Genomic DNA, 461373 nt, shown 5'->3' on the forward strand with positions numbered 1-461373 from the left:
GTTCGGCTTCATCGAGACGCCCTACCGCAAGGTCGTGAACGGCAAGGTCACCGACCAGATCGACTACCTCACCGCGTCGGAGGAGGACGACTTCATCGTCGCCCAGGCCAACGCACCGCTCAAGGCCGACGGCCACTTCACCGAGGACCGCGTCCTCGCGCGCAAGAAGGGCGGCGAGGTCGACCTGTTCCACGCCGACGAGATCGGCTACATGGACGTCTCGCCGCGCCAGATGGTGTCCGTCGCGACCTCGCTCATCCCGTTCCTCGAGCACGACGACGCCAACCGCGCGCTCATGGGCGCGAACATGCAGCGCCAGGCTGTGCCGCTGCTGCGCTCCGAGTCGCCCGTCGTGGGCACGGGTATGGAGGGCTACGCGGCGATCGACGCCGGTGACGTCGTCACCGCCGACAAGTCGGGCGTGGTGCTCGAGGTCTCGGCCGACGTCGTGACCGTGCAGCTCGACGAGGGCGGCACGCAGGACTACTTCCTGCGCAAGTTCGACCGCTCCAACCAGGGCACGTCGTACAACCAGCGCGTCATCGTCTCGGCGGGCGACCGCATCGAGGCCGGCGAGGTCATCGCCGACGGCCCGGCGACGGAGAACGGCGAGCTCGCGCTCGGCAAGAACCTCCTCGTCGCGTTCATGACGTGGGAGGGTCACAACTTCGAGGACGCCATCATCCTCAGCCAGGACCTCGTGAAGGACGACACCCTCTCCTCGATCCACATCGAGGAGTACGAGGTCGACGCTCGCGACACCAAGCTCGGCAAGGAGGAGATCACACGGGACCTCCCCAACGTCAGCCCCGACCTGCTGAAGGACCTCGACGAGCGCGGCATCATCCGCATCGGCGCCGAGGTCCGCCCCGGCGACATCCTCGTCGGCAAGGTCACCCCGAAGGGCGAGACCGAGCTGTCGGCCGAGGAGCGCCTCCTCCGCGCGATCTTCAACGAGAAGAGCCGCGAGGTGCGCGACACGTCGCTGAAGGTCCCTCACGGTGAGCAGGGCACCATCATCGCGGTCAAGGAGTTCAACGCCGAGGACGGCGACGACGAGCTCGGCTCGGGCGTCAACCGCCGCGTCGTGGTCTACATCGCCCAGAAGCGCAAGATCACCGAGGGCGACAAGCTCGCCGGTCGTCACGGCAACAAGGGCGTCATCGCGAAGATCCTGCCGGTCGAGGACATGCCGTTCCTCGCGGACGGCACCCCGGTCGACGTGATCCTCAACCCGCTCGGCATCCCCGGTCGAATGAACTTCGGCCAGGTCCTGGAGACCCACCTCGGATGGATCGCGAAGCAGGGCTGGAAGGTCGAGGGCACCCCGGAGTGGGCCGCCCGCCTGCCGAAGGAGGCCTTCGAGGCGGCACCCGGCACCAAGGTCGCCACGCCGGTGTTCGACGGCGCATTCGAAGAGGAGATCGCGGGTCTGCTCGACTCGACGCTCCCCACGCGCGACGGCGATCGACTGATCGACTCGTCGGGCAAGACGCAGCTGTTCGACGGGCGCTCCGGCGAGCCGTTCCCGGCTCCGATCTCGGTCGGCTACATGTACATCCTCAAGCTGCACCACCTCGTCGACGACAAGATCCACGCGCGTTCGACCGGACCGTACTCGATGATCACCCAGCAGCCGCTCGGTGGTAAGGCGCAGTTCGGTGGCCAGCGCTTCGGTGAGATGGAGGTGTGGGCTCTCGAGGCCTACGGCGCCGCGTACGCCCTCCAGGAGCTCCTCACGATCAAGTCCGACGACATCCTCGGCCGCGTCAAGGTCTACGAGGCGATCGTCAAGGGCGAGAACATCCAGGAGCCCGGCATCCCGGAGTCGTTCAAGGTGCTCATGAAGGAGATGCAGTCGCTCTGCCTGAACGTCGAGGTGCTCTCGGCCGACGGCACAGCGGTGAACCTCCGCGACACCGACGACGACGCCTTCCGCGCCGCGGAAGAGCTCGGCATCAACATCTCCAGCCGCTTCGAGTCCTCGTCGATCGACGAGATCTGACCCGGCCGGCCCGATACAGAATTTTCGACACAGGAGAACTGAGAACTAGTGCTCGAGTCAACCACTTTCGATCAGCTTCGCATCGGCCTGGCCACTGCCGACGACATCCGTCGTTGGTCCTTCGGTGAGGTCAAGAAGCCTGAGACCATCAACTACCGCACCCTGAAGCCCGAGAAGGACGGCCTCTTCGGAGAGCAGATCTTCGGGCCCTCCCGCGACTGGGAGTGCGCGTGCGGCAAGTACAAGCGCGTGCGCTTCAAGGGCATCGTCTGCGAGCGCTGCGGCGTCGAGGTCACCAAGTCCTCGGTGCGCCGTGAGCGCATGGGCCACATCGAGCTCGCCGCTCCCGTGACCCACATCTGGTACTTCAAGGGCGTGCCCTCGCGCCTCGGGTACCTCCTCGACATGGCGCCGAAGGACCTCGAGAAGGTCATCTACTTCGCCGCCTACATGGTGATCTCCGTCGACGAGGAGGCGCGTCACCGCGACCTCGCGACGCAGGAGAACAACATCCGCCTCGAGCTGAAGACGCTGGCCGACCGCCGCGACTCGCGCATCGCCACCCGCCTGGCGAAGCTGGAGGAGGAGCTCGCCGCTCTCGAGGAGGAAGGCGCCAAGGCCGACCAGAAGAAGAAGGTCAAGGACGCCGCTGAGAAGGAGATGGCCCAGATCCGCAAGTCCGCGGACGACCAGGTCATCCGTCTCGAGAAGGTGTGGGAGGACTTCCGCACGCTCGAGGTCGGCCAGCTCAAGGGCGAGGACGAGATCTTCCACGAGCTGCAGGACCGCTTCGGTCAGTACTTCGAGGCCCACATGGGCGCCGAGTCGATCAAGCGCCGTCTCGAGGCCTTCGACCTCCAGGCAGAGGCCGACAGCCTCCACCTGCAGATCTCGGAGGGCAAGGGCCAGCGCAAGATCCGCGCGATCAAGCGCCTGAAGGTCGTCAACTCGTTCCTCGCGACCGGCATGTCGCCGGCTTCGATGGTCCTCGACGTCGTCCCGGTGATCCCGCCGGAGCTGCGCCCGATGGTCCAGCTGGACGGTGGCCGCTTCGCGACCTCCGACCTCAACGACCTCTACCGTCGCGTGATCAACCGCAACAACCGCCTCCGTCGCCTGATCGACCTCGGCGCCCCCGAGATCATCGTCAACAACGAGAAGCGCATGCTGCAGGAGGCCGTCGACGCACTGTTCGACAACGGCCGCCGCGGTCGCCCCGTCACCGGTACGGGCAACCGCGCGCTCAAGTCGCTGTCCGACATGCTCAAGGGCAAGCAGGGCCGGTTCCGTCAGAACCTGCTCGGCAAGCGCGTGGACTACTCGGGTCGTTCGGTCATCATCGTCGGGCCGCAGCTGAAGCTGCACCAGTGCGGTCTGCCCAAGCAGATGGCGCTCGAGCTCTTCAAGCCGTTCGTGATCAAGCGCCTGATCGATCTCGGTCACTCGCAGAACATCAAGGCGGCCAAGCGCGCCGTCGAGCGTACGCGTCCCGAGGTGTGGGACGTGCTCGAGGAGATCATCCGCGAGCGCCCCGTGCTGCTCAACCGTGCGCCCACCCTGCACCGCCTCGGCATCCAGGCGTTCGAGCCGCAGCTCGTCGAGGGCAAGGCGATCCAGCTGCACCCGCTCGTCTGCGCCGCGTTCAACGCGGACTTCGACGGCGACCAGATGGCCGTGCACCTGCCGCTGTCGGTCGAGGCGCAGGCTGAGGCCCGCATCCTCATGCTCGCGTCGAACAACATCCTCAAGCCGTCGGACGGCCGTCCGGTCACCCTGCCGTCGCAGGACATGATCATCGGTCTGCACCACCTGACCACGGTCAAGGAGGGTGCTGCCGGTGAGGGTCGCGTGTTCGGCTCGGTCGGCGAGGCGATCCTGGCGAAGGACGAGGGCACCCTCGACCTGCAGGCGAAGGTCCGCATCCGCATCCCGGGTCTCACCTTCCTCGAGGGCGAGGCTCCCGACGGCTACGAGCGCCACGGCCTCGTGGACGCCTCGCTCGGTCAGGCGATCTTCAACGACACGCTCCCCAAGGGCTACCCGTTCGTGCGCGAGCAGGCCGACAAGGGCAAGCTGTCGCAGATCGTGAACAAGCTGGCCGAGGAGTACCCGAAGGTGGAGGTCGCCGCTTCGCTCGACCGCATCAAGGACGCCGGCTTCTACTGGGCCACCCGTTCGGGTGTCACCGTGGCGCTGAGCGACATCCTCACGCCGCCGAACAAGGCCGAGATCGTGGGTGGCTTCGAGAAGCAGGCCGCGAAGGTCCAGGCTCAGTTCGAGAAGGGTCTCACCACCGACGCCGAGCGTCGCCAGGAGCTCATCAAGATCTGGACCGAGGCGACCGACGCCGTTCAGAAGGCGATGCGCGAGAACTTCCCCGAGGACAACACCATCAACCGCATGGTGTCGTCGGGTGCTCGCGGTAACTGGCTGCAGATCCGCAACATCGCGGGTATGCGAGGCCTGGTGAACAACCCGAAGGGTGAGATCATCCCGCGCCCGATCATCTCCTCGTACCGCGAGGGTCTGTCGGTGGCGGAGTACTTCATCGCGACGCACGGTGCCCGCAAGGGTCTGGCCGACACGGCTCTGCGTACCGCCGACTCGGGCTACCTCACGCGTCGTCTCGTCGACGTCTCGCAGGACGTCATCATCCGCGAGGAGGACTGCGGCACGACCAAGGGCCTCGAGCTGCCGATCGCCGCGCTCGGCGCGGAGGGCACGCTCGTGCGCGATGCGAACGTCGAGAACTCGGTGTTCGCCCGTACGCTCGCGGCCGACGTGGTCAGCCCCAAGGGCGAGGTCCTCGCCGAGGCGGGCGACGACGTAGGCGACGTGCTCATCGACAAGCTCGTCGAGGGCGGCGTGGAGTCCATCAAGGTCCGCTCGGTCCTGACGTGCGACTCGGCCGTCGGCGTCTGCGCGAAGTGCTACGGCCGTTCGCTGGCCACCGGCAAGATCGTCGACATCGGCGAGGCGGTCGGCATCATCGCCGCCCAGTCGATCGGTGAGCCCGGTACCCAGCTGACCATGCGTACCTTCCACACGGGTGGTTCGGCGTCGGCCGACGACATCACGCAGGGTCTTCCCCGCGTGCAGGAGCTGTTCGAGGCGCGCACCCCGAAGGGTGCGTCCCCGATCGCCGAGTCCGACGGCCGCATCACGATCGACGAGACCGACAAGTCGAAGAAGGTCATCCTCACGCCCGACAACGGTGACGAGCCGCACGTCTACCCGGTCCTGAAGCGCGCGACGCTCCTGGTCGAGGACGGTCAGCACGTCACGGTCGGTCAGCCCCTGCAGGTCGGCACGCTCGACCCCAAGGAGGTCATGCGCGTCATGGGTGCCCGCGAGGTGCAGAAGTACCTCGTGAACGGCGTCCAGGGCGTGTACCGCTCGCAGGGTGTGCCGATCCACGACAAGCACATCGAGGTCATCGTCCGTCAGATGCTGCGCAAGGTCACCGTGGTCGACCACGGCGAGACCACGCTGCTCCCGGGTGAGCTGGTCGACTTCAAGCGCTACCAGAACATGAACCGCGAGGCCGTGGCCGAGGGCAAGCGCCCGGCGTCGGGACGTCCGGAGCTGATGGGTATCACGAAGGCGTCGCTCGCGACGGAGTCGTGGCTGTCGGCCGCGTCGTTCCAGGAGACGACGCGCGTGCTGACCCAGGCGGCGATGGAGGGCAAGAGCGACCCGCTCGTCGGCCTCAAGGAGAACGTCATCATCGGAAAGCTCATCCCCGCCGGAACCGGACTTGCGAAGTACCGCAACGTCTCGGTCGAGGCGACGGAGGAGGCCAAGAGCGAGCGGTACCCCAACCGCATCTTCGCCTCGGACGGTGCGTACAGCGACGCCGACCTGAGCTACGTCGACTTCGACAGCTTCTCCACCGACGGCGACTTCAGCGGGAACTACAACTAGACGCCAGTCAGAGCGAAGGCCCCCGGGATCATCCCGGGGGCCTTCGTCGTGCGTGGTGCGGTCGTCAGACGCCGGTGGTGTTCGACCACTCGGGGGTGCCCGACGAGCCCGAGCCGCTGGTCGAGCCGACGTTCTCCTTGACGCGGTCGGCCGTGACCTGGGCCTCTTCCTTGACCGTCTCGACGGAGTCGGTCGCGGCCTGCTTGACGCGGTCCGCAGCGTCCTTCGCGGGCTGCTTGAGGTTCTCTGCGACCTCGCGCGCGGTATCGCCGGCCTTGTCGAGGAGCGGCTGCGCCTGATCCTTCAGCTGCGACGCCATCCGGCGCTCGCGGTTCGAGGCGGGGATCAGCAGCGCGGCGACGAAGCCGATTCCCGCGGCGACGGCGCCCACGACGAGCGGTGCGCCCTGCGTGGTCTGCTTCGCCTTGTGGGGCAGCTCGGCGACGGCGTCTCCCGCCGACGAGACGGCGTTCGAGACGGCGTTGCCCGCCGAGGACGCGGCGTGGGCGGTCGAGCTCCCCACGTCGTCGGCCGCTCCCATCACGCGCTCGCGGACGTCCGCGAAGCGGGTGCGCAGGCGCGTCTTCTGACGGTCCACGATCTTGCCGGGCGTGACCTTGTCGGCGAGAGCGTCGACGTCCTGGCCCAGCTGCTGATGCGTCTCTTCGATGTCGGCGCGGATCTCATCCGGATTGCTCATCGGTTCTCCTCATTCCTCTTCAATGTCTCGGGGATTTCCTTGATGGTCTCGACGGTCTGGGGAGCCCCGCGGACCTTCCTGACCTCGCTGCGCCCCACGGCGAACAGCACGGCGGCGATGATCGCCCAGAGCACGGCGACGATCACCGCGGACCAGCCGTTGCCGATGAGGGTGCCCAGCGCCCACCAGAGCGCGATCGAGAGGAAGAGCACCGCCATCATGCCGCCGTAGGCGGCACCGCCGAACATCCCGGCCCCGGCGCCTGCCTTCTTGGCAGAGTCGGTCAGCTCCGCCTTGGCGAGCTCGATCTCCTGCCGGATCAGCGTCGAGAGGTCGCGCATGACCTCGCCGACGAGCTCGCCGAGCGAGGAGTCCGCCGCCTGCTGCTGCGAGGGAGTGTCGAAGGTGGGGTCTGTCATGGTCGATCACCCTGGGTGCCGGGGGCGGCCCACGGGTCGCTCGGCGTGGTGTCGTCCACTGCCCTCTCGCCGGAGCCGGCGTCGACGGCGCCGGCTCCGTAGCCCGCAGCGTCCCCGCCGACCGTGGTTCCCTGTCCCGACGCGACGGCGGTCGCGAGAGGCGTCTCGTCGTATCCCGGCGGGGTCGCCGTGGCGCCGAGCGCCGGGTTCGTGCCGTTGCCGGTCGCCGCGGAGAACGAGGTGCTCTCCTGCGGCTCGCCTTCGCGCAGCGCTCGCACGACGCGTCCTGCGACCACGCCGACGCCGGCGGCGATCGCGAGGAACAGGCCCGTGTTCCGGCGGGCGAAGCCGCGGACGTCCTGGACGATGTCGGCGGGCTCGCGGTCGGAGAGCCAGCTGGCGGCGGAATCCGCCCGCTTCGAGAGCGTGCGCACGAGGGTGCTCGCTGCGCCGGACTCGGTGCTCGCCGCCATCGAGGAGAACTGCGAGCCGACGTTGCGCAGTCCGTCCGCGGCACGCTGCTTCTGCGTGGACGCCTGGTCGGTGAGCTGCGTGCGGGCGTCGTACAGCAGGCCGCGCGCAGCGCTCCTGGCTTCGCGGGCGACGTGGGATGCCTCGTTCTTGGCGACGCCCGCGACGTTCTTCGCACCCGCTCCGACCTCTGCGGCGGCGTCGGTCGCCTTGTCCTTGAGGCCCTCTCCGCCGGAGTCGGTGTGGTCCGGTGATCCTGTTTCGTATGTCGTCATGACAACGCTCCTCCTCTTCATCCGCGGTGGCGATGCGGCGCCCTGCGGGGAGGGCGCCGACTCTCGCGATCGGTCCCCATACGCTCTCCCGCGACGGGTCCTGCGCCGAGGGGGTCGCGCTTTCGGGCCCACCGGGGTAGGGTGCGCGCCCCTCCGGCGCCCGCCGAGGCATCCCCGCGCACGTCGGCCGAATGCCGGGACCCGCGCCCCACTGCGCGCCGTGCCGGGGCATCCGTCGTCGCCGCCCTTACCGTGGAGAAGGAGGTGGTGGGGGCCATGGCACGCGTGGGTGGGCGCAGCACGGTGATCGCCGTGCCGGTGGGCGTCCTCTGCGTCGCGATCGTGGCGGCGCTCATCTGGCTGTCGCTGCCGATGGTGCCCGTCACGGTGGCCTGGGCGGGCGACGTGCTCCGCAATGCCACCACTCCCGCGCCCGCCGCGGAAGCCGCCGACAATGCCGCCCGGCACGCCCTCGCGGGAGACGCGGTGGACTGCCGCGCGCTGTACTCCAACAGCCTGTGGAACGAGCTGACGTGGCAGGGACGAACGATCCTCGACCAGTCGTCCGATGCACCGCCCACCGAGGTGCCCGCCCTCGTCGAGGTGCTCGCGCCGGATGTGCGCCTCGCCTGCACGTGGACCGCGCAGGACGGCGGCACCGTCTCGAGCGCTCTCGCTGTCGTCGCCGCCGAGGGTCCGGTGCTCGCCGAGGCCGCCCTGCGCGGCCAGGGGTTCGCGTGCGGGGCCGCGGACGGCGTGGTGCGCTGCACGCGCGCGCAGGGACCGACGATCGAGGACCACGTGCTGCGCGACGGGCTCTGGCTCGCCAGCGTTCAGCGGTCGTGGCACCCCGATGACTACGCCGCGAGACTCGAGCGCTCCGTGTTCGGGTGATCGTCGCCCGCGAAACCACGGCACGCCTCCGCGGCGCGCGGGGCGCGCCGGGCTACCCTCGCACTGCGAGACCCTGTTTCCCGCGTGAGGAGTGCCTGCGATGAGTGACCCCAAGTCGACCTACGGCGAACCGGTCGAAGAGCCCACGCCTGTGGACGACGTCGTCGGTCGTGCGCACGAGGGCCTCGCCGAAGCCGAGGCTGCCCGCGAAGGGTCGGCAGCCGACACGACGGATGCCTCGGCGCCCGACCCGTCGACCACGCCGGCCGCACCGACCGAACCCGACCCGTGGGACTCGCCTGAGGCGGCCTCGCTTCAGCACGACTCCGCGGCCGCGGCACCCGCTTCCGCGCCCGACACCGCCGTGTACGACAAGCCCGCCGTCGCGGCGTACGAGCCGCCGGCCGAGACCGTGGCCGCCGCTCCCGTCGTCACCGCGAGCGAACCCGTGTCGGAGCCCGCCGCCGCGCCCGCCGCCGTGGCACCGCAGCCGATCTTCGTCCAGGCGCCGGAAGCGCCCCGTCCGCGAGGCAACCGCGCCGCCGCGGGTGCGATCGGACTTGTCGCCGCGCTCGCGTTCGCCGTCCTCTCCTTCGCGGTGTGGCTCGGGCTCGCGGCGCTCTCGGGCGGCGTGTCCACGGAGACCTTCGCCGGCCTCGCGCTCGGCACGCTCGGCACCTGGGTCTTCTGGGTGCCGGTGGTGGCGTTCTTCCTCGCGTTCTGGCTGCTCGGGGCGATCATCAACCGCGGCCGCTGGGGCTCGTGGGTGATCTTCGGACTCCTCGTCGGCTTCGCCTCGTGGGGCGGCTATCTGCTCGGCGTGCTGTTCCAGGAGCAGTTCTGGAACATCACGGCATCGCGGGGCGCCGAGCTGATGAGCGAGCATCTCCTCGCTCCGCTGGGCATCGCGGCCTTCGTCATCGGCAGGGAGCTCACGATCTGGTTCGGCGCATGGGCCGCCTCGCGCGGCCGCCGTGTGACCGAACTGAACGTCGAGGCGCAGCGCGAGTACGAGCGCACGCTCGAGGCGGGCCCGCAGCTCGTCCGTCCGTAGATGACCGGCGGCGCGCGCGAGCCGGGAGCCGGGCCGGTCCGTCCGGCGATCGCGCTCGCCTTCGCGACTGCCGCCTTCATCGCGCTCCTGATCTTCGGGCTGGGGATGACGAGCCTCGTCAGCGGTCAGGACGTCATCGCCACTCCCGGGCTGGGACAGGTCCCGGGCGTCGTGGCGACGGCCGTCGCCGTGGTCGCCTTCGTCGCGGGATTGTGGGTGGCGGTTCGTCAGCGCCCCGCCTCCTTCTGGGGCTCGGCGTGGACGACGGCGGCGGCCTACCTGGGCTACCTCGCCGGCATGTGGTTCGGCGCGCTCGCGACCGGCGCCGGACCGGCCGTCGCGGCCGCGATCGCCGGCCGCGTGGCGACCTCCTGGTTCGGTCTGGTGGTCGCCGGCGCGGCCTTCGTCTCGGCGTGGGGCGGCATCGCGCTCGTGCGTACGCGAGCCCGCCGTCCGCGGTGGCCGTGGGAGGACGAGGACGACGAATGACGGTCGGGACGGATGCCGCGGCATCCGCTTCTCACGCGTGATCTGCGTGATTCCCACGACTCGCGCCCTGACGGTACTACCGTGGAGCCTGTGGAGCGCTCGCTCGAGACGCAGGTCAGCCAGGCGGTGGACGCCTGGCTGGCGTGGCTGCCCCGCTGGGAGCCGGCCACCCACCGCGGCCGCGTGGCCCCGTGCCGCCGCTGCTTCGGGTCGCCCGTGCTGTCGGCGGCGGGTCTCGGCGCGGACGTGCCCCACGGCGTCCAGCACGGGCTCTCGACGCGCATCAAGACCATCGTCGATCGCGCGGTCGCGGAGTACACCTCGCTCAATCTGCCCATGCTCCAGGCGGAGCTCGATCAGCAGGCGGCGCGCAACCGTGCGCGCAGCTACCGGCCGGCGGAAGGCCTCGACCCCGAGTACGAGGGCCTGCCCCTCGACCCGGAGCCGGTCGCCGGGGCACCGTTCCTCTTCACGGTGTCGGGTCTCGCCGCCGAGGCGGACGCCGACGTCCCCGCGCTGCCTCCGCTCTCCGCCGAGGCGAAGGCCGCCCTGCGGCAGGAGGTCGGGCTCGCCGATGATTACGCGAACATGGTCGGGCGGGAGGTGTGCACGATCCTGCTCCACCACCGGCTCCGCATCCAGGCGGCGATCACGCAGTACGTCGAGCCGCAGATCGAGGCGATGCTCGAAGAGCTCACCCGCTCGCTGGATGCGCCGTTCGATCCCCGAGAGCCGCCGGCCGGCTGACCTTCGGCCGACGAGCCGTGCTCCGGCGAGGCACGGGCTCTCCCAGGGCGCTTTGTTAGCATGTGCGGGTTTGCTGTGCATGAGGCACGCCGGCTCTGCGGCGGAACCGAACCGGGGGGTGTGACGTGGCGACGAGGCTGCCTTCTGCGCCGCCCATCCTGCCCGGACTCGCGTACATCCGGCCGCTGGGTTCGGGCGGCTTCGCCGACGTCTTCCTCTACGAACAGGACATGCCGCGCCGCAACGTGGCGGTCAAGGTCCTGCCGAGCGATGTACGCGACCCCGAGCTGCGTCGCATGTTCAACGCCGAGGCCGACGTGCTCGCGCACCTGTCCGCTCATCCCTCGATCGTGACGGTGTATCAGGCGGGCATCTCGGCCGACGGCCGCCCCTTCATCGTGATGGAGTACTGCCCCGGCTCCCTCGCTGAGCGCTACCGTATCGAGCGGATCCCGGTCGACGAGGTGCTCTCGATCGGGGTTCGCATGGCCGGCGCGATCGAGTCGGCGCACCGCGCCGGGCTCGTCCACCGGGACGTCAAGCCCAGCAACATCCTCATCACGACCTTCGGCACGCCCGTGCTCGCGGATTTCGGGATCTCGTCGTCGCTCATCCAGAGAAGCACCGAGGAGGTGCTCGCGATGTCGATCCCGTGGAGCGCCCCGGAGGTGATCGCCGAGCAGACGCCGGGTTCGATCGCGAGCGAGGTGTGGAGCCTCGGCGCCACGGTGTATTCGCTCCTGGCCGGCCACAGCCCGTTCGAGCGCCGCGAGCGCGGTCAGAACTCCAAGGACCTCCTCCGTCGCCGCATCACGCGAGCCTCGTACACCGAGATCACGCGCGCCGACGTGCCCGCTTCGCTCCAGTCCGTGCTCGCCACGGCCATGAGCCGCGATCCGGCCCGGCGCCATGCGTCGGCCCGCGCGTTCGCCGAGGCACTCCAGGAGGTGCAGCGCGAGCTGGGGCTCTCGCCCACGCCGCTGGAGATCCCCGACGACGGCTGGTCCCCCGCCTCGTCGACGGTGGACTTCTCCGACTCCACCCTGCGCGGGCCCGCCCGGTCGCACCTGGAGCGCGACTCGACCCGCAAGCGCCGCGTGTCGGAGGGAGTGACGTCGCTCGCACGTGACGAGGACAGCGACCTGTCGGCGCCCACGACCTCGCGCGGCGGAGCCCTGCCCTGGATCATCGCCGCGATCGCGGGGGCCGCCGTCGCCGCGAGTGCCGTGGTGGTCGCCCTCTTCGCGACCGGGGTGCTGTGATGCGCCGATCGACGGCCGGGGGCCTGATCGCCACGGCGGCCGTGGTGGCGGTCGTGATCGGAGCGGGCGTGGTATGGCCCGGCCTGGACGCGCAGGAGACGCCCGACGTCGACACGGCCGTGTGGGCGCTGCAGACAGGGGACGGGCGGCGGTACGCGCGCGTGAACACGTCGGTCGGCGAGCTGGACACGGTGCGCGGCATCAGCAATCCGGACCAGGTCGTCCAGACCGATGACGCGGCGTACATCTTCAGCGACAGCTTCAGCAAGGTCACGCGGATCGACGAAGCGCTGCCCACGGATCTGGACGAGCAGGCCCTGCGGGCGTCGGCCTCGACCCCGGCGGGCACCACCGACGTCGTCACGGCAGGGGACTTCGTCGCCTACCGCACCGAGGTCGGCGGCGTCTTCGCAGGTCTCCTCTCGCGCGGCGAGCCGGCGCAGGTGGACCCTTTCCCCTCCGGAGACGAGGACGCGCCCCGGTATGCGGCGGACGCCATCGCGCTCGACGAGCGCGGCATCCTCTTCGCGTACTCGCGCGACGACGGATCCGTGGTGCGCTACGACATCCGCACCGGCGCGGTCGCGGGGCGCGATGCTCTCGAGGCGGACGGGCTCAGCACCCCGGCCGTGACGGCGGCGGGCGACGTCTGGGCTGTGATCGACACCGACGACGGCGACGTGTGGCTCCGCGGCGGCGAGGGCGCGCGACGCGCGACGGCCACGGGGGCGGTGATCGCCGGCAAGCCGGATGCCGACGGCACCGCCGTCTACCTCGCGGACGAGACGGGGCTGGTGCGCATCCCGGCGGACGGATCGGACTTCGACGTCGCGGCGGGCGGGACGGGGACGGTGCTGGGCACACCCGCGCAGCCCGTCGTGCACGACGACGAGGTGTTCGCGGCGTGGCTCGGCCAGGGCGATGGGGGCGGATGGCTGTGGCGGTCGAGCGACTCGTCGATGACTCCGCTCGACTACGGCGACGGCGATCTCGCGGACCAGCGACGCCCCGTCTTCGTCGCCAGCGAACGCGCCATCATCCTCAATGAGACGCGATCGGGCTGGGCCTGGTCGGTGCCCGATGGGGGCCTGATCCCGTCCAGTCAGGACTGGTCGCTCGACGACCGCATCGATCCCGACGCCGTGCCGAGCGAGGAGCAGCTCCCGGTCGTCCTCGACCCGAAGCCGCCCATCGCCGAACCGGACGCCTTCGGCCTGCGGCCCGGAAGTCTCACCACGCTCCCGGTTCTGATGAACGACCACGACCCCAACGAGGACGTCCTGAGCATCGACCCCGCCTCCGTCACGGGTCTGGACCCCGGCTTCGGTTCGGTCTCGATCACCGACGACGGTCAGCGCCTCGCCGTGCGCGCGACGCCGCAGGCGAGCGGGTCGGCCACGTTCTCGTATGCGGTGACCGACGGCACCTCGCAGGGCGGGCTGCTGTCGAAGCCCACGACCGTGACCTTGACGGCGGCCGGGGCATCCGCCGATTCGGCTCCTCAGTGGTGCGGTGTCGAACGCTGCCTCGTGGAGTGGCCGCAGCCGGAAGTCGCCCGCGGGGGCACGGTGACGGTGCCGGTGCTGCCGGGATGGGTCGATCCGGAAGGCGACCCGCTCCTGCTGCTGGCCGTCGAGAACCCCTCCGGCATCGGCAGCGTCGCGGCGACGCCCTCGGGGGATGTGGTCTACCAGCACAGCGACGACGGCGGCGGCGGCGAAGAGCTCGTCGAACTGATCGTGACGATCGCCGACACCCGCGGGCAGGCCACCGAGAAGTCCCTCCTCGTACGCGTCTCGCCGGAGCCGCAGCTGTACGCGCAGTCGTTCGCCGTCGTCGACACCGTCGGATCGCTGACGGTCGACGTTGCGGACCACGTGACCGGCACGGCCGGGACGCTCACGCTCGACTCGGTGCGCGTCCTCGATGACGCAGCCGCCACGGCCACCGTGGTCGACGGGTCGACCGAGTTCGACTTCTCGGCCAGCGCCGCGGGCACCTTCCGCGTCGACTTCACGGTCACGGACGGAGTCACCGACGCGAACGGGACCGCGCGGATCACGCTGCTCCCGGCAGACGCGCCCGCCGACCTGGCGACGTCGCCGGTCGTCGCGTTCGTGCGCCCGCAGCAGGACGCCACCCTCGATGTGTTCGCGGCCGTGTCGAACCCGACGCGCCGCGTCCTGCTGCTGAGCGACGTCGTCGCGACCGCCGACGAGGGAGCGAGCCTCTCGGTCGACGCTGTCGGCCAGAACAACCTGCGGGTCTCGGGGACCACGGCGACGGGCGCCGCGGGCCGCCTCGGGACGGTCAGCTACGTGGTGAGCGACGGCACCGACGACAGGGGGTCCCGCGTCGAGGGCGAGGCGACGGTCTATCTGCTTCCGCCGGCGCCCGAACTCGCCCCGATCGCCGTCGACGACACTATCGTCGTGCGCGCAGGCGCGCAGATCGACATCCCCGTGCTCGCGAACGACATCTCGCCCGCAGGCGGGCGTCCGATCCTCAACCCGGCGTCGGTCGCCTCGTCGACCGACGAGGCGCTCGCCTTCGCGTCGGGGGAGCTGCTGCGGTACCTCGCGCCCACGGAGCCGGGCGACTACGGCATCGACTACTCCGTCTTCACGACCGGCGCTCCGGCTCTCGCCGACACCGCCACCGTCCGGGTGCGGGTGCTCGCCGACGACACCAACCGCGCACCGCTGCCCGACACGCTGGAGGGCCGCGTGCTCAGCGGCCAGTCCACGCTCATCGAGTTCGACGGGTTCGGCATGGACCCGGACGGCGACGTCGTCACGCTCGACCGCATCGTCGCCCAGCCCGAACGCGGCGCTGCGGCGATCTCGGCCGATGGCGCATCGATCCTGTACTCGAGCGTCCCCGGCGACAGCGGCCAGGCCTCGTTCCGCTACCGCGTGGTGGATGCCTTCGGCGAGGCGGGCGAGGCCACGGTCCGCATCGGCGTGCTGGACGGCCAGGCGAACCCGAGCCCCGTGACCTTCACCGACTACGTCCAGGTACAGGCCGGCAACGACAGCACGATCCGCGTGAGCCCCCTGGCCAACGACGTCGACCCGACCCTGGGGTCGCTGGCGATCACGGAGGTTCGGCCCGACCTGCCGCCGGTCCTGATGGACGGCAGCGACAATCCGGAGTTCGATCGCCTCGACGACCGGATCCTCTCCGTCAACGACTCGACCGTCGTGATCGCCGCGGGAGCCGAGCCGACGACGATGTCGTTCCTCTACGACATCGAGTCGAGCTCGGGCAATACCGGCCGCGGGCTGATCGTCGTCGACGTCGTGCGGGAGAGCGTGCCCGACTACCCGGTCGTCGCCGACACCATCCTCACCGCCGAGACGCGCGAGGACTTCCCGGAAGGCGTCGACGTCCTCGCCGACAAGGCGACGTGGTCCGGCGGCGACTTGTCCGATCTCACGGTGTCGCTGTGGAACCCGGAGGACGGCGTCTCGGTGGACGGCTGGCGCCTGTCCGGCGATCTTCCCGCCCGGACGCGCCTGATCCCGTTCGCCGTGACCGGAGAGGGAGCGTCGGGGGAGGTCACCACCTACGCCTTCCTTCGTGTGCCCGGAGACGACGATCTCGCCCTCGCGCTCCGCGCGGGAATCGTCCCGCCCGAGGTGACCGAGCTGGAGTCGATCTCGTTCGACATGGACGATCTCGTCGCCAAGCCGCGCGGCGCCCGTCTGGAGGTCGGGGAGGGCGTCCGCGTGTCGGGCGCGCGGACCGGGGCGTCCTGCGTCTTCGAATCCGGCTCGGTCGTGCGCTACGACGCCGGGCCCGGCGCTCCGTGGGTGGACTCCTGCCAGGTGCCGGTCCGCCTCGAGGGCCAGGACGACTGGACTCACCTCTCGGTCCCCATCACCGTCAACGCGCTGGACCCGCAGCCCGTGCTGCGGCCGGCATCGATGACGGTCGGCCCCGGCGAGACGGCCACCTTCGACCTGCGCGACATGACCTCGTGGCAGCTGCGTCAGGACTGGGGCGGCATCGCGTATGCCCTGGACTACGCGGGCTCGGCGTTCGACGTGTCCGTCGACGGCTCGACGGTGACGGTCACGGGCGCGGACGATGCCGTGCCCGGTCGCGAGGAGGCGGCTCTCGTCTCGGTCACCAGCCACAGCCTCGTGTCACCCGCCCGGCTGATCCTGCGGGTCGGAGCGGCCCCCTCGACGCTCCCGCAGGGCGGGTCGGCGGTCCAGCAGTGCTCTCAGGCCGCCGGGTCCTCGTGCACGATCGACGTGATCGGCGCCGGAGGCGAGGTCAACCCGCTGCCGCGCACGCCGCTCGAGGTGGTCTCGGTGCGGCCGACCGGAGCGTGCGTCGGCGTGGGCTTCCAGGTCGGATCCGCGACCTCGGTCGTGGCGACCTGGACGCAGGACGCCCCCGGCGCGACGTGCACGGCCTCGTTCTCGGTGCGCGACGCGCAGGGCCGCGTCACCAACGCCGAGCGGGACGGCCGCGTCCTCCTCGACCTCCAGGGATTCCCCAAGGCCCCGGCGAGCATCGCGCAGACGGCGTACGGCGACGGCACGGTGACGCTGCGCGTCGACCCCGGCGGCGCCGCCCTCGCCTACCCCGCCCTCGCCGGCTTCGTCGTCCGCTCCGGCGGTCAGGAGGTCGCACGCTGCTCGGCGGAGGGCGTCTGCCCCGACATCCGCGCGCCCAACGGCGACCAGCGCACCTACGAGGCGTGGGCGGTCAACGCCGTCGGGGAGTCGAAGACCAGCGTGCGGACGGTGGCCTGGGCATACGACGCTCCCGGCGCCCCGTCGGGCGTCACCTGGACGCCGGTCGTGACCGGGGGCGAAGGCGGGATCGTCGCCCTCGTCATCGATGGCGTCGACACGGCCGAGACGGGGATCCTCGAGATCACCAGCCCCGCAGGCGAAACCCTTCGCGTGCCGGTCGGCCGAGGCGACGAGCGCGTCGAGGTGCGCAGCTACCGTGTCGGCTCCAATACGTCGGCGCCCGTGACGATCACGCCGTACTCCCGGTTCTCGCTTCCCCCCGGGCTCGGCGGTCAGCCCTCCGGCCAGTCGGTCACCGTCTACGCCAACGGCGTGGGTGCCCCGCTCAACGTGGCGCTCTCGCTCACGTCGCGACCCACCGGCGGAGATCAGGCGACGGTGGATGCGGTCGCCACCGCGCAGCCCAACGGGACCGGCTCGCAGCTGAGGTATGCCATCGTCCCCTACGACGAGCGGTCCCGCTGCACGCCCGAGGTGGGCGGCGACCGGGCCTCGTTCCCCGGTCTCGCGGCAGGCGAGGAGCACCGCTTCTTCGTCTGCGTCGAATCCTGGTACGACGACACGGTGTTCGGACGCAGCAGCGCCGAGGCGGCGGTGCGGGCGACCCAGACCGACGCCGCCCCGCGCGGCTACACGTTCGTGGTCGACCGCCGGCCCGTCGTGGAGGGACAGGAAGCGCGCTGGCGCATCGTCGCCGACCCGACCTCCGGCGAGAGCCCGCCCCGCAACAACGAGGTCCATTTCGAGGGCTGGGGTCCGGGCACCGCCGTCTACGACCGCGACCCCGGCATCCGCGTGTACTACCGGCACCGTCTGTGGGGCACCGAGTCGCAGCGCGGGACCGTCACGCCCGCGCCGGGGAGTGCGCCGTACCAGGTCTTCGCCCGCTGGGGCATCGACTCGTGCGTCGCCGGTGCGCCCCTCGGCCGCACGTGGACCTCCAGCAACGGTGACGGCGCCTTCGCGTGGTCGGACGAGCGCATCCGCTTCCTCGACGAGAACGGCGCGGCGCTCCCGTACACGGCCGGCTCCTGGACCGTGCCGGCGGGCGCCACGAGCGTCGAGGGCGTCGAGGTCACCGTGTCGTGGAACGCCGCCTGGAACCTCGATCCCACCACCCAGCGGGTGAGCGCCGCGTGCGACCCCGGAGACCCGCCCGGGCCGTGAACCGAGGCATCCGATCTTCCCTTCCCCACCGCAGAGGACGAACATGACCATCACGCAGGAGCAGGCCAGCTGGTTCAGCCAGACCTTCGCCCAGCTGGCCGACAACGTCGAGCGTGCCGTGCTCGGCAAGCGCCACGTCGTCGAGCTCGTGCTGACGGCGATGCTCAGCGACGGTCACGTGCTCCTCGAAGACGTGCCAGGGACGGGCAAGACCTCCCTCGCGCGGGCCATGGCGCAGTCGGTCCAGGGGACGAACACGCGCATCCAGTTCACGCCCGACCTGCTGCCGGGCGACATCACGGGCATCAGCGTCTACGACCAGAAGGAAGGCGTGTTCGAGTTCCACGCGGGACCGGTCTTCGCCAACATCGTGCTCGCCGACGAGATCAACCGGGCGAGCCCCAAGACGCAGTCGGCGCTCCTCGAGGTCATGGAGGAGGGCCGCGTCACGATCGACGGCGTATCCCGTCAGGTCGGTGTGCCGTTCCTGGTCCTCGCCACGCAGAACCCCGTCGAGCAGGCCGGGACCTACCGCCTTCCGGAGGCGCAGCTCGACCGCTTCATGATGCGCACGTCGCTCGGGTATCCCGACCACGCGGCCACCGTCCGCATCCTCGACGGCGCCGCCGTGGCGACCGCCGATCTCGCGCCGATCATCACCCCGCAGGCGCTCGCCGGCATGGCGGACCTCGCCGCCGAGGTGTATGTCGACGCACTCGTCCTGGACTACATCGCCCGGCTCGTGGACGGCACCCGCTCGGCCGACGAGGTGCGCCTGGGCGTCAGCATCCGCGGCGCGCTCGCCCTCACCCGGGCCACCCGCACCCGCGCGGCCGCCCAGGGGCGCACCTACGCGACGCCCGACGACGTCAAAACGCTCGCCGTGCCGGTGCTCTCGCACCGCCTCATCCTGCACCCCGAGGCCGAGTTCGACGGCGTCACGCAGGAAGCGGTGGTCGGCCAGGTCCTGCTCGACGTCGCACCGCCCAGCCGCCGCGAGGCCGTATGAGCCTCACCGAGTCCCGCCTCACCCGCACATCGGCGGTCACGAGCACCGGCACGAGCGGTCGCACCCAGGTCACCGCGACCGCCGTGACGACGCGTCGCGGTCGCTCGCTCGTCCGCGCTGTCGTATGGGGGACCGGCGTGTGGGCGGTGATCGCGAGGGGCACCACCGCCGCCGTGAGCTGGAGCGCTCGCACCGTGCGTCCGGCCGGTGTGCTGGTGGCGCTCGCCGCCTCGGTGGGACTCGGTCTCGGGATCGCCTTCGGATGGGTGGAGTGGATGGTGGCCGGTGCGGCCGCGGCCGTGCTGCTCGCGGCATCCGTCCCCTTCCTCTTCGGAGCGCGGTCGTACGACGTCTCGCTCGTGCTCGCCCACGAGCGCATCGTGGCGGGGGAGGGCGTCACCGGCGAGATCGTCGTGCGCAATGACGGCCGCCGACTCGCTCTGCCGGGACGGCTGGACATCCCGGTGGGCGCGGGCCTGGTGGAGTTCGGCGTGCCGCTACTGCGGCCGGGGCACACCGTTTCCCAGCCGCTGGACATCCCCGGGCTCCGACGCGGCGTCGTCAAGGTCGGCCCGGCCACGACGGTGCGCAGCGACCCCGTCGGGCTGCTCCGGCGCGAGCACGCCTTCGAGGACGTGCACGAGGTGTTCGTCCATCCGCGCACCACGACCCTGCCGTCGACGAGTGCGGGCCTCATCCGCGATCTGGAGGGCAACCCCACGCGGCGGCTGGTCGACTCCGACATGTCGTTCCACGCGATCCGCGAGTACGCCCCCGGCGACTCCCGCCGGCACATCCACTGGAAATCCACGGCCAAGACCGGGCGGCTGATGGTGCGCCAGTACGAGGAGTCTCGCCGCTCCCGCATGGCGGTCGTCCTCGCCGTGGCCGAGCACGAGTATGCGGACGCCGACGAGTTCGAGCTGGCCGTCGGCTGCGCGGCGTCGCTCGGCCTGCGGGCCGTGCGCGATGCGCGCGACGTCGAGATCGTGACCGGCTCCGAGATCCCGCGCGTCGTACGGGGACGGCTGCGTGCCATCCGGCGCATTCCCGCGGGATCCCCCCGGCCCATGCTGGACGGCTTCAGCGGCGTGGAGATGCTGGAGAGCACCATGCCCGTGTCGGAGGTCTGCCGACTCACCGCCGAGTCCGACGACCGGCTGTCGATCGCGTTCGTCGTGGTGGGATCGAAGGTGACGCTCACCCGTCTCCAGCAGGCGGCCCTCGCGTTCCCGGCCGACACAGCCGTCGTCGCGGTGGTCTGCGACGAGCGCGCCCATCCGCGCATGCAGCCGCTGTCGGCCATCACCGTGCTCACCGTGGGCACGCTCGAGGATCTGTCGGGACTCCTGCTCCGGGGGGCGACGTCGTGACGGTTCAGGATGCCCCGGCCGCCCCCGACCGCGCACTCGCGTTCGTGCCGCGCATCGTCGCGGGCTCGGTGTTCGCTGCCGTCGTCGTGGCGATCGCCGCCGTCGCCGCGTGGCCCATCTACCGGTCCTGGCATCTGCTCCTCGTCGTCGCCGTCGGCGCCGGCATCGGTGCCGGGATCGCGGCGGTCGCGCGGCTGCGGCGATGGAGCGGCTGGGTGGTGTCCGCCGCCCTCGGCATCGCGTTCCTGGTCATCGGGCTGCCGGTCGCGGTGCCCTCGAGGCTCGGCGGCCCGAGCGAACTCCTCCGCGGTCTCGGAGAGCTGGCGTCCGGAGCCGTGCTGGCCTGGAAGGACCTGGTGACCGTCGAGCTCCCCGTCGGCTCCTATCGGAACCTGCTCGTGCCCGCGCTGCTGATCTTCCTGATCGGGACGTGCCTGGTGCTCCTCCTCGCGTGGCGGGACGACCGCATCGCGTACGGCGCCGTGCCGGTGGCGCTCGCGATGGTGTCGTTCGGGCTCTTCTTCGGCCGTACGACGGTCAGCGATCCGGTCGCGCTGGGTCCCGTCGTGCTCCACACGCCGCTCGAGGCAGCACTCGGCGCCGCCACCCTGCTGTCCTGTCTTCTGTGGCTCGCGTGGCGCACGCATGATGAGCGCGTGCACGCTCTCCAGCGCGCCGCCGTCTCGAGCGGCGTCCGCGTCTCGCGTCGCCCTTCGCAGGCGGACCGCCGCCGGACGGCGCTGGGCGCGGGCATGGTCGCCGGCGCGCTGGCCGTGGCGGTGGCCGTCGTCCCGTTCGCCGCACGCGGGGCGGAGCGCGAGGTGCTCCGCAGCGCCGTCGGCCCCGAGATCGACCTGTCGGCGGCCGTGAGCCCGCTCGCCGAGTACCGCAGCCTGTTCACCGACGACCGCGCCGACACGGTCCTCTTCCGTGTCACGTCCCCCGCCTCCCTGCCCGAGCGCGTCCGGCTCGCCACCCTCGACGCCTACGACGGGGAGGTCTTCCGCAGCGGCGGCCAGGGCGCGATCGACGATGGCCGGTTCGTGCGAGTCCCCTCGAGCCTCGAGGCCGGTCCGGGAGCGCCCGTCGTCGCGACCGTGTCGATCGCCGCCCTCGACGGCATCTGGATGCCGACGGTCGGCCGGCTCTCGTCGGTGGGATTCGCCGGCGATCGCGCGGCGTCACTCGCCGACCGGTTCTACTACAACCAGGCTGCCGCGGCCGGGGTGCAGACGGCGGGCGGCGGCCTCGCCGAGGGGGACGAGTACACCCTTCGGGGTGTCGAGCCCGAGACGACCGACCTCGCCGAGGCCGTCGCGCCCGGCGGCGCCGGCGACGACGTCGCTGCGCCCGAGAGCCTTCGCACCTGGGTGCAGGAGCACGTCTCGGGATCGGACGGCGCGGCGCTCGCGGGGCTCGTCGCGCTCCTGCGCGAGCGCGGCTACCTCAGCCACGGCCTGGCGGTCGGCGACGAGAAGCCGGTGTGGATGGAATCGCTTCCCGACTACCGCTTCCAGCCGAGCGCCTCCGGCCACTCGCTGGCCCGGATCGACGCGATGTTCGCCCGGCTCCTCGAGCGCGAGACGGACCCGCGGGCGAAGGCGTCGGGCAACTTCGTGGCCGCGGTGGGCGACGACGAGCAGTTCGCCGTCGCGGTGGCGATGATCGCACGGGAGCTCGGGTTCCCATCGCGGGTGGTGCTCGGCGCCCGCCTGGCCGGCGCAGCGCCAGGACTCGCGACGTGCGACGACGGCGTCTGCCGAGCGCAGGATCTGTCGGCCTGGACCGAGGTCCAGTCCGCCGACGGCGCGTGGATCCCGGTCGACGTGACACCCCAGTACGCCGACTCGCCCAGCCTCGACGTCACGGAGCAGCGCGACCCCGAGGTGGTCACCGAGGTTCGGCCCGACACGGTCGAAGAGGTGCTTCCGCCCGACCCGCTCCAGGAGGACTCGCGTGCGGGGGACCCGGATGCCGACGACGCCGGCCTCGATCTGGCGTGGCTGTGGCCGGTGCTCCGGACGGCGGCGGTCGTGCTGCTCGTGCTCGGTCTCGTGCTGGGCCCCTTCCTCGTCGTGATCGGCGCCAAGGCAGCGCGTCGCCGGTCGCGTCGCCTGGCCGATGAACCGTCCGCGCGCATCACCGGCGGCTGGGACGAGTTCGTGGATGCCGCGGTCGATGCGGGCAGAAGAGCGCCCCGCACCCATACCCGCACCGAGCTCGCGGAGTCGTTCGGGCTGCCGGGGGGAGACCGACTCGCGACCGTCGCCGACCGGGCCCTCTTCTCCGCCGGGAACGAGACGGCCGAGGATGCCGCCGAGTACTGGCGGGAGGTCGACGAGCAGCGCCGCCGCCTCGCGCGAGAGCGTGGCTTCTGGAACTGGCTCGCCGTCACCGTATCTTTGAAGTCGTTCGCACGACATGTGGCTCCCGCTTCGGGTCCCCGCAGTCGACTCACCGAGAGGGGGAAGCGCCGGGCAGCTCGGCCCGCGCGCGCGATGTCATGAGTGCCGTCGATGCGTCCCCGTCCCACGCCCTCGCGGGCGTCTCGCTGACCGCCGCCGACGCGGCGCCGCCGGTCTTCGCGGTGCTGGTCTCCCTGGTGCTCGTCATCTCGCTGTACGTGTGGACGGCGATCGCGCTGTCCGCTGTGTTCCGCAAGTCCGGCGAGGAAGGCTGGAAGGCCTGGGTGCCGGTCTACAACACGGCCGTGCTGCTGCAGCTCGGCGGTTTCTCGGGGTGGCTCGTTCTCGTCGGCCTCGTACCCGGGCTCGGCGCGCTGGTGCTGTGGGCGCTCCTCGTGATCTCGTGCTACCGCATCAACGTCGTCTTCGGCTACGGCGTCGGGATGACGGTGCTCGCCGCTCTGCTGCTTCCGGTCTGGGCCACCGTGCTCGGGTTCGGCTCGGCCCGGTGGCTGGGCGCCGAGCACGCTGCGGGCGTCCGCCGGTCGGACTCGACCGCCGGCGAGGGCCCCGTGGTCGCCCGGCAGTCGGCCGCGGCGCCCATCTCCGGGCCGGCGGCGTTCCCGGCATCCGCTCCGCCTCTGCCTCCCGCGCCGGCCGCTCCGGCGGCTCCAAGGGGATGGGCGCCGGAACCCGTCGCCCCGGCACGACCCGCGGCGCCGCCCCTGCCCCCCGGCCCGGCGCGCGTCGATGCTGCCCTGGATGCTCGCGACCCCGACGGTCCGATCTCGTTCGTGCCGAAGTCTTCCCCGGGGCAGCCCCCTGCCGTGCCCGCCGCACGCGCGGAAGCCGATCGACCCATCTCCTTCGTGCCCGCGCCCGCAGCGTCGGCGAACCCGGGTTCGCCGGCCGCAGGCGAGGGTGCACCCGCGGACCCGGACCCCCTTCCTGCATCGGCGCGCCGGCCCGACGTGCCGCCCGTTCCTCCCGCGCCGCCCGCCGCCGCCGCCTCGGCGCGCGCGAACCAGGGCTGGGGCGGATTCGACCTCGGAGCCGTGAGCGAGCTGACCAGCGAGGTGACGGCTGCCGTGAGCGGGGCGCCCCAGCCCGTCTCGGCGGTCTCCGCCGAGCGGGGGGATCGTGAGGACGGCGTCCTGCAGCCCCCGGTGACCCGGGTGCCCGCAGCACGCGTCACCGAGTCGTCCGAGCCGTGGGCACCCGCGCGCTCTCCCCTTCCGGAGGCCGACGCCTTCCCCGAGGCCTCCGGCGAGGTCTCGGCAGTCGCGGGGGCGCCCGATGCCGGAACGCCCCGCTCGGCGCTGTCGTCGGTGTCGGCGCAGCACGTTCGACCGGAGATTCCGGAGGGGGTCGACGAGACGGTCATCGCACGCCGGCGGAAGTCGTCGTGGGCGCTGATCCTCCCGACCGGCTCTGCCGTCGACCTCGCCGCGGACGTCGTGCTCGTGGGCCGGCGGCCCGCGCCGAGCAGCGCGTTCCCCGACGCGCAGCTGGTCGAGGTCGACGATGGGACCGTCTCCAAGACGCATCTGCGCCTCGAGCGCAACGGCGAGGAGTGGTCGGTCACCGACCTCCATTCGACCAACGGGACGGTGCTGATCGCGTCGGACGGCTCGGAGCGGGAGATCATCCCGGGTACGCCGCACCGCGCTCCGCGGCGGTTCCTCCTGGGCGACGCCGAGCTGCGCCTGTCGCCGGATGATGCGAGCCGATGACCGCTGAGGTGCCCGAGGACGCGACGGAGCTGTCGGTGCGGCGTTCGCGTGCCGTCGAGCCACCGCACGATGCCGCAGAGGCGTCGGTGCGGCGTTCGGCCGCAGCCGACGCTCCCCACGACGTGACGGCGGTCTCGATCCGCCGACGGAGCGAGTCGGGGGCCGACCTCGCTCCCGACGACGCGACGGCGCCGTCGATCCGTTCCCGCACGGCCGCGCCGGGCGTCGGTGAGGCCGGCGACGAGACACTCGTCGCCGCCCGGCGCCGCACGCGGACGATGCCCGACGTCGACGACGCGACGGTCCCGGTTCGACGGGACGAGGCAGCGCAATCCGCTCCGACGGGCGAGGAGACGCTGATGCGATCCGTCGCGCCGGCGGGGACCCTGCGTCCCGCCACGCTCGACGACGTGGCGCTCACGAGTGCCGCCGCGCACATCCCCGACCCGGAGGCCCCGCCGGAGCGCACGCGGCCGCGCCCCGTGCCGGCGACGGTGGTGACCCGCACGAAGACGACCGTCCGTCCGGAGCCGATGCGGTCGGTGCCGCAGCACGACACCACCGAACTCGCCGCCCGCGGGCTCGCGCGCCGCCGTGCGCTCGTCGTCGTGCTCTCGGCGGCGGCGGTCGCGATCGCCTCGGCCGGTGCGCTCGTGCTTCTGCTGACCTGACCCGGGAACGACCTGAGGATGACGATGACCGATCTTGCCGCTCCCTCCCGCCCTCCGGCAGGGGCGCCACTCGACAGCGAGGGGAACCCGGTGACCGCCGCGCGGCTGGGCGTCGTGCCGGCCGGCGCAGGCTTCCGCTCGCTGGCGTTCGCGCTCGACGCGTCGATCTGGCTGGTGCTCGCGGCCCCCCTCGTCGCGGGCGTCGTGCTGCTCGCGACCGGTGACGCGTCCGTGCTGCCGGTCGTGCTGATCGCTGCCGGGACCGCGCTCGTGTGGGTCTTCTCGCTGGTGCAGCTGCTCCTCCACGGGCGACGGGGCGTCACAGCTGGCAAGGCCGCGCTGCGGCTGCGGTCGGTCTCGTCGCACGACCTCGGCCGACCGGGATTCTGGCGGGTGGTGCTGCGGGCTGTCGTGCTGTGGGCGAGCACCCTCGTTCTCGTCGTGGTGGGACCGGCGGTGCTCTTCGCCTCGAGCCTGTGGGACCCGCAGCGGCGCGGCCGCAGCATCCTGGACCGCATCGGCGGATGCTGGGTGATCGATGCGCGAGCCGGCCTCGACCCCTTCGACGCCAAGGCGCTGCGCCACGCGCGCCGCGCGCTGCGCGACCGCGCCGACGGCGGCGAGGACCTCCCCTCGATGGCGAGCGGAGCCCCCGAGTCGGTCGCGCTGCGGATCCCCGACGCGCGCTCACGGGCCGGCGTCGTCGGGCCGGGCGGCACCGGAGCGCAGTGGGAGACGGCGGAAGCGCGCGTTGACCTCGGCGTCATCGACGAGGTGCCGGGCGCGGATGCCTCTGCCCAGCCTGCGGCGACCGAGACGCCCGGGGGCCCGGCCGCTACGCCGCTCACGCCGGCGGGAGACGCCTTCGGTGCCGCGTCCGCGGCCTTCGCGCCCGTGGCGACGACCGGACCGGACCTGCCAGCGGCCGCAGCGGCACCCCCTCCTGCCGAGGTCGTGCAGGCCTCGGGCGCTGTTCCGGCGAGCGGACTGCGACGCGCCCAGGCGATGGTGCGCTTCGACGACGGCTCCGTCGTGCGCGTCCCCGTCCTGGGGCTCATCGGACGCGACCCCGAGGCATCCGCCGGGGAATCGCCCGACGCGATCGTGCGCCTCGAGGACCCGCAGCGCCTCATGTCGAAGACCCACGCGTCGTTCGGACAGGACGCCGACGGCGTGTGGGTCGGCGACCGCGGTTCGCGCAACGGCACGCAGCTGCTGTCGCCCGGTGGCGATGTCGTCGACGTTCCGGCGGGGGAGCGCATGCGCGTGCCCGCCGGCTGGACGGTGCAGGTCGGTGGCAGGACGTTCGAGCTCATTCCGAGAGGTGCTGATTCGTGAAGCTGAAGCTGGGCCTGCGGCGAGGGGTCGGCTCGGCGGTCGACGTGCTCGTCACCGCTGACTCCACCGCGACCGTGCAGGACGTGGCGCGGGCGCTCGCCGAGGGGGACGCCCTTGCGGCCGCCGGTGGCGTCAACGCGAGCGACGTGCCCACGCTGCTGGTGGCGCCCCCGGCGGGCCGGCCCGTGCAGCTCGACCCGTCCGCATCGATCGCCGACGCTCCGATCGGCTCGGGATTCGACGCCTCCATCGTGCCGGCGGCGACGAACGCAGACGGCGCCGTCACCGCCGCGGTGATGCGCATCCACAGCGGACCGGAGGCGGGACGGACGATTCCCCTGCCCGTCGGGACCACCGTGATCGGCCGGGTCGCGCCGGCCCAGGTGCTGCTGGACGACCCGCTCGTCTCGAAGCGCCATGCCCGCGTGGAGGTCGATCAGGGCATCGAGCTGGTCGATCTCAACTCGGCGAACGGGCTCGTCGTCGACGGGGGACTGGTCCAGCGCGTGCGCGTCATCCCGGGTCAGAAGATCACGATCGGCGCGACCGAGGTGTCGTTCTCGCTCGTGCCCCGGGTCGTGACGGACGACTCGCTCGTCCTCGAGCGCGGCGGCGCGCTGATGTTCAACCGCTCGCCCCGCGTGGAGGACCGTTACGCGGGGCAGGAGTTCCGGCATCCGATCATCCCCAACGAAGCCGACCCGCGCATCTTCCCGTGGCCGATGATCATGGCGCCGGTGCTGCTCGGCTTCGCGATGTTCGCCGTCACGCAGCGACCCACGTCGCTGCTGATCGTCGCGATGGCGCCGCTGATGATGCTCGGGAACTTCATCGGTCAGCGCACGCAGCAGGGCAAGAAGCTCAAGCTCGAGATCGAGACGTTCGAGACGCAGCTCGAAGAGCTCGAGGAGCAGCTCGAGGCGGAGGAGATCGTCGAACGCGAGCGCCGACGGGCCGAAGCACCCTCGACGGCGACCGTCTACGAGAACGCCATGTCGCTGGGTCCGCTGCTGTGGACGCGGCGCCCCGAGCATTGGAACTTCCTCGGCCTGCGCCTCGGCGTGGGCGCGGGGAAGAGCCGCAACACCGTGCAGGAGGCCAACGACCAGCGCGGGATCGCGCAGTACTCCCAGCAGGTGCGGCGTCTGCGCGACCGCTTCGCCCGGATCGACGACGTCCCCGTCATCGAGCTGCTGCCCTCGGCCGGCGCGATCGGCATCGCGGGTCCGCGCGAGTTCGCCGCCGACGTCGTCCGCGGCCTGGGCGTGCAGCTGTTCGGCCTGCACGCGCCGAACGAGGTCGTCACCGCCGCGATCGTGGATCCCGGCTGGACCGGCGACATGGAGTGGATGAAGTGGCTTCCCCACACCACGAGCCCGCGCTCGCCGTTCGCGGAGATGGCGCTCGCCGACAGTCAGTCGGCGGGCACCGCGCTGCTCAACGGCCTCGAGGAGGCCATCCTCGAACGCCTGTCCGGGTCGGCCACGCGGCGAGGGCCGCTGTCGGAGCAGGACGTCTCGATGTCGCTCGGCAAGCACGTGGGACAGCAGACCGGCTCGGACCGGGGCGCCCCGGGCGATGTGTCGCTGGTGCTGTTCGTGACCCACGATGCGCCGGTGGACCGCCCGCGCCTCACGCAGGTGATCGAGCGGGGACCGGATGCCGGGGTCTACACGATCTTCGTGGCACCGACCGTCGAGTCGCTCCCGGCCTCGTGCCGGACCTTCATCGACGTCACCGGCGGACTCGAAGATGCGATGGTCGGGTGGGTCCGCGCGGGAGACCGCGCCCAGAGCGTCGCCATCGAGGGCGTCTCGCGCGACTACGCCGAGATCTTCGCGAAGCGGCTCGCCCCCGTCGTGGACTCGAGCTCGGTCGCAGCGGACTCGTCCGACCTCCCGGCGAGCGTGTCGCTGCTGCGGCTCATCGGCACCGACATGGCATCCGAGCCCCAGGCGGCGATCGAGCGGTGGCGGCAGAACAACTCGATCATCGACCGCTCCCGCGGTCCGCGCCCGCGACTGAAGCGCGCGGGCACGCTCAAGGCCTACGTCGGCCAGGGCAGCCCCGATGCGATGTCGCTCGACCTGCGCACGCAGGGACCTCACGCCCTCGTCGGCGGCACGACGGGCTCGGGCAAGTCGGAGTTCCTGCAGGCGTGGGTCCTCGGCATGGCGGCGGAGTACAGCCCCGACCGCGTGACGTTCCTCTTCGTCGACTACAAGGGCGGCTCGGCGTTCGCGGACTGCGTCGAGCTCCCGCACACCGTCGGCCTCGTCACCGATCTCAGCCCGCACCTCGTGCGCCGTGCGCTGACCAGTCTGCGGGCCGAGCTGCACCATCGCGAGCACCTGTTCAACCGCAAGAAGGCCAAGGATCTCCTCGAACTCGAGAAGCGCCAGGACCCCGAGACGCCGCCGGCGCTCGTGCTCGTGATCGACGAGTTCGCCGCTCTCGCGACGGAGGTCCCCGAGTTCGTCGACGGCGTCGTCGACATCGCGCAGCGCGGCCGTTCTCTCGGCATCCACCTGATCATGGCCACACAGCGCCCGGCCGGCGTCATCAAGGACAACCTGCGCGCCAATACGAACCTGCGGGTCGCGCTGCGAATGGCGGATGCCTCGGACTCGAACGACGTCGTCGGCGATGCCGTCGCCTCGACGTTCGACCCGTCGATTCCCGGTCGTGGCATCGCGAAGACCGGGCCCGGCCGACTCGTGCCCTTCCAATCGGGGTATGCGGGGGGCTGGACGGCCGACGAGCCCGATCGCGCGCAGGTGCGGGTCGCCGAGCTCCGGTTCGGATCCGTCACGCTGTGGGAGGCCGAGAGCGACAACGACTCCGACACCCACGACGAGGACCTCGGCCCGAACGACCAGAAGCGACTGGTCGCCAACCTGGTGCAGGCGGCGGCCGAAGCCGGGATCCCGGCGCCGCGGCGTCCGTGGCTCGACGACCTGGCCCCGACGATCGACCTGCGCGACCTGCCGCTGGACGGCGATGCCCGCATCCCGATCGGTCTCGCCGACATCCCGCAGCGTCAGCTGCAGGAGGCGGTCTTCTTCCACCCCGACACGGACGGGCACATGCTCGTCTACGGCACGAGCGGCGCCGGCAAGAGCGCAGCGCTGCGTACGGTCGGAATCGCGGCGGGCGCCCGGCCCGACCTCGGCCGCGTCGCCGTGTACGGCATCGACTTCGGCACCGGCGCGCTGCGGGCTCTCGAGACCATGCCCCACGTCGGCTCGGTGGTCTCGGGTGATGACGTCGAGCGCGTCCAGCGGCTCCTCCGCACGCTGCGGGGCGTCCTCGATGACCGGGCCAAGCGCTACTCCGAGGTGAACGCCGCCACCCTCACCGAGTACCGGCAGATCACCGGTGACACCGCCGAGCCGCGGATCCTGCTCCTGCTCGACGGCTTCGGCGTGTTCAAGCAGGACTGGGAGACCTCGTCGACCCGGGCGGCGTTCTACGGCATCTTCATGCGCCTCCTCGGGGAGGGTCGCCCGCTGGGCGTGCATGTCGTGGCCACCGCCGACCGCTACGGCGCGGTGCCGACCGCCGTGAGCGCCAACGTCACGAAGCGCATCGTGCTGAGGATGTCCGACGAAGGCGCCTATTCGATCCTGGGGGTCGCGAAGGACGTGCTCAACGAGCGCAGTGTGCCGGGCCGCGCCATCGTCGACGGATTCGAGACGCAGGTCGCGGTGATCGGAGGAACCACCAACGTCGCCGAGCAGAACGCGGCGGCCGAGGCGTTCGCGGCGGCGCTCCGCGCCGCCGGGGCGGTGGAGGCGAAGAACATCGGGTCGCTGCCGACCGAGCTGGACGCCACCGAGCTGCCTGCGCGGGTGGGGGAGTTCCCGGCGCTGGGGATCGGCGACGACACCCTCGGGCCCACCGGCTTCGAGCCCGTGGGAACGTTCGTCGTGGCGGGACCCCCGCAGTCGGGCAAGACGACGGCGCTGCGCGCGATCGTGTCGTCGCTCGAGCGCTTCGATCCCGATGTGGAGCTGTTCCACATCGGCGGCCGACGAGCCGCCCTCCGCGGATTCCGGTCCTGGCGCCGCGCGGTGTCGGGCATCGAGGACGTGCGCGCGCTCGCGAAGGAGCTCAAGGAGATCGTCGCCGACGAGACGGTCACCACGCGCATCGCGATCGTCGTGGAGAACATCACCGAGTTCGGCGACACGGACGCGGAGCGGCCGCTCAAGGAGCTGTTCCAGGCGATCAACCGGAGCGACCACTTCCTGGCGGCCGACGGAGACGTCTCCCAGCTCAGCAGCGGCTACGGCCTCATCGGCGAGCTCAAGGCCGGTCGCCACGGCATCGCCCTGCGGCCCGAGACCTATGACGGCGACTCGCTTTTCAAGGTGCCCTTCCCCAAGGTGCAGCGGCACGAGTTTCCGGCGGGTCGAGGCCTCTTCGTCGAGAACGGGCAGCTCGTCACCGTGCAGCTTCCGCTCGTCGAGGAGGGCGCCTGAGGCCCATGGGGAATCCTCCCCATGGGCATCGGCCCGGGGTTGCGTTTACCGTGGGATCAGCCGGGGTGCTCCGGTGTTCCGAGAAGGAGATGGACGATGGCGGATTTCAAGGCTTCGTACGGTGAGATGGAAGCGATGTCGGGCAAGCTCGACTCGGGTCGCGAGGAGATCGGCGACATTCTGCGTCGGCTCAAGAGCGACGTGGACCGTCTGCTGGGCGACGACTTCAAGACGCAGCACGCGTCGGGCAAGTTCGGTGAGGGCTACACCGAGCTGACCACCGGTCTGGAGAAGGCCATCGAGGGCATCTCCGACATGGGTGAGTCGCTGCGCAAGATGCAGCAGGCGATCAAGGACACCGACCAGGCACTCGCCGGCAACTGACCGACGTCCGGTCCGCCCGTCAGGGCGGACCGGGCCGCATCCGCCCGACCCGGAAGGAGCGCTCGCGTGGCCGAGCCCGATGTCGACCTGAACCTGGACGACCTCCGCGTGATGAGCGCGCACCTCGGTGCGTTCGTCACCGAGTTCGAGAACATCGACTCCACGACCGACGACGTGCAGGACGCGGTCGGCCGGCCCGCGAACGACGGGCGCCTGCGCCAGCGCGTGGGCGATTTCGAGTCGGGGTGGGACGGCAACCGCGAGGTCATCCTCGAGTCCCTCACCAACGTCCACGATCACATCAAGGCCATCGTCGACGGCTTCGCCGAGGCGGACCTGACCATGGCGGGAGACGGGCAGTGAGCTACGGATACGAGTACGGCGGTCTGCGTTCGCCCGCGCGCCGGTTCCTCCTGCAGGAGATCGAGGGCGAACCGGACGCCATCGCCCGGGCAGGGCGGCACTACAGCGCGATCGCCGCGCAGATGGAGTGGACCGCCGACGAGCTGAAGAAGCTCGCCGACGACACGAAGTACAAGGCCGAGAGCCTCGACAAGGTGCGCGAGTCTGCGGGGGAGCTGCACGGCGAGCTGCGCAAGGCCGGTGTCCGCTACGAACGCACCGGACCGGTGCTGGTGACGTATGCCGCGGCGCTGCGCCGGGCTCAGAACATCACGGTCGACCCCTACGTCGAGCGCATCCGCACCGCGCACGCGGCCGCCGAGGAAGCCGAGGAGGCTCTCGACGAGGCCCAGGGGAAGGTCGACGACCTCGACACGACGTGGATCTGGGAGGACGACCCCACCGACGCCGAACGCAATGCCGCGGCATCCCAGCTCTCGGATGCGCGCCGCGCGGCCGGCACCGCGAGCTCGACTCTCGCCGGTCTGTGGGAGTCCTTCGAGAGCGGCTACGCGGCCTGGGAGGAGGCGTACGAGGACGCCGTCGACGGCGTCGAGGACGCGATCGAGGCATCCGGCATCAACGACTCGTGGTGGGAGGACCTGCTGGACGGGATCGCCGACGCCATGACTGTGATCGGGGCGATCGCGATCGTTCTGGCGATCGTCGTGGGCGGGCCCATCTTCCTCGTCATCGCGACGGTGGCTGCGGTCATCACCCTGGTGGCGCACCTGACGATGATGGCCGCCGGCTCCAAGCGGGTCTCGTGGGGCGACATCGTCATCGACCTCATCGCGGTGGCGCCCTTCCTCGGCGCCTTCGCCAAGGGCGCGCTCGCCGGACGAGGCGCCATGGCCTCCCTTCGCGTCGCGGCCGGCGCCGGCGGGGCATCCAGCGCCACCGTGCGCAGCGGCCGCAACGCGGTCGCCCTGGATCTTCGGTCGATCACCGGCGCCGGGCGCAACGTCGGCAATCGCGCCGCCCGCGAGGCTCGCGCTCCCGGTCTGGCGGACGACTTCCTCCGCAACGTCGAGGGAGCGTGGGGTCGCAACGCCTGGAATTCCCTCCGCACCGGCGGCAGTCGCTACGACGGAATGGTGCAGACCATGTCGTCGCGGATCGCATCGGAGTGGCCGGGCGCGGGTCGCGCAGGCCACCGCTCGCTCAACTGGATCGCACAGAACGGCGGGCCGGGCGCCCTGACGCAGGTCGCGAACGTGTGGAACTTCGCCAACGGCAACTACCAGGTCGTGCAGCTCGGGGTCGATATCCCCGGCGCGAGCGACGCGGTGGATGCCGGGATCGACGCCCTCCGAGGCCGGTAGCATGACCTGGTCCGCCACCCGTCGGGTGATGCGGCCACACTCGAGAACGGAGCGCAGGTGCCGTCCACCCCTCTGGCGATCCCCTACGACCCCGACGCGTGGATCCACGTCCCGCTCGACTACGAGGGCACCCCGTGGGAGAACGCGGAGGAATGGGCTGCGTGGATCGCCGAGAACGCGACGCGCGGCAGGGAGGGGGGTCCCGATCTCGCCCAGGCCGTGCGCGCCGAGGCATCCGAGATCGCCCGCTTCCCCGCGGCGCACGTGACCGCACGCTTCTGGCATTACCCCATCGACGGCGACCCCACCGGCATGGCCGACCTGTTCGTGCAGGAGCGGCAGGATGACGGTTCGCCGGCGGAGGATCTCCTGCCCGAGCCCGGATTCACACTCGTGGATCCGGTCATCGACGTGATCGACGCACCCGGGTTCGGTTCTGCGGTGCGCCGCTTGACCCTGAACGCCGTGCTCGCGGCGGAAGATGCCGATCCGGTCATGTTCCCGAAGGCCGAGTGGCTCGGGGTGACCGGGCGGTGGGTCGCCTACGTCGTCTCGGGCGACCATGACGTTGTCCAGCTGCGTGCTCGCCTCGACGACGCCGATGCGCTCTTCGCCGCCCTCCCCGCCGCGATCTCGGAGTCGGCCGGTGACTGATGTCACGAAGGAGGTCCGTCGTCGGATCGACGGGTGGCTGCGTGCCCGTCGCCCCGATGCAGACATGCGCGCCGATGCCGCCGTGCGCGAGGCATCCCGAATCGCGCTGTTCACCGCTGTTCCCGAGATGGAGCGCAGCCATGACACCGTCAGACGCGGCGACGCCCTCCGGGCGCCGGCTCGAGCAGCAGACAACGGCGGACGCGTCGCCACTCGCACGCATGAGGTGTTCTTCATCGTGGCGCTGGTCCTCGGACTCGTCGTTCCCGCCCTCGTCGCACTCTCGCCCCGCAGCGGTGACAGCGCGCTCTCGCTGGATGCGGGAACGCTTCCGGCCGGACTGTGCGCGCTGGCCACGCTGGGTCTGTTCGCCTGGCTCGAGCCCTACCGGCGGAGCATCGGCCTGTTCGGGCACGGCGCACCGCCGCGCCTGTATCTCGTCTACGGCATCGTGTGGCTCCTGCTGGTCGCATCGATCGTGCTGCTTCGCTGGGACGAAGTGGACGAACCGGGGTCCGTCATCGTCGGCCTGGTCATGATGGTGATCGCCGCCGCCGGAACGGTTCCGCTGTGGCTGCGTGCTCGTCGATCCGACCGGCCCGCGACTGCGCGTCCTGTGGCCGACGAGCCCGACATGACCGAGTGGTGGCGGGGAGCGGATGCCTCCCTGACGCCGCAGGAGCGCACCGACGTCGATCGCGCCTATCGCACCGCCATCGAGCGGCTCCGCGAGCAGTCTGTGATCAGCGCCGCCGAGGCCGACGCGGCTGTGCGGCGCGGGGCGAGAGAACAGTGGAAGAGGGCGGCGATCTGATGTCCCTGCGCGACGATCTGGGTGGCGGAAGAGCCGTCCCGACCCCGTACACGATCCTGTGCCCTCCCGGCTGGCGGCGCATCGCGCCCGAGGACCTGTGGGACGGACCCGCGAAGGAGGCCGCACTCGAGCGCCTCAAGGCCGCGGGCCGGGCCGACCTCGTGCTGCAGCTGCGGGGACTGCTCGCGCAGTACCGCCGGGCGGCGAAGGAGTCGAAGGTGTTCGAGGTGTACGTCCCGCCCTCGGTCGAGGACGAGGCTCCGCTTCCGGCCGTGCTGCAGGTGTCGCCGTTCGTGCTCCCCGCCACCACGTCCTGGGATGAGGCTCTCGCACGCCTGGCTCGGGGTGCGGCCGTGGAGCAGGCGGATTTCACGGAGACCCCGATGTGGGTCTGGCGACGCGACGGCAGAGTGGCCGACCAGGAGACCACCATCGCGTCCCGCGACTCCTACTTCATGGTGCCTGTGCCGGAGGACAGCCCCCGCCGCGCGCTGCTCTTCCAGCATTCCGTGCTCGTCCCGGGTGGCGAGGAGGGGCCGGCGGCGGCCGAGACGCTGGTGCTGCTCGGCGATGCCATCATGAGCACGATGCACTGGCGGACGGCGGCGGTGCGCGAGTCCTGACCCGCGTTTGCCCACCCCCCCGCGCGTCGCGTATCATTGACCGGGTGTGCGCTCACGCGCGCCGTCAACCGTGCCTCGGCGCGCCGACGGCCGAGCGGGCGCCGCATCTCAGGGAACGGCCTGCGAACAGGCCACCCCCACGGCATATCCACCACACAGGCTCGGCATCATCATGCCGCTCCGGTGGATGAATGTGAGCCCGCCGCGTCACGAATCGCAAGATCCGGATGCTGCGGGGGAGACACGAACGCTGTCACCGTGCAGCACCTGTGCGGAACCGAAGGAACCGCGCAGCACAACATAGGAGAGAACGTGCCAACCATTCAGCAGTTGGTTCGCAAGGGTCGCTCGCCCAAGGTCTCGAAGACCAAGGCGCCGGCGCTCAAGGCGAACCCGCAGCAGGCGGGTGTCTGCACCCGCGTGTACACGACCACGCCCAAGAAGCCGAACTCGGCGATGCGCAAGGTCGCCCGTGTCAAGCTCCGCAACGGCACCGAGGTCACCGCGTACATCCCCGGTGAGGGTCACAACCTGCAGGAGCACTCGCTCGTGCTCGTGCGTGGCGGTCGTGTGAAGGACCTTCCGGGTGTCCGCTACAAGATCGTTCGCGGCGCCCTGGACACCCAGGCCGTCAAGAACCGCAAGCAGGCCCGTAGCCGCTACGGCGCGAAGAAGGGTTGAGTTAGATGCCTCGTAAGGGACCCGCCCCGAAGCGCCCGGTCGTCAACGACCCGGTCTACGGCGCGCCGATCGTCAGCCAGCTCGTGAACAAGATCCTCGTCGACGGCAAGAAGTCGCTCGCCGAGTCGATCGTCTACACCGCCCTCAAGGGCGTCGAGGCGAAGAACGGCCAGGACGCCGTCGCGACCCTCAAGAAGGCGCTCGACAACGTGCGCCCGACCCTCGAGGTCAAGAGCCGCCGCGTCGGTGGCTCGACCTACCAGGTGCCGGTCGAGGTCAAGCCTCACCGCGCCAACACGCTCGCCCTGCGCTGGCTCGTGAGCTACGCCAAGGGTCGCCGTGAGAAGACGATGACCGAGCGCCTCCAGAACGAGATCCTGGATGCCTCGAACGGCCTCGGTGCCGCGGTGAAGCGCCGCGAAGACACCCACAAGATGGCCGAGTCGAACCGCGCCTTCGCGCACTACCGCTGGTAATCAGCTCTGTGTCGCCGGCCGGGGACGGGATCGGATAGCCGCGTCAGCGGCGTATCGAAACCTCCCGGCCGGCGCATCCCGAACACGTAAGGAAGACATCCCGTGGCACAAGAAGTGCTCACCGACCTCACCAAGGTCCGCAACATCGGCATCATGGCCCACATCGATGCCGGCAAGACGACGACGACCGAGCGCATCCTGTTCTACACGGGCGTCAACCACAAGATCGGCGAGACGCACGACGGCGCTGCCACCACCGACTGGATGGAGCAGGAGCAGGAGCGCGGCATCACGATCACGTCCGCCGCTGTGACGTGCTTCTGGGACAAGAACCAGATCAACATCATCGACACCCCCGGTCACGTGGACTTCACGGTCGAGGTGGAGCGCTCGCTCCGCGTCCTCGACGGTGCGGTCGCCGTCTTCGACGGCAAGGAGGGCGTCGAGCCCCAGTCCGAGACCGTGTGGCGTCAGGCCGACAAGTACGACGTTCCCCGCATCTGCTTCGTCAACAAGATGGACAAGCTCGGCGCCGACTTCTACTTCACGGTCGACACCATCGTCAACCGCCTCAAGGCCAAGCCGCTCGTGCTCCAGCTCCCCATCGGCGCGGAGAACGACTTCGTCGGCGTCATCGACCTCGTCGAGATGCGCGCTCTCGTCTGGCCCGGCGACGCCAAGGGCGACGTGACCATGGGCGCCAAGTACGAGATCCAGGAGATCCCCGCCGACCTCGCCGACAAGGCTGCCGAGTACCGCGAGAAGCTGCTCGAGACCGTCGCCGAGTCCGACGAGGCGCTGCTCGAGAAGTACTTCGGCGGTGAGGAGCTCACGGTCGCCGAGATCAAGGGCGCCATCCGCAAGCTCACGATCGCCTCGGAGCTCTACCCGGTCCTGTGCGGCTCGGCGTTCAAGAACCGCGGCGTGCAGCCGATGCTCGACGCCGTCGTGGACTACCTCCCGTCGCCGCTCGACGTGCCGGCCATCGAGGCGCACGACCCGAAGAACGAAGAGAACATCATCGAGCGTCACGCCGACCGTGACGAGCCGTTCGCGGCGCTCGCGTTCAAAATCGTGACGCACCCGTTCTTCGGTCGCCTCACCTACATCCGCGTCTACTCGGGTCACCTCGACTCGGGCTCGGCCGTGGTCAACTCGACCAAGTCCAAGAAGGAGCGCATCGGGAAGATCTTCCAGATGCACGCCAACAAGGAGAACCCGGTCGACTCGGTCACCGCGGGTCACATCTACGCCGTCATCGGCCTCAAGGACACCACGACGGGCGACACGCTCTCGGACGCGAACAACCAGGTCGTGCTCGAGTCGATGACGTTCCCCGAGCCGGTCATCGAGGTCGCGATCGAGCCCAAGACCAAGGCCGACCAGGAGAAGCTGGGTCTCGCGATCCAGAAGCTCGCAGAAGAGGACCCGACGTTCCGCGTGGAGCAGAACGCCGAGACCGGCCAGACCACGATCAAGGGCATGGGCGAGCTGCACCTCGACATCCTCGTGGACCGCATGAAGCGCGAGTTCAAGGTCGAGGCGAACGTCGGAAAGCCCCAGGTGGCCTACCGCGAGACGATCCGCAAGGCCGTCGAGAAGCACGACTACACCCACAAGAAGCAGACGGGTGGATCGGGTCAGTTCGCCAAGATCCAGTTCACGATCGAGCCTCTCGAGGTCACGGCCGACAAGACGTACGAGTTCGAGAACAAGGTCACCGGTGGCCGTATCCCGCGCGAGTACATCGGCCCCACCGACCTGGGCTTCCAGGACGCCATGAACGTCGGCGTGCTCGCCGGCTACCCCATGGTGGGTGTCAAGGCGATCCTGCTCGACGGTGCCTCGCACGACGTCGACTCGTCCGAGATGGCCTTCAAGATCGCCGGCTCGATGGGCTTCAAGGAGGCCGTCCGCCGCGCGAACCCGGTCATCCTCGAGCCGATCATGGCCGTCGAGGTGCGCACGCCCGAGGAGTACATGGGCGACGTCATCGGCGACCTGAACTCCCGTCGTGGCCAGATCCAGTCGATGGACGACGCCCAGGGCGTCAAGGTGGTGCGCGCGAACGTGCCGCTGTCCGAGATGTTCGGCTACATCGGCGACCTGCGTTCGAAGACCTCCGGCCGCGCCGTCTACTCCATGGAGTTCGACAGCTACGCCGAGGTCCCGCGCAACGTCATGGACGAGATCGTCCAGAAGACCAAGGGCGAGTAACCCTTACTCCGGGGTCGTTCGGTGACGAGCGGCCCCGGGGCACAACTTCACACAGAATCACCAGAACCGTCTCCACTAAGGTGGAGATATCCCCGTAGACGACCGGTCGCAAACCAGTGCCCGGAAGTTCTACACGACCGTCCTGAGGAGGACCCAGTGGCTAAGGCCAAGTTCGAGCGGACCAAGCCGCACGTGAACATCGGAACGATCGGTCACGTCGACCACGGCAAGACCACGCTCACCGCAGCGATCTCGAAGGTGCTCGCCGACAAGTACCCGTCGGCCACCAACGTGCAGCGTGACTTCGCGTCGATCGACTCGGCTCCCGAGGAGCGTCAGCGCGGTATCACGATCAACATCTCGCACGTCGAGTACGAGACCCCCAAGCGTCACTACGCTCACGTCGACGCCCCCGGTCACGCCGACTACATCAAGAACATGATCACCGGTGCTGCCCAGATGGACGGCGCGATCCTCGTGGTCGCCGCCACCGACGGCCCGATGGCTCAGACCCGCGAGCACGTTCTGCTCGCCAAGCAGGTCGGCGTGCCCTACCTGCTCGTCGCGCTCAACAAGGCCGACATGGTCGACGACGAGGAGATCCTGGAGCTCGTCGAGCTCGAGGTCCGCGAGCTGCTCTCGTCGCAGGACTTCGACGGCGACAACGCTCCGGTCGTGCGCGTCTCGGGCCTCAAGGCTCTCGAGGGCGACGCCGAGTGGACCGAGAAGATCGTCGAGCTCATGGAGGCCGTCGACTCGTCGATCCCCGACCCGGTGCGTGACAAGGACAAGCCGTTCCTCATGCCCATCGAGGACGTCTTCACCATCACCGGCCGTGGCACGGTCGTCACGGGCCGCGCCGAGCGCGGTACCCTCGCGATCAACTCCGAGGTCGAGATCGTCGGTCTGCGCCCGACCCAGAAGACGATCGTCACCGGTATCGAGATGTTCCACAAGCAGCTCGACGAGGCCTGGGCCGGCGAGAACTGTGGTCTGCTCCTCCGCGGCACCAAGCGTGACGACGTCGAGCGCGGCCAGGTCGTCGTGAAGCCCGGCTCGGTCACCCCGCACACCAACTTCGAGGGCACGGCGTACATCCTGTCCAAGGAGGAGGGCGGCCGTCACAACCCGTTCTTCACGAACTACCGTCCGCAGTTCTACTTCCGCACCACCGACGTCACCGGCGTCATCACGCTGCCCGAGGGCACCGAGATGGTCATGCCCGGCGACACCACCGACATGACGGTCGAGCTCATCCAGCCGATCGCCATGGAGGAGGGCCTCGGCTACGCCATCCGTGAGGGTGGCCGCACCGTCGGCGCCGGCACGGTCACGAAGATCCTCAAGTAAGGTCTTCGACTGAACTGAGCGGATGCCGCGGCATCCGTGACCGACAAGGGGTCGGGCCTTCGGGCCCGGCCCCTTCGTCGTGCCGTCTTCCGGTGGACGCACTCGGGCGGCGAGAATGGCCGGAAACGCCCACCCCGGGCACGTGAAGGAGCATGCGATGGGTATCGACGACCTGGTCAATCAGGGCAAGGACTTCCTCGAGCAGAACAAGGACAAGATCGACGACGTCATCACCTCCGACAAGGCGGAGGGCGTCAGCGACGACGTGCTCGACGCCGCCGCGGAGTTCGTCAAGAAGATCGCGCCGGATACCGTCGATCAGCACGTCGACGGCGTGCGCGACGGCATCGACAAGTCGATCGGCAACGAGTAGTCCTCGCCCCGTTCTCAGCGCGCAAGCGGCCCGGGTCTCGTGCCCGGGCCGCTTGCTGTGCCCGCCGTGTCGCGGGTCCGTGTGATGAGGGCCCTTGACGGGAGACGAACGCGGGCTTATCTTGCCCTTGGGAATGCGTGTCGACCGACTCCTGGGGAGTCAAGGACGACAGAGGGCCGACACGTGCTGGGAGGGGCTCCGACTTGGGGCACCCTACGTCGTTACGACAAGGGTGAAGTCAATGGATGTTCGTATTTTCGCGCGCGCTCAAAAAACTGGGGGACTGCGCCGAAGCATTCGGGAAGATCGCAATCAGGAGCGCCGTATCGCGCTTCAACAGCGCTGGCACGTAGGAGCTCTCGCGACTCTGGTCGCGGGAGCTCTCGTGTTCTCGGGCATATCGCCCGCGGTTGCGGAAGAGGGGGTGACACCCGAGACCACGACAGAGCAGACCACGACAGCCACGGAGCCCGAGGCTCCACCGGCAGAGGAGCCTGCGGCTCCCGCAGAGGAGGCTCCCGCGGAAGAGCCTGCGGCTCCCGTCCAGGAGACGCCCGTGCAAGAGCCTGCGGCGCCCGCCGAGGAGGCTCCTGCCGAGGAGCCGGCCGCTCCGGTCGAAGAGGCTCCCGCCGAGGAGACTCCCGGCAAGGGGTCGGCCTACCGCCAGACGGCTCCCGCCGACGAGGTGACGCTGCTCGCCGCGCCCTGTCTCTTGCAGGGCGGATTCGAGATCGACGGCAATTACCTGGCCAACGAGTGCGGTGGCCTCGACTGGAGCAACGTCGACTTCTCGTCGACGACCCAGGGTGGCACCTACCAGACCTCGAACAAGGACGACGACGACGACACGACGACCTGGACCAGTTCGGGAAGCACCCCGCCGAAGGGCGACTTCGAGCGCGTCTACTCGTACAGCACCACCGTCGGCTCGGAGTACTTCCTCCAGTTCGGCTGGGAGCGCGGACAGGAGGCCGGCACCGGCGGCTACCTCATCGAGGTGACGAACGCCGGTGCGCGCACGGCCGCCGACGGAACGCCGCAGCCGATCCGCACGAGTGGCGGCGCGGTTTTCGTCATCACCACGCAGGGTGGCGCCGCGCCGGTTCTCCGATACGTGTGCGTCTACACCAGCGCCACCAACTACCCCGGGACCTGCACCGAGTACGACGGCTCCGGCGGCTTCATCAGCGCAGTGAACGACACCGACCTCACGAACCCGTTCGATGAGACCGTCCTCGCGGGTGCCTTCTTCGAGATCGGGCTGAACGTCACGGAACTGACCGACGGCGTCGTCACCCCCGGCTGCCCGGCGGCCACCGATGCGACGGCCTACGTCCGCAGCTTCACCGGCAACATCGCCAGCACGCAGAAGAACCTGAAGGGATACGTCGCTCCCCTGGCGGTCGACCCACCCTCGACCTGTGGATCGCTGACCATCAAGAAGACGGACACCGCGGGCAACGGCCTGGCGGGAGCGACTTTCTCGGTCACGCCCAACCCCGTGACGGGAACCGGCAGCACGTCGGTTCAGACCGGCGCCGGCGGGCTCTTCGTGTTCTCGAACAACGTCAAGCCCGGTACTTACACGATCACCGAGACGGCGCCGCCGCCCGGTTACCTGCTCCCGGCCCAGCCGACGCAGCAGATCCAGATCGCGAGCAACCAGTCCGGCATGGTGACGTTCGTCGACCCGCTGGGCAGCGCGTCGTGGCTCAAGCACGACCGCGCGGGAGCACTGCTGGGCGGCGCGACGTTCCAGGTCACCGCGACCGGCGGCGCCGCTGCCGCCGCACCGTGGGACCTCGACTCTTCGCCGATCACGGTCGTCGACAACACCGGCCAGCCCGGGTACTCGGGCCGTGACAGCGACCCGACGGGTGGCGAGTTCACCGTCACGGGCCTCCCGACCGGAACGTACTCGGTCGTCGAGACCGCCGCGCCTTCCGGCTATGTGCTGGACCCGTCGTCGAAGTCGTTCACGATCTCGCAGCAGACGCCGAACGCGACCGTCGCGACAGCGTTCGTGAACACGCCCTACGCGACGGTGACCCTCACGAAGGTGTGGGTCAACTCGTTCACCGGCGACACCGCGCAGATCGCGATCGGCGGCGACGCGACGGCTCAGGGCACGTCGACGGCACCGACGAACGGTCCCGTGATCCAGGTGAGCGTGGCACCCGGTGCGTCGCTGAACCTCTCCGAGACGCTCGGCGGCGGCAACACCGGCGTGTACACCTCGACGCTCTCCTGCACGGGTGCAGCGGTGTCGAGCAACACGGGAACCGGCGGATCCATCGTGGTCCCGTCGTGGCCGGCATCCGCGAACGGTGTGCAGTGCACGTTCACGAACACCGCGGTCACCAAGACGGTCACGCTGCAGAAGAAGTGGATCGACGCGATCCAGGGTGACCAGGCTGCACTGACGGCCGGCACCGCGACGGCGACGTCGACCGCGAGCGGCGCGGCAGAGCAGCTCGACACCGTCAACAGGGCGGTGGCGACGGTCCGGGTGGGCGACTCGATCACCCTCTCCGAAGTGGTGACCGGTCAGGGCGTCTACGGCTCGACCTACAGCTGCACGACCGACCTCGAGGGCACCGGCCGCTCGTTCCAGCTCACCGTTCCGAACGAGAACGTGATCTGCACCTTCGAGAACACCGCGCAGCGGGCGAAGGTCACGCTGAAGAAGCAGTGGGTCAACGCGTTCGCGGGTGACACCGCCGACCTCGAGATCACCGGAGCCGAATCCGACTCCGCGACCTCGACGGCGACGGAGGGCGACAGCACGGACGAGGTGAACACGGCGTCTGTCGACGTGCGCATCGGCGACGAGGTATCGCTGTCGGAAGACCTCGGTGACGGCAACACGGGGGCCTACACGGCGACCTGGTCGTGCACCGACGGAACGTCCGGTGCGGGCGCCGACATCGGCGAGATCACGGTGGACGAGTCGATCACCTGCACGATCACCAATACGGCCAAGACCACCGAGATCGTGGTCAACAAGACGTGGGTGAACGCGTTCCAGGGCGACGAGGCCCACCTGACGATCAACGGCACCACCGAGACGTCGACGGCGACGGGGACGGCGAATCAGACCGACTCCGACGTCGTCGTCAAGACGGTGCGTGTGGGTGAGAGCGTCACGGTCTCCGAGATCCTGGACGACGAGAACCAGGGTGAGTACACCAGCACCTACTCGTGCGCACCGGTCGGCGGCTCGGGCAGCGGCCTGAGCACGACCTTCACGGCGCCGCTCGCGGGCGCGGAGTGCACCTTCACCAACACCGCGATCAAGGTCGGTGTCACACTCCAGAAGCGCTGGCTGGGTGCCATCGCCCTGGACACGGCGCTCCTCTCGATCCAGCCCGCGGGCGGGGTCGCGGCCACCAATACGTCCACGGCGGACGGCGTCAGCGTCAACCAGCTGGATGTCGTGAACGACGTCGAGATCGAGGTGCGCATCGGCGAGGTCCTGAGCTTCGGCGAGACGGTGAGCGGTCAGGGCGTCTACGCCTCGGCGTTCCTGTGCGACACCGGCCTCTCGGGCAACGGACGCAGCTTCCAGCTCACCGTCGAGGGGGAGACCACCTGTGTCTTCGCGAACCGGGCGCTCACGCGGGGAATCACGCTCGTGAAGACCTGGGTCAACGGCCAGGAAGGCGACACCGCCGATCTGGAGATCGAGGGCGGCGCGACGGGCTCGGGTCAGTCGACGTCCGACGGCTCGGTCGGGACGTTCACCGACCTCGACAACATCGTCACCGCGGACGCCCTCATCGGCGAAGAGGTGACGGTGAGCGAGGTCATCACGGTGCTGGAGGGCGAAGCATCCGACTACACGTCGACGCTCGTCTGCACCGCCGCGGATGACACCGTCGTCTTCAGCGACGACGGCCGCAGCGGCAGCTTCACGATGCCGGACCAGCCGGTCGACTGCGAGTTCGTCAACGAAGCCGAGCTTCCGACCATCGCACTCGACAAGGTCGTGGTCGTAGACGGGGCCGAGGTCGCCGAGGACAACTGGCAGCTCTTCGCGACCCCGGAGTCCGGCGATCCCGTGACGAACCCCGCCGGCGGCGACGTCGAGCCGACCGAGGTTCCCACGGGCGTGGGCTTCGACCTGACGGAGGACCTGATCGGCGAGTTCGCCGGGTCGGACGAGTTCGAAGCCGGCGAGTGGGCCTGTGTGTCCGACATCGACGGCATGGTCGAACTGTCGGACAGCGAGCCGGGTTCCGCTTCGCTCGGCGGTCTCGACAAGGGCGAGAACGTGGTCTGCATGATCGTGAACTCGCACGTCGATCAGGGCTACGAGTTCGACAAGTCGCTCGTCGACGCGGTGCAGAACGAAGATGGCACGTGGACGGTGACGTACGAGATCACGGTTCACAACAACAGTGCACTCGTCCCGATCGCGTACGACCTCAGCGACACCGTCGACGACCCGGAGGGTGTGACCATCCTCGGCGCGTCGTGGTCCGGTCCCACCTCGGGCGACTTCGGGGCTTCCCTCGCAGCGCAGCTGGCGGAGGATCGGATGCTGGCACCGTACGACGGCGCCAACGACGACGTCTACACCGTGGTCGTCGAGGCGGCCGTCGACTCCCTGCCGGAAGACGCCGAGGCGTGCTCCGAACAGGAGAGCGGAATCGGCATCCTGAACACCGCGATGCTCACGGTCGGAGACGACGAGCCCGTGGTGGATGACGCCTGCGGCACCGTGCACTTCGACGACGTCGGCATCGTCAAGACCGCGACCGACCTGCCCGAAGAGGGATCGGTGGAGCCGGGTGACGTGTTCACCTTCGAGCTCACCGTGACCAACAACGGGACGCGGGCTGCCGAGGACGTGCACGTGTTCGACGACTCGTTCAGCTTCGACCCGTACTTCGAGCGCATCGCGTTCCTGGCGGTGGACGTCGCACCCGACACGCTGACCGTCACCGACAACTCGGACCTGGGCGCCAACATCGTGGATCTCGTCATCGACGAGCTGGCACTCGGCGAAGTCGCCACGGTGTACGTCACCGTGGAGTTCCTCGAACCGCCTGACACCGGTGCGGTGGAACCGGACGAGCTGCCCGAGCCGATCGAGTCCTTCGACAACATCGCCTGCGTGGAGACCGAGCTCGACCCGACCGACGGGCCGAACGGTGACAACAACTGCGATGACGAGACCGTGCCGGCCCGCGACATGACGGCGGCGGTGTACACCACCTGCCTGAGCGACGCCGCGCTGCTCGGAGTGATCGTGAAGACGTCCGGCGAGCTCGAGGGCTCCGACGGCACGATCACGTGGATTCCGAACGACGGTGATGCCGAGACGGACCCGCCCCAGGTGCTGATCCCGTTCGACACCGCAGGCGGCACGTTCGAGGATGTCTTCGCCTGGCCAGGAGCCGATTGGACGCCGGCCGGCGTGGCGATCGACTACCCGGGCTGGCGCGCCATCGAGGCGGGCGACATCGTGCCCGGATCCAACCCGCGGCAGTACTACAACCCTGCTGACGGCACGATCATGACCCCGGAGCAGCAGGCGCTGTTCGTCTTCAACGGGCTCATCCTCGACCCGAGCGAGCTCGACTTCGACTGGCGCGGTACGACGACCATCACGATCGAGGTGAACCCCACCCTGGTGTTCGAGGCGGACTACCCGCCCGCGACTCCCGAGTGCTTCTCCGCTCGGCACACCGAGCTCGAGATCGAGAAGACGGCCAGTGCCGCGCAGGTCGATCGCGGCGGCTCGTTCACGTACGACATCGCGGTGGAGAACATCAGTGAGGATTCGGCTGCCGAGTCGGTCGTGGTGACCGACGTGATCCCGGCCGACATCCGGATCACGGATGTCTCGTGGCCCGGTGAGGGCGACGACGCGGTGTTCCCGAACTGGGAGTCCTGCGAGGTGACCGGACAGGATGCGGCCGGCTTCGGCGGAACCCTCGAGTGCGTGCTCTTCGGGCCGTTGCAGCCGCAGGGGACGGACGAGGGCGCCACGTCGGCGCCGACCATCACCCTCGCGGCCACCACGGACGCGACGTCGACGGTGACCACGATCGAGAACATCGCCGTGGTGGACTATCACACCTTCGGTGACCCGGATGACACGGGTCGGGACGTCGATGACGCGACAGTGACGCTGCCGACCGTCATCCTCCCCGAAGAGCCGGAGGAGCCGCTGCCGCCGACGGGTGGGGGAAACCCCTGGCCGCTGGCACTGCTCGGATTCCTCGCGCTCCTCGCCGGTGCGACCACCCTCGTGGTCGTCCGCCGTCGCCGGGGCGAGGTGAAGCCGACGCTCTGACCGTGAGAGAGGGCGGGTTGCCCCCAAGGCCCGCTCTCTCCCACCTCGCCCAGAAGGGCGAACCGAAACCCCCGCCTTCCCGGGGCGGGGGTTTCGGCGCACCGTTTTCCCGAAGCGGTGACACGCCGATCAGCCGTTCGAGTCGGGCATTTTGGGAAAGGTCCCCCGGGCCTGATACGGTGCATCCAAGACGGTTCGCCGTCCGCGGTCGTGCGACTGACCATCGCGCTGGGAGACCGCAGCATCTGTGGGTGCCGGGTCCGGCGTACTACGCCGAGTGGGAAGACGCGCTTCAGCGCGTTGCTGGGAAGACGGCTCCGAGAGGGGCTGTGAGCAGGACGGTGCGTTCGCGCACCGCTGGGAAGATCGGCGCGTTCTTCGACGCGCCGCTGGGGCGGCGCGGTCGCGCGCCGAGAACTTGGGGAAGGATTGCTGTGCTCAACGCGCGCAAGAACAAGAAGACGTTCAACGTCTTGGCGGCTGTCACGGTCGCCGCGTCGCTCATCGTCGCTCCGCTGGTGTCAGCCGGCGCGGCGGTCGCCGACGAGGGTCTCATCGGTGCCGTCGGGGTGATGGTTCCCGCAACGGCCGCGGCGAACTCGCCGAAGTACTGGGAGAACTACACCGATCACGACGCGACGTGCTACAGCCACGAGGGCAACTCGGCCCACGGCGCGCTGACCGACGGCGGGAAGACGGTTACGCTGAAGCCGTATCAGGAGTCGTGGCCGGGCGATCACTGGGAGCTGCTCGTCGTCAAGGCGGGGAACACGAACAATGTGATCGTCCACCCGCAGGCGGGCGTCGCCTACGCGTCTCCGCGCAACAACGGCGGCCAGCAGGCGACCGTGTCTCACTGGATCGTCTGCAAGGGCACGGCTCCCGTCACCCAGCCGACCGTCGTCACGCCGACGCTGGACGTGACGCTTCCGACGTGTCTCACGGCCGGCAGCGTGACGCGGAGCGAGAACGTCTCGTGGGCCTCGGTCGTGAATCCGGACGGCACCACCACGTGGACCGCATCGCCGCTCGCGGGGACGGTCTTCGCGGACGGCGTCAAGACGCAGTGGACGGTGCCCAGTCTCGACAAGCTGCCGTCGGACTCCGACGGCTGCCGTCCGACCGAGCCCGAGCCGGAGGTCAGCAGCACCGAGACCTCGACCTCTGACTGCACCAGCAAGACCGTCACCGTCACCACGGTCACGACGACGACGTCCTACGTGTGGAGCGAGGGCCAGTGGGTCAAGGCCACGCCCGAGGTCGTCACCACCACGGCCGAGCGCGCCATGACCGTCGACGAGAAGAAGGACTGCCCTCTCCCCGACACGGTGATCGAGACCTCTCCGTGGCAGGACGGCGAGTGGGAGTGCGGCGACACGCAGGTGACGCAGACGCGCACCATCACGACCAAGGTGTGGGGATACAACGAGCTCGGCGAACCGGCCGTGACGTCTTCGCTCGTGACGGAGGAGCAGACTCGCGACCTCACTCAGGCCGAGATCTCCGAGTGCCCGCTCGTGCCGGGCGAGATCCTCGCCAGCTGCATCGGTGACGTGCCCTACCTCGGGTACGCGGTGACGCTCCCCACCGGGTACATCGACGAGGACCCGAACCCGCTCACGATCACCTTCGTGAATCCGGACGGCGAGGACTACACGACCAGCGGCCACGCGCTGTCGGGCTCGGTGCTCTGGCCGGGCGCCTCGGCGACCGACCCGAAGATGTGGCCGGGCTGGGAGATCGTCGACGGCACCTACGTCAAGACCGGCGGCAACTTCGGGTGGACGCGCGAGGACATCACCATCCGCTTCCAGGTGAACCCCACCTTCGAGACGGTGGTGCATTACCCGGCGGCGAGCGCCCTGTGCGCCAATCCGCCGAAGCAGGCGATCAGCCCCGAGACGCCGGACGGGGAGACCCCGACGACGGGGACTCCCGGAACGCCGGCCTCCGACACCCCCGACGGCGGCGCCCCCCTCGCCGCGACCGGTGGTGGCGTGAGCCCCATCCTCCCGATCGCCGGTGGCGCAGCCATGATCCTCGGCATCGCCGCAGTGACCGTGGTCGCCTTCCAGCGCCGTCGGGCGACCTCCTAAGGGGTCGGCAGGAGGGGCCGGGATACTCCTCTCTCTCGAGAGCTTCCCCCCGAGCGTCCAGTGACAGGGGTGTCCCCAGGGCGGCCGCGCGCGAGCGCGGCCGCCCTTCTCCGTCTCGACTCGCCTGGGAAGCAGCCGAGGATAGCGGTCTCGCGACACGCCCGAGTTTGCGACACGCCCGGGCGGCACGTAGACTAGTGAGGTTCCACATTCCGGCGCGTCCTTCGGCGTGCTCCGGATCACTGCCAGGGCAGTGCATAGGCGGCACCCGGCTGCGGAGTAGACGACTGCTTCTCAGCGCTGGTGCAGGGTCCTAGGCCGCGGGCAGCAGAACCACCACATCTCAAACCCCCTTCATCACGAGAGTGTTCCTCTCGCGTGCGAGCGGGAGCGGATGCCGGGAGCGGCGCTTCGGCGCGGCCTCCGGATTGACATCAGAACAGCGGTGCAGCAACGCACTGCGCAAGCGGTGCAGAAGTGCCATGGCGCGTGAGCGCCACCGTGCGTCCAATGCCTCCGGGGCCTCCGGAACGGTACGACGCGAGAAAGAGAGTGAGCAGACAATGGCGGGACAGAAGATCCGCATTCGCCTGAAGTCGTACGACCACGCCGGCCTCGACAGCTCGGCGCGCAAGATCGTCGACACCGTGACCCGTGCGGGCGCGACCGTCGTGGGCCCCGTGCCCCTTCCGACCGAGAAGAACGTCGTGTGCGTCATCCGGTCGCCCCACAAGTACAAGGACAGCCGCGAGCACTTCGAGATGCGCACCCACAAGCGTCTGATCGACATCATCGACCCGACGCCCAAGGCCGTCGACTCGCTGATGCGCCTTGACCTGCCGGCCGACGTCAACATCGAGATCAAGCTCTGAGGTTCGACATGGCTGACATCAACAACAAGATTTCCAAGGGCCTGCTCGGCACCAAGCTCGGCATGACCCAGGTCTGGGACGAGAACGGCAAGCTCGTTCCCGTCACCGTCATCGAGGTCGCGCCGAACGTGGTCACCCAGGTTCGCACGCCCGAGAAGGACGGCTACAAGGCCGTCCAGATCGCCTACGGCCAGATCGACCCCCGCAAGGTCAACAAGCCGCAGACGGCCCACTTCGAGGCCGCCGGTGTGACCCCGCGTCGTCACCTCACCGAGATCCGCACCGCGGATGCCGCTGACTACTCACTCGGTCAGGAGCTCACGGTGGACGGCGTGTTCGAGGCCGGCCAGCGGGTCGACGTCGTGGGCACCAGCAAGGGCAAGGGCACCGCAGGTGTCATGAAGCGCCACAACTTCAAGGGCGTCTCCGCTTCGCACGGTGCGCACCGCAACCACCGCAAGCCCGGCTCGATCGGCGCCTCGTCGACCCCGAGCCGCGTCTTCAAGGGCATGCGCATGGCCGGCCGTATGGGTGGCGAGCGCGTGACCGTCCTCAACCTCACGGTGCACGCCGTTGACGCCGAGAAGGGTCTGCTGCTCGTCAAGGGCGCCGTCCCCGGCGCGCGCGGCCGCATCGTCTACGTCCGCAACGCAGTGAAGGGTGCCTGATCACATGGCTGACTCGACTCTCGCGCTCGACGTCGTGAAGGCAGACGGCAAGAAGGCCGGCTCGGTTGAGCTGCCCGCCGCTCTGTTCGACGTCAAGACGAACATCCCGCTCATCCACCAGGTCGTCGTGGCGCAGCGCGCCGCGGCTCGCCAGGGCACCCACTCGACCAAGCGTCGCGGTGAGGTCTCCGGTGCCGGCCGCAAGCCCTTCAAGCAGAAGGGCACGGGTAACGCCCGTCAGGGTTCGATCCGCGCGCCGCACATGACCGGCGGTGGCATCGTGCACGGCCCCAAGCCGCGCGACTACTCGCAGCGCACGCCCAAGAAGATGATCGCCGCCGCCCTGCTGGGCGCGCTCAGCGACCGCGCTCGCGGCGACCGCCTGCACATCGTCGACTCGTTCGGCATCGAGGGCGCACCGTCGACCAAGGCCGCTGCCGCGGTCCTCGCGACGCTCGCCCCGACCAAGAACGTGCTGGTCGTCATCACCCGTGACGACGAGCTCAGCATCCTGAGCGTGCGCAACCTCGCGTACGTCCACGTGCTGTACTCCGACCAGCTCAACGCCTACGACGTGCTCGTCTCGGACGACATCGTCTTCACCAAGGCCGCCTTCGACGCCTTCGTCGCGTCCAAGACCGGCGCCACCGAGGAGGTCTCGGCATGACCACCGTCAACAAGGACCCGCGCGACATCATCCTGAAGCCGGTCGTCTCCGAGAAGAGCTACGGGCTCATCGACGAGGGCAAGTACACGTTCCTCGTGGACCCGCGCGCCTCGAAGACCGAGATCAAGCTCGCGATCGAGAAGATCTTCGGCGTCAAGGTCGCTGCGGTCAACACGATCAACCGCGTCGGCAAGGCCCGCCGCACCCGCTTCGGCACCGGCAAGCGCAAGGACACCAAGCGCGCCATCGTGACCCTGAAGTCGGGCACCATCGACATCTTCACGGCAGTCGGCTGACGGTCGGGATAGAGGACTAGAGATATGGCTATTCGCAAGTACAAGCCCACGACCCCGGGTCGCCGCGGCTCGTCGGTGGCCGACTTCGCCGAGATCACCCGATCGACGCCCGAGAAGTCGCTCCTCCGCCCGCTCGCCAAGACCGGTGGCCGCAACAATCAGGGCCGCATCACCACCCGCCACATCGGCGGTGGCCACAAGCGCCAGTACCGCGTCATCGACTTCCGTCGCAACGACAAGGACGGCGTCAACGCCAAGGTCGCGCACATCGAGTACGACCCCAACCGCACGGCGCGCATCGCGCTCCTGCACTACTTCGACGGCGAGAAGCGCTACATCATCGCCCCGAACAAGCTGCAGCAGGGCGACATCGTCGAGTCGGGTCCCTCGGCCGACATCAAGCCCGGCAACAACCTGCCGCTGAAGAACATCCCCACCGGTACCGTGATCCACGCGATCGAGCTCCGTCCCGGCGGCGGCGCGAAGCTCGCCCGCTCGGCGGGTGCGTCGGTTCGCCTCGTCGCGAAGGACGGCCCCTACGCCCAGCTGCGTCTGCCCTCGGGCGAGATCCGCAACGTCGACGCGCGCTGCCGCGCGACGATCGGCGAGGTCGGAAACGCCGAGCAGTCGAACATCAACTGGGGCAAGGCCGGCCGCAACCGCTGGAAGGGCATCCGCCCGACCGTCCGCGGTGTCGCGATGAACCCCGTCGACCACCCGCACGGTGGTGGCGAGGGCAAGACCTCCGGTGGTCGTCACCCTGTTACGCCGTGGGGCCAGGCCGAAGGCCGCACCCGCCACGCGAACAAGGAAAGCGACAAGTACATCGTTCGCCGTCGCAACGCCGGCAAGAAGCGCAAGTAGGAGTAGAGGAAGATGCCACGCAGTCTTAAGAAGGGCCCCTTCGTCGACGAGCACCTGCTTCGCAAGGTCGCCTCGCAGAACGAAGCCGGCACGAAGAACGTCATCAAGACGTGGTCGCGTCGCTCGATGATCGTCCCCGCCATGCTGGGTCACACGATCGCCGTGCACGACGGTCGCAAGCACATCCCCGTGTTCGTGACCGAGACCATGGTCGGACACAAGCTGGGCGAGTTCGCGCCCACCCGCACCTTCCGCGGCCACGAGAAGGACGACAAGAAGGGCCGTCGCCGCTGACGCGGGGACGAAAGAGGAGAGAGAAATGGTGGAGTCCATCGCACGCGTGCGACACATCCGCGTGACCCCTCAGAAGGCTCGTCGTGTCGTCGCCCTCATCAAGGGCAAGCAGGCTGAGGAGGCCCTGGCCATCCTCAAGTTCGCGCCGCAGGGTGCGAGCGAGCCGATCTACAAGCTCGTCGCCTCGGCGATCGCGAACGCTCGCGTGAAGGCCGACAAGGATGGCGAGTACCTGGACGAGCAGGACCTGTACGTGAAGAACGCGTACGTCGACGAGGGCACGACGCTCAAGCGTTTCCAGCCCCGCGCCCAGGGTCGCGCGTTCCAGATCAAGAAGCGCACGAGCCACATCACGGTCGTGCTCTCGACGCCCGAGGTCGCCGAGGCGGCCCCGGCTGCCAAGACGAAGAAGGCGAGCAAGTAATGGGCCAGAAGGTCAACCCGTACGGCTTCCGCCTCGGCATCACCACGGACCACGTGTCGCGTTGGTTCTCGGACTCGACGAAGCCCGGACAGCGCTACGCCGACTACGTGGCCGAGGACATCAAGATCCGTCGTCTGCTGACGACCTCGCTCGACCGCGCAGGCGTCAGCAACATCGAGATCGAGCGCACCCGTGACCGCGTTCGCGTCGACATCCACACCGCCCGCCCGGGCATCGTGATCGGTCGTCGCGGCGCCGAGGCCGAGCGCATCCGCGCCGACCTCGAGAAGCTCACCGGCAAGCAGATCCAGCTGAACATCCTCGAGGTCAAGAACCCCGAGGCCGACGCTCAGCTCGTCGCGCAGGGCATCGCCGAGCAGCTCAGCGCTCGCGTGGCGTTCCGCCGCGCGATGCGCAAGGGCCTGCAGGGCGCGCAGCGCGCCGGCGCCAAGGGCGTTCGCATCCAGGTCTCCGGCCGCCTCGGCGGCGCCGAGATGAGCCGCTCGGAGTTCTACCGCGAGGGTCGTGTGCCGCTGCACACGCTGCGCGCGAACATCGACTACGGCTTCTACGAGGCGAAGACCACCTTCGGCCGCATCGGCGTGAAGGTCTGGATCTACAAGGGCGACCTGACCAACAAGGAGCTCGCGCGCGAGCAGGCCAACGCGCCCAAGTCGGACCGTCGTCGCGACGACCGTCCGCGCCGTGGCCCGCGCAACGAGGCCCCCGTCGCAGAAGGAGCATCGGCGTAATGCTTATCCCCCGCAAGGTCAAGTACCGCAAGCAGCACCACCCCAAGCGCGATGGCCAGGCCACCGGCGGCACGAAGGTCTCCTTCGGCGAGTTCGGCATCCAGGCACTCACGCCCGCTTACGTGACGAACCGTCAGATCGAGTCCGCTCGTATCGCGATGACCCGTCACATCAAGCGTGGCGGCAAGGTGTGGATCAACATCTACCCCGACCGTCCCCTCACCAAGAAGCCGGCCGAGACCCGCATGGGTTCCGGTAAGGGTTCGCCCGAGTGGTGGGTCGCAAACGTCAAGCCGGGTCGCGTCCTCTTCGAGGTCGCCGGCGTCAACGAGCAGCTCGCTCGTGAGGCCCTGACCCGTGCCATCCACAAGCTGCCTCTCAAGGCACGCATCATCAAGCGCGAGGAGGGCGACGCGTAATGGCGATCGGCACCAAGACGCTCGCTCCGAGCGAGCTCGACACGTTCGAAGACCAGCGCCTCGTCGAGGAGCTGCGCAAGGCCAAGGAAGAGCTGTTCAACCTGCGCTTCCAGTCGGCCACCGGCCAGCTCGAGAGCCACGGCCGCATCCGTGCGGTCAAGCGCGACATCGCGCGGCTCTACACCGTGATCCGTGAGCGCGAGCTCGGCATCCGTGCCACGCCCGCGCCGCTGGAGACCGCGACGAAGGCGAAGAAGACGAAGGCCAAGAAGGCGGATGCCGCCGACGAGGCCGCGAAGGAAGAGGCTGAGTGATGGCCACCACGAAGAAGACCGCGGCCGAGGCCGAGGTCAAGGAGCAGGTCGCCGGCCACGAGTCGGCCGCGCACGATGTGCGCGACGCCAACGCCCGTGGCTACCGCAAGGCCCGCCGCGGGTATGTGGTCAGCGACAAGATGGACAAGACGATCGTCGTCGAGGTCGAGGACCGCGTGAAGCACCCCCTCTACGGCAAGGTCATCCGTCGCACGTCGAAGGTCAAGGCGCACGACGAGGGCAACACCGCCGGCATCGGCGACCTCGTCCTCATCAACGAGACCCGTCCGCTGAGCGCGACCAAGCGCTGGCGCCTGGTCGAGATCCTCGAGAAGGCCAAGTAAGCCTCCGGCTTGCTTGGAACCCAAGGAGTAAAAAGTGATTCAGCAGGAATCCCGCCTCAAGGTCGCCGACAACACCGGCGCCAAGGAGCTGCTCACGATCCGCGTGCTCGGTGGCTCGCAGCGCCGGTACGCCGGTCTGGGCGACATCATCGTGGCCACGGTCAAGGATGCGATCCCGGGCGGAAACGTCAAGAAGGGCGACGTGGTCAAGGCCGTCGTCGTCCGCACTGTCAAGCAGACCCGTCGTCCCGACGGTTCCTACATCAAGTTCGACGAGAACGCCGCCGTCATCCTGAAGAACGACGGGGAGCCCCGCGGCACCCGCATCTTCGGACCGGTCGGTCGTGAGCTTCGCGACAAGAAGTTCATGAAGATCGTCTCGCTCGCACCGGAGGTGATCTGACCCCATGGCCAAGATCAAGAAGGGCGACCTCGTTCAGGTCATCTCGGGCGCCAAGCCCGAGCGCGGCGGTGACCGCGGTAAGCAGGGCAAGGTCCTCGAGGTCCTCGTCGAGCAGAACCGCGTCATCGTCGAGGGCGTGAACTACGTCACCAAGCACAACCGTGTCGGCCAGAGCCAGCGCGGCACCAAGACGGGCGGCATCGAGACGATGGAAGCCCCGATCCACATCTCCAACGTCGCGCTCGTCGACCCCTCGACCAAGAAGCCGACCCGCGTCGGCCACCGCATCGAGGAGCAGACGAAGGACGGCGTCAAGCGCACCGTCCGCGTGCGCTACGCCAAGAAGTCAGGCAAGGACCTCTGAATATGAGCACCGCCACTGCCGTGGAGGCTGGCAAGATCCAGCCCCGCCTGAAGCAGAAGTACAACACCGAGATCAAGAGTCAGCTGCAGGACGAGTTCGGCTACGCCAACGTCATGCAGATCCCCGGTCTCGTCAAGGTCGTGGTGAACACCGGTGTCGGCGAGGCAGCTCGCGACAGCAAGGTGATCGATGGTGCGGTCGACGACCTCACCAAGATCACCGGGCAGAAGCCGGTCGTCACCAAGGCCCGCAAGTCCATCGCCCAGTTCAAGCTGCGCGAGGGTCAGGCCATCGGCGCGCACGTCACCCTTCGCGGTGACCGTGCGTGGGAGTTCATCGACCGCCTGGTCAACCTCGCTCTGCCCCGCATCCGCGACTTCCGCGGTCTGTCGGCCAAGCAGTTCGACGGCCACGGCAACTACACCTTCGGTCTCCAGGAGCAGTCGGTGTTCCACGAGATCGACCAGGACAAGATCGACCGCGTCCGCGGGTTCGACATCACCATCGTGACGTCGGCCAAGACGGATGCCGAAGGCCGTGCGCTGCTGCGCCACCTCGGCTTCCCGTTCCGCGGCGAGGACGCCCAGGCCTGAGCCGAAGAGTCCCGGGAGCCATCCGGCTCCCGGGGCACTCATCGAAGGTCGCCTGTCGTGTAACGGCAGCCGAAACCTCATGAACAAAGGAAACAGCAAATGACAATGACAGACCCGGTCGCAGACATGCTGACCCGTCTGCGCAACGCGAACTCGGCGCACCACGACACCGTGTCGCTGCCGAGCTCGAAGCTCAAGACGCACATCGCCGAGATCCTCCAGCAGGAGGGCTACATCTCCGGCTGGGAGGTCTCCGACGCCCGTGTCGGCCAGACCCTCACGCTGACGCTGAAGTACGGCCCGAACCGCGAGCGTTCGATCGCCGGCATCAAGCGCGTCTCGAAGCCCGGCCTGCGCGTCTACGCGAAGTCGACCGAGATCCCCCGCGTCCTCGGCGGCCTCGGCGTCGCGATCCTGTCCACCTCCTCCGGTCTTCTCACCGACCGCCAGGCCGAGCAGAAGGGCGTGGGTGGGGAAGTCCTCGCCTACGTGTGGTGATCTGACATGTCGCGAATCGGACGTCTTCCCATCGACATCCCCGCCGGCGTGACCGTTTCGGTCGACGGCCAGGATGTCGCAGTCAAGGGCCCCAAGGGCGAGCTCAAGCTCACCGTGGCGCGCCCCATCGAGGTCAAGGTCGAGGAGGGCCAGGTCGTCGTGACCCGTCCCGACGACGAGCGCTCGTCGCGTTCGCTGCACGGCCTGACCCGCACGCTCATCAACAACAACATCATCGGCGTCACCCAGGGCTACACCAAGGGCCTCGAGGTCGTCGGAACGGGTTACCGCGTGGCTCAGAAGGGCAGCTCGATCGAGTTCGCCCTCGGCTTCTCGCACCCCGTTCTCGTCGACCCGCCCGCGGGGATCTCGTTCACGGTCGAAGGCAACAACAAGGTCACCGTGAGCGGCATCGACAAGCAGGCCGTCGGCGAGGCGGCTGCGAACATCCGCAAGATCCGCAAGCCCGAGCCGTACAAGGGCAAGGGTGTGCGTTACGCGGGCGAGGTCGTCCGCCGCAAGGCCGGAAAGGCTGGTAAGTAACCATGGCTGTGAAGTCGAAGACCGACGCCCGCGCGCGTCGTCACGCCCGCCTTCGCAAGAAGGTCGTCGGCACCGAGCAGCGTCCGCGCCTCGTCGTCACCCGCTCGGCCCGCCACGTCTTCGTGCAGGTCGTCGATGACAGCAAGGGCCGCACCGTGGCCTCGGCGTCGACCCTCGAGACCGACCTGCGCACGTTCGACGGTGACAAGACCGCCAAGGCCCGCAAGGTCGGCGAACTGGTCGCCGAGCGCGCGAAGGCCGCCGGCGTCTCGGACGTCGTGTTCGACCGCGGTGGCAACCGCTACGCGGGCCGTGTCGCGGCGATCGCCGACGGCGCCCGCGAGGGAGGTCTGAACCTGTGAGTGACAACAAGGAGAACAACGTGACCGAGCAGGCTGCCACCGAGGCGCCGGCCGAGGCGGCTGCGACCACCGAGCGTGAGCGCGAGCCCCGCCGCGGCGGTCGCGAGCGCAACCCGAACCGCGACCGCGGCGGACGCGACCGCGCCGAGAGCCAGTTCCTCGAGCGCGTCGTGACGATCAACCGTGTGTCGAAGGTCGTCAAGGGCGGTCGTCGCTTCAGCTTCACCGCGCTCGTCGTCGTCGGTGACGGCAACGGCGTCGTGGGTGTCGGCTACGGCAAGGCCCGCGAGGTGCCGCTGGCGATCTCGAAGGGCGTCGAAGAGGCCAAGCGCAACTTCTTCCGCGTGCCGCGCGTCGGCTCGACCATCCCGCACCCGGTGCAGGGTGAGGCCGCTGCCGGTGTGGTGCTGCTGCGCCCGGCCGCTGCCGGTACCGGTGTTATCGCCGGTGGCCCGGTGCGTGCCGTGCTGGAGTGCGCGGGCATCCACGACGTCCTGTCGAAGTCGCTCGGATCGTCCAACACGATCAACATCGTCCACGCGACGGTGGAGGCCCTGAAGCAGCTCGAGGAGCCCCGTGCGGTCGCCGCGCGTCGCGGTCTCGAGTTCGACCAGGTCGCCCCTGCCCGTCTCGTCCGTGCCGAGGCCGAGGCCGCGGCTGCTGCTGCGAAGGCAGGTGTCTGATGGCTGCGCGCCTGAAGGTGACCCAGGTCAAGTCCAAGGTGAGTGAGAAGCAGAACCAGCGCGACACGCTGCGTTCGCTCGGTCTCAAGCGGATCGGCGACTCCGTCGTCCGTCCCGACGACGCGCAGACGCGCGGTTACGTCAAGACCGTCGCTCACCTCGTGAAGGTTGAGGAGATCGACTGATGGCTGAGAAGGCCGAGAAGAACGAGGCCGTCGAGGCCGAGACTGCCAAGAAGGCGGCCGCCCCCAAGAAGGCGACCGACAAGGCAGCCCCGGCGAAGAAGGCCGCCCCCAAGGCTGCCGCCGACAAGCCGGCCGCCGCGAAGAAGGCGCCTGCCAAGGCCGCTGCTGCGAAGGCCGACAAGGCCGACGCTGCGGAGAAGGCTGAGAAGGCTCCCGCCGCCAAGAAGGCTCCGGCCAAGAAGGCGGCTCCGAAGGCGGATGCCCCGGCTTCGCGCCCGGGTGTGCTGAAGGTGCACCACCTGCGTCCGGTTCCCGGCGCCAACACCGCCAAGACCCGCGTGGGTCGCGGTGAGGGCTCGAAGGGCAAGACCGCCGGCCGTGGCACCAAGGGCACGAAGGCCCGCTACCAGGTCAAGGTCGGCTTCGAGGGCGGCCAGATGCCGCTGCACATGCGCACGCCGAAGCTGCGCGGGTTCAAGAACCCGTTCCGTGTCGAGTACCAGGTCGTGAACCTGGACAAGCTGGCCGAGCTCTACCCGGCCGGCGGCGACGTCACCGTCGGCGACCTGGTCGCCAAGGGTGCGGTCCGCAAGAACGAGAAGGTCAAGGTGCTCGGCACCGGCGACATCTCGGTGAAGCTCAACGTGGCGGTCGACAAGGTCTCGGGTTCGGCCGAGCAGAAGATCGTCGCCGCGGGCGGCACCGTCAAGTAGTACGCACAGTGGGGGTCGGAGCTTGCTCCGGCCCCCACTGGGTTACCCTGGACGTCGGCACGTCGCTGTGCGCGCCGGCATCCCTTCTGGAGGCATCCACTTGTTCAGCGCCATCGCGCGGGTCTTCCGCACTCCCGACCTTCGGCGGAAGATCGCATTCACCCTGGCGATCATCGCCCTCTATCGCTTCGGCGCCCACGTGCCGGCTCCGTTCGTCGACTTTCCGAACGTGCAGTCCTGCCTCCGGCAGAGCGGAGGCACCGAAGGCCTGCTGTCGCTGGTCAACCTGTTCTCGGGCGGCGCGCTCCTGCAGCTGTCGATCTTCGCGCTGGGCGTCATGCCGTACATCACCGCGACGATCATCGTCCAGCTGCTCCGCGTCGTCATCCCGCACTTCGAGACCCTCTACAAGGAGGGCCAGTCGGGCCAGGCCAAGCTGACGCAGTACACCCGCTACCTCACGATCGCGCTCGCGCTGCTGCAGTCGACGACCCTGGTGACGGTGGCGCGCAGCGGTCAGCTGTTCGGCGTGACCGGTGTGCCCGAGTGCGAGCAGCTGCTCACCAACGACGCATGGTGGGCGCAGCTCCTCATGATCATCACCATGACCGCCGGCACCGGCCTCATCATGTGGTTCGCCGAGCTGGTCACCGAGCGTGGCATCGGAAACGGCATGTCGCTGCTCATCTTCACGTCCATCGCCGCGACGTTCCCCGCCGCGATGGGTGCGATCTGGGCCTCGCGCGGCTTCGAGGTGTTCCTGCTCGTCCTCGCGGTCGGCATCGTCGTTGTGGCCCTCGTGGTGTTCGTCGAGCAGTCGCAGCGGCGGATCCCGGTGCAGTATGCCAAGCGCATGGTCGGTCGCCGCACGTACGGCGGCACCAACACGTACATCCCGATCAAGGTCAACATGGCCGGCGTCGTGCCGGTCATCTTCGCCTCGTCGCTGCTGTACATCCCGGCGCTCATCGCTCAGTTCAACATGCAGCCCGACGCGGACAACAACATCCCGGGCTGGGTGGCGTGGATCCAGCAGTACTTCACCAACGGCGATCACCCGATCTACATGGCCGTGTACTTCCTCCTGATCGTCGGCTTCACGTACTTCTACGTGGCCATCACGTTCAATCCCGTCGAGGTCGCCGACAACATGAAGAAGTACGGCGGATTCATCCCCGGCATCCGTGCCGGCCGGCCGACCGCCGAGTACCTCGACTACGTGCTCACCCGCATCACTCTGCCCGGCTCTCTGTACCTGGGCTGCATCGCGCTCCTCCCGCTCATCGCCCTCGCGACGGTCGGCGCCAATCAGAACTTCCCGTTCGGCGGCGCGTCGATCCTCATCATCGTCGGCGTGGGTCTGGAGACCGTGAAGCAGATCGACGCGCAGCTCCAGCAGCGTCACTACGAGGGGCTGCTGCGATGACGCGGCTGCTGATCGTCGGGCCGCAGGGCTCGGGCAAGGGCACGCAGGGTGTGCGCATCGCCGAGGCGTTCGGCATCCCGGCCGTCTCGACGGGGGATGTCTTCCGCGCGGCGGTCGCCGACGGCTCCGATCTGGGCGCGCAGGTCAAGTCGGTCATCGAGGCCGGCGACCTCGTCTCCGACGAGCTCACGAGCGCGGTCGTCCGCGACCGCCTCTCGCAGGCGGACGCCGAGGAGGGCTTCCTGCTCGACGGCTATCCCCGCAACGTGAGTCAGGTCGCCCACCTCGACGAGTTCCTCGAGGGCCGCGGCGAGACCCTCGACGCCGTCATCGAGCTCAGCGTGCCGCGTGAAGAGAGCATCGCCCGGATCGCGCTGCGCGCGAAGGAGCAGGGTCGGACCGACGACACCGAAGACGTGATCGCCAACCGCCTGGCCATCTACGAGCGCGAGACCGCGCCGATCCTCGGCGTCTACGGCGCGCGCGGCATCGTGGTGCAGGTGGACGGCGTCGGCTCGCTCGACGAGATCACGGCCCGCGTCCTCTCGGCACTCGAGGCGCGCGGTCTCCGCCGCGACGCCGCAGCCTGAGCCCGTGTCGCTGCGCCGCTCCATCTACAAGTCTCCCGCTCAGCTGCGGGCGATGGTGGAACCGGGTCTCATCACGGCGGCGGCACTCGATGCGGTCAGGGAGCTGATCGCCCCGGGTGTGACGACCGCGGAGCTGGATGCCGCGGCATCCGCCCTCATCACCGCTCGCGGCGCGAAGTCGAACTTCCAGATGGTACGCGGCTACCGGCACACCATCTGCGCGTCGGTCAACGAGCAGGTCGTACACGGCATCCCCGGCGAACGGGAGCTCGCCGCCGGCGACATCCTCTCGATCGACGCGGGGGCGGAGTACAAGGGATGGAACGGCGACTCGGCGTTCAGCGTCGTGCTCGACGACCCCGATCGTCCCGACGTCGTCGCTGAACGGCGACGACTCTCGGATGTGACCGAGGGGTCGCTGTGGGCCGGGATCGCGTCTCTCGTGACGGCGCGGCATCTCGGCGAAGTCGGCGCGGCCATCCAGGAGCACATCGAGGCGAACTCTCCCGATACCGGGGCCTACGGCATCCTGCGCGAGTACGTCGGCCACGGCATCGGCCGGAAGATGCACGAGTCCCCTTCGGTCTTCAACTACCGTGTGTCGGATCCGGGGCCGGAAGTGCGTCCGGGCCTCGTGCTCGCCATCGAGCCGATGGTCGTCATCGGCGACCAGGCGACGTTCGTCGAGGACGACGGCTGGACGGTGTCGACTCTGGACGGCACGGCCGGTTCGCACTGGGAGCACAGCGTCGCGGTGCACGATGGGGGCATCTGGGTGCTCACGGCGCCGGACGGAGGCGCGGCAGGGCTCGCGCCCTTCGGCGTCACGCCGACCGAGATTGCATAGGAGAGGTCATGACGGAAGGTCCGCGCAAGGTCAACTGGGTCGCGATCTGGGTGAGCGCCGGGGTCGTCGTGGCCCTCCTGGTGGCGGCCGTGCTGATCGTGGTGCTCAACAACCAGCCTTCGGACCCCGCGCCGGGCGGGACGCCGTCCGCCTCGAACATCGACGCCGAGACCGGGGCGATCCTGGTCGGGGACGGCGATGACCAGCTGGGCACCTACATCGACTTCCTGTGTCCGGTCTGCAACCGGTTCGAGCAGATCTACGGCCCCGACATCGCGAGCCTGATCGATGACGGCGCGATCACGCTGGCGATCCATCCGATCTCGATCCTCGACAGCAAATCGCAGGGCACGGAGTACTCGACGCGTGCCGCCAATGCGGCATACTGCGTCGCGGTGGCGGATGCCGAGGCATCCCTTCCCTTCATGAACGCGATGTTCGCCGCGCAGCCGGCCGAAGGCACTCCGGGACTCTCGGACGACGAGATCCTGCAGATCGCCGAATCGGTGGGCGTGACCGGGATCGACGCATGCGTCGACGACGGCGTGTACTCCGACTTCGTCGCGGAGATGACGGACAAGACCCCGGTGCAGCCGGGGGCGGCCGGCATCGGCACGCCGACGATCACGGTGAACGGCGAGGTCATCTCCAACTCGACCCTGCCCGAGCCGGGCCAGCTGGCGACGCTCTTCGGCTGAGATCCGCCCTGGGAACGGCTCGTCCTCCGCGGTAGGCTTCGGCTCGAGCGTGCGGGGGGCAACATGGGCGGGGAAACGGGGATGACGCGGCGAAAGGCGCGCCGCAAGACGGTGGCGCTCGCCGCCGCGATGGGCCTGATCCTGGGGGGCGGGCTGGTGGCGCTCCCGCCGTCGGTGGAGCCGGCTGCAGCCGCCATCGGCGAGTGCCCGGAGGGGACGATCCCGGGTCCTGGCAACACGAACCCGGTCTGGACGGATCAGAACGTCGCGGTCTACGCCGGAGGCGACTTCCAGGTGCGCGGCGCGGCGGCCGAGGCGGAGGGCCTCGTGGTCGTCCAGGGGGACGCGTCCTTCGACAAGGCCGCAGGCGGCCGCTTCAACGTCGGCTGGGTGGGTGTCGGATCGGGCGTCACGCCTCTTCCCGGAACCACGATGCTCGCCGTCGGCGGCGACGTGAGCGTCGGCGCGTCGACGGTGCTCGATGTCGGCGCGAACGCGTTCGACAACGGCCAGCTGCGCGGCGGCGACGTGCAGGTCGGGGGAGTGACGATCCCGGACTACGAGGCCACGGGCGCGAACTACGAGCTCAACAACGGGACGCTGACCCAGGGGCTGGGCGCGGCCGCCGTCGCTCCCTGGTCCTCATGGGGGACGCTGCTGGCCGACGAGTCCGCCGACTTCGCGGCGGCGACCCCGACGGGAACCGTGACCGCGGGTGCGCTGCTGACGTTCACCGGCGATGACTCGTCCCCGACCCAGGTGTTCGAGGTCGCCGCGGCAACCCTCGCCGCCAACCCGGCCCTCGGCTTCGCGGGGATCCCCGACGGGGCATCCGTCGTCGTCAATGTGACCGGCGGACCCGTGACCTGGGCCCCCAACTACTTCGCCGAGGACGGCGTGCGGGCCGACGATCCCGCGTCGCCGCTGTTCGGCGTGCTCGCCGCCCGCACGCTCTGGAACTTCGTCGACGCGACGTCTGTCCACATCGCCGGCTCTTCGCAGGTGCTCGGCACGGTTCTCGTGCCCGGCGCGAGCGGCGACCCCACCCAGCCGACCCTCCGGGTGACAGCGAGCACCAACGGACGCCTGTACACGAACGGCACGCTCCTCATGGACGGCGTGGGCAACGAGCACCACAACTACCCCTGGGTCGATGCTCCCTTCGACTGCATCCCCGTGACCGCGCCCGTCGAGGTCGGATCGATCACGATCGAGAAGATCCTGTCGGCGGATGACCAGGCCCTGCTCCCTCCGGGCACCACCTTCCACGGACTCGTGACCTGCACACCCGCGGACGGCGGGGAGCTCGTCGTCGAATGGGAGGTGGCGCCGGGGGAGACCACCACTGTGGACGGGCTCCCGGTCGGGGCGCCATGCGAAGCGACCGAAACCCTCGGCTCGACCTATCGCGTCCGGTTGCTCAGCGCTGGTCAGAGCTTAGATCCGACCGCGCTCGCGGCGTGGCAGACGCCGGTGTGGACCGTCAACGGGGAAGCAGCCACTGCCCCGGTCGCCTTCACGGTGCCCTCCCCGAGCGACGAGACGCAGCTCGCGTTCGCGGTCGAGAATGCGCTGGCGGTCGGGTCGTTCACGATCCGGAAGGTCGTATCCAATCCCGACGAGGTGCCGTTCGCTGACGGGTTCTCAGGGTCCTGGCAGTGCGCGGCGACGCAGGGCGGCGCCGGCGTGATCGACTCGGGCACCTGGGCGCTCGACGCAGGAGAGGTCTCTGCGCCGATCGAGGCGCCCGTCGGTGCGTGGTGCACCGTCACCGAGACGCTCCCGGCGGCGCCCGTGGGCGGGTCGTGGTCGGTGCCGGTCGTGTCTCCTGCCGAGGTGCAGATCACGGCGGAGTCGGCGCAGACCCCGCTCTCGGTGACGGTCTCCAACACCCTGACCCAGCTGATCGGGGCGTTCACGATCACGAAGACGGTGACGGGCGCGGATGCCCCGGCGATCGGCTTCGAGGGAACCTGGGGCTGTGTCTCCGATGGCGAGACGGTGGCCGAGGGCTTATGGGAGCTGGCGGCGGGCGAGACGAGCGACCCGTTCGCCGCGCCCGTGGGTTCGACATGCACGATCGACGAGATCGCCCCGACCGCCGCCGGCGGCTCGTGGGCCGCGCCGCAGATCTCACCCGCCTCGACGGTGATCACGGCGGAGTCGGCGCAGACGCCGCTCGCGTTCGAGGTCGTCAACGCGTTCACGGCGGACCTCGGCCCCGATGACGGCGGCGACGGGGAGATCGCGGGCGAGCTCCCCGCGACCGGCTCGACGATCCCGTGGTGGGCCGTCGGGATGGGCGCGGCGCTGGTCGCGGCCGGTGCTGTGATGCTGGCTCTGACGGTGGTGCGCCGCCGCCGCCCGTAGTCCGGCCCGCGCCTGGACCGGTTTGCCGAGGCATCCGATATCACGTATGCTTGATCTTTGGTGCGTTGCGCCTTCATCGGCGTGTCCGAGCACCACAATCCCATCCACCGCAGACCGACCGGTCTGCAAAAAGTGATAGCGAGCGTATGGCGAAGAAAGACGGTGTCATCGAGATCGAGGGCGTCGTGTCCGAGGCGCTGCCCAACGCGATGTTCCGCGTTGAGCTGACCAACGGCCACAAGGTCCTCGCGACGATCTCCGGCAAGATGCGGCAGAACTACATCCGCATCATCCCCGAGGACCGTGTCGTCGTGGAGCTCAGCCCCTACGACCTCACTCGCGGGCGCATCGTCTACCGCTACCGCTAGACCGGTCGAGAAGTAACGCCCCACCCGGCAGTCCCGGGGAGCCCGGCGAAGACAGCGAAACAGGAAATCATGAAGGTCAACCCCTCCGTCAAGCCCATCTGCGACCACTGCAAGGTCATCCGTCGCCACGGTCGCGTCATGGTGATCTGCAAGAGCAACCCGCGCCACAAGCAGCGCCAGGGCTGATCATGCTCCCGGATGCCTCGCCACGGGGCATCCGGTCCCACAACTGAATACACGAAACCAGGCAGGACCAGAACCCGTTCGCGGGGGACACCTCGGGCGGAGGCCCGGGCACCGGCCCTGCTCCACACCTCCACTCACTCCTAGGAGAACCGCATGGCACGTCTTGCCGGCGTCGACATCCCGCGCGACAAGCGCGTGGTGATCGCCCTCACCTACATCTACGGCGTTGGCCGTACCCGCTCGATCGAGATCCTCAAGGCGACGGAGATCGACGAGAATATCCGCGTCAAGGACCTCAGCGACGACCAGCTCATCGCGCTCCGCGACCACATCGAGGCCAACTACAAGGTCGAGGGTGACCTCCGCCGTGAGGTGGCCGCCGACATCCGCCGCAAGGTCGAGATCGGTTCCTACGAGGGTCTGCGCCACCGTCGCGGCCTTCCCGTGCGCGGTCAGCGCACCAAGACGAACGCTCGTACCCGCAAGGGCCCGAAGCGCACCGTCGCCGGCAAGAAGAAGGCCGGCCGCAAGTAAGCGCGCCCTGAAGGTTTAGGAGAACAGAACTCATGGCACAGGCCAAGACCGCCGCGCGCAAGCCGCGCCGCAAGGAAAAGAAGAACATCGCACTGGGCCAGGCCCACATCAAGTCGACGTTCAACAACACGATCGTCTCGATCACCGACCCCTCGGGCGCTGTCATCAGCTGGGCCTCGTCGGGTGGCGTGGGCTTCAAGGGCTCGCGCAAGTCGACGCCGTACGCGGCCGGCATGGCGGCGGAGTCCGCTGCCCGCCAGGCGCAGGAGCACGGCGTCAAGAAGGTCGACGTCTTCGTGAAGGGCCCGGGCTCGGGCCGCGAGACCGCGATCCGCTCGCTGCAGGCCGCCGGCCTCGAGGTCGGCTCGATCCAGGACGTGACGCCGCAGGCCCACAACGGCTGCCGTCCGCCCAAGCGCCGCCGCGTCTGAATTCCCGGAGCCGGGGTGCCTCGTGCACCCCGGCTACCGCACGCTTCGGCATCCGCTCCGTCTCCTTCGGGAGCCCGGCCGGATGCCCCGAGAAAAACTCAACACCTCACCCACCGCACGTGTCATATAGCGGGCACGTGATCGAAAGGAACACATAGTGCTCATCGCACAGCGTCCCACTCTGACCGAGGAGAAGATCGGGGAGTTCCGCAGCCGCTTCGTCATCGAGCCGCTGGAGCCTGGCTTCGGCTACACGATCGGCAACGCGCTGCGTCGCAGCCTCCTGTCGTCCATCCCCGGCGCGGCCGTGACGTCGATCCGCATCGACGGCGTCCTCCACGAGTTCAGCACCATCCCGGGTGTCAAGGAGGATGTCACCGAGATCATCCTCAACATCAAGCAGCTCGTCGTCTCGAGCGAGCGCGACGAGCCCATCACGGCGTACCTGCGCAAGACCGGCTCCGGTGAGGTCACCGCCGCCGACATCTCGGCCCCGGCCGGTGTCGAGGTGCACAACCCCGAGCTCGTCATCGCGACGCTCAACGACACCGCCAAGTTCGAGCTCGAGCTGACCATCGAGCGCGGTCGCGGCTACGTGTCGGCGACCCAGAACCGCAACGAGTACGCCGAGGCGGGTCAGATCCCCGTCGACTCGATCTACTCGCCGGTGCTCAAGGTCTCGTACCGCGTCGACGCGACGCGTGCGGGTGAGCGCACCGACTTCGACAAGCTCGTGCTCGATGTCGAGACCAAGCCCTCGATCGCCCCGCGCGACGCCGTCGCCTCGGCCGGTCGCACGCTGACGGAGCTCTTCGGCCTGGCCCGCGAGCTCAACGTCGAGGCAGAGGGCATCGAGATCGGCCCGGCGCCGGTCGAGACCGTCCTGTCGAACGAGCTGTCGATGCCGATCGAGGACCTCGACCTGTCGGTCCGTTCGTACAACTGCCTCAAGCGCGAGGGCATCAACACCGTTTCGGAGCTCGTCGCCCTCTCGGAGACGCAGCTCATGAACATCCGCAACTTCGGTCAGAAGTCGGTCGACGAGGTGCGCGACAAGCTCGTCTCGCTCGGCCTGTCGCTGAAGGACTCGGTTCCCGGGTTCGACGGCGCGCACTTCTACGGCGGCTACGACGACGAGACCGTCTGAGCCGGTTCCCGAACCGACTTTTCACACTGGAGTAACTGAGAATGCCTAAGCCCACCAAGGGTCCCCGCCTCGGAGGCGGCCCCGCCCACGAGCGCCTGCTGCTTGCGAACCTCGCCGCGGCCCTCTTCACGCACAAGTCGATCAAGACGACCGAGACCAAGGCCAAGCGCCTGCGTCCGCTCGCCGAGCGCCTGATCACCTTCGCCAAGCGCGGAGACCTGCACGCTCGCCGCCGGGTGCTGTCGGTCATCGGTGACAAGGAAGTCGTGCACGTCCTGTTCACCGAGATCGCGCCGCTGGTGGCCGACCGCGAGGGCGGCTACACGCGCATCACCAAGGTCGGCAACCGCAAGGGCGACAACGCCCCCATGGCGGTCATCGAGCTCGTCCTCGAGCCCGTGACCCCGAAGGCGAAGTCGGCCAAGAAGAGCGCCGCCAAGGCCGCTCCCGCGGCGGAGGAGACTCCGGCTGAGGAGGCTCCGGCCGAAGAGGCCGTCACCGAGGAGACCACCGACGACACGGCGGCCGAGGCCGGCGCCGAGTCGCCCGAGGAGGGCGCTGCCGCTGAGGCCGCTGCCGAAGACGCCGTCGAGGAGAAGTCCGAGTAATCGGATGCCGACCGGGACCTGCGTCCCGGTCACCTTGCACCCGCGAGACCCGCGTGCCTGTCAGGGCCCGCGGGTCTCGCTGCGTCTGCGGGCAGGCGATGCGGGCGCCGCTCGGCGTGACGACGGGAGGAGATGCCACGAGCGGAGGACGGATGCCGCGCGTGGCCTCCTCCGTTCGTGGCATCTCCTCCGCTGGTGACACCGCCTCACTCGCCGGCCGGCTGCGGAACTGCTCCGCGGTGGCGCGAGGTGAGGAGAGTCACTGCGCGACGGGGACCTGTCCGCTCGTGAGCCGCTCGGAGAGGCGGAGCTCTCGGGAGAATTGCCGCTGTGCGCGGTCGCGCTCGATACCGTCGATCGCGCGGGCGATGGTCTCGGCGAAGACGGCCCCTCCCGCAGGGCCGGGATGGATCGAATCGTCGGCGAGAAGGTCGGTCCGCGGCTCGATCGCCGCAGCCCAGTCCGCCAGCTCGACACGGGGGTGCGCGGCGGCGAACGCTGCGAGCTCGTCATTGACCCCGGGGACCCAGTCGCGCGGTGCGAAGGCGTTCACGAGGATGAGGTGCCGATCACGCCCGACGACCTCCGCCATGCGCTCGAGCGTGCCGGGGTCCACCCGGCCGTTCGTGCCGAGCGCGACGACGACGTACGGGCGCAGGCGCCCGGCGGCCTCGAGCTCTTCGAGGATCCCCGGACCAGCCCAGCTGGAGCGAGAGACCTCGGCGTCGACCTCGATGCCCGGCAGTCGCTCCAGCAGGGCCGGGGCGGAGGCGAGCATGACCGAGTCTCCGACCGCCGTCACCTCGGTGCCGAGCACCGGCGTCGGTTCGGGTGTCGGCGACGGGCCGCCCGGTCGCTGAGCGGCTGAGGCGGAACCCGCTGGCGCCGTGGGCGTGGGTGTGGCGGTGGCGCGGGCGGCGCCGGTGCCGGTCGCCTCCTGGAGGGCCCTCTCGCCCGCCGTCACCGCCCGCTCGCCGCTCGAGGAGGTCGGGGCCGCCGCGATCGCCGCCGACGTCCCGCCCAAGACCATGGCGCAGGCGAGGAGCAGCGCCCCGGCGCGCGCCGCTCCGGAGACGCCGCTGCGGAACTGCGCCCGAAGGGCACGGGCCACGGCGCGGAAGCCGTCGCGGCGCACCGGCGTCTCGACGAAGCGGTAGGAGAGCTCGGCGGCCGCAACGGTCACCGCGAGGACGCCCGCTCCCATCCACACCGGCACCTCGGCGCCGCCGCCGGGGGTCATGGCCATCGCCAGGACGAGCAGCGGCCAGTGCCAGAGGTAGATGGCGTACGAGCGATCGCCCACCCAGCGCAGCGGACGCCGGTCGATCGCATGACCGAACCACGACCCGGGCCACACGCCCGCGACGATCGCCACGGCCGTGCACAGGCTGGCGCCGACGAGCATCCCCGGGAAGGACCCGGGACCGGGCGGCACCCACGCGATCACCGCGATGCCTGCCAGCGCTGCGAGGCCGAGGCATCCGATCACCGTTCTGGTCACCGGGCTGTCGAACCACCGTGATCTCACCGCCGTCTGCGGCGGGGGCGCCGGCAGGACGAGCGTCCAGCCCTCCGGGAGCGTGATGCCGGGCAGGACCGGCCGAGCGGCGGGGTCGTCGTGCGGAGGTCGGGACAGCACCGGCACCAGCACGAACGCGAGCGCGACGCCGATGAGGATGCCGAACGAGTGGGTGTCCGTGCCGAAGTAGGCGCGGGTGGCGTCGGCCGCACCGGCCACGACGACGCCCATCCATACCGCGGATGCCGCTGCGAGCGCGACGGCGGCCGCCGCCCTCGCCCACGCGCGGGGCAGGAGCAGGAACAGCGGAAGCACGAGCGGCCACACCACGTAGAACTGCTCCTCGACGGACAGCGACCAGAAGTTGCGGAAGAGCTCGGGGGCTCCGCCGCCGAAGTAGCCGGTCTCGCCGGCGATGGAGATCCAGTTGTAGCCGAACGTCAGAGCACCGGTGACCTGCAGGCCCAGACGCAGGAGGACGTCTCCGCCGATCATCCACGCGAGGGTGGAGCAGACCGACACGACGAGGAGCAGCGCCGGGATCAGCCGGCGCGCCCGCCGCAGCCAGAAGTCGCCCAGCCGGATGCGGCCGGTCTGGTCGTGCTCGCGCAGCAGCAGCGCCGTGATGAGGAACCCGCTGATGACGAAGAACACATCGACGCCCACGAACCCGCCCGGGAACAGCGCGGGCGAGAACAGGTGATATGCCACCACCAGCGTGACGGCGATCGCGCGCAGGCCATCGAGCCCCGCATAGCGGGGCGCGGCGGTGGGGGAGGGCACGGCGGACGTCATGGGATCTCGTGGGGGAGCCTCCATGGTAGAACGACTCGCTGCGGCGACCCGGCTCCCAGAGGCGGCCGGCGCGTATCAGCGCACGTCGCAACACGCTCTACCCGGCGAGAGAGTACCGGCGCTAGTCTGGGCGCAGCCTCGGCCTGCGCCGGGGCTCGGGGGAAGTGTTTCCTGCGCCGGGGGGCGCACGAAGGAGACGACGTGTCCGAGCAGGCCTTGCCGACAGCGGCGCCCACTCCGTGGGTGGGGGCGCCGCGCACTCGCCGTCGTCCGGGGCTGTCGATCTATTCGATCCTGCTCATCATGCTGCTGTCGGTCAGCGTGCTCTCCAGCATCGTCGTCGGTGTCATCGGGTACGTGAACGGCACCGAGGCACTGCGAGCGATCGCCTACGAGAAGCTGGTCGAGATCCGCGAGAACCGGGCGCGCGAGGTGACTCAGCTGTTCGTCTCCATCGAGAACGCCGTGCGCCTGAGCGCGATGAACGACACGAGCACGCAGGCGGCACGCGCGTTCGCCGCCGGGTTCGCAGAGCTGGAGGCCTCGCGAGCGGATGCCGCGGCATCCGCTCGCCTCGATGCGTACTACGCCGACGTGTTCGCCGCCGACCTCTCGGAAGCCACCGGCGAGACGGTCGACGGCTCGGCGTTCGCCCCGACCGGCGCGGCGCAGTCGTATCTGCAGGACAACTACGTCATCCCCTACGACAGCTGGGAGGACGCGATCCTCACCGCCGATGCCGGGGACGGCAGTGCGTGGTCGGCGGCGCACGCGCGATTCCATCCCTACTACCGGGCGATGACCGAGCTCCAGGACTTCGAGGACGTCCTGATGATCGACACCGAGGGCAACGTGGTCTACACGGCGTTCAAGGGGGTCGATCTCGGCACGAACCTCCTCGACGGCCCGTACCGGCTGTCCAATCTCGCCGTTGCCTATCGTGAGGCGATGGACCGCAACATCGTCGACGACGTGGTGATCGCCGACTTCGCGCCCTACAGTCCGAGCCTCGGCAACCCCGCAGGGTGGGCGGTCGCACCGATCGCCGACGGCGGCGAGATCATCGGCGCGCTCGCGATCGAGCTGCCGATCGAGCGCATCGACGATGTCATGACGGTCGGCGGCGAGTGGGCGATGAACGGGCTCGGAGCAACCGGTGAGACCTACCTCGTGGGTCGGGACCTGCTCATGCGGTCGATCTCCCGTCAGCTCGTCGACGACCCGGAGGCTTATGAGAGCGCCGCCGTCGCGGCGGGTCTTGCGCCGTCGGCGGCGGCCCTCAGCGTGCAGAACGGCAGCACGCTCATGCAGCAGAGCATCTCGAGCGAGGCGGTGTCGCGCGCCCTGTCCGGCCAGGACGGCACCCTGCTCGAGCGGGACTATCTCGGCAGGGACAGCCTCGTCGCCTATGCCCCGCTCAACGTCGACGGCCTCAACTGGGCGATCGTCGCGCAGGAGACCTCCGCTGAGGCCCTCGTGCCGGTGGAGGAGTTCACGCGGAACCTCATCCTGTCGACGGCGGGGATGATCATCTTCGTCTGCCTGCTGTCCCTCGTGCTCGCGCAGGTGTTCGTGCGGCCGCTGCGACGGCTGAAGTCGGCAGCGCAGCGCATCGCGGCCGGCGACGAGGGCGTGCAGGTCGATGCCGGGTCCAGCGACGAGCTGGCCGACGTCGCTCATGCCTTCAACGACATGAGCCGCAGCCTGCAGATCAAGTCCCACCTGATCGAGGAGCAGGAGAAGGCGAACGAGCAGCTCATCCTCTCGTTCATGCCCGAAGGGATGGCGCACCGTTACAAGGACGGCGACGACGCCATCACGCAGGACAGCGACGACGTCACCGTCGTGTTCGCCGACATCGTCGGGTTCGAGGAGCTCGCCCTGTCGATGTCGTCGGACGAAGCGGTCGCGCGCCTCAACGACCTCATCCGCACATTCGACGAGGCGGCCGAGCGCCACGGCGTCGAGCGCGTGCGCACCACGAGGCAGAGCTATCTGGCCAGCTGCGGCCTGGCGACGCCGCGCGTCGACAACGCCCGCCGCGCTGTCGAGTTCGCGCTCGAGCTCGACAGCATCCTCGAGCGGTACTCGGCCCAGCAGGGGGTGAAGCTCGATCTGCGTGCCGGCCTCGACTCGGGCCGGGTCACGAGCGGCCTGATCGGCAGGGCGCGGGTCGTCTACGACATGTGGGGGGATGCCGTGAACCTGGCGTTCCGCGTGCAGGGAGACTCCGACGAGCCGGGCATCTTCGTGACTCAGCGGGTGGCCGACCGCCTTCCCGATTCGATCCCGGTCCGCCCGGCCGGCGACGTCGAGACGCAGAGCGGCACGCAGCGGGTGTGGAAGGTCGAGGCTCCCGCGATCGTCGTGGAGGGGTGAGCAGCCGTGGCCGACATCGTCTCGCAGCCGTGGTTCTGGCCCGCCGTCATCGTCTCGGTGGGACTGCCGCTCGCCCTGATCGGACTGACCGAGTTCTACAACGCACTTGCCCGCCGGGGGAGCAGGGCCGCGCCGATCGTGCTGATGGTGCGCAACTACCTGGTGCCGGTGGCCGGCATCCTCGTGCTCATCAGCCAGCCCGGAGCCTGGGAGGGCGAGGGAACCTGGCCTCGCGTCATCTGGACGGTCTTCGGACTCCTCGTGATCGTCGTCACGATCAACGCCGTCAACCACCTCGTGTTCCACCGGGCCGAGAAGGGCTCGTGGCGCGATCGGTTCCCCACGATCTTCAGCGACCTCATTCGCTTCGTCTTCATCATCCTCGGCATCGCCGCGGTGTTCTGGTGGGTGTGGGACGCCGACGTCGCCGGCGTCTTCGCCGCCCTCGGCATCACCTCCATCGTCGTGGGGCTCGCGCTGCAGAACGCCGTCGGATCGATCGTCTCGGGCCTGTTCCTCGTGTTCGAAGCGCCGTTCGAGCTCGGCGATTGGATCGAGACCGGCTCGACGCGAGGGCAGATCGTGGAGGTCAACTGGCGCGCCGTCCACCTCGATACGGGAAACGGGATCGTCGTCATGCCGACGTCCGAACTGGCCGACGGCTCCTTCGTGAACCTGTCGCGCAGCCCCGATCCCCATGCCGCGGTCCTCGAGCTCGAGTTCGGCACCGACGACCCGCCCGGTCGTGTCCGCGACCTGCTGGTATCGGTCGCACGCGACATTCCGTTGATCGCCCCCGGCCGCGAGCCGACCGCTGCGACGCTCGCGAGCAGCCGGTACGCCGTCGCCATCCCGCTGCGCAGCCCCGGCGACCGGGACGCCGTCCTCGACACGTTCGCGACCCGCCTCTGGTACGCCGCGCGACGCGCCGAGCTGCACCTCGACGGCGACCTCACCGACGACTGGCGCACTCCCGCCCGGCTGCAGGACGCACTCCGGCGGATCGCGCCGGCGCTCAGCCTCAAGGCGGGGGAGACCGACGCGCTCGCCGGTCACGCCCGTCTGGAGCGCTATTGCGTGGGAGAGTCGCTCCTGCGACCGGGCACCGTGCCGACCGAGATCCGGTTCATCCTCTCCGGCACGGTGATGCTCGGCATCCCCACCGACGACGACGGATTCGTGCAGGTGACGGTCCTCGGCCCCGACGATGGGGTCGGCCTCACCGCGCTCTCCCGCACCCAGACCATCTCGCGCGCGGTGGCGCTCGGCGAGGTGGATGTCGTGGTCCTGCCGGTGGCCGTCCTCGACGAGATCGTCCGCGCCCACCCGGTCGTCGCCCGCGAGATCGTGCGGGAGAGCGAGAACCGCACCAGGCTCGCGAGGACCGCGCTGCAGGCGGCAGGAGAGCAGGCGCTGCACCTTCGAAGCGTGCTCGGCTGACGCGCCGCGGCGCGGCTGCGAGGCGCCCGGGGGCGCGTGCTACGTTGATCGCAGACCCGGCGCCGCTGTCTGACTCAGCCCCCCAGCCGGGTCCTCGCCTTCCGCGGGTCACCCGCGGCGGCACGCGGTTTCGGGTTCAGGTTCCCCCGAGATGCATCCCCAGGTTTCGGGGGAACCGCCCAACGTCCCGCAGAGCACCGGGCTGCGTGGCCCGGGGGCGCCCGAACTAGGCTGGGGCCGTGCGCCTCCGCCTCGACATCGCCTACGACGGCACGCACTTCCGCGGGTGGGCGCGCCAGCCCGGGCTTCGGACGGTGCAGGAGACCCTGGAGTCGGCGCTGTCCCGCGTTCTGGGCGGAGATCCGAGGGTGGTGGTGGCGGGACGCACCGATGCCGGCGTCCACGCGTCGGGTCAGGTTGCCCACCTCGACCTGGACGAGTCGCAGCGCACGCGCGTCCTCGCGGGCAGGACGCGTGCCGGCGCAGGGGAGGCGAGCGATCCGGTCGGGGCACTCGCCTCGCGGCTCACCGGCGTCTTCGGCGCGTACTCCGACGTCGTGGTGACGCGATGCGCCGAGGCGCCTGCGGGCTTCGACGCGCGATTCTCGCCGGTCTGGCGCCGGTACTCGTACCGCATCGCCGACACCGTCTCCGGATACGACCCGATGGAGCGTCATCGCACCACCTCCGTGCGCGCCCGACTCGACGTCGAGGCGATGGATGCCGCGGCCCGTGCGCTCATCGGACTGCACGACTTCGCCGCCTATTGCAAGCCGCGGGAGGAGGCGACGACGATCCGGACCCTGCTCGAGTACGACTGGCATCGCGACCTGGAGGGGGTGCTCGTGGCGAACGTCCGGGCCGACGCCTTCTGCCACAGCATGGTGCGCGCGCTCGTCGGCGCGTGCGTGGCCGTCGGCGAGGGGCGGCTCGATGTCGACGACGTCGTCGACATCCGGGACGCCCGGGCGCGGGTGCCCGAGGTCAAGGTGCTCGCCGCGCGCGGGCTGACGCTCACCGAGGTGGGCTACCCCGCCGACCACCTCCTCGCGCAGCGGGCGGAGCAGACCCGCGCACGCCGCGCGCTCCCCGGGGGCGAAAGGGACGAGGCATCCGCCCTACGGGACTGATCGCTCGGTTCGGTCCAGCAGTCCTTCCACGAGCGCCGCGCTGACCTTCTCCCACCGGTCGCCGCCCTTCTGGGCGGCCAGGCCCGCCGCCTCGCGGGCGGTGTAGACCAGGGCGTCGAGGTCGTAGCCGAGGACGGATGCCGGCGCCCATCCCGCGCTCGCGGTGGGGCGGATGGCGAGGCGCGCATCGACGTCGAGGTGCGGCACCCGCTCGAGCACGGTGCGCACGCAGTCGCGCACGACCGCGTCGGGCCGCGGCACCAGCACGACGGTCGCCCCGGCGCTGGGCGTGCCGATGTCGGATTCCGCGGGAAAGGCACCGCGGACCTCCTGCTCGAGCCGCGACGCGAGGGAGGACATGGCCTCCGAGCCGGCCGTCTGGCGGATGTCGGCGGCGTCGTCCAGCTGGAAGTACACGACGGACCATGGCTCGCTGGTGCGCTGGGCGCGCAGGAGCCGATCGGAGGCGGTGGTCTCGAACCGCTGCCAGCCGCCCGGCGCCGCCGCGGGCCGGGCGAAGGCAGTGTCGCGCGTGGCGATGCCCATCACCGCGACGAGCGCGCATCCGACGTACACGAGCATGCCGATCGACGAGATCGTCCGCACCAGTTCCAGGTCGTCGCCGCTCGACGGGGGGAAGAGGGCGCCCGAGACGAGGGTCGCGGCGCCCATGAGCTGGAAGATCGCCGACACGACGGCGAAAGGCAGCACGACGCGGTCATGGCGACGCGCGGGGACGCGAACCCACTCGAGGAAGAAGAGCCCGGCGAAGACCGATGCGGCGAAGAACACGACGCGGTAGACGGTGCTGAAGGTGCTGGCGTCACCCGCCGCGACGAGAGAGGCCGCCGAGCCCGTGGCGATCACCGCGCCGATCCAGCCGTGCGGGCGGAGCCCCCACTGCGCGCGGAAGCCGGACCACAGGAGCGCCGGGGCGCCCATGAGGGCGCCGAGCGACGCGCGCCGCAGCGTCTCGAGGTCGTTGAGCTCGCCGGCGACGACGCCGAATGTGCTGATCATTCCGAGGGAGAACGCGAAGGACCAGTGCAGCGTCGCCGGGCTCGGCTTGGTGAGGAACCCCACGCCGATGGTGAGCATCGTGGCCAGCGTCGTGATCGCGGCCTGCGCGATGCCGAGGTTCACTCCGGCGAGATGAAGCGTGTCGCTCATACGTGGGTCTCCGTCCGCGTGGCCGCAGCGGCGCGGGCGCGGCGCGGGAATCGCACCGACACCGTCGTGCCGACGCCTTCCTTGCTGTCGATCTCCAGCGTGCCGCCGTGCGCCGCGACGATCTCGCGGGTGATGCCGAGGCCGAGTCCGGTGCCGGCCGCCGTCTCCTTGGCCTGCTTGGTGCGGAAGTAGGGCGTGAGGATGTTCGGCAGGTCGGTGGCGGAGATGCCGATGCCGTTGTCGGAGACGGTGAGGGACACGGTGTCGTTCTCGGTCGTCCCGACGATGCGGACGCGACCCTCCCGGCCGGTGTACTTGATCGCATTGCTGACGAGGTTGTCGATCACCTGCCGCACCCGGAAGCCGTCCGCGATGACGGGCAGGCGCTCGTCGAGTCTCATGGAGAGCTCCACATCGTGCGCCTTGGCCGTCGCGCGGAAGGAGTCGACCGAGTCGGCCACGATCTGGCGAAGGTCGAGGTCATCGAACGACTCCCGGCCCGAGAAAGCGGTGCGGGACGTGTGCAGCATGCTGTTGGCCATCTCGAGCATCCGCTCGCTGGCGCCGACGATCGCTTCGAGCCGTTGCCGCATGCGAGGCGTGAGGTCCTCCGTCTCGAGAGCGAGCTCGGCGTTGCCGATCATCACGGTGAGCGGATGCTTCAGCTCATGCGAGGCCATCGCGGCGAGGCGCTCCCGCTCCCGCTGGGCGTGAGTGATCGCCGTCACGTCATGCACGACGAGCAGGATGCTGGCGTCGTCCTCCGCGGTCACCGCCAGCGGCTTCGCCGTCACGGAGAGCACGCGCCATTCCCCCGCCTGCGTGAAGAGCCAGACGCGGGCGTCGGTGAACAGCTCACCGCGCGCAGCTCGAGCGAACGGGCGAGCCGACGGCGGAACGGGCATGCCGCGCAGCTCGGTGTACTCGACAGATCGCGCCGGCAGGCTGCGATCCAGCGGATCGAGTCCGTAGAGGCGCGCGTAGGCGTCGTTCACTGCGAGGATCTCGCCCGTCGGCGACACGCGCGCCACCCCGGTGTCGACGCCGTTGAGGATCTCGGTGGTGCGGCGCTCCTGGTCGGAGGCGCGATCGAGTGCCACCTTCAGTCGTCCGGCCTGACGTCCCAGCAGGCGGCGGAGCGATCGGGTCTGGCGCATGGCGAGATGGGCCGTGATGCCGATGAACGTGAGTGCGAGCAGCACGATGAACACACGCAGAGCAGCGTCCGTCGTGGGGGCTCGCGTCGTGTTGAGGAGCAGGATCGTCCCGATGAGCGACAGGTCCGCGGCCAGCCAGGCTACGCCGAAGTGCATGGCGATCCACATGACCGGGAACGCCCACAGGAACCCGAAGCGCAGGTCGGTTCCACTCGCGACGAGCCCGATGGCGATGGTGTCGAGGAAGGGGATCGCGAGAACCGCGTTCCTGGGAAGCTTCGACCAGGGAATCGCGAGGGTGGCGACGGTCACGATGATGAGGGCGAACATCCCCACCGCGAAGTTCCACTGGGCGAAGAGCTCAGGGCGCAGGGCGAGGACGAGGACGCACAGCATCACCACGCTCGCGGCGAGCACGAGCTGGGTGAGCCAGATGGAACGCGTGCGGGGGCCGGGCGCGGCGATCTGCGCCATGGTCTGCCCCCCGGTCGCCATGTGACGGATTCTAGGGGTCATCGGTCGCTTCGTCCGGGAGGACGCCGCCTCCGACCCTTGCGGAAGTCTTGCGCGAACCTTGTGTCGTCCGCGTGAGAGCGTCACGAAGTCGTTGCGGTCGGTCGCGCAGGCTGGGGACAGGCCGCCGATCGGAGGCCGGAGACGAGCCACGCGAGAGGAAGCGGACGAAGTGAACGGACGTGCCACGCCCCCCCGTCACGGGGACGGCGCGTCGCGGCAGGGCTCGACGATCGGGTGCGTCATTCCGGCCTGCGACGAGGAGCACTCGATCGCACGGGTCATCGAGGCTCTCCTGGGGCAGACCCGGGTGCCCGATGCGATCCATGTCGTCGTCAGCAACACCGCCGACGACACCGTCGGCGTGGCTGCGCGATTCGCCGGTCCTCACCGGATCACCACCGTCCTCGGCGAGCAGTACACCGAGGTGTTCGTCCACGACATCGGCAGAACCTTCGGCGGAGAGGTGCGCGCACTCAACTACGGCTACGCCCTCGTCGAGGCGTTCGACTATCTTGTGGGCGTCGGTGGCGACACGGTCGCCGACGCGGATGCGGTCGAGCGTCTCGAAGCGGAGGCCTACGCGCGGGATCGGAGCGGCGGCGCGTGCGCCATTCAGCGCGGCCGTCGGCTCTCCATCTTCTCCACCCAGGCCCTGCGAGATCAGATGACTCTGCATCGGCGATCCACGCCGTGGGTCGCGGACGGCGTCGAGGACCCGCTGCGTCCGCCGCGCACCGGGACCGCGGCGCGGCCCGGCCAGAGCGCGGGATCCCTGCCGGGAGGCGGTGCTCAGCCGAGTTCCGATGTGAGTCGGTAGCCGACGCCGCGCACGGTCTCGATGTACCGCGGGTTCGTGGCGGAGTCGCCGAGCTTTCGGCGCAGGTTCGTCATGTGCGCCTCCACCGCCCGCTTGTCGGCATCGCCGACGTAGTAGCTCGTGACGTACGACTCGCCCCGCAGGACGAGAGTCAGGTCGGCCTTGCTGCGCACGCGACGCTTCGACTCGAGGAGGGTCGCGAGCAGGTCGAACTCCGTGCGGGTCAGGTCGAGATCCTGACCGCCGATCGAGACGAGGCGGTTCTCGGGGTGGAGCAGCAGATCGCGGTGAGCGATCCAGCCGTCGCCTGCCTGTCGGGTCGCAGCATCCTCCCCCTCCTCGCCCACGAGAGGCGTCTCTGCCGTCGAGGCCTCGCCGGGGTCCGCGCTCCCCGCGGCGCTGGCTGCGCGGGCATCGGAGGGGGAGAGGGGCACCCCCGCGGCCGGCCCTGCCGGCACCGCAGCGGATGCGTCGGTGACGCGGCGGCGCATCAGCGCCTCGACGCGTGCACGCAGCTCACGAGGGCGGAAGGGTTTGAGGAGGTAGTCGTCCGCTCCGGCACCGAGGCCGGCGATCACATCCGCCTCGTCGTTGAGTCCGGTCAGCATGATGATGTAGGTGTCGGACTGCGCGGCCCGGATGCGGCGTGCTGCTTCGAAGCCGTCGATGCCCGGCATGGTGACGTCGACGGTCGTGAGGAGGGGGCGGTACGTCAGCACGGCGCGGACGCCGTCGATCCCGTTGCCGGCCGAAACCGTCGAGAACCCTGCCGACTCGAGGACGTCCGAGAGGATGTGCCGGATCTCGGGGTCGTCCTCGATGATGACGGCCGTCTTGAGCTCATCGTCTGGGGTACTCATGGGCGCGTGCGGTCTCTCTCGTGCATCTGCTGCTGACCACCCGCGAGCACGCCGACCCCAGTTGCGACGTTCCGCGCGATGGCGAGGTGCTCCTGATGCTACACACCCGTCGTCTGCGGCGGCGGACCGGACGGGCGCGTCCGCGGGTCTGCGCGGCTTGCACTCTCTGGGAGTGCGCGCAAGATCCCGCCGCTGTGCCCCCGGTCAGGCCTAGGCTGGGCGCGACATGAAGGTCATCTCGTACAACCTGCGCAAGCACCGCGCGGCGGGTGAGCTCGCCCACTTGATCGAGCGGCACGCCGCCGACGTGCTGTGCCTGCAGGAGGCGGACACGAGCGACCTCCCCGAAGAGATCGAGGGCCTGCGCCTCGCGGATGCGACCCAGCGCAATCGGCTCGGTCTCGCGGTCTACTACCGCGAGAACACGTACCGAGCGCTCGATGTGCGCGCGCTGGCGCTGAAGAAGTCCCTGCACGACCGCGTGCTCAAGCCGGCCGAGGAGCGCCTGCTCGGGGTGAGGCTTCACGACATCGACGACGGGCGCGAACTCATCGTCGCGTCGTTCCACGCGGCCCCGCTGACAGCACTGAACTCACTGCGTCGGCACCAGATCCGCACGGCGCTCGACGAGCTGCGTACGCTCGGCGACGGGGTCCCCGCGCTGATGGTGGGGGACTACAACTACCCCGTCTTCAAGGAGCACCTCGGTCAGAAGGTCCGCGAGCAGGGATACGAGCTGAATCTCAGCGACTCGCGCACCTACACGCGCTACCGCTTCTTCCGCGGCCACTACGACTTCGCCACATCGGTCGGGTTCGAGATCGACCGGGTGCGCACGCTGCCGCAGGGGCTGAGCGACCATCTGCCGATCCTGGTGACGGCGCGGCTCCCGCTCGTCTCGGGCGGCTCGGTCGAAGCGCCCCGGGCCGAGGCATCCTGAACCGACTCCTCGTCCGCACCGGGCACGAACGGTCCCCCCGAGACAGGTGGAGCGCGTCTCGAGGGGACCACACCCGCCGTCCCGGAGCCGACGGCTGCACGGGGCGCGTCCCACTCTCGGTGGGGGGCGAGGGGGATGACCGCGACGGGTGTCCGTGACGCGCCGCTCTGGGGGGAGGGCTCGCGGCGTCACGAGATGCGCCTGCCGGGACCGGCGCTCCCGATCAGCGTCGGTCCCGGCAGAACTCTCTGGGGCAGGTCGCGGGCGCCCCAGTCGCCCGCGACCTGCCGTCGGGTCAAGCGACCGCGTCTTTGACGCTCTCCATCAGAACCGAGGTGTCCACGGCGGCCGGCCGGCCCAGCGCGCGGTACTCCCAGCCCGCAGCGCGATATGCCGTCGCGTCCAGCGCGTGTCGTCCGTCGACGATCCGCCTGTGGGCGACGAGCTCTCCCAGGAGCGTCGGGTCGGCCCGACGGAACTGGTCCCATTCGGTGAGGAGCACGGTCACCTCGGCCCCTCGCACGCACTTGCCCAGGTTCTCTGCGTAGTCGAGGTCCGGGTAGGCGCGGTGCGCGTTGGCGATGGCCTCGGGGTCGTAGACGGTGACCTTGGCCCCCTCCAGATACAGCATCCGCGCGACATCGAGGGCCGGAGCGTCGCGGACGTCATCGGAGTTCGGCTTGAACGCCGCCCCCAGTGCCGCCACCCGCACGCCCTTGAGGTCGCCGCCTGCCAGTTCGCGCACCAGGTCCACCGTGCGCGCGCGTCGGCGGAGGTTGATGCGGTCGACCTCGCCGAGGAATTCCACGGCGGCACCGACGCCCAGTTCTCCGGCACGGTGGCGGAATGCCCGGATGTCCTTCGGCAGGCATCCGCCGCCGAAGCCCAGCCCGGGCTTGAGGAAGCGTCCTCCGATGCGGTCGTCGTAGCTGAGGGCGCGCGCCAGGAGGCTCACGTCCGCGCCGGTCGCCTCGCACACCTCGGCCATCGCGTTGATGTAGGAGATCTTGGTGGCGAGGAAGGAGTTGGCGGCGACCTTCACCAGTTCCGCCGTGGCCGTATCGGCCACGACCACAGGGACGCCGTCGGCCAGCAGGGGAGCGAAGGCATCGCGGAGCATGCCCTCCGCCCACTCGCTCTGCACGCCGAACACGAGCCGGTCCGGGTGCAGGGTGTCGTCGACGGCGAACCCCTCGCGCAGGAACTCGGGGTTCCAGGCGAGCTCGAGCTCGCGGCCGATCGGAGAGACGCGCTGCACCAGCTCCGTGAGCCGCGCGGCGGTGCCGATCGGCACCGTCGATTTGCCCACGAGCAGCGCCTTGCGCGTGATGCGCCGGGCGAGCTCGGTGAAGGCCGAGTCGACGTATCGCAGATCGGCCGCCTCCGACCCCTGCTGCTGCGGGGTGCCGACGCAGATGAAATGCACGTCGCCGAACTCCGCGGCCTCGTCGAAGTCCGTCGTGAAGCGCAGCCGGCCGGTCCGGAGCACCTCGGCGAGCTTCTCCGGCAGGCCGGGCTCGAAGAACGGAACCTCGCCGGAGGCCAGGGCGGCGACCTTGCGGGGGTCGACGTCGACGCCGAGCACCTCGTAGCCGAGGGTGGCCATGCAGATGGCGTGGGTGGCACCGAGATATCCGGTGCCGATGACGGTCAGGCGGGGCGGTCGCTCTGTTGCCCCGAGGCGGTTCGCTGTCATGCGGAACTCCTTGCTGGAACGCGGGATGGATGGGACAGCGCCGATCGGGACGGCGTTTCTCTCAGCGGCAGTCGACATTGGAATACCCTTCGCCTGCCTGCGAGACCTTGTTGTCGCACGCGACGACGTTGTCGCGCTCGGGAGTGAGTGAGAACCCGAACCCGGGTCCGTTGACGGTGGCGGTGTTCCCGCGGAACACGTTGCGGGTTCCCCAGCCGCCTTTTCCGATCTCGTGGGTCTGGAATCCGTCCAGCGGCGAGTTGACGCCGACGTTTCCTTCGATGACCCAGTCGTTGCCCTTGACGTCGACCCACGAGTCGGCCCCCACGATGGCGGAGCCGTCGAACGTGTTGCCGCGCACGACTCCGCCTGTGGTGCCTTCCTTGATGTCGATGGCCTCGGACGTCGTGCCGTGGATCGTGTTGCCCTCGATCACGTTGCGGTCGGAGTTGTCGGGCTGCCCGTCGGTGATCGTGCCCCAGTTGCTCTCGGCCGTGCCGATGTAGATCCCCTCGCCGAACTTCTCGCGACGCAGCCCGGTGTCGCTCACGTCGTTGCCGATGATGTGGTTGTCGGTCGAGTGCTTGCGCAGATGGATCGCCTCGTCGCCGATGTGGTACACCGTCAGCCCCTCGATGACCGACCCGATGGTGCCGTCGGCCATCACTCCCTTCTGCCCGTTCGTGACGGAGAAGCCCTTGAGATGCCAGTAGCGTGCCCCGTCGAGGTGGAAGACGTAGTCGCCCTTCCAGTCGCCGCCGTCGAGGACGGCGTCCGTGGGGCCGCACAGCGTGATGGGGGCCTCGGCGGTGCCGGACGTCGTGGCGACGAACTCGCCGACGTAGGTTCCGGCGGCCATCACGATGACGTCCCCGGGCTCGGCGCCGGCGAGCGCGGACAGGAGCTCGTCGGCGTCGGCCACCTCGACGGTGGCGCTCGAGCAGTCGACGGGCCTGGCCTCGCTGATCGGTCCGGTCGGCACGGTCGCGGACGGCAGCTCGTCGCCCTCGTCCTCCTCCTCGCCCCCATCGGGCTCTTCGCTCGGCGACTCGGTGCGGCCCGGATCCGACGACGGCGTCGCGCCGGCGTCGATCGGCGCGCGGCCGACAGCCGAGGCCAGCCCGGTGAGGCCCCAGAGGAGCACCACGAGCGTCGCGCCCGCGAGGAAGGAGACGGCGGCCAGCAGCCAGGGTCGCGCGGTCAGCTGAGAGATCATGCGGGTCGCTCCTCGGGGGTCGGCCGGCCGCGCCCGAGTGCGGCCGGGTCGGCCACGCCCGCCGTCAGCTGATCCAGCGGGCGGTGGGACTCGTAGGGGTGACGGATGGCGGTGCCCTTCCGGCGACCGCGCAGCCCCGTCAGGGCGGTGATCACGACGGCGCCGCCGAGCAGGATCCACATCACGGTCAGCGGTTGGAAGATGCTCCGCAGGATGACATCGAGCGGCTTGGTGCTCTGCCACCCCTCGAGATCGTTGTCCTCGACCGTGGGATCGAGGGCCGCACGCGCCACGTCGATCGCGCTGGGGCCTCGCCCCGAGACGATGTTGTTGGTGACGGTGGACGGGTCGGTGCCGCGGATGACGGTGACGGCGTGGTTGCTCACCCCGGCGACGACGTTGCGGTCCACGAGGCCGGACGCGTCACGCAGGAAGACGCCGACGGTGCCGCCCTCGACGCTGTTGCCCTGGACGGTCGCCCCTGTCACCCCGCCGCGCAGCGCGATCGCGTGTTCGACGGAGTTCTCGACGATGTTGTCGGTGAGCATGACGCCGATCACGCCGCCGGCCACGACGATGCCCATCTGGTGGTCCGAGACCGAGTTCCCGTCGAGGACGATGTTCTCACCGCCGACCACCTCGATGCCGTAGCGGCCGTTGCCGTTGACGAGAGAGTTCGAGACGGTGTTGTTGCCGTAGGCGCCGGTGGCCGTCCCGGTCGCACTCGGGCCGTCGGCGAGGGGTCCGCCTTCGAGTCGGATGCCGTTGCGGCCGTTCTCCTCGGCCGTGATCCGGTCGAGGATGACCCCGGTGGCGGCGCGCGTCAGGTTCACGCCGTCGACGCCGTTGTTGGAGGCGGTCGTGTTGTGGACGACGGTGTTCGTCACGCCCCGGTGCAGGACGAGACCGTCCACAAGGTTGTTGGAGAAGGTCGAGTCGCGGATGTCGATGCCGACGGCGCTGGTGATGAACATGCCGAACGCGTTGTCGCGGCTCTCCACGCCGTCGATCGCAGCCGACACATAGCTGTATCCGCCGAGGTCGGGCGCGAGGTCGAGGAGTTCGGCGCCACCGGCCGGGTAGATCTCGGTCCCGTACACCTGCGGACCGGCTTCGCCGTTGTTCACGCGGTTCTGGTCGGCGTCCTCGGACAGCGTCTCGGGCGCCGCCGTGCCCGTGAGCGAGACGCCGCCGGTCGTCCCCGACCAGAAGCCGAGGTCGTGGAACGTCACGTGCGTGAACGCCGCGTGACCGCCCGTGACGCGAAGGTAGGCGCGACCGTCCGACGTCTCGGTGTCGACCGTGCGGCTCACCGGGTCCCAGCTGGTGACCTCCATCGGGCGGTCCTCGGTGCCGCCGAACAGGAGCGCCCCGCCGATCGTCACGATCGACACGAACGCGTCGGGGGTGCTCGCCAGGTGAAGGACCAGTCCGTCCTCCGACTCGAGCTTCAGCGTCGCGCCCTGCTCGACGACGATGTTCTCGGTGAGCAGGTAGGACCCGTCCGGTTGCCGTACGAACGTGCTCGGCGCGTACTCGAGCAGATCGTCGAGCGTGTACGGCGCCTCGCGCCGGATGAGCACCAGGGTGTACGTGTTGCCGGTGACGAGCCGGTACGGCCGGCCCTGGTTCACATTGGTCCACCCGGCCGCGTTCGAGATGGCGCGGACGTCGATGAGGCGCCGGTCCTCCGCCGCGACGAGCTGCGACTCGAGCGCGGGGTCGCCGGGGTAGGCGTCCCCCTGAACCGCGGTGTCCGTCGCCGGCGAGTTCGGATCGATCGACGACGCGGCGACCGGCGTTGCTGCGGCGTGCGCGGCGAGGGGAGCGACCAGCGCAGCGGCGACGCCGAGTACGGCCGCGGCGGCCAGCCGGGGCATCCGGATCCCGGGCATCGTCAGGCCGCCTCGGGAAGGTACGACCCGCGCGATGCGGGGGACTCGGCCACGAGAGTGCGCGCCGTCTGCCCGTCTCCGCCGATCTGGTCGGCGTGCCGGGTGAGCCAGCCCTGCTTGTTCATGGTCACGAAGGCGTAGAGCTTGATCGGCAGCGCGATGAAGATGACCGTCAGGGTGACGAGGGGGAGCAGCAGGATGTCGAGCGGCCGACGGCGCAGGTGCGAGAAGCCGCGGATCCCGCGTCCGATGAGGAGCCACGCGACCGTGGCCCAGATCGCCACGGGGGTGGGCTCGAGCCGGCTGAAGACGATGTAGAAGACCGTCAGGCCCATCGTGACCGGTGTCAGCAGGATCTGAAGCACGGTGATCTTGGTGACGAACGGGGTCCGCCACAGCCAGCCCTTGAACATCGCCGTGAGATAGGTGCGGTAGGAGTTGCGGCTCCACCGCACGCGCTGCTTGACGAAGGCGCGGAAACCGGAGGGGAACATCGACAGCGCGCGCGCCGAGCGCTGGTGCACCGTCTTGTAGCCCGAGGCCAGCACGAGCCACGTGAGCCGGCCGTCGTCGCCGGCGATGCAGCGGCGGCCCAGGAAGAACTCGTTCTCGAGGTTGTCGACGACCGGGAGCACGGCGGCACGGCGGTAGACGGCCGTGCGGCCCGAGATGACCGGGACGGCGCCGGCGTGACCCATCGCGGGCACGTAGTTGTAGTAGCGCAGGTCGACCAGCCAGTCGGCGACGCGCCGCCAGATGCTGGTGCCGCGCTGGTAGACGTTCTGCTGCGTGCTGACTCCTCCGACCAGGGGGTCGATGAAGGGCTTCTGCACGTTCTCGAGCAGCCCGCGGGTCCATGAGGTGTCGGAGTCGGTGAGGACGAGGATCTCGCTCGTCGCTTCGCGGATGCCGACGCCCAGCGCGGAGCGCTTGCCCGCGTGGTGGAACAGGATCGGCTTGATGCGCTCGTCTCCGAGCGCCACGATCCGGTCGTAGGCCTCGAGGTCGGCGACGTCGAGCACGATGATGATCTCGGTCGGGCCCTGGCTGCGCCATGTCTCGAGGCAGCGCATCAGGATGTCGGGGTCCTCGTGGTACGACGGCACGACGACAGAGGTGGTGGTGCGGAAATCGCTCTCGATCGGCTTGACGCGGGCCGAGAGGATCACGCGGTAGAGCCAGAGACCCCACACGATCGTGCCCGCGACAGCGAGCGGGAAATACGGGGCTAACGTCGACCAGGCGTCCCCCAGAGAGTGCCAGCTGAATGCCGGCGTGGAGGCCGAGGCGAGAACCCCGGCCGGAAGGCTCGACGGATTGATCCCGAGAAGCATGTGCTGAACCCCACATTCGCATGCTGAAGACGCGACGAAACGCGCATGAACCCCGTCAGGCCCGGTAGGGGCGTGGCGGATCGAGCCGCCACGGCGAGGCCCCAGTCAGCCGGACTTTCCCAGTCGACGCTCGCATCATCGGGAAATGCGAGTGCCTCCATCCGGCTGTGCGATCAAGGTGGCAGACACCGACGCGTTCGGTCAACGCTTATGACGCGTCTTGGCGTTTTGTTTACCCAGACGTCACGTCTGAAACATCGGCGAAATGCCGGATCGGCGCCCGGTCAGGGCTTGCCCATGCCGATGTAGTGCCAGCCGGCGGCGCGCCAGGCTGCGGCATCCCACCCGTTGCGGCCGTCCACCACGACTCGGCCATCGGTGAGCGAGGCCGCGTGCTCAGGTGTCAGCTCGCGGCGGTAAAGGTCCCATTCGGTGACCAGGACGATCGCGTCGGCGTCGCGGAGCGCCTCGTCCCGATCGGCGACATACGTGAGCTGCGGGTACTGCCGCCGGGCGTTGTCGAGGGCGGCGGGGTCGGTCACCACGACGTGGGCACCGAGGTCTCGCAACCGCTCGGCGACGTCGAGTGCGGGGGAGTCGCGGATGTCGTCGCTGAACGGCTTGAACGCGGCCCCGAGCAACGTCACGCGCTTCCCGGCCACAGATCCGCCGAGTCCTTCCGCGACGAGTTCGACTGCGCGCGCGCGGCGGCGCAGGTTGATGGCGTCGACTTCGCGCAGGAAGGCGACCGATTCGCCTCGCCCGAGCTCCTCGGCACGTGCGGAGAACGCGCGGATGTCCTTCGGGAGGCACCCGCCGCCGAATCCGATGCCCGCGCCCAGGTATCGGCGACCGATCCGCCCGTCATGCCCGATCGCGTCGGCCAGCTGTGTGACGTCGGCGCCGGCCGCCTCGGCGATCTCGGCCATCGCGTTGATGAAGGAGATCTTCGTAGCGAGGAACGCGTTCGCGGCGACCTTGACCAGTTCCGCCGTCGCCCAGTCGGTCACGATGAACGGCGTCCCGGCATCCAGCGCGAGACGGTACACCTCTCGAATGGTCTCGACGGCTGCGCCGGCATCCGGGCCGGTCCCCACGACGAGACGATCGGGCTCGAGCGTGTCCTTGACGGCCCATCCCTCGCGAAGGAACTCCGGATTCCACACCAGGGTCGCGCCCGCACGCTCGATCTCCGGCGCGAGCCGCGCGGCCGTGCCGACCGGGACGGTCGACTTCCCGGCGACCACGTCGCCCTCGCGCAGGTGGGGCACGAGGGCGTCGAGCGCGCCGTTGACGAAGGTGAGGTCGGCGGCGTGGGCGTCGTCCTGCTGCGGGGTGCCGACGGCGAGGAAGTGGACGACAGCACCGGATGCCTCGGCCATGTCGGACGTGAACCGCAAGCGCCCCGATGCGAGGCCGGATGCCAGCAGCTCGTCGAGGCGGGGTTCGAAGAAGGGCGCCACTCCCTCCGCGAGCCGGGCGATACGCGACGCGTCGACGTCCACGCCGACGACGTCGTGGCCTAATGACGCCATGGCGGCGGCATGGACGGCTCCGAGGTAGCCGCACCCGATGACTGACAGGCGCACGAGCGCTCCAGACCGCGGCACGGTGCCGCTCGGCCATATGCTACCGGCGGCACGCCCTCGTGCACCCGTGCATCGCACGGACGTCAGGCATCGCGTTCGACACCGTCCGCGCGGATGCTCGGGTCGGTCTCGTGCCACTTCTCGATTCCTTGGACGACCCAGAAGGCGAAGAACAGCGTGAGTGCGGCCGCCTCGGCGAGGAGCACCACCGGAAGTCCGGATGCGGTGGCGCCGGGGAGCAGCGCGACATACACCGCGAGCACGGCCACGAGCCCGGCGGCGATCGCGACGTACAGCGCCCGGAACACCAGCGGAGGAGGGGCGCTGCGACGCGGGAACGCGTTGATGACCGCGACGGTGGCGAAGAGCGCGAAGAATGCGATCGTCGCGACGAAGTGGCCCTGTGCGAGGAACGCGTCCCTCGCGAAGAGCCACAGCGCACCCACCACGACGAAGAGCGCCGTGCTGCTGACGAGGCTGAACCCGACGGTGTCGAGCGACACCTGACGCAGGGCGGCCAGCAGCAGGCCGACCAGCACCGTGATCAGGCCGACGACGAGGTAGGTCGCCACCCCGTTCGCGGCATCCGCTTCGAACTCGGGCGGGAAGCAGCGATCGGTGCACGGCACGGCGACGCCCGGAACGCTGCCCGGTGCGAGGGTGGTGGGCACGAGGGCGATCAGGGGCGCGAAGAGGGCCGCGGCGTCGAGCAGAGCGCGCTCGAGGCCGCGTCCCGAGAGGGCGACCAGGGCGAGGGCTGCGGCGATGAGCGCACCCACGAAGGCGTTGCGCGCCGGTGTGTAGAAGTAATCGCTGACCGAGGGGAGCCATCCGACGGATGCCGCGGCCAGCCCGACCGCGACGAAGATGACCACGACCGTCCCGGCGATGGCGATGCGCAGGTAGCGGTAGGTGCGCTGCACCGAGGTCGACGGCACAGCTGCGGGCATGTCGAAGAGGATAGCGAGAGGCTGCGACGGCGACGGAGCTCGTCGGCGTGTTTGGCCGACGGGTTCGGATGCCGTAGACTCGACGTTTGGTGTGCGGCTCGGCTGACCCGGCACCACGAACGTGAGCCCTCCACTGGCGTGTTCCACGGTCATCGGCCTCGGAACCACCCCGGAGTGGGATTCACGAACTTCTCCGTTCGATTCAAGAAAGCAGCACTACTGTGACGCGCACTTACACCCCCAAGGCTGGCGAGACCCAGCGCGAGTGGCTGGTCATCGACGCGACCGACGTCGTCCTCGGCCGCCTCGCCTCGCACGCCGCCGCGCTCCTGCGCGGCAAGCACAAGCCGACCTTCGCCAACCATGTCGACACCGGTGACTTCGTCATCATCGTCAACGCCGAGAAGGTGGCTCTCACCGGGCAGAAGCTCCAGAAGAAGATGGCCTACCGCCACTCGGGCTACCCGGGCGGTCTCACCGCGGTCTCGTACGAGGAGCTCCTCGACAAGAACCCGGTGCGCGCCGTCGAGAAGGCGATCCGCGGCATGCTGCCCAAGAACAGCCTCGGCCGCCAGCAGCTGTCGAAGCTCAAGGTCTACCGCGGTGCAGAGCACCCGCACTCGGCCCAGCAGCCCAAGACGTACACCCTCGACCAGGTCGCCCAGTAAGCACCGCAGAGACTAAGGACACACTCGTGGCGAACATCGAAGAGACCACCAACTACTCCACCGAGACCCCGGTCGACGAGACCGTCGTCGCGGCCGAGCGCCCCGTGCTCTCGGTCTCCGGCGCCGCCGTCGGTCGCCGCAAGCAGGCCATCGCCCGCGTGCGCGTGATCCCCGGCTCGGGCACCATCACCGTCAACGGCCGCTCGTTCGAGGACTACTTCCCGAACAAGCTCCACCAGCAGCTCATCACCGACCCCTTCACCGTGCTCAACCTCACGGGCGCGTACGACGTGATCGTGCGCATCTCGGGTGGCGGCCCCTCGGGTCAGGCCGGCGCGCTGCGCCTCGGCATCGCCCGTGCCCTCAACGAGATCGACGCGGAGAACAACCGCCCGACGCTCAAGAAGGCGGGCTTCCTCTCGCGCGACGCTCGCGTCATCGAGCGCAAGAAGGCCGGTCTCAAGAAGGCCCGCAAGGCGCCTCAGTACTCGAAGCGCTGATCGGCTCTCGCTCCGTATGCCGCTCTTTGGCACGGACGGGGTGAGGGGGCTGGCCAACGGCCCCCTCACCGCCGATCTCGCACTGTCCCTGGCCCAGGCGACGGCCGTCGTCCTGGGCCAGGGTCGTACAGCGGAGGCGCGACGCGCCTCCGGCAAGCGACTGACCGCGGTCGTCGCCCGCGATCCCCGCGTCTCCGGTGAGTTCCTCTCCGCTGCCGTCGAGGCGGGACTCGCATCGTCGGGAGTCGATGTGCTCGACGCCGGGGTGCTGCCCACGCCGGCCACGGCCTTCCTCATCGCCGACATGGACGCAGACTTCGGCGTCATGGTCTCGGCGTCCCACAACCCGGCGCCCGACAACGGCATCAAGATCTTCGCCCGCGGTGGCGTGAAGCTCCCCGACGTCGTGGAGCAGCGCATCGAGGCCGCGATGGCCGGCCCGAAGCTCCAGCCGACCGGCGCCGAGGTCGGGCGCATCCGCCGCTTCGCCGACGCCGAGGACCGCTACGTCGTGCACCTCCTCGGGTCGCTGCCGCACCGGCTCGACGGCCTTCACGTCGTGCTCGACTGCGCGCACGGCGCGGCATCCGGAGTGTCTCCCGAGACGTTCCGCGACGCAGGCGCCCGGGTCACCGTCATCGGCGCCGACCCCGACGGTCTCAACATCAACGACGGCGTCGGCTCGACGCACCTCGACAAGCTCGCCGAGGCCGTCCTCGCCCATGGCGCCGATGTCGGAATCGCCCACGACGGTGACGCCGACCGCTGCCTCGCCGTCGACGCCGCTGGTCGTGTGGTCGACGGCGATCAGATCATGGCGATCCTCGCCGTTGCGATGAAGGAGCGCGGACACCTCGTCGACGACACCCTCGTCGCCACGGTGATGAGCAACCTCGGCCTGCACCGCGCGATGGAAGCCCACGGCATCACCGTCGAGCAGACGTCGGTCGGCGATCGCTACGTGCTCGAGCGCATGAACGAGGGCGGCTTCTCCCTCGGCGGCGAGCAGTCCGGTCACGTCATCATGAGCGAGTACGCGACGACAGGTGATGGCCTGCTGACGGGGCTCCACCTGGTCGGCGAGATGGCCCGGCAGCGCAAGTCGCTGGCCGAGCTCGCCTCGATCATGACCGTGTACCCCCAGGTCCTCGTCAACGTGAAGGGCGTCGACCGCTCCCGCGCCAACGACGACGAGACCGTGTCGGCGGCCGTGGCCGCTGCAGCGGCCGAACTCGGCGACTCCGGACGCGTGCTGCTGCGCCCGAGCGGCACCGAGCCGCTCGTGCGCGTCATGGTCGAAGCGGCGTCGGCTGAAGATGCCCAGCGTCACGCCGACGCCCTTGCCGAGGTCGTGCGCGAGCGCCTGGCGCTCTAGTCTCCACTCACGCCGCGGCGACGGACCCCGACGAGGCCCGCGCCGGCGGCGATGAGAGCTGTCGCGACGAGCGGCAGCCAGGGGGCGAACGCCCCGCCGGTGGCAGGGAGGTCGGGCGGCGTCGGCGACATGGCGAGTTCGGCCGTGCTCAGTACGGCGGTCCCCTGGTCGGTGGTCGCAGTCGCGGTGTTGGTCACCGTCCCGGCGCGGAGGTCGGCGGCTGTCAGCGTGTACGTGGCGGTCGCGGTCGCTGTCGTGCCGGGGGCCAGCACGCCGGGCGACGCGGGCCACGCGTACTCGATGGCCGAGAGGCCGGGCATCGGATCGGTGACCCTCACGCCGGTCAGCGTCACGTTGCCGGTGTTCTCGAGGATGAACGCGAAGTCGACGATGCCCCCTTCGCGCCAACTCGAGCCCGCGTAGGCGGCGGTCTTGCGGAAGACCAGCGCCGGCTCGGCCGGCAGCACCAGGATCGCGGTGTCGCTGTCGGTCGCCTCCTGCTCGCCCGGACCGACGCCCGTGGCCAGCGCGGTGTTCTCGAGGGAGCCGTTGTCGATGTCGGCTTGGGTGAGCTCGTACGTGGCCGTCGCCGTCAGAACCTGCCCCGACATCAGCACCCCCTCGGCTTCGGGCCAGGTCAGTTCGAGGGGCGACAGGCCCGGGAGCGCGTCGGCGAGCTGGACATCGCTGAGTGTGAGGTCGCCGACGTTGGTGACCTCGAATTCGTACGCCACGACGTCGCCGGCCCGCACCGTCCCCTGTGAGGTGAGAGTCGCCGTCTTGCGCACCTGGATACCGGTGACCGCCGGCGTGCGGGTGGTGACGGTGTCGTCATCCGAGACCGGGGGTCCGCTCGGCGGCGTCCCCGTCGCCGTCGCGGTGTTGGACACGCCGACCAGGCCGTCGACGTCCCCCTGCGTCACGACGTAGCTCGCGGTCGCGGTGACCACCTGGTCGGGACCGAGCACGCCCTCTTCGCCGGGCCAGGCGCCGAAGACGATCTCCGAAAGGCCCTCGAGCTCGTCGACGAGGGTGACGTCGGTCAGTGTCACGTTGCCGGTGTTGCGCACCGTGAAGTCGTACTCGAGCGTTTCGCCCACCCGCCCGGTGGTGCCCGCGGCGTAGTCCGCGTCCTTCACGATCGAGATGGCCGGGGCCGCGGGCAGCGCCACGGTCTCGCTGTCGTCGTCGGTGACCTCGATGCCGCCCGGAGTGGTCCCCGCAGCACTCGCGGTGTTCACGAGCTGCCCGGCGTCGACGTCTGCCTGCGTCACGGTGTACGTCGCCGTCGCGACAGCCTCGTCGCCGGGAGCCAGAACCCCCTCGTCACCGGGCCAGGTCACCTCGAGGGCCGGCAGCCCGGGCAAGAGGTCGGCCACCGTGACGCCCTCGAGCGTCACGGGACCGTCATTGATCACCCTGATCGTGTACGCGATCGTCCCGCCGGCCGTCGAGACCGTCGTCGGCGACGCGCTCTTGATCACCGAAATGCTCGGCACGGCTGTGCTCGTGACGAGCGCGGAGGCCTCGTCGTCGACGGCGGCACCGGCCGGCGGGGTGCCCGACGCGGTCGCGGTGTTCGCCACGCTGCCCAGGTCCAGGTCGGTCTGTGTGATCTGGTACGTGCCGACCGCGGTCACGCTCTGCTCCGGCCCGAGGACGCCCTCGTCGCCCGGCCACGTGAAGACGAGCGGGCTGAGCCCCTCCAACGGGTCGTCGATCGTCACGTCCGTCAGCGTGACGTCGCCGCTGTTCGACGCCACGATCACGTACTCGATGGTGTCGCCGACCGCGGCGAAGGTGAGCTGCGACGGCGTCTTGGTGAGCGTCAGCGCCGGATCAGTGACGACCATATCGACGTCATCGTCCCGGCCGGTCAGGACCCTGCCTGCGATCGCGGGGTCAGGCGCCACGACCTCGGCGGTGTTCGCGATGGTGGGCGCCGCGACGGTGGGCAGGACGCGCACGGTCAGCGTGCGGGTCAGATCGGCGCCGCCCGGCAGGTCGGGCAGCGCCCAGGTGACGGTTCCGGCGGAGAGGATCCCGCCGCCGGAGGCCGAGACGAATTCCACGCCCGCGGGGAGGGTGTCCGTCAGTGTCGCGTCCGTGATCGTCTCGAAGTCGAGCGGGTTGCTCACCGTGATCGCGTAGATGAGGAGCTGGCCGGGAGCAGCTGTCGTCACGCCATCGTCTTTCACGACGCCGATGTCGCCCGCCGCGGCGGTCGCGGTGAGCTCCATCACGTCGGTGTTGTTCCCCGGGATGGGGTCGAACATGCGGCCCGAGATGGCCGCGGGGATCGTCAGAGGGCTCGTGGTGGTCGCGATGACCGGGATGTCGAGAGGGACCGCGACGCCCATGAGGAGCGGACGGTCCGACGTGCACGACAGCGTCGCGGGCCCGATCGCCGTCCCGAACACGGGGTTGCCGCCGGCATCGGTCGCCGTGCAGGTCCAGCCCTCCGGTGTGAACGACGTCACCGTCAGACCCGCCGGGATGTCGCCGAAGGCGACCGACGCGATCGCGGACTGCGCACCTCCGTTGTTCCTCACCGTCCACGGCAGGACGCCGGGTCGTCCCTGCTGCACGCGGGGTGTCCCCGCCACGATCTCCAAGTCGGTCTCCTCGATCGAGGCGCACACCGGCGCCGGCTCGGATACGAGGGCGAGCCCGCCCGCCCGGACGGCGAACGAGTTGCACGCGATCGCGCCGAAGCTCGGCGAGCCCTCGACGGCGGCCGTGTACTCCAGAGAGAACGACTGCCCTGCGAGCAGGTCGCCGGCCTTCTCGAGCCGGATCGCCTGGGCGCCCGAGAATGTGGGACCCCAATCGTCGACGCAGTCGGGAACCGTCTGGCCGACCTCGTCGCGGCACGGTTGCGTGTCCGCGGAGTAGGTCGCCGTGGCGCCGTTCGTGGGCGTGGCCACGGACTCCACCGTCTCCTGGAACGTCGAGCCGCGTGCGACGGAGCCGGTCGCTTCGCTCGTTCCGGTGTCTCCCGGGTAGGGAAGGATGTCGTAGCCGACGACATCCTGCAGTGCACTGTTGCCGATGTTCGTGACGGTCAGCCGATAGCGGATCGAGTCGGAGTCCGGCGGCACGCCCACGGCGTGCTCGGGGTCGGCGAACCACTGGCAGCCGTCCGGCTGGGAATCGTCCGGCAGGCAGATCTCCTTCCGCACCTGCATCGCGGCGACGGCAGCGACCGGCACGGGCGTGATCGGTGCCGCCTCGCTGAATCTCATGGTCGCGGGATTCCCGTCGATGTCGGGGATGTCGGTGAACTCGCGCGTGAAGATGTCGGCCGGCTGGACGTCGCCCGTGTTCCCCACGAATCCGCGCGGGAGGCCTGACGTCCCCGCGGCGACGGACGGGTCCGGTCGCGCGACGACGCTCATGCACGGAAGGGTCGCGTTCATGCCGAAGGTGATGCCCTCGGGCCACGCGGCTACGGCGACCTGCCGCTGCACCCCGTCGATCACCGTGGTGCGATAGGTGAAGCTCACGCCGGGCGGGACGCTGCCGGCGGGGAACGACGACGATCCTGGTGTGATGTTCCACCCCGCCGGAGCCATGAAGACGTACTCGGGAGTGAACGGCACATGGTCCGACGACACATTCGTCGTGGTGCCGCAGACGGTGAAGGTGACGTTCGTCGTCGGGGTCGCGGCGGACGCGCCGCCTGCGATCGACGGTGCTCCCAGCGACGCGGTGATGGTCGGCGGGAGCCCGACCAGATGGATCGTCGAGGTCCCCTCACCGGTCTCGACGCCGAGCCCCGAGACTCCGTAGTCCAGAGCGCCCTCGAACGAGTTCGTCGTATACGTGTCGCGAGCCGCGTTCGTGGGGATCAGCCCCTGGAAGTACACCTCGAGCTGTCGCGACGTGTTCGTCGTCGGGAAGACGTTCGCGCCGTCGAGACGCGGACCGGTGACGGTGGCTTCCATGATGCGGCGGCCCGCCGGAGCGGTGTAGTTCGTGCCGGAGTAGTTCACCGTCGTGCCGTTGTCGAGAAGGACCACAGCGGTGAACGGGATGTTCTGTGTCAGCGTGCCGCTGGCGATCGCCGGAGGTGGACTTCCCACGCGGATGCCGGCGATGATCTGGGTGATGGGCATGTCGGGGTTGTCACCCAGGTGCGTGTCGACGACGGTCGGAACGGCCGGCGCGCTGCCCGTGTTGGCCACGACCGCGTTCCAGCGGAGGATGCGATCGGACTCGCCCGCCGCGGGGACGGGCACGTCGATGTTCTGCCCCATGATGCGGGACGAGCCGATCGGGTTCACCAGGAAGGTGTCGGCGTACTTGAAGAACACGCTGCGCGCGAAGGGTGCGATGAGCTCCACGGTGTGCGGCGGGATCGTCAGAGGCCAGGCGGCGAACCCGGGGTTGTCGGGCCAGGTCATGACCGCGGAGGCCGTATTGGTCCGCCTCGCGCCGGGTGTGGCATCCGGGGACACCGCGTAGCGGTAGCGAATCGTGAAGTCGGTGCGGAAGCTCTGCTCGGGGATCTGATTGGGCGCCGCGAGGACCGGTGAGGTCACCGTGGACGTGGCGAACCGGTATCCGGCGGGAGCGTCGGCTGTGCCGGTCGAGGTGCCCGACTGCGTCGTCGTGCCGTTGGTGGCTGTCCAGGCGATCGTCGATCCAGCAGGGGCCACGATCTGGTAGACGGGCAGGTCCTGAAGATCGAGGGTGTCATCGGTGACGACGGCGATGCCCGGGATGTTGGCGGTGTTCGCGACGGTGACCTGCCACTCCTTGAGATTCGTCCCCGACGTAGGGATGACGACGGGGGAGACCGTGTTGTTCTCCAGGCGCTGCGCGCCGTCCATGGTCGAGATCTTGCCGCGCTGTTCGGCGCGCGCAAACGGGTCGGCGCAGCGCAGCGAGAAGGGCCCGATCGCGGGCAGTGTCGCGGATCGGACGTCGCCCGGGATGCCGGGCATGCTGATGTAGGTCGCGTCGACGCGTCCGGTCGGTCCGTTGAACTGCGTGGTGAATCCGCACGACTGACCCGGGGGCGCGACGTTCGCGCGGGGGAAGGTGATGGTCAGGGCCTGCGCGGGGCTCCACCCGCCCTGCGAGGTCGGCCCTGTTGCGGCCCACGGCGGTCCGGCCCACGTCAGCACGAGTCCGGTCGCAACGGATCCCGACGTCGTGGGGCCGCCCGTCGCCGACACGAGCTCTGCCCCCGGAGGCAGCTGGTGCGTCACTGAGTACCCGCTCGCGCAGACGCGGTCGACGCTGCCGCAGCCGGTCGTCATCGCGAGGTTGTAGCTGATGTTCGTGTCTGTCGCGAAGAAGCCGCTCGCGGGCGCGGCGAAGTTCTGAGCGATCGTCGGCGCTGTCGGCGTCGCGATCGTCCATGTCACGGGAGCCGATGTCGCAACCGTCGCGCCCGCGGCCGTGACCGCTCTGCCGCGCACCGTGGCGGTGATCGGAAACCCGTTGGGGAAGTTCTGGGTGGACGAGCTCACGCGGCCCCCGCCGGCGACGCCGGCAGCTGCCGGCCATCCGTACTCCACGATGAACCGCCCGTTGATGCCCGGATTCAGGTCGCCGAGTGCCACCGTGTATCCGGCGGCCGCGCTTCCCGAGATCGATCCCCCGGTCGACGGAGGCACGAAGCCCGTCTGGGTGTCGAGCAGCCGGTAAGCCCCGTAGTTCGGGTCGAGCGCCATCGGGTCGAAGGCGACCGTCGCGTCGTCGCACACCTCGCTGAGGCACGAGAAGTCGACCTGGAAGGCGATGCGGCGCGGCACCTGTGTGGCGCTGATCGTCGTGATCGGCTGCCTCGTCGAGGCGTCGACCGCGACCACGCTCACGAGCAGCTGAGACGCCGCGTGCGCGGGCGGCGCACCCAGCGCGATCCCGCCGAGCACGGTCAGCGTCACGGTGAGGACGGCGACGATCACGCGCCCGAGGCGCCCCCTGACAGGCGGGGTCGCCACTGTCGTCTCGGCTGCGCTGCCCATCATCGCTCGTACGCTCCTCGGCGAGTGTGGAGTGTTCGGCACCGCCGGGCCGATCGTGGGAGCGAAGCGGTGTTCGCGTTGCCGGCCCGACGGGGATTCGCGCCCATTCAACCGAAAGCGGAGGGGGCCCGCCAGTGCCTCGGCTCGGAATCATCCCCGACGGGTGACCCCTTTCCCGTGCGATCCGGTAATCCCTTTCCTGTCCGACGCCGGCGGCCGGGCTAGGCGAGGGGGGCGCTCCACGAGAGCGACTCGATGTACCTCAGCAGCACGCCTTCGCGCAGAGCCCACGGCGACACCTCGAGCTCGTCGACGTCGAGCGCGCGCATCGCCTCGTGCAGCACGACCGCGCCCGCGACGATCTGGAACGTCCGGTCGGGAGTGATGCCGGGCAGCTCCTGCCGGGCGCTGGCCGGAATGCGCGCGAGCCGCGGGATCCACGAGCTCAGCGAGGCGCGGGGAAGGAGCATCCGCTCGATCCCCGACCAGCCCGGCACCGGATAGCCGACCAGCTTCGCAAGGGACCGGATCGCCTTGGACGACCCCACGACGTGATCGGGTCGCGCCAGCGTGCCGAAGTCGCGGGCGACGGGCGCGAGAGTCGCCCGGGCGTGCCGGCGCAGATGCTCGACGGCCTCTTCGCCGGGCGGGTCGTCGGGCAGGAACTGCACCGTCATACGGCCTGCGCCGAGGGGGACGGATGCCGCGGCCTCCGGCAGCTCGTCGGCACCAGCCGCGATCTCGAGCGAGCCCCCGCCGATGTCGAACAGCAGGATCTGGCCGGCGGCCCACCCGAACCAGCGTCGCACGGCGAGGAACGTGTAGCGCGCCTCGGTCTCGCCGCCGAGGACCTGAAGGGGCTGTCCCAGGGCCTCCTCGATGAGCGCGATGACCTCCGGGCCGTTCGCGGCCTCCCGCACCGCGGACGTCGCCGTGGCGAGCAGTTCGTCGACGTTCTCGGATGTCGCGACGTCGCGAGCCTCGGTCACCGCCGCCACGAGCGCCCGCACGCCTTCGTCGGTGATCTCCCCGTCCGGACCCAGGTAGCGCATGAGCCGGAGCACCGTGCGCTGGCTGGTCGCGGCGAGCGGGCGTCCTCCGGGTCTCGCGTCGGCGACGAGCAGGTGGACGGTGTTGGATCCGATGTCGAGGACTCCGAGGCGCACGGGTCGACAGTACCGCCCGGCACAGATGAGCGCCGGATGAGAACTGTCGTGGCGGTCTACCCATGCCGAGGACGCCCGTTTAGCCTCGGCGAGGGTGCCGACCCGGCATCCGTCCCCGCTCGCGGGCGATGAGGAAGTCGCCCGTAGCACGGCGCTCGACGACGAGTGCCGATCGAGAAGGAGAGAACATGAATCGATCCCGCATCACGGCGAGGGGCGCTCTCGCGCTCACCGCCGCTGGGGCCACGGCTCTGGCGCTCGCGATCGCTCCGGCCGCGGCCGCGACGGCTGCGCCGGCCGCGAAGTGCGAGAACCGGAACAACAACACCGTCGCGAAGCTGCTCGAGTGCGTGACCGCCGAAGGCGCGATGGAGCATCTCGAGGCGCTTCAGGAGATCGCCACGGCGAACGGCGGGAACCGCGCGGCCGACACCGCCGGCTACGAGGCCAGCGTCGACTACGTGGTGGAGACCATGGAGGCGGCCGGCTGGGAGGTGTCGATCGACGAGTTCGACTACCTGGTTCCGGTTCCGACGGTGAAGCAGCTGACCCCCCAGAGCGTCACGCACCCCGCGGGATTCTTCCGGGCAGGCTCGGGCGAGGGCACGGTGACCGGCAAGGTCATCCCCGTCGACCTGGCGATCGCGACGCCGGGCGGAGGCACGAGCGGATGCCAGCCGGAGGACTTCACGACCCTCGACTTCTCTGGCCCTGCCGACATCGCGCTCATCCAGCGCGGTGCGTGCGAGTTCGGCATCAAGGCCCGCAACGCGCAGAACGCCGGCGCGGAGGCCGTGGTGATCATGAACTCCGGCAGTGCGGGCAATGAGGGCGTTCCGGCCAACGTCACGCTGATCGGCGCGAACCCGACGGCACTGGACATCCCCGTCGTGTCGACCTCCTTCGCCGGCGGCGTCGCCCTGTCGGCTCCGGGCTCGACGGCCACGGTCTCGATGTTCATCGACAACCGGCCGCAGAAGAACGTCATCGCGGAGCTTCCGGGCATCAACGACGACAACGTCGTGATGGCCGGCGCTCACCTCGACTCCGTGCTGGCGGGCCCGGGCATCAACGACAACGGGTCGGGTTCGGCCGCGCTGCTCGAGCTCGGCCAGTCGATGCGCAAGCTCAAGCCGCAGAACACCGTGCGCCTCGCGTGGTGGGGCGCCGAGGAGTCGGGCCTGGTCGGCTCGAACCAGTACGTCGCCGGGCTCACCCAGGCCGAGAAGGACCGGATCGCGCTCTACCTGAACTTCGACATGGTCGCCTCGCCGAACTACATCTTCATGGTGTACGACGGCAACGAGTCGAGCTTCGAGGCGCCCGTGGTCGTGCCCGACGGGTCGACCGCGATCGAGAACCTGTTCGAGCGCTACTACACCAGCGTCGGCCAGCCCTATGACGACGCGCAGTTCAGCGGACGCAGCGACTACCAGGCGTTCATCAACAACGGCATCGCCGCCGGCGGCCTCTTCACCGGAGCCGAGCAGGTCAAGACCGCCCAGCAGGCGGAGATCTGGGGCGGCACGGCGGGCGCCTGGTTCGACCCGTGCTACCACATGGCGTGCGACACGCTCGCGAACGTCAGCATGAAGGCCCTCGACGTCAACTCCGACGCCGTCGCGCTCGCCGTGCTGGCGTACTCGTACTCGACGGAGCTGGTCAACGGCGTGCCCGGTGTCGAGGTGCCCGGCGGCCTCCTGCTGCCCGAGCCCGCGGGACCGGAGCACACCTTCGCCGGTGGCGGCGGCGGCCTGCACGACGACCACGACCACGATCCCGAGGTCGACTGACGCGCTCTGCGCAACGACGGGCCCGCCCCTCCGGGGGCGGGCCCGTCCCGTTCGACGGGGTGCGGGCCGGGGCATCCGCCTCAGCGGATACGATGAGCGGGATGTCCGCCGACGACGCAGCCACCATCTCCCCGGCGCTCTCGCTGTATCGCGAGATCGATCGTGCCGATTGGGCACGACTCGCCTCCGGGATGTCGCAGCCGCTCTCCGAGACCGAGATCGTCCAGATCCGCGGACTGGGCGACCGACTCGACATCGACGAAGTCGCGCAGGTGTACCTGCCCCTGTCGCGCCTGCTCTCGCTCTACGCGAAGGCGACGAAGCGCCTCGGGGCCGAGACCAGTGCGTTCCTCGGCGACACCGACACGACGACGCCCTTCGTCGTCGCGGTCGCCGGCTCGGTGGCGGTCGGGAAGTCCACGATCGCCCGACTGCTGCGCGAGCTGATGAGCCGGTGGCCCGACACGCCGCGTGTCGAGCTCGTGACGACCGACGGATTCCTCTACCCGAACGCCGAACTCGAGCGCCGCGGCATCATGGACCGCAAGGGCTTCCCGGAATCCTACGATCGGCGTGCGCTGGTGTCGTTCCTCACCGAGGTCAAGAGCGGTGCGCCCGAGGTCAAGGCGCCGTTCTACTCGCACATGCGGTACGACATCGTGCCCGACGCTCACACCACCGTGCGACGGCCCGATGTCGTGATCGTCGAGGGACTGAACGTCCTCCAGCCGCCGCCGGCGCCCCACGACGTCGCGGTCAGCGACCTGTTCGACTTCTCGGTGTACGTCGATGCCGATCCCGGTCATATCGCGCAGTGGTACGTCGAACGGTTCATGGCGCTGCGCACGGGCGCGTTCGCCAACCCGAACTCGTTCTTCAACGTCTTCTCGCACCTGACCGACGACGAGGCCGTGCAGACCGCGATGGGCTACTGGAACGACATCAACCTCCCGAACCTCATGGAGAACGTGCTGCCGACCCGCCATCGCGCGAGCCTCGTGCTGCAGAAGGCGGCCGATCACACCGTGGAGCGCGTGCTGCTCCGCAAGCTTTGACGCGCGGACGCCATGCCCGCCTGATCAGGTCTCCTGTTTTCGTTCAGGCTCCTTGCATAAGGGCCCGCCTACCATTGAGGGCATGTGTGGAATCGTCGGATACGTGGGCCCTCGCCAGAGCCAGGCCATCCTTCTCGCGGGCCTCGCCCGTCTCGAGTACCGCGGCTACGACTCGGCGGGCATCGCGGTCATCGATGCGGACGGCGACCTCGGCATGCGCAAGCGCGCCGGAAAGCTCGGCGTCCTGCGCGACGACCTCGAGAACACGCCGCTGAGCGACGGGACCACCGGCATCGGCCACACCCGCTGGGCCACGCACGGCGGACCCACCGACGACAACGCGCACCCGCACCTGGCCGACGACGACAAGCTCGCCGTCATCCACAACGGCATCATCGAGAACTTCTCCGAGCTCAAGGACGAACTCCTCGCCGAGGGCTACACCTTCCGCAGCCAGACCGACACCGAGGTCGCCGCCGTGCTGCTGGGTCGCGAGTATCGCGCGGCGGGAGACCTCGTCCTGGCGTTCCGCAACGTCGTGTCGCGCCTCGAGGGCGCGTTCACCCTTCTCGCCATGCACGAGGACGAGCCGGGCCTCGTCGTCGGAGCCCGTCGCAACTCGCCGCTCGTCATCGGGCTGGGCGAGGGCGAGAACTTCCTCGGCTCCGATGTCGCCGCATTCGTCGAGCACACCCGTAACGCCCTCGCCATCGGCCAGGACCAGATCGTCGCCATCACCCCCGAGGGCGTCACGGTCACCGACTTCGCCGGCGGCCCGGTCGAGGTCGAGCCCTTCGAGGTGACCTGGGATGCCGCCGCCGCCGAGAAGGGCGGCTGGTCGTCGTTCATGGCGAAGGAGGTCTCCGAGGAGCCGGAGGCTGTCGCGAACACGCTGCGCGGCCGCATCCACGAAGGCGAGGTCGTGATCCCCGAACTGGACGGGCTCGACGAGCTCTTCACCGACATCTCGCGCATCATCGTCATCGCCTGCGGCACGGCCGCGTACGCCGGCCAGGTCGGCAAGTACGCCATCGAGCAGTGGACCCGCGTGCCCGTCGACGTGGAGCTCGCCCACGAGTTCCGCTACCGCGACCCGGTCATCGGCCCCGACACGCTCGTCGTCTCGATCAGCCAGTCCGGCGAGACGATGGACACCCTGATGGCGGTGAAGTACGCGCGCGAGCGCGGTGCCAAGACGCTGTCGATCTGCAACACGCAGGGCGCGACCATCCCGCGCGAGTCCGACGCCATCGTCTACACCCACGCCGGGCCCGAGGTCGCCGTCGCCTCGACGAAGGCGTTCGTCGCGCAGGTCACCGCCCTGTACCTGATGGCGCTGCACATCGGCCGCATCCGCGGGACGGTGCCCGCTGCCGCCGCCGCCGCCCACGTCCACGAGCTCGAGGCCGTCCCCGGCAAGATCGCTCAGATCCTCGAGCGCGAGCAGCCCCGCATCGAGCAGTTCGCGCACTGGATGGCCGACACCCGCTCGGTGCTCTTCCTCGGTCGCCACGTCGGCTACCCGATCGCGCTCGAGGGTGCGCTGAAGCTCAAGGAGCTCGCGTACATCCACGCCGAGGGCTTCGCCGCCGGTGAGCTCAAGCACGGCCCGATCGCGCTGATCGAGCCGGGCCAGCCCGTGTTCGTGATCGTGCCCTCGCCGAGCAAGTCGGCCGAGATGCACAAGAAGGTCATCTCGTCGATCGAGGAGATCCGCGCCCGTGGCGCCCGCGTCATCGCGATCGCCGAAGAGGGCGATGTCGCCGTCCTGCCCAAGGCCGACGAGGTGCTGCGCATCCCGCTGGCCGGTCCGCTCTTCGAGCCCCTTCTCGCCGTCGTGCCGCTGCACATCTTCGCGATGGGCCTCGCGACGGCGAAGGGCCTGGACGTCGACCAGCCGCGCAACCTGGCGAAGTCGGTCACCGTCGAGTAGGCGCCTGCGGCGTCGCGATAGGGTGACGGATGCCGCGACCGCGGCGCGACAGGAGAGTCACGTGATCGTCGGGATCGGGGTCGACCTGGTCGACATCTCACGCTTCGAGCGGACGCTGGAGCGGACGCCTCGCCTGGCGGAGCGCCTGTTCTCGCCGGCTGAGCGTGAGCTCCAGCCCCGCTCGCTCGCGGCGCGGTACGCCGCGAAGGAGGCGCTGATCAAGGCGCTCGGCGGGTCGGACGGCGTGCACTGGACCGAGATCGAGATCACGCCCGAGGCATCCGGCCGCCCCTGGTTCACGCTCTCCGGCTCCACCGCCCGGGTCGTGACGGAACGAGGGATCACGACGCTGCACCTGTCGATGTCGCACGACGCCGGGATCGCCACCGCATATGTCGTCGCCGAGGCGGCGGAGGCGGACCGGTGACCCGCATGCCCGACGGTGTGCTGCGCGAAGCGCGCATCGACGTGGGCGCGATCGAAGACAATGTGCGCCACTTCCGACGTCTGACGGAGTCCGAGGTCATCGCGGTCGTCAAGGCGGACGGGTACGGTCACGGCGCGGTGCGATCGGCGATCGCGGCGCTCGCCGGAGGTGCCGCGCGCCTCGGAGTGTCCGATGTGGCCGAGGCGATCACCCTGCGCCGTGCGGGCATCGACGCGCCGATCGTCGCGTGGCTCCACGCGCCGGGAACCGACTTCACCGAGGCTGCCGGCCTCGGCGTGGAGCTCGGCATCTCGAGCTTCGATCAGCTGCAGCGTGCGGCGGCGGCGGCCTCCGGCGACCGGCCGGTGGCAGTTCACCTCAAGCTGGAGACGGGTCTGTCGCGCAACGGGATCGCGCCGGCCGACCAGCGGCTCGTCTTCGCCGAGGCGGCACGGCTCGAGCGCATCGGCCGGCTGCGGGTGGTCGCCCTCTTCAGCCACCTGTCCAACGCGTCACGCGAAGACGATCTGGCCGCGCTGCGTGCGTTCGAAGAGGGCGTGGGCGTGGCGGCGTCCCTCGGGCTCGCGCCGCGGATTCTCCACCTCGCCGCCACGAACGCCGCGATCGCGGTGCCGGAGTCGCGCCTGGGCTGCGTGCGCATCGGGCTGGGCATCTACGGCCTGTCGCCGTTCGAGGATCGCACCGCAGCCGACCTCGGTCTGCGCCCGGCGATGACCCTGCGCGCCGCGGTGGCGGCGGTCCGCCGCGTGCCGGAGGGCACGGGAGTGTCGTACGGATACGACTACCGGGCACCGCGCGAGACGACCCTCGCCCTCGTGCCGGCGGGCTACGCGGACGGCGTGCCGCGCCAGGCATCCGGCGCGGGTCCCGTCACGATCGGCGGAGGCCGCTTCACGGTCGCGGGCCGCATCGCGATGGACCAGTTCGTGGTCGACGTGGGCGACCACCCCGTCGCGGTCGGCGACGAGGTGGTGCTCTTCGGCGATCCCACGCTCGGGGATCCCTCGGCGGACGACTGGGCGCGCGCGGCAGGAACGATCAACTACGAGATCGTGACTCGCATCGGCCCGCGCGTTCCACGTCGGCAGGTCACCGCATGAGCGGGAAGCGCGACGAGAAGCCCGGCGTTGAACCCGGCGTGGAAGAAGCCCTGCAGACACTCGACGGACTCGTCGGCTCGCGCGAGATCGCGTCACCCTCCGACATGGAGGCCCTGGGCAAGCGGATCGGGCGGATGCTGGGACCCGGCGACCTGGTGGTGCTCACCGGCCCGCTCGGCGCGGGAAAGACCACCCTCACGCGCGGCATCGCGGCGGGCCTCGAGGTGCGCGGGCCGGTGCAGAGCCCGACCTTCGTGATCGCGCGCACGCATCCCTCGCTCGCGGGTGGAACGCCGCTCGTCCACGTCGATGCGTACCGCCTGGGCTCGCCAGCCGAGCTCGACGATCTCGACATCGACTTCGACGCGTCCGCGGTGATCGTCGAGTGGGGCCGGGGAATGGTCGACGGGCTGCGGGAGCACTGGTGGGAGATCGAGCTCGACCGCGAGTGGCACGGTCGCGGCGTCGACACCGCGTGCGGCACCTCCTCGCGGGCGACGGAGGAGCTCGATGCCGACTCGCCCCGGATCGTGACCCTGAGCCGACGGCCCTGACGCCGTGACCGGCGTCGGTGCGTCGCCGATTACCCTGGAAGGCGTGATCCTCGGCATCGACACCTCACTCGGATCGGCGGTCGCCGTCGTCGAGCATGACGGTGCCGTGCGCTCACAGGTCGAGAGCGCCGACGCTCGCGGCCACGCCGAGGTCATCGGAAGCCTGATCGAGCGGGCGCTGGCCGAGGCATCCGTCCGTCCCGATTCGATCACCCACGTGGCTGCGGGCATGGGGCCGGGGCCCTTCACCGGCCTGCGGGTGGGGATCGCCGCCGCGCGCACGTTCGCCCTCGGCCGGGGCGTACCGCTGGTTCCCGTCGTCAGCCATGACGCGGTCGCGCTCGAGCTCCTGCTCCACGATGCGCTGACGGGCGAGCTCGACGAGCCGGGTCGCCGCGCATTCGCCGTCGTCACCGACGCCCGCCGGCGGGAGTTCGCCTACACCGTGTACGACGGTCTCGACGACGATGGACTGCCGCGGCGCCGCACCGAGCCCGGCCTCGCCCCGCGCGACGAGCTCGACGCACTCCTGGACGCCGGTGACGTGCGGCGGCACGACGCCGCGCGCATCCCCGCCGGCCTGCTCGCGCTCACGGCGGCGCGGGCGCTCGCCGCGGGACGCTCGATCGGTCCTGCCGACGCGCTGTACCTGCGCTCGCCGGACGTGACGCTCCCGGCAGGACCGAAGAAGGTGCGGACATGAGCATCCGCCGCGCCGTCCCCGCCGACCTCGAGGCCATCATGGCTCTGGAGCGCGCGTCCTTCCCGACCGACGCGTGGTCGGACGCGATGATGCGCGAAGAGCTCGACTCACCCCACGGCTGGTATGTGATCGACGAGCTCGCCGGCCGGGTCGTGGGATACGCCGGCCTTCGCGCGGTGCGCGGCTCGAGGGACGCCGACGTGCAGACCATCGCGATCGCGGAGGCGTCACGGGGCCGCGGTCGGGGCCGGTCGCTCCTGCATGCGCTGATCACCGAGGCATCCCGGCGGGGTGTGCACGACCTGTTCCTCGAGGTGCGTGCCGACAACCCGGTCGCGCAGCGGCTGTACGCCTCGGAGGGATTCGCCGAGGTCGGGCGCCGACCGCGCTACTACCAGCCCGACGACGTCGATGCCGTCGTGATGAAGCTCGACCTGCGCGCGTGGGCCGCCGCGCGCCACGCGTCACCGGAGGATGCGGGGGTGTGCACGTGAACCGCGACGCCCCCGTGATCCTCGGGATCGAGACGAGCTGCGACGAGACGGGCATCGGCATCGTCCGCGGTCGCACGCTGCTGTCGAACACGATCGCCAGCTCGATGGACGAGCACGCCCGATACGGGGGAGTCGTCCCCGAGGTGGCGGCGCGCGCACACCTGGAGGCGCTCGAGCCGGCGATCCATGCCGCGCTCGCCGAGTCGGGCGTTGCGCTCTCCGACATCGATGCCGTCGCCGTGACCTCGGGCCCGGGCCTCGCGGGAGCGCTCATGGTCGGCGTCGGGGCGGCGAAGGCGCTCGCCGTCTCGCTCGAGCGCCCGCTCTACGCCGTGAACCATCTCGTCGGGCACATCGCCGCCGACATCCTCGACCCGGACGCTCCGCCGCTGGAGTACCCGACGGTCGCACTCCTCGTGTCGGGCGGGCACACGTCACTCCTCCTGGTCCGCGACCTCACCACCGACGTCGAACTGCTCGGCGAGACGATGGACGACGCCGCCGGCGAGGCCTTCGACAAGGTAGCTCGCCTGCTCGGGCTCCCGTACCCGGGTGGTCCCGAGATCGACCGCGCCGCGGCATCCGGAGATCCTGAGGCGATCCGCTTCCCGCGGGGGCTGTCGCGCGCGAGCGACATGGCCGACCACCGCTACGACTTCTCGTTCTCGGGGCTCAAGACCGCCGTCGCGCGCTGGATCGAACAGCAGCAGGCGGCGGGGGAGCCGGTGCCCGTGGCCGACGTCGCCGCGAGCTTCCGGGACGCGGTCGTCGACGTGCTGGTCAGCAAGGCGCTCGCCGCGTGCCGCGACCACGGCGTGCCGCGCCTGCTGCTGGGCGGCGGCGTCATCGCCAACCGGCGCCTGCGCGAGGTCGCGCTGGAGCGGGCGGCCGCCGAGGGCGTGACGGTGCGCATTCCGCCGCTCTCGTTGTGCACCGACAACGGCGCCATGATCGCGGCGCTCGCGTCCGAGCTCGTGATGTCGGGACGGCTGCCGTCGACGTTGGACTTCGGGGCCGACTCGACGCTTCCCGTCACCCAGATCCAGGTGGCGGAGGCGGCCCGGTGAGCCAGGACGAGCGGATGCCTCCGCCCGCCGATCGCGCGAACGGAACGCCTGCCGCGCGGCCGTCGCCGGATGAGACGATCCTGCGTCCGGCGGCACCTCATCCGCCCGCCGTCGAGCCACCGTCACCCGACGTGACGATCGCCGATGAGGCCTCTCCGCTGCCCGGCGTTCATCGCGGCGGGTTCCTGAGACTGCCCACCGCCCCGATCGCAGTGACCACGCAGTCCGCCCCCGCCGAGCCCGGCACCGAAGACGAGCCGCCTCCGGTGACGGCGCCGTGGCTCATGCCCGAACCGGAGCCGCTGCACCGGGGGCTCGCCGCCTGGGCGCTGGTGTTCTCCATCGCGGGTCTCATCGTGGCGCTGTTCGTCGGCTGGGGCTTCCCCATCGGGATCGTCGGCATCGTCACGGCGATCCTCGCGCTGCGACGCCCGCTCGAGAGCAGGGCGGTCGCCATCTGGGCGATCACCCTCGGCGCGGTCTCGCTGCTCTACAGCGCGGGGTGGCTGATGTTCGCCGTGAGCAGGCTCACGGCTGCCGGCTGACGCGGTCTGCCAGCACGGCGATCCGCTTCGCGCCCACGCGCGTGAGGAGGAGGGTCGCCTCGTTCTCGCCGCTCAGCGCGAGCTTGCGGCGGAACTGGGCCGGGTCGACGTCGACGCCGCGCTTCTTGATCTCCAGGCGCCCGATGCGCTGCGCGCGCAGCGCACCGTTGATGGCGGGGATTTTGGCGGGCATGACCTCGCGAACCCGGAACGACGACACGAAGGGGCTCGTCACCGGTGCGTCGGAGGTGAGGTAGGCGATGTGCTCGTCGACCATCCCCGCGTCGAGGGAGCGCGCGACATCGCCGATGAGTCGCGCGCGGATCACGGCGCCGTCGGGCTCGTGGAGGTAATCGCCCAGCTCACGCGCCGGCTCATCGGGCGCGTCGCCCGGGCCTGTCAGCTCGTGCGCGTCGCCGCCGCGGATCACGAGCGCGGCGCGACGCACTCCCTCGCGCGCGAGCGCGCCCGACCACAGCACGAGTTCGACGGTCGAGCCGTCGGCGCTCACCCACTGCGCTTCGAACTCATCGGGGATGGCCTCGCGCTCGAGCGCGGGACCGAGCTTGATGCCCGCGGGCAGCCGGCGGGCGAGGTCGAACGTCCAGTCCAGCGGGGGCGACCAGTCCTCGGGGCGTGTGCGCTTCGTCTCGGTGTGCCCGGCCGTGCGGCGGGCGGGGTCGAGCCACACGGCGTCGCCCCCCGTGAGGTCGGCGTCTTCGGCCGTGCTGTGACGCACCGATGCTGCGTCGCCGAACGGCGCCAGGTTGTAGGCCGCGATCGCCGCCGTCACCTCGTCGGCGTCGACGGCGTGGACCTGCAGCCCCAGCCCGGCGAGGCCGAGCGCGTCGCCGCCGATGCCGCATCCGAGGTCGGCGACCCGCTGCAGGCCGCTGTCCCGGAAGCGTGCCGCGTGCCGCGCCGCGATCGACAGTCGCGTCGCCTGCTCGAGGCCGGCTCGGGTGAAGAGCATGCGCTGTGCGAACGGGCCGAATTTCGCCTCGCCTCGGGTGCGCAGCCGGGACTGGGTGACGACGGCCGAGACGAGGTCGGGGGAGTGGCCCTCCTTGCGCAGACGCGAGACGGCGCGCGCGACATCGTCGGCCGACTCGACCGGCGGCAGCGCGTCCAGCAGCCGCAGGCCCTCGGGCGTCAGCAGGGCGGTCAGCTCGGCCATCTCCACCCGGCCAGCCTACGGGCGTGCAACGGGACGTCATCCCGTTGGCACTCACGTTGCAAGAGTGCCAGCGCATCCCTAGACTTGAAGTAAGCACTCTCCATACCAGAGTGCTAACGAGTCTTCAGTCTCAAGGAAAGAAGAGGTAGACCGTGTCGGTTTCCATCAAGCCGCTCGAGGACCGCATCGTCATCAAGCAGGTCGAGGCCGAGCAGACCACCGCGAGTGGCCTCGTCATCCCCGATACTGCCAAGGAGAAGCCCCAGGAGGGCGAGGTCGTCGCCGTGGGCCCCGGCCGCATCGACGACAACGGCAACCGCGTCCCGCTCGATGTCGCCGTCGGCGACCGCGTGCTCTACAGCAAGTACGGCGGCACCGAGGTGAAGTTCGGCGCGGACGAGTTCCTCGTCCTGTCGGCTCGCGACGTCCTGGCGGTCGTCGTCCGCTGACCGCTCGTCGTGGGCGCCCCGGCGCAGTCCGCGACATGCACAACACGTACCGAGAGGGTCGGATGCCTCGGCATCCGGCCCTCTCGTCGTCCCTCCTGGCAGAGATCGCGCGCACATCGGCAGTCCACGGCCCGCTCCGGTGCCTCGCGCCCTGCCTGCCGCCTCGAGCCGCGCTCTAGGCTGGACCGGTGAGTTCCGAGGCGTCATCGACCGATCAGAGCGAGGATCTGACCGAACTCGGCGGGTGCGCGACCGCCACCGCCGGCATCGGGGTCATCCCCGCGCCCGAGGCAGCGGGGAAGGATGCCGCGCGGGAGTACACGCTCGGCGGAATCTATGCCTTCACCGCCTACCTGCTGTGGGGCTTCCTCCCGCTGTACTTCCTGCTGCTCGCTCCGATCGGGCCGTTCGAGCTGGTCGCCTGGCGCATCCTGCTGTCGCTCGTGTTCTGCGCCCTGCTCATCGCCGTGACACGCTCGTGGTCGCGGATCGGCGCCATCTTCCGGCAGCCGCGGCTGCTGGCGCTCACCGCGCTGGCGGGCGCCCTCATCTACATCAACTGGCAGGTGTTCATCCTCGGTGCCCTCACCGGGCATGTGATCGAGACCAGCCTCGGGTACTTCATCAATCCGATCGCGACGGTGCTGCTCGCCGTGCTCGTGCTGCGCGAGCGGCTGCGCGTCACGCAGTGGGTCGCCATCGGCGTCGCCGCCCTGGCGGTCGTGGTGATCATCGTCGGGTACGGGTCGATCCCCTGGATCGCGCTGACGCTCGCGGCGACCTTCAGCCTGTACGGCCTGGTGAAGAAGCGCGTCGGGCCTTCTGTGGATGCCGTGAGCGGGCTGACCCTCGAGTCGATGTGGCTGGTGCCGGTGGCCGTGGTCATCCTCATCGTGGTCAATGCGACGACCGGGATCGTCTACGGCTCCGCAGGGCCGTGGCACACCGCGCTGCTCAGCCTCGCGGGCGTGATCACCGCTGTGCCCCTGCTGTTCTTCGCCGCGGGAGCGCGGCGGACGTCGCTGACCGTGATCGGGCTGCTGCAGTTCGTGGCGCCGATCCTGCAGTTCATCATCGGTGCGTGGCTCCTGCAGGAGCCGATGCCGCTCGAGCGATGGATCGGCTTCGGCCTCGTATGGCTCGCGCTCATCATCCTGACGGTCGACTCCGTCGTGCACGCTCGGCGCACGCGCGTCGCCGCCTGACGGGCCCTGCGGCCGGTTCATCTGTGCGAAATCGACCTCCCGCGAGGGCGGAAGGTCGATTCGGCACAGATGAACGAGGTCGTGGCGGAGCGGTCAGCGCACGAGACGTGCGATGGCCTGCGTGGCCTCGGTGATCTTGGCATCCGCCTCTTCGCCGCCCAGTCGTGCCGCGTCGACGACGCAGTGACGCAGGTGGTCGTCGAGCAGGCCGACCGCGACCGCCTCGAGAGCGCTCGTCAGAGCGCTGATCTGGGTGAGGATGTCGATGCAGTACTTCTCGTCCTCGACCATCTTGTGGATGCCGCGGGCCTGGCCCTCGATCCGCTTGAGGCGGTTGAGGTACTTGTCCTTGTCGGTGATGTAGCCGTGGTGGCTGTGATCGGTGTGCACAAGGGTGTCGCTCATCATGGATCCTCAGTGGGTGTGGTGTGCGTCGGGCGCCGGCGCGGTTCGCGGCGCGGGAGTGTGGGGGACGGATGCCTCGGCGGCTCCGGCACGGCTGCGGAATGACCGCAGGCGCAGGCTGTTTCCCACCACGAAGACACTGGACAGCGCCATGGCCGCCCCCGCGATCATAGGGTTCAGCAGCCCCAGTGCCGCAAGCGGGATGGCTGCGACGTTGTAGGCGAACGCCCAGAACAGGTTGACCTTGATGGTGCCGAGCGTCGCGCGCGAGAGGCGGATCGCGTCCGCCGCGCTGCGCAGGTCGCCGCGCACCAGCGTGATATCGGACGCCTCGATCGCGGCATCCGTCCCCGTTCCCATCGCGAGGCCGAGGTCGGCCTGCGCCAGGGCGGCGGCGTCGTTCACTCCGTCGCCGACCATCGCGACGACACGGCCCTCGGACTGCAGCCTTGTGACGACCGCCACCTTGTCCTGCGGGAGCACCTCGGCGATGACGTCGTCGATGCCCACCTCGGCGGCGACGGTGCGCGCGACGGCCCCGGAGTCTCCGGTGAGGAGAATGGTCCGAAGTCCGAGGGCGCGCAGCTGGGCGACGGCGTCGCGGCTCGTCGGCTTCACCTGGTCGGCGGCGACGAGCAGACCCCGCACCTCGCCGTCCCACGCGGCCAGCACCGCCGTGCTGCCGGCGGCCTCGGCGGCGCGCTTCTCCGCCGCCAGATCCTCCGGCAGGTGCAGAGCCCAGTCGGCCAGGAGCGACTCACGGCCGACGAGCACGGCGTGGCCGTCGACGATGCCCGACACGCCCTTGCCGGGCACGCTCTCGAACGACTCCGGGTCGGGGAGAGCGCCGGTCTCCGCCTGTGCTCCGCGGGCCACGGCCTGCGCGATCGGGTGCTCTGACGCGTGCTCGAGCGCGCCCGCCAGCCGCAGGAGCTCGGCACGGTCGGTGCCGGACGCCGGGACCACGCCGATGAGAGCCATCCGGCCAGACGTGACGGTGCCCGTCTTGTCGAGGACGACCGTGTCGACCGTGCGGGTGGACTCGAGCACCTCGGGCCCCTTGATGAGGATGCCCAGCTGCGCGCCGCGCCCGGTGCCGACGAGCAGCGCCGTCGGCGTGGCCAGGCCGAGCGCGCACGGGCACGCGATGATGAGGACCGCGACAGCAGCGGTGAGTGCCATGGCCGCGTCGTAGCCGAGGACGAGCCAGGTCACCAGCGTCGCGACGGCGATGAGCAGCACGATGGGAACGAAGATGCCCGAGATGCGGTCGGCAAGGCGCTGGACCTCGGCCTTGCCGGACTGCGCCTGCTCGACGAGCCGCGCCATCTGGGCGAGCTGGGTGTCGTCGCCGACGCGGGTGGCCCGCACGACCAGGCGCCCGCCCGCGTTGACCGTCGCTCCGATGACGGCATCGCCCGGGCCGATCTCGGCCGGTACGGACTCGCCGGTGACCATCGACGCATCGACCGCCGATGTGCCCGACAGGACCATGCCGTCGGTGGCGATCTTCTCGCCGGGACGCACGACGAACCGATCGCCGACGCGAAGGTCGGCGATCGGCACGCGCGTCTCGACATCGGCGCCTCCAGCGCCGGGCCGCAGGACTGCGGCATCCTTCGCCCCGATCTCCAGCAGCGCCCGCATCGCCGCGCCGGCGCGGCGCTTCGAGCGCACCTCGAAGTAGCGCCCGGCCAGCACGAACATGGTGACGCCCGCGGCGACCTCGAGGTAGATGTCCCCCGCCCCGTCGCCGGGCTGCACCGTCCACTCGAACTGGTGGGTCATGCCCGGCATGCCCGCATGGCCGAAGAAGAGGGCGTAGAGCGACCACAGGAACGCCGCTGACACGCCCAGGGAGATGAGGGTGTCCATCGTCGCGGCGCCGTGACGGAGGTTGATCCAGGCCGCCCGGTGGAAGGGCCACGCGCCCCACACCACGACCGGAGCAGCGAGGGCGAGCGATGCCCACTGCCAGGAGGTGAACTGCAGGGCGGGGATCATCGACAGGAGGATCACCGGGACCGAGAGCACGATCGAGCCGATCAGCCGCTGGCGCAGTCCCTCGATCTCACGGTCGCTGACGTCGTGGTCGTGCTCGGGCGCCTGCGGCTCGGGCGGCTGGGGGAGAACGGCTGTGTACCCGATCTTCTCGACCTCGGCGATCAGGTCGCTCGGGTCGAAGTGAGGCGGCGCCATGACCGTCGCCTTCTCGGTGGCGTAGTTGACGGAGGCCTCGACCCCGTCGAGCCGGTTGAGGCGCTTCTCGATGCGGGCGGCGCACGACGCGCAGGTCATGCCCCCGATCTCGAGCTCGATGCGGGCGCCCGGTGCCGGCGTCGCCTCCATCAGACGCGCACCGCCTCGTACCCGGCCTCGTCGACAGCGGCGACGACGTCCGCATCGGCGACCGGAGCAGTCGAGCCGACGATGAGCGTGCCGGACTTCGCGTCGACGGTGATGGCCTCGACGCCCGCGATCTTCGAGACCTCGCCGCGGACGGACGCCTCGCAGTGTCCGCAGCTCATTCCGGTGACCTTGTACTCGGCCGTCTGGGTCATGATGTCGCCTCTCTCGAGATGAATACGCTGGATACCCCATAGGGGTACGAACGAGACAAGCCTATACCGGGCTGGGGTATTCCCGGTCCGTGTCGTCCGCACGAACCCGGAAGACCGGCGGCGGAAGCGATCTCGAGGCGTTACACATCGTTAACGAATGGCAACATTGCGAAGCGCTCCCGATGGTTAGGTTAGGGACACTGGGTCGGCTCCTGAAGCCGTGCCCGTCGTTCATCACAGCAAGGAGCAACATGAGCGTCTTCACCCGCTCGCGCACGTCGACCCTCGCGGGCGTCGTTGCGCTCGCCGGCGCCAGCGCCCTCGTCCTCGCCGGCTGCGCCGGTGGCGGAACGGCCGGCGAGACCAGCGCGCCTCCCACCGAGGAGCGCGACCTCACCCTGAAGATCGGCACGATCCTGCCCCAGACGGGCAACCTGTCGTTCCTCGGACCGCCGGAGGAAGCAGGCGTCGGCCTGGCAGCCCAGCACGTCAACGACGCGGCCGAAGACACCGGCCTGACGATCGACGACATCGTGTGGGGTGACTCGGGCGACACCGACAACAAGGCCTACGCGACCACGATCCAGACCCTCATCTCGGAGGGCGTGACTGCCGCGATCGGCGCCGCGTCCTCGGGCGTGACCAAGCTGTTCCTCGATGACGCCGTCGCAGCCGGCATCATCGTGTTCTCGCCGGCCAACACGTCGCTGGACTTCACGTCCTGGGACGACAACGGCCTCTACTGGCGCACGGCTCCGTCCGACACGCTCCAGGGCGAGGTCCTCGGCAACCTGGTCGCCGAAGACGGCCACCAGAACGTCGCCGTCCTGTACCTCAACGACTCGTACGGCACCGGCCTGAACGAGGTCTTCCAGGAGACCTTCACCGGCGCCGGCGGCACGATCGTCGAGGAGCAGTCGTACAACACCGGTGACACCTCGTTCGACGCGCAGATCGGCGCCCTGATGGCCTCGAACCCCGACGCCATCGTGCTGATCACGTTCGACGAGATCTACACCATCGGTCCGGCCCTCCTCGCCGCAGGTTACCCGGCCGACCAGCTGTACCTGGTCGACGGCAACCTGAAGAACTTCGGTTCGGACGACAAGTGGCCCGCCGAGGCGAGCATGGCCGGCGCCAAGGGCACCACGCCTGCCGGCCCGATGGAGGCCGACACCGGTTTCCAGGATGAGCTCAACGAGTGGTGGACGGGCGAGGGCAACTCCGAGCTCACCGACTTCTCGTACGCCAACGAGTCCTACGACGCGGTCATCCTGCTCGCGCTCGCATCGCTCGCGGCCAACTCCACCGACGCGGCCGACGTGGCAGCGAAGCTGCAGGAGGTCTCCGGCGGCACCGACGGCGGCGAGAAGTGCGACTCGTACGCGGACTGCGCTGAGATCATCCTCAGCGGCGGCCAGGCGGACTACGACGGCCACTCCGGCCCGATCACGTTCGACGAGAACGGTGACCCGACCGAGGCGACCATCGGCGTCTTCGAGTACGGCGACGACAACCTGAACACGCGCATCGGCTGAGCCGACTCGCAAGGAAGGGCCCCGGATCGCTCCGGGGCCCTTTCGTCGTCCTGGGGTGCGCGTCGGGCGCTACTTCGCCGTGAGGCCGGCCCGCCAGCGCGCGTACTCGCGCGTGGACAGCACCGCGAAGATCGTCCAGATCCCCGCGTCGTCGGCCAGGCCCAGCGGACCGAGGACCAGCTCGGGAATGAGATCGAGCGGCACGACCGTGTACACCGCGGCCGTGATCGCTGCGGCCCACGTGGTCGGTGCGACGCGATGCTCGCCGCGCTTGATCGCCCTCACGAACCTGAACATGGGTCAAGTGTGGGGCCGGTGCCTCCGAGCCAGCCGTGAATCCGCTGTCGAACAGGCGGGACCGAAACAAGCGGGGGACGGATGCCTCGGCATCCGTCCCCCGCTTCTGCTGTCGTGGGTCAGTGGCCGCCCTCGGTGCCCAGCGTGCCGAGGTAGAGCCCGATGACCTTCGGGTCGTTGAGCAGATCGCGACCGGAGCCCTCGTAGGCGTCGCGGCCCTGGTCGAGGACGTACCCGCGGTCGCAGATCTGCAGGCAGCGGCGCGCGTTCTGCTCGACCATGATCGTCGTCACGCCCGCCTTGTTGATGTCGGAGACGCGGATGAAGGCGTCGTCCTGACGCACCGGCGACAGACCGGCCGACGGCTCGTCGAGGAGCAGCACGGCCGGGTCCATCATGAGCGCGCGCGACATCGCGACCATCTGGCGCTCGCCGCCGGAGAGCGAGCCGGCGCGCTGCTTGAGGCGCTTGCCCAGCTCGGCGAAGATGCCCGTCACGAAGTCCAGACGCTCGGCGTACTGCTTGGGGGCCTGGTAGAGCCCCATCTGCAGGTTCTCCTCGATGGTGAGCGACGGGAAGACGTTGTTCGTCTGGGGGACGAAACCCACGCCCCGGCTCACGAGCCTGTCGGACTTCAGGCCGACCACGCTCTCGCCGTTCACGGTGATCGATCCGGACCGGACCTTCACCATGCCGAAGATCGCCTTCAGCAGCGTCGACTTGCCGGCGCCGTTCGGCCCGATGATGCCGATCAGCTCGCCCTTGTGGGCGACGAGGTTGGCGCCGTTGATGATGTTGATGCCGGGCAGGTATCCCGCGTAGAGGTCGGTGACCTCGACGACGACCTCGTCGGTCTTCATCCCCTCCACGCGCGCGGCGTCGGCCGCGGGAGCCGTCGCGCCCGGCGTGCGCCCGCTCCCGGGCGCCGCACCCGCGCCCGCAGGCACCGCCTCGGCATTCGAAGCGTCGGTCACTTGCTCTCCTCCTCGGCTTCGGCGATCGAGGCCTCCTCGGCCTCCTTGATCTCTTCCAGCAGCTCGACGGCGGAGCTGTCGAGCTCGCCCGCGATGCGGCCCGTCACGACGCCGAGGTCGACGTCCTGGTGGCTGCCCAGATAGGCGTCGATGACCGCCGCGTCCTGCATGACCGTCTCGGGCGGACCCTCGGCGACCACACGGCCCTCTGCCATCACCACGACCCAGTCCGCGATGTGACGGACCATGTGCATGTCGTGCTCGACGAAGAGCACGGTCATGCCGAGGTCCTTCAGGTCGAGGATGTGGTCGAGGAGCGATTCCGTGAGTGCGGGGTTCACGCCGGCCATCGGCTCGTCGAGCATGACGAGCGTCGGATCGCTCATGAGGGCGCGCGCCATCTCGAGGAGCTTGCGCTGACCGCCCGAGAGCGACGCCGCGTAGTCGTCGGACTTCGCGTCCAGCTTGAAGCGCTTGAGCAGCTCCATCGCCTTCTCTTCGTTGGCGTTGTCCTGCTTGCGCCACACGGAGGGGATGATGCTCGCCCACAGGCGCTCACCCTTCTGCGACGTCGCACCGAGCTTCATGTTCTCGAGCACCGTGAGCAGCGACAGGGCCTTGGTGAGCTGGAACGTGCGCACCTGGCCCATGCGGGCGACCTTGAACGAGGGGATCCCCGACAGGTTCTTGCCGTCGAACGACCACGTGCCCGAGTTGGGCTTGTCGAAGCCGCACAGCAGGTTGAACAGCGTGGTCTTGCCCGCGCCGTTGGGGCCGATGAGAGCGGTGATGGCGCCCCGGGGGATCTCGAGGTGATCCACATCGACGGCCGTCAGGCCGCCGAAGCGGCGGGTGACGTTGTCGATGATCATGATCGGGTCGTTCTTTGCCACCCCGGGGACAGGGTCGCCCTTGGCGAGCCCGGTCGTCTTGGGGCGACGGATGCTCCCGGTCGCGGTCGTGACCGCGCCGGTGGTGGGCGTGGAGCCGGAGGCGGGCGGCGTCGCGCCGCCCGGCGTCACGGGCTCGGGAGTGCTGTTACTTGACAAAGGTCAGCTCCCTCTTGTTGCCGAAGATGCCCTGCGGGCGGAAGATCACGATCAGCATGAGCGCGACACCCACGAGGATGAAGCGGAGCGTGCCCGCCTGCACCGACGAGATGGGCAGCACGCCCGAGTTCGCCAGCGCCGGGAGCACGTTTCCGAGGAAGCCCATGATCACCCAGAAGATCACCGAGCCGACGACGGGACCGAACACGGTCGCCGCGCCGCCGAGCAGCAGGATCGTCCAGATGAAGAACGTGAGCGAGGTCGTGTACGTCGCCGGGACCACCGCCGACGGGAGCGCGAAGACCACGCCGCCGAGGGCACCGAAGACGCCACCGATGATGAGCGCCTGCATCTTGTAGGCGAACACGTTCTTGCCGAGCGAGCGCACGGCGTCCTCGTCCTCGCGGATGCCCTTGAGCACGCGGCCCCACGGGCTGCGCATGAGCGCCCACACGAGGTAGACGGCGATCGCCAGCAGGATGATGCCGAACACGCGCACCCACAGCTGATCGGCCGTCCAGGTCCACGGACCGAACCCGTAGGTCCCCTCGGGGAACGGATTCGCCGCGCGGAATCCGGCGTGGTAGCCGCCGAGTCCGTCGGCGGAGTTCGTCCACTCGTCGAAGAGCTGCGTCGTGAGCGCGAGGCGCACGATCTCCGCCGCCGCGATGGTCACGATGGCGAGGTAGTCGGCGCGCAGCCGCAGTGTCGGAATACCGAGGATGATCGCGAAGACCACCGAGGCGAGGCATCCGACGATGATGCCCACCCACCAGGGCCACCCGAACGTGAGGATCGAGATGGCGTAGCCGTAGGCGCCGAGGGCCATGAAGCCCGCCATACCGAAGTTGAGCAGGCCCGCATAGCCGAAGTGCACCGCGAGACCGGTCGCCGCGAGGGCGTACGCGATCGTCTCAGGGCTGAACAGCCAGTAAGCCGTGTTGTTGAGAATCTGTCCCCAATCCATGGCCTAGCCCAGCCTCTCTTTACGACCCAGGAGGCCTTGCGGCCTCACCAGGAGGATGACGATCAGGACCGCGAGCGCACCGACGTACTTCATGTCCGGCGGGATGCCCAGCAGGGTCGAGAGCTCGACCAGGATGCCGACGATCAGCGAGCCGATCAGGGCTCCGAACGCGGTTCCGAGGCCGCCGAGGGTGACGGCGGCGAAGATGAGGAGGAGCACCTGGACGCCCATGTCCCACTTCACGCCGGGGCGGAAGTAGGCCCACAGCACACCGGCCACGGCGGCGAGGGAGGCCGACAGGACCCACACGATGCGGATCACGCGGTCGACGTTGATGCCGGATGCCGCGGCGAGGCCGGGGTTGTCGGAGATCGCTCGCGTCGCCTTGCCGATCCGTGTGCGCAGCAGCCAGTAGGCCACCGCGAGCAGCAGCAGGATCGAGATGCCCATGGACACGACGTCGATCCATGACACCGCGATCGGGCCCACGCGGATGTCGCGCGCGGCGCCGGCGCCCGGCAGCTGGTACGTGGCACCGCCGATGAAGAACTGGAAGGTGTAGCGGATCGCGAGCGACAGACCGATGCTCACGATCATCAGCTGAACCAGGCCCAGGCCCTTTCGGCGCAGCGGCTTCCACAGTCCGGCGTCCAGCGACCATCCGAACGCGGCGCCGGCGAGGATCACGATCGGGATCACGATCCACATCGGCAGTCCGAAGTTGACGCCGAACACGAGCGCCACCACGGCGCCGAAGGTCAGCATCTCGGCGTGCGCGAAGTTGGTGAGGCCCGTCGTGCCGAAGATCAGCGAGACGCCGACCGCGGCGAGGGCGAGGAGTAGGCCGAAGTTGATGCCGCTGATGAGGCGCTCGGCGAACTGGTCCCAGAACGACGTCGTCACGCGCTCACCCTCGCCGAGGAAGAGGTTGACGATCTTCGTGCCCGTGGCGCCGAAGGCGACGTCGAACGAGGCGGTCGTGCCGGACTTGGGCTCGATCCCCTCGGGGAGCTGCTCGGGGTCGACGATCACGCCGTCGGGGAGGGTGTCCTCGTCGACCGTGAGGACGTACTCCTCTTTCTCGGGGACGTACAGACGCCACTTGCCCTCGTCGTCGGTCACGGTCTCCGCCTCGAAGCCGTTGCCCTCGATCTGCATCGTGACGCCCGCGACGGGTTCGCCGTCGAATGTGATGATGCCGCCGAAGTAGAAGTCGGTCTGCTCTTGATCACCCCCCGGGGTGTCCGGCGCTTCGGCGGACGCATGCGCGCCGGCGGGCGAGGCGAGCAGCATCAGCGCCGCAGCCATCAGCACTCCGACGAGGATGACCGCCCCTCGGGCGTATCTCCTCGCGATCACAGTCGTAGGACCCACAGAACCTCCAGTCGGCGGCACCACGCGCACCGATTGCAGTCGGGTCGCATCGGCCGTGATGAACGACGCTACGACTGTAATGTGTCCGCAGTGTTTCGCCTACTCATCCCCGGGCGCCGGTACCGAATCGGAATGCGCAGCGGGCCGCGGGAGCCCGCTGGCCGGGAACAAACGGGGTCGCACGGCGCTTAGAATCGAGTACGGAGCGTCCCCGCGCACCGGCCGTCGTCGTCCACCCCGAGAAACGCGCCGCGAGCGCAGGAGAACCCATGGAGCACAACGACCCCTTCGGCTTCGTCGGACTGACGTACGACGACATCCTGCTGCTGCCCGGGCACACCGATGTCATCCCGAGCGAAGCCGATACCTCGTCGCGGGTCACCCGGCGCATCACCGTCGCGACGCCGCTCCTGTCGGCGGCCATGGACACCGTCACCGAGGCGCGCCTCGCGATCGCGATCGCTCGCGAGGGCGGTCTCGGCATCATCCACCGCAACCTCTCCATCGAGGAGCAGGCCTCGATGGTCGACCGGGTCAAGCGCAGCGAGTCGGGCATGATCACCGACCCGATCACGACGACGCCCGACGCGACCATCGAAGAGGTCGACTCGCTGTGCGCGACCTACCGCATCTCGGGCCTCCCGGTCGTCGACGGCGAGGGTCGCCTCGTCGGCATCGTGACCAACCGCGACATGCGCTTCGTGTCGGGCTTCGAGCGCCAGACGACGAAGGTGCGCGACGTCATGACGAGCAAGGATCTCGTCACCGGCCGCGTCGGCATCAGCGCCGGCGAGGTCATCTCGCTCTTCGCGCAGCACCGCGTCGAGAAGCTGCCGCTCATCGACGATGAGGGCATGCTCGCGGGCCTCATCACCATCAAGGACTTCGACAAGAGCGAGAAGTACCCGCTCGCGACCAAGGACGACCAGGGCCGACTGCGCGTCGGCGCCGCCATCGGCTTCTTCGGCGACGCGTGGGAGCGTGCCGTCGCCCTCCGCGACGCGGGCGTCGACGTCATCGTCGTCGACACGGCGAACGGCCAGTCGGCCGGCGTCATCGACATGGTGAAGCGTCTGAAGGCCGACGAGTCGTTCGCCCACATCGACGTGATCGGCGGCAACGTCGCGACGCGCGAGGGCGCGCAGGCGCTCATCGACGCCGGTGTGGACGCCGTGAAGGTGGGTGTCGGGCCGGGGTCGATCTGCACCACGCGCGTCGTCGCCGGCGTCGGAGTGCCGCAGGTCACCGCGATCTACGAGGCGTCGCTCGCGGCGCGCGAGGCCGGAGTGCCGATCATCGCCGACGGCGGCCTGCAGTACTCGGGCGACATCGCCAAGGCACTCGTGGCCGGCGCTGACACCGTCATGCTCGGCTCGCTGCTCGCCGGCACCGACGAGTCGCCGGGCGAGATCGTCTTCCAGGGCGGCAAGCAGTTCAAGCAGTACCGCGGCATGGGTTCGCTCGGCGCGCTGCAGACCCGCGGCAAGAAGACCTCCTACTCCAAGGACCGCTACTTCCAGGCGGACGTCCCCAGCGACGACAAGCTGATCCCCGAGGGCATCGAGGGTCAGGTCGCCTACCGCGGCCCCGTCTCGGCGGTGGCGTATCAGCTGGTCGGCGGCCTGCGCCAGTCGATGTTCTACGTCGGCGCGCGCACGATCGAAGAGCTCAAGGCCAAGGGCAAGTTCGTCCGCATCACGGCGGCGGGGCTCAAGGAGTCCCACCCGCACGACGTCCAGATCGTCGTCGAGGCGCCCAACTACAAGCGCTGACCCGCACAGGTCGACAAGGGGAGCGGATGCCGAGGCATCCGCTCCCCTTTCGTCACCAACCTCGCAGAATCGCGCCAAGCTCGCAGAATCTCGCCGGATCCATGCGATCACGGGGCGTATCTGCGAGGCTCGTGCAGCCAGCGCGGCCTCCTGCACAGCTCAGGATGCGAGCGCGATGTGCACAGGCGGTCGAGGGGACGACGTCCGACTCGGCCCGCTGAGACCAGGCTCTTCGCATGGGGCAGCGGAGGACTCTCGACGACCTGCATCGATGGCTGGCCGAGCGCGGTGGAATCGCTCATCGCGACGACGCGGTCAGCGCGGGGTTCTCGGTGTCCGCAGTGCGCGCTTTCGTGCGCGATTCTGCGAGATCCGTGCGTTCGAGCTCCCGCATGTCACCGCGTCGACCGGGAGGGCTCCGCCACGTGAGATCGGCGGCGGCGGACACGGATGCCGCGTCCGCCGCCCTTGCGACGGATCTCAGCCGACCGGCTGCAGCCGCGCCTTCTCGTCCGTCTCGGCCGGGGCCGCGGCATCCGTCGCCTTTTCGGCTCGACCCGCGGGCAGCAGCACCGACACGAGGGTCGCGGCGAGGAGCACTGCAGCACCGGTGAAGACGGCGGGGCGGGCTGCGTCGACGTAGAGGTCGGGCGTGAGTGCACCGCCCGCTCCGACGAACATCGCCGTCATGACCGCCGTGCCCAGGGCCACGCCGAGCTCGCGGACGGTCGAGTTCACGCCGGATGCCTTCGCGTGGTCGACGAGGCCCAGGGTGGCCAGCAGCGCCGTGGCCGACGGCGCGAACACCAGGGCCATGCCGATGCCGGCCATGAGGAAGGGCACGACGAGCGACGCGTAGGCGGTGTCGGGCGACATGATCGCCGCGATCCATGCGAGAGCCACCGCCTGCAGGGCGAGTCCGACCACCATCAATGCACGCGTGCCCACGCGCGGGGCGAGGAACCCGGCGATCGGCGCGACGAACATCGGGGCCAGCGTCCAGGGGGTCGTCTGCAGTGCAGCCTCGAACGGCGTGGACCCCTGAACGACCTGCAGGTACTGGATGAGGATGAACACGGATCCGAACGTGCCGAAGCTGAACGCGAAGCCGATCACGTTCGTCACCGAGAACGAGCGATCGCGGAAGAGGCGCAGCGGCACCAGCGGCGCCGCCGTGCGGGCCTGCCATGCGACGAACGCGACGACGAGGAGTCCGCCGAGGACGAGTTCGGCGATCACCCCGATCGAGTCCCAGCCGTCGTCGTTGCCGCGGACGATGGCATGCACGAGGGCGAGCACTCCGGCCGCCGCGAGGATCGCACCGGGCACGTCGATGCGGGCGCGGGCGCCGAAGTCGTTGCGCAGCACGAGGAGCGCGAGCGGGATCGCCACGATCGCGACCGGAACATTGATCCAGAAGATCGCCTGCCAGTCCCAGCCCTCCATGATCGCGCCGCCCACGAGCGGCCCGACGGCGACGCCCAGACCCGAGATGCCTCCCCAGATGCCGATCGCGAGCGGGCGGCGGGCTGGGGTCACGGCACCGCTCAGCAGCGCGAGCGAAAGCGGCATCACCGCGGCTCCGCCGAGGCCCTGCAGCGCACGCGCGGCGATGAGCTGACCGGGATCGGTGCTGAGCGCGGCGAGCACTGACCCGATGCCGAAGACGGCGATGCCGATCGCGAAGACGGTCCGCCGGCCGAACCGGTCGCCGAGCGCCGAGGCGATGAGGATCGCTCCGGCGAACGAGAGGGTGTACGCGTTGACGAACCACTGCAGCTCTGCGACGGAGGCGCCCATCTGCGCGTGCAGCACCGGCAGGGCGTTGGTCATGACGAGGTTGTCGAGCGTGGCCATGAACATCGGGAGGGATGCGGCGGCGAGGATCAGGGCGAACGGGCGCGAGCGGCGGGGGAGGGTCTCCGGTCGGGAGGAGGCGATGTCGAGAGCCATGGAAGTCTCCGGTAGTAATTGGATGATTACTTGCTGGAAGTCAATGTAGTAATTCACTGATTACAAAGTCAAGTCATTCGCTGATAACCTTTCGGCATGAGCACTCCCCGCGCCGCCGACGTCATCGATCCCGCGGCCCCTGCGCGGCGGCTGTCGTCCGACGAGCGCCGCGTGCAGATCCTCGCGGCGGCGCTCGCCGTCTTCGGCGCCCGAGGGTACGAGGGCGCGACGACCGATGATGTCGCACGCGCGGCCGGCGTCAGCCAGCCCTACGTCGTGCGGCTGTTCGGCTCGAAGGAGAACCTCTTCCTCGCCGCGATCGAGGATGCGCTGGCCCGCATGCTCGCGGCGTTCCGCGCCGCCCTCGCCGCGGGCGACGCCGAGGACGCCGGCGCACGGATCGGCCAGGCATACGTCGACCTGCTCCAGGTCCGCGGCCTGCATCAGACGCTCGCGAACGCCTACCTCATGGGCAGCCACTCCGTCATCGGCCCGTCCGCTCGGCGAGGGTTCGCCGCCGTGTGGCGGTTCTTCCGTGACGAGCTGGGTCTCGAGGCCGACGAGGCGCGCGCCTTCATGGCTGAAGGCATGCTCATCAGCACGATGATCGGGCTGCGGCTCGTCGATGACTACGGCTCAGACCCCCAGATCACCGAGCTCTTCCGCTCCTGCTTCCCGACCGAGCTGCCGCACGTGCTCGACCTCGTCCCGCGTGGCGACGAGCGCTGGTGAGACGCGGACCGCAGGGCTGACGGATGCCTCGGCCCGGCGTATCGTCGGGGACATGTGCCGCAACATCCACACGCTTCACAACTTCGAGCCCGCTGCGTCGTCCGACGAGGTGCACGCCGCGGCGCTCCAGTACGTGCGCAAGATCGCGGGAACCACCAAGCCCTCCAAGGCGAATCAAGAGGCCTTCGACCGGGCTGTCCACGAGATCACGCACGTCACCCAGCACCTGCTCGACGATCTCGTCGCGGTCGCTCCGCCCAAGAACCGCCAGGAGGAGGCCGCCAAGGCCCGTGCCCGCGCCATCAAGTCCGGCCGCTACGCCGCCCCCGCCGCCTGAGCCGCGTTTCGTCTCGCCTCCCTCGATCGACGACCGAGGCGTGGCGTCCGCTGAGCGAGGAGCGAAGCGGCGGGAGGAAACGCCTCGACCACCGATAGGCTGGTCGGCTCCCCGACGGTGACCGAAGCGCGCGGAGCAGACAGGGAAGACCGTGGGGTACATCGACATCGCCGGCGTCTCGTACGCGCTGCCGGACGGCCGGCCGCTCCTCGACGAGGTGTCGTTCCGCGTGGGCGAGGGCTCGACGACGGCGCTCATCGGGCAGAACGGCGCGGGCAAGACCACTCTGCTGAGGATCATCCGCGGGGAGACTGCTGCGCACGGGGGCGTGGTGTCGATCGACGGCGGTCTGGGTGTGATGGACCAGTTCGTCGGGCACGGCGGGGCGGGGCAGACCGTGCACGACCTGCTGATCTCGGTCGCGCCCGACCGCGTGAGCCGGTCGGCGCGAGAGCTCGAGGACGCCGAAGCGGCGATCATCGAGCACGACGACCTCGACATCCAGATGCGCTATGCCGCCGCGCTCGCCGACTACGCCGAAGCAGGCGGCTACGAGTACGAGACGGTGTGGGACACGTGCACGATCGCCGCGCTCGGCATCCCCTTCTCGCGTGCGCGCTTCCGGGAACTGGCGACGCTGTCGGGAGGGGAGCAGAAGCGGCTCGCGCTGGAGGCGCTGCTGCGCGGTCCGGATCAGGTCCTCCTGCTGGACGAGCCCGACAACTACCTCGACGTGCCGGGCAAGCGGTGGCTCGAGGAGCGCCTCCGCGAGACCCCGAAGACGGTGCTGCTCGTGTCGCACGACCGTGAGCTGCTGGCGCGCGCAGCCGACCGCATCGTGACGCTCGAGGTCGGCGGCGCCGGGAGCACCGCGTGGGTGCACGGGGGCGGGTTCGGCACGTATCACCGGGCTCGCGACGACCGCATGGCACGGCTCGATGAGCTCCGGCGGCGCTGGGACGAGCAGCACGTCAAGCTCAAGGACCTCGTCGCGACGCTCAAGGTGAAGGCCGCGGCCAACGACGGCTTCGCCTCGCGCTACCGTGCCGCACAGACGCGGCTGCGCAAGTTCGAGGAGGCCGGTCCGCCGCAGGAGCGTCCCAAGGAGCAGGACCTCGACGTGCGTCTGCGGGGCGCCCGCACGGGCCGTCGTGCGGTCGTCGCCGAACGGCTGGAGCTCACGGGGCTCATGCGTCCCTTCGACCTCGAGGTGTGGTTCGGCGACCGCGTCGCCGTGCTCGGGTCGAACGGGTCGGGCAAGTCCCACTTCCTGCGCCTCCTCGCACGCGGCGGCACCGATCCCGACGGGCGCCTCGGACACCTCACGAGCACGGGCGCTTCCCTCGACCCGGTCGCGCACAACGGCCGGGCGATCCTCGGTGCGCGGGTGGTGCCGGGCTGGTTCGCGCAGACGCACCGGCACCCGGAGTTCACCGGCCGAACGCTGCTCGACATCCTGCACCGGGGAGAGGATGCCCGCGCCGGGCTGCCCCGCGATGCTGCGAGCTCGGCCCTGGACCGGTACGGACTGGTCGCGCAGGCCGAGCAGACGTTCGACGCGCTCTCGGGTGGCCAGCAGGCGCGGTTCCAGATCCTGCTGCTCGAGCTCTCCGGAGCAACGCTGCTGCTCCTCGACGAGCCGACCGACAACCTCGACCTCGTGTCGGCCGAGGCGCTCCAGGACGCCCTCGCCCGGTTCGAGGGGACCGTGCTCGCCGTCACGCATGACCGCTGGCTCGCGAGATCGTTCGACCGTTTCCTCGTCTTCGGCGCGGACGGCCAGGTCGTCGAATCGAGCGCCCCGGTGTGGGACGAGGGCCGGGTCGCGCGCGAGCGGTGACCGGCCTCGGGCGTTGAGCCAGCGCAGCGAGACGGAACGGCTCCGCGCCCGAGGTGGCGCGTTTCGCCTCGCTCGCTGTGCTCGCCCGCTCAACGACCGGGGCGGCGGCCGAGGCATCCGCTCCACGAACTTCGCAGAATGTGACGCTCGTCGCACCGGACACCGGAAGATTCTGCGAGATTCGCGCGATTCTGCGAAGTTCGGGCCGCCTGGCACCGCGGGACCCGGCGGATCCAGGCCGCGGGACCCCGGCGGGTAGGCTGGGAGACGTGAGCATGGACATCGAACTCGGCCGCGCGAAGCGCGCACGCCGCGCGTACACGTTCGACGACATCGCGGTCGTGCCCTCGCGGCGCACGCGCAACCCCGAGGACGTCTCGACGACGTGGACGATCGATGCGTTCAGCTTCGACATCCCCGTGATCGGCGCGCCGATGGACTCGGTGGTCAGCCCGCAGACGGCGATCATGCTCGGCCAGCTGGGCGGCCTCGGCGTTCTCGACCTCGAAGGCCTGTGGACCCGCTACGACGACCCGACGCCGCTCCTCGCCGAGATCGCCGGTCTCGAGAAGGCCGCCGCGACCCGTCGCATGCAGGAGCTCTACGCCGAGCCCATCAAGCCCGAACTCGTGCGCGACCGGCTCGCCGAGATCCGCGCGGCGGGCGTCACCGTCGCCGGCGCGCTCACCCCGCAGCGCACGCAGGAGCTCTACGAGACCGTCGTCGCGGCGGGCGTGGACCTGTTCGTCATCCGCGGCACCACCGTGTCGGCCGAGCACGTCTCGAGCGTCGACCAGCCGCTGAACCTCAAGAAGTTCATCTACGACCTCGACGTTCCCGTCATCGTCGGAGGCGCGGCGACCTACACGGCGGCCCTCCACCTCATGCGCACCGGTGCGGCCGGAGTGCTCGTCGGCTTCGGAGGCGGCGCGGCGTCCACCACCCGTGCGACCCTCGGCCTGCATGCGCCCATGGCGACGGCCGTCGCCGACGTCGCCGGCGCACGCCGCGACTACCTCGACGAGTCGGGCGGACGCTACGTGCACGTCATCGCCGACGGCGGTGTGGGCACCTCCGGCGACATCGTCAAGGCGCTCGCGATGGGTGCCGACGCGGTCATGCTCGGGGTGGCGCTGGCGCGGGCGACGGATGCCCCGGGCCAGGGCTTCCATTGGGGCCCCGAAGCCCACCACTCCAAGCTGCCGCGCGGGCGACGCGTGAAGGTCGATCAGGTGGCCTCGCTCGAGGAGATCCTCTACGGGCCCGCACCGGTCGCCGACGGCACCGCGAACCTCATCGGTGCGCTCCGAAAGTCGATGGCCACGACCGGTTACTCCGACCTCAAGGAGTTCCAGCGGGTCGAGGTCGTCGTCGCGCCCTACAGCGCGGGATGACCGACTCCGACGAGGAGCGCCCGCCGGTGAGCGAGCGAAGCGGGACGACACGTCCGCAGCCCGCGGGCGCTGAACCCGTCGAGGTCTTCCCCCCGACGCTGCGCGAGGTGATGCTGCGTCCGCAGTGGATCGGGATGCTGCTGCTGTGCCTCGTCGTCGCGGGCGTGTTCGCGTGGCTGGGGCAGTGGCAGCTGAGCCGTGCGATCGACACCGATCCGCCGCCTCCGGGCGCGACGGAGGAGGTGCGGCCGCTCGAGGACGTCGTGCAGCCGGGGGAGTACCTCTCCGGCCCGCTCGTCGGACAGCGCGTCACGGTCGAGGGCTTCTGGCTGCCCGGTGACTTCATCGTCGTGTCGTCGCGGTTCAACGACGACGTCGAGGGGTACTGGGTGACCGGGCAGCTCCGCGTCGCGGGAACGGACGAGCCCACCTCGGTCGCCGTGGCGCTCGGCTGGGCGGCCACGCTCGACGAGGCCGAATCCGCCGTCGAGGAGTACGACCGCCTCGCGGCGGCGCCGGTCAAGACGCCGACCGAGGTGACCGGCCGCCTCATCTCCGATGAGGGACCGGTGCCGCCGCCGCGCGGCGCCGACCCGCAGACCCTCACTCGCATGTCACCGGCCGCGCTGCTCGGCCAATGGCACGATGTCGCGGGGCTCAACGTCTACCGGCAGTACATCGCGTCGGAGGAGGCCCCGCCGCCTCTCACCGACATCTCGTCACCCGCGCCGGACGAGGCATCCGCCGTCAACTGGCTCAACATCTTCTACGCCGCCGAATGGGCCATCTTCGCCGGCTTCGCGTTCTACCTCTGGTACCGCCTCGCGCGCGATGCGTGGGAGAAGGAGGTCGAAGACCTCCAGGATGACGATGGCGATGTCGACGCTGAGACGGATGCCGCGGCATCCGGCCCGGAAATCACCCCGGAATCCCGCGGGTAGACTGGGGTCATGCCCCGCGCCCCGAAGCTCGCATCCTTCCCGGCGATCCGCGGAGCCCTGAAGTTCTACCAGGTCTGCTCGATCATCACGGGCATCGGTCTGCTGCTGCTCGTGGCCGAGATGATCCTGAAGTACACGCCCCTCCACGTCGAGCTCTTCCTCGGCGGCTCGGGCGGCTTCCTGTGGTTCGCGCCCGTGATCGCCGGCCCCACCTGCGAATGGTGGTCGCTGTTCGCTCCGATGACGAACGACTGCGAGATGACCTCGACGGGCGACGGGCTCAATCTGTCGCTGTTCATCCTGGTGGCGCACGGCTGGTTCTACGTCGTGTACCTGTTCTCGTGCTTCCGCGTGTGGAGCCTGATGCGCTGGCCGTTCGGCCGGTTCATCGTGCTGGCCCTCGGCGGCATCATTCCGCTCCTGTCGTTCTTCATGGAGGCCAAGGTCGGCCGCGAGGTCACCTCGTATCTCAAGAGCCGTGAAGACGCCGAGCTGCACTCGCAGGCCGCGCACTCGACCCTCACCCACGCGATCCCCACGGAGAACCAGCGTTGACCGAGCAGACCGAAACCTCCCAGCGTCCCGTCCTCGTCGTCGACTTCGGGGCGCAGTACGCCCAGCTGATCGCGCGGCGCGTGCGCGAGGCGGGCGTCTACAGCGAGATCGTCCCGCACACCGCGTCGGCGTCCGACATCGCGGCGAAGAACCCCGTCGGCATCATCCTGTCGGGCGGTCCGTCGTCGGTCTACGAAGAAGGCGCGCCGTCGCTCGATGAGGGCGTGTTCGACCTGGGGGTGCCGACGCTCGGCATCTGCTACGGCTTCCAGGTCATGGCGCAGGCGCTCGGTGGCGAAGTGGCCAACACCGGACTGCGCGAGTACGGCGCGACGGATGCCTCGGTGACCGGTGACGGCGGAGTGCTCCTCGGCGGCCAGCCCGTCGACCAGAACGTATGGATGAGCCACGGCGACCAGGTCTCACGCGCGCCCGAGGGCTTCGACGTGCTCGCCTCGACCTCGGCGACGCCGGTCGCCGCGTTCGGCAGCGACGAGAAGCGCTTCTACGGTGTGCAGTGGCACCCCGAGGTCAAGCACTCCGATCACGGCCAGCAGGTCATCGAGAACTTCCTCCACAAGGCGGCCGGACTTCCCGCCGACTGGAACAGCGGCAACGTCATCGCCGAGCAGGTCGAGCGCATCCGCGCCCAGATCGGCACCGGCCGCGTGATCTGCGGACTGTCGGGCGGCGTCGACTCGGCGGTTGCGGCGGCCCTCGTGCACAAGGCCGTCGGCGACCAGCTCGTGTGCATCTTCGTCGACCATGGTCTGCTCCGTAAGGGCGAGCGCGAGCAGGTCGAGCAGGACTACGTCGCCTCCACCGGGGTGCGGCTCGTCACGGTCGACGCGCGTGAGCGTTTCCTCACGGCGCTCGCGGGCGTGAGCGACCCCGAGCAGAAGCGCAAGATCATCGGCCGCGAGTTCATACGCACGTTCGAGGAGGCCGAGAAGGCGCTCATCGCCGAGGCCGCCGCCGACGGCGAGCCCATCCGCTACCTCGTGCAGGGGACGCTCTACCCCGACGTCGTGGAGTCGGGCGGCGGAACCGGCACCGCCAACATCAAGTCGCACCACAACGTGGGGGGTCTCCCCGAGGACCTGCAGTTCGAGCTCGTCGAACCGCTCCGCACGCTCTTCAAGGACGAGGTGCGCGCGATCGGGCGCGAACTCGGCCTTCCCGAGGTGATCGTCGGGCGACAGCCGTTTCCGGGCCCCGGCCTCGGCATCCGGATCGTCGGTGAGGTCACCGCTGACCGCCTCGAGATTCTGCGTGACGCCGACGCCATTGCGCGCGAGGAGCTGAGCCGCGCGGGACTCGACGGCGAGATCTGGCAGTGCCCCGTCGTGCTCCTCGCCGATGTGCGATCGGTGGGCGTGCAGGGCGACGGCCGCACGTACGGCCACCCCATCGTGCTGCGGCCCGTGTCGAGCGAGGACGCGATGACCGCCGACTGGACGCGCCTGCCCTATGACGTGCTCGCCCGCATCTCCAACCGCATCACCAACGAGGTGCGCGACGTGAACCGGGTCGTGCTCGATGTCACGTCGAAGCCGCCGGGCACCATCGAATGGGAGTGATCGTCGACGGATGCCTCGGGCCTTGGGCTCGGGGCATCCGGCGTTCCGGCGCGGGGTAGGTGTTGGACAGGTGAGAAGGAAAGCGGAGTGGGGGAGGATGAAGGAGTGACGACGTTCCCGGATGCCGAGTACCTGATCCTCTCGAGCAGGCTCATCCCCGATCACGACGGCGGATACGCGATGGCCATCCTTTCGCGTGCACGCCAGATGGCAGCAGCCGGGGTGCACGGCGGCCGCGGTCCGCTGATCCTCACGTTCGACCCTGGCTCCGCCGCCGACCACGCGCGGCACCGCAGGGCATTCGACGAGCGCGACCTGATCGTGGGCGTGGATCGCATGAGGAACCTGTTCGACGAGGCATCCGATCCCCGCGGCGGAGCCGCCGCCTGGCTGCGCGACGCGGCTGAGCCCGGCGACCCCGACCCGGCGCTCGAGTACCGCGTCGTCGCCGACGGCGAGGGGCGCCCGATGGTCGGGCTGCCGGTGATCCACGGCGACCCCGACTGGCACATCACCACCGCTCCGGTCGCGGTCTACGGGGCGGGCGGACGCGTCGCCGGGGTCGTGACCGGCTTCGGCGCGCTGTATCGCGCGTGGCTGGCGCACGTGGTCGACGGGCTGCGGGCCGCCGACGGCGGCAAGCCCGTCGTGGTCATCTGCGAGTCCCGCCAGCTCGGCGAGCTGATCGCCGGGTGGAGCGACCCGGGTGTGCGACTGATCCATTCGATCCACACCATCCATCTCGAGCCGCCTCACACGCCGGATGCTCCGCTGAACCCCCTCTGGACCCGCTGGTTCAGCCTGGCCGAGCGCTTCGACGCCGTGCTGTGGCTGAGTGAGGCGCAGCGATCGGACGTCATCGAACGGTTCGGCGACGAGGGCGTGCATCTCGTCATCCCGGCCGGCGTTCCGGCGGCGTCGAGCGTGGTGCCGGGGTCGGAGCGCGTCGCCGGCCGCGTGGTCATGCTCAACCGGCTCGCGCCGGGGAAGCGCGTCGATCATGCGATCCGGGCGTTCCGGGCCGTGCTCGAGTCGGTGCCCCACGCGACGCTCGACATCTACGGCGCGGGTGCCGAGCGCGACGCGCTGCAGCAGCTCATCGAGTCCGAGGGGCTCACGGCCCACGTCGCCCTGCGCGGGATCACCGATGATCCCGAGCGCGTGCTGGACGAGGCATCCGCCTTCCTCACCACCTCTGCGTACGAGGGGCAGGCGCTCGCGATCGTCGAGGCGATGGTGCGCGGGACTCCCGTCATCGCGTACGACGTGCCGTACGGTCCCCGCGATCACCTCGCCGGCGGCGGGGGAGTGCTCGTCCCCAACGGCGACGAGACCGCTCTGGCGGCGGCGATCGTGCGCGTGATCGCCGACCCCGAGGAGCACGCCCGTCTCTCGCGCGAGGCGGCGCAGATGGCCCGCCGGGTCGACCCGGATCGCGTCACGGCGGCGCTCGCACAGGCCGTGAACGACGTGCTCGCCGCCCCCTCCCGCCGGGCCTGAGCCGCCGCCGGGCCGCGTTTCGTCTCGGTCGCTTCGCTCCCTCGCTCAACGACCGGGGCGCCTCCGCGGTCGTCGGGCGAGTCGAGACGCGTCTCCGGTCGTCGGGCGAGTCGAGACGCGTCTCCGGTCGTTGAGCGAGCGCCAGAGTCGAAAGGCGTACGCACTCCGCCCACGGCGGAGCCGCCGTGGGCGGAAGCGGATGCCCCGACCCGCGGCCGCACGCAGGCTGGGGTCATGGCTGAAGAAGGCAAGATCCCGATGTTCGGGGCCGAGGCGCGACGCGAGCTGTTCCACCAGCGCGTGCTCGTGCTCGACGGCCCCCTCGACGACGACAACGGCACGCTGCTCGCGACGCAGCTGCTCGCGCTGGCAGCGGAGGACGAGGCATCCGACATCGCCCTGTGGATTCACTCGCCCGGGGGCTCGGTTCCCTCGATGCTGGCGATCCGCGACGTGATGCGGCTCATTCCCAACGACGTCGCGACCCTCGCGCTCGGCCTTGCGTGCAGCGCGGGGCAGTTCCTCCTCTCGGCGGGTGCGAAGGGAAAACGGCGGGCGCTGCCGCACGCGCGCATCCTCATGCACCAGGGGTCGGCCGGCATCGGAGGATCGGCGGTCGAGGTCGAGGTGCAGGCCGACGACCTGCGCCACATGCGCGACACCGTCCTCGGCCTCATCGCCGCCGACACCGGGCAGAGCATCGACCGGATCTTCGAGGACTCCCTGCACGACCGGTGGTACACCGCGGCCGAGGCGCTCGACTACGGCTTCATCGACGGCATCGTCGACGACTTCGCGCAGGTCGTGCCGCGCCGGCGGCGTCCCGCGGGTCTCGGGGTCGGGCCGGCGGAGGTGGCGGCATGAGCTCGTACACGATCCCGAACGTCGTCGCGCAGCACCCGCGCGGCGACCGCATCATGGACGTCTACTCGCACCTGCTCGCCGAGCGCGTCGTGTACCTCGGCACCGGCATCGACGCCGGCGTCGCGAATGCGCTCATCGCGCAGCTGCTGCACCTCGACGCGGAGAGTCCGGAGCGGGACATCCAGCTCTACATCAACTGCGAGGGCGGAGACCCGGCGGCGATGCTCGCCGTCTACGACACCATGCAGCACGTGAGACCGGATGTCGCGACCACCGTCGTCGGGCAGGCCATCGGCGTCGGCGCGGTGATGCTCGCGGCCGGCGCGGCCGGCAAGCGGGCCGTGCTGCCGCACGCGAGAGTCGTGCTGCATCAGCCGGCGGCGCAGGGGCGCGGGGCGATCCCCGACCTGATCCTGCAAGCCGACGAGCTCGTGCGCGTGCGCGGAGACGTCGAGGCGATCCTCGCCCGCCACACGGGCAAGGAGCCGGCGCAGCTGCGCGCCGACACCGACCGCGACCGGGTCTTCACCGCGACGGATGCCGTGGCGTACGGTCTCGCGGATCGCGTGCTCACCGAGCGCTGAGGCCCGCGGCCGGTGGTGGCGTTTCGTCTCGTCGCTTCGCTGCTCGCTCAACGATCGGGGGATGGGACGCTCCGGTCGTCGAGCGAGCGGAGCGAGTCGAAGCGCTCTCAGCGGGGGGACGCGCCGGCGCGAACGGCAGCGGCGACGTCGTCGGGCGATCCCTTCCAGGGCGCGCCGTGACCGGGCAGCACCCACACCGCGTCGACGCCGGCCAGACGGTCGAGCGACTGGAGCGCGTCCGCGGGCTCGTCGGTGAACGGCGCGGGCTGCATGCCGGCGCGTCCGGTGAGCACGTGACGGGTCGTGAGGGCGTCGCCCACGAAGACCGCCTCGGCGATCGGGACGTGCACCGCGATGCTCCCCGGCGAGTGGCCGGGGAGGCCAATGATGCGCGGCGACCCCGGCAGGTCGAGCACATCGCCGTCGGCGACCTCGACGACGTCCGTCAGGTACTCGGTGCGGTAGCTCTTCTTCCGGACCGCGTACGCCGCGAAGCCGACGGTCGAACCGAGGCGCATCGGCCCCAACGGCGTCTTGGGCTTCTCTCCGGTCTTGGCTCGTTGCGCGTCGGCGGCGTGGATGTAGACCGGAACGCCGCTCTCGCGTCGCAGTCGCTCGGCGAAGCCGATGTGGTCGCTGTCGCCGTGGGTGAGGATGAGTCCCTTGACGTCGTCGAGCGTTCGCCCGATCGCCGACAGTTCGGCGGTCAGGTCGTCCCAGTGGCCAGGCAGGCCGGCGTCGACGAGGGTGATGCCTTCGGGCGTCACGACGAGGTAGGCCGCGACGATGTCGTTTCCGATGCGGTGCAGGTGCGGTCCGAGTCGCATGAGATCCTCCAGATGATTGTGACGGCTATGGTACGTAGCTATGATAGCTTAAGTCAATAGCCATCAAGGAGGGCCGATGCCGACGCCAGATCGAACGTCACTCGCTGCCATCGTCGACGCGGGCCGTGACCTGCTCGAGCTCGGCGGTCCGGCGAAGGTCACCATGCAGGCCGTCGCAGACCGGGTCGGCGTGCGGGCCCCATCCCTCTACAAGCGGGTCAGAGACCGTGACGCCCTTCTTCAGCTCGTCGCCGAGGCCACCGTCGAGGATCTCGGCACGCGGCTGGCGGCATCCGGTGGAACGCTCCCCGGCCTCGCGCGTGCGTATCGTGCCTTCGCCCACGCACGTCCCGAGGGGTTCCGGCTCATGTACTCCGTTGCGGGGAGCGCCGACGCGCTGGCCCGCGCGAGCGAACCGGTGCTGCGCGCCGCGCGCGAGGCGGTCGGCGACGAGGAGGCTCTCGACGAGGCGCGGCTGCTCACCGCGTGGGCGACCGGCTTCGTGAACATGGAGCTGGCCGGCGCCTTCCGCCTCGGCGGAGACGTCGATGAGGCCTTCGAGTACGGCCTCTCGCGCCTCGCCGCACGTCAGCCGGCCGCTTCGCTCCCGGGCCACACCTTTCCGGCCCACGGGTCGTAGTCGGCGATCAGCTCCTCCTGCGGTGGGCGCTGGCCTTCGGGCACATGCTGCAGATTCACCCGCACGCGGTACCAGAGCGAGCTCGACCCCCGCATGCCGTCGACGAGCACGTCGGCCGGGTGCAGCAGCGACACCGCGGACGGATGCCTCGCCTTCCACTCCTCGAGCGCTTCGAGCGCCTCGGGCTTGGTCTTGGTGCGGGCGATCTCGATGAGCGGCATGGTCGACTGTCGTCGTCCATCGGGCCCGCCCGCGCGCGGCGGCTTCTCTGCCGGACCGAGTTCGTCTGCCAGCGCGAGCAGCCCGTCGAGTGTGCCGACCGCCTCGTCGATCCCGCGGTGCGGGTCGCCGATCGCAGCGAAGCGCTCGAGCACGGTCGCGACCGTGAACTCCTCGGGACGACGCACCGCCACCTCGTCCCACTCCATCGGGGTCGACACGCGCGCATCCCGGAGGGGACGGATCGAGTACGCGGATGCCACGGTGCGGTCCTTGGCGTTCTGGTTGAAGTCGACGAACACGCTCTCGCCGCGCTCCTCCTTCCACCACCGCGCCGTCGCGAGCCCGGGCGCCCGGTTCTCGACCTCGCGCGCCAGCGTCTCCGCGGCGAGGCGGACCTGCTTGTAGTCCCAGTGCGGTGCGATGCGCACGAGGATGTGGAGGCCGCGCGACCCGCTCGTCTTCGGCCAGCCGACGAGACCGACGTCGTCGAGCACCTCCCGCGCGACCATCGCGACGTCGACGATCTGCGACCAGTCGACGCCCGGCATGGGGTCGAGATCGATGCGCAGCTCGTCGGGGTGGTCGAGGTCTTCGGCGCGCACGGGATGAGGGTTGAGGTCGAGGCATCCGAGATTCACGACCCAGGCCAAGCCCGCGGCATCCCGGATCACCGCCTCTTCGGCGGACGTGCCGCGCGCATAGTGCAGGGTCGCGGTGTCGACGAACGCGGGGTGGTTCTCGGGCACCCGCTTCTGGAAGAACGCCTCTTGGTCGATGCCCTTCACGAAGCGCTTGAGCACCATCGGACGCCCGCCCGCTCCGCGCAGGGCGCCCTCGGCGACGGCGAGGTAGTAGTTCACCACGTCGAGCTTGGTGAGGCCGGGCTCGGGGAAGACGATCTTGTCGGGACTCGAGACGCGCACCTCGTGGCCGTCGACGTCGAGGAACTCCTCTTTGCGGGCTGGGCTCACGCGCCCACGCTATCGACGGCCGCCGACGTCGGCCAGGGGTTGCGCGGCGGACAGGATCAGGCGGCGAGCGAGTAGGCCGCGCGCACACCGACGACGGCGCGGGATGCCGCGTGCTCGCGCAGCTCGTCGGCCACAGCCGCAGTCAGCTCGACGAGCGTGACCTCGAGGGCGCCGGCGACGGCGGCGATCATCTCGCTCGAGGGTTCCTTGAGTCCGCGTTCGATCTCGGACAGGTACTGCGGAGAGACGCCGGCACGCTCGGCGGTGTCGGCGAGGCGCTCGCCGCGATGGTGGCGGATCCGGCGCAGCTGATCGCCGAGGGCATCCCGCCACAACGGCTCGGGCTCGCGCGGCGAGCGCGGTGCGGGCTTCGTCGGCAGCGGGATGATCTCAGCCATGCGGTCACGATAAATCGCCTCGCTCCCCGTGCGCGAGCCGTTCCGCCCACAGCAGAACGACGCCAGAATCGGATGCCGCGCCCGCCGCGCCGACAGTGCGCGCCCCGCCCGGCGTGTCGGGCAGGATCTCCGATGGTGTGCAGGCGCGGGGGCAAAGAAGAGGCCGCCCGGACGAACCGGACGGCCTCTTGAGTCTCTGCGACTTCTAGTTCGAGCCTCGCACGATCGCGATCATGCGCAGGATCTCGACGTACAGCCACACGACGGTCACCATGATGCCGAAGGCGCCAACCCACGCCAGCTGGCGGGGAGCGCCGTTGCGCACACCCTGCTGGATCGAGTCGAAGTCGAGCACCAGCGAGTAGGCGGCCATGATCACGACGAGGACGCCGATGATGAGGCCGAGCGGGATGCCCATGAACTTCTGGCTCAGCAGACCGAAGCCGTCGATCGGGGTGAAGATCATCAGCATGACGTTGATCAGCGAGAACACGAGGTAGCCGACCATCGCTATGAGGAAGATCTTCGTGGCCCGCTTCGAGGCGCGGATCTTGCCGCTCGCGAAGAGGGCGAGCGTCACGCCGACCACCGAGAAGGTGGCGAGCGTCGCCTGAAGGACGATGCCCGGCCACTGCACCTCGAAGAACGCCGAGATGCCGCCGACGAACAGACCCTCGAACGCCGCGTAGGCGAAGATCAGGCCGGGCCGGACCTTCTTGCGCGAGGTGAAGATGACGACCAGCGCGAGGATGAGCCCGCCGAGCGCGCCGATCGCCCACGGGAGGATCGACAGCTGGTTGGGCTGCGTGGCGTCGAGGCCGCCGAGGGTCCAGACCCAGCCGATGGCCGCGGTCGCGAGCAGGATCGCGAAGAGTCCGACGGTCTTCCAGACGGTGTCTTCGACCGTCATGCGGTCGGTCTCGATGGCGCCGGCGGAAGGGGCGGCGTACATCCCCTCGAGCTGCGCCTGGGATGCGGCATCCACTCCGGCGTGCTGGGCCGAGGCGGTCTGCGTCTGCGCGGGCGGCGGGGTCAGGCCGGGGCGCCCGGGGTAGGTGCGAGCGGCCTTCGAATCCTGGAAGGCCGGATTGTTGAACGCGGGGTTGTCGAGGGCCACTGCTCTCACACTCCAAGTCAAGGTTGCACAGCACGGTGCTGTAGATCAACGATATCCGGTCCGGTGCGAAGCCGGGGATTTCCGGGCTGTGAGGAGGCTTCGAGCGCGCCGGAAGTCGAATGAACGACGTGAGGCGTTTCGTCTCGCTGCGCTCGCTCAACGACCGGGGGGCGCGCCAAGTAGCGTGGACCCATGCCGCGCCGGACTCCGCTCGTGATCGGTCATCGCGGTGCGCCGGGGTACCGGCCCGAGCACTCGCGCTCGTCGTACGACCTTGCGCTCGAGTTCGGGGTGGATGCGGTGGAGCCCGACATCGTCGTCTCGTCCGACGGGGTTCTCGTCGTGCGCCATGAGAACGAGATCTCGGGCACGACCGATGTGGCCGACCGGCTCGAGTACAAGAGCCGGCGCGCCACCAAGACCGTCGACGGCGCCGAGCTGACCGGCTGGTTCACCGAGGACTTCACGTGGGACGAGCTGTCGACCCTTCGATGCCGCGAGCGGCTGCCGAAACTGCGGGCGTCGAGCGCGAGCTTCGACGACCAGCAGCCGGTGCTCCGGCTGCGCGACGTGCTCGACCTCGTGCGTCTGGCAGCACTCGACCAGGGGCGCGAGATCGGCGTCGTGCTCGAGATCAAGCACGCCACCTACTTCGCCTCGGTCGGATGGGACATCGCCGAGCTGATCGAGGCCGAGCTGCGCGAGGCCGGCTGGGCGGACGGGCAGCTGCCGCTCATCATCGAGTCGTTCGAGTCGACCGTCCTGTTCCGGCTTCAGGAACGAGGCATCCGGGCGTCGTACATCTACCTGCTCGAGGCGGCAGGCCGGCCGTTCGACCTGCTCTCCCAGCACGGCAAGGCGGCGCTGACCTACAGGCAGACCGCGGCGCCGGCGGGACTCGACGGCCTCGCCGGACGGGTCGACGGCATCAGCGTCGACAAACGCATGATCCTCGCGCCCGACAAGCTGGGACGGCTGGGAAGCTCGAGTGTCGTGGCCGATGCCCACGAGCGCGGCCTGCGCGTCTTCACCTGGACGTGTCGCCCCGAGAACAGCTTCCTCATCGGGCAGTTCCGCGGTCGCGGCGGCCCGGCGGCGTTCGGTGACTGGCAGGGCGAGTGGGCGGCGATCCGGGATGCCGGAGTCGACGGCGTCTTCGTCGACCACCCCGACCTCGGCGTGGCGTTCTTCGGTTCCTGAACTGGGAGAGCGCTCCCCGGTTAGGGTGAGGGCGTGACCTCCCCTGGCATCGTCGTCGAAGGAGTCCGTCGCGCATTCGGTGAGATCCAGGCGGTTCGGAGTGTGACGCTGCACGCGCACGCCGGCCGTGTGACGGGTCTCGTCGGGCCGAACGGCTCGGGCAAGACGACCCTTCTGCTCATGCTCGCCTCGCTCCTCGCGCCGGACGCCGGGTCGATCCGCATCGACGGCGTCGACCCGGTCGCCGATCCGCATGCCGCGCGTGCGCTCATCGGCTGGATGCCCGACGCACTCGGTGCGTGGGGGTCGCTGACCTCGCGCGAGACTCTCGTCATCACCGGGCGGCTCTACGGGCTGTCGAAGCCCGACGCCGCCGTGCGGGCTGAGGCGCTCCTCGCCGAAGTCGGGCTCACCCCGCTGGCCGACTCGGCCGCGAAGGTGCTCTCGCGTGGACAGAAGCAGCGCCTCGGCCTCGCCCGCGCGCTCATGCACGACCCGCGGGTGCTGCTCCTCGACGAGCCTGCGTCGGGACTCGACCCGCAGGCGCGCATCGACCTGCGGGTGCTCCTGCGCCGTCTTGCCGCCGAGGGACGCACGATCCTGGTGTCCAGCCACATCCTGAGCGAGCTCGAAGAAGTCGTCGACGACGCGGTCTTCCTGCTCGAGGGCGCGACCGTCGACAGCCGTCGCGTCGAAGCGGCCGCGCGCCGCGCGCGGCCCTGGCGGGTGCGGGTGGCGGGGGCCGAGGCATCCGTCGCCGCCGCACGAGTCGCGGAAGTGCTGGGACTCGACCCGTCCGCCGTCGGCACCGACCGGCGCGATGTCGTGGTGGAGTTCGAGTCCGACGAGGCCGCCGCTGCGGCGCTGCGCTCGCTCGTCGCCGCCGACGTCGCGGTGGCCGAGTTCGCCGCCGCGCAGGGAAGTCTCGAGCACACCTTCCTCGACCTCGGCAGGGGAGTGCCTCCCGCCGAGCCGGGTGATCCCGGGGCTCCGCATCCCGCCCCGGCCGCGGCGGTCCCGCCGGCGCCGGCAGCCGACCCCGGGCCGCCCGTCGCCCCGCCGACACCACCCGCAACGACGACCGACGAGGAGGGCACCGCGTGAACGCGCAGCGGCTGGGCACCATCGTCCGTCTCGAACTGATGCAGCGCACGCGCAGCGTCGCCTGGTACGTCCTGCTCGGAGTCTTCGCGTCGCTGCTGCTGCTGGTCACGGGGCTGTCGTTCCTGGCCTTCCGCTGGGCGGGCGACGCGAACGGCGCGGCGATCTACTCGACCATCGTGTACATCACGCTGCTGCTGGTCGTGCTGGTCTCGCCGACGCTGAGCGGCAACTCGATCAACGGGGATCGGGATGCCGCGACCCTGGCCCCCGTGCAGGTGACGCTCGCCACGACCCTCGAGATCATCCTCGGCAAGTTCCTCGCCGCGTGGATCACCGGTCTCGCCTTCGTGGTCGTCGCGGTGCCGTTCCTTGCGATCGCCACGCTGGCCGGACAGGCGGATGTCGCCACCATCGTCGTCTCACTGCTCGTCCTGATCGTCGAGGTGGCCGTCATCGCTGCGATCGGCGTCGCGCTCAGCGGCATCCTTGCTCGACCTCTCTTCTCGGTCGCGACCACGTACCTCGTCGTCGCGGCGCTCGTCGTCGGCACCGTGATCGCGTTCGGTCTGATCGGGGCGACGATGCGCACCGAGCAGACGGTCAGCTCGCGTTCGATCGACTGGTCGCAGTACGGGGATGACGAGTTCCCGTGCATGCCGGGCGAGGAGCCGTCGGAGGAGTATCCGTGCGTCGACGACGTCACGCCGGAGTGCGGTGAGTGGGAGACGTACACGACCGAGACCGTTCGCTTCGACGCGGTGTGGTGGATCCTCGCCGCGAACCCCTTCGTGATCCTCGCCGACGCGACTCCCTCGAGCTTCGATTCGAACGGGTACCCCGTCGACATGTTCGGGCAGATCAAGTCCGGGGTGCGTTCGGCGCAGCAGCCGCCGCCGTCGGAGGTGGTCTACGACGAGTGCAGTCCGTCGTTCACTGACGACCAGCGCACCCCCGAAGAGGTCGTCGAGGAGTCGACGCCGAGCTGGTTCGTGGGTCTGGGCCTGCAGATCCTGCTCGCGGCCGGGCTGCTGTGGTGGGCCTGGGCGCGCACGAACACGCCCGCGCGCAAGCTTCCGCCGGGGACCCGCATCGCATGACGCGACGAATCCAGGTAGTGCAACTTGAGGGTTGCACTACCTGGACTCGCGTGGCACTCTGAAGTGAGTGCAACCGCAGGGTTGCATTAATCTCAGAGAGGAACGATCATTGTGAGCATGACAGTCAACCCGTCGTCGGTCGTCGACGACGCCGCGTTCACGGTGCGACGCACCATCCGCATCGCCGCGCCCGTCGAGAAGGTCTGGGCGGCGGTGACCGAACCCGAGCACATCTCGCGCTGGTTCGGCCGCGCGCGGTTCGAGGCGGTCGCCGCCGGCGCGAGCGGCACCCTCACCTGGCCCGACCGCGACCCGATCCCGGTGCGGATCGAGGCGCTCGAGGCGCCCCGGCTCGTGTCCTACCGGTGGGGGAACGACGACGCCAGCGGCGTCGTGCCCGATGTACTCGACGACGCGCACTCGACGGTCTTCACCTTCACGCTCGTGGAGGTCGACGGCGGCACCGAACTCACGGTCGTCGAGACCGGCTTCGAGAACACCTCCGATCCAGTGGCCAACCTCGTCGACCACCGCGACGGCTGGAACGGCGAGCTCGACAAGCTCGTCGCCCTCCTCGAAAGCGGCTCGTGACGACAGAGACGCTGGTTCCGGTGTTCGCCGCACTCGGAGACGAGACCCGGTGGAGCATCCTGGTGGCCCTCGGCGAGGGCGACGCTTCGGCGTCCGCTCTCGCCGGGCGGCTCCCGGTCACCCGCCAGGCCATCGCCAAGCACCTCGCCGTGCTGCAGGAGGTCGGCCTGGTCGAGCCCGTGCGGGCCGGGCGGGAGGTGCGCTACCGCATCGTCGGCTCGCAGCTGAGCGCGACCGCGCGCCGCCTCGACGCCATCGGCGCCGAATGGGAGCGCCGGCTGGCCGCCATCAAGGAGATCGCCGAGGGGCTGTGATCCTTCCCGCGCCTCGGTGGGCTGTCAAGACCCTCCGAGGCGCCGTGGCGCGTTCGTAGCGTGGAGCTATGACCCAGCTCAACGGAAAGCGCGTCGCCTTCGTCGCGACCGACGGATTCGAGGACAGCGAGCTCACCTCACCATGGCAGGCGGTGACGGATGCCGGTGCTCATGCCGTTCTCGTCGCACCCGAGACCGGCTCGATCGAGGGCAAGAACGGCCACACGCAGCGCGTGGATGCCGTGACGACGGAGGTCGAGGCATCCGAATTCGACGCTCTCGTGCTGCCCGGCGGTGTCGTCAATGCCGACCACCTGCGCATGGACGAGGGTGCCGTCGCCTTCACTCGCGCGTTCTTCGCGCAGCACAAGCCCGTCGCGGCGATCTGCCACGCGGCGTGGACGCTCATCGAGGCGGATGTCGTCGGAGGGCGGACGCTCACGAGTTATCCGAGCCTCAAGACCGATCTGCGCAATGCCGGTGCGACGTGGGTCGATGAGGAGGTCGTCGTCGACGAGGGCCTGGTCACCAGCCGGACCCCCGAGGACCTGCCCGCTTTCAACGCGAAGCTCGTCGAGGAGATCGCCGAGGGCAGGCACTCGGCCCAGACGGCCTGAAGCGCATTCGCACACGACCGAAGGAACCCCATGTCGAACCTCAATCCCGCTGATGAGATCCCCCCGGCCCCCGACGGACAGGTCGGCGTGCAGCCGCTGCGCGACGGCGACACGTCGATCGAGACCGACCCCACCGTGGACCCGGCCCAGGCCGACTGGGATCGCACGACCGCGCTGGACGAGGGCGCCGATCTGGCCGACCTGGCCGAGCCGACGGCCACCGGCGACGACCCGGCGCAGCTTCCGGACGACCTGGACGAGGTGCCCGCCACCGATCTCCCGTCGAGCGTGTTCCAGCCCGAAACGCAGGGCCTGGACCCCAACGAGGCCGAGCTGGGTGACGAGGGGCAGGGCGACCTCGCTCCGGAAGACCTCTGACGACACGCTGATCGGCTGGGTGACCGAGGGTTTGCGAGCCGATTCTCCGAATGTCAAGGGGCATGCGCGACGTGGAGAAGCGGGCGCAATCTGGTCGACGGAGGAGGGAACCGTGCTCGAGCTTGTCTGCCGAGTAGCCCACCGGGGGGTGGGTTGCCGGTGCTCGCGCGGTCTTCTTCGCGCGGCTGAGGCGCTTGGCGCTCGCCGCGCCGGACGTGGGCTGTGCGCCGCTGGGTGAGCGCCGGCCCGCGTCCGACCGGGGGCCGGCCGAAGACCCGCTGCAGGAGCGAGTCATGACGACGCGGCTGCTCCTCATCTCCGACACTCACATTCCCGGACGAGCGCGGCACCTGCCCGATGTGGTGATTCGTGAAGCGGATGCCGCAGACCTCGTGATCCACGCGGGGGACTGGGTCTCGGAGTCCGTCCTCGACGAGCTCGAGCGGCATGCGGACGTCCTGGGCGTGTGGGGGAACAACGACGGCGCGGATCTACGGGGTCGACTTCCCGAAGTCGCACGCCGCACGATCGAAGGCGTGCGCTTCGGGGTCGTGCACGAGACGGGCGCCGCGGCACGCCGCGAGACGCGGATGGATGCCGAGTACCCTGACGTCGACGTGCTCGTGTTCGGCCACAGTCACATCCCGTGGGACACCGTAACGGCACGGGGCATGCGGCTATTGAACCCGGGGTCGCCAACCGATCGCCGGAGGCAGCCGGAGTGCACGTCGATGACCGCGGTCGTGGACGACGGGCAGCTCGGGGACGTGCGGCTGGTGCCGGTGCCGCGGGCGTGAACGACAGCGCTCCAACCTACGGGCGCAAGGCTACTCCTCGCCGGGTCGTCCGGATTTTCCTACGCTCGAGTCGCCAGTGAACCTGGTGCGTAGTCGGGTGCCGCCACTCGTGGATCCGGTATTCGACGCCGGGTAGCAGAACGATCGGAATCGGGTCGGGCGATGCCGGCGCCACGGCACCCACAACGACCTTCGCGTCGGTCGGAATGAACGGAGACTTGGCCGGCACTCCGAGGCCACTAGCCGGCTCTCCGGCGCGCTTCAATGAAGAGCAGCGAGCAAGTGTTCATTGCGCTTGGCGATGAGGTGACGTAGGTACGGAACGAGGAGCATGCGCTCGACAACGGAGCCCAACACTGGCGAAGCGACGGTAATGATGTCTGTCATGCGGCATCCATCGCCCAGCGGCTCGAACCGATGTTCGTGCACGAAGCTCTTGAAGGGTCCGCGCACTTGCTGATCGACGAACAGCGAGGGCCTGTCCAGCGCTGTGATCTTCGAGGTCATCGTGAACCACACGCCGAAGTGGCGTGCACGCCAGGTAACCGTCTCGCCCAAGCCGATGATGCCGGAGGTGCGGCCCGCAATCGCGTGCTCACCGGACTGCTTCATCGACGACACGTGCATGTCGATGTCGAGAGAGATCTCGAACAGCTCCTGTGCTCCCACGTCAGCGTCAGTCACCATGACGAAGGTTGTCGGCATCCCTCCATTCTGCGCGAAGACCCCCGGCCCTTGCGGGCCGTGAGGGCGGAGTCCACCCGGAGTGGACGCGACGGCGGGAGTCGAACCCGCAACGCAACCGGGTATGAACCGGAGCCCGGGACCGCCCGGATCGCCGCGATGACGCCACGCTAGAGCAGAGAGCGCCCCAAGTGGGCAAGCGTGACCCGGGGTTTCGCTGTGAGTCTCGGCGTGACGCCGAAAGGCGGCACCGTCAGGTCCACTGATCGTTCGCGGAGGCCATGTAGCGGTCAGGCTCCGGGCCGCGCTGGAAGCGTCTGCCGGTGATCGAAGTCGGTGAGATGCGCACCCAGCGGTACTTGAGCGTCGGGATCCAGGGGGTGAGCGGCAGCGCATCGGCCTCGTCGATCTCGCGCTGCAACTCGAGGCGCGTGGCGACTCCCTTCAGAACCACACTCGCCGCGCCGACGTCGTCGAGCTCGTCGACCTCGAATGCGACGCGAGGATTCGCCGACAGCTCGGCGAGCTTCGAGCCCGGTGCTGTGCGGAACAGCACTCGAGGTCCATCCGTCACGTAATTGATCGGGAAGATGTCGGGTTCTCCTCGAACGGCCACAGCCAGACGCCCGACCTCGCCGCGCGCGAGCAGGTTCCAGCACTCATCCTCGGAAAGCGTCCACACGAGCGCTTCGCTTGTCTCACTCATCCCGCATCCCTTCGTCGAACCCTTCGGCTGAGGCTCTCGGCCTACCGCCGCGCACGTCCTGCAAGACCTGGATGAGGTGAGTGTCGCGTCGGGGCGATCAGGTCGATCGGGACGTAGGTCCTGCCGATCCGCGGGCGCCGAGGCATCCGTCCCCCGCCTCGACATCGCAGGACCTTCGACCCCCTTCGCGTCCGCGGCCGAATCCGACACTGATGCTGCATCGGACTCGCCGGCAACCGACCAGGAGGTCACCATGGCCACGAATCTCAGTCCGCAGACCGCGCCCCCGCAGGCGCCATTTGGTTCGACCGCCCCGCCCGAGCGGTCCTTCATCGCGACATGGATGTTCTCGTGGCTGCTGGGCTTCCTCGGCGTCGACCGCTTCTACCTCGGCAAGGTGGGCACGGGCATCCTGAAGCTGCTGACCTTCGGGGGACTGGGAGTCTGGTGGCTCATCGACCTGATCCTCACCCTCGCCGGGGTGCAGCGCGACAAGGAAGGCCGGCTGCTGCCGGACTTCGAGCAGCACAAGATGATCGCGTGGATCATCACGGCGGCCGGGTTCGGGCTTGCGATCCTGACGTCGGCGCTCACCCAGATCTTCGTGTACGTGCCGGAGCAGATCGGTCCGATGATGCCTTGGTGGCTGGGCCAGTGAGCAGCGTCATCCCCCTCGCCGCTCTCACCATGGCCGACCTTCCACAGGTCGGAGGCAAGAACGCCTCACTCGGCGAGATGATCGGCCGCCTGACGGACAGAGGGGTGAGGGTTCCGGGAGGATTCGCCACCACGGCTCGGGCATATCGGTCCTTTCTCGCCGCCGGAGGACTTGCGGATCGGATTGAACAGAGACTGGCCAGTCTCGATGTCTCCGACGTCAAGAAGTTGGCCGAGGTGGGCGCCGAGATCCGCGCCATGATCACCGCGCAGCCGTTCCCGGCTGATCTCGAGCAGGACATCCGGGCGGCGTTCGCCGATGTCCTCGAGGAGAACTCCGGCAGCGCGGACGTGACGTGGGCCGTCCGATCTTCGGCCACGGCCGAGGACCTCCCCGACGCATCCTTCGCCGGCCAGCAGGAGACGTTCCTGCACATCTCCGGAATCGAGAACGTCCTCGGGGCGGTCAAGATGGTGTTCGCGTCGCTCTACAACGATCGGGCGATCGCGTATCGCGTGCATCAGGGCTTCGACCACTCCGATGTCGCCCTGTCCGCCTCGGTGCAGCGCATGGTGCGGTCCGACATCGGCGCATCCGGCGTCATGTTCACGCTCGACACCGAGTCGGGATTCCGCGACACCGTGCTGATCACCAGTGCGTACGGTCTGGGAGAGGCGGTCGTCCAAGGCGCGGTCAACCCGGACGAATTCCTCGTCTACAAGACCGGCCTTCGCGCCGGCCGGCCGGCGATCCTGAGGAGACGACGGGGGCAGAAGGCCACGGCGCTGCGGTTCGCCGGTGAGAGCACTGTCGACCGCAGCACCGTGTTCGAAGACGTCCCGGATGCCGAGCGGTCGCGGTTCAGCATCACCGACGATGAAGTGGCCGAACTCGCCAGGCACGCCCTCGTGATCGAGGAGCATTACGGGCGGCCGATGGACATCGAGTGGGCCCGGGACGGCCTGGACGGACGCCTCTACATTCTGCAGGCCCGTCCCGAGACCGTCGTCTCGAGAGAGGACGGGGTCAGCATCGACCGGTTCGTCCTGCACGAGCACGGGGAGCTGCTCGCTGCGGGCCGCGCGATCGGCCGCCGCATCGGCGTCGGCCGCGTGCGCGTCATGTCGTCCGCCGCTCACCTGGATCGCGTCGCGGCCGGAGACGTGATCGTCGCCGACATGACCGACCCCGACTGGGAGCCGGTGATGAAGCGGGCGGCGGCGATCGTCACCAACCGAGGCGGACGCACGTGCCACGCCGCGATCGTTGCGCGAGAGCTCGGCATCCCCGCCGTCGTCGGCACCGGCACGGCGACGGCCGACCTCGTGGACGGCACCCTCGTCACGGTCAGCTGCGCGGACGGCGCCGACGGGCACGTGTTCGCAGGGCGAGCCGAGTTCTCCGAAGAGCGCACGCGGATCGATCGGATGCCTCGCATCCCGGTCGATCTGATGATGAACGTCGGCACACCCGATCAGGCCTTCGCGTTCGCCTCGCTTCCGAACGCCGGGGTGGGACTCGCCCGGCTCGAGTTCATCATCAGCGAGCTGATCGGCATCCACCCGCAGGCGCTCCTCGACCTCCCGACCCTGGAGGGACCGCTGAGGGACACGATCGAGCAGCGCACGACGGCCTACGGCGGGCCGCGGGAGTACTTCGTCCGGCGACTGGCGGAGGGCGTGTCGACGATCGCCGCGGCGTTCGCGCCGAAGCCCGTCATCGTGCGGACGAGCGACTTCAAGACCAACGAGTACGCCCACCTGCTCGGCGGGGATCGTTACGAACCGCTCGAGGAGAACCCGATGCTCGGCTGGCGGGGCGCATCGCGCTACGTCACGGATCGCTTCGCCGACTGCTTCGCGATGGAGTGCGAGGCGCTGCGGTATGTCCGAGACGACATGGGGCTGACGAATCTCAAGGTCATGATCCCGTTCGTCCGCACGCTCGAGGAGGCCGCGGCGGTGGAGCGGGTGCTCGCCGCCAACGGACTGCGTCGGGGCGACAACGGGCTCGAGGTGCTCATGATGTGCGAGATCCCCGCCAATGCGGTGCTCGCGGACCGCTTCCTCGATCACTTCGACGGCTTCTCCATCGGCTCGAACGATATGACCCAGCTCGTCCTCGGCGTCGATCGCGACTCGGAGCTGGTCGCGGCGGCCTTCGATGAGCGCGACCCCGCGGTCCTGAGCATCCTGCAGGCGGCCATCGAGGCGTGCAATCGTCGCGGCAAGTACATCGGCATCTGCGGTCAGGGACCCTCCGATCACCCGGACTTCGCCGAGTGGCTGGTAGACCAGGGGATCGGATCGATCTCACTCAACCCCGACAGTGTCATCCAGACCTGGATGCGGTTGGGGGAGCGCACCGCGCAGGGCGTGTCCGAGCACGACGACGATCGCGTGCCTGCCGCGTGACGGTGCCCGTCCGGCCGCGCGTCCGCGGACGGCTCAGGAGCGGTTCAGGAGCCAGCGCAGGTGCTCGACCACGAAGGCGTGATCGTCGGCCTGGGGCAGACCTGAAACCCCGACCGTCCCGACCGCCCCGACGCCGGCGATCGTGATCGGGAAGACGCCGCCGTGAGCGGCGTAGCGGGTCGGGTCGAGGCGCGCGTGGGTATCGAAGTCCTTGCCTGCGGCGCGGAAGGAGAGGCCGACACCGAAGGAGGAACGGCCGTAGCGGCGGGCGACGCGGGTCTTGCGCTCCAGCCAGCCGTCATTGTCGGCGCTCGATCCGGGGAGAGCCGCGTGGAACACGCGCGCTTCGCCGAGGGTGATGCCGATGACGATCGGCAGCCTCGCCTCCAACGCCGCCTCGCGCATGCGCGAGCCGAGGGTCCAGGCATCCGCGAGCTCGAACCGTGACAGGACGAGTTCGGCTTCCTCCGCTTCGACACGGGCGAGAGTCGTGCGGGCGTCTTCGGTCATGCCGAAAGGCTAGCGCCGGGCGCGGCGGCACGCGCGTTTCGTCTCGCTCTGTCTGCTCGCTCGCTCGCTCAACCACCGGGTGGGGCTCGCTCAACGACCGGGGGCGCCCGGCGACCCGGTCACTTCTCTCGCGGCGCCGGCGGCGGAGCGTCGAGCGCCCGCAGCATCCGTTCAAGGGTTTCCCTCAGCTCCTCACGGGCGGGCGAAGCGAGGTCCGTCGTGTACTCGACCCCGGCCGGGATCCACGTCAGCCCGTACATCGTCTCGCGGAAGTCCGCGCCGCCCACCGGCCACCGCGTGTGGGACTCGTCCTCGGCGGTGGCTCCCTGCCCCCACTGCCCGAAGTAGTCGCGCATCTGATCGATGGGAAGCTCCATCACGGCATCCGCCTCCACCGCCTGCCGCACCCATGAACGTGCGACGACGATGAACTCCTCGACCTGCTCCGGCGTCAGCGGACGCGGCTCGAACAGCACGCGGGTGTGCTCGACGCCGGCGAGGCGGTCGACGCGGAAGGTGCGCCAGTCCTCCTTCTCGACATCCCAGCACAGCAGGTACCAGTGGCGGTCGGCGGGCGCGAGGGCATGCGGCTCCACGCGGCGCCGGGTGACCTCGCCGGACGCCGCGGTGTACGTGAACCGCACCCGCTCATGGTCGCGGCAGGCCAGCGCGAGCTCGCCCAGCACGTCGCTCGACACCGCCGCACCGGCGCTGAGCCCCGCAGGCTGCACCGCCTCGGCGAGCGCCTTCACGCGCCGGCGCAACGGCGCGGGCAGAACCTGCTCGAGCTTCGCCAGCGCGGTGATGGTGGTCTCGGGGCCGGAGACGAGGCGCTGGGATGCCGCGACGCGCAGTCCGATCGCCATCGCCACCGCTTCCTCGTCCGTGAGGAGAAGAGGGGGCACCGCGCTGCCCGCCTCGAGCCGGTAGCCGCCCGCGGATCCCGGCGTGGACTCGATTCGGTAGCCGAGGTCGCGCAGCCGCTCGACGTCTCGCCGTACGGTTCGCTCCGTCACACCGAGCCGCACGGCAAGTTCAGATCCGGGCCAGTGTCGATGCGTCTGCAGCAGGTTGAGCAGCGACAGAGCGCGGGTGGTGGTGTCCGACATGTCCTCAAGATTGCCACTGGTCGCGGACAATATTTGTCCGCATTCGTTCCTACCCTTTCGGCATGGCGAACGAACCGATCATCGAAGCGCAGGGGCTCACCAAGCACTTCACCGTCAAGAAGAAGACCGTCGAGGCGGTCACCGACCTCACCTTCCAGGTCGCGCGAGGCGAGCTCGTCGCGTTCCTCGGACCCAATGGCGCCGGCAAGTCGACGAGCCTGCGCATGCTCACCACCCTCATCCCGCCGACCTCGGGCACGGCCCGTGTCGTCGGCTTCGACATCCTGAAGCAGCCCGCCGACGTGCGCGCCCGCATCGGCTACGTCGGCCAGCTCACGAGCGGCAGCTTCTCCCAGCGCGCCCGCGACGAGCTGCTCAGCCAGGGCGCGTTCTACGGCATGTCGAAGGCGGCATCGCGCGCCCGCGCCGACGAGCTCATCGAGTCGCTGGACCTCGCCGGGTTCGCGACCCGGTCCGTCCAGCAGCTCTCGGGCGGACAGAAGCGCCGCCTCGACGTCGCGCTCGGACTCATGCACGCCCCGCCGCTGATCTTCCTCGACGAGCCGTCGACGGGTCTGGACCCGCAGAGCCGCGCGAACCTGTGGCAGCACATCCTCGACCTGCGGGAGAAGTACGGCACGACGGTGTTCCTCACGACGCACTACCTCGAAGAGGCGGACCGTTACGCCGAGCGCGTCATGGTCATGGACAAGGGGCGGGTCATCGCCGACGACACCGCCCCGGCGCTCAAGGCGAATCTCGCCGGCGACCTGCTCACGTTCGGCTTCGCCGGGGAGACGGATGCCGCAGCCGCCGTCGCGGTCATTCAGCGGCTCACCGATCGAGAGGTGCGGGTCGAGGGGGCCACGGTGACGTTGACCGCCCCTGAAGGAGACGCGCTCCTTCCGTCGGCCGTGCGCGCACTGGACTCCGCCGACATCCAGGTCGCGCGGGCGACCGGCGTGCCGCCCACCCTGGACGACGTCTTCCTCGCGCTGACCGGACGCACGCTCCGCGAGGCCGGGGAGGGTGAGCCGTCCGATGAAGAGACAGATGAGACGACGGATGCCGCTGCCGAGGCATCCGTGATGGAAGGAGCCCAGCGATGACCGCGACCGAGATCCGGCCCGACACGGCCGTGCGCGCCAACCCGGCGCGCGACACCTGGAACGTGCTGACGCGCGAGCTCAAGCCGGTCGTGCGTGATCCGTTCACGCTGATCTTCAGCCTCGTGCAGCCGCTCGTCTTCCTGGGACTGTTCGCTCCGCTGCTGATCGGATCATCGGGTGCCCCGGTGGGGGAGACGCTGCAGTGGTTCGTTCCCGGCGTGCTGGTGATGATCGTCCTCTTCGGCACCGGCGCGACCGGATCGAACCTGCAGTACGAGATGATGACGGGCTCGCACGAGCGCACCCTGGTCGCGCCGCTCGCGCGCTCCTCCCTGCTCGTCGGACGCGCGCTCAAGGAGATCGCGCCGATCGTCGTGCAGGCGCTCCTCATCGTGCTGATCGCGTGGCCGTTCGGGTTCTCGATCAACGTGGCAGGGCTCGTCATCGGTCTCGCGCTGCTCGCCGTGTTCGGCGTCGGGCTGGGTTCGCTGTCGTACACCCTCGCGCTCAAGACGAAGGACCGCGAGTGGCTGTTCTGGGGCGTGCAGCAGACGCTGATCTTCCCGCTGCTGATCCTCTCGGGCATGCTGCTGCCGCTCGACGACGCACCCGGCTGGATGCGCGCGGTCGCCACCGTGAACCCGATCAACTGGGTGGTTCAGGCAGAGCGCGCGCTCTTCGCCGGCGACCTCGGCGCGATCGAGGTGCTGTGGGGCTGGGTCGCGGCGCTCGTCCTCGCGGTGCTCGGCCTGTGGGCGGGGATCCGCGCGATGCGCAAGAGCAGCTGATCCTCGCGGGGTGAGGCGTTTCGTCTCGCTCGCTGCGCTCGCGCGCTCAACGACCGGAAGGGCGCGTCCCCCGGTCGTCGAGCGAGCGGAGCGAGACGAAACGCCCACTCCTCCCCGTGGTCCACAGCGCGCGCGGCCCGGCGAAAACCACTGGTCGGGCCGCGGTACCTTTGTCGGATGACGACGGCGACACGGCGAGGCATCCTCGCTGTCGTCACTTTCCTCGTGCTTCTCGCGATGGGCCTCGGCGTCGGTGTGGTGGTGGGGGATGCGCTCGGCATCCGCACCGAGCCGGCCGAGCAGATGCAGCCTGCCGAACCGACCCGGCCCGACCTCGGGCCGGCCGTGCCCGCCCCGCGCCTCACGACCATCGACGCTCCCGACGGCCCCCGATACGACGCGGCCATCGACAGCCTGATCGAGGCGGCGGAGGAGGCATCCGTCCGCGAAGGCGAAGTGTCCGTCACCGTGGTCGCCGGAGCGGGCGACGAGTCCGACGACACCTACCGGCTCACCGGCACCGCGACCGCCCTGCGGATCGAAGCCGCCAGCGAGACCGGCGCCGTCCGTGGCCTCTACGATCTCGCCTCCCAGGTGCGCACGGCGCAGCCCATCGCCGCAAACCTCGGTCAAGAGATCACGTCGCGCCTGCCGTTCCGCATGGTCGACATGGGCGCCGTCGGCGTCGAGCCCGATCCCGCGGCGTGGGAGAAGGGCGACGACTACTCTCACGCGTCAGAGGCGTTCGCCAAGGTGCTCCTGCCCAAAGCCCCCTATGTCGACGAGGAGGCGCTCGCCGAGGCGTTCGCCGACTTCGACGCGTTCATCCGGCACTCGCTCGAGAACGGGTACAACGCCGTCGCGTTCCCGGGCTTCATCGAGTTCGTCGCATTCGACGAGGTCGCCGACGGCGTCGTCTACACGCCGGGCGACGAGCACCGCGCGCAGGCGCTCGCGCTGCGAGACGCGTTCGGCCCGTTCTGGCAGCACGCCGACGATCTCGGCATGGACGTGTTCCTGCGCACCGACATGCTGACGCTCACGACGCCGCTCGAGGAATACCTCGTCGACACCTTCGGCTCGCTCGACACCGAGAACCCCGAGCTGTGGGACGTCTACGCCGCCGGGCTCGACGAGCTCTACGCCGCCGAGCCGGCGCTCGACGGCATCCTCATCCGCATCGGCGAGGCCGGCGAGGTGTACGACGTCGAGGGCTGGGACTACTACTCCCAGCTCGCGGTCCGCACGCCCGAAGCCGTGCGGACCATGCTCACGACGCTGAGCGCGCAGGCCGAGGCATCCGATCGCGAAGTGATCTTCCGCACGTGGAGCGTCGGTGTCGGCGCCGTCGGCGACATGCATACGAACCCGGAGTCGTACGAAGAGGTGCTCGGCGGCATCGACTCGCCGGCGCTGATCGTTTCGACGAAGTACACGCTCGGAGACTTCTACAGCTGGCTGCCGCTCAACGACACGCTAGAGCAGGGCGAGCAGCGGCGGATCGTCGAGTTCCAGAGCCGGCGTGAATTCGAGAACTTCGGCGCCTTCCCCAACGACCTCGGTCGCGAGTACCAGTACGCGCTGCAGACGCTGCTCGCCGCGAACCCGAACGTCGAGGGCGTGTGGGTGTGGACGCAGGACGGCGGGCCCTGGCGCGCCGGCCCCATGACCCTGTACCTCAAGGCGGGGTTCTGGCAGCTGTACGAGCTCGACACCGTCGTCGCCTCGGCGCTGGCGCGCGATCCGTCCGCCGACGTGGCCGACGTCACCGCCGGCTGGGCGCGGCAGTGGTTCTCGGATGATCCGGCGACCGTTTCGGCGATCGTCGAGGCGATGTCGCTCTCGCGCGACGCGATCGAGCAGGGCATGTACATCGAGGCCTTCGCCGACCAGCGCGTGTTCGCCATCGGCCTCGAGCCGCCGCCCATGATGTGGATCTTCGAGTGGGACATCCTCACGGGTGACTCCGCCGTGCTCGACGTGCTCTACGCCATCTCGCGCGACGCGACCGGCGGCGACATCGAGTCGGTCATCGACGGCGGTCGCGAAGCGGTCGAGACGGCCGAGGCCATGCGCGATGCGGTGGCGGGGACGGATGCCGCGACCTGGCGCGACCCGGCCTTGCACGACGCGTTCGTCGAGACGCTCGAGTACGAGCTCGACGTGCTGCGGCTGCTCACGGCGTATCGCGCGATGATCCTGCACCAGGGGGAGTGGCACGACACCCTCTCGCCCGCCGCCTACGCCGCGTGGGACGCCGACCGAGTCGCCTACGAAGCGCTCGCCGCCGACCATCTCGAGGTGTACGAGGGGAACATCGACTTCCCGGCGTTCAACCTCACCGCGGCCCAGCTCGGCGTCGAGCGTGCCGAGCGCGACCTCCCGATGGCGTGGGTCGCACGGGTGCTGCTCGCACTGGCCGCGGCGTGGGTCGTGATCGGCATGCTCGCCGCCCGCACCCGCCTCGTGCGTCGACCGGGTGCGGCGGCCGCACGCGCGTCGTGGATCGCATCGACCCGTCCGTGGCGGGCGCGAGAGTCGACGCTCGGCATGCTCGAGCTCGATCGTTGGCTGCTGCTCATCGTTCCGGGCGCGCTGCTCGTGGCGACGCGCGCCGTGCAGACGTCGTTCCTCTCGTGGACGCATCTCGCCGTGGTCTTCGCCGCGTGGGCGGTGTTCGCGCTGGTGGTGCGGCTGTTCGTGTGGCGGCGCTCACCGTGGCCGGTCATCGCGGCCGTCGGCGGGGTCGTGGTGTTCCGTTGCATCGTGACGCTCGTGGCGCTGTCGTTCTCAGGTCCCGGCGGGTACTGGTTCGCCTTCTGGACCGAGCCGATCCTGCGCAGCGCCTACATCGCGGTCGCCTTCGCCCTGTTCGTCTGGGTGTTCGTCGCGGCGGGCTGGGCGCTCGCGATGCAGGTCGGAGCGCGCCGCGCGACCGGATACGTGCTCGCGGCGATCGGCGCCGCGCTCGCCCTGCCGTCGGCGGTGATCGGCTTCGTCGGACTGGAGCGCGCCCTCAGCCTGTGGAACGACGAGATGGGCCTGCTCCCATGGGGGCTCGCGCGCATCCTCGGCATCACGACCTACCTCGAGATCCCGCCCGAGACGCCGTGGATCGCCGCCCTCGTCGGCGCCGTGCTCTGCGGAACCGGTGTGCTGCTCGCGCTGCCGTGGCGACGGCGACGGGATGGCGAGGCATCCGTTCCCGCGGGCGCGCGGGGCTGAGGCATCTCGTTCCCGCGGGCGGGCTGGGCTGAGGCATCCGTTCCCGGCCCTTGTCAGGCCTCAAGCAACTTCGCAGAATCGCGCCGGAATCGCAGGATCGAGCGCAGAATCTGCGAGATTCGCGCGATTCTGCGAACTTCGTGGTGTAGCGGGCGGGGGTAGAGGGACGCGGGGTAGCGGGACGCGGGGCACAGGGCGGCTCGGCAGGGCGCGCCCGACGGTGGGTGAGGGCGGCTCGGCAGGGCCCCCGGGGATCGAGCGCGGGCGCGCGCTCAGTGGCGGACGAGCGCGTGGGCGTCGTCGGTGCGGACGATCTCCTTGCCGAGCGGCATGAGCGACACCGGCACGAGCTTGAAGCTCGCGATGCCGAGCGGGATGCCGATGATCGTCAGGCACATCGCCACACCCGTGAGGATGTGCCCGATCGCGAGCCACCAGCCGGCGAGGATCACCCACACGACGTTGCCGAGGAACGAGCCGACGCCTGACGTGCGCTTCTCGACGATCGTGCGACCGAACGGCCACAGCGCGAAGAGGCCGATGCGGAACGAGGCGATGCCCCACGGGATCGTGAGGATCAGGATGCACAGCACCACTCCCGCCGCGAGGTAGCCGAGGAACATCCAGAAACCCGACAGCACGAGCCAGATGATGTTGAGGATGGTGCGCATGCAACGATCATGCCAAGCGGATGCCGCGAACCCGCTGTGCGCGCACCGAGGATCCGCCCGCGGCGCGACCCGAGCGCGCGTCGACGGCCGGCAGTAGAGTGAGCGCCACTGGGGAACCTCGCACAGGGGAGTGTGACATGGCTGCTCGCGTCCTCGTGCTCGGCGCCGGCTTCGGCGGGCTCGAGCTGACCGCCACGCTCGCCGAGGAGCTCGGCGATGCCGCCGACATCACGCTGATCGATCGCACCGAGGAGTTCGTGTTCGGCTTCTCGAAGCTCGACGTGATGTTCGGCCGCGTCCGCGCGGATCACGTGCGACATCGCTACAGCGGCCTTGCCGCCCCCGGAGTGACGTTCGTGCACGCCGGTGTCACGGCGATCGATGCCGACGCCAAGCGGGTCGAGACGACCGCCGGAACCTTCGACGCCGACTACCTCGTCATCGCGCTCGGGGCCGACTACGACCTCTCGCGCACGCGCGGTCTGGCCGAATACGGACACGAGTTCTACAGCGAGGCCGGCGCATTCGCGACCCGGGACGTGCTCGAGGCATTCACCGGCGGAGACGTCGTCGTCGGCATCACGGCAGGGCCGTTCAAGTGTCCGCCGGCGCCCAGCGAGACGGTGCTGCTCCTCGAAGAGATGCTGCGGCAACGAGGCATCCGCGATTCGTCGACGATCACGCTCGTGATGCCGTTCCCGCGTCCGATCCCGCCGTCGCCCGACGCGTCGGCGGCGATCCTCGCGGCGTTCGAGGAGCGCGGGATCGCGTGGCACCCCGACACCGGCGTGAGATCGCTCGACGGCGACAGACGGGTGGCGAACCTCGGCGACGGCGCGCAGCTGCCCTTCGACCTCTACCTGGGTGTGCCCGTCCATCGGGTGCCCGACGTGATCGAGGCATCCGGCCTCACCGTCGACGGCTGGGTGCCGGTCGACCCCCTCACGCTCGAGACCCCGTGGCCCGATGTGTTCGCGATCGGTGACTGCGCGGCCGTCGGGACGCCGCGCGCCGGCGTGTTCGCGGAGCGTCAGGGGGTCACGGCCGCTCGCCGCATCGCCGCCCGGGTTCGTGATGCCTCCGCCGTCGATCGCTACGACGGCAGGGGCACCTGCTACATCGAGTTCGGCGGGGACGCGGTCGGAATCGTCGACGTCGACTTCTTCGCCGGACGCCCCAGCGCCACCCTGCACGGACCGTCGCGCGCCCTCGCCGCCGACAAGAACGCGTTCGGAGCGGCGCGGGTGAAGCGCTGGTTCGGGCGCGACTGGGACCCGGTCGGCCGATCCGGGCGCGCCCGGACAGGTCCCCCTTAGGCTCGGCACATGAGCAGATCGGATGCCTCGGCACGGCCCGTGATCGAGGCGATCCTGCACCGCGCGGCTGACGAGGTCGGGTCGACGCTCGCGGGCGCGCTCGCCGACGAGCCCGACGGCGTGCATCAGCACCGGGTGCGCGTGCGGCGGCTGCGCAGCGTGCTGGGCGGGTTCCGTGATGCTCTCGACACTCACGCCGCGGAGCGGCTGCGAGTCGCCTTCGGCGAGTGGGGGCGCGAGCTCGGAGTCGTCCGCGACATCGAGGTGCGTGCGACGGTCGCCGCCGAGACGCTCGAGCGCGCCGGCATCGACGACCCGCGCGTGTTGCGGCGGCTCGTCGAGTCCGAGCGCGAGGCCTACGGTGCGGCCCACGCTCGGCTGGTCGAGCTCGCGGGCTCGCCGCGCGCGGTCGAGCGCATGCGGATGCTGAGCGGGGTCGCCGCGAGCGGGGTCGCCGGGGATCCGGATGCCTCGGCCGGCGAGCTGGTGGCAGCCGTGCTCCGCACCCAGGTGCGCCGCGTATCCCGGGTCGAGGCGTCGCTCGACGACACCGACGAGCGCTACCACGATCTCCGCAAGGCGGCCCGGCGCGCGCGGTATGTCGCCGAGGCCGTGGCGGACGCGGCCCCGGGCCTCTTCTCGACGCAGGTCGAGGCGATCGCCGACGCCGGCGACGAGCTGCATGACGCGCTCGGCGCGCACCGCGACGCCATGCTCCTCGCGCACCGCGCGCGGCACGAAGGCGTGCGGGCCGGCCGCGCGGGCGAGCCGTCCGACGCGTATGAAGCGGTCGCGTCGCTCGCCCGGCAGGACGCCGCGCAGCATCTCACCGAGGTGCCGACTGCGTTGAAGCGACTGCGAGCCGCGGCATCCGATCTCCCCTGACCTCTCCCCGGAAGCGGGTGTCGGCCCGCGCGCCTAGACTTGTCGGGCCATGACCGACGCCTCCATCCCTCTCATCGTCGGCGCGGATCGCGGCCCCCAGCAGGCCGGCGCGCGCCCCGACGACGACCTCCTCGCGGGGCTCAACGCGCCGCAGCGCGAGGCCGTGACGTACCGCGGCCCGGCGCTGCTGATCGTCGCCGGCGCGGGCTCGGGCAAGACGAGCGTGCTGACCCGCCGCATCGCGAGTCTGCTGCGCAACAAAGAGGCGTGGCCGAGCCAGATCCTCGCCATCACGTTCACCAACAAGGCCGCCGGCGAGATGCGCGAGCGCGTCGAGAGCCTCAACGGCGACTCGGCCCGAGGCATGTGGATCTCGACGTTCCACTCGGCGTGCGTGCGCATCCTGCGCCGCGAGGCCGAGCAGTTCGGCTTCACGAAGTCCTTCACCATCTACGACTCCGGTGACTCGCGTGCGCTGATCAAACGACTGGTCAAGGAGCACGAGGCCGACGCCTTCGGGCTCACGCCTGCGGCCGCGCAGAGCAAGATCTCCAAGCTGAAGAACGAGTTGGCGGATGCCGAGTCCTACGCCCGGTCTGCGAATATGTCCGACCCGGCGGAACGCGTCTTCGTCGAGCTGTTCGCGGCGTATCAGCGCGAGCTCCAGCGCGCGAACGCGTTCGACTTCGACGACCTCATCGCACAGACGGTGTTCCTCTTCCGTGCCTTCCCGCAGGTCGCGGACGTGTACCGGCGCCGGTTCCGGCACATCCTCGTCGACGAGTACCAGGACACCAACCACGCTCAGTACGCCCTCATCCACGAGCTCACGCGCCCGATCGGGAGTGGAGCCGAGCCGTATTCCGCGGGCGGCATGATGATCTTCGAGCCCGACCCGGCCGACGATCCCGACAAGGCGGGCGCCTCGCTGACGGTGGTCGGCGACTCCGATCAGTCGATCTACGCCTTCCGCGGCGCCGACATCCGCAACATCAGCGAGTTCGAGCGCGACTACCCCGGCGCGAAGGTCGTGCTGCTCGAGCAGAACTACCGGTCGACGCAGAACATCCTGTCGGCCGCGAACGCCGTCATCAGCAACAACTTCGACCGCAAAGACAAGAAGCTGTGGACCGACGTCGGCGCCGGCGAGCAGATCGTCGGCTTCACGGGCTACTCGCAGCACGATGAGGCGCAGTTCGTCGCCGACGAGATCGAGGCACTGCGCCGGGTCGACGTCGACTACTCCCAGATGGCGGTGTTCTACCGCACCAACTCGCAGTCGCGTGCGCTCGAAGAGATCTTCATCCGCTCGGCCGTGCCCTACAAGATCATGGGCGGCACGAAGTTCTACGAGCGCGCCGAGATCAAAGACGCTCTCGCCTACCTCATCGCGGTCGCCAACCCCGCCGACGAGATGGCGATGCGACGCATCATCAACCGGCCGCGACGCGGCATCGGCGACGTCACGATCGAGGCGATCTCCCGTTACGCCCAGGAGGAGGGCATCACGTTCCGCGATGCCCTCGCCAACTCGTCCGCGCTCGGTGTGGGACCGAAGATCCAGGCGGCGATCGCGCATCTCGATGCGGTGCTCGCCGAGGCATCCGATCTCATGCTCCCGTCCTCGGGCGAGCTCGCCCCGCCGACCGCCGTCGCCGAGGGCATCCAGCTGCTGCTGAACAAGAGCGGCTACTACGACGCGCTCCGCGCGAGCAAGGACGCGCAGGACGAGGCCCGCATCGAGAACCTCGACGAGCTCGTCGCCGTCGCCCGCGAGTTCGCGCGCAACAATCCCGAGGGCACGCTGCTCGACTTCCTCACCGAGGTGTCGCTCGTCTCCGACGCGGATGACCTTGAGGATGCCTCGGGCTCGGTGTCGCTCATGACGCTTCACACCGCGAAGGGCCTGGAGTATGACGCGGTCTTCGTCACCGGCGTCGAGGAAGACCTGATCCCCCACCGGATCTCGGCGAACGAACCGGGCGGCCCGCAGGAGGAGCGCAGGCTCTTCTACGTGGGCATCACCCGCGCCCGCAAGCGGCTGTACCTCTCGCTCGCGATGACCCGTGCCCAGTTCGGCGAGGTGACGGTCGCGATGCCGAGCCGCTTCCTGCAGGAGATTCCGAACGAGCTGCTCACCTGGCGGCAGTCGCCGGGAGACGTCAACTCGCGGGGCGGCACGCAGTCGCGCGCGCTGAATGCGCGACGGGGGGCGGGGTTCGGCGGCTCCGGCAAGCGGTATGGCGACGACCTCGTGCCGCTGGCGCGCCGTGAGCCGAACGGGAACCTGGAGCGATTCGCGAACAAGATCCCCGCGAAGGTGCGCGACAACGGCGACATGGAACTCGCGCCCGGCGACCGCATCCGTCACGACGACTTCGGCGAGGGGCGCGTCGACGCCGTCACGGGCGAGGGTGCCAAGCGCGTCGCCCACGTTCGATTCGACAAGGCCGGGCCGAAGAAGCTGCTGATCAAGATCGCCCCGATCGAGAAGCTGTAGCGCGGCGCCGGGTGTGTCCCCAGGCGGCTGAGCCGCGCGAGGCCCGGGGTTAGGCTCGGACCATGGCACTCTTCTCGCGCCGGCCCAAGGACGCCTCCGACTCGCAGCCGGAGGAGGCCGCCGCCGATCTCGGGCAAGATGCCGCGCAGGCCGACGCCGCGACGGCCCCCGTCGACCACACCGCTGACGCCGCCGGGCTGAACGCCGACGCCGACGCGACGCCGCCCGATCCCGGCGCGGCGGCTGCGGCATCCGTCTCCATCTCGGTCTCGTCCTACGGCGGACTCGGCGCGGCCCCGCCCGCGTCGCGGGCGGCCACCCCGAAGCTGCAGCCGCGCAAGTCCGGTCGCGCGGCCACCAAGGTCGCGCCGCAGGAGACCGAGACGGTCGCCGGGCTGCGAGACAACGTCCTCGTGCGCGAGGCTCTCGCACGCGTCGCCGACGGCACGGCCCCGCAGGCGCTGCTCGACGTCGCGCGCCAGATGCTGCAGGGGCACCTGTTCCTCCGCGTGAAGGGCGACGCGCGAGCCCTCTTGGCCGAGGGGCGTGAGCTGCCGCTCGCCGTGATCAAGGCCGACGGCCGCCAGTTCGCGCTCGCGTACTCGAGTGGAGCGGCGCTCCAGGCCAGCGTGCGTGCCGATGGCGATCTCGACACGTCCGCGATGGGACAGCCGGTGCTCGCGGTGATCCGGCATGTGCTCGCCGGACCCTACGACGGTCTCATCATCGACCAGGCCTCGGCGCCGGCGCGCGCCGTGCTGCCGCGCCCCCTGCTCGAGAAGGTCATCGAGAAGGTCGACGAGCAGTTGACGGTCAAGACCCTGCTGGCAGGGGAGCGGACGGATGCCACGACCGCCGCGATCGCCGAGGCGCTGACCCGCGTGCCGCTGTGGGTCGCGGTCGGCAAGGTCGAGGACGGGCGTCCGGGGCTCGCCGAGGGGCGCACCGAGGACGGCTCACGCTACCTCGAGGTGTACTCGCACCCGCTCGAGGTCGCGGTCATGGGGCGCGGTGATCAGGCCGCACCCGTCACGGCGGCCCAGCTGGCGGGCGCGCTCGGAAGCGACGACGGCCTGACCGGGGTCCTGCTCGATCCGGCCGGGCCGTGGATGCGCCTGACGCGCGACGACCTCGCGCCGGTGTTCGCCGCTCGTTGAGTTGAGGTCTTGACGAGGCATCCGCTCCGCCGTACCCTTTATCAACCGATTCATTGATAAAGAAGCGAGTTGATAATGGATGCCGACGTTGCCCTCGATCGGGCCTTCTCGGCGCTCGCCGACCCCGTGCGGCGTGCCATCGTCGCCCGGCTGAGTCGCGGTTCTGCCACGCTCGGCGAACTCGCCGAACCGTTCGACATCTCGCTGCAGGCGGTCTCGAAGCACATCTCGGTGCTCGAAGACGCCGGCCTCGTATGGCGCACCCGTGAGGCGCAGCGCAAGCCCGTGCACCTCGACGCCGCCGCGCTCGAGCGGCTGACCGCCTGGATCGACCGCCACCGGATCGACGCCGAACGCGCGTACCGGCGCCTCGACGCCGTCCTGGCGGCCACTGCGGCGACCACGGAAACCCCTCGCAAGAACACCGCTGGACCCCGTACGAAGGAGAAGGAATCGTGAGCAATCCGCTCATCATCGACGCCGTGCCGGGCACGTCGTACGCCGACATCACCCGCGAGTTCGACGCACCCGTCGAGGCGCTGTTCCGCGCGCACGCCGATCCCGCGCTCTTCGCGCAATGGATCGGACCGGGCGACGAGCGCACCCGGATCACCGACTGGGACTTCCGCTCGGGCGGCAGCTACCGGTTCGTTCAACGCGACAACGACGGCGAGTACGCTTTCCGAGGCTCGTTCCACACGGTGCGCGAGAACGAGCTGATCATCCAGACCTTCGAGTTCGAGGGGTGGCCCGACGAGGTGAGCATGGACCGCATCGCGTTCGAGTCGCTGCCCGGCGGCCGGTCTCGGATCGTCGATCACAGCGTCTTCCCGACCATCGAGGTGCTCGAGAAGATGATCGCCGAGGGCATGGAGCGCGGCATGCGCGAGGGCTACGAGAAGCTCGATCGGATGCTCGCCTCGGGGCTGTGACATGGGAAAGGTCGTGTGCTCGGCGTCGATGTCGCTCGACGGCTTCGTCGCCCATCCGATCAACGACCCCGGGCGCCTCTTCGACTGGTACGAGGCCGGCGACGTCGAGGTCGTGACCGCGAGCGAGCCGGCCTCGTTCCACCTGACGCCCGCGAGCGCCGCGTACTGGCGGGGGTGGGTGGAGCAGATCGGATGCCTCGTGGTCGGCCGCCTGCTCTTCGACATCACCGACGGCTGGAGCGGCGTCCATCCGCTCGGCGTGCCCTTCGTCGTCCTGACGCACGAGGCGCCGGCCGACTGGGCCCACGCGCACACCGGCAACGCGCACTTCGTGACCGACGGCATCGAGGCCGCGATCGCGAAGGCGCAGGAGATCGCGGGCGACCGCACCGTCGCGCTCGCGGCCGGAACGATCGCCGGTCAGGCGCTCGCCGCGGGGCTGGTCGACGAGGTGGCCGTCGATCTCGTGCCGGTGGTGCTGGGCGAGGGGCACCGCTATTTCGTGGACGTCGACCCCGCAGCGGTACGGCTGGGAGACCCCACCACGATCATCCCGAGCACCCGAGTCACGCACCTGGTGTTCCCCGTCGAGCGGTGAGGTGTGCTCGAAGGGGAGGGGAGGAGGGGTGCGGGATGTCGCGGGCCGCCCGTAGGGTCGAGGCATGGCGTCCGAGCGCATCACCCTGACCGTTGCCGGCCCCGATGGCGACCGCGAGGTCGGGCTCTCGAGCCCCAACCGCGTGCTGTGGCCCGAGCTCGGCATCACCAAGCGCGAGCTCGCGGAGTACGTGATCACCGTCGCCCAGCCGTTCCTCACGTCCAACGGCGACCGGCCGGTCTCGCTCGAGCGTTTTCCCGAGGGCGTCGACGGCGAGCGGTTCTATTCGAAGAACCCGCCGAAGGGCGCGCCGCCTTTCGTCGAGGCGCAGACGGTGACCTACAACAGCGGGCGGAGGCATCCGCAGCTCATCCTCACCGAGATCGCGACCGCCGTCTGGGCTGTCCAGATGAACACGATCGTGTTCCACCCGTGGGCTTCGCTCGCATCCGACACCGACAACCCCGTCGAGCTGCGGATCGATCTCGACCCGCAGCCCGGAACGGGTTTCGCGGATGCCGCCGCTGTCGCCCCGGCGCTTCGCGAGGTGCTCGCCGAGGCGGGGCTCACGGCATTCCTCAAGGCGAGCGGCAACCGGGGCATCCACGTCTTCTGCCCGATCCAGCCGGAGTGGGAGTTCCTCGACGTGCGGCACGCGGTCATCGCCGCCGGGCGCGAACTCGAACGCCGGCACCCCGACAAGGTGACGATGAGCTGGTGGAAGGAAGAACGCGGAGAGCGCATCTTCATCGACTTCAACCAGGCCAACCGCGACCGCACGATGGCGGGCGCGTACTCGCCCCGCGCTCTGCCCGGGGCGACGGTGTCGACGCCGCTGACGTGGGAGGAGCTGGCGGATGCCGATCCCGCCGCGTTCACGATTCGCACCGTGCCGCAGCGGCTCGCCGAGGTGGGAGATCCCTGGGCCGCGATGCAGGCGAAGCCCGGGCGCATCGACACCCTCTTGGAGTGGTGGCAGCGCGACCTCGACTCCGGGCTCGGCGAGTTGCCTTTTCCGCCCGACTTCCCCAAGATGCCGGGCGAGCCGCCGCGGGTTCAGCCCAGCCGCATGAACCCCGAGAACTGGACGTGATTCTGCGCGTCGGCCCGGGTGATGGCGCAGCCGGACAGGGTTTTCCACAGGCGGCATTCAGCGTCGGCGGTCTCTGCCAGGATTAGCCCCGGCGCGGGCGGCAAGGGGCCGGAATCTCCGCGCGATCTTCGTGGGGAGACTCGATGCCTACTGCCCTCCAACGATCCGGCGTTCGCCTGATCGGCTGGCTGATCGCCGCCGTGATGGTGATCGCCGGAGCCGTGCTCGCGCCCGGCACCGCCTACGCCGATGACGGCGTCGGATCGATCGCCGGAACAGTGACCGACGACACCGGCGCCACCGCCGAGGGCGTCGAGGTCGTGGTGCACCGCTACAACGTGGACTGGGACTACTGGGAGTGGCAGTCATCGACCGTCACCGGCGCCGATGGCGCGTACGCCCTGGCCGAACTGCCGGCGGGGGAGTACAAGGTGCAGTTCGTGCCCGGTGCAGCTGCGGGGCTGGTCGCGGAGTGGTGGGACGGGGCGGCGAACGAATGGTCGGCTACTCCGCTGACCGTGGAGAGCGGCGCCGCGTTGGTCGACATCAACCCCGCGCTGGCACGCGGCGGCTCGGTCTCGGGCGTGGTGACGGATGCCTCGGGTGCGCCCATCGAGAACGTATCGGTCCGTTCCTATGACGCGGACTCCTTCGAGATGGTGGGGTGGGCGTCCACGGACGCGACGGGCGCGTACGCGCTCACCGGTCTGCCTGCGGGCGAGTATTCGGTGCATTTCGAGGCGTGGAGCACCAACCACATCACCGAATGGTGGGACGACGCACCCCGTTCTGACGAAGCGACGCGGGTAGCGGTGACAGCAGGCGAGGACACCACCGGAATCAGTGCCGAGTTGGCGATCGGCAACTCCGTGTCCGGGGTCGTCTCCGACGAGGACGGGTTGCCCGTCTCGGGAGTCGTCGTCGAGGTCGTCTCCGAGACCGGTGAGCACCTCGGCCAGGGTTGGACCGACGACGCGGGCGCGTATACGGCGCCGAGCATTCCGGACGGCGCGTATCGAGTTCATTTCAATGCTCAGTACGCGTCTGCCAATCTCGTGAGCGAGTGGTGGGACGACGTGGCGCTCGAGGCCGACGCCAGGGTTCTGGAGCTCGCGGGCGGTGCGGAGCTCGAGAGCATCGACGCCCAGTTGGCGCCGGCGGGAGCCATCTCCGGCACCGTTTCGGACCCGTCGGGAGCGCCCGTCACGGATGCGGCTGTGACGCTTTATGCCGCCGACCCGGCAGTCGAGGGCGGCAGCTGGGTGGCGAGCGAATGGGTCGCTGCCGACGGCTCGTTCGCCTTCCACGGGGTGAGGGCCGGGTCCTACAAGCTCGAGGTCACCTCGGGGTCTCCCGACGTGCTCGGCGAATGGTGGCGGGACGCTTCGTCCGAAAGCGCAGCCGAGGCGGTGACGGTCGAAGCCGGGTCGACGGCCTCCGGCATCGACGTGGAGCTCGACGCGGCCGGGATCGTCACCGGAGTGGTCTCCGACGCCGACGGGGCGCCGGTGGAGGGCGTCACCGTCGAGGTTCACTCGGAGGTGAGCGGGACGATCTCGGCGGCGACCGACGGAGCAGGCATTTACCGCATCGGGGGACTCCGGACCGGCAGTGCCAAGATCCGGTTCTTGACTGAGACCGCGTCCAGTGACGTCGCTGGCGAGTGGTGGAACGACGCCCTGTCTGCCGACGACGCAACGCCCATCGAGATCACCCAGGGCGAGATCGTGTCCGGAATCGACGCTCAGCTCCGCCCGGGTGGAAGGATCACGGGCACGGTCCTCGGCAGCGACGGTGCGCCCCTGAGCAGCGGAATGGTCCTCGCGTACCGCGGCGACGAGCAGACGCCCGCATCGCAGACCTGGATCAACGAAGACGGCAGCTTCGCGGTGCGCGGGCTCGCACCGGGGACCTACCGCGTACTTGTGACGATCTACGCGGAGAACCTTCAGATCTGGGAGTGGTGGGACAACGCCCAGACACGTGAGTCCGCCGATGCGGTGCAGATCGCGGAGGGTCAGGCCGTCGACGGCCTCCACATGACGTTGTCAGAGGACGACGGTTCCGTGGTCGAGAGTTATGACGCCTCACTATCCGGACGCGTCGTCGACGAGCACGGCCAGCAGATTCCGGGCGCTTACGTGGGAATCGAGCGCGCGAACGCGGAGTCGGGCTTCGAGGCTGTCATGGGTGACGACGGAACCTGGTCGGCCGAGTGGATGGCGGCCGGCGACTACCGTGTGTTCGCCACAGCCACGATCGACGGTCAGAAGATCACGCAGTGGTGGGACGGGGCATCCGACAAGGAGAGCTCCGACATCATCACCCTGGCCCGAAGCGAACAGCGCGCCGGGATCGACTTCGTCCTGCGCCGGCCCGCGCCGCCGGAGATGGAGTCGTCGACTCCGCAGATCGCCGGACCGCCGCGGGTGGGGTCGGTGCTGTCGGTCGACACCGGCGCGTGGACCGAAGGCGCCACCTTCGCGTACCAGTGGTTCGTGGGCGGAGAGCCGATCGATGGTGCGACGTCGCCGACGTATGTTCCGACCGCGGATCAGGTCAGGCAGCGGATCACCGTGGCGGTGACGGGCTCGCTCGACGGCTACACGAGCGTCACGCAGCTCTCGGAGCCGAGCGCGCCGATCCTGCGCGAAAAGCACAAGCCGGCCTCCGGCAAGCCCACCGCGGGCACACCGAGTCGCGGCCCCGCCTCGGAGCAGACCGGGCGCGCCGCGCTCTGACCCGACGCCTGGGCGGCGTGTTCAGTCGAGCACGTCGCCCAGGTCGTATTCCGAGACCGTCTCGAGCTGGTCGTAGGTGCACGAGGCCGGGTCGCGGTCGGGGCGCCAGCGCTCGAACTGCACGGTGTGGCGGAAGCGCCAGCCTTCGAGCTGGTCGTAGCGCACCTCGAGCACGCGCTCGGGACGCAGGTGCACGAAGGACGAGTCGCGGTCCGGCGCCGAGAAGCGAGACTTCTCGCCCTCGCTCTTGACCGCGGCCCCGGTGTCGTCTCGCTCCACGAGCGGCGCGAGCTCGTCGATCAGCTCCAGGCGGCGGGCGTTGCTCCATGCGGCGACGCCGCCCACCGGCACCAGTTGACCTTCGTCGGTGTAGAGGCCGACCAGGAGTGAGCCGACCCCGGCGCCGGACTTGTGGATGCGGTAGCCCATCGCGACCACGTCGGCCGTGCGAGCGTGCTTCACTTTGAACATCGTGCGCTTATTGGGCGCGTACGGCTGGGCGAGCGGCTTGGCGATCACCCCGTCGAGGCCGGCCCCCTCGAACTCGGCGAGCCACCGTTCGGCGACAGCCGGGTCATCCGTCGTCCTGGTCACATGCACCGGGTGGGGCACCTTGCCGAGCAGGTCGACCAGCTCGGCGCGGCGCACCTCGAACGGCTCGGCCTGCAGGTCGCGATCGCCGCGAGCGAGCAGGTCGAACGCGATGAGCATGGCCGGTGTCGTTTCGGAGAGCATCGTGACCCGGGATGCCGCGGGGTGGATGCGCTGCGTCAGCGATTCCCAATCGAGCCGCTGCTTGCCGGGCTCGCCCTTCGGCACCACGATCTCACCGTCGATCAGGCACGGCTCCGGCAGGATGCGCGAGAACGCCTCCACCAGCTCGGGGAAGTACCGCGTCAGCGGCTTCGCGCCCCGGCTGCCGATCTCGACGTTCTCGCCGTCCCATGACACGAGAGCCCGGAAGCCGTCCCACTTCGGCTCGAAACTGAGCCCGCCGGGCGTCTTCGCCGGATCCGGCACGGTCGGAACGGACTTGGCCAGCATCGGCGCAGGGATCTCGTACGGCATGGACCCATCCTGCCCGTCCCTCCCGACGCTGTCCCGTCCCCGGCGGCGCTTGGGTCGATTCCTCTACCCCTGGGGCCTCTGCACCTCTGCACCTCTGCACCTCTGCACCTCTGCACCTCTGCACCTCTGCACCTCTGGGACCTCTGCACCTCTTCACCTCTGCACCTGTGCACGTCTGCACTTGCCATGTCCCGAAGTTGATCGCTCGGCTAGCCGTGAGGCGGCGAACTTCGGGACATGGGCCGAAAAGTTCGGGACATGCTGACGTTGCGAGGCTGGGCGGCGTGTTGCCTGACTCTGGCCCACCCCGCCCGGTCACGCCGGGAAGGACTGCGGCGCCCACCCCGCCCGGTCACGCCGGGAAGGACTGCGGCGCCCGCAGGGCGGATTCAGGACTCGATCGGATGCTTCGGCCGGGCCCACCGCGCGGGGAGGCCGGGTCCATCCCAGACCTGCACCACACCCCACACGGCGGCGGCGATGGGAACGGCGAGGACCGCTCCGACGATGCCGCCGAGGACGGTGCCGACCGTCAGGGCGACGAGGATGACGAACGCGTGCAGCTTCATCGAGCGGCCCATGAGCACCGGCTGCAGGAAGTTCCCCTCGAGCTGATTGACGAGCACGACGACTCCGACGACCAGGAGTGCGTTGAGCGGGCCGTTCGCGACGAGCGCGACCAGTGCCGCCAGGATGCCCGCCAGCGTCGCACCGACGATCGGGATGAAGGCGAGGAGGAAGACCAGGACCGACAGCGGTATGGCCAGCGGCACCTGCAGGACGAGCAGGCCGATCAGGATGCCGATGGCGTCGACGAGGGCCACGGTCGCCGTGCCGCGCACGTACGACCCGAGCACTCCGACGGTCTTGTCGCCGATCCGCCGGCCGCGCACGTAGCCCTCGCCGTGGAAAGGCCGCAGGAGGAACTCCCACATCTGCGGGCCGTCCTTGAGGAAGAAGAAGAGGATCGTCACCATCAGCACGAAGCCGGTCACGAAGTCGAACACCTGGCCGACGCCCTGCAGCGCGCCTGAGCCGAACTGCGCGCTCGTGATGAAGTCGGTCGCGGCTGCGACCCACTCTTCGATCTGCTGGGGCGACAGGAAGTCGAACGGGAGGTTGTTCGCCCATGCGAGGAGCTCCTGGAAGCCGTCCTCGGCCTGCGCGGACAATTCCCCCCACTGGTCGCTCACGGCCCACACGATGAGCCAGCTGAGCAGACCGAGCACGATCACGATCGCGAGCAGGGTGATCACGGTCGCCAGCACCGACGGCACCCCGCGCTTGCGCATGAAGTGCATCACGGGATGGAACGCGCACGCGAGGATCAGCGCGATCACGACGGGGATCGTCACGAGCGTCAGCGACTGGATCGTGAAGACGATCCCGGCGGCGACCACCACGACGAGGATGATCTGCAGCGCACGGGTCGCGAGCCTCCCGAAGCCATCGGCCCACAGGCTCCACGGCGCCCGCGTCGCCTTCGGCTCGATCTGGTTCGATTCGAGGCGGATCGTCTGCGGCTCGCTGCGGAACAGGCCCATGGTGCGAGGCTAGCCGCGCCCGCCCGCGAACCGGGGATGCCTTGCCGCGAGGCCCGTGGCCCTGCTACGGCGCGAGCGCGGTGCGCGAGTACGCCTCGCCCGCGCGGCGGCAGCGGGCAGCTAGGCGAAGGCGCTCATCCCGGTGATGTCGCGGCCGATGAGCAGCGCCTGCACGCTCTCGGTGCCCTCGTACGTGTGGATCGCCTCGATGTCGGCCATGTGCTGCATCACGCCGTTCTCGAGCAGGATGCCGTTGCCGCCGAGCAGATCGCGAGCCGTCGCCGCGATGCGGCGAGCGGCGCGGGTGTTGTGGTACTTCGCCAGCGATGCCTGCGTGGGTCGCAGACCGCCGGATGCCTCGAGATCGGCCAGGTGACGGCAGTACAGCTGCATTGCGGTGAGCTCCTCGAGCATCTGCGCGAGACGCTCCTGCACCATCTGGAACTTCGCGAGCGGCTTGCCGAACTGCGTGCGCTGCTGCGAGTACGCGAGTGCGGCCTCGTAGCAGGCGGTCGCGTGCCCGAGAGCCGACCACGCGACGCCCGACCGCGTCGAGTACAGCACCGTCGAGGCATCCTTGAAGCTCTTCGTGCCGGGCAGGACCGCGTCGGCCGCGACCCGCACGCCGTCGAGCACGATGTGGGCCTGATGGATGCCGCGCAGCGACGCCTTGCCGGCGATGACCGTGCCCGTGTAGCCGGGCGTCTCCTGCTCGACGAGGAAGCACCGGACGGCTCCGTGGGTCTCATCCCCCGGGAAGTCGACACGCGCCCACACGAACGTGATTCCGCCCGAGGCGCCGTTGCCGATCCACTTCTTGGCGCCGTCGAGCACCCAGTCGTCGCCGTCACGTCGCGCGACGGTCTCGAGGGAGACCGAGTCGGATCCGTGGTCGGGTTCGGTGAGGGCGAAGGATGCCGGCACCTCCCCGCGCGCGACGGCCGTCAGCCACCGCGACTGCTGCTCGGAGCTTCCGAACAGGGCGAGCGTGCGCAGGGCCAATCCGCCCTGCACGGCGATCACGGTGCCGAGAGAGCCGTCGCCGCGCGAGACCTCCATGTTGACCAGACCGGCGGCCAGGGGCGAGAAGCGGGTGAGGTCGGGGTGGTCGATGCCGTCGTTGAAGAGGTCGAGCTCGCCCATGCGCATCGCGAGATCGAGGGGATACGCGGCGGCATCCCACGCCTCCTGCATGCGCGTGCCCACCTCGTCGATGTAGTCCTTTGCCCGCTGCCACACGGCGTGGTCTTCGTCGGAGATGTCGGCGAACACACGGTAGTAGTCGGTGCCCAGACGGGTCGTGACGTCATAGCCGTCGACGCTCTGGCCGGGGCGGGGGGCGAAGTCTGGCATGGGTCCTCCTCGTGCGTGCTGACCCAGTCTATTGGAACTCGGTACCGCAGAGCATAGGACTCAGTTTCATCCAGCTGGCGATGCGCTAGCGCCGCGGCGTCCAGCCGGGAGGCAGCGGCCCGTCCGCCCGTGCGCGTTCGGCATCGTGCCGCGCAGACCAGCCCTGCGCGGCATCCGTCCCTTCGAAACCGCCCCGCGCCACCCGGAACCCGACGTCCTCGTGGTGCATGCGCGGCGCTCCGCCGCGCCGCGTCGATGCGCGTACGCTCCATGCGTCGTCGGCGAACCCCCCGCCGCGGAAGACCCGGTACGCGTCGTAGCGCGCGGGGTCGAGCAGATCCCAGCACCACTCCCACACGTTGCCGAGGGTGTCGAACAGGCCGAAGAGGTTCGGATGCTTCGCGCCCACGTCCTGCGGCGACGCCACGCCGTCGGCGCTCGTCCACGCGACGTCGGCGAGCGGACCGTAGTGCGGGCCGGTCGATCCCGCGCGGCACGCGTACTCCCACTCAGCCTCGGTCGGCAGGCGATAGCCGTCGGCCTCGACGTGCCAGGTGACGTCCTCCCCGTCGAACGTGTAGGCGGGATCGAGCCCTTCCCACTCGGAAGCGGCATTGCAGAAGCGGATCGCACGCAGCCAGGTCACGTCGGCGGCGGGCCTGCGCGGATGGGAGGCCGCGTCGCCGGTCACCTCGGCCAGCTGCTGTTCGGTCACGGGATAGACGCCGATCTCGAACGGCTCCAGCTGGACCGTCCATCTCTCCTTCCGACGGGCGTCGTGCAGGGTGACGCCCCCGGCGGGAATCCGAGCCAGCTCGATGTCGTTCACAGGCGCACGGGGTCGTCGAACGTGATCAGCTGGCGCAGCTCGCCGCCGGCGGCCAGGCGATCCATCGCCTCGTCGATCTCGTCCAGCCGGATGTGCGACGACACCAGCCGCTCGAGCGGCAGACGCCCGGCGCGCCACAGCTCCACGTACCGGGGGATGTCGCGGCTCGGCACGGCAGAGCCGAGGTAGCTCCCGACGATCGTGCGCGCCTCCGCGGTGAGCACGAGCGGCGAGATGCTCGCGCGCGCCTCGGGCGCGGGAAGGCCCACGGTGACGGTCGTTCCTCCGGGCGCGGTGAGCGCGACCGCCGTCTCGAACGCGCGTGCGGCGCCCGCGGCCTCGATCACGACGGGGGCACGGATGCCTCGCTCCGCCGCTGCCGCCGGCGACAGCGCGTCGGCGGCGCCGAGCTCGCGCGCGAGGCCGAGCTTCGCGTCGACGGCGTCGACGCCGATCACCTCGTGCCCGAGGGCGACGGCGACCAGGAGCGCCGCCATGCCGACGCCGCCCAGCCCGACCACGATGACCGCGTCCCCTTCGGCGGGGCGTCCGGCGTTGAGCACCGCGCCGCCGCCCGTGAGCACGGCGCAGCCGAGGAGCGCCGCGATGTCAGGCGGCACGTCCGCATCCACCGGAACGACGGAGGATCGACTCACGACCGCGTGGGTTGCGAAGGCCGAGACGCCGAGGTGGTGGTGCACGTCCTCCTGCGCGCCGCCGGTTCCGGACCGGTGGAGGCGGATGCCGCCGCCGACGAGCGTCCCGGCGTTGTTCGCAGTTGTGCCGGGCCCGCAGGGGAGCCGGCCGTCGGTGAGGCACCCCGAGCACTCGCCGCAGTGGGGGAGGAACGTCATGACGACGCGATCGCCGGGCGAGGCATCCGTCACCCCCGCACCCACCTGCTCGACGATCCCCGCGGCCTCATGACCCAGGAGCATGGGCGTCGGCCGCACGCGGTTGCCGTCGACGACGCTCAGATCGGAGTGGCAGATGCCTGCCGCCTCGATGCGCACCAGCAGCTCGCCCGCGCCGGGCGGGTCGAGGTCGAGCTCTCCCACGGTGAACGGCTTCGAGTCGGCGAAAGGCGCCGCGGCGCCCGACTGCTCGAGCACGGCTCCGGTGATGCGCATCCGATCTCCTCGTCGAGGTGCGGGCACATCGGCGCGCCCTCCTCGATGAAATCACGTCCCGGCTGGGACGGGGCGCGTCACCCGGCGGCGCTCGGCGGCGACGTGCGCCGGCGCCGGATCAGGAAGTACGCGGCCAGGGCGATCCCGACCACGATGAGCGCGACGGGAATCACCCACGCGAGCGTCGACGACACGGCATCCTGCTCGGGTGTCGCATCGGCCGTCGGCGTGGGGGTCGGGGTGGCCTCGGCGGTGGGCGTCGGGGTGGCCTCGGCGGACGGGCTCGGGCTCGGTGTCGGGGACGGACTGGGCGCCGGTGTGGTGGGCCGCGGCGTCGGCTCGACAGTCGGGACAGCCGTCGGCTCCGGTGTCGGTGCCGAGGTGGGTTCGGGCGTCGGCTCGACGGTCGGTTCTGCAGTCGGCTCGGGCGTGGGCACCACCGGCGTGCGCGTGGGTCTCGGGGTCACGGTGGGCAGCGCGGTCGGCAGCTCGATCGTCGGCGTCGGCAGTGTCGTCGGCAGTGCCGTCGGCAGGGTCACCGTCCCGTCGCAGCCGGCCAGGAGGAACACCGAGAGGGCGATCGCGAGCGAGACCCCGGCGGCGCGGACGCCGCGGCGCGGTGCGCTGCCCGCACTCACGGAGCGACCGTCGCCGCCCGCGCGATGCGGCGGCGACGGAACCACTTCTCGACCTCGATGAACACCGGCACGATGAGGGCGATCCCGAGGCACTGCAGCCAGGCCCAGCCGTCGAGCGACGTCGTTCCGATGAGTCGCTGCAGGAAGCCGATCTCGACGGCCGCGACCGTCAGCGCGAGCGGGATCGCCAGCCACTTCACGGCGACGAGGATCGGCGCGGCGAGTCCCGATTCCGGGTCGCGGCGCATCACGAGCCCGCCGAAGATCGCGCCGAATGCCGCGATCACGAAGGTCATCGTCACGGGCGCGTTGGGCTCGATCGAATCCGCCTCATCGGGGTACAGCAGCAGCGGCACCAGCGAGGTGAGGAAGATGAGCGCGCCGTAGACGAACCACATGATCACCGCCGAGCGGTTCGCGATCGTCTTCTTCGGGTCGCGCGGCGGCTTCTGCATGATCCCGTCGGGCGCCGGGTCCAGCATGATCACGATCACCGGGAAGATCGACACGAAGAAGTTGAGGAACAGCACCATGATCGGGAACAGCGGCACCCCGTCGTTGATGTCGAAGATGCTCGCGGCCAGGAACAGCAGCACCAGCGAGAACAGCTGCGCCATCTGGTAGCGGACGTAGCTGACGATCTTCTCGTAGATCGACCGCCCCAGACGCACCGCGGTGACGAGAGTGCCGAAATTGTCGTCGACGAGGATCATCTTGCCGGCCTGCTTGGTGACGTCGCTGCCCGAGCCCATCGCCACGCCGATGTCGGCCTGCTTGAGCGCAGCGGCGTCGTTGACGGCGTCGCCGGTCATCGCCACGACGGCGCCGTCCTCCTGCATGAGCCGCGCGAGGCGCAGCTTGTCTTCGGGCGTCACCCGGCCGAAGACGTGGAGATTCGGCAGCGCGGCCTTGAGCTCGTCGTCGCTCATCGCCTGAATGTCCGCGCCGCTGGCCGCACCGGGCCCGAGGCCGAGCTTCGAGCCGATCGCGGCGGCCGTGATCGCGTGGTCGCCCGTGATCATGCGCACCTCGATGCCGGCCTCGAGTGCGACGCGCACGGCTTCTTTCGAGGAGGGGCGAAGGGGATCGATGATGCCGACGAGACCGACGAAGGTGAGGTCGGTCACCTCGGCCATCGGGTCGCTCGGCACGGGCGTCCCGGCGGGGAAGCGGCGGACGGCGAACGCGAGGACACGCAGTCCCTGCTCCGACAGTGAGCGGTTCGCATCGAGCACCGCTTCCCGCTGCTGCTCGATCGGCACGGGGCCGTCGGACGTCAGCACGTGCGAGCAGCGGTCGAGGACGACATCCGGCCCGCCCTTGACCAGCGCCACGAGCTGGGTGCTGCCGTCGCGCGCCACCTGGTGGAACGTGGCCATGAACTTGTACGCGGAGTCGAACGGCACCTCGGCGGCACGGGGATACTGCACACGGGTGAGCTCGGCGTCGGCGCCCATCTTGGCGGCCAGCACGACGAGGGCGGCCTCGGTGGGGTCGCCGATCACGACGCCGTCGTCGGAGACGGTCGCGTCGCTGCAGAGCGTGAGGCCGAGGGCGAGCTGGGTGAAGTCGGGCATCGGCTGACCGGCGACCTGACGGATCTCGCCGGTCTTCTCGTACCCGCTGCCGCCGACCGAGTACCAGTCGCCCGCGAAGTAGAGGGACTCGACGGTCATCTCGTTCATCGTGAGAGTGCCGGTCTTGTCGGAGTTGATCGCGCTCGTCGCTCCGAGCGTCTCGACGTCGGTGAGGTTCTTCACGACGGCCTTGTGCTCGGCGAGCTGCCGCGAGCCGTACGACAGCATCGCCTGCACGAAGGTCGGCATGCCCGTGGGGATCGCCGAGATCGCCATCGAGATGCCCAGCAGGATGACCGAGGCGGCCGGCTGGCCGCGCAGCAGGCCCGTCACGATGATCACCGCGACCGCACCCCAGGCGATCCAGCCCAGCACGCCGGTGAGCGAGTCGAGCTCGCGCTGCAGCGGCGACTTCGCCGGCTTGACCGCCGACAGCATCGACGCGATCTGGCCCATCTGGGTGCCCATGCCCGTGTCGGTGATCACGACCGTGGCGGTGCCGCGCGTGACGAGGGTGTTCTGGAACACCATGTTCGCCCGGTCGCCGAGCGTCGTCTCGGCGTCGGCGATCGTCGCCGCGTCCTTCGCGATCGGCGCGCTCTCGCCCGTGAGCGCCGCCTCCTGTGTCTCGAGCGTCGCCGACCGGACGATGCGCCCGTCGGCGGGGACGATGTCGCCGGCCTCGAGCGACACCAGGTCGCCCGGCACGAGACCTGTCGAGTCGAGCTGGAGCAGCACCCCATCGCGCGTGACCTTCGCCTGCGGGATCTGCATCTTGGCGAGCGCGTCGACCGACGCCTTGGCCTTCATCTCCTGCTTCGTGCCGAGGACCACGTTGAGGATCACGAGAGCGCCGACCAGGATCCCGACGCTGATCTGGTTGATGAAGAGGCTGATGATCGCGACCGCGACGAGCATGATGTTCATCGGGTCCGCGAGCTGGCGCAGGGCCACCTGCCACACCGACGGCTGCGGCTCGGCGGCGATCGAGTTCGGTCCGTGCTCGGCGAGCCGCCGCGCGGCCTCGGCCGCGGTGAGCCCTCGGTCGAGGTCGGCGCCGACGGCGGCGGCGACCGCATCCGGGTCCTGCGTGTACCAAGGGGCGGCGCTCTGCGACGTGTCCACGGTGCTCATGTGCTGACGCTACTCCCGAACGCCTCGCGCGCGAGGGTGATTTGCGCCGGGGCGGGCTACTCGTCGAGGCGCGCGCGAAGACGCCGGGCGACCTCGGCCGTGGGCATCGACCGGGGGAACACGGCGACCACGACATCGTCGGGCGAGGCATCCGTCGCCTGCCCGTCGGGCTGCACGCCGAACCTGCGGAGGGCGTCGTCGAGCGCGCGCCGGAGGACCGACACGGGCACCCGCTTGGGGCCGCGCAGCAGCTGGCGCAGCACGTGGTTGTGGATCGCGGTCACCAGAGCCGAGAAGCCGACGGCGTCGATCGGATCGAGGCCGGGGAGCGACGCCCGCAGGTACTCGTCGAAGAGACGCTCGTACCGGAACACCGTCACGATCTCGCGCTCGCGCAGCGCAGGCACCTGGCGAACCACGGCGTAGCGCCGCCGCGCGAGCTCGGGGTCGGCGGCGAAGTGCGAATAGACGAGGACGGATGCCTCGCACACCGCACGCCACGGATCGTCGTGGTCGCCCGCGAGGAACTCGCGGAGGCGGTCGAGGAGCAGCTCGTGGTCGGCGAAGACGACGTCGTCCTTGCCGCCGAACTGGCGGAAGAAGGTCGAGCGCGAGACACCGGCCGCGTGCGCGATCTGCTCCACCGAGGTCTGATCGAATCCCTGCTCGGCGAAGAGCTCGAGGGCGGCGGCCACCACCGCGGCTCGGGGAGCGGCGGACGGGGCGGCGGCGATGTCGGTCATCTCGGGGAGAGCCTATCTTCTCCGTCGTGGGCCGCCGAGCGGCGGCGGAGTTGACAATCGAGGAGTTTGGTGGAAACGTTTCCACTGCGACCGCAGCGAGGCTGTCCATGACGAAGGAGCGGATGTGGCACGAGTCACCATCATCGATGTCGCCAAGCGCGCCGGAGTCTCGGTGGCTTCCACGTCCCGCGCCCTGAACGGCCTGGTGGCCAGCGCGGAGACGATCGAGAAGGTCCGCGCCGCGGCCGCCGAGCTGGGCTACGCCGCAGACGTCACCGCACGCTCGCTCAAGCTCGGCCGGACGCAGCAGCTCGCCTACGCGGTGGCCGACATCGGCAACCCCGTCTACGTCGAGATGATGTCGGCGATCGAGCGGGTGGTCGCGGCATCCGACTACCGCCTCGTCATCTCGAGCACCGGCGACGTGCAGGCGACGGTGGACCTCGTTCACAGCCTGGGCCGCGGATTCGTGGACGGCATGGTGATCTCACCCCTGCGCGTGACCGACGAGCTCGTCGCGGCCATCGCGCAGGCCCCGGTTCCCGTCGTGGTGCTGGGTCGGGTGCCGGAGAGCGCGGGTGTCGACACCGTTCGGGCGGACTCCGGTCGCGGAATGGAGCTGGTCGTCGATCACCTCGTCGGCGAAGGGCGCCGTCGGCTGGCGTTCCTCAACGGCCCCGTCGACACCACCCCCGGCCGCTTCCGCCAGGACGGATTCCGACGTGCGGTCGCCGACGCCGCCGGCGTCTCGACGGTCGAGGTCGGCGTCGACGATTTCACCATCGCCGAGGGATACCGCGGTGCGCTCGAGCTGCTCGAGGGAAAGGTCGCGGGGGAGATCGATGCGATCGTCGCCGCGAACGACCTCATCGGCATCGGTGCACTTCATGCCGCCGACGACCTCGGGCTGCGCATTCCCGAAGACATCGCCATCACCGGGGTCGATGACACCGAGCTCGCTCAGGTCTCGCGACCGGGACTGACCAGCGTCGACCTGGGCGCGGCCGAGCGCGGACGAGTGGCGGCGGAACTTCTCATCGCGCGCCTGGCCGAGCCGGAGCGACCCCTGCACACGGTGACGGTCGCCCCGTCCCTCCGCGTACGCGGCTCCTCCGTGCTCGGCGCGATCCGCTCTGTCACCCTCGCATCCGAACGAGAGGCCTCGGCATGAGTGCGAACGCACCTGATTCAGCCCCGACCGCCGTCGCCGAGACGGTCGCCGCCGACGACGGATCGACCGTCGGCGACCGCAGGACGCCACGCGGCAAGAAGGTCCGGCGTCTGGGTGCGCGGGCGCGCGCCGAGCGTCGCGAGGCCGTGGCGCTCGTCGTGCCCGCCCTCCTGCCGATCATCATCTTCTCGGTGATCCCGCTGCTGAGCGGCGTCGCGCTCGGGTTCACCGACGCGACGCTCGCGCGCAACGCGGAGATCAACTTCAACGGCCTCGAGAACTTCATCGAACTGGCCGGAGACCGTCGATTCTGGTCGTCGTTCGGCATCGGCCTGGTCTGGGCCCTTTCCGTCTCGCTGCTGACGCTCGTGTCGGCGATGGGCCTCGCCCTCCTCCTGAACTCCGACCTGCGGCTCAAGGGCTTCACCCGCGTTCTCGCCCTCATTCCGTGGGCCATGCCGCCGGTCGTGGTCGCCATCGTGTGGCGCATGATCTACAGCACGAACTCCGGGCCGCTGAACGCCCTTCTCCAGTCGTTGGGAATCCCGCCCGTGAACTGGCTCGGCGACTTCAACACCGCCCTGCCCGCGGTGATCGTGGTCGGCGTGTGGGCGGGGATGCCGCAGACGACGGTGCTGCTCCTGGCGGGCATGCAGTCGATCGCGCCCGAACTGCATGAGGCCGCAGCCGTCGACGGTGCCGGCGCCTTCCGCCGCTTCTGGCACGTCACCCTCCCTGCCCTCCGCCCGGTCATCATCGCCATCACCAGTCTCGACTTCATCTGGCAGTTCAATTCCTTCGGGCTCGTGTACGTGCTCACCGAGGGCGGTCCCGGCGGCCGCACGATGATCCCACCGCTGTTCACCTACCTCGAAGCGTTCCGCAACCGAGAGATCGGCTATGCGTCCGCGATGGGCGACGTGCTCGTCATCGCGATCATGATCATCCTCTCGATCTATCTCGTGCATCAGTTCCGTCAAGGGAAGGAGCAGCGATGACCACCGACGCCCCGTCCCTTCCGGCCCGCGGCGGTGACGCCACCCGGACGATCGTCACCGGACGCGCGACGCCCCCGCCTGCGCGGCGCAAGCGCGGATTCTCGTGGACCAAGGCATTCCAGTACCTGGCGCTGTCGATCTACCTCTTCGTCCTGGGCTTTCCGCTCGTATGGCTGCTGTCGGCTTCGTTCAAGTCGTCTCGCGAGCTGAACTCGCTCGGCGCGAACCTGCTTCCCCGCGAATGGGTGTTCACGAACTACCTCACCGCGCTCGAGCGGCAGAGCCTCGTCACGTCGATCGGCAACTCCCTCATCGTCGCGATCTCGACGACGATCCTGACTCTGCTGCTCTCCTTGCCCATGGCGTACGCGCTGGCCCGCCTCAAGGGGAAGCTGCGTGCAGCCGGTACCGTCTGGATCCTCGCGAGCCAGGTGTTCCCCGCGATCCTCATCATCATCCCGCTGTTCCTGGTGCTGCGGACGATCCAGCTCAACGACACCCTGATGGGACTGATCCTCGTCTACGTCACCTTCACGATGCCCTTCACGCTCTGGATGCTGCAGGGCTACATCGCGGCGATCCCCCGCGACCTCGAAGAGGCCGGGGAGATGGACGGTGCCGGCAGGTGGCGGGTGCTGCGATCGATCGTCCTCCCGCTTCTCGCACCCGGCCTGGTCGCCACGGCCATGTTCACATTCGTGTCGGCGTGGAACGAGTTCTTCCTCGCCCTCGTGCTCATCCAGAGCCCCGAGCTCTACACGCTGCCCATCACGCTGCGGTCGTTCCTCGGCGCCGAGGGGCAGACGCAGCTCGGTCCGCTCGCGGCGGGCGCCGTCATCGCGACCATCCCGTCGCTCATCATCTTCAGCATCCTCCAGAAGAAGCTCACCGGCGGCACGCTCGCCGGTGCCGTCAAGGGCTAGTCCTGCCCGACCATGAGAAAGGTACCCATCATGTGGAAATCCCGAGGCATCGCAGCCTTGGCGGTCGCCGGCGTGGCCGCGCTCGTCCTCACCGGCTGCCAGCAAGGCAGCGCCTCCGACAACAACGACGACAGCGGCGACGGCGTCACGCTGGAGTTCCAGTCGCTGTCTGACCAGCCCGCCACTCAGGAAGCGGTGGCGGCCATCGTCGACCAGTGGAACGCCGACAACCCCGATGTGCAGGTCGAGATCGTCCAGGCCGGCTGGGACGGCATCTACGACAAGCTGATCACCCAGTTCACGGGCGGCACGGCACCTGACATCATCCACTTCGAGGCGGCCAGCATCATCCCCTTCGCACTCGACGGCTACCTCGCGGATGTGTCGGACCTGGTGGAACCCGAGATCAAGGACGACATCTCCGAGGGCATCTGGGAGTCGGTGACCGTCGGAGACGAGGTCATCGCCTACCCCTCCACGATGCAGTCCTACATGGTGTTCGCGAACACCGACCTGCTCGAGGCGGCCGGTGTCGAGGTTCCCACCGGCGAGACCATGAGCTGGGAAGAGCTTCGCGAGATCGCCCAGGCCACCACGACTGACGGAGCATACGGTCTCGGCTGGGGGCTCGGCTCGCCCACCGCCGCCATCATGAGCCTCTCGATGGGCTTCGACGGCGGCTACTTCGAAGGCGAGGGTGAGGACGTCACCATCGACGTCGGAGAGGATGAGCTCGCCGTCCCGGAGGCCATCCACCAGATGGCGTACGAGGACAAGTCGATCGACCCCACGTCCCTCACCCAGTCGGGTTCGGACGTGCTGGCTTCGTTCTACGGCGGCACCGTGGCGATGACCGTGCAGGGATCCTTCCAGGCGACCAACATCGCCAACGACGCCCCCGAGGGATTGAACTGGACGGTCCTGCCGCCGCTCGAGGGCACGGCCGGCGCGCTGCAGGCCGCCAACCCGCAGACCTATTCGATCAACGTGGACTCGGAGTACGTCGAGGAGTCGGCTGACTTCCTCAACTTCCTCATGAGCCCCGACAATCTGGCGTCGATCGCTTACGCCGACGCGCTCATCCCGTCCTCGGGCGGAGCCCAGGCCGAGGTCGAGACACTGGCCGCCGACGCCACCGGCTGGGATCAGATCCTGGCCTCCGCCGACGGCCTCACCGCGCCGCCGTTCCTCAAGGTGTCCCGCTACGCCGAGTGGAAGGACACGATCGCGACGCCGGCGTTCCAGCAGTATCTGGCCGACCAGATCAGCGTCGATGATCTGCGCACACAGCTGACGGACGGCTGGACCGAGGTCAACGGCTGACCTCGCCTTCGACTCGCGGGGCGGTGCCCGAGGCGTCGCCCCGCGACCGATGGAGAGCAGACTCGAAGTGGAGCGGGACGTGAATGTGATCGAGGACCGAGTGGCCGGCGTGCTCGCCGGGGCCGCAGTGGGCGACGCCCTGGGCGGGGCGACGGAGGGCTGGACGCCCGAACAGATCGAGGAGCGGCACGGTGGCCGGGTCACCGGCATCGTCGGTCCGTTCCTGCCGGACTGGCGCACGGCGCGCCCCATCGCGCCGTACCACAAGGGCGACGGCCACGTCACGGACGACACCCTGATGACGCACGCGCTGATCGAGGTGTATGCCGCGCGGCGCACGCACCTGGACGCGTTCCACATGGCCAGCGACCTGGTGCCGCTCATGATCGGGGAGCCGCGATGGATCCCCGAGCTCGAGCAGGAGGCGCTGATCCTTCAGCGCGTCTTCCTCGCCGAGAAGTGGATCGTCGCCAAGCTCCACTACGGGCACGTCGATCCGCGGGAGGCGGGCGTCGGGAACATCGTCAACTGCGGTGCCGCGATGTACATGGCGCCCGTGGGTCTGGTCAATCTGGGCGACCCCGAGGCCGCCTACGCTGAGGCGATCGACCTGGCCGGAGCGCATCAGTCGTCCTACGGACGCGAAGCGGCCGGCGTGTTCGCCGCCGCCGTCGCTGCAGCGGCAGCGCCCGGCGCGACGGTGCGGGACGTCATGGCTGCCGCCCTGCGGGTCGCACACGACGGCACCGCGGCAGCCATCGTCGCCGTTCTCGACGCGGTCGAGGAACACCGCGCCTCTTCGCGAGCCGACGACCCCCGCGAGCTCGCGCGGGTCGTCCGGGCGGCCGTCGCCCCCTACGACACGGTCGGCGATGCATACCGGGCGATGGCCATGGACGCTCGGCTGCCCTCGCGCACGAAGTCGATCGAGGAGCTGCCCGTGGCTCTCGGCTTCGTGCTGGCGCACGACGGGGACGCGCGTGAAGCCGTCCTCGCGGCAGTGAACTACGGACGCGACTCGGACTCGATCGCGACCATGGCCGGCGCCATCTGCGGCGGGCTCGCCGGCCGCGCCGGCGTTCCGAGCGAGTGGGTCGACGCGGTCACCGAGGCGAGCCGGCTCGATCTCGAAGGAGTGATCCAGACGATGGCCGACGTGGTGCGCGATGTCACTGCGGCCGATGCTCGGCGCGCGCGCGAAAAGGCGGCGATGCTGGACGGGCTTCTCACGGGAGCCGCGCTGTGAGACTGACGTGGGCTCAGCCGGAAGACCTCGTCGCCGCCGAGATCGCCGCATTGCGTGAGCAGGGCACTCCCGAGGAGGTCCTGGCTTCGATCGGGAGGCGATGGGCAGCCGCCGGAGGAGACACGACGCTGCAGCCGTCGGGAGCGAGCGCCGCGCCGGCGACTCCCGCCGTGCGCGCGCTTGCGCGCGAACTCCTCGACGAGCTCGCGGGCGCGCAGCCTCGCTCCGATGACGAGCCGGATGCCTGGGACGACATCGAGCGACTCCTGCCGCCGATGCCCGAGCTGCCCCGGCCGCCTCGCGCCGACCCCGACCGGGTGCTCGGCGCGTGGTACGGGCGGTCGATCGGATGCCTGCTCGGGAAGCCGGTCGAGAAGATCCCCCGCCCCGGCATCGAGGAGATCGCACGGGCCACGGGCAATTGGCCCATCACGGGGTACTTCACCGCACGTGGGCTTCCGCGTGACGTCGCCGAGCGATGGCCGTGGAACCGGCGGTCGGCCCCGACCTCGCTCGTAGAGAATATCGACGGCATGCCCGAGGACGACGACCTCAACTTCGCCATCCTCGCTCTGGACATGCTCGAACGGCGCGGGGCGGCGCTGACGACGGACGACGTCGCCGAGACCTGGCTCGCGAACCTCCCGGCGGGACGGGTGTTCACCGCCGAACGCGCGGCCTATCGCAACCTGCTCGATGCGCGGCCCGTGCCCGAGACGGCCACGCACCTCAACCCCTTCCGCGAGTGGATCGGCGCACTGATCAGGGTGGACGTCTACGGCTGGTCGCAGCCCGGCGATGTGCGGGCGGCGGCACGCCTGGCGTGGACCGACGCGCGCCTCAGTCACACGCGCAACGGGCTGTACGCGGCGATGTGGGCAGCCGCCCTGTGCTCGGCGGCGCTCGTCTGCGACTCGCCGTCGGCGACGCTGGATGCCGCGGCCAGCGTCGTGCCGCCGCGCTCGCGCCTCGCCGCCGCGGTCTCGCTCGGGCGGCGGGTCGGCGCGGAGCTCGCCGCCGGCGGCATCGGAGTCGCCGCGGCCCTCGACCGACTGCACGAAGCGTTCGACGGAATGCACTGGGTGCACGCCCTCAACAATGCGGCGCTCATCGCCTGCGCGCTCGAAGCATCAGCGGGGGATTTCGAACGGGGCATCCCCGTCGCCGTCGCCGCCGGATGGGACACCGACTCGGCAGGAGCCACCGTCGGATCCGTGCTGGGCGCGCTCCGCGGTATGGCCGGCATCGATCCCGCGTGGAGCGAGCCGCTGGACGGGCGCATCGCCACATCGCTGCCGGGCGGCCCGCAACGCTCGATCCGGGACCTCGCGGACCGCACACTCGCGCTGCCGAAGAGGATGGCGTCGTGAAGATCGCGGTGGTCGGCAGCGTCAACATGGACATCGTCGCGCGCGTTCCGCGCGTGCCGGGACCGGGAGAGACACTGCTCGCGCGCGGCGTCTCGCGCAGTGGCGGAGGCAAGGGTGCCAATCAGGCCGTCGCGGCCGCTCGGGCAGGCGGAGCGACCGTGGCCTTCGTCGGCGCCGTCGGAGCGGATCAGGACGGGGAAGCGCTGCGTGCCGGGCTGGAGCGCGACGGCATCGACGTCAGTGGACTCGTGTCGTCGGGCGAGCCGACGGGGACGGCGCTGATCTCCGTCGCTGACGACGGCGAGAATGCGATCGTGGTGATCGCAGGCGCCAACGCCGAGCGCGGCCCGCTCACCGCTCGGCAGCGTGCCCTCGTCGCGGAGGCGGACGTCGTCATCGCCCAGCTGGAGATTCCGGTCGCGCGGGTGCTGGAGGCATCCGCTCTCCGTTCCCCCGACTCTCTCTTCGTGCTCAACGCCTCGCCGTCCGAGCCCTTCTCCGACGCCCGTGCCGGCGACCGGCTGTTGGAGGCCGCGGACATCCTGGTGGTCAACGAGCACGAGCTGCGCGACATCGCGGGCGGCAGCCTCGACCTCGATGCGGCCCTGGATCGGCTCGCGCACCGCGTGCACGCGGTCGTCCTGACACTCGGCGCGGAGGGATCCCTCATCGCGCGCGGCGACGAGCGTCGGCGCATCCCATCGTTCCAGGCCGACGCGGTCGACACGACGGGCGCCGGCGACACCTTCTGCGGGGTGTTCGCCGCCGCCCTGCCGGCGGGCAGAGCCGCGCTCGACATCGACACCCTCGCACGGGCGGCGACGAGCGCCGCCGCGGCCGCATCCCTGGCCGTCGGCAGACCCGGCGCGCAGGACGCCGTACCCACCGCGGCCGAGCTCGCGGAGTTCATGAAGGAGGTCGCATGAGCGGCGGTTTCGATCCCCTCGTCCCGCGCGAGCTGGACCGCCCGACGGAGGTGCCGCTCCGCGCGGACGTGACCGACGGGCCGGGTGCCGAGCTGCTCGATGACGCGAAGATCTTCGCCGCGCCTGCGGATCGCTCGCAGCTCGGTCAGTGGCGACGGCAGCTGGATGCCTGGCGGCGTGGGGCGCTCGCCCGTTACGGTGCTCCCTCCCGGTACGACGATGCGGCGTCCGCGTGGGCGAGCCGCTGCTTCACGGTGGCGCAGGTCTGGCTCTGGGATGAGCTCTTCTTCGATGCCGACGCACAGCGCTTCACGCCGGATCGCTTCCTCGACGATGCGCGGGAGCGCTTCGGAGGCCTCGACGGCGTCGTGCTGTGGCACGCCTATCCGGTGATCGGGATCGACGACCGCAATCAGTGGGACTTCTACGACGTGCCCGGTCTTCCCGAGGCGGCGGCCGCGCTGCACGACGCGGGGGTGCGGGTGTTCGTCGACTACAACCCGTGGGACACCGGGACGCGCAGGAGCGGCGATGATGCCCACGAGCTCGCCGAGGTGATCCGGCGGCTGGGCGCGGACGGGGTGTTCCTCGACACGCTCAAGAACGCCGATCCCGAGTTCGTCACCGCCCTGGATCGCGCCCGGCCGGGGATCGGACTGGAAGGCGAGTCGAAGCTCGCGACCGCCCGCATCGCCGATCACACGCTGTCGTGGGCGCAGTGGTTCGCCGACACCACGCCCCCTGGTGTCCTTCGGGCGCACCTGTTCGAGCGGCGGCACATGCAGCATCACATCCGTCGGTGGCACCGTGACCACTCGGACGAGCTGATCTCGGCCTGGCTCAACGGCGTGGGCGTGATGGTCTGGGAAGTCGTCTTCGGCGCGTGGGTGGGGTGGAACGCCCGGGACGCCGCCACTCTGCGTCGCATGCTCCCGGTTCAGCGCCGCCTGCACCGCTGGCTCGTCGAGGGCGAATGGACGCCGCTCGCCGTGTGCGAGCCGACCGGCCTCGTCGGATCGGAGTTCGTTCTCGACGGGGTTGCGCTGGTGCTGCTCGCCAACACATCCGAGGTCGACCTGACCTACGAGCCCGACGGCCCCGGCGCGACGATCCTCCTCACCGACGACGGACGATCCGGCGCGGAGCCGACGGGAGTCGCGGTACCCGCCCGCGGCGTGGCCGCCGTCCTGCGCGTATCGCAGGGTGCGCCCGAGCCGGCCGGCATCGACGAGCTCCGCGCCGAGCTCGCCGGCCGCCTCCATGACGCGGACGCCTCGTTCCCGCATCGCCGAGCGAGCCGCCTCGCCCCGCCGGCGTGGCAGGGGCCGACCGCGGATGCCGGCACCCGCACGGCCCTCCAGGAGGATGCCCTCGTGCTGGAGCCGGGGGAGCGGGTCATCACGGTCCGCTACCGCCAGCGAGAGACGGGCATGTACGAGGGCGCGCCGTACGTCGACGAGTGGAAGCCGTTGCCGCCGCGCCTGCACGACCAGCGCACGCTGGAACGGGTCGTCGAGCTCGCCGGCCGCGTCCGGGTTGCCGCGCGAGAGGTGTCGGTCGCCGAGTACGCCGCGTTCCTCGCCGCGATCGGCGAGCCGGCAGACGCCGTCGAGGGAGCTGCCGAGGCGCCCGCGACCGCGGTGACCTTCGCTCGCGCGCGCCAGTACGCGGCGTGGGCGGGCGGCAGACTGCCGACGGAGGATGAGTGGCAGCTCGCCGCGGCCGCCCGCGGTTTCGAACGGCGATCACCGGCCGTCTGGAACTGGACCGAGTCTGAGCACAGCGACGGGCGTACGCGTTTCGTGATGCTCAAGGGCGGAGCCGATCACCTCGCCGAGGAGTCCGACTGGTACTTCGACGGCGGGGTGCGGCATCCGGAATTCTCCGCGAAGCTCCTGCTGCCCGGCCTGGGCGTGGACGCATCGTCGTCGATCGGCTTCCGGATCTGCTGGACGGATGCCTCGTGAGCGCGCTCGAGGGACTGATCATCGTCGACCTGTCGACCCTGTTCGCGGGCCCCATGGCCGCGATGCACCTGGGCGACATGGGGGCGACCGTCATCAAGGTCGAGCACCCGACACGCCCCGATCCCGCACGCGGGCACGGACCGTCCAAGGATGGCCACAACCTGTGGTGGAAGACGCTGGGGCGCAATAAGCGGACGCTCGCGCTCGACCTGCACACCGACGGCGGCCGGATGGCGCTGCTGAGGCTGGCGGAGAGGGCAGACGTCATCATCGAGAACTTCCGCCCGGGCACCCTCGAGCGGTGGGGGCTGGGGTACGACGCTCTGTCGGCCCGCAATCCCCGCCTCGTGCTCGCCCGCGTCACCGGCTTCGGGCAGATCGGCCCGTACCGCTCCCGACCGGGCTTCGGGACGCTCGCGGAGGCGATGAGCGGATTCGCCGCCATGACCGGTGAGCCGGATGGTCCGCCGGTCCTTCCTCCGTTCGGCCTGGCCGACGGAATCGCCTCGCTGACGACCGCGTATGCGGTGATGGTCGCGCTGCACGCGCGGGGCCGCACGGGGATCGGGCAGGAGGTCGACGTGGCGATCGTCGAGCCCATGCTGGCGATGCTCGGACCGCAGGTCACGCGATGGGATCAGCTGGGCACGGTTCAGCCCCGCACCGGCAATCGCTCGGCCAACAACGCCCCCCGCAACACGTACCGCACGGCGGACGGGTCATGGGTGGCCGTCTCGACCAGCGCACAGTCGATCGCGGAGCGGGTCATGCGACTCGTGGGGCGGCCCGAGTTCGTCGACGAGCCGTGGTTCGCGACCGGCGCGGGCCGCGCCGAACACGCCGACGAGCTCGACGAGGCGGTGGGCTCGTGGATCGCACAGCGACCCAGAGCCGAGGTCCTCGCCGCCTTCGACGAGGCGGAGGCGGCCATCGCTCCCGTCTACGACGCCCGAGACATCGTGTCGGACCCGCAGTTCGCGGCGCTGGGCACCATTCACGCCATAGATGACCCCGACCTCGGTCCGATGAAGATGCAGGGGCCGCTGTTCCGGCTGTCCGCCGACGCGCCGGTGATCGACTTCACCGGCCGGGCGCACGGTGCGGACACCGACGCACTGCTCGCCGAACTCGGCTACTCCGACGACGAGATCCGCGCACTCCGTGACGAGGGAGCCATCGCATGACCATTCCCCTCACCGCGCTCTATGTGCCGGGCGACCGGGAGGATCGCGTGGCGAAGGCGCTCGCGTCGCAAGCCGACATCGTCATCGTCGACCTCGAGGACGCCGTCGCACCGCGGCGGAAGGACGACGCGCGCTCGGTCCTCGCGGTCCTGAGCCGACCCCGGAGTCAGCGGGTGCAGGTTCGGGTCAACGTCGAGGGATCGCCATGGCATGCCGCCGACGTCGCTGCTGTCGCCGGCCTGGAGCACGAGGTCGGCATCCGCCTTCCCAAGGTCGAGTCGGCCGCGACCGTCGCAGCGGTCGCGGAGCGCGCGCCCGATCGGGAGGTCCACGCGTTGATCGAGTCTGCGCTCGGAGTCGAGCACGCCTTCGCGATCGCTGCCGCCGGTGCGGCCACGCTGGCCCTCGGAGAGGCGGACCTGCGCTCGCAGCTCGGGCTCCCATCCGGCGAGGCCGGAGAGCCTGGGCTCCTGTGGTCGCGTTCGCGCCTGGTCACGGCAGCCGCCGCCGCGGGGCTTCCCGCGCCGATGATGAGCGTCTACGCCGATGTGTCCGACCTCGAAGGCCTGGCCGCCAGCTGCGCGCGCGGTCGAGCGCTGGGGTTCGTCGGACGGACGGCCATCCATCCGCGGCAGCTCCCGGTGATCGAGCGGGCCTTCATCCCCTCGACCGACGAGGTCGCCCGCGCGCAGGAGATCGTCTCCCGCGTGGGGTCGGCCCTCGAGGACGACAACGGCACGGTCGTCCTCGAGGACGGCACGTTCCTCGACGTGGCGATGGTCCAGGCAGCGCGCCGAACGCTCCAGCTCGCCGAGCGCGCCAGCTGACCCGTCCGCGCGCGCTCCCCCGCCGCGGCGGCGCGTCGCTGCGGTCGGGAGCGCCCAGCAAGCGGTAGTAGGCTGGGGGACTGGTCGATATCTCGACGTCGAGACGCTTTTCGCGTCATCCCACCCCCATTCGCCACCTGCGAAGGAATTCACTGTGGATCTGTACGAGTACCAGGCACGAGACCTTTTCGAGAAGTACGAGGTGCCGGTGCTCGCCGGCATCGTCGCCGACACCCCTGAGGAGGTGCGGGCGGCCGCCGAGAAGATCGGCGGCGTCGTCGTCGTCAAGGCCCAGGTCAAGACCGGTGGCCGCGGCAAGGCCGGCGGCGTCAAGGTCGCGAAGACGCCCGACGAGGCATACGAGGCCGCGAAGGCGATCCTCGGCCTCGACATCAAGGGCCACGTCGTCAAGCGCGTCATGGTCGCGCAGGGCGCGCGCATCGACAAGGAGTACTACTTCTCGGTGCTGCTCGACCGCGCGAACCGCTCCTACCTCTCGCTGTGCAGCGTCGAGGGCGGCATGGAGATCGAGGAGCTCGCCGTCGAGCGCCCCGAGGCCCTCGCCCGCGTGAACGTCGACCCGCTGACGGGCATCGACAAGCAGAAGGCCGTCGAGATCGCCGAGGCGGCCGGATTCGACGCGGCGCTCGTCGACAAGGTGAGCGACGTCTTCGTGAAGCTCTACAGCGTCTACAAGGGCGAGGACGCCACGCTCGTCGAGGTCAACCCGCTCATCCTGTCGGAGGACGGCGAGATCATCGCCCTCGACGGCAAGGTCTCGCTCGACGAGAACGCCGACTTCCGTCACGCCGGTCACGCGCTGCTGGAAGACAAGGCCGCGGCCGACCCGCTCGAGGCGAAGGCCAAGGAGAACGATCTCAACTACGTCAAGCTGGACGGCGAGGTCGGCGTCATCGGCAACGGTGCGGGCCTCGTCATGTCGACGCTCGACGTCGTCGCGTACGCCGGCGAGAACCACGGTGGCGTCAAGCCCGCGAACTTCCTCGACATCGGCGGCGGTGCGTCCGCCGAGGTCATGGCCGCGGGCCTCGACGTGATCCTGGGCGACCCGCAGGTCAAGTCGGTCTTCGTCAATGTGTTCGGCGGCATCACCGCCTGCGACGCCGTGGCCAAGGGCATCGTCGGCGCGCTCGCCGAGCTCGGCTCCTCGGCCTCGAAGCCGCTCGTCGTGCGCCTCGACGGCAACAAGGTCGAGGAGGGCCGCGCGATCCTCCGTGACGCGAACCACCCGCTGGTGACGCTCGCCGAGACCATGGACGAGGGCGCCGACAAGGCCGCCGAGCTCGCGAACGCCTGAGCCGAAGCATCCGGAAAAGGACCAACTGAAATGTCGATCTTCCTCAACAAGGACTCCAAGGTCATCGTCCAGGGCATCACCGGCGGCGAGGGCACCAAGCACACCGCGCTCATGCTCAAGGCCGGCACGCAGGTCGTCGGCGGGGTGAACGCCCGCAAGGCCGGGACCACCGTGCTGCACCACGACAAGGACGGCAACCCGGTCGAACTCCCGGTCTTCGCGACCGTCGAAGAGGCCATCGCCGCCACGGGCGCCGATGTTTCCATCGCCTTCGTGCCGCCCGCGTTCACCAAGAGCGCGATGGTCGAGGCCATCGACGCCGAGATCCCGCTCCTCGTCGTGATCACCGAGGGCGTGCCCGTCGGCGACACCGCCGAGGCGTGGGCGTACGCGCAGGCGAAGGGCAACAAGACGCGCATCATCGGGCCGAACTGCCCCGGCATCATCACCCCGGGTGAATCGCTCGTGGGGATCACGCCCGCCAACATCACCGGCAAGGGCCCCATCGGTCTCGTCTCGAAGTCGGGCACGCTGACGTACCAGATGATGTACGAGCTGCGCGAGATCGGCTTCTCGACGGCCATCGGCATCGGCGGCGACCCGATCATCGGCACCACCCACATCGATGCGCTCGCCGCGTTCGAGGCCGACCCCGAGACCAAGGCGATCGTCATGATCGGCGAGATCGGCGGCGACGCCGAGGAGCGCGCGGCCGACTTCATCCAGGCCAACGTCACCAAGCCGGTCGTCGGATACGTCGCAGGGTTCACGGCACCCGAGGGCAAGACCATGGGTCACGCGGGCGCGATCGTGTCGGGGTCGGCGGGCACCGCACAGGCCAAGAAGGAGGCCCTCGAGGCCGCCGGCGTCAAGGTCGGCAAGACGCCGAGCGAGACGGCTGAGCTCATGCGCGGCATCATCGCCGGCCTCTGATCGGTCCGCGACGTTCGAGAGGGCTCCGCTTCGGCGGGGCCCTCTTCGCATGCGCCGGTCGCGGGGACGAGCATCCGCACGTGCGTCGTGCGCCGGGCATCCGTCGTCCGCGTGCGCCCTCGGTGGGGGCATCCGTCGTCCGTGTGCGCCCTCGGTGTGGGCATCCGTCCACACGAACTGCGCAGAATCGCGCCGAACTCGCAGATTCTGCGGCGGTGGCTGTGTTCTGCGCGCGATTCTGCGAAGTACGCGACGGATGCTGGGGCAGCAGTCGCCGCGAAGTAGCCGACGGAGGCCGCGGCGGGGGCGGCCGCGCCGAGGGGGCCCACGCGCGGGTTAGCCTGAGGGCATGCCGTTGACCGGGGAGTACAAGCCGTCCACGTCCGCCTGGGCCCGCAAGCAGGCGGAGGCCTTCGAGGCCTCGAACGGGCAGAAGGCCAACACGCTGCGCGGCGTGCCGATCGTCGTGGTGACGTCGGTCGGCGCGAAGAGCGGAGGCCTGCGAAAGACCCCGCTCATGCGCGTCGAGCACGAGGGGCGCTACCTCGCCGTCGCGTCGAAGGGCGGCGACCCCGAGCCGCCGAACTGGTACTGGAACATCCGCAAGAACCCGCACGTCGAGCTGCAGGACGGTGCCGTCAAGCGCGACTACACCGCCCGCGAGCTGTCGGGAGATGAGCGTGCCCAATGGTGGGCGCGTGCCGTCGAGGTCTGGCCGGACTACGACAACTACCAGGCCAAGACCGAGCGTCAGATCGCGGTCTTCCTGCTCGAGCCGAACGAGGACTGAGAAGAGCGGATGCCCCGGCCGAGGCATCCGCTCTTCTGGTGACGCTGTGCGGGGCGCCTGCTGATCCGCGAGACCTCGGCTCACGTGCCGAGCCGCGATCGAACAGATGAGCCGACGAAGCCCGCCGGAAATCAGCCGGCGAGCATCGTCTCGAGAGGTCCGCGCGCGAAGTACAGCACGAAGCCGGCGGCGACCACCCACAGCAGCGGGCTGATCTCCTTCGCCTTGCCCGACAGCGATCGCACGACGACCCACGCGATGAAGCCGGCGCCGATCCCGTTCGCGATCGAGTAGGTGAGCGGCATGACCGTGATCGCCAGGAACACCGGCAGCAGCACCGAGAAGTCGGTGAAGTCGATGTACTTGATCTGCGCCATCATGAGCGCGCCGACGATGACCAGGGCTGAGGCCGCGACCTCGCTCGGCACGATCGACACGAGCGGGGTGAAGAACATCGCAACCAGGAACAGCGCGCCCGTGACGACGTTCGCGAAGCCTGTGCGGGCGCCCTCGCCGATGCCGGCGCCCGACTCGATGAACACGGTGTTCGATGACGCCGAGGCGTAACCGCCTGCGACCGCGCCGACACCCTCGACGATCAGCGCCGACTTGATGCGGGGGAAGTCGCCCTTCGCATCGGCGAGGCCGGCCTCCTTGGACAGGCCCGTCATGGTGCCCATCGCGTCGAAGAAGTTCGTGAACACGAGGGTGAAGACGAGCATGAGTGCCGCGAGCACGCCGATGCGCTCGAACGATCCGAGCGAGACCTGGCCGATGAGCGACAGGTCCGGAATGCTCACGAGCGACGCCGGCAGCTCGGGGACCGACAGGCCCCAGCCGCCGGGGTTGACCTCGTCGCCCTCGAACTTCGGGCCGATGTTCCAGATCGCCTCGACGATCACGGCGACGACCGTGCCGGTCACCAGGCCGATGAGGATGCCGCCCTTGACCTTGCGTGCGACGAGGATGCCGGTCAGCAGCAGGGTGAACACGAAGATCAGCGTCGGAACGGTCGCGACCGAGCCGTTGATGCCCAGGCCGACGGGAGGCGACGACGCGCCGGTCGACGTGACGAATCCCGCATCGACGAAGCCGATGAACGCGATGAACAGGCCGATGCCGACCGTGATCGCGAGCTTCAGCTGGATCGGCACGGCGTCGAAGATCATGCGCCGCAGACCGGTGGCCGCCAGCAGCACGATGATGAGGCCGTTGATCACGACGAGCCCCATCGCCTCGGGCCACGTGACCTGGCCGACGACGGCGACGGCGAGGAACGAGTTGATGCCCAGGCCCGCCGCGAACGCGAACGGCAGGCGCGTCACGAGACCGAACAGCACCGTCATGACGCCCGCGGTGAGGGCGGTGACCGCGGCGACCTGCGTGAAGCCGAGGGTGTTGCCGTCGACGTCGACCCCGCTGGAGAGGATGATCGGGTTCAGGATGACGATGTAGGCCATCGTCACGAAGGTGACGACACCGCCGCGCACCTCGGCGCCGACGCTGGAACCGCGTCGGGTGATCTCGAAGAATCGGTCGAAGCCGTTGCGGGGCTCGGGCGTTTCGGCGGTGTCGACTGCGGGCGACGGGGCTGTGCTCATGAATGACCTCCGCAGAAGACGTTAGTGCCCGTCGGGCCGGTCGAACGCCTCGGATCCGGATGCCGCGACCAGCCGGTCCGTCGCCCGCAACGCGGCGTCGGCCGTAGGTAGGGTCGAAGTCGCATGCATCGCCTCACCGTCGCCCTCCTCGCCGCCGTCGACGCCGCCATCGCGGTGGCCGTCGGAATCGCGGCGACCCTCGCCCCGCTGACCCTGCTGTGGGTGTTCGGGCTCGGCGAGAGCGCGGACTGGAACGCGCTGTGGCCCGCGGCGGTGACCGCGTGGCAGTTCGGGAACCTGGTGCCGATGCTCGTCACGCTCCCCGCCGGGTACATCGCCGCCGTGGGGATCGACCCGGCGGCGGCATCCTTCACGCTCTCGCTCTGCCCGCTCGCGTTCGCCGCGTTCACCGCGATCTTCGCCGCGCGCTCGGGCATCCGCGCCTCGCGGGCAGAGGCGTGGGCGACCGGGGTGGGCACCGGTGCCGTGGTGTTCATCGCCCTCGCCGCGCTCGCGGGCTTCACCGGCCAGAACCTCCTCGCCGATACCGAGCTGTGGCAGGCGATCCTCTTCCCGACCCTGGTGTTCGCCCTCCCCGCCCTCGTGGCCGCCGTCGTCACCGAATGGCGCGAAGCCGGGGCGGGTGCGATCGCGCGCCTGCGCGATCGCGTCGAGGCCGCGCCCCACGGCTGGGGCGAGGTTCCCTCTCTCACGGCGCGCGGCACCGCGGTCGTCCTGGTCGGACTCATCGGCCTGGGCGCACTGCTCACGGCTGCGGCCCTGCTGCTGCGGGGCGCCGACGTCATCGCGCTGTTCCAGGCGGGCAACGTCGACGGCCTCGGCGCGACGGTGATGACCCTCGCGCAGCTGGCGTATCTGCCCACGATGGCGGTGTGGGGCATGGCCTTCGCGGCGGGACCCGGCGTCGTCCTCGGTGACGGCGGAGCCGTCTCGCCGTCCGGCACCCAGGTCGGCGTGGTGCCGGGCATCCCGATCCTCGGCGCGCTGCCGGAGTCGACGTCGCCGTGGCTGCTCCTGCTCGCGCTCGTGCCGGTGGCGCTCGGCGCGTTCGCCGGGTGGATCGCCCGCTCGCGGCTGGTGGCGGGGCATCCGCCGCCGGCGCGTGATCGGACCGCGTCCGGCGCCGACGGAGAGTACGAGGTGGTGCTTCCGGGGCTTCTCGCGCAGGCTCCCATCGCCGACGTGCGCGAGGACGGCACGTCCGACCACGACCCGTTCGGCGCCCGGCTGGTCGTCGCCGCGGGGATCGCCGTGCTGTCCGGCGCCGGAGCAGCGCTCCTCTGCGCTGTCGCGTCGGGATCGATGGGTCCGGGCCGTCTCGCCTTCGTCGGACCCGAGGCGGGGCCTGTGGCGCTGGCCGTCGGCCTCGAGGTGCTCGTGGGTGCGGCGATCCTGCTGCTGCTGCCGAGGGGTGCGCGCGGGCGTGCCGACGATCGGAGCGGAGCCCGTTCGGTGGACCGATGGCGGGCTCCGGATGCCCGGGCACCCAGGTCGGAGACCGATCCGGGGCGCGATCGAGCCGACGCCGAATCGCCCGCCGACAGCGGGCCGGGGGAGCGGTGGCCGGCTCCGGATGCCTCACCCGACCTCTCAGAGACCCTCGACCTGGGGCCGCGCGGGGCCGAGCCCCGGGCGCCGCTAGACTGAGCGGGTGCTCACGGTCGCCGTCCTCATCTCGGGCACAGGGTCCAATCTGCGCGCTCTGCTCGATGCGGCATCCGACCCCTCCTACCCGGCCGAGATCGTCGCCGTCGGCGCGGATCGCGAGGCCGAGGGCTTCGCGCACGCCGAGGAGTACGGCATTCCCTCGTTCATGGTCCCGTGGGAGCAGTTCGGGTCGCGTGAGGAGTGGGGCGAGGAGCTCGGGCGTCAGCTCGGTGTATGGCGGCCCGACCTGGTCGTGCTGAGCGGGCTCATGCGCCTGCTTCCGGCGTCGCTGGTCGACGAGTGGTCGCCGCGCATCATCAACACCCACCCGGCGTACCTGCCGGAGTTCCCCGGCGCGCACGGGGTGCGCGACGCGCTCGCCGCCGGAGCGGTGCAGACCGGGGCCAGCGTCATCATCGTCGACAACGGGGTCGACTCGGGTCCGATCCTCGCCCAGGAGCGCGTACCCGTGCTCCCCGGCGACGACGAGCACACCCTCCACGACCGCATCAAGCCCGTCGAGCGTCGACTGCTGATCGACGTCGTCCGCCGCATCGCGACGGGCGACCTCGACCTGGCCGCCACGTCGGCGGCGGCGTCCGCTTCCTGACCCCACCGACGAGGAGAGCCTCCATGGCCGGCCCGACCCACGACCCCTCCCTGTACACGCACCGCGACGTCGTTCCGGTGCGTCGCGCGCTGGTCTCGGTCAGCGACAAGACCGATCTGCTGAAGCTCGCCGAGGCGCTCTCCGCCGCGGGCGTCGAGATCGTCTCGACCGGCTCGACGGCGGCGACGATCCGCGACGCGGGCCACGCCGTCACCGACGTGTCGGCGGTGACGGGCTTCCCCGAGTCCCTCGGCGGGCGTGTCAAGACGCTCCACCCCGGCGTGCACGCCGGGCTCCTCGCCGACCTGCGCCTCGAGGACCACCTGCAGCAGCTCACCGAGCTCGGCATCGAGCCGTTCGAACTCGTCGTGGTGAACCTGTATCCGTTCGTCGAGACGGTCCGCTCCGGCGCGACCGGCGACGACGTGGTCGAGCAGATCGACATCGGCGGCCCCGCGATGGTGCGCGCATCGGCGAAGAACTTCGCCAACGTCGCGATCGTCGTCTCGCCCGAGTCGTACCCGGCGATCATCGATGCCCTCGGCAATGGCGGCACGACGCTGCAGCAGCGCCGCGACCTCGCTGCCCGCGCTTTCGCGCACACCTGCGAGTACGACCGCGCCGTGGCGACGTGGTTCGCCGAGGAGACCCTCGGCGGCGCGGACCTGCCGCAGCACCTCACGATCAAGGCCGAGCGCCTCGCGACGCTGCGCTACGGCGAGAACTCGCATCAGCGCGCCGCGATCTACACGCGCGTGGGCGGCCACGGCATCGCCCAGGCGCGACAGCTGCAGGGCAAGGAGATGTCGTACAACAACTATGTCGATGCGGATGCCGCGCTCCGTGCCGCCTTCGACATGGTCAAGCCCGCCGTCGCGATCATCAAGCACGCCAACCCGTGCGGCATCGCCGTCGCGGCCCCGAACGCGCTCGACCCGATCGCCAGCGCGCACCTGCGCGCCCACGAGTGCGACCCGGTGTCGGCCTTCGGCGGCGTCATCGCCGCGAACCGCACCATCACGCTGAAGATGGCCGAGAACCTGCGCGACATCTTCACCGAGGTCATCGTCGCTCCCGACTTCGAACCCGAGGCGCTCGAGGTGTTCCGCCTCAAGAAGAACCTGCGCGTGCTCCAGCTTCCCGAGGACTGGCAGCAGGAGCGCATGGACGTACGGCTGGTGTCCGGCGGACTGCTGCTGCAGGACGCCGACCGATTCCCCGACGACATCGAGTCTGTCGCCAAGGACTGGCAGCTCGTCTCGGGCGAGCGTCCGGCCGATGACGACATGACGAACCTCATCTTCGCGTGGAAGGCGTGCCGCGCCGTCAAGTCGAACGCCATCGTGCTGGCCAAGCAGTCGGCCACGGTCGGCATCGGGATGGGCCAGGTCAACCGCGTCGATTCGTGCCGCCTCGCGGTCGAGCGCGCCGGCGACCGTGCGGCCGGGTCGGTCGCGGCATCCGACGCCTTCTTCCCGTTCGCCGACGGGCCGCAGGTGCTGATCGACGCGGGGATCCGCGCGATCATCCAGCCGGGGGGTTCGGTGCGCGACCAGGAGGTCATCGACGCCGCGCAGGCCGCGAACGTCACGATGTTCTTCACGGGCGAGCGCCACTTCTTCCACTGACCCGCGACGCCGGGGTCGCTTGAACCTCGCAGAATCGCTCGGATCTCGCACGATCCGCCCGACTTTCTGCAAGGTTCGCGCGATTCTGCGAGGTTCGTGAGACAGCGGCTACGGGCGTGAGGCGCTACGGGCGTGAGGCGGCTGCGGGCGTGCGGCGGTGACGGGCGTGCGGCGGCGGCAGAAGGGCGGCGGATGCCTCCAGCACCGTGTCCGATTTCCGCGAGCCGTTGTCGGGCGGGCGTGGCAGGCTAGGGGTCATGAGCCTGGCCATGACCTTCGACGAGCGGTATCGCGCGATCGACTCGCGCGACACCCGCTTCGACGGTCAGTTCGTCACGGCGGTCCGCTCGACCGGCATCTACTGCCGTCCCAGCTGCCCGGCGCGCACGCCGAAGCCGTCCAACGTGACGTTCTATCCGACGAGCGCCGCGGCGCACGAGGCCGGTTACCGCGCCTGCAAGCGGTGCCTGCCCGAGGCGGCGCCGGGGTCGCCGCAGTGGAATCTGCGCGGCGACACCGCCGGCCGGGCGATGCGACTCATCGCCGACGGCGTCGTCGAGCGCGAGGGCGTCCCCGGTCTCGCCCGGCGCCTGGGCTACTCGCCGCGCCACCTCACGCGCCTTCTCAGCTCCGAGCTCGGCGCCGGGCCGCTCGCGCTCAGCCGCGCCCACCGCGCGCAGACCGCGCGCATGCTGCTCGTGGGCACCGATATGCCGGCCGCCGACGTCGCCTTCTCGGCGGGCTTCGCCAGCGTGCGGCAGTTCAACGACACCGTCCGCGAGGTGTTCGGGCTGGCCCCGCTCGAGTTGCGGGCCCGCCGCCGTGCCCACAGCGGCTCGGCCGTCCAGCCGGGCGCCATCGACCTCGTGCTGCCGCACCGCGGTCCGCTCGATTCGACCGGTCTGTTCGCGTGGATGTCGGCGCGCGCGGTCTCCGGAGCCGAGGTCGCCACCGAGCGCTCGTTCGCCCGCACGCTGCGGCTCGCGGGCGGCCCGGCGTGGTTCGAGCTGCGGATCGACGCGTCCGAGCGCGTCCGCATGCGTGCACGGCTGACGAACCTGCGCGACCTCTCGACCCTCGTCACCCGGGCCCGGCGGCTCTTCGACCTCGACGCCGACCCGCTGGCGATCGACGACGCGCTGTCGACGCGGCCCGAGCTGGCCCCCCTCGTGCGGGCCGTTCCCGGCATCCGCGTCCCCGGAGCGGCCGACCCGCACGAGATGCTCATCCGCGCGATGGTCGGCCAGCAGATCACGGTCGTCGCGGCGCGCACCGCCCTGTCGGCGCTCACCGCCGAACTGGGCGAATCGGTCGAGGGCTTCGAGGGCACGAACCTGCTGTTCCCCTCGATGCAGGCCATCGCCGAACGCGGCGCCGACGTGCTGCGCGGGCCGGCCGCCCGCATCCGCTCGATCACCGGCGCGGCGGCCGCGCTCGCCGACGGCTCGCTCACCCTCACGTCGGGCGACGACGCCGTCGCCCAACGTGAGGCGCTCCTCGCCATGCCGGGCATCGGACCGTGGACCGCCGACTACGTGCGCATGCGGGTGCTCGGCGACCCCGACGTGTTCCTCCCCGGCGACGTGGCCGTGCGTGCCGGGGCCGCGGCTGCGGGCATTCCGTCCGACCCGAAGGCCCTGACCGCGTGGGCGGCCCGCACCGCGCCGTGGCGCAGCTACTTCACCGCCCACCTGTGGCGGGCCGTCCCGCCCAAGCCCCCGCGGGCGCGGCGGGGCGCGGCATCCGTCCCCGAGAAAGAGGCGATCGCATGACCACCGCGACCATCCAGACCATCGACACCCCCGACGGCCCGTTCACGATCCTGGCCGATGACCGGCAGCGCGTGCTCGTGTCGGGGTGGACCGTCGATGTCGACCGCATCCTCGGTCGCCTGCGGCCCGCCGACCGCCCGTCGTCGATGAGCGTGGGGGAGACGGATGCCTCGGCAGCCGCCCGCGCCTACTACGACGGCGACCTGGGGGCGATCGACGGCGTCGAGGTGGCGCAGTTCGGGACGGCCATGCAGACGGCCGGATGGGAGGCGCTGCGGCGGATCGAGCCGGGGCATCCGCTCACCTACGCCCAGTTCGCCGTCGAGCTCGGCTCGCCCTCGGCCGTCCGCGCGGCGGCGTCGATCTGCGCGCGCAATGCGCCGGCGCTGTTCGTCCCGTGCCACCGCGTGCTGCGAACGGGCGGGGGCCTCGGCGGCTTCGCATGGGGGCTCGACGTGAAGCGCGCTCTGCTGGAACGCGAGGCGGCAGTGCCGGCGCTGGTGTGAACACGCGCGCGCGGCGAGGTCCGGCACGGATTCGGGCGTTGCTTTCAGCGAACACCCAGGTATAGGCTGGAGGGCTGTCGCGTCGTTCTCGGCCGACGGTCCCGTTCGCTCACACCTCAGGAGGATGCCATGTCCCAGGCCGCCATCGCCGCGAAGACCGCCTACGTCCTCCGCCTCGCCGTGTCCGAGCGCGCGCGCCTTGCCGGGCCTGCCGGCTCGCGCGTCCAGGGGTAGTCGCCCCTTCACGCGTCCCGGCTTTCGCCGGCTTCGGCATACCGCCGCCTTCCGGAGCGTTCTTCGCTGAAGGGCTCCGTCGCGCCCTGCGCTTCCCAGACCCGACCCGGGTCGTCCCCATCACCGTCCCCACAAGGATCATGACCACTACCGCTCCACCGTCGAAGTCCCAACCGCCGGCTTCTCCGCCCGTGTCCACTCCTAAAGCGCTCGCGCGGCTGCTGCCCTTCGCCAAGCGCGTCCTGCCCCGGCTGTCGCTCGGTGCGCTGAGCGCCCTTGTCGCGAGCCTGCTCGCGCTGTCGATCCCGCTCGTCCTCGAGGCGATCGTGGCCGGACCCATCGCCTCCGGCGACATCACGCAGATCGCGTGGGGCGCCGCCGCGGTGCTCGCTCTCGGCCTCGCCGAGGCGCTCATGGTCTGGCTCCGCCGCTGGTTCGTGCTGGGTCCTGCCACCAAGGTCGAGTACGAGATCCGTCAGACCTTCTATGCGCGCCTGCAGCGACTGCCGGTCTCGTTCCACGACAGGTGGCAGTCCGGTCAGCTGCTCAGCCGGATGATGCAGGACATCAGCATGCTCCGCCGCTGGATGGCCTTCGGCATCGTGCTGCTCGTCGTCAACGTCATCACGATCGTCGTCGGCACCGCCCTCCTGTTCCGCTGGCACTGGCTCCTCGGCACGATCTTCCTCGTCGTGTCGGCGCCGCTGTGGTACGCCGGCTACCGGTTCGAGAAGACCTACGGCACGCTCACACGGCTCAGCCAGGACCAGGCGGGCGACCTCGCGACCTCTGTCGAGGAGAGCGTCCACGGCATCCGCGTGCTGAAGGCCTTCGGACGCGGCAAGCACGCACTGCACAAATTCGCCGCGCAGGCGGAGACCCTGCGGGAGACGGAGCTGAGCAAGGCCCGCGCCGTCGGCTGGATCTGGTTCTGGCTCGTGCTGCTGCCCGACATCGCCTTCGCACTCTGCCTCGGTGCGGGGATCTACCTCGCGTCGTTCGGACAGCTGCAGACCGCCGAGCTGATCGCGTTCTTCGCGATGGCGACGGTGCTGCGCTGGCCGATGGAGTCGATCGGCTTCCTGTTCTCGTTCACGCTGGACGCGCGCACGGCCACCGACCGCATCTTCGAGGTGTTCGACGAGGAGAACGCGATCGTCGATCCCGAGAACCCCCAGACGATCGATCGTCCGCGCGGCGCGCTCACGTTCGAGAACGTGCACTTCCGGTATCAGGATGCCTCCGCTCACGAGCGCGACCTGCTCGACGGCGTCGACCTGACCTTGCGCCCCGGCGAGACCATGGCGCTCGTCGGCCTCACCGGGTCGGGGAAGACGACGCTCACGACTCTTCCCGCGCGGCTCTACGACGTCACCGGCGGGCGGGTCACGCTCGACGGCGTCGATGTGCGCGATCTCACCCTCGACGAGCTGCGCCGCCACGTCGGCATGGCCTTCGAGGACGCGACGCTGTTCTCGCAGTCCGTGCGCGACAACGTGCTCCTCGGCCGCGAGGATCTCGCGCCGGAGAGCCCCGAGGCCGAGCATGTCCTGCGCGAGGCGCTTCAGGTCGCGCAGGCGGGCTTCGTCGACGACCTGCCGGACGGCGTCGACACGATCATCGGCGAGGAGGGCCTGTCGCTCTCCGGAGGCCAGCGCCAGCGACTCGCGCTCGCCCGCGCCGTCGCGGCCCGCCCCGCGGTGCTCGTGCTGGACGACCCGCTGTCCGCGCTCGACGTCGACACCGAGGCCCTCGTCGAAGACGCCCTGCGCGAGGTGCTGCACGCGACGACGGCGCTCGTCGTGGCGCACCGCCCGTCGACGGTCATGCTCGCTGACCGCGTCGCCCTGCTCGAGGCGGGACGCATCACGGCCGTCGGCACGCACTCCGAACTGCTGCGCGAGAGCGAGCACTACCGCCACGTGATCTCGAGTCTCGAGGTCGAGGAGGCCCGGCTCCGGGCGAGACAGAAGGACCAGGACTGGGAGGTGAACCTGTGAGCACCACGACCGTCACCGGCACGAGCGGCGAAGACCGCTCCGACTACACGCGCGCGGAGAGCAAGGCGATCCGCAAGCGCTCGCTGCGGCTTCTCGGCTCACTGGTCACGCCCGTCCGCGCGCAGCTGTGGCTCGCCGCGATCGTGCTGGTCGTCTCGACGGCCTTCCGCGTCGCGGGTCCCGCGCTGATCGCGTTCGGCATCGACAACGCGCTCCCGGCCGCGGTCGAGGAGCTCAACTGGCTGCCGACGATCGGCGTGGTCGCGCTGTACCTCGTCACGGGCATCGCCGGCGCCTCCCTCATCGGCTGGTATGTCGTCGTGGCCGCGCGTCTCACGCAGGCGATCATGCTCGACCTGCGCAAGCGCATCTTCGTGCACACTCAGCGACTCAGCCTCGAGTTCCACGAGTCCTACACGTCGGGCCGCATCATCTCGCGCCAGACGAGCGACCTCGACTCGATCCGCGAGCTGCTGGACGGCGGTCTCAACGAGCTCGTGTCGGGCATCCTCTACGGCGGGTTCACGCTCGTCATGCTGCTCCTGGTGGACTGGCAGTCAGGCGTGATCCTCGCGGTCATGGGCATCCCGCTGCTGCTCCTCATGCGGTGGTTCTACACGCGGTCGCAGGTCGTCTACCGCGAGTCACGCGTGGTCAGCGCGAAGGTGATCGTGAAGTTCGTCGAGACCATGACCGGCATCCGCGCCGTCAAGGCCTTCCGCAAGGAGGTCCGCAACGACCGCGAGTTCGGCGAGCTGGCCAGCGACTACCGCAACGTCAACATGCGGTCCATCCAGCTGTTCGGCACATTCGAGCCGGGGCTCATGGCGGTCGCCTCGGTCACGGTCGCCCTCGTGCTGCTGTGGGGCGGCATCCGGGTGGTCGACGGCGCCATCGAGGTCGGCGTGCTGCTGGCCGCGGTGCTGTACGTGCGCAACTTCTTCTCACCGCTTCAGGAGGTCGCGTTCTTCCTGAACTCGTACCAATCGGCCACCGCCGCGCTCGAGAAGGTGTCGGGCGTGCTGGAGGAGGAGCCGACGGTTCCCGACCCGGTGAAGCCGGTCGACCTGTGGACGGCCCGCGGCCACGTGCGGTTCGACGACGTGAGCTTCGGCTACTCGAAGGATCGCGTCATCCTGCCGGACTTCTCGCTCGACATCCCTGCCGGGCAGACGGTCGCGCTCGTGGGCACGACCGGCGCCGGCAAGTCGACGCTGGCCAAGCTCGTATCGCGGTTCTACGACCCGAGCGAGGGCCGAGTGACGCTCGACGGCGTCGATCTGCGCTCCCTGCACCCGAAGGACCTCCGCCGCGCGATCGTCATGGTCACCCAGGAGGCGTACCTCTTCAGCGGGACCGTCGCCGACAACATCGCGCTCGGCAAGCCCGACGCCACGATGGACGAGATCCGCGCCGCGGCGCGCGCCGTGGGGGCGGATGCCTTCATCGAGCGCCTCCCGGACGGCTACGCCACCGACGTCAACAAGCGCGGCGGCCGCGTGTCGGCGGGTCAGCGCCAGCTGATCTCGTTCGCTCGGGCGTTCCTCGCCGACCCGGCGGTGCTGATCCTCGACGAGGCGACTGCTTCGCTCGACATTCCGAGCGAGCGCCAGATCCAGGACGCGCTGCAGACGCTGCTCGCCGACCGCACGGCGATCATCATCGCTCACCGCCTGTCGACGGTGGCGATCGCCGACCGCGTCCTCGTCATGGAGCACGGCCGCATCATCGAGGACGACGCCCCCGAGGAGCTCATCGGCGGCGACGGCCGCTTCGCCCGGCTGCACGCGGCCTGGCGCGAGTCGCTCGTCTGAGTTCGATCCCGGATGCCTCGGCCCCCGCTCGCGCGGAGGCCGAGGCGTCCGTCCTTCCGCGACGCCCGTTGGAACCGCGCTGGTGGCTTTCAGACCCGGGCGATCGAGACGTGGTCCGAAAGCGGATGCTCCCCGGGAAGGTCGGCCAGCGCCGCCGCACCGTCGAGGCCGTCCCCGCGAGGTGCGATCAGTCGGGTGCTCAGTCCGGTCGCCGCGAGCCGTGTCGCGAACGCGTCGGCGACGGCGGGGGAGCGCAGCACGCCGCCGATCGCGCACACCTCGAAGGTCTCGCCGTTCTCGCCGACGCGTCGGAGGGCCGCCTGGACGCTGATCGCGAGCTCGGCTCCGGCCCGCACGCTGATCGCGCACGCGACGGGATCGCCCGCTGACGCTGCGCGGGCGACCGCTTCTGCGAAGGACGCCACGGTGGAGACGCGATCCTCGGAGGACTGCAAGTCGATGTAGGCCAGCGAGAGATCCGGCCAGCGCGCTTCGACGGCGGCGCGGAGGGCGCTGTGCGGACCGCGCCCGTCGTAGGCGCGCATGACCGCGTCGAGGGCCTCCCGGCCGATCCAATAGCCGCTGCCGGCGTCGCCCATGATGTGGCCCCAGCCGTCGACGCGAGCGACGCGGCTCGCGCCGACGGCGAGGGTGACGACGCCCGTGCCCGACGCGACGACCGCTCCGTGGACCGTGCCGAGGGCGCCGAGGTACGACGTGGTCGAGTCGTGCGCGAGCCGCACCTCGACGACGCGGCGATCGTCGACGAGGCCGAGGAGAGCACCGGCGTCGGCCTCCCGCTCGGTCAGCCCCGACACTCCCGCGGACACGACGACCGTCGACGCGTCCGTGTCGCCCAGCGTCTCCGACGCGACGGCGGCGAGCTGGCGGAGGAGCGGCTCGTGCGTGCGGATGCCGGGGAACACACGAGTGCGCGCGCCCGTGCGATCGCTGACCCGCACCTTGATCCCGGTCTGCCCGGCGTCGATGGCGATACGGCTCATGCACGGTCCTCTCGGCGTCGCGCGTTCGCGTCCGGCCGCCCGGACTCGCTCGAGCCGTCCGCTCCGGCCCCCGCTCCCGTCGGTGACGAGGGGTCGGGCCGAGGGGCGACGAGGCCTCGATGGGGGAGGGGTATTCGAGGCCCCGCCGCCGGTCTCAGGAGCCCGGCTCGGGCTGTGTCGCGTCTGTTTTCGGGTGGTGATTCGGGTGAAGCGCGAGGTGATCGCTCAGAGTCGGATCTCGGCGATGACTTCACCGTACTCGGTCTCCCCGACCGGAGTGAAGCCCACTCGCTGGAAGAATGCTTCGGGTCCGCCTTCGCCCGCCTCGTAGATCACGTCCACGCGGTCGAACCCGCGGTTGCGCGCCTCTTCGAGCAGCTGCTCGACGGCGAAGCGTCCGACGCCTCGGCCCTGGTCGTCGGCGTCGACGTTGATGCGCCAGAGCACGGACTGGAAGTGCTCGACGGGGGCGTCGTGATCGAAGTTCGCGCTGACGAACGCCACGACCTCTTCGCCATCGAGGACGACGCGCTGCCAGGTCGTCTGCGGGTTCACCACCGTCGCGGCGATGCCATAGCTGACGGGGGCGAGGAACTGCTCCTGCCCGGGCTTGAGCGACAGGTTGTTGACCGCCACGATCGTGGTGGCGGACAGTTCGACGAGTCGCAGTTCAGCCATATCCGCATGCTAGCCGGGATGCGCCGCGGAGGCACGGTCGGAATCCGGGCGTTACGGGGAGTTCATCTGGGGAAGTATCTCGATGTCGAGATATTTTTCCGTTGCGTTAGGCTGGAAACATCCCCGAACGAAAGACGAGACCGGTGACCGACTCGACCATCATCTACACGTACACAGACGAGGCGCCGGCGCTCGCGACGGCCTCGTTCCTCCCGATCATCAAGGCCGTCACCGGCCAGGCCGGAGTCGACGTCGAGACCCGCGACATCTCGCTCGCTGGCCGCGTTCTGGCTGCGTTCCCGCAGAAGCTCACGCCCGAGCAGCAGGTCGGCGACGCCCTCGCCGAACTCGGCGGACTCGCCACGCTCCCCGAGGCGAACATCATCAAGCTGCCCAACATCTCGGCGTCCATCCCGCAGCTGAAGGCGGCGATCGCCGAGTTGCAGGCGGCGGGCTACGACATCCCGGACTACCCCGACGAGCCGCAGACGGTCGAAGAGAAGGACATCCGGGCGCGCTACGACCGCATCAAGGGCTCCGCCGTCAACCCGGTGCTCCGCGAGGGGAACAGCGACCGTCGTGCGCCGCTGTCGGTGAAGAACTACGCCCGCAAGCACCCGCACCGCAACAAGCCGTTCGCCGAGGGTTCGAAGACCCGTGTCGCGACGCTCGGCCACGATGACTTCAAGTCGAACGAGAAGACCACCGTGATCGCGTCCGACGACGTCCTCAGCATTCAGCACGTGGGCGCCGACGGCACCATCACCCCGCTCAAGTCCGGCATCAAGGTGCTGCCCGGCGAGATCGTCGATGCGACGTTCCTCTCGGCGTCGGCTCTCGACGCGTTCCTGTCGCAGACGCTGCAGGACGCGGCATCCGACGACCTGCTCTACTCGGTCCACCTCAAGGCCACCATGATGAAGGTCAGCGACCCGATCATCTTCGGCCACGTCGTCAAGGCGTACTTCGCGGATGTCTTCGACCGGTACGGCGACAGGATCGCCGAGGCGGGCCTGACCCCGAACGACGGACTGGGCGCCATCCTCGCCGGCCTGGGCTCGGTGGAGGGAGGCGATGAGATCGCCGCCGCCATCCGGGCGGACCTCGAGAACGGCCCCCGCCTGTCGTACGTCAACTCCGACAAGGGGATCACGAACCTGCACGTGCCGTCCGACGTCATCGTCGACGCGTCGATGCCCGCTCTCATCCGCAACGGCGGAAAGCTGTGGGGTGCCGACGGGAGCGAGGACGACACCCTCGCCGTCATCCCCGACTCCTCGTACGCGAGCGTCTACCAGACGGTGATTGACGACGTCGTGGCTCACGGGCCGCTCGACCCCGCCACGATCGGCACCGTCCCCAACGTGGGACTCATGGCCCAGGCGGCCGAGGAGTACGGCAGCCACGACAAGACCTTCGAGATCTCGGCGCCCGGCACCGTGCAGGTGCTGAACCGGGCGGGAGACGTGCTGCTCGAGCACGCTGTGCAGCCCGGCGACATCTGGCGAGCGACGCAGACCAAGGACATCGCCGTGCGCGACTGGGTCAAGCTCGCCGTCGGCCGCGCGCGTGCGACCGGCGCGCCCGCGGTGTTCTGGCTCGACGCGAGCCGCTCGCACGATGCCGCGCTCATCGAGAAGGTCACGCAGTACCTCGGCGACCACGACACCGAGGGCCTCACCATCGAGATCCTCGCGCCCGCCGCGGCGACGCAGTACTCGCTCGACCGGCTCCGCAAGGGGGAGGACACCATCTCGGTGACCGGCAACGTGCTGCGCGACTATCTCACCGACCTGTTCCCGATCCTCGAGGTCGGCACGAGCGCCAAGATGCTCTCGATCGTCCCTCTCCTCGCCGGCGGTGGCCTGTTCGAGACGGGTGCCGGCGGATCCGCGCCCAAGCACGTGCAGCAGCTGCTCGAAGAGAACTACCTGCGGTGGGACTCGCTCGGCGAGTTCTTCGCGCTCGCCGCGTCGCTGGAGCATCTGGCCACGACCACCGGCAACGTCCGCGCACAGGTGCTCGCCGACACGCTCGATGCCGCGACCGGTACGTTCCTCGAGAACGACAAGTCGCCCGGCCGTGCGCTCGGCACCATCGACAACCGAGGCAGCCACTTCTACCTCACGCTGTACTGGGCACAGGAGCTTGCGGCGCAGCAGGCCGACCCGGCCCTGGCGGAAGCCTTCGCACCGGTCGCCGAGGCGCTCGCGGCGAATGAGGAGAAGATCGTCTCGGAACTCAACTCCGTGCAGGGGTCGCCGGCGCAGATCGGCGGGTACTACCGGCCGGATGCGCAGCTGGTGGAAGCGGTCATGCGCCCGTCGCAGACGTTCAACACCATCATCGATTCGATCAGCTGACCGCTCAGACGAGAGCCCCGGCCGCGGAAGCGGTCGGGGCTCTCGTCATGAACGCTGCGGGATCAGGCGTGGATCCAGACCTCGGTGCCCACCTCGAGCCAGTCGTACAGCGCCTTGGCGGTGCTGATCGGCATGTTCACGCAGCCGTGGCTCATCGGATTGCCGAAGTTGTTGTGCCAGTAGGCGCCGTGGAACGCCTGGTCACCGTTGAAGTAGGCGACCCAGGGGATGTCGGCGGTGCAGTACGGAGCGCCCGGGAAGCACCCCATGTCCTGGATCGGCACGAACGCGAAGACCCGGAAGTGTCCCTGCTGGGTCGGGGTCTCCGAAAGCCCGGAGGAGATCGGGAACGAGCGCATGACCTTGTCGTTCTCGAACATGAACAGGGTCTGCGTGCCGAGGTCGACCTCGACGCGCCGCTCGACGGCGGCCGTCGCGAAGGGAGTCTCCTTCACCGGGAGCTCGTAGCGACCGCTCCCCGTGGCCAGCAGGGCGGCGAACTCACTCGCGACGTCTCCCGTGTCGCCGAGCACGCGACCGGTCACGCCGGGAGTCAGCTCGCGCAGCACCTCGCCGCCGGAGTCGGTGACGACGCGGGCGCTCACCGGTTCACGGTTCACCGCCTTCGCGAGGGTGGGCACGAGCTCGGCGATCGCCGCCTCGTCCGCCGTGATCGCGAAGGTCCCGTTGTCGCTCGGCGTGACGGTGAGCCACGAGGCTGCGACCGCCCGCGACACCGGCACGGTGCGCTCCTCGCCGACGTAGAACCCGGCCGTGTCGAGCATCGTGTTGAGCCGCTCCGCGGTGGCCTCGGCGACGTAGGTCGGCGTGTCCGCCTGCACCGGTGCCGCCGTCGCCTCGACCTCGACGCGGGTCCGGCCCGCCTCGAATGCGTCCTGCAGAGCGGCGCGGACGGCGTCGAGGTCGACACCCGTGCCCTCCTCGGCGGGGGTGGCGACATACGACGTCGTCTCGGCGTCGAATGCGAGCGTCGCGTCGACCGGGTCGGTGTAGAGCTGGGGGGCCGCATCGCGCAGGGCTGCCGAGGCGGCCTCCTCGTCAAGGGTGATCGGTGCGGTGATGGATGCCGGGAACCAGGCGGTCACATTCCACATGGGATGCTCGGCGAACGCCGCATCCACCAGCGCGCGGGCGTCGACCGTGGCGCCGAGGTCGGCAGCGGTGACCTCTGCGTCGGCGCCCTGCCCGGTCAGCACGACGGTGGTCGTGGCCAGCTGCGCATTCACCGCGTCGGTGGCCGCACCGGGAGTCATGAAGCCGACGCCGACGCCGGCCACGGACGTGCCGGGTGCGACGAGCACGAGCGACGAGGCCGTCAGCGCAACGGCCGCGGCCCCGGCTCCGACGCCGATCCACAGCCCCTTCCGGCTCTTGCGAGGCCGGGGCTCGGCAGGCGCCCACGCGTACGTCGGCCCCTCCGGCGCGCCGTCGTTCGGCTGCAATCCGTCGGTCGTCTTGGTCGCGAGTTCCGTCACCGATTCACCCCCCGGTTGTGAGCGACATTGCTCCAATGGTAAGGGACCGCCTCTGAGGGTTCGGCAACGACCTCATCACGCTCTGCGGGACGTGCCCGCGGTAGCGCTACTCGACGGGACCGCAGAGCTCCTCGAACTGCTGCATCGACTCTTGGAGGTCGGTGCCCATCTGCTCGAACTCGCTCGCCTTCGACGTGTCGCCTTCGATGATGGCGGGCAGGACTTCGGCGACCTGCTCGAACAGCTCCTGCAGCGACGGCAGGAGCGCGGCGACCTCTTCGTTGGTCACCTGGCTCGACGCGTCGGCGATGCTTCGGGCGGCAGCGTTGAACGCGTCGGCGACGGCGGCCGGGTCATCCGTCGTCGCCTGCTCGAACTCCGCCGTCGCCTCGGTGATCGTGTCGGTCACCAGCTGGCACGCCTCGTCCACCGTCTGCTCGCCGTCGCCACCGCCCGAGGCGGACTCGGACGCGGAGCCGCCCGTAGCGGTTCCGCTCGGGGTTATCGCGGGGAAGCCGGCGCAGCCGGTCAGGCCGACCGCGGCGACCGCGGCGATCGTGAGGGCGGCGATCCGGCGGGAGAGGTTCGGCGTACGCATCGTTCCACTGTAGGCGAGGGTCGTGACAGGCGCGTGAGAGGAGCAGGAACCGGACCGGCCCTCGTCAATGTAACGGTTTTGTAAATACGCCGCGCAAACCGGATCCAGGACTTGCGTGTCGTTTGTTCGTAAGGTCTACTAACAAACATGTCTGCATCGGAAGTGCAGCGCGGCTCTTCCACGATCGAGCCGCCGCACCCTTCAACCGCCCCCGGCGCCTCTCGCGGCTTCGGACAGGGCCGCGCCCTCCGGCAGGGCGGCAAGGTGCTCCCCGAGCACGCCCGCGGGCACAACCGCTCGCTCGTCCTGCAGACGCTGTTCCACCAGGGCGCGATGAGCCGGGCGGACCTCTCGCGGGAGACCGGACTGACCCGGGTCACGATCTCCGACCTGGTCGCCGAGCTCATCGCGGACGGCTTCGTCGCCGAGATGGGCGTGCGCGAGGCATCCGGTCCGGGCAAGCCCGCCATCCTGGTCGACCTCGATCGCGCCGGTCACCGCATCGTCGGCATCGACCTGTCCGGCAGCGAGACGTTCATCGGGGCGGTTCTGACGCTCGACGGCGACATCGTCGCGCGGCGCGAGATTCCCCTCCCGGCCGCCGACGAAGTGGTCTCCACCGTCGTCGAACTCGCGCGCGAACTCGTCGCCGACTCGCACGCCCCCGTGCTCGGCATCGGTGTCGGCACTCCCGGTGTCGTCGACGACCGCGGCGTCATCCTCACTGCGCCCAACTTCGGGTGGGCCGGCTTCGACCTCGAGGGAGCGCTGCAGCAGGCGCTGTCCCTCCCCGTGCTGGTGGCCAACGATGCCAACGCCGCTGTCCTCGCCGAGTACACCTTCGGCGGCGCCGGTGACGACGTCCTGCTCGTCAAGGTGGGCCGCGGTGTCGGCTCCGGCCTGCTCGCCGGCGGGCAGCCCATGCGAGGCAGCCGGTTCGCCGCGGGCGAGATCGGGCACGTGACGGTGGGCACCGACGGCGGCCCGGTCTGCGTGTGCGGCAAGGTGGGATGCCTCGAGGCCTGGCTCTCGGTCCCCTCGCTGTCCACGCGGCTGCGCGAGGCGCCCGCCGCCGACCGCGACGGCCTCCTGCGTGACGCGGGGGAGCGGCTGGGCATCGCCCTGGCACCCGTGGTCGGCGCGCTCGACCTCTCGGAGATCGTGCTCTCCGGCCCCCCAGAGCTTCTCGACGGCCCGCTTGCGGAGCAAGCCGCCGAGACCCTCCGTACCCGGACTCTCGCGCAGTTCCACGACGGGATCAGGGTGCGGATGACGGAGCAAGGCCAGGACATCGTCCTGCGCGGCGCGGCCGTCATGGTCCTGTCAGGACAACTCGGGGTGTCGTAGCGACGTCGCCATCGAACCCCGCAATCTCCCCCCGGATGGGTCACCCGGCCCGTCCAACACACCAAGAAAACACAAAGGAAGACACCATGAACAAGAAGCTCGGAGCCCTCGCGCTCGTCGGCGCTTCGGCTGTCGTTCTGGCCGGTTGTGCAGGCGGCGGCGAAGCAGCCCCCAGCGAGGCCGCGACCGGCGACCTGACCGTGTGGCTGGTCGGCGCAGACACGCCGCAGACCGCTCGCGACTACCTCAAGGAGACCTTCGAGGAGGAGAACGACGGCTGGACCCTCACCATCGAGGAGAAGACCTGGGCCGACGTCTCCGACACGTACGAGGCCGCCCTCTCGTCCAACGACGCTCCGGACGTGGTCGAGGTCGGCAACACGCAGGCCATCGGCTTCGCCGACAAAGGCCTGTTCCTCGACATCTCCGACATGCAGGACGCCCTCGGCGGCGACGACCTGCTGCCGGGTCTCGTCGAGGCCGGCACCTACGACGGCTCGCTGTGGGCCGCGCCCTACTACGCCGGTGGCCGCGTGGTGTTCTACACCCCGCAGATCGTCGGCGACACGCTTCCCGCCACGCTCGAGGAGTACGTCGAGCAGGGCACGGATCTCACCACCGCGACGGTCTCGGGCATCTACGCGCCGGGCCGCGACTGGTACAACGCGCTTCCCTACGTCTGGGCCAACGGCGGCGAGATCGCCGTGCAGGACGGGGATGTCTGGGACGCGCAGTTCGCCAGCGATGAGAGCGTCAAGGGTCTCGAGATGCTGCAGGACGTCTACGAGAACGCCACCGTCGCGCCGGTCGACGGCAACGAGCGTCTCGGCAACATCGCGTTCTGCGCGGGCGAGGTCGGCTTCCTGTCGACCCCGGCGTGGGCCGAGGGCAACCTGACCGGCGCCTGGCCGTGGGGTGACGAGGCAGCCGGTGAAGAGGTTTCCAACGGATGCCCCGACACCTACGCCAAGGACCTCGGCGCCTTCGCTCTGCCGGGCCTCGAGGAGGGCGAGACCGCCCCGATCTTCGCGGGTGGCTCGAACGTCGCCGTCGCCTACAAGAGCGACGCGCAGGGCAAGGCCAAGGCCGCGCTCGAGATCATGCTGTCGGAGGGGTACCAGACGCTTCTCGCCGAGCAGGGACTCGTCCCGGGCATCAAGTCGGCCGCGTCGGCGCTGCCCGACACGGACTCCGCCAAGGCGCAGGCCGAGGCCCTCGCCAACTCGAAGTTCACCCCGGCCAGCCCCAACTGGGGCGAGGTCGAGGCGGCCCAGATCATCCCCGACGCGCTCGTGCGCATCGCTCAGGGTGAGGACGTCAAGACGGTCGCTGAGGCACTCGACAAGCAGATCGAGGACATCCTCAACAAGTAAGCCCCCCGGAGGTGAGGGGTCCCGGTTCCGACCGGGACCGGGACCCCTTCACCCGGACCGAGCCCTCGGCCAGACTCAGGACACGGCAGTCCTGCGCCTGACCCGGAGAACGGTCCTCTCCGCCCACATCCCGGATCGCCGGACGCCTCGCCATGCCCGGCCGCAACACTCAGAGAGGAGACGACATGAGCGACACCGCCACCGCGGTCCGTCCCGCCGAGAAGAAGCCCCGGTCGGCGGCATCCCGCCCACCCGTCTCACGGGAGAAGGCCCGCGCCCGCCGCGACGCCCGCAGCGCCTGGACGCTGCTGGCACCCTCCCTCATCATCCTCGGCGTCATGGTCGCCTACCCGGCCGTGCTCATGGTCATCCAGTCGTTCACCGACTACACGGTGCGCAACAAGGTGCAGGGCACGATGCCGAACTTCGTCGGCCTCGAGAACTATCTCGATCTCTTCACCCAGTCCGACTTCCCGGCCGTGCTGGTGCGCAGCCTCGCGCTCATGGTCGTGATGACCGTGTTCATCATGGTGCTCGGCGTGCTGATCGCCGTCCTCATGACGCGGCTCGGCCGCACCTGGCGCATCCTGGTGTCGGTGGGCCTCCTCCTCGCGTGGGCGATGCCGCCGCTGACGGCGACGGTGGTGTGGGGCTGGATCTTCGACACCCAGTACGGCCTGGTCAACTGGGCGCTCAACACGATCACCGGCACCCAGAACTGGACCAACCACTCCTGGCTGCTCGAGCCCCTGTCGTTCTTCTTCGTGCTCACGATCATCGTCGTGTGGCAAGGCGTGCCGTTCGTGGCGTTCACCACGTACGCCGGCCTCGGCCAGGTGCCCGCCGAGGTGCTCGAGGCCTCGTCGCTCGACGGCGCGAACGGATGGAAGCGCTTCTGGAACATCGTGTTCCCGTACCTTCGCAGCGTGCTGACCGTCGTCCTCGTGCTCCAGATCATCTGGAACCTGCGGATCTTCACCCAGGTCTACGCGCTGCAGAGTCGCGGCGGCATCGCCTCCGAGACGAATGTGCTCGGAACCTACCTGTTCCGCCAGGGACCGGGGGAGGTCGCCTTCACGGCAGCCATCGGAGTCGTGATGGTCGTCCTGCTCCTCGTGCTCTCGTGGGGCTACGTGCGCACGACGCTCAAGGAGGAGGAACTGTGAGCACCCAGATCAGCACCGGCACGCAGCTGGGCATCGTCGGGGTCGACGAGGTCCTCGGCGAGGTCGGCAACGCCAAGACGCCCCGTCGCCGTTCGATCGACGTGCGCCGCCCCTCACCCAAGCGCGTCGTCACGCGCACGCTCCTGAACATCGCGGCGCTCATCGTCTTCGTGATGTCCGTGTTCCCCGTCTACTACATGGTGAATCTGTCGTTCACTCCGAACTCGAAGATCATCAGCCGCAACCCCAGCCTGTTCCCACTGGACTTCACCTTAAGCAACTACCGTTCCGCGTGGGGCCGCGAGGCGGCGGCCGGCCAGACCGACTTCGCCCACGCGCTCCCCACGACCCTCACGGTCACCGCGGGCGTGCTCATCGTGACGCTCCTGTTCGCGTTCCTCGCGTCGATCGCGCTCGCCCGCTTCAGATTCCGTGGCCGCTGGACCTTCATCGTGGCGGTGCTCGTCGTGCAGATGATCCCCGGCGAGGCGATGATGTTCACGATCTACGGCATGATCGACGACTGGCGCCTCATGAACACGCTGCTCGGTCTCGGGATCGTCTACGTCGCGATGGTCGTGCCGTTCACGATCTGGACGCTGCGGGGATTCGTGGCCGGGGTGCCTGCGGACCTCGAAGAAGCGGCGATGATCGATGGGTGCACCAAGTCGCAGGCGTTCTGGAAGGTGACCTTCCCGCTGCTCGCCCCCGGCCTGGTCGCCACCGGCATCTTCGCCTTCATCCAGGCGTGGAACGAGTTCACGATGGCGCTTCTCTTCCTGCGGGGCTACAACCTCACGCTCATGCCCTGGCTCAACGCCTTCCAGTCGTCGTCGGTCGGGGGAGCCGTGAACTGGGGTGCGGTCATGGCCGGTTCGACGATGATCGCGATCCCGGTGGTCATCTTCTTCCTCATCGTGCAGGGCCGCATGACCGGCGGTCTCGTCTCCGGGGCGGTCAAGGGCTGATGCGCGCGCTGCACCACACCCTCTCCCGCGGGGAGACGGGGCGATGAAGGTCGGGCTCGACGTCGGCGGCACGAAGACCGACGCGGTGGCCGTCGATGACTCCGGCACGATCGTCGGTCGCGTGCGCCTCGCAACCGGCTGGGGAGCGGATGCCGTGACCGCGACCGTCCTCGCGGCGGTGCGTGCGCTCGGCACCGACGCGGGGGTCGACGTGTCGGCCATCCGATCGGTCGGTGTCGGCATCCCCGGTCAGATCGATCCCGGAACGGGACGGGTCTCGCACGCGGTGAACCTCGGCGTCGAGGAGCTCGACATCGTCGCGGCGACGGCGCCCCATCTGGGCGTCACGGTGGGCGTCGAGAACGACGTCAAGGCAGCGGCGCTCGGCGCCTACGCCCTGCACGGCGGGTCGGGTTCGATGGGCTATCTCAACGTCGGCACCGGCATCGCTGCCGGCATCGTGACGGACGGGCGGCTGTGGCGGGGCGCCCGCGGCACAGCCGGCGAGGTCGGTCATATCTCCGTCGATCCGAACGGGCCGCTGTGCCGCTGCGGTCAGTTCGGCTGCATCGAGGCGTTCGCGGGCGGCGGTTCGATCGCCGAGCGCTGGGGCAAGGCAGGCGCGCTCCCGGTGCGCGACGTGTTCGACGCGGCCGATGCCGGAGATCCCCTCGCCCGCGAACTGCGCGGCGGCCTCGCCCGCGGCGTCGCAGCCGCGATCCGTGTACTGGTGCTGACGGCGGACGTCGATGTGGTCGTGCTCGGCGGGGGAGTGACGGCCCTGGGCGATCGCCTGATGAGCGACGTCACGGCCGAGCTCGCGGCCAGTGCCGAGGCATCCGCCTTCATGCGCTCGCTCCGACTCGAGGACCGTGTCGAGCTGCTTCCCGCCGGCTCACCGGCCGCCGCGCTCGGGGCTGCCCTCGTGGGTGCGTCCCGTGACACCGAAGGAGCTCTCGCCCATGGCTGAGGTCGTCATCGTCCGCGATCACGCCGAGGCGGGGGAGCTCGTCGCCGACGCGATCGTGCGCCTGATCCGCGCCAACCCCGAAGCCGTGCTCGGGCTCGCGACGGGCTCCACCCCGCTTCCCGTCTACGAGGCGCTGCGGCCCCGGCTCGGCGACCTCGACGCGAGTCGGATCCGCGGCTTCGCGCTCGACGAGTATGTCGGCCTGGACCCCGAGCATCCCGAGAGCTACCGCTCCGTGATCCGCCGCGAGGTGGTGGAGCCGCTCGGGCTCGATCCTGCGCTCGTGCGCGTGCCGGACGGGTCCCTCGACGGCATCGAGCATGCCGGAGACGCGTACGAGCGGGCGCTCCGCGACGCGGGCGGGGTCGACCTGCAGCTGCTCGGCATCGGCACCGACGGCCACATCGGGTTCAACGAGCCGGGATCGTCGTTCGCGTCGCTGACGCGCGTGAAGACCCTCACCGCGCAGACACGCGCCGACAACGCGCGTTTCTTCGACTCGATCGACGAGGTGCCGCGCCACTGCATCACGCAGGGCCTCGGCACGATCCTGCGGGCCCGCCACCTGGTGCTGCTCGCGTTCGGCGAGGGCAAGGCCGACGCCGTCGCCGGTGCCGTCGAGGGGCCCGTGACCGCATCGCTGCCGGGGTCGGCGATCCAGCTGCATCCCCGTGCGACCGTGGTGGTCGACGAGGCGGCAGCCTCTCATCTCGCCTACGCCGACTACTACCGCTACACGTACGCCAACAAGCCCGACTGGCAGCTCATCTGACCGCACGCCGCCGTCGACTCGGAAAGCGTCCGCCCGCTACGCTGGCGCGATGACGGATGCCTCGGGGCAGCGCAGCCCGCATCGTTCCCTCGTCCCACGTGTCATCCCCCGTGCGGGGAGGGGTCACGCCGAAACATCGCCGGGCGTGCGCCGCGCGCTCGGCACCCGCGACGGCCGTCTGGTGTTCATCATCGGCGGTGCGCTCATCACCGTTTCGGCCCTGGGCGGGCTCGTGGGCGCCGTCGCGCTGTACGCGACAGTGCGCTCCCTCTCGACAGGGGGCCCGATCGGCGGTGGGGAGGGGAGCCTCTTCGCCGACGCGCTGCTGCGCGGGATGTTCGCCGCGGCCGTGGTGCTGTTCGCGGTGGGGATCCGCGGCGAGGGGAGCGTGGTCGGGCGACGACCGGTCGGAACGATCGCGCTGATCGCGACAGCGGTGGCGTGGATGGTGCCGATCCTGCCGTCCGCGCTCCCGGCCGAGAGCTCGCTGGTCTGGTTCGCGGTGGGGCAGTGGGGAGTGGTCGTGGCAGGGACCGTCGCCGCCGTCGAGGTCATCCGCCTGCGCGCGGTCCGCGGATGGACGCGGTTCCTGCCCCTCGCTCTCGTGGTGGCTCAGCTGGCTCTCCAGCTGTCGATGCTCGTGATCCTCACGGCTCCCCTGGACAGCTGGAGCAGGCTCGGCTGGGCGGCGATGCTCGGCCTCTTCGGCTATCCCGCGGTGACGCTGATCACGCTCGCCATCGGCATCTGCGCCCTCGTCGCGGGGCTACGTGCCAGGCCCTCCGATGAGGTGTCTTCCGAGTTCACCGAGGACCGGGGCCGTGCGACGCCGGCCGGCTAGCGCCGTCAGCGCTCGCGCCAGGCGAGCGCGAGCAGCTGATTGCGACTGAGGGGTGCCAGCGGCGTGGCGTCGACGTCATCGGGAGTGAGCCACCGCAGCTCGGCGATCTCGGCGCCGGCGACGGCGCGGCCGTCGCTCAACCGAAGTGCGAACGCATCCGCGACCACGACGTGCCCCGGCTCGTTGGCCGCGGCATCCGTGAACCGTCCCAGCGGCACGAAAGAGCCCGCCTCCGCGACGATGCCCGTTTCTTCGCGCACCTCGCGCACGACGGCGTCGAGGGCGCTCTCGCCCGGGTCCGGCTTGCCGCCGGGCTGCTGGAACACCTCGGCGCCGTGCTTGCGGACGACGAGCGCCCGGCCGTCGGCGTCGGTGACGACCGCGGCGCTCACGTGCACGACGGGATGGCTCACCTCGTGAAGACCTTGCCGGGGTTGAGGATGCCCTGCGGGTCGAAGACCCGAGTGATCTGCCGTTGCAGCTCCCACTGGTCGTCGCCCAGCTCGTCGGCCAGCCAGCGGCGCTTGAGGACGCCGACGCCGTGCTCTCCGGTGAGGGTGCCTCCGAGGCGCAGAGCCGCGCGGAAGAGGTCGTCGGCCGCCCGCCAGATGTGCTCGGGCGCCTCGACGACGCCGAATTCGTCCGGCTCCGCGTCGAAGACGAAGTTGGGGTGCAGGTTGCCGTCGCCCGCGTGCGCCACGGTGGGGATCGCCACTGCGTGCTCGCGTTCGACGCGAGCGATCTCGTCGAACATGGCGGGCAGGGCGCTGCGCGGCACGGAGACATCCTCGATCAGGGTCGTACCGAGCCGCTCCATCGCGGGGTGCATCGATCGGCGGATCGCGAGGAGCCGCTCTCCCTCGTTCCGGTCGTGCGACAGAGCCACGCTCCCGCCTGAGCCTCGCAGCACGTCGGCGATGGCGTCGGCCTCGACGGTGGCGGCGGGGCCATCGGTCTGGATCGTCAGCTGGGCGGCGCCCGCCGTGGGCGGGTCGAGCGACAGCAGCGCGTGGACGGCAGCGAGCGACGCCGCATCCATGAGCTCCATGATCGCCGGCTGGACCCCGGACGCGGTGACGGCGGCGGATGCCTCGGCCGCGGCCCGCACGTTCGGGAAGGTGGCCGCGATCGTGCAGACGTCTCCGGCGATCAGCCGCCTGAGCTTGAGGGTCGCTCCGACGATGACGCCGAGGGTCCCCTCGGAGCCGATGACGAGCGAGGTGAGGTCGAGCCCCGTGACCCCCTTGACGGTGCGATGGCCGAGCCGGAGAAGCCGGCCGTCCGCCAGCACGAGGTCCACGCCGAGGACGGCGTCGCGGACGACGCCGTACTTCGCGCACAGCAGGCCTCCGGCACCGGTGGCGATGTTGCCCCCGACGGTCGAGATCGCGCGGCTCGCGGGGTCGGGCGCCCACCACAGGCCGTGGTCGGCCAGGGCGGCGTTCAGGTCTCCGTTGAGGATGCCGGGCTCGACGACCGCGAGCAGATCGTCGGGGCGCACCTCGAGGATGCGATCCATGCCGCGAACCGACAGGGCGATCTCGCCGTCTCCAGCGTTCGCGCCGCCGGCGAGCCCCGTCGCCGCGCCTCGGGTGACGACCGGTGTGCCGGTCGCCGAGGCGATCCGGAGCGTCTGCTGGACGTCGGCGACCGAGCGGGCGTTGACGACGGCGAGGGGTGTGCCGGAGGCCACGTGACCGGACAGGTCGGCGCGTGCGGCTCGTCGGGCGGTCGCGGAGGTGTCGACACGCTCGCCGAGGGCGGCGCGCAGCCTCGCAACGACGCCGGAGTCGCTCAAGCGAGGCGTCGCCGTCCGGCGATCACGCCGATCGTCACCGCGATCACCCCGAACACGAGTCCGACCCAGGCCTGACCCATCGCCCACCAGGCGATGGTGGCGGCAGCGTACACGAGGAGCTCCACGAAGGCGCGCACGAACGGGTGCACGGTGAGGACCGCGCGCGGCGAGACGAAGAGCGCCCACACGAGGATGGCGAGGACCGGTGCGCCGATCCCGGCGACGATGTTCCACGGGAACGGCCACGACACGAAGCCCCAGATGGCGAGCGTGGCGAAAGCGAACAGTTCGCAGAGGAACGCGAGGATGTCGATCGCCGACAGCGGTGCACGGGTGCCGGGCGCGCGCTCGCCGGCAGAGGGGCGGACGGAGTCGGGCATGCCCTCCAGTTTAGGCGCCGACCGTCGACGACTCCTCCGCGCCGCCCATGCGCAGGGGTGCTCCGCCGGACGCCGGTGCTCCACCCGATCGTGATTCCGCCCTCGCGTCATCGGCGCGCGAGGGTCCGGTGTCCGCGCGCTCGGGCTTGGACGGGCTCGGCCGGGCTGCGGTCGACCCGACACCCGAGGTCGCGGCTGAGAGGCCGGGGGCGATGGGTGCGGCCGGTGTTTCGAGGTGCGGTGTGGCGCCCCGATCGGGTGCCGCACTGTCAGGCAGGTCTGTCAGGGGGGCCCGCGGCGCGGGTTCGAACGATGAATCACCGGGGTTCGAAGCGGCGCCGCCACGCGCAGCTGCGGAGTGCGCGTGCGCGGCGGCCGCTCCCTGGCTCGAGTTCGCAGCCTTCCGCTCCGGATCCGCGCCGTCCGCAGCCGTCTCCGGCCCGGACCCGTCGGCGCGGGGCGCGTGGCCGTTCGTCTCTCCCGCAGGCGCCGCACTCGACGCGACGGCGCTCGACCTGGAGGCACTCGATCCGCTGCTGCCCGGGGCGGAACCCGCGCCCGTCGCCTGCGCGGCCGCAGCGCTCGATCCTCCGCGGGAGTCGTCGGCGGATCCGACGCCACCTGCGGGAGCGGCCGCCGAGCGCCCCGGCGCCTCCGCATCGGACAACGGTCCGCCCTGCGCGACGAGGATCGCGGGTGTGAATCCCGCGCCCGGGGCCGGTGCGCTCTCCGGCTTGCTGCCGCCGCTGTTCGCGTTGCCGCTCTGGGGCGTGCCGTTGTTGACCCCGGTATCGGCGTCATTGCCGTTGCCGGCGTTTCCGTTGCCGGAGTATCCGTTCCCGTCATTGCCGTTGCCGGCGTTTCCGTTGCCTCCTGTGGCGGGGCTGCCGTCGCCGGCGTTTCCGTTGCCGGGGTTGCTGTTGCCGGCACCCCCGTTCCCCGGTGCTGCCGGAGCCCCCGCCGATGAGTCGCCGCCTGGCTCCTGCGGGTCGGGATCAGTGCCGCCCGGCGCCTCGGCGGGGCCGTCGCCGCCGGCACTCCCGTTCGCCGGGTTCCCTTCGTTGCCGACGCCGTTGTTGCTCCCGCCGTCGACGGCCCGTCCACCCTCCGGCCCTGATGGATCCTGGGCGGGATCGGGCGGGAACGGCGGAATGTCGGTCGGTGACGGCCCCTCGGGGAGTTCGTCGGGGACCGCGGCCTCGGCGATCATGTCCAGCGGGGTGCCTGCGTCGTCCTGGGGTGCGGCCACCGCGCGGATCGAATACGGCTCGGGCGCGGCATCCGTCGACTCCTGCATGCCCGGCAGGGCGACGGCTGCAGCGACCGTCCCCGCCACCACGAGACTCGCCGCGGCCATGCCGGCGATACCGGCGCCGCTCAGGACACCGCCCGCCGCGAGGCCGGTCGCCGTCGCTGCCCCCGCCGTCGTCACGCCGGCGACGACACCCGCCGAGCCGACCGCGGCAGCACCGGCGGTCGTACTCGCGCCGGCGGCTGCGGACCCGGCCGCCGCGACCGAGCCGGCCGCTGCCGACCCGGTCGACGCACTCGCCGAGGTGCCTGCGCCGACGAGCGATCCCGCACCCGCTCCACTCGCGCCCACGCCGCCGGCGACACTCACCGTGCCTTCGACGACGGACGACGGCATCGCGGCCAGCGCGATGGCCGGCGCGCCGTTCTGCAGAGAGGCCAGGTAGCCCGAGGCGCCGGCGACGCCCACCGTCAGAGGGATGAGCACGAGTGCGAGCCTGCTCGAGACCTCCTTCGCCTCGCTCGCCACGATCGCGCAGCGCGCGCAGGAGGCGAGGTGGGCTTCCAGACGGGCGCGGTCCCGCCTCCCGATGTTGTTGCGGGAGTATGCGCCGAGACGCGCGATCGTCCACGCGCAGTCGGAGTCGTCGGCGACGGAACGCAGGTGCGCCTGGATCCAGGCCTCGCGAAGGCCCTCCCGCGCGCGGAACGTCAATTGGGCGACCGCGGTCGGCTTCATCCCGAGGAGCGGGGCCATCTCGGCGGGCTTCATTCCCTCGATCTCGGAGTACCAGAGCACTTCCTGCCACCTCGTCGGGAGGCTGCGGAACGCCTGATGCGTCAAGCCGCGGTCGAGGGAATCCGCCGTCGCCTGCTCGGTGGTCGCCGGATCCTCCATCGTCTCGAGCTCGTCGATCGCGGTCTCGCGCCGTACTCTGCCCCAACCCGCCGCCGTGTTGCGGATGCTCGTGAAGAGATACGCGCGGAACGAGCCGGTCGGGCCGCCGCCCTTGAGGATCGACTGGTAGATGCGGGTGTACGCCTCCTGGACGAGGTCGTCGGCATCGGTGCCGGGCGAGACGTTGCGCGCGACGGTGATGCCCGACCGGTAGTGCCGGCGCCACAGCTCCCCGAACGCGAACGTGTCACCGGAGCGCGTGCGCAGCACCAGGTCGGCGTCACCCTGCAGGTCTGCCTCGCGGCTCGCCGTCGAGCCGCCGTCCGGCGTCTCATCCTCGTCGATCACGTTCTCCCCCGGTGGCTGGGTGGTCGTGAACGCTCCCCCAGCGGCGGCCCCAGCCCATGCGAGCCGTTCGGGCGGCCCTGCGTTTTCCCATTCTGACCTCGAACGGCCGATTTGGCCAGAGGCTGCACGGGCAGCGGTAAGGGATCGCAGGGCGCGCACATCGAGGCGATGTCTCGACTCCTGCCGGGGGTTTTCTTCGAACTCGCGTAATAGAACCCCTGTGCTCCCGTCTCATCAGTCAGAGACGATGTTCGTCGCTTTCGTGGGGATCAGGCGAACACCGGCCGTGAGGCGGAGCTCGGTGGGAACTCGGGGGAGGGACCACCGGCTCCGCCCCTACTCCGGAGTCTTTGGCCGCTGAGGGGGGATCAGCGGCCCTCCTGTGCTCCGTCCGCCGCGCGACGCCCCGGGTTGCGCGGCGGACGGCCTGGCTCAGACCTCAGCGCCGCCGACCCACACGCGGGTGACGTGCAGGCTCTCGTCGAGCAGCACCGCGTCGGCGGGCGAGCCGACAGCGAGGCGACCGAGGTCATCCCGCCCGATCGCGCGCGCCGGGACCGCTGTCGCCGACCGCAGGGCGTCCTGCCGGGCGACCCCGGTCGCGACCACGCGACGCACGGCTTCCGCCTGCGTCAGCGTCGAGCCGGCGATGGAGGACCCGTCCGCGAGCATCGCCACGCCGTCCGTCACCCTGACGTCCAGGCCGCCCAGCAGGTAGTGGCCGTCGCTCGCGCCGGCAGCCGACATGGCGTCGGTGACGAGCGCCACGCGGTCGGCCGCGGCGGCGAACACCGTGGCGATGACGTCGAGGTCGACGTGCACGCCGTCCGCGATGAGCTCGAGCGTCACGCGGTGATCCCGCAGTGCCGCGATCACGGGCCCGGGCGCACGATGGTGGATGCCCGGCATCGCGTTGAAGGCGTGCGTGAGCAGCGACGCACCCGCGTCGAAGGAGCGCTTGGCCGTGGCGGCGTCGGCATCGGTGTGGCCGATCGCGACGATCACGCCGGCATCCACGAAGCGCGCGATCGCGTCATCGGCGCCCGGCAGCTCCGGCGCGAGGGTGACCTGGCGGATGGTGCCGCGTCCTGCTTCGAGCAGGAGGTCGACGGATGCCGCGTCCGGCGCCCGTAGCAGGGCCTCGGTGTGCGCGCCCTTGTGCCCCGGATCGAGGAACGGCCCCTCCAGGTGCGAGCCCAGGATCGTGCGATCGGCGTCGGCGAGGTCGGCGATCATCGCCGCGCGTACGGCGAGGTCGGGGATCGACGCCGTCACCAGGGAGACGACGGAGCTGGTGGTCCCGTGGGCGCGGTGCAGCGCCCGCGCTGCGAGGACGGCGTCGGCGCCGTCGTCGAAGCTGAAGCCCGCGCCGCCGTGGCAGTGGATGTCGACGAAGCCGGGGGCGAGGCATCCGCCCCCGCCGTCCACGACGTCATCGGCGGCCGGCCGCGAGGTGCCGGAGCCGACGGCTGCCACGCGCCCGCCGTCGAACAGGATCCATGCGTCGTCGGTCGTCCGCCCGTCGTCGGCCAGCCGCACCGAATGGATGAGCGTGCTCACTCGGTGACCCAGGGGATCTCGTCGGAGGGGTGGAAGCCGATGCCCAGGCTCGTCCAGAGCGGCCCGAGGGCGCCGACGCGCTCGCGGAAGGACTCCCACGTGCGCAGGTCGCTCGTTCCCGTCGCGGGGGACCAGCCGGCTTCCGCGGCCGCCGCGATGCGAGGGAAGACCATGGTGTCGATGTCGGCTGCGGTGCGGATCGTCTCGGTCCACAGCGGCGCCTCGACGCCCAGGATGTCGTCCTCCTCGATTCCCGAGACGACCGAGCCCGGATCCCAGTCGTAGGCACGCTCGACGCTCGTCGGACCGTTCGCCCACGTGAGCCCGAGGTCGGGGCCGGTCGGGTAGTTCATGTCGAGGTAGATCGCGTCGGCAGGCGACATGATCAGCTGTGCCCCGTTGCGCACGAAGCCTCGGGCCTTCTCGTCCGCGCCGTCGGTCGGCTGCACATAGCCCCAATACTGTCCGACGGTCGAGTCGGCGATCTCGCTGGCCTCACCCGCCTCGTGCCACGCGACCGGGGTCTTGCCGAGGTCGGCGATGATCGCACTGGTGCGCGAGACGAACAGCGCGAAGTCCTCGTCGGTGGTGCCGAGCGCCTCGTCGCCGCCGAAGTGCAGGTACGGGCCCGGTGTCATGGCGGCGAGCTCGCCGAACACGTCGGCCACGAAGTCGTACGTCGCCTCATCGTGGATGCGCAGTGACGAGAAGCCGACGGCCATGCCGTCGTATGGCTTGCCCGTCTCGGGCAGGTCGCCGTCGAAGAGCTCGGCATCCTCGCGCACCTGAGCCGAGATCACCGGCTCCTCGACGAGTTCGGGGTAGGCGAGCCCGATGGCGTGGGTGTGGCTGGGCATGTCGAGCTCGGGGACGACGATCATGTGACGGGATGCCGCGTACTCGACGATCTCGCGGTAGTCGTCCTTCGTGTAGAAGCCGCCGGGATCCCCACCGACCGCGGTCGCCGACGCGAGCTCGGTGAGCCGGGGACGCTCATCGAGGTGGATACGCCACCCCTGGTCGTCGGTGAGGTGGAGGTGGAGCGCGTTGAACTTCAGTCCCGCCGCGCGGTCGATCAGCCCCTTGACGGTGTCGACCGGGTGGAAGTGCCGCGCGACGTCGAGCATGACGCCGCGGTAGGCGAAACGCGGGGCGTCCTCGATCTCGACCGCCGGCACGATCCAGCCGTCGTCATCGGGCTGCACCAGCTGCCCGAGCGTCTGCACGCCGTAGAAGAGGCCGGCTGGGTCGGCGCCGACGACGGTGACGGATGCCTCGTCGGCCACGATCCGGTACGACTCGGGTGCTCCGCCGCTCTCGACCCTCAGGTCGGTGGAGCCGTCGTCGCTCGTCTTGAGCTCGAGGCCGGTGCGCGCGGTGATCAGCAGCGAAAGGGCGGCGGAGGCATCCGCGTCTCCCGCCACCGCTGTGTCGCCGGTGAGCCGGAACGGCGCGCCGGTCCCGGGTGCGACGGACGCGGGGGCGGGGACGACGGCGAGAGACACAGTGGCTCCATTCTGGACAGCGGGTGCGCACCCTGCCAAGACGAGGGCGGCGAGCACGGCGGCGGTGGCAGCGCGTCGCTGGCGAGGGTTCATGTAAAGCGTCCTAACAAATAGGGTGGCTTCAGCCTACCGCCCGGCCCTCCACCGTCGCCACACCTCTCCCTTCGCGGGCCGCGCGGCCGATGTCTCGGCTCGTTTCAGCGACTCGGACCCGAGCGGGCGTATCCGTTATGCTCGGGGTGTCGCGACTGGCGTTGAGGTGGGCCACCACCGGGGAGCGACCGACTACGGCATTCGACCGCACGCCTGGGCCGATGTGTGTCTCGCTACGCGCCCCGCGCGCGTTCGACAACCGGCCCGGCACCCCGTGCCGCGCACCCGACAGCCGCAGTCAAGGAGATCGCCATGACCGATCAGTACTTCAACGCCCCGCTCGCCGAGGTCGACCCCGAGATCGCCCAGGTGCTCGAGCGCGAGCTCGACCGCCAGCGCGGGTACCTCGAGATGATCGCCTCCGAGAACTTCGTGCCCGTGTCGGTCCTGCAGTCGCAGGGCTCCGTGCTCACGAACAAGTACGCCGAGGGCTACCCCGGCCGCCGCTACTACGGCGGCTGCGAAGAAGTCGACGTCGCCGAAGAGCTCGCGATCGCCCGCGCCAAGGAGCTGTTCGGCGCCGAGTTCGCCAACGTCCAGCCGCACTCGGGCGCGACGGCGAACGCCGCCGTGCTGCACGCGATCGCCCGCCCCGGCGACACGCTGCTCGGACTCTCGCTCGACCAGGGCGGCCACCTGACCCACGGCATGAAGATCAACTTCTCCGGTCGCCTCTACGACATCGTCGCCTACGGCGTCGACCCCGAGACCTCGACGATCGACATGGACGAGGTGCGCCGCCTCGCGATCGAGCACCAGCCGAAGGTGATCATCGCCGGTTGGTCCGCCTACCCCCGGCAGCTGGACTTCGCCGCGTTCCGCTCGATCGCCGACGAGGTCGGTGCGCTGCTGTGGGTCGACATGGCGCACTTCGCCGGCCTGGTCGCGGCGGGCCTGCACCCGAACCCCGTGCCGCACGCGCACGTCGTCTCGTCGACGGTGCACAAGACGATCGGCGGTCCGCGCTCGGGCTTCATCCTCACGAACGACGCCGACATCGCGAAGAAGATCAACTCGGCCGTCTTCCCCGGTCAGCAGGGCGGCCCGCTCATGCACGTGATCGCCGCCAAGGCGACCGCGTTCAAGCTCGCCGGCACCCCCGAGTTCAAGGAGCGCCAGGAGCGCGTGCTGCGCGGCGCGCACATCATCGCCGAGCGGCTCTCGCAGCCCGACGTCACGGACGCCGGCATCACCGTCCGCTCGGGAGGCACGGATGTGCACCTCGTGCTCGTCGACCTGCGCAACGCCGAGATCGACGGCAAGCAGGCCGAAGACCTCCTGCACGAGATCCACATCACCGTCAACCGCAACGCGGTTCCCAACGACCCGCGCCCGCCGATGGTCACCTCGGGCCTGCGCATCGGCACGCCCGCTCTCGCCACCCGCGGATTCGGCGACGCCGAGTTCACCGAGGTCGCCGACGTGATCGCTCTCGCGCTCCTGCCCGGTGCCGACGTCGAGGCGCTTCGCGCTCGCGTCGCCGCCCTGACCGCCGCCTTCCCGCTCTACCCGGGCCTGCAGCAGTAATGGTCGCGGTCCGGCTCGACGGCAAGGCCGCGGCGGCCGAGATCAAGGCCGAGCTCGCCGAGCGGGTCGCCTCTCTCAAGGAGCGCGGGATCACACCCGGGATCGCGACGGTGCTCGTCGGCGCCGACCCGGCGTCGCAGCTCTACGTCGGCATGAAGCACCGCGAGTCCGAGTCGATCGGGATGAACTCGATCCAGCGCGAGCTCCCCGCGGATGCGACGCAGGCCCAGGTCGAGGCGCTGATCGACGAGCTCAACGCCGATCCCGACTGTCACGGCTACATCGTGCAGCTGCCGCTGCCGAAGCACATCGACACCGACGCGGTCCTCGAGCGCATCGACCCCGCCAAGGACGCGGACGGCCTGCACCCGACGAACCTCGGCCGGCTCGTGCTGAACGTGAATACGCCGATCACCTCGCCGCTGCCCTGTACCCCCCGTGGCGTGATCGAGCTGCTGCAGCGCAACGGCTACGACCTGGGCGGCAAGGACGTGGTGGTCGTCGGGCGCGGCGTCACGATCGGTCGCTCGATCGGGCTGCTGCTGACACGCCGCGAGTACAACGCGACCGTGACCCTGACCCACACCGGGACGGCGGACCTCGGCCACCACCTGCGTCAGGCCGACGTCGTGGTGGCCGCCGCCGGCGTGAAGCACATCGTCCGCGCAGAGGACGTCAAGCCCGGCGCGGCGGTGCTCGACGTGGGCGTCACGCGCGAAGTCGACCCCGCGACGGGCAAGTCGAAGATCTTCGGGGACGTGCACCCGGACGTCGCCGAGGTCGCGGGCTACCTCTCGCCGAACCCGGGCGGGGTGGGGCCGATGACGGTGGCGCTGCTGATGACCAACGTGGTCGAGGCGGCGGAGCGGATCGCGTAGCGGCATTCTCGTCGGCGTCGGCGTCGGCGTCGGCGTTGGCGTCCGCTAGCGGAGCATCCGGACGTCGGTGATGGCCGGAGCGCCCGGATCGATCTGCTCTGCGCCATCGGGAGCGAAGCCGTTCCGGCGGTAAAAGGCCATCGCGCGCGGGTTCTGCGCGGCTACCCAGAGCATCGCCGGCTCAGCGCCGAGGACGGCATCGAGCAGCGACTGACCGGCCCCCCGGCCGTGATGGGCAGCCATCACGTAGAGCGTGTACAGCTGGCGTTCGCGGGGGAGCGGCGCTTCCTCGTCTCCGAGAGCCGGGCCCGCCATCGCGAACCCGATCGTCGAGCCTGAGGAATCCTCCACGACGCGAACCGTCCACTCGTCGCGGTCGTCGTCGAGGATGCGGCGCCACATCGTCCGGCGCATCTGGACGTGCTCGTCGCCGAGGAACCCTTCGGGGAGCAGGTCGGTGTACGTCTCCTTCCACGTGATCACGTGGAGCTCCGCGATGCGTTCAGCGTCTCGCCCTTCGGCGCGCCGGACGGTGTATTCCATTGCGACAGCCTGCCAGAGCGGTGGCGGGGCGCAGGTCCGGCTGTGGAAGACACGGCAGACGGGGTGGTGATCAGGGAGGACGTGCGTCGGGGTCGGGCGCTGTCGTAGCCGGGGCCTACGCTCGATCCGTGGCAACGCTGGACGACATACGCCAAACCGTCGACCTCCTCCCCGGCGCCGAAGAACGCGAGACCACGGGTGGCGCGGCGTGGTTCGTGCGAAACAAGCTCTTCGCCTGGGAGTGCCATCCCTGGCCGAGCATCCCCCCGGACGTTCGTGCGATCGTCGCCTCCGAGCTCGTCGTCGGCGTCAAGGTGACCGACGGGCTCGACGCCCTCGCCCTGCGGGAGATGGAGCCCGAGGTCTTCCTTCCCCAGACGACGGGCTGGGGCGAGCCGAAGGTGGCGTTCCGCATGGCCCGCATCGAACGCGATCACCTCGTCGAGCTCGTCACCGAGGCATGGCGCGTCCAGGCCCCGAAATACCTGCGGCGTGAACTCGACCCCACCGACACCTGAGGGAGCGACGCCTCGCAGCGCCTGTCGTAGAGTTGGTGAAAGCGCTCTCCGATGCGCCCGAGAAAGGCAACACTCAAGTGAAACACCCTCGCACTCGCAACATCAAAGTTCTTCTTACTGGCGCCCTCATGGGTGCACTCGTGCTCGGAGGTTCCGCGGCCGGCGCACACGCCGACACCGCTGACCTTTCCGAGTCGGCGCTGTCGCAATTCCGCGACAACCTGACTTCCGAATCAGACATCGCAGCCTTTGACGCGCTGACCGAAGACCAGCGCGTCGATCTCGCAAGCTATCTGCTCGGTGAGACCGACCCGCTCTCGCAGCTGTCCGACGCCGAGCCTCACGCTGGTGACTTCGAACTCCGTACCAGCGCACCGATCCCGTCGGCGGGCATCACGCCGATGGCCGCCGGCGCGACGCGAACGGTGAGCGCCTGGCAGTCGTTCCTGTTCGCCGGCATCACGATTTCGAAGACCACGGTTCGCGAAACGTACTACTACTCGGGGGCGAACGCCACAGGAATCGCGTCGTACTCATGCGTGGTGAACGCCAACTACGACCCCTTCGCCCAGGTCACAGCGGCGAAGGACGGGGCATGGATTAGCTCGGGGAAGGCCATCGCTGAATGCCGGGTCACCGTCAAGCGGGGCGCGCCTAGCCCATGGGGGCAGATCACCTGGAGCACGGCGTCCAACATCCAGTACGTGTCCGGCAACGGGTACGGCAACGTGACCAGCCACGGCTGGCGCTGAGCTAGGATCGCCCGCATGAATCCGTTGATTCCGGGAGCCGGTGACGTTGTACTGGCGGCCGTGGCCGTGCTCAACATCGTGTTGGTGGTCCTCGCCCTAGCTGCCTTGCTCCGAGCAACGGACAGGAACCACTGGCTGGCAATCATCCTGCTTACGCTCCTCGTCCCGATCGGAGGTCCCGTCGTTGCCCTTATCGTGCTGCACCGACGCAACGCCCGGGGCCTCGTTCGGGCGAGTGAAGCGACCGCTACCTCGTAGAGAACGGTGACCGAACCGATAAGGCCTCCGCAGCGCCGCCTGCGGAGGCCTTATCTCGTCTTTGTGTACCCGCTGGACATTCCGCCCGGCGCGACTCTTGAACAGATCGGGGAAGGCGTGTTTGCGGTTGTTGGGTCCGCCGGCGAACCGCTGTCGGTGATTCTCCCGCCCTTGGCGAAGGATGCGAACGGCGTGGACATTCCGACCCGCTACGAGATCGAGGCCGGGGCGTTGATCCAATACGTCGAGTATGCCCACGCAGAGGCGGCCTATCCGCTCGTTGCCGATCCCAAGTTTGCTTGGTGGAGGGGTTCTGTCGACGATCAAGAAGGCGCGCTGATCGAACTGGACTGCCTCGACGAACCCGATCTGCCAGCGACGGACCCCGCCGCGGTGATCATGCTGGAGGCCCTGGACCGGTCCCGTCGACAGTGCACCTCCCGGACCACAAGAACCGGTATGCAGGGCAAACCTGCGGGCCGGCCACGGGCCCTCTCCGACGACCAGGCTGGAACCCGTTCATCGAGAAGAAGGGTACAAAACACTGCCGATGGGCGTCGCGACGTCGGCTAGCATGCCACCCATAACCAAGCGGATGCGTTACTACGGGCTCGCGGTCTTGATCTTGTTGGGTTTCGTGATCCTCGGTCTCGTGGTAACCAGCGCCGTACCGTCGTGGACGGGATGGCTTTGTTTGGAATCGTACTGACCTCGATCGGAAGCTACCAGTGGTCGGTCCGTAGGAACGTCCGCTCACGTCGACACCCCTAGTTCGGTCCGGCCGCTGGTATTACTCCAGCGGCCGGATCGGTGGACAATCCGCGTTGCTCCCCGGCGGCTCTACGCACGTCATCCTCGACCGAGGTCCTTTCGCCGTGAGCCGCAATCCGCTTTACCTGGGACTCATCGCCTGCGATCTGGCCCTCGCGCTACTGTGGCCCTCGTTCTGGGCGCTGCTGTTCACCCCGGTCGGGGTCGCGGCGCTGTGGTGGGGCGCGATCGTCCCCGAGGAGCGGTACCTCGAAGAGAAGTTCGGCGACGAGTACCGCGCCTACCGGAGCCGGGTGCGCCGCTGGCTCTGACTCGTGCCGCTCGTCGACGGGACGCCCACTACGGTGGAAGCGTGCCCTTCGCCTTGGCGCTCACCGTCGTCCTCGTCCTTCTCGCACTGTTCCAGCTCGCGCTCATTCTCGGTGCTCCGCTCGGTCGCTACGCGTGGGGCGGTCAGCATCGCGTGCTTCCCGCGCGCCTCCGCGTAGGGAGTGCCGTCTCGATCCTGATCTACGCCCTCATCGCGCTGATCGCCTGGGATCGGGTCGGCGCGATCGAGCTCTTCGGCGAGCCGTTCGCCGAAATCGCGATGTGGGTGATCTTCGGCTACTTCGTGCTGGGGATCTTCCTGAACGCCGCCTCGCGCAGCAAGCCCGAGCGCTTGGTCATGGTGCCGGTCGCGGTCGTGCTCGCCGTGCTGTCGTTCTTCATCGCCATGGGCTACGGCGAACTGGCATCAGCGATCTGACCCACCTACGGGGCGCCGACGCGCTCGCGGATGATGCGTGCTGTCGCTGCCGGGTCGGGCCGGTGCATGACGGACTCCGGCACGATGACGAGCTCTGAGCGCGGCATCTCCCGCGAAAGGCGATCAGCCGCGGTCACCAGGATCGGGAACGTCTGCTCGCCCCGGAGAATGGTCACAGGATTCGGGACGGAGAGCATCTCGGGCGTGGGCGTGGAAACCTGCCGAGCGAGCCGAGCGTCGTAGACGGTGGACTGCGCCAGGGGGAGCAGAGCAGCGAACTGATCGCTCTGGCGGATGGACTCGACCATTTCTGCAGGCAGCTCCACCCCCTCGAGCTGGAACGTCGTGACGGCCTCGGCGAGGGCCCCACTGTCGACCAGCTCTTGCAGTCGCTCGGGGAGTCGCCTGTCGGGTTCGCCGACCCCGAATCGGAACGGCGGCTCGGAGAGGAACAGCGCCCGGATCGGCACCCCCTTCGACGCGGCGTAGAGAGCCAGCACCGCCCCGGAGGAGTGCCCCAGCACGACCGCATCGCCCCCGACCGCCTCGATCACGGCTGCGACGTCGGCCACCTCGTCGTCGGGTGTGGAGCCGCGCCGGTCACCGCTCGATCCGCGGCCGCGTCGATCGACGGTGACGGCGCGGAAGCCGGCATCCGCCAACGCCTCCGCGAGTCCGCGACCGTCGGAGGCGACGGAGAACGCGCCGCCGAGGATGACCACGGCCGGACCATCGCCGAACTGGTCGAAGGCGATGGCGGTGCCGTCGGAGGAAGTGGTCGTCTGCATGCCAGCACGAAACCACGCACCGCCGACACCGGCAAGGCCCGCGCGTCAGCCGACCGGCACGAGGGAGGCGCCCAGCGCCACCACGACCGCGATGGCGAAAGCCAGCGCGGTGATGAGCAGGGCCTTGCGAAGATCCTTCCTGCGGAACTCGGCGTCCTGCACAGGCTCCTCCGCGCCGAGCGCGCCGAAGTTGTACAGGCCCCGCGAGGCGAACCCCACGCAGAAGCGGAAGGCCGCCTGCAGAAAGCCCTGTGCCGAGAGGAACACGGGCACTGCGACGAGGAGGCGCCACGGCGCAGGCCAGCCGAGCGCGAATGCGAGCGCGAGGTAGACGACCGCGAGCGCGAGCCCCAGCCAGCCCGATACCCGACGCCGGCGGATCTCGGCAGGGCCGATGTTGCACACTCCCGGCTGATACACGGCTCGCGAACTCATGGCGTCATTCTCGCGGTCAGAGCCTGATCTCGCCACGAACGATGAACCGCGCACCGAGCAGCCGCTCCCGTCCACGCCGCATCACCGGTGGCGACGAGCCTCTGCCGCCGCGAGCGCAGCCTCGGCTCCGGCAGTCGGTGCGATCGCGACGAGACCTCGATACAGCGTCACGAGCACCTCGACGTCGACCTCGCCGGTGCGGGCCCGATCGCAGTGCACCGCCTGGATCGCCGCCTCCAGCTGGAACCTCCCGAGCGGATGCCCGAACGACGAGGCCCGTCGCAGCAGCGCGGCCCCCTCGGCGATGAGCTCCGCGTCCCACGCGGAAGGATCCTGCTCGTCCAGGGGCGGCCACGGAGTGATCGCGCGAGCGGGAGCCCGTGACTGCGCATAGGTGAGCAGGGCGGCGAGTCCCCACGCTTCGGGCTCGTCGTCGAGGAGGGTCGCGACGAGGACGGCGAGCCACCGGGCCTCGTCGGCGAGCGAGACGCGCGGGTCCGGTCCCTGGTCGAGGAAGTCGAGGGCGTACGCGCCGTAGACGGCCTCGAGCACCGAGCCCAGGCGCTCGGGCATGTCGGCCCGTGAGGGAACCCGGAAGGGAATGCCGGCGTCGCGGATGCGCCGCTTCGCGCGGACCAGCCGCTGCGCCATCGCGGGCCGCTCGACGTCGAATGCGCGAGCGATCTCGGCGGCGTCGAACCCGAGCACGACCTGCAGCATGAGCGGTGTGCGCACCGTCGGGTCGATCGCGGGGTGGGCGCAGGCGAACAGCAGTTCGAGCCGCCTGTCGGGGATCGCGTCGCGACGGGCGAGCGCCATGGTGGGATCGTTCGCCCCGTCATCGGCGAGCGTGGCCGCGATCACGTCGTCCAGGGGCGCGCCGGTGCGATGCGCGGCAGAGCCGAACACATCGCGCATGCGGTTGCGGGCCACGGTGAGGATCCATCCTTCGGGGTTGGCCGGGACTCCGGCATCCGGCCACACGCGCAGCGCGCGCTCGAACGCGTCGCCCAGCGCGTCCTCCGCGAGCGCGAGGTCGTGCGTGCCCGCCGCGAGGAGCGCCACGAGATGGCCGTACGACGCACGTGCGGCACGCTCGGCCGCCGCACGCGCGTCGTCGCCGGCGGTCATCGGTCCGCGAAGGCCGTCCACGCGCCGTCGTGGAAGCGGGTCGCCGTGGGGCGGATCTCGATCGCGCCCCACGCGACCACCGGAGCCTTGCCGGCCCAGGCGATGGCCTCATCGAGGTCGGCGACCTCGATGACGAACGTCCCCCCGAGCTGTTCCTTCGTGTCGGCGAACGGTCCGTCCTGTACCCGCAGCCTGCCATCCGCTGCGGTCACCGTGGTGGTCGCGCTGGACGGCTGCAGCACCTCGGCGGACCGCAGCACGCCGGCCGCTTCGAGGGCCTTCGCGTAGTCGTCGAACTCGCGCATCCCTTCGGCCAGGGCTTCCGGGCCGAGGTCGTCGGCGGTCATCTCGGGGTAGTGCAGCAGGAGGGAGTACCGCATGATGTCGTCCTTTCGTCAGTGGGTGACACTGCGATGACGATCGAGGGTGCGCCCGATCGACAGCCGGGCGTCAGCTCTTCCCGAGTTCGTCGAGCATGCGGCGCTGCTCCTCGGTGAGGCCGTCGTCGAGCTCGCGTCGGCCGATCGCCTCCTGCGGGCTCGGGATGCGCGGGGCCGAGGCATCCGTCGCTGTCGTCGCCCGACCGCCCGCGGCCTTGTCGTACAGCGCGCCGGTGTGATGCTCGACCCTGTCGTCGATGGCGTCGTAGATCGCCCAGCCGATCAGCAGGATGACGGGCGGCAGCACGTATCCCCAGAACCAGCCCCCGACGCTCACGCTCGAGAGCGCCACCGTGGCGATCCAGACGAGGAGGGCCACGGCGAACGCCAGCAGGAACTCGACGAGCTTCTCGCCCGCGCGCGTGCGCTGATGCGCCGACTTCGCGGCCATCGACTGGAACCACCGGTGCACGAGCGGCTTCACCCAGATCTCGAGCGCCGTCATGACGATGCCCGCCCACAGCGCCGCCCACCCGACGCGGGCGGGGGTGAGGAACCCGATGACGAGCAGCACCACCACGTTGAAGACCAGCAGCGAGAGGAACCGCACGACCCACTTCTTCATGCACTCACTGTGCCACGGCGGGGCATCGGTCGGGAGCTACCGGATCGACACCAGGTGATCGATGTCGTCGTGGGGCAGCACGTCGGCCACCGCCGTGACCTCGATCTCCACGAGGTCGGCGCGTCCCGACACGATCGTGAGGAAGGCGGTATCGGCGGCGTCCCGGCCGGTCGCGATGCGCACCAGCGTGGAGCGCGGCGCGAGCGTCGTGGCATCCACCACCCTCCACGCCCCCTCGATCCACGCCTCCGCGACCGCGTGGAAGTCCATCGGCGCGAGTCCCGGGGCGTACACGGCGACCTGACGCGCCGGCACGCCGAGCCCGCGCAGCAGCGCGACGCACAGATGTGCATAGTCGCGGCACACGCCCTGACGGGCCAGCAGCGTGCGCGTCGCGCCATCGGTCGGCAGCGACGAACCCGCGACGTACGCCAGCCGGGTTCCCACCCACGAGGCCACCGACGCCAGCAGTTGCGCGGGGTCGTCGATTCCTGCGAACTCTCCCGCCGCCGTCGGTGCGAGCGCGTCGGACTCGGCGTAGCGGCTCGGTCGTCCGTAGACGAGGAGGTCGGATTCGGATGCCTCGACCGCCGCGGCCTCTCCTTCGATGGTCACGCGGTACACGACCTCGAGTCGCCCGGTGCCGCTCGAGATGCGGTGAAGGCGCGTGCCGTGCGCATCGGCGACCTCCCGCCACGGCACCGGCGAGCCGTCGAGGGTGGCGGAGAACTCCTCCGCCGACGGCGCGTACTGCGCGCTCGCCGCCACGGCGAAGACGAGATCGGCGGGCTGGGTCACATCGAGGACGATGCGGCTCGAGACATCCCTCTGCATGCACTCAGCGTGGCATGCCGCGAGCAGGGCAAGGCACCCCTTGACAGCGGGACGGCCGCGGACGGGTCAGTACGACGAGCGTTCGGTCGCAGGCCGCGCGGCGCCGAAGTCCGTCGCGAGGCGCTCCGACCCGCGGGCGAGGAGCGACACGTCGGCGCCGACGAGAATGAAGGCGGCACCGGCGTCGAGATACGCTCGCGCGGCGGCCGGATCGAACGCGTTCACACCGACCGGCTTGCCGGCGGCGCGGACGGAGTCGAACGTGCGGCGGACGGCGGCCGAGACATCCGGGTGCGTCTGCTGGCCCAGCAGGCCCATCGATGCCGCCAGGTCGCTCGGACCGACGAAGACGCCGTCGATGCCGTCGATGCCGGCGATCTCGGCGGCCGCCTCGACCCCGTCGGCGGTCTCGATCTGCACGAAGAGGGAGACATGCGCGTCGGCGTTCGCGAGGTAGTCGTCGACCCGGTTCCAGCGCGCCGACCGGGCGAGGGCCGAGCCGACGCCGCGGCGCCCGTGCGGCGGGTAGCGAACGGCCGCGACGAGCTCCTCCGCTTCGGCGGCCGAGGCGACCATCGGCACGAGGATGTTCTGCGCACCCAGATCGAGCACCTGCTTGAGCGTCACGACATCGCCGATCGGCACTCGCACGACGGGCGTCGCCGGATACGCGGCTACGGCCTGCAACTGCGCGAGCGCCGACTCGAGACCGTTGGGGGAGTGCTCCATGTCGATGAGCACCCAGTCCAGGCCCGATCCGGCGCAGATCTCCGCGACCAGGGGTGATCCGGAGCACACCCACATGCCCACGAGGGGCCGCTCGGCGGCGCCGAGGACGTCGCGGAACGTCGGGTTCAGACGAAGCGGCATTCGATCACTCCCATGGGTCCGTAGTCGCACCGTACCGCGTCGCCGCGCGAGACCCACATGGGTCGCGTGAACGAACCCGCGAGGATGATCTCGCCGGCTTCGAGCCGGGCGCCGTGCTGGTGGAACTTGTTGGCCAGCCACGCCACGCCGGTGGCGGGGTGCCCGAGCACGCCGGCCGCGACACCGGTCTCCTCGATCTCGCCGTTGCGGCTCAGCACGCCGGGCACCCAGCGCAGATCGATCTCGTCCGGGCGCTTGCGCACGTCGCCGAGCACCATCGCCCCGTAGGCGGCGTTGTCGGCGATCGTGTCGACGATCGTTCGTCCCTCGAGTTCGATGTGCGAGTTGAGGACCTCCAGCGCCGGCACGGCGTAGTCGATCGCATCGAGGGCGTCCGGGAGCGAGGCATCCGGCCCCTCCAGCGGCCTCGCGAGCACGAACGCCAGCTCGACCTCGATGCGCACGTTCGAGAAGTGGTCCACGGGGATCTCATCGCCCGACCGGTAGACCGTGTCGTCGAACATCACGCCGTAGTCCGGCTCGGTGATGCCGGTCGCCTGCTGCATGGCCTTCGACGTCAGCCCGATCTTCCGGCCGACCAGCCGGCGGCCCGCGGCGAGGTTCTGGTCGCGCCAGACGCCCTGGATCGCGTACGAATCCTCGACCGTCGCCTCGGGGTACCGCGCCGTGATGCGGGGGATCACGCCGTGCGTGCGGTCCGCCTCGGCGAGCTCACCGGCGATCTGCGCGATCACGTCGGGTGGCAGCATCCGTCTCTCCTTCGTTGGGTCCAGCCTCGCGGCGGTTGGTTCAGCCTTGCGTGTGCCGAGCCCAGCCTTGCGTGTCCCGAGCCCAGCCTTGCGTGTCCCGAAGTTCATCGCCTAGAGGACGCGCAGGCGGGCGACTTCGGGACACGACGCGGAAACTTCGGGACACGGTGGGGTGGGGCGAGTTGGGGTGGGGGTGGGGTGGGGCGAGTCGGGGTGGGGCGAGTCGGGGTGGGGCGAGTCGGGGTGGGGCGAGTTGGGGTGGGGTGGGCGGGGTCAGAGCTGGTGGCCGAGCTTGTACTCGCCCTGCTTGTACTCGGGCATGGAGTCCTCGCCGGGGCGCGTGTACGAGAAGCCGTCGGCGCCGATCGTGACGGCCATCTCGGACGAGTCGGTGCGTGCGACGACGGGCTGCGGGTTGCCGTCGAGGTCGAGGACGAGGGATGCCTCGGTGTACCAGCTCGGAACAACGGGGTTGCCCCACCAGTCGCGGCGCTGGTTGTCGTGCACGTCCCATGTGACGACCGGGTTGTCGGGGTCGCCGGTGTAGTAGTCCTGCGTATAGATCTCGACGCGGTGCCCGTCGGGGTCGCGCAGGTACAGGTAGAACGCGTTGCTCACGCCGTGGCGACCGGGCCCGCGCTCGATCGCGTCGGAGCGGCGCAGCGCCCCGAGCTTGTCGCAGATCGCGAGGATGTTGTGCTTCTCGTGGGTGGCGAAGGCGACGTGGTGCATGCGCGGGCCGTCGCCGCCGGTCATGGCGGTGTCGTGCACGGTGGGCTTCCGGCGCATCCAGGCGGCGTAGACGGTGCCCTCCTCGTCCTGGATGTCCTCGGTCACGCGGAAGCCGAGCGACTGCATGAAGTTCACCGCACGCGGCACGTCCGGGGTGACCTGGTTGAAGTGGTCCAGGCGCACGAGCTCGCCGGGGGTGTGCAGGTCGTAGCGCCACGACAGCCGCTCGACGTGCTCCGTGGCGTAGAAGAACTCGTACGGGAACCCGAGCGGGTCGATCACGCGCACCGCGTCGCCGATGCCCTTCACGAACCCGTCACGGCTGCGGCGCACCTCGCAGCCGAGCTCCTCGTAGAACGCCACCGCCTTGTCGAGGTCTTCCGGCGTGCGCACCCGGTACGAGAACGCCGCGACCGCTGCGACGTCGCCCTGACGCAGGACGAGGTTGTGGTGGATGAACTCCTCGGTCGAGCGGAGGTAGATCGCGGTGTCGTCCTCCTCGGTGACATACAGCCCGAGCACGTCGACGTAGAACGTTCGCGAGGCGGCCAGATCGGTCACCACGAGCTCCATGTACGCGCACCGCAGGATGTCGGGCGCGGGACTCGTCGGCGTCGGGACCGGGTTGTCGGATCGGATGGGTGCCTCCTGGCTCACGTAGAAGCCCGAGGAGGTGAGGGTCATGTCTTCGCGGTTGGTCATTTCGCGTCCTTGCGTTCGTTCGCGGGGTGGGGGCGTTTCGTCTCGCGTCGCTCGCTCAACGACCGGGAGGCTCCGGTCCTTGAGCGTCGGTCGTCGAGCGAGGGAGCGCCGCGACCGAGACGAGACGCATCAGTGGGATGCCGGGGTGCCGGCCTTGCCGAATGTGGGGTTGTGAGCGGGGCCGAGCGTGATGTGCACGGCCTGCTGGTCGGTGTAGAAGTCGATCGAGCGGTACCCGCCCTCGTGCCCGAGGCCGGATGCCTTCACGCCACCGAAGGGCGTGCGCAGGTCGCGCACGTTGTTGGAGTTGAGCCACACCATGCCGGCCTCGATCGCCTGCGAGAAGTTGTGGGCTCGCCTCAGGTCGCTCGTCCACACGTACGCGGCGAGGCCGTATCTGACGCCGTTGGCCAGCTCCAGCGCCTCCTCGTCGGTATCGAACGGAGTGATCGCGACGACCGGGCCGAAGATCTCCTCCTGGAAGATGCGCGCATCGGGAGCGACATCCGCGAACACCGTCGGGGCGACGTAGTTGCCCGTCGGGAAGCCCTCCGGTCGCCCGCCGCCGGCGACGAGGCGGCCCTCGGTCTTGCCGATCTCGATGTACGACATCACCTTGTCGTAGTGCTCGGGGTGCACGAGCGCGCCGACCTCGGTCTTCGGGTCCTGCGGGTCGCCGACCACGACGCGGGACGCCTGCGCCGCGTAGCGCTCGACGAACTCGTCGTAGATCGGGCGCTCGACGAGGATGCGCGACCCCGCCGTGCAGCGCTCGCCGTTGAGCGAGAAGACGCCGAAGATGGTCGCGTCGATGGCGGCCTCGAGGTCCGCGTCGGCGAACACGATCGCCGGGCTCTTGCCGCCGAGCTCCATCGACAGGCCCTTGAGGAACGGGGCGGCGTTGCCGAAGATGAGCTGCCCGGTGCGGCTCTCACCCGTGAACGAGATGAGCGGGACGTCCGGATGCTTCACCAGGGCGTCGCCGGCATCCTCGCCGAGCCCGTTGACGAGGTTGAAGACGCCCTGCGGCAGCCCCGCCTCCTCGAAGATCCCGGCCCACAGCGATGCCGACAGCGGAGTGAACTCGGCGGGCTTCAGCACGACGGTGTTGCCCGTGGCGAGGGCGGGGCCGAGCTTCCACGACTCGAGCATGAAGGGCGTGTTCCAGGGTGTGATGAGCCCGGCGACGCCGATCGGCTTGCGGTTGACGTAGTTGAGCTGACGCCCCGGCACCTTGAAGGCGTCGTCGGTTTGGGCGACGATCAGGTCGGCGAAGAAGCGGAAGTTCTCGGCCGCGCGACGGGCCTGGCCGAGGGCCTGCGTGATCGGCAGCCCCGAGTCGTAGGACTCCAGCTCGGCGAGACGGGCGTCGCGAGACTCGACGATGTCGGCGATGCGGTGCAGGATCCGCGAGCGCTCACGCGGAAGCATCCGGGGCCACGGGCCCTCGGTGAACGCGCGGCGCGCAGCCGCGACAGCGCGGTCGACGTCGGCCTTCTTCCCCGCGGCCGCCCGCAGGTACGTCTCGTTCGTGACGGGGTCGAGCACGTCGAAGGTGTCGCCGTCGAGCGAGTCGACGAACGCGCCGTCGATGTAGTGCTGGATGCGGCCGGGCAGGTCGGCGGGCACGTGGCGGGCCGCGGTGGCGGTGTCGGTCATGGGATCTCCTTCACTGGAGGGGGTCAGAACGCGGGGAGGCCGAGGGCCTCGTCGGGGTGCTCGTGGATCATGTACGCATCGAGGGTGGCCGAGCGGTGCCGGCGGGCGGCCTTCTCGATCTCCCCCAGGGGGGCGGAGTTCTCGATGAGCTGCAGGATGTTCTCGTGCTCGCGCACGGACTCGGCCGCCCGTCCGGGCACGAAGCTGAAGGTCGAGTCGCGCAGATGCCCGAGGCGCGCCCACTCTGCATGGACGAGGTCGAGCATCCGCGGGTTGGCGCACTTCTCGTAGAGCGCGGCGTGGAACTCCTGGTTGAGCGCGGTGAACGCGCGCGGATCGAAATGCTCGAGCGTCTCGATCATCAGCTCGTTGATGCGACGCGCGTTGCGCAGGTCGTCGGGGGTGAGTCGCCGCGCCGCGAGCGCCGTCGCGGTGCCCTCGAGGATCGACAGCGCCTGCATGCTGAAGCGGTACTGGGAGTCGTCGACCATCGACACGCGGGCGCCCACGTTGCGCTCGAACGTGACGAGTCCCTCGGCCTCGAGCTGGCGGATCGCCTCGCGCACGGGGACGACGCTCATGTCGAGCTCGCCGGCGATCGTCCCGAGCACCAGCCGGTAGCCGGGCGTGAACTCCTGGTTGGCGATGCGCTCCTTCACCCAGCGGTACGCCTGCTGCGACTTGCTGAGGGTCTCGGCCTCGAAGGGCGTCATCGCGTGCCTCCGCGCTCGGCGTCGTAGCGGGCACGCCACTGCGCGTTCATCGGGAAGAGCCCGTCGACGGGATGCCCCTCCGCGACGCGCTGGGCGATCCAGGCGTCCTCCTCCTCCTGCGCCAGCGCGGCGTCGACGACCTCCTCGACGATGGCGGGCGGGATGACGATCACGCCGTCCGCGTCGCCGACGACGACGTCGCCGGGCTGCACCGTCGTGCCGCCGCATCCGATCGTCACGTCGTGCTCCCACGGAACGTGCCTGCGTCCGAGCACGGCGGGGTGGGGCCCCGCCGTGTAGACCGGGATGCCGACCGCGGCCACCGCGTCGGCGTCGCGCACGCCGCCATCGGTGACGATGCCGGCCGCGCCGCGGGCGTGCGCGCGGATCGCGAGGATGTCGCCGAGCGTTCCCGAGCCGGACTCTCCGCGGGCCTCGATCACGATGACCTCGCCCTCACCGACGGCGTCGAACGCGCGCTTCTGCGCGTTGTATCCGCCGCCGTGCGACGCGAAGAGGTCTTCGCGCAGCGGAACGAACCGCAGCGTGCGGGCTGTTCCGACGAGCTTCGCCTCGGGATGCAGCGGGCGCACGCCGTCGATCGTGACGTTGTCGAGCCCGCGCTTGCGCAGCTGCGCGCTGAGCCCGGCGACGGGGACCGCCTCGAGCTTGGCACGCAGTTGCGCGCCGATCCCGGTCGTTGCGCTCCCTCCCTCGACGACCGCGTCGTCGGTCTCGGCGGGCAGCCCGGTGGCCTCTCTCGATCCCCAGGCCTCGGCGCGCTGCAGGTCGTCGGCGGAGGGAAGCGACCCGAGCGCCGCGTCGAAGGGCACCTCGCCCTGCACGACGGTGGTCACCAGGCGGCCCGTGGACGGTCCGCCGGGGACGTCGACCTCGACCTCGATGACGTCGCCCGGAACGGCCACCGATGACCCGGCGGGCGTTCCGGTCAGAATGATGTCTCCCGCCTCGAGCGTGAAGTGCTGCGACAGGTCGGCCACGAGCTGGGGGAGCGGGAAGATCATGCCGGCACTGCTGTCGTCCTGGACGAGTTCGCCGTTCTTCCAGGTGCGCACCCGCAGCGCGAGCGGGTCGACCGTGCGCGCGTCGAGGAGAGCGGGGCCGATGGGCGTGTAGCCGTCGCCGCCTTTCGAGCGGACGTTGGAGCCCTTGTCGTTGGCGCGCAGGTCGTACAGGCCGAAGTCGTCGGCTGCGGTGACCCAGCCGACGTGGTGCCACGCGTCATCGAGCGTGACGCGACGGGCGGGCGTCCCGATCACGAGGGCGATCTCGCCCTCGAAGGCGAGCAGATCGGTGCCGGCGGGCCGTTCGATGGTCGCGCCCGACGGGGAGAGCGAGCTGGACGGCTTGAAGAAGTACGACGGATGCTGCGGCCGCCGCCCGCGCTGGTCCGCACGTGACGCGTAGCTCAGGTGGATCGCGATCACCTTGCCGGGGCGTCCCGGAAGGGCGGCGAACCGGGGATCCGGTGTGGTCTCGTCCATCATGAGCGTCCTCACTCTTGCGTCGTATCCGAAATCGTATACGATGGCTCGACATCCGGCAACACACCCTCGCGAGGGCAGGGGCCGGTGACGAAGTCGTCAGCACAGACACAGGAGTCACGCAATGAGCACACCCACCTCCGAGTCGGGATTCACCCCCACCGGCACGATCGCGAGTCCCGTCGACCGACGTCGCGTGGTGTTCGCGACCGTGGTCGGAACCACCGTGGAGTGGTACGACTTCTTCATCTACGCGACCGCGGCGGCGCTGGTCTTCGGGCAGCTGTTCTTCGCACCGCTCGGCGCCAACAGCGCGATCCTCTCGTTCGCCACGGTCGGTGTGAGCTTCCTGTTCCGCCCGCTCGGCGCGTTCCTCGCCGGGCACTTCGGCGACAAGTACGGACGCAAGGTCGTGCTGATGTGGACCCTCATCCTCATGGGCGCCGCGACGGCGCTCATCGGCGTGCTCCCCACGTATGCCGCGATCGGCATCTGGGCGCCGATCCTGCTGGTGCTCCTCCGCATCCTCCAGGGGCTCTCGGCAGGCGGCGAGTGGGGCGGCGCCGTGCTCATGGCGGTCGAGCACGCGCCTCGTACGCGACGTGGAGCCTTCGGCGCCTCCCCCCAGATCGGGGTTCCGCTCGGTCTGCTGCTGGCCTCGGGTGTGATGGCCCTCATGGCGATGATCGCTCCCGGTGACGCGTTCCTCGAGTGGGGATGGCGCGTGCCCTTCCTGCTCAGCGTCGTGCTGATCCTCGTCGGGTGGTACGTGCGCCGCCGCGTCGAGGAGAGCCCGGTCTTCGCTGAGCTCGCCGAGCGCAAGGAGCAGACCCGCATGCCGATCGTGCAGCTGTTCCGCAAGCACGCGCTGCTGGTGCTCATCGCCGCTCTCGTCTTCGCCGGGAACAACGCCGTGGGCTACATGACCACGGGCGGGTACATCCAGAACTACTCGACCAATCCCGAAGGTCCGCTCGCCCTCGATCGCACCCCGGTGCTGTGGGCGGTCACCGGATCGGCCGTGACGTGGCTGCTCTCGACGCTCGCCGCGGGCTTCGTGTCGGACCGCATCGGCCGCCGCACGACGTACATCATCGGGTGGATCCTGCAGCTGGGCGGCGTCTTCCTGCTGTTCCCGCTCGTCAACACCGAAAACATCTGGCTGATCTTCCTCGCCCTGGCGATCCTCACGATCGGCCTCGGCTTCACCTACGGTCCGCAGGCGGCGCTGTACTCGGAGCTCTTCCCCGCGTCCATCCGCTTCTCCGGGGTCTCGATCTCGTACGCGATCGGGGCGATCCTGGGCGGCGCGTTCGCCCCGACGATCGCGACCTGGCTCGTGAGCGAGACCGGCACGACGCTGTCGGTGACGTGGTACCTGGCCGGCATGACGCTGATCGGCCTGATCGCCACGCTCCTGCTGCGCGACCGCTCGGGCATCCCGCTGGGCCCCGACCACGAAGCCGAGCAGGCCGTCAGCCCCATCCGCGGCCTCTCGAAGGCCTGACCCGGCGCCCGTCTCCGTCTGCACGAAACCGACCTTCGGCCCTTCGCCGGGGGTCGGTTTCGTACAGACGACCGCGGGTGCCGAGGGCGGTGGGGACGGATGCCTCGGCTACCGCGTGCGCATGCCGTCGAGCACGACCGCCACGACGTCGTGCGCGAGGCGCTCGCGGTCGACCGGTCCGCTCGGGCGGTACCACTCGACGATCGAGTTCACCATGCCGAAGATGAGCCGCGTGGCGACCGCGCCGTCGAGGTCGTCGCGCACCTGACCTTCCCGCTGCGCCCGCTCGACCAGCGCCGTCACGCGATGGTCGAACGCGCGGCGGCGCTCGAGCGCAACGCGCTCCACCTCGCTGTTGCCGCGTACGCGCAGCAGCAGGGTGACGTACGGCAGGCGGTCGACGAGCACGCCGACCGCCCCGCGCAGCACCGCGTCGAGGCGCTCCGCCGCCGAGCCCTCGGCCGCGGCCGGAGCGTCGAGCACGCCTTCGAGTCCGCTGAGGGCTTCGTCGAGGGCGAGCGCGAGCAGCTGCTCCTTCGAATCGAAGTGGTGGTAGAGCGCCGACTTCGTCAGACCCAGCTTCGCGGCGACGTCGGCCACCGAGGTCGCGTCGTATCCCTGCTCGTTGAAGAGCGCGACCGCGATCGCGAGCACCTGGGCACGGTCGTACCCGGGCCGGCCGCGGCGGGCGGCGATCGGCGCAGGCTCGGGCTGCGACGCGGGAACGGACATGCGTCACAGTCTCGCACCCTCAGGGCGGGCAGGACTCGATTACTGACCGATCGTTTAGGTAATATGGCTGTCGACCGCGACGGAGCGATCGAGAGGATGCCGATGGCCGAAGCGCTGCAGATCGACAGCGGTGACGATCGCGTCGTCGCCACCCTCGCACGCCCCGAGGTGCGCAACGCGATCGATCAGGACATGATCGACCTGATCCACGAGCTGTGCGCCGATCTCGAGACGCGTCCCCGCACGCTGATCCTCATCGGCTCGGGCGGCGTCTTCGCGTCGGGAGCCGACATCGCCCAGCTGCGCGCGCGCCGCGCCGCCGATGCTCGCCGCGGCATCAACACGCACGCCTTCGAGCGCGTGCGCGCCCTCCCGATGCCGGTGATCGCTGCCGTCGACGGCTACGCTCTCGGCGGCGGCGCCGAGCTGGCCTACGCCGCCGACCTCCGCATCGGAACACCCCGCGTGAAGATCGGCAATCCCGAGACCGGGCTCGGCATCATCGCGGCCGCGGGCGCCACCTGGCGGCTGCCGCAGATCGTCGGCGACGCCCGTGCGGCCGAGCTGCTGCTCACCGGCCGCATCCTCGATGCCGACGAAGCTCTCGCGTGGGGCCTGCTGTCGTCGCTCCACGAGCCCGACGAGCTGCTCGCGGCCGCCCACGCCATCGCCGACCGCATCGCCGCGAACGACCCGCTCGCGACGCGCCATACCAAGACCGCGCTCGCCGCAGCGGCCGACGCGCACCCGGCGCTCGAGCTCGAGCTGCAGGCCGAGCTCTTCGAGAGCCCCGAGAAAGAGCGCCGCATGACCGCCTTCCTCGAACGGCGCAAGGGATGAGCGCCGGCGGCGTTCCGGCGCGCGTCGGCGTGATCGGCGGCGGGCGCATGGGGGCGGGAATCGCGCACGCCTTCGTGCTCGCGGGCGCCCGGGTCACCGTCGTCGAACGTGACGAGGCCGCGGCGGCAGAGGCATCCGTCCGCGTTCTCGAGAGCGTGCGGCGCAGCGTCGAGCGCGGCGCTACGGACCGATCGGCGGACGACCTCGCCGCGGCGGTGGAGACGGCGACGGATGCCTCGGCGCTCGCCGGCTGCGAGCTCGTCGTCGAAGCCGTGCCCGAAGACCGCGACCTCAAGCTCGGCACGCTCTGCCGCGCGGAGGAGGTGCTCGCTCCGAGCGCCGCACTCGCCACGAACACGTCGTCGATCTCGATCGACGACCTCGCCGCGCGTCTTGCGCGTCCCGCTCGCTTCATCGGACTGCACTTCTTCAATCCCGTGCCCGCGTCGAGCCTGGTCGAGGTGGTCGTCGGCGCCGGGACCGACGCAGGGCTCGTCGATGCCGCGCGGGGGTGGGTCGAGGCCCTCGGCAAGACGGCCGTCGTGGTGCGGGATGCCCCGGGCTTCGCCTCGAGCCGCCTGGGCGTCGCGCTCGCACTCGAAGCGATCCGCATGGTCGAGGAGGGCGTCGCGTCGCCCGGCGACATCGACGCCGCGATGGAACTGGGGTACCGGCATCCGGCGGGCCCCTTGCGCACGACCGACATCGTCGGCCTCGACGTGCGTCTCGGCATCGCCGAGGAGCTGCACGCGAGGCTGGGCGACCGCTTCGCGCCCCCCGAGCTGCTGCGCCGCATGGTCGCCGAAGGGCGCCTCGGGCGCAAGGCGGGCCGTGGATTCTACGAATGGAGTGACCAGTGACCGCGATCCTTCCCAGCTACGTCCAGGGCGAGTGGTGGACGCCGGCGGATGCCTCGACCGGCGTCGACGTCCGCGATGCCTCGACCGGCGAACCCGTCTGCCGCGTGAGCACCGACGGCCTCGACCTCGGCGCCGCGCTCGCGTTCGCACGCACGGCCGGGCAGCGGAGCCTCGGCGAGCTGACGTTCCACCAGCGCGCCGTGCTGCTCAAGCAGTTCGCCCAGGCGCTCACCGCGCGCAAGCAGGAGCTGTACGACCTCTCCAAGCGTGCAGGCTCGACCGAGCGTGACTCGCTCAACGACGTCGACGGCGGCATCGGCGTGCTCTTCACCTACTCCTCGAAGGGACGCCGCGAGCTGCCCGATGGCAGTGTCTACCTGGATGGACCGGTCGAGGTGCTCTCGAAGGACGGGTCCTTCCTCGGGAGGCATGTGTACACCCGCCTGCCCGGCGTCGCGGTTCAGATCAACGCCTTCAACTTCCCGATGTGGGGCGCTCTGGAGAAGTTCGCTCCGGCGTTCCTCGCAGGCGTGCCGACCCTCGTGAAGCCCGCCACGCCCACCGCCTACATCGCCGAAGCGTGGGTCCGCATCCTGGTCGAGACCGGCCTTCTGCCTGACGGATCGCTTCAGCTCGTGAGCGGAAGTGTGCCGGACCTCTTCGCGCACCTTCGCCTGGGCGACCTGGTCGGCTTCACCGGCAGCGCGTCCACGGCCGAGCGGCTGCGGGCTCACGACAGCGTGCAGACGGGTGGCGTGCGCTTCACCAGCGAGACCGACTCCATCAACGCCTCGGTGCTCGGGCCCGACGCGACGCCGGGCACGCCCGAATTCGACGCGTACGTCCGCCAGCTCATGGTCGAGCTCACGACGAAGGCGGGGCAGAAGTGCACCGCCATTCGCCGGGCGATCGTGCCGGCCGCATCCGTCGATGCTCTCGTCGAGGCGGTGCGCGCCAGGATCGCGGAGCGCGTGGTGATCGGCGATCCGCATGCGCCGTCGGTCACGATGGGGCCGGTGGTGTCGCTCGAACAGCGCGAGGAGGTGCTGCGCAGCGTCGCCGCTCTCGAGGCCGCGGGTGGGCGCCTGCTGCTCGGATCGACTGAGCCGCCGCAGGTCGTGCACGCCGACGGATCGACGGGGGTCGCCGAGCGCGGCGCGTTCCTCGAGCCGCTGCTCATCGGGTTCACGGATGCCTCGGCATCCGCCGCGCACGAGGTCGAGGCCTTCGGCCCGGTCGCCAGCGTGCTGCCGTACTCGACCGTCGACGAAGCCGCCGACCTGGTGGGCAGGGGAGGGGGCTCGCTCGTGACGAGCGTCGCGACCAATGACCCCGGCGTGGCCGCGACGCTGCTCGCCCGCACGGCGGCCTACAACGGCCGGCTCCTCTTTCTCGACCGCGACGATGCGCGCACGTCCACGGGCCACGGGGCTCCGGTGCCCCACCTCGTGCACGGAGGACCCGGCCGCGCGGGCGGCGGTGAGGAACTCGGCGGCATGCGAGCCGTGCTCCACCACATGCAGCGCACGGCGCTCCAGGGTTCGCCCGAGATGCTGACCGCCCTCACCGGCGTGTGGCATCAGGGGGCGGCATCCCGTTCCGACCGCCACCCGTTCCGCAAGTCGCTGGCCGAGCTCGCGATCGGCGACCAGGTCGTGTCGGGCTCGCGGGTGGTGACGCTCGACGACATCGAGACGTTCGCGCACTTCACCGGCGACCTCTTCTACGCGCACATGGACGAGGAGGCGGCGGCCGCGAACCCGTTCTTCCCGGGCCGGGTCGCGCACGGCTACCTGCTCGTGTCGTGGGCGGCGGGACTCTTCGTCGACCCCGAGCCGGGCCCGGTGCTGGCGAACTACGGCCTCGAGAACCTGCGGTTCGTCACGCCGGTGTCGCCGGGCGATGAGATCCGCGTGGTGCTGACCGCGAAGCAGATCACGCCGCGCGAGACCGACGAGTACGGCGAGGTGCGGTGGGACGCCGTCATCCGCAACCAGAACGACGAGCTCGTCGCCTCGTACGACGTGCTTACGCTCGTCGCGAAGGAGCCGGCCGAGGCGGCATCGTGACCGTCGATCCCGCCGAGCACTTCGCCGGCGCGCGCGAGATGCTGCGCCGCGACCGCCTCTCGGCCGCGCTCGGCATGGTGGTTGTGCGCGACGAGCCGGGTGAGGCGGTCGTCTCGATGGTCGTGCGCGAGGACATGACGAACGGCTTCGGCATCACCCACGGCGGGATCGTCTTCGCGCTGGCCGACACCGCGTTCGCCATGGCGTGCAACGACGACGACGCGGTGACGGTGTCGGCCGGCGCCGACATCACCTACCTCGCGTCGACGACGCCGGGTCAGACGCTCATGGCGACGGCCCGGCGGCGTTCGCGGTCGGGCCGGACGGGCGTGTTCGACGTCACGGTCACCGACGAGACCGGCGCGGTGGTCGCCGAGTTCCGTGGGCGGTCGCTCACCACGAGGCGCGTCGCGGGAGGGTGACGTCCGCCCCCGAGGGGTACCGACCTGCCGCCGAGCGGCGTAGACTTACTGAACGAACGGTCTGTAAATAAGGAGTCGAGGATGACTGCACCCGATCTGAGCGTGCTCGCGCCGGACGAGGCCGAGGAGCAGGCGGCGTTCGACGCACTCATCGCCGCAGAGCAGCGCATCGAGCCGCGCGACTGGATGCCCGAGGCGTACCGCAAGACCCTGATCCGGCAGATCTCGCAGCACGCGCACTCCGAGATCATCGGCATGCAGCCCGAGGGCAACTGGATCACGCGCGCACCGAGCCTCAAGCGCAAGGCGATCCTGATGGCCAAGGTGCAGGACGAGGCGGGGCACGGGCTCTATCTGTACTCGGCCGCGCAGACGCTCGGCATCACGCGCGACGAGATGACGCAGCAGCTCATCGACGGCAAGGCCAAGTACTCGTCGATCTTCAACTACCCGACCCCGACGTGGGCCGACATGGGAGCGATCGGCTGGCTCGTCGACGGCGCGGCGATCTGCAACCAGGTGCCGCTGTGCCGCGCCTCGTACGGTCCGTACGGCCGCGCGATGGTGCGCATCTGCAAGGAGGAGTCGTTCCACCAGCGGCAGGGTTTCGAGATCCTCCTCGCGCTCATGCAGGGGACGCCGGCGCAGCAGAAGATGGCCCAGGACGCCGTGGACCGCTGGTACTGGCCGAGCCTCATGATGTTCGGGCCGCCCGACGACGAGTCGCCGAACTCGGCGCAGTCGATGGCGTGGAAGATCAAGCGGTTCTCCAACGACGAACTGCGCCAGCGGTTCATCGGGATGCTCGTGCCGCAGGCCGAGGTGCTCGGCGTGACCCTTCCCGACCCGGAGCTGCGCTGGATCGAGGAGGAGCAGCGCTGGCACACGAGCGAGATCGACTGGGCGGAGTTCCACGAAGTCCTGCGCGGCCGCGGCCCCATGAACGCCGAGCGGCTGCGCAATCGCCGCACCGCGCACGAAGACGGCGCGTGGGTGCGCGAGGCGGCGGCGGCCTACGCCCGCAAGCAGGCCGCACGCGCGGAAGGACAGGTGGCATGATGGCGACCCCCGGTGCATCCGAACGCGAGACCTGGCCGCTGTGGGAGGTGTTCGTGCGGGCGAACCGCGGACTCAGCCACGTGCACGCCGGCTCGCTCCACGCTCCCGACGCCGAGTTCGCGCTGCGCAACGCCCGCGACCTCTACACGCGGCGCGGGGAAGGCACGTCGGTGTGGGTCGTGCCCGCCGACGCGATCACCACCAGCGACCCCGACTCGAAGGGCGCGTTCTTCGAGAGCCCGGCGGGCAAGAACTACCGCCACGCGGTGTACTACACCGCCTCCGAGGGGGTGCCGCACCTGTGAGCACCGAACTCCAGGGCATTTCGTCTCGCTCCGCTCGCTCAACGACCGAGACGAAACGCCCCGACCCGCACGGCGACGTCACCGTCGAGAGCGTCCGTCTGTCGGCAGAGCTCACGGGCGAAGACGGCCGCATCGCGTCCCCCGACATCGCCGAGTACGCGCTGTGGCTCGGCGACGATGCGCTCATCCTGGCGCAGCAGCTGGGCGGCTGGATCGCGCGTGCCCCAGAGCTCGAAGAGGATGTCGCCCTCGGCAACATCGCGCTCGATCTCCTCGGGCATGCGCGGTCGCTCCTGCACTACGCCGGGACGGCCGACGGTCGTTCCGAAGACGACCTGGCGTACTGGCGCGACGAGCCGGAGTTCCGCAGCGCGTGGCTCTTCGAGCAGCCGAACGGGGACTTCGCGCAGACGATCGCGCGGCAGCTCGTGGCATCCGCCTACCAGTTCGAGCTGTACACGGCGCTGCAGGAGTCGTCCGATCCGACGCTCGCCGCGATCGCGGCCAAGGCCGTCAAAGAAGTGGACTACCACCGCGACCACGCGGTGCAGTGGACCCTGCGCCTGGCCGGCGGCACCGACGAGTCCCGCCAACGCATGATCCGCGCGATCGGCGACGTGTGGCCGTATGTCGACGAGCTGTTCCGCGACGAGCCGCTCATCGATCGTCTCGACGGGGTCGCCGTGCGCCCGTCGTCGTTGCGGGCGGCGTTCGACGGCGTCATCACCGCCGTGTTCGCCGAAGCCGAGCTCGAGGTGCCGGCGGGCTTCACGTCCTCGGGCGGCGGCCGGCGCGGCTCGCACTTTCCGGACCTGGGGTTCGTGCTCGCCGAGATGCAGGTCCTCGCCCGTCAGCACCCGGGAGCGACATGGTGAGCCCGACGGCGGCAGAGGCATCCGCCCGCGCCTGGCAGGTCGCGGCGACCGTCGTCGATCCCGAGGTCCCGGTCCTCACGATCGAAGACCTCGGGGTGCTGCGCGATGTGTCGGTCTCGGGTGACACGGTGACCGTCACGATCACGCCGACGTACTCCGGGTGCCCCGCGGTCGATGCGATCCGCGACGACGTGGTGCTCGCGCTCACCGACGCCGGGTTCCGCGACGTCGATGTGCGCCTCACGCTCTCGCCGGCATGGACCACCGACTGGATGAGCGACGCCGGCAAGGAGAAGCTCCATGCTTACGGCATCGCGCCGCCGACCGGTCGTGCGGCGGTCGGTCCGATCCGCGTCGCGCTCGCTGTGAAGTGCCCTCGCTGCGGATCGCTCGACACGCGCGAGCTCGCCCGCTTCGGCTCGACCTCGTGCAAGGCGCTCTACGAGTGCCGCGCGTGCCTCGAGCCGTTCGACCACTTCAAGGTGCACTGATGGCCACCGGTCCCGACGCGACCGCCCGCGAGAACGAGCGCATCGCCGAGACGCTGCTGAGCAGCGCCGTCGGCGGCCCCCGCACGGTCAAGCGCCGGGCGCGGTTCCACACGCTGCGGGTCGCGGCGGTGCGGCCGTTGACGGATGCCTCGGTCGAGGTCACATTCGCGATCCCCGAGGCGATCCGCGACGAGTTCGACTACCTCGCCGGCCAGCACGTCGCGCTGCGTACGATGCTCGACGGTCACGAGGTGCGCCGGTCGTACTCCCTGTGCCGCGCGGAGGAGTCGGGCGGTGGCGGCGACGGTCCGCGAACGATCAGCGTCGCGATCAAGCGTGATCAGGGTGGCCGCTTCTCCACGTGGGCGCAGTCCGAACTCAAGCCCGGGGATCGCCTCGACGTGATGAGCCCGCAGGGAAGCTTCACCTCGACGCTCGCCGACCTCGACGCAGCCCACGTCGCCGGCATCGCCGCCGGGTCGGGCATCACACCTCTCATGGCGCTCGCTGCGACGGTGCTCGCCCGCTCCGAGACGTCCCGCTTCACGCTGGTGTACACGAACCGGTCCACGACGGACGTCATGTTCCTCGAGGAGCTCGCCGACCTCAAGGACCGCTACCCGTCGCGCCTGGCGCTCCACCACGTGCTCTCGCGCGAGCAGCGCGCGGCCCCGCTCCTGTCGGGACGCATCGACGAGGACCGCTTGCGCCGCATCCTCGACGCCCTCGTGTTGCCCGAGACGGTGGACGAATGGTTCCTGTGCGGGCCGTTCGAGCTCGTGCAGCTGTGCCGCGACACCCTCGCCGACATCGGAGTCGCCCCCGAGCACGTGCGGTACGAGCTGTTCACGACGGGCGAGAACGGCCGCGTCGAAGCGCCGTCGGGAAGACCCGTCCAGGTGCGCGCCGACGAGCCCGTGCACCGCATCGAGGTCACCCTCGACGGCCAGTCGGCCACGATCGAGAGCCCGGTGTCGGCGCACGAGTCGATCCTCAACGCGGCGCTGCGCGTGCGTCCGGACGCGCCCTTCGCCTGCGCCGGGGGAGTGTGCGGCACGTGCCGTGCCCGCCTCCTCGAGGGCTCGGTCTCGATGACCGAGAACTACGCGCTCGAGCCCGACGAACTGGAGCGCGGATACATCCTGACCTGCCAGTCACATCCCACGACCGACCGGGTCGTGGTCGACTACGACGTGTGAGGAACCCATGATCCAGCTGCACATCGCCGACGGCGTCGCCGAGGTCGTGCTCGACGCGCCCGACAAGCTCAACGCGCTCACCCTCGAGGCGATCGGAGAGCTCGACGCCGCCTATGCGGAGGCCGAGGCATCCGGTGTCCGCGCCCTCGTGCTGCGCGGAGAGGGGCGCGCCTTCTGCGCCGGACGCGACATCACCGGGGTCGACCCCGCCACCGACGATGTGCTGGGCTATCTGGGCGCGGTCGAGGGCGTCATGCGACGGATGGCGGCCTTCCCGGCGCCGACCTTCGCCGCCGTGCACGGCGCGTGCCTCGGCGTCGGGCTCGGCCTCGCGATCGCGACCGACGTGGTCTACGTCGCCAGGACGGCGAAAGTGGGCTCGCCGTTCGCGAACCTCGGTGCGCTGCTCGACTCCGGAGGGCACGCGCTGCTCTACGAGCGTCTCGGGGCGCACCGGGCGCTGGACCTCATCTACACCGGCGACCTGCTGTCGGGTGCCGAAGCGGTGGAGTCGGGACTGTTCAGCCGTGCGCTGCCCGCCGACGAGGTGCTCGGATTCACGCGCGAGCGCGCGGCGCGAGCGGCTGCCGGACCCACGCAGGCGTTCCTCGCATCCAAGCGCCTCATCGACAAGCTGCGCGACGAGCGGCTGTGGCGGGTCGTGGCCGAGGAGAACCGCGGGCAGGACGAGCTGCGGCACACCGCCGACTACCGCGAGGGCTTCGCGGCCTTCGGCGAGAAGCGCCCTCCGACGTTCTCCGGTTCCTGAACCGTTTCGTCTCGCTGCGCTCGCCCGACGACCGGGGCTCGGCGCCGGGGCTCACGAGTTCACGCGGATGATCTCCTGCTGGTACGGCGCGACGACGGTTCCCGAGATGCGGCAGTCGAGCATGAGGAATCGGCGGGATGCCTCGGGCTCCGCCGTCCACGACGCGAGACGATCCAGGTCGGACATCGTCCGCACGACGACGCCTTCGGCGCCGACGCCCGCGGCGAGGGCGGCGAAGTCGACCTCGGGGATGCGCATGGGGCCCTCGGCGAGCCCCTTCAGCCCGTAGAGGTTCACCTCGGCGCCGTATGCGGCGTCGTTCCAGACGACCGCCAGGCCCCGGCCGCCGGCGACGCGCACCGCGGTCTCGAGGTCGGCGAGCGCCATGAGGCCGCCGCCGTCGCCGCTCGTGAGCACGACCGTGGAGGTCGGCTGCGCGAGCGCCGCACCCGCCACGGACGGGAAGCCCAGGCCGATCGACTGGAAGGCGGTGCCGACCATCATCATGCGGTCGGGAGATGACACCGGCCAGTACATGTTGGCCCACCCGATGAAGTGCCCGCCGTCCGAGACGACGACGCGGTCGTCGGGGAGCAGCTCGCCGATGCGCGCCGCGATCGAGCGGGGGTCCAGACGCCCGTCAGGGGCGATCCCGTCACCGAGGTCGTACCGGCGCGCCCTCGCGACGTCGACGCTCTCGCGCCAGCCGCTCGGGGCGGCGCCCCTGGCGGCGAGGGCCGTCACGAGCTCGCTCGCCACGACGGCGGCGTCTCCGCGCACGAATCCGCCGACGTGCGGATGCGTCGCGGCCGGCGCGACGTCTACCTGGAACACCCGCGTCCCCGGTGCGAACAGGTCGCCGAAGCGCATCGTGAACTGGTTGAGGGATGCCCCGAAGACGACCGCCACGTCCGCTTCGCGCACGAGCGACATCGCGCCCTCGGCGCCGAAGCCTCCGGTCACGCCGAGGTCGAACTCGGCGCGGGGGAACACGCCGCGTCCGAGCGCCGTCGACGCGGTCAGCGCTCCGACGGCGTCCGCGAGCCGGCCCAGCGCCCCGCCGGCGCCGCAGATCCATGCTCCGCGCCCGGCGAGCAGGAAGGGCCGCTTCGCCGCCGCGAGGGCGGACGCGAGATCCGCGATCGCGCCCGCGGCGAAGGGCCCGGCGGGGGCCAGGGGAGCGGGGAGCCGCGGCTCCGGAGCCTCGGGGAGGGGGCCTGCGTCACGCGCCGCGACGTCGTAGGGGATCGCGAGCACGGTGGGCACGCGGTAGGTGAGGGCGTGCTCGATCGCGATGACGGTCGTGGCCGCGGCATCCGCTCGCCCGACGGTGTACGTGCGAGCGCCGACCGCCGACGCCATCGCGATCTGGTCGACGTCCCACGGGCGTGGACCCGAGGTCGGCTCGTCACCGACGACGAGCACCAGCGGCACGTGCGCCTGAACGGCCTCGGCGAGCGCCGTGAGCGTGTTGGTGAAGCCGGCGCCGTAGGTCGCCGTGGCGGCGGCGAGGCGGCCCGAGGCGCGGTGATAGGCATCGGCGGCGACGACGCCGCCGGCCTCGTGGCGGACCGCGGTGAAGGCGACATCGGTCGAGCGCTCGAGTGCGTCGAGGAAGTAGGCGTTGCCGTTGCCCATCACCCCGAAGACGTGGTCGATGTGGCGGGCGAGGGTGAGCGCGACGTGCGCGGAGACGGTCGGCATGAGGGAACTCCTGCAAGACGGGAACGGGTGTGAGGCCGTATGTGTCTCGCGCGTTCGCGCTGCGTGCCCTTTTTTCGAGCACCGCCGGGATCGTCCCCGCCGGACGTGATGAGTATGCCACACGTCCGACGCGGCAAGATGGGTGGCATGAGGACCATCCAGCTGCGCCGGTACACGCTCGTCGAGGGGGAGTACGAGGCCTTCGTCGATTGGTGGCAGCAGTGGATGCCCCGCGTCCGTCCGGCGGCGGGATTCGCCATCGACTTCGCGTACGGACTGCCCGAATCGAACGAGTTCGTGTGGGCCGTGAGCGCCGAGGGGGACGAGGAGGCTTTCCTCGCTCTCGAGCAGGCCTACCTCGCGTCCGACGCCCGCGCCGAGGCGTTCGCCGGGGTGCCTCAGCGCGTCGCGGTCTACGACATCAAGCTCGTCGGCACCCGCTACGCCTGAGCCGGTCCGCGCACGGGCCCCACGCCTCCGTCGCCCAGCGCCGACCGGATGATCGCGGCCGAGCGGGCGAGACGGGCCGCGATCTCGTCGGATCCGTGGGCGCTCGCGAGGTAGACGACAGCGATCGCGGCCGGGCCGCGTCCGCGCAGCTCGAGCGGCACGGCCACCGAGCGCAGGCTCGGAATGACCTCGTCGTGACTGTCGAACCAGCCGCGGGCCGAGGCATCCGTCACCTCCTGACGCAGATGCGCGTCGGCGTCGCGCGGCCACGAGGCGGCGGGCACGAGTGACAGGATCGCCTTCCCCGGAGCGCCGCGGGTGACCGGATGCCTCGACCCCGGCCGCTGCGCCACCGACGCGACCGCGTGGCGGGGCTCGACGCTGGCGAGGGTCACGCACTCGTCGTGGTCGAGCACGCTGAGGAAGCAGGTCATGCCGAGTTCGTTCGCGACGTCGGTGAGCTCGGGGAGGGCCTCGGCCTGCAGGTCGTGCGCGACGCCCGCCGCGAGGGCGGCCATGCGGGCGCCGAGTGAGACCAGGCCGTTGCCGTCGCGCGCGACCAGGCCGTGGTCTTCGAGCGTGCGCAGCAGACGATAGGCGACCGAGCGGTGCACGTCGAGTCGTCGTGCGATGTCGTCGATCGTGAGCGGCTCGCGGGCGTCGGCGAGGACCTCGAGGATCCGGATGCCTCGGCTCAGGGTCTGCGACGCGGGACCGGCCTGCGCCGCGCGAGAAGGCGCGTCTGTCATCGGAATCGGTCCTTTCGCGTGACGCGCATGAGACGCCGGCGCGCGGAAGCCTTGTGAGCAGGCATCCGCTTCGTATACGATCTGTTCAATAGTAGAACGCCGTGTTCGAATATAGAACGCGGCCTGCCGATACCGCAAGCATCGCCGCCGCGCGGTCGACATCGAGGTCGCACGAGGAGTCCCATGCAGTTCCATCACCATGGCTACGTCTCCGGAGAGCCCCGCATCCAGGATGCCGCGGGCACCGGCATCGATCGCCCGGCGGACCTCCCCGATCAGACGGACGTCCTCATCGTCGGGTCCGGCCCCGCCGGCATGCTGCTCGCCGCGCAGCTCTCGCAGTTCCCCGACGTCACCACGCGCATCATCGAGCGCCGGGAGGGACGGCTCGTCCTGGGCCAGGCCGACGGCATCCAGCCCCGCAGTGTCGAGACGTTCCAGGCCTTCGGGTTCGCCGAGCGCATCACCGCCGAGGCCTACAACATCGCCTACATGAACTTCTGGGGCCCCGACCCCGAGAACCCCCGCCACATCATCCGCACGGCCCGCACCGAGGACTACGCGCTCAAGATCAGCGAGTTCCCCCACCTGATCGTCAACCAGGCGCGCGTGCTCGACTACTTCGCCGAGGCGGCGGCGCACCGCCCCGGGCGGATCGTGCCCGACTACGGCGTCGAGTTCCTCGGACTCTCGGTCGCCGACGACGGGAAGTACCCGGTCGAGGTGCGGGTCCGTCACACGACAGGTGCGCGCGCCGGCGAGGAGAGGATCGTCCGTGCCAAGTACGTCGCCGGCTGCGACGGCGCGCGCAGCGGCGTGCGCGAGGCGATCGGCCGCCGCCACGTCGGCCGGTTCGCCTCCCATGCGTGGGGCGTCATGGACGTGCTGGTCAACACCGACTTCCCCGACTGGCGCACCAAGTGCGCGATCAACTCCACCGCTGGCAACATCCTGCACATCCCCCGCGAGGGCGGCTACCTCAGCCGCATGTACATCGACCTGGGCGAGGTGGCCGCCGACGACGACCACCGCGTGCGGCAGACGCCGATCGAGGAGATCATCCGCCGCGCCAACGAGATCCTGCACCCGTACTCGATCGATGTGAAGCAGGTCGCGTGGCACAGCGTCTACGAGGTCGGCCATCGGGTGACCGACCGCTTCGATGATGGCGATGGCGGTCGCGCGCCGCGGGTGTTCCTGACCGGTGACGCGTGCCACACCCACAGCGCCAAAGCCGGGCAGGGCATGAACGTCTCGATGCAGGACGGCTTCAACCTCGGCTGGAAGCTCGGGCACGTGCTCACCGGGCTCGCGCCCGCCGCGCTGCTCGAGACCTACTCCGCCGAGCGCCAGCCCGTGGCGCAGCAGCTCATCGACTTCGACCGCGAATGGTCGGCCCTCATGGCGCGCAAGCCCGAAGAGATCAGCGACCCTCAGGAGCTCGCGACGTTCTACCTCGGCACCGCCGAGTTCCCGTCCGGGTTCATGACGCAGTACGGCCCGTCGATGGTCGTGGCGGATGCCTCGCACCAGGACCTCGCGGCAGGGTTCCCCCTCGGCAAGCGCTTCAAGTCGGTCGAGGTCGTTCGCGTGTGCGACGGCAACGTGATCCACCTCGGGCACCATGCGAAGGCCGACGGACGCTGGCGCGTCTACGCCTTCGCCGACGCTCCCGCGTCCGGCGAGGACTCGGCGCTCGCGGCGTTCGCCGCGTGGCTCGACTCGCCCGAGTCGCCGCTCGCCCGCCACACGCCCGCCGGCGCCGACGTCGACGCGGTGTTCGACGTGAAGGCGATCTACCAGCAAAGGTACGAGGACGTCGACCTGACCCGGGTGCCCGCCGCGTTCATGCCGAAGACCGGCCCGCTCGGTCTCATCGACTGGGAGAAGGTCTACGCCGCCGGCCCGAGCGCGTGGAGCACGGCCGACATCTTCGATGAGCGCCAGGTGTCGCGCGAGGGCGCGGTGATCGTGGTGCGCCCCGATCAGTACGTGGCAGCCGTCCTCCCGCTGACCGCGACCGACGAGCTCGCGGCGTTCTTCGCGGGCGCGCTCGTCGATCAGCGCGCCCGGGAGGCGGTGCGCTGATCGTGTCCAGCGGGGTGAACGCCGCCCTGCGGTTGTACGTGGTGTATATCGGCCGTCCGGCCGGGCCCCGGCAGAATAACCCGGGAAGCAGGCGAGAAGGGATGCCGCGGCATCCGGAACCGACGAGGGAGTCCCCGTGACCGAGAACCGTGAGACCGAGCTGCTGGCGTCCGTCCCCGACGGGCTGTTCATCGGCGGCGAGTGGCGTGCGGCCGCGGGCGGCCGGACGCTGAAGGTCTACGACCCGGCGACCGGTCAGACGGTCAAGGAGATCGCGGATGCCTCGCCGGAGGACGGCAAGGCGGCCCTCGACGCCGCGGTCGACGCCTTCCCGGCGTGGGCGGCGACGCCGGCGCGCGAGCGCGCCGAGATCCTGCGCCGGGCGTTCGACCTGCTGCAGGAGCGCAAGGAGGACTTCGCGCTGCTGATGACGGTGGAGATGGGCAAGCCCCTGGCCGAGGCGCGCGGCGAGGTGGCCTACGGCGGCGAGTTCCTGCGCTGGTTCAGCGAGGAGACGGCACGCGTGCAGGGCCGCTACGGCGCGAACCCCGAGGGCACCGGCCGCATGATCGTGTCGCAGCATCCGGTGGGGCCGTGCTTCCTGATCACGCCGTGGAACTTCCCCCTCGCGATGGCGACCCGCAAGATCGCGCCGGCCCTGGCTGCCGGCTGCACCGTCGTGATCAAGCCGGCCGAGCTGACGCCGCTGACCACGCTGGCGTTCGCGAAGCTGCTCGAGGATGCGGGACTTCCGAAGGGCGTCGTGAACGTGTTCACCACGTCGACGTCGGGCAAGGTGTCCGAGCCGATCATCCGCGACCCGCGCCTGCGCAAGCTCTCGTTCACGGGTTCGACGGGCGTCGGCCAGCGTCTGCTGGAGCAGGCCGCGCAGGGCGTGCTGCGCACCTCGATGGAGCTCGGCGGCAACGCGCCGTTCGTGGTGTTCGAGGATGCCGACCTCGACAAGGCGGTGGACGGCGCGATGCTGGCGAAGTTCCGCAACATCGGACAGGCCTGCACGGCGGCGAACCGGTTCATCGTGCAGCGCTCCGTCGCCGACGAGTTCGCCCGCCGGGTGACCGAGCGGGTGCAGTCGATGAAGATCGGCCGCGGCACCGAGGACGGCGTGCAGATCGGGCCCCTCATCAACAAAGACGCCGTCGACAAGGCCTCCTCGCTGGTCGCCGACGCCGTGCAGCGCGGCGCGCAGGTGCGCACCGGCGGCAACGAGGTCGACGGCGCCGGCACGTTCTACGAGCCCACCGTGGTCACCGACGTGCAGCCCGGATCGGACATCCTGCGCGAGGAGATCTTCGGACCGGTGCTCGCCATCGTGCCGTTCGACACCGAGGACGACGCCGTCCGGATCGCGAACGACACGGAGTACGGGCTGGTCTCGTACGTCTTCACCGAGTCGCTCTCGCGCGGCCAGCGCATGATCGAGCGCCTCGAGACCGGGATGATGGGCCTCAACGTCGGTGTGGTCTCGAACGCGGCCGCGCCGTTCGGCGGATGGAAGATGTCGGGCCTGGGCCGCGAAGGCGGCGCCGAGGGCATCCACGAGTACCTGCAGACGAAGTACACGCTCACCGCGAACCCCTTCGCCTGACGCGTTTCGTCTCGCTTCGCTCGCTCAACGACCGGACGGCACTGCCCCGGTCGTTGAGCGAGGAGCCCAGCGACGAGACGAGACGCGGTCCGGCTCGGATGCACCGCGTCGGCGTGCTGCGCCATGATGGGCGCATGGTCGCCACCCCCGCCCTCGACGTCGCCGCCATTCGGCACGACCGGCTGCGGTCGCATCGGCTGAGCGCGCCGGCCGCCACCCTCGGCGAGGCCGCATCCCACATGCTCGCGACGCAGGGTCAGGAGTTCTGGGGCGGTCGGTGGGCGCTGGCGGCGCGCACCGCCGGCGATCCGACGATCCGCGACGTGGATGCGGCGTTGGACCGTGGCGAGATCGTGCGGTCGTGGACGATGCGCGGGACGATCCACATCATTCCGGCGCGCGACCTCGTCTGGGTGCTCGGTCTCACGGGGGAGCGGCAGTCGCGGCAGGCCGCGGCGGTGCGCCGCGCCGAGGCGATCGATGAGGCCGAACTCGAGCGCGCGGAGCGGCTCGCGCGCGAGGCGCTGCGGGGCGATAACCGCCTCACGCGCAAGGAGCTCTTCGCCGTGTTCGAGGCGGGTGGGGTCAGCACGGCCCGGCAGCGCGGCTACCACCTGCTCGTCGCTCTGTCGCTGCGCGGCGTCGTCTGCCAGGGACCGGTGGTGCCGCGCGAGGGCGGCCCCACCCGTGAGCAGTACGTCGTCCTCATCGAGGAGTGGGTGACGGATGCCGCGACTCCCGTCGACCCGCTCGCCGAGTACTTCGTGCGCTATATCGGCTCGCACGGCCCGGCGGGCGCGCGAGACTTCGCCTGGTGGTCGGGGCTGCCGCTCGGCGTGGCGCGGGCCGCGGCGGAGCAGGCATCCGACCGGGTCACCGTCGTGGGTGACGACCCCGAACCGCAGTACCGCGTCGCCGCGCCCGCCCCGCCGGTCGACCCCGCCGCGCCCGCGGTCGTCGCCCTCCCGCCGTTCGAGGAGTACTACCTGTCCTACGCCGACCGCACGGTGCCCTGCGCGCCGGAGTTCCTCCGCGCGATCGGTCCGAGCATGAACGGCATCGTGCGCCCGATCATCGTGGCGCGGGGCGAGGCGATCGGCGTCTGGACGCATTCGGTCGCGGTCGGGCGGCACGCCGACGACCCCGTTCCCGAGCTCTTCACCACGGGGGCCGCGACCCGGGCCGAGGTGTCGGCGGCGCTGGACCGCTACCGGGACTTCATCACCGCCTGACCCGCGGCGGCGGGTCGACTAGCCGGATGCGGTGGCCGGTGCAACCCCTCGCCCGAGCGGACGACGGCGACCTACCGTGGTCACCTTCCCAGACTCGAGGAGGGTCCGTCATGCCCGACAGTTCTACCCACTACCGCGTGGTGGTGATCGGGGGCGGGAACGGGGGAGTGTCGGTCGCCGCACGGCTGCGCCGCCTCGGAGTCGACGACATCGCGCTGGTCGAGCCACGCACCGACCACCTGTACAAGCCGCTCTTCTCGCACGTGGCGGGCGGCACGGCGCGTGCGAGCATCACCGTCCGGCCGCAGCGCGACGTGACACCGGCGGGTGTCACGTGGATCCAGGACGGCGTCACCCGCGTCGACCCCGAGGCGAACAGGGTGCTCCTGGGCAGCGGCCGGGAGCTGACCTACGAGCACGTCATCGTCTGCCCGGGGATCCAGCTGGACTGGGACCGCGTGCCCGGGCTCGTCGACGCGCTGAAGACGCCGGCCGTGGCATCCCACTACGAATTCGAGCTCGCCGCGAAGGCATCCCTCCTCCTGCGCGACCTGCGCAGCGGAACGGTGATCTTCACCCAGCCCGACGATCCCGCATCGTGCGCCGGCGCGGCTCAGAAGCCGATGTACCAGGCCTGCGCATACTGGCGGGCGACGGGCGTGCTCGACGACATCCGCGTGGTGATGGTCGTGCACGGCGAGCGTCCGTTCGGCATCCCCGACATCTCCGGTGAGCTCGAGCGCCGCATCGCCGACTACGGCATCGAGCTGCGCACGCGCAGCGAGCTGCTCGAGGTGGATGCCGAAGCGCAGTACGTGGTCATCGGCGGTCCGGACGGCACCGAGCGGCTCTCGTACGACGTGCTCAACGCCGTCCCGCCGCAGTCCGCCCCCGACTGGCTGAAACCCTCGGCGCTGGCTGCCGACCTAAGCGGTGGCGGCTTCGTGGAGGTCGACCCCCGCACCCTTCGCCACCCGCGCTTCGCCAATGTCTGGTCTCTCGGCGACGCCGCGGCGACGACGAACTCCAAGTGCGGGGGAGCGCTGCGCAAGCAGACCTACGTGCTGGCGAAGAACCTGGCGGCGGTGCTGCGGGGCGAAGACCCGAGATGGGAGTACGACGGATACGCCGTCTGCCCGTTCACGGTGTCGCGGTCGACCGTCGTGTGGGCGGAGTTCGACGATCGCGGCCGCCTGGCGCCGACGATCCCGTTCTGGAAGACGATGTACCGCGAGAACCGCCTGTCGTGGATCTTCGATCGCCACGTGCTGCCGTGGGTGTACTGGAACCTCATCCTCACCGGCCGCGTGTGATCCGGGCGGATCCGTCGACCGCGAGCGAAGGGCGGTCCCAGCGTGGATTTGGCGGTGCCGCCCGGCTCACGTAGACTTGCGGCAACCGAAGACCGCCGGTCATCGACGCGCGCGCAAGCGAGCGGAGATCGAAGCACTGCATCGCAGGGGCCCGCGCAGGTGACACGAACGAACTTCCGGGTTCCCGCTCCGTGCGCTTGCGCCGGAGCTTTTTTGTTGCCGTGGTGAGAGCAGATGAGCGGATGTCGAGGCCGACGCCCCGCCATCGCGGAGCGTCTCGTACACACAAGGAGTGGCCATGGCGCAGAAGGAAGCATCGGTCGCCGAGCTCACGAAGCATTTCGAGGACTCGACCGCCGTTCTGCTGACCGAGTACCGCGGTCTGACGGTTGCCCAGCTCAAGGAGCTGCGCAACAGCATCCGTCAGGACGCGGAATACGCCGTGGTGAAGAACACGCTGACCAAGATCGCCGCGAACAACGCGGGGATCACGTCGCTGGACGACGACCTCAAGGGTCCGTCGGCCATCGCTTTCGTGCACGGTGACCCGGTCTCCGTCGCGAAGGGTCTGCGTGCCTTCGCCAAGGCACACCCTCTTCTCGTCATCAAGGGCGGCTTCTTCGACGGAGCCCCCCTCAGCGCAGAAGAGGTCAGCAAGCTCGCCGACCTCGAGAGCCGTGAAGTCCTGCTGGCGAAGCTCGCCGGCGCGATGAAGGCCTCGATGACCAAGGCGGCCTACGTCTTCAACGCACTGCCGTCGAAGGCCGTTCGCACGGTCGACGCGCTGCGTGAGAAGCAGGAGTCCGCGGCCTGAACCGGCCCCGGCTAAGCAAAACCCCAATCAAGGAGAATCATCATGGCAAAGCTCAGCACTGAGGAGCTGCTCGACCAGTTCAAGGAGCTCACCCTCATCGAGCTCTCCGCGTTCGTCAAGGCGTTCGAGGAGACCTTCGACGTCACCGCCGCCGCCCCGGTCGCGGTTGCCGCTGCGGGCGCGCCCGCCGGTGGCGCCCCCGCCGAAGAGGCCGAGGAGAAGGACGCGTTCGACGTCATCCTCGAGGCCGCCGGCGACAAGAAGATCCAGGTCATCAAGGTCGTCCGCGAGCTCACCTCGCTCGGCCTCGGTGAGGCGAAGGCCGTCGTCGACGGTGCTCCGAAGGCCGTCCTCGAGGGCGCCAACAAGGAGACCGCCGAGAAGGCCAAGGCCGCTCTCGAAGAGGCCGGCGCTTCGGTTACGCTCAAGTAATCTCGCGAGCTCAGCTCGTTCACGAAGGCCCCGGATGCTTCGGCATCTGGGGCCCTCGTCATGCTCACCGCCCGTTCACGGCCCGACCCCCACGATCGCCGAGGCGGCGTCGTCGACGGCCGCCGTCGAGCTGCGCACGATGAGGGGCGACGATTCGTAGATGCGGTGGGTGGCGGCATCCGGATCGTCCAGCTGCCACATGAGGAGCTGCACGGCCGCGCGCCCCTGCTGGTGCGGCTTCTGCTGCAGCGTCGTGAGGGAGAACATCTCGGCGTACGCGTGATCGTCGATGCCGACGACGCTGAGTTGATCGGGCACGCGGATGCCGAGCCGCCGTGCGGCGATGATCGCGCCGACCGCCACCTCGTCGCATACGCCGACGACCGCCGTCGGGCGGGTCCGGCGATCGCCGAGCAGCTCTACGGCGGCGCCGTAGCCGCCGGGCATCGTCGCCTCCGAAGCGATGTGGCGAGCGGATGCCTCGAGCCCGGCGTCGCTCATGGCGGTGAGATACCCGTCGAGCCGCTGCTGATCCCCGAAGCTCGTGCGCCTGCCGTCGGGATCGCCGCCGACGAAGGTGACGGCGCGGTGGCCGAGGCCCACGAGATGCTCGGTGGCGATGCGTCCTGCAGCGCGATCGTCGATCGAGACGGCGTTCGTGCCGACGTCGTAACCGCCCACGCTGACGACGGGCTTGCCGAACGCGACGAGGCGTTCGAGCTCGTGCGCACTGGGCTCGATGCCCACGGCGATCAAGCCGTCGAAGCGTTTGCGGGCCAGAAACGTCTCGAACATGTCGCGGCGCGCGTCCGACTCGGGGGGAGCACCGTACAGAGCGAGGTCGTAGCGGCGTTCGAGCAGCGCGTCCTGGATGCCCTCGAGGACCTGGGCGAAGAACCACCGGTCGAGAGTCGGCACGACGACGCCGATCGTCTGCGTGCGGCCGGTCACGAGGCTGACCGCGCTGGTGGTCGGCACGTAGCCGAGCTGCGTGGCCGCTTCCCGCACCTTGGCGCGTGTCCCGTCGGAGACGTATCCCGCTCCCGTCAGCGCCCGGCTGGCGGTCGACTTGGAAACGCCCGCGGCACGCGCGACGTCGGCGATGCCCGCCACTCGGCCCTCCTCGGCAGTCCCGGCGGTTCCCCGCGTCGATGCGAATGTGGAACCGGTTCCGGGGCTCATTGTGCCGTGCTCGGCGGCGTTTGTCACGTCCACTCCCGCATTTACCGAGTTGTGATCAAGTGTGATTGTGCCGACACCACGCATCCCCTAGCGTGAGCATGGAATCGGTTCCCTAAGTTCGCACGCGGGGCACGGAGGCAGTGGCTTCGCGGCACTCGATGAGGAGGACGAATGAAGACATCCAGACGAGGTCGCCGGATCATCGCGCTCGCGGTGGCAGGAGCGACCGGCGTCGCGCTCGCAGGCTGCTCCGGAGGCCCGGGCGCCAACAACGGCGACGACGGCGGCGGCGAAGGCGGCGACGACAACGTCGTCACCGTCTACGGCACCATCGTCACCCCCGAGCAGGAGCTGCTCGAAGAGTCGTGGGCCGCGTGGGAGGAAGAGAACGACATCGACATCCAGTACGAGGGGTCGAAGGAGTTCGAGGCGCAGATCGCGGTGCGCGCCCAGGGTGGCACGCCGCCCGACCTCGCGATCTTCCCGCAGCCGGGCCTGCTCGCCGACATGGCCAGCCGTGACCTGGTCCTTCCCGCGCCCGATGAGGTGGCCGCCAACGTCGAGGAGTACTGGACCGAGGACTGGGCCGGCTACGGCACGGTCGACGGCACCCTCTACGGCGCCCCGCTCATGGCGAGCGTCAAGGGCTGGATCTGGTACTCGCCGGCGCAGTTCGAGGAGAACGGCTGGGAGATCCCCACCGACTGGCAGGGGCTGCTCGACCTGACTGCGCAGATCCAGGCCGACACCGGCAAGGCGCCGTGGTGCATCGGGTTCAACTCCGACGCCGCCACCGGGTGGCCGGGCACCGACTGGATCGAGGACATCGTCCTGCGGCAGTCCGGTACCGACGTCTACGACCAGTGGATCGCCAACGAGGTCCCGTTCACCGACCCGCAGATCAAGTCGGCGTTCGAGGAGTTCGGCAAGATCGCGCTCAACCCCGAGTACGTCAACGCGGGCTTCGGCGGCATCGACACGATCGTGACGACGCCGTTCGGCACCGACCCGGCCGCCGCCATGGCCGCCGGTGACTGCGCTCTGCACCACCAGGCGTCGTTCTTCGACGGCTTCCTCGTGGATGCGGGTGCCGAGGTCGGCGAAGACGGTGACATCTGGGCGTTCCTCACCCCGCCGTTCGAGGCGAGCGGCGAGGAGGCCGGAGCGGTCGTCACAGGCGGTGGCGAGATCGTCGCCGCGTTCGACGACTCCGAGGCCACCCGCAAGGTGCAGGAGTACCTGTCCAGCCCCGAGTGGGCCAACAGCCGGGTGTCGCTCGGCGGGGTCATCAGCGCCAACAAGGGTCTCGACCCCGAGAGCGCCTCGAGCCCGATCCTGCAGCAGGCCATCGCAATCCTGCAGGACGACGCCACCACGTTCCGCTTCGACGCATCCGACCTGATGCCGGGTGCGGTCGGCGCCGGAACGTTCTTCAAGGGCATGGTCGACTACGTCAACGGCACGGACGTCGACACGGTGCTCGAGCAGATCGAGTCGGGCTGGCCTTCCGAGTAGCCAGCGTCTGATCCGAGACGGGGCCGCCCTCCACGGGCGGCCCCGTCCCCTTCCGTCCGTCGCGAGTCCATCGCCGCACTCGAAAGGTCGCCATGTCCGACTTCCTGCGATGGGTGAGCACGCTCAACCCCTGGCTGGAGATCCTCGTCATCGTCGGGGTCTTCCTGATCGTGGTCGCGCTCATCCTCTTCTTCGTCGAGATCGCCCCTCGCCCGGGCCGGATGTACACCATCATCCGGCTGGCCGCGTGCGTGGCCTTCCCCGCGCTGCTCCTGTGGTTCCTGCAGTCCTACCAGTGGGCGATCATCGCCGCCGCGGTGCTCGGGCTGCTCTTCTTCTTCCTCGACAAGCGGGCCAAGGGGGGAGAAGGGTCGCTCTTCCAGCTCTTCGGGTTCCTCACGCCCGCTGCACTGCTGGTCGTCGTCGGGCTGATCATCCCGACGATCCAGACCCTCTTCCAGTCGTTCATGAACTCGCGCGGCACCGAGTTCGTCGGCATGGACAACTTCGTCTGGATCTTCTCGCAGCCCCAGAACGTCCGCGTCATCATCAACACCATCATCTGGGTGCTGATCGCCCCGGTCGTCTCCACCGCCGCGGGGCTCGCGTACGCCTACTTCATCGACAAGACGCGCGGTGAGCGGGTGTACAAGATCCTCGTGTTCCTGCCGATGGCCATCTCGTTCGTGGGAGCGTCGGTGATCTGGCGGTTCATGTACACCGCCCGTCCCGCCGACGCGGAGCAGATCGGCTTCCTCAACCAGGTGCTGGTGTGGTTCGGCGGGCAGCCGGTGAACTTCCTGGCCGCCGAGCCGTGGAACACCCTGTTCCTCATCGTCGTGCTCATCTGGATCCAGACCGGATTCGCCATGGTGATCCTGTCGGCGGCCATCAAGGGCGTGCCCACCGAACAGATCGAGGCCGCCGAGCTCGACGGCACGAACGGCTGGCAGAAGTTCATCAACGTCATCGTCCCCGGCATCCGTCCCGCGCTCATCGTCGTGCTGACGACGATCTCGATCGCCTCCCTGAAGGTGTTCGACATCGTGCGGACGATGACCGCCGGCGCGAACAACACGTCGGTGATCGCCAACGAGATGTACACCCAGTTCCGCAGCTTCGAGGCGGGGCGCTCGGCCGCCTTCGCCGTGATCCTGCTGGTGCTGGTCATGCCGATCGTGATCTACAACGCCGTCCAACTCAAGAAGCAGCGGGAGGTGCGCTGATGAGCGCCGTGATGCCGGTCGATCTGCCGATCGACGATGAGGGCAAGGAGGAACTCGCTCGCGGCGCCCGCCGGCAGGACCGCGACATGTTCGGCAAGACGAAGCGGCGGCTGACCTCGCCGTGGGCCACCGCGGCCGCGCTGATCATCGCCCTGCTGTGGACGATCCCGACCTTCGGCGTGCTGATCAGCTCGTTCCGCCCGCGGGAGCTCATCCAGACCACCGGCTGGTGGACGGTCTTCGAGAACTGGGGCTGGACGCTCGACAACTACGCGACCGCTCTCCAGTCGGGCAACAGTCAGCTGACGATGGCGCAGGCGTTCGTGAACTCGTTCGCGATCACCATCCCGGCGACGATCATCCCGATCTCGATCGCGATGCTCGCCGCCTACGCGTTCGCCTGGATGGACTTCCGCGGCAAGAACATGCTGTTCATCCTCGTGTTCGCGCTTCAGATCGTGCCGATCCAGATGGCGCTGATCCCGCTGCTGCAGCTGTTCTCGCAGGGCACGATCTTCGGATTCCCGGTGATCGAGGCGATCGGATCGGCGGGCTATGCGCAGGTGTGGATCGCTCACACGATCTTCGCGCTGCCGCTCGCCATCTTCCTGCTCCACAACTTCGTGGCCGAGATACCGGGCGAGGTGATCGAGGCCGCACGAGTGGACGGCGCCGGTCACGGTCAGATCTTCTTCCGGATCATCCTGCCGCTGACGATGCCGGCGATCGCCTCCGTCGCGATCTTCCAGTTCCTGTGGGTGTGGAACGACCTGCTTGTATCCCTCATCTTCGCGGACGGCAACGTGGCGCCGATCACGAAGCTGCTCGCCGAGATGACGGGGAACCGCGGCCAGGACTGGTACCTGCTGACGGCCGGCGCGTTCATCGCGCTGCTGGTTCCGCTCGTCGTGTTCATCTCGCTGCAGCGGTTCTTCGTGCGCGGACTGCTCGCGGGCAGCACGAAGGGCTGATCCGCGACGACAGGGCGCGGCGCACGTACCGGGGGGCACGTGCGCCGCGCCACCTCGTGCGCGTGCGTCGCGGTCCGGGCGGCTATCGCCGGGCGGTTCCGGATGCTTCGCCCGCCGGTCAATCGCAGCCGAGGCGCTCCTGCATCGCGCGCATCGCGTCGATCTCGAACGACTGTCCGTCCCTGATGTCCTCGGCCACCTCGAGAGCGCGCGGGTCCGATCCGAGTTCGAGAAGTGCTTCGGCCATGGGGATCGCGCCTTCGTGGTGGCGGATCATCAGCTCGAGGAAGAGGCAGTCGGCCTCCTGGCCGGTGGCGTCCGCGAGCTGCGCCAGCTCGGCATCTGAGGCCATCCCCATCGCCTCGCGGGCCTCGTCATCCGTCATCGCCTCGCCGCCGCCGTGGGCGTGCTCGTCCGACGGGTTCATCCACGTCATCATCGGCTCGCCGGTCTGGCTGAGTCCCCACTTCACGAGCCAGTCGTACATCTCGCCGCGTTGCCCGGCCTGCCCGGTGGCGATGTCGTACGACAGGACGCGCAGCTCCTCATCCTCGGTCTTGCGGTAGATCTCCATCGCCATGGCGATGGCCTGCGCGTGGTGGACCTGCATATCGCGGGAGAAGCCCGCCTCGGGCGAGCTCGTGCCCGGAGTGCTCACCTGACTCTGTGCGCCGAACGTCGAGAACCGGCCGATCGCGAACGCCAGAGCCGCGATCAGGACGAGCGCGACGGCGATGACGAGCCAGCGGCCGGTGCGACCGGCCGGCGCCTCATCGGACACCGCCGGGGCCCTACTTCTTGCCGGGCGCGTCGAGCGCGCCGGTGCAGGCGGCGTTCGGTTCGGGCGCGTTGGTGCTGCGCCAGTACGCGCTCATGAACTCGTCGATGCGCTCGTCGTCGGGGGAGTCCGCCGTGATCTGGGCGTTCCAGGCACTCACCGCGATCGGGCTGTCCATGCCCTCGTAAGGTGAGAGGAGCGCGTAGCTCGACGGGATGCGGGCCTCGAGGGCGGCGATGTCTTCTTCGGACACCCGGGCCGGATCGTAGGTGACCCACACCGCGCCGTGCTCCAGCGAGTGCACCGCGTTCTCGTTCGGGACGGGCTGGGTGTAGACACCGCAGTTCAGCCACACCGCGTTGTGGTCGCCGCCGGTGGGGGGCGTCTGCTCGTACTCGACGGCGCCTTCGACGTGGTTCGCCGTGTTCTCGAACTCCTCGATGCCCTCGATGCCGCTGCCGTCGCTGTCGCCGCGCTCATACGACGGCGGGGGAGCGGGCGCGAACACGATCGACGCGACGACGAGGCCGACCACGACGACGGCGGCCGTGATGCCCACGACCCACCAGACGAGCTTGCTGCGGCGGCGCTTGGCCAGCTGACGCTGGTACTCGGCGAGCTTCTCCTGTCGCTTCTGCTCGCGCTGCTGCTTGACCGTGAGGTTGATCTCGGCCTGCTTGGCGGGGTTGCCGCTCGTGCGCTTGTCGGCGGGGCTCGGGGGTGTCGGGGTCATATGCGTGATCTCGGCTCGGGCACCGGCGTTGCAGCGGGCGACGGACAGGACACGGCAATCCTATGCGAGCGCATGCGGGAGTGCGCTGGGAAGGCCCTGGGGTGACGCCGCGAGTCACCGCAACATGCCGGTCTTCGAGCGTGTCGACGGCGCGTCTGGAGGGTCGCAGCCGGCAGCGCTTGCGGGGCGGCCCGGGGCATCCGATAGAATGGATCTCGAATCGATTCGACTCAGACCGTCGTCGATGATCTCCTTCCCCCTTCCTGCGCGCCTGAGCCGGACGACCGGTGTCGACGCCTCCCTGCCTCGCCGCCCGACGCCGAACAGAAAAGCCACGTTGCTCGATACCGCCTCCGTTCCCACTCAGCGCCCCGCCGACCCCGCCGCACCCGCGGCCCCGACTCCGCGCGCGTCGTCGACCGGCGCGATCCGGACGCTGGGGTCCAACCCGGCCACGGCGCCGATCGTCCTCCACCCCGGCGACTCGATTCCGCACCGTCGCCGCGTGCTGTACATCGTGCTACTGGGGGCGCTGACCGCGCTCGGGCCGTTCACGATCGACCTGTATCTGCCGGCGTTCCCGGTGCTCCAGTCGGAGTTCCAGACGACCGCGGCCGCCATCCAGCTGACGCTCACCGGCACCATGGTCGGCTTCGCCCTCGGCCAGCTCATCGTCGGACCCCTGAGCGACAAGGTCGGTCGCCGGGTGCCCCTCCTCGTCGTCACCGCGCTGCACGTCGTGGCCAGCATCGCCGCCGCCCTCGCGCCCAACCTCGAGCTGCTCTCGCTCGCCCGCGTCTTCATGGGCGCGGGAGCCGCCGCGGGCGGCGTGATCGCCGCCGCGGTCGTGCGCGACCTCTTCGGCGGGCGCCGGCTCGTCGTGATGCTGTCGCGGCTGGCGCTCGTCTCGGGCGTCGCGCCCGTGCTCGCCCCGCTCGTGGGGTCGGCCCTGCTGCTTCTGATGCCCTGGCGCGGAGTCTTCGTGGTGCTCGGCGTCTACGGCAGCATCATGCTCGTCGCCGCGGCGGTCTTCATCCCCGAGACCCTCCCGCCGGCGCGCCGGCACGAGAAGGGTGCGACGACGGTGTGGCAGCGGTACCGCAGCGTCTTCTCCGACCGGGTGTTCATCGGCGTGCTCATCATCGGCGGCATGACCTTCAGCGGTCTCTTCTCGTACCTTTCGGCATCGTCGTTCCTCTTCCAGGAGTCATACGGCTTCGACGCGCAGCAGTACGGCCTCCTGTTCGCCGCGAACTCGCTCGGCGTCGTGCTGGGCGTGCAGGTCGCGGCTCGGCTGGCCGCCCGCTTCGGACCGCAGTGGGTGATCGCGTGGTCGACGGGTGTGATGGTGGTGGCGGCATCCGCCATCATCGTCACCGACCAGCTCGGCCTCGGCCTGTGGGGAACCGTCGTGCCGCTGTTCGTCTTCATGACCGCATGCGGATTCACCTTCCCGTGCGTGCAGGTGCTCGCGCTGGACCGCCACGGCAAGGCGGCCGGAACGGCGCAGTCGATCATCGGCGCCACCAACTTCGGCGTCGCCGGCATCATCACTCCGGTCGTGGGCTGGATCTCGGCGGGTGCCGGCATCACCGCGACCACGATGGCCTCGGTCATGGTGGGCTGCGCGATCGTGGGCACGCTGGCGCTGTGGTTCGTGGTGCGCCCGCGCACCGTGGCGCGTCTGGCCCCCTGAGATTCGCCGCCGGACTCAGTCGAGCCGCCGCACCGGCTGCAGCCGGAACAGCCGCACCGTGCGCCCCGACTGCCGCTCGTAGTTGCGGTACCCGGGCCACTGCCGCTCGATGCGGGCCCACACCGCGTCGCGCTCGTCATCGGGCACCGGCTCGGCCCGCACCGCGAACCGCCGGCCCCGCACGGTGATCTCGGCGTCGGGATGCGCGAGGAGGTTCGCCGTCCAGGCGGGATGCCTCGCCCCGGCGAAGTTCGTTCCGGCGACGATCGCACGGCCCTGGCCATCAGGGCAGTACATGAGCGGCGCCTCCCGGGGCATCCCCGAGGCGGCGCCGATCGTGTGGAGCACGAGCGAGGGGACGAGGAGCGCGCTCACCTGCACCCGACCGCGCGTGGCCCACGAGACGAACCGCTCGAGCGGAGGCAGCACGCGCGGTCCGAGGAAGCGCCGGAAGACGCGAGTACGCGTGAGCGGCGAGATCACGGCCCGTACGGCATCGGCGACGGCGTTCATGCCGTCATCCTCCTCCGGCAACGGCGCGAACGATAGCAGATCGCGCGGCGCGACCCCCATCCGCGGGAATGTTGGCAGACTGGGGCGATGAGCGACGAGCGCACCGCGAGCGTGCGGCCCGCCGACGCCGGCGTGCGGCCCGCCGACGCCGGCGTGCGGCCCGCGTGGGGCTATCTCATCACCGGGCTCGTGCTCGTCGCATCGGCCTGCGGACTGGGGTTCTGGATCCTCACCCACGGCGACCCTCCCTTCGCCGTCGATGTGTGGTGGAACGCCCTCGTCGCCGAGTGGTGGTCGCCGTTCCTCACCGGCCTCTCGCGATTCATGAACTGGGTGGGCGGCGGCTGGGTCGCCGTCCTGGCCGTGCCGCTCGCCGGTGCGCTCGCGCTCGTCCTCCTCCGACGACCGTGGGCCGCGGCCTTCTTCCTCGCGGCCGAAGCGGCGTCGGCCGGCGCCGTGCAGGTGCTCAAGCACACGTTCGGTCGCGTGCGGCCCGAAGACATCATCGTCACCTCGGACTACGGCTCATACCCGTCGGGGCATGTGGCCAACGCCGCGACGCTCGCGGTGTGCGCGTTCGTTCTCTTCCCGCGCGTGTGGGTCGCGATCGTCGGCGCCGCCTGGATCCTCGTGATGGCCTTCAGCCGCACGTACCTGCATGCGCATTGGCTGAGCGACACCGTCGGCGGCGCCCTCATCGGGGCCGGTGCCGTGCTCATCGTGGCCGCAGCGTTCGCGGTGCCGATGGCCAAGGAGAACCGCGGCGCGCCCGAGAAACGGCGTGGCTAGGCTGAGCGCATGACCGCGCCCGAGACGCCCGACCCCGCCGTCACCGCCGCCGAGGCCGAGCTCGCGAGGCTGAGGGCCGAGGCCGAGGCGGCCGAGGCGCAGCTCAAGCTCGCCCAGACCAGGGCCGCGCTGGCCGCTGCCGAGGCCGAGGCCGCGAAGGCCAGGGTCTCCGGGGGCGCGACCGCGGGAGCGGATGCCTCGGCCCCCGCGCCCGTGACGACCCAGACGTCGGCAGCATCGAGCGGCAGCCCGGATGCCTCGGCCCCGGCGCCGGTGACGACCGAGGCGCCGGCAGCATCGCCCGCGCCCCCAGCCCCGGCTGCATCGGTCGACGGCCCGCTCGCCGAGGGGGATGTCGCGAAGATCGTCGCGGGATACACCTTCGAGGGCGCCACGCTCGACCTCGGGGCCCTCGTCAACGGCGTCCCCGTGCCGGAGGCGCAGGTGCGCATCCCGCTCGGCATGATGAACCGGCACGGGCTGGTGGCAGGCGCCACCGGCACGGGCAAGACGCGCACCCTCCAGGGCCTCGCCGAGCAGCTCGCCGCCAAGGGCGTGCCGGTGTTCGCCGCCGACATCAAGGGCGACCTGTCGGGAGTCGCGACCCCCGGGGAGGCGAACGAGAAGCTGCTCGCGCGCACGAACGCGATCGGACAGGAATGGAAGGCCGAGGCATCCGTCACCGAGTACTTCGCGCTCGGCGGCATCGGCAAGGGCGTGCCCGTGCGTGCGACCGTGTCGGGGTTCGGTCCGCTGCTGCTGAGCAAGGTGCTCGGGCTGAACGAGACCCAGGAGTCGAGCCTCGGACTGGTGTTCCACTACGCGGATCAGCAGGGCCTGGCCCTGGTGGACCTGTCGGACCTGCGCGCCCTGCTCACGTTCCTTACGAGCGACGAGGGCAAGGCCGAGCTGAAGGAGCTCGGCGGGCTGTCGGCCGCGACGGCCGGCGTGATCCTGCGCGAGCTGATCACCTTCGCCGACCAGGGTGCCGACGTCTTCTTCGGCGAGCCGGAGTTCGAGGTCGGGGACTTCCTGCGCACGGCGGCCGACGGACGCGGCGTCATCAGCCTGCTCGAGGTGCCGGGCGTCATCGACAAGCCGGCGCTGTTCTCGACGTTCCTCATGTACCTGCTCGCCGAGCTCTTCGAGATCCTCCCCGAGGTGGGAGACCTCGACAAGCCGAAGCTCGTGTTCTTCTTCGACGAGGCGCACCTGCTGTTCAAGGACGCCTCGAAGGACTTCCTCGCGGCGATCGTGCAGACCGTGCGTCTCATCCGTTCGAAGGGCGTCGGGGTGTTCTTCGTCACCCAGACGCCGAAGGACGTGCCCGGCGACGTGCTCGCCCAGCTCGGCTCGCGCGTGCAGCACGCGCTGCGCGCCTTCACGCCCGACGACGCCAAGGCCTTGCGGGCGACGGTCGGGACGTACCCGAAGTCCGGCTACGACCTCGAACGCGTGCTTCAGGAACTCGGCACCGGCGAGGCGATCGTGACCGTCATGAGCGAGAAGGGCGCCCCGACGCCGGTCGCGTGGACGCGGCTGCGCGCGCCGCAGGGACTCATGTCGCCGACGCCGGATCCGCAGATCGAGGCGGCGGTGAAGGCCTCGCCGCTGCTGGCGAAGTACGGCACCCCGATCGATCGCGAATCGGCCCGCGAGATCCTCACCGCCAAGATGAAGGCCGCCGACGACGCGGCCGCGGCCGAGGAGGCCGCGCTCGAGCAGGCGAGGACCGACGCCGAGCTCGCCAAGCAGCAGGCCGCGATCGACAAGGCGAACGCCGCCGCGGAGAAGAAGGCGCAGCAGGAGTACGACCGGCTCCTCAAGAAGACGCAGGGCACCTCGCGCACGCCGCGCCGTGCCGAGAAGTCGCCGCTCGACGAGATCCTCGGATCGAAGGCGACCCAGACGATCCTCAACGGGGTCATCCGCGGGGTGTTCGGCACCGGACGCCGCTGACGCGGACGAGACTGACGCGGACGACGCTGACGCGGACGACGCTGACGCGGACGACGCTGAGCACGGGCGCGAGCGCCTAGCCTGGGGGCATGGCGAGGAAGCCCCCGAAAGCCGACATCGACGAGACGCAGGTGCGCGTCACCAGGCCCAAGAAGGTGGCGGTCGGAGTGCCCGCCGTCCTGCACGCGCTCCAGATCTCTCAGGAGCAGATGGGCGTCGCGCGCTCGGTGCAGACGCTGCTGCAGGTCAACCAGAAGGACGGCTTCGACTGCCCCGGCTGCGCGTGGCCCGAGGAGGACAAGCGCCACGTCGCGGAGTTCTGCGAGAACGGCGCCAAGGCGGTCGCCGAGGAGGCCACGCTTCGCCGGGTGGGGCCGGAGTTCTTCGCCGAACACGCGATCGACGAGCTGCGTTCGCACGACGACTGGTGGCTCGGGCAGCAGGGACGGCTGACGCACCCCATGGTCCTCGACGAGGGGGCGACGCATTACCGCCCCCTCAGCTGGGACGACGCCCTCCGCGAGATCGCCAGCGCCCTTCGCACCCTCGACGATCCCGACGAGGCCGTGTTCTACACGTCGGGGCGCACGTCGAACGAGGCAGCCTTCCTCTACCAGCTGCTCGTGCGGGGCCTGGGAACGAACAACCTGCCCGACTGCTCGAACATGTGCCACGAGTCATCCGGCTCGGCGCTCACCGAGACGATCGGGATCGGCAAGGGCACGGTGTCGATCGACGACATCCATGACGCCGACCTCCTGATCGTCGCGGGCCAGAACCCCGGCACGAACCACCCGCGTATGCTGTCGGCGCTCGAGAAGGCCAAGCAGCGCGGAGCGACGATCATCGCCGTGAACCCGCTGCCCGAAGCGGGTCTGCTGCGATTCGAGAATCCGCAGACCGTGCGCGGGGTCGCGTTCGGCGGCACGAAGCTCGCCGACGAGTTCGTGCAGATCCGGCTCGGCGGCGACCAGGCGCTGTTCCAGGCGATCGGCAAGCATCTGCTCGAGGCCGAGGAGACCGGCGGCGGCGTGCTCGATCACGACTTCATCGCCGCGCACACGAGCGGCTTCGAGGGGTATCGGCAGGCGATGGCGGATGCCTCGTGGCGCGACCTCGTCGAGGCGACCGGGGTCCCCGAGAACGCCCTGCGGCGCGTGGCCGAGGCCGTGCGGACGTCCCGCGCGACGATCGTGTGCTGGGCGATGGGGCTCACGCAGCACAAGCACTCGGTGCCCACGCTGCGCGACGTCGTGAACGTGCTCCTGCTGCAGGGGAACATCGGCCGGCGTGGCGCGGGCGTCTGCCCGGTGCGAGGTCACTCGAACGTGCAGGGCGACCGCACGGTGGGCATCTACGAGAAGCCGTCGGCGGCGTTCCTCGACGCGCTCGACCGCGAGTTCGCGTTCACCGCTCCGCGCGAGCACGGCTTCGACACCGTCGACGCGATCCGCGCGATGCGCGACGGACGGGTGCGGTTCTTCATGGGCATGGGCGGCAACTTCGTCTCGGCGACGCCCGACACCGCCGTCGTCGAGACCGGGATGGCGCGGGTGGACCTGACCGTACAGGTGTCGACGAAGCTGAACCGCTCCCACGTCGTCACCGGCCGCCGGGCGATCATCCTGCCGACCCTCGGGCGCACCGACCGCGACCGTCGCGGCGGACGCGAGCAGCGGGTCACCGTCGAGGACTCGATGGGCGCGGTCCACGCCTCGCGCGGCCGGCTCGCGCCGCCGGCGGAAGACCTGCTCAGCGAGGTCGCGATCGTCGCGCGCCTGTGCGCGCTGGTGTTCGAGGGCACGGATGCCGCGGCATCCGTCCCCGGTCCGTCACGAGCGGGGGACTGGGAACGAGCGGGGGACTGGGAACGAGCGGGGGACTGGGAACGAGCGGAGGACTGGGAACGAGCGGAGGACCCCACCCGTCCGGAGAGTCCTCCGCTCGTCACATCTCCGCCGCTCGCGACGCCCAGCGACGTCGACCGGGGGCAGGTCGAGCGCACCGCGGCCGAGGAGGCGCACGCCTCCGGCGGAGCGGAGCCGCGGCATCCGCTCTCCGTCCCTCAGGCGGACTGGGCGGCGCTGGAAGCGGACTACGCCCTCATCCGCGCGCACATCGCCCGCGTGATCCCGGGATTCGACGACTACGAGGACCGCATCGACAAGGGCCGCACGCTGCACCTGCCCAACGGGCCGCGCGATGCGCGCCGGTTCGCCACGGCCGACGGCAGGGCGCGGTTCACCGCGAATCCGCTGGAGTTCCCGCGCATCCCCCGCGGGCGCCTGCTGCTGCAGACGCTGCGCTCGCACGATCAGTACAACACCACGATCTACGGCAAGGACGACCGGTACCGCGGCATCCGTGGGGGTCGCCGGGTGGTGCTCGTCAACGAGAAGGAAATCACCGCGCTCGGCTTCGCCGAGGGCGACCTCGTCGACGTCGTGTCGGAGTGGCGCGGCGCCGACGGTGTGCTGCAGGAGCGCCGCGCCGAGGAGTTCCGGCTCGTCGCCTACCGCACCCCTCGCGGCAATGCGGCCGCCTACTACCCTGAGACCAACGTGCTCGTGCCCCTCGATTCCGTCGCCGACGTCAGCGGCACGCCGACCTCGAAGTCGGTGGTGGTGCGCCTCGAGCACCGCGGATGACCGGCCGGCCCCCGTCGGGCGTGCGGCTCTCTAGGCTGGACCCATGACCCGCGCCGCCGTCATCACGGTCTCCGACAGGTCCTCCGCGGGGGAGCGCCCCGACGAGAGCGGGCCCATCGCCGTCACCGCCCTCCGCGAGGCCGGGTTCGACTGCGCCGACGCCGTCGTCGTGCCCGACGGAGCCGACAACGTCGAGCGCGCCCTGCAGGCAGAGGTCCTCGCCGGCGTGAAGCTCGTCATCACGACCGGCGGCACCGGGGTCGGCCCGCGCGACGAGACGCCCGAGGGAACAATGCGCGTCATCACTCGCCAGGTCCCGGGCATCGCCGAGGAGCTGCGCCGCCGCGGCGCCGCCGAGAAGCCCGCGGGAATGCTCACGCGGGGGATCGCCGGCGTGGCCGACCCGCACGGCGTGCTGATCGTGAACCTCCCCGGATCGACGCGGGCCGTCGCCTCGGGCATGCCCGTGGTGCTCTCAGTCGCCGGCCACGTGCTGGATCAGCTCGGCGGCGGCGACCACTGATGCACGCCGTGCGCCTCGCCGCCATCAGCGAGCAGCCCCTCGACCTCGACGCGCACCTCGCCGCCGTCGACGATGCGTCGGCAGGCGCTGTCACGACGTTCGTCGGTCGCGTGCGCGACCATGATCCGGATGCCGCGACCGCCGTCGTCGCGCTGGAGTACTCCGCGCATCCCGACGCCGAGGCGGCCCTCCGCCGCATCGCAGAAGAGGCCGTCGGCGACACCGGGGCTCTCGTCGCCGTATCGCACCGCGTCGGGCGTCTCGCGGTCGGCGATGCCGCCGTGGTGATCGCCGTCGCAGCCCCTCACCGCGCGGAGGCCTTCGACGTGTGCCGCACCGTCATCGAGACGATCAAGACGGGCCTGCCGGTGTGGAAGCGGCAGGTCGAGGCCGACGGCACGGCGACCTGGCTCGGCCTCGGCGGCTGACGCCGTTCGGCTCGCTTCCTCGCTCAACGACCGGGGTGCGCCGGCTGACGCGTGTCGTCTCGCTTCGCTCGCGCAACGACCGGTCGTTGAACGCGGAGCGCAGCGACGAGACGAAACGCGCGGAGGGCGAGCTCAGCCGCCGGCGAACGGCGGCAGCACGTCGACCAGGTCGTCGGACCCGAGCGGAGTCTCGTCGTCGACGCGTGAGCCGCCGACGAGCACCGCGCAGCGGGGAAGGATCCCGCCGAGCGCCGGGTGGTCGGACGCGACCGCGCGGCGCAGGTCGCCCAGCGTCGCCTCGAACCGCTGCTCGCGGTCGGTGCCGGCCGCGTCGTGCGCGGCGGCGAAGTAGCGGACGACCGGCACTACTGCTCCCACGACTCGGCGAGAGCGGCCACCTCGGCGAGGGCTCTGCGCACCTGTGCGGCATCCGTGCCCGCGCGGCCTGCGACGAGCCCCGCGACGAACGCGCCGAGGGGCGCTGCCGGGCGGGCGACGCCGTTGGCCACATCCCGCGTCAGGTCGAGCACGGCGGCGACGGGGACGTCCTCCTCCGACAAGCCGAACCGCTGACGCAGCGTCGCCGCCCATGCGTCGAGCGCTTCGGGCGGAAGGGTGCGGGACTGATCGCTCATGACCTCTCCTTCGCGTGGTCCGCGCGGGCGCGGGCCTCGTGCAGATCCTCCCACGTGTCGACGTCCCGCGTGAGGTCGTCGGGCGCCGCCAGCACGGCGACCGCGAGGTCGGCCATGAGGTCGCGGACGGGGGCGTTCCGGCCGAGGTCGGGCAGAGCGGATGCCGCGGCCCGCAGCGCCGGCGTGCGGTAGGCGCCGGTCAGCCACTGCGGCCGGCTTCCGCCGCTGCCGAGGCACACGCCGTCGGTGTCGCGCGGCAGCAGCGGCAGATCGGCCACGAGTCGCCGCACCGCGGCGCCGATCCGCGGGAGGTCGCACGCCAGCAGCAGGGTCCACTCGGGATCCTCCGTCCAGCTCGCGAGCGCCGCGACGGTCGCGGCCGCCGGCCCGCCGAAGGGAGGGTCCTCGCGCACCCACGCCACCGGCAGTGCGGGGTCGAGGATCGGTGCGGCGACGGTGATGGGGTGGGCCGAGGCATCCGTCGCCGCCGCCACGGCCGCGGCGAGCAGGGTCGTGCCGCCCACCTCGAACAGGGGCTTGGTCTCGCCGCCGACGCGCGAGGCGCGCCCGCCCGCCAGGAGGATCGCCCCGACCGACACGGTCGCAGCCACGTCAGTCCTCGCCGGCGCCGCGCAAGGGGTCTTCGCCCGCACGGAACCAGTCGCCGCTCTTGCCGCCGGTCTTCGCCACGATGCGGACGTCCTCGATCGAGGTGCCCTTGTCGAGCCCCTTCACCATGTCGACGATCGCGAGCGCGGCGACCGAGACGGCGGTGAGCGCCTCCATCTCGACGCCGGTGCGGTCGGCCGTGCGCACGGTGGCTTCGACGGTCACGCCGTCGGCCGTGACCTCGAGCCCGACGGAGGCGCCGTGGAGGCCGATCACGTGCGCGAGCGGCAGGAGGTCGGGCGTGCGCTTGGCGGCCTGGATGCCGGCGATCCGCGCGACGGCGAGCACGTCGCCCTTCGGCACGCTGCCATCGCGCAGCGCCGCGACCACGTGAGGCGCACAGCGGACGAACCCGCGGGCGGTCGCTGAGCGGGACGTCGGCTGCTTGCCGGTCACGTCGACCATGCGCGCGTGGCCGGCGTCGTCGAGGTGCGTGAAGCTCATGTGATCAGCATGACATCGACGGGGTCGCCGACGTCGATGCGGTCGACCTCGGCGGGTACGATCGCGTACGCCTCGGCGCGCCCCAGACCGCCGGCGAGGTGCGAGCCGCCGCTCGTCGCGGGCAGCGCGCGCCACGTGGCCGGATCGGTGCGGTCGATCGTCACGGGAAGGTACTGCGCCCGCCCGGGCGGTGTGCGCCACGCCGCGCCCGCGGGCAGACGCAGCACCGGGCGGCCGAGGTCGGCCCGGCCCTGCATGCGCAGGAGGGCGGGACGCACGAACACCTCGAACGACACCGCGGCACTCACCGGATTGCCGGGAAGCCCGAAGAGCAGGGTGCCGCTCGGGGTTCGGCCGAATCCCTGCGGCTTGCCGGGCTGCATCCGCACCTTCGTGAACGTCATCATGTCGCCGAGCGTGCTCTTGACCACCTCGTACGCTCCCGCGCTGACGCCGCCCGAGAAGACCACGACGTCGGCGCCGAGCGCCTCCGCCGCGGCGATGGCCTCGCGCGGTCCGTCGCCGTCGTCGGGGACGCTCACCCGCAGCACCACCTCGGCTCCCGCTTCCTCCGCCAGACCGCGCAGCAGCTCGCTGTTCGATTCCGGGATCTGCCCGCGCTGGAGCGGCGAGCCCGGCCGGACGAGCTCCGAGCCCGTCGACACGACGGCGACGCGCGCCGTCCGGCTGACCACGACGTCGGACACGCCGGCGGCCGCAGCCGCTGCGAGCTGGAGGGGGCCGAGCGCAATGCCCTCCGGCAGGAGCGGGTCGCCGGTGACGGCGTCCTCGCCGCGGCGGCGGATATGCGCGCCGGCCGCTCGCGGCGCCTGCATCACCGCGATCGTGTCGAGCGAGTCGGCGAGACCTCCGGCGGTGTCCTCGAAGGGCACGATGGCTGTCGCCGAGGTGGGAACCGGTGACCCCGTCATGATGCGAGCCGCGTCGTTCCGGCCGAGCGCCGGGTCGAGGGCGGTGCCGGCGGGGAGGTCGGCGACGACCCGCAGGTGGACCGGCCCGTCGGGGGAGGCATCCGCCACGTCTTCGAACCGCACCGCGAACCCGTCCATCGCCGAGTTGTCGAACATCGGGATGTCCACGGCGGCGCGCACCGGCTCGCGCAGCGTGCGCCCGCGGGCGGCGGGAACGGGCACGACGACGGATTCGAGCAGCGGGGTCGCCGCGAGCACCGCGGCGAGGTGATCGGCCACGCCGACCAGTCCGTCGGAGCTCATGCCGGCGTCCGTTCGCGCGGGGCTTCGCCCCACGCGTCCATTCCGCCGGCGAGGACGGATGCCTCGACCCCCGCGCTTCGCAGGGCACGGGCCGCACGCTCGGCGCGGACGCCGACCTTGCACACCACGACGACGGGCCCGGGCCCGGCGGCGGCGGGGTCGGCCAGGAGCTTCCCGAGCGGCAGCTCCACGGCGCCTCGCAGCACGCCGGTGGCGGTCTCGTGCGGCTCGCGCACGTCGAGGAGCGTCGCGCCGGCGGTCTGTGCCGCCAGCGTCGCGGCGAGGTCGACGTGCGGCACGGGGGTGTCGAGCGCGGGCGCTGCGTCTCCGGCCGCCGCGTCCTCGGCCGCCGCGGTGGCGGACGAGGGTCGCAGCGGCACCTCGTCGGTGCGACCGCGGAGCGCGTCGATGAGCGCCACGCGTCCGAGAAGGGGCTCGCCGACCCCGGTGAGGAGCTTGATCGTCTCCGTCGCGAGGAGCGAGCCGACCTGAAGGCAGAGGGGACCGAGCACGCCGACCTGCGCACAGCTCGGGACTTCGCCGACAGTCGACGGTGGGTACAGGTCGGACAGGCGCACCGGGGAGATGTGCTCGGGCGGTGCCGACCAGAACACCGTCACCTGGGCGTGGAACTCCTGCACGACGCCCCAGACGAGGGGAACGCCCAGGCTCTCGCAGGCGGCGGCGACGGCATCCCGCGTCTCGAACGTGTCGGTGCCGTCGACGACGACGTGCGCCCCCGCGAGCAGGTCGCGGCCGTTCTCGGGCGTGAGCCGCACGGCGACGGGCCGCACGATCGTGTGCGGCGAGAGGTCGGCGGCGACCCGCACCGCCGAGTCGACCTTGCGGTTGCCGACATCGCCCACGCGGTGCATCACCTGGCGCTGCAGATTGGATGCCTCGACCTCATCGTCGTCGATCACGGTCAGCGTGCCGACGCCCGCCGCCGCGAGGGCGAGAACCGTGGGGGAGCCGAGGCCGCCCGCTCCCACCACCGCCACGTGGGCCGCGGCGAGCCGTCGCTGCGCGATCTCGCCGAATCCGGCGAGGGCGCCGTGCCGCGCCGTGCGGACGCGCTCGTCGTCGGTGAGACCGGGGCTCGGCTCGACCAGGGGCGGGATCGGCATGGCTCCAGGGTAGGACGGTGCGGAGGGGACGAGCCGCGTGAGCCGCGGGTCCGGATGCACGGGCTTCGCGAAGACTCCGCAGATGCGGCGAAATTCCTGATCAGGCGCCGCTGATGCGGTGATATCGTGCGGGTATGCCGGACTACAAGATCGCCGAGGCCGCACGTCTCCTCGGCGTGAGCGACGACACCGTGCGCCGATGGGTCGAGGCAGGCACGCTGCCGACGACCGGAGCGAGTCCGGCGATGATCCCGGGTGACGCCCTCGCGGTGCGGGCTGTCGAGCTCGCCGCGGCTGCGCGCGAGGGGGACGTGCTCTCCAGCGCCCGCAACCGTTTCGTCGGACTGGTGACGCGCGTGCAGCGGGACGGACTCATGGCCCAGGTCGACATCCAGGCCGGCCCGCACCGCGTCGTGTCCCTCATGTCGGCCGAGGCCGTCGACGACCTCGGCCTCGAGGTCGGCTCGCTCGCCACCGCCGTCGTGAAGGCGACGAACGTCATCGTCGAGACGCCGCGAGGCGCCTGATGCGCCGATCCGGGCAGCTCGTGTCCCTCGCGGTCGTCGCGGCGGCGCTCACGCTCGGCCTCGCCGGCTGCGCGGCTGCCGACCAGGCAACGGGGGCGGCTGCCGGGCCGGCGGAGGCGACCGGGCCCGAGCTCACCGGCGAGCTGACCGTCTTCGCCGCCGCCTCGCTCGGGGCGGCGTTCGACGAGCTCGCGACGCAGTTCGAGGCGAGGCATCCGTTCCTCGACGTGCTCCCGATCTCGTACGACGGTTCGAGCACGCTCGCCACGCAGCTCGTGGAGGGCGCCCCCGCCGACGTCTTCGCGTCGGCCGACGAGAGCAACATGCGGAAGGTGGTGGACGCGGGGCTGGCCAGCGGGCCCGACCTGTTCGCGTCCAACACGCTCGTGATCGCGGTGCCGGCGGGCAATCCCGGTCGCATCGCGTCCATCGACGACCTCGCGGACCCGGACCTCACGGTCGTGCTCTGCGCCCCCGAGGTGCCGTGCGGTGCGGCATCCGGAACCCTCCTCGACGACAACGGGGTGACCGTGACCCCGGCGAGCCTGGAGCAGAACGTCAACGCCGTGGTGGCGAAGGTCGCCGCCGGCGAGGCGGACGCGGGGCTCGTATACGCGACCGACGTGCTCGGACGGGACGATCTGGAAGCCGTGGTCGCAGCAGGGGCGGCCGACGTCGTCAACCACTATCCGATCGTCGCGCTCGAGTCGGCGGCCAACCGCCCCGCGGCGGACGCCTTCGTCGCTTTCGTGCTCTCGGACGACGGCCGCGCGGTGCTCGACGCACGCGGATTCGGAGCACCGTGAGCGACGCCGGCGGCCGCATCGGGTTCGTGCCGCGGATCCTCGCCCTGCCCGCGCTGCTCGGGCTCGCCCTGCTTGCGCTCCCTCTCATCGCGCTCGTGCTGCGCGTCGACTGGTCGACGCTATGGGCCGACATCACGTCGCCCGAAGCGCTCTCGGCGCTCGGGCTGTCCCTGGTGACGGGGCTGACGGCGACCGCCGTGTGCATCGTGCTCGGCGTGCCGCTCGCGCTCCTCATCGCCCGGAGCCGCCCGCGGGCGGCGGCGGCGCTGCGCGCGCTGGTCACGGTGCCGCTCGTGCTGCCGCCGATGGTGGGCGGCGTGGCGATGCTGTTCCTGTTCGGCCGGACGAGCTGGCTCGGTGGTCTCCTCGCCGAGTGGGGTGTGCGCATCCCCTTCACGACGACCGCCGTCGTCCTGGCGCAGACCTTCGTCGCGCTGCCGTTTCTCGTGCTCGCCCTGGAGGGCTCGCTGCGGTCGACCGGCATCGGCTACGAGCAGGCCGCCGCCGCTCTCGGGGCGGGCCGGTGGACGATCCTCGGCCGCGTGACGCTGCCGCTGGCCGCGCCCGGGCTGGTCGCCGGGATCGTGCTGTGCTTCGCGCGCGCGATCGGCGAGTTCGGCGCGACAGCGCTCTTCGCCGGCAACGCGCCGGGCGTGACGCAGACCATGCCCCTGGCGATCTACACGGCCTTCAACGGCGCCGGCGTGTCGCAGGGCACGGCGGTGGCGCTCTCGCTCCTCCTGCTCGTGACGGCGATCGCCGTGCTGCTGCTCGTGCGGGCGTGGCGGGCGGAGGCGCCGAGGTGACCGGCGCGACGCTCGACGTCCGCGTCGCCGTCGAGCGGCCCGGCTTCCGCCTCGACGCAGAGCTGCGCGCAGGCGCGGGCGAGGTCGTGGCGGTGATGGGCCCGAGCGGAGCGGGCAAGTCGACCCTGCTCGGCGTGCTCGCGGGCCTCGTCCGCCTGGACGACGGTCATGTCCGTCTCGGCGAACGCGAGCTGGACCGTGCGCCGCGCCGATGGACGACGCCGGCCCAGCGCGGCATCGTCCTGCTGGGTCAGGAGCCGCGGCTCTTCCCGCATCTGTCGGCGCACGAGAACATCGCCTTCGGCCTGCGGGTCCACGGCGCCGCGAAGCCCGTCGCGCACGCCGAGGCCGACGAGTGGCTGTGGCGGGTGGGCCTCGACGGCATGGGGGCGCGGCGGCCCTCGCAGCTGTCGGGCGGACAGCAGCAGCGCGTCGCGCTCGCGCGCGCCCTCGCGACATCCCCGTCGGCCCTCCTGCTCGACGAGCCGCTCACGTCGCTCGACGCGGAGACCGCCGCCGACATCCGCGGGCTGCTGCACGACCAGCTCCACGCGACGCGCATGACGGCGATCGTCGCGACGCACGACGCCGTCGACGCGGTCTCCCTCGCCACCCGCCTGCTCGTGCTCGAGGGGGGTCGCGTGACCCAGGCCGGTGCCGTGCGCGAGGTCCTCGCCTCGCCGGGCACCCGGTTCACGGCGGCCGTGGCCGGGCTCAACCGTGTCGTCGGCGCGGTGGCCGGCGGGCGCTGGGAGCGGGGGCCTCTCGTGCTCGCGAGCGCGGGCGAGGCATCCGTTCCCTCCGGCACCATCGAGGCCGCCGCGGTGTTCCGGCCGTCGGCCGTCGGGATCGAGCGCGTCGGCGCGGACACATGGACGGGCGCGCTGCGGCTGGAGGACTCCGCTCGCTCCGGGGAGTGGCTGGCCCGGGTGACGCGCCTCGAGCAGACGCCCGCGGGCGTCAGGGTGCGCACGGCCGAGCCCGAGGTCGCCGTCGACCTACCGGCCGACCGCGCGGCCGAGCTCGGGCTCGCGCCGGGGGTGCCGGTGCGGCTTCGTGTGGCGAGGGACGACGTGCGACTCGTGCCGCTGCCGTGACCGGCCCCGCTCCTAGACTCGTGGCGTGCGCATCCGCCCCTTCCGTTCCGGCGACGAGCCGGCGCTCGCCGACATCTGCCTGAAGACGGCGGATGCCGGCGCCGACGCCACCGGGGTGCTCGACGACGACGACCTGTGGGCCGAGATCTTCGTCCTTCCGTACGTCGCCCGTCACCCGGATCTCGCCTTCGTCGTCGAGGCCGGCGACGGGCGCGTCGTGGGCTACGTCGTCGCGGCGCCCGACACCCGGGAGTTCGAGGAGTGGTTCCGCACGCGGTGGTGGCCGAAGGCCGGCGCACGGTGGCCGCGGCCGGGCGCCGAGAGATCGCGGCAGGACGGCATCCTGCTCTATGCGTACGGGCGCGGTCCGGGCGCCGAGCCGTACGGCGACGACTATCCCGCACACCTGCACATCGACCTCCTCCCCGAGGCGCAGGGGCAGGGGCTGGGGCGACGGCTGATCGATACGCTGATCGACGAGCTGCGCCGCCGTGGTGTCACCGGGCTCCACCTCGTGGCCTCCTCCGACAACGCCGGGGCCGTCGCGTTCTACCCGCGCGTGGGTTTCGCGCCCCTGCCCTCGCACGACGGGGTCCGGGCCTTCGGTCGCCGGCTGGATTGAACCCGGTGGGGGCTCCGCGTCAAGCCCTGCGCGGCGACGGCCTGCCCGCGTACTCTGCCTCCATGGAAGACCTCTCCTCGCCGACGGGACGTGAGCCGGCACTCGCCGCCGTCCCGGGGCCGGACGGCCAGGCGCCGCGGGCGCTCGTCATCGGCGCCACGGGCTACATCGGCGGGCGCCTCGTGCCCCGTCTCCTCGCGGGCGGCTACGTGGTGCGCGTCCTCGCGCGGGACGCCGCACGCATGGCCGCGTTCTCGTGGGGTGGCAGCGTCGAGGTCGTGGAAGGCGACGCGACGGATGCCTCGGCGGTCGCCCGTGCCGTCGAAGACGTCGACGTCCTCTACTACCTCGTGCACTCGATGGCCGCGGGCCGCGACTTCGCCGACACCGACCGGCGTGCGGCCGAGACCGTGGCGAACGCAGCGGCGGAAGCCGGCGTCGCGCGCATCGTGTACCTCGGTGGTCTTCACCCCGACGGTGTCGCCCTCTCGCCGCACCTGCGCTCGCGCGTCGAGGTGGGCGAGGTGCTCCTCGCGAGTGGCGTGCCGACGCTCGTGCTGCAGGCGGGCGTCGTGATCGGCTCGGGCTCGGCGTCGTTCGAGATGGTGCGCCACCTCACCGAGGTGCTGCCGTACATGCCGGCTCCGAAGTGGGTGCGCAACCGCATTCAGCCGATCGCCGTGCGCGACGTGCTGCACTACCTGCTGGGCGCCGCGCGGGTGCCCGCCGACGTCAACCGGGCCGTCGACATCGGAGGACCGGATGTGCTGCGGTACGGGCAGATGATGAACGGTTACGCCGTCGAAGCGGGGCTGCCGCAGCGAGCCATCGCGGCGCTCCCGGTGCTCACTCCGCGCCTCGCTTCGCACTGGGTGAACCTCGTCACGCCGATCCCGCGATCGATCGCGAGACCGCTCGTGGAGTCGCTTCAGAACGAATGCGTCATGAAGGATCACGCGATCGACGAGCTCGTGCCGCGCCCGGCCGACGGCCTCACGCCGTACCGGGAAGCCGTGCGGCTCGCGCTCGGGCGTGTCGAGTCCGACACCGTCGAGACGAGCTGGGCGGACGCCGAAGTGCTCGGGGTGCCCAGCGATCCGCTTCCCAGCGACCCGGACTGGGCGGGGCGCGTCGTGTTCGTCGATGCGCGGACGGCGCACACCTCGGCGCCGCCCGAGGCGCTGTGGCGGGTGATCGAGGGCATCGGCGGCGAGAACGGCTGGTACTCGTCGCCGATCCTGTGGGCGATCCGGGGCTGGATGGACCGGCTCGTCGGCGGGATCGGACTCGCCCGGGGCCGCCGTTCGCGGGCGCGGCTGGGCGTCGGCGATGCACTGGACTTCTGGCGTGTCGAAGCACTCGAGCCGGGACGGATGCTGCGGCTTCGCGCCGAGATGAAGGTGCCCGGTCTCGCGTGGCTCGAGCTGCGGGCCTCGCCCGAGGGGGACGGCTCGCGGTACGACCAGCGCGCCGTGTTCTTCCCGCGCGGGCTGGCAGGACGTCTGTACTGGCTCGCGGTGCTGCCGTTCCACGGATTCGTCTTCGCCGGCATGGCGAGCCGGATCGCCGCGACGGCCGAGGCGGGCGCCGGCGGCGGGACCGCACCGCCGGTGGAGGAGCTGCCCGACGCCGCGCCGCAGGAGTTCAGCGCCGGGGTGGAGCCGGCTCGCTGAGATCACGGATGCGGCGCCGCTCGAAGAGGGTGTAGACCGCACCTCTCCAGCCGCGTCTCTCGTCGGTGAGCGTGGCACCGTCCTCGTGCCAGCCGTGCGCCTCGTAGAAGGCGGCGGCCCGGAGGTTGCCGTCGAGCACCCACAGGTGCGCGTGGCGGAATCCCTCGGCGCGCAGTCTGTTCTCGGCCTCGACCAGGAGGGCGTGGCCGACGCCGCGCGACCAGTGGTCGGGAAGAGCGTAGATCGCGAACAGCTGACCGTCGCGCGGCAGATCGTCGTCGATCGACGGTCCGATCGCCGCCCACCCCACCGGCACGCCGCCGACCTCGGCGATGAACTCCACGTGGCGCGGCCCGTGCAGCTCGTCCCACCGTGCCGCCCGGCGCTCGCCCTCGCTGTCGGCGTCCATCTGGTCGAGGATCTCGGCGTCGATGAGTCCCGTGTAGGCGGCGCGCCAGGTGTCGATCCGGATGCGGGAGATGGTGAGCGCATCCTCACGCAGCGCCGTGCGGACGGTGACGGTCATGCACCGACGCTAGCGGAGGCATCCCGCTCCCACACCGCGGACGTCGCGGCGGCTCAGCCTTCGATGCGGCCGGCTTCGAGGCGCACGACCCGGTCGACGAGCCCCGCGGGGACGGCGGCGTGCGAGATGAGCACGACGGCGCGCTCGGGACCGACGGCTCCCAGCAGGTCGGCGAGGAGGGCGTCGGATGCCTCGGGGTCGACGCCCGCGGTCGGCTCGTCGAGCACGAGCACCGGGAAGCCGCGCAGCAGGGCGCGGGCGAGGGCGATCCGCTGCGCCTGGCCTCCCGAGACCAGTGCGCCGCGCTCGCCGACGCGCGCGTCGAGTCCGCCGCGCTCCGCGAGCCATGTTCCCAGGCCGACGCGCGCCAGCACGTCTTCGAGGTCCGAATCTGTCGCCCGGTCGTTCGCGAAGAGCAGGTTCTGGCGGATGTCCTCGTCGAAGAGCATGGGTCGCTGCTCGCACAGTCCGACGGTGAGCCGCACGTCGTCGGCGGCGAGATCGTGCGCCGAGCGTCCGCCGATATCGTAGGCGCCGTCGACCTCGAGGAAGCGGACGAGCGCGTGTGCGAGCGTGGACTTCCCTGCCCCGCTCGGCCCGATCACGAGGACGCGCTCGCCGGGGCGTACGTGCAGATCGACGTCGCGCAGCGAGGCATCCGCACCGCCCGGCCAGCGCACGGACGCGCCGCTCAGACGCAGTCCCTCGCCGAGCCCCGGTGCGTCGCCGGTGGCCGCGATCGGCCGCTCGTCCACGATCTCGGCCGGCACGGCGGCGGGTACGGCCGCGGCGATGCGCTCAGCGGAGGCTCGCACCTGCCGCCACGCCGAGGCGGCGAGGGGCGCCGACGCGAAGACCTCGAACACGGCCATCGGCACCAGGACGGCGACCGCGATCTGCGGGCCGTCCACCGCCCCGGACGCCGCACCCGGACCGGCGGCGAGGACGGCGAGGATCGAGGCGGCTCCGGCGAGCAGCGAGACGACGGCGGCGGTGCCGGCCTGCGCCCCTGCGCGCCGCACGACCGCCCGCCGCAGGGCGGCGTCGGCGGCGGCGATGCGGGCGCGGCTGGAGGCCTCGGCGCCGTACGCCAGCAGCACGTCGATGCTGCCGAGGTGGTCGACGACGGCATCGGCGACGCGCGCGCGAAGGGGAGCGATGTCGCGCTCGGCGCGGGATCCGGCCGCCCAGCCCCACAGGGCCGCAGCGCACCCGGCGGCCAGCAGGCAGCCGAGCAGTGTCAACGCCGCCGGCCACCACACCAGGGCCACCAGCACGACGGCTCCGAGGGCGACGGTGGCCGAGGCGACGAGCGGCTGCACCACCCGCAGCGGCAGGTTCTGCAGGTCGTCGACATCGTCGACCAGCGCTCCGAGCACCGATCCGCGGCGTGTGCGGGCCAGGCCGTCCGGAGCGAGGGGCACGAGGCGCCGGATGAGCGCCGCCCGCGTCGTCGCCAGCTGACGAAGGGCCGCGTCGTGACCGGTGAGCCGTTCCAGGTAGCGGAAGCTCGCGCGCGCCAGCGCGAAGAACCGCACGCCCACGACGGCAGCCGAGAGATAGAGCACCGGCGGCTGCTCGCTGGCGCGCACGATGAGCCACGCGCTGACCGCGAGGAGGGCGACGGCGGATGCCTCCGACGCGAATCCCGACGCGAGCGCCGGCCAGAAGCGGCGGGCCGGCGGGAGAGCGCCGCGCAGCACGGCGGCGGGGGTGACGGATGCCTCGCTCACGCGGTCACCTCGCTCGCTTCGAGTCGCACGACCGTGTCGGCGATCCCCCGTGAACTGGTGCGATGCGAGACGAGCAGCACCGTCGCCCCGTCGTCGGCCAGCGCCCGCACGTTCTCCCACAGGCGCGCCTCGGTGCCGGGGTCGAGGGCGGAGCTGGGCTCGTCGAGGGCGATCACCGGTGCGCGCCCGCGCAGGTGCCGGTAGAACGCGCGCGCCACCGCGACGCGCTGAGCCTGGCCCCCGGAGAGTCCCGCGCCCTGCACGCCGAGCTCCCGCGAGGGCGCGAGGTCGGCTGCGCACGCCAATGCGAGCGCGCGGTGCACGAGCGCGGGGTCGGGGGAGTCGTCGCCGAGCGCGACGTTGCCGGCGATCGAGCCCGCGACGAGCCCGGGCTGCTGCCCGGCCCAGGCGAGCCACGACGGTGCCGTCAGAGCACGCACGTCGACCCCGCCGAACGTCGCGGAGCCCTCGAACGTCGCGGCCCCGCGCAGCGCGGCGAGAAGGCTCGACTTGCCGCTGCCGCTCGGTCCCTCGATCAGCACGACGGCACTCGGCCCCGCCTCGAGGTCGACGGGTGGCAGCATCCGCTCGCCCCGCACCACGCGCGCACCCTCGATGCGCAGCCCGCCGCCCTGGGGCGCACCGCCGCCGGTGCGGCGGGAGGCGGCGGACCGGATCCGACGCGCGGCGTCGAGCACATCGAACACGTCGTCCGTCGCGGCGACGCCCTCGGCCGCCGCGTGGAACTGCACGCCGACCTGTCGCAGCGGCAGGTACGCCTCGGGGGCGAGCAGCAGCACGAACAGTCCGACGGTCAAGGCGAGCGCGCCGTCGATCAGGCGGAAGCCGATCGACACCGCGATGATCGCCACCGAGATGCTTGCGAGGAACTCCAGCGCGAATCCCGAGAGGAACGACACCCGCAGCACGCGCAGGGTCTCGCGACGGTACTGATCGGTCACCTGCTCGATGGAGGCTGCCGCCCGATGCTGCCGGCCGAAGACCTTGAGCGTCGAGAGCCCCTGCACCGTGTCGGCGAAGCGGGCGGCGAGCCGCTGCAGTGTGCGCCACTGCCGCTGCTGGACCGATCGCGTGGCCAACCCGATGAGCACCATGAAGATCGGGATGAGGGGGAGGGTCAGCACGACTGTGAGTCCGGAGACCCAGTCCTGCCACCACATCACCGCGACGATAATCGGAGTGGCGACGACCGTCTGCACGAGCTGCGGCAGGTATCGGCCGAAGTAGGCCTCGAGCGCGTCGAGTCCCCGCCCCGCGGTGACCGCGAGGTGCGCGGAATTGCGGCTCCCGAGCCACTCCGGACCGAGGATCCCGACGGCTCCGACCAGCGCCGAGCGCAGCTGCGCCTGCACGCGGGCGGCGGCGCGTGAGGCGACGGCCTCCCGCGCCCACAGCAGGCCGGCGCGGAAGGCGACCACCGCGGCCAGCGCGCCGAGCGTCGCGGCGAGCTCCTGCTGCGGCATCCCGTCGATCAGCCCGGTGATCGCGCGCGTGAGCAGCCACGCGAACGACACGACGACCGCGGTCTGGGCGACCGCGATGGCAGCGATCGCGACGAAGAACCCGCGTGAGGCGGTCGCGTAGCGCAGGAGTCGCGGGTCGACCGGCTTGCCCGACGGCCGGGGCGGCTCGGTGCCCGTCTCGCTCTGCACTTCGCTCATCGCCCCTCGACCCTATCCGTCGCGTCCAGGCGGGACGCTCGGATGCCCCGGCTCAGTGGCCGCCGGCGACTGCCTGCTCGATGCGTGTGCGCGAGACGCGCTTGCGGAAGATCCAGTACGTCCAGCCCTGGTAGAGCAGCACGAGGGGAAGGAAGATCGCCGCGGCCCACGTCATGATCGTGAGCGTGTAGTCGGTGCTCGAGGCGTTCTCGATCGTGAGGCTGAAGGCCGGGTCGGTCGAGGACGGCATGACGTTCGGGAAGAGCGCGAACCACAGCGTCAGCACGGCGGCCACGATGGTCGCCGCGCCGAAGCCGAACGCCCATCCCTCGCGATCCCGCAGGTTCGAGACGAGGGACGCGAGCAGCGTGACGGCGGCGATGCCGGCGCACGCCACGACGGCGGCGAGGAGAGGCGCGCCGTTGGCGGCGGCGATGAGGATCGTCCAGATCAGGAACACCGCTGCGACGGCGACCGTCAGCGCTCCGGCACGGCGCGCGAGGCGGCGAGCGTCCTCATGCACCTGCCCGTCGGTCTTCAGCGCCACGAAGTACACGCCGTGGGTGAAGAACAGCAGGAGCGTCGTCAGTCCGCCGAGGAGGCCGTAGGGGTTCAGCAGCGTGAGAAGCGAACCGGTGAACTCGTGGTCCGCGTCGAGGGGGACGCCCTGCACGATGTTGGCGACGGCGACGCCCCACAGCAGTGCGGGGACCGCCGAGCCGATGACGATCATCGTGTCGAAGCCCCGCTTCCAGCGCAGGCTGTCGCGCTGGTGGCGGTACTCGAACGAGACGCCGCGCAGGATGAGGGCGAGGAGGATCAGCAGCAGGGCGAGGTAGAAGCCGCTGAAGAGCGTGGCGTACCACTCCGGGAACGCGGCGAACAGGCACGCGCCGGCCACGATGACCCACGTCTCGTTCAGGTCCCACACGGGGCCGATCGTGTTGATGATCTGCCGGCGCCCGATGTCGTCCTTGCCGAGGAACGGCAGCGACATCCCGACGCCGAAGTCGAACCCGTCGAGAACGAAGTAGCCGACGAACAGGAAGCCGACGATCCAGAACCAGAGGTAGGCGAGATCCATGTCGTGCTCCTAGTACACCGTGGTGGGCGTGTGCTCGACCGCGAGGTCGCGCGGGTCGGGGTCGTCCGGTCCGGGGAGGGGGTCGGGCCCCTTCTTCGCCGTCTTGACGATGAGTCCGATCTCGACGACCGCCAGCGCGGCGTAGATCAGGGTGAAGGCGACGAGCGAGATGAGCACCGTCCACCCGGGGACCGAGGGCGAGACGCCGTCCTCGGTCAGCATGAGACCGAAGACGATCCAGGGCTGGCGGCCCATCTCGGTGAACACCCAGCCGACGAGGATCGCGAAGAGCGAGGCGGGCCAGGCCCAGATGGCGAGCTTCCAGGCCCATGCGGGAACCTCGCGCTTGGCCTTCTTGCGGGTGAGCCAGAGCCCCACGACGGCGGTCAGCGCGGCGATGCCGCCGAGGCCGATCATCCAGCGGAACGACCAGTAGGTGACCCACAGGACCGGTGCGAAGTTGCCGTCGACCTGGTCGGCGAACTGGGGGAACATCTCGGTCGTGTACTGCAGGTTGAGGTCGTTGATGCCCTCGACACAGCCGTCGAGCGTGTGCGTCGACAGGAAGGCCAGCAGGTACGGGATGCGGATGGAGAACAGCTCGGTCGAGCCGTCGGGGGTGCCGAGCGTGAACACCGAGAACGAGGCATCCGCCCCGCACGCGCTGTCGAACATCGCCTCGGCCGCCGCCATCTTCATCGGCTGCGTCGACACCATCACGAGGCTCAGCTGATCGCCCGAGATCGCGACGCCCGCGAACGCGACGATCATGCCCCACAACCCGTACTTCAGCGAGATGCGCATCATCTCGACGTTCTGGCCGCGCAGCAGCTGCCAGGCGGAGATCGAGATGATGACGCCGGCCGTCATCATGAACGCCGCGAACAGGGTGTGGGGGAGCGCGGCGAGGGCGACGGGATTGGAGAGCACCGCGAAGAAGTCGGTCATCTCGGCGCGAGACCCGTCCTCGGCCATCCTGAAGCCGACGGGATTCTGCATGAACGCGTTCGCCGCGAGGATGAAGTACGCCGAGAACCAGGCGCCGATCGTCGCGATCCAGATGCTCGCGAGATGGAGCGCCTTCGGCAGGCGATCCCATCCGAAGATCCACAGGCCGATGAACGTCGCCTCGAAGAAGAAGGCCATCAGGCCCTCGAAGGCGAGCGGTGCGCCGAACACGTCGCCCACGAAGCGCGAGTACGCCGACCAGTTCATGCCGAACTGGAACTCCTGCACGATGCCGGTGACGACGCCCATCGCGAAGTTGATGAGGAAGATCTTGCCGAAGAACCGGACGAGATGGAGCCACTTCACGTTGCCGGTGCGGAACCAGGCGGTCTGGAAGATCGAGACCGTCAGCGCCATGCCGAGCGTGAGCGGCACGAAGAGGAAGTGGTACAGCGTCGTGAGCCCGAACTGCCAGCGTGCCAGCAGCAGCGGGTCGAGGAGGTCCACGATGCGTTCTCCGATCGCTCGATCGATCTGTGGTCTGACCACAGTATCATGTGGTCAGACCACAGGTCCAGGGTCCTGTCACTCGTCGCTCCGCGCGGGTCGAGGGCGACGCGGTCGGCGCGTCTCGGCGAGCGGAGGCGGGGTTCCGATCTGAGCGTGACAGGAGCGCAGCCCCGGCCGCCAGGCCCTGGGCCGTGAATAATGACGTCGCACGCGACCGCGGCGGCGCGGCCACGGTTACGCTCGAACCATGGCGATCCGGGCCCGGCGTTCGGGGACGCGCGCGTGAGCGCGATCCCGGTCACGATCGCGCGCCGGATGCCCCGGCCCGCCGCCGCGTCGGACGAGACCCGCGTCGGCCTCGGCGCGCCGCTGCTCGACACGCACGGCCGCGTCCACCGCGACCTGCGCATCTCGCTCACCGACCGCTGCTCGCTGCGGTGCACGTACTGCATGCCCGAGCAGGGGAACGAATGGCTCGCGAAGTCGAGCATCCTGACGCTCGACGAGATCGTCGAGGTCGCCCGGATCGGTGCGGCCGACGGCATCACGACGTTCCGGCTCACGGGTGGAGAGCCGCTGCTGCGCACCGACATCGTCGAGGTCGTGAGGCGGCTCGCCGCGATCACCGGCCCGGAGGGGCGGCCGGTCGACATCGCCATGACGACGAACGGCATCCGACTGCGCGAACTGCTGCCCGAGCTCATCGGCGCGGGCTTGCGCCGGCTCAACATCTCGATCGACACCCTGCGGCGCGACCGGTTCCGCGAGCTCACCCGTCGCGATCGGCTGGACGACGTGCTCGACGGGATCGCGGCGGCCGCGGCATCCGATCTGCGTCCCCTCAAGCTCAACGCGGTCGCCATGCGCGACGTCAACGACGACGAGCTGGTCGAGCTCGTCGCGTTCGCGCTGGCGCACGGGGCCGAGATGCGCTTCATCGAGCAGATGCCGCTCGACGCCGGGCACACGTGGGATCGGGCGCGCATGGTGACGCAGGACGAGATCCTGCAGACGCTGGCGCTTCGCTGGGACCTCACTCCCGTACCGGGGAGGGAGGGTGCTCCTGCCGCACGCTGGTTCCTCGACGGCGGTCCCGGGACGGTCGGGGTGATCGCGTCGGTCACGGCCCCGTTCTGCGGGGATTGCGACCGGCTGCGCCTCACCGCCGACGGCCAGCTGCGCAACTGCCTGTTCTCGACGACCGAGTACGACCTGCTGCCCATCCTGCGCGGGAGCGCGGAGGGCTCGCGCGATGACGAGGTCGATCGGATGCTGCGCTCGTGCGTGCACGGGAAGCTGCCCGGGCACGCGATCGACGATCCGGCGTTCCTCCAGCCCGTACGCGGCATGAACGCGATCGGCGGCTGACGTGGGACGACTCACCGTCCATCGACCGGTCGTGAAGGTCACGCACGACGGCGCCGGCTTCGGCGGACGCCGTCGCAGCGACACCCTCGCCGTCGAGGAGCCGCTCGAGATCCGGATCGCTGGCGAGCCGCTCGCCGTCACGATGCGCACGCCAGGACACGACGTCGAACTGGCGGCCGGCTTCCTGGTGTCGGAGGGCGTCATCTCGCGCGGCTCCCACTTCCGCAGCGCCATCCACTGCGGCGGCCCCGGGACAGGTGCCGTGGGAGCAGCGGCGTCCACCGAGAACACATACAACGTGCTGGACGTCGCGCTCGCCGCGGGCGTCTCGCCGCCCGACCCTTCGCTCGCACGCAGCTTCTACACGACGAGCTCGTGCGGGCTGTGCGGCAAGGCCTCGATCGACGCGGTGCAGACGGTCTCGTCCCACGATGTGGGGACGGATGCCGCGACCATCCCGGCCGCTCGCCTCATCGAGCTTCCCGAGCGGCTGCGCGCAGAACAGGCCGTCTTCGGCAAGACCGGCGGCCTGCACGCCGCGGCGCTCTTCGATGCGGCGAGCGGAGAGCTGCTCGTCGTGCGCGAGGACGTCGGGCGGCACAACGCCGTCGACAAGGTCGTCGGCTGGGCCGTGCTCGCCGATCGGCTGCCGCTGCGGGGGACGGTGCTCCAGGTCTCGGGCCGGGCGAGCTTCGAACTCGTGCAGAAGGCGATCATGGCAGGCATCCCGATCCTGTCGGCGGTGTCGGCTCCGTCGTCGCTCGCGGTCGAGCTCGCCGAGGCATCCGGTCTCACCCTCGCCGGATTCGTGCGGGGCGAGACGATGAACCTCTACTCGCGGCCGGACCGCGTGACGCTCGACGCGTCGGCCTGAAGCGACAGCTGCACGACGCACTGCGCCGGGTCGCATGACGGGGCGATGCCGTCGACCTTGAGGGGTCCGCCCGCCTGGGTGAGCACGCCGTCCATCAGTCCGACGTGGACGCGGCAGAGCATGCCGCGATGGTCGGCGGTCGTGGCGTGGGGACACGGCGTGAGATCGACGGTGAGGGTGCGCTCGTCGATGAGCGGGTCGAAGCCCGCTTCGCTCAGATCCTCGACGAGCGCGTCGAGCTGGTGGAGCGCCTCGGGCTCGAGCACCTCTTCCGCGGCGCTCGGGTAGACGCGGCGCAGCAGATCGCCGCGCGCGGCGGCATCTCTCGCGCGCTGCGCAGCGACGGGACTGGATGCCGCGGCGTCGCCCGTCGCGGCCGTGTAGAGCACGCGCGGGCGGCCGCGGGTGGTGCGACGCTCCGTCTCGGCGATGACGTAGCCCGCGTCCATCAGCCGATGCACGTGCTCGCGCACGGTGTTGGGGTGCAGTCCGGTGGCCTCGACCAGCTCGGCGATCGTCCGCCGCGGGCGTTGCTGCACGAGGTGCATGATCTCGACGCGGGAGTAGCTCGAGATCGCGCTGTAGCCGGCGGACATGGTCCCATTATCCGGGGGTGGGAACCCTCGTGCCCGATGCCGATCGGCGCTCCGTCGCTACGCTGATCCGATGGACGTGCACGGCGGCGGGAGCAGGCTCGTCTGGCACGATCTTCCTGACCGCGTCCGGCGCGGGATCGAGGGGCTACTCGGCTCGCCGGTGCGTGAGACGAGGTCGGCGGTCGGTGGCTTCTCACCGGGGCTGGCATCCAGCCTGACCCTGGCCGACGGACGAGTCGTCTTCGCCAAGGCCGTGGGCGAGCAGACGGCACCGGGAAGCGCGGAACTCTTCCGCCGCGAGCGAAGGAATCTCGAGACGCTCGGCGTGCGCCCTCGCGTTTCCCGTCTTCTCGGGGCTTACGACGACGGCGACTGGGTCGCGCTCGTCCTCGAACATGTCCCCGGTCGGCCGCCGCACCCGTCGGACCCGGTCGAAAGGGCAGCCATGGTCCGGGCGTTCGAGGACCTGGTGGACCGCTTCACGCCCGCGCCCGTCGATGCGCCGACGTTCGCGGCGGCTTCCAGTGGTGCGCTCGACGCATGGAGCACGGCGCCCGATGACCGCGGTGCGCGGATCGACCCGTGGGTGTGGCAGAACATGGCGCAGGTTCACGCGCTGGCCTCTCGGTGGCGCCAAGCCGGCATCGGCGAGACGCTTGTCCATGGCGATCTTCGCGCCGACAACATGATCCGGACGCCTGCCGGCGAGGTGGTGATCGTGGACTGGACGGACATCCGCGTCGGCGCATCGTGGCTCGACTGGGCAATGGCCGTGCCTAGCATGTGTCTCTTCCCCGGCACGCCGTCGGCCGAGCGCCTGTTCAACGAATCTCATCTCGCAGATCAGGCCCGGCCAAGCGACGTCACCTCGATCGTGGCCGCCGTCGCGGGCTATTTCCTGTGTTCATCCGTGCGTCCCGCGGTGCCGGCTCTGCGCGCGGTTCGTGATTTCCAGAGGGCCCAGGGAGCGGTCGCGGCCGATTGGCTGCGGCGGAGAGTTGAGGCCGGCCTGGTGTGATCGCACTCGGCGGGGCCTCCCCCCGCCGCTACGGTGGGGCGCATGGATTCGAACGACCGCGCCCTCGTGGCCGATCTGCAGCGCCTCGTCCGGCGACTCAACGAGCTGCCCGACACCCGCGAGCCGCAGGAGACGCGCCTGGGCGCTCTCGTGCGCGAGCACCTCGGGGTGGCCGCGCACACCGTTCCCGTCACGAGCGAGAAGGTGAGTGCGCACCGGCTCGCCGATGCCGACATCGCGCTCGGAGTGATCGCGAGCGAGGATCCGGATGCCCGGCTGGTGGGTGTCGCGGGCGGCATGGAGAGGCACCACGAGGACACGCAGAGCCTCCTCGCCCACCGCTATTCGGGGTTCGCGCCCGGGCCCGTCGAGTACGTCACGACCCCCGTCGGACCCGGCGCGTCGCGCGAGACGGTGGCGTTCGGCCTGCACCTCTTCCGGTTCGAGGGTGCGGCGGTCGCGGTCCTCGTCCGCAATGCGATGCCGATGCACGGCCGTGAGGCGGTCACGCTCGACGTCGTCGCCGCGCAGGAGGGCGTGGCGGGACGGCTGCTGCGCCGCATGCACGAGGAGATGAACGAGCACAGCGTGATCCGCGGCAACGTCGTGAGCTTCACCGCCGACGAGTACGGCCACGGGCTGGGCTCGCTCACCTTCCTCCCGCGCCCGTCGGTGGGTGTCGACGACATCGTGCTGCCGGACGGGGTGCTCGACGGCATCCGCGCCCATGTGATCGGAATCGGCGAACAGGCTGCGGCGCTCCTGGCCTACGGTCAGCACCTCAAGCGCGGGGTGCTGCTCTACGGCCCGCCCGGCACCGGCAAAACGCTGACCGTCGAGCACCTCCTCTCGGCGACGCCCTCGCGCACCGCGATCCTGCTGCAGGGCGGCAGTCTGCGCTTCGTCGCCGAGGCTGCGCGGCTGGCGCGGACGATGACTCCGGCGATGCTCATCTTCGAGGACGTCGACCTCGTCGCCACGGAGCGCGGCATGTTCGGCGGACCCCAGCCTCTGCTGTTCGAGATCCTCGACGCCCTCGACGGCGTCGGCGGGGATGCCGACATCGCGTTCCTGATGACGACCAACCGCGCCGACATCCTCGAGCCGGCACTGGCGCAGCGGCCGGGTCGCGTCGATCACGCGGCCGAGATCCCGCTTCCGGATGCCTCCGCCCGCCGCGCGCTGCTGGCACTGCACGCCCGCGACACCCCGCTCAGCTCCGCTGCCCTCGATGAGGCCGCCGAGCGGGCAGAGGGTGTCACAGCGTCCTTCACGAAGGAACTCGTGCGGCGCGCGGCCCTCCGGGCGGCCCTCGCCGGTGAACCGCTGTCGGATGCCCATCTCGAGAACGCGCTCGACGAGATGCTCGGCGCGGCTGCCGCGCTGACGCGCTCGCTGGTCGGAGCGGCCGGCGAGCCGGGCGGCGAGCCGTTCTCATCCTGAACGGGGGACGCGTAGACGTGACACCTCTCCGATAGGGTCATCGCCATGGCAACTCGTCACGACCAGGAACTCCACGGCGGCGTCCTCAGCGGAAACGGCAGCCCCGGGCTGTGGGGCGCGCTCCTCGGCCTCATCATCTTCGCGTTCGTCGCGGTGCCCATCTCGGCGGCCGTCCGCTTCGCGATGCACCCGAACACCCAGCAGCTGTTCGCCGGCCGCCTGTCGGAGGCGACCGAGGCGGGGTATGTCGCCTTCTGGTGGATCGTGGCGATCCTGCTCCTCGCGCTCCCCTTCCTCGTCGGCTGGGGCGTCGCGAAGCTCTCGGGCAAGACGCTCGGGATCATCGCCGCGATCATCGGCATCTTCTTCATCGCGATCCTGATCATGGGGCAGATGTTCGTCTTCTGACCCTTCCATCGAAACGAGGAACGGGCGGGCGCATCCGAGGATGCACCCGCCCGTTCCGCGTCAGCGGGGGAGGCTCAGCCGCACGACTGCGCGGCGTACGAGGCATCCGTCTCCGACGTCACCTGCTCGCCGTCGATCGTGGCGGTGACCGTCACCGACACCGTGCCGCCCTCGATGCTGGGCAGGCGGGTGGTGAAGACCTGCGACGACGACTTGCCGGGCTGGACGGCCGCGACCGTCTTGGTCCCGAACGCGGAGGTCACCTGCAGGGCGACCGGAACGTCATCGACGTTGTCGACCTTGACGGTGATCGCCACCTTGCCGGCGACGCACCGCGTCGCCGCCGTGACGTTCACGTCCGGACCCGTCTCGGGCAGCTCGATCGTCTGCGGTGCGACGCTCTCGAGCGTCGGGATGACCGGCTTCATGAGGCCGTCCGCTCCGAACTCGAGCTTGTCGATCGTCGTCTCGCGGTGCGTGCCATCGCCGCCCGGGATCGCGAACCGGTGGTACGCGATGTACCAGTCGTCGGTGCCCGGGACGTTGATGATCGAGCTGTGTCCGGGTCCCTTGATGCCGAGGGACAGATCCTTCTGCAGGATCACGCCGCGATAGGTCCACGGGCCGGTCATGCTCGTCGCCGTCGCGTAGCCGACGCGGTAGTTCTCGGAGCCGGTGTCGTCGATCGCGTAGGTGAGGTGGTACAGGCCGTCACGGTAGTTGAAGAACACTCCCTCGCGGAAGTTCGTCAGGCCGTTGATGCGCTGATACGTGCCCGCCTTGATCGAGATCATGTCGTCGTTCAGCTCGGCCAGCACGGGTGAGCCGTTGCCCCATCCCAGGTACCAGGTCCCCGACACGGGGTCGTGGAACGCGGCGGGATCGATGGCCTGACCCGAGGTGACGGCCTCGTTGTTGAGGATCATCGCCGTCGGCTGGGCGACGAACGGCCCCATCGGGCTGTCGGCGACGGCGACGCCGATCGTCTTGCGGTTGTAGGTCGGGTTGTGACCGCTGAAGTAGAAGTAGTACTTCCCCTCCCGCTCGATGATCGTCGGAGCCCACGCATTGCCGGTCGCCCACGGAACGTTGCCGTTCGCGCCGTCGAGCTTCAGGAACGGCTCGGCCGAGCGCGTCCAGTCGACGAGGTTCTTCGACGACCACACGTAGAACTCGTTGCCGCCCCATCCGGGAAGCCCGTCGGTCGTGGCGTAGATGTAGTACGTGTCGCCGAACACCGCGATGTTCGGGTCGGCGTACAGGCCGGGCAGCACGGGGCTGTTCACCACGCGCGCCTCGATCGTCCACGACACCGTGCCGCCGTCGGGCTCGGTCAGGGTGTACGTCTTCGGGGTGCTGAGGTTTACCGTCGTCCCGGACGCGGGCGACACCGTTACGCCGGGCGCCGTGGTGAATGTCGGGGCCAGGGAGGTGACGTCGGTGCCCTTCACCACCGGGATCACGGCCTTGTGCGCGATGCTGTCGACGAAGGGTGCCACCTTGAGCGTCGACGGGTCGGTCAGCGACACGTCGAGCAGCTGGTCGGTCACGCCCGCGTTCCCGAGCACCTCGGTGGCCGACAGCGCACGGTTGTAGACCCGCACATTGTCGAACCATCCGCGGAAGTACGCATCGCCCGAGTAGAACGACTTGCCGAGGTAGCCGGCGAGGCTCGTGCCCAGGTCGGCGACCGTCGTGTTCAGCGCGGCGTTCTCGCCGAGCTTGACGCCGTCGGAGTACACGGTCATCTTGGCGCCGTCGAAGACGACGTCCACGCGATGCCACTGGCCGCTGGCCACCGAGCCGGTGACCGCGGACTCGTTCTGCCACGAGGTCTGGGTGATCGCGCTGCGCACGTCTCCGCCGCGCAGACGCAGGAAGTAGTACTTGTTCGTGTCGGCGCCGAGCGCGAACGTGAAGAAGTTCCCGCTCGTGAGCTCCGACTTGACGTCCATCGAGATCGTCATTGTGCTGCGGCCGTCGAAGAAGCCCGTCGGGAACGAGGCGAACCCGTTGGCGGAGCCGTCCAGGCGCAGTGCCTTGCCCTGCGCGGCATCCGTCGCCACCGCCGTGGTCCCGCTCGCGGTCAGGTCGGCGTCGCCGGCCGAGTCGGCGAGCGTCCCGTCGTCGAAGGTGTACTCGGCGATCGGCTCCTGCTGCGGCTCCTCGGGCTCCTCCGGGTCGACCGGCTCGTCGCCGTACGCCTCGAGCAGGCGCTCCTCCTCGGCTGCGGACAGGCGGAGGACCGACCCGTGGCGGAAGCGCTGGTCGAAGGAGTACTGGTCGGCGCCGGCGCCGACGCTCAGCTGCGTGAACTGCAGGCTCTCGAGCGTGTCCGCGGTGTGACCGTAGTACCCGCTCTGGTCGCCCATCGCCGCCCAGCGGCCGTCGGGCAGCTGGTAGACGGTGAGGCCCTCCATCGAGGTGCGAAGACCGTGAGCGGATGCCTCGCCCCGGTCGATCTCGCGGGTCCACGGTCCGTCGAGCGACGCGGCGGTGTCGACGACCGTGTGCCAGTCCGACGTGGAGAAGCGGTAGTAGGTGTCGCCCTCCTTCGCGATGGTCGAGTCGATGATGTTCGGACCGGTGAGGCCGTCGCCCTTCTCGTTGAGGGAGGTCCAGATCTCGGGCTCGGTGAAGTTCACGAAGTCGCGCGTCTTGGTGAGGTACATCCGCAGCGCCCAGTCGTTGGTGCCGTCGTCGGTGCGGTCGCGCGCGGCCCAGTAGACGTAGTACTCGCCGGTGGCCTCGTTGTAGGTCGCCTCGGGCGCCCACACGCAGCCGGCCTGGTCGAACCCGGCGAACACGATGCGCTGATCGCTCCAGTTGACGAGGTCGGTCGACTCCCAGACGACGATGTTCTGGCTCGCGTTGAGCTGGTCCCAGCCGGAGCCGCCTGCGCCCCCGCCTTCGGCGTGCAGATCGGTGCCGATGATCCAGTACTTGTCGCCGTCGGGGGAGCGGACCAGGTGGGGGTCCCGCACGCCCAGGTCGCCCCCGAGGTTCGCCAGGATCGGCTTGTTGTCGTTGAGCTTCGACCAGTGCAGGCCGTCGTCGGAGTGACCGAAGAAGATCTTCTCGTAGCCGCCCTCGGTCGCGAAGTGAGTCCAGAGATAGCCGGCGGTGTAGTCGGTGTCGAGATCGGCGGGGGCCGCCTTCACCGTCACCGGGATGCTGCGCGTCGCCGTCGTCCCGGCGACGGTCGCGGTCAGGGTGACGGCCGTGTCGGTGGCGCCTCGGGTCACGACGCCGGCAGCCTTGCCGCCCTGTGCCGTGGTCGTGATGATGCCGGCCGGCGACGCGGACCAGGTGATGTCGCTGCCGTTGAGGGATCCTTCGGCGGGCAGGGTGATGTTCCCGCGGATGTCCGACGCGTTCGGGATGGCGACGGCGTCGAGGTCTTCCTGGGCGAGCGCTGCGCCGCCGGGCAGCGGCAGCACGGTGGCGGTGAACGCCTTCGTGCTGGAGGCCGTGCCGCGCGTGATCGTCGCGGTGAGGGTGACGTCGGTGGCGGATGCCCCGGCCGCCGGCCGCGTGACGACACCGGCGTTCGAGATCACGGCGCTGTTGCTCGAGGCCCACGTGAGGGTCGAGCCGTTCGCCGCCGTGGCAGGCAGCGTGAGGTTCGCCGTGACTGCGGAGAGGTCGCCGAGAGCGAGCGACGCGGCATCGCGCTGCACGCGGGTGACATCGGACGGCGCGAGCGCCGCGACTTCGCCCGCCGTGAGGGCGGTGTCGTAGATGCGCACATCGCGGAGGCTGCCGGCGAGACGCTTGTCGGCGTTGTAGACCGAGCGGCCCAGGTAGTTCGCGGTCGTGACCCCGCCGCCGATCGAGCCGGGGGTGGTGGTGACGTTCGTGTTGATCCCGACCTGCACGCCGTCGAGGTAGACGCGCGCCGTATTGGAGGCGTCGTCGAGCGTGTACGTGATGGTCTTCCACACATCGCGCTCGAGGTTGGCGCCGCTGTTCGCGGTCTGCTCGGTCGACCAGTTGCCGGTCGCGATCGAGGTCTTGTACGAGTTGCCGGTCGAGTACAGGTACCCGTTGCCGACGCCGGCGCCGTCGGTGTTTCCGAAGCCGTAGATGAAGTAGGGGGTTCCCTGGGCGGCACGCACGAGAACCTCGGCGCTCACCGTGATCGAGGTGAGGCCGGCGAGGAGGTTGTCGGGCAGATCGACGTAGTCGTCGGTGCCGTCGAGCCGCACGCCCTCGCCGCCCGTGAGCGAGGGACCGCCGACGTACGTCCCGTTGCGGCCCGAGCCCGACGCGTCGACCGCGACGGTGCCGGAGGACTCGTCCAGCGGGTAGTGGGCGACCAGCTGCGCGGCGGCGCTGGCCGGGACGGACGCGACCACGGCGCCGGTGAGTCCCAGGCCGATCGCGGTGAGGGCGGCGATCGTTCGTCGAACGAGGGGCTGCTTCATTGCGCTCCTTCTCGGCCGCATCGGTGCGGCCGTCAGATGGGGGTGAACGCGATGTTAGCGCTCACTACCGACGCGAAGCAACCCGCAGGACGCGGTCCGTACCGGCGTCAGATGACGAACGGGAGGCGTGGAAGCACCTCGGACATGGCGCTGCCCACCGTCCCGGGGGAAGAGGTGGGCAGCGTCGGGGCGCCGAGGATCACCGTCTGGGGGTCCGGTTCTCCGCGCTCACCATCCACGAGAGCTGCTCGACGCGTTCGAGGATCGCGTGAAGGATGTCAGCACTGGTGGGGTCTTCTTCGTCGACGTCGTCGTGGACGTCGCGACAGGTCGTGGCGACAGCATCGAGTCGCTCGGTCATGAGGTCGACGACCTCGGTCGTGGCGATCTCGCCCTGAGGGAACTCCGGGAGCGTGGTGGTCTGCGCGACCTGGTCGCTGCGGCCGTCGGGCAGCGCGTGCAGCGAGCGCATGCGCTCGGCCACGGTGTCGCTGAACTCGCGAGCCGACTCGATGATCTCGTCGAGCTGCAGGTGCGTGTCGCGGAAGTTGCGGCCGACGACGTTCCAGTGCGCCTGCTTGCCCTGCAGCGACAGCTCGATGAGGTCGACGAGCACCTTCTGCAGGTTCTCGCTCAGCGACTCGGATGCCGAGAATCCCTGTTCCGCGTTCTGCTCCGTGGTCAACTCTGCCCCGGCGCCGCCGCGCGCGGCCCTGCGACGGTTCGCCGTCTTCGATCCGGCGGCCTTGGGGGCGGTGCCGGACTTCTTGGCGGTGGTCGTTGCCACGGTGTCTCCTTCGCTCGGAACACCCCGACGCTATCGACAACATCGCGCGCGCGGATGGGTCTTGATCCGCACTGCGGGGAGTGCTACTCGGCGTCCGAGATCGTGAGGCTCACGCCGATCCGCTCCACGGCGCGGGCACGATGACCCACAGGGCGATCCCGGGCTCGCCCCCCTCCACGCGCCACGAGTGCGGCTCGCGACCGGGGAACGTCAGCGCATCGCCGGCCCGGAGGATCGCCACTCGGTCGGCGAAGCGCACCGACATCGATCCCGAGACGACGTGCAGCACCTCTACGTCGCAGTTGATGGTGTAAAGCTCGCTGCCCCCGTGAGCGTCCGGCGCCAATTCGGAGCGCAGCAGCTGCACGCGCTGCTCGCCGCGCGGCGTCATCAGGCGCTCGTCGGCCCCGAAGCCGCCCAGGTTGATGCGGGGTGCGCTCTCGAACGCGACGTGCTGCACCTCCGGCTCGGCGAACAGCGCACCGACGGGAAGGGAGAGCACCTGGCACAACTGCACCAGGGTGGCGACGCTCGGCGAGGTCTCGTCCCGCTCGACGCGGCTGAGGAACCCCTTCGACAGGCCCGTGGTCTCGGCCAGCTGAGCGAGCGACAGACCCTGCGCGGTGCGGGCGGCGCGCAACCGCGCGCCGATCGGCGTCGCGTTCTCGTCGGCGGTGGGGTGGATCGCGCGCATCGCGCTCCTCCTCTCAAGGCGCCCCTTGACGCGTTTCGGCCGCGGGCGTACCGTGTCGGCAAGAGTTGCCTCCAGAGTATCGAAAGTTGTCAAATATGCAACCCCAGTCGTCCGGCCCGAACGAGCCGATCGGACCCGTGGACGCGAGCGTGGTCCCTCGGTTCGCCGGCATCGCGACGTTCGCGCGGCTGCCGCGCCTCGACGAGGTCGAGCGCGCCGACATCGCCGTCGTCGGCATCCCCTTCGACAGCGGCGTGAGCTACCGGCCGGGTGCGCGCTTCGGCCCGTCGCACGTTCGTGAGGCATCCCGTCTCCTGCGCCCCTACAACCCGGCGCAGGACGTCTTCCCGTTCGGGGCCCAGCAGGTCGTCGATGCCGGCGACCTCGTCGCCAACCCGTTCGACCTCACCGCGGCGGTGACCGAGATCGAAGCGGGGGCACGCGACCTGCGCTCCCGTGCCGATCGCCTGGTCGTGATCGGGGGAGACCACACTGTGGCGCTGCCGTTGCTGCGCGTGGTCGCGGCCGACCACGGGCCGGTCGCCGTGCTCCACTTCGACGCCCACCTCGACACCTGGGACACGTACTTCGGTGCCCCGATCACGCACGGGACCCCGTTCCGTCGGGCGTCGGAAGAGGGACTCATCGATCTGACTGCGAGCATGCACGTCGGCATCCGCGGCCCGCTCTACGCCAAGAGCGATCTGGAGGACGACGAGCGCCTCGGCTTCGCCATCGTCTCGAGCGAGTACGTCGAAGAGCACGGCGTCGAGGCGGCGATCGATCGCATCCGGACGCGGATCGGCGACGCGCCCCTGTACATCTCGATCGATATCGACGTCCTCGATCCGGCGCACGCGCCGGGCACCGGCACGCCCGAGGCCGGCGGCCTGACGAGCCGTGAGCTCCTCCGGATGCTGCGGGCGCTGGCCGACCTGCGCATCGTCGGGGCCGACGTGGTGGAGGTCGCCCCCTCGTACGACCACGCGCAGATGACGGCGGTCGCTGCGAGCCACGTCGTGTACGAACTGCTCAGCGCGATGGCGCCTCGCTCAGAAGGGACGAACCCGTGAACACTCCACGCCCCGATGCTGTCGAGGCCGCGGCATCCGCCATCGTCGACGCGTTCGCCGCGACCGACCGCGACCGGTACTTCGCGACGTTCGCGCCGGACGCGACCTTCGTCTTCCACACCGAGCCGGCCCGCCTCGAGGACCGCGCGGCGTACGAGCGGCTGTGGGACGAGTGGGTCGCCGCCGGGTGGCGCGTGGTGTCGTGCGCCTCGAGCGATCGGCGTGTGCAGGTGATGCCCGGCGCCGCCGTCTTCAGCCACACCGTCGACACGTCGGTCGAGACAGCCGACGGTCCCGAGTCGTATCGCGAGCGCGAGACCATCGTGTTCGCGCTCGACGGCGAGGAGCTCATGGCCGTCCACGAGCACCTGTCCCCCCTCACCTGACCTCCCACCACCCGAAAGAGGAGCCCCGAAGATGTCGCTCTACACCCGCCTCGAACGCCGACTCGAGGAGCAGTCCGACGACGCCGGCGCCGTCCGCGGCACCTACTCGTCCGGCCGCATGCTGATGATCTGGCTCGCGGCGAACCTCGTCGTGACCACTCTCCTGACCGGCACGCTGTTCGTCCCCGACGTGCCGTACGGGCTCGTGATCGCGCTGATCATCGGCGGCACGATCGTCGGCGCGGCCGTCCTCGTCCTGGTCGGCGCAATCGGCACCCGGACCGGCCTGCCCACCATGGCGCTCACCCGCGGGCCGTTCGGCACGCGGGGGAGTCTGCTCCCGGTGACGGCGAACGTGATCATCCTCATGGGGTGGAGCTGGGTGCAGGCGATGCTCGCCGGCATCTCGCTGGACTACATCGTCTCCTCGCTCACCGGCTTCTCGAGCCCGGTGCTCTTCGCCGTCGTCTGCCAGACGATCGTCGTGATCCTGGCGATCTTCGGGCATGCCGGGGTCGCCCGCGTCGAGCCCTGGTTCGCGGCGATCATCCTGGCGATCGCCGCCTACATCTTCGTCGTCGCGTTCACGTCATACTCGCCGGCGGACTTCGGCGCCATCCCGGCGAACCCAGAGCCGTTCTACTCACCGGGCCTCGTGTTCGACGTCGTACTGGCGACGGCGATCTCGTGGACGGTGCTCGCGGCGGACTTCAACCGCTTCGCCCGCACCACGCGTGCCGGCGCGGTCGGCTCCGGCGTCGGGTACACGCTGTCGACGATCATCTCGATGTCGCTCGGCGCCACGGCGATGGGCTACGTCGTCCTCAGCGGCGGCGAGGCGATCCCGTTCGACCCGGTCACGATCATCGAGCCGTTCGGCGCGCTGTTCGCCGTCGCGATCTTCCTGTCGGTCATGGCGACCAACACGATGGTCGTCTACGGGATGGTCACGACCGTGGTCAACGCCATCCCCGGCCGGCGCGTGCCATTCCTCGGGGCCGCTCTCGTGCTCGGCGTCATCTCGATCATCGGCTCGACCTTCTTCGGTCTGCTCGCGCAGTTCACGACGTTCCTCGTCACGATCAGCGCGCTGTTCGCGCCGGTGTTCGCGATCATGATCGTCGACTACTACCTGATCAAGCGCGGCTCGTACGAGCCGGACATCCTGCGCCCCCAGGGCGGACGCTACTGGTACACGGGCGGCGTCAACTGGCTCGCCGTCGGTGCCTGGGTCGTCGGTGCGGTGCTCGCCTACGTCTGGGCGTACGTATGGCCGCTGCCGTTCGGGGCGACGGTGCCGACGTTCGTGGTGACCTTCGCGCTCTACCTGCTCGTGTCGCTGCCGGGCCGGGCGAAGGACGGGTTCGCGCCGGCCCGCAACCTCAGCGAAACCGTCGATGCCCGCTGACCAGGCGGCGCCGGCCGTCGCGGCGCCGGTCGGCGTGCTCGTCGATCTCAGCCACCCGATCGAGCACGGAATGCCCGTCTATCCGGGCGATCCGGAGGTCGCCATCGGTCCGGCCCTCTCGATCGGCGCCGACGGGGTGGATGTGACGGCGCTGCACCTGGGGTCGCACACCGGCACCCACGTCGACGCGCCCTCGCACACGATCGCGGGCGGCCGGACGATGGCGGACGTGTCGCTGTCCGAGCTCTTCGGCGATGCGATCGTCGTGCGGGTGCGCGACGCCGTCGCGGGGGAGGTGCTCGGCTGGGCACGACTCCGGGCAGCCGCCGAGCTGCCGGAGAAGCTGCCGCCGATCGTCCTGGTCGATACGGGCTGGTCGCAGTGGTTCCACGACGAGCGGCGGACGCGGCATCCGTCCCTGTCCGCCGACGCGGCGCGGGAACTGCTTCGCCGCGGCATGCGGGTCCTCGCGGTCGACACGCTGAGCCCCGACGCGACCGATCCCGCGTCGGCGGACTTCCCTGTGCACGCCGCCGTGCTCGGCAACGACGCCCTGATCGTCGAGAACGTGCGCGGGCTCGACGCCGTGCCCGACCGGGTGCGCGTCGGCTTCTTCCCTCTCCGTCTCGCCGGCGACGGCGCCCCGGTGCGGGCGGTCGCATTCCTCCCGACGGCCTGATCGGTTCGGCGGGGCATTCCCGCGATCGTAGGGTGGAGCCGTGGCATCCGTTCTGAACGTCTCGGCCTATCTGTTCACGCGGATCGACGACCGCGAGACGCTGCGCCCGGTGCTCCGTGCGCGCGCTGCGGCGCTGGGCCTGAAGGGCACGATCCTCCTCGCCGAGGAGGGCATCAATCTCTTCCTCGCCGGCGACGAGGAATCCGTCCGCGCCTTCCTCGACGGACTGCGTGCCGACCCCCGTTTCGCCCCGCTCGCCGCGAAGGAGAGCTGGTCCGACGCTCAGCCCTTCCGCAAGCTCCTCGTCAAGCTCAAGCGGGAGATCATCCGCATGGACCGCCCGGCGATCCGGCCCGAGGAGGCACGCGCGCCGGCCGTCGCGCCGGCGGACCTGCGCCGCTGGCTCGATCAGGGGCATGACGATGCCGGTCGCGAGGTCGTGCTGCTCGACACGCGGAATGCGTTCGAGGTCGACTACGGAACGTTCGCGGGCGCGATCGACTGGCGCATCGAGCGGTTCACGCAGTTCCCCGATGCCGCGACCGCCCATCGTGCGCAGCTCGAGGGCAAGACGGTCGTGAGCTTCTGCACCGGCGGCATCCGCTGCGAGAAGGCCGCCATCCACCTTCGCGAGACCGGGATCGACGCGGTGCAGCTCGAGGGCGGCATCCTCGGCTGGTTCGAGCACGTCGGCGGCGATCACTGGACGGGCGAGTGCTTCGTCTTCGACGAGCGCGAGGCGCTCACACCCGAGCTCACGCCGCGGTGAAAGCCGCGGCACCCGTCCGTGATGGTGACGGATGCCGCGGCCCCGGCCCGGCCCGCTCGCACGGCCCCGAATTCCGTGCGTGCGGTCGGGTGCCCTACGGGTAGATCTCGCCGGCGAACCAGGTGCCCGCGTCGATCCACTCGCCGTTGCCGCCGCCGCCCCAGCCCTGGTTGACGTAGAAGGCGGTGTCGGTGACAGTCTCCTCCCAGCTCCACCAGAGGAAGGAGTGGCGTACGACGCGCCGCTGCCAGGCGTAGCCCCACGCGACCGGGTAGTGGCTCAGCCACCCGGTGCCGATGACGGCGGGCGTGCGCCGGTATGCGATCGACTCCGCGGCGTAGTTCGCCAGCCGCGTCTCATGGACTCCGAACGTGTTCCAGTGCGTGCTGAGCCGCGTGTAGCTGCGGCCGTTGACATACCGCCACGCGCCGGGCATGTCCCACGGCGTCGTGGCGCCTGACCCGAAGGCGCAGAACGTGCCGACGGCGTGGTGCAGCTCGGTGATCATCGCGTTGACGCCGGCGTCCTGCGCGATCGGGGCGACGGCGTCGGCACCGCGTCCCCCGCCCACCCGGTAGAGGCCGTTGCGCCCCGCCCAGTAGGCATTCCCGCCGGCGGCCTGCCGATCGGCCCACGCGAAGAGGATCGCCCACGCGACCGGCCCGCAGCCCACGGCGCATCCGCCGTAGGTGAACTGGTTGTAGCGCGGCTGGTCGCCGGCCGAACCGGCCCAGAAGTAGTTCCAGCTCATCGCTGCTCACCCCCGAACACGGGCCCGAGCGTCGAAGACGACGGTCGCACGATCGTCGGTGCATCCTCCGGGACGATGAAGAACGTGAGCGACTCCCGCTCGCCGCTGCCGTAGGACAGCTGCACCTCGAACGACGTGTCGCGCACCGTGGCGTCGGCCTTCGGCGTCAGTTCGAGGCGAGGCGGATTCGCCCCGCCGTCGAACTCGAAGGCCACGTACTGTGCGCCGGGACCGGCGAGGTCGAAAGCGCCCTCCTCGAGCAGCAGCACCGTGAACGTCTCGCCCGAGCGGATGCCCTGGCCGAACTTCTCGGTGAGCTCCTCCACCCGCCACGGCCCGCTCGCCCGCTGCGCCAGCGCTTCGAGGTGCAGGCGGTAGGAGTCGGCGTATCCCTTCTTGCACTCCTCCCACGAGCGCCAGGAGCCGTAGTCGGCGAACGGCCGCTTCTCACGCGAGCGCCGCAGCTTCACGGTCGCGGCTTTGTCGCCGTCCTCGGGGAAGTCGCCGGTCTCGGGCCCCGTCGTCGCCCATCCCGCTGGAAGCGCCTTCGGCGCCTGGGCGGGCACGTTCTCGAGCTTGGGCGGCATCGTGCCGATGTGCGCCAGCATCGTGCCGTTGTCGTCCTCGGAGGCGTACGCGAGGGCGTCCAGCTTCACGACCCGGGTCAGTGCGCCGTCACGCGCTTCCAGCTGCCGGCTGGGCGGCGCCACATCGAGACTGAAATGCGGCACTGGCACATCATGGCCGCCGGTCGCGATGAGGATGAAGCCGCGGTCGAACTCCTTCGCCTCACCCTCCTCGAGCGGCAGTGCGGTGCGCACGCCCTCGAGCTCGATCTCCCAGTAAGCGACGTCGTCGACGTCGGGCCGGTAGACGGGCGTGGCCTCTGTCCCGAAGGACGGTCGTGGCGGCTTTCGATCGCCGCGTGGAAACAGGTGCTCGACGGTCATCGTCGCGACCGCGCGTGCGGCGCGGCGGCGAACGTCGATCGGCACCTTCTGGATGGGAACTCTCATGCTCGACCCCCCGGTCAGATGGGACGGTCCCGCACCGCCCTCAGTGAGAGGAGTGCGCGCGAGCGCGTGAGATACACGCAATCCGTCCGGCCGTCCGTGCCGAACAGTCCTGTGAGCGGAGGTCCGGCAGATGGCGCAACGGCGCAGGGGGAGATTCATCGCGTGGAGCGCGCTGGCGGGAGTGGTGAGCGCCGCCGTGTTCCTCGCGACCGCTGAGCTCGTCGCTCTGATCGTCGCTCGCGAGAGCAGCCCCATCCTCGCCGTCGGATCCTTCGTCATCGACATCGTCCCGCAGCCGCTGAAGGAGTTCGCGATCGCCGCCTTCGGCGAGGCCGACAAGCCGGTGCTCCTCGTCGGGCTCGGGATCGCCGTGGTGATCGCCGCCGCCGCCGCGGGTGTGCTGCAGTTCGTGCGGCCCCCGCTCGGAGTCGTCGCGCTCGCCATCGCCGGAGCACTGTCGATCGCGGCGATCGTGACGCGCGCCGGTGCGACGCCGCTCTCCTGGCTGCCCCCACTCGTGGGCACCGCAGCGGGCTCGCTCGTGCTCGTCCTGGCAATCCGCAGGCTGCGGGGCTGGGCGGCTGCCGCGGCTGTTGCGGGGAGCGAGCCGGCGGATGCCGCCACCGCTGCGCCTGCCACGACCGCTGAGCCGAGCGGGATGGGCCGTCGCGGCTTCTTCCAGGTGCTGACGATCGCCGGGGCATCCGCTGTCCTCATCGGGATCGGAGCGCGCGTCGCCAACGTGACCACGACGTCCATCGCGGCCGTCCGCAAGGCGCTGAAGCTGCCCGCTCCGGCCTCGAGGGTCACGGTGCCCGCGGGCGCAGAGCTCGACGTGCCGGGGATCACGCCGCTGTACACGCCGAATGCGGACTTCTACCGCGTCGACACCGCCCTCACGGTGCCGTCGGTCGACCCGGCCGACTGGCGGCTGACGATCGACGGGCTCGTGGACCGGCGGGTGGAGCTGACGTTCGAGGACCTTCTCGCGATGGGGCTCGACGAGTACTCGATCACACTCACGTGCGTCTCGAACGAGGTCGGCGGCAGTCTCGTCGGCACGGCGAAGTGGCTGGGAGTCCCGGTGCGCGATGTGCTGGCGCTCGCAGGACCGCAGTCCGCCGCCGACATGGTGCTCTCGCGCAGCGTCGACGGGTTCACGGCCAGCACCCCGCTGGAGACGCTCACCGACGCCGGGCGCGACGCCATCCTCGCGGTGGGCATGAACGGCGAGCCTCTGCCGCTCGAACATGGATTCCCGGTGCGGATGGTCGTGCCCGGGCTGTACGGCTATGTGTCGGCGACCAAGTGGCTCACCGAGCTCAAGATCACCACGTTCGCGGCGGACGAGGCGTACTGGACCCCGCGCGGGTACAGCGCGAAAGCGCCCATCAAGTTCTCGTCGCGGCTCGACACCCCCCGCACGGGTCAGCCGGTCGAGGCCGGCACCGTCGCCCTCGCGGGGGTCGCATGGGCGCAGACCGTCGGCATCGAGCGCGTCGAAGTGAAGATCGACGATCTCGACTGGCAGCCGGCGACGCTGTCGGCGGCGGTGAACGACGACACCTGGGTGCAATGGGTGCTCGAGTGGGACGCGACGCCCGGCACCCACAACGTCACCGTCCGCGCTGTCGACCGCGACGGCGAGGTCCAGGTCGAAGAGCGCTCGCCCATCGCGCCGGACGGCTCGACCGGGTGGCAGCGCACCCTCGTTCGCGTCACATGACGGCGGTCGCGTAGTCGCCGCCGGGCTCGCCGATGTTATCCGGGTGAGCGGATGCCTCCCCGCCGTTCCGTCGACGCTACGGCGCGACGTCCCACGTGAGGGTGTCGTCGGCGACGTTGACCGCGACGGCCCACGTCGTGCCGCTGGCCCCCACGGCCGTGCAGGTGAAGAGCGCCCCGGTCGCGGTCGGCGGGTTCGCGGGGCACGTGACCTGAGTGACCTCGCCGGTCTGCTCGAGGGCCCACGCTTCGATCTCGCCCTCGAGCGCGGCGCTGTCGATCGTGGCGGGAGCCGTCAGGATGCGGAACACCATGAAGCCGAGGAGGAGTGCGGACAGGACCAGTCCGAAGATCGCCTCGCGCTTGCGCGTCGGCCGCACGATCGCCAGGACGAGGCCGACGATCGACAGGACGAACGCGGCGACGACCAGGCCGATCTGCGCGAGCCCGGCGACGGCCGCGACGGTCGGATCCATGCCGCTCGCGAGCCAAATGAGGCCCGCGACGCCGAGGACGGCGAGCAGGAGGAGCACGAGCGCGGCCTTCGCCGGCCCGTTCTTCGACGACGGCACCGCCGAGGCCGTCATCGCCGCCGCGTACGGTGCCGAGGGCACGGAGCCGGTGCGCACCACCGGGTCCAGCGGCTTGGCATGGTCGGTCCAGCGCACGCCGTTCCACCAGCGCGTCTGTCCCGTTTCGCTGTCGTAGAGCCAGCCGGGAGGCTGCATCCCCAGACGAGTGTCTTCGCTCATCTCATCCCCAGTTGAGTGAATGACACGGTTCCCACACCGCGTCCTGGCTCGAAGAGTAGCGGATGCGGCACCCGCTTTCCACTACCGCGCGTTCACCACCCGCCGCGCATCGGCGTGTGCCCCTCTCGCGCATCGTCGGGCATGGCCATCTCGGCGCGCACACCGAGCAGCCGGAGGGGTCTGCCCGGCTCGATACGGTCGACGAGCTTCATCGTCTCGGCGATGACCGTGTCACGGTCGAACGTCGCCGGGATCTTGTGCACGAGCGTCTTGGTGACGAACGGGGCGTACCGGATCTTGAGGCCCACGCCGACGACCGGCCGGCCCTCGGCGGCCACGTCCGCCAGCACCTGCGTGAGCAGTTCGCGTGCCGCAGCCTCCACGTCGGCGCGCTCCACGATGTTCTGCTGGAAGGTCGTCTCGCGCCCGTGCCCGCGCGCGACCCACGGCGTGTCGTCGACGACCGCCGACCCGTCACCACGCCCGAGCTGGCGGTACCACGGACCCATCTTCGGACCGAACTCGCCCGCGAGGATCTCGGGATCCGCACGCGCCAGGTCGTCGACCGTCTGGATGCCGAGGGCCGCCAGCCGCTTGGAGATCTTGCTGCCCACTCCCCACAGGGCGATCGTCGGGCGTTCGCCCATCACCTCGAGCCAGTTGTCGGCCGTGAGTCGGAAGGTTCCCCGTGGCTTGCCGAAGTCCGTCGCGTTCTTGGCGCGCACGAGGGTATCGCCGATCCCCACGCTGCAGTGCAGCTGCGTCCGCTCCAGGACCGCGGTCTGGAGCTCCCGGGCGAAGGCTTCCGGGTCTTCGGTCTGCACGCCCACGAACGCCTCGTCCCAGCCGAGGACCTGGACCACGGCGCCCGGCTGCTCGCGGAGCGTCGCCATGACCTCCTCGGACGCCGCAGTGTATGCGGGCGCGTCCACGGGCAGGATGATCGCGTCCGGCGCCTTGCGGGCGGCGATGCGAAGCGGCATGCCCGACCCCACGCCGAACGCGCGCGCCTCGTACGACGCCGTCGAGACGACCGCCCGCTCCGTCGGATCGCCGCGTCCGCCGACGATCACGGGCTTCCCGGCCAGCTCGGGGCGGCGGAGGACTTCGACCGCCGCGATGAACTGGTCGAGGTCGACGTGCAGCACCCACGGCGTGGTCATGTGCTCCAGTGTGGCCGGAGCCTCCGACGCGGTCGAGCGGGAGGGAAGACGGATGCCCCGACCCCCGGCATCGCGCGGGGCCGAGGCATCCGTTGTCTCCGGGTCAGCGGGGGACGTCGCCGCGCCAGGCGCCCGTCTCGTGACGGGTCTTCTCGATGAACTCCTTGAAGTTCTCGAGATCCTTCTTCACAGCGTGCTTGCCGGCGCCGACCAGCGCACCGAGCTTCTCGATCGCGTCGGTCGGCTCCCAGTCGATCTGCACGGTGACGCGGGACTGATTCTCGTCGAGCTTGTGGAAGGTCACGACGCCGGCGTGAGCGGTGTCCCCGCCCTCGCTGCGCCACGCGACACGCTCGTCGGGGTGCTGCTCGGTGATCTCGGCGTCGAACTCGCGCTCGAACGGGCCGACCTTCACCTTCCAGTGGGTGTGCGTGTCGTCGAGCTGGGTGATGGACTCCACCTCTTCGAGGAAGTGGGGGAAGCTCTCGAACTGCGTCCACTGGTTGTAGGCGGTGGTCACGGGGACGTCTACGTCGATGGTCTCGATGATCTGCGTCATGCTCCTAACCTTGCCCGGCGCCGGGCGGGATGCACGCCCCTTGCATTTCGCGGCGATGGGAGGTATTCGTCGGATGCTGTCGCTAAGGTGACGCTCGAAGAAGGAGCGCCGCGTGAAGGTCGACCTCAAGAAGCAGATCCCGTCGTACACGGCGCCCCGCGGCCGGTTCGAGATCATCGACGTACCGTCCCTGCGATACCTGATGGTGGACGGTCATGGCGACCCGAACGCTGCGCGGTCCTACAGCGAGGCGGTATCGGCGCTCTACGGCGTCTCCTACAAGCTCAAGTTCCTGAGCAGGAACGATCTCGGCCGCGATTACGTCGTCATGCCCCTCGAGGGCCTGTGGTGGTCGGACGACATGTCGACGTTCACGACGGCGCGCGACAAGTCGCGGTGGAGCTGGACGATGATGATCCTCGTGCCGGAATGGCTGGGTCCCGAACAGGTCGAGCAGGCCCGCGATGCCGCCGGCGCGAAGGGCGACCTGCCCGCACTCGACACCCTCAGGCTCGCTTCGCTGGAGGAGGGCCGGTGCGTGCAGACGCTGCATGTCGGCTCCTATGACGACGAGGGCCCCGTGCTGGACGCCATGCACCACGACTTCATCCCGGGGGAGGGCCTGCGGATGCGCGGCGTGCACCACGAGATCTATCTCGCGGATCCTCGGCGCTCGGCGCCCGAGAAGCTCCGCACGATTCTGCGCCAGCCGGTCGAGGAGGACTGGTGACCTCTAGTCACGAGCAGATCGACGATATATCGTTGAGTATCGCCGGTATATCGGCGATCCACCTCAGGAGGTCGTCATGAGCGATTCGTTCACAGGAGATTGGTTCGGCCCGCGCGGCCAGGGCGCGGGGCGACCCGGCGGCGGTCTGTGGGAGGCGATGGACCAGTTGCGCGACATGTTCGAGCAGAAGGTCATGACGCCCCGGATGTCGCGCGGCGACGTCCGCACGGCCGTCCTGACCGTCCTCGCCGACCGGCCCATGCACGGCTACCAGATCATCAGCGAGATCGAGGAGCGCAGCGGCGGCACCTGGAAGCCGAGCCCCGGCTCGGTGTACCCGACGCTGCAGCTGCTCGCCGACGAGGGGCTGATCACAGCCGAAGAGTCCAACGGCAGGAAGACCTACTCGCTCACCGAGGCGGGACGCGCCGAGGTCGGATCGACCGAGGGGCGCTCGGCGCCGTGGGAGGCGCCCGGTCGCAAGGACGCCGCTCGCGCCACGGTGCTGCCCAGGGCCGGCGCGAAGCTCGCGCAGGCCGCCGCGCAGGTCGCAACGAGCGGTTCGCCCGAGCAGGTGCAGCAGGCGGTCGAGGTCCTCGACGAGGCACGCCGTAAGCTCTACTCCATCCTCGCCCAGGACTGATTGGTGCCGCCGGAACGCCGGTCCGATCGGTTCCCGATCCAGGGAGATTCGATGGCCGACGCCGGGACGTCGCGCGCGCGCTACCGACGGATCCTCCGGTTCGCCGCGCGCTATATGGCGCAGGCGTGGTGGTACGAGCTGTTCCTCCCCCGCATCGGACTGGGGCGTTGGGCCGCGCGGGGCCGTGCTCGCCGCCTGACCGGGCTCGCGCAGAACTTCCACGGCCTGGCCGTCTCGCTGGGCGGGCTCATGATCAAGGTCGGGCAGTTCATGTCATCCCGCCTCGACGTGCTGCCCCCCGAGATCACGAAAGAGCTCGAAGGACTGCAGGACGAAGTCCCGCCCGTCGAGTTCGACGCCATCCGGCGTCTCGCCGAGGCCGAGCTGGGCGTCGCGCTCGAGTCGGCGTACGCGTGGATCGACCCGCTGCCGGTGGCGGCGGCATCCCTCGGCCAAGCGCACCGCGCACGGCTGAGACCGGACGATGCCGCCGAGACGGGATTCACGGACGTCGTGGTGAAGGTGCAGCGCCCGGGGATCGAGCAGATCGTCGAGGTCGACCTCGCCGCGCTCCGGCGCGTGGCCCGGTGGCTGAGCCGTGTCGGCATCGTGCGGGATCACGTCGACCTGCCGATCCTCATCGAGGAGTTCGCCCACACGAGCTACGAGGAGATCGACTACCAGCACGAAGCCCGCAACGCGGTGCGGTTCGCCGAGAACTTCGTGGGGGATGTCCGCGTCGAGGCTCCCGAAGTGGCCTGGGAGCGCTCGACCCGGCGCGTGCTGACGCTCGCCGACGTCACGGCCATCAAGATCAACGACGTCGAAGGCCTCCGAGCTGCCGGCATCGAGCCGGCGGACGTCGCGAGCGAGTTCGCGACCGTCATGTTCGATCAGCTGTTCCGCGACGGGTACTTCCACGCCGACCCGCACCCCGGCAACATCTTCGTCACGCCGACTCCCGGCGCGGAGCGCCCGTGGCACCTCACGTTCATCGACTTCGGCATGATGGGCGAGGTTCCCGACCGGCTGCGCCGCGACCTTCAGCAGGTCGTCATCGCGGTCGCGTCCCGCAACGGCAAGCAGCTCGTCGACAGCATCCGCGACGTCGGGGTCCTCCTTCCCTCCGCCGACACGGTCGAGCTCGAACGGGCGATGACCGCCTTGTTCGCGCGGTTCGGCGGGATGGGGTTCGCGGAACTGCAGCAGGTCGATCCCCGCGAGTTCCAGGCGTTCGCGCGCGAGTTCGGCGACGTGATCCGGTCGCTGCCGTTCCAGCTGCCGGAGAACTTCCTGCTCATCGTGCGGGCGGTCTCGCTGACGTCCGGCATGTGCAGCTCGCTCGAGCCGGACTTCAACATGTGGGACGCCGTCGAGCCCTACGCCGGGCAGCTCATGCGCGACGAGCGGGGGAACGTCGCCCGGGCGTTCGCGAAGGAGGCGGTGTCTGTCGCCGCCATCGCCGCACGACTCCCGCGCCGCGTCGACGACCTCGTCACCAGAGCCGAGGAGGGCAGGCTCTCCGTCGATTCGCCGCGCGTGGAGCAGCGCATGCGGTCGCTGGACCGGGTGGCGCGTCGCGCGGTGTCGGCGGTGCTGTTCGCCGGCTTCTTCATCGCCGGTGCGGTGCTGCGCGCCGACGAAGAGGTGTTCGGCACCGTTCTCATGGCGGTGTCGCTGCTTCCGCTGGTGCACGCCGTGCTGTCGGGTCTCGGCCGGCGCTGACTGCTCAAGACGAGGCGGAGAACACCCGCTCGCGGATGGCCTGCTGCACCTGGCGCCGTGCCGTCTGAATGTGATCGACGAGGAGCGTCGCTGCTCGTGCTGCATCGCCGACACTTACGGCGTCGGCGATGGCTCGATGCTGTGCAGCGGCCGCCGCAAGCGGACCGGCAGCGAGACCTTCGAGCGCCACGACGCTCATGCGCTCGTGAAGCTGCTGCACTCCGGTCAGCATGCTCACGAGATACTCGTTGCCTCCGGCGACGGCGATGCTCCGGTGGAACGCGGCATCCGCGACGGCGAACTTCACGGTGTTCCCCGAGCCCGCCGCCGTCATGGTCTCGGCAGCGGCTGATGCGATCGCCTGCACCTGCGCGGGGGCGGCCCGCTCGCAGGCAAGGCGGACGGAGAGCTCTTCGAGAGCGACGCGAATCTCGAAGAGGGAGTGGATCTGCTCGGGGTCGGTCGGCCTGAAGTGAGCGAATGAGTCGCTCCAGATGGAGTGAGGGGCGTCGGCCACATAGATGCCGCGACCCTTCTCGACGGACAGTCGACCGACGGCTGAGAGGACCTTGATCGCCTCACGCACCACCGACCAGCTCATTCCGAGCGACTGCGCAAGCGCCCGCTCGGTAGGCAGACGGTCACCTGGCCCGAGCTGATGCGATGCGATGAGGTCGAGGATGCGGTCTGCGGCGACGAGGTAGCCCGGCCGGTAGCCGGGGGAGTCGCCGGATGCCTCGACGGCGATGTCGTGCGGGGGCATGTCCTCCACCTCTTTCCCTGCGTACTCCACGTCAGGATACTCCGATAGATCGTATCTATCACCGCCGATGAATAAGAAAGAAATGTTGACAATCCCTTCAGGCCACTATCACAATGCTGTGAATGCGGCTATGTCGCGAACAGGGCGCAGAGCCCGGCGCCCCGACGCCGATCTCGCATAGTTCGTAGCAATAGATCGCGGTGTAAAGATCAACGCTGCTCTGTGCACGACGCTGAAAGGCGAATGATGCGTATTTCATCGACGACCGCGAGGATCGCCATCCTCGCCCTGCTGGTGTCGCTGCTGGTTGTCCCGCTTCCGTTCCGCGCGGAGACGGCCCAGGCCGCGTACGCGAGCGGAAACGCACCGTACATCAACACCTGGCTCCTGGCCGGGCCGTTCGCCGGTTCGATCCAGGCCGACCCGGCGACGAGCCCGAGTGAGGGTGAAGACATCGGCGGAGCCGAGTGGCAGTACTTCGACGACCGCCTCTACAACCGCAACCTCGACGACTATCAGGACCTCTATGGTCACTTCAAGATCAAGCAGGGCAAAGCCGTTGCCGACGACATGGTGGCCTATGCAGTGGTCTATGTCCACAGCTCCACGGCCCAGTCGGCGAAGTTCAGGATCGGATCGAGCGGAACGCACGAAGTGTGGATCAACGGGACCTCCGTGGGCGCACTTTCGACCGCCGTCGAGGCGCATAAGGACACCTCCAGCTACGACATCTCGTTGACGAACGGCTGGAACCGGGTGCTTGTGAAGCAGGTGAAGACTCGCGCCTACTTCTGGGGGTTCTACGCGCGCATCACCGACGCGAACGGGGATGCCGTCACGGGTCTCACCTACTCGACGCAGCCCGGCGGGGGCGCGCTCGGAATCAACACCAAGGGGCTGTCCTTCACAGCGAATGACATGCCGACGGCGTACACCGAGTGGCCGTACGTGTGGACCACGTCGAATCGGGGCACGCAGACGTGGCGCCCCCAGGCATCGAAGTTCCGCTTCTACGGGCAGGGCGGGACGCCCGGCTACACGTGGGCGATCACCGGCGGCACCCTCCCGAGCGGGCTGACGCTCGCCAGCGACGGAACCATCGATGGCACGGTCTCGGCAGACCCGGGTGAGTACACCTTCACCGTCCGCGTCACCGACGGTGCGGCGGACACCGCCAGCAAGAGCTTCACGATCGTGGTGAAAGAGCGACCGAACGCGTGGATCCAGCACGCGGGGCAGGTTGCCCTCGTCTCCGCCGGCGCCGCGTACACGGCGACCTTCGACCCGAACTTCTCCGCGGACCTGTGGGCGGAGCGCATGAAGCAGCAGGGGATCGGCGCGGTGTATTTCGAAGCCGGCCAGCAGTCCTCGGTCTGGTGGCCTTCGTATCACCAGGCGGCGCCGACCGCGGACTACATCACGCCCTACATGGAAGCCGTGAAGCGACATGGCATCCGCTGGGGCATGTACTACCCGTCCGAGGGCGCGGGAAACAAGCACTTCACATCGAGCGGGTTCGCCCGGGACATCGAAGACCTGATCACCCGCTACGACAACCCCCGACAGTGGTTCTTCGACGGCAATCCACACAATCGCGGAAACCTCGACGCGATGTACAGCATCGTCCGCGCCTATGGCGACGACGCCGTCATTCTCTCGAATGATGTTCCCGAGCAGGGCGACACCGACCTGAAGGTGACCGAGAACGTCCGGTATTGGGACAACGCGCTGGGGACCGCGCAGCCGTGGGCGACGCCCGACAACAAGTTCACCGTCATCGACGCATGGCGCCACCCGTTCACCACGACGCTGGACCTCTGGCGGCCGTACCACGGCTGGCAGGTGCGCGATGACTGGAGGAACTTCGCCAAGGCGCACATCGTCGAGATCGCGACCGGTCAGATGGCCGACTTCGATCAGGCGATCACCATGGCACGTGGTTCGGGGGGCGGGGCGAACCCCTCCTCGCCGCTGACCGCGTTCCCGGAAGACGCTCAGAAGTTCATCGACATGCACGACGGTTACGCAACGTGGATCAACTCGCGACTCGAAGCACTCACGGGGACGGAGCCGGGTCCGCTCGCCGCCTCGAACTGGGGATTCTCCACGCACCGCGACAACGTGATCTACATGCACGTCCTCGACGCGCCAGCGCCGATCAGCAAGACCGGCATGCCCGGGGGCGACTCCGTCACGGTGGGCCCGGTCGCCGACACGGTCACCGACGTGTCGGTCCTGAACGGACCGAGCCTCCCCTTCACTCAGACGGGCTCGAACGTGACGATCACCACCACGGGCGTGGTCATCGATCCGATCGACACCATCATCAGGATCGAGACGGACAAGGCGTTCACGGGCTACCCCCTGACCTCGGTGAAGGCGACCGCGACGGAGACCGGCCCCTCGACCGCCAAGGTCGCTGTCGAGGGATACCTCAACGAGTACATCGCTCTGAAGGCGGACCTCACGGACGGGGAACGTGCGAGCGTCTCCTACTCCACGGACGATTCGGCGGTGGCGACAGTGAGCTCGGCGGGTGTCGTCACGGCCGTCGGCCAGGGTGACGCGAGTATCACGGCCGAGGTCGAGTATGACGGAGTCACGAAGTCCGACAGCATCACCGTCGAGGTGACAGCGGGGAATGCCATCCGCGTCACCGACACCATGATCGGTGCCGTCGCGCGACTCGACGGCAAGGAGGCCTACTTCGGGAAGCTCTACCACCAGAACGCCTCCGCGACGATGACCATCGAAGGCCGCGGGGAGCGCGGTGGGAAGCTCGACATCACGCAGGCCACGGTCACCTACGAGACGGACAAGCCGGACCTGGTCGACATCACCAGCGGCGGCGTCGTCACCGCGAAGACCTCGGTGACCTCTCCCCAGCGGGTGGCAGTCTGGGCCACAGTGTCTCAAGACGGCGAGAGCGTGACGACGAACAAAGTGAGTCTCGACATCACCGACGAGCGAATCGTCAGCGTCGGGAAGGCAGCGACGTCGAGCGGCGCAGCCAGCGGCTTCGGGGCATCGAAGGCCAACGACGGTGTCGCGTATCCGGCAGACGGCGGCGACGGCTCGAAGTGGAAGGCGAGCTCCACCACCGGTGCGTGGTGGCAGGTCGACCTCGGCACGACACAGAGGATCGCCTCCCTGGACGTGCACTTCAATCACCGCAACGATCACTACGTGAATCTGCCGAAGTCCGTGACCTACCAGGTGAGCGACGACGGCGTCGCATGGACGACAGTCATCCCCGCGTCCGTCAACGTTCCCGTCGACGGCGGCTACAGCGCGATCGAGCCGACAGAAGTCACGCTCGGTGCCGAGGGCCGCTACGTGAGGCTGCTCTTCGAAGAGGGCGCGAAGGGATCAGGTGGGATCGACCTTCTCGAGGTGACCGTGTGGGGCAAGGACGTGCTCCCGCGTGCGAACTACGCACTCGGCGCAAGCGTGACCGCATCGTCCTCTCTGCACGACGGCGCGACGCCCGGGCGTGCGACCGATGACGTGGTCGGCGCGTACGGGAATGGCGAGTGGGTGTCCTCCGGCGAGGCGAACCCCTGGATCAAGCTCGCGTGGCCGACGACGAAGACCATCAACACCGTGGTCCTCTATGACCGCACGCACGGCTCCGAGAACATCAACGGCGGCGTCCTCACTTTCAGCGACGGCACGAGCGTTCAGGTCGCCGCGGTCCCGGTGAACGGTGGCGCCAAGCACATCGAGTTCCCCGACAAGACGGTCGATTGGGTGAAGTTCCAGGCATCGGGCGGAACCGGAGTCAACAACGGTCTCTCCGAGATCCAGGTCTTCGACCTTCCACCGAACATCGCCCCCGACGCGACTGCTTCCGCGTCGTCCCAGTACAACGCGAACTACGCGGCCGCCAAGGCCATCGACAACGTCATCGGCGCGAACGGCACCGGCGAGTGGGCAGCGCTGAACCAGACAAATCCGTGGCTCAAGCTCGAGTGGCCGTCTTCCCGAAAGATCGAAGGCGTCGTGCTCTACGACCGCGTCAACGGGTCCGACAATGTGAACGGCGGGACGCTCTCGTTCAGTGATGGGACGAGCATCGAGGTGTCGGGGATCGACGGTGCCGGGGCGCCGCGTGAGGTCGCGTTCCCCGAGAAGACGGTCACATGGGTGACGTTCCAGGTCGCGGGTGGGACGGGCGTGAACAACGGTCTCTCCGAGATGAGGGTCTACGGCGAACACGTGGCGCCGCCCACCAATGTGGCGCCGTCGGCCACCGTGACCGCTTCGTCGCAGTTCAACGCGACCTACGTGCCGGCCAAGGCCACAGACGGGATCATCGGCCAGAACATCACGGGGGAGTGGGCATCCCTCGGCCAGGTCAACCCGTGGATACAGCTCGACTGGTCATCCTCGCAGGCTGTCGACCGAGTAGTTCTCTTCGACCGAGTGAACGCCACTGATGACATCAACGGGGGCACGTTGACCTTCAGCGACGGCACGAGCGTCGCGGTCACCGGCATCGACCCTGCAGGAGCGGCCAAGGTGGTCACGTTCCCCGAGAAGACGGTCACCTGGGTGAGGTTCCAGGCAGCGGGCGGGACCGGCTCCAACAACGGCCTCTCCGAGATTCAGGTGTTCTCGGCGGTGAACGGACGCCCGGCGGACTACCGCGCCATGTGGGGCTTCAACGACAACGCCAGCGACAACAGTGCCAACGACCTCGATGCCACGCTGGCGGGAACGGCCGGCTACAGTTCGACAGCACCCAAGGAAGGCGGGGCGTCGCTCACCCTCGACGGGTCCAGCGGCGCGAAGGCGACGGCGGGCCTGGCGAGCACTGCGGCTGACAACGTCACGCTGTCCGCGTGGGTCAAGTGGAGCGGCGCCACGACAGCGCACCAGATGATCCTTGTGAACGGCAACACCGCGTCGAGCGGATATGCACTCTTCCTGAATCAGGCAGACAGCAACAGGGTGTCGATCCTCGTCGCCGGCAACGCGGTCGCCGCCTCCCAGACGGCGCTGACCAGCGGTCAGTGGACGCACCTGGCCGCTGTGCGGCGAAACGGCACCTGGGTGCTCTATATCAACGGTGTCAGCTCGCCGATCAGCCAGAGCGGCGCTGCGCCCGCCACGCCTGCCGGCGGGACCGTGATCGGGAACGATCAGACCGGCAATCACGGCTTCAAAGGATCGATCGACGACGTGCGCATCTACAACCGTGCGCTGACAGCGGCGGAGATCACGAAGCTGACGAGTTGATGACGAAGGGGGAACCCGGCGCGGGGGCGTGCCGGGCCGCGAGTGCGGGAGACGGCGGATGCCGCGCCCCACGTGGGACGCGGCATCCGGATTCCGTGCTCAAGCGTTGGCGTCGGCGCGCTTGGGCAGCACCCACCCGGCCCGCGGGAAGTGACAGGTGTACCCGTTCGGGATGCGCAGGAGGTAGTCCTGGTGCTCCGGCTCGGCCTCCCAGAACGGCCCCGCGGGCTCGATCGTGGTGACGGCCTTGCCCGGCCACAGTCCGCTGGCGTCGACGTCGGCGATCGTGTCGCGAGCGACCTGCTCCTGCTCGGGCGTGAGCGGGAAGATCGCCGAGCGGTAGCTCGTGCCGATGTCGTTGCCCTGGCGGTCCTTCGTGGACGGGTCGTGGATCTGGAAGAAGAACGCCAGGATGTCGCGGTAGGTCGTCTGCGTCGGATCGAAGACGATCTCCACCGCCTCGGCGTGCCCGGGGTGCTTGCGGTACGTGGCGTGGGCGTTCTCGCCGCCGGTGTAGCCGACGCGCGTCTGCAGCACGCCGGGCTGGCGGCGGATGAGGTCCTCCATGCCCCAGAAGCATCCGCCGGCGAGGACCGCCGTCTCGGTGCCGGGGGTGCGGGTGATCTCGCCGGTGTCGAAGGGACCGCTGGTCATGATGCGTGCTCCTGATTCTCGCGGGGGAAGAGGTGTCGGTAGTCGCCGTAGCCCTCGGCCTCCAGGTCGGAGGCGGGGACGAAGCGCAGTGCGGCCGAGTTCATGCAGTATCTCAGGCCCCCGGCCTCTCGGGGGCCGTCGTCGAAGACATGCCCGAGGTGGCTGTCGGCGCCGGACGAGCGCACCTCGGTGCGGCTCATCCACAGGCTGCGGTCGCTCTTGGTGGTGACGGCATCTGGCTCGATCGGCCGCGTGAAGCTCGGCCATCCGGTTCCGCTCTCGTACTTGTCGACGGACGAGAACAGGGGCTGGCCCGAAACGACGTCGACATAGATGCCGGGCTCGTGGTTGTTCCAGTACGGATTGCGGAAGGGCGGCTCGGTGCCGTCCTCCTGCGTGACGCGGTACTGCGCGTCGGTGAGGCGGCGGAGCGCCTCGGGGGTCTTGCGATAGTCGGCGGGATTCACGGTGTTCCTCCTCTGCGACGTCGCTGGCTGCGGCGTCATAGAGGGAGAACGGATGCCTCGCCGGTTTTGGTCCCGCGAAGCTGGGAGCGAGCTTCGAATCCGGGTCGCCGAGACGGTCGTCACAGCGTGCGACTGCTCAGGACCTCTGTCGCTGCGATCTTCAGGGTTCCGTCCTCGTCGACGAGACGGTACGCCGTGACCTCCTCGACCACCCGCCCGTCATTGAAGCGATACGTCACGGCTGCTTGCCCGGAATCGGGGCCGGTTGCCTGCACATCGGCGAAGGACACCTCTGAGACCTGCGACCAGAACGCCTCGTAGCCGCCCCGCCCGCCGGCGTGGTTCTGCTGGTAGTCCGCTGTCATCAGTGGCCATGCCGCGTCTCGCCCCTCGGGCATCATGGCGTAGTACCCGGAGATCGCGGCGACCACGCGCTGCTCGGGAGTGGCTGTCGCCGGCGGCGTCACCGGTGCGGGAGTCGATTCCGCGTCTTCCTCGGGGTCCGCGGGAAGGGTCGGCGACGGCGTCGGCTGGCGCGTGGCGCCCTCGGTGACGGCCGGGGACGGACGCGCGGGCTCGGCCTGCCGCGCGGTGTTCCCGGGCCGGGGGACGAGGAGGAGGACGAGGACGACGACCACCGCCAGCACCGCGAGACCGCCGGCGACGAGCGCCGCTCGCGAGCGACCGCCCCTCTGTCGAGGCGGGCTCGGCCCGCCGGACGGCGGCGGCGCAGGGGCAGTCTCCGCTGTCGCGAGCGGCGGCCGGGCACCTTCGACGGCGGAAGGGCGAGCCTCCGGATCCGCCTGCTCGGGGGGAGTGAAGGGGACCGTGGGAGTGGTCGCCGCGGCATCCGTCTCCTCGTCGGACGCGCCGACCGACGCGCCGGCGACGGTCGCCGCGGCTACCGCCGTCGCCTCGAATCCGAGGGTGACGAGTCCTTCGGTGACGGCCCGGGTCGACCGCGGCTCATCGGCGAGGGCACCGAGCTCCTGTTCGACCGACCGCATGGTGGGCCGCCGCTTGGGGTCGCTCGCGAGCATCTTGCGCAGGAGCGGCGCCAGGGGCCCCGCATGCCGGGGCGCCGGATAGCCGCCGCGCGACACGCGGTGCAGGAGCGCCATGTGGTTGCTGTCGGTCCCGAACGGCGGTTCCCCTTCGACTGTGGCGTAGAGCGTGGCGCCGAGCGAGAACACATCCGAGGCGAAGCTGGTGGGCAGTCCGCGGGCGACCTCCGGCGCGAGATACGCCGGCGTGCCGTGCACGATCCCGGTCGCCGTGATCGTCGCGTCTCCGAGCGCATGCGAGATGCCGAAATCGCTGATCAACGCCGACCCGTCCGCCGAGACCAGGATGTTCCCCGGCTTCACGTCGCGATGCACGATCTTGAGCGCGTGAGCCGCGGCGAGAGCCGAAGCGACCTCCGCGCCGATGCGGGCCGTCTCGAGGGGAGTGAGAGATCCGTGCTCCCGGAGCAGGTCCGACAGCGGCGTGGACTCGACGAGCTGCATGACGATGCACGGCTGACCGTCGTGTTCGATCACGTCGTAGACGGTGACAGCGTGCGGATGGTGAAGCCCCGCGGTGATCCGCGCTTCGCGCATGGCGCGACCCGTCGCCCGCTGACGGTCGTCTTCACTCAGTTCGGGCTGTGTCCGCAGCATCTTCAGGGCCACCGGACGCTGCAGGCGCGTGTCCCACGCCTGCCACACGATCCCCATGCCGCCCGCGCCGAGCATCTTGGCCAGCCGGTACCGGTCGGCGACGAGTGCGGGTGGAGTGCTCATGATGGTGCGCTGTTCGGGAGGTGGTGCGCTGCTCGGGAGGCGGCGCACGGACGGTGGGCGTCGTCCGAGAGTCGCGCATCGATGCGGCGCACCCCAGGGGGTTGCATCCGCTGCGCGGGTATGAAAGGCCGCGAGCGTCGTGCTCGTCCGGCCGAGCGCTAGGAGAGTTCGCGAGCGACCGCGACGAAGTGCGGAAGCGCCCGCTCGATCGTCTCCATCGTCGCGGTGAGTGAGATCCGGAAGTGCTGCGGCTGATCGAACAGGGTCCCGGGCATGGGGAAGACACCGCGTGCGGCGAGGGCATCGCAGAAGGCGGCCGCGTCGCCGCCGGGAGCCTTCCCCCACAGGTAGAAGGTGCCTTCGGGGCGCGTGACCTCGACGCCGGCATCGACGAGCGCGCCGTACATGCGGTCGCGCTTGCGGGTGAGCTCGGCCATGTCGAGCGAGAGTCGCTCGAGGTCCGGGACGGCGTACTGCATCACCGCGTCGGGAAAGCCCCAGCCGATCGCCAGGCCGAGCGGCATCATCGCCGCCCGCAGTTCTTCTCTGTCGGCGGGGGGCAGCAGCGGAGAGAGGGCCAGGTACCCGATGCGCTGTCCGGGCGCGAGCAGCACCTTGGCGTAGCTGTAGCCGATGACCGTCCACGGGTACGATCCCGCGGGGCTCGCGAAGGGAATGTCGTCGAACCGGATGCGCCGGTAGGGCTCGTCCGACACGATCCAGATCCGGTGGCCGTGGGTGGCGGATGCCTCGCCCAGCGTCGCGGCGAGAGCATCCCACGTCGCCTTCGGGAAGACCCGCCCGGTGGGGTTCGACGGCGAATTGACGACGACGATCCGGGTGCGCGGGGTGATGGCGCGAGCGATCGCGTCGATGTCGAGGTCGAACGTGACCGGGTCGAGCGATGCGCGCACCGGCACGAGGTCGGCGATCAGGAGCATGGGCTCGTAGCAGAACCAGCCGGGCACGGGGATCACGACGTCGTCACCGGGGTCGGTGAGGAGCGCGAACGCGAGCTGGAGCGCGCCGAAAGCTCCCTGGGTCATCGCGATGTCGGCGGGCTCGAAGGGGAGACCCAGCTCGTCGCGCAGCCCGGCGGCTACGGCATCCTGCGCCTCCTGCTCGCTCGTCTTGTACGCGAACCAGTCGACCGACTGCGGCTCGAGGTGCTTGCGGATCGCGGCGGCGAGGCCCGGCAGGGGGAACTCGTGGGGGTTGCCGAACGTGAAGTCGAGCGCGTCGGGCTCGGCGGTGAGACCGTTCATCTTCGCGAGGAAGTCGGTGACGACGTCGACGGACGCCTTCGCTCCGCTCGCGCGCGCGGACATGACCATGGTGAACCCCCTTGTCCCCAGTGCTGCGGTCAGCCTTTCAGCGGGTGCCCGCGCGCGTCAACCGCCACCGGTGCGCGGCTGGCGCGGCGATCGGCGTCTTCCCGGTCGGGCAGCGCCCGCGCAGTGCGCCCCGCTTTTACCAGCAGGCCGGATCGTCTGTCAACGGGAAGTTGTCGACGGATGCCTCGGCATACTCTTGCGGAGCAGTGATGCGCGGTGCGGTCGAGGGTCGGTATTCGGGTCCGGTCAATCTCCTGCAGCAGCGCGATGGCCCCGGCGGGCGGGCACCCGCCCGGGGCCATCACTGTCTCCGGCGGCGGGCGGCGCTACGCTGGCCCGGTGCACCGCGTCTTCAGCCTCAGCTTCGCCAAGGTGTATCCGCTGTACGTCGCGAAGGTGGAGAAGAAGGGGCGCACGGTCGCCGAGCTCGATGAGGTCATCGAGTGGCTCACCGGATTCGACGACGCGCGCCTGCGACACCACCTCGACGCGGGCACGACCTTCGAGGACTTCTTCGCCGACGCCCAGCTCAACCCCGCGGCATCGGCCATCACCGGCGTGATCTGCGGCATGCGCGTCGAGGAGATCGAGGATCCCCTCATGCAGAAGATCCGGTACCTCGACAAGCTCGTGGACGAGCTCGCCAAGGGGCGACCGATGCACAAGGTGCTCCGCGCGGCCTGAGGTCGGCTGATACGGTCGGGATCGCACGGGCCGGCGAGCAGGGGAGTGAACGTGGCGGAGCGCAAGAGCTGGGTGCTCGTGGACGGCGAGAACATCGACGCCACGCTCGGCGGGTCGATCCTCGGACGTCGGCCGCAGCCCGACGAGCGCCCGCGCTGGGACCGTCTCCTGTCGTTCGTCGCGGAGCGCTGGCAGCAGCCGTCGCAGGGGCTCTTCTTCCTCAACGCCAGCTCGCACCTCCCGATGCCGTTCGTGCAGGCGCTCCTCGCCCTCGGCTACCAGCCGGTGCCGCTGTCGGGTGCGCCCGACGAGAAGGTCGTCGACATCGCGATCCAGCGCACGCTGCGCGCACTGGCCGATCGCGACGACGATGTCGTGCTGGTCAGTCACGATCGCGATTTCGTCGATGACCTCGGACGCCTCGCCGGCGGGGAGCGCCGCGTCGGCGTGCTGGGGTTCCACGAGTTCCGAAGTGCCGAGTTCGGCGCCATCCCGGGAGTCGAGCTGTTCGACATCGAGTACGACGCGGACGCGTTCGACGCTCCGCTGCCGCGCGTCCGCGTCATTCCGATCGACGAATTCGACCCGACCGCCTTCCTGCGCTGACCAGAGTCCCGTCGTGGTGGTTCGGGGCGGATGCCTCGACCTGACCGACTCTCCAGGTGGCGGGCGCGGGTGGCGTCACGGAGGAATGTCGTAGGTATGTTCTAAAGTCGAGCCATGTTCATCGCAGGCGATTCCCCGGTCCCGGTGCCGGACGCCCTCGATCGCGTGATCGAGATCGCCGACTACATGTCGATCATCGCCGCCCAGCGGCTGGAGCGGATCGACGCCATGCGTCGAGAGGCCCTTGCCGAGGCGGCGGCCTTCGGGCGTGAGCTCACGCCCGTCGTCGAGCGCGGGATCCGCCTCGAGCTGGCCGCGGCCCTGCGTGTCACCGAATACGTCGCCGACGACCTGCTGCACCTCGCCGAGGCCCTCGTCCAGCGATACCCGGCGGTGCTCGATTCGCTCGCCGGCGCGCGGGTGACCGAGCAGCACGCGCGGATCCTGGTGTCCAGCCTCGATGCCGTCGAGTCGGAGCTGCGCGGCATCCTGCTGCCCGACGCGCTCGCCGAGGCCGAGGCGCAGCCCGTCGGCACGTTCCGCCGGCGCCTACGCGCGATGATCGACGCTGCGCGGTCGGTCACGCTCGCGCGCCGGCACGAGGAGGCGCTCGCGCATCGACGGGTCGCCATCGAGCCTGCCGAGGACGGAATGGCGTGGCTGCACGCGCTGATCCCCGCGGTCGAGGCTCGTGCGATCCATTCTCGTGTGACCGCGATGGCCAAGGCGATCGCCTCTCATCCCGACGAGAGCCGCAGTCTCGACCAGACCCGCGCCGATGTGGTGTGCGATCTCCTCATCGAGGGTGACACCGCCGGGCACCCGGCGGAAGCGCGAGGCATCCGTGCGACGGTGGCGGTCACCGTGCCGGCGCTGGCCCTTCTCGCCGCTGATGACGACGAGCGCGACCGCCGCGGGCATGCGCCGGCCAGCGTCGAAGGGATCGGCCCCATCCCGCTCGATGAGGCCAAGCGGCTCTGCGCAGGAGCGGAGGGATGGATGCGGGTCCTCACCCACCCCGAGACGGGCGCCGTTCTCTCGGTCGGTCGTGACCAGTATCGACCACCGCCGGGCATGCGTCGGCTGATTCGCTGGAGAGCGGGGAGATGTATGGCGCCGGGGTGCGGAGTGCCTGCGTCACGATGTGAGATCGATCACACGGTCGCGTGGCAGGACGGAGGACCGACGTCGCTGTTCAACGCGGCCCCACTGTGCACCGGGCACCACACCGTCAAGCATCACGGGGGTTGGACGGTAGAACAGGTCCCCGGGAGCGGCGGCGCGCTGTTGTGGACCTCGCCGGCGGGCCGCAGATACCTCGTCCAGCCCGAGCGCCCGCTTCCCGTGTTCCGTCCCTCCTCGGCAGCGGATGCGCCGTTCTGACGCCCGAGGACGCGCCGTGCTGACGCCCCCGGGTCCCCGGTGCGCCGTGCTGACACCCCCGGATGCGGGGCTGGCCACGGTGCTGATCCTGACCGCAGACGCGCAGAGACCCCAGGGAAGCCCCGGGGTCTCTGCGAACGGACTGGACTCAGTACCAGCCGACCGACTGCGAGTGCGACCATGCGCCGCACGGCGAGCCGTAACGGCCCGAGATGTAGCCGAGGCCCCAGCGGATCTGGGTCGCGGCGTTCGTCTGCCAGTCAGCGCCGGCGCTGCCCATCTTGCTGCCGGGGAGGGCCTGCGGGATTCCGTACGCGCCGCTCGACGAGTTGTAGGCGCGGTAGTTCCAGCCGGACTCCTTGTTCCACAGCGAGACGAGGCACGAGAACTGGTCGCCGCCCCACCCGTAGCTGCCGAGCATGCTCCGCGCGATGGCCTGCGCCTCCGCCGGGCTTGCACCGCCGCCGGCGGGAACCGGCGCGGAACCGCCACCGCCCGAAGACGACGACTGAGACTGCGACTGGGCGGCCTCGGCCGCCTGGGCGGCTGCGGCTTCCGCCGCCGCCTTCTCGGCGGCCGCGCGGGCCTCCGCCTCGCGCTTGGCCTTCGCGGCCGCCTCACGCTCGGTCTTCAGCTTCTTCGCGGCGTCGAGACTCGCCCGCAGATCGGCGACCTCGGCTTCGACCGACGCGATGAGCGCCGTCACGTCGTCGGTGAGATCCGGCACGAGGGGAGCGGGCAGGTCCAGGCCGCCCGCGAGGCGCTCAGCGGCGGCGCCGAGCTTGGAGGTGTCGATGGTGGTGTCGGTGTCGCCGAGGTCGAGACCCGATGCCTTGACATCCGCGGTCACCGTGGCGGCGGCCGCGATCGTCACGTCGGCGACGTCCAGCGCATCATGCGCGGCGATCGAGATGGGGTCTGACCCCTCCGTCGTCACGGCGACCGTCGGTTCGGTCGGCATCGTGAAGGACGCCAGGGCGAACGTGCGGTCCGGACCGGCGGCTTCCGCCTGCGAGAGCGGCGCGGCCGTGGCCACACCGGCCGTCGCGAAGAGGCCGATGGCGAGGCCGGCGCTGACGATGGCGGTTCGCCTCTGCTGGCGCCGGCGGGCGCTGCGGGCACGACGAAGACGGGCAGAAGAAGAGCTGGAGCGCATGAAGTAAACCGAGTTCCGTATCGTTTGCTGCGCCGTTCGGGTGGCGCCATCGTGCCTGCCAGGCGGGCACAAGTCCCCGAGTCTGCCTAGCTCGTCTGGACGGTTCCGGTGCGTTACCTGAACGTTACATGGGAGTCCCGACGCCGAAAATGGCTGATCAGCGAGCCTGCCGAGGCTCGAATAAGGGTGACTCGCCCGGATCGGGACGCCCGAGTGAGCGGGGTGCTCACCGGATCGCGCGCCCCCGAACGACCTCGGGGCTCACCCGAATCGGTAGTGGTCGGCGCTCGCGTTCACCCACCCGGCGAAGCGCCGCGCCGAGGCATCCGCTCCCGCGGGAATCGCGACCGCCCAGACCTGTGCAGCACCCGTGACCACCAGGTACGTCAGGTCGCGGCGCACATCCCGGTTCAGGGTTCGCGGCGTGATGGCGCCGCCCGTTCCGACCAAGCGACGCTCGACGGCGTGGCGTGTGAAGGCCGGACTGCGCAGGAGCGCATCCCCCGAGTCCACGGACGCGCGCACCGAGCCGACGGGCTGGCTGAGGTCGCCCAGATGAATCCAGCGGTCATCGAGGACGACCCCTGCGAAGTCCTGCTCCCGCCCGCTGTAGCGCACCGCGGTCGTCCACTGCCTCCCGTCCCACCAGCGCTCCCTGCCGCGCTGATCGTCGTACCACCCTGCGGGCGCGACACCGCTGCCGGCGGGGGCGGGGCCTCTGTGGAGTTCGGTGCGGTCCTCCCGCAGGTCGATGTACTCCTCCGTCCATCGCGCGCCGTCCCACCAGCGCTGCCTGCCGGTGCCGTCGTCGTACCAGCCCGGGGCCGGCTGCGTGTTCATGCCACGAGGGTAATCGCGTCACGCCCTCCCTGTCCGGGATCCGGCGTAGCCTGGCCGGGTGCCCGCCGATCCGACCTCGCAGAGCGCCCGCGACCAGCTGTCGGCGCTGGCCGACGTCGCGGCTCGCGATCGCCCCGGCTTTCCGCAGTTCGCCTCACTGCCCTCCAGTACGCGCGCGCGACCGGCAGCGGTCCTCGTGCTGTTCGGGGTCCTCGACTCGCTGCTGAGCGAGCGCGACCACGCGCGCGCCGTCTCGCGCGACCTCGACGTGCTCCTGCTCTCCCGTGCCTCGACCCTTCGGTCGCACGCGGGGCAGGTCGCTTTCCCCGGCGGTCGGCTCGACCCCGACGACGACGGCCCTGTCGGCGCCGCCCTGCGCGAGGCGCGCGAGGAGACGGACCTCGACCCGTCCGGGGTCGAGGTGCTGGGCACGCTCGAGGATGTGCCGCTCGTCTACTCCCAGCACCTCGTGACTCCGGTGCTGGGCTGGTGGCGGCATCCGTCCCCGGTCCGCGTTGTCGACCCGGCCGAGTCCGCCGACGTGTTCCGCGCTCCCGTCGCCGACCTGCTCGACCCTGCCCATCGCGGGTCGACCGTGATCCGCCGCGACGGCCAGGAGTGGCGCGGACCCGGGTTCCTCCTCCCTGGACCCGACGGCGACCACCTCGTCTGGGGCTTCACCGGGATGCTGCTGGACGGACTCTTCGACCGGCTCGGGTGGACGGAGGCGTGGGATGCCTCGCGCGAGCTGCCGCTCGAACGGGCAGGGTTCGACGAGTCCGAAGCTCGCTCGGGAAGGTCCACGCGCTGACGCCTGCGGGCCGTGACCCTGCCCGGTTCCGCGCGGGTGGACTAGCCTCGTCCGCGTGACGCACCGGCTCACCCGCGACGAGGCCCGCAGGATCGCCGTGCGCGCCCAGCTGCTCGACGCCCAGCGTCCCGGCGACGTCATCGAGGTCGCGGAGCAGCTCGGCTACGTCAAGATCGACCCGACCGCGACGATCGCACCGTGCGAGCACACGGTCCTGTGGTCGCGCATCGGATGGTCGTACGAGCCGGGTCAACTGCAGAAGGCGGTCGAGATCGACCGTCTGCTGTTCGAGTTCGACGGCGCCTTCCGCCCGATGAGCCTGCTCCCGCTGATGCGTCCGGCGATGCGCCGGTGGCCTCAGCGGGAGAGCAGTCGGCAGTGGCTCGAGGCCAACGCGCGCTTCAAGGCCGACGTCCTCGACCGCCTCCGAGCCGAGGGTCCGCTCCTGGCGAGCGAGATTCCCGACACCGCGCAGGTCGACCGCGCGCCGGACGGCTGGTCGGGCCGCAACCAGGTCCCCCACATGCTCGACTTCCTGAGCAGGCAAGGGCTGGTGGCGATCACCGGCCGCGAGGGAAGGCACCGGCGCTGGGATCTGGCCGAGCGCGTCTACCCGGCCGACCTTCCCGAGATCGAGCCTGACGAGGCCGATCGACTCCTCGCGGAGAGGCGACTGCAAGCCGTCGGCATCGCGAAAGCCCGCTCGCCCTGGTCGCAGGTCGGAGATGCGGGCGAGCGAGCGACGGTCGAGGGAAGCAGGTGGACCTTCCGCGTCGATCCTGAGGCGCTCGCGGCTCTCGACGACGAGGACGCGGGCGGCCGTGTCGCGTTCCTCAACCCGTACGATTCTCTGCTCTTCGATCGCCCTCGGCTGGCGGAGATCTTCGAGTTCGAGTACGTGCTCGAGCAGTTCAAGCCCAAGCCGCAGCGGATCTACGGCTACTTCGCGCATCCGATCCTCCTGGGCGACCGATTCGTGGGGATGCTGGACGCCGAGGTCGATCGCGAGCGCGATGCGCTCCGCGTGAACGCCGTCCACGAATTCCTGCCGCTCGAGCCGGAAGAGCAGGAGATGGTTCGCGCAGAGATCACGGACCTCGGAGAGTGGCTCGGGCTGCCCGTCACCGGTGTGTCGGAGCGCGCGGTGTCGTAGATTCCCACCATGGATCGTTCGGTGCCGAACCTTCCGTCGCGCGAGTTCGACGCGACGATCGTCTTCTACGGCGGCTTCGGGTTCGAGGTGGCCTACCGCGACGGCGGATGGCTCATCCTGTCGCGTGGCGGTGTGGTGCTCGAGTTCTTCCTCGCGCCCGAGCACGATCCGTACGAGAGCTGGTTCATGGCGAGCATCCGCGTCGCCGATCTCGACGGCCTGTACGCGGCCGTGCGAGACAGCGGCGTTCCCGAGCAGACCATCGGCATCCCGCGGCTGGTCCCCGTCGCGCTGCAGGAGTGGGGGCACCGCGCGGGATTCCTGATCGACCCGGACGGCACGCAGCTGCACCTCATCGAGGACGCCGGCTGACGCGCTCCCGCCGCGCCGTGACGACCGCGGTTTCGTCAGCCCCGCGTCCCCGTCCATCCGAGGGCCGGGGCGACGTGGGTGGCGAACGCCTCCACGATGCGGAGGTTGAACTCGACGCCCAGCTGGCTCGGGATCGTGAGCATGAGGGTGTCGGCGGCGGTGATCGCCGCGTCGTCCTTCAGCTGCTCGATGAGCACGTCGGGCTCGGCTGCGTAGGTCTTGCCGAAGGTTGAGCGCATGCCGTCGATGACACCGATCTGATCGCCGTCCTGGCGCCCGCCGAAGGTGAGGTGATCCTCGGCCGTCATCAGCGGGAAGATCGACCGGCTCACCGACACCCGCGGCTCGCCGGTGTGTCCCGCCTCCCGCCAGGCGGCGCGGAAGGCGTCGATCTGCTCGGCCTGCAGGATGTCGAACGGGCGTCCGTCCGCAGAGGTGAGCAGCGTCGAGGACATCAGGTTCACGCCGATGCGTCCTGCCCACTCCGCGGAGTCGCGGTTGCCGGCGCCCCACCACACGCGCGATCGCAGGCCGGGTGAGTGCGGCTCGATGCGCTGCATGCCCGTCGCACCGCCTCCGAACGGCGAGGAGGAATCCCGCTCGGCCAGTCCCTCGCCCTCGATCGCGCGAAGGAAGAGGTCGAAGTGCGCGCGCGCGATGTCTGCCCCGCGAGGATCGGTTGATCCCGTGTACCCGAACGCCTCGTACCCGCGCACGACCGTCTCGGGTGACCCTCGGCTCACGCCGAGCGCCAGGCGTCCGCCCGAGATCAGGTCGACCGCCGCAGCCTCCTCGGCGAGGTACAGCGGATTCTCGTAGCGCATGTCGATGACACCCGTGCCGACCTCGATGCGCTCGGTCTTCGCGGCGATCGCGGCGAGGAGCGGCATCGGAGACGACTGCTGGCGCGCGAAATGGTGCACCCGGAAGTAGGTGCCGTCCACGCCGAGCTCGTCCATGCCCTGCGCGAGGTCGATCGCCTGGAGCATCGAGTCGCCCGCGCTGAGCTGACGCCCGCCGCCGAGCGGGCCGTAGTGACCGAACGAGAGGGTTCCGAAACGCTGCATGACGACTGCAACGGTACGCCCGAGGCATCCATTCCGGTGAATACAGCACGTCGGCCTGGTCCCGGCCGGACCGCGCGTGCCTACGATGGCAGGAGGATGGCAGGAGAAGAGGCCGGAGGAGGAGGCGGATGATGCAGGTCCGAGTCGCCGGCGTCGCGCTCGACGCCTCGGGGCAGCACGTCCTGCTGCTCAAGCCCATCGATCAGCTCCCCGGAGACGGCATGGTGCTGCCGGTGTGGATCGGTCAGCTCGAGGCGACCTCGATCCTCGTCGCGGTGGAGCAGGCCGTCGTCCCGAGGCCGCTCGCGCACGACCTGATGCGCTCGATCATCACCGCGCTCGGCGCCGAGCCGGCGCGTGTCGAGATCACCCGGATCGACGACGGCACGTTCTACGCCGAGCTGACCCTCCTCGTCGGCGGGCGTGAGGTCGTCATCGACGCGCGACCCTCCGACGCCGTCGCCCTCGCGTGCCGCACGGGCACCGGGATCTGGGTCGCCGAGCCCGTGATGGACGAGGCGGGCGTGCCCGACGTCCTGACCGAGACAGACGCGAGCGATCGTCTGGACGAGTTCAAGAAGTTCCTCGACGACGTCGAGCCCGAGGATTTCGAAGCGTGATCGCAGGCGCGGCCGAGGCATCCGCCCTCGACATCGCGGCCGCCGTGAGGTCGGCGACGATCAGTGCAGTCGATGTGGTCGACGCGCATCTCGACCGCATCCGCACCGACAATCCACGCCTGAACGCCCTCACGGTGATCTTCGCCGACCGGGCCAGGGCGGAGGCCGAACGCGTTGACGCGGCCGTCGCGCGGGGTGAAGACCCGGGCCCGCTCGCCGGGGTGCCGTTCTCGGTGAAGGAGAACATCGACCTCACCTGGTCGGCCTCGACCAGTGGCTGGCGCGGACTGGCGGACGCCGTTCCCGACCGGGACGCCACGGTGGTTCGGCGCACGCGGCACGCAGGGGCGATCCCCATCGGCCGCGGCAACATGCCGGACTTCGGCATGCGCTGGGACACCGACAACGACCTCTTCGGCCGCACTCTGAACCCGTACGACCCGGCCCGCACGGCGGGCGGCTCGAGCGGGGGAGATGGTGTCGCCGTTGCGACCGGAATGGCCGCGCTCGGACTGGGCAACGACTTCGGCGGGTCGGTGCGCATCCCGGCGGCGGTGAACGGGGTGTTCGGCCTCCGGCCCTCTTTCGGGCGCGTGCCGCGCGCGGCGGTGCGAGGCACGCCGGTCGCGATGACGCTGCAGCAGTTCTCCGTGAACGGCGCCCTCGCCCGCACGGTCGACGATCTCGAGCTCTGGCTCGACGTCGTGGCGGGCTTCGATGCCGACGACCCCGTGTCCCTCGACCTCGATCTGCGTCCGACCGAGGCGCCGCCTCGCCGCGTCGCGGTGCTGCGAAACCCGCTGGGATGGGGAGTGGACCCCGAGGTCGAGGCATCCGTCGAAACCGTCGCCTCCCGCCTCGAGGCAGCGGGCTGGCAGGTCGAGGCCGCCGAGCCGCCCATGCTCGAGCAGGCCGCCGTGCTGTGGCGGCGCCTCGCGTGCACCGACATGCTGCTCACGCTCGATCCGGCCGTCCTGCCCCAGCCGCTCGGGGCCTCGGCGACCGCTTTCCTGCGTGACAGCACCGCCGCCGCGCGGCCGTTCGAGACGGCTGCCGACTACGCCGCCGCGTGGGCGCAGCGCGCCGTGATCGCGGCCGAGTGGCGCCGGTTCCAGCGCATGCTGCCGGTGATCCTGGGCCCGGTGTTCGCCACGCGCGTGCCGCCGGTCGACTTCGATCTGGGGGGACCGGATGCCGCCACCGACGCGTGGCGCAGCCTGCGGCTGACCGTGGCGGCGAACTTCCTCGGGCTCCCCGCCGTCGCGGTTCCGGCCGGGCTCGACAGCGGCGGAGTGCCCCTCGGCGTGCAGCTGATCGGACCCGCGCACGCGGACCGGTTCGTGCTCAGCGCGGCCCGCGACGCCGGTACCCGCAGAGCGTGAGGACTGTTGCGAGACCGGCGGGCGTGCCGGGCCAGTGCCGTTCGATCGCCTCGATCCCGGCGTGGCGGATCGCTGACCTCAGCACGATGGCGACGACGATCGCGTCGTCGGCGAAGCCGATGACGGGAAGGAAGTCGGGCACGAGGTCGATCGGCAGGAGCAGATAGCCGAGGAGGCCGAGCAGCCACCATCGGGTGGCGCGCGGTACGGAGGGATCGGAAGCGAGCCGTTTCACGAGCCGCACGACGTCGGGCACCAGGCGCATGACCGCGCGCCAGTCGACTTCGTTCCCCGCGCGTCGCTGCTGGACCCACAGCACGAGCAGGAGGCTCAGCCACAGCAGCAGCACGCCCCCCAGCACGCCGAGGACGATCGTCAGCCATTCCGGCATCTGGCCTCCTCGGGGTGGCGGGCGGGGTCGGGCGGCGGCGTCAGGCCTCGACGGTGACGCGCCCGGTCTCGACCGGGAACAGAGCGCGCACGGTCAGCCATCCCACCGCCCCGCCGGCCAGCTGAGCCGCGACGAACGGGAGCGCGGACGCCGGCGAGATGCCGGCGAAGGTGTCGCTGAACATGCGGCCGACGGTGATGGCGGGGTTGGCGAAGCTCGTGGACGACGTGAAGAAGTAGGCGGCGCCGATGTAGGCGCCGACCGCGGGCGCGGCGATCGCCGAGCGCCCCGTGCGCACGAGCGCGAACACCACCACGACGAGTCCCGCCGTCGCCACGACCTCGGAGAGCAGGAGCGGCCAGCCGGAGCGCTCGGTGGTGCTCCAGGCGACGGCGGGCTCGCCGAACAGGACGTTGGCGAGGATCGCGCCGCCGATGCAGCCGAGCACCTGCGCGGGGATGTAGGCCGCCGCGACGGCCCACTTCTCGCGATGGAGCGTGATGTCGGCGACGGTGATCACCGGATTGAAATGCGCCCCCGACACCGAAGCGAAGACCAGGATGAGCACCGTGAGAGCGAGGGCGGTGGAGAAGGCGTTCTCGAAGAGCTGCAGTCCCGTATCGCCCGGAGAGAGCCGCTGGGCCGCGATGCCCGATCCGACGACCGCCAGTGTCAGCCCGGCGCTTCCGAGCAGCTCGCCGAGCGCGGCACGGGACGAGTGACTCACGATTGCTCCTCTGGGATGCCGTCGCCGGCCGATCCGGACGGCATGCGTCGATCGTAGTCACATAGATCCCGATCGATAAATCGCGGAGCGCGATCGGCTTCGGCGGCGCCTGTCGGCGTGTGCGCGGATAGACTCCGGCCTATGGGTTCTGAGGAGGATCGCGGCCTGACGGTGCTGGCCGATCCGACGCGAGCGCGCATCCTCCGCCTGATCCGCGATTCCGACGACGGGCGCGCGCTCGTCGGAGAGCTCGCCGAGACGCTCGCGCTGCGACAGCCGACGGTCAGCCACCACATGAAGGCCCTCCTCGCCGACGGAGTGGTCGCACGCCAGCCCGACGGTCGGCGCGTCTGGTACTCGATCGCTCCCGCGCACGCCGACCGCGTCGACGCGCTCCTGGGTGATGCCGGCGCCGGGGCCGCGCCCGACCTCGAGCGCATCGCCGCCGATCTGGCGGAGCGGTATGCCGGGGTCTTCAGTCGCGAGACCGTGCAGGAGATGGTGCGCGAGAGCAGTGAACTGCTGTCGCGAGAGTCGTCCGCGCCGCTCCTCGCGTCGCGCACCTCCGCCTTCGCGTCGGCACGCCTCGACGCGATCCGCCGCGCGGAGGGTGAGCGTCCCGAGCGACCCGAGGTGCTGTTCGTCTGTGTGCAGAACGCCGGACGGTCCCAGCTCGCCGCGGGCATTCTGCGCCAGCTCGCGGGGGAGCGCGTCGTCGTCCGCACGGCGGGATCGGCACCCGCAGGGGACGTGCGCGCGTCGATCGTGCGCGCACTCGACGAGATCGGCGTCTCGCTGGGTGGAGAGTTCCCGAAACCCCTCACCGATGAAGTGGTGCGGGCGGCCGATGTCGTCGTCACGATGGGCTGCGGCGATGCCTGCCCGGTGTATCCCGGGCGTCGCTATCTCGACTGGCCGATCGAGGATCCCGTCGACAAGCCGCCGGCGACGGTGCGCGCGATCCGCGACGATATCGAGCAGCGCGTGCGGCTCCTGCTGCAGGAACTGCTCTGATCCGCGTTTCTTAACCGATAGATATGGGTCTATGCTTTGCGTGAGAGTGAAAGCGAGGCATCCATGTCAGACAAGCCCACCGTCCTGTTCGTCTGCGTGCACAACGCTGGACGCTCGCAGATGGCGGCCGGATACCTGCGAGCCCTCGGCGGCGACCGGGTAGAGGTGCTGTCGGCCGGCTCCGCGCCGAAGGACCAGATCAACCCCGTCGCCGTGGCCGCCATGGCGGAGGAGGGCATCGACATCGCCGGCAACACGCCGAAGGTGCTCACCGTCGAGGCTGTGAAGGAGTCCGACGTCGTCATCACGATGGGCTGCGGCGACGCCTGCCCTGTCTTCCCGGGCAAGCGGTACGAGGACTGGGAGCTCGACGATCCCGCAGGGCAGTCGATCGAATCCGTTCGCCCCATCCGCGACGAGATCCGTGGGCGCATCGAGGCGCTGCTCTCGGAGATCCTCCCCTCCGGACGGGCCTGATGACCGGCGTCGAGGGCTACTCGGCGCTGCGATCGCCCGACGCGATCCTTCACCGGGCGACCGAGCGCCTTGCTCAGAGGTTCGCGGGACTGGTCGGAGCAGAGACGGTCGAGAAGGTCGTCTTCGAGTCCTACGTCGCGCTCGGGCGGTCCGCCCGCGTCCCCACGCACGTTCCGGCGCTCGCCGAGAAGTTCGCCGCGGAACGCCTCGTCGCGCTCGGGCAGGCGGAGGGCCTCATCTTCAAAGCCGTTCCCGAAGTGCTGTACCTCTGCGTGCACAACGCCGGGCGATCGCAGATGGCGGCCGCGATCACCCGGCACCTCTCCGGCGACCGCGTGCACGTGCGCTCCGCCGGGTCTCGGCCGACGGGTGACGGCGTTCTTCCCTCGGTCATCGCGGTGCTCGAGGAGATCGGGATCACCGTCGACGAGGAGTTCCCCAAGCCGCTGACGGACGACGTCGTGCGGGCCGCCGACGCCGTGGTCAGCATGGGCTGCGGTGACGCGTGTCCGCTCTATCCCGGCAAGCGCTACCTCGACTGGGATCTCCCCGATCCGGCGACGCTGGACCTCGACGGCGTTCGCGCCGTGCGCGACGAGATCCGCCTCCGCGTCGTCGAACTGTTGTCGGAGCTTTCGCCGGCGCCGCGCAGCTGACCCCACGTGTCGCGGGGCTCCCTCCCGGTACCCCAAGGGGGTATAGTTCGAGCAGGTTCTCATGAATGCGATCGTGCTCAACCCGGTGCAGCGTCCGCGTGTCTGGCGGTGGGCGGTCGCTGTGCTGTTCACGGTCGGCGTGATGGCCGGGCTGCTCGGGATGCACACGTTCTCAGCCGGGCACAGCGGCCCCGCGGCGGGGGCGATGTCGGTGGAGATCGAAGCCCACTCTCATGGCGACTCCGATCGCGAGGGTGATGCAGGCCTCGGCGGCTGCGCCGACTGCGCGCATCCCGAGCATCATGAGCTCGTGATGGCGTGCGTGCTCGCGCTGCTGGCGACTCTGCTCGTCCTGGTGGTCCCGAGCAGCGCCGCGTCGACGGGGCGCGATGCGCCCTCCCGCCGAGGGCCTCCTGCCATCGTCCGCGCGATCGGGGCGCGGCATCCCTCCCTCCACGAACTCTCCATCAGTCGAACGTGATCCACCCTCGGCCCTGCGCCGAGTGAGGAGTGTGCCCGCGAGGCGGGCTTTATTCGCTTTCGACAAGAGGAAGACGTGTGATGAAGAAGATACGGATGACGCTGCTCGCGGCGGCGCCCATGGTGCTCGGGCTCGCGCTCGTGGGGTGCGGTGCGGTCGGTGACCGAGTCGGCATGCCCGGCATGGATCATGGCCGAGATGACCAGTCCAGGATGCCGTCGGCCGAAGTGAGCGGCGACTTCAACCAGGCGGACGCGATGTTCGCGATGATGATGATTCCCCACCATGAGCAGGCTGTGGAGATGAGCGATCTGATCCTCGCCAAGCCGGGAGTCCCGCAGGAGGTCAGCGACCTCGCTGAGCAGATCAAGGCCGCGCAAGCACCCGAGATCGAACTGATGCGCTCCTGGCTCGAGGACTGGGGTATGGACATGCCGGGTGCCGGCGGGGGGATGGGTCACGGCGACGGCATGATGTCGGACGACGACATGGCTCAGCTCGAAGCCGCGGACGGTGCAGTGGCTTGGCGACTGTTTCTCGAGCAGATGATCGAGCACCATGAGGGCGCGATCGACATGGCGCAGTCCGAACTGGAGCGTGGGGTGAACGAGGATGCGCTCGAACTGGCTGAGCGGATCATTCAGACGCAGACGGCCGAGATCGCGACGATGGAGCGACTGCTGGCGGAATAGGCATCTCGGGAATACCCCCTGGGGGTATCGCGTTCTGGTTGAGCGACTCCCGTGAGGAGAGGTTCACGCCCCGGTCGCGGGCGACGACGAAGGAGACGTCATGAGCACGCAAGAGCAAGGAAAGCAGCCCGAGCCCCCGCACGAGCACGGGCACGGGCACGAGCAGCCGCACGATCAGGGGCGGGCGCACGAGCACGAGCACGCGCACGAGCACGGGCACGAGCAGGCACCCGGTCGTCACGCGTCGCGCACGGCAGTCGAGGAAGCCCATCGCGACGTGGGCGCCACGGACGGCCGCCATGCGGACCACGGTGGGCACGCGGGGCATGATGAGCACGCGGGCCACGGTGAGCCCGCGAGGCACGGCGAGCACGCGGGGCACGGCGAGCACGCGGGGCACGGCGAGCACGCGGGCCACGGTGAGCACGCGGGGCACAGTCCGGCCGCGAATGGCGCGGGGCACGGCGGGCACGGGGGTCACTCGGGCGATCACACCGCGCAGTTCCGCAGGCTCTTCTGGATCAATCTGATCCTCGCGGTGCCGGTGCTCGCCTTCTCGAGCATGTTCGCCATGCTCATCGGCTACTCCCTTCCGCAGTTCCCCGGCGTGAACCTCATCTCCCCGATCCTGGGCACCGTCATGTACCTGTGGGGCGGGTGGCCGTTCCTCTCGGGCGCGGTCGGCGAGCTCCGGGCGCGCAAGCCCGGCATGATGCTGCTGGTCGGACTTGCGATCACGGTGGCGTTCGTCGCGTCCTGGGGGGCGAGCCTCGGTCTGCTGCACCACGAACTCGAATTCTGGTGGGAGCTCGCACTGCTCATCGTGATCATGCTGCTCGGGCACTGGATCGAGATGCGTTCGCTTGCGCAGACGACGTCGGCGCTCGACAGTCTCGCCGCACTGCTGCCGGACGAGGCGGAGCGTGTCGACGGCGACCGGGTGGTGAAGGTCGCGCCCAGCGAACTCGTCATCGGCGATGTGGTGCTGGTCCGGCCCGGAGGCAGCGTGCCGGCGGACGGAAGGATCGTCGACGGCCGCGCAGACATGGACGAGTCCATGGTGACCGGCGAGTCGCGGCCGGTCGCACGCGATGTCGGTGACGTCGTCACCGCGGGCACCGTGGCGACCGACTCGGGGATCCGCGTGCAGGTCACCGCGACCGGTGACGACACCACTCTCGCGGGAATCCAGCGGCTCGTCGCCGAGGCGCAGAACTCCTCCTCGCGTGCCCAGCGGATCGCCGACCGCGCGGCCGCCTGGCTGTTCTGGTTCGCGCTGGGTGCCGCCGCGGTGACGGCCGTGGTCTGGACGGTGATCGGCCTTCCTGACGAAGCCGTCGTCAGGACGATCACGGTCCTCGTGATTGCGTGCCCCCACGCCCTCGGGCTGGCGATCCCGCTGGTGGTCTCGATCGCGACCGAACGGGCCGCCCGGGGCGGCGTCCTCATCAAGGACCGTCTCGCACTCGAGAGCATGCGCTCGATCGACGCCGTCCTGTTCGACAAGACCGGAACGCTCACCAAGGGCGAGCCGACCGTCAGCGATGTCTCGCCGTCGGCGGGTCGCACCGCCGAAGCCGTGCTCGCGATCGCGGCGGCCGCCGAGTCCGACAGCGAACACCCCCTGGCCCGCGCGATCGTCCGGGCGGCGCACGATCGCGGGCTCGAGGTGGCGCCGGCGACCGGATTCACCTCGTCGCCCGCTGTCGGGGTCACCGCGACCGTAGATGGCGCCGAGGTGCGCGTCGGCGGGCCGCGCCTGCTCGAGGAGCTCGGAGCGTCCGAAGTGGCCGCGGCCGATGCCTGGCGCAAGGATGGCGCGATCATCCTCCATGTCGTCGAGAACGGCGTCGTGATCGGCGGCCTCAAGCTCGCCGACGAGATCCGACCCGAATCGCGTGAGGCGGTGGATGCCCTGCACGCCCTCGGCGTCGAAGTCGTCATGATCACGGGGGATGCCGAGGCGGTGGCCCGTGCGGTCGCCGCCGATCTGGGAATCGATAGGGTCTTCGCCGGTGTGCGCCCGGAGGACAAGTCCGCGAAGATCGCGTCCCTGCAGGCCGAGGGACTGCGCGTGGCCATGGTGGGCGACGGCGTCAACGACGCTCCCGCGCTCGCGCAGGCCGACGTGGGGATCGCGATCGGTGCGGGCACGGACGTGGCCATCGCCTCGGCGGGCGTGATCCTGGCGAGCGACGATCCGCGCTCGGTGCTGTCGGTGATCGAGCTGTCGCGAGCGAGCTACCGGAAGATGAAGCAGAACCTCTGGTGGGCGGCGGGGTACAACCTGATCTCCGTGCCGCTTGCGGCCGGAATCCTCGCTCCGATCGGGTTCGTCATGCCGATGTCGATCGGTGCGATCCTCATGTCGCTGTCCACCGTCGTGGTCGCGCTGAACGCTCAGCTGCTGCGGCGGCTGGATCTGGCGCCGGCGAGCAGCACGCGGAGGATCCTCGACCGCTGACCGAGGACCCTCCCGCAGAGGATGCCAGGCGTGCAGCCGGACGTGAGGATTCCGTTAGTACCGCTCAGGTGGAGGTGATCGCCCGGGTACCGTGTGCAGGTGACGATGCGACGACCGCGTACGGTGACGCGTCGCCAGAGGCTGGTATCCCGACTCCGGCTCCATCCCGCCCAGGCGGTCGCCGGGGGATTCGCCGCCGCAATCGCGGCCGGAACCGTGTTGCTGCTGCTGCCCATCGCCAAGGCCGGTCCGGGCGGTGCGACCTTCGTCGAAGCGCTCTTCACGTCCACCAGCGCGGTGTGCGTCACCGGACTCGTCGTCGTCGACACCCCGACGTACTGGACGCCTTTCGGGCACGTGGTGATTCTTCTTCTCATGCAGCTCGGCGGGCTGGGGATCATGATCTTCGCGTCGTTGATCGGCCTGCTTCTGGCGCGGCGGCTCTCCGTGCGATCACGTCTCTACGCGGCGGCGGAGGCGAAGGTACTCGGCATGGACGATGTGCGCGGCGTGATCCGCGGAATCGTCGGAGTCTCGCTCGTCATCGAAGCGGTGGTGTTCGTCCTCCTCACCTCGCGGTTCCTTCTCGGATACGGCTACTCGATCGGCGACGCCGCATGGCACGGACTCTTCCACTCGGTCTCGTCCTTCAACAACGCCGGTTTCGCGCTGTACGGCGACAGCCTGATGCGATTCGTCGCCGACCCCTTCATCTGCCTCCCGATCGCGGCTGCGATCATCCTCGGCGGGCTCGGGTTTCCCGTGATCATGCAGTTGCGGAAGGAGTTGCGGCATCCGCTGCATTGGACGATGAACACCAAGCTGGTGCTCTCCGCGACCGCGGTGCTGCTGGTCGTCGGCTCCGTCTACATCACGGCGATCGAGTGGAACAACCCGGATACCCTCGGACGGCTCGATCCGGGGGCGCGGGTGCTCGCAGGCTTCTTCCAGTCGGTGCAGACCCGAACCGCGGGCTTCAACTCCGTCGACATCGGTGCGATGCACGACGAGACCTGGCTGGGCATGGACGTGCTGATGTTCATCGGCGGCGGACCGGCCGGAACCGCCGGCGGCATCAAGGTCACGACGTTCGCGGTGCTCTTCTTCATCATGCTCACGGAACTGCGAGGCGAAGGTGCCGTGAACATCTTCGGCAAGCGGCTTTCCCGGGCGGTGCACCGGCAGGCGATCACCGTCGTCCTCATCGCCGTTGCCGCCGTGATCGCCGGGACGGGGGCGATCATGCTCCTCGCGGGTGAGGACCTCGACCGAGCGCTCTTCGAGACCGTGTCCGCGTTCGGCACCGTCGGGCTGTCCACGGGGATCACCGCCGCGCTCACCGAGCCTGCCCAGATCGTCCTGGTCCTGATGATGTTCCTCGGCCGGCTCGGCCCCCTCACGCTCGGGTCGGCCATCGCGCTGCGAGACCGGCGCATCCTCTACGAATTCCCGAAGGAGAGGCCCGCCATTGGCTAAGTTCCCCAGGTTCAGCGGATCTGATCGGTCGCACCGCGTTGCAGAAGCGCACTCGGTTGCGGTGATCGGACTCGGCAGGTTCGGTCGCGCGCTGGCCCTTGAACTGATGGCGGGAGGCACGGACGTTCTCGGCATCGACATCACCGAGGACCTCGTGCAGTCCCTCAACGGCCAGCTCACTCAGGTGGTTCGAGCGGACTCGACCAAGCGGGAGGCATTGATGCAGCTCGCCGTGCCCGAGTTCGACAGGGTGGTGGTGGCGATCGGCGGTGACATCTCCGCCTCGATACTCACCTGCTCGATCCTGCTCAGCATGGACATCCCCGCCGTGTGGGCGAAAGCGGTCGACGATCAGCATGGACTGATCCTCGAGCAGCTCGGTGTGCACAAGGTGATCTATCCCGAGAAGGACATGGGGCGGCGCGTGGCGCACCTCGTGAGAGGCGCGGCACTGGACTTCATCGAGATCGCGCCCGGGTACGCGATGGTGAAGGCACCGGCGCCTTCCTCGATCCAGGACAGACCGCTGGGGGAGACCGGCCTCCGCCGCACCCACGGAGTCACGATCGCCGCGTTCCAGCACGACGAGGATCCGTGGGACAACGCTGACAACAACACTGTCCTGCGCGCCGGCGACACGATCATCGTCGTCGGGAAGACCCGCGACGCGGAAGCGTTCGCGCAGCTGCTCTGACGGCTGCGCACCCGCGCGATCCGGCCGGCAACGCATACCGCACACGTCACGGACTCGCTCCGCGACCTCCTCTTCGAATCGCGCTGTCCCCGAAACAAGAACGGACCACCCTGCGGGCGGTCCGTTCTTCTTGGCGGAGGATAGGGGATTCGAACCCCTGAGGGCTTGCACCCAACACGCTTTCCAAGCGTGCGCCATAGGCCACTAGGCGAATCCTCCAGCAGCCCCGGAGGGCCACAGGACATCCTACCTGGTCGCCGGAGCACCCCCTGCGTACACGCTTCCCGGACGCACGATGAGCGACCGTGGCATGACGACCGCCAGGATCCGGCGGGCCGCGGGCGCTCCCGCCAGCAACTGGGCGCGAACGGATGCCGCGGCATCCGTCGCCGCGTCACCCAGCCAGTAGTCGCGACCGCTCCCGGGCGCATACGACGCCCTCTCGATCGCGCTCACGAGGGTCCACACATCGTCGGGTGCGACGCCATGCTGGTCGATGAGGCGCTGCGCGAAGGCGCGCGGAGTCTCACTGGCCGGAACCGCGATGCCGACATCGATCGCGGCATCCTGAACCATCGTCCACGCCGACGCGGCATCCCCGCCGCGCGCCGACGTCGTGAGCTGGCGCCGACGCACCTCACGCACGAGGAACGGCAGGGCGAGCACGAGGAGGATCAGCATGATGACGCCCAGCATCGGCAGCGGGTTCGCGCCTGCGAGCGGCGTTCCCGGGAGGGCTTCGTCACGCGGGTCGAGCGGCTGATTCGGATCCGCTCCCGGAGTGGTCGTCGGCGTGGGCGTGGCGCCCGGCGTCGGATTGTCCGGATCGTTGGTCGTGCCCGGCAACGACGCGGCCGGCGCGAACGACGTCGGCACGCCGAGCCCGGCCGTCGGCTCGAAGGGGATCCATCCCACGTTGTCGAAGTACACCTCCGGCCACGCGTGCAGCAGCGAACTCGAAACCGAGTAGACCGTGCGCTCCTCGCGGATGTCGGTCGTCGCCGTTCCGGGCAGATACCCGACAACGATGCGCGTCGGCATGTGCAGCGACCGCGCCATCAGGGCGAAGGCCGATGCGAAGTGCACGCAATAGCCCTCGCGCACCTCGAGGAAGCGGGCGACCGCCTCCGCGCCGCTGCCATCGAACCCGTCCTCGACGGGAGCCTCGAGCGAATAGCGGAACTCGCCGCCGCGGAACCATCGCTGCATGGCGATGAGGCGGTCGTAGTCATTGGTCGCGCCGGCAGTGACCTCGGCGGCGAGCTGGGTGATGATGTCGGGGGTGTCGGGGGGCAGCTGCGTCGTCTCGTCGCGCAGATCGGGTCCCCCCGCGCTGTACTGGCGGATCTGCTCGAGGGTGGGGCGCGGCTGGCTGGCGACGACCTCGTACGTCTGCCCCTGGGTGCTGCCCGACTGCGAGATCACGGTGCGGTTGTACGGCACGGCCGCCCACCGCCCGTCCAGGCCGGAGACCTCCACCGCCGGGAACGTCACCGGAAGCCACACCGAGGCGAGGTTGATGACCTCCACCGAGGTCGTCGTCTCGACGACGCGCACATCCGAGCTGACGCTCACCGTGCCGAGACCGAAGTCGCTGTCGAGGGGAACGGTGCGCACCCGATCCGGCTCCCACACGCCGCCCTCGAAGCGCGAGAGCGTCGTCGCGCGCAGGTACGGCGCCGCGCTGCCGTCGGTGCGGACGCGCAGCACCTCGACCGTCTCCGGACGCCGCAGGTCGTCGCCGAGCTGCAGGGTCGCGTCGATCCCCGGCCCCGGGCCGAGCCCGCCGCCGGCGCGCATCGCAGGCTGGGGCAGAAGCGGTGTCGCGACCACAGCCACGACGACCGCGATGGCGCCGATGCCGAGTGCGGTCGCCGGCACTCCGGCGGACCGCTCGGCCGCCTGCTCGAGCGGCCGCTCCCGCGAGCGCGTCTCCGCCCGGATGAGGAACAGGATCGCGACCGCCAGGAAGACGAACGCCATGACGTCCACCTGACGCGGCACCGCGATCGCCGGAATGAGCGAGACGGCGACGATCCCGATCGACGCGAGGAGCGGCATCCGTGCGGTGAGCACGACGTGATCGACGATCAGCGTGAGCAGTCCCATCGACCCGACGATGAGGAAGGCGAGCGCGACGCTGTCGTCGAGGGGCGCCGCACCGAAGACGATCTGGTCGACGGCGTCGTCGATGAGAGGCGGCACGGCACGGACGGTGTCAGGCGTGGGGATGACCCACAGCAGAGCGGTGTCGCGCAGGAACACCAGCGTCATGAACGCCACCCACACGCCGGCCTCGATGAGACTCACCGCGACAGCGGGAAGCCGGAAGCGCCGCGCCACGAAGCCCGCCGCCAGCACGGCGCTCGCGATGATGACCGATCCGAGGAGCCATCCGCCGGGCTTCACCACCCGCAGGACCGGAAGCAGTGCCGCCAGCAACGCGGCGAGCAGCGCCACGGTGAGCACCCACTCCCCGCCGCGGCGGCCGGAGCGCGGAGCGAGAGAATCAAGCGACGACATGGCTCAGCCCCCGGCCGACCGCGTTGCCCCACGCCGCCGCGAAGTCGCCGTCGGGGTCGATTGCTCCCACCCGCCAGCCATGGTCGGCTGCCCGGTCGAGCGCATCGGCGACGGGCGAGACCGCGAACAGCATGGGGAGCGTGGAGTGATGGGGGACCGCGGCGATCGCCGAGGCATCCGACGCATCGAATCTGCCCACCACGACGATGACGGGACCCGTCATCGTGCCCGCGAAGAGCCTCGCGAGGCGACCCAGCGAATCGTCCCGGCGGGCCGTGAGCGTCGCGAAGTGGGTGAGCATCGCATCGACCTCGGCCATGTCGCCGCCGTCGATCCGATCCGCCAGGACCGTGCCGTCCGAGTCGAGCACCTCGACGGCGTACCCGTCGTGCACCAGCCGCGCGACCGCCGACACGCACGCCGAGACCGCGGCCTCGAAACCCGGATCGGATCCGGGAGCGTGCATCGCCTCGGTCGACCAGCGCAGCGCACCGCGATCGAGCACGACGCTCGCCTCGGGAGTCGACTCCTGCTCTTCCTGGCGCACCATCAGCTCGTCCCGGTGCGCCGTGGCGCGCCAATGGATGCGCCGCATCGAGTCGCCGGACATGTACGGCCGGGCGACGAGGTTGTCGGCGCCCTGTCCGAGCTGGTTCGTCGTGGTGTGCAGCGTGCCTCCGGTCTCTCCGGCGAAGTCCGTCAGCGGCGGCAGGTCGACGATCGCCGGCGCCACGGTCACCGCCGTGCGCTCGCCGAAGAGGTTCTGGCGGCGCGCGAGCCCGAACGGGTCGGTGGAGCGCACCGACAGCGGGCCGATCGAGTGCACCCCGCGCCGCACGCCGCGGACGATGTACGACAGATCGACGACGCGATCGCTGCGCCGCAGCCCCGAGCCCAGGGCGGGGAAGATGCCCTTCGAGTCCCCGCTCAGCCCCTTGGGCAGGGTGTCCTGCCACACGCCCGGCGGCGTCGGCAGCGCGGTCCGCACTCCGACCCGCACGTTCACGACCGATTCGCGGCCGACCGTCGCGACATCCGGCTGAAGCGACCGCGTCACCACGTCGGAGCGCCGGGAGAGATAGAGCGAGGCCACACCGGCACCCAGGACGGCCAGCAGCAGGATGCCGAAGTACATGAGCTCCGTCACGCCGAACTCGTTCGCCATGACCAGACACAGGATCGCCAGGATGAGCGCACCCGTGCCTCGCACGGTCAGCGGCCACAGGCGTCTCATCGCAGACTCACTGACGTGCGGCGATGGGCACGCGCACGCTCGCCGCGATGCGCTCGAGGATCGTCGTGACGGCGTCGGCGGCACCCCTCGCGCGTGCACCGCCGGCGGCGCGGGTGGGGATCAGCCGGTGGGCGAACACCGGCGCGAGGAGGGCGGTGATGTCATCGGGGATGACGAACCCCCTCCCGTCGAGTGCGGCCCACACCTTGGCTGCGCGCACGAGCTGCAGCGTCGCCCGCGGGCTCGCGCCCAGCCGCAGATCGGAGTGCGTCCGCGTCGCGTGCGCCAGGGCGACGGCATAGTCCTCGATCGTCGGAGCCACATGGACCGCGCGGGCCCACGCGATGAGGTCGGTGACCTCGTCGGCCGACACGACGGCGGCGAGCTGATCGAGGGGGTTGGCGGTGTCGCGCTGTCGCAGCATGAGCGCCTCGGAGCGCTGGTCGGGATACCCCATCGAGATCCGCATCATGAAGCGGTCCCGCTGCGCCTCCGGCAGGGCGTAGGTGCCCTCCATCTCGAGAGGGTTCTGAGTGGCCACGACCAGGAAGGGACTCGGCAGGAAGTGGGTACGGCCGTCGACGGTGACCTGTCCCTCTTCCATCGCCTCGAGGAGCGCCGACTGCGTCTTGGGGGAGGAGCGGTTGATCTCGTCCGCGATCACGATGTTCGCGAAGATCGCCCCCTGCTTGAACTCGAACTCGCGCTCGACCGGGTTGAAGACGCTCACGCCGGTGACATCACCGGGAAGAAGGTCAGGTGTGAACTGGATCCGACGCACCGTCGCGTCGACGGACGCCGCGAGAGCGCGCGCCAGCATCGTCTTGCCGACGCCGGGAACATCCTCGATGAGGAGGTGCCCCTCGGCCAGCAGGCAGACGAGCGCACTGCGCACGGCCTCGGGCTTGCCGTCGATCACACTCCCGACCGAGGCGAGGATCGCGTCAGTGGTGCGCGCGAAGGCGTCTGCCGTGGGCGCGCCCGCCGACTCGGTCACTGCGGTATCGGTCATCGAGACCTCCCAAGACCGCCCGTCGGGGCGGGTAGCCAGTGCAGACGGGCCCCATTGCCGCCCACTCGTCGATCGTAACAACGGGAGGACCGCCGCGGGCCTGGGAGATCACTGGACTCTTCCCGGAGCGCGGGACCAACGGCCCAGCCGCGGGCCCGGACGGCGGACACGATCAGCCCATGACGGACACGTCCCGACGCACCCGCATGACGATCGTCGCCCTCGCGGCCGGCGTGCTGCTGGTCGTGGTGGTCGCCCTCGTCGCGGTCTTCGCGCGCGAGGACGTCGTGCCTCTCGACCCCGCCACCCCGCAGGGCGTCGTGCAGCAGTACTCGCAAGCCGTCATCGACGGTGACGTGACCACGGCACTGACCTACCTCGCCCCCGATATCGCGGACTCCTGCGAGCGGGTGCCGTTGGCGTCGGATGACGTCCGGCTGACGCTGCTCGAGAGCACCGAACGCGAGGACACCGCCCGAGTGCGGGTGCTCGTCGTGACCACCTACGGCTCGGGACCGCTCGGCCCCGACGAGTACGAGAGCGAGGAGGCCTTCGACCTCGTCGACGTCGGCGGAGAGTGGAAGATCGAGACGGCGCCGTGGTCCCTCACCGTGTGCGCCGCTGACGGAGTGCCGCGATGAGCGGGCCGAGCGTCATCCCCGACGCCGCGACAGCCGGATCCCCGGAGCGAGCAGCCACCGGCGGCGCCCAGGCCGTCGTGCGCCGCATCATCGTCCTCGTCATCCTCTTCGCGCTCGTCGTCATCGCGGCGATCGGCCTGAGCGGTCTGCTCGAACGCGCGATCGGTGCGGGCAGCGAACTCGTCGTGAGCGACGCGGCGCTGGCGCGCTCGCTGGCGTTCGCACTGATCGGCGCACCCCTGGCCGGCGGGCTCTGGTGGTGGGAGCGTCGACGGCTCGCCGCGGACGCGGGCGAGCGGGGGTCCTGGGTCTGGGCGCTCTACGTCGCGGCGATGTACCTCACCTCTCTCATCGCGGCGACCGTCTCGCTCGGGACCGCCGGCGTCAGCGCCCTCGACGGGCAGTGGCGGCCCGCGGCCCTCGCGTCGGGGGTCGTGTGGCTGGGCGTCTGGGTCTGGCACCGGTACATCCGCGGCAGCGCGACGACCGGGCCGACGCGGCTGACCGACGTTCCGGTGGAGCTCGCGGCGGTCTTCGGACTCATCGTGGCGGCATCGGGAGCCGTCGCCGCGATCGCCGTGGTCGTCTCTCAAGCGCTCGTCGGCGTATCCATCCCGATCGCCGAGTCGCCGCACTGGATCACCTCCGCCCTCCAGTCGCTCTGCTGGTTCGCGCTCGGCGCGGCGGTGTGGTGGTGGCACTGGTTCCATGACAAGGCGGTGGATGCCGCGGACGGATTCGCCCTGGTCCTGCTCGTGGTCGTGGTCGGTGCCGCCGCGGCGGCCACCCTCTTCGCCGTAGGGACCATCTGCTTCGTGGTCCTGAGGGTGCTGTTCGACACGGATCCGCTCGCCGGAGTCCTGGCCGCACTCGATGTGGCCGTCGGGGCGGCGCTGATCGGTGGCATCGTCTGGGTCGTCTATGCGAGCGTCCTCGACAGGCGATCGCGGCACGCACGGGAGGCCGGACGGCTCGTCGTGTCGGGAGTCGCGCTGATCGGCGCCGCGAGCGGCTTCGGTGTCATCGTCAACGCCCTCCTGGCCTCCCTGTCCGACCCGCTCACGGAGTCCGACCCGCGAACGCTCCTCCTCGGCGGCCTCAGCGCGCTCGCCGTCGGCGCGACGGCGTGGGGGCTCGCGTGGCGGCCGGCTCGTCATGTCGACGCGCAGGAGGCCGCGGCGCCGGCGCGGAGGACTTATCTCGTGGTGGTCTTCGGCGCGAGCGCGATCGTCGCCCTCGTGACGCTTCTCGTCATCGGCTACCGGCTCTTCGAGTTCGTCCTGGCGGCAGGCGAGGTCGGAGGGCTCGTCGAACGGATCCGCGCGCCACTGGGACTGCTGAGCGCCACCGCCCTCGTGTTCGCCTACCACTTCGCCATCTGGCGCCGCGACCGCGCGCTCGCCGGGAGGATTGCACGCAGGCGCGCCGTCGGACGGGTGATCCTCATCACGAACGGCGGGCACGACGATCTCGCGGCGCGGCTGCGCTCGGAGACCGGAGCGAGGGTCAGCACGTGGCAGGCCGCGGACCCGGGCGCGCTCACCGCACGGGACGTCCCCGCGGTGGTGGAGACTCTCCACGGGCTGTCGGCGCCTCGCGCTGTCGTGATCGCCGATGCCGACGGCACCGCCCGCATCATTCCGCTCGCTGACTGATCGGGGGTCGGCGACGGGTTAGACTGGTGTCAGCTCTCCGCGAGGCGGCATCCAGGCCAACTCCCCCAGGACGGAAACGTAGCAAGGGTAACCAGGCTCTGCCGGGTTCGCGGAGAGTCTTACTTTTCCCGGAGCCCGCCGCCTGCCGCCCACCCCGGCCTCGCGTTCAGTCAATAGGCTGGGGCGCGTGGCACGGAGCATCTTCATCACGTCGGCAGAAGGCCACTCCGGCAAGTCGACGGTCGCACTCGGCGTGCTCGACGCCCTGAGCCACGCGACGCCCCGCGTCGGCGTGTTCCGCGCGATCGCACGGTCGACGGTCGAGCCCGACTACGTGCTGGAGATGCTGCTCGACCACGACGGCGTCGACCTCCCCTACGACGAGTGCATCGGGGTGACGTACGACGACGTGCGCCACGATCCGGATGGCGCGCTCGCGACGATCGTCGAGCGCTACAAGGCCGTCGAGGCGCAGTGCGACGCCGTGGTGATCATCGGCAGCGATTACACCGACGTCGGCAGTCCGGCCGAGCTCGCTTACAACGCACGCATCGCAGCGAACCTCGGTGCTCCCGTGCTGCTGGTGCTCGGCGGCCGGTCGGCGCAGAGCCAGACGCAGCCCGAGCAGCTCGGCTCCTCGCTGCCGCGCACGGCGGCCGAGATGGGGCAGATCGCCGACCTCGCTCTTGCGGAGCTCGCCCACGGTCGCGCCGAGCTGTTCGCGGTCGTCGCGAACCGGGCCGAGCCGACGGAGGGGGAGGAGACGATCGCCGCCATCCGTCGCTCGGTCGAGGCATCCGGTCTCCCGTCCGCCGCCCGCATCCCGGTGTGGGCGATCCCCGAGGACCGTTTCCTGGTGGCGCCGTCGATCCGCGGCATCATGCGCGCCGTCGAGGGGCAGCTCCTCGCGGGCGACCCCGACCGCCTCACCCGGGAGGCACTCGGCGTGGTGGTGGCGGGCATGTCGATGGTGAACGTGCTGCCGCGCCTGCTCGAGGGTGCCGTCGTGATCATTCCCGCCGACCGATCCGAGGTGCTGCTGGCGACCCTGCTCGCCAACGCGTCGGGAACCTTTCCGTCCATCTCGGGCATCGTCCTCAACGGCGGCTTCGAGCTTCCGGAGCCGGTCACCCGCCTGCTGGACGGGCTCGGCTCGAACGTCCCGATCATCACGACCGACCTCGGCACGTACGAGACCGCGGTGCGGATCATGAACACGCGCGGACGCCTCGCAGCGGACTCGCAGAGGCGCTACGACACGGCCCTCGCCCTGTTCGAGCAGAACGTCGACACCGACGAGCTGCTCGAGGCGTTCGGCGTCGCCCGGGCGACCGTCGTCACGCCGCTCATGTTCGAGTTCCAGCTCATCGAGCGCGCGCGCGCCGAGCGCAAGCGCATCGTGCTGCCCGAGGGCGACGACGACCGGGTGCTCCGCGCCGCCGCGACCGTGCTGAAGCGCGGCATCGCCGACCTCACGATCCTGGGGGAGCCGTTCGAGGTGCGGGCGCGGGCGATCGAGCTCGGCATCGACCTGCAGGGCGCCGACGTCCTGTCGCCGTTCGACGCGGTCCACGTGCACAAGTTCGCCGAGGAGTACGCACGGCTGCGGGCGCACAAGGGCGTGACGCTCGCGCAGGCGGCCGACACCGTGACGGACGTGTCGTACTTCGGAACGATGATGGTGCACCTCGGCCTCGCCGACGGCATGGTGTCTGGCGCCGCGCACACCACGGCGCACACGATCCGGCCCGCGTTCGAGATCATCAAGACCAAGCCGGGCGTCTCGGTCGTGTCGAGCGTCTTCCTCATGGCGCTCGCCGACCGGGTTCTCGTCTACGGCGACTGTGCGGTGATCCCCGATCCGACCAGCGCGCAACTCGCCGACATCGCCATCTCGTCTGCCGCGACGGCCGAGCAGTTCGGCATCGAGCCGCGCATCGCGATGCTGTCCTATTCCACGGGGGAGTCGGGTTCGGGCGCGGATGTCGAGAAGGTGCGGGATGCCACCGCGCTCGTGCGCGAGCGCGCCCCCGAGCTCCTCGTGGAGGGCCCGATCCAGTACGACGCGGCAGCCGACGCCGCGGTCGCCGCGGCGAAGATGCCCGGCTCGCAGGTCGCGGGTCGGGCAACGGTCTTCGTCTTCCCCGACCTCAACACCGGCAACAACACGTACAAGGCGGTGCAGCGCTCGGCGGGCGCGGTGGCGATCGGACCGGTGCTGCAGGGGCTCAACAAGCCGATCAACGACCTGTCCCGGGGCGCGCTCGTCGACGACATCGTCAACACGATCGCGATCACGGCGATCCAGGCCCAGGGCGTCGGCGAGTCCCCGTCGTGACACCCGTCCACACCGTCACCGCCATCGCGACACTCGCGCGCGATGCGCGGATCGGAGCGTTCCCGTCATGACCCCCGTCCTTGTGGTGAATTCCGGTTCGTCGTCGTTCAAGTACCAGCTGATCGACATGGACACCGAGGCCCGGCTCGCGTCCGGGCTCGTGGAGCGCATCGGGCAGGGCGTGGGGCACGCGACGCACAAGGTGCAGGCCGCGGCGTTCGCGGGGACGGATGCCTCGCCGACCGTGCTCGACGCCGAGACGTCCCGTCAGCTTCCCATCCCCGACCACACCGCGGGGTTCCAGGTGATGCTCGACGCGTTCGCCGCGGACGGGCCGTCGCTCGACGAGCACCCGCCCGTCGCGGTCGGGCACCGGGTCGTCCACGGCGGTGCCCGCTTCTTCGAGCCGACCCCCATCACGCCGCTGGTCGAGATCAACATCGACGAGCTGTCCGTGCTCGCGCCGCTGCACAATCCCGCGAACCTCGCCGGGATCGTCGCCGCGCGGAAGGCCTTCCCCGATGTGCCGCACGTCGCGGTGTTCGACACCGCCTTCCACCAGACGCTCGCGCCCGCGGCCTACACGTACGCGATCGACGCGACGATCGCGGCATCCCATCGCATCCGTCGGTACGGGTTCCACGGCACGTCGCACAAGTTCGTCAGCGAGGCCGCCGCCGCGTTCCTCGGACGCCCTGTCGAAGAGCTCAAGCAGATCGTGTTCCACCTCGGCAACGGGGCATCCGTCACCGCCGTCGACGGCGGCCGGTCGATCGAGACCTCGATGGGATTCACGCCGCTCGAGGGCCTGGTCATGGGCACGCGGTCCGGAGACATCGACCCGGCGGTGCTGTTCCACCTCGCGCGGCGCGAAGGCATGTCGATCGACGACCTCGACGATCTCCTCAACAAGCGCAGCGGCATGCTCGGACTCGCCGGGTCGAGCGACCTGCGCGACATCCGCACCGCCATCGCGCGCGGCGACGAGAGGGCGATGCTGGCATACGAGGTGTACGTCCACCGGCTCCGCGCGTACGCCGGTGCGTATCTCGCGCAGCTCGGTGGCGCCGACGTGATCTCGTTCACCGCGGGGGTCGGCGAGAACGCGCCGTTGGTGCGCTCCGCCGCGCTCGAGACGCTCGGCTTCGCGGGTGTGCAGATCGACAGCGCGCGCAACGAAGCGCCGGGTCGCGGCATCCGGATCATCTCGACGGATGCTTCGGCCGTGACGGTCCTCGTGGTGCCGACCGACGAGGAGCTCGAGATCGCGCGCCAGACACTCGCCGCGACCCGCGGGTGACGCGCCCCTCGTTACCCTGGGATGGTGCCGATGCCGAATCTGCCCGACCTCCGTTCGTACGACGCCGTCCTGTTCGATCTGGACGGCGTCCTGACGCCCACCGCCGAGGTGCATATGCACGCGTGGGAGACGATGTTCACCGAGCTCTTCCGCGCGTGGGGCATCACGCCCCCGTACACGGAGCGCGACTACTTCGATCACCTCGACGGCAAGAAGAGGTACGACGGAGTCGCGGCGCTGCTGCGGTCGCGTGACGTCGAGGTGCCGTGGGGTGATCCGTCCGATCCGGTGACCGCCGACACCGTGTGCGGCATCGGCAACCGCAAGAACGTGGTGTTCGAGAAGGTGTTGCGCGACGAGGGAATCGCGCCGTATCCCGGCTCGCTGGCGCTGCTGGACGACCTGGCCGACGCGGGCACCACCGTGGCCGTGGTGTCGAGCTCGAAGAACGCCGAAGAGGTGCTGCAGGTGGCCGGCATCCGCGATCGTTTCGCGGTCGTGATGGACGGCGTGATCGCCGAGCGCGACCACCTCGCGTCCAAGCCCGCGCCCGATGTCTTCGTCGAGGCGGCGCGCATGCTGGGGGTCGATCCGGCTCGCAGCGTCGCCGTCGAGGACGCCATCAGCGGTGTGGAGTCCGCCGCCGCCGGCAGGTTCGGGCTCGTCGTGGGAGTGGACCGCGGCGCGGGGGCCGATGCACTCCGTGCGGCCGGTGCCGATATCGTCGTCAACGACCTGGAGGAGTTCACTGCATGATCGATCGCGACCGGTTCCCCGTCGACCCGTGGCGACTCGTCGAGTCCTCCTTCGATCTCGAGGATTCGGGCGTCACCGAGACGCTGTTCGCCGTGGGCAACGGCTACCTCGGCATGCGCGGGAATCACCCTGAGGGCCGCCATGCCCAGGAGCACGGCACGTTCATCAACGGCTTCCACGAGACGTTCCCGATCCGTCACGCCGAGCAGGCGTACGGTTTCGCCGAGGTGGGGCAGACGATCATCAACGCGCCCGACGCGAAGGTCATGCGGGTGTACGTCGACGACGAGCCGCTCTCGCTGGATCTCGCCGACGTGCGCGAGTACGAGCGCGTGCTCGATATGCGCGAGGGCGTTCTGCGGCGCCACATTCTGTGGGTCACTCCGTCGGGCAAGGACGTGCGGATCGACTTCGAGCGCCTGATCTCCTTCGAGGAGAAGCACCTCGCGGTCATGAGCGTCCAGGTGACGGTGCTCAACGCCGATGCCCCGGTGGCGATCAACTGCCAGATCCTCAACCGCCAGGACGGCGAGGACGTCTACGGCGGCACCCCCTCGAGCCCGATGCGGGCCGGCTTCGACCCCCGCAAGACCGAGAAGCTCCACGAGCGCGTGCTCGAGCCTCAGGAGTACTGGCAGGAGGGCGACCGCACGGCCCTGTCGTACCGCGTGCGGGAGTCGGGCATGACGATCGCCGTCGTCGCCGACCACACGATCGAGACCGACAACGAGTACGACTCTCGCTATCTCGTGGAGCCGGACATCGCCAAGAACGTGTTCCGCGTGCAGGCGAAGGCGGGCGTGCCGATCCGCGTGACGAAGCTCGTCAGCTACCACACCTCTCGCGGCGTGCCGGCTCGCGAGCTCGTCGATCGCGGTCGCCGGGCTCTCGACCGCGCCCGCACGCTGGGCGTCCCGGCCATCTACGCCGCTCAGCGCGAGTGGCTCGACGGGTTCTGGGAGCGCTCGGATGTGCGGATCGCCGGTCACGACGACCTGCAGCAGGCGACCCGCTGGTGCCTGTTCCAGCTGGCACAGGCCTCGGCACGCGCCGACGGCATGGGCGTCCCCGCGAAGGGCATGACGGGGTCGGGGTACAGCGGCCACTACTTCTGGGACACCGAGATCTACGTGCTGCCGTTCCTGGCCTACACGACTCCGCTGTGGGCCCGGAACGCGCTGCGGATGCGGTATCTGATGCTGCCGGCCGCGCGCCGGCGCGCGTTCCAGCTCAACGAGCACGGCGCGCTGTTCCCGTGGCGCACCATCAACGGCGAAGAGGCGTCCGCCTATTACGCCGCCGGCACGGCGCAGTATCACATCAACGCCGACGTCAGCTTCGCCATGGCCAAGTACATCCGCGCCACCGGTGACATCGAGTTCCTCTACCGCGAGGGCGTCGACATCGCGGTAGAGACGGCGCGGCTGTGGGCCACCCTCGGGTTCTGGCGCACCATGGAGGGCGCGGGGGAGGAGTCGTTCCACATCCACGGCGTCACCGGCCCCGACGAGTACACCACGGTCGTCAACGACAACCTGTTCACCAACGTCATGGCGCGGTTCAACCTGCGCTTCGCGGCCCGCACGGTGCGGGAGATGGCGGAGCACGACGGCGAGGACTACCGCAAGATGGTCGACCGGCTCGGGCTCGACCCGGCCGAGCCGGAGGGATGGGAGCGGGCCGCCGAGGCGATGCACATCCCGTTCAGTCCCGCGCTCGGGATCCACCCGCAGGACCACGTGTTCCTCGAGCGCGAGATCTGGGACCTCGAGAACACCCCCGCCGACAAGCATCCGCTGCTGCTGCACTTCCACCCGCTGGTGATCTACCGCTACCAGGTGCTCAAGCAGGCCGACGTCGTGCTCGCGCTGTTCCTGCAGGGCAATCACTTCTCCGACGAGGACAAGCTCGCCGACTTCGAGTACTACGACCCGCTGACCACCGGCGACTCGACGCTGTCGGCCGTCGTCCAGGCGATCCTCGCCGCCGAGGTCGGCTACCAGGACCTCGCCCTGGAGTACTTCCGCGAGTCGATCTTCGTCGACCTCGCCGACCTCCACCACAACGCCGCCGACGGCGTGCACGTCGCCTCCGCCGGCGGGGTGTGGACGGCACTGGTGTCGGGCTTCGGCGGCATGCGCGACCACTTCGGCGAGCTCTCCTTCGACCCCCGCCTGCCCGCCGACTGGCCGGAGCTGTCGTTCGTCCTCCACTGGCACGGCACCCGCCTCGACATCTCCATCACTCGCGACCAGCTCCGCATGGCTGCCACCGGCGGGGATCCGGTCGGGTTCAGCGTCCGCGGCACCGGCTACGTCGTCGGTCCCGGCGAAGAGGTCAGCGTGCCCCTCGACGGCCAGGGCCCCGTGATCCCGGGCCGTCCGACGCTCCGCCAGCTCACCGACGTCCAGCGCGAGGACGGCTCGTACCTCTCGGCGTCGGTGCCGTCCGTGACGTCGTCGATCCCGGTCATCGTCGGAGCGGCCGACATCGAGCACGGCGCGGACGCGTCGTGAGTCGGCGGTGCGACGGGAGCGGAACGCGCCCGGGTGTGATGTCGCACCCAGGCCGTAGGCTGTGGTGGTGACCACCGCCCTCTACCGCCGCTACCGGCCGGAGTCATTCGGCGAGATGATCGGCCAGTCGCAGGTCACCGAGCCGCTCATGACCGCGCTGCGAGGCGACCGGGTCGGCCACGCCTACCTGTTCTCCGGTCCGCGCGGCTGCGGGAAGACGACGTCGGCACGCATCCTGGCGCGGTGCCTCAACTGCGCGCAGGGTCCGACCGACACCCCGTGCGGCACGTGCGACAGCTGCATCGAGCTCGGCCGAGGCGGCGGTGGTTCGCTCGACGTCGTCGAGATCGATGCGGCCAGCCACAACGGCGTCGACGATGCGCGCGACCTTCGTGAGCGGGCCGTCTTCGCTCCCGCCCGCGATCGGTTCAAGATCTTCATCCTCGACGAGGCGCACATGGTCACGCCGCAGGGCTTCAACGCCCTGCTCAAGCTCGTCGAAGAGCCCCCCGACCACGTCAAGTTCATCTTCGCGACGACCGAGCCCGAGAAGGTCATCGGCACGATCCGCTCGCGTACCCACCACTACCCGTTCCGCCTCGTGCCGCCCGCCGCGATGCTCGAGTACGTCCAGCAGCTGTGCGAGCAGGAGGGCGTCGAGGTCGAAGCCGGCGTGCTGCCCCTCGTCGTCCGCGCGGGCGGCGGCTCACCGCGTGACACGCTCTCGCTTCTCGACCAGCTGATCGCGGGATCCGAAGACGGCAAGGTCGTCTATGAGCGCGCCGTCGCTCTGCTCGGCTACACGCATGCCGAGCTCCTCGACGAGGTCGTCGACGCCTTCGGGGCGGGTGACGCCGCGGCCGCCTTCGCCGCCGTCGACCGCGTGGTGCAGACAGGGCAGGACCCGCGCCGCTTCGTCGACGACCTGCTCGAGCGCCTGCGCGACCTGATCGTCGTCGCGGCGACGGGTCAGGGGGCCGCCGCCGTGCTCCGCGGTGTCTCCGCCGAAGACCTCCTGCGCATGCAGCGTCAGGCGGACGCGTTCGGCACCTCGCGCCTGTCGGCGATCGCCGACCTCGTGATCGCGACGCTCGACGACATGACCGGGGCCACGTCGCCCCGCCTCCAGCTCGAGCTCATGGTCGCGCGGGTGATGGCGCGGGGAGCGGATGCCTCGGCATCCGTCGCCCCCGCCACCGTCGTGCCGGTCGAGCGGTCGGGAGCCGTCGTCGAGCGCGGTCCGGCTCCCACGGCGCCCGCCGCACCTGTCGCTCAGGCGCCCGCACCTGTCGCTCAGGCACCCGCGCCCGGTCGCGCCGCCGACGCGACGCCGGATTCCTCGTCCGCGGTACCGGCGCCCGCCGCTGCTGCACCGACCACCGTGCCGGCGCCCGAGCCGGACGTCGCGGCGTCGGCTCCTCCGGTGTCGGCTCCTGCGGCGCCGACGTCCGCGGTTCCCGCGGCGTCGGTTCCCGCCGCCCCCGCCGGTCCTGTCACCGCGCAGCGCATGCGCGACGCGTGGCCCGAGGTGCTGGCAAAGCTCGAAGACATCAGCCGCACGTCCTGGCTCCTCGCCTCCAACGCCGAGGTCGCCGGGCTCGACGACGACGTGCTCACGCTGTCGTTCTCGAGCCAGTCCGACGTCGCGAAGTTCAAGCAGCGCGTCGCCGGCGGCGGCCCGAGCGAAGACCTGCGCCAAGCCATCGTGGCGGTGCTCGGCATCCGCGTGAAGTACCTGGCGAAGCACGACGGTCCGGTTGCGGCGCCCCCCTCGGGAGGCACCGTCGGCCCGGCGCCGTCAGATCCTCCCGCAGCACCACCCTCCCGCGGCGGCGCCCCGACCGCCGCCCGCGTGTCGGCCCCGGCGGCAGCAGCCCCGGTGACGGAGTGGGCCGTCGCTCCGATACCCTCCGATGCCGACGCCCCGCCGCCCGATCCGGGTCCCGCCGCATCGGCCGCCTTCGACCGCGCGCCGTCCGCGCCCGGGCAGTTCGCGGTCGACGACGAGCCCGAAGACGCCGCTCGCTCTCGCGTGACGACACTCGCTCCGGCGCGCGAAGGCGAGGTGCTGCGCTCGGCTGACGTCGCCTCCTCGGCTGTCGGCGAGGAAGAAGCAGAAGACGAGATCCCGGATGCCCCGGCCGACGCGCCGGTGCCGCCCGTCGTCGCTCCGCCGCTGCCGCCGGTGGTGACGACCCGCAACGGGGGAGTGCAGCGCTACGGCGAAGCGGTGGTGCGACAGGTGCTCGGCGCGACCTTCGTGCGCGAGGAGCCGTACGAGCCCCCGACGAGGTTCAGTTAGTCCATGTACGACGGCATCGTCCAAGACCTGATCGACGAATTCGGTCGCCTGCCCGGCATCGGCCCGAAGTCCGCGCAGCGGATCGCGTTCCACATCCTGCAGACGCCGAACTTCGACGTCTCCCACCTCGCGCAGCTGCTCGCCGAGGTGCGCGATAAGGTGCGTTTCTGCGAGGTGTGCGGCAACGTGACCGAGCAGGACCGCTGCTCCATCTGCCGTGATCCTCGGCGCAACCAGTCGCTCATCTGCGTCGTGGAAGACGCGAAGGATGTCGCTGCCATCGAGCGCACGAGGGAGTTCCGCGGGCTGTACCACGTGCTCGGCGGCGCGATCAGTCCCATCGCCGGCATCGGTCCCGACGACCTCCGGATCACCCAGCTCATGCAGCGCCTCGCCGACGGCACGGTGCAGGAGGTGATCCTGGCGACCAACCCCAACCTCGAAGGGGAGGCGACGGCGACGTACCTCAGCCGCCTGCTGCACACCCTCGAGATCAGCGTGACGCGCCTGGCCTCCGGTCTCCCCGTGGGCGGCGACCTCGAGTACGCCGACGAGGTGACCCTCGGCCGTGCGTTCGAGGGCCGCCGCTCTGTCTGACATCAGCCGTAGATTGGCGGTCGTGCTCGTCGCGTCCGGCCCGGCCGCGACCGATGCTGGAGCGATGAGGAAGACCACGTGAACGGCACGATTCAGAGGTTCGACGCCCGGGCCTGGGTGCTGTTCGCGATCATGGCGGTGGTGTGGGGCATCCCGTACCTCTTCATCAAAGTCGCGGTGGACTCGTATTCGCCGGCTGCCGTGGTCGCGGGGCGCACGCTCATCGGCGCGCTCCTCCTGCTGCCGTTCGCGCTCCGGCAGAAGGCGCTGCGGCCGGCCTTCTCGAAGATCGGATGGGTGCTGGCCTTCGGCGCCATCGAGATGGCAGGTCCCTTCCTGCTTCTCGGCCACGCCGAGCAGACCCTGCCGTCGGGCCTCACCGGCCTGCTCGTCGCGACCGTTCCGCTGTTCGCCGCGCTCATCGCGTTCGGCGGCGGTGATCGGTCCGTGTTGAAGCCCGCGCGGGCGATCGGCCTGGTGGTCGGCTTCGCCGGAGTCGCGATCATCGTCGCTGGACCCGGTCTTGCGGTCGAGGGCGGGGGCGGGCTCCTCGCCGTCGGCGAAGTGCTTCTCGTCGCCGTTCTCTATGCGATCGCGCCGTTCATCGTCGCGCACAAGCTGAGAGACGTGCCCTCGCTCGGCACGATCACGCTGTCGCTGTTCGCGGTGGGCATCTACTACCTGCCGATCGGATTGCTCACCCAGCACGAGGTGCCGACGCTGAACGGCACCGTCGCGCTCGTCCTGCTCGGCGTCGTGTGCACCGCGGTGGCCTTCATCGTGTTCTTCGCGCTCATCGGCCGGGTCGGTCCGGTCCGCGCACCACTGTTCACGTACGTCAATCCGGTGGTCGCGATCCTCCTCGGCACGATCATCCTCGGCGAGGATCTCACCCTCGGCCTGCTGGTCGGATTCCCGCTGGTGATCCTCGGGTGCTGGCTCGCCGCCACCGGCGGCACCTTGCGCGCGCGCAACCCCGACCTCGAGCCTTCACCGAAAGCCGAGCGGGAGCCCGAGACCGAACTCCCGCCCGTCGCGCCCGGCTGAGCCGCCGCGCGTGGCCGGTGCCGGCTCCCGTGGCGGGAGGCGCACCCGTCACATGGCCGAGGCCGAATGCGCGCGTCCGTAAGATGGAGGCTTGGCGCGGCATCCGACCGCGTCTGAGAGTCTTGAATGCCGCACGGCGGCATCCCGGGAGCGAACGTGGCGCTGATCGTCCAGAAGTACGGCGGATCGTCGGTCGCTGATGCCGAGAGCATCAAGCGCGTCGCCAAACGCATCGTCGACGCGCGGCGCGCGGGACACGACGTGGTCGTCGCCGTCAGCGCGATGGGCGACACCACCGATGAGCTCCTCGACCTGGCCGCGCAGGTCGCTCCGATCCCCGCTCCGCGCGAGCTCGACATGCTGCTGTCCAGCGGGGAGCGCATCTCGATGGCGCTCCTCGCGATGGCGATCCATTCGATGGGCTTCGAGGCGCGCTCGTTCACGGGCAGCCAGGCGGGCATGATCACGGATGCCACGCACGGCGCGGCCCGCATCGTCGACGTCACACCGGTGCGTCTGCGCGAGGCGCTCGACGAGGGCGCCATCGTCATCGTCGCGGGCTTCCAGGGATTCAACCGCGACACCCGCGACATCACGACCCTCGGACGCGGGGGCTCCGACACCACTGCCGTCGCCCTTGCCGCCGCACTCGAGGCCGACGTGTGCGAGATCTACAGCGACGTCGACGGTATCTTCACCGCCGACCCGCGTGTCGTTCCGAAGGCCCGCAAGCTCGGCGTGGTCTCGGCGGAGGAGATGCTCGAGCTCGCCGCCAACGGCGCCAAGGTGCTGTACATCCGGGCGGTGGAGTACGCGCGGCGTCACGGCGTGCTGATCCACTCGCGCTCGACCTTCAGCTCGAGCGTCGGAACCTACGTGCTCGGCCCCGGGATGACCCTCCCCGACGGCGAATCAGGAGAAGAGATGGAAGAGCCCATCGTCGCGGGCGTCGCGACCGACCTCAGCCAGGCCAAGATCACCGTGATCGGCGTTCCGGATGTGCCGGGCAAGGCCGCCGAGATCTTCAAGGTCATCGCGAAGTCCGGCGCCAACGTCGACATGATCGTTCAGAACGTCTCGGCCGCCACGACCGGTCGCACCGACATCTCGTTCACCCTGCCCAAGACCGATGCCGCGACGGCGCTCAAAGCGCTCGCCGGCGATCAGGCCGAGATCGGCTTCCTGAGCCTGGTGCACGACGACCAGATCGGGAAGCTCTCGGTGGTCGGCGCCGGCATGCGCACGCATTCGGGAGTCTCGGCGACCCTTTTTGAGGCGCTCAGCATCGCAGGCATCAACATCGAGATGATCTCGACGTCCGAGATCCGCATCTCGGTCGTCGTCCGCGGAGACGATCTCGCCGAGGCGGCGCGCGTCGTCCACACCGCGTACGGTCTCGACGGCGACAGCGACGCCGTCGTCCACGCCGGCACCGGGCGCTGACGGCCGACGCCTCCGCGGCGTCGAGCGTGGCGCGAATCCGGCTGTGCGTGGCCGTCTTCCGGCGGTAACGCGGGGCGGGCGGCGGAGTGCGGCCGGTAGAATCGCACAAATCCCGCGCTCCGATGGCGTCTGCGCGACCTCTTCGCACCAAGGATCCTCATGACCCGCATCTCCGAATCAGGACTCTCCGTCGCCGTCGTCGGCGCCACCGGCCAGGTCGGCACGGTGATGCGCGAGATCCTCCTCGAGCGCAGCTTCCCCATCCGCGAGCTGCGGCTGTTCGCCACCGCCCGTTCGGCGGGGACCTCGGTCGAGTTCGCGGGGCAGACGGTGGTGATCGAGGATGTCGCCACCGCCGACCCGTCGGGCATCGATATCGCGCTCTTCTCGGCCGGTGCCACCGGCAGCCGTGCCCACGCGCCCCGTTTCGCCGAGGCGGGCGCCCTCGTCATCGACAATTCGAGCGCCTGGCGCATGGACCCCGAAGTTCCCCTCGTCGTCAGCGAGGTGAACCCTCACGCGATCGCCGAGGCCAGGAAGGGCATCGTCGCGAACCCGAACTGCACGACGATGGCCGCGATGCCGGTCCTCAAGGTGCTCGATGCCGAAGCCGGCCTCGAGCGCCTCATCGTGTCGACCTACCAGGCCGTGAGCGGTTCCGGTCTCGCCGGTGCCCAGGAGCTGCTCGGCCAGGTGGAGGGAGTGCTCGCGCAGGGCCACACGCTCGACCTCGTCCGCGACGGGTCGGCCGTCGACTTCCCGCAGCCCGAGAAGTACGTCGCTCCGATCGCGTTCGACGTCATCCCGCTCGCGGGCAACCTCGTCGACGACGGCCTCAACGAGACCGACGAGGAGAAGAAGCTCCGCAACGAGAGCCGCAAGATCCTCGAGCTCCCCGACCTCCGCGTCGCCGGCACGTGCGTGCGCGTGCCCGTGTTCACCGGTCACTCGCTCTCGATCCACGCCGAGTTCGCGCGCGACATCACCCCCGAGCGGGCACGCGAGCTGCTCGCGGCCGCTCCCGGCGTCGCCCTCGAAGAGGTGCCGACACCGCTGCAGGCCGCGGGCAACGACCCGAGCTATGTGGGCCGGATTCGTGCCGACCAGTCCGCGCCCGAGGGGAAGGGTCTCGTGCTCTTCATCTCCAACGACAATCTGCGAAAGGGCGCTGCGCTGAACGCCGTGCAGATCGCAGAGGTCGTCGCGGCGTCGCTCGGGGCGAACGCCTGACTTAAGAACGGCGGATTTTTCGCGCCTACGGACCCGCTCCCGGTCAGAGGCTGTTTCGCGGCGAACTAGAATCGTCGGGTGACCGAATCGCCCTCTGACGCCCTGCCTGATCCTGACGACAGCGATATGCCTGCGGGCACCGTCGACGTGCTGCTGATCGGTGGCGGGATCATGAGCGCGACGCTCGGCACGCTGCTGCAGAAGCTGCAGCCGTCGTGGAAGATCGCGGTGTTCGAGCGGCTGTCCGACGTGGCGCTTGAGAGCTCCAACGCCTGGAACAACGCCGGCACCGGACACGCCGCGCTCTGCGAGCTCAACTACATGCCCGAGGGCAAGGACGGCTCGGTCGACCCGACCAAGGCCATCTCGATCAACGAGCAGTTCCAGCAGAGCCGCCAGCTCTGGGCCAAGCTCGTCGAGGAGGGCGTGCTGGACGCGCCGTCCACCTTCATCAACTCGGCGCCGCACATGACCTTCGTGCAGGGCGAGAAGGACGTCGCCTACCTCAAGAAGCGCTATGAGGCGCTCAAGAACCAGCCGCTGTTCGCCGGGATCGAGTACAGCGAGGATTCCCGGGTGATCAACCAGTGGGCGCCGCTCCTCATGCAGAAGCGGCGAAAGGGCGAGCCCTTCGCCGCGACGCGTGTGCCCGCGGGCACAGACGTCGACTTCGGCGCCCTCACCCGCCAGCTCCTCGCGCACCTCGCCGAGAACGGGGCGGACGTGCGAACGAACACCGAGGTTCGCAGCCTGAAGCGCCTTCGCGACGGTTCGTGGGGTGTCAAGTACCGCCGCACGATCGGCCGGACGCCGGGGCACATCCGCGCGAAGTTCGTCTTCGTCGGGGCCGGGGGCTGGGCCCTCAAGCTCCTGCAGCGCTCCGGCATCCCAGAGATCAAGGGCTACGGCGTCTTCCCGATCGGCGGGCAGTTCCTCAAGACGACGAACCCGGCCGTGGTCGCCCAGCACAAGGCCAAGGTGTACTCGCAGGCCCCGGTCGGTGCGCCGCCGATGTCGGTGCCGCACCTGGACACGCGCGTGGTCGACGGCGAGGCATCCCTGCTCTTCGGCCCGTTCGCGACGTTCAGCCCGAAGTTCCTCAAGAACGGCTCCATCCTCGACATCGTGACGCAGGTGCGCCCGCACAACCTCGGCCCGATGCTGAAGGTCGCGTGGGACAACCCCTCGCTCATCTCGTACCTCGTCGGCGAACTGCTGAAGAACCACGCGAAGAAGGTCGACAGTCTGCGAACCTTCATGCCGACCGCCAAGGACGACGATTGGGAGCTCATCCAGGCGGGCCAGCGGGCGCAGGTCATGAAGAGAGACCCCGAGAAGGGGGGCATCCTGCAGTTCGGCACCGAGGTCGTGACAGGTGCCGACGGATCGATCGCCGGCCTCCTCGGTGCGTCGCCGGGGGCCTCGACGGCGGTCTCGATCATGCTGGGCCTGATCAAGACGTGCTTCCCCGACAACCTTGCCGCGTGGGAACCTCGCTTGCGCGAACTGATCCCGAGCTACGGTCAGACCCTCAACACGCGCCCCGATGCCGCCGACGATGCCCTCGCTGAGACGGCGGAGGCGCTCGCCCTCACGGCCTGACCCGCTGCGCCGGTGAGCACGGATCGTCCACGCGGCAGCCGTGCGCTCCCCCTCGGCCGGGGGCGGTCCTCCCGGCCGTGGGGGAGCGGCGGCTTCGGCCGGCGCTGTCTGCTCGTAGACTCGCCGGGTGGCCAAACTGTACTTCCGCTACGGCGCGATGAACTCGGGAAAGTCGACGTCACTGCTGCAGGCCGCCTACAACTACGAGGAGCGGGGCCAGCACGTCCTCCTGGCGAAGCCGGAGATCGACACCAAGGGCGCCGATCAGATCGACAGCCGCCTGGGCGTCCGTCGGACCGTGGACTTCCTCGTCTCGCCCGACGCTGATCTTCGCTCGCTCTTCGCGGAGCATCGCGCGCGCGTGCGGGCCCGCGCAGAGGACGCGCTGATCCCGGAGTCGGCCGCGACCGGATCCGCCCCCGACGTCGCCTGCCTTCTGATCGACGAGGCCCAGTTCCTCACCCGCGCGCAAGTCGATGACTTGCTGCGGATCGTGGTGCTGGACAGGGTCCCCGTGCTCGCGTACGGGATCCGCACGGACTTCCAGACGCAGGCCTTCCCGGGCTCTCGACGACTGCTCGAACTCGCCCACAGCCTGGAAGAGCTGAAGACGATCTGCCGGTGCGGCCGCAAGGCGCTCTTCAATGCTCGCCTCGTCGGCGGCCGCTTCGTCTTCGATGGCGATCAGGTCGCGATCGATGAGCTGTCGGCCGACCGTGTGACGTACGAGTCGATGTGCGCGGAGTGCTACCTCCGCGAATCGGGCGGACGGATCGGCGCCAACTAGGCTGGAGTCCATGCGAGTTCTCCTCACCGGCGGCGCCGGCTACATCGGCGCGCACACGGCGATCGCCCTGATCGAGGCCGGTCACGAGGTCCTGATCATCGATGACATGTCGGGGACGAGTGCCGCGGCGGTCGCGCGGATCGAGGAGATCACAGGGACGGATGTTCCGATGCTCGAATCCGACCTCCGCGACGAGGCGACGCTGACGGCTTTCGTGCGTGAGAACGCGCCCGTCGACGCGGTCGTGCACCTCGCCGGGCTCAAGGCGGTGGGCGAATCGATGGCGAACCCGATCCGGTACTACGACGTGAACATCGGCACATCGGTCACTCTGCTCAAGGTGATGGCCGCTGAGGGCATCCATACGATCATCTTCTCGAGCTCGGCGACGGTCTATGGAACCCCGGAGCACCTGCCGCTCACCGAGGAGTCGCCCACCGGGATCGACCTCGCCAACCCATACGGAAAGACCAAGCGGATCATCGAGGAGATCCTCGCCGACGCCGCTGCCGCCGACCCCGAGCTGCGCGCCGTCAGCCTGCGGTACTTCAACCCCGTCGGCGCCCACCCGTCGGGCCTCATCGGCGAGGACCCGCACGGCATCCCCAACAACCTCATGCCCTTCGTCTCGCGGGTCGCGATCGGCGCCCTTCCCGAGGTCTCGGTCTTCGGCACCGACTACGACACTCCCGACGGCACGGGCCTGCGCGACTACATCCACGTCACCGACCTCGCCGATGGCCACGTCGCGGCCCTCGAGCACGCACAGCCAGGGTACGAGGTGTACAACCTGGGTACGGGCGAGCCGGTCAGCGTCCTGCAGCTGATCGAGGCATTCGAGCGGGCGAGCGGCCGCGAGATCCCGCGCCGGCTCGCGCCGCGCCGTCCCGGCGACGTCGCGGCCACGTATGGCGACCCGTCGAAGGCCGAGCGCGTGCTGGGCTGGTCGACGAAGCTCACGATCGACGACGCATGCCGGGACTACTGGAACTGGCAGACGAAGAACCCCGACGGCTACCCCGGAGCCTGACCTCACGCCACGTCGACACTCACACCGGTCGGGCGACCTCCGGGCGTCGCCGACGCGGGAGGGGGACGAGCATCGACGTCGTGCGCCGGTAACCGGCGTAGCCGGGATACTTCGACGCGGTGATCGACTCCGTGAAGATGGTCGACCCGATGAAGAGCACCGTGAGGAGGACCGCACCCGCGATGGTCCAGTTGAGCCAGCTTCCGCCGGTCGACACCACCGCTACCGCGCTGATCGCGTAGAAGATCCACCACTGCGCCTGCTCGAAGAAGAAGTTCGGGTGCCGGCTGTACGCCCAGAGCCCGCTCGTCACGAAGCCCGGCTCGAGCGTTCCGCCCGCGGCCTTCTTGGCCTGGTGGAAGTTCCACTGCTGCTGATCGGCGATGAACTCGCCGAAGAGGAACGTGGCGAAGAGCAGGGCGAAGGCGGCATCCCATCCGGTGAAGGGAGACGGATGCTGCCACGCGATGTACGCCGGCATCGTGATGAGCACGAGCAGGGCGTTCTGGTAGAGGACGATGAAGAACAGGTTGAACACCTGGAACCATGCGGGCGACATGCGGCTGCGCAGGATCGCCCAGCGGTAGTCCTCCATGCCGGTGTAGCCGCCCTTGCGGGCGAAGTTGAACGTGAGGCGGGCGCCCCATGCCGTCACGAGCACCGCCATGACGACGACGCGGGCCGCGTCCCCGCCGGACTGCGCGCCGTCGGGCAGGGACGTCAGTGCGGCGATCGCGAAGATCCACACGTACACCACGGGGACGATCGACCACAGGCGGTCGACCCACGAGGTGTCCTTGGTGATGAGCGAGGCCACCCAGCAGAAGGCGCTCGCGGCGCCGGCGACGACGAGAACGGCGAGGAGGGGGTCCATGCGGACACCATAGTCCTTGCGTGTGGTCCGACCACAGGATACTGTGGTCTGACCATATCGAAGGGTGATCCGTGGCTCTGTCAGCGTCGACCTCGACCTCGACCGCGCGTGCGTGGCAGCTCGTCCTCGAACGCATTGAGACCGACCTTCTCGAGGGAGAGCTCCGGCCCGGCGACCGGCTGCCTCCCGAGCGCGAACTGGCGAGCACCCTCGGCGTGGGGCGCTCCAGCGTGCGCGAAGCGCTGCGGGTCCTCGAGGTCATGGGCCTCATCCGCACGGGGACCGGGTCGGGCCCGTCGTCCGGTGCCATCATCATCGCCACACCGCAGGGTGGGATGTCGGCGCTGCTGCGACTCCAGGTCGCCGCGCAGGGGTTCCCGCTCGACGATGTGGTGCGGACGCGTCTCGTGCTCGAGTCGGCCGTCGTCGAGGCCCTCGCCGCCGACTCCGGCCGCGACACAGCGGGCGCTCGAGCGGTCGTGGCGGCGATGGAGGCCGGTGACCTGACCCCGGCCGAGTTCCTGGCGCTCGACGCCCAACTGCATCTGGCGCTCGCCGAGGCATCCGGAAACGTCGTCATCGCCGCGATGATGGCCGGTCTGCGCACGGCCATCGAGTCGTACGTGCAGGCGGGTGCACAGGGCATCGCCGACTGGGATGCCACGGCCGACCGGCTGCGCCAGGAGCATCGCGCGATTCTCGACGCCGTGGAGGCCGGCGCCGCCTCCGACGCCCGAACCCTGATCCACGACCACATCACCGGCTACTACGCCGAAGCGGGCCTTGCCCGTCGCACTCAGTGAAGGAATCACCCCGCATGGTCCAGCGCCAGCTGCCCAACCCCGTCGAGCTGCTCGAACTCATGAAGTTCAAGAAGCCCGAGCTCAACGGCAAGAAGCGCCGCCTCGACGCCGCACTGACGATCTACGACCTGCGAGCGATCGCCAAGCGCCGCACCCCGAAGGCCGCTTTCGACTACACCGATGGTGCAGCAGAGGGTGAGCTGTCGCTCTCGCGCGCACGTCAGGCGTTCGAGGACATCGAGTTCCACCCGGGCGTCCTGCGCCCCGCGCCCGAGGTCGACATGTCGGTGGAGATCCTCGGCGGACCCAGCGCGCTGCCCTTCGGCATCGCGCCCACCGGCTTCACCCGTCTGATGCAGACCGAAGGGGAGGTGGCGGGGGCGTCCGCGGCCGGTGCCGCCGGGATCCCGTTCACCCTCTCGACCCTGGGCACGACGTCGATCGAGGGGGTCAAGGCGGCGAACCCGAGTGGCCGCAACTGGTTCCAGCTGTACGTCATGCGGGACCGCGAGATCTCCTACGCCCTGGCGCGCCGCGCGGCGGAGGCCGGGTTCGACACCCTGCAGTTCACGGTCGACACGCCGGTCGCCGGCGCTCGTCTCCGCGATAAGCGCAATGGGTTCTCGATCCCGCCGCAGCTGACGGTGGGCACGATCGTCAACGCGATCCCGCGGCCGTGGTGGTGGTACGACTTCCTCACGACCCCCAAGCTGGAGTTCGCGTCGCTGTCGGCGACGGGCGGCACAGTCGGCGAGCTGCTCAACTCGGCGATGGACCCGACGATCAGCTACGACGACCTGGCTGTCATCCGCGACATCTGGCCGGGCAAGATCGTCGTCAAGGGCGTGCAGAACGTCGAGGACTCGGTGCGCCTCGTCGACGCCGGGGTCGACGGCATCATCCTCTCGAACCACGGCGGGCGCCAGCTCGACCGGGCGCCGATCCCGTTCCACCTGCTGCCGAACGTCGTGCGCGAGGTGGGCAAGGACGCGACGGTGATGATCGACACCGGGATCATGAACGGCGCCGACATCGTCGCCTCGATCGCCCTGGGCGCGAAGTTCACCCTGATCGGCCGCGCCTATCTCTACGGCCTCATGGCCGGGGGGCGAGCCGGCGTGGACCGCACGATCGAGATTCTCCGCACCGAGATCGAGCGCACCATGAAACTCCTCGGCGTCTCGACACTCGCCGAGCTCGAGCCCAAGCACGTGACGCAGCTCACGCGCCTCGTACCTCTCGCGGCCGCCCGTGCCGAGGCCGGGGGGTCGCGCGTCAGCGCGGCCAGGAGGGCGGACACGACGGATGCCTCGGGCCCCGCGCCCGCGAAGGCGACCGCAACGCGCGCGAAGTCCCCGAAGCCCGCTGCGGCCAAGGCGGCAGGGGCCAATCCCGCCGCGTCCGAGGCGACCACGGCCAAGTCTGCTGCGTCCACGGCGGCCACGGCCAAACCCGCCGGTTCCTCACGGGGCGCGGGAACGAAGGCGTAGCCGACCGGCTCCGGGCGGGGGATGCCCTGGCCCGGAGCATCCGGATCAGACGCGAGGCGGGAGGGTGGGGAGGAGGCCTTCGAGGAGCCGAGCGGTGTCTTCCCAGCCCTCCACGGCCCTGCAGGCCACACCCATCGCCAGTACGGGGTAGTCGTTGCCGTCGGGGTCCAGGCGGTCGCCGACGAAGAGCATGTCGTCGAGGTCGATGCCCGTCTGCTCCGCCAGCTTGCGCATGCCATAGGCCTTGTCGATGCCGCGGTGCGTGATGTCGACCGAGGTGGAGCCGCCCGAGCGGACCTCGAGGTCGGGAATGCGGTCGGCGACGGCTGCGCGCAGCGTGTTCTTCTTCTCGCCGGTGGGATCCCACGCCGTCTTCGCGGCGAGCGGTGCGCGCTGGCCGAGTGCCGAGAAGGTGATCTGCGAGCCGCGATCCTCGAGGATGTCGCCCCATGTCTCGCTCTCCCACAGGCCGAGACGGCGCGCCTCGCCCTCGAGGGCGTCAAGGGCGCGGGACTTCTGATCGTCGGTGAGCGAGTGCGCGTACACCGTGACGATCCCGTCCGGCGTGACGCGGTAGTACTGGGTGCCGCAGGTGGGGAGCAGATGGAGATGCGAGAGCGTGGCGGCCGAGGCATCCGGAAGCCTGTCGACCACCTGGCTGGTGAACTGGGCGAGCTGCCCGCCCGAGATGATCGCCACCTCGACGCGCTCCGCGAGGGCGACGAGCAGGTCGCCGATGCGGGGATCGATCGCGCTCTTCGAAGGGGCGAGGGTGTCGTCGAGGTCGAAAGCGACGAGGCGAGGAGCTGTCATGTGCTCCTCGCCTCGTCTCTGCCTGTCGGGGTGACAGGATTTGAACCTGCGGCCTCGTCGTCCCGAACGACGCGCGCTACCAAGCTGCGCCACACCCCGTTTTGCAACCGTTCGAGTCTAACCGATGCAGGGCCGTGCTCCGAACCGAGCGCCTACGCGCGGGGCACGAGCGTGATGAGCGTCGCCTCGGGGCGGCACGCGAAGCGCACCGGGGCGTAGATCGAGTGTCCCAAACCTGCGCTGACGTTGAGGGGCGCGCGGCGCGCGCCGTGCTCCCATTCGCTCAGGCCCCGGGCTTGGCGCAGAGGGATGTCGCAGTTGGCCACCAGCGCGGAGGGAGAGCCGGGAATGCGCACCTGTCCGCCGTGGGTGTGGCCACCGAAGAGCACATCGGCGCCGAGGTCGACGAACCGATCGAGCACGCGGCGGTAAGGCGCGTGAGTGACGCCGAGCGTGACGGCGGGCGGCTCGTCTCCGCGCAGTTCTTCGACGAGGTCGGGGAGCGCGTCGAGTCTGTCCCAGCCGCGGTGGGCGTCACTCACCCCGAACGCGTCGACGCGTGAGCCGGCCGCCGTGACCGTGCCGACGCGGTTGTTCAGATCGAGCCAGCCGAGGTCGTCCTCGAGGTATCCGTCGAGCGCCTGCGTGTCGAGGGGCTCCGCGGACACCCGGCCGTGAGCTTTCGACGGCCCGAGGAAGTATTTGAAGGGATTCCTCGGGCTCGGTGCGACGTGATCGTTCGAGCCATGGACGAAGAACCCGGGGATGCCGCGCAGCGGGTCGAGCGCAGCTCGCAGTCCGCGGAGTCCCTCGACGTGGCCCAGGTTGTCGCCCGTATTGACGATGAGGTCGGGCTCCAATTCGGCCAGTGCCGCGATCCACCGCTGCTTGCGCTTCTGCCAGGGCGCCATGTGCGCGTCGCTCAGATGCAGGACGCGGATCGGGCGCGCGCCGACCGGGAGGACCGGGACCTCATGCCACCGAACGGTGAAGAGGTAGCGCTCGATGCCGATGCCCCAGATCGCCGCCGCAGCGCCGACCGCCCCCACCGCGCCGAGCGCGGTGAGGGCAGGCCGAGTCGTCGCGTGGGGCACTAGCCGTCGTTGCCGCCGCCGTTACCGCCACCATTGCCGTTTCCGCCGCCACCGCAATCGGGGGCCGAGTAGTTGACGGTGATCGCGGAGTTGCGGTTGGTGACCGTTCCCGCCGCCGGTGTCGTGGCCGTTGCCTGGCCCGCGGGGTCGGCGGCCGCATCGACCGCGCACGTGCCCGCGACCACATTGCCGAAGCCCGCCTTGCGCAAGTCGGCGATCGCGCGCTCGAGCGGCTTGCCCGCCACATCCGGCACCGTGAGACCCTGGCCGTTGCTGGGGCTGATCGTCACGACCGTGCCGCCCGCGACCCGGCCGGCGCCGGGATTCTGCGCGGCCACGAGGCCGCTGGCCATGTCGGAATCGACCGGGGAGCCGTCGACGACCTCGAAGCCGGCGCCCCGCAGGATCTGGCGTGCTTCATCCATGGTCTTGCCGACGACGTTCGGCAGGTCGGTGTAGACCTGGCGCGACAGGTTGCTGTCGGGACCGGGGAATCGGTCGCCTCCGTAGAGCTGATTCGCCAGATGCTGCAGTTGGCGCGCCATCTGGAACCGGATGCGGCTCAGCGGCTCATAGCTGCCGGTCCAGTACTTGTCGTACAACGAGATCTCGCCCGTGACGTTTCCGGTCCACACCGCCGTGGTGACCTTCGTGCTCGACTCGACGATCCAGGTGTGAGTCTCCTCGTGCGTTCCCGTCTTGCCCATCACGGGGGTGCCGTCGAAGGGGTTGCCGGGGTAGGCGCTTCCGCCCGGCTGCATCACGCCCTCGAAGGCGTACGCCGCGGTGGCGGCGACGGCGGGATCGATCACCTGGCTGCAGCTGCGCTGGGGCTTGGCGATCTCCTTGCCGTCGGAGTCTGTCACCCGGTCGATCGCCTGCGGCTGGCAGTAGACGCCCTTGTTCGCCACGGTCGCGTACGCAGCCGCCATCGCGAGCGGCGAGATGGCGTCGTCGCCGATGACCTTGTTCGGGCCTGTCATGACGATGTCGTCACCAGTGCCGAGCTTGACGCCCATGCGCGTCGCCGCCTTGCCGATGTCGCACAGGTCCAGTTCGGAGGCCATGGCGAGGTACCCGGTGTTCAGCGAGTCGCGCGTGAACTGCATCGGCGTGCCCACGTACCCCGCCTGGTTCCGGAAGTTCTTCGGGTTCCAGTCGGCGTTGTAGTACATGCCGCCGTTGTAGCAGGAGTCCGGGAACTGCGGGATGACGCGATTGCGGCCGTTCACGACCTCGTTGACCGAGTGGCCCTTCTCGAGCCAGTCGATGAGGGTGAAGAGCTTGAAGGTCGATCCCGCGCTGAAGCCGCGGGATCCCCCGAACTGAAGGTCGCCCGCGTACACGATCGACGAGTAGTTGGGGTCCCCCGTGATGGTTTCACTGAATTTCGTGTTCTGCGCCACGGCGAGGATGCGGCCCGTCGACGCCTCGATGCTCATGGAGGTCGCGCCGAAATATCCACCCGGCACCGATGACGGCGCGAGGGTGTTCATCGTGGTCTGCGCTTCATTCTGGAGGCGCAGGTCCAGCGTCGTGTAGACGTTGAGGCCACCGCGGCGGAGGTTGGAGGTGCGCTCCTCCTGGGTCGCGCCGAACGCGGGGTCACGCTCGATGACGTACCGCACGTACTGGCAGAAGTACTCCATGCCCTTGGCCTGGACGCAGCCGTCCTTGGGTGCGGTGACCTTCGGCGTGATCGGCTCGATCACGGCCGCGTCGTACTGCTCCTGGGTGATCTTGCCGTCGTCGAGCAGGCGGGTGAGCACGTACAGCTGGCGACCCTTGGTGGAGCTGTAGCCATCGGCGGCCGCCAGATACTGCTCCTGCGTGATCTCTCCGGCCTCGAGCTTCGACGTCAGAGCCGCGATCTGGTCGGGGTTGACGTCGTCGATCAGGCCGTCGGGCGCCTTGTTGTACGCGACCCCGTCGGCGTCGACGATGGAGCCGCCGGTCATGTCGATGCGGTACCGGTTCGGGTTCTGCACGATCCCGGCCAGGGTCGCGGCCTGGCTGATCGTGAGGTCCTTGGCCGAGACGCCGAAGTACCGCTTGGCAGCGGCCTCGATGCCATAGGTGCGGCCGCCGAAGTTCGCGATGTTGAGGTAGCCGAGAAGGATCGTCTCCTTGTCGTACTTCTTCTCCAGGGCGATCGCGTAGCGCATCTCCTGCAGCTTGCGCTGGATGCCCTCGTCGCCGACGGCGGTCGTCGCCTGCGTCCAGCAGTCGAGCTTCGCCTCCTCGGTCTCGGCCTGAGCCTCGCACCGCTGGACGAGGATGTTCTTCACGTACTGCTGGCTGATCGTCGAGCCACCCTGGGTCTCGCCGCCGCCGCGCAGATTCGACATGACGGCGCGCGTGGTGCCGATCAGGTCGACGCCGCCGTGCTGGTAGTAGCGCGGGTCCTCGCTGGAGAGGATCGCGTCGTACATGAGGGGGCTGACCTCGTTCCACTCCACCGGCGAGCGGTTCTGGTCGTAGAACTGCGTCATAACGACGTAGTCGTCCTTGGTGGGGTCGGTCTTGACGTACAGCGTCGTCGGAAGCATGAGCTTCTCGATCTCGAGCACGCTGGGGAGGTTGTCGAACATCGTGATCGCGCTCGTCGCCGCGGCGCCGGACAGCGCGATCGCGGGCGTGACAGTCGCGGCGACGAGGACGCCGGCGACAGCGCTGAGGCCGACGAGGCCGGCGAGACCGCCGAGCACACCGCTAGCCGAACGATTGGTATCAGGCATAGGGTGATCGTAAGGGAACTACCTGGGCGATTCCCTGACGGACGTGCGCCCGCGGCGAGTTTCCCAGCCTTCACCAACCCGTTTCCGCTCGCCGACTCGAGGAGCCGCGATGACGACGTGGGAGTATCTCACCACGCCCCTTCTGATCCACAACACCGCCGCGATCCTCAACAACTGGGGCAAGCAGGGCTGGGAACTCGTGCAGGTCGTTCCCGGTCCCGAGGGCGGGCTCGTGGCCTACCTCAAGCGCCCCGCCGGCGGCGGCGAGGCGAACGCGGGGCTGGATGCCGCAGCGCAGGCCGCCCGGCAGTTCGGAGAGGACTGACATGACCATCTCGCAGAAGCTCGCCGACCTCGGCATCGACCTGCCCGACGTGGTTCCGCCCGTCGCCGCGTATGTGCCGGCGAAGGCGCACGGCGACCTCGTCTTCACCGCCGGGCAGCTGCCGATGATCTCCGGCGCCCTCCCCGCGACCGGCAAGGTGGGTGAGGGACACGGCCTCATCCCCGCGTCGGATGCCAAGGAGTACGCCCGCCAGAGCGCGCTCAACGCCGTTGCGGCGGCTGCGGCGGCCGTGGGCGGCGTCGACCGGCTCACCGGCGTGGTGAAGGTCGTCGGGTTCGTGGCATCCGTCCCAGAATTCACCGGCCAGCCCGGCGTCATCAACGGCGCGAGCGAAGTGCTCGGCGAGATCTTCGGAGACGCCGGCACGCACGCCCGCTCCGCGGTCGGCGTACCCGTGCTGCCGCTCGACGCGCCCGTCGAGGTCGAGGTCATCTTCTCGTACGCCTGAAACGAGTGACGGATGCCCCGGCGCGACCGCGTGCCGGGGCATCCGTCGTCTCGAGCTACCTGACCTGGGCGGAGATCACGCTCATGACCGCCGTGTCGGCGAGAGTGGTGGTGTCGCCGACCTCGCGGCCCTCGGCGACGTCGCGGAGCAGGCGGCGCATGATCTTGCCCGAACGGGTCTTGGGCAGTTCGCCCACGATGTAGACGTCGCGGGGACGAGCGATCGGCCCGATCTGCTCGCCGACCCAGCCGCGAAGCGACTGCGCCAGGCCTTCGGCCGAGTGCGCGCTGAGGTACGACTGCTTGATGATGACGAAGGCGACGACGGCTTGACCGGTGGTCTCGTCCGACGCGCCGACGACCGCGGCCTCGGCGACCGCTTCGTTGCCGACGAGCGCCGACTCGATCTCGGTGGTCGATAGGCGGTGGCCCGACACGTTCATGACATCGTCCACGCGGCCGAGGAGCCACACGTCTCCATCGTCGTCGAGACGGGCGCCGTCGCCGGCGAAGTAGAAGCCCTGCTTCCGGAACTTCTCCCAGTAGGTCTCGACGAAGCGCTCGGGGTCGCCCCAGATGCCGCGCAGCATCGACGGCCACGGTTCGGTGATGACGAGGAGTCCGCCGTTCCCGTTGCCGACGTGGGAGCCGTCCTCGTCGACGACGTCCACGGAGATGCCCGGCAGCGGGACCTGCGCCGATCCGGGTTTGGTCTCGGTCACGCCCGGCAGGGCAGAGATCATGATCGCACCGGTCTCGGTCTGCCACCACGTGTCCACGATGGGCGCCGTCTTGCCCCCGATGATCTTGCGGTACCACATCCACGCTTCGGGGTTGATCGGCTCGCCGACGGATCCGAGCAGGCGCAGCGACGACAGGTCGAACTGCTTGGGGACCGAGCGGCCGATCTTCATGAAGGACCGGATCGCGGTCGGTGCGGTGTAGAGGATCGTGACGCCGTACTTCTGCACGATCTCCCACCAGCGGCCCGGGTGCGGGGTGTCGGGCGTTCCCTCGTAGAGCACCTGGGTGGCGCCGTTGGCGAGCGGGCCGTACGTGACATAGCTGTGCCCGGTGACCCAGCCGATGTCGGCCGTGCACCAGAAGACGTCCGTCTCGGGGTGGATGTCGTGGACGACCTTGTTCGTGAACGCGGCCTGCGTGAGGTATCCGCCGGAGGTGTGGAGGATGCCCTTGGGCTTCCCGGTCGTGCCCGACGTGTAGAGGATGAAGAGGGGGTTCTCGGCGGGGAACGCCTGCGCCTCATGCTCGCCGGATGCCTGCGGCACGACGTCGTGCCACCAGATGTCGCGACCCTCGGTCCAGTCCACGTCGTTCCCGCCGCGCCTCACGACGAGCACGTGCTCGACGGTCTCCTGCTCGCCTGAGCCGCGGTCGCCGAGCGCCAGGTCGACGGCGGGCTTGAGCGGCGACACCTTGCCCTTGCGGTAGCCGCCGTCGGCGGTGATCACGAGCTTCGCGCCGGCGTCGTCGATGCGCGCGCGCAGGCTGTCTGCCGAGAAGCCGCCGAAGACGACCGAGTGGATGGCGCCGATGCGCACGACGGCCAGCATGGCCGCGACCGCTTCGGGGATCATCGGCATGTAGATGGCGACGCGATCGCCCGCCCCGACGCCGAGCCCCTCCAGCACATTGGCGAGGCGCTTGACCTCGTCGGTGAGCTCGGCGTACGTCACGCGACGGTCGTCGCCGGGCTCGCCCTCCCACAGGAGGGCGATGCGATCGCCGTTGCCTGCCTCGACGTGGCGGTCGAGGCAGTTGTATGCGACGTTGAGCTCGCCGTCGGCGAACCACTGCGCGAACGGCGGGTTGGACCAGTCGAGGACCTGCGTGAACGGCTTGTGCCAGTGCAGCTCGCGGGCCTGATCCGCCCAGAAGCCCTCGCGGTCGGCCGCCGCCCGTTCGTACAGGTCGCTCGTCGCAACGGCGGCGGCGGCGAACTCCGACGACGGGGAGAACCGCCGGTCTTCGTTCAGCAGGTGGTCGATCTGGCTGCTCATAGAGCGCGCTCCTTCGCGGGCTGAGGTCGGGTCGTCCGGCGGAGAGCCGGGTGTCTGTCTCGCAATGTAGTGAGCAGGACGTGCCGTCACTACCCCCGATAGTGGGGGAGGCGGCATTCCTGGACCCGTCCGATATATCAGTGAGAAGGCTCTCATGAATCCTTCTCGCCACAGGCTTCGCGCCTATGCTGGCGAGCGGCCGAACTTCGATTCTGGCGTTGCGACACCCGGACCACCCCCCGAAATCCGGTGTCGCGTGTGGCGGCATCCCATTCCCCCCATGGGATGCCGCCCTTGTTTTGCCCTTCGGCGATGGCGGCGGCTCCTCCCCAGGCGGACGGTGCCGCCGCCTCTTCACTGATGTCCGGGGGTGCCGGCATCCGTCATCGCCCGCCTTTCTAGCCTCGGGACATGGCCGAGCACTTCGTCGTCACCCCACGGCAGGGGACCGATGGCGACAGGGCGTCGGCGGCCGGCCCGCCCTCCGCGCCGCGGACTCTCGTGCGCGCTCGACCGCGGCATCCGTCCCTGGAACGGCTCGCGGAGTACCTCGACGCGCCCGACGTGACCGACCTCTTCATCAACGGCAGCGCCGGCTTGTTCGTCGATCGCGGAGCAGGCACGGCCGCCGAGCCGGGGTGGCGGGCCACCGAAGAAGAGGTGCGCGCCCTCGCGGTCGAGCTCATCGGCGCGGGCGGCCGTCACATCGACGACGCGTCGCCCTGCGTGGACGTCCGTCTGGAGGGAGGGATTCGCGTGCACGCCGTACTGCCGCCGGTGTCGGCCGAAGGCACGCTCATCTCGATTCGCGTGCCCCGTCTCGATCGCCCCGGCCTCGCCGACCTGCAGCGGGCGGGCATGTTCGCTCCCGCGATGCGCGCCACGATCGACGCGGTGGTGTCCGGCCGCGAGAACTTCCTGGTCACCGGTGCGGCGGGCGCAGGCAAGACGACGCTTCTCGCCGCTCTGCTCAGCGCCGCGCCGGCGCACGACCGCATCGTGACGATCGAGGACGTCGCCGAGCTCCGGCTCGATCACCCCCACCATGTGCGACTCGAGGCGCGTCAGCCGAATCTCGAGGGCGCCGGTGCTATCGGTCTCGCGCGACTCGTGCGAGAGGCGCTCCGCATGCGACCGGACCGGCTCGTCGTGGGGGAGTGCCGCGGTGAAGAGGTGCGTGAGCTGCTCTCGGCGCTGAACACAGGCCACGATGGCGGGGCCGGGACCGTGCACGCGAACAGCCTGCACGACGTCCCTGCTCGGCTCGAGGCGCTCGGCGCGCTGGCCGGCCTCCACGACACCGCCCTCGCACGCCAGGTCGCGAGTGCCATCGACTGGGTCATCCACGTGGAGCGCTCCGGCGACGGTGTCCGCCGCATAGCGGCGACAGGACGGCCGGTCGTGGGCGCTCGGGGACGCCTCGAGATCGAGGAGACCGCATGGGCCGGGTGAAGAAGGAATCCGCGGCGTCGACCGCCGCGGAGACGGTGCTGCGGCTCGCCGTGCTCCTGCAGGCGGGTCTCTCGCCCGCGCGGGCCTGGTCCCATCTCGCCGACGCCGGCGACGAGAGCGCCGTCCGGGTCGTGTCGGCCACCGCGGAAGGCGGCGCGCTCGCGGATGCGATCGCGACGGCGGGCGCCCGGGCGGCGACCGCGGTCTCCTCGACCGGAAGGCTCCGGGCGCGGTCGGCTGCTCGACCCCCCGGCACGGATCAGGCGGTGGGCGATCCCTGGCCCGACGTGGCGGCCGCCTGGCGCGTGGCGGTCGCCGTCGGCGCTCCGCTGGCCGAGACGCTGCGGGGCACCGCGGCGGCGCTCCGCGATGCGCACGAGGCCGCCGACGATGTGCGGGTTGCGCTCGCCGAGCCCGCCGGCACCGCTCGGCTCATGGGCTGGCTTCCCGTCGTCGCCCTCGCGCTCGGAGCTGCCTTCGGCTTCGACACCTTCGGGGTGCTGGTGAGCCAGCCGCTCGGCATCGGGTGCCTCGCGGCCGGTGTCGTGCTGATCGTGGTCGCGCGGAGGTGGAGCGGCGCGCTCGTCCGTCGCGCCAATCCCGCCGGGCGCATCCCCGGCAACGACGCCGAACTCCTGGCGATCGCGTTGAGCGGAGGAGTGTCGATCGAGCGCGCGACGGCACTGGTCGAGCAGGCGGGTTCGGCGGCGGATGCCTCGACCGCCGCGGTGCTCGCCCTTTCGCGCTCCGCCGGCGTGCCCGCCGTCGAGCTCCTCCGCGCCACGGCGGCGCTCGCGCGGCACCGCGCGCGCATCGAAGGGAGGCTGCGAGCCGCCGACCTGTCGTCGCGCCTCCTTCTGCCACTCGGCGCCTGCACCCTCCCCGCGTTCCTCCTGCTCGGCGTCGCACCGATGATGCTCAGCGTCATGAGCACCGTGCCGCTGTCGTGGTGACCGGCCCCCGACCGTGCCCGCCCTCATCCCCATCGAAAGGACCCACCACCTATGTCCCTTCCCATCTTGACCCGCCGCCGTGCGCTGCGACTGTTCTGCGACGTGCACTCCGACGACACCGGCGCGGCGACCGCCGAATACGCCATCGCCACGATGGCCGCGGTCGCGTTCGCCGGTCTGCTCGTCGTGATCATGCGCAGCGATGAGGTTCGCGGCATCCTCACCGATCTCGTGCGGCGCGCGCTGACCGTCGCATGACACGCTCGCTGCTCGGCGACGATCGCGGATCGGTCGTCGCCGAGTTCGCGGTCGCCCTGCCCGCCGTCGTCCTCGTGCTCGTGCTCGGCGTCGGGGCGCTCAGCGCCGGTGCGCGCCACGTCCGGCTGCAGGACGCCGTCGCCGACGCCGCCAGGCTCGCGGCACGCGGAGAATCCGACGATCGCGTGCACGCGACCGTCGCGTCGGTCGTGCCCGGATCCGACGCGCGCATCGAGGTCCGCGACGATCTGGTGTGCGTCGCCGCATCGGCGCCCGCCCTCCTCTCCGTTCGCATCGGCGCCACCAGCTGCGCGCTGGCGGGAGGGCGCTGATGCCGGGCACGCTCGCGGCAGCGGGGCTGGTGGTCTCGGCGGCGCTGCTGACCGGATCGCTCGCCGGGGTGTCCGCGGCAGCGGTCTTCGGTCAGCGGCTCGCGGGTGTCGCCGACGCGGCCGCACTCGCCGCGGCGGACGCGGCCTCGGGCGCGGTGACGGGAGTTCCGTGCGAGCGGGCGAGAGAGATCACGCAGAGAGGCGAGGTCGAGCTCACCGCGTGCGAACTGGACGGTCTGGTGGCGACCGTGTCGGTGTCTGCGCCGTTCGGCGTCCTCGTGGCCGTCGCGCGCGCTCGAGCCGGCCCGCCGTCATGAGCGACCGCTCACAGCGCCCACACCGAGAAGTGACGTGTATGGTTTGCGTCGAAGAAAGGACGCCCCCTTTGGCAGAAGGAAAGAAGCTCGTCATCGTCGAGTCACCGACGAAGATGAGGTCGATTCAGGGGTACCTGGGCGACGGCTACGAGGTGCTCAGCTCGGTTGGGCATATCCGCGATCTCGCGGACAAGAAGGACATCCCGGCCGACAAGAAGCAGGCGTACGGCAAGTACTCCATCGACGTCGAGAACGGCTTCGACCCCTATTACGTCGAGAGCGAGCGCGGCAAGAAGACCGTCGCCGAGCTCAAGCGCGCGCTCAAGGGGGCCGACGAGCTCCTACTCGCGACCGATGAGGACCGCGAGGGCGAGGCGATCGCATGGCACCTCCTTCAGACCCTCAAGCCGAAGGTGCCCGTGCGCCGCATGGTGTTCCACGAGATCACGAAGGACGCGATCCGCGCCGCCGTCGACAACACGCGGGATCTCGATCTGGCGCTCGTGGATGCGCAGGAGACGCGGCGCATTCTGGACCGCCTCTACGGCTGGGACGTGAGCCCCGTGCTGTGGTTCAAGGTGCAGCAGGGCACGTCGGCCGGCCGCGTCCAGTCCGCCGCGACGCGCATGGTCGTCGAGCGGGAGCGCGAGCGCATGGCGTTCGTGTCGGCCTCCTACTGGGACATCGACACGCAGGCGGTCAAGGGCTCCGACTCGTTCGCCGCGCGCCTGGCGCGCGTCGACGGTGCGCCGCTGGCGCGCGGCACCGACTTCGACGACACCGGTTCGCTCAAGAAGGCAGTGCTCGTGCTCGACGAGGCGCAGGCGCGGGAGCTGGCCGACGCGATCGTCGCGGCGGGCGAGGCATCCGTCGCCTCCCTCGAATCCAAGCCGGGCACCCGCAGTCCCCGCGCACCGTTCACGACGTCCACCCTCCAGCAGGAGGCCGGCCGCAAGCTCTCGATGAGCGCCAAGCACGCGATGAGCGTGGCGCAGCGTCTCTACGAGAAGGGCTTCATCACCTATATGCGCACCGACTCGACCGCGCTGAGTGCTCAGGCCGTTCAGGCGGCGCGGGCTCAGGCCGTCGAGATGTACGGCGAGAAGGCGGTGCCGCTCAACCCGCGCACGTACGCCAGCAAGAGCAAGAACGCCCAGGAGGCGCACGAGGCGATCCGTCCGTCGGGCGAGACCTTCCGCACGCCTGCTTCCGTCTCGGGCGAGCTCGATCGCGACGAGCAGCGGCTCTACGACCTCATCTGGAAGCGCACGATGGCCAGCCAGATGTCCGACGCCAAGTACGAGACGACCACGGTCGTCCTCGCCGTCGATGCGGGCGGCAAGCGCGCCGAGTTCACCGCCTCGGGCACCGTGTACACCTTCAAGGGCTTCCTCGACGCCTACGAAGAGGGCAAGGACGAGAAGCGCGGCGATGCTGACAAGGCGGATGACCAGGCGCTGCCTGCGCTCGCCGTCGGCGATGTGCTGCGGCTCAAGGAGGTCGAGCCCAAGGGTCACACCACCAGCCCCAAGCCGCGTTACACCGAGGCGAGCCTGGTGAAGGCTCTCGAAGAGAAGGGCATCGGCCGCCCCTCGACGTTCGCCAGCATCATCGACGTCATCCTCAACCGTGGGTACGTCACCAAGCGCGGTCAGGCGCTCATCCCGAGCTGGCTCGCCTTCAGCGTCGTGCGGCTGCTGGAACAGCACTTCGCCGACCTCGTCGACTACGACTTCACCGCGGCGCTCGAGGATGACCTCGACGCGATCGCGCGCGGGGAGCAGAAGCGCGAGGACTGGCTGAAGGAGTTCTACTTCGGCTCCGATCAGCAGGTCGGGCTGCGCAACATCGTCGACAACCTCGGCGAGATCGACGCCCGGGCGCTCAACTCGACGCCCATCGGAGACGTCGCAACGCTCCGCTTCGGCAAGTACGGGCCGTACCTCGAGGTTCCGAACACCGATGACCCCGCCGGCGAGCCGCGCCGCGTCAACATCCCCGACGACCTCGCCCCTGACGAGCTCACGCCCGAGAAGGCGAGGGAGCTCATCGAGGCTCCTGTCGCCGGCGACCGCGTGCTGGGCGAGAACCCCGCCACGGCGAAGCTCGTCGTCGTGAAGGACGGCCGCTACGGCCCATACGTCCAGGAGGTCGACCCGCCCGCCGCCGAAGAGGTCGACGAGTCGACCGGCGAGATCGTCGAGACGGCCGAGCCCGCGCCGAAGAAGCGCGGAGCCAAGAAGGAAGCCGCTCCCAAGCCCCGCACGGCGTCGCTCTTCAAGTCGATGTCGGTCGACACGATCGACCTCGAGACCGCTCTGCGCCTGCTCGACCTTCCTCGCGTGGTGGGCGTCGATCCCGAGTCGGGTGCCGAGATCACGGCGCAGAACGGCCGCTACGGGCCCTACCTCAAGAAGGGGACGGATTCGCGCACGCTCCAGAGCGAGCAGCAGATCTTCGAGATCACGCTCGAGGAGGCGCTCGCGGTCTATGCGCAGCCGAAGTACGGCGCGCGCGGTGCGAGCAGCGCACTCAAGGAGTTCGAGAACGACCCGGTCAGCGAGAAGCCGATCAAGGTCAAGGACGGCCGTTTCGGACCCTATGTCACGGATGGAGTGACGAACGTCACCATCCCGCGAGGTCAGACGCCCGACGACATCACGTACGAGATCGCGGTGCAGATGCTCGCCGACAAGCGTGCCAAGGGCCCCGCGCCGAAGCGCACGGCACGCAAGGCCCCGGCGAAGAAGGCCCCGGCGAAGAAGTGACCGGCGAGGATGCGGGTCCGGGCGCGAGCGCGCCCAGACCCGATGGAGAAGTGGCCGGCGCGGGTGCGAGTCCGGGCGCGCGCGAGCAGGGCACGCGTGAGCACGGCGCGCGCGAACACGGCGCGGGATCGCCGCAGGGGCTGTTCATCACGTTCGAGGGTGGCGACGGGGCGGGAAAGACCACCCAGGCCGCACTGCTCGACGAGTGGCTGACGGCGTCCGGCCGCAGCGTCGTGCGCACGCGGGAGCCGGGCGGCACCGAGGTCGGCGCACTCATCCGCGACATCGTGCTGCACCATCGCGGAGAAGTCTCGGCGCGCGCCGAGGCACTGCTGTACGCGGCCGACCGTGCGCATCACGTCGAGACCGTAGTGCGCCCTGCACTCTCCAGGGGCGACGTGGTGATCCAGGATCGCTATCTCGACTCCTCGGTCGCGTACCAGGGCGCGGGTCGTGTGCTCGGCCGCGACGAGGTGCGCTCGCTCTCCCTCTGGGCGACCGAAGGCCTTCTCCCCGACCTCACGGTGCTGCTCGACCTGGATCCGTCGGTGGCGCGCCGCCGCCTCGATGCCGACGACAAGCCGTTCGACCGGCTCGAGGCCGAACGCGAGGCGTTTCACGTGCGGGTGCGCGAGGAGTTCCTCGCGCTGGCGTCCGCAGAGCCCGGCCGCTTCATCGTGCTCGACGCCGCTCGGCCGCCCGCCGAGCTCGCCGCGACCGTCCGCGCACGCGTGGCTGCACTTCTCGGCTGAGCGCCAGGGTCACGTCCCCGGCCGCGACTAGGCTGACACGCATGGAATCGACGGCGGGCGCGGGGTCTCCCACCGTGCACGCCGATGTCCCCTGGGGCGCGGTGTGGGGGCAGCGCGACGCCGTCGCGGCGCTGCAGGCCGCGGCATCCGATCCCACCGCACTCACCCACGCGTGGCTCATCACCGGCCCTCCCGGGTCGGGGCGCTCGACGCTGGCGTACGCGTTCGCGGCGGCGCTGATCGCCGAGCCGGGCGACGAGGCGGCGATGCGCCAGGTGCTCGCCGGAACGCACCCCGACCTCACGGCGCTGCGCACCGAGGGCGTCATCATCTCGATCAAGGACGCCCGTGCGCTCGTCGAGCGCTCGTACTTCTCGCCGTCGCTCGGTCGCTACCGCGTGATCGTGATGGAAGACGCCGACCGCATGGCCGAGCGCACGTCGAACGTGCTGCTCAAGGCGCTCGAAGAGCCACCGGAGCGCACGGTCTGGGTGCTGTGCGCCCCGAGCGACGCCGATCTGCTCCCCACGATCCGTTCGCGCGTGCGCACGTTGCGCCTGCGCGAGCCCGACGTCGACGATGTGGCCCGCCTCATCGTCGAGCGCACCGGGGTGGATTCCGCGATCGCCGAGCAGTCCGCCCGTCACGCCCAGCGTCACATCGGCATGGCGCAGCGTCTCGCCACGGATACCGCGGCACGAACCCGCCGCGACGACACGCTGCGAGCGGTGCTCCGCGTGCGCGGGGTCAACGACGCCGTCGAGGTGGCCGGACGCATCGTGGCGGCCGCCACCGATGATGCCAAGGCGCTCACCGCCGAACGCGATGAGGCCGAGCGTGCGACGCTGCTTCGCACCCTGGGAATCGCCGAGGGTGCGGCGGTGCCGCCCGCGGTGCGCTCGCAGCTGTCGGCGCTCGAAGACGACCAGAAGCGCCGCGCGACGCGCAGCCTGCGCGACGGCATCGATCGCGTGCTGACCGACCTCGAGTCGATGTTCCGCGACGTCCTCATGCTGCAGTTCGGCCGCGACGCCGACCTCATCAACCTCGAACTCGAGCCCGATCTCCGCGCGCTCGCCCAAGCCTGGCTGCCCGAGCGCACCCTCACCGTCGTCGACCGCATCGGCGAGACGCGGCGCAACCTCGAACTCAATGCCGCCCCCACCCTCGCCCTCGAGAGCATGCTCGTCACCGTCGCGAGCGGAAGGATCCCGTGAACTCCCGCCTTCTCCGCCGAGCCTCCGCCGTCATCGCGGGCGTGGTCGCGGCCTCGCTCACCTTGAGCGGATGCCTCTACGCCCTGATCCCCGAAGACGCCGCGGTCTCCACGGCGAGCCCTGCGCCCGATACGGCGGGTGTGCCCGAGGAGCTGCTGCCCTACTACGGGCAGGAACTCGACTGGTCGGGCTGCGGCGACGGCTTCGACTGCACCACCGTCACGGCGCCGCTCGACTGGGCCGACCCGTCGGCCGGTGAGCTCGAGCTCTCGGTCATCCGCAGCCGGGCGACCGCGGGCGAGCCGGTGGGGTCGCTGCTCACCAACCCCGGCGGGCCGGGCGCGAGCGGCGTCTCGCTCATCCGCGACAGCCTGACCTTCGCGGTCGGCGAGCCGCTGCGTGAGCAGTTCGACGTCATCGGGTTCGATCCGCGCGGAGTAGGGGACTCCACCGCCGTCACGTGCTACGACGCCGCAGACATGGACGCCTACCTCTTCGACATTCCGGAGAGTGCGCGGGGGACGGATGCCTGGACCGAGGAGATGCGGCAGGCCAACGCCGACTTCGCGGCGGCCTGCGAGGCCAACAGCGACGGCATCCTGCCCTTCATCACCACCGAGAACGCCGCGCGCGACCTGGATCTGCTCCGGGCGGTCCTGGGCGACAGCGAGCTCAACTACCTCGGCTACTCGTACGGCACCTTCCTGGGGGCGACCTACGCCGAGCTGTTCCCCGATCGGGTCGGCCGCCTGGTCCTCGACGGCGCGGTGGACCCCGCGGTGTCGATGCTCGAGCTCGACGTGACGCAGGGGCTCGGGTTCGAGTCCGCACTGCGCGCGTTCATGGCGGACTGCCTCGAAGGAAGCGAGTGCCCGTTCCGCGGGTCGGTCGACGACGCGATGGCAGACCTCGGTGCACTGCTCGCGTCCGTCGAACGCGACCCGTTGCCAGCCGCCGACGGGCGGGAGCTCGGTTCGAGCGCACTCATGATCGGAATCGTGGCCGCCCTGTACTCGCAGGAGAGCTGGGGCTACCTGTCGATGGCGCTCGACGGCGTGCTGCAGGGTGACCCCGAGACCGCCCTGTTCCTCGCGGACGTGTACTACGACCGCGAGAACGGCGAGTACCTCAACAACCAGACGGAAGCGTTCCGCGCGTACAACTGCATGGATTACCCGGCGGACGCGACGGAAGAGGAGCTCGCGGCGGCCGAAGCCGAGCTGACCGCGGGAGCTCCGACGGTGGCGCCATACTGGCTCGGCCCGAACGCGTGCGAGGCATGGCCGTACCCGCCGACGGGCGCACGAGTGCCCCTCGCCGCCGAGGGGGCAGCGCCGATCGTCGTCGTCGGCACGACCAACGATCCCGCCACTCCCTACGAGTGGTCGGTCTCGCTCGCCGAGCAGCTTTCATCGGGCGTTCTGGTCACCCGCGAGGGCGAGGGGCACACCGGGTACAACAAGGGGAACGACTGCGTCGACGAGGCCGTCGAGCGGTATCTCCTGGATGGCACCGTCCCCGAGGATGGCCTGGTCTGCGGCTGAGCCGCTGTCAGCGGCGCAACACGCGGCGGAACACCGCGCCTGCCGAGGAACGGTGCACCCCGAGGGCGAGCCGTGCGCGTTCGCGAGCACTCCCGCGACCCTGTAAGATCGTTGATCGTGCATCGCGCAAGCGAAGCGCGCCACCTTAGCTCAGTCGGCAGAGCGATTCACTCGTAATGAATAGGTCAAGGGTTCGATTCCCTTAGGTGGCTCAGACCGGAGAGGCCCGCTTCTGGCGGGCCTTCTTCGTACCTGCACGACAGAAGAGGCCCGATGGATTCCACGATCGACGCGCTGGTCGAGATCTTCTCGTGGGTCGGATTCGGCCTGGGGGCTCTCGTGGCCGGCATCGCGCTGATCATGTACCTCTTCGACGGCACGTGGCTGCCCACGCGGGGCGTGCTCGACGACTCCGACCACGGGCGCGTCGTGCGCTGGTTCGACGAGGACGGCGGCGTGAACGAGGCGCATCTCACCCACGAGCAGGAGCGCCAGCTGGCCGGCAAGGACATGGCCGACATCTTCTACCGCCGCGGCGGTCGGGCGCGCATGAGACTGACCCAGGGCTCGCCGGCGGTCCGCGCGGTGGCCTACCTCTCGCTCGGCCTCGTCGGCGTCGGCGTGCTCGCACTCATCGCCTCGTGGGTCCTCCTCTTCTCGCGCGGTTGAGCGCGCTCGCTCACGCCAGAGCGAGCACGCCCCCCGCCACCACCGCGAGGGCCAGGCCCACCCACTGCACGGGAGCGACCCGTTCACGCAGGATGATCGCGGCGAGCAGAATCGTGCCGGCGGGGTAGAGGGCGGTGAGGGCGGAGACGATCGACAGCTCTCCGCTGCGCAAGGCGATGAGCGCCAGCGCGTTCGCCGCGGCATCCACCACTCCGCACGCGACCGCCAGCCACCACGCCCCCGCGAGCGAGGGTGTGGGTGTCGGGTGGGTGGCGGTGGCGTGCTCGAGGTCGGCGTGTCCGGTGGGGGTCACCCCGAGGGCGGGTGAGGCGGGGGCGAGGGCGGATGCCGCGGCTCGCCCGGCCCGGACGGCGGTGAACACCAGCGCCCCGACGCCGAGCCCGGTGATGAGCGTCGTGGTGGAGCGGCTCATGACGAGGGGGACGAGGCCGCTGTCGCTCGACGTCTGATCGATGACGATCAGGAACCCGCCGATCGCGAGGCCCGAACCGATCGCCATGAGCAGTCCGCGTGCGCTGGGCCTGACGACCTTCTCGCCGGGGATGAATCCCACCAGGACGACGGCTACGAGAGCGACGCCCAGTCCGGCGTACGCCACCGGGGAGAGGACCTCGCCGTCGACGGCGAGTCCCCACAGCATGGGCGCGATCGCCGATACCACCGCGGTCAGCGGGGAGAGGATGCTCATCGGCCCGATGGCGAGGCACGCGTACAGCAGCAGGAGGGCGATCATGCCGAAGCATCCGGCGAGGACGCCCCACGCCAGGTCGGCCGGGTGGCACGTGCCGCCGACGAGCGGGTGTGCCAGCAGCAGCGCGATCAGGCCGGAGGCGGCCGCCACTGCGGTGACGACGAGCGAGCGCAGTCGCTTCGCGGCGAGACCCCCGAAGAAGTCTGCGGCCCCGTAGACGAGCGCTCCGGAGAGGGCGAGCACGGCGGCGAACATCGTTCTCAGCATAAGGATGTCGCGCTGGGACAATTTCGCTAGATAAACTAGCGATATGGGCACCCCTCACCACGCGACCGCACGACCGAGCCGATGGCTTCGGATCGGCATCCCGGTCCTCCTCGTCCTCATCTGGCTCGTCGGCGGCTCCGTCGGCGGCCCCTACTTCGGCAAGGTCGACGAAGTGTCGACCAACGATCGTTCGTCGTTCCTGCCGGAAAGCGCCGACGCGACGCAGGTGAACGAGCGTCTCCCCGACTTCCTCGGCGACGACAGCATCCCGGCCGTCGTCGTCGTCACGGGAGACGGCGACCTCACCGAGGAGCAGCTCGCCGATGTGCAGACCCTCGCCGACGACATCGCGGGCCTCGAAGGGGTGCTCGAAGGCACCTCTCCGCCCATCGTGTCCGAAGACGGCGAAGCGGCGCAGGTGTTCGTGCCCGTCGACGCCTCGGGCGAGGTCGGGGAGGTGGTCGGCGAGATCCGGGCGCTGGTCGAGGAGGATCTCGCCTCACCGCTCGAGGGCTGGGTGACCGGACCGGCGGGGTTCACCGCCGATCTCGTCGAAGGCTTCCTCGGGATCGACGGACTGCTGCTCGCGGTCGCCCTCATCGCGGTCTTCATCATCCTGGTGATCGTGTACCGGTCGCCGCTTCTTCCGGTGCTCGTGCTCCTCACCTCGGTCTTCGCGCTGTGCGTCGCGCTGCTCACGGTCTGGTGGCTCGCCAAGGCCGGCATCGTGGTGCTGAACGGCCAGGTGCAAGGCATCCTGTTCATCCTCGTGATCGGCGCCGCGACCGATTACGCGCTGCTCTACACCGCGCGCTTCCGTGAGGCGATCGCCGACGGCGCGGCCCGGTGGGAGGCGACGACCCGCGCCTGGCGAGGGTCGTTCGAACCGATCATCGCCTCCGGCGGAACGGTCATCGCGGGACTCCTCTGCCTGCTGCTCTCCGACCTCGCGACGAACCGCGCACTGGGGCCCATCGCGTCGATCGGCATCGTCTTCTCCGTGCTCTCGGCTCTGACGTTCCTTCCCGCTCTCCTGGCGCTGTTCGGGCGCTCGGCCTTCTGGCCCTTCATTCCCAGGCAGCCGCTGGCGATGATCCCCGACGACCTCACGCAGCCGGTGAAGGGTCTCTGGCCGCGTCAGGCCCGGTTCGTCGCGCGTCACGCGCGCGCCGTGTGGGTCGTGTGCACGATCGTCCTGCTCGTGGGCGCCGTGGGCATCACCCAGCTCAAGGCAGACGGCGTCCCGTCGAGCGAGCTGGTGCTCGGCGAGTCGGAGGCGCGCGATGGACAGGTGGTCCTGGCAGAGCACTTCCCCGCCGGATCCGGAAGTCCCGTCTATGTCGTCGTCCCCGAGGACGAGCTCGCCGGTGCCGTCGAGGTGCTGGATGCCGCCGACGGCATCGAATCGGTCGCCGTGGCATCCGAGGATTCGCCCACCGGCCAGGCGAGCGTCGCGGTCGAGGGTGGCGAGCCCGTCTTCACGGCGGTGGGTCCGCCGGGAACCCCGGCACCCGAGCCCACCGTGTCCGACGGCGATGTGCTCGTCATCGGCACCCTCACGGAGGCCGCCGACTCGCTCGCGGCCGAGGATACGGTGCGGGAGCTCCGGGCCGACCTCGACGAGGAACTCGGTGACGGTGTCGCGATCGTCGGCGGCGAGACCGCGACCGACATCGATTCGAACGACACGTCGATCCGCGACCGGACCGTGATCATCCCCGTCATCCTGGCCGTGATCCTGATCATCCTGATGCTGCTGCTGCGGTCGATCCTCGCCCCCGTGCTGTTGATCGCGACGGTCATCCTGTCGTTCGCGACGGCACTCGGCGTGAGCGCCCTCGTCTTCAACGGGGTCTTCGCCTTCCCCGGCGGCGATCCGGCCGTCCCGCTCTACGGGTTCGTGTTCCTCGTGGCCCTCGGCGTGGACTACAACATCTTCCTGATGTCGCGCGTGCGCGAGGAGTCGCTCGTACACGGGACGAGACCCGGCATCCTGCGCGGGCTCGTCGCGACCGGCGGCGTGATCACCTCGGCGGGTCTGGTGCTCGCGGCGACGTTCGCCGCGCTCGGCGTCATCCCGATCCTGTTCCTCGCGCAGATCGCCTTCATCGTCGCGTTCGGCGTTCTCCTCGACACCTTCGTGGTGCGCTCGCTGCTCGTCCCGGCACTGTCGTACGACATCGGCAAGGCGATCTGGTGGCCGTCGAAGCTGTGGCGCCAGGGTGTGGACGGGGGAGCGGATGCCTCGTCCGCCGAGCCCGGGCGAATCGAATCCACCGCGGCGTCCGCGCCGGCGGACGAGCTGGTGACGGATGACGGCCACCCGCTCACCCGGGAGGAGTACAGGCGTACCCTCGACTCATGAGCAAGGCGCTGTTCATCGTCGACGTCCAGAACGACTTCACCGAGGGCGGGGCGCTGGGGGTGGACGGCGGTGACGCCGTCGCCCAGCGCATCACCCGCTACCTCGAGGCGCATGCCGGCGACTATGCCGTGATCGTGGCCTCTCGCGACTGGCATGACGGCGACAACGACAACGGCGGACATTTCCACGATCAGCCGGACTACGTCGACACCTGGCCCGCGCACTGCGTCAGTGGCACCGAGGGAGCCGAATACGATGCCGGGCTCGACACCACCCCGGTGACGCACCATGTGAAGAAGGGGCAGGGGCGTCCCGCGTACTCCCTGTTCGAGGGAACCACCGACGACGGCGTGACGGTCTCGCACCTGTTGGAGGAGCACGGCGTCGTCGACGTCGACGTGACCGGGATCGCGACGGACTACTGCGTGCGTGCCTCCGCACTGGACGCGATCGAGCACGGACGTCACGTGCGGGTCCTGACGGATCTGGTCGCCGGCGTCGCCGCCGAGTCGAGCGACGCGGCCCTCGCCGAACTCGCCCACGCCGGCGCGGAGCTCGCCGAATCCGGTGTCTGACTCGGCTGTGCCCGTCCGTCGCGTGCTCGCGACCGACGGCGACCGGCTGCGTCAGCTCAGGCTGGAGGCGCTGCAGGATCCCGCAGCGGGCATCGCGTTCCTCGAGTCGTATGAGACGGCGGTGGAACGGCCCCGGGAGTTCTGGGACGATCGGGCCGTCGGCGCGGCCCTCTCCGCGTCAGCGGCTCAATTCGTCGCCGAGCAGGGACAATCGTGGGTCGGCACCGTCACCGTGCTCATCCCCGAGCCCGGTCAGCCGGACTACTTCGGGCGGCTTCGCGAACCCGGGACCGCGCTGGCGGTGGCCGTGTTCATCTCGCAGGGGCACCGCGGCAGAGGCATCCTGGACCGCCTGATCGACGCAGGCGCGCAGTGGGCTCGATCTCAGGGCTGCACCCGGCTGCTCCTCGACGTGCACGAAGACAACGCGCGCGCCCGGGCGGCCTACACGCGGCTCGGATTCGCGCTCACGGGCGGTGCGATCGTGGGGCAGAACGGCCGCGAGGTCGAGATGTCGAAGGATCTCCCTCAACGCCCGAGCAGCGACAGACGCTGAAAGGCGCCCCCGAGGGGACGCCTTCTCGCGTGGGCCCCGTGGGGCTCGAACCCACGACCCGCGGATTAAAAGTCCGATGCTCTACCGACTGAGCTAGAGGCCCGCAGCCTCCAAGCCTACCCAGTGAGAGACATCCGCTCGCCCGCAGCCCGTCAGGGACCGTTTCCGTTCCCGTTGCCGCCGCCGTTTCCGTTCCCGCCGCCGTTGCCGTTGTTGTTGCCGGGGCCGCTGTTGTCGTTGCCGCCGCCGTTGCCGCTCCCGGTGTCGGCGCCGCCGGTGTCTCCGCCGGTGTTCTCCGTCTCCGCGGGCTCCGTCTGCGATGGGCTCGGCTGGGGGGTGGGCTCGTCGACCACGGTCTGGGACGGCTGCGGTTCGGGAATGACGGCGGCCTGGTCAGAGAGCCAGACTGCTGTCGTCACAGCGGCCAGGAGCAGGAGCACGCCGACGATGACGCCGACGACGATCCGCCGTCGGCGGGAGTCCGCAGCGGCCGCCGCAGCAGCGACCGGCGGGGTGGCGGCCGAAGGGGGCAGGGGAGGCGGCGGGCCCGGCAGCACCATCGTCTTGTCCGTCGTGGGGCCTGTCACCGGCGCCGCCGGCGCGAGGGCGCGCGTCGGCCCGGTGAGGAGGGTGGGGGTCTCCTGCGTCGCTTCGTCGGCCAGCGCGGGGGGCAGGGGCGGACCGCCCAGGGCGAGTCGCTCGGCCGTGATGGCGACCTCGAGTGCGGTGGGGCGGTCGTCCGGGCGCATCGCCGTCATGCCGCGCAGGAGTCCGCGCCACTCCGGCTCGAGCGATCCGGGAACCTCGGGCGGAGAGGAGAGCCGGGCGATGACGGTGCCGATGCCCTCGGCATCCGGGAACGGGCGCTCACCCGTGAGCGCCTCCATCAGCAGGAGTCCCAGGGCATAGATGTCGGCCGGCGGAGCGGGTGCTTCACCGCGCGCCTGCTCGGGGGCGACGTAGGCGGCGGTGCCGATGATCATTCCGGGCGTCGTGACGCGCGCCGAGTCGAGGAGGTGAGCGATGCCGAAGTCCGCGAGCTTCGCGCGCCATTCGCGGCCGGGAAGAGGCGACTTCCACAGGAGGACGTTGGACGGCTTGATGTCGCGGTGCACGATTCCCGACGAATGCGCGACGTACAGGGCTTCGGCGAGGTCGACGGCGATCGACGCCGCTTGATCGGGGGGCAGCGGTCCCTCGGCGATGCGCTCGCGCAGTGTGATCCCGTCGACGTACTCCATCACCAGGTAGCTGGTGTCGTCCTCGACGATGTGCGCGTCGAACAACGTCACGAGCCCGTGGTGGTTCAGCGCGGCGAGCAGCGTCGTCTCGGATCGCGCTCGCTCCACCTCCGTGGGGTCGACGCCGCGCAGCACCTTGACTGCGACGGTCCGGCCCAGCGCCTCGTCGTCTGCCCGGTAGACGCGCGCCATTCCGCCTTCGCCGATGCGCTCGCGAAGGATGTAGCGATTACCCAGTATCTCGCCGGTGGACAGTTCACCGGCTTCGCGCAGATCCGCCATGGTCCTCCCCGCCGGGCTCGGCGTCGACGGGAGGAATCGACCGGTCGGGCCCGAACGAATCACGACGTTACTCCGCGGGATATCCCCGCACGACGCCCTTGACGGACCAGGTCCGATCATGCATCGGCGGGCGCGACGAAGCCGCCGGTGCCACCTCGCAAGGCACCGGCGGCTCGCCGCCCCCCTCGGGAGCCGGGTTGAACCCGGCGGCGGGTCACTGAGCCGGAGGCATCAGGACCGCGTCGATGAGGTAGACCGTCGCGTTGGCGGTCTGGACGCCGCCGCAGATGACGTTGGCGTCGTTCACCATGAGCGCGTCGCCCTCGCCGGTCACCTCGACGTCGGCACCCTGGACCGTGGTGTGCGTGCCGCCGATGGCGTCCGGCGCCACCTGGCCGGGCACGACGTGGTAGGTCAGGATCGACGTCAGAGTCTCGGTGTCGGTCTTGAGCGACTCGATCGTCGCCGGGTCGATGGCGGCGAAGGCCTCATCCACCGGTGCGAACACCGTGAACTCGTCGCCGTTGAGCGTGTCGACGAGGTTCACGTCGGGGTTGAGCTGTCCGCTGACGGCCGCGACGAGCGTGGTCAGGAGCGGGTTGTTCGACGCGGCGGTGGCCACAGGGTCCTGAGACATGCCTTCAACCGAGCCGGCGCCGTCCGGCACCGCTTCGGCGTAGTCGGCGCAGCCGGGACCGACGAGGTTGGCGGCCGGGTCCATCTCCTCCATGGGCTCCTCCGACTCCTCGACGGCGGGGGTCGACGGCTCGTCGGACGGCTCGGCGGTCGAGCCGCTCATCGAACAGGCCGAGAGGGCGAATGTGGCGGCGACCGCGAGTGCGAGTCCAGCCGACATCCGCTTCCTGGTGATGCGTGACATGACTTCCTCCTCTGTGAGGTCCGTTCGGACCGTGATCTGCAGGCCCCTGCATGCGGGGTGGTGCCGCAGGAGCGGCTGTACGGGCTGTTCGGAGGGTCCATGCAAACGGATTGGAATTCGTCCGAATCGTGCTGCCCTTTCCTGCTCACGCGCCCGATTCCTTCGACCGCGCGAGCAGGAATCCGCCGCGCGAGCAGGAATCCGCCGCGCGAGCAGGAATCCGCCGCGCGAGCAGGATGCGACCGCGCGCGCAGGATTCGACCGCGCGAGCGCGCGCGACGGGGATGGGGAGGGAGCGGAGGCCGGGGCCAATCCGATCCGCGGGACGGCGGCGAACAACCCTCGTGCATCGCCTACCACACGGCGGCGCGTGGCGAGGGATCGCGAACTGGGGAAGAGGTTTAGGGCATGCTGGTGGACATGGTGATCGACGGGATCGACGTGCCGGAGGACGGCGCCCCGACCGTCGACCATGTCGGCGAACTCCTGCAGCGCGTCGCCCGCGGCGATCAGGGGGCGTTCGCGCGCGTGTACGACCTGCTGTCGCCGCGCGTGTTCGGGCTCATCCTCCGCGTCCTCGTCGACCGGGCGCAGAGCGAGGAAGTCCTCCAGGAGGTCTTCCTCGAAGTGTGGCAATCCGCTTCGCGCTTCACTCCGAACAGGGGACAGGGAAGATCGTGGGTGCTGACGATCGCGCATCGCCGAGCCGTCGACCGGGTCAGGTCGTCGCAGGCGAGCACGGATCGGGACGTGCGTGCGGGCTTCCGGGATCTCGATGTCGCACATGACGGTGTGTCCGAGCAGGCCGAGTTGCGCATCGAGGGACAGAAGGTGGCGGCCGCGCTGACAGCCTTGCCCGAGGCGCAGCGAGAGGCCCTCACGTTGGCCTATTACGGCGGTTACAGTCAGAGCGAGATCGCGGCCCTGGTGGGAGCGCCGCTGGGGACGATCAAGACGAGGATGCGGGACGGCCTGTCCCGACTGAGAGCAGAGATGGGGGTGACGGCGTGATGGACGAACAGGAGTTCGCTGAGCTGGCGGCTGGCTATGTCCTCGGCTCGCTGTCGCCCGAGGACCGCCTCGTCTTCGACGAAGCCCGCGCGACGCATCCCGAGTGGGAGCACTGGATCGTCGAGGACGCGGCGATCGCCGCCGCGCTCGCCGAGGCCGTGCCCGACGCGGCGCCTCCGCTGACGGCACGTTCGACCCTGCTGGCGCGCATCGGCACGATGCCGCAGGTGCCGGCGCTCGAGATCGAGGACCCCGCAGCCGCAGACCCGCTCGCCGGGCCGGTCGAGGTGCCGCCGCTGCCCGAGCTCACCGCGGAGGAGGCATCCGTTCTCCCTCCCGCTCCGCCGGCGACCGACCCCGCGCCGACCACGACGACGATCCAGGCGGTCTCGCGCCGCAACTGGACACGCGGCCTGCTCACGCTGGCGGCCTCGCTCGTCGTGCTCGTGACGCTGGGTTTCGGAGCGGTCACGCTCAACGAGTACGTCAACCGGCCGCCCGAAGTGGTCGCGCTGGACGAGATCGAGTCCGCCCCCGACGCGGAGTCGGCGACGTTCGACCTCGAGGAGGGCGGAACGGCGACAGCCCACTGGTCGGCGTCCATCGGCAAGGCCGTCCTCGTGTCGGACGGGCTGCCCGAGATCGCCGACGACGAGAGCTTCGAGCTGTGGTTCGTGCGCGAGGGCGGCGAGCCGGTGTCCGCCGGCGTCTTCGAGGCGAGCGGTGGCACGTCGACCGCGATCCTCGATGGGGAGCTTCAGCCGGGCGACACGATCGCCGTCACGATCGAGCCGCAGGGCGGATCGCCCGATGGCCAGCCGTCGTCGGATCCCATCATCGCGATCCCGACCGCGTGAGGCACGCGTGCAGACGACACAGACGCTCGTCCATCTCCGGCGCGCTCGAGATCTGATGGACCGGGACTACGCCGAACCGCTCGATGTGCCCACGATGGCCGCCCAGGCCCTCATGTCGCCCGCCCACTTCTCGCGCGAGTTCAAGGCCGCTTACGGTGAGACGCCGTACGCCTACCTCATGACGCGTCGCATCGAGCGCGCGATGGCGCTGCTTCGCAACGGGGTGTCGGTGACGGATGCCTGCACCGCCGTCGGCGCGACGTCGCTGGGGTCGTTCAGTTCGACGTTCACCGAGATCGTCGGCGAGACCCCGAGCGCGTACCGGGCTCGTCCGCACGACGCGGCCGAAGCGATGCCGCTGTGCGTGGCGAAGATCCTGACCCGTCCGCGTCGCTGATCGTGCGCCGTGCGAGCGCCGCGCGGGAACTCCCGCGGCCCCGCTGCGAGTGAGCAGGATCGGAGAAGCGCGGCCACGGATGCCTTCTCTACCGTGGCTCTCATGACCACCATCTCTCTCTCGTACTGCCCCGTCACCGTCGACGACGTGGAGGCGGCGATCCCGTTCTACCGTGACGGCCTGGGTCTCGAGGTCGTCAACGACGTCGCCTACGACGGACACCGCTGGGTGAGCTTCGGCTTCCCCGGGCAGGACGGGCTGGCCCTCGTCCTGTCCGACCCCACTGCCGGCCGTTCGCCGGAGGACGGCGACGCACTCCAGCGTCTCGTCGTGAAGGGGTCCGGTCCCGGGCCTTACGTCTTCTCCACCACCGACATCGACGCGACGTTCGAGAAGCTCCGCGCGTTCGGTGCCGAGGTGCTGCAGGAGCCCATCGAGCAGGCGTGGGGTCCGCGCGACTGCGCGTTCCGCGACCCGTCGGGCAACCACATCCGCATCAACCAGGTGTGACATGTGCCTGCCCTGGGAGGCGCCGCTGCGTGCGACGAGCGCAGGAGACGCGACGACGGGGGGAGCGGATGCCTCGCGCCCGTCGCCCGCTCGTCACGTCTCCTCCCGTCGCTGCGGCGACCCAATCGTCCAGCCGCGGGAGCGCGAGACGCCGGTAGCCTTGCACGGGTGAGCGACGAGTCCAGAGGATTCCACAAGCCCGTGCGCCGGCCGGCCGAGCTGTTCGACCGCCTGTTCGCCGCCGACGACCCGGCGGAGGTCTCTCGCGTCGCCCATTCGACCGCGCACGCCCTGCTCGCACGCGTACGAGCAGACCCCGACGGTCAGGTGGTGGATCGCCTCGTGGCGTTCACCGACCAGCACGGCATCGACGACATCGCCGAGCTGTGGTCGCGCGCGCCGGCGAAGTCCCTCCCCGGCGCGCTGTGGCGGCTGTACCTGCTCCAGCTGATGATCCACGACGATCCGCGCACGGCGGCGCTGCTCTACGAACGTGGCCGGGCCGAGCTCGCATCGGCGGACGAGGTCATCGCGGGAGCTCCGACCCCCGCCGGACCCGACGAGCTCGTGGCGCTCGTCGATCAGATCCTGCGCGGGCTCTTCGAGGGCGACTTCGCCGTCGCGCTCGACCGCGCCGCCGCGTTCTGCCGCGTCCAGGCATCGGGCGCCACGCACCTCGCCGACGACTACGAGGCCACCGAGCCGCAGCGTGCGTCGACGTTCACGACGCGCGCCCTGCGGCTGAGCGACTACGCCGCCGACCTCGCCGCGTGCGCCGCGCTCTGGCGGCGAGACGCGCTGAGCTGAAGCTGCGCCCCTCGCACGGGCGGGGGAGAAACGATCCGACGCAGCGCGTGCCCGACACGATGGTGCCGGGCCGCAGAACGCCCGGTGCGGGTGGCCGCTTCGCGGGAGAGTCGTTCTGGTGCCCGACACGATGGTGCCGGGCCGCAGAACGCCCGGTGCGGGTGGCCGCTTCGCGGGAGAGTCGTTCTGGTGCCCGACACGATGGTGCCGGGCCGCAGAACGCCTCTCGGCGCAAGGCCGCTCGCAGCGGCAGAAGATGGAGCCCGGGGTTACTGCGGCCCGGCCGATCCAGTGTAACCGAGGCGGGGCCCGCGGCATTCCCGCGCGTAGGCTCTTGACATGACTTGGCGTTTCGCTCTCGTGCTCGAGCCCGCGGCATCCGACGACTCCCGCACCGACTTCGCCGACGGGTTCCGCGAGATCGACCCGTCGGCGCCCGCTCTCAGCGTCGGCGAGCTGAGTACGCAGCGCGGCGACGGCATCTTCGAGTCGATCGGCGTCGTGAACGGGCACGCGCAGGAGGTCGGTGCCCACCTCGAGCGACTGGCGCACTCGGCGGGACTGTGCGACCTTCCGGCACCGAATCTCGCGCAGTGGCGGCAGGCCGTCGAGGTGGCGGCGTCGCACTGCCCGTCGGACGGCGAGGGCGTGATCAAGCTCATCCTCAGCCGCGGGGTGGAGCACGGCCCCGCCCCGACGGCATGGGTGACGGCGGCGCAGGCCGCCGACAACACGGCGGCGCGGGAGCGCGGCGTGCGCCTCGTCACGCTCGACCGCGGGTACTCACTTGACACGCCCGCTCGCGCGCCGTGGCTGCTCCTCGGGGCGAAGACGCTGTCGTACGCGGTCAACATGGCCGCGATCCGCGAAGCCAAGCGCCGTGGCGCCGACGATGCGATCTTCGTCTCGTCCGACGGCTTCGTGCTCGAGGCCCCGACCGCGTCGCTCGTCCTCCGCAAGGACGGCCGCTTCATCACGCCCGCCCCGAACGCCGGCATCCTGCACGGCACAACCCAGCTCAGCCTCTTCGATCACCTCACGGAGCTCGGCCACGAGACGGCGTACGAAACGGTTCCCGTGTCGGCGCTGGCGGGGGCGGATGCCGCGTGGCTGCTGTCGAGCGTGCGATTGGCCGCCCCGATCACCGCGGTCGACGGCGCCGAGATGCCCGTGGACCGCGAGTCGACGGCATCCTTCAACGACTACCTGTTGAGCCCCCGCGACTGACCCCGACCCGTGCGACTCCCCACCCGCCCGACTCCCCACCCGCCCGATTTCCCACCCGCCCGATTTCCCACCCGCGGCGATCGCCCGCGCCACGCGGCGCAAGTCGCGCCCTGCGGCGTTCGTGTGGACGCGCAGCCCGTCCAGCTCGCCCGGCGTCAGCACCCCTCGTCGCCGAGCCGACCCGAGGGTGACGAAGAACTGCTCGACACCTCGGCACCAGAGGATCCGCCGAAGACCCCGAAGAAGCGAGGGGATGCGCGGGTCGAGAGAATGGGCGCCGAGGGCGAGGACCCCGGCGTCTGGGCCTATCCGAACCGGCCCGAGACGTAGTCCTCGGTCGCCTGCACGGCCGGAGTCGTGAAGATCGACCTCGTGTCGTCGTACTCGATGAGCTTGCCCGGCTTGCCGGTGCCGGCGATGTTGAAGAACGCCGTCTTGTCGCTCACGCGCGAGGCCTGCTGCATGTTGTGGGTCACGATGACGACGGTGTAGTCGTTCTTCAGCTCGCCGATCAGCTCCTCGATCGCGTAGGTCGAGATCGGGTCGAGTGCCGAGCACGGCTCGTCCATGAGGATGACCTCGGGGGAGACGGCGATCGCACGAGCGATGCACAGACGCTGCTGCTGCCCGCCCGAAAGCCCCGAGCCGGGCTTGTCGAGGCGATCCTTGACCTCGTTCCAGAGGTTGGCGCCCCGCAGCGACTTCTCCACGAGCGCGTCGGAGTCGGACTTGGCCATGCGCTTGTTGTTCAGCTTCACCCCGGCCAGCACGTTCTCGCGGATCGACATCGTCGGGAACGGGTTGGGCCGCTGGAAGACCATGCCCACCTGGCGGCGGACGAGAACGGGATCGACGTTGGGGCCGTACAGGTCGTCGCCGTCGAGCAGCACCTTGCCCTCGACGCGCGCGCCGGGGATGACTTCGTGCATGCGGTTGAGGGTGCGCAGGAACGTCGACTTGCCGCAGCCGGACGGGCCGATGAACGCGGTGACGCTGCGGGGTTCGATGTCGAGCGACACGCCCTCGACGGCCAGGAAGTCGCCGTAGTAGACGTTCAGATCGTTGACTTCGATGCTCTTGGACACGATTCCTCTGATTTCGCTTCGGGAGGTATGCGGGGGCTCAGCGGCCCAGCTTGGGGGAGAAGATCTTCGCGACCAGGCGCGCGACCAGGTTCAGCACCATCACGATGACGATGAGCACCAGCGCGGCGGCCCAGGCGCGGTCGTGGTAGGCCTGCACGGGAATGCCGGCGTACATGTACTGCGTGTAGGCGAAGACCGGGAGCGTCATCATTCGTCCCTCGAACAGGTTGTAGTTCATGGACGTCGCGACGCCGGCGGTGAGCAGCAGCGGCGCCGTCTCGCCGATGACCCGCGAGATCGACAGCATGACACCCGTCGTGATGCCCGCGATCGACGTGGGCAGCACGACCTTCGCGATCGTGAGCCACTTCGGCACGCCGAGCGCGTACGCCGCCTCGCGCAGCTCGTTCGGGACGAGCCGCAGCATCTCCTCGCTCGAGCGCACGACGACCGGGATCATCAGCACCGACAGGGCGATCGAGCCCATGATGCCCATGCGGATCCCCGGCCCGAGGAACAGGGCGAACAGGGCGTACGCGAAAAGGCCCGCGACGATCGACGGGATGCCGGTCATGACGTCGACGAGGAAGGTGATGCCCTGCGCCAGACGCTTCCCGGCGCCGTACTCGACCAGGTAGATCGCGGTGAAGATGCCGATCGGGATCGAGATGATCGCGGCGGCGAGTGTGATGAGGAGCGTGCCGACGATGGCGTGCAGCGCGCCGCCGCCCTCACCGACGACGTTGCGCATGGAGCTGTTGAAGAACTCGGCCGAGAGTCCGGCGACGCCGTTGACGAGTACCGTCCAGGCGACGGACACGAGCGGCACCATCGCGATGGCGAACGCCACGGTGACGACGCCGGTCACGAGCCGGTCGACTCCTTTTCGGCGACCCTCGACCAGCGATGAGATCAGCGTGATGAGCGCCAGGTAGACCAGGGCCGTGACCACAGCCCAGCCTGCGATGCTGAACTCCGACCCGTTGGCCATCGAGAGGACGCCGAAGACGAGCGCGGTGATGCCCGCGCTCGCACCGAGCAGCCCCCACGGCGCCCACGCGGGGAGATGTCCGCTGGTCAGCCGCTGGTGCTCGCGAACGGGCGCGGGCGGGGGTGCCTGGGTGACGGGAGCGGTCGTGATGGTCATGTCAGTTGGCTCCCGAGAATTCCTTGCGCCGGCTGACGATCCAGCGTGCAACCGCGTTCACGGCGAAGGTGACGATGAAGAGGATGAGGCCCGTGGCGATCAGGACGTTGATGTTCGTCCCGTAGGCCTCGGGGAAGGTCAGCGCGATGTTCGCGGGGATCGTGCTGGGGTTCTCGGCGGTGAAGAGCTGGAAGGTGACGACGCCGGTGGCGGAGAGCACCATGGCGACCGCCATCGTCTCGCCCAGCGCGCGCCCGAGGCCCAGCATGGATGCGGAGATGATGCCGCTGCGACCGAACGGGAAGACAGCCATATTGATCATCTCCCAGCGCGTCGCGCCCAAGGCGAGGGCCGCTTCCTCATGCAGGACCGGCGTCTGGAGGAAGATCTCACGACAGATCGCCGTGATGATCGGCACGATCATCACGGCGAGCACGATGGCGGCCGTGAAGATGGTCCTGCCCGTGGCCGAGACCGTCCCGCCGAACAGCGGGAACCAGCCCATGTTGGTGTTGAGCCACACGTAGACGGGCTGGACGGCGGGCGCGAGCACCATGATTCCCCACAGGCCGAAGACCACGGAGGGAACTGCGGCCAGCAGGTCGACGATGTAGCCCAGGGTCTGTGCGAGACGCCGCGGAGCGTAGTGCGAGATGAACAGCGCGACCGAGACAGCAAGCGGCACAGCCATCACGAGGGCGAGGAACGAAGCCCACACGGTACCGAACGCCAGCGGCCAGACATATGCCCAGAAGTTCGTCGACAGGATCGATGCGGTCTCGCTGGTCGCGGTGAGGCCGGGGATCGACTGGACGATCAGGAAGATCGTGACGGCGGCGAGCGTCACCAGGATCATCGAGCCCGCGGCGAGCGCCGTGCCCGAGAACCAGCGGTCGCCCGGCCGCTGCTTGACCTTGCCCGCGGCCGGGGCGGTCGTCGTGGTCATGGTGTCCTTCTGGTTCGGGTCGTACGGGGTGAGACCCGCTTCCGGCGCGGGGCGCGCCGGAACCGGGTCTCGGTGTCTTACTCGACGACGATCAGCTCGATCGCGGCGTTGACCTGCTCGCGCAGCGAGTCGGAGATGGGGGCGCTGCCCGCCGCCTCGGCAGCGGCGTCCTGGCCCTCGGGGCTGGCGACGTACTGAAGGTAGGCCTTCACGAGCGGCGCGACCGCCGGGTCGGCGTACTCCTGGCACGCGATCATGTAGCTCACCAGCACGATGGGGTAGACGCCGGCTTCGTCGGAGGTGCGGGCGAGCTCGAACGCGAGGTCACCCTCACCGCGGCCCTCCTCCAGCGTGGAAGCGTCGACGATGGCGGCGGCGGCCTCCGGCGAGTACTCGACGAACTCGTCGCCGACCTGGACGGCGGCGGTGGAGAGACCCTCCTCGGCGGCGCGCGACGCGTCGGCGTAGCCGACGGTGCCGTTTCCGCCTGCCACGGCCGACACCACGCCCGAGGTGCCCTGGGCGGCCTCACCGGTGTTGAGCGGCCACACGCCGTCGGGCTCCGAGGTCCACACGTCGGGCGCGGCCTGGTAGAGGTAGTCGGTGAAGTTCTCGGTCGTGCCCGAGTCGTCGGCGCGGTGCACCGGCGTGACCGCGAGGTCGGGGAGCTCCACGCCCTCGTTGAGCGCGGCGATCGCGGGGTCGTTCCAGTTGGTGATGTCACCCGAGAACAGGCCCGCGATGGTCGCGGCGTCGAGGTTGAGGGAGTCGACGCCCTCGATGTTGAAGATGACGGCGATCGGCGAGATGTAGGTCGGCAGTTCGATGATGCCCGAGCCGTCGACGCAGGCATCGAACGGGCCCGCCTCGATCTCCTCGATCTTGAAGGCCCGGTCGGAACCCGCGAAGGGGAAGGCGCCGGCCTGGAACGACTCACGCCCTGCGCCGGAGCCGGCGGGGTCGTAGGTCACGTCGACCCCGGGGTTGGCGGTCTGGAACCCGGCGGTCCATGCCGAGACCGCGACTTCCTGCGCCGACGATCCGCCGCCGGCGATCGCGCCTTCGAGGTCGGAGACGGTGGGTTCGCCGGTCGAGTTTCCGCCGGGGGCGGTCTGCTCGTTGGCGGCGCAGCCGGCGAGGGCGAGGGCCGCGACAGCGGCGACAGCGCCCACCTGGGCGATGCGGGAGATCTTCACTGTGTGAATCCTTCACGTGTCAGGGAATGAGGCCCAAGAGGGCTTCGGGTAACGAACCCGGTGCAGGGCTCGCACTGAAACGTAGGCTCGGACTCTTAAGAGACTGCGCTCGGCGGGTGAACGGAAGGTGAACGGGATGCCGACAACGAGGCATCCGGGAACCGTGTCCGTTCACCTGCGCGGCGCGGACCGCGTCAGACCTTGGGGATATGCGTCTCGATCGCGATGATCCCCGACCCCGGGCTGTCGACCGAGAGGTGCGCGACCGAGAAGGCAGCGAAGTCGAGCGCGGAAGCGCTGCCGAGGTACGACCCGCGCAGTGTGCCGGTCGCGAGGGCGAGTTCGCTGAGTATGTCGGGAAGCACCGGACCGTGGCTGCACAGCACAGCCGCCTTGCGGGCGCGCACCCGCTGGCCGATGATCGTGCGGGCGTCGGAGGTTCCCTCTTCCCACGCGTCCTGACTGATGAGCGGGGTTCTGTCGACCTTCTTCCCGAGCGCCGCCGCCAGCGGCGCCACGGTCTTCACGCACCGGGTGGCCGGACTCGACAGGATCTTGCGTGCGCCGAACGCGAGCAGCGGGCCGACGATGGAGTGCGCCTGCTTCTTGCCTCGTGAGGAGAGGGGGCGCCGGGCATCCTCCCCCTCCCAATCCTCGCGGGGGAGCGCCTTGGCATGCCGGAGCGCGATGATCGGGAACGTGCGCAGCACGCCCTCCTCGACCAGATGGAGGAAGTTCTCGAGGATCTCGACGTCGACGGGGTAGCTCAGCCGTGCGAGAGCCTTCTTCGGCGACGCCCACTCGAGGGCGGCGATCTCTTTGTTCGGCACGAAGGCGGAGGCGCGGATGGCCGCGTCTGTCGCCTCGGCGGCCCAGTAGTGCACGATCTTGGTGCGCTTGCTCGGCAGCCGGTAGCGCGAGACGCCCACCGGAACACCGAGCGAGACGCGGATGCCTGTCTCTTCGAAGATCTCGCGCGCAGCCGTCTCGGCGAGCATCTCGCCGGGGTCGACCTTTCCCTTGGGGAGCGTCACGTCGCGGTAGCGGGTGCGATGGATGAGCAGCACTCGCAGCTTCGCGTCGACGACGCGCCAGACGACACCGCCCGCGGCGTAGACGGCGGTCTCGGTCATCGCACCGCCCGCGCCCGCCGGCGGCGCTGGACGTTGGCCATGGTGCGGTCCTGCATGTCGACGAGGAGCTGGCCGTCCTGGCCCACGTTGTGGCGGATCCACTCACCGTCGGGGCCGAGATGCCACGAGCTGGAGGTGTCGCTCATGGCGAGGTCGAAGAAGTCGCCGAGCTCCTTGAGGTGAGCGGGCGCGGTGACGCGCACGAGCGCCTCGACGCGACGGTCGAGGTTGCGGTGCATCATGTCGGCGCTGCCGATGTACATCTGCGGGTCGCCGTCGTTGTGGAACGTGAAGATGCGCGAGTGCTCGAGGTAGCGGCCCAGGATGCTGCGTACCCGGATGTTCTCGCTCATGCCCGGCACTCCCGGCTTGAGCGAGCAGATGCCGCGCACCCAGACGTCGACTCTCACTCCGGCCTGGCTCGCACGGTAGAGGGCGTCGATGATCTGCTCGTCGACCATCGAGTTGACCTTGATCCGCACGCTCGCCGGGCGTCCGGCGAGGGCGTTGCGGCGCTCCTTGTCGATGAGGCGCAGGAGGCCCTTGCGCAGGTGGAGCGGCGCGACGAGCAGCCGCTTGAACTTCTTCTCGATCGCGTAGCCGCTCAGCTCGTTGAACAGGCGGGTGAGGTCGCGGCCGACCTGGTCATCGACGGTGAACAGGCCGAAGTCCTCGTAGATGCGGCTCGTCTTGGGGTTGTAGTTGCCGGTGCCGACGTGACTGTAGCTGCGCAGCACGCCGCCCTCCTCGCGGATGACGAGGGCGAGCTTGCAGTGCGTCTTGAGCCCCACCAGACCATAGACGACGTGAACGCCCGCCTTCTCGAGCTTCCGGGCCCACAGGATGTTGTTGGCCTCGTCGAATCGCGCCTTGATCTCGACGAGCGCGAGAACCTGCTTCCCCGCCTCCGCCGCGTCGATGAGCGCCTCGACGATCGGGCTGTCGCCCGACGTGCGGTACAGCGTCTGCTTGATGGCGAGCACGTGCGGGTCCTTCGCCGCCTGCTCGAGGAAGGCCTGCACGCTCGTCGCGAACGATTCGTACGGGTGGTGCACGAGCACGTCGCCCTTGCGGATCGAGGCGAAGATGTCGGGCCGCTCGTTGTTGTCGCCGGGCTGGAAGGCCATCGCGGTCGTCGGGACGTGCGGCTTGAACTTGAGGTCGGGGCGGTCGATACGCAGGTCGAACAGCCCACGAAGGTCGAGGGGCCCGGGCAGGCGGTAGACCTCCTGCTCGGTGATGTCGAGCTCGCGGATGAGCAGGTCGAGCGTCACCTCGTCCATGTCGTCGGTGATCTCGAGGCGGATCGGCGGACCGAACCGGCGCCGAAGCAACTCGGCCTCGAGCGCCTGGATGAGGTTCTCGGACTCGTCCTCCTCGATCGCGACGTCTTCGTTGCGGGTGAGGCGGAACGCGTGGTGGTCGAGCACCTCCATTCCGGGGAAGAGGTCGTCGAGGTGATTGGAGATGAGGTCCTCGAGCGGAAGGTACCGGGCGGCGCCGTCGGGGGACGGAACCTCGACGAAGCGGGGCAGCATCGGCGGCACCTTGAGGCGCGCGAACTCCTGCCGGCCTGTTCGGGCGTTGCGGATGCGGATGGCGAGGTTGAGCGAGAGACCCGAGATATAGGGGAAGGGGTGCGCCGGGTCGACCGCGAGCGGCATGAGCACAGGGAAGACCTGCGCTTGGAAGTAGTCGTACAGGGTCGAGCGGTCGTCTTCGTCGAGCGCATCGTAGGAGACGACGTCCACACCGGCGTCGGCGAGCGCGGGCTTGACCAGGTGCGTCCACGCGTCGGCGTGGCGTAGCTGCAGGCGGTGCGCCTCGCCGGAGATATCGGCGAGCACGTCGGCGGGCGCACGGCCGACGTTCGTCGGCACCGCGAGGCCGGTCACGATGCGGCGCTTGAGTCCGGCCACGCGCACCATGAAGAACTCGTCGAGGTTGCTGGCGAAGATCGCGAGGAAGTTCGCCCGTTCGAGCAGCGGGAGGTGCGGGTCTTCGGCGAGCTCGAGCACGCGCTGGTTGAATGCCAGCCAGCTCAGCTCGCGGTCGAGATAGCGGTGCTCGGGCAGCTGGGCGTCGAGCTCCTCATCCAGGTCGAAGTCGTCGTCGTCCGCGTCGCCGAGCCCTGCGTCGAGCACCTCGTGTTCGATCATCCCCTCATCATTGCAGGCGCACGTGACGAGAGTGTGAACGGGTCAGGGGGTTGACCGGGGCGGGTCAGGCGTCGGTGCGCTCGCGGGGAGCCGGGAGCTGGTCGTCCTCGTAGACGTTGAAGCGGTACCCCACGTTGCGGACCGTTCCGATGAGCTGTTCGAGGTCGCCGAGCTTGGCGCGCAGACGCCGCACGTGCACGTCGACAGTGCGCGTTCCCCCGAAGTAGTCGTAGCCCCACACCTCGCTGAGCAGCTGTTCGCGCGTGAAGACGCGGGAGGGGTGCGTCGCGAAGAAGTGGAGGAGCTGGAACTCCTTGTACGTGAGGTCGAGCGGCTTGCCGTGCACCTTCGCCGAGTACGACGACTCGTCGATCGTGATGCCGGAGGTCTGGATGCGCGTCGACACCTGCTCCTTGCTCATGCGGCCCACCGCGAGACGCACGCGGGCGTCGACCTCTGCGGGTCCCGCCGTCACGAGGATCACGTCGTCGACGCCCCAGTCCGTCGAGACCGCCGTGAGGCCGCCCTCCGTGACGACCAGCAGCAGCGGGGCGTCCAGTCCCGTGGTGTTGAGGATCTTGCACAGCGATTTCGCGCCGACCAGGTCGATGCGCGCATCCACGAAGATGACGTCGGCGCTCGGTGCGTTCACGAGCGAGGCCGGCTCGGCGGGGATCTGGCGCACGCGGTGGCTCAGCAGCTCGAGCGAGGGCAGGACCGGACCGCCGCCCTGCGCGGAGCTGAGAACGAGGAGCTGTGCCAAAGCGTCGCCTTCCCGGCGCGTGGTATCGCGTCGTGAACCCCAGTGTAGGGCGTGCGCGGGACGGGGCTTTGCGCGCCCGCCACCGGCCGACACGCAGGCGCTCCGTGCATCACGCGGCGCTGTGGGCGAGAATGGGCGGGTGGCCGTGCCTGAACTCGCTCCCCGCCGCACGTTCGGCGGCATCGTCGCCGTGTGGATCGCCGCCGCCGTCATCGGCGTGCTCGTCGGCCTCTTCGCGGGGGACGCGTGGCGAGCCCAGTGGCTGGCGGTCGGGCTGGGCGGATGCCTCATCCTCTCGTTCGCGATCCAGCTGTGGTCCGGCCGTTCCCAGGGTTTCACGCAGCGTGTCGCGGCCAGCGCGCTCGGCGCGCTGGTGGTCATGGGCGTGATCAGCCTCGGTTTCGGGCTCGCGGCCATCGTCCCCGGCTGATCCGGCGCGCGACCCGCCGACTAGACTGGTCGCATGGATCTCTTCGCGCTCGAGCTGTTCTACGTGGGTCTCCTCGGTCTGGCGTCGCTCGCGATCGCCTTCGTCTCGGTCGTCGTCCTGAAGAACCTCTACCGCGGCCAGCGCTGATCGGCCGCGCCGTGTTCGATCTGCCGACCGACCTCCCCGCCGATCTCGCGCCGCTCTCGTGGCTGGTCGGCGTCTGGGAGGGCACCGGCGTCATCGACTACGCCGATCACGCCTACTCGGGCGAGTTCACACACCGGGTGAGCTTCAGCCATGACGGCGGCGACTACCTGAACTACTCGGCCAGTGCGTGGCTGAACGGCGAGGACGGCGCCCGCACGCCCCTCGTGTCCGAGATGGGCTACTGGCGCCTGTCGCGCCCCGCGACGGACGCCGATGCCGGACCGGGACTCCTCCCTGCGGCGGCCCCGTCGGCTCCGCGCACGGCCGACGACGTCGAGCTCCTGCGCAATGCCGAGGGCGGGTTCGACATCGAGGTCGTCCTCGTCCACGCCGACGGCATCAGCGAGCTCTACCTCGGACAGATCCGCGGACCGCGCATCGACATCGCCACCGACGCCGTCGTGCGTCCGGCAGGCGCCAAGACCTACGCGGCCGGCACCCGCATGTACGGCCTGGTCGAGGGGCACCTTCTGTGGGCGTGGGACATGGCGGCCCTCGGCCACGAGCTCGGCGCGCATGCGTCGGCGCGTCTCGCGCGGGCGGAATGATGTCCGCACCCGCCGCCGCCTTCGCCGACCTCCCCGGTGCCGTCATGGACGACTCCGGCCTGCAGCACGTCGGCAATCCGCTGGTCGAGCAGCGCGCGCTCGCCGCCGGCGAGGCGATCGCGCCTCTGGGCGACCGCGCCGTCCTGGCCGTGCCGGGAGAGGACCGCCTGTCGTGGCTCGATTCCCTGACTTCTCAGGCCCTCGCCGGCCTCGCTCCCGGCGTCAGCACCGAGCTGCTCGTGCTCGATCCGCAGGGACACGTCGAGCACGCGGCATCCGTCCTCGACGACGGCGAGACGACGTGGCTCATCGTCGACCGCCCGGACGCCGAGGCGCTTCTGACCTGGCTGCGCCGGATGCGCTTCCGGCTGCGGGTCGACCCGCGCGACGCGAGCGACGAGCTTCGCGTCATCGGCGGCACCGCGGCGGCGCTGGGGAAGGTCCACGCCGCCGCCCCGGCGGGGGTGGCGCTGGTGTGGACCGACCCCTGGCCCGACGTGTCGCCCGGCGGGCACGCCTATGCCGCCGTCGACCCCCATCCCGGCGTCCAGCGAGACTGGGCCGAGGCGCTCGTGACGCCCGACGAGGAGCGGCGCCTCTCCGCCGCCGCGGCGGCCGGGGAGCTCTCGCTGGCCGGACTCGTGGCCGCTGACGCCCTCCGCGTGGCGGCGTGGCGCCCGCGATGGTCGGCCGACGTCGACGAGCGCGCGCTGCCGCACGAGCTCGACTGGCTGCGTACGGCCGTGCACCTCTCCAAGGGGTGCTATCGGGGGCAGGAGACCGTCGCCAAGGTCCACAACCTCGGTCATCCGCCGCGTCGGCTCGTGGCTCTCCAGCTCGATGGGAGCGCGAGCGTGCTGCCGGCGCCCGGAGCAGCCGTCCGGGTCGGGGAAGACGTCGTCGGCGCGGTGACCTCGACAGCGCTGCACTTCGAGGACGGGCCGATCGCCCTCGCCGTCCTGCGCCGGTCGGCGCCGGTCGATGCGACGCTGCTCGTCGACACCGAAGACGGGCCGATCACCGCGGCACAGGAGGTCATCGTGCCGCCCGACGCAGGAGCGACGGCGAACGTTCCGCGCCTGACGAGGCTGTCGCGCCGGGCATCCGCGAAATGAGGCGACGCCGGAGGAGTGGACGCGCCGCATGAGCGGGCCACCCACGACCACGGCGATCCCGACCGGCTGGCGGGCGCGGCTGAACCCGCGCCCTGCGCTGGTGCGCCTGCGGGAGTCCGGCATTCCGATCGTGCAGATCGTGGTCGCTGCAACCGGGTCCTACGCCTTCGCCCACTACATCCTCGGTCATCCGGCTCCGCTTCTCGCGGCCACGGTCACCGTCGGCAGCCTCGGACTCGTTCGGGATGCCCGTCCGCGCCGTGTGCTCGAGACCGTGCTGGGCATGCTCGTCGGGATTCTGGTCGCCGAACTCCTCCTCATCCTCACCGGCACAGGCTGGTGGCAGCTGGGCCTGGCTCTGGGCGTCACGCTCGTGGTCGCCCGCCTGCTCTCAGCCCAGGCGGGCTTCGCGATCGCGGCGGCGATCCAGTCGCTGATCGTGATGGTGATCCCGGCGACCGCGCCGTTCCTGCGCCTCATCGACGGCCTCGTGGGCGGCGTCGCGGCGCTCGTCGTCACCGCCCTCATCCCGCGCAATCCGCTGCGCGACGCGCTGCGCGAAGGACGAGCGGTGTTCGCCGCCGTCGACAAGACATCGGCCGCCCTCGTGCAGGCGCTCCGCCGCGGCGACCGCCTGCGAGCGGAGCGCGGACTCGAGAAGGCCCGCGCACTTCAGCCGCTGCTCGATGACTGGCGCTCGTCGCTCGAATCCGGTCTCGCGATCGCCCGCATCTCGCCGTTCCTGCGCCGACAGCGGTTCGAGCTCGACCGCCAGGATCGCATCCGCGAGTCCGTCGAGCTCGCCACCCGCAACCTGCGCGTCGTGGCCCGCCGGGTCGTCTATCTCTGCGACGACGGCGAGTCGCGGCCCGTCGCGGCCGATGTGCTGGCCGAGATCGTCCGCGGCGCGGGGTTCGTCTCGGACGCCCTCGACGACATCTCCCTCGAACCGGCGGCCCGGGCAGGGCTGGCGGCCGTCGCGTCGCGTCTCGATCCCGCCGAACTGCTTCCGGGCGCCTCTCTGGGCGAGCACAACCTCATCGCCGCGATGCGTCCGCTCGTCGTCGACCTTCTCACCGCCACGGGCATGTCGCCCGCCGACGCCCGCGCGGCGGTGCCGCGCATCTGAGCGTCAGCGAGGAGCCACCGCGTCCCAGGGCAGGGTGAGCTCGCCCAGTCTCCACCGGGATCGTTCGAGCACGGGCCAGCCGGATGCCTCGACCGCTCCGACGGCCGTGCGCCAGCGCTCCACGGGACCGAAGGGCGACACGCCCGCGGCGCGGTCCCACTTGGCGTCGAGCGCGCGCAGGAGCGCATGAACGCGCTCGCCCGGGACGTTGCGATGGATGAGCGCCTTGGGGAGGCGCTCGGCGGCGATGGACGGATGCGTCAGCCCGGCCAGTCGCAGCGAGATGGTGAGTGTGCGCGGCATGCCGTCGTCGCCGATGGCGACCCAGGTCGCGATGCGCCCCAGCTCGTCGCACGTGCCCTCCACGAGGAGTCCGCCGGGAGCGAGCGCCGATGACATCGCGGTCCATGCGGCCGCGACTTCGGGTTCGTCGTACTGGCGCAGCACATTGAATGCCCGGACGACGGCTGCGCGGCGGCCGCCGGGCAGCGGCACCTCGAATCCGCCCAGCGCGAAGGACACGGCGGCGCCCGGCGCGAAGGGCGTCTCGCCGGCGCGGACGGCCGTGAGCTGCTCCTCTGCCCGCGCGACCCTCGCCGGGTCGATCTCGAGACCGAGCACCTCGACGTCCGGCCGCGAGCGGGCGAGCCGCGCCTGCAGTTCGAAGGCCGTCACACCGCTCGCCCCGAAGCCGAGATCCACGACGAGCGCGTCTTCGGCACGCCTGAGCGCGGGGTGCCGGGCGATCCACCGGTCGACGCGCCGGAGCCGATTGGTGCCGGTCGTCCCGCGTGTGATCCGCCCGACTCGTGTGGCACGCGCGGCCGGGGAACGAGCGGAGGCCATGACCCCATGATGCCAGCCGTCATCGGCGGCGGCCGGTGCCGGCGGCGCCGATATCATGGGCGAATGACCGCGCCTTATACGCTGATCCTGCTTCGCCACGGCCAGAGCGAATGGAACAAGACCAACCAGTTCACCGGATGGGTCGACGTCCGTCTCACCGAGCAGGGCAAGGCCGAGGCGCAGCGCGGGGGCGAGCTCCTCGCCGAGTCCGGCATCCTCCCCGACATCCTGCACACCTCGGTGCTGAGCCGCGCGATCCAGACCGCGAACATCGCGCTCGACGCGGCAGACCGCCTCTGGATCCCGGTCAAGCGCTCCTGGCGACTCAACGAGCGCCACTACGGCGCGCTGCAGGGCAAGGACAAGGCGCAGACCCTCGAGGAGTTCGGCAACGAGCAGTTCATGCTGTGGCGCCGCTCGTTCGACGTGCCGCCGCCGCCGCTCCCCGCCGACGACCAGTACAGCCAGGTCGGCGACCCGCGGTACGCCGGTATCGACGGCGAGGTTCCCGACACGGAGTCGCTCAAGATCGTCATCGACCGCATGCTCCCGTACTGGCACAACGACATCGTCCCGGACCTGAAGGCGGGAAAGACCGTGCTCGTCACGGCGCACGGCAACTCCCTGCGCGGCCTCGTGAAGCATCTCGACGGCATCAGCGACGCCGATATCGCCGAGCTCAACATCCCCACCGGGATCCCGCTCGTGTACCGCCTCGACGAGGATCTCAAGCCCCTCGGCCCGGGCGAGTACCTCGACCCCGAGGCCGCTGCCGCCGGCGCCGCAGCGGTGGCCGCGCAAGGCAAGAAGTAACACGACAAGGAAAGAGACCGGATGCCCCGAGCATCCGGTCTCTTCGTCTGGGGCCCCTAGGGCTGGGCGGTGATGATGTCCAGCGTGTCGGTCGAGGGGGTCCAGTCGCCCGTCGACAGATAAGCGACCTTCTTGGCCACCGACACGGCGTGGTCGGCGAACCGCTCGTGGTAGCGGCTGGCGAGTGTGGCGTCGACGGTGGCCGATGCCTCGCCCTGCCAGCTGTCGCTCAGCACCTTCTCGAACACCGAGACGTGGAGGTCGTCGATGTGGTCGTCGGCGTTGCGGATCTGCTCGGTCAGGGCCAGGTCCTGGGTGCGCAGCAGTTCGGTGAGCTGGCGCGCGACCTCGACGTCGAGCTCGCCCATCTTCGTGAACGTGGACTTGAGGCCCTTGGGGATCGCGCGCTCCGGGAACCGCATGCGCGTGAGCTGAGCGATGTGCTCGGCGATGTCTCCCATGCGTTCGAGGGATGCGCTCATGCGCAGCGCGCTCACCACGATGCGCAGGTCGCGGGCGACGGGCTGCTGGCGTGCCAGGATCTCGATCGCGAGCTCGTCGAGGGCGACAGCCTTCTCATCGATGATGGCGTCGTCCTCGATGACCTCCTCGGCCAGCGACACGTCGCTCGTGCTGAACGCGCGCGTGGCCTTGTCGATCGCCACCGTGACCAGTTCGGCGATCTCGACCAGACGACTCTGCACGTCCTCGAGCGACTGATGGAAGACTTCGCGCATTCGATGCACCTTTCGTGACTCGGGCAGCATCCGCCGCCGCGATCGTGGCGATTGTCGCCAGCGAAGGTTAACGGACGGTGCCGCCGCGGTGAATAGTACCCGGCGCGCCCCCGGGACTCGGCGGGAACGTCGGATCGTCGGTTCACCTGCCCTCTACGCTGGTGCCATGGACACGACGCAGCTCGCGCTGCTCGCCCTCCTCGCAGGCGTCGTCATCGGGGGCTCCGTCTCCGCGGTCATCGTGACGTCGCTCCGTGCGCGCGACCGCGCCCGGGCGGAGACCTCGCTGGCCATCCCCGAAGGAGTCCGCGAGGTGCTGCACGGCATGGACGACGCCGCCGTCGTCGTGGATGCGTCGTTCACCGTGCTGGCGGCTTCAGCGCCCGCGGCTCCGTTCCACTTCGTCGAGGGACGGTCCGTCCCTGCCGATGAGCTGAAGGCGATCGCGCGCAGAGCCCGCGACGCGGGAGCTCCCGCCACGGACACCATTCGACTGCGCCGGGGCGCGCCGCCGGCCGAGCCACGGCTCGTCGTCGTGCGCGCGACTCGCATCTCTCCGCGACTCACCCTGCTCGTCCTCCGCGACATCACCGAGCGGGAACGCGTCGAGCAGATGCGTCGCGATTTCGTGGCGAACACGAGCCATGAGCTCAAGACGCCCGTGGGCGCGGTGAGCCTGCTGGCCGAGGCCATCGAGATGGCCGCCGACGATCCGCCGCAGGTGCGCGCCTTCGCCGCGCGGCTCACGGCCGAGGCATCCCGCCTAGCCCTCCTGACCTCGCGCATCATGAACCTGTCGCGCCTGCAGTCGTCGGACGAGCTCACCGAGGAGCGCGACGTATCGGTGGACGAGGTCGTCGCGGCCGCGCTCGACGCGCACGCGATCCAGGCCGATTCCGCAGGAGTCGAGGTCGTCCGCGGGGGCAAGCGCGGCTTGTTCGTGCGGGGCGATGCCCAGGTGCTGAGCGAGGCCGTCGGAAACCTCGTGGCCAACGCGATCCAGTACTCCCCGCGGGGGTCGAGCGTCGGCGTGGGCGTCAAGCTCGTCGACGGCGTCGTCGAGATCGCCGTCACCGACCGGGGGATCGGGATCGCGGAGGGCGAGCAGGACCGCGTCTTCGAGCGGTTCTATCGCTCCGATCCGGCCCGTGCCCGCCGCACCGGCGGGAGCGGACTGGGCCTGTCGATCGTCAAGCACGCCGTGCAGCGTCACGGCGGCGAGGTGCGGCTGTGGTCGCGTCCGGGGCGCGGATCGACGTTCACCATCCGCCTGCCCGAGACCCCGGCGCCCGCCGACCAGGCGCATCCCAAGCGCACCCGCAAGAAGAAGCGGACGCCCGTCGAGGCATCCGCCCCCCTTCCGATGAACGGAGAGCCCGTATGACCCGCGTCCTGATCGTCGAGGACGAGCCCGACCTCGCCGACCCGCTCGCGTACCTGCTGCGTCGCGAAGGCTACGACGTCGAGATCGCCGAGGACGGGCCGGCGGCCCTGATGGCGTTCCGCGAGCACGGAGCCGACATCGTCCTGCTCGACCTGATGCTTCCCGGCATGCCGGGGACGGAAGTGTGCCGGCAGATCCGCACGACCTCGACCGTGCCCATCATCATGCTGACGGCCAAGGACTCGGAGGTCGACATCGTCGTGGGGCTCGAGCTCGGTGCTGACGACTACGTGACCAAGCCGTACTCCGCACGCGAACTGCTCGCGCGCATGAGGGCGGTGCTGCGGCGGTACGCGCAGGTCGACGCGGATCTCGACGATCGGGTGCTCGAAGGCGGACGGGTCGTACTCGACATCGACCGGCACACCGTCGCGGTCGAGGGCAGTGAGATCAGCATGCCGCTCAAGGAATTCGAGCTGCTCGAGGTGCTGATGCGCAACGCCGGCCGAGTTCTCACGCGAGGCCAGCTGATCGACCGTGTGTGGGGGAGCGACTATTTCGGTGACACGAAGACCCTCGACGTCCACATCAAGCGCATCCGCTCGCGCATCGAGCAGAACCCGAGCGCCCCGGAGATGCTCGTCACCGTCCGTGGCCTGGGGTACCGCTTCGAAGGCTGAGTCCCGACCGGGCTGCAACGACGAAGCCCGCCCGCGTGATCCGCGGGCGGACTTCGTCGTTCAGCGGGTCAGCCCTGGGACTCGGTCTCGCTCCCCGAGGGGACGAGGGGTGCCAGGTAGGGCAGTTCGCCGTCGAGCACGGGAACGGAGATGAGGGTGCCGTCGGCGTCGCCGGACTGGAAGTAGCCGGGGATGTCCGCACCGGCGGGAGTGTCGAGGCCCTCGACGAGGATCGGGTCTTCGCCTTCGGCGCCGAGGCTGATCGTCGTGCGCGCCGGCACCCGGACGGTGAACGGGATCGTCGATCCGCCCTCTCCCAGCTCGATGCGCAGGGTGTGCGAGTCGTCGGTGTCGTTCACGATCGCAGCGACGAAGTTGCCGGCAGAGCCGTCCTCGTTGGCGACGATGAACGCGTTGCGCACATCGAGCGGGCCCTCGTCGTAGACGTTCACGCCCTCGGCGGCCGAGTACTGGATCGTCGTCGCCTGCGGCGAGATCATGCTGCAGCCGGTCGTGCCGAGGACCACGAGGGCTCCGACGGCGATCGACGCGATGTGGCGCGAGTTCACTGGTGGTCCTCCCGGGACGGCTGACGGCTTCCTCAGCATTCTAGGGGTTCGCGGGCTGGGCGCGTGGCGGCAGCTCCCGGTGGTCGGCGACCGGTGGGCGGAGAACCTTAGCGTATGTCGCCTGTGGTATCCTGGAGGTTGCCGAAAGGACATAACTCCATGCTTTTTGAGGTTGGCGAGACGGTCGTTTACCCCCACCACGGCGCGGCAACGATCATCGAGGTCAAAGACCGGATCATCAAGGGCGAGACGAAGAAGTATCTGAAGCTCAACGTCACGCAGGGCGATCTGATCATCGAGGTCCCCGCCGAGAATGTCGATCTTGTCGGCGTCCGCGACGTCATCGGCAAGGAAGGCCTCGACCGGGTCTTCGAGGTGCTGCGCGCCCCCTTCACCGAAGAGCCCACGAACTGGTCCCGCCGCTACAAGGCGAACCTCGAGAAGCTCGCGTCCGGCGACGTCATCAAGGTGAGCGAGGTCGTGCGCGACCTGTGGCGCCGCGACCAGGATCGCGGTCTGTCGGCAGGCGAGAAGCGCATGCTGGCCAAGGCCAAGCAGATCCTCATCTCCGAGCTCGCCCTCGCGGAGAAGACCGACGAGGAGAAGGCCAGCGTCATCCTCGACGAGGTCCTCGCCAGCTGACGCCTCCCGGCACCCGCTAGCGTTGGTCGGGTGACCATCGCACCCGTTCCCCGCGTCGGCATCATCGTCGTGGCGGCCGGTTCCGGCACGCGCCTTGGCGCGGGGACTCCGAAGGGTTTCGTCGGCATCGACGGGCACACGGTGCTCCGTCACGCGCTCGAACGCGTGTTCCGCGCGCCGTCCGCGCAGGTCGTCGTCGTCGCGCCCGCGGGTCGCGAGGGCGACGCGCGCAGTGAGGCGATCGAGGCTGCGGGGGCGCGCCGTGATCTGGTGACGGTCGTCTCGGGCGGCACGACCCGCCAGGCCTCCGTGGCCGCGGGTCTCGCGGCGCTGTGGGCCGACGTCGAGATCGTGCTGGTGCACGACGCCGCCCGGGCGCTCACCCCGCCCGAGGTCTTCGAGCGGGTCATCGAAGCCGTCGATTCGGGACGCGACGGCGCCATCCCCGTGCAGTCCGTCGTCGACACGATCAAGCGCGTCGACGGCAGCGAGATCGTGGGCGTCGTCGACCGGTCGGAGCTCGCCGCCGCGCAGACGCCGCAGGGGTTCCGTCGGGACGTCCTCGAGGCGGCGTATCGCGCCGCGGCGGCGGACTTCACCGACGACGCAGCCCTCGTCGCGGACGCCGGTCACGCCGTCGCAGCGGTGCCGGGGCATCCGCTCGCCTTCAAGATCACCACCCCCGCCGATCTCGAGCGCGCGCGATCGCTGGTCGCGGACGCTCCGATCGCGCCGGTCCAGGCGCGACTCGATCGGACGCTCCCCGCGCCGCGCGTGGGGGTGGGCACCGATGTGCACGCGTTCGGCGGCGCCGGCGCGCTGTGGCTCGCAGGGATCGAGTGGCCGGGGGAGCAGGCGCTGTCGGGTCACTCCGACGGGGATGCGGTCGCCCACGCGATCGTCGACGCGCTGCTTGCCGCCGCGGGACTCGGCGACATCGGGACCCACTTCGGAACCGACCACCCCGAATACGCCGGCGCCCACGCCGATGCCTTCCTCGGTCGCACTCTGGGCCTGCTCGGCGAGGCCGGCTGGCGGGTGGGAAACGTGTCGGTGCAGGTGCAGGCGAACCGTCCGCGGTTCTCGGCGCGGCGCGCCGAGGCCGAGGCGGCGCTCTCTGCCGCGCTCGGGGGTGCGCCCGTGTCGGTGTCGGCGACGACGACCGACGGGCTCGGCTTCACCGGACGAGGTGAGGGCGTCGCAGCCTTCGCGGTCGCGCTCGTGCTCCCCGCGTAGTCAGAGCCTCCGGGTCATGAAGACCGAGAACGGATCGAGTGCGTAGCCGTCGAACGGCCCGCACTCGACGAACCCCTCGCTCTCGTACAGGCGCTGGGCGGGGAGGAACTCCGGGGTCGAGCCCGTCTCGAGCCACAGGCTGGTCATGCCGCGCTCCCGGGCCGCCGTCATGATGTGCCGCAGGAGCGCCCGGCCGACGCCCGCCCCGAGGAAGCGGTCGTCGACCCGCATGGACTTGAGCTCTCCCCGCTCGGTGTCGATCGTCTTGAGCGCGCCGATCCCGGCCAGCTCGCCGCCGATCCAGGCCGACCAGAACGAGACCGAGACGTCCGTCAGCGCATCGAGGTCGAGCGCGTGCACGCTCTCCGGCGGCGAGGTGTCGTGCATACCGGCGAGATGGAAGGCGACGAGGCGCCTCGTCGCGTCGCCGCTGAGGTCGTCGGGGCGGATGTCGATCGTGGTCTGCATGTCGTCCAGCAGTGTGCCACGAGCGCGTTGCCGGGAGGTTTCGTCAGGCCTCCACCGCGTAAGGCTGCGGGTCGCGCGGCGTGCGGGAGCCCCACGCGAGCAGTGCGAGTCCCGCGCCCAGAACGAACAGGCCGACGATCGCGAGCAGAGACAGCCGCTCGCCGAGCGCGACGATGCCCAGGACGCTGGCGGTGAGGGGTTCGCCGAGCGTCAGCGTGGCGGCCGTGGCGGCCGTGAGCCCGCTCAGCCCCCAGGTGAAGAGGACGTAGGCGACGGAGATCGTGGCGAGCCCGAGCCACAGGGTCATCACAACCCCGCTCGTCGTGCCCAGCCAGGCGAGATCGACGAACGGAAGCGCGAGGGCGCAGATGACGGCCGAGCTCGCGCCCATCGCCCCGACGACGGTGAACGGATCCCACCCCTCGTCGAGCAGTCGCCGCTGAGCGTTGGCGATCACCGCGAAGGAGGCACCCGCGCCGATCGAGGCGAGAAGCCCGATCGGGTCGGTGCCGCCGACACTCCCGGTGCCGCCGGCCTCGCCGCCGACGCCGAGCAGCACGACGCCGAGCGTGGCGAGAGCCGTGGCGCCGATCCACGTCGCCGACGGCATCCGCCTCGTGAGGGCCCACTCGAGCAGGCCGGCGAGGATGGGCGCCGACCCGAGCGCCACGACCGTCGCGACCGCCACGCCGTTGCGCGCCGTGCCGAGGAAGAAGAGGGGCTGGTAGAGGGCGAGGCACGCACCGGTGAGGACCATGAGTGACAGCGACCGCATCCCGAGTCGCGGGGCCGGCGCCGCGTCGACCGGTCGCCGGCGAGCGTGGCGTGCGGCGAGGAGGAAGGCGATGATCGCGAGACCCGTTCCGCCGACGACCATCCGCATCACGCCGATCGACAGGGGCGTGGTGCCGTCTGGGCCGAGCGCCTGCGAGGTGCCCGTCGTGCCGAAGAGCATCGCGGCGGCGAGGACGGCGAGCACATGCATCGCACTCAGTTCTACCGGAAACCCGGCCGGTAGGCTGGTGCGGTGACGGTTCAGCTCTACGACAGCAAGGCGCAGGCCCTGCGCGACTTCGTTCCGCTCGACCCCTCGAACGTCACGATCTACGTCTGCGGACCCACCGTGCAGTCGGGCCCGCACATCGGGCATCTGCGCGGAGCGCTGAGCTTCGACATCCTGCGCCGCTGGCTCGCTCATCGCTATGAGCGCGTGACCTTCGTGCGCAATGTCACCGACATCGACGACAAGGTGCTCGCCAATGCGACCGACGGCGAGCCGTGGTGGGCGCTGGCCTACCGCATGGAGCTCGAGTTCACGCGCGCCTACACCGCGATCGGCATCCTCGCGCCCACGTACGAGCCGCGCGCGACCGCATCGGTCCCGCAGATGCAGGAGCTCATCGCACGCCTGATCGAGGCCGGGCACGCGTATCCGGCGGCGCCGGGGACGGATGCCTCGGGCGACGTCTACTTCGATGTCAGATCGTGGCCCGGCTACGGTTCGCTCACGAACCAGTCTCTCGACGCGATGGAGCCGGCCGCTGACGCCGACCCCCGCGGCAAGCGCGACCCCCGCGACTTCGCGCTGTGGAAGGGGGCCAAGCCCGACGAGCCCGCGTCGGCGACGTGGGACTCGCCGTGGGGGCCGGGCCGGCCCGGCTGGCACATCGAGTGCTCGGCGATGTCGCGCCGCTATCTCGGTGCCGAGTTCGACATCCACGGCGGCGGTCTCGACCTGCGCTTCCCCCACCACGAGAACGAGCTCGCGCAGTCCACCGCGGCCGGCGACGCATTCGCCCGCTACTGGGTGCACAACGGCCTCGTCACGGTCAACGGGCAGAAGATGTCGAAGTCCCTGTTCAACTTCGTGCTCGCCGATGACGCGCTCGCAGAGTTCGACCCGCTGGTCATCCGCTACGCCCTGCTGGCCGCGCACTACCGCTCCAGCCTGGACATCTCGCAGCGTGGATTCGACGAGGCCCGCGCGGCGGTCGATCGCATCCGCACGTTCCTCGAGCGGGTGCAGCGCATGCCGAGTCCGTTCGCGTGGAGCGCCGACCGGCCCGACGGCTTCGATCCCGACGCCGAGCCTGCGCAGGGCGCGTCGTCGGAGGTCGGTGGCCCGGGGTCCGGCGAGATGCCCGAGGCGTTCGCATCGGCGATGGACGACGATCTCGGTGTTCCGCAGGCGCTGGCGGTCGTGCACGAGGCCGTCCGCACGGGCAATTCCGCGCTGGACGCCGGCGACGATGCCGGAGCGTGGGAGTGGGCGCTCCAGGTGCGGAGAATGACCGGCATCCTCGGGATCGACCCGCTGGATGAGCAGTGGACGGCGACGGATGCGCCAGCCGAGGCATCCGCTCTGGACACCCTCGTGCAGACCATGCTCGTCCAGCGGGCGGACGCGCGGGCCGCGAAGGACTGGGCCGCGGCGGATCGCATCCGCGATGCCATCGCGGCCGCCGGCATCACTCTCGAAGACGGGCCGGACGGCACGCACTGGACACTCGACCCGCTGGAGCGGGCACGCCGGGCATGACCCGGCCGGAAAGGACGACAGATGGCTAAGCCAGGACGCCCCGGCGCTGCGAAGGGCAAGAAGGGCCCCACCAAGGGCACGGGCGGCAAGAACAAGCGCTCGCTCGAGGGTCGCGGCCCAACCCCCAAGGCGGAGGACCGCGCGTGGCACCCGGCCGGCAAGCGCAAAGCCGCCGCCGAGCGCTACGCGGCCGCCGGCGGCAAGGGCAAGCCCGCCGGCTCGTCGGGCCAGAACCGCTCGCCGCGCGCCAAGAAGGACGACGACACCGAGACGGTGACCGGCCGCAACTCGGTGCTCGAGGCGCTGCGCGCGAAGATCCCCGCGACCGCGTTCTACATCGCGCAGCGGGTCGAGATGGATGACCGCGTCAAGGAGATGCTGGCGATCGCGACGCACCGTGACATCCCCGTCATGGAGGTCACCCGTCCCGAGCTCGACCGCATGGCGGGGTTCGACGGCGTGCACCAGGGCGTCGCTCTCAAGGTTCCCCCGTACGAGTACGCGCATCCGCAGGACCTGCTCGAACAGGTCATCGACGCCGGCCGGACGCCGCTGTTCGTCGCCCTCGACGGCGTGACCGATCCGCGCAACCTCGGGGCGATCATCCGCTCGACGGCGGCCTTCGGCGGGCACGGCGTCATCGTCCCGCAGCGCCGTTCGGCGAGCGTCAACTCGGCGGCGTGGAAGACGAGCGCCGGCGCCGCCGCCCGCATCCCGGTCGCGATCGCGGCCAACCTCACGAGCATGCTCAAGGAGTTCAAGAAGCAGGGCGTGTTCATCCTCGGCCTCGACGGGGACGGGGACGTCTCGCTGCCCGGCCTGGAGCTCGCCGACCGCCCCGTGGTGATCGTCGTCGGCTCCGAGGGCAAGGGCCTGTCGCGGCTCGTCACCGAGACCTGCGACCAGATCGTGTCGATCCCGATCTCTGCCGCCACCGAATCGCTCAACGCCGGCATCGCGGCCTCCGTCGCGCTGTACCAGGTGGCGACGCTGCGGGGCGACAAGGGCTGAGCGGATGCCGCAACCCGGCGTATTCATGGGAATGAATCATCGGAAGCGCGGCTTGGGCATCACATAACCGTCGAAAGGGAGACCATGGCACGCATCGCCGTCATCGGAGGAACCGGCTACGCCGGCAGCCACATCGTCGCGGAGGCGGTGAACCGCGGGCACACGGTGGTGTCCGTCGCTCGCACGGTTCCCGCGGAGCGGATCGAGGGCGCGACGTACATCGAGGGCACGCTCCTCGATGTCCCGAGCCTCGTGGCCGAGCTCGAAGGCGTCGATGTCGTGGTTGTGGCCGTTCCGGCTCGCGGTGACATGGAGGGCAACGTCCGCTCGAATGTCGCCGAGCTCGCCGCAGAGCTCCCGGCCGATGTGCGCATCGGTGTCATCGGCGGTGCCGGTGGCAGTCTCATCGCCCCCGGCGGTGAGCGTCTGGTCGACCAGCCGTCGTTCACGGAGGAGTACAAGCCCGAGGCGCTCGAAGCCATCGGCATCCTCGAGGACCTGCAGCAGGGTCCGGCATCGCGCGACTGGTTCTACGTCCACCCGGCCGGCGGCTTCGGCGCCTGGAACCCCGGGGAGCGGACCGGCTCCTACCGCGTCGGAGGCGACGTCCTCGTGACGGATGAGGACGGCGAGTCCTTCATCTCGGGCGCCGACCTGGCGGTGGCCGTCGTCGACGAGATCGAGGAGCCGAAGCACACGCGCGAGCGCTTCACCGTCGGCTACTGACGGCTCTCAGACGAGGTCGCGCCAGTCGATCTCTTCGTCCTCGTCCTCGACGACGGGCATGCTCGAGGTGATCACCGAGAGCGACACCGTTTCGGTGGGCGGGCCCATCAGCGTCGCCTCGTCGCGGCGGTGCCGCAGCACGTCGTCGATATAGCTGGTGAGCACCTCTGCGAGGGGCACGGACTTGCCTCGCGCCTGCGACATGTACCACCGGTGCTCGAGCACCTGGTGGAACACCTCGGCGGGCTCCAGCTTGGCGCGCAGGTCCCACGGAATCGCCTTGACGACCGGCTCGAACACGCGCGTGAGCCATTCGTGGGCCACCATCTCCTCGTCGTCGCCGAGGCGGGAGATGCGCGCGCGGAACTCGTCGAGGTCGTTGAGCAGGCGACGGGCCTGGTTCTCCTCGACATCGAGCCCGGTGAGTCGGATGAGCCGGCGCTGGTGGTGCCCGGCGTCGACGACCTTCGGCTGGATCGACACTCGCGTGCCGTCGGCGGTGGTCTTGATCGACATCTCGCCGATGTCGAAGCCGAGGTCGTTCAGCCGCTGTACGCGCTCGGTCAGGCGCCAGGCCTCCTCGGCGCCGAAGGACTCCTTGTCGGTCAGCGCCGCCCACAGCGCGTGATACGAAGAGACGATGCCGTCGGCGATGGCGATGGCATCGACGCCGCCCTCGAGGCGGCCGCCCGCCTCGAGATCCATGATCTCGCCGGCGATGTTCGTGCGGGCGACGTCGAGGTCGTGCGCACGCTGCCCTGGCGTCAGCCCGCTCTCATGCAGCTCGCCCGTCTCGGCGTCGACGAGGTATGCGGCGAACGCGCCGGCGTCGCGCCGGAACAGCGTGTTGGACAGCGAGACGTCGCCCCAGAAGAACCCGACGTTGTGCAGCCGCACCAGCAGGGCCGCCAAGGCGTCGACCAGGCGGGTGGCGGTGTCGGGGCGGAGCACCTGCGTGAACAGCGCGCGATACGGGAGCGAGAACTTCAGGTGAGCGGTGACCAGCGCGGCGGGAAGCGGCTCACCCGAGGCATCCGTTCTCCCGGCGATCACCGCGACCCGCTGCACGCACGGAACATCGAGGCGGTCGAGGTTGCCGAGCATGTCGTACTCGCGACGTGCCATCTGCTCGGTGGTCTCCTTGATGGCCACGACGCGCCCCGACAGATTCGCGAAGCGCACGAGATGACGCGAGATGCCCTTGGGCAGGTAGACGATGTTGCTCGACGGCCAGTCCGCGAGCGTCGTGGACCACGGCAAGGTCAGCAGGCCGGGATCCACCCGGCTGGCAGTGATGCTCAGTGCGTCCCGCACGGTCACCCCCCTGAGAATGCGCAACGGCGCGGGGGGAATTCTCCCACCCGCGCCGTTGCGACGGAAATCGATCAGGCCGAGACGACCGGCTTGTCGTTGAGGCGCTCGCCCGACTCGAGGTCGAACGCGTGCACGTGGCCGGCGGTCGCGGCGAGCGTGACGGTCTCACCCGCGTGCGGGTGGCTGCGGCCGTCGACACGGGCGACGAGGTCGGTGCGCTTGCCGCCGATGTCGGTGTGCCCGTACAGGTAGCCGTCGGCGCCGAGCTCCTCGACGAGGTCGACGACCACCGACAGGCCCTTGCCGTCGGCCGGGCCGACCACGATGTCTTCGGGACGGACGCCGACGGTGACCTGGCTGCCGTGCGCGCGGCCGACGGTGTCGCGGTCGAGCGGAACGACCTCCGAGCCGAACTGCACGCCGCCTTCGGCGAGGTCGGCAGGGAAGAGGTTCATCGCGGGGGAGCCGATGAAGCCGGCGACGAACACGTTGTTCGGCTTCTCGTACAGGTCGCGCGGCGTGCCGACCTGCTGCAGGAGGCCGTCCTTGAGCACCGCGATGCGGTCGCCCATCGTGAGGGCCTCGGTCTGGTCGTGCGTGACGTAGACCGTGGTGACGCCCAGGCGGCGCTGCAGCGAGGCGATCTGGGTGCGGGTCTGGACGCGAAGCTTGGCGTCGAGGTTCGACAGCGGCTCGTCCATGAGGAAGACCTGCGGCTGACGGACGATGGCACGGCCCATGGCGACGCGCTGACGCTGACCGCCCGAGAGGGCCTTCGGCTTGCGGGTCAGGTACTGCTCGAGGTCGAGCAGCTTCGCAGCCTCGAGGACGCGGGCGGCGCGCTCCTCCTTGCCGACGCCGGCGATCTTCAGGGCGAAGCCCATGTTCTCGGCGACCGTCATGTGGGGGTACAGCGCGTAGTTCTGGAACACCATCGCGATGTCGCGGTCCTTCGGCGGGACGTCGGTGACGTCGCGGTCGCCGATGAGGATGCGGCCGGAGTTGACCTCTTCGAGTCCGGCCAGCATGCGCAGCGAGGTGGACTTTCCGCAGCCCGAGGGGCCGACGAGGACCAGGAACTCGCCGTCGGCGATCTCGAGGTCGAGCTTGTCCACGGCGGGGCGCGTGCCCCCGGGGTACAGGCGGGTTGCGTTGTCGAACGTGACGGACGCCATGTTTCTCTTCTCCTTCACCGGCAGGTACGTGCCGGACGATCCGTAGTGATGGAATGAGCGGGGGCTCTCCCGCACGCCCGCCATCGGGCGCAAGGACAAGTATGACACGGCTCGTATCGAGGCGCCGTCTGGGCATTTCCCAGGGTGGCTGGCTAGCATCGTCAACGGCCGATTCCCCCGATAGGCCCTGCCGGATTCCGGCCTCCTTCCGTCCCGAGAGGTTCCATGTCGAGCGACGAGTCATCGAACGCCGCTGCCGCCAGCGAGCGGCGTGACGCCGTCCGCGAGAAGGCCCAGCTGGTGCAGGCCCAGCAGTCGCGCGCGCGTCGGATCCGCGGCGCCAGCATCGGCCTGGCGGTGATCGCCCTGGTCGCCGTCGTCGCGATCGTGGTGACCTGGACCATCTCGTCGGCGGCGTCGAAGCCGGTTCTCAGCCCTGACAACGTCAACGACGACGGCTTCGTGGTGACCGGCGTCACGGGTGTGGGGATCGCGACCGAGGATCCCGACACGTCCGGCGACCCCGCCGCCGCGACGCCCACGGCCGAGCCCACGCCCACGCCGACTCCGACGTCGTCGCCCGCGGAGACCCCCGACGTCGAGATCCGCGTCTACGTCGACTATCTGTCGACGGGATCGCGGGACTTCCAGCTGGCCAACGTGCAGCAGCTGTCGAAGTGGGTGAGCGAGGACGCCGCGACGTTGAGCTACTACCCGGTCGCGATGCTCACGTCGAAGTCGAACGGCACCAAGTACTCGCTGCGCGCCGCGAGCGCCGCGGCGTGCGTCGCAACCCACTCGCCGGAGTACTTCTTCGCCTACAACAACACGCTCCTCACACAGCAGCCCGACATCGACTCCGACGGCTACACCGATGCCGAGCTCGCCGACATGGCGATCGCCTCCGGCGCGGAGGGAGCCAAGGTCGTCCGTGCGTGCATCGAGGACCAGGACTTCGCGTCCTGGGCGAAGACGGCCACCGAGCGGGCGCTCGACGGCCTTCCCGGGACCGACGGCATCGCCCTCACCGGCACCCCGATGGTGCTCGTCAACGGCCAGCCGTACGTCGGCGCCCTCGACGACCCCAAGGAGTTCGCGCAGTTCGTGCTGACCGTCGCGAGCGACGCGTACTACGAGCAGACCCCGACGAGCACGCCGACGCCGACGCCGACGCCGACGCCGTAACGCCGACGCCGTAACGTCGACGCCGTCGCCCATCGGTAGACTGGGCGCTCTGCCGACGTGGCGCAATTGGTAGCGCACCCGACTTGTAATCGGGCGGTTACGGGTTCAAGTCCCGTCGTCGGCTCGATGTCTTCGACCCCCGCGCCTCGCTCCGGCGCGCCCCGGAGCGTGCCCGCGTGGGTCGCACTGGCTGTCGCCGCTGCGATCGGCATGATGACGGCGGTCCAGGCCCGCGTGAACGGGCAGCTCGGCATCCGGCTGGACGACGGCTTCGTGGCGGCGGTGGTGTCGTTCGGCTCAGGGCTGCTCATCCTGATCGTGCTGTCGATCGCGCTTCCGACCGGTCGCGCCGGCTTCGCGAGGCTCGCGACGGGCGTGCGCACCGGCGGGATCCCGTGGTGGATGCTCGCGGGTGGCGCGGCCGGTGCGCTCACCGTCGCGACGCAGGGCCTCGCGGTCGGACTCATCGGCGTCTCGCTCTTCACCGTCGGCATCGTCGCGGGGCAGACCGTCAGCGGACTCCTTCTGGATCGCGTCGGCTTCGGCCCGGCCGGCGTCGTGGCGGTGACGGTTCCGCGTCTGGTGGGCGGTGCGCTGGCGCTCGCCGCCGTGGCGCTCGCGCTGGTCGGCGACGGCCTGTCGAGCGTTCCCGCATGGATGCTCGTGCTGCCGTTCTTGGCCGGCATCGCGATCGCGTGGCAGCAGGCCACCAACGGACGCCTGCGTCAGCGGGTCGGCACGCCGTTGACGGCCACCCTCGTCAACTTCATCGGCGGCACTGTCATCCTCGCCGTCGCGGCCGTGGTGCACGTCGCCGCGGCAGGGCCGCCCCGCCCCTTCCCCGCTGAGGCGTGGCTCTACGTCGGCGGCGCGCTCGGCGTGGTGTACATCTTCCTGTCGGCGCTGATCGTTCAGTACACCGGCGTGCTGCTGCTGGGTCTCGGAGCGGTGGTGGGGCAGCTGCTGATGTCGGTCCTGCTCGACGCGCTGTGGCCTGCCCCTGCGAGTCCGGGTGTCGCGCAGGAGATCGCGATGGTGACGGTCGCGCTCGCGTCAGTGGTCGTCGCCGCACTGCCGTGGCGACGACGAGCGAGATGACGCCGCCGCGAGCGCGGACACCGCCGCACTCGCACCGCTGCGCTCGCGCCGACACGGGCACGCTCGGTTCACCCTGCGCCGAGGTGAGGCGTCGCTCAGTCCTCGGCCGGGTCCGGCTTCTGCTTCGTCCCGGAGGTCTGCCTCGGCATCCGTGAGATGAACTTTCGCGCCTCGACGCCCTTGCGTCGCCCGGGACGCGACCGCGACGGCTTCCCGCCCACATAGAGCCACCCCAGCAGCTCTTCGTTCTTGCCCAGACCGTGGGCCTTCGCCACGGCCTTCGACCGGGTGTAGTGCCCGGTGCGCCAGATGACTCCCCACCCGGCCTCGTCGAGCAGGAGGCTCAGCACGTGTGCCACGCCGGACGCAACGGCCTCCTGCTCCCACCGCGGCACCTTGTCGCTCTTCTTGTAGCTGGCCACGACGGCGATCAGCAACGGCGCCCGCAGCGGCTTCGACGACGAACCCTTGTCTCCGTTCGCCTTGTTGATCGCCCGGCCCAGCCGCTCGCGGTCGGCTCCGCGGAGTTCGATGAGCCGCCACGGCGACAGCGACGAGTGATCGGCGACGCGTCCCGCTGCCGAGACGAGCGGGAGGAGCTCGGCGTGAGTAGGCGCCTCGTCGGTCACCTTCGACCACGATCGACGCGCGCGCACCGCCTCGAGGGCCGAGCCGGTGTGCGCCGTGGCCTCGCGCGTCGCGTCGGGCTCGCGCGGAGGCGTCGTGGCAGCCGTCATGCCGCGTCGTCGGGCGTGAAGCTCAACGAGAGGGAGTTCATGCAGTAGCGGTCACCCGTCGGCGTGCCGAACCCGTCGGGGAACACATGGCCGAGATGCGAGCCGCAGTTCGCGCAGCGCACCTCGGTGCGCACCATCCCGTGGCTGCGGTCCTCGATGAGCTCGACCGCCTCGGGTCGCACCGATTCGTAGAAGCTCGGCCAGCCGCAGTGCGAGTCGAACTTCGTGCCGCTCTTGAAGAGCTCGGCGCCGCACGCGGCGCAGGCGTACAGTCCGGCGCGGCTCTCGTCGAGGAGCTCACCGGTCCATGCCCGCTCGGTGCCCGCTTGACGCAGGACCGCGTACTGCTCGGGGGTCAGCTCGGCCCGCCACTGGTCGTCGCTCTTCTCCACGGCGTAAGTCATGCCTCCATTCAACCCCAGTCCGGGCGGACCTGCTCCGCGCAGACCGGGCGTCCACCGCGAGAATGGGGGAGTGGAACCGGATGCCTCGACCGCCGTCGCCGAGCGGTACGCCCGCTTCGCGCGCGACGAAGCGCCGGGTCGCAGCGACCTCTACGCCGACTGGGCTTCGGGTGTGGCATCCGATCCGTCCGTCTCGGCGATCCTCGCGCGCATTCCGCAGACGCACCGTCAGCCGCCCCTCGTGTTCGCCGTGACGAGGATGCTCGGGGCACCGGAGGGTCGGTTCGCCCAGTGGTCGACGTGGCTGGCGTCGCATGCCGACGAGGTCGTCGCCGAGGCATCCCGTCGCCGCCTGCAGACCAACGAGCCGCAGCGGTGCGCCGCGCTCCTCCCGGCGCTGTCGACGATCGCCGGGCCGATCGCGCTCCTCGAGCTCGGTGCGAGCGCGGGGCTGTGCCTGTATCCCGACCGGTACTCGTACCGCTACGCCGGCGGGGAGAACCTCGACCCGGCGGAGGGGACGTCCGCCGTCGTGCTGGAGTGCGCGGCCGCCGGGAATCCGCCGCTGCGGATGCCGCACATCGTGTGGCGTGCGGGCATCGATCTTGCCCCGCTCGACGCCGCCGGCCCCGACGACCGGCGGTTTCTGACTTCTCTCGTCTGGCCCGGCGAGGTGGGGCGCGCCGATCGCATCGAGGCGGCGTGCGACATCGTCGCTGCCGACCCGCCCCTGCTGATCGCCGGCGACGCGTCCGACCCGGCCGTGCTCCGCGCCGCCGCGCGACGCGCTCCCCGTGACGCCACGCTCGTGGTCACGACGCCCGGTGTGCTGCCGCACATCCCGCGCGCCGGTCGCGAGCGCCTCATCGCGGCGCTGCGGAGCATGGACGCGACCTGGGTCACGATCGACCCGCCGGGGCTTCACCGGGCATGGTCGCCGCCCGTCGACCCCGCCACGTGGGGAGGGTTCGTGCTCGGGCGCGACGGCGTACCCCTGGCCGCGGTCGATCCGCTCGGGGCTTTCGTGGAGTGGCGCGCCGATCCGGGACGGATCCCCGATTAGCGTGGGCGCGTGCCCCTCACCGACCGCGACCGCGCCCTTCTCGCCTTCGAGGCCGAGTGGCGCCGCCACGCCGGAGCCAAGGAGGAGGCGATCCGCTCCGAGCTCGACATGTCGCCGGCTCGCTATTACCAGCTCCTCGGTCGCCTGATAGATACCGCCGAGGCGCAGGCGCACGACCCGATGCTGGTCAAGCGTCTCCGACGGATCCGAGACGAGCGGACGCGGCTGCGAGCGGATCGCACCGCCGGGACGCGCTGACATCCCGTTCGGGACCAGCCGCAACGTGCCGGTACCATCGACTGGTGCCGAGAACGACGTACCCGCGGGATCGCTTCGACGACCTCCCGGACGTGGATCGCGTCGGCGCGCACCGGGCCGAGAACCCCCGCATGCGCGGGTGGGTCGTGCTGCTGTGGGCGGCGCTGGCCACGATCATCCTGATCGTCGTCGGCATCTTCGCGACGCTGCTGGTGTCGGGTCGCATCGAGCTCTTCCCGGCGCCCACGCCGACGGCTGCGGCTCCGACCGCCGAGGTGACCCCGGTCGTCGACACCACCTACCAGGTCGTCATCCTGAACGCGACCCCTGAGCAGGGCCTCGCCACTCAGATGAAGGACACGGTCGTCGCCGCGGGCTGGCCCGACGGGTCCGTGCTTCCGAGCGACGCCAGCGCCGACGACTTCCCCGAGACGACGGTGTACTACGTCGCCGCCGAGGACGAAGCGGCGGCTGCCGGGCTCGCGCAGGTCGTCGGCGGTGCCCGCATCGAGCAGAGCGAGGTCTACCAGCCCGCAGACGCCGGGACGAAGCAGCTCACCGTGGTGATCGGACTCGACCGCACCGCGGCGGGCCAGACGCCCGACCCGACTCCCTGAGGCTGTCCGCCGGGTCTGTGTTTCACGCGGGTAAACAGTTCTGTCCCTTCGTGTCAACAAGTCGCCGCCGGGTCGTTTCCGCGTCTTCTCGCGTGCATACGATGAAGCCAGTCGTACCAGCATCAGGAGATTCGCATGACTCAGGGCACCGTCAAGTGGTTCAACGCCGAGAAGGGCTTCGGCTTCATCACCGCCGAAGGGCAGGACGTCTTCGTCCACTACTCCAACATCGACATGTCGGGCTTCCGCGTGCTCGAAGAGGGCCAGACCGTCGAGTTCACCGTGGGGACCGGTCAGAAGGGTCCGCAGGCGGAGTCCGTGCGCGTGGTCTGATCCCGCGCTTCGCGCGTGAGGGAGACGGGATGCCTCGGCATCCCGTTTCTGCGTGTTGCGGCGTCCGCGACACGGCTTGCACTCCCTAGGGGCGAGTGCCAGAATGGATTAGCACTCGGATTCGTTGAGTGCTAATCCATAAGCCCCGTCCTGGGAGGACGAAACACACATGGCAAAGATCATCGCTTTCGATGAGGAGGCCCGCCGTGGCCTCGAGCGCGGCCTGAACATCCTGGCCGACGCCGTCAAGGTGACCCTGGGCCCCCGCGGTCGCAACGTCGTTCTCGAGAAGAAGTGGGGCGCCCCCACGATCACGAACGACGGCGTCTCCATCGCCAAGGAGATCGAGCTCGACGACCCGTACGAGAAGATCGGCGCGGAGCTCGTCAAGGAGGTCGCGAAGAAGACCGACGACGTGGCCGGTGACGGCACGACGACGGCCACGGTCCTCGCTCAGGCGCTCGTGCGCGAGGGCCTGCGCAACGTCGCGGCCGGTGCCGACCCGATCTCGCTCAAGAAGGGCATCGAGAAGGCTGTCGCGGCCATCACCGCCGAGCTCCTCGAGTCGGCCAAGGAGGTCGAGTCCAAGGACCAGATCGCCGCCACGGCGTCGATCTCGGCCGCCGACCCCGAGATCGGCCAGCTCATCGCCGAGGCCATCGACAAGGTGGGCAAGGAGGGCGTGGTCACCGTCGAGGAGTCGCAGACGTTCGGCACCGAGCTCGAGCTCACCGAGGGCATGCGCTTCGACAAGGGCTACATCAACCCGTACTTCGTCACGGACCCGGAGCGCCAGGAGGCCGTCTTCGAGGACCCGTACATCCTCATCGCCAACCAGAAGATCTCGAACATCAAGGACCTTCTGCCCATCGTCGACAAGGTGATCCAGGACGGCAAGGAGCTCGTCATCATCGCCGAGGACGTCGAGGGTGAGGCGCTGGCGACGCTGGTGCTCAACAAGATCCGCGGCATCTTCAAGTCGGTCGCCGTCAAGGCCCCCGGCTTCGGTGACCGTCGCAAGGCTCAGCTGCAGGACATCGCGATCCTCACCGGCGGCCAGGTCGTCACCGAAGAGGTCGGCCTCAAGCTCGAGAACGCCACGCTCGACCTCCTCGGCCGCGCGCGCAAGGTCATCGTCACCAAGGACGAGACCACGATCGTCGAGGGTGCCGGCGACGGTGCTCAGATCGAGGGCCGCGTGACCCAGATCCGTCGCGAGATCGACAACACCGACAGCGACTACGACCGCGAGAAGCTGCAGGAGCGTCTCGCCAAGCTCGCCGGCGGCGTGGCCGTCATCAAGGCGGGTGCGGCGACCGAGGTCGAGCTCAAGGAGCGCAAGCACCGCATCGAGGACGCCGTCCGCAACGCGAAGGCCGCCGTCGAAGAGGGCATCGTCCCCGGTGGTGGAGTCGCCCTCATCCAGTCCGGCAAGAAGGCGCTCGACGCCCTCGAGCTGTCGGGCGACGAGGCGACCGGTGCCAACATCGTGCGTGTCGCGATCGAGGCTCCGCTCAAGCAGATCGCCCTCAACGCCGGTCTCGAGCCGGGCGTCGTCGCGAACAAGGTCTCGGAGCTCCCCGCGGGCCACGGCCTCAACGCCGCGACGGGTGAGTACGGCGACCTGTTCGCGCAGGGAATCATCGACCCCGCCAAGGTGACCCGTTCGGCGCTGCAGAACGCCGCGTCGATCGCCGGCCTCTTCCTCACGACCGAGGCCGTCGTCGCCGACAAGCCCGAGAAGGTCGCGGCTCCTGCCGGCGACCCGACGGGTGGCATGGACTTCTGATCCAGAAGCCTCCCCGCGCGTAAGCGATCACACGAAGGGCCCCTCCTCCGGGAGGGGCCCTTCGTCGCCTCTGCGCGCGTTCAGCGGAACAGGCTGGTCGTGGCGAGCTCGGCCTCCGCGTACTGCCGGCCGGCGGCGGCCAGGGCCACACTGATCCCCGCGAGCGAATCCTCCACCTGGCGCTGGGTGGCACGCCACTGGTCGGTGACCGAGTGGAACGCGAGTGCCGCAGAGCCGGTCCAGGTTCCCTGCAGCTGCGTCAGCTGCGCCATCATCGCGTTGGATTCGGCCTGCAGGCGGTCGATCGTGTTGCGGACGGCCGCCGTGGCGGCCATGACGGCGTCGCTGTCGACGGAGAAGACGGCCATTGTTCATCCCTTCCCGGGCACGACCAGATGTGATGCCCACTGGTCCCGACGCTAGGCGTCGTGCCGAGCTCGAGCGGGTGCGCCCGTGCGGGCGGTGGAGACGGCGGGTCGGCGCGTCCCTGGGGAGGAACCCCGGCCGACGGAGGGGGCGGCTGCGGGACTCAGTCGTCAGCGAGTTCCAGGCGTTCGAGCGGCTGTGTCTCGATGTGCAGATGCTCTGCGGCATCCCGAGCCTCGGCGAGCGGAAAGGAGACGCGGAACGTCGCCCCGCCGCCGGGGGTGTCACGAACACCCACCGATCCGTGGAGCGCCTCGACGATGGAGGCCACGATCGACAGTCCAAGGCCCGACCCGCCGGTCTCGCGGGTGCGCGAGGTGTCGGCGCGCCAGAACCGCTGAAAGATCTTGTCCTTGATCTGATCGGGGACGCCCTCCCCGTGGTCGACGACTTCGACCCAGCCCAGGAGAGCGGTCGCGTCGACACCCACGCGGAGCTCGATGGGGGAGTCGTCGGCCGTGAAGCGACGCGCGTTGCCGATGAGGTTCGCGACCACCTGGCGAATCCGGTTCTCGTCCCCGAGCACGACGGGCACCGACTGCTCACCCGGGGCGGTCCCGTCTCCCGTCGGCGCCGACGGCGTCAGGTCGCGCACACCGGCGGCGCTCGTGGCGGGCACGGGCTTCGGCCGCCGCCGCAGAAGGGACAGCGTGGCCCCGGCGCGCGTGAGCGGCGTCGTGGGCGGACGCCGCTTCTCGTCGGGTTGGTCTCGCGCGGGCGGCAGGTTCCGCGTCGGCAGCTCGTCGGCCGTGGTGTCGATCACCGTGATCGGGCGCATGGGTGCGGACGCGCGAAGGTCGAGGGCCGCGTCCCGCGCGATCGGACGCAGGTCGACGGGCGTGATCACGACGTCCCGGCGCTCGTCCAGGCGCGCGAGGGCGAGAAGATCCTCGACGAGCACGCCCATGCGGATCGCCTCCTTCTCGATCCGGTCCATCGACTGGGCGATGTCCTCATCGCCACGGATGGCGCCCATCCGATACAGCTCGGCGTAGCCGCGCACCGTCACGAGCGGTGTGCGCAGCTCGTGGCTCGCGTCGCCGACGAACCGGCGCATCTGCCGCACGGTCGAGTCGCGCTGCGACAGCGCCGCATCCACGCGGTCGAGCATCGCGTTGATGGCGGTCTTGAGACGGCCGACCTCGGTGGTGGTCGGCTCGATGTCGGTCATGCGCTGACTGAAGTCGCCGGCGGCGATCGCCATGGCCGTGGCCTCGACGCCGCCGAGGCTGCGGAACGTCAGCGTGACCAGCCAGCGCGTGAGGAAAGCGCTGGCGATCAGGATGATCATGGCGAGGAGGCTGTAGATGCCGATGTACTGCGCGACGACCTGATTCGTGGGGGCGAGCGGCAGGGCGACGAGCTGCGTGTAGTTGTCGCGGACCCCCGGGATCTCGAGCAGGTCGACGCTGGCGTGATAGGGCGAGCCGCCCGCAGAGTTCGGCAGCGGGAAAGGCGAGATGCCGGTCGTGACGGTGTCCTCGACGGTGATGGTCTCGGGATAGACCGGTGCCGGCGCTCCGCCCCCGCCGGCGCTCGCTTCGAGAGTCCCGTCGGGGTTGTACACGGCGACGAAGTACGACGTCGGCGCCGCGCCCCGCTGTTTGACGAAGAACGGCTTGCCGTCGGAGACCGTGATCTCGAAGAGCGGGCTGGTGACGTCGGTGCGCACGAGCTGCATGAGCTGCTCGTCGACGCTGCTGGTGAGCGTGTTGCGGAGGAAGATCGCGGTGCCGAATCCCGCGGCGATGAGGCCGACGGCGAGCAGGATCACCGTGACCCCGGTGACCTTCGCGCGCAGGCTCGTCCCGCGCCACCACCGGGTGATCGCGTCCGTCTTCTGCGCCAGGACGAGCCCTTTCGATCGTGCCGCGGGTTACGCGGTCTTGCCCGCCTTCAGCATGTAGCCGAAGCCGCGCTTGGTCTGGATGAGCGGCTCCGACGAGTGCGGGTCGATCTTGCGGCGGAGGTAGGAGATGTAGCTCTCGACGATTCCGGCGTCGCCGTTGAAGTCGTACTCCCACACGTGGTCGAGGATCTGCGCTTTGGACAGCACGCGGTTCGGGTTGAGCATCAGGTAGCGCAGGAGCTTGAACTCCGTGGGGCTGAGGTCGATCGAGACGTCGCCCACCTGGACGTCGTGGGTGTCCTGATCCATCGTGAGCTCGCCGGCCCGGATGACCGACTCCTCGTCGGCCTGCATCGTCCGGCGGAGGATCGCCTGAATGCGCGCGACGATCTCGTCGAGGCTGAACGGCTTGGTGACGTAGTCGTCGCCGCCGGCGTTGAGGCCGGTGATCTTGTCCTCGGTCTCGTCCTTGGCGGTGAGGAACAGGATCGGCGCGGTGTATCCCGCGCCGCGGAGCCGCTTGGTGACGCTGAACCCGTTCATGTCGGGGAGCATCACGTCGAGGATGATGAGGTCGGGCTCCTCCTCAAGCACCGCGGAGATCGTCTGGGCGCCGTTGGAGACGGCCCTCACCTGGAAACCCGCGAATCGGAGGCTCGTGATGAGCAGGTCGCGGATGTTCGGCTCGTCGTCCACAACGAGGATGCGCGGTGCGGTCATGCCCTCATTATGTCGACGGATGCGATGCGGTGCCTGGAAATCACCCGGAGAGGCGGATATGCCGCGGCTCGGCGGGTTCACGCCGACAGGCAGCCCCGGACGGCCACGGCGACGCTCTCGCGCACCGGCGCATCGGGATCGACGCTGAGCCGGTGCAGGATGATGCCGTCGCCGAAGGCCATGAAGGCGGGCAGTGCGGTGTCCGGATGCCTCGCGCCGAGCTGCACGAGCAGCGACCGGGTGAAGGCCGCCATCCCCTGACGCTGCGTGTGCAGGGGCGCGAACAGCTCGGGATCGGAGCCGGCCTCGAGGAAGAGCGCGTAGCGCGCGCGTGTGCGCACCGCGAATCTTCCCGTGAGCAGCTCGATCGCATCGGTGAACATGTCGACGAACCCGTCGAGGTCGTCGAACGGCTGGGAGAGCGCGTCGCTGAGGTCGCGCGTCTCCTGCTCGGCGATCCATGCCGCAAGACCGGCGACCAGCGCCGCCCGGGTCCGGAAGTGGTTCGAGGTCGAACCGCGCGGGAGTCCGGCCTGCGCGTCGATGCGCGCATGGGTGAGGGCGCGAATCCCCTGTGTGCCGACGAGCTCGACGGCGCCTTCGAGTGCGCGTTCCCGTGTGGTTCCCATGCTGTCAGCGTAGCAAGATCACTACGTTCATAGTGACAGGTTACTATGAACGTAGTATCATTCTGGTCATGGACGCCTCAGACCGTCGTTCCTCCTCCCCCGACGAGACCCACGCCGCGTCGTTGCTGCCGTCCGACCTCCCGTCGGCGCCCGGCTTCCGCCATCAGTTCATCGATACTCCTGGTCTGCGCACGCACGTCGCCACCGCCGGAGACGGCGAGCCGGTCGTGATGCTCCACGGGCTGCCTCAGCACTGGTGGCAGTGGCGCACGATCGGCGTCGAGCTCAGCCGCCGCTACCAGGTGCTCTGTCCGGATCTGAGAGGGTTCGGCTGGACGAGGGCGGAGTCGCCCGGCATGGGGCGTCTCACCCAGATGGACGACCTGATCGCGGTCCTGGACGCTCTCAGGCTGGACCGCGTCCGCATCGTCGCGCACGACATGGGCGCGCTCACGGCGGCGCACCTCGCGTACGCCGCACCGGAGCGCCTGCGCGCCGTGGCCGTCCTCGCGGTACCGCCACCGTTCATGCCCTTCAGCGTCGCGATGCTGCCCGCACTGCGCCATATCCCGCCGCTGCTGTTCCACCGCCGCGGGCGGTCCATCGCCCACGTCTTCGATCCGCCGTATGTCGTGACTCCGCTGGCGGAGGAGACGATCGCGACGTACCTGGCCCCGATGAAGCGATCCGACATCGACGCGGCCATCAACGAGGTGTACCGATGGCTCGTGTTCTCCGAGATGCCTCGTATGACGGGCGGTGTCTACCGACGGCAGCGCCTGACGGTGCCCAGCCTGTACGCCTTCGGATCGGAGGACCGGCCTCTCAACGCGGAGTTCGTCCGCTCGCAGTGCGGCGACGTCAGTCGTTTCGCCGACCACCTCGAGATCGCGGACGTTCCCGACGCAGCCCATTTCATGACCGACGACAATCCCGGAGCGATTCAGGAGCTGCTGCTCGACTTCTTCGCTCGCGTGAAGTGAGCAGGCGATGCGCGCCGCCGTTCGTCAGGCGGCGATGCCGTCGGCGTCCAGGATCGTGTAGGCGTAGCCCTGCTCCGCCAGGAACCGCTGACGGTTCTGGGCGAAGTCCTGGTCGACGGTGTCGCGTGCGATGAGCGTATAGAAGCTCGCCGTGTGGCCCGACTCCTTGGGCCGCAGCAGGCGTCCGAGGCGCTGGGCCTCCTCCTGGCGCGAGCCGAACGACCCCGAGACCTGGATGGCGACGGATGCCTCGGGCAGGTCGATCGAGAAGTTCGCGACCTTCGACACCACGAGCACCGAGATCTCACCGACCCGGAACGCCTGGTACAGCTGCTCCCGCTCGTCGACGGGCGTCGCACCGGTGATCTTCGGTGCGTCGAGCGCCTCGGCGAGGATGTCGATCTGGTCGAGGTATTGCCCGATCACGAGGATCTGCTCGCCGGCGTGGCGCTCGACGAGACGGCGCACGACGCCGATCTTCGCCGGCGCCGTCGCCGCCAGGCGATAGCGGTCCTCGTCGGCCGCTGCGGCGTACTCGAGCCGGTCGCCGGCGGGAAGGTCGACGCGCACCTCGTAGCAGATGGCGGGGGAGATGAATCCCTGCGCCTCGATCTCCTTCCACGGGGCGTCGAAGCGCTTGGGGCCGATCAGGCTGAAGACGTCGCCCTCACGACCGTCTTCGCGCACGAGCGTCGCCGTGAGTCCCAGGCGCCGCCGGGCCTGAAGGTCGGCGGTCAGCTTGAAGACGGGCGCGGGGAGCAGGTGCACCTCGTCGTAGACGATGAGTCCCCAGTCGAGCGCGTCGAGCAGCGCGAGATGGGCGTACTGGCCTTTCCGCTTGGCGGTGAGGATCTGGTACGTCGCGATCGTGACCGGCTTGATCTCCTTGGACTGACCGGAGTACTCGCCGATCTCCTCAGCAGTGAGGGACGTGCGCTTGAGCAGCTCGTCGCGCCACTGGCGCGCGCTGACGGTGTTCGTCACGAGGATGAGCGTGGTGGTCTTCGTCGCCGCCATCGCGCCTGCCCCCACGAGCGTCTTGCCCGCACCGCAGGGGAGCACGACCACGCCGGATCCGCCGTCGCTGAAGATGTCGACCGCCTGGCGCTGATAGGGGCGGAGGTTCCACCCGTTCTCTGCGAGGTCGATCGGATGGGGCGTCCCCGGCGTATAGCCGGCCAGATCTTCGGCGGGCCAGCCGATCTTGAGGAGCTCCTGCTTGATGTGGCCCCGAGCCCACGCGTCGACCACGAACGTGTCGGGGGAGGGGTGGCCGATGAGGAGTGGTTGGATGCGCTTGTTCCTCGAGACCTCGGCGAGGACCGCGGCATCCGTCGACCGCAGGACCAGCTCGCCGTCGTCGTTGCGCTCGATCACGAGTCGTCCGTAGCGGCCGACGGTCTCGGCGATGTCGATCGAGACCGACGGCGGCACGGGGAAGCGCGACCACCGGTCGAGTGTCGCCAGCATGTCGTCGGCGTCGTGGCCGGCCGCGCGTGCGTTCCACAGGCCCAGCCGCGTGATGCGGTACGTGTGGATGTGCTCGGGGGCGCGCTCCAGCTCGGCGAAGATCGCGAGCTCGTGGCGAGCGCTCTCGGCGTCGGGGTGGGCGACCTCGAGCAGCACGGTGCGATCGCTCTGGACGATGAGGGGGCCGTCAGCCATAACGTGCCAGTCTACGTGAGTGACGGCGGGTCGACGCCGGACGGCGCGGGAATCGGCGACGCGCCCGAGGGGGGAGTGCGGCCGCGCCCCCGAACCGCGAGCGACTCGGCGGCCGCTCAGCTCGCGAATGCTCAGGCGGGGCGGACGCTGACGATGCTCGATACCGGCAGGGTGCGCTCGATATCGGCGGCGCGGTCACGACCTCGCAGACGGCCGCCGCCGAGTCCGGATGCCTCGAGCGTGAGGGTGCGCTCTGCGCCGTCCGGCATCCGCACCACGACCACGATCTCGCTGCGTGCGCGCACGGCCTGTTCGAGCTCGCGGCCGAGCCAGCCCTCTTCGCCCTCGGTGTCGTGGCCGCTGCGGAGGACGCCCAGCAGCCGTTCATACGTCTGGGTGGGGCTCGGGAGGGTCTCCGGGGTGGCGGCGCCGGCCCGTCGTCGCAGAAGCTCCGGCATCCCCTGCTCGTCGACGGCCACCACGGGATAGCGGGCATCGGCGAGCGCCCAGTAGACGGCGTCGCGCGGCACGCGGGACATCAGCCGTCCGTCTTCGTGGAGCAGCCCGAGGTGGCGCAGCGACTGATCGACGGCGATCGTGTCGCGCAGCGAGCGGTCGGCGGTCTCGATCCTCGTCCGGCCGGACTCGGCGATGATGCCTACCTGGACGAGCCCATGGCGGGCGGCGGTGCTCTCGATGAGGTATTCGAGAGGCTGCGGCACGCCCGTGAGAGACAGGCCCGTCAGGAACTCGCGGATCGACGGGGCCGTCTCGCCCTCGGTGAGGCCGGCGGCGAGCGACTCCGCGGTGAACCGGTACGTGGACGCCTGCGCACGGGACTCACGCACAGCGATGCCGCGCAGGCGAAGGTCGAGCGCCGGCGCAAGAGGCCCCGGCGCGATCGCGGTGAGATCGGCCTGGAGGTAGACCCGGTCGATCTCGGCCGGCAGGTGCGCCGCGAGGCCGGAGGGATCGGCCGCGGTGCCCGTGCGCAGGCCGCTCGTCCAGGCGTACTCGGTGCCGTCGGGGGCGATCAGCCCCCATTGCACGCCGAGGCGGAGCATCCGTTCGAGTCGACCCGGCCATTCCGGATCGAGCGGATACTCGCTCGCCCAGGTCGACGGGTCGGTGAAACCGCCGTCCTCGGTGCGCAGCCCGGGCGGCAGCGCCGAGCGGAAGCCCTCCGCGATCGCCGCCCACCGCTGCGGGGTGGGGGACTCGAGCCAGGCCTCGCCGGCAGGGGTCACGATCCACTGACGCTCGGCAGGCATCGCGAGCCCTGCCGCGGCCGCGGCGACCAGCAGGTCCTCGAGGTCGTCGTCCTCGCGGATCGCGCGAGCCTCGATGAGGCGCTTGCGCTCGGCGGCGCTGACGGAACCCGACCCGGTCCGAGGGAACGGGGAGTGCAGGCAGGCCAGCAGCACATCGGCCAGAGATCCGGCGATCGTGAAGGCGCGCTCCGCGGCCTCGGCGGCGGCCCGGTCCGACGCCGGCGTGCGCGAGGGCGCGTCGAGGCCGCGCGCGAACGCCTCAGGGCGCGACGCGGCCAACGCGGCGACGCGCTCGGCGACGACGCCGTAGGGGCGGCCGTCGACTCCTACGAGGGCGAGGGAACTCAGCCAGGGCAGCTCGCCCGCATCGCCCGACGCGAGAGCGGCGAGGGCGTGGCGCGGAAGCTTCGAGAGTGCGCGGTCGACGGATGCCGCGTCCAGCAGCGCCTCGGACGCATCGAACAGGTCGTGCCAGGGCGCGGACGGCGAGATCCCGCGCGCGGCGAGCGTCGTGGCCAGCGCGGCGTCGTCGCGACCGGCAAGCCAGGTCGCGAGTGCGCGCTCGTCGGAGACCACTCAGCCCCCTCGGTTGGCCCGAGCCCTCCGCACGAAGCTCATGATGAGCACGGCCAGCATCAGCGCGAAAGCCACGATGGGGGCGATGTACAGCAGAGCGCCCAGCACGGGCCAGATGCCGGCGGACATGTCGGCGTCGGACGCCGACGCGATCATGATCGCGAAGAAGCTGATGATGGACAGCACGAGCAGCCCCAGCGACATGAAGGCCAGGATGCGGTCGATCCGTCGGACGGGGACGTCCTCGCCGGGCGTGTTCGTGCTCATCCGCTTCAGCCTAGCGGCTGGCGCGGTTGCCGTAGGCTGGGGGGAGGGATCGGACGATCCCCGTTTCCGTCATGCCCGCCGCTGCGCGGCTCCCTACACAGCGAGGTCTCCATGCCCACCGGCAAGGTCAGGTTCTACGACGAGGAGAAGGGGTTCGGCTTCATCACGACCGATGAGGGCCAGGACGTCTTCCTGCACGCCACGGCCCTGCCCGCCGGCACACCGGCACCCAAGGCCGGTACGCGTCTGGAGTTCGGTGTCGCCGACGGCAAGCGCGGCCTGCAGGCGCTCTCGGTGCGTGTGCTCGAGGCTCCCGTCAGCCTCGCCAAGCGGTCGCGCAAGCCCGCAGACGACATGGCGATCATCATCGAAGACCTCGTGAAGCTGCTCGACGGCATCGGCGGCGACCTTCGCCGTGGCCGTTACCCCTCGGGCGGCCACGCGCAGAAGGTGGCCGCAGTGCTGCGCAAGGTGGCGGATGAACTCGACGCCTGATCCCGCCGACGCTCCCGTCGAGCCGGAGATCGAGTCCCCCGCCGAGGTGGACGGGTCAGTCGACGCGCCGACCGAGCAGGACTCGGCGACGAATGACTCCACCCCCGAGGCGGACACGGAGACGGATGCCCCGACTCCCGAACCCGCGCCCGTGATGCCGGTCGAGACCGTCGTGCCGGTCGAGCCCGACCCCTCGCTCTTCGAGGCGCACGACCTGGCGCTCGCCGCACTCCGTGAGATCACGCCGGCTGCGACGATCGGCGACGCTGCGGGCTACCGTGTCGAGCCGGACGGCGTCGTGTCGCTGCGATTCGCCAACCGGCTGGCCGGATACCCCGGGTGGTTCTGGACCGTCAGTCTCGCGCGCGTCCCCGACGCCGAGCCCACCGTGCTCGAGGTCGAGCTGCTGCCGGGCGAAGACGCCCTGCTCGCGCCCGACTGGGTGCCGTGGGCGGAGCGTCTCGCGGAGTATCAGGCCGCGCAGGCAGCGCTCGCCGAGGCATCCGTCTCCGAGGGCGGCGACGAGGAGGATCTCGACGATGTCGACGACCTCGATGCCGCCGACTTCGACGATGACGGGTCACCCATCCTGCACGCCGGCGACGTCGACGGGGTCGACATCGACGAGCTCGATGACTCGGACGTTGATGAGGATTCGGACGAGGACGACTCGGACGAGGATGACGACGACTCGGACGACGATGACGAGGACGAGGACGACTCGGACGAGGATGACTCCGACGACGACTCGGACGACTCCGATGACGATGACTCCGACGACGATGACTCCGACGACGATGACTCCGACGACGATGACTCCGACGACGATGACTCCGACGACGACGACTCGGAGGAGTCCGAGGGCGACGACGCGGAGGAGTGACTCGCCGCGCCGCCGCCCCGGGATTTCACGGGGTGAGAACCGCGGCCGTCGCCCATTCGACCGCCGGGTCCGCCGTGCCGGCCGACACCGTGAACCGCCCGGCGAGGAGCGCCTCGTCGCGTGACGACGGCCCGACCAGCAGCTCGAACTCCCCGGGCTCGACGACCCGGACCCCGTCGGCATCCACGATCGTGCAGTCGGCGACCGCGATCTCGAGGGCGACGATCGCCTCGGCGCCCGGCGCGATGTCCACGACGGTGAATGCCTTCAGTTCCTTGTCGGCCCAGCTGACCGATGTGACGGTGTCGCGAATGTACGCCTGGACGACCTCGCGGGCGGGACGGTCGCCGGTGTTGCGCACGGCGACGGTCGCGCGGACCGTATCGCCGGCCTTCAGAGCGGACTCCTCGATCCGCAGGTCCGAGTACTCGACGGTCGTGTAGGACAGGCCCTCTCCGAACGCGTGCGCCGGGCTCTGCGTGAGGTCGGCATAGCGCGACCCGTGCTGCCCGCGGAGCTGGTTGTAGTACGTCGGCTGCTGGCCGACGTGGCGCGCGAACGAGATCGGCAGCCGGCCCGAAGGCTCGATGTGCCCGAGCAGCAGCTCGGCGATCGCGCGGCCGCCCTCCATCCCCGGGTTCGCGGTCCACACGAGGGCCGCAGCCTCCGTCACCGACGGCGGCAGAACGAGCGGCTTCGAAGCGAGCAGCACCACGATGAGGGGCGTGCCGGTCGCCGCCAGCGCCTCGAGGAGCGCCTGCTGCCCGCCGAGAAGCTCGAGGGTCGCCGTCGACCGCCCCTCGCCCACGAGCTCGACGCGGTCGCCCACCACGGCGACGACGTAGTCGGCCTCCTCGGCGGCCGAGACCGCCTCGGCGATGAGGGCGGCGTCGGGCGCGACCGGCACGACGATCTGGGGCCGGGGCTGCCCGTCGGGGAAGTATGCGCCTTCCGGGTCCTCTTCGAGCGTGAGGATGTCGGCGCCCCGGGCGTGCGTGATCTGCCATCCCGCCGGGGCATGCGCGCGCAGCCCGTCGAGCACGGTCGTGATGAGGGAGCGCGGCTGACCGTCCGGCAGCCAGTCGACTTGGCCCGAGGAGCCTGCCCAGTCGCCGAGCTGCGTCTGCGCGTCGTCGGCGAGGGGGCCGACCACCGCGACGCGGCGGGCCTCTCCGGCGCCGGCGAGGGGGAGCGTGCCGTCGTTCTGCAGCAGCACCAGCGAGCGCCGGGCGGTCTCGAGGTTGAGCGCGACGTGCTCGGGGCTGCCGATCACCGTCTCGATGCGCTGAGCGTCGGGCAGGCGCGGGTTCTCGAACAGTCCGAACTCGAACTTGAGGCGCAGGATGCGCGACACCGCGCGATCCAGGTCGCTCTCGGCCATGAGCCCCTTCTCGATCGCCTCCCGCGCGCCGTCGAAGAATCCGGGCGTGGTCATGACCATGTCGTTGCCGGCCTTCACGGCGGCCGCGGCGGCGTGGGCGTAGTCGGGCTGCACCTTCTGCTCCCAGACCATGCGACCGACGTTGTCCCAGTCGGTGATGAGCGTGCCGGTGTATCCCCACTCGCCGCGCAGCACATCGTTGAGCAGCCAGTCGTTCACCGTGATCGGCACGCCGTCGGTGGTCTGATAGCCGAGCATGAACGTGCGGCATCCTTCGCGTGCCACTCGCTCGAAGGGCGGCAGGAACCACGAACGCAGCTTGCGGCGCGAGATGTCGGCTTCGCTGGCATCCCGGCCGCCCTGCGTCTCCGAGTACCCGGCGAAGTGCTTCGCCGTCGCCAGGATCGCGTCGGGATCGTCCAGACCGCCCCCCTGGTAACCGCGCACCATCGCCGAGGCGAGCTCGCCGATCAGGTAGGGATCCTCGCCGAACGTCTCGTCCACCCGGCCCCAGCGCAGGTCGCGCGCGATGCACAGCACGGGGGAGAAGGTCCAGTGGATGCCGGTGGCCGACACTTCGGCGGCGGTCGCCCGGGCGACCCTCTCGATGAGGGCCGCGTCCCACGTCGCCGCCATGCCGAGCTGCGTCGGGAACACCGTGCCGCCCTCCCAGAACGCGTGACCGTGGATGCAGTCCTCTGCGACGAGCAGCGGGATGCGCAGGCGCGTCTGCTGCGTCAGGTCTCGGGCACGCAGCACACGAGCAGGCGACGCATGCAGGATCGATCCGGCGTGCATGCGCAGGACCTGATCGTCGAGGTCCTCACGGGCGTCGAGCTGCAGCATCTGCCCGACCTTCTCCTCGAGGGTCATGCGGCCCAGCAGGTCGGCGATCCGTGCCTCGACCGGAAGCTGGCGGTCGAGGTAGGCGTCGTTGGTCACAGATTCTCCTGTCGGGATGTCTCGGCCGCCGTGCGGACGACCGTGACGGTGTCGTTGACGTTCATGCCCTTCTTCTTGAGGGCGCGGGCTCGTTCCCCGGCGGATCGGAGCCGCGGGTTGACGTACTCGTCGATGCCGAAGTTGATCAGCGAGAGAGCCACGCCGACCGCGGCGATGCACAGACCTGGAGGCAGGAACCACCACCACTGGCCCTGCCGGAAGGCCCCCTGCGCGCTCGCCCAGTTGAGGATCGTGCCCCAGTTGTAGGTGGTCACCGGGATGATGCCGATGTACGACAGCGTGGTGAGGCCGATGATCGCAGCGGTCACCGTGCCCACGAAGCTCGCCGCGATGAGCGCCATGAGGTTCGGCAGCATCTCGACGGTGATGATGCGGCGAAGCGGCTCGCCGTTGGCCTTCGCGGCCTGCACGAAGTCGCGGCTGCGCAGCGACATGGTCTGCGCGCGCAGCACACGGGCGCCCCAGGCCCAGCCGATGAGGCCCAGCACTCCCGCGATGAGGATGAGCGGCGGGTCCTCGAACATCGAGGCGACGATGATGATGAGCGGGATGCCGGGGATGACGAGGAACACGTTGGTGAGCGCTGAGAGTCCCTCGCTCCTCCACCCGCGGAGATAGCCCGACATCACGCCGACGACCACCGCGAGGACGGTGGCGATGATCGCGGCGAGGAAGCCGACCACGATCACGCCGCGCGTGCCGTGGATGACCTGGCTCAGCACGTCTTCGCCGATGTGGGTCGTCCCCAGCCAGTGGGCGGCGGACGGCGGCTGGAAGCGCGCCGTGTTGTCGACCTTGGTGGGTGAGTACGGGGCGAGGACGTCGGCGAAGACCGCGACGAGCACGAAGAACCCGAGGATCGACAGGCCGGCGATCGACTTCCCGTTGCGGAACATCGCGAACGCGGACCCCAGCCTCGATGCGAAGCTCGGCTTCTTCGGCGCGGGGCTGCCCGAGGACGCGGGACGGCGGACGGTGGCGGTGGCCGGGGTGTTCGCCGAGCGCTTAGCCACGGTGTCGGTGATGGTCGTGTCCATGCTCAGGCCTCCGTCTGGCGTGTGCGCGGGTCGAGGAATGCGTAGGCGACGTCGGCGAGCAGGTTCGCCAGGAGCACCGAGACGGTGAGCACGAGGAACACTCCCTGCATGAGGGCGTAGTCCTTCGCGTTCGTCGCATCGAGCAGCAGCTTGCCGACGCCGGGGTAGCTGAAGACCATCTCCATCACGATCGTCCCGCCGACGATGAAGCCGAGCGCGAGTGCGAAGCTCTGGATCTGCGGGAGCACCGCGTTGCGAGCGGCGTAACGCCAGAGCACCCGGTTGTTCGGCAGTCCCTTCGCCTGCGCGACCGTGACGTAGTCCTCGTCGAGGACGGTCAGCATCATGTTGCGCATGCCGAGCATCCAGCCGCCGAGCGAGGCGATGATGATGGTCGCCGCGGGGAGGAAGCCGTGGTGGAGGACGTCGCCGATGAACTCCCCTGACCACTCCGGCGTCACCCCGACGCCATACGCCTTGCCGATGGGGAACCAGCCGAGCGCCACCGAGAAGACCGAGATCGCCACGAGCCCGAGCCAGAAGTAGGGGATGGTGCTGAGGAAGGTCGTGAGGGGGATGAGCGCATCGAGTCTGCTGCCGCGTCGCCAGCCGACGATCGCGCCGCCGATGGTGCCGATCGCGAAGGCGATGAGGGTCGCGAACCCGACCAGCCCCACCGTCCACACCAGCGATTGGCCGACCACTTCGGTGACCGGGCGCATGCCGTGCAGGAGCGAGATGCCGAGGTCGCCGCGCAGGAGCAGGCCCCAGTAGTCGAGGTACTGCTGCCAGAGGGAGGTGTCGGTGTCGAGCCCGAGCAGCGCCCGCAGCGCCTCGGCGGCCTCGGGCGTGACGTTCCGATTGCGTGCCAGGTAGGCGGTGACCGCGTCGCCCTTCATCAGCCGAGGCAGGAAGAAGTTGATCGTGATCGCCGCCCACAGCGTGAACAGATAGAACAGGGCGCGATTGCCGAGGAAGCGCCAGGGGACGCGCACGCGTCCTCTGGCGGCGCCCGCCGCCGTCGTACCCGCCTCGACCGCGTCGAACTCGGGGGCGGGGAGCTGGGGGGCGACGGCGCTCATTCCTGACCTCCGAGGGTGCCTGCTGCGTGGGTGAAGAAGCGGTCCGGGTCCGGGGATGCCGCGCGAAGTTCCTGGGTGTACGCGTTCTGGGGCCGCAGGATCACGTCGTCGGCTGGGCCGTGCTCGACGATCCGGCCCTGATTGAGCACGAGGATCTCGTCGCTGAAGTGGCGCGCGGTTGCGAGGTCGTGTGTGATGTAGAGCACGCCCAGCCCCTCCTCGCGCTGCAGGTCGGCGAGGAGATTCAGCACTCCGAGGCGGATCGACACGTCGAGCATCGAGACGGGCTCGTCGGCGATGAGCAGCTTGGGGCGGGATGCCAGGGCGCGCGCGATCGCGACGCGCTGGCGCTGACCGCCCGAGAGCTCATGCGGACGGCGGTCGATCACGGCGTCGGCATCGAGGCGGACCCGGCCGAGCAGGCGGCGGGCCTCGTCATCGAGCTGGTCCTTCGGGACGACGCCGTCGAGCTGGAGCGGCCGCTCGATGGCGTAGCGGATCGAGTGATAGGGGTTGAGCGATGCGAACGGGTCCTGGAACACCATGCGCAGCTGCTGGCGATACGCGCGCAGGCCCTTGCCGCGACGGGGGATCGGCTCACCGTCGAGGCGCACTTCGCCGCTCGTGGGCGACTCGAGCTGCGTGAGGATCTTCGCGATCGTCGACTTGCCGCTGCCGGACTGGCCGACGAGGCCGATCGTCTGGCCCGACCGAAGCGTGAAGCTCACATCGTCGAGGGCCCTGAACTGGCCGGCGCCGCGCACGGAGTAGACCTTCGTGACGGCGTCGAACTCGAGGACGGTCATCGGCGGACCACCCCCCTTTCTCCGGTGAGTCGTGGGAACGAGGCGAGCAGCGTGCGCGTGTACTCGTCCTGAGGGTCGGTCCAGATGCGCTCCGCCGAGTCGAGCTCGATGATCTCGCCCTCGCGCATGATCGCGATGCGGTCGCTGATCTCGAGGAGCAGCGGGAGGTCGTGCGTGATGAAGATCACCGAGAACCCGAACTCGTGCCGCAGGTGCGAGACCTGGCGGAGGATCTCCCGCTGGACGAGCACGTCGAGGGCGGTGGTCGGCTCGTCCATGACCATGAGCTGCGGGCGCAGCGCGAGCGCCATCGCGATCATCACGCGCTGGCGCATGCCGCCTGACAGCTCGTGCGGGTACGAGCGGTAGCGCTGCGCGCCGACCTTGACGATCTCGAGCAGCTCGATGACCGCCGCGCGTCGCTGCGCGCGGGAGAAGGCGGGGCGGTGGACCTCGAAGACGTCCTCCAGCTGAGAGCCGATCGTGGCAACGGGGTTGAGCGAGTTCATCGCACCCTGGAACACCATCGAGATCTTGTCCCAGCGGAATCGGCGCATCTCCTCGGGCTCGAGGGCGTTGATGTCGATGTCCTCGCCCTTCGCGTCGTGGAAGACGACCGAGCCGCTCGTGATCACCGCCGGGGGCTTGAGGAGGCGCTGGACGCCATAGGCGAGTGTGGTCTTGCCGCACCCGCTCTCCCCGGCCAGACCGAGGATCTCACCGCGCTGGAGCTCGAGCGTGACGTTCCTGACGGCCCGCACGGGGGGATCGACGTCGTAGACGATCGAGAAGTCGTGGACGGAGAGCAGCGGATCTCTCATCGTGGGGGTTCGCTTTCGTGAGGTGAGATGCGGGCGGGACGGATGCCGCAGCAGCGGTGCTGTCGTTCGGGCGGGACGGATGCCGCAGCAGCGGTGCTGTCGTTCGGGCGGGACGGATGCCGCAGCAGCGGTGCTGTCGTTCGGGCGGGACGGATGCCGCAGCATCCGTCCCGCCCTCAGCCGGCTACTCGGCGGGCTGCAGCTTCGTGAGGATCTGCACGACCGCGGGCTGCGTCGGGTCGGCCGAGGCGTACGGGTCGTCCTCGGACGGCCATCCGACGTAGTTGCGTGTGTTGAACTCGCCCAGGAGCGGGTGTGCGCCGAGCGGGATCGCCGGCACGTTCTCCACGAACGCCGTCTGCATCACCGCGAGGGCGGCTTCACGATCGGCATCCGAGGACGCGTTCGCGTACGTGTTGAGGGCGTCTGTGACGGCCGGGTCGTCGAAGCGGCCGAAGTTGAACGCCGCCTTTCCGTCGACGATCCACTTCGGGTCCATCGTGGACGTGTAGAGGCCGTAGGCGTTGCCGGTGTCCTCGAGCCAGTGGATGATCGCCTGGAAGGTGCCCTCCTGGCGTGCGGCGTCCCAGCCGCCCCAGTCGGGCTGGTCGACCTTGACCTCGATGCCGAGGCCCTCCTTGAGCTCCTCGGCGAGGAGCGCCTGCTCGGTGTTCCAGTCGCTCCAGCCCGCCGGGACCGAGATGGAGAACGAGACCGCCTCGCCGTCCGGATCGAGGAGGGCGTCGCCCTCCCACGTGTACCCGGCGTCGGTGAGGATCTCGCGGGCCTTGTCGACGTCGACGGAGTAGTTCTGGCCCGCGTACTCCGGGATGATCTCGTCCTCGAGCAGGGTGCCGAGACCCGTGACGCTCCAGACCGCCTCGCTCGCGCCCTCGCGCGCGATGTCGACGTAGGCCTGACGGTCGATCGTCCAGGCGAGCGCCTGGCGGAGAGCCGGGTCGTCGAACGGCTCGGCCTGCAGGTTCATGAACAGCGTTCCGGCGCCCGCGGTGGGCGAGACGAGGAACTTGTTGTCGGGGTCTGCCGACAGGTAGCTGTCCTCGATCTGCGGGATGAAGGCCTGCGCCCAATCCGCCTCGCCGGTCGCGAGCGCGGTCGTGAGGGCTGCGTTGTCGCCGTAGGAGACGTAGTGCAGCTCGGGCACGGACAGTTCACCGCCCCAGTAGTCGGGGTTCGCGGTGAGGGTGACCGCCTCGGTCGTCCACGAGTCGAGCACGTACGGACCGGTCCCCACGGCCTGACCCTCGCCGGTGAGCGGGTCGGTGTTCGGGTCCTCGATGTCGCTCCAGATGTGCTCGGGCACGATCTGGAAGTGCAGCACGCGCGCCTGCTGCGTGAACTTGGAGCTGTTGAAGTCGATGGTGACGGTGTCGCCGTCGACGCTCACGCTCTTGATGTCGAGCGCGTTGGTGTCGTTGAGCTTGCCGTCGAGCACCTGGTTGAACGAGAACGCGATGTCGTCGGCGGTGAAGTCTTCGCCGTCGCTCCACTTCACCCCGCTGCGGGCGACCGCGGTGAGCTGGGTGTAGTCGTCGTTCCACTCCACCGACTCGGCCAGCCACGGCGTGGTGCCCAGGTCGCCCGTGGGGTTCACGAGGGCGAGGGGTTCGAAGATCACCTTGCCGTAGGCGTACTTCGACGCAGACGAGTCGCCCAGGTACGGGTTGTTCGACTCGGTCGTGATGGCCCCGTCGGGCTTTGCGATGGTGAGCGCCGCGCCGGGCTCCGAATCGCCGGAGTCCGCGCCTCCGGCCGCGCAGCCGGTGAGCACGATCGCCGCGGCGATGCCGACGGCGACGAGGGAGGACCTGAGCCTCATTGCTTCTCCTTCGTGATGCGACGACGGCGTGCGCAGGAGAGCGACGACGGCGTCGGGGGTGATTGCGCGTTCAACTTACAATCAAGTAAGTAACCTTTGCAAGCGCGTCGTCTCCCGCGGTGCCCGCGCGTGCGTAGAATCGTGATCCGCCGGATGAGTGAGGGGCGGACGCCAGTGATCGAGCAGCGCAGACAACCGCGTTCGCGTCCCGAGACCCTCGCGAGGCGTCGCGACATCCTCGATGCCGCGACCGAGATCTTCGGCGCGAAAGGGTTCACCGGCGGCACGCTGCAGGAGATCGCCGATCAGGTGGGCATGACCCACGCCGGCATCCTCCATCACTTCGGCTCGAAGGACGCCCTGCTGCTGGAAGTGCTGCAGCATCGTGACGAGACCGACGTGGCCGACCTGGAGGAGCAGCACATCCCCGACGGGATGGAGCTCTTCCGCCATCTGGTGCGCACCGCGTTCGCGAACGCCGATCGTCCCGGCATCGTGCAGGCCTACGCCGTCCTCTCGGCGGAGTCCGTGACCGACGGGCATCCCGGCCGCGAGTTCTTCCAGAAGCGGTACGAGACGCTGCGAGGCGAAGTCGCGCACGCCTTCGCCGTCGCCTGCGCCGAGCGCGGCATCACCGAGCCCGACACGGTTGCCTACGCGTCGACGAGCATCCTCGCCGTCATGGACGGTCTCCAGGTGCAGTGGCTGCTCGACCCGACCGCGCTCGACCTGGGCCGTGCGTCCGAGTTCGCGATCGAGGCGATCGTCTCGTCCGTGCTCGAGCCCGCTCGCTCACCGCTGGTCTGAGCGAAGCGAGCGGAACGGGCCCTACAGCCGCTCGACGGTGTAGTCGATCGCCTTGATGAGCTGGCGCACATCGTCGGGGTCGATCGAGACGAACGTCGCCACGCGCAGCTGGTTGCGCCCCAGCTTGCGGTACGGCTCGGTGTCGACGATGCCGTTGGAGCGAAGGCTCTTCGCGACGGCGGCGGCGTCGACGGAGTCGTCGAAGTCGATGGTCACCACGACGGGGGAGCGGTCGGCGGCGTCGGCGACGAAAGGGGTGGCGAACGCGGATGCCTCGGCCCAGTCGTACAGCGCCTGCGACGACTCCCGCGTGCGCGCGTCGGCCCACTGGAGCCCGCCGTTGTCGCGGATCCAGTCCAGCTGCTGGTCGAGCAGGAAGAGCGTCGCGAGCGCGGGCGTGTTGAGCGTCTGGTTCAGGCGCGAGTTGTCGAGAGCGTTCTTGAGGCTGAGGAACTCGGGGATGTAGCGGCCCGACGCGGCGATCCGCTCGATGCGCTCGATCGCGGCCGGCGAGACGAGGGCGAACCACAGGCCGCCGTCGGACCCGAGGTTCTTCTGCGGCGCGAAGTAGTAGACGTCGGCCTCATGGATCGAGAAGTCGATGCCACCCGCGGCGCTCGTCGCGTCGATCACGGTGAGTGCATCGGGGTCGGCCTCCACGCGGGTGACGGGGGCGCTGACACCCGTCGAGGTCTCGTTGTGGGGCCACGCGTACACGTCGACGCCCTCGACGGCCTCGGCCGTCGTGCGGGTTCCGGCCGGAACCTCGCGCACGTCGGGCGCCTCGAGCCACGGGGCCTTGGCGGCCGCCGCGAACTTGCCCCCGAACTCGCCGAAGACGAGGTTCTGGCTGCGCTTCTCGATGAGACCGAAGGCCGCGGCATCCCAGAACGCCGTCGACCCGCCGTTGCCGAGGATCACCTCATAGCCCGTGGGCAGACGGAACAGCTCACCCAGACCCGCGCGCACCTGGCCGACGAGGTCCTTGACGGGAGCCTGGCGGTGGGAGGTGCCCAGCAGCGCCGAGCCCGGGCCGGCCAGCGCCTCGAGGTGCTCGGGGCGCACCTTCGACGGGCCGCACCCGAAGCGTCCGTCGGCGGGCAGGATCTCACGGGGAAGCGCGACGTGGGGCATGGGTCGATTCTAGGCAGGCCCCCCGAAGCGGCCGGGCCGCGTGACGGCCCGTGACGCCGCCGCGGAGGGCCGTGCCGTCGCGCCGCCAAGATAGGGTGGCCTTACCGGCTTTCCCGACTCGAGGACCCTCGCGACATGACAGATCTCATCGACACCACCGAGATGTACCTGCGCACGATCCTCGAGCTCGAAGAGGAGAACATCATCCCGCTGCGCGCGCGCATCTCGGAGCGCCTGGGGCACTCCGGTCCCACCGTGTCGCAGACGATCGGCCGCATGGAGCGCGACGGTCTGGTGGTCGTCAGCGAGGACCGCAGCCTCGAGCTCACCGATGCCGGGCGGCAGAAGGCCGTCGACGTCATGCGCAAGCACCGTCTCGCCGAGCGCCTGCTGTCCGACGTGATCGGCCTCGACTGGGCGTACGTCCACGAAGAGGCGTGCCGATGGGAGCACGTCATGAGCGAGCAGGTCGAGCGCCGGCTCGTCGAGCTCCTCGGGCACCCGACCGAGTCGCCGTACGGCAACCCCATCCCGGGCCTGGATCAGCTGGGCGATGTGCCTGCGACCGGATTCGAGCAGGGAGTGGTGGGCCTCGTGCGCCGACTCAACGAGGCGGGCGAGCCCATCTCGGGCACCGTGCGCCGTCTGGCCGAGCCCGCGCAGGTCGACCCCGAGCTGCTTCAGCAGCTCAAGGG

At 70.1% G+C, this 461373-nt stretch carries 417 protein-coding genes, 6 tRNA genes, 1 other RNA gene, 1 pseudogene and 1 riboswitch (2 of these 426 cut by a window edge); of the genes and pseudogenes, 277 read left to right on the forward strand and 148 right to left on the reverse strand.

Going from position 1 to position 461373, the window contains the following annotated elements; genetic code table 11:
• Both rpoB and rpoC read left to right on the forward strand, forming a co-directional pair.
• Window positions 1–2005, forward strand: the 3' portion of a protein-coding gene (gene rpoB, locus HF323_RS00990) for a DNA-directed RNA polymerase subunit beta (RefSeq protein WP_169580716.1). It extends 1487 nt beyond the left edge of the window; only the last 2005 of its 3492 coding nucleotides appear in the window; the start codon falls outside the window, past its left edge; its stop codon occupies window positions 2003–2005.
• A 48-nt stretch (window positions 2006–2053) separates the two neighbouring features.
• Complete coding sequence (rpoC, locus tag HF323_RS00995; protein WP_169580717.1) at window positions 2054–5929, forward strand: DNA-directed RNA polymerase subunit beta'; 3876 nt, start codon at window positions 2054–2056, stop codon at window positions 5927–5929.
• 64 nt (window positions 5930–5993) lie between these two features.
• Here rpoC and HF323_RS01000 read toward each other — a convergent pair whose 3' ends face one another.
• Genes HF323_RS01000 through HF323_RS01010 form a run of 3 tightly spaced genes read right to left on the reverse strand, consistent with a single transcriptional unit; the run spans window position 5994 to window position 7794 of the window.
• Window positions 5994–6629, reverse strand: a complete 636-nt coding sequence (locus tag HF323_RS01000) for a DUF3618 domain-containing protein (RefSeq protein WP_169580718.1) — start codon at window positions 6627–6629, stop codon at window positions 5994–5996.
• Window positions 6626–7048 (reverse strand): phage holin family protein, encoded by a 423-nt coding sequence (locus HF323_RS01005; protein WP_169580719.1) that lies wholly within the window; start codon window positions 7046–7048, stop codon window positions 6626–6628. Before HF323_RS01005 ends, HF323_RS01000 begins: the two co-directional genes overlap by 4 nt.
• Window positions 7045–7794, reverse strand: coding sequence for a hypothetical protein (locus HF323_RS01010; protein WP_169580720.1), 750 nt, complete (start codon window positions 7792–7794; stop codon window positions 7045–7047). The genes HF323_RS01005 and HF323_RS01010 overlap by 4 nt, the downstream gene beginning before the upstream one ends.
• Before the next feature lie 141 nt (window positions 7795–7935).
• Between HF323_RS01010 and HF323_RS01015 the strand changes: the two genes are divergently transcribed.
• The 57 genes from HF323_RS01015 (at window position 7936) to rplQ (ending at window position 68354) form a co-directional block, all read left to right on the forward strand.
• Complete coding sequence (locus tag HF323_RS01015; RefSeq protein ID WP_317450959.1) at window positions 7936–8688, forward strand: hypothetical protein; 753 nt, start codon at window positions 7936–7938, stop codon at window positions 8686–8688.
• Between the two features lie 100 nt (window positions 8689–8788).
• Window positions 8789–9742: an ABC transporter gene (locus HF323_RS01020; RefSeq protein ID WP_169580721.1), complete on the forward strand. Its 954-nt coding sequence runs from the start codon at window positions 8789–8791 to the stop codon at window positions 9740–9742.
• A complete protein-coding gene (locus tag HF323_RS01025; protein WP_188241618.1) occupies window positions 9743–10231 on the forward strand; it encodes a hypothetical protein in 489 nt (162 codons plus the stop codon).
• A 90-nt stretch (window positions 10232–10321) separates the two neighbouring features.
• The gene (locus HF323_RS01030) at window positions 10322–10978 is read left to right on the forward strand and encodes a spermidine/putrescine ABC transporter substrate-binding protein (RefSeq protein ID WP_169580722.1); all 657 of its coding nucleotides are present in this window, start codon (window positions 10322–10324) and stop codon (window positions 10976–10978) included.
• A gap of 125 nt (window positions 10979–11103) precedes the next feature.
• Complete coding sequence (locus HF323_RS01035) at window positions 11104–12240, forward strand: serine/threonine-protein kinase (protein ID WP_169580723.1); 1137 nt, start codon at window positions 11104–11106, stop codon at window positions 12238–12240.
• The gene (locus tag HF323_RS01040) at window positions 12240–18179 is read left to right on the forward strand and encodes an Ig-like domain-containing protein (protein WP_169580724.1); all 5940 of its coding nucleotides are present in this window, start codon (window positions 12240–12242) and stop codon (window positions 18177–18179) included. Before HF323_RS01035 ends, HF323_RS01040 begins: the two co-directional genes overlap by 1 nt.
• Window positions 18180–18222: 43 nt before the next feature.
• Window positions 18223–19188, forward strand: a complete 966-nt coding sequence (locus HF323_RS01045; protein WP_169580725.1) for a MoxR family ATPase — start codon at window positions 18223–18225, stop codon at window positions 19186–19188.
• On the forward strand, window positions 19185–20561 hold the full coding sequence (locus HF323_RS01050) for a DUF58 domain-containing protein (RefSeq protein ID WP_169580726.1): 1377 nt from the start codon (window positions 19185–19187) through the stop codon (window positions 20559–20561). The genes HF323_RS01045 and HF323_RS01050 overlap by 4 nt, the downstream gene beginning before the upstream one ends.
• Window positions 20558–23068 (forward strand): transglutaminase-like domain-containing protein, encoded by a 2511-nt coding sequence (locus tag HF323_RS01055; protein ID WP_188241619.1) that lies wholly within the window; start codon window positions 20558–20560, stop codon window positions 23066–23068. Before HF323_RS01050 ends, HF323_RS01055 begins: the two co-directional genes overlap by 4 nt.
• Window positions 23065–24699: a DUF5684 domain-containing protein gene (locus tag HF323_RS01060; RefSeq protein ID WP_169580727.1), complete on the forward strand. Its 1635-nt coding sequence runs from the start codon at window positions 23065–23067 to the stop codon at window positions 24697–24699. The genes HF323_RS01055 and HF323_RS01060 overlap by 4 nt, the downstream gene beginning before the upstream one ends.
• A complete protein-coding gene (locus HF323_RS01065) occupies window positions 24696–25370 on the forward strand; it encodes a hypothetical protein (protein ID WP_169580728.1) in 675 nt (224 codons plus the stop codon). The genes HF323_RS01060 and HF323_RS01065 overlap by 4 nt, the downstream gene beginning before the upstream one ends.
• Before the next feature lie 24 nt (window positions 25371–25394).
• Window positions 25395–26708: an RDD family protein gene (locus tag HF323_RS01070; RefSeq protein ID WP_169580729.1), complete on the forward strand. Its 1314-nt coding sequence runs from the start codon at window positions 25395–25397 to the stop codon at window positions 26706–26708.
• Window positions 26705–31192, forward strand: coding sequence for an FtsK/SpoIIIE domain-containing protein (locus tag HF323_RS01075; RefSeq protein ID WP_169580730.1), 4488 nt, complete (start codon window positions 26705–26707; stop codon window positions 31190–31192). The genes HF323_RS01070 and HF323_RS01075 overlap by 4 nt, the downstream gene beginning before the upstream one ends.
• 96 nt (window positions 31193–31288) lie before the next feature.
• Entirely contained in the window at window positions 31289–31576 is a 288-nt protein-coding gene (locus HF323_RS01080) for a WXG100 family type VII secretion target (RefSeq protein WP_169580731.1), read from the forward strand.
• 66 nt (window positions 31577–31642) lie between these two features.
• Window positions 31643–31939, forward strand: coding sequence for a hypothetical protein (locus HF323_RS01085; protein ID WP_169580732.1), 297 nt, complete (start codon window positions 31643–31645; stop codon window positions 31937–31939).
• The gene (locus HF323_RS01090) at window positions 31936–33303 is read left to right on the forward strand and encodes a hypothetical protein (protein WP_169580733.1); all 1368 of its coding nucleotides are present in this window, start codon (window positions 31936–31938) and stop codon (window positions 33301–33303) included. Before HF323_RS01085 ends, HF323_RS01090 begins: the two co-directional genes overlap by 4 nt.
• Window positions 33304–33360: 57 nt before the next feature.
• Window positions 33361–33957, forward strand: a complete 597-nt coding sequence (locus tag HF323_RS01095; RefSeq protein WP_169580734.1) for a hypothetical protein — start codon at window positions 33361–33363, stop codon at window positions 33955–33957.
• A complete protein-coding gene (locus tag HF323_RS01100) occupies window positions 33950–34771 on the forward strand; it encodes a hypothetical protein (protein WP_169580735.1) in 822 nt (273 codons plus the stop codon). Before HF323_RS01095 ends, HF323_RS01100 begins: the two co-directional genes overlap by 8 nt.
• Window positions 34771–35394 (forward strand): hypothetical protein, encoded by a 624-nt coding sequence (locus HF323_RS01105; protein WP_169580736.1) that lies wholly within the window; start codon window positions 34771–34773, stop codon window positions 35392–35394. The genes HF323_RS01100 and HF323_RS01105 overlap by 1 nt, the downstream gene beginning before the upstream one ends.
• Before the next feature lie 312 nt (window positions 35395–35706).
• Entirely contained in the window at window positions 35707–36075 is a 369-nt protein-coding gene (rpsL, locus tag HF323_RS01110; protein ID WP_018171438.1) for a 30S ribosomal protein S12, read from the forward strand.
• Window positions 36076–36080: 5 nt separating this feature from the next.
• A complete protein-coding gene (rpsG, locus tag HF323_RS01115; RefSeq protein WP_056117669.1) occupies window positions 36081–36551 on the forward strand; it encodes a 30S ribosomal protein S7 in 471 nt (156 codons plus the stop codon).
• A 102-nt stretch (window positions 36552–36653) separates the two neighbouring features.
• Complete coding sequence (fusA, locus tag HF323_RS01120; RefSeq protein WP_169580737.1) at window positions 36654–38768, forward strand: elongation factor G; 2115 nt, start codon at window positions 36654–36656, stop codon at window positions 38766–38768.
• Between the two features lie 156 nt (window positions 38769–38924).
• Window positions 38925–40118, forward strand: a complete 1194-nt coding sequence (tuf, locus tag HF323_RS01125) for an elongation factor Tu (RefSeq protein ID WP_169580738.1) — start codon at window positions 38925–38927, stop codon at window positions 40116–40118.
• Between the two features lie 157 nt (window positions 40119–40275).
• On the forward strand, window positions 40276–40491 hold the full coding sequence (locus HF323_RS01130) for a hypothetical protein (RefSeq protein ID WP_169580739.1): 216 nt from the start codon (window positions 40276–40278) through the stop codon (window positions 40489–40491).
• Window positions 40492–40915: 424 nt separating this feature from the next.
• Window positions 40916–46795, forward strand: a complete 5880-nt coding sequence (locus HF323_RS01135; RefSeq protein ID WP_169580740.1) for a SpaA isopeptide-forming pilin-related protein — start codon at window positions 40916–40918, stop codon at window positions 46793–46795.
• 434 nt (window positions 46796–47229) lie between these two features.
• Complete coding sequence (locus HF323_RS01140) at window positions 47230–48891, forward strand: hypothetical protein (protein WP_169580741.1); 1662 nt, start codon at window positions 47230–47232, stop codon at window positions 48889–48891.
• Window positions 48892–49454: 563 nt separating this feature from the next.
• Window positions 49455–49763: a 30S ribosomal protein S10 gene (gene rpsJ / locus HF323_RS01145; RefSeq protein ID WP_013584016.1), complete on the forward strand. Its 309-nt coding sequence runs from the start codon at window positions 49455–49457 to the stop codon at window positions 49761–49763.
• Between the two features lie 8 nt (window positions 49764–49771).
• A complete protein-coding gene (gene rplC, locus HF323_RS01150) occupies window positions 49772–50431 on the forward strand; it encodes a 50S ribosomal protein L3 (RefSeq protein WP_169580742.1) in 660 nt (219 codons plus the stop codon).
• Between the two features lie 4 nt (window positions 50432–50435).
• The gene (rplD, locus tag HF323_RS01155) at window positions 50436–51098 is read left to right on the forward strand and encodes a 50S ribosomal protein L4 (protein WP_169580743.1); all 663 of its coding nucleotides are present in this window, start codon (window positions 50436–50438) and stop codon (window positions 51096–51098) included.
• Window positions 51095–51394: a 50S ribosomal protein L23 gene (rplW, locus tag HF323_RS01160; RefSeq protein ID WP_169580744.1), complete on the forward strand. Its 300-nt coding sequence runs from the start codon at window positions 51095–51097 to the stop codon at window positions 51392–51394. Before rplD ends, rplW begins: the two co-directional genes overlap by 4 nt.
• Window positions 51395–51418: 24 nt before the next feature.
• Complete coding sequence (gene rplB, locus HF323_RS01165; protein WP_169580745.1) at window positions 51419–52258, forward strand: 50S ribosomal protein L2; 840 nt, start codon at window positions 51419–51421, stop codon at window positions 52256–52258.
• 12 nt (window positions 52259–52270) lie between these two features.
• Window positions 52271–52552: a 30S ribosomal protein S19 gene (gene rpsS / locus HF323_RS01170; protein WP_169580746.1), complete on the forward strand. Its 282-nt coding sequence runs from the start codon at window positions 52271–52273 to the stop codon at window positions 52550–52552.
• A 25-nt stretch (window positions 52553–52577) separates the two neighbouring features.
• Window positions 52578–52976, forward strand: a complete 399-nt coding sequence (rplV, locus tag HF323_RS01175; RefSeq protein WP_106816558.1) for a 50S ribosomal protein L22 — start codon at window positions 52578–52580, stop codon at window positions 52974–52976.
• The gene (gene rpsC, locus HF323_RS01180; RefSeq protein WP_169580747.1) at window positions 52976–53728 is read left to right on the forward strand and encodes a 30S ribosomal protein S3; all 753 of its coding nucleotides are present in this window, start codon (window positions 52976–52978) and stop codon (window positions 53726–53728) included. Before rplV ends, rpsC begins: the two co-directional genes overlap by 1 nt.
• Complete coding sequence (gene rplP / locus HF323_RS01185; RefSeq protein WP_067354305.1) at window positions 53728–54147, forward strand: 50S ribosomal protein L16; 420 nt, start codon at window positions 53728–53730, stop codon at window positions 54145–54147. The genes rpsC and rplP overlap by 1 nt, the downstream gene beginning before the upstream one ends.
• The gene (gene rpmC, locus HF323_RS01190) at window positions 54147–54461 is read left to right on the forward strand and encodes a 50S ribosomal protein L29 (RefSeq protein WP_045301493.1); all 315 of its coding nucleotides are present in this window, start codon (window positions 54147–54149) and stop codon (window positions 54459–54461) included. The genes rplP and rpmC overlap by 1 nt, the downstream gene beginning before the upstream one ends.
• The gene (rpsQ, locus tag HF323_RS15565) at window positions 54461–54805 is read left to right on the forward strand and encodes a 30S ribosomal protein S17 (RefSeq protein WP_169580748.1); all 345 of its coding nucleotides are present in this window, start codon (window positions 54461–54463) and stop codon (window positions 54803–54805) included. Before rpmC ends, rpsQ begins: the two co-directional genes overlap by 1 nt.
• 34 nt (window positions 54806–54839) lie before the next feature.
• Window positions 54840–55208: a 50S ribosomal protein L14 gene (gene rplN / locus HF323_RS01200; RefSeq protein WP_169580749.1), complete on the forward strand. Its 369-nt coding sequence runs from the start codon at window positions 54840–54842 to the stop codon at window positions 55206–55208.
• A 4-nt stretch (window positions 55209–55212) separates the two neighbouring features.
• Window positions 55213–55572, forward strand: a complete 360-nt coding sequence (gene rplX, locus HF323_RS01205; RefSeq protein WP_169580750.1) for a 50S ribosomal protein L24 — start codon at window positions 55213–55215, stop codon at window positions 55570–55572.
• Between the two features lie 2 nt (window positions 55573–55574).
• Window positions 55575–56165: a 50S ribosomal protein L5 gene (gene rplE / locus HF323_RS01210; protein ID WP_169580751.1), complete on the forward strand. Its 591-nt coding sequence runs from the start codon at window positions 55575–55577 to the stop codon at window positions 56163–56165.
• 99 nt (window positions 56166–56264) lie between these two features.
• Window positions 56265–56663, forward strand: a complete 399-nt coding sequence (gene rpsH / locus HF323_RS01215; protein WP_169580752.1) for a 30S ribosomal protein S8 — start codon at window positions 56265–56267, stop codon at window positions 56661–56663.
• A 6-nt stretch (window positions 56664–56669) separates the two neighbouring features.
• Complete coding sequence (rplF, locus tag HF323_RS01220; protein WP_169580753.1) at window positions 56670–57206, forward strand: 50S ribosomal protein L6; 537 nt, start codon at window positions 56670–56672, stop codon at window positions 57204–57206.
• A gap of 2 nt (window positions 57207–57208) precedes the next feature.
• Window positions 57209–57568: a 50S ribosomal protein L18 gene (gene rplR / locus HF323_RS01225; RefSeq protein ID WP_169580754.1), complete on the forward strand. Its 360-nt coding sequence runs from the start codon at window positions 57209–57211 to the stop codon at window positions 57566–57568.
• Window positions 57565–58251, forward strand: coding sequence for a 30S ribosomal protein S5 (gene rpsE / locus HF323_RS01230; RefSeq protein ID WP_169580755.1), 687 nt, complete (start codon window positions 57565–57567; stop codon window positions 58249–58251). The genes rplR and rpsE overlap by 4 nt, the downstream gene beginning before the upstream one ends.
• On the forward strand, window positions 58251–58436 hold the full coding sequence (gene rpmD / locus HF323_RS01235; protein ID WP_023954062.1) for a 50S ribosomal protein L30: 186 nt from the start codon (window positions 58251–58253) through the stop codon (window positions 58434–58436). The genes rpsE and rpmD overlap by 1 nt, the downstream gene beginning before the upstream one ends.
• Window positions 58436–59149 (forward strand): 50S ribosomal protein L15, encoded by a 714-nt coding sequence (gene rplO / locus HF323_RS01240; RefSeq protein ID WP_169580756.1) that lies wholly within the window; start codon window positions 58436–58438, stop codon window positions 59147–59149. The genes rpmD and rplO overlap by 1 nt, the downstream gene beginning before the upstream one ends.
• A 100-nt stretch (window positions 59150–59249) precedes the next feature.
• Entirely contained in the window at window positions 59250–60575 is a 1326-nt protein-coding gene (gene secY, locus HF323_RS01245; protein ID WP_169580757.1) for a preprotein translocase subunit SecY, read from the forward strand.
• The gene (locus HF323_RS01250; RefSeq protein WP_169580758.1) at window positions 60572–61165 is read left to right on the forward strand and encodes an adenylate kinase; all 594 of its coding nucleotides are present in this window, start codon (window positions 60572–60574) and stop codon (window positions 61163–61165) included. Before secY ends, HF323_RS01250 begins: the two co-directional genes overlap by 4 nt.
• 4 nt (window positions 61166–61169) lie before the next feature.
• The gene (gene map, locus HF323_RS01255) at window positions 61170–62012 is read left to right on the forward strand and encodes a type I methionyl aminopeptidase (protein WP_169580759.1); all 843 of its coding nucleotides are present in this window, start codon (window positions 61170–61172) and stop codon (window positions 62010–62012) included.
• An 8-nt stretch (window positions 62013–62020) separates the two neighbouring features.
• The gene (locus tag HF323_RS01260; RefSeq protein ID WP_169580760.1) at window positions 62021–62710 is read left to right on the forward strand and encodes a thioredoxin domain-containing protein; all 690 of its coding nucleotides are present in this window, start codon (window positions 62021–62023) and stop codon (window positions 62708–62710) included.
• Between the two features lie 81 nt (window positions 62711–62791).
• Window positions 62792–65080 (forward strand): choice-of-anchor A family protein, encoded by a 2289-nt coding sequence (locus HF323_RS01265; protein WP_169580761.1) that lies wholly within the window; start codon window positions 62792–62794, stop codon window positions 65078–65080.
• Between the two features lie 146 nt (window positions 65081–65226).
• Window positions 65227–65448: a translation initiation factor IF-1 gene (gene infA, locus HF323_RS01270; RefSeq protein WP_005050493.1), complete on the forward strand. Its 222-nt coding sequence runs from the start codon at window positions 65227–65229 to the stop codon at window positions 65446–65448.
• Window positions 65449–65517: 69 nt separating this feature from the next.
• Window positions 65518–65634: a 50S ribosomal protein L36 gene (gene rpmJ / locus HF323_RS01275; protein WP_005050492.1), complete on the forward strand. Its 117-nt coding sequence runs from the start codon at window positions 65518–65520 to the stop codon at window positions 65632–65634.
• Window positions 65635–65787: 153 nt separating this feature from the next.
• Window positions 65788–66168: a 30S ribosomal protein S13 gene (gene rpsM, locus HF323_RS01280; RefSeq protein ID WP_169580762.1), complete on the forward strand. Its 381-nt coding sequence runs from the start codon at window positions 65788–65790 to the stop codon at window positions 66166–66168.
• A 32-nt stretch (window positions 66169–66200) separates the two neighbouring features.
• Window positions 66201–66599, forward strand: a complete 399-nt coding sequence (rpsK, locus tag HF323_RS01285; RefSeq protein ID WP_056117708.1) for a 30S ribosomal protein S11 — start codon at window positions 66201–66203, stop codon at window positions 66597–66599.
• 157 nt (window positions 66600–66756) lie between these two features.
• Window positions 66757–67746 carry a DNA-directed RNA polymerase subunit alpha gene (locus HF323_RS01290; RefSeq protein ID WP_169580763.1) on the forward strand — a complete coding sequence of 330 codons (990 nt, stop codon included), beginning with the start codon at window positions 66757–66759 and terminating at the stop codon, window positions 67744–67746.
• A 41-nt stretch (window positions 67747–67787) separates the two neighbouring features.
• A complete protein-coding gene (gene rplQ / locus HF323_RS01295) occupies window positions 67788–68354 on the forward strand; it encodes a 50S ribosomal protein L17 (protein ID WP_169580764.1) in 567 nt (188 codons plus the stop codon).
• Between the two features lie 259 nt (window positions 68355–68613).
• Here rplQ and HF323_RS01300 read toward each other — a convergent pair whose 3' ends face one another.
• Window positions 68614–70668: an acyltransferase family protein gene (locus HF323_RS01300; RefSeq protein WP_188241620.1), complete on the reverse strand. Its 2055-nt coding sequence runs from the start codon at window positions 70666–70668 to the stop codon at window positions 68614–68616.
• Between the two features lie 201 nt (window positions 70669–70869).
• Here HF323_RS01300 and HF323_RS15685 point away from each other — a divergent pair, with 201 nt between their 5' ends.
• The 3 genes from HF323_RS15685 to truA all read left to right on the forward strand — a co-directional run bounded on the left by HF323_RS15685 (window position 70870) and on the right by truA (window position 75617).
• Entirely contained in the window at window positions 70870–73047 is a 2178-nt protein-coding gene (locus HF323_RS15685; protein WP_169580765.1) for an adenylate/guanylate cyclase domain-containing protein, read from the forward strand.
• Window positions 73048–73053: 6 nt separating this feature from the next.
• Window positions 73054–74487: a mechanosensitive ion channel domain-containing protein gene (locus HF323_RS01310; protein WP_169580766.1), complete on the forward strand. Its 1434-nt coding sequence runs from the start codon at window positions 73054–73056 to the stop codon at window positions 74485–74487.
• A 239-nt stretch (window positions 74488–74726) separates the two neighbouring features.
• A complete protein-coding gene (truA, locus tag HF323_RS01315; protein WP_169580767.1) occupies window positions 74727–75617 on the forward strand; it encodes a tRNA pseudouridine(38-40) synthase TruA in 891 nt (296 codons plus the stop codon).
• Here truA and HF323_RS01320 read toward each other — a convergent pair.
• Window positions 75606–76787, reverse strand: a complete 1182-nt coding sequence (locus HF323_RS01320; protein WP_169580768.1) for a hypothetical protein — start codon at window positions 76785–76787, stop codon at window positions 75606–75608. The genes truA and HF323_RS01320 overlap by 12 nt on opposite strands.
• Window positions 76784–78439, reverse strand: coding sequence for a PAS domain-containing sensor histidine kinase (locus HF323_RS01325; RefSeq protein ID WP_169580769.1), 1656 nt, complete (start codon window positions 78437–78439; stop codon window positions 76784–76786). The genes HF323_RS01320 and HF323_RS01325 overlap by 4 nt, the downstream gene beginning before the upstream one ends.
• A gap of 190 nt (window positions 78440–78629) precedes the next feature.
• On the opposite strand from HF323_RS01325, the gene HF323_RS01330 reads away from it, so the two are divergent.
• Window positions 78630–79277 (forward strand): glycosyltransferase, encoded by a 648-nt coding sequence (locus HF323_RS01330; protein ID WP_317450960.1) that lies wholly within the window; start codon window positions 78630–78632, stop codon window positions 79275–79277.
• Here the strand turns inward: HF323_RS01330 and HF323_RS01335 are convergent.
• Window positions 79250–80137 (reverse strand): response regulator transcription factor, encoded by an 888-nt coding sequence (locus HF323_RS01335; protein WP_169580770.1) that lies wholly within the window; start codon window positions 80135–80137, stop codon window positions 79250–79252. The genes HF323_RS01330 and HF323_RS01335 overlap by 28 nt on opposite strands.
• A gap of 226 nt (window positions 80138–80363) precedes the next feature.
• Here HF323_RS01335 and HF323_RS01340 point away from each other — a divergent pair, with 226 nt between their 5' ends.
• Window positions 80364–81077 carry an endonuclease/exonuclease/phosphatase family protein gene (locus HF323_RS01340; RefSeq protein WP_169580771.1) on the forward strand — a complete coding sequence of 238 codons (714 nt, stop codon included), beginning with the start codon at window positions 80364–80366 and terminating at the stop codon, window positions 81075–81077.
• A gap of 295 nt (window positions 81078–81372) precedes the next feature.
• Here HF323_RS01340 and HF323_RS01345 read toward each other — a convergent pair whose 3' ends face one another.
• The 6 genes from HF323_RS01345 to HF323_RS01370 form a co-directional block, all read right to left on the reverse strand.
• Entirely contained in the window at window positions 81373–82773 is a 1401-nt protein-coding gene (locus HF323_RS01345) for a UDP-glucose/GDP-mannose dehydrogenase family protein (RefSeq protein ID WP_169580772.1), read from the reverse strand.
• A gap of 61 nt (window positions 82774–82834) precedes the next feature.
• Complete coding sequence (locus HF323_RS01350) at window positions 82835–83989, reverse strand: right-handed parallel beta-helix repeat-containing protein (protein WP_169580773.1); 1155 nt, start codon at window positions 83987–83989, stop codon at window positions 82835–82837.
• Complete coding sequence (locus HF323_RS01355; RefSeq protein ID WP_169580774.1) at window positions 83986–85884, reverse strand: right-handed parallel beta-helix repeat-containing protein; 1899 nt, start codon at window positions 85882–85884, stop codon at window positions 83986–83988. Before HF323_RS01355 ends, HF323_RS01350 begins: the two co-directional genes overlap by 4 nt.
• Window positions 85885–85886: 2 nt before the next feature.
• Window positions 85887–87218, reverse strand: coding sequence for a glycosyltransferase (locus tag HF323_RS01360; RefSeq protein WP_169580775.1), 1332 nt, complete (start codon window positions 87216–87218; stop codon window positions 85887–85889).
• Window positions 87219–87502: 284 nt separating this feature from the next.
• The gene (locus HF323_RS01365; RefSeq protein ID WP_169580776.1) at window positions 87503–88807 is read right to left on the reverse strand and encodes a UDP-glucose/GDP-mannose dehydrogenase family protein; all 1305 of its coding nucleotides are present in this window, start codon (window positions 88805–88807) and stop codon (window positions 87503–87505) included.
• Between the two features lie 83 nt (window positions 88808–88890).
• Window positions 88891–89757: a hypothetical protein gene (locus HF323_RS01370; RefSeq protein ID WP_169580777.1), complete on the reverse strand. Its 867-nt coding sequence runs from the start codon at window positions 89755–89757 to the stop codon at window positions 88891–88893.
• Window positions 89758–89978: 221 nt separating this feature from the next.
• Between HF323_RS01370 and rplM the strand changes: the two genes are divergently transcribed.
• From rplM to glmM, 3 genes are read left to right on the forward strand one after another with little or no spacing between them, the layout of a single operon-like run.
• Window positions 89979–90425, forward strand: coding sequence for a 50S ribosomal protein L13 (gene rplM, locus HF323_RS01375; RefSeq protein ID WP_169580778.1), 447 nt, complete (start codon window positions 89979–89981; stop codon window positions 90423–90425).
• A 26-nt stretch (window positions 90426–90451) separates the two neighbouring features.
• Window positions 90452–90925 (forward strand): 30S ribosomal protein S9, encoded by a 474-nt coding sequence (rpsI, locus tag HF323_RS01380; protein WP_169580779.1) that lies wholly within the window; start codon window positions 90452–90454, stop codon window positions 90923–90925.
• 16 nt (window positions 90926–90941) lie between these two features.
• Window positions 90942–92300, forward strand: coding sequence for a phosphoglucosamine mutase (glmM, locus tag HF323_RS01385; RefSeq protein WP_169580780.1), 1359 nt, complete (start codon window positions 90942–90944; stop codon window positions 92298–92300).
• Here glmM and HF323_RS01390 read toward each other — a convergent pair.
• A complete protein-coding gene (locus tag HF323_RS01390; protein ID WP_169580781.1) occupies window positions 92297–98281 on the reverse strand; it encodes an LPXTG cell wall anchor domain-containing protein in 5985 nt (1994 codons plus the stop codon). The two genes, glmM and HF323_RS01390, sit on opposite strands and share 4 nt — an antisense overlap.
• 218 nt (window positions 98282–98499) lie before the next feature.
• Entirely contained in the window at window positions 98500–99444 is a 945-nt protein-coding gene (locus HF323_RS01395; protein WP_169580782.1) for a Ppx/GppA phosphatase family protein, read from the reverse strand.
• 188 nt (window positions 99445–99632) lie between these two features.
• On the opposite strand from HF323_RS01395, the gene HF323_RS01400 reads away from it, so the two are divergent.
• From HF323_RS01400 to HF323_RS01445, 10 genes are all read left to right on the forward strand, one after another.
• On the forward strand, window positions 99633–101237 hold the full coding sequence (locus HF323_RS01400) for a M20/M25/M40 family metallo-hydrolase (RefSeq protein WP_169580783.1): 1605 nt from the start codon (window positions 99633–99635) through the stop codon (window positions 101235–101237).
• A 101-nt stretch (window positions 101238–101338) separates the two neighbouring features.
• Complete coding sequence (gene coaA / locus HF323_RS01405) at window positions 101339–102292, forward strand: type I pantothenate kinase (RefSeq protein WP_169580784.1); 954 nt, start codon at window positions 101339–101341, stop codon at window positions 102290–102292.
• An 82-nt stretch (window positions 102293–102374) separates the two neighbouring features.
• Entirely contained in the window at window positions 102375–104225 is a 1851-nt protein-coding gene (gene glmS, locus HF323_RS01410; RefSeq protein WP_169580785.1) for a glutamine--fructose-6-phosphate transaminase (isomerizing), read from the forward strand.
• 61 nt (window positions 104226–104286) lie between these two features.
• A complete protein-coding gene (locus HF323_RS01415; RefSeq protein ID WP_169580786.1) occupies window positions 104287–104652 on the forward strand; it encodes a holo-ACP synthase in 366 nt (121 codons plus the stop codon).
• 5 nt (window positions 104653–104657) lie between these two features.
• Window positions 104658–105773, forward strand: a complete 1116-nt coding sequence (alr, locus tag HF323_RS01420) for an alanine racemase (protein WP_169581318.1) — start codon at window positions 104658–104660, stop codon at window positions 105771–105773.
• Window positions 105770–106327, forward strand: coding sequence for a tRNA (adenosine(37)-N6)-threonylcarbamoyltransferase complex ATPase subunit type 1 TsaE (tsaE, locus tag HF323_RS01425; RefSeq protein WP_169580787.1), 558 nt, complete (start codon window positions 105770–105772; stop codon window positions 106325–106327). The genes alr and tsaE overlap by 4 nt, the downstream gene beginning before the upstream one ends.
• Before the next feature lie 43 nt (window positions 106328–106370).
• The gene (tsaB, locus tag HF323_RS01430; protein WP_169580788.1) at window positions 106371–107030 is read left to right on the forward strand and encodes a tRNA (adenosine(37)-N6)-threonylcarbamoyltransferase complex dimerization subunit type 1 TsaB; all 660 of its coding nucleotides are present in this window, start codon (window positions 106371–106373) and stop codon (window positions 107028–107030) included.
• A complete protein-coding gene (gene rimI / locus HF323_RS01435) occupies window positions 107027–107524 on the forward strand; it encodes a ribosomal protein S18-alanine N-acetyltransferase (RefSeq protein WP_169580789.1) in 498 nt (165 codons plus the stop codon). Before tsaB ends, rimI begins: the two co-directional genes overlap by 4 nt.
• On the forward strand, window positions 107521–108591 hold the full coding sequence (gene tsaD / locus HF323_RS01440; protein WP_169580790.1) for a tRNA (adenosine(37)-N6)-threonylcarbamoyltransferase complex transferase subunit TsaD: 1071 nt from the start codon (window positions 107521–107523) through the stop codon (window positions 108589–108591). Before rimI ends, tsaD begins: the two co-directional genes overlap by 4 nt.
• Entirely contained in the window at window positions 108588–109136 is a 549-nt protein-coding gene (locus tag HF323_RS01445; protein WP_317450961.1) for a hypothetical protein, read from the forward strand. The genes tsaD and HF323_RS01445 overlap by 4 nt, the downstream gene beginning before the upstream one ends.
• Here HF323_RS01445 and HF323_RS01450 read toward each other — a convergent pair.
• The gene (locus tag HF323_RS01450; RefSeq protein ID WP_169580791.1) at window positions 109120–110319 is read right to left on the reverse strand and encodes a class I SAM-dependent methyltransferase; all 1200 of its coding nucleotides are present in this window, start codon (window positions 110317–110319) and stop codon (window positions 109120–109122) included. The two genes, HF323_RS01445 and HF323_RS01450, sit on opposite strands and share 17 nt — an antisense overlap.
• A gap of 146 nt (window positions 110320–110465) precedes the next feature.
• On the opposite strand from HF323_RS01450, the gene groES reads away from it, so the two are divergent.
• Together groES and rarD are read left to right on the forward strand one after the other, a co-directional pair.
• Window positions 110466–110762 carry a co-chaperone GroES gene (gene groES, locus HF323_RS01455; protein ID WP_017203655.1) on the forward strand — a complete coding sequence of 99 codons (297 nt, stop codon included), beginning with the start codon at window positions 110466–110468 and terminating at the stop codon, window positions 110760–110762.
• Between the two features lie 275 nt (window positions 110763–111037).
• On the forward strand, window positions 111038–111967 hold the full coding sequence (gene rarD, locus HF323_RS01460; RefSeq protein ID WP_317450993.1) for an EamA family transporter RarD: 930 nt from the start codon (window positions 111038–111040) through the stop codon (window positions 111965–111967).
• Between the two features lie 93 nt (window positions 111968–112060).
• On the opposite strand, the gene HF323_RS01465 is transcribed toward rarD, so the two are convergent.
• Genes HF323_RS01465 through HF323_RS01475 form a run of 3 tightly spaced genes read right to left on the reverse strand, consistent with a single transcriptional unit; the run spans window position 112061 to window position 114933 of the window.
• Window positions 112061–112372, reverse strand: coding sequence for a metal-sensitive transcriptional regulator (locus HF323_RS01465; RefSeq protein WP_169580793.1), 312 nt, complete (start codon window positions 112370–112372; stop codon window positions 112061–112063).
• 9 nt (window positions 112373–112381) lie between these two features.
• Window positions 112382–114721, reverse strand: a complete 2340-nt coding sequence (locus HF323_RS01470) for a heavy metal translocating P-type ATPase (RefSeq protein WP_169580794.1) — start codon at window positions 114719–114721, stop codon at window positions 112382–112384.
• A complete protein-coding gene (locus HF323_RS01475) occupies window positions 114721–114933 on the reverse strand; it encodes a cation transporter (protein ID WP_169580795.1) in 213 nt (70 codons plus the stop codon). The genes HF323_RS01470 and HF323_RS01475 overlap by 1 nt, the downstream gene beginning before the upstream one ends.
• A 251-nt stretch (window positions 114934–115184) precedes the next feature.
• Here HF323_RS01475 and HF323_RS01480 point away from each other — a divergent pair, with 251 nt between their 5' ends.
• The gene (locus tag HF323_RS01480) at window positions 115185–116471 is read left to right on the forward strand and encodes an ABC transporter substrate-binding protein (RefSeq protein ID WP_169580796.1); all 1287 of its coding nucleotides are present in this window, start codon (window positions 115185–115187) and stop codon (window positions 116469–116471) included.
• 69 nt (window positions 116472–116540) lie between these two features.
• On the opposite strand, the gene HF323_RS01485 is transcribed toward HF323_RS01480, so the two are convergent.
• From HF323_RS01485 to HF323_RS01505, 5 genes are all read right to left on the reverse strand, one after another.
• A complete protein-coding gene (locus HF323_RS01485) occupies window positions 116541–116768 on the reverse strand; it encodes a YkvA family protein (RefSeq protein WP_169580797.1) in 228 nt (75 codons plus the stop codon).
• Window positions 116769–116887: 119 nt separating this feature from the next.
• Window positions 116888–117628, reverse strand: coding sequence for an ABC transporter ATP-binding protein (locus HF323_RS01490; RefSeq protein ID WP_169581320.1), 741 nt, complete (start codon window positions 117626–117628; stop codon window positions 116888–116890).
• 110 nt (window positions 117629–117738) lie between these two features.
• The gene (locus HF323_RS01495) at window positions 117739–118614 is read right to left on the reverse strand and encodes an ABC transporter ATP-binding protein (RefSeq protein ID WP_223169164.1); all 876 of its coding nucleotides are present in this window, start codon (window positions 118612–118614) and stop codon (window positions 117739–117741) included.
• A gap of 166 nt (window positions 118615–118780) precedes the next feature.
• Window positions 118781–119758, reverse strand: a complete 978-nt coding sequence (locus HF323_RS01500; protein ID WP_169580798.1) for a branched-chain amino acid ABC transporter permease — start codon at window positions 119756–119758, stop codon at window positions 118781–118783.
• A 3-nt stretch (window positions 119759–119761) separates the two neighbouring features.
• Window positions 119762–121066 carry a branched-chain amino acid ABC transporter permease gene (locus tag HF323_RS01505; protein ID WP_223169120.1) on the reverse strand — a complete coding sequence of 435 codons (1305 nt, stop codon included), beginning with the start codon at window positions 121064–121066 and terminating at the stop codon, window positions 119762–119764.
• A 335-nt stretch (window positions 121067–121401) separates the two neighbouring features.
• On the opposite strand from HF323_RS01505, the gene guaB reads away from it, so the two are divergent.
• Window positions 121402–122904, forward strand: coding sequence for an IMP dehydrogenase (gene guaB / locus HF323_RS01510; RefSeq protein WP_169580799.1), 1503 nt, complete (start codon window positions 121402–121404; stop codon window positions 122902–122904).
• Window positions 122905–123384: 480 nt separating this feature from the next.
• On the opposite strand, the gene HF323_RS01515 is transcribed toward guaB, so the two are convergent.
• The gene (locus HF323_RS01515; protein WP_169580800.1) at window positions 123385–124857 is read right to left on the reverse strand and encodes a DHA2 family efflux MFS transporter permease subunit; all 1473 of its coding nucleotides are present in this window, start codon (window positions 124855–124857) and stop codon (window positions 123385–123387) included.
• A 96-nt stretch (window positions 124858–124953) separates the two neighbouring features.
• Here HF323_RS01515 and HF323_RS01520 point away from each other — a divergent pair, with 96 nt between their 5' ends.
• The 10 genes from HF323_RS01520 (at window position 124954) to HF323_RS01565 (ending at window position 135184) form a co-directional block, all read left to right on the forward strand.
• Window positions 124954–125589 (forward strand): TetR/AcrR family transcriptional regulator, encoded by a 636-nt coding sequence (locus tag HF323_RS01520; RefSeq protein WP_169580801.1) that lies wholly within the window; start codon window positions 124954–124956, stop codon window positions 125587–125589.
• Window positions 125590–125641: 52 nt separating this feature from the next.
• Window positions 125642–125926: a DUF2277 domain-containing protein gene (locus HF323_RS01525; RefSeq protein ID WP_169580802.1), complete on the forward strand. Its 285-nt coding sequence runs from the start codon at window positions 125642–125644 to the stop codon at window positions 125924–125926.
• A 151-nt stretch (window positions 125927–126077) separates the two neighbouring features.
• Window positions 126078–127766 (forward strand): ATP-binding cassette domain-containing protein, encoded by a 1689-nt coding sequence (locus HF323_RS01530; RefSeq protein WP_169580803.1) that lies wholly within the window; start codon window positions 126078–126080, stop codon window positions 127764–127766.
• Window positions 127767–128041: 275 nt separating this feature from the next.
• Complete coding sequence (locus tag HF323_RS01535) at window positions 128042–129160, forward strand: GuaB3 family IMP dehydrogenase-related protein (RefSeq protein ID WP_169581323.1); 1119 nt, start codon at window positions 128042–128044, stop codon at window positions 129158–129160.
• Between the two features lie 110 nt (window positions 129161–129270).
• Window positions 129271–130101, forward strand: a complete 831-nt coding sequence (locus tag HF323_RS01540; protein WP_169581324.1) for an SURF1 family protein — start codon at window positions 129271–129273, stop codon at window positions 130099–130101.
• Window positions 130102–130110: 9 nt separating this feature from the next.
• Window positions 130111–130656, forward strand: coding sequence for a DUF3817 domain-containing protein (locus HF323_RS01545; RefSeq protein WP_169580804.1), 546 nt, complete (start codon window positions 130111–130113; stop codon window positions 130654–130656).
• Window positions 130653–132236, forward strand: a complete 1584-nt coding sequence (gene guaA, locus HF323_RS01550) for a glutamine-hydrolyzing GMP synthase (protein WP_169580805.1) — start codon at window positions 130653–130655, stop codon at window positions 132234–132236. Before HF323_RS01545 ends, guaA begins: the two co-directional genes overlap by 4 nt.
• Before the next feature lie 105 nt (window positions 132237–132341).
• The gene (locus HF323_RS01555; protein ID WP_169580806.1) at window positions 132342–133736 is read left to right on the forward strand and encodes a glycosyltransferase; all 1395 of its coding nucleotides are present in this window, start codon (window positions 132342–132344) and stop codon (window positions 133734–133736) included.
• Between the two features lie 234 nt (window positions 133737–133970).
• The gene (locus HF323_RS01560) at window positions 133971–134600 is read left to right on the forward strand and encodes an ATP-dependent Clp protease proteolytic subunit (RefSeq protein ID WP_169580807.1); all 630 of its coding nucleotides are present in this window, start codon (window positions 133971–133973) and stop codon (window positions 134598–134600) included.
• Window positions 134597–135184 (forward strand): ATP-dependent Clp protease proteolytic subunit, encoded by a 588-nt coding sequence (locus tag HF323_RS01565; protein ID WP_169580808.1) that lies wholly within the window; start codon window positions 134597–134599, stop codon window positions 135182–135184. The genes HF323_RS01560 and HF323_RS01565 overlap by 4 nt, the downstream gene beginning before the upstream one ends.
• A gap of 107 nt (window positions 135185–135291) precedes the next feature.
• Here HF323_RS01565 and HF323_RS01570 read toward each other — a convergent pair whose 3' ends face one another.
• Window positions 135292–136011, reverse strand: coding sequence for an MBL fold metallo-hydrolase (locus HF323_RS01570; protein ID WP_169580809.1), 720 nt, complete (start codon window positions 136009–136011; stop codon window positions 135292–135294).
• Window positions 136012–136087: 76 nt separating this feature from the next.
• On the opposite strand from HF323_RS01570, the gene HF323_RS01575 reads away from it, so the two are divergent.
• Window positions 136088–136651, forward strand: coding sequence for a TetR/AcrR family transcriptional regulator (locus tag HF323_RS01575; protein ID WP_169580810.1), 564 nt, complete (start codon window positions 136088–136090; stop codon window positions 136649–136651).
• Here HF323_RS01575 and ligD (HF323_RS01580) read toward each other — a convergent pair.
• The 3 genes from ligD (HF323_RS01580) to HF323_RS01590 form a co-directional block, all read right to left on the reverse strand.
• The gene (ligD, locus tag HF323_RS01580) at window positions 136600–137844 is read right to left on the reverse strand and encodes a non-homologous end-joining DNA ligase (RefSeq protein ID WP_169580811.1); all 1245 of its coding nucleotides are present in this window, start codon (window positions 137842–137844) and stop codon (window positions 136600–136602) included. The two genes, HF323_RS01575 and ligD (HF323_RS01580), sit on opposite strands and share 52 nt — an antisense overlap.
• 56 nt (window positions 137845–137900) lie before the next feature.
• Window positions 137901–138242 (reverse strand): helix-turn-helix transcriptional regulator, encoded by a 342-nt coding sequence (locus HF323_RS01585; RefSeq protein ID WP_169580812.1) that lies wholly within the window; start codon window positions 138240–138242, stop codon window positions 137901–137903.
• A 205-nt stretch (window positions 138243–138447) separates the two neighbouring features.
• The gene (locus tag HF323_RS01590) at window positions 138448–139359 is read right to left on the reverse strand and encodes a Bax inhibitor-1/YccA family protein (RefSeq protein ID WP_169581325.1); all 912 of its coding nucleotides are present in this window, start codon (window positions 139357–139359) and stop codon (window positions 138448–138450) included.
• A gap of 192 nt (window positions 139360–139551) precedes the next feature.
• On the opposite strand from HF323_RS01590, the gene HF323_RS01595 reads away from it, so the two are divergent.
• From HF323_RS01595 to HF323_RS01630, 8 genes are all read left to right on the forward strand, one after another.
• Window positions 139552–140559 carry a glycerophosphodiester phosphodiesterase family protein gene (locus tag HF323_RS01595; RefSeq protein WP_169580813.1) on the forward strand — a complete coding sequence of 336 codons (1008 nt, stop codon included), beginning with the start codon at window positions 139552–139554 and terminating at the stop codon, window positions 140557–140559.
• A 33-nt stretch (window positions 140560–140592) separates the two neighbouring features.
• On the forward strand, window positions 140593–141663 hold the full coding sequence (locus tag HF323_RS01600; protein ID WP_169580814.1) for an ABC transporter ATP-binding protein: 1071 nt from the start codon (window positions 140593–140595) through the stop codon (window positions 141661–141663).
• Window positions 141660–142760, forward strand: coding sequence for an ABC transporter permease (locus HF323_RS01605; protein ID WP_169580815.1), 1101 nt, complete (start codon window positions 141660–141662; stop codon window positions 142758–142760). The genes HF323_RS01600 and HF323_RS01605 overlap by 4 nt, the downstream gene beginning before the upstream one ends.
• 117 nt (window positions 142761–142877) lie before the next feature.
• Window positions 142878–143351 carry an SRPBCC domain-containing protein gene (locus HF323_RS01610; protein ID WP_169580816.1) on the forward strand — a complete coding sequence of 158 codons (474 nt, stop codon included), beginning with the start codon at window positions 142878–142880 and terminating at the stop codon, window positions 143349–143351.
• A complete protein-coding gene (locus HF323_RS01615; protein WP_169580817.1) occupies window positions 143348–143665 on the forward strand; it encodes a metalloregulator ArsR/SmtB family transcription factor in 318 nt (105 codons plus the stop codon). Before HF323_RS01610 ends, HF323_RS01615 begins: the two co-directional genes overlap by 4 nt.
• A 68-nt stretch (window positions 143666–143733) precedes the next feature.
• Window positions 143734–144282: a type 1 glutamine amidotransferase domain-containing protein gene (locus HF323_RS01620; protein WP_169580818.1), complete on the forward strand. Its 549-nt coding sequence runs from the start codon at window positions 143734–143736 to the stop codon at window positions 144280–144282.
• 30 nt (window positions 144283–144312) lie between these two features.
• Entirely contained in the window at window positions 144313–144660 is a 348-nt protein-coding gene (locus HF323_RS01625) for a sugar ABC transporter ATPase (RefSeq protein WP_169580819.1), read from the forward strand.
• Between the two features lie 293 nt (window positions 144661–144953).
• Window positions 144954–145457, forward strand: coding sequence for a metallophosphoesterase (locus HF323_RS01630; RefSeq protein WP_169580820.1), 504 nt, complete (start codon window positions 144954–144956; stop codon window positions 145455–145457).
• Between the two features lie 261 nt (window positions 145458–145718).
• Here HF323_RS01630 and HF323_RS01635 read toward each other — a convergent pair whose 3' ends face one another.
• The 3 genes from HF323_RS01635 to HF323_RS01645 form a co-directional block, all read right to left on the reverse strand.
• Window positions 145719–146162, reverse strand: coding sequence for an SRPBCC family protein (locus tag HF323_RS01635; RefSeq protein ID WP_169580821.1), 444 nt, complete (start codon window positions 146160–146162; stop codon window positions 145719–145721).
• A gap of 62 nt (window positions 146163–146224) precedes the next feature.
• A tRNA-Met gene (locus HF323_RS01640) sits at window positions 146225–146300 on the reverse strand.
• Between the two features lie 94 nt (window positions 146301–146394).
• Window positions 146395–146847, reverse strand: a complete 453-nt coding sequence (locus HF323_RS01645; protein ID WP_169580822.1) for a pyridoxamine 5'-phosphate oxidase family protein — start codon at window positions 146845–146847, stop codon at window positions 146395–146397.
• 253 nt (window positions 146848–147100) lie between these two features.
• On the opposite strand from HF323_RS01645, the gene HF323_RS01650 reads away from it, so the two are divergent.
• Both HF323_RS01650 and ppsA read left to right on the forward strand, forming a co-directional pair.
• The gene (locus tag HF323_RS01650; RefSeq protein ID WP_169580823.1) at window positions 147101–147505 is read left to right on the forward strand and encodes a TM2 domain-containing protein; all 405 of its coding nucleotides are present in this window, start codon (window positions 147101–147103) and stop codon (window positions 147503–147505) included.
• Window positions 147490–149919, forward strand: coding sequence for a phosphoenolpyruvate synthase (gene ppsA, locus HF323_RS01655; RefSeq protein ID WP_317450962.1), 2430 nt, complete (start codon window positions 147490–147492; stop codon window positions 149917–149919). The genes HF323_RS01650 and ppsA overlap by 16 nt, the downstream gene beginning before the upstream one ends.
• Before the next feature lie 33 nt (window positions 149920–149952).
• Here ppsA and HF323_RS01660 read toward each other — a convergent pair whose 3' ends face one another.
• Entirely contained in the window at window positions 149953–150429 is a 477-nt protein-coding gene (locus HF323_RS01660; protein WP_169580824.1) for a heme-degrading domain-containing protein, read from the reverse strand.
• Window positions 150430–150548: 119 nt separating this feature from the next.
• Entirely contained in the window at window positions 150549–151538 is a 990-nt protein-coding gene (locus HF323_RS01665; protein WP_169580825.1) for a YafY family protein, read from the reverse strand.
• A 62-nt stretch (window positions 151539–151600) separates the two neighbouring features.
• Here HF323_RS01665 and HF323_RS01670 point away from each other — a divergent pair, with 62 nt between their 5' ends.
• The 3 genes from HF323_RS01670 to HF323_RS01680 all read left to right on the forward strand — a co-directional run bounded on the left by HF323_RS01670 (window position 151601) and on the right by HF323_RS01680 (window position 156660).
• Window positions 151601–152647, forward strand: a complete 1047-nt coding sequence (locus tag HF323_RS01670; protein ID WP_188241621.1) for an ATP-binding cassette domain-containing protein — start codon at window positions 151601–151603, stop codon at window positions 152645–152647.
• On the forward strand, window positions 152644–153435 hold the full coding sequence (locus HF323_RS01675) for an ABC transporter permease (protein ID WP_169580826.1): 792 nt from the start codon (window positions 152644–152646) through the stop codon (window positions 153433–153435). The genes HF323_RS01670 and HF323_RS01675 overlap by 4 nt, the downstream gene beginning before the upstream one ends.
• Before the next feature lie 177 nt (window positions 153436–153612).
• Window positions 153613–156660, forward strand: a complete 3048-nt coding sequence (locus tag HF323_RS01680; protein WP_169580827.1) for a hypothetical protein — start codon at window positions 153613–153615, stop codon at window positions 156658–156660.
• Between the two features lie 272 nt (window positions 156661–156932).
• On the opposite strand, the gene HF323_RS01685 is transcribed toward HF323_RS01680, so the two are convergent.
• Complete coding sequence (locus tag HF323_RS01685) at window positions 156933–157331, reverse strand: YccF domain-containing protein (RefSeq protein ID WP_169580828.1); 399 nt, start codon at window positions 157329–157331, stop codon at window positions 156933–156935.
• Between the two features lie 137 nt (window positions 157332–157468).
• Between HF323_RS01685 and HF323_RS01690 the strand changes: the two genes are divergently transcribed.
• From HF323_RS01690 to HF323_RS01730, 9 genes are all read left to right on the forward strand, one after another.
• Complete coding sequence (locus HF323_RS01690) at window positions 157469–158647, forward strand: FAD-dependent oxidoreductase (RefSeq protein ID WP_169580829.1); 1179 nt, start codon at window positions 157469–157471, stop codon at window positions 158645–158647.
• A 9-nt stretch (window positions 158648–158656) separates the two neighbouring features.
• Complete coding sequence (locus HF323_RS01695) at window positions 158657–159532, forward strand: CHAD domain-containing protein (RefSeq protein WP_169580830.1); 876 nt, start codon at window positions 158657–158659, stop codon at window positions 159530–159532.
• A gap of 49 nt (window positions 159533–159581) precedes the next feature.
• Window positions 159582–162032 (forward strand): UvrD-helicase domain-containing protein, encoded by a 2451-nt coding sequence (locus HF323_RS01700; protein WP_169580831.1) that lies wholly within the window; start codon window positions 159582–159584, stop codon window positions 162030–162032.
• Window positions 162033–162094: 62 nt separating this feature from the next.
• Window positions 162095–163189, forward strand: a complete 1095-nt coding sequence (locus HF323_RS01705) for an SseB family protein (protein WP_169580832.1) — start codon at window positions 162095–162097, stop codon at window positions 163187–163189.
• 75 nt (window positions 163190–163264) lie between these two features.
• A complete protein-coding gene (locus HF323_RS01710) occupies window positions 163265–163648 on the forward strand; it encodes a metalloregulator ArsR/SmtB family transcription factor (protein WP_169580833.1) in 384 nt (127 codons plus the stop codon).
• Window positions 163645–164121 carry an SRPBCC family protein gene (locus HF323_RS01715; protein ID WP_169580834.1) on the forward strand — a complete coding sequence of 159 codons (477 nt, stop codon included), beginning with the start codon at window positions 163645–163647 and terminating at the stop codon, window positions 164119–164121. Before HF323_RS01710 ends, HF323_RS01715 begins: the two co-directional genes overlap by 4 nt.
• A gap of 1 nt (window position 164122) precedes the next feature.
• Window positions 164123–164719, forward strand: a complete 597-nt coding sequence (locus HF323_RS01720; RefSeq protein ID WP_169580835.1) for a dihydrofolate reductase family protein — start codon at window positions 164123–164125, stop codon at window positions 164717–164719.
• A 64-nt stretch (window positions 164720–164783) separates the two neighbouring features.
• Window positions 164784–165812 (forward strand): non-homologous end-joining DNA ligase, encoded by a 1029-nt coding sequence (gene ligD, locus HF323_RS01725; protein WP_169580836.1) that lies wholly within the window; start codon window positions 164784–164786, stop codon window positions 165810–165812.
• A 143-nt stretch (window positions 165813–165955) separates the two neighbouring features.
• Window positions 165956–168553 (forward strand): carboxypeptidase-like regulatory domain-containing protein, encoded by a 2598-nt coding sequence (locus HF323_RS01730; protein ID WP_169580837.1) that lies wholly within the window; start codon window positions 165956–165958, stop codon window positions 168551–168553.
• Window positions 168554–168574: 21 nt separating this feature from the next.
• On the opposite strand, the gene HF323_RS01735 is transcribed toward HF323_RS01730, so the two are convergent.
• The 8 genes from HF323_RS01735 to HF323_RS01770 form a co-directional block, all read right to left on the reverse strand.
• The gene (locus HF323_RS01735) at window positions 168575–169621 is read right to left on the reverse strand and encodes an ATP-dependent DNA ligase (protein WP_169580838.1); all 1047 of its coding nucleotides are present in this window, start codon (window positions 169619–169621) and stop codon (window positions 168575–168577) included.
• 389 nt (window positions 169622–170010) lie between these two features.
• A complete protein-coding gene (locus tag HF323_RS01740; RefSeq protein WP_169580839.1) occupies window positions 170011–171165 on the reverse strand; it encodes an AI-2E family transporter in 1155 nt (384 codons plus the stop codon).
• Between the two features lie 120 nt (window positions 171166–171285).
• Window positions 171286–172518, reverse strand: a complete 1233-nt coding sequence (locus HF323_RS01745; protein WP_169580840.1) for an acyl-CoA dehydrogenase family protein — start codon at window positions 172516–172518, stop codon at window positions 171286–171288.
• An 85-nt stretch (window positions 172519–172603) separates the two neighbouring features.
• Window positions 172604–173347, reverse strand: coding sequence for a formylglycine-generating enzyme family protein (locus HF323_RS01750; protein ID WP_169580841.1), 744 nt, complete (start codon window positions 173345–173347; stop codon window positions 172604–172606).
• On the reverse strand, window positions 173344–174477 hold the full coding sequence (locus tag HF323_RS01755; RefSeq protein ID WP_169580842.1) for an alcohol dehydrogenase catalytic domain-containing protein: 1134 nt from the start codon (window positions 174475–174477) through the stop codon (window positions 173344–173346). The genes HF323_RS01750 and HF323_RS01755 overlap by 4 nt, the downstream gene beginning before the upstream one ends.
• A gap of 77 nt (window positions 174478–174554) precedes the next feature.
• The gene (locus tag HF323_RS01760) at window positions 174555–175115 is read right to left on the reverse strand and encodes a hypothetical protein (protein WP_169580843.1); all 561 of its coding nucleotides are present in this window, start codon (window positions 175113–175115) and stop codon (window positions 174555–174557) included.
• Window positions 175112–177826 (reverse strand): cation-translocating P-type ATPase, encoded by a 2715-nt coding sequence (locus HF323_RS01765; protein WP_169580844.1) that lies wholly within the window; start codon window positions 177824–177826, stop codon window positions 175112–175114. Before HF323_RS01765 ends, HF323_RS01760 begins: the two co-directional genes overlap by 4 nt.
• 56 nt (window positions 177827–177882) lie before the next feature.
• Entirely contained in the window at window positions 177883–178569 is a 687-nt protein-coding gene (locus HF323_RS01770; RefSeq protein WP_169580845.1) for a TetR family transcriptional regulator, read from the reverse strand.
• A gap of 124 nt (window positions 178570–178693) precedes the next feature.
• On the opposite strand from HF323_RS01770, the gene HF323_RS01775 reads away from it, so the two are divergent.
• From HF323_RS01775 to HF323_RS01830, 13 genes are all read left to right on the forward strand, one after another.
• Window positions 178694–179740, forward strand: a complete 1047-nt coding sequence (locus HF323_RS01775; protein ID WP_317450963.1) for a LacI family DNA-binding transcriptional regulator — start codon at window positions 178694–178696, stop codon at window positions 179738–179740.
• The gene (locus HF323_RS01780) at window positions 179737–180738 is read left to right on the forward strand and encodes a sugar ABC transporter permease (RefSeq protein ID WP_169580847.1); all 1002 of its coding nucleotides are present in this window, start codon (window positions 179737–179739) and stop codon (window positions 180736–180738) included. Before HF323_RS01775 ends, HF323_RS01780 begins: the two co-directional genes overlap by 4 nt.
• Window positions 180735–181661 carry a carbohydrate ABC transporter permease gene (locus tag HF323_RS01785; protein WP_169580848.1) on the forward strand — a complete coding sequence of 309 codons (927 nt, stop codon included), beginning with the start codon at window positions 180735–180737 and terminating at the stop codon, window positions 181659–181661. Before HF323_RS01780 ends, HF323_RS01785 begins: the two co-directional genes overlap by 4 nt.
• Before the next feature lie 30 nt (window positions 181662–181691).
• The gene (locus HF323_RS01790) at window positions 181692–182984 is read left to right on the forward strand and encodes a sugar ABC transporter substrate-binding protein (RefSeq protein WP_169580849.1); all 1293 of its coding nucleotides are present in this window, start codon (window positions 181692–181694) and stop codon (window positions 182982–182984) included.
• A gap of 49 nt (window positions 182985–183033) precedes the next feature.
• A complete protein-coding gene (locus HF323_RS01795; RefSeq protein WP_169580850.1) occupies window positions 183034–184230 on the forward strand; it encodes an ADP-ribosylglycohydrolase family protein in 1197 nt (398 codons plus the stop codon).
• On the forward strand, window positions 184227–185600 hold the full coding sequence (locus HF323_RS15260; protein WP_188241622.1) for an ADP-ribosylglycohydrolase family protein: 1374 nt from the start codon (window positions 184227–184229) through the stop codon (window positions 185598–185600). The genes HF323_RS01795 and HF323_RS15260 overlap by 4 nt, the downstream gene beginning before the upstream one ends.
• Window positions 185597–186526: a ribokinase gene (locus tag HF323_RS01800; RefSeq protein WP_188241623.1), complete on the forward strand. Its 930-nt coding sequence runs from the start codon at window positions 185597–185599 to the stop codon at window positions 186524–186526. The genes HF323_RS15260 and HF323_RS01800 overlap by 4 nt, the downstream gene beginning before the upstream one ends.
• Window positions 186523–188493, forward strand: a complete 1971-nt coding sequence (locus HF323_RS01805; RefSeq protein WP_169580852.1) for an SUMF1/EgtB/PvdO family nonheme iron enzyme — start codon at window positions 186523–186525, stop codon at window positions 188491–188493. Before HF323_RS01800 ends, HF323_RS01805 begins: the two co-directional genes overlap by 4 nt.
• Entirely contained in the window at window positions 188490–189677 is a 1188-nt protein-coding gene (locus HF323_RS01810) for a CoA transferase (protein ID WP_169580853.1), read from the forward strand. Before HF323_RS01805 ends, HF323_RS01810 begins: the two co-directional genes overlap by 4 nt.
• Window positions 189674–190504, forward strand: coding sequence for a CoA ester lyase (locus HF323_RS01815; RefSeq protein ID WP_169580854.1), 831 nt, complete (start codon window positions 189674–189676; stop codon window positions 190502–190504). Before HF323_RS01810 ends, HF323_RS01815 begins: the two co-directional genes overlap by 4 nt.
• Before the next feature lie 154 nt (window positions 190505–190658).
• On the forward strand, window positions 190659–191822 hold the full coding sequence (sucC, locus tag HF323_RS01820) for an ADP-forming succinate--CoA ligase subunit beta (protein ID WP_169580855.1): 1164 nt from the start codon (window positions 190659–190661) through the stop codon (window positions 191820–191822).
• Between the two features lie 30 nt (window positions 191823–191852).
• Complete coding sequence (gene sucD, locus HF323_RS01825) at window positions 191853–192755, forward strand: succinate--CoA ligase subunit alpha (protein WP_169580856.1); 903 nt, start codon at window positions 191853–191855, stop codon at window positions 192753–192755.
• A 349-nt stretch (window positions 192756–193104) separates the two neighbouring features.
• Complete coding sequence (locus HF323_RS01830; protein ID WP_169580857.1) at window positions 193105–193545, forward strand: nitroreductase family deazaflavin-dependent oxidoreductase; 441 nt, start codon at window positions 193105–193107, stop codon at window positions 193543–193545.
• A gap of 131 nt (window positions 193546–193676) precedes the next feature.
• On the opposite strand, the gene HF323_RS01835 is transcribed toward HF323_RS01830, so the two are convergent.
• The gene (locus HF323_RS01835; RefSeq protein WP_169580858.1) at window positions 193677–195146 is read right to left on the reverse strand and encodes an NCS2 family permease; all 1470 of its coding nucleotides are present in this window, start codon (window positions 195144–195146) and stop codon (window positions 193677–193679) included.
• Window positions 195147–195269: 123 nt separating this feature from the next.
• Between HF323_RS01835 and HF323_RS01840 the strand changes: the two genes are divergently transcribed.
• The 7 genes from HF323_RS01840 to HF323_RS01870 all read left to right on the forward strand — a co-directional run bounded on the left by HF323_RS01840 (window position 195270) and on the right by HF323_RS01870 (window position 205378).
• Complete coding sequence (locus tag HF323_RS01840) at window positions 195270–196814, forward strand: DUF6350 family protein (protein ID WP_169580859.1); 1545 nt, start codon at window positions 195270–195272, stop codon at window positions 196812–196814.
• 4 nt (window positions 196815–196818) lie between these two features.
• The gene (gene purN / locus HF323_RS01845; RefSeq protein ID WP_169580860.1) at window positions 196819–197424 is read left to right on the forward strand and encodes a phosphoribosylglycinamide formyltransferase; all 606 of its coding nucleotides are present in this window, start codon (window positions 196819–196821) and stop codon (window positions 197422–197424) included.
• A 23-nt stretch (window positions 197425–197447) separates the two neighbouring features.
• Complete coding sequence (gene purH, locus HF323_RS01850; protein WP_169580861.1) at window positions 197448–199052, forward strand: bifunctional phosphoribosylaminoimidazolecarboxamide formyltransferase/IMP cyclohydrolase; 1605 nt, start codon at window positions 197448–197450, stop codon at window positions 199050–199052.
• 257 nt (window positions 199053–199309) lie between these two features.
• Window positions 199310–200824: an AlkA N-terminal domain-containing protein gene (locus HF323_RS01855; RefSeq protein WP_169580862.1), complete on the forward strand. Its 1515-nt coding sequence runs from the start codon at window positions 199310–199312 to the stop codon at window positions 200822–200824.
• Window positions 200821–201330, forward strand: coding sequence for a methylated-DNA--[protein]-cysteine S-methyltransferase (locus tag HF323_RS01860; protein WP_169580863.1), 510 nt, complete (start codon window positions 200821–200823; stop codon window positions 201328–201330). Before HF323_RS01855 ends, HF323_RS01860 begins: the two co-directional genes overlap by 4 nt.
• A gap of 374 nt (window positions 201331–201704) precedes the next feature.
• Window positions 201705–203564, forward strand: a complete 1860-nt coding sequence (locus HF323_RS01865; protein WP_169580864.1) for an ABC transporter ATP-binding protein — start codon at window positions 201705–201707, stop codon at window positions 203562–203564.
• Entirely contained in the window at window positions 203561–205378 is a 1818-nt protein-coding gene (locus HF323_RS01870; RefSeq protein WP_169580865.1) for an ABC transporter ATP-binding protein, read from the forward strand. Before HF323_RS01865 ends, HF323_RS01870 begins: the two co-directional genes overlap by 4 nt.
• Window positions 205379–205467: 89 nt before the next feature.
• On the opposite strand, the gene HF323_RS01875 is transcribed toward HF323_RS01870, so the two are convergent.
• On the reverse strand, window positions 205468–206382 hold the full coding sequence (locus tag HF323_RS01875; RefSeq protein WP_169580866.1) for a BadF/BadG/BcrA/BcrD ATPase family protein: 915 nt from the start codon (window positions 206380–206382) through the stop codon (window positions 205468–205470).
• A gap of 225 nt (window positions 206383–206607) precedes the next feature.
• Entirely contained in the window at window positions 206608–207060 is a 453-nt protein-coding gene (locus tag HF323_RS01880; protein WP_169580867.1) for a GNAT family N-acetyltransferase, read from the reverse strand.
• Window positions 207061–207203: 143 nt separating this feature from the next.
• Between HF323_RS01880 and HF323_RS01885 the strand changes: the two genes are divergently transcribed.
• Window positions 207204–209423 carry an NADP-dependent isocitrate dehydrogenase gene (locus tag HF323_RS01885; protein WP_169580868.1) on the forward strand — a complete coding sequence of 740 codons (2220 nt, stop codon included), beginning with the start codon at window positions 207204–207206 and terminating at the stop codon, window positions 209421–209423.
• Between the two features lie 62 nt (window positions 209424–209485).
• Here HF323_RS01885 and HF323_RS01890 read toward each other — a convergent pair whose 3' ends face one another.
• Window positions 209486–210919: a L,D-transpeptidase family protein gene (locus tag HF323_RS01890; RefSeq protein ID WP_169580869.1), complete on the reverse strand. Its 1434-nt coding sequence runs from the start codon at window positions 210917–210919 to the stop codon at window positions 209486–209488.
• Window positions 210920–211025: 106 nt separating this feature from the next.
• A complete protein-coding gene (locus tag HF323_RS01895; protein WP_169580870.1) occupies window positions 211026–211517 on the reverse strand; it encodes a hypothetical protein in 492 nt (163 codons plus the stop codon).
• A gap of 147 nt (window positions 211518–211664) precedes the next feature.
• On the opposite strand from HF323_RS01895, the gene HF323_RS01900 reads away from it, so the two are divergent.
• The 7 genes from HF323_RS01900 (at window position 211665) to HF323_RS01930 (ending at window position 218954) form a co-directional block, all read left to right on the forward strand.
• Window positions 211665–212864, forward strand: coding sequence for an ROK family transcriptional regulator (locus HF323_RS01900; RefSeq protein WP_169580871.1), 1200 nt, complete (start codon window positions 211665–211667; stop codon window positions 212862–212864).
• Window positions 212865–212950: 86 nt separating this feature from the next.
• Window positions 212951–214237: an extracellular solute-binding protein gene (locus HF323_RS01905; RefSeq protein WP_169580872.1), complete on the forward strand. Its 1287-nt coding sequence runs from the start codon at window positions 212951–212953 to the stop codon at window positions 214235–214237.
• 185 nt (window positions 214238–214422) lie between these two features.
• On the forward strand, window positions 214423–215403 hold the full coding sequence (locus tag HF323_RS01910) for a sugar ABC transporter permease (protein WP_169580873.1): 981 nt from the start codon (window positions 214423–214425) through the stop codon (window positions 215401–215403).
• The gene (locus HF323_RS01915) at window positions 215400–216371 is read left to right on the forward strand and encodes a carbohydrate ABC transporter permease (protein WP_169580874.1); all 972 of its coding nucleotides are present in this window, start codon (window positions 215400–215402) and stop codon (window positions 216369–216371) included. The genes HF323_RS01910 and HF323_RS01915 overlap by 4 nt, the downstream gene beginning before the upstream one ends.
• A gap of 43 nt (window positions 216372–216414) precedes the next feature.
• Entirely contained in the window at window positions 216415–217341 is a 927-nt protein-coding gene (locus HF323_RS01920) for an ROK family protein (RefSeq protein ID WP_169580875.1), read from the forward strand.
• A complete protein-coding gene (locus HF323_RS01925) occupies window positions 217334–218113 on the forward strand; it encodes a glucosamine-6-phosphate deaminase (protein ID WP_169580876.1) in 780 nt (259 codons plus the stop codon). The genes HF323_RS01920 and HF323_RS01925 overlap by 8 nt, the downstream gene beginning before the upstream one ends.
• Before the next feature lie 145 nt (window positions 218114–218258).
• On the forward strand, window positions 218259–218954 hold the full coding sequence (locus tag HF323_RS01930) for a hypothetical protein (protein WP_169580877.1): 696 nt from the start codon (window positions 218259–218261) through the stop codon (window positions 218952–218954).
• A 5-nt stretch (window positions 218955–218959) separates the two neighbouring features.
• On the opposite strand, the gene HF323_RS01935 is transcribed toward HF323_RS01930, so the two are convergent.
• From HF323_RS01935 to HF323_RS01960, 6 genes are all read right to left on the reverse strand, one after another.
• Complete coding sequence (locus tag HF323_RS01935) at window positions 218960–219367, reverse strand: NUDIX domain-containing protein (RefSeq protein ID WP_169580878.1); 408 nt, start codon at window positions 219365–219367, stop codon at window positions 218960–218962.
• Window positions 219364–220752 carry an FAD-linked oxidase C-terminal domain-containing protein gene (locus HF323_RS01940; RefSeq protein WP_169580879.1) on the reverse strand — a complete coding sequence of 463 codons (1389 nt, stop codon included), beginning with the start codon at window positions 220750–220752 and terminating at the stop codon, window positions 219364–219366. The genes HF323_RS01935 and HF323_RS01940 overlap by 4 nt, the downstream gene beginning before the upstream one ends.
• Window positions 220749–221132 carry a YrdB family protein gene (locus tag HF323_RS01945; RefSeq protein WP_169580880.1) on the reverse strand — a complete coding sequence of 128 codons (384 nt, stop codon included), beginning with the start codon at window positions 221130–221132 and terminating at the stop codon, window positions 220749–220751. The genes HF323_RS01940 and HF323_RS01945 overlap by 4 nt, the downstream gene beginning before the upstream one ends.
• Window positions 221133–221142: 10 nt before the next feature.
• A complete protein-coding gene (locus HF323_RS01950; protein WP_169580881.1) occupies window positions 221143–223629 on the reverse strand; it encodes a sigma-70 family RNA polymerase sigma factor in 2487 nt (828 codons plus the stop codon).
• Between the two features lie 432 nt (window positions 223630–224061).
• The gene (gene nagA / locus HF323_RS01955; protein WP_169580882.1) at window positions 224062–225189 is read right to left on the reverse strand and encodes an N-acetylglucosamine-6-phosphate deacetylase; all 1128 of its coding nucleotides are present in this window, start codon (window positions 225187–225189) and stop codon (window positions 224062–224064) included.
• Window positions 225186–226787 carry a beta-N-acetylhexosaminidase gene (locus tag HF323_RS01960; protein ID WP_169580883.1) on the reverse strand — a complete coding sequence of 534 codons (1602 nt, stop codon included), beginning with the start codon at window positions 226785–226787 and terminating at the stop codon, window positions 225186–225188. The genes nagA and HF323_RS01960 overlap by 4 nt, the downstream gene beginning before the upstream one ends.
• A gap of 141 nt (window positions 226788–226928) precedes the next feature.
• Window positions 226929–227013, forward strand: a riboswitch (ZMP/ZTP riboswitch).
• An 86-nt stretch (window positions 227014–227099) separates the two neighbouring features.
• Between HF323_RS01960 and glyA the strand changes: the two genes are divergently transcribed.
• Both glyA and HF323_RS01970 read left to right on the forward strand, forming a co-directional pair.
• A complete protein-coding gene (glyA, locus tag HF323_RS01965) occupies window positions 227100–228374 on the forward strand; it encodes a serine hydroxymethyltransferase (protein ID WP_169580884.1) in 1275 nt (424 codons plus the stop codon).
• A complete protein-coding gene (locus HF323_RS01970; protein ID WP_169580885.1) occupies window positions 228374–229252 on the forward strand; it encodes a bifunctional methylenetetrahydrofolate dehydrogenase/methenyltetrahydrofolate cyclohydrolase in 879 nt (292 codons plus the stop codon). Before glyA ends, HF323_RS01970 begins: the two co-directional genes overlap by 1 nt.
• 45 nt (window positions 229253–229297) lie before the next feature.
• Here HF323_RS01970 and HF323_RS01975 read toward each other — a convergent pair whose 3' ends face one another.
• Window positions 229298–229795, reverse strand: a complete 498-nt coding sequence (locus HF323_RS01975) for a GNAT family N-acetyltransferase (protein ID WP_169580886.1) — start codon at window positions 229793–229795, stop codon at window positions 229298–229300.
• Window positions 229796–229923: 128 nt separating this feature from the next.
• Here HF323_RS01975 and HF323_RS01980 point away from each other — a divergent pair, with 128 nt between their 5' ends.
• From HF323_RS01980 to HF323_RS02000, 5 genes are all read left to right on the forward strand, one after another.
• Window positions 229924–230313: an MmcQ/YjbR family DNA-binding protein gene (locus HF323_RS01980; protein ID WP_169580887.1), complete on the forward strand. Its 390-nt coding sequence runs from the start codon at window positions 229924–229926 to the stop codon at window positions 230311–230313.
• A 35-nt stretch (window positions 230314–230348) separates the two neighbouring features.
• Complete coding sequence (locus HF323_RS01985; protein WP_169580888.1) at window positions 230349–231065, forward strand: hypothetical protein; 717 nt, start codon at window positions 230349–230351, stop codon at window positions 231063–231065.
• A gap of 264 nt (window positions 231066–231329) precedes the next feature.
• Window positions 231330–231896, forward strand: a complete 567-nt coding sequence (locus HF323_RS01990; RefSeq protein ID WP_169580889.1) for a hypothetical protein — start codon at window positions 231330–231332, stop codon at window positions 231894–231896.
• Between the two features lie 251 nt (window positions 231897–232147).
• Complete coding sequence (locus HF323_RS01995; protein WP_223169121.1) at window positions 232148–232405, forward strand: isoprenylcysteine carboxylmethyltransferase family protein; 258 nt, start codon at window positions 232148–232150, stop codon at window positions 232403–232405.
• Between the two features lie 41 nt (window positions 232406–232446).
• Window positions 232447–232842, forward strand: a complete 396-nt coding sequence (locus tag HF323_RS02000; protein WP_169580891.1) for a hypothetical protein — start codon at window positions 232447–232449, stop codon at window positions 232840–232842.
• A gap of 5 nt (window positions 232843–232847) precedes the next feature.
• On the opposite strand, the gene HF323_RS02005 is transcribed toward HF323_RS02000, so the two are convergent.
• From HF323_RS02005 to HF323_RS02060, 12 genes are all read right to left on the reverse strand, one after another.
• Entirely contained in the window at window positions 232848–233630 is a 783-nt protein-coding gene (locus tag HF323_RS02005) for an alpha/beta hydrolase (RefSeq protein WP_169580892.1), read from the reverse strand.
• Window positions 233631–233675: 45 nt separating this feature from the next.
• Window positions 233676–234065, reverse strand: coding sequence for a hypothetical protein (locus HF323_RS02010; protein WP_169580893.1), 390 nt, complete (start codon window positions 234063–234065; stop codon window positions 233676–233678).
• Between the two features lie 81 nt (window positions 234066–234146).
• The gene (locus HF323_RS02015; RefSeq protein ID WP_317450964.1) at window positions 234147–235217 is read right to left on the reverse strand and encodes a DUF6596 domain-containing protein; all 1071 of its coding nucleotides are present in this window, start codon (window positions 235215–235217) and stop codon (window positions 234147–234149) included.
• Window positions 235193–235576: a YciI family protein gene (locus tag HF323_RS02020; RefSeq protein WP_169580894.1), complete on the reverse strand. Its 384-nt coding sequence runs from the start codon at window positions 235574–235576 to the stop codon at window positions 235193–235195. Before HF323_RS02020 ends, HF323_RS02015 begins: the two co-directional genes overlap by 25 nt.
• A gap of 70 nt (window positions 235577–235646) precedes the next feature.
• Window positions 235647–236201, reverse strand: a complete 555-nt coding sequence (locus tag HF323_RS02025) for a hypothetical protein (RefSeq protein ID WP_169580895.1) — start codon at window positions 236199–236201, stop codon at window positions 235647–235649.
• A 36-nt stretch (window positions 236202–236237) separates the two neighbouring features.
• Window positions 236238–237035, reverse strand: a complete 798-nt coding sequence (locus HF323_RS02030; protein WP_169580896.1) for a transglutaminase family protein — start codon at window positions 237033–237035, stop codon at window positions 236238–236240.
• A 66-nt stretch (window positions 237036–237101) separates the two neighbouring features.
• Window positions 237102–237905 (reverse strand): HpcH/HpaI aldolase/citrate lyase family protein, encoded by an 804-nt coding sequence (locus HF323_RS02035; protein ID WP_169580897.1) that lies wholly within the window; start codon window positions 237903–237905, stop codon window positions 237102–237104.
• Entirely contained in the window at window positions 237890–238675 is a 786-nt protein-coding gene (locus HF323_RS02040) for a fumarylacetoacetate hydrolase family protein (RefSeq protein WP_169580898.1), read from the reverse strand. The genes HF323_RS02035 and HF323_RS02040 overlap by 16 nt, the downstream gene beginning before the upstream one ends.
• A gap of 273 nt (window positions 238676–238948) precedes the next feature.
• Window positions 238949–240109, reverse strand: a complete 1161-nt coding sequence (hpaD, locus tag HF323_RS02045; RefSeq protein WP_169580899.1) for a 3,4-dihydroxyphenylacetate 2,3-dioxygenase — start codon at window positions 240107–240109, stop codon at window positions 238949–238951.
• A 129-nt stretch (window positions 240110–240238) separates the two neighbouring features.
• On the reverse strand, window positions 240239–241768 hold the full coding sequence (gene hpaE / locus HF323_RS02050) for a 5-carboxymethyl-2-hydroxymuconate semialdehyde dehydrogenase (protein WP_169580900.1): 1530 nt from the start codon (window positions 241766–241768) through the stop codon (window positions 240239–240241).
• Between the two features lie 23 nt (window positions 241769–241791).
• The gene (locus HF323_RS02055; protein WP_169580901.1) at window positions 241792–242481 is read right to left on the reverse strand and encodes a GntR family transcriptional regulator; all 690 of its coding nucleotides are present in this window, start codon (window positions 242479–242481) and stop codon (window positions 241792–241794) included.
• Entirely contained in the window at window positions 242478–243986 is a 1509-nt protein-coding gene (locus HF323_RS02060; protein WP_188241625.1) for a fumarylacetoacetate hydrolase family protein, read from the reverse strand. The genes HF323_RS02055 and HF323_RS02060 overlap by 4 nt, the downstream gene beginning before the upstream one ends.
• A 124-nt stretch (window positions 243987–244110) precedes the next feature.
• Between HF323_RS02060 and HF323_RS02065 the strand changes: the two genes are divergently transcribed.
• The gene (locus HF323_RS02065) at window positions 244111–245493 is read left to right on the forward strand and encodes an MFS transporter (RefSeq protein ID WP_169580903.1); all 1383 of its coding nucleotides are present in this window, start codon (window positions 244111–244113) and stop codon (window positions 245491–245493) included.
• Window positions 245494–245601: 108 nt separating this feature from the next.
• Here the strand turns inward: HF323_RS02065 and HF323_RS02070 are convergent, their stop codons facing one another.
• Window positions 245602–246225, reverse strand: a complete 624-nt coding sequence (locus HF323_RS02070) for a TetR/AcrR family transcriptional regulator (protein WP_169580904.1) — start codon at window positions 246223–246225, stop codon at window positions 245602–245604.
• Window positions 246226–246327: 102 nt separating this feature from the next.
• Between HF323_RS02070 and HF323_RS02075 the strand changes: the two genes are divergently transcribed.
• The 10 genes from HF323_RS02075 (at window position 246328) to HF323_RS02120 (ending at window position 255114) form a co-directional block, all read left to right on the forward strand.
• Window positions 246328–247065 carry an enoyl-CoA hydratase/isomerase family protein gene (locus HF323_RS02075; RefSeq protein ID WP_188241626.1) on the forward strand — a complete coding sequence of 246 codons (738 nt, stop codon included), beginning with the start codon at window positions 246328–246330 and terminating at the stop codon, window positions 247063–247065.
• Window positions 247062–247925 carry a 3-hydroxyacyl-CoA dehydrogenase family protein gene (locus HF323_RS02080; RefSeq protein WP_169580905.1) on the forward strand — a complete coding sequence of 288 codons (864 nt, stop codon included), beginning with the start codon at window positions 247062–247064 and terminating at the stop codon, window positions 247923–247925. Before HF323_RS02075 ends, HF323_RS02080 begins: the two co-directional genes overlap by 4 nt.
• Window positions 247922–249994, forward strand: a complete 2073-nt coding sequence (gene paaZ, locus HF323_RS02085; protein WP_169580906.1) for a phenylacetic acid degradation bifunctional protein PaaZ — start codon at window positions 247922–247924, stop codon at window positions 249992–249994. Before HF323_RS02080 ends, paaZ begins: the two co-directional genes overlap by 4 nt.
• A complete protein-coding gene (gene paaI, locus HF323_RS02090) occupies window positions 249991–250416 on the forward strand; it encodes a hydroxyphenylacetyl-CoA thioesterase PaaI (RefSeq protein WP_317450965.1) in 426 nt (141 codons plus the stop codon). The genes paaZ and paaI overlap by 4 nt, the downstream gene beginning before the upstream one ends.
• 81 nt (window positions 250417–250497) lie before the next feature.
• On the forward strand, window positions 250498–251475 hold the full coding sequence (paaA, locus tag HF323_RS02095) for a 1,2-phenylacetyl-CoA epoxidase subunit PaaA (protein WP_169580907.1): 978 nt from the start codon (window positions 250498–250500) through the stop codon (window positions 251473–251475).
• On the forward strand, window positions 251475–251780 hold the full coding sequence (paaB, locus tag HF323_RS02100; protein WP_169581331.1) for a 1,2-phenylacetyl-CoA epoxidase subunit PaaB: 306 nt from the start codon (window positions 251475–251477) through the stop codon (window positions 251778–251780). Before paaA ends, paaB begins: the two co-directional genes overlap by 1 nt.
• A gap of 98 nt (window positions 251781–251878) precedes the next feature.
• The gene (paaC, locus tag HF323_RS02105; RefSeq protein WP_211160246.1) at window positions 251879–252655 is read left to right on the forward strand and encodes a 1,2-phenylacetyl-CoA epoxidase subunit PaaC; all 777 of its coding nucleotides are present in this window, start codon (window positions 251879–251881) and stop codon (window positions 252653–252655) included.
• Window positions 252649–253146 (forward strand): 1,2-phenylacetyl-CoA epoxidase subunit PaaD, encoded by a 498-nt coding sequence (gene paaD, locus HF323_RS02110; RefSeq protein WP_169580908.1) that lies wholly within the window; start codon window positions 252649–252651, stop codon window positions 253144–253146. Before paaC ends, paaD begins: the two co-directional genes overlap by 7 nt.
• Window positions 253146–254345 (forward strand): 1,2-phenylacetyl-CoA epoxidase subunit PaaE, encoded by a 1200-nt coding sequence (paaE, locus tag HF323_RS02115; protein ID WP_169580909.1) that lies wholly within the window; start codon window positions 253146–253148, stop codon window positions 254343–254345. The genes paaD and paaE overlap by 1 nt, the downstream gene beginning before the upstream one ends.
• A 7-nt stretch (window positions 254346–254352) precedes the next feature.
• Window positions 254353–255114, forward strand: a complete 762-nt coding sequence (locus HF323_RS02120) for an enoyl-CoA hydratase-related protein (protein ID WP_169580910.1) — start codon at window positions 254353–254355, stop codon at window positions 255112–255114.
• Between the two features lie 51 nt (window positions 255115–255165).
• On the opposite strand, the gene HF323_RS02125 is transcribed toward HF323_RS02120, so the two are convergent.
• Window positions 255166–256818 carry a thiamine pyrophosphate-binding protein gene (locus tag HF323_RS02125; RefSeq protein WP_169580911.1) on the reverse strand — a complete coding sequence of 551 codons (1653 nt, stop codon included), beginning with the start codon at window positions 256816–256818 and terminating at the stop codon, window positions 255166–255168.
• Between the two features lie 147 nt (window positions 256819–256965).
• Between HF323_RS02125 and HF323_RS02130 the strand changes: the two genes are divergently transcribed.
• Window positions 256966–257268, forward strand: coding sequence for a hypothetical protein (locus HF323_RS02130; RefSeq protein WP_169580912.1), 303 nt, complete (start codon window positions 256966–256968; stop codon window positions 257266–257268).
• Here the strand turns inward: HF323_RS02130 and HF323_RS02135 are convergent.
• Window positions 257259–258017, reverse strand: a complete 759-nt coding sequence (locus tag HF323_RS02135; protein ID WP_169580913.1) for an IclR family transcriptional regulator — start codon at window positions 258015–258017, stop codon at window positions 257259–257261. The genes HF323_RS02130 and HF323_RS02135 overlap by 10 nt on opposite strands.
• Before the next feature lie 183 nt (window positions 258018–258200).
• Here HF323_RS02135 and HF323_RS02140 point away from each other — a divergent pair, with 183 nt between their 5' ends.
• The 6 genes from HF323_RS02140 to rplL all read left to right on the forward strand — a co-directional run bounded on the left by HF323_RS02140 (window position 258201) and on the right by rplL (window position 265505).
• A complete protein-coding gene (locus tag HF323_RS02140) occupies window positions 258201–260105 on the forward strand; it encodes an FAD-binding monooxygenase (RefSeq protein WP_169580914.1) in 1905 nt (634 codons plus the stop codon).
• Between the two features lie 136 nt (window positions 260106–260241).
• Window positions 260242–261714, forward strand: a complete 1473-nt coding sequence (locus HF323_RS02145; RefSeq protein ID WP_169580915.1) for an NAD-dependent succinate-semialdehyde dehydrogenase — start codon at window positions 260242–260244, stop codon at window positions 261712–261714.
• A gap of 134 nt (window positions 261715–261848) precedes the next feature.
• Window positions 261849–262946 (forward strand): winged helix DNA-binding domain-containing protein, encoded by a 1098-nt coding sequence (locus HF323_RS02150; protein ID WP_169580916.1) that lies wholly within the window; start codon window positions 261849–261851, stop codon window positions 262944–262946.
• A gap of 110 nt (window positions 262947–263056) precedes the next feature.
• Complete coding sequence (locus HF323_RS02155) at window positions 263057–264259, forward strand: FAD-dependent oxidoreductase (protein ID WP_169580917.1); 1203 nt, start codon at window positions 263057–263059, stop codon at window positions 264257–264259.
• Window positions 264260–264557: 298 nt separating this feature from the next.
• Window positions 264558–265073, forward strand: a complete 516-nt coding sequence (rplJ, locus tag HF323_RS02160; RefSeq protein WP_169580918.1) for a 50S ribosomal protein L10 — start codon at window positions 264558–264560, stop codon at window positions 265071–265073.
• 42 nt (window positions 265074–265115) lie between these two features.
• Complete coding sequence (gene rplL, locus HF323_RS02165; protein WP_169580919.1) at window positions 265116–265505, forward strand: 50S ribosomal protein L7/L12; 390 nt, start codon at window positions 265116–265118, stop codon at window positions 265503–265505.
• A gap of 75 nt (window positions 265506–265580) precedes the next feature.
• Here the strand turns inward: rplL and HF323_RS02170 are convergent, their stop codons facing one another.
• Window positions 265581–266618 (reverse strand): LacI family DNA-binding transcriptional regulator, encoded by a 1038-nt coding sequence (locus HF323_RS02170; protein ID WP_169580920.1) that lies wholly within the window; start codon window positions 266616–266618, stop codon window positions 265581–265583.
• Between the two features lie 240 nt (window positions 266619–266858).
• Between HF323_RS02170 and HF323_RS02175 the strand changes: the two genes are divergently transcribed.
• The 3 genes from HF323_RS02175 (at window position 266859) to HF323_RS02185 (ending at window position 270399) form a co-directional block, all read left to right on the forward strand.
• Window positions 266859–268202, forward strand: coding sequence for an ABC transporter substrate-binding protein (locus HF323_RS02175; protein ID WP_169580921.1), 1344 nt, complete (start codon window positions 266859–266861; stop codon window positions 268200–268202).
• A 92-nt stretch (window positions 268203–268294) separates the two neighbouring features.
• Complete coding sequence (locus tag HF323_RS02180) at window positions 268295–269428, forward strand: sugar ABC transporter permease (RefSeq protein ID WP_169580922.1); 1134 nt, start codon at window positions 268295–268297, stop codon at window positions 269426–269428.
• Window positions 269429–269514: 86 nt separating this feature from the next.
• Entirely contained in the window at window positions 269515–270399 is an 885-nt protein-coding gene (locus tag HF323_RS02185; protein ID WP_223169172.1) for a carbohydrate ABC transporter permease, read from the forward strand.
• 118 nt (window positions 270400–270517) lie between these two features.
• On the opposite strand, the gene HF323_RS02190 is transcribed toward HF323_RS02185, so the two are convergent.
• A complete protein-coding gene (locus tag HF323_RS02190) occupies window positions 270518–271180 on the reverse strand; it encodes a DUF305 domain-containing protein (protein WP_169580924.1) in 663 nt (220 codons plus the stop codon).
• A gap of 10 nt (window positions 271181–271190) precedes the next feature.
• Entirely contained in the window at window positions 271191–271910 is a 720-nt protein-coding gene (locus tag HF323_RS02195) for a DUF3105 domain-containing protein (protein WP_169580925.1), read from the reverse strand.
• A gap of 337 nt (window positions 271911–272247) precedes the next feature.
• Here HF323_RS02195 and HF323_RS02200 point away from each other — a divergent pair, with 337 nt between their 5' ends.
• Window positions 272248–273606 (forward strand): multidrug effflux MFS transporter, encoded by a 1359-nt coding sequence (locus HF323_RS02200; RefSeq protein ID WP_169580926.1) that lies wholly within the window; start codon window positions 272248–272250, stop codon window positions 273604–273606.
• A gap of 15 nt (window positions 273607–273621) precedes the next feature.
• On the opposite strand, the gene HF323_RS02205 is transcribed toward HF323_RS02200, so the two are convergent.
• On the reverse strand, window positions 273622–274119 hold the full coding sequence (locus HF323_RS02205) for a nitroreductase family deazaflavin-dependent oxidoreductase (protein ID WP_169580927.1): 498 nt from the start codon (window positions 274117–274119) through the stop codon (window positions 273622–273624).
• 87 nt (window positions 274120–274206) lie between these two features.
• On the opposite strand from HF323_RS02205, the gene HF323_RS02210 reads away from it, so the two are divergent.
• The 5 genes from HF323_RS02210 to HF323_RS02230 all read left to right on the forward strand — a co-directional run bounded on the left by HF323_RS02210 (window position 274207) and on the right by HF323_RS02230 (window position 280466).
• A complete protein-coding gene (locus tag HF323_RS02210; RefSeq protein WP_169580928.1) occupies window positions 274207–274908 on the forward strand; it encodes a phosphatase PAP2 family protein in 702 nt (233 codons plus the stop codon).
• Window positions 274909–274917: 9 nt separating this feature from the next.
• Window positions 274918–276867, forward strand: coding sequence for a helicase HerA-like domain-containing protein (locus tag HF323_RS02215; RefSeq protein WP_169580929.1), 1950 nt, complete (start codon window positions 274918–274920; stop codon window positions 276865–276867).
• An 89-nt stretch (window positions 276868–276956) separates the two neighbouring features.
• The gene (locus tag HF323_RS02220) at window positions 276957–279515 is read left to right on the forward strand and encodes an FdhF/YdeP family oxidoreductase (protein WP_169580930.1); all 2559 of its coding nucleotides are present in this window, start codon (window positions 276957–276959) and stop codon (window positions 279513–279515) included.
• Between the two features lie 43 nt (window positions 279516–279558).
• On the forward strand, window positions 279559–280038 hold the full coding sequence (locus tag HF323_RS02225) for a MogA/MoaB family molybdenum cofactor biosynthesis protein (RefSeq protein WP_169580931.1): 480 nt from the start codon (window positions 279559–279561) through the stop codon (window positions 280036–280038).
• Window positions 280038–280466, forward strand: a complete 429-nt coding sequence (locus HF323_RS02230; RefSeq protein WP_169580932.1) for a molybdenum cofactor biosynthesis protein MoaE — start codon at window positions 280038–280040, stop codon at window positions 280464–280466. The genes HF323_RS02225 and HF323_RS02230 overlap by 1 nt, the downstream gene beginning before the upstream one ends.
• 132 nt (window positions 280467–280598) lie before the next feature.
• Here HF323_RS02230 and HF323_RS02235 read toward each other — a convergent pair whose 3' ends face one another.
• The 6 genes from HF323_RS02235 to HF323_RS02260 are packed head-to-tail and all read right to left on the reverse strand — an operon-like array spanning window position 280599 to window position 284576.
• Window positions 280599–280832, reverse strand: coding sequence for a MoaD/ThiS family protein (locus HF323_RS02235; RefSeq protein ID WP_169580933.1), 234 nt, complete (start codon window positions 280830–280832; stop codon window positions 280599–280601).
• Window positions 280832–281101: a DUF6457 domain-containing protein gene (locus HF323_RS02240; RefSeq protein ID WP_169580934.1), complete on the reverse strand. Its 270-nt coding sequence runs from the start codon at window positions 281099–281101 to the stop codon at window positions 280832–280834. The genes HF323_RS02235 and HF323_RS02240 overlap by 1 nt, the downstream gene beginning before the upstream one ends.
• Window positions 281098–281712 (reverse strand): NTP transferase domain-containing protein, encoded by a 615-nt coding sequence (locus HF323_RS02245; RefSeq protein ID WP_169580935.1) that lies wholly within the window; start codon window positions 281710–281712, stop codon window positions 281098–281100. The genes HF323_RS02240 and HF323_RS02245 overlap by 4 nt, the downstream gene beginning before the upstream one ends.
• 1 nt (window position 281713) lies before the next feature.
• Window positions 281714–282214 carry a cyclic pyranopterin monophosphate synthase MoaC gene (gene moaC, locus HF323_RS02250; RefSeq protein ID WP_169580936.1) on the reverse strand — a complete coding sequence of 167 codons (501 nt, stop codon included), beginning with the start codon at window positions 282212–282214 and terminating at the stop codon, window positions 281714–281716.
• Window positions 282211–283449 (reverse strand): gephyrin-like molybdotransferase Glp, encoded by a 1239-nt coding sequence (gene glp / locus HF323_RS02255; protein WP_169580937.1) that lies wholly within the window; start codon window positions 283447–283449, stop codon window positions 282211–282213. Before glp ends, moaC begins: the two co-directional genes overlap by 4 nt.
• Complete coding sequence (locus HF323_RS02260; protein ID WP_169580938.1) at window positions 283446–284576, reverse strand: HesA/MoeB/ThiF family protein; 1131 nt, start codon at window positions 284574–284576, stop codon at window positions 283446–283448. Before HF323_RS02260 ends, glp begins: the two co-directional genes overlap by 4 nt.
• Window positions 284577–284710: 134 nt before the next feature.
• Here HF323_RS02260 and HF323_RS02265 point away from each other — a divergent pair, with 134 nt between their 5' ends.
• The 6 genes from HF323_RS02265 (at window position 284711) to HF323_RS02290 (ending at window position 290107) form a co-directional block, all read left to right on the forward strand.
• A complete protein-coding gene (locus HF323_RS02265) occupies window positions 284711–285103 on the forward strand; it encodes a TOBE domain-containing protein (protein WP_169580939.1) in 393 nt (130 codons plus the stop codon).
• On the forward strand, window positions 285103–285909 hold the full coding sequence (gene modA / locus HF323_RS02270) for a molybdate ABC transporter substrate-binding protein (protein WP_169580940.1): 807 nt from the start codon (window positions 285103–285105) through the stop codon (window positions 285907–285909). The genes HF323_RS02265 and modA overlap by 1 nt, the downstream gene beginning before the upstream one ends.
• A complete protein-coding gene (locus tag HF323_RS02275) occupies window positions 285906–286715 on the forward strand; it encodes an ABC transporter permease (RefSeq protein ID WP_317450966.1) in 810 nt (269 codons plus the stop codon). Before modA ends, HF323_RS02275 begins: the two co-directional genes overlap by 4 nt.
• Window positions 286712–287812, forward strand: coding sequence for an ATP-binding cassette domain-containing protein (locus HF323_RS02280; RefSeq protein WP_317450967.1), 1101 nt, complete (start codon window positions 286712–286714; stop codon window positions 287810–287812). Before HF323_RS02275 ends, HF323_RS02280 begins: the two co-directional genes overlap by 4 nt.
• Window positions 287813–287837: 25 nt before the next feature.
• Window positions 287838–288434, forward strand: coding sequence for a GNAT family N-acetyltransferase (locus HF323_RS02285; RefSeq protein ID WP_169580942.1), 597 nt, complete (start codon window positions 287838–287840; stop codon window positions 288432–288434).
• 62 nt (window positions 288435–288496) lie between these two features.
• Window positions 288497–290107: an SDR family oxidoreductase gene (locus tag HF323_RS02290; RefSeq protein ID WP_169580943.1), complete on the forward strand. Its 1611-nt coding sequence runs from the start codon at window positions 288497–288499 to the stop codon at window positions 290105–290107.
• Here the strand turns inward: HF323_RS02290 and HF323_RS02295 are convergent.
• The 5 genes from HF323_RS02295 to HF323_RS02315 are packed head-to-tail and all read right to left on the reverse strand — an operon-like array spanning window position 290079 to window position 296587.
• Complete coding sequence (locus HF323_RS02295; RefSeq protein WP_169580944.1) at window positions 290079–290633, reverse strand: GNAT family N-acetyltransferase; 555 nt, start codon at window positions 290631–290633, stop codon at window positions 290079–290081. The two genes, HF323_RS02290 and HF323_RS02295, sit on opposite strands and share 29 nt — an antisense overlap.
• 53 nt (window positions 290634–290686) lie before the next feature.
• Window positions 290687–292366 carry a thiol reductant ABC exporter subunit CydC gene (gene cydC / locus HF323_RS02300; RefSeq protein WP_188241627.1) on the reverse strand — a complete coding sequence of 560 codons (1680 nt, stop codon included), beginning with the start codon at window positions 292364–292366 and terminating at the stop codon, window positions 290687–290689.
• Entirely contained in the window at window positions 292363–294048 is a 1686-nt protein-coding gene (gene cydD / locus HF323_RS02305) for a thiol reductant ABC exporter subunit CydD (RefSeq protein ID WP_169580945.1), read from the reverse strand. Before cydD ends, cydC begins: the two co-directional genes overlap by 4 nt.
• A 52-nt stretch (window positions 294049–294100) precedes the next feature.
• Window positions 294101–295132: a cytochrome d ubiquinol oxidase subunit II gene (gene cydB, locus HF323_RS02310; protein WP_169580946.1), complete on the reverse strand. Its 1032-nt coding sequence runs from the start codon at window positions 295130–295132 to the stop codon at window positions 294101–294103.
• 9 nt (window positions 295133–295141) lie between these two features.
• Window positions 295142–296587, reverse strand: a complete 1446-nt coding sequence (locus HF323_RS02315; RefSeq protein ID WP_169580947.1) for a cytochrome ubiquinol oxidase subunit I — start codon at window positions 296585–296587, stop codon at window positions 295142–295144.
• 318 nt (window positions 296588–296905) lie between these two features.
• Between HF323_RS02315 and moaA the strand changes: the two genes are divergently transcribed.
• Together moaA and fdhD are read left to right on the forward strand one after the other, a co-directional pair.
• The gene (gene moaA / locus HF323_RS02320; protein ID WP_169581335.1) at window positions 296906–297958 is read left to right on the forward strand and encodes a GTP 3',8-cyclase MoaA; all 1053 of its coding nucleotides are present in this window, start codon (window positions 296906–296908) and stop codon (window positions 297956–297958) included.
• A gap of 1 nt (window position 297959) precedes the next feature.
• Window positions 297960–298832 carry a formate dehydrogenase accessory sulfurtransferase FdhD gene (fdhD, locus tag HF323_RS02325; protein ID WP_169580948.1) on the forward strand — a complete coding sequence of 291 codons (873 nt, stop codon included), beginning with the start codon at window positions 297960–297962 and terminating at the stop codon, window positions 298830–298832.
• Here the strand turns inward: fdhD and HF323_RS02330 are convergent.
• Window positions 298790–299428, reverse strand: coding sequence for an ArsR family transcriptional regulator (locus HF323_RS02330; RefSeq protein WP_169580949.1), 639 nt, complete (start codon window positions 299426–299428; stop codon window positions 298790–298792). The two genes, fdhD and HF323_RS02330, sit on opposite strands and share 43 nt — an antisense overlap.
• Window positions 299429–299498: 70 nt before the next feature.
• Between HF323_RS02330 and HF323_RS02335 the strand changes: the two genes are divergently transcribed.
• The 3 genes from HF323_RS02335 to HF323_RS02345 are packed head-to-tail and all read left to right on the forward strand — an operon-like array spanning window position 299499 to window position 302297.
• On the forward strand, window positions 299499–300446 hold the full coding sequence (locus HF323_RS02335; RefSeq protein ID WP_169580950.1) for an aminoglycoside phosphotransferase family protein: 948 nt from the start codon (window positions 299499–299501) through the stop codon (window positions 300444–300446).
• Between the two features lie 42 nt (window positions 300447–300488).
• The gene (locus tag HF323_RS02340; protein ID WP_169580951.1) at window positions 300489–301889 is read left to right on the forward strand and encodes an AAA family ATPase; all 1401 of its coding nucleotides are present in this window, start codon (window positions 300489–300491) and stop codon (window positions 301887–301889) included.
• A gap of 45 nt (window positions 301890–301934) precedes the next feature.
• The gene (locus tag HF323_RS02345; RefSeq protein WP_169580952.1) at window positions 301935–302297 is read left to right on the forward strand and encodes a hypothetical protein; all 363 of its coding nucleotides are present in this window, start codon (window positions 301935–301937) and stop codon (window positions 302295–302297) included.
• A gap of 74 nt (window positions 302298–302371) precedes the next feature.
• Here the strand turns inward: HF323_RS02345 and HF323_RS02350 are convergent, their stop codons facing one another.
• From HF323_RS02350 to HF323_RS02360, 3 genes are all read right to left on the reverse strand, one after another.
• Window positions 302372–306724 carry a family 43 glycosylhydrolase gene (locus HF323_RS02350; protein ID WP_169580953.1) on the reverse strand — a complete coding sequence of 1451 codons (4353 nt, stop codon included), beginning with the start codon at window positions 306722–306724 and terminating at the stop codon, window positions 302372–302374.
• A gap of 199 nt (window positions 306725–306923) precedes the next feature.
• Window positions 306924–307409, reverse strand: coding sequence for a DNA starvation/stationary phase protection protein (locus HF323_RS02355; RefSeq protein WP_211160255.1), 486 nt, complete (start codon window positions 307407–307409; stop codon window positions 306924–306926).
• Window positions 307410–307620: 211 nt separating this feature from the next.
• The gene (locus tag HF323_RS02360; RefSeq protein WP_169580955.1) at window positions 307621–308205 is read right to left on the reverse strand and encodes a helix-turn-helix domain-containing protein; all 585 of its coding nucleotides are present in this window, start codon (window positions 308203–308205) and stop codon (window positions 307621–307623) included.
• A gap of 95 nt (window positions 308206–308300) precedes the next feature.
• Here HF323_RS02360 and speB point away from each other — a divergent pair, with 95 nt between their 5' ends.
• The 5 genes from speB to HF323_RS02385 are packed head-to-tail and all read left to right on the forward strand — an operon-like array spanning window position 308301 to window position 312520.
• Window positions 308301–309278 (forward strand): agmatinase, encoded by a 978-nt coding sequence (speB, locus tag HF323_RS02365; protein ID WP_169580956.1) that lies wholly within the window; start codon window positions 308301–308303, stop codon window positions 309276–309278.
• Window positions 309275–309664, forward strand: coding sequence for a nuclear transport factor 2 family protein (locus HF323_RS02370; RefSeq protein WP_169580957.1), 390 nt, complete (start codon window positions 309275–309277; stop codon window positions 309662–309664). Before speB ends, HF323_RS02370 begins: the two co-directional genes overlap by 4 nt.
• A 31-nt stretch (window positions 309665–309695) precedes the next feature.
• Window positions 309696–311072, forward strand: coding sequence for a cytosine permease (locus tag HF323_RS02375; protein ID WP_169580958.1), 1377 nt, complete (start codon window positions 309696–309698; stop codon window positions 311070–311072).
• A complete protein-coding gene (locus tag HF323_RS02380; RefSeq protein WP_211160181.1) occupies window positions 311062–311751 on the forward strand; it encodes a cyclase family protein in 690 nt (229 codons plus the stop codon). Before HF323_RS02375 ends, HF323_RS02380 begins: the two co-directional genes overlap by 11 nt.
• A gap of 40 nt (window positions 311752–311791) precedes the next feature.
• Window positions 311792–312520, forward strand: a complete 729-nt coding sequence (locus tag HF323_RS02385; protein ID WP_169580959.1) for a sulfurtransferase — start codon at window positions 311792–311794, stop codon at window positions 312518–312520.
• A gap of 94 nt (window positions 312521–312614) precedes the next feature.
• On the opposite strand, the gene HF323_RS02390 is transcribed toward HF323_RS02385, so the two are convergent.
• Window positions 312615–313271: a hypothetical protein gene (locus tag HF323_RS02390; protein ID WP_169580960.1), complete on the reverse strand. Its 657-nt coding sequence runs from the start codon at window positions 313269–313271 to the stop codon at window positions 312615–312617.
• Entirely contained in the window at window positions 313268–314287 is a 1020-nt protein-coding gene (locus tag HF323_RS02395; protein WP_169580961.1) for a hypothetical protein, read from the reverse strand. The genes HF323_RS02390 and HF323_RS02395 overlap by 4 nt, the downstream gene beginning before the upstream one ends.
• 130 nt (window positions 314288–314417) lie before the next feature.
• On the opposite strand from HF323_RS02395, the gene HF323_RS02400 reads away from it, so the two are divergent.
• Window positions 314418–316013: a molybdopterin-dependent oxidoreductase gene (locus HF323_RS02400; RefSeq protein ID WP_169580962.1), complete on the forward strand. Its 1596-nt coding sequence runs from the start codon at window positions 314418–314420 to the stop codon at window positions 316011–316013.
• Window positions 316014–316089: 76 nt separating this feature from the next.
• Here the strand turns inward: HF323_RS02400 and HF323_RS02405 are convergent, their stop codons facing one another.
• The 3 genes from HF323_RS02405 to HF323_RS02415 all read right to left on the reverse strand — a co-directional run bounded on the left by HF323_RS02405 (window position 316090) and on the right by HF323_RS02415 (window position 318486).
• Window positions 316090–316764, reverse strand: coding sequence for a DUF4333 domain-containing protein (locus HF323_RS02405; protein ID WP_169580963.1), 675 nt, complete (start codon window positions 316762–316764; stop codon window positions 316090–316092).
• Window positions 316765–316856: 92 nt separating this feature from the next.
• Window positions 316857–317927 carry a DNA polymerase IV gene (locus HF323_RS02410; RefSeq protein ID WP_188241628.1) on the reverse strand — a complete coding sequence of 357 codons (1071 nt, stop codon included), beginning with the start codon at window positions 317925–317927 and terminating at the stop codon, window positions 316857–316859.
• A gap of 103 nt (window positions 317928–318030) precedes the next feature.
• Window positions 318031–318486 (reverse strand): SRPBCC family protein, encoded by a 456-nt coding sequence (locus HF323_RS02415; protein WP_169580964.1) that lies wholly within the window; start codon window positions 318484–318486, stop codon window positions 318031–318033.
• Between the two features lie 112 nt (window positions 318487–318598).
• On the opposite strand from HF323_RS02415, the gene HF323_RS02420 reads away from it, so the two are divergent.
• From HF323_RS02420 to HF323_RS02430, 3 genes are all read left to right on the forward strand, one after another.
• Window positions 318599–319216, forward strand: a complete 618-nt coding sequence (locus HF323_RS02420; RefSeq protein ID WP_169580965.1) for a GyrI-like domain-containing protein — start codon at window positions 318599–318601, stop codon at window positions 319214–319216.
• A 76-nt stretch (window positions 319217–319292) separates the two neighbouring features.
• A complete protein-coding gene (locus HF323_RS02425; RefSeq protein WP_169580966.1) occupies window positions 319293–319859 on the forward strand; it encodes a PadR family transcriptional regulator in 567 nt (188 codons plus the stop codon).
• 51 nt (window positions 319860–319910) lie between these two features.
• Complete coding sequence (locus HF323_RS02430; RefSeq protein WP_169580967.1) at window positions 319911–321584, forward strand: AarF/UbiB family protein; 1674 nt, start codon at window positions 319911–319913, stop codon at window positions 321582–321584.
• 4 nt (window positions 321585–321588) lie between these two features.
• Here HF323_RS02430 and HF323_RS02435 read toward each other — a convergent pair whose 3' ends face one another.
• Window positions 321589–322377 (reverse strand): FCD domain-containing protein, encoded by a 789-nt coding sequence (locus HF323_RS02435; protein ID WP_169580968.1) that lies wholly within the window; start codon window positions 322375–322377, stop codon window positions 321589–321591.
• Window positions 322378–322593: 216 nt separating this feature from the next.
• Between HF323_RS02435 and HF323_RS02440 the strand changes: the two genes are divergently transcribed.
• Window positions 322594–327588, forward strand: a complete 4995-nt coding sequence (locus HF323_RS02440) for a discoidin domain-containing protein (protein WP_169580969.1) — start codon at window positions 322594–322596, stop codon at window positions 327586–327588.
• A 99-nt stretch (window positions 327589–327687) separates the two neighbouring features.
• Here the strand turns inward: HF323_RS02440 and msrA are convergent, their stop codons facing one another.
• The 4 genes from msrA to HF323_RS02460 all read right to left on the reverse strand — a co-directional run bounded on the left by msrA (window position 327688) and on the right by HF323_RS02460 (window position 331827).
• A complete protein-coding gene (gene msrA, locus HF323_RS02445) occupies window positions 327688–328242 on the reverse strand; it encodes a peptide-methionine (S)-S-oxide reductase MsrA (protein ID WP_169580970.1) in 555 nt (184 codons plus the stop codon).
• A complete protein-coding gene (gene msrB / locus HF323_RS02450; protein WP_317450968.1) occupies window positions 328239–328709 on the reverse strand; it encodes a peptide-methionine (R)-S-oxide reductase MsrB in 471 nt (156 codons plus the stop codon). Before msrB (HF323_RS02450) ends, msrA begins: the two co-directional genes overlap by 4 nt.
• Before the next feature lie 119 nt (window positions 328710–328828).
• The gene (locus tag HF323_RS02455) at window positions 328829–330493 is read right to left on the reverse strand and encodes a serine/threonine-protein kinase (RefSeq protein WP_169580972.1); all 1665 of its coding nucleotides are present in this window, start codon (window positions 330491–330493) and stop codon (window positions 328829–328831) included.
• A gap of 158 nt (window positions 330494–330651) precedes the next feature.
• Entirely contained in the window at window positions 330652–331827 is a 1176-nt protein-coding gene (locus HF323_RS02460; RefSeq protein ID WP_169580973.1) for an aminotransferase class I/II-fold pyridoxal phosphate-dependent enzyme, read from the reverse strand.
• Between the two features lie 339 nt (window positions 331828–332166).
• On the opposite strand from HF323_RS02460, the gene HF323_RS02465 reads away from it, so the two are divergent.
• From HF323_RS02465 to HF323_RS02475, 3 genes are all read left to right on the forward strand, one after another.
• The gene (locus tag HF323_RS02465) at window positions 332167–332511 is read left to right on the forward strand and encodes a DUF2200 domain-containing protein (RefSeq protein ID WP_169580974.1); all 345 of its coding nucleotides are present in this window, start codon (window positions 332167–332169) and stop codon (window positions 332509–332511) included.
• A gap of 51 nt (window positions 332512–332562) precedes the next feature.
• Complete coding sequence (locus HF323_RS02470; RefSeq protein ID WP_169580975.1) at window positions 332563–333117, forward strand: NYN domain-containing protein; 555 nt, start codon at window positions 332563–332565, stop codon at window positions 333115–333117.
• 114 nt (window positions 333118–333231) lie between these two features.
• Window positions 333232–334500 carry an HNH endonuclease signature motif containing protein gene (locus HF323_RS02475; RefSeq protein ID WP_169580976.1) on the forward strand — a complete coding sequence of 423 codons (1269 nt, stop codon included), beginning with the start codon at window positions 333232–333234 and terminating at the stop codon, window positions 334498–334500.
• A gap of 148 nt (window positions 334501–334648) precedes the next feature.
• On the opposite strand, the gene HF323_RS02480 is transcribed toward HF323_RS02475, so the two are convergent.
• The gene (locus HF323_RS02480) at window positions 334649–335656 is read right to left on the reverse strand and encodes a lytic transglycosylase domain-containing protein (protein WP_169580977.1); all 1008 of its coding nucleotides are present in this window, start codon (window positions 335654–335656) and stop codon (window positions 334649–334651) included.
• A 261-nt stretch (window positions 335657–335917) separates the two neighbouring features.
• Window positions 335918–336496, reverse strand: coding sequence for a DUF2510 domain-containing protein (locus tag HF323_RS15355; RefSeq protein WP_223169122.1), 579 nt, complete (start codon window positions 336494–336496; stop codon window positions 335918–335920).
• A gap of 97 nt (window positions 336497–336593) precedes the next feature.
• On the opposite strand from HF323_RS15355, the gene HF323_RS02490 reads away from it, so the two are divergent.
• Genes HF323_RS02490 through HF323_RS02500 form a run of 3 tightly spaced genes read left to right on the forward strand, consistent with a single transcriptional unit; the run spans window position 336594 to window position 338832 of the window.
• The gene (locus tag HF323_RS02490; RefSeq protein WP_211160259.1) at window positions 336594–337307 is read left to right on the forward strand and encodes a CoA pyrophosphatase; all 714 of its coding nucleotides are present in this window, start codon (window positions 336594–336596) and stop codon (window positions 337305–337307) included.
• A gap of 55 nt (window positions 337308–337362) precedes the next feature.
• Complete coding sequence (locus HF323_RS02495; RefSeq protein ID WP_169580979.1) at window positions 337363–338460, forward strand: crosslink repair DNA glycosylase YcaQ family protein; 1098 nt, start codon at window positions 337363–337365, stop codon at window positions 338458–338460.
• A gap of 9 nt (window positions 338461–338469) precedes the next feature.
• On the forward strand, window positions 338470–338832 hold the full coding sequence (locus HF323_RS02500) for a bleomycin resistance protein (protein WP_169580980.1): 363 nt from the start codon (window positions 338470–338472) through the stop codon (window positions 338830–338832).
• 35 nt (window positions 338833–338867) lie between these two features.
• On the opposite strand, the gene HF323_RS02505 is transcribed toward HF323_RS02500, so the two are convergent.
• Entirely contained in the window at window positions 338868–339899 is a 1032-nt protein-coding gene (locus HF323_RS02505) for an LLM class flavin-dependent oxidoreductase (protein ID WP_169580981.1), read from the reverse strand.
• A gap of 128 nt (window positions 339900–340027) precedes the next feature.
• Here HF323_RS02505 and HF323_RS02510 point away from each other — a divergent pair, with 128 nt between their 5' ends.
• On the forward strand, window positions 340028–340519 hold the full coding sequence (locus HF323_RS02510) for a bifunctional nuclease family protein (protein ID WP_169580982.1): 492 nt from the start codon (window positions 340028–340030) through the stop codon (window positions 340517–340519).
• Window positions 340516–341901 (forward strand): amidase family protein, encoded by a 1386-nt coding sequence (locus HF323_RS02515; protein ID WP_169580983.1) that lies wholly within the window; start codon window positions 340516–340518, stop codon window positions 341899–341901. Before HF323_RS02510 ends, HF323_RS02515 begins: the two co-directional genes overlap by 4 nt.
• On the opposite strand, the gene HF323_RS02520 is transcribed toward HF323_RS02515, so the two are convergent.
• Window positions 341864–342292: a DUF1232 domain-containing protein gene (locus HF323_RS02520; RefSeq protein ID WP_169580984.1), complete on the reverse strand. Its 429-nt coding sequence runs from the start codon at window positions 342290–342292 to the stop codon at window positions 341864–341866. The two genes, HF323_RS02515 and HF323_RS02520, sit on opposite strands and share 38 nt — an antisense overlap.
• A 40-nt stretch (window positions 342293–342332) precedes the next feature.
• Window positions 342333–343019 carry an aquaporin gene (locus HF323_RS02525; protein WP_169580985.1) on the reverse strand — a complete coding sequence of 229 codons (687 nt, stop codon included), beginning with the start codon at window positions 343017–343019 and terminating at the stop codon, window positions 342333–342335.
• A gap of 141 nt (window positions 343020–343160) precedes the next feature.
• Here HF323_RS02525 and HF323_RS02530 point away from each other — a divergent pair, with 141 nt between their 5' ends.
• The 8 genes from HF323_RS02530 to HF323_RS02565 all read left to right on the forward strand — a co-directional run bounded on the left by HF323_RS02530 (window position 343161) and on the right by HF323_RS02565 (window position 350973).
• Window positions 343161–344033, forward strand: a complete 873-nt coding sequence (locus tag HF323_RS02530; RefSeq protein WP_169580986.1) for a metalloregulator ArsR/SmtB family transcription factor — start codon at window positions 343161–343163, stop codon at window positions 344031–344033.
• A gap of 63 nt (window positions 344034–344096) precedes the next feature.
• Window positions 344097–344510, forward strand: coding sequence for an arsenate reductase ArsC (locus HF323_RS02535; RefSeq protein WP_169580987.1), 414 nt, complete (start codon window positions 344097–344099; stop codon window positions 344508–344510).
• Window positions 344510–345166 (forward strand): arsenate reductase ArsC, encoded by a 657-nt coding sequence (locus HF323_RS02540; protein WP_169580988.1) that lies wholly within the window; start codon window positions 344510–344512, stop codon window positions 345164–345166. Before HF323_RS02535 ends, HF323_RS02540 begins: the two co-directional genes overlap by 1 nt.
• 61 nt (window positions 345167–345227) lie before the next feature.
• A complete protein-coding gene (locus HF323_RS02545) occupies window positions 345228–345647 on the forward strand; it encodes a DUF6153 family protein (RefSeq protein WP_169580989.1) in 420 nt (139 codons plus the stop codon).
• Window positions 345648–345742: 95 nt separating this feature from the next.
• A complete protein-coding gene (locus HF323_RS02550; protein WP_223169123.1) occupies window positions 345743–346339 on the forward strand; it encodes a DUF305 domain-containing protein in 597 nt (198 codons plus the stop codon).
• A 100-nt stretch (window positions 346340–346439) separates the two neighbouring features.
• A complete protein-coding gene (locus HF323_RS02555) occupies window positions 346440–348803 on the forward strand; it encodes a heavy metal translocating P-type ATPase (RefSeq protein ID WP_223169124.1) in 2364 nt (787 codons plus the stop codon).
• Between the two features lie 105 nt (window positions 348804–348908).
• Window positions 348909–350279, forward strand: a complete 1371-nt coding sequence (locus HF323_RS02560) for a potassium transporter TrkG (RefSeq protein ID WP_169581339.1) — start codon at window positions 348909–348911, stop codon at window positions 350277–350279.
• A gap of 61 nt (window positions 350280–350340) precedes the next feature.
• Window positions 350341–350973, forward strand: a complete 633-nt coding sequence (locus HF323_RS02565) for a TrkA family potassium uptake protein (protein ID WP_317450969.1) — start codon at window positions 350341–350343, stop codon at window positions 350971–350973.
• A 131-nt stretch (window positions 350974–351104) separates the two neighbouring features.
• Here the strand turns inward: HF323_RS02565 and HF323_RS02570 are convergent.
• The 4 genes from HF323_RS02570 to HF323_RS02585 all read right to left on the reverse strand — a co-directional run bounded on the left by HF323_RS02570 (window position 351105) and on the right by HF323_RS02585 (window position 355742).
• Window positions 351105–351192: transfer RNA gene (locus tag HF323_RS02570), tRNA-Ser, on the reverse strand.
• A 27-nt stretch (window positions 351193–351219) separates the two neighbouring features.
• Window positions 351220–353496 (reverse strand): DUF3488 and transglutaminase-like domain-containing protein, encoded by a 2277-nt coding sequence (locus HF323_RS02575; RefSeq protein WP_169580992.1) that lies wholly within the window; start codon window positions 353494–353496, stop codon window positions 351220–351222.
• Entirely contained in the window at window positions 353483–354730 is a 1248-nt protein-coding gene (locus tag HF323_RS02580; protein ID WP_169580993.1) for a DUF58 domain-containing protein, read from the reverse strand. The genes HF323_RS02575 and HF323_RS02580 overlap by 14 nt, the downstream gene beginning before the upstream one ends.
• Window positions 354731–354737: 7 nt before the next feature.
• Window positions 354738–355742 (reverse strand): AAA family ATPase, encoded by a 1005-nt coding sequence (locus tag HF323_RS02585; RefSeq protein ID WP_169580994.1) that lies wholly within the window; start codon window positions 355740–355742, stop codon window positions 354738–354740.
• Between the two features lie 179 nt (window positions 355743–355921).
• On the opposite strand from HF323_RS02585, the gene HF323_RS02590 reads away from it, so the two are divergent.
• The 15 genes from HF323_RS02590 to galE all read left to right on the forward strand — a co-directional run bounded on the left by HF323_RS02590 (window position 355922) and on the right by galE (window position 374986).
• Complete coding sequence (locus HF323_RS02590) at window positions 355922–356383, forward strand: hypothetical protein (protein WP_169580995.1); 462 nt, start codon at window positions 355922–355924, stop codon at window positions 356381–356383.
• Window positions 356380–358038, forward strand: a complete 1659-nt coding sequence (locus HF323_RS02595; protein ID WP_169580996.1) for a DUF5671 domain-containing protein — start codon at window positions 356380–356382, stop codon at window positions 358036–358038. Before HF323_RS02590 ends, HF323_RS02595 begins: the two co-directional genes overlap by 4 nt.
• A gap of 28 nt (window positions 358039–358066) precedes the next feature.
• An RNA gene (ffs, locus tag HF323_RS02600) (signal recognition particle sRNA small type) lies at window positions 358067–358163 on the forward strand.
• A gap of 62 nt (window positions 358164–358225) precedes the next feature.
• Entirely contained in the window at window positions 358226–360376 is a 2151-nt protein-coding gene (gene pta / locus HF323_RS02605; RefSeq protein WP_169580997.1) for a phosphate acetyltransferase, read from the forward strand.
• Window positions 360377–360443: 67 nt separating this feature from the next.
• Entirely contained in the window at window positions 360444–361676 is a 1233-nt protein-coding gene (locus HF323_RS02610; RefSeq protein ID WP_169580998.1) for an acetate kinase, read from the forward strand.
• Window positions 361677–361706: 30 nt separating this feature from the next.
• Window positions 361707–362432 (forward strand): HAD-IA family hydrolase, encoded by a 726-nt coding sequence (locus tag HF323_RS02615; protein ID WP_169581340.1) that lies wholly within the window; start codon window positions 361707–361709, stop codon window positions 362430–362432.
• Window positions 362429–364948, forward strand: coding sequence for a glycoside hydrolase family 65 protein (locus HF323_RS02620; protein WP_169580999.1), 2520 nt, complete (start codon window positions 362429–362431; stop codon window positions 364946–364948). The genes HF323_RS02615 and HF323_RS02620 overlap by 4 nt, the downstream gene beginning before the upstream one ends.
• A gap of 67 nt (window positions 364949–365015) precedes the next feature.
• A complete protein-coding gene (locus HF323_RS02625; protein ID WP_188241629.1) occupies window positions 365016–367250 on the forward strand; it encodes a DNA polymerase III subunit gamma and tau in 2235 nt (744 codons plus the stop codon).
• A 3-nt stretch (window positions 367251–367253) separates the two neighbouring features.
• Window positions 367254–367847: a recombination mediator RecR gene (recR, locus tag HF323_RS02630; protein ID WP_169581001.1), complete on the forward strand. Its 594-nt coding sequence runs from the start codon at window positions 367254–367256 to the stop codon at window positions 367845–367847.
• 78 nt (window positions 367848–367925) lie between these two features.
• Entirely contained in the window at window positions 367926–368894 is a 969-nt protein-coding gene (locus HF323_RS02635; RefSeq protein ID WP_317450970.1) for a DMT family transporter, read from the forward strand.
• A 156-nt stretch (window positions 368895–369050) separates the two neighbouring features.
• Window positions 369051–370337 carry an aspartate kinase gene (locus HF323_RS02640; protein ID WP_169581342.1) on the forward strand — a complete coding sequence of 429 codons (1287 nt, stop codon included), beginning with the start codon at window positions 369051–369053 and terminating at the stop codon, window positions 370335–370337.
• A 159-nt stretch (window positions 370338–370496) separates the two neighbouring features.
• Window positions 370497–371567 (forward strand): aspartate-semialdehyde dehydrogenase, encoded by a 1071-nt coding sequence (locus HF323_RS02645; protein ID WP_169581002.1) that lies wholly within the window; start codon window positions 370497–370499, stop codon window positions 371565–371567.
• A gap of 126 nt (window positions 371568–371693) precedes the next feature.
• A complete protein-coding gene (locus HF323_RS02650) occupies window positions 371694–373169 on the forward strand; it encodes a malate:quinone oxidoreductase (RefSeq protein WP_169581343.1) in 1476 nt (491 codons plus the stop codon).
• 127 nt (window positions 373170–373296) lie between these two features.
• Window positions 373297–373956: a thymidine kinase gene (locus HF323_RS02655; RefSeq protein WP_169581003.1), complete on the forward strand. Its 660-nt coding sequence runs from the start codon at window positions 373297–373299 to the stop codon at window positions 373954–373956.
• Window positions 373957–373966: 10 nt separating this feature from the next.
• Window positions 373967–374986 (forward strand): UDP-glucose 4-epimerase GalE, encoded by a 1020-nt coding sequence (gene galE / locus HF323_RS02660; protein WP_169581004.1) that lies wholly within the window; start codon window positions 373967–373969, stop codon window positions 374984–374986.
• Window positions 374987–375005: 19 nt separating this feature from the next.
• On the opposite strand, the gene HF323_RS02665 is transcribed toward galE, so the two are convergent.
• The gene (locus tag HF323_RS02665) at window positions 375006–375860 is read right to left on the reverse strand and encodes a DUF1295 domain-containing protein (protein WP_169581005.1); all 855 of its coding nucleotides are present in this window, start codon (window positions 375858–375860) and stop codon (window positions 375006–375008) included.
• A gap of 71 nt (window positions 375861–375931) precedes the next feature.
• Between HF323_RS02665 and HF323_RS02670 the strand changes: the two genes are divergently transcribed.
• Together HF323_RS02670 and HF323_RS02675 are read left to right on the forward strand one after the other, a co-directional pair.
• Window positions 375932–376663, forward strand: a complete 732-nt coding sequence (locus HF323_RS02670) for a GntR family transcriptional regulator (protein WP_317450971.1) — start codon at window positions 375932–375934, stop codon at window positions 376661–376663.
• 14 nt (window positions 376664–376677) lie between these two features.
• Window positions 376678–377907: pseudogene (locus HF323_RS02675) on the forward strand (alpha-hydroxy acid oxidase); the annotation flags it as partial.
• A gap of 291 nt (window positions 377908–378198) precedes the next feature.
• Here HF323_RS02675 and HF323_RS02680 read toward each other — a convergent pair.
• The 4 genes from HF323_RS02680 to HF323_RS02695 all read right to left on the reverse strand — a co-directional run bounded on the left by HF323_RS02680 (window position 378199) and on the right by HF323_RS02695 (window position 382798).
• Window positions 378199–378966 carry an HAD-IIB family hydrolase gene (locus HF323_RS02680; RefSeq protein WP_169581006.1) on the reverse strand — a complete coding sequence of 256 codons (768 nt, stop codon included), beginning with the start codon at window positions 378964–378966 and terminating at the stop codon, window positions 378199–378201.
• A gap of 25 nt (window positions 378967–378991) precedes the next feature.
• A tRNA-Pro gene (locus HF323_RS02685) sits at window positions 378992–379065 on the reverse strand.
• A gap of 53 nt (window positions 379066–379118) precedes the next feature.
• Entirely contained in the window at window positions 379119–380060 is a 942-nt protein-coding gene (locus HF323_RS02690) for a metallophosphoesterase (protein ID WP_169581007.1), read from the reverse strand.
• A complete protein-coding gene (locus HF323_RS02695; RefSeq protein ID WP_169581008.1) occupies window positions 380060–382798 on the reverse strand; it encodes a transglycosylase domain-containing protein in 2739 nt (912 codons plus the stop codon). Before HF323_RS02695 ends, HF323_RS02690 begins: the two co-directional genes overlap by 1 nt.
• 109 nt (window positions 382799–382907) lie before the next feature.
• Here HF323_RS02695 and HF323_RS02700 point away from each other — a divergent pair, with 109 nt between their 5' ends.
• Window positions 382908–383123 carry a DUF4177 domain-containing protein gene (locus HF323_RS02700; protein WP_169581009.1) on the forward strand — a complete coding sequence of 72 codons (216 nt, stop codon included), beginning with the start codon at window positions 382908–382910 and terminating at the stop codon, window positions 383121–383123.
• 1 nt (window position 383124) lies between these two features.
• Entirely contained in the window at window positions 383125–383592 is a 468-nt protein-coding gene (locus HF323_RS02705) for a RidA family protein (RefSeq protein ID WP_169581010.1), read from the forward strand.
• 55 nt (window positions 383593–383647) lie between these two features.
• Here HF323_RS02705 and acs read toward each other — a convergent pair whose 3' ends face one another.
• Complete coding sequence (gene acs, locus HF323_RS02710; protein ID WP_169581011.1) at window positions 383648–385612, reverse strand: acetate--CoA ligase; 1965 nt, start codon at window positions 385610–385612, stop codon at window positions 383648–383650.
• A 411-nt stretch (window positions 385613–386023) separates the two neighbouring features.
• Here acs and HF323_RS02715 point away from each other — a divergent pair, with 411 nt between their 5' ends.
• The 11 genes from HF323_RS02715 (at window position 386024) to HF323_RS02765 (ending at window position 395874) form a co-directional block, all read left to right on the forward strand.
• A complete protein-coding gene (locus tag HF323_RS02715; protein WP_169581012.1) occupies window positions 386024–387064 on the forward strand; it encodes a TadA family conjugal transfer-associated ATPase in 1041 nt (346 codons plus the stop codon).
• Window positions 387052–388017, forward strand: a complete 966-nt coding sequence (locus HF323_RS02720; protein WP_169581013.1) for a type II secretion system F family protein — start codon at window positions 387052–387054, stop codon at window positions 388015–388017. Before HF323_RS02715 ends, HF323_RS02720 begins: the two co-directional genes overlap by 13 nt.
• A gap of 51 nt (window positions 388018–388068) precedes the next feature.
• Complete coding sequence (locus tag HF323_RS02725; protein WP_169581014.1) at window positions 388069–388275, forward strand: DUF4244 domain-containing protein; 207 nt, start codon at window positions 388069–388071, stop codon at window positions 388273–388275.
• Entirely contained in the window at window positions 388272–388607 is a 336-nt protein-coding gene (locus HF323_RS02730) for a TadE family type IV pilus minor pilin (RefSeq protein ID WP_169581015.1), read from the forward strand. The genes HF323_RS02725 and HF323_RS02730 overlap by 4 nt, the downstream gene beginning before the upstream one ends.
• Entirely contained in the window at window positions 388607–388924 is a 318-nt protein-coding gene (locus HF323_RS02735; RefSeq protein WP_169581016.1) for an Rv3654c family TadE-like protein, read from the forward strand. Before HF323_RS02730 ends, HF323_RS02735 begins: the two co-directional genes overlap by 1 nt.
• 68 nt (window positions 388925–388992) lie before the next feature.
• The gene (gene topA / locus HF323_RS02740) at window positions 388993–391692 is read left to right on the forward strand and encodes a type I DNA topoisomerase (RefSeq protein ID WP_169581017.1); all 2700 of its coding nucleotides are present in this window, start codon (window positions 388993–388995) and stop codon (window positions 391690–391692) included.
• A 140-nt stretch (window positions 391693–391832) separates the two neighbouring features.
• Entirely contained in the window at window positions 391833–392444 is a 612-nt protein-coding gene (gene tmk / locus HF323_RS02745) for a dTMP kinase (protein WP_169581345.1), read from the forward strand.
• A gap of 41 nt (window positions 392445–392485) precedes the next feature.
• A complete protein-coding gene (locus HF323_RS02750; RefSeq protein WP_169581018.1) occupies window positions 392486–393661 on the forward strand; it encodes a DNA polymerase III subunit delta' in 1176 nt (391 codons plus the stop codon).
• Window positions 393658–395205, forward strand: a complete 1548-nt coding sequence (locus HF323_RS02755; RefSeq protein WP_169581019.1) for an alpha/beta hydrolase — start codon at window positions 393658–393660, stop codon at window positions 395203–395205. Before HF323_RS02750 ends, HF323_RS02755 begins: the two co-directional genes overlap by 4 nt.
• Window positions 395206–395344: 139 nt before the next feature.
• Window positions 395345–395417: transfer RNA gene (locus HF323_RS02760), tRNA-Thr, on the forward strand.
• Between the two features lie 61 nt (window positions 395418–395478).
• Window positions 395479–395874 carry a hypothetical protein gene (locus HF323_RS02765; RefSeq protein WP_169581020.1) on the forward strand — a complete coding sequence of 132 codons (396 nt, stop codon included), beginning with the start codon at window positions 395479–395481 and terminating at the stop codon, window positions 395872–395874.
• Window positions 395875–395884: 10 nt separating this feature from the next.
• Here the strand turns inward: HF323_RS02765 and HF323_RS02770 are convergent, their stop codons facing one another.
• On the reverse strand, window positions 395885–396841 hold the full coding sequence (locus HF323_RS02770; RefSeq protein ID WP_169581021.1) for an EamA family transporter: 957 nt from the start codon (window positions 396839–396841) through the stop codon (window positions 395885–395887).
• 55 nt (window positions 396842–396896) lie between these two features.
• Here HF323_RS02770 and HF323_RS02775 point away from each other — a divergent pair, with 55 nt between their 5' ends.
• Genes HF323_RS02775 through HF323_RS02785 form a run of 3 tightly spaced genes read left to right on the forward strand, consistent with a single transcriptional unit; the run spans window position 396897 to window position 400349 of the window.
• Window positions 396897–399218 carry an efflux RND transporter permease subunit gene (locus tag HF323_RS02775; protein WP_169581022.1) on the forward strand — a complete coding sequence of 774 codons (2322 nt, stop codon included), beginning with the start codon at window positions 396897–396899 and terminating at the stop codon, window positions 399216–399218.
• Window positions 399215–399793, forward strand: a complete 579-nt coding sequence (locus HF323_RS02780; RefSeq protein ID WP_169581023.1) for an isochorismatase family protein — start codon at window positions 399215–399217, stop codon at window positions 399791–399793. Before HF323_RS02775 ends, HF323_RS02780 begins: the two co-directional genes overlap by 4 nt.
• Window positions 399786–400349: a GNAT family N-acetyltransferase gene (locus tag HF323_RS02785; RefSeq protein ID WP_317450972.1), complete on the forward strand. Its 564-nt coding sequence runs from the start codon at window positions 399786–399788 to the stop codon at window positions 400347–400349. Before HF323_RS02780 ends, HF323_RS02785 begins: the two co-directional genes overlap by 8 nt.
• A 30-nt stretch (window positions 400350–400379) precedes the next feature.
• Here HF323_RS02785 and HF323_RS02790 read toward each other — a convergent pair.
• The 3 genes from HF323_RS02790 to HF323_RS02800 form a co-directional block, all read right to left on the reverse strand.
• Window positions 400380–400452 (reverse strand) — tRNA-Lys (locus HF323_RS02790).
• 49 nt (window positions 400453–400501) lie between these two features.
• Window positions 400502–401872 carry a serine/threonine-protein kinase gene (locus tag HF323_RS02795; RefSeq protein ID WP_169581024.1) on the reverse strand — a complete coding sequence of 457 codons (1371 nt, stop codon included), beginning with the start codon at window positions 401870–401872 and terminating at the stop codon, window positions 400502–400504.
• 214 nt (window positions 401873–402086) lie between these two features.
• Window positions 402087–402752: a fasciclin domain-containing protein gene (locus HF323_RS02800; RefSeq protein ID WP_223169125.1), complete on the reverse strand. Its 666-nt coding sequence runs from the start codon at window positions 402750–402752 to the stop codon at window positions 402087–402089.
• A gap of 408 nt (window positions 402753–403160) precedes the next feature.
• Here HF323_RS02800 and sigK point away from each other — a divergent pair, with 408 nt between their 5' ends.
• The 6 genes from sigK (at window position 403161) to HF323_RS02830 (ending at window position 407561) form a co-directional block, all read left to right on the forward strand.
• Complete coding sequence (gene sigK / locus HF323_RS02805) at window positions 403161–403763, forward strand: ECF RNA polymerase sigma factor SigK (protein WP_188241630.1); 603 nt, start codon at window positions 403161–403163, stop codon at window positions 403761–403763.
• Window positions 403763–404620 carry an anti-sigma factor gene (locus HF323_RS02810; protein ID WP_169581349.1) on the forward strand — a complete coding sequence of 286 codons (858 nt, stop codon included), beginning with the start codon at window positions 403763–403765 and terminating at the stop codon, window positions 404618–404620. Before sigK ends, HF323_RS02810 begins: the two co-directional genes overlap by 1 nt.
• 55 nt (window positions 404621–404675) lie before the next feature.
• Window positions 404676–405017 carry a helix-turn-helix transcriptional regulator gene (locus HF323_RS02815; protein WP_169581350.1) on the forward strand — a complete coding sequence of 114 codons (342 nt, stop codon included), beginning with the start codon at window positions 404676–404678 and terminating at the stop codon, window positions 405015–405017.
• Window positions 405018–405119: 102 nt separating this feature from the next.
• Complete coding sequence (locus HF323_RS02820; RefSeq protein ID WP_169581025.1) at window positions 405120–405527, forward strand: VOC family protein; 408 nt, start codon at window positions 405120–405122, stop codon at window positions 405525–405527.
• Window positions 405528–405695: 168 nt separating this feature from the next.
• Complete coding sequence (locus HF323_RS02825) at window positions 405696–406334, forward strand: DNA-directed RNA polymerase subunit beta (RefSeq protein WP_169581026.1); 639 nt, start codon at window positions 405696–405698, stop codon at window positions 406332–406334.
• Window positions 406335–406673: 339 nt separating this feature from the next.
• Entirely contained in the window at window positions 406674–407561 is an 888-nt protein-coding gene (locus HF323_RS02830; protein ID WP_169581027.1) for an aminodeoxychorismate lyase, read from the forward strand.
• 305 nt (window positions 407562–407866) lie between these two features.
• On the opposite strand, the gene pstB is transcribed toward HF323_RS02830, so the two are convergent.
• From pstB to HF323_RS02865, 7 genes are all read right to left on the reverse strand, one after another.
• The gene (gene pstB, locus HF323_RS02835) at window positions 407867–408646 is read right to left on the reverse strand and encodes a phosphate ABC transporter ATP-binding protein PstB (RefSeq protein ID WP_169581028.1); all 780 of its coding nucleotides are present in this window, start codon (window positions 408644–408646) and stop codon (window positions 407867–407869) included.
• Between the two features lie 37 nt (window positions 408647–408683).
• The gene (gene pstA, locus HF323_RS02840; RefSeq protein ID WP_169581029.1) at window positions 408684–409793 is read right to left on the reverse strand and encodes a phosphate ABC transporter permease PstA; all 1110 of its coding nucleotides are present in this window, start codon (window positions 409791–409793) and stop codon (window positions 408684–408686) included.
• A gap of 1 nt (window position 409794) precedes the next feature.
• Window positions 409795–410739: a phosphate ABC transporter permease subunit PstC gene (gene pstC / locus HF323_RS02845; RefSeq protein ID WP_169581030.1), complete on the reverse strand. Its 945-nt coding sequence runs from the start codon at window positions 410737–410739 to the stop codon at window positions 409795–409797.
• 77 nt (window positions 410740–410816) lie between these two features.
• Window positions 410817–411935 carry a phosphate ABC transporter substrate-binding protein PstS gene (gene pstS / locus HF323_RS02850; RefSeq protein WP_169581031.1) on the reverse strand — a complete coding sequence of 373 codons (1119 nt, stop codon included), beginning with the start codon at window positions 411933–411935 and terminating at the stop codon, window positions 410817–410819.
• A gap of 194 nt (window positions 411936–412129) precedes the next feature.
• A complete protein-coding gene (locus tag HF323_RS02855; RefSeq protein ID WP_169581032.1) occupies window positions 412130–413068 on the reverse strand; it encodes an NUDIX domain-containing protein in 939 nt (312 codons plus the stop codon).
• Entirely contained in the window at window positions 413065–415227 is a 2163-nt protein-coding gene (locus HF323_RS02860; RefSeq protein ID WP_169581033.1) for an RNA degradosome polyphosphate kinase, read from the reverse strand. Before HF323_RS02860 ends, HF323_RS02855 begins: the two co-directional genes overlap by 4 nt.
• A gap of 64 nt (window positions 415228–415291) precedes the next feature.
• Window positions 415292–415990: a response regulator transcription factor gene (locus HF323_RS02865; protein WP_169581034.1), complete on the reverse strand. Its 699-nt coding sequence runs from the start codon at window positions 415988–415990 to the stop codon at window positions 415292–415294.
• A 139-nt stretch (window positions 415991–416129) separates the two neighbouring features.
• Here HF323_RS02865 and HF323_RS02870 point away from each other — a divergent pair, with 139 nt between their 5' ends.
• The 4 genes from HF323_RS02870 to HF323_RS02885 all read left to right on the forward strand — a co-directional run bounded on the left by HF323_RS02870 (window position 416130) and on the right by HF323_RS02885 (window position 419419).
• The gene (locus HF323_RS02870) at window positions 416130–416420 is read left to right on the forward strand and encodes a hypothetical protein (protein ID WP_169581035.1); all 291 of its coding nucleotides are present in this window, start codon (window positions 416130–416132) and stop codon (window positions 416418–416420) included.
• 158 nt (window positions 416421–416578) lie between these two features.
• On the forward strand, window positions 416579–417175 hold the full coding sequence (locus HF323_RS02875) for an FABP family protein (RefSeq protein ID WP_169581036.1): 597 nt from the start codon (window positions 416579–416581) through the stop codon (window positions 417173–417175).
• Window positions 417175–418290 (forward strand): folate-binding protein YgfZ, encoded by a 1116-nt coding sequence (locus HF323_RS02880; protein WP_169581037.1) that lies wholly within the window; start codon window positions 417175–417177, stop codon window positions 418288–418290. Before HF323_RS02875 ends, HF323_RS02880 begins: the two co-directional genes overlap by 1 nt.
• A 28-nt stretch (window positions 418291–418318) precedes the next feature.
• Window positions 418319–419419, forward strand: a complete 1101-nt coding sequence (locus tag HF323_RS02885; RefSeq protein ID WP_169581038.1) for an FUSC family protein — start codon at window positions 418319–418321, stop codon at window positions 419417–419419.
• 3 nt (window positions 419420–419422) lie between these two features.
• On the opposite strand, the gene HF323_RS02890 is transcribed toward HF323_RS02885, so the two are convergent.
• Window positions 419423–420265, reverse strand: coding sequence for a class I SAM-dependent methyltransferase (locus HF323_RS02890; protein ID WP_169581039.1), 843 nt, complete (start codon window positions 420263–420265; stop codon window positions 419423–419425).
• 63 nt (window positions 420266–420328) lie between these two features.
• Between HF323_RS02890 and HF323_RS02895 the strand changes: the two genes are divergently transcribed.
• Window positions 420329–421078, forward strand: a complete 750-nt coding sequence (locus HF323_RS02895) for a phosphoglyceromutase (RefSeq protein ID WP_169581040.1) — start codon at window positions 420329–420331, stop codon at window positions 421076–421078.
• Between the two features lie 56 nt (window positions 421079–421134).
• Here the strand turns inward: HF323_RS02895 and phoU are convergent, their stop codons facing one another.
• Window positions 421135–421815, reverse strand: coding sequence for a phosphate signaling complex protein PhoU (gene phoU, locus HF323_RS02900; RefSeq protein ID WP_169581041.1), 681 nt, complete (start codon window positions 421813–421815; stop codon window positions 421135–421137).
• A 166-nt stretch (window positions 421816–421981) separates the two neighbouring features.
• Between phoU and HF323_RS02905 the strand changes: the two genes are divergently transcribed.
• Together HF323_RS02905 and HF323_RS02910 are read left to right on the forward strand one after the other, a co-directional pair.
• Window positions 421982–423199, forward strand: a complete 1218-nt coding sequence (locus HF323_RS02905) for an ATP-binding protein (protein WP_169581042.1) — start codon at window positions 421982–421984, stop codon at window positions 423197–423199.
• Window positions 423196–423879 (forward strand): response regulator transcription factor, encoded by a 684-nt coding sequence (locus tag HF323_RS02910; protein WP_169581043.1) that lies wholly within the window; start codon window positions 423196–423198, stop codon window positions 423877–423879. Before HF323_RS02905 ends, HF323_RS02910 begins: the two co-directional genes overlap by 4 nt.
• 68 nt (window positions 423880–423947) lie before the next feature.
• Here the strand turns inward: HF323_RS02910 and HF323_RS02915 are convergent, their stop codons facing one another.
• Window positions 423948–424448, reverse strand: a complete 501-nt coding sequence (locus HF323_RS02915; protein WP_169581044.1) for a DNA modification methylase — start codon at window positions 424446–424448, stop codon at window positions 423948–423950.
• A gap of 159 nt (window positions 424449–424607) precedes the next feature.
• Here HF323_RS02915 and HF323_RS02920 point away from each other — a divergent pair, with 159 nt between their 5' ends.
• Complete coding sequence (locus tag HF323_RS02920; protein ID WP_169581045.1) at window positions 424608–425090, forward strand: CarD family transcriptional regulator; 483 nt, start codon at window positions 424608–424610, stop codon at window positions 425088–425090.
• A 30-nt stretch (window positions 425091–425120) separates the two neighbouring features.
• Window positions 425121–426326 carry a 2-C-methyl-D-erythritol 4-phosphate cytidylyltransferase gene (gene ispD, locus HF323_RS02925; protein WP_169581046.1) on the forward strand — a complete coding sequence of 402 codons (1206 nt, stop codon included), beginning with the start codon at window positions 425121–425123 and terminating at the stop codon, window positions 426324–426326.
• Here ispD and HF323_RS02930 read toward each other — a convergent pair whose 3' ends face one another.
• Together HF323_RS02930 and HF323_RS02935 are read right to left on the reverse strand one after the other, a co-directional pair.
• Window positions 426327–426794, reverse strand: a complete 468-nt coding sequence (locus tag HF323_RS02930) for a GNAT family N-acetyltransferase (protein ID WP_169581047.1) — start codon at window positions 426792–426794, stop codon at window positions 426327–426329.
• Window positions 426795–426837: 43 nt separating this feature from the next.
• The gene (locus HF323_RS02935) at window positions 426838–427779 is read right to left on the reverse strand and encodes an EamA family transporter (protein ID WP_169581048.1); all 942 of its coding nucleotides are present in this window, start codon (window positions 427777–427779) and stop codon (window positions 426838–426840) included.
• A 42-nt stretch (window positions 427780–427821) separates the two neighbouring features.
• On the opposite strand from HF323_RS02935, the gene cysS reads away from it, so the two are divergent.
• The 3 genes from cysS to HF323_RS02950 all read left to right on the forward strand — a co-directional run bounded on the left by cysS (window position 427822) and on the right by HF323_RS02950 (window position 431070).
• The gene (gene cysS, locus HF323_RS02940; RefSeq protein WP_169581049.1) at window positions 427822–429333 is read left to right on the forward strand and encodes a cysteine--tRNA ligase; all 1512 of its coding nucleotides are present in this window, start codon (window positions 427822–427824) and stop codon (window positions 429331–429333) included.
• 21 nt (window positions 429334–429354) lie between these two features.
• Window positions 429355–430344, forward strand: a complete 990-nt coding sequence (gene rlmB / locus HF323_RS02945) for a 23S rRNA (guanosine(2251)-2'-O)-methyltransferase RlmB (protein WP_169581050.1) — start codon at window positions 429355–429357, stop codon at window positions 430342–430344.
• 84 nt (window positions 430345–430428) lie between these two features.
• On the forward strand, window positions 430429–431070 hold the full coding sequence (locus tag HF323_RS02950; protein ID WP_169581051.1) for an NAD(P)H-binding protein: 642 nt from the start codon (window positions 430429–430431) through the stop codon (window positions 431068–431070).
• Window positions 431071–431076: 6 nt separating this feature from the next.
• Here HF323_RS02950 and HF323_RS02955 read toward each other — a convergent pair whose 3' ends face one another.
• Together HF323_RS02955 and ugpC are read right to left on the reverse strand one after the other, a co-directional pair.
• The gene (locus tag HF323_RS02955) at window positions 431077–432384 is read right to left on the reverse strand and encodes a DUF4032 domain-containing protein (RefSeq protein WP_169581351.1); all 1308 of its coding nucleotides are present in this window, start codon (window positions 432382–432384) and stop codon (window positions 431077–431079) included.
• Between the two features lie 71 nt (window positions 432385–432455).
• Window positions 432456–433559: a sn-glycerol-3-phosphate ABC transporter ATP-binding protein UgpC gene (gene ugpC / locus HF323_RS02960; RefSeq protein WP_169581052.1), complete on the reverse strand. Its 1104-nt coding sequence runs from the start codon at window positions 433557–433559 to the stop codon at window positions 432456–432458.
• 225 nt (window positions 433560–433784) lie between these two features.
• On the opposite strand from ugpC, the gene HF323_RS02965 reads away from it, so the two are divergent.
• The 3 genes from HF323_RS02965 to HF323_RS02975 all read left to right on the forward strand — a co-directional run bounded on the left by HF323_RS02965 (window position 433785) and on the right by HF323_RS02975 (window position 435842).
• Window positions 433785–434744, forward strand: coding sequence for a thioredoxin domain-containing protein (locus HF323_RS02965; protein ID WP_169581053.1), 960 nt, complete (start codon window positions 433785–433787; stop codon window positions 434742–434744).
• A 51-nt stretch (window positions 434745–434795) separates the two neighbouring features.
• Window positions 434796–434868 (forward strand) — tRNA-Thr (locus HF323_RS02970).
• Window positions 434869–434870: 2 nt separating this feature from the next.
• Window positions 434871–435842, forward strand: coding sequence for a DMT family transporter (locus HF323_RS02975; protein ID WP_169581054.1), 972 nt, complete (start codon window positions 434871–434873; stop codon window positions 435840–435842).
• A gap of 95 nt (window positions 435843–435937) precedes the next feature.
• On the opposite strand, the gene HF323_RS02980 is transcribed toward HF323_RS02975, so the two are convergent.
• Entirely contained in the window at window positions 435938–436498 is a 561-nt protein-coding gene (locus HF323_RS02980) for a nitroreductase family protein (protein ID WP_317450994.1), read from the reverse strand.
• A 77-nt stretch (window positions 436499–436575) separates the two neighbouring features.
• Entirely contained in the window at window positions 436576–436983 is a 408-nt protein-coding gene (msrB, locus tag HF323_RS02985; RefSeq protein WP_169581056.1) for a peptide-methionine (R)-S-oxide reductase MsrB, read from the reverse strand.
• 70 nt (window positions 436984–437053) lie between these two features.
• Here msrB (HF323_RS02985) and HF323_RS02990 point away from each other — a divergent pair, with 70 nt between their 5' ends.
• The 5 genes from HF323_RS02990 (at window position 437054) to groL (ending at window position 441043) form a co-directional block, all read left to right on the forward strand.
• Window positions 437054–438046 carry a DUF2332 domain-containing protein gene (locus HF323_RS02990; RefSeq protein WP_317450973.1) on the forward strand — a complete coding sequence of 331 codons (993 nt, stop codon included), beginning with the start codon at window positions 437054–437056 and terminating at the stop codon, window positions 438044–438046.
• 9 nt (window positions 438047–438055) lie between these two features.
• Window positions 438056–438304 (forward strand): DUF3263 domain-containing protein, encoded by a 249-nt coding sequence (locus tag HF323_RS02995; protein ID WP_169581058.1) that lies wholly within the window; start codon window positions 438056–438058, stop codon window positions 438302–438304.
• 44 nt (window positions 438305–438348) lie between these two features.
• Window positions 438349–438921, forward strand: a complete 573-nt coding sequence (locus HF323_RS03000) for a LytR C-terminal domain-containing protein (protein ID WP_169581059.1) — start codon at window positions 438349–438351, stop codon at window positions 438919–438921.
• A gap of 135 nt (window positions 438922–439056) precedes the next feature.
• On the forward strand, window positions 439057–439254 hold the full coding sequence (locus HF323_RS03005; protein WP_127476195.1) for a cold-shock protein: 198 nt from the start codon (window positions 439057–439059) through the stop codon (window positions 439252–439254).
• A gap of 169 nt (window positions 439255–439423) precedes the next feature.
• Entirely contained in the window at window positions 439424–441043 is a 1620-nt protein-coding gene (groL, locus tag HF323_RS03010) for a chaperonin GroEL (RefSeq protein ID WP_169581060.1), read from the forward strand.
• An 80-nt stretch (window positions 441044–441123) separates the two neighbouring features.
• Here the strand turns inward: groL and HF323_RS03015 are convergent, their stop codons facing one another.
• The 4 genes from HF323_RS03015 to HF323_RS03030 all read right to left on the reverse strand — a co-directional run bounded on the left by HF323_RS03015 (window position 441124) and on the right by HF323_RS03030 (window position 444667).
• The gene (locus tag HF323_RS03015) at window positions 441124–441411 is read right to left on the reverse strand and encodes a WXG100 family type VII secretion target (protein ID WP_169581061.1); all 288 of its coding nucleotides are present in this window, start codon (window positions 441409–441411) and stop codon (window positions 441124–441126) included.
• 161 nt (window positions 441412–441572) lie between these two features.
• Entirely contained in the window at window positions 441573–443150 is a 1578-nt protein-coding gene (locus HF323_RS03020; RefSeq protein ID WP_223169180.1) for a HAMP domain-containing sensor histidine kinase, read from the reverse strand.
• 195 nt (window positions 443151–443345) lie between these two features.
• Window positions 443346–444038: a response regulator transcription factor gene (locus tag HF323_RS03025; protein ID WP_106816784.1), complete on the reverse strand. Its 693-nt coding sequence runs from the start codon at window positions 444036–444038 to the stop codon at window positions 443346–443348.
• Window positions 444039–444115: 77 nt separating this feature from the next.
• Window positions 444116–444667 carry a TetR family transcriptional regulator gene (locus HF323_RS03030; RefSeq protein WP_169581062.1) on the reverse strand — a complete coding sequence of 184 codons (552 nt, stop codon included), beginning with the start codon at window positions 444665–444667 and terminating at the stop codon, window positions 444116–444118.
• Between the two features lie 68 nt (window positions 444668–444735).
• Between HF323_RS03030 and HF323_RS03035 the strand changes: the two genes are divergently transcribed.
• Window positions 444736–445650, forward strand: a complete 915-nt coding sequence (locus tag HF323_RS03035) for an alpha/beta hydrolase (protein ID WP_169581063.1) — start codon at window positions 444736–444738, stop codon at window positions 445648–445650.
• A 24-nt stretch (window positions 445651–445674) separates the two neighbouring features.
• Here HF323_RS03035 and HF323_RS03040 read toward each other — a convergent pair whose 3' ends face one another.
• From HF323_RS03040 to HF323_RS03050, 3 genes are all read right to left on the reverse strand, one after another.
• A complete protein-coding gene (locus HF323_RS03040; RefSeq protein ID WP_169581064.1) occupies window positions 445675–447315 on the reverse strand; it encodes a DNA repair helicase XPB in 1641 nt (546 codons plus the stop codon).
• Window positions 447316–447446: 131 nt separating this feature from the next.
• Window positions 447447–449162, reverse strand: a complete 1716-nt coding sequence (locus tag HF323_RS03045; RefSeq protein ID WP_169581065.1) for a helicase-associated domain-containing protein — start codon at window positions 449160–449162, stop codon at window positions 447447–447449.
• A complete protein-coding gene (locus HF323_RS03050) occupies window positions 449163–449429 on the reverse strand; it encodes a multidrug ABC transporter ATPase (protein ID WP_169581066.1) in 267 nt (88 codons plus the stop codon).
• 111 nt (window positions 449430–449540) lie between these two features.
• On the opposite strand from HF323_RS03050, the gene HF323_RS03055 reads away from it, so the two are divergent.
• Complete coding sequence (locus HF323_RS03055; protein WP_169581067.1) at window positions 449541–449924, forward strand: cold shock domain-containing protein; 384 nt, start codon at window positions 449541–449543, stop codon at window positions 449922–449924.
• Window positions 449908–450807 (forward strand): DUF3027 domain-containing protein, encoded by a 900-nt coding sequence (locus HF323_RS03060; RefSeq protein ID WP_223169126.1) that lies wholly within the window; start codon window positions 449908–449910, stop codon window positions 450805–450807. Before HF323_RS03055 ends, HF323_RS03060 begins: the two co-directional genes overlap by 17 nt.
• 25 nt (window positions 450808–450832) lie before the next feature.
• Here the strand turns inward: HF323_RS03060 and HF323_RS03065 are convergent, their stop codons facing one another.
• The 6 genes from HF323_RS03065 to HF323_RS03090 all read right to left on the reverse strand — a co-directional run bounded on the left by HF323_RS03065 (window position 450833) and on the right by HF323_RS03090 (window position 458737).
• Window positions 450833–453130, reverse strand: coding sequence for a glycoside hydrolase family 3 N-terminal domain-containing protein (locus HF323_RS03065; protein ID WP_317450974.1), 2298 nt, complete (start codon window positions 453128–453130; stop codon window positions 450833–450835).
• Window positions 453127–454188 carry an ABC transporter permease gene (locus HF323_RS03070; RefSeq protein ID WP_169581068.1) on the reverse strand — a complete coding sequence of 354 codons (1062 nt, stop codon included), beginning with the start codon at window positions 454186–454188 and terminating at the stop codon, window positions 453127–453129. The genes HF323_RS03065 and HF323_RS03070 overlap by 4 nt, the downstream gene beginning before the upstream one ends.
• 2 nt (window positions 454189–454190) lie before the next feature.
• Window positions 454191–455270, reverse strand: a complete 1080-nt coding sequence (locus tag HF323_RS03075) for an ABC transporter permease (RefSeq protein WP_169581069.1) — start codon at window positions 455268–455270, stop codon at window positions 454191–454193.
• Entirely contained in the window at window positions 455267–456076 is an 810-nt protein-coding gene (locus HF323_RS03080; protein ID WP_169581070.1) for an ATP-binding cassette domain-containing protein, read from the reverse strand. The genes HF323_RS03075 and HF323_RS03080 overlap by 4 nt, the downstream gene beginning before the upstream one ends.
• Entirely contained in the window at window positions 456073–456897 is an 825-nt protein-coding gene (locus tag HF323_RS03085) for an ABC transporter ATP-binding protein (RefSeq protein WP_169581071.1), read from the reverse strand. The genes HF323_RS03080 and HF323_RS03085 overlap by 4 nt, the downstream gene beginning before the upstream one ends.
• Window positions 456898–457081: 184 nt before the next feature.
• A complete protein-coding gene (locus tag HF323_RS03090; protein WP_169581072.1) occupies window positions 457082–458737 on the reverse strand; it encodes an ABC transporter substrate-binding protein in 1656 nt (551 codons plus the stop codon).
• A gap of 174 nt (window positions 458738–458911) precedes the next feature.
• Here HF323_RS03090 and HF323_RS03095 point away from each other — a divergent pair, with 174 nt between their 5' ends.
• Window positions 458912–459544, forward strand: a complete 633-nt coding sequence (locus tag HF323_RS03095) for a TetR/AcrR family transcriptional regulator (protein ID WP_169581355.1) — start codon at window positions 458912–458914, stop codon at window positions 459542–459544.
• A gap of 21 nt (window positions 459545–459565) precedes the next feature.
• Here HF323_RS03095 and serC read toward each other — a convergent pair whose 3' ends face one another.
• Window positions 459566–460678 carry a phosphoserine transaminase gene (gene serC, locus HF323_RS03100; RefSeq protein WP_169581073.1) on the reverse strand — a complete coding sequence of 371 codons (1113 nt, stop codon included), beginning with the start codon at window positions 460676–460678 and terminating at the stop codon, window positions 459566–459568.
• Between the two features lie 135 nt (window positions 460679–460813).
• On the opposite strand from serC, the gene HF323_RS03105 reads away from it, so the two are divergent.
• Window positions 460814–461373 carry the 5' portion of a metal-dependent transcriptional regulator gene (locus HF323_RS03105; protein WP_169581074.1) on the forward strand. It continues 142 nt past the right edge of the window, so the window shows 560 of its 702 coding nt (coding positions 1–560); it begins with the start codon at window positions 460814–460816; the stop codon falls past the right edge of the window.

It is taken from the genome of Microbacterium sp. MF43, from assembly GCF_012847295.1.
Taxonomy (GTDB): Bacteria; Actinomycetota; Actinomycetes; order Actinomycetales; family Microbacteriaceae; genus Microbacterium.

What these genes read in the sequence shown, in the direction of transcription:
- HF323_RS01000 (WP_169580718.1), bottom strand. Translation starts at nt 6,629, where the DNA reads ATGAGCAATCCGGATGAGATCCGCGCCGACATCGAAGAGACGCATCAG.
- HF323_RS01005 (WP_169580719.1), bottom strand. Translation starts at nt 7,048, where the DNA reads ATGACAGACCCCACCTTCGACACTCCCTCGCAGCAGCAGGCGGCGGAC.
- HF323_RS01010 (WP_169580720.1), bottom strand. Translation starts at nt 7,794, where the DNA reads ATGACGACATACGAAACAGGATCACCGGACCACACCGACTCCGGCGGA.
- HF323_RS01020 (WP_169580721.1), top strand. Translation starts at nt 8,789, where the DNA reads ATGAGTGACCCCAAGTCGACCTACGGCGAACCGGTCGAAGAGCCCACG.
- HF323_RS01025 (WP_188241618.1), top strand. Translation starts at nt 9,743, where the DNA reads ATGACCGGCGGCGCGCGCGAGCCGGGAGCCGGGCCGGTCCGTCCGGCG.
- HF323_RS01040 (WP_169580724.1), top strand. Translation starts at nt 12,240, where the DNA reads ATGCGCCGATCGACGGCCGGGGGCCTGATCGCCACGGCGGCCGTGGTG.
- HF323_RS01045 (WP_169580725.1), top strand. Translation starts at nt 18,223, where the DNA reads ATGACCATCACGCAGGAGCAGGCCAGCTGGTTCAGCCAGACCTTCGCC.
- HF323_RS01050 (WP_169580726.1), top strand. Translation starts at nt 19,185, where the DNA reads ATGAGCCTCACCGAGTCCCGCCTCACCCGCACATCGGCGGTCACGAGC.
- HF323_RS01060 (WP_169580727.1), top strand. Translation starts at nt 23,065, where the DNA reads ATGAGTGCCGTCGATGCGTCCCCGTCCCACGCCCTCGCGGGCGTCTCG.
- HF323_RS01065 (WP_169580728.1), top strand. Translation starts at nt 24,696, where the DNA reads ATGACCGCTGAGGTGCCCGAGGACGCGACGGAGCTGTCGGTGCGGCGT.
- HF323_RS01070 (WP_169580729.1), top strand. Translation starts at nt 25,395, where the DNA reads ATGACCGATCTTGCCGCTCCCTCCCGCCCTCCGGCAGGGGCGCCACTC.
- HF323_RS01080 (WP_169580731.1), top strand. Translation starts at nt 31,289, where the DNA reads ATGGCGGATTTCAAGGCTTCGTACGGTGAGATGGAAGCGATGTCGGGC.
- HF323_RS01105 (WP_169580736.1), top strand. Translation starts at nt 34,771, where the DNA reads ATGTCCCTGCGCGACGATCTGGGTGGCGGAAGAGCCGTCCCGACCCCG.
- rpsG (WP_056117669.1), top strand. Translation starts at nt 36,081, where the DNA reads ATGCCTCGTAAGGGACCCGCCCCGAAGCGCCCGGTCGTCAACGACCCG.
- HF323_RS01130 (WP_169580739.1), top strand. Translation starts at nt 40,276, where the DNA reads ATGGGTATCGACGACCTGGTCAATCAGGGCAAGGACTTCCTCGAGCAG.
- rpsJ (WP_013584016.1), top strand. Translation starts at nt 49,455, where the DNA reads ATGGCGGGACAGAAGATCCGCATTCGCCTGAAGTCGTACGACCACGCC.
- rplC (WP_169580742.1), top strand. Translation starts at nt 49,772, where the DNA reads ATGGCTGACATCAACAACAAGATTTCCAAGGGCCTGCTCGGCACCAAG.
- rplD (WP_169580743.1), top strand. Translation starts at nt 50,436, where the DNA reads ATGGCTGACTCGACTCTCGCGCTCGACGTCGTGAAGGCAGACGGCAAG.
- rplW (WP_169580744.1), top strand. Translation starts at nt 51,095, where the DNA reads ATGACCACCGTCAACAAGGACCCGCGCGACATCATCCTGAAGCCGGTC.
- rplB (WP_169580745.1), top strand. Translation starts at nt 51,419, where the DNA reads ATGGCTATTCGCAAGTACAAGCCCACGACCCCGGGTCGCCGCGGCTCG.
- rpsS (WP_169580746.1), top strand. Translation starts at nt 52,271, where the DNA reads ATGCCACGCAGTCTTAAGAAGGGCCCCTTCGTCGACGAGCACCTGCTT.
- rplV (WP_106816558.1), top strand. Translation starts at nt 52,578, where the DNA reads ATGGTGGAGTCCATCGCACGCGTGCGACACATCCGCGTGACCCCTCAG.
- rpsC (WP_169580747.1), top strand. Translation starts at nt 52,976, where the DNA reads ATGGGCCAGAAGGTCAACCCGTACGGCTTCCGCCTCGGCATCACCACG.
- rplP (WP_067354305.1), top strand. Translation starts at nt 53,728, where the DNA reads ATGCTTATCCCCCGCAAGGTCAAGTACCGCAAGCAGCACCACCCCAAG.
- rpmC (WP_045301493.1), top strand. Translation starts at nt 54,147, where the DNA reads ATGGCGATCGGCACCAAGACGCTCGCTCCGAGCGAGCTCGACACGTTC.
- rpsQ (WP_169580748.1), top strand. Translation starts at nt 54,461, where the DNA reads ATGGCCACCACGAAGAAGACCGCGGCCGAGGCCGAGGTCAAGGAGCAG.
- rplX (WP_169580750.1), top strand. Translation starts at nt 55,213, where the DNA reads ATGGCCAAGATCAAGAAGGGCGACCTCGTTCAGGTCATCTCGGGCGCC.
- rplE (WP_169580751.1), top strand. Translation starts at nt 55,575, where the DNA reads ATGAGCACCGCCACTGCCGTGGAGGCTGGCAAGATCCAGCCCCGCCTG.
- rpsH (WP_169580752.1), top strand. Translation starts at nt 56,265, where the DNA reads ATGACAATGACAGACCCGGTCGCAGACATGCTGACCCGTCTGCGCAAC.
- rplF (WP_169580753.1), top strand. Translation starts at nt 56,670, where the DNA reads ATGTCGCGAATCGGACGTCTTCCCATCGACATCCCCGCCGGCGTGACC.
- rplR (WP_169580754.1), top strand. Translation starts at nt 57,209, where the DNA reads ATGGCTGTGAAGTCGAAGACCGACGCCCGCGCGCGTCGTCACGCCCGC.
- rpmD (WP_023954062.1), top strand. Translation starts at nt 58,251, where the DNA reads ATGGCTGCGCGCCTGAAGGTGACCCAGGTCAAGTCCAAGGTGAGTGAG.
- rplO (WP_169580756.1), top strand. Translation starts at nt 58,436, where the DNA reads ATGGCTGAGAAGGCCGAGAAGAACGAGGCCGTCGAGGCCGAGACTGCC.
- HF323_RS01250 (WP_169580758.1), top strand. Translation starts at nt 60,572, where the DNA reads ATGACGCGGCTGCTGATCGTCGGGCCGCAGGGCTCGGGCAAGGGCACG.
- HF323_RS01260 (WP_169580760.1), top strand. Translation starts at nt 62,021, where the DNA reads ATGACGGAAGGTCCGCGCAAGGTCAACTGGGTCGCGATCTGGGTGAGC.
- HF323_RS01265 (WP_169580761.1), top strand. Translation starts at nt 62,792, where the DNA reads ATGACGCGGCGAAAGGCGCGCCGCAAGACGGTGGCGCTCGCCGCCGCG.
- infA (WP_005050493.1), top strand. Translation starts at nt 65,227, where the DNA reads ATGGCGAAGAAAGACGGTGTCATCGAGATCGAGGGCGTCGTGTCCGAG.
- rpmJ (WP_005050492.1), top strand. Translation starts at nt 65,518, where the DNA reads ATGAAGGTCAACCCCTCCGTCAAGCCCATCTGCGACCACTGCAAGGTC.
- rpsM (WP_169580762.1), top strand. Translation starts at nt 65,788, where the DNA reads ATGGCACGTCTTGCCGGCGTCGACATCCCGCGCGACAAGCGCGTGGTG.
- rpsK (WP_056117708.1), top strand. Translation starts at nt 66,201, where the DNA reads ATGGCACAGGCCAAGACCGCCGCGCGCAAGCCGCGCCGCAAGGAAAAG.
- rplQ (WP_169580764.1), top strand. Translation starts at nt 67,788, where the DNA reads ATGCCTAAGCCCACCAAGGGTCCCCGCCTCGGAGGCGGCCCCGCCCAC.
- HF323_RS01300 (WP_188241620.1), bottom strand. Translation starts at nt 70,668, where the DNA reads ATGACGTCCGCCGTGCCCTCCCCCACCGCCGCGCCCCGCTATGCGGGG.
- HF323_RS01320 (WP_169580768.1), bottom strand. Translation starts at nt 76,787, where the DNA reads ATGAGCGACACGCTTCATCTCGCCGGAGTGAACCTCGGCATCGCGCAG.
- HF323_RS01325 (WP_169580769.1), bottom strand. Translation starts at nt 78,439, where the DNA reads ATGGCGACCGGGGGGCAGACCATGGCGCAGATCGCCGCGCCCGGCCCC.
- HF323_RS01335 (WP_169580770.1), bottom strand. Translation starts at nt 80,137, where the DNA reads ATGAGTACCCCAGACGATGAGCTCAAGACGGCCGTCATCATCGAGGAC.
- HF323_RS01340 (WP_169580771.1), top strand. Translation starts at nt 80,364, where the DNA reads ATGAAGGTCATCTCGTACAACCTGCGCAAGCACCGCGCGGCGGGTGAG.
- HF323_RS01345 (WP_169580772.1), bottom strand. Translation starts at nt 82,773, where the DNA reads ATGACAGCGAACCGCCTCGGGGCAACAGAGCGACCGCCCCGCCTGACC.
- HF323_RS01350 (WP_169580773.1), bottom strand. Translation starts at nt 83,989, where the DNA reads ATGATCTCTCAGCTGACCGCGCGACCCTGGCTGCTGGCCGCCGTCTCC.
- HF323_RS01355 (WP_169580774.1), bottom strand. Translation starts at nt 85,884, where the DNA reads ATGCCCGGGATCCGGATGCCCCGGCTGGCCGCCGCGGCCGTACTCGGC.
- HF323_RS01360 (WP_169580775.1), bottom strand. Translation starts at nt 87,218, where the DNA reads ATGCTTCTCGGGATCAATCCGTCGAGCCTTCCGGCCGGGGTTCTCGCC.
- HF323_RS01370 (WP_169580777.1), bottom strand. Translation starts at nt 89,757, where the DNA reads ATGCCCGCAGCTGTGCCGTCGACCTCGGTGCAGCGCACCTACCGCTAC.
- glmM (WP_169580780.1), top strand. Translation starts at nt 90,942, where the DNA reads ATGCCGCTCTTTGGCACGGACGGGGTGAGGGGGCTGGCCAACGGCCCC.
- HF323_RS01390 (WP_169580781.1), bottom strand. Translation starts at nt 98,281, where the DNA reads ATGATGGGCAGCGCAGCCGAGACGACAGTGGCGACCCCGCCTGTCAGG.
- HF323_RS01400 (WP_169580783.1), top strand. Translation starts at nt 99,633, where the DNA reads ATGAATCGATCCCGCATCACGGCGAGGGGCGCTCTCGCGCTCACCGCC.
- coaA (WP_169580784.1), top strand. Translation starts at nt 101,339, where the DNA reads ATGTCCGCCGACGACGCAGCCACCATCTCCCCGGCGCTCTCGCTGTAT.
- glmS (WP_169580785.1), top strand. Translation starts at nt 102,375, where the DNA reads ATGTGTGGAATCGTCGGATACGTGGGCCCTCGCCAGAGCCAGGCCATC.
- alr (WP_169581318.1), top strand. Translation starts at nt 104,658, where the DNA reads ATGCCCGACGGTGTGCTGCGCGAAGCGCGCATCGACGTGGGCGCGATC.
- tsaE (WP_169580787.1), top strand. Translation starts at nt 105,770, where the DNA reads ATGAGCGGGAAGCGCGACGAGAAGCCCGGCGTTGAACCCGGCGTGGAA.
- rimI (WP_169580789.1), top strand. Translation starts at nt 107,027, where the DNA reads ATGAGCATCCGCCGCGCCGTCCCCGCCGACCTCGAGGCCATCATGGCT.
- HF323_RS01465 (WP_169580793.1), bottom strand. Translation starts at nt 112,372, where the DNA reads ATGAGCGACACCCTTGTGCACACCGATCACAGCCACCACGGCTACATC.
- HF323_RS01470 (WP_169580794.1), bottom strand. Translation starts at nt 114,721, where the DNA reads ATGGAGGCGACGCCGGCACCGGGCGCCCGCATCGAGCTCGAGATCGGG.
- HF323_RS01475 (WP_169580795.1), bottom strand. Translation starts at nt 114,933, where the DNA reads ATGACCCAGACGGCCGAGTACAAGGTCACCGGAATGAGCTGCGGACAC.
- HF323_RS01480 (WP_169580796.1), top strand. Translation starts at nt 115,185, where the DNA reads ATGAGCGTCTTCACCCGCTCGCGCACGTCGACCCTCGCGGGCGTCGTT.
- HF323_RS01485 (WP_169580797.1), bottom strand. Translation starts at nt 116,768, where the DNA reads ATGTTCAGGTTCGTGAGGGCGATCAAGCGCGGCGAGCATCGCGTCGCA.
- HF323_RS01490 (WP_169581320.1), bottom strand. Translation starts at nt 117,628, where the DNA reads ATGAAGACCGACGAGGTCGTCGTCGAGGTCACCGACCTCTACGCGGGA.
- HF323_RS01495 (WP_223169164.1), bottom strand. Translation starts at nt 118,614, where the DNA reads ATGATCATCGACAACGTCACCCGCCGCTTCGGCGGCCTGACGGCCGTC.
- HF323_RS01500 (WP_169580798.1), bottom strand. Translation starts at nt 119,758, where the DNA reads ATGGATTGGGGACAGATTCTCAACAACACGGCTTACTGGCTGTTCAGC.
- HF323_RS01505 (WP_223169120.1), bottom strand. Translation starts at nt 121,066, where the DNA reads ATGGCTGCGGCGCTGATGCTGCTCGCCTCGCCCGCCGGCGCGCATGCG.
- guaB (WP_169580799.1), top strand. Translation starts at nt 121,402, where the DNA reads ATGGAGCACAACGACCCCTTCGGCTTCGTCGGACTGACGTACGACGAC.
- HF323_RS01515 (WP_169580800.1), bottom strand. Translation starts at nt 124,857, where the DNA reads ATGGCTCTCGACATCGCCTCCTCCCGACCGGAGACCCTCCCCCGCCGC.
- HF323_RS01520 (WP_169580801.1), top strand. Translation starts at nt 124,954, where the DNA reads ATGAGCACTCCCCGCGCCGCCGACGTCATCGATCCCGCGGCCCCTGCG.
- HF323_RS01525 (WP_169580802.1), top strand. Translation starts at nt 125,642, where the DNA reads ATGTGCCGCAACATCCACACGCTTCACAACTTCGAGCCCGCTGCGTCG.
- HF323_RS01535 (WP_169581323.1), top strand. Translation starts at nt 128,042, where the DNA reads ATGGACATCGAACTCGGCCGCGCGAAGCGCGCACGCCGCGCGTACACG.
- HF323_RS01540 (WP_169581324.1), top strand. Translation starts at nt 129,271, where the DNA reads ATGCTGCGTCCGCAGTGGATCGGGATGCTGCTGCTGTGCCTCGTCGTC.
- HF323_RS01545 (WP_169580804.1), top strand. Translation starts at nt 130,111, where the DNA reads ATGCCCCGCGCCCCGAAGCTCGCATCCTTCCCGGCGATCCGCGGAGCC.
- HF323_RS01560 (WP_169580807.1), top strand. Translation starts at nt 133,971, where the DNA reads ATGGCTGAAGAAGGCAAGATCCCGATGTTCGGGGCCGAGGCGCGACGC.
- HF323_RS01565 (WP_169580808.1), top strand. Translation starts at nt 134,597, where the DNA reads ATGAGCTCGTACACGATCCCGAACGTCGTCGCGCAGCACCCGCGCGGC.
- HF323_RS01570 (WP_169580809.1), bottom strand. Translation starts at nt 136,011, where the DNA reads ATGCGACTCGGACCGCACCTGCACCGCATCGGAAACGACATCGTCGCG.
- HF323_RS01575 (WP_169580810.1), top strand. Translation starts at nt 136,088, where the DNA reads ATGCCGACGCCAGATCGAACGTCACTCGCTGCCATCGTCGACGCGGGC.
- HF323_RS01585 (WP_169580812.1), bottom strand. Translation starts at nt 138,242, where the DNA reads ATGGCTGAGATCATCCCGCTGCCGACGAAGCCCGCACCGCGCTCGCCG.
- HF323_RS01595 (WP_169580813.1), top strand. Translation starts at nt 139,552, where the DNA reads ATGCCGCGCCGGACTCCGCTCGTGATCGGTCATCGCGGTGCGCCGGGG.
- HF323_RS01610 (WP_169580816.1), top strand. Translation starts at nt 142,878, where the DNA reads ATGACAGTCAACCCGTCGTCGGTCGTCGACGACGCCGCGTTCACGGTG.
- HF323_RS01620 (WP_169580818.1), top strand. Translation starts at nt 143,734, where the DNA reads ATGACCCAGCTCAACGGAAAGCGCGTCGCCTTCGTCGCGACCGACGGA.
- HF323_RS01625 (WP_169580819.1), top strand. Translation starts at nt 144,313, where the DNA reads ATGTCGAACCTCAATCCCGCTGATGAGATCCCCCCGGCCCCCGACGGA.
- HF323_RS01630 (WP_169580820.1), top strand. Translation starts at nt 144,954, where the DNA reads ATGACGACGCGGCTGCTCCTCATCTCCGACACTCACATTCCCGGACGA.
- HF323_RS01635 (WP_169580821.1), bottom strand. Translation starts at nt 146,162, where the DNA reads ATGCCGACAACCTTCGTCATGGTGACTGACGCTGACGTGGGAGCACAG.
- HF323_RS01645 (WP_169580822.1), bottom strand. Translation starts at nt 146,847, where the DNA reads ATGAGTGAGACAAGCGAAGCGCTCGTGTGGACGCTTTCCGAGGATGAG.
- HF323_RS01650 (WP_169580823.1), top strand. Translation starts at nt 147,101, where the DNA reads ATGGCCACGAATCTCAGTCCGCAGACCGCGCCCCCGCAGGCGCCATTT.
- HF323_RS01660 (WP_169580824.1), bottom strand. Translation starts at nt 150,429, where the DNA reads ATGACCGAAGACGCCCGCACGACTCTCGCCCGTGTCGAAGCGGAGGAA.
- HF323_RS01665 (WP_169580825.1), bottom strand. Translation starts at nt 151,538, where the DNA reads ATGTCGGACACCACCACCCGCGCTCTGTCGCTGCTCAACCTGCTGCAG.
- HF323_RS01670 (WP_188241621.1), top strand. Translation starts at nt 151,601, where the DNA reads ATGGCGAACGAACCGATCATCGAAGCGCAGGGGCTCACCAAGCACTTC.
- HF323_RS01675 (WP_169580826.1), top strand. Translation starts at nt 152,644, where the DNA reads ATGACCGCGACCGAGATCCGGCCCGACACGGCCGTGCGCGCCAACCCG.
- HF323_RS01680 (WP_169580827.1), top strand. Translation starts at nt 153,613, where the DNA reads ATGACGACGGCGACACGGCGAGGCATCCTCGCTGTCGTCACTTTCCTC.
- HF323_RS01685 (WP_169580828.1), bottom strand. Translation starts at nt 157,331, where the DNA reads ATGCGCACCATCCTCAACATCATCTGGCTCGTGCTGTCGGGTTTCTGG.
- HF323_RS01690 (WP_169580829.1), top strand. Translation starts at nt 157,469, where the DNA reads ATGGCTGCTCGCGTCCTCGTGCTCGGCGCCGGCTTCGGCGGGCTCGAG.
- HF323_RS01695 (WP_169580830.1), top strand. Translation starts at nt 158,657, where the DNA reads ATGAGCAGATCGGATGCCTCGGCACGGCCCGTGATCGAGGCGATCCTG.
- HF323_RS01700 (WP_169580831.1), top strand. Translation starts at nt 159,582, where the DNA reads ATGACCGACGCCTCCATCCCTCTCATCGTCGGCGCGGATCGCGGCCCC.
- HF323_RS01705 (WP_169580832.1), top strand. Translation starts at nt 162,095, where the DNA reads ATGGCACTCTTCTCGCGCCGGCCCAAGGACGCCTCCGACTCGCAGCCG.
- HF323_RS01710 (WP_169580833.1), top strand. Translation starts at nt 163,265, where the DNA reads ATGGATGCCGACGTTGCCCTCGATCGGGCCTTCTCGGCGCTCGCCGAC.
- HF323_RS01720 (WP_169580835.1), top strand. Translation starts at nt 164,123, where the DNA reads ATGGGAAAGGTCGTGTGCTCGGCGTCGATGTCGCTCGACGGCTTCGTC.
- ligD (WP_169580836.1), top strand. Translation starts at nt 164,784, where the DNA reads ATGGCGTCCGAGCGCATCACCCTGACCGTTGCCGGCCCCGATGGCGAC.
- HF323_RS01730 (WP_169580837.1), top strand. Translation starts at nt 165,956, where the DNA reads ATGCCTACTGCCCTCCAACGATCCGGCGTTCGCCTGATCGGCTGGCTG.
- HF323_RS01735 (WP_169580838.1), bottom strand. Translation starts at nt 169,621, where the DNA reads ATGCCGTACGAGATCCCTGCGCCGATGCTGGCCAAGTCCGTTCCGACC.
- HF323_RS01740 (WP_169580839.1), bottom strand. Translation starts at nt 171,165, where the DNA reads ATGGGCCTGTTCCGCAGCGAGCCGCAGACGATCCGCCTCGAATCGAAC.
- HF323_RS01745 (WP_169580840.1), bottom strand. Translation starts at nt 172,518, where the DNA reads ATGCCAGACTTCGCCCCCCGCCCCGGCCAGAGCGTCGACGGCTATGAC.
- HF323_RS01755 (WP_169580842.1), bottom strand. Translation starts at nt 174,477, where the DNA reads ATGCGCATCACCGGAGCCGTGCTCGAGCAGTCGGGCGCCGCGGCGCCT.
- HF323_RS01765 (WP_169580844.1), bottom strand. Translation starts at nt 177,826, where the DNA reads ATGAGCACCGTGGACACGTCGCAGAGCGCCGCCCCTTGGTACACGCAG.
- HF323_RS01770 (WP_169580845.1), bottom strand. Translation starts at nt 178,569, where the DNA reads ATGACCGACATCGCCGCCGCCCCGTCCGCCGCTCCCCGAGCCGCGGTG.
- HF323_RS01780 (WP_169580847.1), top strand. Translation starts at nt 179,737, where the DNA reads ATGAGTGCGAACGCACCTGATTCAGCCCCGACCGCCGTCGCCGAGACG.
- HF323_RS01785 (WP_169580848.1), top strand. Translation starts at nt 180,735, where the DNA reads ATGACCACCGACGCCCCGTCCCTTCCGGCCCGCGGCGGTGACGCCACC.
- HF323_RS01790 (WP_169580849.1), top strand. Translation starts at nt 181,692, where the DNA reads ATGTGGAAATCCCGAGGCATCGCAGCCTTGGCGGTCGCCGGCGTGGCC.
- HF323_RS01795 (WP_169580850.1), top strand. Translation starts at nt 183,034, where the DNA reads ATGGAGAGCAGACTCGAAGTGGAGCGGGACGTGAATGTGATCGAGGAC.
- HF323_RS01805 (WP_169580852.1), top strand. Translation starts at nt 186,523, where the DNA reads ATGAGCGGCGGTTTCGATCCCCTCGTCCCGCGCGAGCTGGACCGCCCG.
- HF323_RS01815 (WP_169580854.1), top strand. Translation starts at nt 189,674, where the DNA reads ATGACCATTCCCCTCACCGCGCTCTATGTGCCGGGCGACCGGGAGGAT.
- sucD (WP_169580856.1), top strand. Translation starts at nt 191,853, where the DNA reads ATGTCGATCTTCCTCAACAAGGACTCCAAGGTCATCGTCCAGGGCATC.
- HF323_RS01830 (WP_169580857.1), top strand. Translation starts at nt 193,105, where the DNA reads ATGCCGTTGACCGGGGAGTACAAGCCGTCCACGTCCGCCTGGGCCCGC.
- HF323_RS01835 (WP_169580858.1), bottom strand. Translation starts at nt 195,146, where the DNA reads ATGAGCACAGCCCCGTCGCCCGCAGTCGACACCGCCGAAACGCCCGAG.
- HF323_RS01840 (WP_169580859.1), top strand. Translation starts at nt 195,270, where the DNA reads ATGCATCGCCTCACCGTCGCCCTCCTCGCCGCCGTCGACGCCGCCATC.
- purH (WP_169580861.1), top strand. Translation starts at nt 197,448, where the DNA reads ATGGCCGGCCCGACCCACGACCCCTCCCTGTACACGCACCGCGACGTC.
- HF323_RS01855 (WP_169580862.1), top strand. Translation starts at nt 199,310, where the DNA reads ATGAGCCTGGCCATGACCTTCGACGAGCGGTATCGCGCGATCGACTCG.
- HF323_RS01860 (WP_169580863.1), top strand. Translation starts at nt 200,821, where the DNA reads ATGACCACCGCGACCATCCAGACCATCGACACCCCCGACGGCCCGTTC.
- HF323_RS01865 (WP_169580864.1), top strand. Translation starts at nt 201,705, where the DNA reads ATGACCACTACCGCTCCACCGTCGAAGTCCCAACCGCCGGCTTCTCCG.
- HF323_RS01875 (WP_169580866.1), bottom strand. Translation starts at nt 206,382, where the DNA reads ATGAGCCGTATCGCCATCGACGCCGGGCAGACCGGGATCAAGGTGCGG.
- HF323_RS01880 (WP_169580867.1), bottom strand. Translation starts at nt 207,060, where the DNA reads ATGGCTGAACTGCGACTCGTCGAACTGTCCGCCACCACGATCGTGGCG.
- HF323_RS01895 (WP_169580870.1), bottom strand. Translation starts at nt 211,517, where the DNA reads ATGCGTACGCCGAACCTCTCCCGCCGGATCGCCGCCCTCACGATCGCC.
- HF323_RS01900 (WP_169580871.1), top strand. Translation starts at nt 211,665, where the DNA reads ATGTCTGCATCGGAAGTGCAGCGCGGCTCTTCCACGATCGAGCCGCCG.
- HF323_RS01905 (WP_169580872.1), top strand. Translation starts at nt 212,951, where the DNA reads ATGAACAAGAAGCTCGGAGCCCTCGCGCTCGTCGGCGCTTCGGCTGTC.
- HF323_RS01910 (WP_169580873.1), top strand. Translation starts at nt 214,423, where the DNA reads ATGAGCGACACCGCCACCGCGGTCCGTCCCGCCGAGAAGAAGCCCCGG.
- HF323_RS01920 (WP_169580875.1), top strand. Translation starts at nt 216,415, where the DNA reads ATGAAGGTCGGGCTCGACGTCGGCGGCACGAAGACCGACGCGGTGGCC.
- HF323_RS01925 (WP_169580876.1), top strand. Translation starts at nt 217,334, where the DNA reads ATGGCTGAGGTCGTCATCGTCCGCGATCACGCCGAGGCGGGGGAGCTC.
- HF323_RS01945 (WP_169580880.1), bottom strand. Translation starts at nt 221,132, where the DNA reads ATGCCCGACTCCGTCCGCCCCTCTGCCGGCGAGCGCGCGCCCGGCACC.
- HF323_RS01960 (WP_169580883.1), bottom strand. Translation starts at nt 226,787, where the DNA reads ATGAACCCTCGCCAGCGACGCGCTGCCACCGCCGCCGTGCTCGCCGCC.
- glyA (WP_169580884.1), top strand. Translation starts at nt 227,100, where the DNA reads ATGACCGATCAGTACTTCAACGCCCCGCTCGCCGAGGTCGACCCCGAG.
- HF323_RS01970 (WP_169580885.1), top strand. Translation starts at nt 228,374, where the DNA reads ATGGTCGCGGTCCGGCTCGACGGCAAGGCCGCGGCGGCCGAGATCAAG.
- HF323_RS01975 (WP_169580886.1), bottom strand. Translation starts at nt 229,795, where the DNA reads ATGGAATACACCGTCCGGCGCGCCGAAGGGCGAGACGCTGAACGCATC.
- HF323_RS02005 (WP_169580892.1), bottom strand. Translation starts at nt 233,630, where the DNA reads ATGCAGACGACCACTTCCTCCGACGGCACCGCCATCGCCTTCGACCAG.
- HF323_RS02010 (WP_169580893.1), bottom strand. Translation starts at nt 234,065, where the DNA reads ATGAGTTCGCGAGCCGTGTATCAGCCGGGAGTGTGCAACATCGGCCCT.
- HF323_RS02020 (WP_169580894.1), bottom strand. Translation starts at nt 235,576, where the DNA reads ATGCGGTACTCCCTCCTGCTGCACTACCCCGAGATGACCGCCGACGAC.
- HF323_RS02025 (WP_169580895.1), bottom strand. Translation starts at nt 236,201, where the DNA reads ATGAAGAAGTGGGTCGTGCGGTTCCTCTCGCTGCTGGTCTTCAACGTG.
- HF323_RS02030 (WP_169580896.1), bottom strand. Translation starts at nt 237,035, where the DNA reads ATGCAGAGGGATGTCTCGAGCCGCATCGTCCTCGATGTGACCCAGCCC.
- HF323_RS02035 (WP_169580897.1), bottom strand. Translation starts at nt 237,905, where the DNA reads ATGCCGCTTCGTCTGAACCCGACGTTCCGCGACGTCCTCGGCGCCGCC.
- HF323_RS02040 (WP_169580898.1), bottom strand. Translation starts at nt 238,675, where the DNA reads ATGCTGCCACCCGACGTGATCGCGCAGATCGCCGGTGAGCTCGCCGAG.
- hpaD (WP_169580899.1), bottom strand. Translation starts at nt 240,109, where the DNA reads ATGACCAACCGCGAAGACATGACCCTCACCTCCTCGGGCTTCTACGTG.
- hpaE (WP_169580900.1), bottom strand. Translation starts at nt 241,768, where the DNA reads ATGACCGACACCGCCACCGCGGCCCGCCACGTGCCCGCCGACCTGCCC.
- HF323_RS02055 (WP_169580901.1), bottom strand. Translation starts at nt 242,481, where the DNA reads ATGACGCCCTTCGAGGCCGAGACCCTCAGCAAGTCGCAGCAGGCGTAC.
- HF323_RS02060 (WP_188241625.1), bottom strand. Translation starts at nt 243,986, where the DNA reads ATGGACGAGACCACACCGGATCCCCGGTTCGCCGCCCTTCCGGGACGC.
- HF323_RS02065 (WP_169580903.1), top strand. Translation starts at nt 244,111, where the DNA reads ATGAGCACACCCACCTCCGAGTCGGGATTCACCCCCACCGGCACGATC.
- HF323_RS02070 (WP_169580904.1), bottom strand. Translation starts at nt 246,225, where the DNA reads ATGTCCGTTCCCGCGTCGCAGCCCGAGCCTGCGCCGATCGCCGCCCGC.
- HF323_RS02075 (WP_188241626.1), top strand. Translation starts at nt 246,328, where the DNA reads ATGGCCGAAGCGCTGCAGATCGACAGCGGTGACGATCGCGTCGTCGCC.
- HF323_RS02080 (WP_169580905.1), top strand. Translation starts at nt 247,062, where the DNA reads ATGAGCGCCGGCGGCGTTCCGGCGCGCGTCGGCGTGATCGGCGGCGGG.
- paaA (WP_169580907.1), top strand. Translation starts at nt 250,498, where the DNA reads ATGACTGCACCCGATCTGAGCGTGCTCGCGCCGGACGAGGCCGAGGAG.
- paaB (WP_169581331.1), top strand. Translation starts at nt 251,475, where the DNA reads ATGGCGACCCCCGGTGCATCCGAACGCGAGACCTGGCCGCTGTGGGAG.
- paaD (WP_169580908.1), top strand. Translation starts at nt 252,649, where the DNA reads ATGGTGAGCCCGACGGCGGCAGAGGCATCCGCCCGCGCCTGGCAGGTC.
- paaE (WP_169580909.1), top strand. Translation starts at nt 253,146, where the DNA reads ATGGCCACCGGTCCCGACGCGACCGCCCGCGAGAACGAGCGCATCGCC.
- HF323_RS02120 (WP_169580910.1), top strand. Translation starts at nt 254,353, where the DNA reads ATGATCCAGCTGCACATCGCCGACGGCGTCGCCGAGGTCGTGCTCGAC.
- HF323_RS02125 (WP_169580911.1), bottom strand. Translation starts at nt 256,818, where the DNA reads ATGCCGACCGTCTCCGCGCACGTCGCGCTCACCCTCGCCCGCCACATC.
- HF323_RS02130 (WP_169580912.1), top strand. Translation starts at nt 256,966, where the DNA reads ATGAGGACCATCCAGCTGCGCCGGTACACGCTCGTCGAGGGGGAGTAC.
- HF323_RS02135 (WP_169580913.1), bottom strand. Translation starts at nt 258,017, where the DNA reads ATGACAGACGCGCCTTCTCGCGCGGCGCAGGCCGGTCCCGCGTCGCAG.
- HF323_RS02140 (WP_169580914.1), top strand. Translation starts at nt 258,201, where the DNA reads ATGCAGTTCCATCACCATGGCTACGTCTCCGGAGAGCCCCGCATCCAG.
- HF323_RS02150 (WP_169580916.1), top strand. Translation starts at nt 261,849, where the DNA reads ATGGTCGCCACCCCCGCCCTCGACGTCGCCGCCATTCGGCACGACCGG.
- HF323_RS02155 (WP_169580917.1), top strand. Translation starts at nt 263,057, where the DNA reads ATGCCCGACAGTTCTACCCACTACCGCGTGGTGGTGATCGGGGGCGGG.
- rplJ (WP_169580918.1), top strand. Translation starts at nt 264,558, where the DNA reads ATGGCGCAGAAGGAAGCATCGGTCGCCGAGCTCACGAAGCATTTCGAG.
- rplL (WP_169580919.1), top strand. Translation starts at nt 265,116, where the DNA reads ATGGCAAAGCTCAGCACTGAGGAGCTGCTCGACCAGTTCAAGGAGCTC.
- HF323_RS02175 (WP_169580921.1), top strand. Translation starts at nt 266,859, where the DNA reads ATGAAGACATCCAGACGAGGTCGCCGGATCATCGCGCTCGCGGTGGCA.
- HF323_RS02180 (WP_169580922.1), top strand. Translation starts at nt 268,295, where the DNA reads ATGTCCGACTTCCTGCGATGGGTGAGCACGCTCAACCCCTGGCTGGAG.
- HF323_RS02185 (WP_223169172.1), top strand. Translation starts at nt 269,515, where the DNA reads ATGTTCGGCAAGACGAAGCGGCGGCTGACCTCGCCGTGGGCCACCGCG.
- HF323_RS02195 (WP_169580925.1), bottom strand. Translation starts at nt 271,910, where the DNA reads ATGACCCCGACACCCCCGAGCCCCGCCGACAAGCGCACGAGCGGCAAC.
- HF323_RS02205 (WP_169580927.1), bottom strand. Translation starts at nt 274,119, where the DNA reads ATGAACGCCGTCGCCGATGCCGTACGGGCCGTGATCTCGCCGCTCACG.
- HF323_RS02210 (WP_169580928.1), top strand. Translation starts at nt 274,207, where the DNA reads ATGAGCGACGAGCGCACCGCGAGCGTGCGGCCCGCCGACGCCGGCGTG.
- HF323_RS02215 (WP_169580929.1), top strand. Translation starts at nt 274,918, where the DNA reads ATGACCGCGCCCGAGACGCCCGACCCCGCCGTCACCGCCGCCGAGGCC.
- HF323_RS02220 (WP_169580930.1), top strand. Translation starts at nt 276,957, where the DNA reads ATGGCGAGGAAGCCCCCGAAAGCCGACATCGACGAGACGCAGGTGCGC.
- HF323_RS02225 (WP_169580931.1), top strand. Translation starts at nt 279,559, where the DNA reads ATGACCCGCGCCGCCGTCATCACGGTCTCCGACAGGTCCTCCGCGGGG.
- HF323_RS02230 (WP_169580932.1), top strand. Translation starts at nt 280,038, where the DNA reads ATGCACGCCGTGCGCCTCGCCGCCATCAGCGAGCAGCCCCTCGACCTC.
- HF323_RS02240 (WP_169580934.1), bottom strand. Translation starts at nt 281,101, where the DNA reads ATGAGCGATCAGTCCCGCACCCTTCCGCCCGAAGCGCTCGACGCATGG.
- moaC (WP_169580936.1), bottom strand. Translation starts at nt 282,214, where the DNA reads ATGAGCTTCACGCACCTCGACGACGCCGGCCACGCGCGCATGGTCGAC.
- glp (WP_169580937.1), bottom strand. Translation starts at nt 283,449, where the DNA reads ATGAGCTCCGACGGACTGGTCGGCGTGGCCGATCACCTCGCCGCGGTG.
- HF323_RS02260 (WP_169580938.1), bottom strand. Translation starts at nt 284,576, where the DNA reads ATGCCGATCCCGCCCCTGGTCGAGCCGAGCCCCGGTCTCACCGACGAC.
- HF323_RS02265 (WP_169580939.1), top strand. Translation starts at nt 284,711, where the DNA reads ATGCCGGACTACAAGATCGCCGAGGCCGCACGTCTCCTCGGCGTGAGC.
- modA (WP_169580940.1), top strand. Translation starts at nt 285,103, where the DNA reads ATGCGCCGATCCGGGCAGCTCGTGTCCCTCGCGGTCGTCGCGGCGGCG.
- HF323_RS02290 (WP_169580943.1), top strand. Translation starts at nt 288,497, where the DNA reads ATGGAAGACCTCTCCTCGCCGACGGGACGTGAGCCGGCACTCGCCGCC.
- HF323_RS02295 (WP_169580944.1), bottom strand. Translation starts at nt 290,633, where the DNA reads ATGACCGTCACCGTCCGCACGGCGCTGCGTGAGGATGCGCTCACCATC.
- cydD (WP_169580945.1), bottom strand. Translation starts at nt 294,048, where the DNA reads ATGAGCGAAGTGCAGAGCGAGACGGGCACCGAGCCGCCCCGGCCGTCG.
- cydB (WP_169580946.1), bottom strand. Translation starts at nt 295,132, where the DNA reads ATGGATCTCGCCTACCTCTGGTTCTGGATCGTCGGCTTCCTGTTCGTC.
- moaA (WP_169581335.1), top strand. Translation starts at nt 296,906, where the DNA reads ATGCCCCGGCCCGCCGCCGCGTCGGACGAGACCCGCGTCGGCCTCGGC.
- HF323_RS02330 (WP_169580949.1), bottom strand. Translation starts at nt 299,428, where the DNA reads ATGTCCGCCGGCTACAGCGCGATCTCGAGCTACTCCCGCGTCGAGATC.
- HF323_RS02335 (WP_169580950.1), top strand. Translation starts at nt 299,499, where the DNA reads ATGGACGTGCACGGCGGCGGGAGCAGGCTCGTCTGGCACGATCTTCCT.
- HF323_RS02340 (WP_169580951.1), top strand. Translation starts at nt 300,489, where the DNA reads ATGGATTCGAACGACCGCGCCCTCGTGGCCGATCTGCAGCGCCTCGTC.
- HF323_RS02345 (WP_169580952.1), top strand. Translation starts at nt 301,935, where the DNA reads ATGGCAACTCGTCACGACCAGGAACTCCACGGCGGCGTCCTCAGCGGA.
- HF323_RS02350 (WP_169580953.1), bottom strand. Translation starts at nt 306,724, where the DNA reads ATGAAGCAGCCCCTCGTTCGACGAACGATCGCCGCCCTCACCGCGATC.
- HF323_RS02360 (WP_169580955.1), bottom strand. Translation starts at nt 308,205, where the DNA reads ATGCGCGCGATCCACCCCACCGCCGACGAGAACGCGACGCCGATCGGC.
- speB (WP_169580956.1), top strand. Translation starts at nt 308,301, where the DNA reads ATGCAACCCCAGTCGTCCGGCCCGAACGAGCCGATCGGACCCGTGGAC.
- HF323_RS02375 (WP_169580958.1), top strand. Translation starts at nt 309,696, where the DNA reads ATGTCGCTCTACACCCGCCTCGAACGCCGACTCGAGGAGCAGTCCGAC.
- HF323_RS02380 (WP_211160181.1), top strand. Translation starts at nt 311,062, where the DNA reads ATGCCCGCTGACCAGGCGGCGCCGGCCGTCGCGGCGCCGGTCGGCGTG.
- HF323_RS02390 (WP_169580960.1), bottom strand. Translation starts at nt 313,271, where the DNA reads ATGAGCTGGAACTACTTCTGGGCCGGTTCGGCCGGCGACCAGCCGCGC.
- HF323_RS02395 (WP_169580961.1), bottom strand. Translation starts at nt 314,287, where the DNA reads ATGAGAGTTCCCATCCAGAAGGTGCCGATCGACGTTCGCCGCCGCGCC.
- HF323_RS02400 (WP_169580962.1), top strand. Translation starts at nt 314,418, where the DNA reads ATGGCGCAACGGCGCAGGGGGAGATTCATCGCGTGGAGCGCGCTGGCG.
- HF323_RS02405 (WP_169580963.1), bottom strand. Translation starts at nt 316,764, where the DNA reads ATGAGCGAAGACACTCGTCTGGGGATGCAGCCTCCCGGCTGGCTCTAC.
- HF323_RS02410 (WP_188241628.1), bottom strand. Translation starts at nt 317,927, where the DNA reads ATGACCACGCCGTGGGTGCTGCACGTCGACCTCGACCAGTTCATCGCG.
- HF323_RS02415 (WP_169580964.1), bottom strand. Translation starts at nt 318,486, where the DNA reads ATGACGCAGATCATCGAGACCATCGACGTAGACGTCCCCGTGACCACC.
- HF323_RS02425 (WP_169580966.1), top strand. Translation starts at nt 319,293, where the DNA reads ATGAGCGATTCGTTCACAGGAGATTGGTTCGGCCCGCGCGGCCAGGGC.
- HF323_RS02430 (WP_169580967.1), top strand. Translation starts at nt 319,911, where the DNA reads ATGGCCGACGCCGGGACGTCGCGCGCGCGCTACCGACGGATCCTCCGG.
- HF323_RS02440 (WP_169580969.1), top strand. Translation starts at nt 322,594, where the DNA reads ATGCGTATTTCATCGACGACCGCGAGGATCGCCATCCTCGCCCTGCTG.
- msrA (WP_169580970.1), bottom strand. Translation starts at nt 328,242, where the DNA reads ATGACCAGCGGTCCCTTCGACACCGGCGAGATCACCCGCACCCCCGGC.
- HF323_RS02455 (WP_169580972.1), bottom strand. Translation starts at nt 330,493, where the DNA reads ATGAGCACTCCACCCGCACTCGTCGCCGACCGGTACCGGCTGGCCAAG.
- HF323_RS02460 (WP_169580973.1), bottom strand. Translation starts at nt 331,827, where the DNA reads ATGGTCATGTCCGCGCGCGCGAGCGGAGCGAAGGCGTCCGTCGACGTC.
- HF323_RS02475 (WP_169580976.1), top strand. Translation starts at nt 333,232, where the DNA reads ATGTTCATCGCAGGCGATTCCCCGGTCCCGGTGCCGGACGCCCTCGAT.
- HF323_RS02480 (WP_169580977.1), bottom strand. Translation starts at nt 335,656, where the DNA reads ATGCGCTCCAGCTCTTCTTCTGCCCGTCTTCGTCGTGCCCGCAGCGCC.
- HF323_RS15355 (WP_223169122.1), bottom strand. Translation starts at nt 336,496, where the DNA reads ATGAACACGCAGCCGGCCCCGGGCTGGTACGACGACGGCACCGGCAGG.
- HF323_RS02500 (WP_169580980.1), top strand. Translation starts at nt 338,470, where the DNA reads ATGGATCGTTCGGTGCCGAACCTTCCGTCGCGCGAGTTCGACGCGACG.
- HF323_RS02505 (WP_169580981.1), bottom strand. Translation starts at nt 339,899, where the DNA reads ATGCAGCGTTTCGGAACCCTCTCGTTCGGTCACTACGGCCCGCTCGGC.
- HF323_RS02510 (WP_169580982.1), top strand. Translation starts at nt 340,028, where the DNA reads ATGATGCAGGTCCGAGTCGCCGGCGTCGCGCTCGACGCCTCGGGGCAG.
- HF323_RS02520 (WP_169580984.1), bottom strand. Translation starts at nt 342,292, where the DNA reads ATGCCGGAATGGCTGACGATCGTCCTCGGCGTGCTGGGGGGCGTGCTG.
- HF323_RS02530 (WP_169580986.1), top strand. Translation starts at nt 343,161, where the DNA reads ATGGGTTCTGAGGAGGATCGCGGCCTGACGGTGCTGGCCGATCCGACG.
- HF323_RS02535 (WP_169580987.1), top strand. Translation starts at nt 344,097, where the DNA reads ATGTCAGACAAGCCCACCGTCCTGTTCGTCTGCGTGCACAACGCTGGA.
- HF323_RS02540 (WP_169580988.1), top strand. Translation starts at nt 344,510, where the DNA reads ATGACCGGCGTCGAGGGCTACTCGGCGCTGCGATCGCCCGACGCGATC.
- HF323_RS02545 (WP_169580989.1), top strand. Translation starts at nt 345,228, where the DNA reads ATGAATGCGATCGTGCTCAACCCGGTGCAGCGTCCGCGTGTCTGGCGG.
- HF323_RS02550 (WP_223169123.1), top strand. Translation starts at nt 345,743, where the DNA reads ATGACGCTGCTCGCGGCGGCGCCCATGGTGCTCGGGCTCGCGCTCGTG.
- HF323_RS02555 (WP_223169124.1), top strand. Translation starts at nt 346,440, where the DNA reads ATGAGCACGCAAGAGCAAGGAAAGCAGCCCGAGCCCCCGCACGAGCAC.
- HF323_RS02560 (WP_169581339.1), top strand. Translation starts at nt 348,909, where the DNA reads ATGCGACGACCGCGTACGGTGACGCGTCGCCAGAGGCTGGTATCCCGA.
- HF323_RS02575 (WP_169580992.1), bottom strand. Translation starts at nt 353,496, where the DNA reads ATGTCGTCGCTTGATTCTCTCGCTCCGCGCTCCGGCCGCCGCGGCGGG.
- HF323_RS02580 (WP_169580993.1), bottom strand. Translation starts at nt 354,730, where the DNA reads ATGAGACGCCTGTGGCCGCTGACCGTGCGAGGCACGGGTGCGCTCATC.
- HF323_RS02585 (WP_169580994.1), bottom strand. Translation starts at nt 355,742, where the DNA reads ATGACCGATACCGCAGTGACCGAGTCGGCGGGCGCGCCCACGGCAGAC.
- HF323_RS02590 (WP_169580995.1), top strand. Translation starts at nt 355,922, where the DNA reads ATGACGGACACGTCCCGACGCACCCGCATGACGATCGTCGCCCTCGCG.
- HF323_RS02595 (WP_169580996.1), top strand. Translation starts at nt 356,380, where the DNA reads ATGAGCGGGCCGAGCGTCATCCCCGACGCCGCGACAGCCGGATCCCCG.
- HF323_RS02610 (WP_169580998.1), top strand. Translation starts at nt 360,444, where the DNA reads ATGACCCCCGTCCTTGTGGTGAATTCCGGTTCGTCGTCGTTCAAGTAC.
- HF323_RS02615 (WP_169581340.1), top strand. Translation starts at nt 361,707, where the DNA reads ATGCCGAATCTGCCCGACCTCCGTTCGTACGACGCCGTCCTGTTCGAT.
- HF323_RS02620 (WP_169580999.1), top strand. Translation starts at nt 362,429, where the DNA reads ATGATCGATCGCGACCGGTTCCCCGTCGACCCGTGGCGACTCGTCGAG.
- recR (WP_169581001.1), top strand. Translation starts at nt 367,254, where the DNA reads ATGTACGACGGCATCGTCCAAGACCTGATCGACGAATTCGGTCGCCTG.
- HF323_RS02645 (WP_169581002.1), top strand. Translation starts at nt 370,497, where the DNA reads ATGACCCGCATCTCCGAATCAGGACTCTCCGTCGCCGTCGTCGGCGCC.
- HF323_RS02650 (WP_169581343.1), top strand. Translation starts at nt 371,694, where the DNA reads ATGCCTGCGGGCACCGTCGACGTGCTGCTGATCGGTGGCGGGATCATG.
- galE (WP_169581004.1), top strand. Translation starts at nt 373,967, where the DNA reads ATGCGAGTTCTCCTCACCGGCGGCGCCGGCTACATCGGCGCGCACACG.
- HF323_RS02665 (WP_169581005.1), bottom strand. Translation starts at nt 375,860, where the DNA reads ATGGACCCCCTCCTCGCCGTTCTCGTCGTCGCCGGCGCCGCGAGCGCC.
- HF323_RS02680 (WP_169581006.1), bottom strand. Translation starts at nt 378,966, where the DNA reads ATGACAGCTCCTCGCCTCGTCGCTTTCGACCTCGACGACACCCTCGCC.
- HF323_RS02695 (WP_169581008.1), bottom strand. Translation starts at nt 382,798, where the DNA reads ATGCCTGATACCAATCGTTCGGCTAGCGGTGTGCTCGGCGGTCTCGCC.
- HF323_RS02700 (WP_169581009.1), top strand. Translation starts at nt 382,908, where the DNA reads ATGACGACGTGGGAGTATCTCACCACGCCCCTTCTGATCCACAACACC.
- HF323_RS02705 (WP_169581010.1), top strand. Translation starts at nt 383,125, where the DNA reads ATGACCATCTCGCAGAAGCTCGCCGACCTCGGCATCGACCTGCCCGAC.
- acs (WP_169581011.1), bottom strand. Translation starts at nt 385,612, where the DNA reads ATGAGCAGCCAGATCGACCACCTGCTGAACGAAGACCGGCGGTTCTCC.
- HF323_RS02715 (WP_169581012.1), top strand. Translation starts at nt 386,024, where the DNA reads ATGGCCGAGCACTTCGTCGTCACCCCACGGCAGGGGACCGATGGCGAC.
- HF323_RS02720 (WP_169581013.1), top strand. Translation starts at nt 387,052, where the DNA reads ATGGGCCGGGTGAAGAAGGAATCCGCGGCGTCGACCGCCGCGGAGACG.
- HF323_RS02725 (WP_169581014.1), top strand. Translation starts at nt 388,069, where the DNA reads ATGTCCCTTCCCATCTTGACCCGCCGCCGTGCGCTGCGACTGTTCTGC.
- HF323_RS02730 (WP_169581015.1), top strand. Translation starts at nt 388,272, where the DNA reads ATGACACGCTCGCTGCTCGGCGACGATCGCGGATCGGTCGTCGCCGAG.
- HF323_RS02735 (WP_169581016.1), top strand. Translation starts at nt 388,607, where the DNA reads ATGCCGGGCACGCTCGCGGCAGCGGGGCTGGTGGTCTCGGCGGCGCTG.
- HF323_RS02750 (WP_169581018.1), top strand. Translation starts at nt 392,486, where the DNA reads ATGGAATCGACGGCGGGCGCGGGGTCTCCCACCGTGCACGCCGATGTC.
- HF323_RS02765 (WP_169581020.1), top strand. Translation starts at nt 395,479, where the DNA reads ATGGATTCCACGATCGACGCGCTGGTCGAGATCTTCTCGTGGGTCGGA.
- HF323_RS02770 (WP_169581021.1), bottom strand. Translation starts at nt 396,841, where the DNA reads ATGTTCGCCGCCGTGCTCGCCCTCTCCGGAGCGCTCGTCTACGGGGCC.
- HF323_RS02775 (WP_169581022.1), top strand. Translation starts at nt 396,897, where the DNA reads ATGGGCACCCCTCACCACGCGACCGCACGACCGAGCCGATGGCTTCGG.
- HF323_RS02780 (WP_169581023.1), top strand. Translation starts at nt 399,215, where the DNA reads ATGAGCAAGGCGCTGTTCATCGTCGACGTCCAGAACGACTTCACCGAG.
- HF323_RS02795 (WP_169581024.1), bottom strand. Translation starts at nt 401,872, where the DNA reads ATGGCGGATCTGCGCGAAGCCGGTGAACTGTCCACCGGCGAGATACTG.
- HF323_RS02800 (WP_223169125.1), bottom strand. Translation starts at nt 402,752, where the DNA reads ATGTCACGCATCACCAGGAAGCGGATGTCGGCTGGACTCGCACTCGCG.
- sigK (WP_188241630.1), top strand. Translation starts at nt 403,161, where the DNA reads ATGCTGGTGGACATGGTGATCGACGGGATCGACGTGCCGGAGGACGGC.
- HF323_RS02810 (WP_169581349.1), top strand. Translation starts at nt 403,763, where the DNA reads ATGGACGAACAGGAGTTCGCTGAGCTGGCGGCTGGCTATGTCCTCGGC.
- HF323_RS02815 (WP_169581350.1), top strand. Translation starts at nt 404,676, where the DNA reads ATGGACCGGGACTACGCCGAACCGCTCGATGTGCCCACGATGGCCGCC.
- HF323_RS02820 (WP_169581025.1), top strand. Translation starts at nt 405,120, where the DNA reads ATGACCACCATCTCTCTCTCGTACTGCCCCGTCACCGTCGACGACGTG.
- HF323_RS02830 (WP_169581027.1), top strand. Translation starts at nt 406,674, where the DNA reads ATGACTTGGCGTTTCGCTCTCGTGCTCGAGCCCGCGGCATCCGACGAC.
- pstA (WP_169581029.1), bottom strand. Translation starts at nt 409,793, where the DNA reads ATGACCATCACGACCGCTCCCGTCACCCAGGCACCCCCGCCCGCGCCC.
- pstC (WP_169581030.1), bottom strand. Translation starts at nt 410,739, where the DNA reads ATGACCACGACGACCGCCCCGGCCGCGGGCAAGGTCAAGCAGCGGCCG.
- HF323_RS02855 (WP_169581032.1), bottom strand. Translation starts at nt 413,068, where the DNA reads ATGACCGAGACCGCCGTCTACGCCGCGGGCGGTGTCGTCTGGCGCGTC.
- HF323_RS02860 (WP_169581033.1), bottom strand. Translation starts at nt 415,227, where the DNA reads ATGATCGAACACGAGGTGCTCGACGCAGGGCTCGGCGACGCGGACGAC.
- HF323_RS02880 (WP_169581037.1), top strand. Translation starts at nt 417,175, where the DNA reads ATGTCCGCACCCGCCGCCGCCTTCGCCGACCTCCCCGGTGCCGTCATG.
- HF323_RS02885 (WP_169581038.1), top strand. Translation starts at nt 418,319, where the DNA reads ATGAGCGGGCCACCCACGACCACGGCGATCCCGACCGGCTGGCGGGCG.
- HF323_RS02890 (WP_169581039.1), bottom strand. Translation starts at nt 420,265, where the DNA reads ATGGCCTCCGCTCGTTCCCCGGCCGCGCGTGCCACACGAGTCGGGCGG.
- HF323_RS02895 (WP_169581040.1), top strand. Translation starts at nt 420,329, where the DNA reads ATGACCGCGCCTTATACGCTGATCCTGCTTCGCCACGGCCAGAGCGAA.
- phoU (WP_169581041.1), bottom strand. Translation starts at nt 421,815, where the DNA reads ATGCGCGAAGTCTTCCATCAGTCGCTCGAGGACGTGCAGAGTCGTCTG.
- HF323_RS02905 (WP_169581042.1), top strand. Translation starts at nt 421,982, where the DNA reads ATGGACACGACGCAGCTCGCGCTGCTCGCCCTCCTCGCAGGCGTCGTC.
- HF323_RS02910 (WP_169581043.1), top strand. Translation starts at nt 423,196, where the DNA reads ATGACCCGCGTCCTGATCGTCGAGGACGAGCCCGACCTCGCCGACCCG.
- HF323_RS02920 (WP_169581045.1), top strand. Translation starts at nt 424,608, where the DNA reads ATGCTTTTTGAGGTTGGCGAGACGGTCGTTTACCCCCACCACGGCGCG.
- HF323_RS02930 (WP_169581047.1), bottom strand. Translation starts at nt 426,794, where the DNA reads ATGCAGACCACGATCGACATCCGCCCCGACGACCTCAGCGGCGACGCG.
- HF323_RS02935 (WP_169581048.1), bottom strand. Translation starts at nt 427,779, where the DNA reads ATGCATGTGCTCGCCGTCCTCGCCGCCGCGATGCTCTTCGGCACGACG.
- rlmB (WP_169581050.1), top strand. Translation starts at nt 429,355, where the DNA reads ATGGCTAAGCCAGGACGCCCCGGCGCTGCGAAGGGCAAGAAGGGCCCC.
- HF323_RS02950 (WP_169581051.1), top strand. Translation starts at nt 430,429, where the DNA reads ATGGCACGCATCGCCGTCATCGGAGGAACCGGCTACGCCGGCAGCCAC.
- ugpC (WP_169581052.1), bottom strand. Translation starts at nt 433,559, where the DNA reads ATGGCGTCCGTCACGTTCGACAACGCAACCCGCCTGTACCCCGGGGGC.
- HF323_RS02965 (WP_169581053.1), top strand. Translation starts at nt 433,785, where the DNA reads ATGTCGAGCGACGAGTCATCGAACGCCGCTGCCGCCAGCGAGCGGCGT.
- HF323_RS02975 (WP_169581054.1), top strand. Translation starts at nt 434,871, where the DNA reads ATGTCTTCGACCCCCGCGCCTCGCTCCGGCGCGCCCCGGAGCGTGCCC.
- msrB (WP_169581056.1), bottom strand. Translation starts at nt 436,983, where the DNA reads ATGACTTACGCCGTGGAGAAGAGCGACGACCAGTGGCGGGCCGAGCTG.
- HF323_RS03005 (WP_127476195.1), top strand. Translation starts at nt 439,057, where the DNA reads ATGACTCAGGGCACCGTCAAGTGGTTCAACGCCGAGAAGGGCTTCGGC.
- groL (WP_169581060.1), top strand. Translation starts at nt 439,424, where the DNA reads ATGGCAAAGATCATCGCTTTCGATGAGGAGGCCCGCCGTGGCCTCGAG.
- HF323_RS03015 (WP_169581061.1), bottom strand. Translation starts at nt 441,411, where the DNA reads ATGGCCGTCTTCTCCGTCGACAGCGACGCCGTCATGGCCGCCACGGCG.
- HF323_RS03020 (WP_223169180.1), bottom strand. Translation starts at nt 443,150, where the DNA reads ATGCAGCTCGTGCGCACCGACGTCACCAGCCCGCTCTTCGAGATCACG.
- HF323_RS03025 (WP_106816784.1), bottom strand. Translation starts at nt 444,038, where the DNA reads ATGACCGCACCGCGCATCCTCGTTGTGGACGACGAGCCGAACATCCGC.
- HF323_RS03030 (WP_169581062.1), bottom strand. Translation starts at nt 444,667, where the DNA reads ATGGGAACCACACGGGAACGCGCACTCGAAGGCGCCGTCGAGCTCGTC.
- HF323_RS03035 (WP_169581063.1), top strand. Translation starts at nt 444,736, where the DNA reads ATGGACGCCTCAGACCGTCGTTCCTCCTCCCCCGACGAGACCCACGCC.
- HF323_RS03040 (WP_169581064.1), bottom strand. Translation starts at nt 447,315, where the DNA reads ATGGCTGACGGCCCCCTCATCGTCCAGAGCGATCGCACCGTGCTGCTC.
- HF323_RS03050 (WP_169581066.1), bottom strand. Translation starts at nt 449,429, where the DNA reads ATGAGCACGAACACGCCCGGCGAGGACGTCCCCGTCCGACGGATCGAC.
- HF323_RS03055 (WP_169581067.1), top strand. Translation starts at nt 449,541, where the DNA reads ATGCCCACCGGCAAGGTCAGGTTCTACGACGAGGAGAAGGGGTTCGGC.
- HF323_RS03060 (WP_223169126.1), top strand. Translation starts at nt 449,908, where the DNA reads ATGAACTCGACGCCTGATCCCGCCGACGCTCCCGTCGAGCCGGAGATC.
- HF323_RS03070 (WP_169581068.1), bottom strand. Translation starts at nt 454,188, where the DNA reads ATGGACACGACCATCACCGACACCGTGGCTAAGCGCTCGGCGAACACC.
- HF323_RS03075 (WP_169581069.1), bottom strand. Translation starts at nt 455,270, where the DNA reads ATGAGCGCCGTCGCCCCCCAGCTCCCCGCCCCCGAGTTCGACGCGGTC.
- HF323_RS03080 (WP_169581070.1), bottom strand. Translation starts at nt 456,076, where the DNA reads ATGACCGTCCTCGAGTTCGACGCCGTCACGAAGGTCTACTCCGTGCGC.
- HF323_RS03085 (WP_169581071.1), bottom strand. Translation starts at nt 456,897, where the DNA reads ATGAGAGATCCGCTGCTCTCCGTCCACGACTTCTCGATCGTCTACGAC.
- HF323_RS03090 (WP_169581072.1), bottom strand. Translation starts at nt 458,737, where the DNA reads ATGAGGCTCAGGTCCTCCCTCGTCGCCGTCGGCATCGCCGCGGCGATC.
- serC (WP_169581073.1), bottom strand. Translation starts at nt 460,678, where the DNA reads ATGCCCCACGTCGCGCTTCCCCGTGAGATCCTGCCCGCCGACGGACGC.